The 442,336-nt window shown below is 37.7% G+C and carries 357 protein-coding genes and 1 riboswitch; of the genes, 171 read left to right on the top strand and 186 right to left on the bottom strand.

All coding sequences use genetic code 11. The features are described from left to right. Positions 1–250 precede the first annotated feature (250 nt). From ABJH98_RS06785 to ABJH98_RS06795, 3 genes are all read left to right on the top strand, one after another. On the top strand, positions 251–511 hold the full coding sequence (locus ABJH98_RS06785; protein ID WP_348306877.1) for a hypothetical protein: 261 nt from the start codon (positions 251–253) through the stop codon (positions 509–511). A gap of 212 nt (positions 512–723) precedes the next feature. After that, entirely contained in the window at positions 724–3,852 is a 3,129-nt protein-coding gene (locus ABJH98_RS06790) for a hypothetical protein (protein ID WP_348306878.1), read from the top strand. Between the two features lie 174 nt (positions 3,853–4,026). Beyond that, positions 4,027–4,560 (top strand): TlpA disulfide reductase family protein, encoded by a 534-nt coding sequence (locus tag ABJH98_RS06795; RefSeq protein WP_348306879.1) that lies wholly within the window; start codon positions 4,027–4,029, stop codon positions 4,558–4,560. Positions 4,561–4,572: 12 nt separating this feature from the next. Here ABJH98_RS06795 and ABJH98_RS06800 read toward each other — a convergent pair whose 3' ends face one another. The 14 genes from ABJH98_RS06800 to ABJH98_RS06865 form a co-directional block, all read right to left on the bottom strand. After that, positions 4,573–4,866, bottom strand: coding sequence for a hypothetical protein (locus ABJH98_RS06800; protein WP_348306880.1), 294 nt, complete (start codon positions 4,864–4,866; stop codon positions 4,573–4,575). An 86-nt stretch (positions 4,867–4,952) separates the two neighbouring features. Continuing rightward, on the bottom strand, positions 4,953–8,111 hold the full coding sequence (locus tag ABJH98_RS06805) for a hypothetical protein (protein ID WP_348306881.1): 3,159 nt from the start codon (positions 8,109–8,111) through the stop codon (positions 4,953–4,955). Positions 8,112–8,205: 94 nt separating this feature from the next. Beyond that, on the bottom strand, positions 8,206–8,904 hold the full coding sequence (locus ABJH98_RS06810; RefSeq protein WP_348306882.1) for a sulfite exporter TauE/SafE family protein: 699 nt from the start codon (positions 8,902–8,904) through the stop codon (positions 8,206–8,208). Continuing rightward, a complete protein-coding gene (locus tag ABJH98_RS06815) occupies positions 8,904–9,338 on the bottom strand; it encodes a FixH family protein (protein ID WP_348306883.1) in 435 nt (144 codons plus the stop codon). The genes ABJH98_RS06810 and ABJH98_RS06815 overlap by 1 nt, the downstream gene beginning before the upstream one ends. Continuing rightward, entirely contained in the window at positions 9,335–10,750 is a 1,416-nt protein-coding gene (ccoG, locus tag ABJH98_RS06820; RefSeq protein WP_348306884.1) for a cytochrome c oxidase accessory protein CcoG, read from the bottom strand. Before ccoG ends, ABJH98_RS06815 begins: the two co-directional genes overlap by 4 nt. Before the next feature lie 3 nt (positions 10,751–10,753). Further along, positions 10,754–11,665, bottom strand: coding sequence for a cbb3-type cytochrome c oxidase N-terminal domain-containing protein (locus ABJH98_RS06825; protein ID WP_348306885.1), 912 nt, complete (start codon positions 11,663–11,665; stop codon positions 10,754–10,756). Between the two features lie 4 nt (positions 11,666–11,669). Further along, positions 11,670–11,843: a cytochrome C oxidase Cbb3 gene (locus ABJH98_RS06830; RefSeq protein ID WP_348306886.1), complete on the bottom strand. Its 174-nt coding sequence runs from the start codon at positions 11,841–11,843 to the stop codon at positions 11,670–11,672. 12 nt (positions 11,844–11,855) lie between these two features. Beyond that, positions 11,856–13,973 (bottom strand): cytochrome-c oxidase, cbb3-type subunit I, encoded by a 2,118-nt coding sequence (gene ccoN / locus ABJH98_RS06835; protein ID WP_348306887.1) that lies wholly within the window; start codon positions 13,971–13,973, stop codon positions 11,856–11,858. A 340-nt stretch (positions 13,974–14,313) separates the two neighbouring features. Next, positions 14,314–15,150, bottom strand: coding sequence for a universal stress protein (locus tag ABJH98_RS06840; protein WP_348306888.1), 837 nt, complete (start codon positions 15,148–15,150; stop codon positions 14,314–14,316). Positions 15,151–15,157: 7 nt separating this feature from the next. Beyond that, positions 15,158–16,000, bottom strand: a complete 843-nt coding sequence (locus ABJH98_RS06845) for a universal stress protein (protein ID WP_348306889.1) — start codon at positions 15,998–16,000, stop codon at positions 15,158–15,160. Positions 16,001–16,100: 100 nt separating this feature from the next. Then, positions 16,101–17,459, bottom strand: a complete 1,359-nt coding sequence (gene hemN / locus ABJH98_RS06850; protein WP_348306890.1) for an oxygen-independent coproporphyrinogen III oxidase — start codon at positions 17,457–17,459, stop codon at positions 16,101–16,103. Positions 17,460–17,538: 79 nt separating this feature from the next. Then, positions 17,539–17,709, bottom strand: a complete 171-nt coding sequence (gene ccoS / locus ABJH98_RS06855; RefSeq protein WP_348306891.1) for a cbb3-type cytochrome oxidase assembly protein CcoS — start codon at positions 17,707–17,709, stop codon at positions 17,539–17,541. After that, complete coding sequence (locus ABJH98_RS06860) at positions 17,706–20,099, bottom strand: heavy metal translocating P-type ATPase metal-binding domain-containing protein (RefSeq protein WP_348306892.1); 2,394 nt, start codon at positions 20,097–20,099, stop codon at positions 17,706–17,708. The genes ccoS and ABJH98_RS06860 overlap by 4 nt, the downstream gene beginning before the upstream one ends. 52 nt (positions 20,100–20,151) lie before the next feature. Next, positions 20,152–20,703 (bottom strand): universal stress protein, encoded by a 552-nt coding sequence (locus ABJH98_RS06865; RefSeq protein WP_348306893.1) that lies wholly within the window; start codon positions 20,701–20,703, stop codon positions 20,152–20,154. Positions 20,704–20,831: 128 nt separating this feature from the next. Between ABJH98_RS06865 and ABJH98_RS06870 the strand changes: the two genes are divergently transcribed. The 5 genes from ABJH98_RS06870 to ABJH98_RS06890 all read left to right on the top strand — a co-directional run bounded on the left by ABJH98_RS06870 (position 20,832) and on the right by ABJH98_RS06890 (position 35,893). Further along, positions 20,832–22,097, top strand: coding sequence for a PAS domain-containing sensor histidine kinase (locus tag ABJH98_RS06870; RefSeq protein ID WP_348306894.1), 1,266 nt, complete (start codon positions 20,832–20,834; stop codon positions 22,095–22,097). Beyond that, entirely contained in the window at positions 22,090–23,148 is a 1,059-nt protein-coding gene (locus ABJH98_RS06875) for a response regulator (protein ID WP_348306895.1), read from the top strand. Before ABJH98_RS06870 ends, ABJH98_RS06875 begins: the two co-directional genes overlap by 8 nt. 12 nt (positions 23,149–23,160) lie before the next feature. After that, positions 23,161–23,487, top strand: a complete 327-nt coding sequence (locus ABJH98_RS06880) for a TraR/DksA family transcriptional regulator (protein ID WP_348306896.1) — start codon at positions 23,161–23,163, stop codon at positions 23,485–23,487. Between the two features lie 21 nt (positions 23,488–23,508). Next, complete coding sequence (bcp, locus tag ABJH98_RS06885) at positions 23,509–23,955, top strand: thioredoxin-dependent thiol peroxidase (protein ID WP_348306897.1); 447 nt, start codon at positions 23,509–23,511, stop codon at positions 23,953–23,955. 232 nt (positions 23,956–24,187) lie between these two features. Further along, positions 24,188–35,893: a T9SS type A sorting domain-containing protein gene (locus ABJH98_RS06890; RefSeq protein WP_348306898.1), complete on the top strand. Its 11,706-nt coding sequence runs from the start codon at positions 24,188–24,190 to the stop codon at positions 35,891–35,893. Positions 35,894–35,964: 71 nt separating this feature from the next. Here ABJH98_RS06890 and ABJH98_RS06895 read toward each other — a convergent pair whose 3' ends face one another. The 3 genes from ABJH98_RS06895 to dnaK all read right to left on the bottom strand — a co-directional run bounded on the left by ABJH98_RS06895 (position 35,965) and on the right by dnaK (position 40,629). Next, a complete protein-coding gene (locus ABJH98_RS06895) occupies positions 35,965–37,587 on the bottom strand; it encodes a hypothetical protein (protein WP_348306899.1) in 1,623 nt (540 codons plus the stop codon). A 170-nt stretch (positions 37,588–37,757) separates the two neighbouring features. After that, positions 37,758–38,543 (bottom strand): hypothetical protein, encoded by a 786-nt coding sequence (locus tag ABJH98_RS06900; RefSeq protein WP_348306901.1) that lies wholly within the window; start codon positions 38,541–38,543, stop codon positions 37,758–37,760. Between the two features lie 163 nt (positions 38,544–38,706). Further along, on the bottom strand, positions 38,707–40,629 hold the full coding sequence (dnaK, locus tag ABJH98_RS06905; protein ID WP_348306902.1) for a molecular chaperone DnaK: 1,923 nt from the start codon (positions 40,627–40,629) through the stop codon (positions 38,707–38,709). 232 nt (positions 40,630–40,861) lie between these two features. Here dnaK and ABJH98_RS06910 point away from each other — a divergent pair, with 232 nt between their 5' ends. Further along, the gene (locus tag ABJH98_RS06910; RefSeq protein ID WP_348306903.1) at positions 40,862–41,449 is read left to right on the top strand and encodes a hypothetical protein; all 588 of its coding nucleotides are present in this window, start codon (positions 40,862–40,864) and stop codon (positions 41,447–41,449) included. 26 nt (positions 41,450–41,475) lie between these two features. Here ABJH98_RS06910 and ABJH98_RS06915 read toward each other — a convergent pair whose 3' ends face one another. Together ABJH98_RS06915 and ABJH98_RS06920 are read right to left on the bottom strand one after the other, a co-directional pair. After that, complete coding sequence (locus ABJH98_RS06915) at positions 41,476–41,688, bottom strand: hypothetical protein (RefSeq protein WP_348306904.1); 213 nt, start codon at positions 41,686–41,688, stop codon at positions 41,476–41,478. Positions 41,689–41,702: 14 nt separating this feature from the next. Next, a complete protein-coding gene (locus ABJH98_RS06920; protein ID WP_348306905.1) occupies positions 41,703–42,050 on the bottom strand; it encodes a phage holin family protein in 348 nt (115 codons plus the stop codon). Between the two features lie 113 nt (positions 42,051–42,163). Here ABJH98_RS06920 and ABJH98_RS06925 point away from each other — a divergent pair, with 113 nt between their 5' ends. The 8 genes from ABJH98_RS06925 to ABJH98_RS06960 all read left to right on the top strand — a co-directional run bounded on the left by ABJH98_RS06925 (position 42,164) and on the right by ABJH98_RS06960 (position 50,652). Then, entirely contained in the window at positions 42,164–42,760 is a 597-nt protein-coding gene (locus ABJH98_RS06925; protein WP_348306906.1) for a hypothetical protein, read from the top strand. 143 nt (positions 42,761–42,903) lie between these two features. Then, entirely contained in the window at positions 42,904–44,487 is a 1,584-nt protein-coding gene (locus ABJH98_RS06930) for a peptide chain release factor 3 (protein WP_348306908.1), read from the top strand. Positions 44,488–44,690: 203 nt separating this feature from the next. After that, on the top strand, positions 44,691–47,159 hold the full coding sequence (locus ABJH98_RS06935; RefSeq protein WP_348306909.1) for a DUF5686 family protein: 2,469 nt from the start codon (positions 44,691–44,693) through the stop codon (positions 47,157–47,159). Continuing rightward, positions 47,159–47,896 (top strand): RluA family pseudouridine synthase, encoded by a 738-nt coding sequence (locus ABJH98_RS06940; RefSeq protein ID WP_348306910.1) that lies wholly within the window; start codon positions 47,159–47,161, stop codon positions 47,894–47,896. The genes ABJH98_RS06935 and ABJH98_RS06940 overlap by 1 nt, the downstream gene beginning before the upstream one ends. A 2-nt stretch (positions 47,897–47,898) precedes the next feature. Beyond that, positions 47,899–48,213, top strand: a complete 315-nt coding sequence (locus ABJH98_RS06945) for a DUF6787 family protein (protein ID WP_348306911.1) — start codon at positions 47,899–47,901, stop codon at positions 48,211–48,213. Continuing rightward, positions 48,206–49,177, top strand: a complete 972-nt coding sequence (locus ABJH98_RS06950) for an aminodeoxychorismate synthase component I (protein ID WP_348306912.1) — start codon at positions 48,206–48,208, stop codon at positions 49,175–49,177. Before ABJH98_RS06945 ends, ABJH98_RS06950 begins: the two co-directional genes overlap by 8 nt. Beyond that, positions 49,161–49,754, top strand: a complete 594-nt coding sequence (locus tag ABJH98_RS06955; RefSeq protein WP_348306913.1) for an aminotransferase class IV — start codon at positions 49,161–49,163, stop codon at positions 49,752–49,754. Before ABJH98_RS06950 ends, ABJH98_RS06955 begins: the two co-directional genes overlap by 17 nt. A 130-nt stretch (positions 49,755–49,884) precedes the next feature. Beyond that, on the top strand, positions 49,885–50,652 hold the full coding sequence (locus tag ABJH98_RS06960; protein ID WP_348306914.1) for a universal stress protein: 768 nt from the start codon (positions 49,885–49,887) through the stop codon (positions 50,650–50,652). Positions 50,653–50,822: 170 nt separating this feature from the next. Here the strand turns inward: ABJH98_RS06960 and pckA are convergent, their stop codons facing one another. After that, on the bottom strand, positions 50,823–52,439 hold the full coding sequence (gene pckA / locus ABJH98_RS06965) for a phosphoenolpyruvate carboxykinase (ATP) (protein ID WP_348306915.1): 1,617 nt from the start codon (positions 52,437–52,439) through the stop codon (positions 50,823–50,825). A 195-nt stretch (positions 52,440–52,634) separates the two neighbouring features. Here pckA and ABJH98_RS06970 point away from each other — a divergent pair, with 195 nt between their 5' ends. From ABJH98_RS06970 to ABJH98_RS07005, 8 genes are all read left to right on the top strand, one after another. Next, positions 52,635–54,053 (top strand): SLC13 family permease, encoded by a 1,419-nt coding sequence (locus ABJH98_RS06970; protein WP_348306916.1) that lies wholly within the window; start codon positions 52,635–52,637, stop codon positions 54,051–54,053. Continuing rightward, the gene (locus tag ABJH98_RS06975; RefSeq protein WP_348306917.1) at positions 54,053–55,432 is read left to right on the top strand and encodes an ATP-binding protein; all 1,380 of its coding nucleotides are present in this window, start codon (positions 54,053–54,055) and stop codon (positions 55,430–55,432) included. Before ABJH98_RS06970 ends, ABJH98_RS06975 begins: the two co-directional genes overlap by 1 nt. A 5-nt stretch (positions 55,433–55,437) precedes the next feature. Continuing rightward, positions 55,438–55,917, top strand: coding sequence for a response regulator (locus ABJH98_RS06980; protein WP_348306918.1), 480 nt, complete (start codon positions 55,438–55,440; stop codon positions 55,915–55,917). Next, the gene (locus tag ABJH98_RS06985; protein WP_348306919.1) at positions 55,914–57,203 is read left to right on the top strand and encodes a hypothetical protein; all 1,290 of its coding nucleotides are present in this window, start codon (positions 55,914–55,916) and stop codon (positions 57,201–57,203) included. The genes ABJH98_RS06980 and ABJH98_RS06985 overlap by 4 nt, the downstream gene beginning before the upstream one ends. A 135-nt stretch (positions 57,204–57,338) precedes the next feature. Next, entirely contained in the window at positions 57,339–58,160 is an 822-nt protein-coding gene (locus ABJH98_RS06990) for an energy transducer TonB (protein WP_348306920.1), read from the top strand. A 73-nt stretch (positions 58,161–58,233) separates the two neighbouring features. Further along, a complete protein-coding gene (locus tag ABJH98_RS06995; protein WP_348306921.1) occupies positions 58,234–58,473 on the top strand; it encodes a hypothetical protein in 240 nt (79 codons plus the stop codon). A gap of 90 nt (positions 58,474–58,563) precedes the next feature. Beyond that, positions 58,564–59,433 carry a formyltetrahydrofolate deformylase gene (gene purU, locus ABJH98_RS07000; protein ID WP_348306923.1) on the top strand — a complete coding sequence of 290 codons (870 nt, stop codon included), beginning with the start codon at positions 58,564–58,566 and terminating at the stop codon, positions 59,431–59,433. A 69-nt stretch (positions 59,434–59,502) separates the two neighbouring features. Continuing rightward, positions 59,503–59,877, top strand: coding sequence for a hypothetical protein (locus tag ABJH98_RS07005; RefSeq protein WP_348306924.1), 375 nt, complete (start codon positions 59,503–59,505; stop codon positions 59,875–59,877). Here the strand turns inward: ABJH98_RS07005 and ABJH98_RS07010 are convergent. Continuing rightward, a complete protein-coding gene (locus ABJH98_RS07010) occupies positions 59,874–60,443 on the bottom strand; it encodes an acyl-CoA thioesterase (RefSeq protein ID WP_348306925.1) in 570 nt (189 codons plus the stop codon). The two genes, ABJH98_RS07005 and ABJH98_RS07010, sit on opposite strands and share 4 nt — an antisense overlap. 80 nt (positions 60,444–60,523) lie before the next feature. Continuing rightward, entirely contained in the window at positions 60,524–61,561 is a 1,038-nt protein-coding gene (locus ABJH98_RS07015) for an alpha/beta hydrolase (protein ID WP_348306926.1), read from the bottom strand. Between the two features lie 328 nt (positions 61,562–61,889). Here ABJH98_RS07015 and amt point away from each other — a divergent pair, with 328 nt between their 5' ends. Continuing rightward, entirely contained in the window at positions 61,890–64,205 is a 2,316-nt protein-coding gene (amt, locus tag ABJH98_RS07020; protein WP_348306927.1) for an ammonium transporter, read from the top strand. A 77-nt stretch (positions 64,206–64,282) separates the two neighbouring features. On the opposite strand, the gene ABJH98_RS07025 is transcribed toward amt, so the two are convergent. After that, complete coding sequence (locus ABJH98_RS07025; protein WP_348306928.1) at positions 64,283–64,630, bottom strand: 4Fe-4S binding protein; 348 nt, start codon at positions 64,628–64,630, stop codon at positions 64,283–64,285. 106 nt (positions 64,631–64,736) lie between these two features. Between ABJH98_RS07025 and ABJH98_RS07030 the strand changes: the two genes are divergently transcribed. After that, positions 64,737–65,735, top strand: coding sequence for an acyl-CoA reductase (locus ABJH98_RS07030; protein ID WP_348306929.1), 999 nt, complete (start codon positions 64,737–64,739; stop codon positions 65,733–65,735). On the opposite strand, the gene ABJH98_RS07035 is transcribed toward ABJH98_RS07030, so the two are convergent. From ABJH98_RS07035 to ABJH98_RS07045, 3 genes are read right to left on the bottom strand one after another with little or no spacing between them, the layout of a single operon-like run. After that, complete coding sequence (locus tag ABJH98_RS07035) at positions 65,687–66,499, bottom strand: sterol desaturase family protein (RefSeq protein WP_348306930.1); 813 nt, start codon at positions 66,497–66,499, stop codon at positions 65,687–65,689. The genes ABJH98_RS07030 and ABJH98_RS07035 overlap by 49 nt on opposite strands. A 35-nt stretch (positions 66,500–66,534) precedes the next feature. Further along, the gene (locus ABJH98_RS07040) at positions 66,535–67,428 is read right to left on the bottom strand and encodes a cation diffusion facilitator family transporter (RefSeq protein ID WP_348306931.1); all 894 of its coding nucleotides are present in this window, start codon (positions 67,426–67,428) and stop codon (positions 66,535–66,537) included. After that, positions 67,429–67,971 carry a pyridoxamine 5'-phosphate oxidase family protein gene (locus tag ABJH98_RS07045; RefSeq protein WP_348306933.1) on the bottom strand — a complete coding sequence of 181 codons (543 nt, stop codon included), beginning with the start codon at positions 67,969–67,971 and terminating at the stop codon, positions 67,429–67,431. Between the two features lie 198 nt (positions 67,972–68,169). On the opposite strand from ABJH98_RS07045, the gene ABJH98_RS07050 reads away from it, so the two are divergent. Together ABJH98_RS07050 and ABJH98_RS07055 are read left to right on the top strand one after the other, a co-directional pair. Further along, on the top strand, positions 68,170–69,066 hold the full coding sequence (locus ABJH98_RS07050; protein ID WP_348306934.1) for a hypothetical protein: 897 nt from the start codon (positions 68,170–68,172) through the stop codon (positions 69,064–69,066). A gap of 67 nt (positions 69,067–69,133) precedes the next feature. Then, a complete protein-coding gene (locus ABJH98_RS07055) occupies positions 69,134–69,958 on the top strand; it encodes a hypothetical protein (protein WP_348306935.1) in 825 nt (274 codons plus the stop codon). Here the strand turns inward: ABJH98_RS07055 and ABJH98_RS07060 are convergent, their stop codons facing one another. After that, positions 69,959–75,001 carry a C25 family cysteine peptidase gene (locus ABJH98_RS07060; RefSeq protein ID WP_348306936.1) on the bottom strand — a complete coding sequence of 1,681 codons (5,043 nt, stop codon included), beginning with the start codon at positions 74,999–75,001 and terminating at the stop codon, positions 69,959–69,961. Then, positions 74,988–76,106, bottom strand: a complete 1,119-nt coding sequence (locus ABJH98_RS07065; protein WP_348306937.1) for a PorV/PorQ family protein — start codon at positions 76,104–76,106, stop codon at positions 74,988–74,990. Before ABJH98_RS07065 ends, ABJH98_RS07060 begins: the two co-directional genes overlap by 14 nt. A 397-nt stretch (positions 76,107–76,503) precedes the next feature. On the opposite strand from ABJH98_RS07065, the gene ABJH98_RS07070 reads away from it, so the two are divergent. From ABJH98_RS07070 to ABJH98_RS07095, 6 genes are all read left to right on the top strand, one after another. After that, entirely contained in the window at positions 76,504–76,860 is a 357-nt protein-coding gene (locus ABJH98_RS07070) for a PadR family transcriptional regulator (protein WP_348306938.1), read from the top strand. Between the two features lie 74 nt (positions 76,861–76,934). Next, the gene (locus tag ABJH98_RS07075) at positions 76,935–79,457 is read left to right on the top strand and encodes a DUF2807 domain-containing protein (protein ID WP_348306939.1); all 2,523 of its coding nucleotides are present in this window, start codon (positions 76,935–76,937) and stop codon (positions 79,455–79,457) included. Between the two features lie 503 nt (positions 79,458–79,960). After that, entirely contained in the window at positions 79,961–80,539 is a 579-nt protein-coding gene (locus tag ABJH98_RS07080; protein ID WP_348306940.1) for a sigma-70 family RNA polymerase sigma factor, read from the top strand. Continuing rightward, entirely contained in the window at positions 80,529–81,272 is a 744-nt protein-coding gene (locus ABJH98_RS07085; protein ID WP_348306942.1) for a hypothetical protein, read from the top strand. Before ABJH98_RS07080 ends, ABJH98_RS07085 begins: the two co-directional genes overlap by 11 nt. Before the next feature lie 4 nt (positions 81,273–81,276). Then, positions 81,277–82,368, top strand: a complete 1,092-nt coding sequence (locus ABJH98_RS07090) for a hypothetical protein (RefSeq protein WP_348306943.1) — start codon at positions 81,277–81,279, stop codon at positions 82,366–82,368. A 184-nt stretch (positions 82,369–82,552) separates the two neighbouring features. After that, the gene (locus ABJH98_RS07095) at positions 82,553–83,260 is read left to right on the top strand and encodes a DUF2490 domain-containing protein (RefSeq protein WP_348306944.1); all 708 of its coding nucleotides are present in this window, start codon (positions 82,553–82,555) and stop codon (positions 83,258–83,260) included. A gap of 91 nt (positions 83,261–83,351) precedes the next feature. Here ABJH98_RS07095 and ABJH98_RS07100 read toward each other — a convergent pair whose 3' ends face one another. Further along, positions 83,352–83,855: an FKBP-type peptidyl-prolyl cis-trans isomerase gene (locus ABJH98_RS07100; RefSeq protein ID WP_348306945.1), complete on the bottom strand. Its 504-nt coding sequence runs from the start codon at positions 83,853–83,855 to the stop codon at positions 83,352–83,354. A 78-nt stretch (positions 83,856–83,933) separates the two neighbouring features. Here ABJH98_RS07100 and ABJH98_RS07105 point away from each other — a divergent pair, with 78 nt between their 5' ends. Together ABJH98_RS07105 and ABJH98_RS07110 are read left to right on the top strand one after the other, a co-directional pair. Continuing rightward, positions 83,934–84,506, top strand: a complete 573-nt coding sequence (locus ABJH98_RS07105) for a DUF4202 domain-containing protein (RefSeq protein WP_348306946.1) — start codon at positions 83,934–83,936, stop codon at positions 84,504–84,506. Positions 84,507–84,631: 125 nt separating this feature from the next. After that, a complete protein-coding gene (locus ABJH98_RS07110; RefSeq protein WP_348306948.1) occupies positions 84,632–85,801 on the top strand; it encodes a mechanosensitive ion channel in 1,170 nt (389 codons plus the stop codon). A gap of 91 nt (positions 85,802–85,892) precedes the next feature. Here the strand turns inward: ABJH98_RS07110 and ABJH98_RS07115 are convergent, their stop codons facing one another. Both ABJH98_RS07115 and ABJH98_RS07120 read right to left on the bottom strand, forming a co-directional pair. Continuing rightward, positions 85,893–86,978: a phosphotransferase family protein gene (locus ABJH98_RS07115; RefSeq protein ID WP_348306950.1), complete on the bottom strand. Its 1,086-nt coding sequence runs from the start codon at positions 86,976–86,978 to the stop codon at positions 85,893–85,895. A 6-nt stretch (positions 86,979–86,984) separates the two neighbouring features. Then, a complete protein-coding gene (locus tag ABJH98_RS07120) occupies positions 86,985–88,193 on the bottom strand; it encodes an acyl-CoA dehydrogenase family protein (protein ID WP_348306951.1) in 1,209 nt (402 codons plus the stop codon). Positions 88,194–88,613: 420 nt separating this feature from the next. Here ABJH98_RS07120 and ABJH98_RS07125 point away from each other — a divergent pair, with 420 nt between their 5' ends. From ABJH98_RS07125 to ABJH98_RS07145, 5 genes are all read left to right on the top strand, one after another. Further along, positions 88,614–89,429, top strand: coding sequence for a 2,3,4,5-tetrahydropyridine-2,6-dicarboxylate N-succinyltransferase (locus ABJH98_RS07125; RefSeq protein WP_348306952.1), 816 nt, complete (start codon positions 88,614–88,616; stop codon positions 89,427–89,429). A gap of 43 nt (positions 89,430–89,472) precedes the next feature. Continuing rightward, entirely contained in the window at positions 89,473–90,213 is a 741-nt protein-coding gene (locus tag ABJH98_RS07130) for an alpha/beta hydrolase (RefSeq protein ID WP_348306953.1), read from the top strand. 546 nt (positions 90,214–90,759) lie between these two features. Then, the gene (locus ABJH98_RS07135; RefSeq protein ID WP_348306954.1) at positions 90,760–92,334 is read left to right on the top strand and encodes a PAS domain-containing protein; all 1,575 of its coding nucleotides are present in this window, start codon (positions 90,760–90,762) and stop codon (positions 92,332–92,334) included. A 15-nt stretch (positions 92,335–92,349) separates the two neighbouring features. Then, positions 92,350–93,009, top strand: a complete 660-nt coding sequence (locus ABJH98_RS07140) for a response regulator transcription factor (RefSeq protein WP_348306955.1) — start codon at positions 92,350–92,352, stop codon at positions 93,007–93,009. Positions 93,010–93,295: 286 nt separating this feature from the next. After that, the gene (locus ABJH98_RS07145; RefSeq protein ID WP_348306956.1) at positions 93,296–94,354 is read left to right on the top strand and encodes an alpha/beta hydrolase-fold protein; all 1,059 of its coding nucleotides are present in this window, start codon (positions 93,296–93,298) and stop codon (positions 94,352–94,354) included. Here ABJH98_RS07145 and xseB read toward each other — a convergent pair whose 3' ends face one another. The 4 genes from xseB to ABJH98_RS07165 all read right to left on the bottom strand — a co-directional run bounded on the left by xseB (position 94,355) and on the right by ABJH98_RS07165 (position 97,633). Further along, entirely contained in the window at positions 94,355–94,546 is a 192-nt protein-coding gene (gene xseB, locus ABJH98_RS07150; protein WP_348306957.1) for an exodeoxyribonuclease VII small subunit, read from the bottom strand. Beyond that, positions 94,543–95,772, bottom strand: coding sequence for an exodeoxyribonuclease VII large subunit (gene xseA / locus ABJH98_RS07155; protein WP_348306958.1), 1,230 nt, complete (start codon positions 95,770–95,772; stop codon positions 94,543–94,545). The genes xseB and xseA overlap by 4 nt, the downstream gene beginning before the upstream one ends. A gap of 96 nt (positions 95,773–95,868) precedes the next feature. Continuing rightward, complete coding sequence (locus ABJH98_RS07160) at positions 95,869–96,582, bottom strand: LytTR family DNA-binding domain-containing protein (protein ID WP_348306959.1); 714 nt, start codon at positions 96,580–96,582, stop codon at positions 95,869–95,871. Beyond that, positions 96,572–97,633: a histidine kinase gene (locus ABJH98_RS07165; protein ID WP_348306961.1), complete on the bottom strand. Its 1,062-nt coding sequence runs from the start codon at positions 97,631–97,633 to the stop codon at positions 96,572–96,574. Before ABJH98_RS07165 ends, ABJH98_RS07160 begins: the two co-directional genes overlap by 11 nt. 301 nt (positions 97,634–97,934) lie before the next feature. Here ABJH98_RS07165 and ABJH98_RS07170 point away from each other — a divergent pair, with 301 nt between their 5' ends. The 8 genes from ABJH98_RS07170 to ABJH98_RS07205 all read left to right on the top strand — a co-directional run bounded on the left by ABJH98_RS07170 (position 97,935) and on the right by ABJH98_RS07205 (position 112,462). Next, positions 97,935–101,024 carry a SusC/RagA family TonB-linked outer membrane protein gene (locus tag ABJH98_RS07170; protein ID WP_348306962.1) on the top strand — a complete coding sequence of 1,030 codons (3,090 nt, stop codon included), beginning with the start codon at positions 97,935–97,937 and terminating at the stop codon, positions 101,022–101,024. Between the two features lie 19 nt (positions 101,025–101,043). Next, positions 101,044–102,594, top strand: coding sequence for a SusD/RagB family nutrient-binding outer membrane lipoprotein (locus ABJH98_RS07175; RefSeq protein WP_348306964.1), 1,551 nt, complete (start codon positions 101,044–101,046; stop codon positions 102,592–102,594). A gap of 72 nt (positions 102,595–102,666) precedes the next feature. After that, the gene (locus ABJH98_RS07180; RefSeq protein WP_348306966.1) at positions 102,667–105,978 is read left to right on the top strand and encodes a VCBS repeat-containing protein; all 3,312 of its coding nucleotides are present in this window, start codon (positions 102,667–102,669) and stop codon (positions 105,976–105,978) included. Positions 105,979–106,269: 291 nt separating this feature from the next. Further along, on the top strand, positions 106,270–108,234 hold the full coding sequence (nagB, locus tag ABJH98_RS07185) for a glucosamine-6-phosphate deaminase (protein WP_348306967.1): 1,965 nt from the start codon (positions 106,270–106,272) through the stop codon (positions 108,232–108,234). A 56-nt stretch (positions 108,235–108,290) separates the two neighbouring features. Then, the gene (locus ABJH98_RS07190; protein WP_348306968.1) at positions 108,291–109,382 is read left to right on the top strand and encodes a DUF5009 domain-containing protein; all 1,092 of its coding nucleotides are present in this window, start codon (positions 108,291–108,293) and stop codon (positions 109,380–109,382) included. Positions 109,383–109,492: 110 nt separating this feature from the next. Continuing rightward, the gene (locus ABJH98_RS07195; protein WP_348306969.1) at positions 109,493–110,350 is read left to right on the top strand and encodes a hypothetical protein; all 858 of its coding nucleotides are present in this window, start codon (positions 109,493–109,495) and stop codon (positions 110,348–110,350) included. Continuing rightward, positions 110,350–111,327: an ROK family protein gene (locus ABJH98_RS07200; protein ID WP_348306970.1), complete on the top strand. Its 978-nt coding sequence runs from the start codon at positions 110,350–110,352 to the stop codon at positions 111,325–111,327. The genes ABJH98_RS07195 and ABJH98_RS07200 overlap by 1 nt, the downstream gene beginning before the upstream one ends. A gap of 139 nt (positions 111,328–111,466) precedes the next feature. After that, the gene (locus tag ABJH98_RS07205; protein WP_348306971.1) at positions 111,467–112,462 is read left to right on the top strand and encodes a hypothetical protein; all 996 of its coding nucleotides are present in this window, start codon (positions 111,467–111,469) and stop codon (positions 112,460–112,462) included. On the opposite strand, the gene ABJH98_RS07210 is transcribed toward ABJH98_RS07205, so the two are convergent. Genes ABJH98_RS07210 through ABJH98_RS07225 form a run of 4 tightly spaced genes read right to left on the bottom strand, consistent with a single transcriptional unit; the run spans position 112,430 to position 115,101 of the window. Further along, positions 112,430–113,527 carry a hypothetical protein gene (locus tag ABJH98_RS07210; protein ID WP_348306973.1) on the bottom strand — a complete coding sequence of 366 codons (1,098 nt, stop codon included), beginning with the start codon at positions 113,525–113,527 and terminating at the stop codon, positions 112,430–112,432. The two genes, ABJH98_RS07205 and ABJH98_RS07210, sit on opposite strands and share 33 nt — an antisense overlap. Before the next feature lie 9 nt (positions 113,528–113,536). Continuing rightward, complete coding sequence (locus tag ABJH98_RS07215; RefSeq protein WP_348306974.1) at positions 113,537–114,034, bottom strand: hypothetical protein; 498 nt, start codon at positions 114,032–114,034, stop codon at positions 113,537–113,539. A 40-nt stretch (positions 114,035–114,074) separates the two neighbouring features. Continuing rightward, on the bottom strand, positions 114,075–114,518 hold the full coding sequence (locus ABJH98_RS07220; protein ID WP_348306975.1) for a hypothetical protein: 444 nt from the start codon (positions 114,516–114,518) through the stop codon (positions 114,075–114,077). A gap of 43 nt (positions 114,519–114,561) precedes the next feature. Continuing rightward, positions 114,562–115,101, bottom strand: coding sequence for a sigma-70 family RNA polymerase sigma factor (locus ABJH98_RS07225; RefSeq protein WP_348306976.1), 540 nt, complete (start codon positions 115,099–115,101; stop codon positions 114,562–114,564). 203 nt (positions 115,102–115,304) lie between these two features. On the opposite strand from ABJH98_RS07225, the gene ABJH98_RS07230 reads away from it, so the two are divergent. The 7 genes from ABJH98_RS07230 to lepB all read left to right on the top strand — a co-directional run bounded on the left by ABJH98_RS07230 (position 115,305) and on the right by lepB (position 123,194). Then, positions 115,305–116,939, top strand: coding sequence for a CTP synthase (locus tag ABJH98_RS07230; RefSeq protein WP_348306977.1), 1,635 nt, complete (start codon positions 115,305–115,307; stop codon positions 116,937–116,939). 4 nt (positions 116,940–116,943) lie between these two features. After that, positions 116,944–118,782 (top strand): membrane protein insertase YidC, encoded by a 1,839-nt coding sequence (gene yidC / locus ABJH98_RS07235; protein WP_348306978.1) that lies wholly within the window; start codon positions 116,944–116,946, stop codon positions 118,780–118,782. 188 nt (positions 118,783–118,970) lie between these two features. After that, entirely contained in the window at positions 118,971–119,753 is a 783-nt protein-coding gene (locus tag ABJH98_RS07240) for an AAA family ATPase (RefSeq protein ID WP_348306979.1), read from the top strand. 20 nt (positions 119,754–119,773) lie between these two features. Then, positions 119,774–120,685, top strand: coding sequence for a ParB/RepB/Spo0J family partition protein (locus ABJH98_RS07245; protein WP_348306980.1), 912 nt, complete (start codon positions 119,774–119,776; stop codon positions 120,683–120,685). Positions 120,686–120,692: 7 nt separating this feature from the next. After that, a complete protein-coding gene (locus ABJH98_RS07250; RefSeq protein WP_348306981.1) occupies positions 120,693–121,289 on the top strand; it encodes a DUF5683 domain-containing protein in 597 nt (198 codons plus the stop codon). A gap of 58 nt (positions 121,290–121,347) precedes the next feature. Next, positions 121,348–122,061, top strand: a complete 714-nt coding sequence (gene dapB / locus ABJH98_RS07255; RefSeq protein WP_348306982.1) for a 4-hydroxy-tetrahydrodipicolinate reductase — start codon at positions 121,348–121,350, stop codon at positions 122,059–122,061. 41 nt (positions 122,062–122,102) lie between these two features. Continuing rightward, positions 122,103–123,194, top strand: a complete 1,092-nt coding sequence (gene lepB / locus ABJH98_RS07260; protein WP_348306983.1) for a signal peptidase I — start codon at positions 122,103–122,105, stop codon at positions 123,192–123,194. 63 nt (positions 123,195–123,257) lie between these two features. Here the strand turns inward: lepB and ung are convergent, their stop codons facing one another. Beyond that, on the bottom strand, positions 123,258–123,920 hold the full coding sequence (gene ung, locus ABJH98_RS07265; RefSeq protein ID WP_348306984.1) for a uracil-DNA glycosylase: 663 nt from the start codon (positions 123,918–123,920) through the stop codon (positions 123,258–123,260). A 79-nt stretch (positions 123,921–123,999) separates the two neighbouring features. Between ung and apaG the strand changes: the two genes are divergently transcribed. The 3 genes from apaG to ABJH98_RS07280 all read left to right on the top strand — a co-directional run bounded on the left by apaG (position 124,000) and on the right by ABJH98_RS07280 (position 126,193). Continuing rightward, on the top strand, positions 124,000–124,386 hold the full coding sequence (gene apaG, locus ABJH98_RS07270) for a Co2+/Mg2+ efflux protein ApaG (protein ID WP_084370606.1): 387 nt from the start codon (positions 124,000–124,002) through the stop codon (positions 124,384–124,386). A 74-nt stretch (positions 124,387–124,460) separates the two neighbouring features. Beyond that, positions 124,461–125,189 carry a class I SAM-dependent methyltransferase gene (locus ABJH98_RS07275; RefSeq protein ID WP_348306985.1) on the top strand — a complete coding sequence of 243 codons (729 nt, stop codon included), beginning with the start codon at positions 124,461–124,463 and terminating at the stop codon, positions 125,187–125,189. A gap of 92 nt (positions 125,190–125,281) precedes the next feature. Continuing rightward, complete coding sequence (locus ABJH98_RS07280) at positions 125,282–126,193, top strand: chromosome segregation protein SMC (protein ID WP_348306986.1); 912 nt, start codon at positions 125,282–125,284, stop codon at positions 126,191–126,193. On the opposite strand, the gene ABJH98_RS07285 is transcribed toward ABJH98_RS07280, so the two are convergent. After that, a complete protein-coding gene (locus tag ABJH98_RS07285) occupies positions 126,194–126,619 on the bottom strand; it encodes a DoxX family protein (RefSeq protein ID WP_348306987.1) in 426 nt (141 codons plus the stop codon). 128 nt (positions 126,620–126,747) lie between these two features. Between ABJH98_RS07285 and ABJH98_RS07290 the strand changes: the two genes are divergently transcribed. After that, the gene (locus tag ABJH98_RS07290) at positions 126,748–127,209 is read left to right on the top strand and encodes a MarR family transcriptional regulator (RefSeq protein WP_348306988.1); all 462 of its coding nucleotides are present in this window, start codon (positions 126,748–126,750) and stop codon (positions 127,207–127,209) included. Here ABJH98_RS07290 and ABJH98_RS07295 read toward each other — a convergent pair. The 3 genes from ABJH98_RS07295 to serA form a co-directional block, all read right to left on the bottom strand. After that, positions 127,206–128,129 carry a universal stress protein gene (locus ABJH98_RS07295; RefSeq protein WP_348306989.1) on the bottom strand — a complete coding sequence of 308 codons (924 nt, stop codon included), beginning with the start codon at positions 128,127–128,129 and terminating at the stop codon, positions 127,206–127,208. The genes ABJH98_RS07290 and ABJH98_RS07295 overlap by 4 nt on opposite strands. A 69-nt stretch (positions 128,130–128,198) precedes the next feature. Next, on the bottom strand, positions 128,199–129,281 hold the full coding sequence (locus tag ABJH98_RS07300) for an aminotransferase class V-fold PLP-dependent enzyme (RefSeq protein WP_348306990.1): 1,083 nt from the start codon (positions 129,279–129,281) through the stop codon (positions 128,199–128,201). 305 nt (positions 129,282–129,586) lie between these two features. Further along, on the bottom strand, positions 129,587–131,485 hold the full coding sequence (gene serA / locus ABJH98_RS07305) for a phosphoglycerate dehydrogenase (protein WP_348306991.1): 1,899 nt from the start codon (positions 131,483–131,485) through the stop codon (positions 129,587–129,589). Positions 131,486–131,944: 459 nt separating this feature from the next. Here serA and ABJH98_RS07310 point away from each other — a divergent pair, with 459 nt between their 5' ends. Both ABJH98_RS07310 and ABJH98_RS07315 read left to right on the top strand, forming a co-directional pair. Next, complete coding sequence (locus ABJH98_RS07310; RefSeq protein ID WP_348306992.1) at positions 131,945–133,216, top strand: sodium:proton antiporter; 1,272 nt, start codon at positions 131,945–131,947, stop codon at positions 133,214–133,216. A 44-nt stretch (positions 133,217–133,260) separates the two neighbouring features. Further along, positions 133,261–133,896 (top strand): GPP34 family phosphoprotein, encoded by a 636-nt coding sequence (locus ABJH98_RS07315; protein ID WP_348306993.1) that lies wholly within the window; start codon positions 133,261–133,263, stop codon positions 133,894–133,896. A 67-nt stretch (positions 133,897–133,963) separates the two neighbouring features. Here the strand turns inward: ABJH98_RS07315 and ABJH98_RS07320 are convergent, their stop codons facing one another. The 3 genes from ABJH98_RS07320 to ABJH98_RS07330 all read right to left on the bottom strand — a co-directional run bounded on the left by ABJH98_RS07320 (position 133,964) and on the right by ABJH98_RS07330 (position 138,597). Beyond that, complete coding sequence (locus ABJH98_RS07320; RefSeq protein ID WP_348306994.1) at positions 133,964–134,362, bottom strand: hypothetical protein; 399 nt, start codon at positions 134,360–134,362, stop codon at positions 133,964–133,966. A gap of 1 nt (position 134,363) precedes the next feature. Beyond that, positions 134,364–135,446 (bottom strand): potassium channel family protein, encoded by a 1,083-nt coding sequence (locus tag ABJH98_RS07325; protein WP_348306995.1) that lies wholly within the window; start codon positions 135,444–135,446, stop codon positions 134,364–134,366. A 274-nt stretch (positions 135,447–135,720) separates the two neighbouring features. Then, positions 135,721–138,597 (bottom strand): response regulator, encoded by a 2,877-nt coding sequence (locus ABJH98_RS07330; protein WP_348306996.1) that lies wholly within the window; start codon positions 138,595–138,597, stop codon positions 135,721–135,723. A 382-nt stretch (positions 138,598–138,979) separates the two neighbouring features. Here ABJH98_RS07330 and ABJH98_RS07335 point away from each other — a divergent pair, with 382 nt between their 5' ends. The 3 genes from ABJH98_RS07335 to ABJH98_RS07345 all read left to right on the top strand — a co-directional run bounded on the left by ABJH98_RS07335 (position 138,980) and on the right by ABJH98_RS07345 (position 141,607). Further along, on the top strand, positions 138,980–140,416 hold the full coding sequence (locus ABJH98_RS07335) for a thioredoxin-like domain-containing protein (protein ID WP_348306997.1): 1,437 nt from the start codon (positions 138,980–138,982) through the stop codon (positions 140,414–140,416). Positions 140,417–140,524: 108 nt separating this feature from the next. Further along, positions 140,525–140,992: a hypothetical protein gene (locus tag ABJH98_RS07340; protein ID WP_348306998.1), complete on the top strand. Its 468-nt coding sequence runs from the start codon at positions 140,525–140,527 to the stop codon at positions 140,990–140,992. Positions 140,993–141,049: 57 nt separating this feature from the next. Next, positions 141,050–141,607, top strand: a complete 558-nt coding sequence (locus ABJH98_RS07345; protein WP_348306999.1) for a rhomboid family intramembrane serine protease — start codon at positions 141,050–141,052, stop codon at positions 141,605–141,607. Between the two features lie 2 nt (positions 141,608–141,609). On the opposite strand, the gene ABJH98_RS07350 is transcribed toward ABJH98_RS07345, so the two are convergent. Genes ABJH98_RS07350 through ABJH98_RS07375 form a run of 6 tightly spaced genes read right to left on the bottom strand, consistent with a single transcriptional unit; the run spans position 141,610 to position 147,026 of the window. After that, positions 141,610–142,419, bottom strand: coding sequence for an alpha/beta hydrolase (locus tag ABJH98_RS07350; RefSeq protein WP_348307000.1), 810 nt, complete (start codon positions 142,417–142,419; stop codon positions 141,610–141,612). Between the two features lie 52 nt (positions 142,420–142,471). Beyond that, positions 142,472–143,356: a metal ABC transporter permease gene (locus ABJH98_RS07355; protein ID WP_348307001.1), complete on the bottom strand. Its 885-nt coding sequence runs from the start codon at positions 143,354–143,356 to the stop codon at positions 142,472–142,474. Continuing rightward, the gene (locus ABJH98_RS07360; RefSeq protein WP_348307002.1) at positions 143,356–144,660 is read right to left on the bottom strand and encodes an iron chelate uptake ABC transporter family permease subunit; all 1,305 of its coding nucleotides are present in this window, start codon (positions 144,658–144,660) and stop codon (positions 143,356–143,358) included. Before ABJH98_RS07360 ends, ABJH98_RS07355 begins: the two co-directional genes overlap by 1 nt. Before the next feature lie 7 nt (positions 144,661–144,667). Further along, positions 144,668–145,459 (bottom strand): metal ABC transporter ATP-binding protein, encoded by a 792-nt coding sequence (locus tag ABJH98_RS07365; protein ID WP_348307003.1) that lies wholly within the window; start codon positions 145,457–145,459, stop codon positions 144,668–144,670. Continuing rightward, positions 145,456–146,373 carry a zinc ABC transporter substrate-binding protein gene (locus tag ABJH98_RS07370; RefSeq protein WP_348307004.1) on the bottom strand — a complete coding sequence of 306 codons (918 nt, stop codon included), beginning with the start codon at positions 146,371–146,373 and terminating at the stop codon, positions 145,456–145,458. Before ABJH98_RS07370 ends, ABJH98_RS07365 begins: the two co-directional genes overlap by 4 nt. After that, positions 146,370–147,026 carry a metal-dependent transcriptional regulator gene (locus tag ABJH98_RS07375; protein ID WP_348307005.1) on the bottom strand — a complete coding sequence of 219 codons (657 nt, stop codon included), beginning with the start codon at positions 147,024–147,026 and terminating at the stop codon, positions 146,370–146,372. The genes ABJH98_RS07370 and ABJH98_RS07375 overlap by 4 nt, the downstream gene beginning before the upstream one ends. A 215-nt stretch (positions 147,027–147,241) precedes the next feature. Between ABJH98_RS07375 and ABJH98_RS07380 the strand changes: the two genes are divergently transcribed. The 5 genes from ABJH98_RS07380 to ABJH98_RS07400 all read left to right on the top strand — a co-directional run bounded on the left by ABJH98_RS07380 (position 147,242) and on the right by ABJH98_RS07400 (position 154,226). Beyond that, positions 147,242–148,432, top strand: coding sequence for a DUF4856 domain-containing protein (locus tag ABJH98_RS07380; protein ID WP_348307006.1), 1,191 nt, complete (start codon positions 147,242–147,244; stop codon positions 148,430–148,432). Between the two features lie 65 nt (positions 148,433–148,497). Further along, positions 148,498–149,604: an imelysin family protein gene (locus ABJH98_RS07385; RefSeq protein ID WP_348307007.1), complete on the top strand. Its 1,107-nt coding sequence runs from the start codon at positions 148,498–148,500 to the stop codon at positions 149,602–149,604. Beyond that, a complete protein-coding gene (locus ABJH98_RS07390; protein WP_348307008.1) occupies positions 149,588–150,967 on the top strand; it encodes an HTTM domain-containing protein in 1,380 nt (459 codons plus the stop codon). The genes ABJH98_RS07385 and ABJH98_RS07390 overlap by 17 nt, the downstream gene beginning before the upstream one ends. Beyond that, on the top strand, positions 150,948–153,434 hold the full coding sequence (locus tag ABJH98_RS07395) for a TonB-dependent receptor (protein ID WP_348307009.1): 2,487 nt from the start codon (positions 150,948–150,950) through the stop codon (positions 153,432–153,434). The genes ABJH98_RS07390 and ABJH98_RS07395 overlap by 20 nt, the downstream gene beginning before the upstream one ends. 24 nt (positions 153,435–153,458) lie before the next feature. Next, on the top strand, positions 153,459–154,226 hold the full coding sequence (locus tag ABJH98_RS07400; protein ID WP_348307010.1) for a sulfotransferase family 2 domain-containing protein: 768 nt from the start codon (positions 153,459–153,461) through the stop codon (positions 154,224–154,226). Positions 154,227–154,244: 18 nt separating this feature from the next. Here ABJH98_RS07400 and ABJH98_RS07405 read toward each other — a convergent pair whose 3' ends face one another. From ABJH98_RS07405 to ABJH98_RS07420, 4 genes are read right to left on the bottom strand one after another with little or no spacing between them, the layout of a single operon-like run. After that, a complete protein-coding gene (locus ABJH98_RS07405) occupies positions 154,245–154,697 on the bottom strand; it encodes a heme-binding domain-containing protein (protein ID WP_348307011.1) in 453 nt (150 codons plus the stop codon). 36 nt (positions 154,698–154,733) lie between these two features. Further along, positions 154,734–155,486 carry a glucose 1-dehydrogenase gene (locus ABJH98_RS07410; RefSeq protein ID WP_348307012.1) on the bottom strand — a complete coding sequence of 251 codons (753 nt, stop codon included), beginning with the start codon at positions 155,484–155,486 and terminating at the stop codon, positions 154,734–154,736. After that, positions 155,483–156,313, bottom strand: a complete 831-nt coding sequence (locus ABJH98_RS07415) for a mechanosensitive ion channel domain-containing protein (RefSeq protein ID WP_348307013.1) — start codon at positions 156,311–156,313, stop codon at positions 155,483–155,485. Before ABJH98_RS07415 ends, ABJH98_RS07410 begins: the two co-directional genes overlap by 4 nt. 23 nt (positions 156,314–156,336) lie before the next feature. Next, the gene (locus ABJH98_RS07420) at positions 156,337–156,834 is read right to left on the bottom strand and encodes a mechanosensitive ion channel family protein (RefSeq protein ID WP_348307014.1); all 498 of its coding nucleotides are present in this window, start codon (positions 156,832–156,834) and stop codon (positions 156,337–156,339) included. 118 nt (positions 156,835–156,952) lie between these two features. On the opposite strand from ABJH98_RS07420, the gene ABJH98_RS07425 reads away from it, so the two are divergent. The 7 genes from ABJH98_RS07425 (at position 156,953) to ABJH98_RS07455 (ending at position 165,734) form a co-directional block, all read left to right on the top strand. Next, a complete protein-coding gene (locus ABJH98_RS07425; RefSeq protein ID WP_348307015.1) occupies positions 156,953–157,795 on the top strand; it encodes a DUF4197 domain-containing protein in 843 nt (280 codons plus the stop codon). 55 nt (positions 157,796–157,850) lie between these two features. Then, positions 157,851–158,315 (top strand): hypothetical protein, encoded by a 465-nt coding sequence (locus ABJH98_RS07430; protein WP_348307016.1) that lies wholly within the window; start codon positions 157,851–157,853, stop codon positions 158,313–158,315. Positions 158,316–158,513: 198 nt separating this feature from the next. Next, positions 158,514–160,379, top strand: a complete 1,866-nt coding sequence (locus tag ABJH98_RS07435) for a DNA topoisomerase IV subunit B (RefSeq protein WP_348307017.1) — start codon at positions 158,514–158,516, stop codon at positions 160,377–160,379. A 3-nt stretch (positions 160,380–160,382) separates the two neighbouring features. Then, a complete protein-coding gene (locus ABJH98_RS07440) occupies positions 160,383–163,079 on the top strand; it encodes a DNA gyrase/topoisomerase IV subunit A (protein ID WP_348307018.1) in 2,697 nt (898 codons plus the stop codon). Beyond that, complete coding sequence (locus ABJH98_RS07445) at positions 163,072–163,767, top strand: RNA methyltransferase (RefSeq protein ID WP_348307019.1); 696 nt, start codon at positions 163,072–163,074, stop codon at positions 163,765–163,767. Before ABJH98_RS07440 ends, ABJH98_RS07445 begins: the two co-directional genes overlap by 8 nt. Continuing rightward, entirely contained in the window at positions 163,768–164,355 is a 588-nt protein-coding gene (locus ABJH98_RS07450; RefSeq protein ID WP_348307020.1) for an ElyC/SanA/YdcF family protein, read from the top strand. Between the two features lie 134 nt (positions 164,356–164,489). Further along, positions 164,490–165,734 carry a hypothetical protein gene (locus ABJH98_RS07455; RefSeq protein ID WP_348307021.1) on the top strand — a complete coding sequence of 415 codons (1,245 nt, stop codon included), beginning with the start codon at positions 164,490–164,492 and terminating at the stop codon, positions 165,732–165,734. 23 nt (positions 165,735–165,757) lie between these two features. Here ABJH98_RS07455 and ABJH98_RS07460 read toward each other — a convergent pair whose 3' ends face one another. The 9 genes from ABJH98_RS07460 to ABJH98_RS07500 form a co-directional block, all read right to left on the bottom strand. Further along, entirely contained in the window at positions 165,758–166,117 is a 360-nt protein-coding gene (locus ABJH98_RS07460; protein WP_348307022.1) for a DoxX family protein, read from the bottom strand. An 84-nt stretch (positions 166,118–166,201) separates the two neighbouring features. Beyond that, positions 166,202–167,740 carry an NFACT RNA binding domain-containing protein gene (locus tag ABJH98_RS07465; RefSeq protein WP_348307023.1) on the bottom strand — a complete coding sequence of 513 codons (1,539 nt, stop codon included), beginning with the start codon at positions 167,738–167,740 and terminating at the stop codon, positions 166,202–166,204. Further along, positions 167,740–168,501 (bottom strand): MBL fold metallo-hydrolase, encoded by a 762-nt coding sequence (locus ABJH98_RS07470; protein ID WP_348307024.1) that lies wholly within the window; start codon positions 168,499–168,501, stop codon positions 167,740–167,742. Before ABJH98_RS07470 ends, ABJH98_RS07465 begins: the two co-directional genes overlap by 1 nt. Next, positions 168,498–168,770 (bottom strand): hypothetical protein, encoded by a 273-nt coding sequence (locus ABJH98_RS07475; protein WP_348307025.1) that lies wholly within the window; start codon positions 168,768–168,770, stop codon positions 168,498–168,500. Before ABJH98_RS07475 ends, ABJH98_RS07470 begins: the two co-directional genes overlap by 4 nt. After that, positions 168,763–169,140 (bottom strand): response regulator, encoded by a 378-nt coding sequence (locus ABJH98_RS07480; protein ID WP_348307026.1) that lies wholly within the window; start codon positions 169,138–169,140, stop codon positions 168,763–168,765. The genes ABJH98_RS07475 and ABJH98_RS07480 overlap by 8 nt, the downstream gene beginning before the upstream one ends. 66 nt (positions 169,141–169,206) lie before the next feature. Next, complete coding sequence (locus tag ABJH98_RS07485) at positions 169,207–173,562, bottom strand: PAS domain S-box protein (protein ID WP_348307027.1); 4,356 nt, start codon at positions 173,560–173,562, stop codon at positions 169,207–169,209. Between the two features lie 113 nt (positions 173,563–173,675). Then, positions 173,676–174,188: a hypothetical protein gene (locus ABJH98_RS07490; RefSeq protein WP_348307028.1), complete on the bottom strand. Its 513-nt coding sequence runs from the start codon at positions 174,186–174,188 to the stop codon at positions 173,676–173,678. Next, positions 174,178–175,491 carry an ATP-binding protein gene (locus ABJH98_RS07495; RefSeq protein WP_348307029.1) on the bottom strand — a complete coding sequence of 438 codons (1,314 nt, stop codon included), beginning with the start codon at positions 175,489–175,491 and terminating at the stop codon, positions 174,178–174,180. Before ABJH98_RS07495 ends, ABJH98_RS07490 begins: the two co-directional genes overlap by 11 nt. Beyond that, positions 175,478–176,866, bottom strand: a complete 1,389-nt coding sequence (locus tag ABJH98_RS07500) for a sigma-54 dependent transcriptional regulator (RefSeq protein WP_348307030.1) — start codon at positions 176,864–176,866, stop codon at positions 175,478–175,480. The genes ABJH98_RS07495 and ABJH98_RS07500 overlap by 14 nt, the downstream gene beginning before the upstream one ends. A gap of 169 nt (positions 176,867–177,035) precedes the next feature. Between ABJH98_RS07500 and ABJH98_RS07505 the strand changes: the two genes are divergently transcribed. Together ABJH98_RS07505 and ABJH98_RS07510 are read left to right on the top strand one after the other, a co-directional pair. Beyond that, positions 177,036–179,465 carry an FtsX-like permease family protein gene (locus ABJH98_RS07505; RefSeq protein ID WP_348307031.1) on the top strand — a complete coding sequence of 810 codons (2,430 nt, stop codon included), beginning with the start codon at positions 177,036–177,038 and terminating at the stop codon, positions 179,463–179,465. Between the two features lie 181 nt (positions 179,466–179,646). Continuing rightward, a complete protein-coding gene (locus ABJH98_RS07510; protein ID WP_348307032.1) occupies positions 179,647–181,338 on the top strand; it encodes a PAS domain-containing sensor histidine kinase in 1,692 nt (563 codons plus the stop codon). Here the strand turns inward: ABJH98_RS07510 and ABJH98_RS07515 are convergent. After that, positions 181,335–181,946, bottom strand: a complete 612-nt coding sequence (locus ABJH98_RS07515) for a hypothetical protein (protein ID WP_348307033.1) — start codon at positions 181,944–181,946, stop codon at positions 181,335–181,337. The two genes, ABJH98_RS07510 and ABJH98_RS07515, sit on opposite strands and share 4 nt — an antisense overlap. A 96-nt stretch (positions 181,947–182,042) precedes the next feature. Here ABJH98_RS07515 and ABJH98_RS07520 point away from each other — a divergent pair, with 96 nt between their 5' ends. From ABJH98_RS07520 to ABJH98_RS07530, 3 genes are all read left to right on the top strand, one after another. Further along, complete coding sequence (locus tag ABJH98_RS07520; RefSeq protein ID WP_348307034.1) at positions 182,043–182,363, top strand: thioredoxin family protein; 321 nt, start codon at positions 182,043–182,045, stop codon at positions 182,361–182,363. A 1-nt stretch (position 182,364) separates the two neighbouring features. Further along, complete coding sequence (locus ABJH98_RS07525; protein WP_348307035.1) at positions 182,365–182,610, top strand: hypothetical protein; 246 nt, start codon at positions 182,365–182,367, stop codon at positions 182,608–182,610. A 90-nt stretch (positions 182,611–182,700) separates the two neighbouring features. Then, positions 182,701–184,254 carry an SDR family oxidoreductase gene (locus ABJH98_RS07530; protein ID WP_348307036.1) on the top strand — a complete coding sequence of 518 codons (1,554 nt, stop codon included), beginning with the start codon at positions 182,701–182,703 and terminating at the stop codon, positions 184,252–184,254. An 8-nt stretch (positions 184,255–184,262) separates the two neighbouring features. On the opposite strand, the gene ABJH98_RS07535 is transcribed toward ABJH98_RS07530, so the two are convergent. After that, positions 184,263–185,054 (bottom strand): ParA family protein, encoded by a 792-nt coding sequence (locus ABJH98_RS07535; RefSeq protein ID WP_348307037.1) that lies wholly within the window; start codon positions 185,052–185,054, stop codon positions 184,263–184,265. A gap of 376 nt (positions 185,055–185,430) precedes the next feature. On the opposite strand from ABJH98_RS07535, the gene mnmA reads away from it, so the two are divergent. The 6 genes from mnmA (at position 185,431) to ABJH98_RS07565 (ending at position 193,376) form a co-directional block, all read left to right on the top strand. Continuing rightward, positions 185,431–186,549: a tRNA 2-thiouridine(34) synthase MnmA gene (gene mnmA / locus ABJH98_RS07540; RefSeq protein WP_348307038.1), complete on the top strand. Its 1,119-nt coding sequence runs from the start codon at positions 185,431–185,433 to the stop codon at positions 186,547–186,549. Further along, complete coding sequence (locus ABJH98_RS07545) at positions 186,539–187,222, top strand: hypothetical protein (RefSeq protein WP_348307039.1); 684 nt, start codon at positions 186,539–186,541, stop codon at positions 187,220–187,222. Before mnmA ends, ABJH98_RS07545 begins: the two co-directional genes overlap by 11 nt. Then, on the top strand, positions 187,209–188,855 hold the full coding sequence (locus ABJH98_RS07550) for a S8 family peptidase (RefSeq protein ID WP_348307040.1): 1,647 nt from the start codon (positions 187,209–187,211) through the stop codon (positions 188,853–188,855). The genes ABJH98_RS07545 and ABJH98_RS07550 overlap by 14 nt, the downstream gene beginning before the upstream one ends. A gap of 11 nt (positions 188,856–188,866) precedes the next feature. Beyond that, positions 188,867–191,266 carry a carboxypeptidase-like regulatory domain-containing protein gene (locus ABJH98_RS07555; RefSeq protein ID WP_348307041.1) on the top strand — a complete coding sequence of 800 codons (2,400 nt, stop codon included), beginning with the start codon at positions 188,867–188,869 and terminating at the stop codon, positions 191,264–191,266. A gap of 112 nt (positions 191,267–191,378) precedes the next feature. Next, complete coding sequence (locus ABJH98_RS07560) at positions 191,379–191,954, top strand: penicillin-binding protein activator LpoB (protein WP_348307042.1); 576 nt, start codon at positions 191,379–191,381, stop codon at positions 191,952–191,954. Between the two features lie 33 nt (positions 191,955–191,987). After that, positions 191,988–193,376 carry a hypothetical protein gene (locus tag ABJH98_RS07565; RefSeq protein WP_348307043.1) on the top strand — a complete coding sequence of 463 codons (1,389 nt, stop codon included), beginning with the start codon at positions 191,988–191,990 and terminating at the stop codon, positions 193,374–193,376. Here the strand turns inward: ABJH98_RS07565 and ABJH98_RS07570 are convergent. Further along, positions 193,373–193,726 (bottom strand): ArsC/Spx/MgsR family protein, encoded by a 354-nt coding sequence (locus tag ABJH98_RS07570; RefSeq protein ID WP_348307044.1) that lies wholly within the window; start codon positions 193,724–193,726, stop codon positions 193,373–193,375. The genes ABJH98_RS07565 and ABJH98_RS07570 overlap by 4 nt on opposite strands. A 142-nt stretch (positions 193,727–193,868) precedes the next feature. Here ABJH98_RS07570 and ABJH98_RS07575 point away from each other — a divergent pair, with 142 nt between their 5' ends. The 15 genes from ABJH98_RS07575 (at position 193,869) to ABJH98_RS07645 (ending at position 209,753) form a co-directional block, all read left to right on the top strand. After that, positions 193,869–194,372 (top strand): hypothetical protein, encoded by a 504-nt coding sequence (locus ABJH98_RS07575; RefSeq protein ID WP_348307045.1) that lies wholly within the window; start codon positions 193,869–193,871, stop codon positions 194,370–194,372. Between the two features lie 116 nt (positions 194,373–194,488). After that, positions 194,489–195,100 (top strand): hypothetical protein, encoded by a 612-nt coding sequence (locus ABJH98_RS07580; protein ID WP_348307046.1) that lies wholly within the window; start codon positions 194,489–194,491, stop codon positions 195,098–195,100. Positions 195,101–195,176: 76 nt separating this feature from the next. After that, positions 195,177–196,220 carry an FKBP-type peptidyl-prolyl cis-trans isomerase gene (locus ABJH98_RS07585; RefSeq protein WP_348307047.1) on the top strand — a complete coding sequence of 348 codons (1,044 nt, stop codon included), beginning with the start codon at positions 195,177–195,179 and terminating at the stop codon, positions 196,218–196,220. Between the two features lie 18 nt (positions 196,221–196,238). Further along, the gene (locus ABJH98_RS07590) at positions 196,239–197,312 is read left to right on the top strand and encodes a hypothetical protein (RefSeq protein WP_348307048.1); all 1,074 of its coding nucleotides are present in this window, start codon (positions 196,239–196,241) and stop codon (positions 197,310–197,312) included. A 150-nt stretch (positions 197,313–197,462) separates the two neighbouring features. Then, the gene (gene gyrA / locus ABJH98_RS07595; RefSeq protein WP_348307049.1) at positions 197,463–199,997 is read left to right on the top strand and encodes a DNA gyrase subunit A; all 2,535 of its coding nucleotides are present in this window, start codon (positions 197,463–197,465) and stop codon (positions 199,995–199,997) included. 48 nt (positions 199,998–200,045) lie between these two features. Beyond that, entirely contained in the window at positions 200,046–201,245 is a 1,200-nt protein-coding gene (locus ABJH98_RS07600; protein ID WP_348307050.1) for a tetratricopeptide repeat protein, read from the top strand. A gap of 66 nt (positions 201,246–201,311) precedes the next feature. Beyond that, positions 201,312–201,725, top strand: a complete 414-nt coding sequence (locus tag ABJH98_RS07605) for an OmpA family protein (RefSeq protein ID WP_348307051.1) — start codon at positions 201,312–201,314, stop codon at positions 201,723–201,725. 90 nt (positions 201,726–201,815) lie between these two features. After that, positions 201,816–202,289, top strand: coding sequence for a MarR family transcriptional regulator (locus ABJH98_RS07610; protein ID WP_348307052.1), 474 nt, complete (start codon positions 201,816–201,818; stop codon positions 202,287–202,289). Positions 202,290–202,435: 146 nt separating this feature from the next. After that, entirely contained in the window at positions 202,436–202,669 is a 234-nt protein-coding gene (locus ABJH98_RS07615) for a cold-shock protein (RefSeq protein ID WP_348307053.1), read from the top strand. Positions 202,670–202,680: 11 nt separating this feature from the next. Then, positions 202,681–203,094, top strand: coding sequence for a hypothetical protein (locus tag ABJH98_RS07620; RefSeq protein WP_348307054.1), 414 nt, complete (start codon positions 202,681–202,683; stop codon positions 203,092–203,094). Beyond that, a complete protein-coding gene (locus tag ABJH98_RS07625; RefSeq protein ID WP_348307055.1) occupies positions 203,091–204,515 on the top strand; it encodes a sodium:solute symporter family protein in 1,425 nt (474 codons plus the stop codon). Before ABJH98_RS07620 ends, ABJH98_RS07625 begins: the two co-directional genes overlap by 4 nt. Before the next feature lie 132 nt (positions 204,516–204,647). After that, on the top strand, positions 204,648–205,730 hold the full coding sequence (locus tag ABJH98_RS07630; protein WP_348307056.1) for an aspartate carbamoyltransferase: 1,083 nt from the start codon (positions 204,648–204,650) through the stop codon (positions 205,728–205,730). Between the two features lie 3 nt (positions 205,731–205,733). Next, entirely contained in the window at positions 205,734–207,725 is a 1,992-nt protein-coding gene (gene asnB, locus ABJH98_RS07635; RefSeq protein ID WP_348307057.1) for an asparagine synthase (glutamine-hydrolyzing), read from the top strand. A gap of 19 nt (positions 207,726–207,744) precedes the next feature. Continuing rightward, the gene (locus ABJH98_RS07640) at positions 207,745–208,977 is read left to right on the top strand and encodes a Zn-dependent hydrolase (protein ID WP_348307058.1); all 1,233 of its coding nucleotides are present in this window, start codon (positions 207,745–207,747) and stop codon (positions 208,975–208,977) included. After that, positions 208,974–209,753: an isochorismatase family cysteine hydrolase gene (locus ABJH98_RS07645; protein ID WP_348307059.1), complete on the top strand. Its 780-nt coding sequence runs from the start codon at positions 208,974–208,976 to the stop codon at positions 209,751–209,753. Before ABJH98_RS07640 ends, ABJH98_RS07645 begins: the two co-directional genes overlap by 4 nt. Before the next feature lie 159 nt (positions 209,754–209,912). Here the strand turns inward: ABJH98_RS07645 and ABJH98_RS07650 are convergent, their stop codons facing one another. Then, positions 209,913–211,388 (bottom strand): hypothetical protein, encoded by a 1,476-nt coding sequence (locus ABJH98_RS07650; protein ID WP_348307060.1) that lies wholly within the window; start codon positions 211,386–211,388, stop codon positions 209,913–209,915. Positions 211,389–211,559: 171 nt separating this feature from the next. Between ABJH98_RS07650 and ABJH98_RS07655 the strand changes: the two genes are divergently transcribed. Then, positions 211,560–212,684: a helix-turn-helix domain-containing protein gene (locus tag ABJH98_RS07655; RefSeq protein WP_348307061.1), complete on the top strand. Its 1,125-nt coding sequence runs from the start codon at positions 211,560–211,562 to the stop codon at positions 212,682–212,684. Positions 212,685–212,839: 155 nt separating this feature from the next. Next, complete coding sequence (locus tag ABJH98_RS07660; RefSeq protein WP_348307062.1) at positions 212,840–213,487, top strand: MCP four helix bundle domain-containing protein; 648 nt, start codon at positions 212,840–212,842, stop codon at positions 213,485–213,487. Between the two features lie 410 nt (positions 213,488–213,897). Here the strand turns inward: ABJH98_RS07660 and ABJH98_RS07665 are convergent, their stop codons facing one another. Next, entirely contained in the window at positions 213,898–214,569 is a 672-nt protein-coding gene (locus ABJH98_RS07665) for a hemolysin III family protein (RefSeq protein ID WP_348307063.1), read from the bottom strand. 237 nt (positions 214,570–214,806) lie between these two features. On the opposite strand from ABJH98_RS07665, the gene ABJH98_RS07670 reads away from it, so the two are divergent. The 3 genes from ABJH98_RS07670 to ABJH98_RS07680 are packed head-to-tail and all read left to right on the top strand — an operon-like array spanning position 214,807 to position 217,261. Beyond that, complete coding sequence (locus ABJH98_RS07670) at positions 214,807–215,787, top strand: oxidoreductase family protein (protein ID WP_348307064.1); 981 nt, start codon at positions 214,807–214,809, stop codon at positions 215,785–215,787. Then, on the top strand, positions 215,787–216,665 hold the full coding sequence (locus tag ABJH98_RS07675) for an inositol monophosphatase (RefSeq protein WP_348307065.1): 879 nt from the start codon (positions 215,787–215,789) through the stop codon (positions 216,663–216,665). The genes ABJH98_RS07670 and ABJH98_RS07675 overlap by 1 nt, the downstream gene beginning before the upstream one ends. 5 nt (positions 216,666–216,670) lie before the next feature. Next, a complete protein-coding gene (locus tag ABJH98_RS07680) occupies positions 216,671–217,261 on the top strand; it encodes a hypothetical protein (RefSeq protein ID WP_348307066.1) in 591 nt (196 codons plus the stop codon). Positions 217,262–217,611: 350 nt separating this feature from the next. On the opposite strand, the gene ABJH98_RS07685 is transcribed toward ABJH98_RS07680, so the two are convergent. After that, positions 217,612–218,259 carry an ATP-binding protein gene (locus ABJH98_RS07685; protein ID WP_348307067.1) on the bottom strand — a complete coding sequence of 216 codons (648 nt, stop codon included), beginning with the start codon at positions 218,257–218,259 and terminating at the stop codon, positions 217,612–217,614. Then, positions 218,256–220,280, bottom strand: coding sequence for a DDE-type integrase/transposase/recombinase (locus ABJH98_RS07690; protein ID WP_348307068.1), 2,025 nt, complete (start codon positions 220,278–220,280; stop codon positions 218,256–218,258). The genes ABJH98_RS07685 and ABJH98_RS07690 overlap by 4 nt, the downstream gene beginning before the upstream one ends. 127 nt (positions 220,281–220,407) lie before the next feature. Between ABJH98_RS07690 and ABJH98_RS07695 the strand changes: the two genes are divergently transcribed. Next, positions 220,408–220,854 (top strand): helix-turn-helix domain-containing protein, encoded by a 447-nt coding sequence (locus ABJH98_RS07695; protein ID WP_348307069.1) that lies wholly within the window; start codon positions 220,408–220,410, stop codon positions 220,852–220,854. Here ABJH98_RS07695 and ABJH98_RS07700 read toward each other — a convergent pair. The 3 genes from ABJH98_RS07700 to ABJH98_RS07710 all read right to left on the bottom strand — a co-directional run bounded on the left by ABJH98_RS07700 (position 220,794) and on the right by ABJH98_RS07710 (position 223,061). After that, positions 220,794–221,882 carry a helix-turn-helix transcriptional regulator gene (locus ABJH98_RS07700; protein ID WP_348307070.1) on the bottom strand — a complete coding sequence of 363 codons (1,089 nt, stop codon included), beginning with the start codon at positions 221,880–221,882 and terminating at the stop codon, positions 220,794–220,796. The genes ABJH98_RS07695 and ABJH98_RS07700 overlap by 61 nt on opposite strands. Positions 221,883–222,040: 158 nt before the next feature. Next, on the bottom strand, positions 222,041–222,805 hold the full coding sequence (locus ABJH98_RS07705; protein WP_348307071.1) for a metallophosphoesterase: 765 nt from the start codon (positions 222,803–222,805) through the stop codon (positions 222,041–222,043). 1 nt (position 222,806) lies between these two features. Further along, entirely contained in the window at positions 222,807–223,061 is a 255-nt protein-coding gene (locus ABJH98_RS07710) for a hypothetical protein (RefSeq protein ID WP_348307072.1), read from the bottom strand. 335 nt (positions 223,062–223,396) lie between these two features. On the opposite strand from ABJH98_RS07710, the gene ABJH98_RS07715 reads away from it, so the two are divergent. Then, positions 223,397–223,627 carry a helix-turn-helix transcriptional regulator gene (locus ABJH98_RS07715; RefSeq protein ID WP_348307073.1) on the top strand — a complete coding sequence of 77 codons (231 nt, stop codon included), beginning with the start codon at positions 223,397–223,399 and terminating at the stop codon, positions 223,625–223,627. A 54-nt stretch (positions 223,628–223,681) separates the two neighbouring features. On the opposite strand, the gene ABJH98_RS07720 is transcribed toward ABJH98_RS07715, so the two are convergent. From ABJH98_RS07720 to ABJH98_RS07835, 24 genes are all read right to left on the bottom strand, one after another. Then, positions 223,682–226,177, bottom strand: a complete 2,496-nt coding sequence (locus ABJH98_RS07720; RefSeq protein WP_348307074.1) for a heavy metal translocating P-type ATPase — start codon at positions 226,175–226,177, stop codon at positions 223,682–223,684. A 51-nt stretch (positions 226,178–226,228) separates the two neighbouring features. Beyond that, the gene (locus ABJH98_RS07725; protein ID WP_348307075.1) at positions 226,229–226,489 is read right to left on the bottom strand and encodes a heavy metal-binding domain-containing protein; all 261 of its coding nucleotides are present in this window, start codon (positions 226,487–226,489) and stop codon (positions 226,229–226,231) included. 138 nt (positions 226,490–226,627) lie between these two features. Beyond that, entirely contained in the window at positions 226,628–228,412 is a 1,785-nt protein-coding gene (locus ABJH98_RS07730) for an efflux RND transporter periplasmic adaptor subunit (protein ID WP_348307076.1), read from the bottom strand. A 1-nt stretch (position 228,413) separates the two neighbouring features. Then, entirely contained in the window at positions 228,414–229,649 is a 1,236-nt protein-coding gene (locus ABJH98_RS07735) for a TolC family protein (RefSeq protein WP_348307077.1), read from the bottom strand. Beyond that, entirely contained in the window at positions 229,646–233,446 is a 3,801-nt protein-coding gene (locus ABJH98_RS07740) for an efflux RND transporter permease subunit (protein WP_348307078.1), read from the bottom strand. The genes ABJH98_RS07735 and ABJH98_RS07740 overlap by 4 nt, the downstream gene beginning before the upstream one ends. Before the next feature lie 102 nt (positions 233,447–233,548). Beyond that, positions 233,549–233,995, bottom strand: coding sequence for a hypothetical protein (locus ABJH98_RS07745; protein ID WP_348307079.1), 447 nt, complete (start codon positions 233,993–233,995; stop codon positions 233,549–233,551). Between the two features lie 201 nt (positions 233,996–234,196). Further along, positions 234,197–235,000, bottom strand: a complete 804-nt coding sequence (locus ABJH98_RS07750; RefSeq protein WP_348307080.1) for a cation diffusion facilitator family transporter — start codon at positions 234,998–235,000, stop codon at positions 234,197–234,199. Next, entirely contained in the window at positions 234,991–235,590 is a 600-nt protein-coding gene (locus tag ABJH98_RS07755) for an isoprenylcysteine carboxylmethyltransferase family protein (protein ID WP_348307081.1), read from the bottom strand. Before ABJH98_RS07755 ends, ABJH98_RS07750 begins: the two co-directional genes overlap by 10 nt. 15 nt (positions 235,591–235,605) lie before the next feature. Then, positions 235,606–236,808 carry an efflux RND transporter periplasmic adaptor subunit gene (locus ABJH98_RS07760; RefSeq protein WP_348307082.1) on the bottom strand — a complete coding sequence of 401 codons (1,203 nt, stop codon included), beginning with the start codon at positions 236,806–236,808 and terminating at the stop codon, positions 235,606–235,608. 16 nt (positions 236,809–236,824) lie between these two features. Continuing rightward, entirely contained in the window at positions 236,825–241,201 is a 4,377-nt protein-coding gene (locus ABJH98_RS07765; RefSeq protein WP_348307247.1) for a CusA/CzcA family heavy metal efflux RND transporter, read from the bottom strand. A 138-nt stretch (positions 241,202–241,339) separates the two neighbouring features. Next, the gene (locus ABJH98_RS07770) at positions 241,340–241,732 is read right to left on the bottom strand and encodes a hypothetical protein (protein WP_348307083.1); all 393 of its coding nucleotides are present in this window, start codon (positions 241,730–241,732) and stop codon (positions 241,340–241,342) included. A 58-nt stretch (positions 241,733–241,790) separates the two neighbouring features. After that, positions 241,791–242,258 carry a transcriptional repressor gene (locus tag ABJH98_RS07775; RefSeq protein WP_348307084.1) on the bottom strand — a complete coding sequence of 156 codons (468 nt, stop codon included), beginning with the start codon at positions 242,256–242,258 and terminating at the stop codon, positions 241,791–241,793. Next, positions 242,212–242,427: a GDCCVxC domain-containing (seleno)protein gene (locus ABJH98_RS07780; RefSeq protein ID WP_348307085.1), complete on the bottom strand. Its 216-nt coding sequence runs from the start codon at positions 242,425–242,427 to the stop codon at positions 242,212–242,214. Before ABJH98_RS07780 ends, ABJH98_RS07775 begins: the two co-directional genes overlap by 47 nt. Continuing rightward, positions 242,424–243,035 carry a mercuric transport protein MerTP gene (gene merTP, locus ABJH98_RS07785; RefSeq protein ID WP_348307086.1) on the bottom strand — a complete coding sequence of 204 codons (612 nt, stop codon included), beginning with the start codon at positions 243,033–243,035 and terminating at the stop codon, positions 242,424–242,426. The genes ABJH98_RS07780 and merTP overlap by 4 nt, the downstream gene beginning before the upstream one ends. After that, positions 243,032–243,403 carry a metalloregulator ArsR/SmtB family transcription factor gene (locus tag ABJH98_RS07790; protein WP_348307087.1) on the bottom strand — a complete coding sequence of 124 codons (372 nt, stop codon included), beginning with the start codon at positions 243,401–243,403 and terminating at the stop codon, positions 243,032–243,034. The genes merTP and ABJH98_RS07790 overlap by 4 nt, the downstream gene beginning before the upstream one ends. A 104-nt stretch (positions 243,404–243,507) precedes the next feature. Next, entirely contained in the window at positions 243,508–243,804 is a 297-nt protein-coding gene (locus ABJH98_RS07795) for a hypothetical protein (RefSeq protein ID WP_348307088.1), read from the bottom strand. Between the two features lie 31 nt (positions 243,805–243,835). Beyond that, a complete protein-coding gene (locus ABJH98_RS07800) occupies positions 243,836–244,120 on the bottom strand; it encodes a hypothetical protein (RefSeq protein ID WP_348307089.1) in 285 nt (94 codons plus the stop codon). Between the two features lie 333 nt (positions 244,121–244,453). Beyond that, positions 244,454–244,807, bottom strand: a complete 354-nt coding sequence (locus ABJH98_RS07805) for a hypothetical protein (protein ID WP_348307090.1) — start codon at positions 244,805–244,807, stop codon at positions 244,454–244,456. Between the two features lie 69 nt (positions 244,808–244,876). After that, complete coding sequence (locus ABJH98_RS07810) at positions 244,877–245,059, bottom strand: hypothetical protein (protein ID WP_348307091.1); 183 nt, start codon at positions 245,057–245,059, stop codon at positions 244,877–244,879. Between the two features lie 27 nt (positions 245,060–245,086). Beyond that, positions 245,087–246,097 (bottom strand): nucleotidyltransferase, encoded by a 1,011-nt coding sequence (locus tag ABJH98_RS07815; protein ID WP_348307092.1) that lies wholly within the window; start codon positions 246,095–246,097, stop codon positions 245,087–245,089. Continuing rightward, positions 246,078–247,109: a CBASS cGAMP-activated phospholipase gene (locus ABJH98_RS07820; RefSeq protein WP_348307093.1), complete on the bottom strand. Its 1,032-nt coding sequence runs from the start codon at positions 247,107–247,109 to the stop codon at positions 246,078–246,080. The genes ABJH98_RS07815 and ABJH98_RS07820 overlap by 20 nt, the downstream gene beginning before the upstream one ends. A 2-nt stretch (positions 247,110–247,111) precedes the next feature. Beyond that, positions 247,112–247,567: a hypothetical protein gene (locus ABJH98_RS07825; protein WP_348307094.1), complete on the bottom strand. Its 456-nt coding sequence runs from the start codon at positions 247,565–247,567 to the stop codon at positions 247,112–247,114. After that, complete coding sequence (locus tag ABJH98_RS07830; RefSeq protein WP_348307095.1) at positions 247,554–248,813, bottom strand: nucleotidyltransferase; 1,260 nt, start codon at positions 248,811–248,813, stop codon at positions 247,554–247,556. The genes ABJH98_RS07825 and ABJH98_RS07830 overlap by 14 nt, the downstream gene beginning before the upstream one ends. Positions 248,814–248,817: 4 nt before the next feature. Further along, positions 248,818–249,045, bottom strand: coding sequence for a DUF2188 domain-containing protein (locus ABJH98_RS07835; protein WP_348307096.1), 228 nt, complete (start codon positions 249,043–249,045; stop codon positions 248,818–248,820). 290 nt (positions 249,046–249,335) lie between these two features. Here ABJH98_RS07835 and ABJH98_RS07840 point away from each other — a divergent pair, with 290 nt between their 5' ends. Further along, entirely contained in the window at positions 249,336–250,604 is a 1,269-nt protein-coding gene (locus ABJH98_RS07840; RefSeq protein WP_348307097.1) for an ATP-binding protein, read from the top strand. A gap of 46 nt (positions 250,605–250,650) precedes the next feature. Here ABJH98_RS07840 and ABJH98_RS07845 read toward each other — a convergent pair whose 3' ends face one another. Continuing rightward, a complete protein-coding gene (locus tag ABJH98_RS07845; RefSeq protein ID WP_348307098.1) occupies positions 250,651–251,256 on the bottom strand; it encodes a recombinase family protein in 606 nt (201 codons plus the stop codon). A 172-nt stretch (positions 251,257–251,428) separates the two neighbouring features. Here ABJH98_RS07845 and ABJH98_RS07850 point away from each other — a divergent pair, with 172 nt between their 5' ends. Together ABJH98_RS07850 and ABJH98_RS07855 are read left to right on the top strand one after the other, a co-directional pair. Further along, entirely contained in the window at positions 251,429–252,430 is a 1,002-nt protein-coding gene (locus ABJH98_RS07850) for a hypothetical protein (RefSeq protein WP_348307099.1), read from the top strand. A gap of 93 nt (positions 252,431–252,523) precedes the next feature. After that, on the top strand, positions 252,524–253,201 hold the full coding sequence (locus ABJH98_RS07855) for a DNA-processing protein DprA (RefSeq protein WP_348307100.1): 678 nt from the start codon (positions 252,524–252,526) through the stop codon (positions 253,199–253,201). 600 nt (positions 253,202–253,801) lie between these two features. Here ABJH98_RS07855 and ABJH98_RS07860 read toward each other — a convergent pair. The 18 genes from ABJH98_RS07860 to ABJH98_RS07945 form a co-directional block, all read right to left on the bottom strand. Then, entirely contained in the window at positions 253,802–254,041 is a 240-nt protein-coding gene (locus ABJH98_RS07860) for a hypothetical protein (RefSeq protein WP_348307101.1), read from the bottom strand. Positions 254,042–254,347: 306 nt separating this feature from the next. Further along, on the bottom strand, positions 254,348–255,130 hold the full coding sequence (locus ABJH98_RS07865; protein ID WP_348307102.1) for a LytTR family DNA-binding domain-containing protein: 783 nt from the start codon (positions 255,128–255,130) through the stop codon (positions 254,348–254,350). After that, positions 255,127–256,125 (bottom strand): histidine kinase, encoded by a 999-nt coding sequence (locus ABJH98_RS07870; RefSeq protein ID WP_348307103.1) that lies wholly within the window; start codon positions 256,123–256,125, stop codon positions 255,127–255,129. Before ABJH98_RS07870 ends, ABJH98_RS07865 begins: the two co-directional genes overlap by 4 nt. Positions 256,126–256,198: 73 nt before the next feature. Next, complete coding sequence (locus tag ABJH98_RS07875; RefSeq protein ID WP_348307104.1) at positions 256,199–256,435, bottom strand: DUF6515 family protein; 237 nt, start codon at positions 256,433–256,435, stop codon at positions 256,199–256,201. Between the two features lie 451 nt (positions 256,436–256,886). Beyond that, entirely contained in the window at positions 256,887–257,516 is a 630-nt protein-coding gene (locus ABJH98_RS07880; RefSeq protein ID WP_348307105.1) for a porin family protein, read from the bottom strand. Positions 257,517–257,601: 85 nt separating this feature from the next. Beyond that, on the bottom strand, positions 257,602–258,006 hold the full coding sequence (locus tag ABJH98_RS07885) for a hypothetical protein (RefSeq protein ID WP_348307106.1): 405 nt from the start codon (positions 258,004–258,006) through the stop codon (positions 257,602–257,604). Positions 258,007–258,152: 146 nt separating this feature from the next. Next, on the bottom strand, positions 258,153–258,971 hold the full coding sequence (locus tag ABJH98_RS07890; RefSeq protein ID WP_348307107.1) for a hypothetical protein: 819 nt from the start codon (positions 258,969–258,971) through the stop codon (positions 258,153–258,155). Further along, positions 258,955–261,399, bottom strand: a complete 2,445-nt coding sequence (locus ABJH98_RS07895; protein WP_348307108.1) for a TonB-dependent receptor — start codon at positions 261,397–261,399, stop codon at positions 258,955–258,957. Before ABJH98_RS07895 ends, ABJH98_RS07890 begins: the two co-directional genes overlap by 17 nt. Further along, positions 261,396–262,223, bottom strand: coding sequence for a DUF4249 family protein (locus tag ABJH98_RS07900; protein WP_348307109.1), 828 nt, complete (start codon positions 262,221–262,223; stop codon positions 261,396–261,398). The genes ABJH98_RS07895 and ABJH98_RS07900 overlap by 4 nt, the downstream gene beginning before the upstream one ends. 11 nt (positions 262,224–262,234) lie before the next feature. Next, the gene (locus ABJH98_RS07905; protein ID WP_348307110.1) at positions 262,235–264,943 is read right to left on the bottom strand and encodes a TonB-dependent receptor; all 2,709 of its coding nucleotides are present in this window, start codon (positions 264,941–264,943) and stop codon (positions 262,235–262,237) included. Positions 264,944–265,770: 827 nt separating this feature from the next. Next, a complete protein-coding gene (locus ABJH98_RS07910) occupies positions 265,771–266,313 on the bottom strand; it encodes a T9SS type A sorting domain-containing protein (RefSeq protein ID WP_348307111.1) in 543 nt (180 codons plus the stop codon). A gap of 43 nt (positions 266,314–266,356) precedes the next feature. Further along, on the bottom strand, positions 266,357–268,132 hold the full coding sequence (locus ABJH98_RS07915; RefSeq protein WP_348307112.1) for a hypothetical protein: 1,776 nt from the start codon (positions 268,130–268,132) through the stop codon (positions 266,357–266,359). Between the two features lie 11 nt (positions 268,133–268,143). Next, a complete protein-coding gene (locus tag ABJH98_RS07920; RefSeq protein ID WP_348307113.1) occupies positions 268,144–268,968 on the bottom strand; it encodes a hypothetical protein in 825 nt (274 codons plus the stop codon). Positions 268,969–269,978: 1,010 nt separating this feature from the next. After that, positions 269,979–270,956 (bottom strand): DUF3883 domain-containing protein, encoded by a 978-nt coding sequence (locus ABJH98_RS07925; protein ID WP_348307114.1) that lies wholly within the window; start codon positions 270,954–270,956, stop codon positions 269,979–269,981. Beyond that, a complete protein-coding gene (locus tag ABJH98_RS07930) occupies positions 270,940–272,928 on the bottom strand; it encodes a DEAD/DEAH box helicase (RefSeq protein ID WP_348307115.1) in 1,989 nt (662 codons plus the stop codon). The genes ABJH98_RS07925 and ABJH98_RS07930 overlap by 17 nt, the downstream gene beginning before the upstream one ends. Further along, complete coding sequence (locus tag ABJH98_RS07935) at positions 272,928–274,367, bottom strand: hypothetical protein (protein WP_348307116.1); 1,440 nt, start codon at positions 274,365–274,367, stop codon at positions 272,928–272,930. The genes ABJH98_RS07930 and ABJH98_RS07935 overlap by 1 nt, the downstream gene beginning before the upstream one ends. After that, positions 274,360–276,081, bottom strand: coding sequence for a DNA cytosine methyltransferase (locus ABJH98_RS07940; protein WP_348307117.1), 1,722 nt, complete (start codon positions 276,079–276,081; stop codon positions 274,360–274,362). Before ABJH98_RS07940 ends, ABJH98_RS07935 begins: the two co-directional genes overlap by 8 nt. Further along, entirely contained in the window at positions 276,074–276,283 is a 210-nt protein-coding gene (locus ABJH98_RS07945) for a helix-turn-helix transcriptional regulator (protein WP_348307118.1), read from the bottom strand. Before ABJH98_RS07945 ends, ABJH98_RS07940 begins: the two co-directional genes overlap by 8 nt. Positions 276,284–276,849: 566 nt before the next feature. Here ABJH98_RS07945 and ABJH98_RS07950 point away from each other — a divergent pair. Beyond that, entirely contained in the window at positions 276,850–277,497 is a 648-nt protein-coding gene (locus tag ABJH98_RS07950; RefSeq protein ID WP_348307119.1) for a hypothetical protein, read from the top strand. Between the two features lie 248 nt (positions 277,498–277,745). Here ABJH98_RS07950 and ABJH98_RS07955 read toward each other — a convergent pair whose 3' ends face one another. Next, positions 277,746–278,039, bottom strand: coding sequence for a type II toxin-antitoxin system RelE/ParE family toxin (locus ABJH98_RS07955; RefSeq protein ID WP_348307120.1), 294 nt, complete (start codon positions 278,037–278,039; stop codon positions 277,746–277,748). Then, positions 278,026–278,283: a type II toxin-antitoxin system ParD family antitoxin gene (locus tag ABJH98_RS07960; RefSeq protein ID WP_348307121.1), complete on the bottom strand. Its 258-nt coding sequence runs from the start codon at positions 278,281–278,283 to the stop codon at positions 278,026–278,028. The genes ABJH98_RS07955 and ABJH98_RS07960 overlap by 14 nt, the downstream gene beginning before the upstream one ends. A gap of 415 nt (positions 278,284–278,698) precedes the next feature. Here ABJH98_RS07960 and greB point away from each other — a divergent pair, with 415 nt between their 5' ends. After that, on the top strand, positions 278,699–279,163 hold the full coding sequence (gene greB, locus ABJH98_RS07965; protein WP_348307122.1) for a transcription elongation factor GreB: 465 nt from the start codon (positions 278,699–278,701) through the stop codon (positions 279,161–279,163). A gap of 499 nt (positions 279,164–279,662) precedes the next feature. Here greB and ABJH98_RS07970 read toward each other — a convergent pair whose 3' ends face one another. Beyond that, positions 279,663–280,892: a sigma-70 family RNA polymerase sigma factor gene (locus ABJH98_RS07970; protein ID WP_348307123.1), complete on the bottom strand. Its 1,230-nt coding sequence runs from the start codon at positions 280,890–280,892 to the stop codon at positions 279,663–279,665. Continuing rightward, positions 280,885–281,244, bottom strand: a complete 360-nt coding sequence (locus tag ABJH98_RS07975) for a YciI family protein (RefSeq protein WP_348307124.1) — start codon at positions 281,242–281,244, stop codon at positions 280,885–280,887. The genes ABJH98_RS07970 and ABJH98_RS07975 overlap by 8 nt, the downstream gene beginning before the upstream one ends. A gap of 600 nt (positions 281,245–281,844) precedes the next feature. On the opposite strand from ABJH98_RS07975, the gene ABJH98_RS07980 reads away from it, so the two are divergent. The 7 genes from ABJH98_RS07980 to ABJH98_RS08010 all read left to right on the top strand — a co-directional run bounded on the left by ABJH98_RS07980 (position 281,845) and on the right by ABJH98_RS08010 (position 292,354). Continuing rightward, the gene (locus tag ABJH98_RS07980) at positions 281,845–282,798 is read left to right on the top strand and encodes a hypothetical protein (RefSeq protein ID WP_348307125.1); all 954 of its coding nucleotides are present in this window, start codon (positions 281,845–281,847) and stop codon (positions 282,796–282,798) included. Between the two features lie 1,003 nt (positions 282,799–283,801). Beyond that, positions 283,802–284,884: an efflux RND transporter periplasmic adaptor subunit gene (locus tag ABJH98_RS07985; protein ID WP_348307126.1), complete on the top strand. Its 1,083-nt coding sequence runs from the start codon at positions 283,802–283,804 to the stop codon at positions 284,882–284,884. A 9-nt stretch (positions 284,885–284,893) separates the two neighbouring features. Then, positions 284,894–287,932 (top strand): efflux RND transporter permease subunit, encoded by a 3,039-nt coding sequence (locus tag ABJH98_RS07990; RefSeq protein WP_348307127.1) that lies wholly within the window; start codon positions 284,894–284,896, stop codon positions 287,930–287,932. A 35-nt stretch (positions 287,933–287,967) separates the two neighbouring features. Continuing rightward, positions 287,968–289,251 carry a TolC family protein gene (locus ABJH98_RS07995; RefSeq protein WP_348307128.1) on the top strand — a complete coding sequence of 428 codons (1,284 nt, stop codon included), beginning with the start codon at positions 287,968–287,970 and terminating at the stop codon, positions 289,249–289,251. 39 nt (positions 289,252–289,290) lie between these two features. Further along, positions 289,291–290,130: a porin gene (locus ABJH98_RS08000; RefSeq protein WP_348307129.1), complete on the top strand. Its 840-nt coding sequence runs from the start codon at positions 289,291–289,293 to the stop codon at positions 290,128–290,130. A gap of 84 nt (positions 290,131–290,214) precedes the next feature. Continuing rightward, complete coding sequence (gene mltB, locus ABJH98_RS08005) at positions 290,215–291,201, top strand: lytic murein transglycosylase B (RefSeq protein WP_348307130.1); 987 nt, start codon at positions 290,215–290,217, stop codon at positions 291,199–291,201. Positions 291,202–291,325: 124 nt separating this feature from the next. Beyond that, positions 291,326–292,354 carry an amidohydrolase family protein gene (locus ABJH98_RS08010; protein ID WP_348307131.1) on the top strand — a complete coding sequence of 343 codons (1,029 nt, stop codon included), beginning with the start codon at positions 291,326–291,328 and terminating at the stop codon, positions 292,352–292,354. 33 nt (positions 292,355–292,387) lie between these two features. On the opposite strand, the gene ABJH98_RS08015 is transcribed toward ABJH98_RS08010, so the two are convergent. Together ABJH98_RS08015 and ABJH98_RS08020 are read right to left on the bottom strand one after the other, a co-directional pair. Then, a complete protein-coding gene (locus tag ABJH98_RS08015; protein ID WP_348307132.1) occupies positions 292,388–293,146 on the bottom strand; it encodes a TIGR01458 family HAD-type hydrolase in 759 nt (252 codons plus the stop codon). Positions 293,147–293,178: 32 nt separating this feature from the next. After that, the gene (locus tag ABJH98_RS08020; RefSeq protein ID WP_348307133.1) at positions 293,179–293,442 is read right to left on the bottom strand and encodes a hypothetical protein; all 264 of its coding nucleotides are present in this window, start codon (positions 293,440–293,442) and stop codon (positions 293,179–293,181) included. A 232-nt stretch (positions 293,443–293,674) separates the two neighbouring features. Between ABJH98_RS08020 and ABJH98_RS08025 the strand changes: the two genes are divergently transcribed. Then, a complete protein-coding gene (locus ABJH98_RS08025) occupies positions 293,675–297,526 on the top strand; it encodes a hypothetical protein (RefSeq protein WP_348307134.1) in 3,852 nt (1,283 codons plus the stop codon). A 320-nt stretch (positions 297,527–297,846) separates the two neighbouring features. Then, the gene (locus ABJH98_RS08030; RefSeq protein ID WP_348307135.1) at positions 297,847–300,765 is read left to right on the top strand and encodes a CHAT domain-containing protein; all 2,919 of its coding nucleotides are present in this window, start codon (positions 297,847–297,849) and stop codon (positions 300,763–300,765) included. Here ABJH98_RS08030 and ABJH98_RS08035 read toward each other — a convergent pair whose 3' ends face one another. From ABJH98_RS08035 to ABJH98_RS08070, 8 genes are all read right to left on the bottom strand, one after another. Beyond that, on the bottom strand, positions 300,766–302,919 hold the full coding sequence (locus ABJH98_RS08035) for an OmpA family protein (protein ID WP_348307136.1): 2,154 nt from the start codon (positions 302,917–302,919) through the stop codon (positions 300,766–300,768). It lies immediately after the preceding gene. Further along, complete coding sequence (locus tag ABJH98_RS08040; protein ID WP_348307137.1) at positions 302,920–303,963, bottom strand: PorP/SprF family type IX secretion system membrane protein; 1,044 nt, start codon at positions 303,961–303,963, stop codon at positions 302,920–302,922. Positions 303,964–303,965: 2 nt separating this feature from the next. Next, the gene (locus tag ABJH98_RS08045; protein ID WP_348307138.1) at positions 303,966–305,957 is read right to left on the bottom strand and encodes a gliding motility-associated C-terminal domain-containing protein; all 1,992 of its coding nucleotides are present in this window, start codon (positions 305,955–305,957) and stop codon (positions 303,966–303,968) included. Between the two features lie 6 nt (positions 305,958–305,963). After that, entirely contained in the window at positions 305,964–310,091 is a 4,128-nt protein-coding gene (locus ABJH98_RS08050; protein WP_348307139.1) for a hypothetical protein, read from the bottom strand. A gap of 254 nt (positions 310,092–310,345) precedes the next feature. Then, positions 310,346–311,764, bottom strand: a complete 1,419-nt coding sequence (locus tag ABJH98_RS08055) for a protein adenylyltransferase SelO family protein (protein ID WP_348307140.1) — start codon at positions 311,762–311,764, stop codon at positions 310,346–310,348. Between the two features lie 3 nt (positions 311,765–311,767). Further along, on the bottom strand, positions 311,768–312,283 hold the full coding sequence (locus ABJH98_RS08060; protein ID WP_348307141.1) for a HEAT repeat domain-containing protein: 516 nt from the start codon (positions 312,281–312,283) through the stop codon (positions 311,768–311,770). Positions 312,284–312,404: 121 nt separating this feature from the next. After that, on the bottom strand, positions 312,405–313,076 hold the full coding sequence (locus ABJH98_RS08065) for a hypothetical protein (protein ID WP_348307142.1): 672 nt from the start codon (positions 313,074–313,076) through the stop codon (positions 312,405–312,407). A gap of 73 nt (positions 313,077–313,149) precedes the next feature. Beyond that, the gene (locus ABJH98_RS08070; RefSeq protein ID WP_348307143.1) at positions 313,150–314,838 is read right to left on the bottom strand and encodes an FG-GAP-like repeat-containing protein; all 1,689 of its coding nucleotides are present in this window, start codon (positions 314,836–314,838) and stop codon (positions 313,150–313,152) included. Positions 314,839–315,020: 182 nt separating this feature from the next. Here ABJH98_RS08070 and ABJH98_RS08075 point away from each other — a divergent pair, with 182 nt between their 5' ends. The 5 genes from ABJH98_RS08075 to ABJH98_RS08095 all read left to right on the top strand — a co-directional run bounded on the left by ABJH98_RS08075 (position 315,021) and on the right by ABJH98_RS08095 (position 320,520). Next, positions 315,021–316,064, top strand: coding sequence for a HAMP domain-containing sensor histidine kinase (locus ABJH98_RS08075; RefSeq protein WP_348307144.1), 1,044 nt, complete (start codon positions 315,021–315,023; stop codon positions 316,062–316,064). A gap of 146 nt (positions 316,065–316,210) precedes the next feature. Then, positions 316,211–316,699: a nucleoid-structuring protein H-NS gene (locus tag ABJH98_RS08080; RefSeq protein ID WP_348307145.1), complete on the top strand. Its 489-nt coding sequence runs from the start codon at positions 316,211–316,213 to the stop codon at positions 316,697–316,699. A 25-nt stretch (positions 316,700–316,724) separates the two neighbouring features. Next, positions 316,725–317,300: a hypothetical protein gene (locus ABJH98_RS08085; protein WP_348307146.1), complete on the top strand. Its 576-nt coding sequence runs from the start codon at positions 316,725–316,727 to the stop codon at positions 317,298–317,300. Then, positions 317,297–318,130 (top strand): hypothetical protein, encoded by an 834-nt coding sequence (locus ABJH98_RS08090; RefSeq protein ID WP_348307147.1) that lies wholly within the window; start codon positions 317,297–317,299, stop codon positions 318,128–318,130. The genes ABJH98_RS08085 and ABJH98_RS08090 overlap by 4 nt, the downstream gene beginning before the upstream one ends. 2 nt (positions 318,131–318,132) lie before the next feature. Continuing rightward, positions 318,133–320,520, top strand: a complete 2,388-nt coding sequence (locus ABJH98_RS08095) for a leucine-rich repeat domain-containing protein (RefSeq protein ID WP_348307148.1) — start codon at positions 318,133–318,135, stop codon at positions 320,518–320,520. Positions 320,521–320,970: 450 nt separating this feature from the next. Here the strand turns inward: ABJH98_RS08095 and ABJH98_RS08100 are convergent, their stop codons facing one another. The 8 genes from ABJH98_RS08100 to ABJH98_RS08135 form a co-directional block, all read right to left on the bottom strand. Beyond that, positions 320,971–321,414: an Hsp20/alpha crystallin family protein gene (locus tag ABJH98_RS08100; RefSeq protein WP_348307149.1), complete on the bottom strand. Its 444-nt coding sequence runs from the start codon at positions 321,412–321,414 to the stop codon at positions 320,971–320,973. Positions 321,415–321,615: 201 nt separating this feature from the next. Further along, positions 321,616–322,581 (bottom strand): NAD(P)-dependent alcohol dehydrogenase, encoded by a 966-nt coding sequence (locus tag ABJH98_RS08105; protein ID WP_348307150.1) that lies wholly within the window; start codon positions 322,579–322,581, stop codon positions 321,616–321,618. Positions 322,582–322,583: 2 nt separating this feature from the next. After that, positions 322,584–322,802 (bottom strand): hypothetical protein, encoded by a 219-nt coding sequence (locus ABJH98_RS08110; protein ID WP_348307151.1) that lies wholly within the window; start codon positions 322,800–322,802, stop codon positions 322,584–322,586. Positions 322,803–322,807: 5 nt separating this feature from the next. Next, positions 322,808–322,993, bottom strand: coding sequence for a hypothetical protein (locus ABJH98_RS08115; protein ID WP_348307152.1), 186 nt, complete (start codon positions 322,991–322,993; stop codon positions 322,808–322,810). 27 nt (positions 322,994–323,020) lie between these two features. Then, complete coding sequence (locus ABJH98_RS08120) at positions 323,021–323,536, bottom strand: hypothetical protein (protein ID WP_348307153.1); 516 nt, start codon at positions 323,534–323,536, stop codon at positions 323,021–323,023. 18 nt (positions 323,537–323,554) lie between these two features. Beyond that, complete coding sequence (locus tag ABJH98_RS08125; RefSeq protein WP_348307154.1) at positions 323,555–323,929, bottom strand: GntR family transcriptional regulator; 375 nt, start codon at positions 323,927–323,929, stop codon at positions 323,555–323,557. A 1-nt stretch (position 323,930) separates the two neighbouring features. Then, a complete protein-coding gene (locus tag ABJH98_RS08130; RefSeq protein ID WP_348307155.1) occupies positions 323,931–324,686 on the bottom strand; it encodes a hypothetical protein in 756 nt (251 codons plus the stop codon). Next, on the bottom strand, positions 324,683–325,534 hold the full coding sequence (locus tag ABJH98_RS08135) for an ABC transporter ATP-binding protein (RefSeq protein WP_348307156.1): 852 nt from the start codon (positions 325,532–325,534) through the stop codon (positions 324,683–324,685). Before ABJH98_RS08135 ends, ABJH98_RS08130 begins: the two co-directional genes overlap by 4 nt. Positions 325,535–325,730: 196 nt before the next feature. On the opposite strand from ABJH98_RS08135, the gene ABJH98_RS08140 reads away from it, so the two are divergent. Then, positions 325,731–326,861, top strand: a complete 1,131-nt coding sequence (locus ABJH98_RS08140; protein WP_348307157.1) for a hypothetical protein — start codon at positions 325,731–325,733, stop codon at positions 326,859–326,861. A 218-nt stretch (positions 326,862–327,079) separates the two neighbouring features. Next, positions 327,080–327,658: a hypothetical protein gene (locus ABJH98_RS08145; protein WP_348307158.1), complete on the top strand. Its 579-nt coding sequence runs from the start codon at positions 327,080–327,082 to the stop codon at positions 327,656–327,658. A 119-nt stretch (positions 327,659–327,777) separates the two neighbouring features. Here the strand turns inward: ABJH98_RS08145 and ABJH98_RS08150 are convergent, their stop codons facing one another. Together ABJH98_RS08150 and ABJH98_RS08155 are read right to left on the bottom strand one after the other, a co-directional pair. Continuing rightward, entirely contained in the window at positions 327,778–330,369 is a 2,592-nt protein-coding gene (locus tag ABJH98_RS08150; protein ID WP_348307159.1) for an ABC transporter permease, read from the bottom strand. Further along, a complete protein-coding gene (locus tag ABJH98_RS08155) occupies positions 330,366–330,656 on the bottom strand; it encodes a helix-turn-helix transcriptional regulator (protein WP_348307248.1) in 291 nt (96 codons plus the stop codon). The genes ABJH98_RS08150 and ABJH98_RS08155 overlap by 4 nt, the downstream gene beginning before the upstream one ends. A gap of 158 nt (positions 330,657–330,814) precedes the next feature. On the opposite strand from ABJH98_RS08155, the gene ABJH98_RS08160 reads away from it, so the two are divergent. After that, on the top strand, positions 330,815–331,366 hold the full coding sequence (locus ABJH98_RS08160; RefSeq protein ID WP_348307160.1) for a biopolymer transporter ExbD: 552 nt from the start codon (positions 330,815–330,817) through the stop codon (positions 331,364–331,366). 2 nt (positions 331,367–331,368) lie between these two features. Then, on the top strand, positions 331,369–331,827 hold the full coding sequence (locus ABJH98_RS08165) for a biopolymer transporter ExbD (RefSeq protein WP_348307161.1): 459 nt from the start codon (positions 331,369–331,371) through the stop codon (positions 331,825–331,827). Here the strand turns inward: ABJH98_RS08165 and ABJH98_RS08170 are convergent. Beyond that, on the bottom strand, positions 331,824–332,300 hold the full coding sequence (locus tag ABJH98_RS08170; protein ID WP_348307162.1) for a nucleoside deaminase: 477 nt from the start codon (positions 332,298–332,300) through the stop codon (positions 331,824–331,826). The genes ABJH98_RS08165 and ABJH98_RS08170 overlap by 4 nt on opposite strands. Before the next feature lie 744 nt (positions 332,301–333,044). Between ABJH98_RS08170 and ABJH98_RS08175 the strand changes: the two genes are divergently transcribed. The 4 genes from ABJH98_RS08175 (at position 333,045) to ABJH98_RS08190 (ending at position 342,213) form a co-directional block, all read left to right on the top strand. After that, entirely contained in the window at positions 333,045–337,100 is a 4,056-nt protein-coding gene (locus ABJH98_RS08175) for a reprolysin-like metallopeptidase (protein ID WP_348307163.1), read from the top strand. Positions 337,101–337,226: 126 nt separating this feature from the next. Further along, positions 337,227–337,646, top strand: a complete 420-nt coding sequence (locus ABJH98_RS08180) for a hypothetical protein (protein ID WP_348307164.1) — start codon at positions 337,227–337,229, stop codon at positions 337,644–337,646. A gap of 144 nt (positions 337,647–337,790) precedes the next feature. Continuing rightward, positions 337,791–339,224, top strand: coding sequence for a hypothetical protein (locus tag ABJH98_RS08185; RefSeq protein WP_348307165.1), 1,434 nt, complete (start codon positions 337,791–337,793; stop codon positions 339,222–339,224). A 61-nt stretch (positions 339,225–339,285) separates the two neighbouring features. Further along, positions 339,286–342,213: a CHAT domain-containing tetratricopeptide repeat protein gene (locus tag ABJH98_RS08190; RefSeq protein ID WP_348307166.1), complete on the top strand. Its 2,928-nt coding sequence runs from the start codon at positions 339,286–339,288 to the stop codon at positions 342,211–342,213. Positions 342,214–342,215: 2 nt separating this feature from the next. On the opposite strand, the gene ABJH98_RS08195 is transcribed toward ABJH98_RS08190, so the two are convergent. Beyond that, the gene (locus ABJH98_RS08195) at positions 342,216–343,568 is read right to left on the bottom strand and encodes a DEAD/DEAH box helicase (protein WP_348307167.1); all 1,353 of its coding nucleotides are present in this window, start codon (positions 343,566–343,568) and stop codon (positions 342,216–342,218) included. Between the two features lie 154 nt (positions 343,569–343,722). Here ABJH98_RS08195 and ABJH98_RS08200 point away from each other — a divergent pair, with 154 nt between their 5' ends. Together ABJH98_RS08200 and ABJH98_RS08205 are read left to right on the top strand one after the other, a co-directional pair. Further along, a complete protein-coding gene (locus ABJH98_RS08200; protein ID WP_348307168.1) occupies positions 343,723–344,538 on the top strand; it encodes a M48 family metalloprotease in 816 nt (271 codons plus the stop codon). A gap of 119 nt (positions 344,539–344,657) precedes the next feature. Continuing rightward, entirely contained in the window at positions 344,658–346,193 is a 1,536-nt protein-coding gene (locus ABJH98_RS08205; RefSeq protein WP_348307169.1) for a GAF domain-containing protein, read from the top strand. A gap of 127 nt (positions 346,194–346,320) precedes the next feature. Here the strand turns inward: ABJH98_RS08205 and ABJH98_RS08210 are convergent, their stop codons facing one another. From ABJH98_RS08210 to ABJH98_RS08235, 6 genes are all read right to left on the bottom strand, one after another. Beyond that, complete coding sequence (locus tag ABJH98_RS08210; protein WP_084370440.1) at positions 346,321–346,512, bottom strand: cold shock domain-containing protein; 192 nt, start codon at positions 346,510–346,512, stop codon at positions 346,321–346,323. A gap of 57 nt (positions 346,513–346,569) precedes the next feature. Continuing rightward, a complete protein-coding gene (locus ABJH98_RS08215) occupies positions 346,570–346,797 on the bottom strand; it encodes a cold-shock protein (protein ID WP_348307170.1) in 228 nt (75 codons plus the stop codon). A 194-nt stretch (positions 346,798–346,991) separates the two neighbouring features. Then, positions 346,992–353,132 carry a LamG-like jellyroll fold domain-containing protein gene (locus ABJH98_RS08220; RefSeq protein WP_348307171.1) on the bottom strand — a complete coding sequence of 2,047 codons (6,141 nt, stop codon included), beginning with the start codon at positions 353,130–353,132 and terminating at the stop codon, positions 346,992–346,994. A 248-nt stretch (positions 353,133–353,380) separates the two neighbouring features. After that, entirely contained in the window at positions 353,381–354,367 is a 987-nt protein-coding gene (locus ABJH98_RS08225; RefSeq protein WP_348307172.1) for a ChbG/HpnK family deacetylase, read from the bottom strand. Positions 354,368–354,425: 58 nt separating this feature from the next. Beyond that, positions 354,426–357,470 carry a two-component regulator propeller domain-containing protein gene (locus ABJH98_RS08230; protein ID WP_348307173.1) on the bottom strand — a complete coding sequence of 1,015 codons (3,045 nt, stop codon included), beginning with the start codon at positions 357,468–357,470 and terminating at the stop codon, positions 354,426–354,428. Positions 357,471–357,585: 115 nt separating this feature from the next. Continuing rightward, entirely contained in the window at positions 357,586–359,499 is a 1,914-nt protein-coding gene (locus ABJH98_RS08235) for an OmpA family protein (protein WP_348307174.1), read from the bottom strand. 194 nt (positions 359,500–359,693) lie between these two features. Between ABJH98_RS08235 and ABJH98_RS08240 the strand changes: the two genes are divergently transcribed. Further along, positions 359,694–360,269, top strand: coding sequence for a hypothetical protein (locus ABJH98_RS08240; RefSeq protein ID WP_348307175.1), 576 nt, complete (start codon positions 359,694–359,696; stop codon positions 360,267–360,269). Here the strand turns inward: ABJH98_RS08240 and ABJH98_RS08245 are convergent. From ABJH98_RS08245 to ABJH98_RS08255, 3 genes are all read right to left on the bottom strand, one after another. Beyond that, positions 360,266–361,789: a HAMP domain-containing sensor histidine kinase gene (locus ABJH98_RS08245; RefSeq protein ID WP_348307176.1), complete on the bottom strand. Its 1,524-nt coding sequence runs from the start codon at positions 361,787–361,789 to the stop codon at positions 360,266–360,268. The genes ABJH98_RS08240 and ABJH98_RS08245 overlap by 4 nt on opposite strands. Positions 361,790–361,825: 36 nt before the next feature. Continuing rightward, a complete protein-coding gene (locus ABJH98_RS08250; RefSeq protein WP_348307177.1) occupies positions 361,826–362,950 on the bottom strand; it encodes a PAS domain-containing protein in 1,125 nt (374 codons plus the stop codon). Between the two features lie 166 nt (positions 362,951–363,116). Further along, a complete protein-coding gene (locus tag ABJH98_RS08255; protein WP_348307178.1) occupies positions 363,117–365,483 on the bottom strand; it encodes an ABC transporter permease in 2,367 nt (788 codons plus the stop codon). 180 nt (positions 365,484–365,663) lie between these two features. Here ABJH98_RS08255 and ABJH98_RS08260 point away from each other — a divergent pair, with 180 nt between their 5' ends. Further along, complete coding sequence (locus ABJH98_RS08260; RefSeq protein WP_348307179.1) at positions 365,664–368,111, top strand: caspase family protein; 2,448 nt, start codon at positions 365,664–365,666, stop codon at positions 368,109–368,111. Between the two features lie 3 nt (positions 368,112–368,114). Here ABJH98_RS08260 and ABJH98_RS08265 read toward each other — a convergent pair whose 3' ends face one another. Then, the gene (locus tag ABJH98_RS08265; RefSeq protein WP_348307180.1) at positions 368,115–369,281 is read right to left on the bottom strand and encodes an AraC family transcriptional regulator; all 1,167 of its coding nucleotides are present in this window, start codon (positions 369,279–369,281) and stop codon (positions 368,115–368,117) included. Positions 369,282–369,449: 168 nt separating this feature from the next. Between ABJH98_RS08265 and yaaA the strand changes: the two genes are divergently transcribed. Next, positions 369,450–370,229 carry a peroxide stress protein YaaA gene (gene yaaA / locus ABJH98_RS08270; protein WP_348307181.1) on the top strand — a complete coding sequence of 260 codons (780 nt, stop codon included), beginning with the start codon at positions 369,450–369,452 and terminating at the stop codon, positions 370,227–370,229. Here yaaA and ABJH98_RS08275 read toward each other — a convergent pair. Further along, positions 370,204–371,379 carry a twitch domain-containing radical SAM protein gene (locus ABJH98_RS08275; RefSeq protein WP_348307182.1) on the bottom strand — a complete coding sequence of 392 codons (1,176 nt, stop codon included), beginning with the start codon at positions 371,377–371,379 and terminating at the stop codon, positions 370,204–370,206. The genes yaaA and ABJH98_RS08275 overlap by 26 nt on opposite strands. 136 nt (positions 371,380–371,515) lie before the next feature. On the opposite strand from ABJH98_RS08275, the gene ABJH98_RS08280 reads away from it, so the two are divergent. Beyond that, positions 371,516–372,316, top strand: a complete 801-nt coding sequence (locus tag ABJH98_RS08280; RefSeq protein WP_348307183.1) for a DUF3108 domain-containing protein — start codon at positions 371,516–371,518, stop codon at positions 372,314–372,316. On the opposite strand, the gene ABJH98_RS08285 is transcribed toward ABJH98_RS08280, so the two are convergent. From ABJH98_RS08285 to ABJH98_RS08295, 3 genes are read right to left on the bottom strand one after another with little or no spacing between them, the layout of a single operon-like run. Further along, positions 372,313–373,071, bottom strand: coding sequence for a LytTR family DNA-binding domain-containing protein (locus ABJH98_RS08285; protein WP_348307184.1), 759 nt, complete (start codon positions 373,069–373,071; stop codon positions 372,313–372,315). The genes ABJH98_RS08280 and ABJH98_RS08285 overlap by 4 nt on opposite strands. Further along, a complete protein-coding gene (locus tag ABJH98_RS08290; RefSeq protein ID WP_348307185.1) occupies positions 373,064–375,043 on the bottom strand; it encodes a histidine kinase in 1,980 nt (659 codons plus the stop codon). The genes ABJH98_RS08285 and ABJH98_RS08290 overlap by 8 nt, the downstream gene beginning before the upstream one ends. Further along, positions 375,040–375,537 carry a GyrI-like domain-containing protein gene (locus tag ABJH98_RS08295; protein ID WP_348307186.1) on the bottom strand — a complete coding sequence of 166 codons (498 nt, stop codon included), beginning with the start codon at positions 375,535–375,537 and terminating at the stop codon, positions 375,040–375,042. Before ABJH98_RS08295 ends, ABJH98_RS08290 begins: the two co-directional genes overlap by 4 nt. 203 nt (positions 375,538–375,740) lie before the next feature. On the opposite strand from ABJH98_RS08295, the gene ABJH98_RS08300 reads away from it, so the two are divergent. The 3 genes from ABJH98_RS08300 to ABJH98_RS08310 all read left to right on the top strand — a co-directional run bounded on the left by ABJH98_RS08300 (position 375,741) and on the right by ABJH98_RS08310 (position 378,876). Beyond that, the gene (locus ABJH98_RS08300) at positions 375,741–376,895 is read left to right on the top strand and encodes a vWA domain-containing protein (protein WP_348307187.1); all 1,155 of its coding nucleotides are present in this window, start codon (positions 375,741–375,743) and stop codon (positions 376,893–376,895) included. Between the two features lie 131 nt (positions 376,896–377,026). Then, on the top strand, positions 377,027–377,989 hold the full coding sequence (locus ABJH98_RS08305; protein ID WP_348307188.1) for a calcium/sodium antiporter: 963 nt from the start codon (positions 377,027–377,029) through the stop codon (positions 377,987–377,989). A gap of 56 nt (positions 377,990–378,045) precedes the next feature. Next, the gene (locus ABJH98_RS08310) at positions 378,046–378,876 is read left to right on the top strand and encodes a S1-like domain-containing RNA-binding protein (RefSeq protein ID WP_348307189.1); all 831 of its coding nucleotides are present in this window, start codon (positions 378,046–378,048) and stop codon (positions 378,874–378,876) included. Positions 378,877–379,151: 275 nt separating this feature from the next. Here ABJH98_RS08310 and ABJH98_RS08315 read toward each other — a convergent pair whose 3' ends face one another. Both ABJH98_RS08315 and ABJH98_RS08320 read right to left on the bottom strand, forming a co-directional pair. Further along, positions 379,152–379,559 carry a hypothetical protein gene (locus ABJH98_RS08315; RefSeq protein ID WP_348307190.1) on the bottom strand — a complete coding sequence of 136 codons (408 nt, stop codon included), beginning with the start codon at positions 379,557–379,559 and terminating at the stop codon, positions 379,152–379,154. Positions 379,560–379,688: 129 nt separating this feature from the next. Next, entirely contained in the window at positions 379,689–379,874 is a 186-nt protein-coding gene (locus ABJH98_RS08320; protein ID WP_348307191.1) for a hypothetical protein, read from the bottom strand. A 171-nt stretch (positions 379,875–380,045) separates the two neighbouring features. On the opposite strand from ABJH98_RS08320, the gene ABJH98_RS08325 reads away from it, so the two are divergent. The 12 genes from ABJH98_RS08325 to thiH all read left to right on the top strand — a co-directional run bounded on the left by ABJH98_RS08325 (position 380,046) and on the right by thiH (position 391,074). Beyond that, positions 380,046–380,552: a hypothetical protein gene (locus ABJH98_RS08325; RefSeq protein ID WP_348307192.1), complete on the top strand. Its 507-nt coding sequence runs from the start codon at positions 380,046–380,048 to the stop codon at positions 380,550–380,552. A gap of 168 nt (positions 380,553–380,720) precedes the next feature. Further along, complete coding sequence (locus ABJH98_RS08330) at positions 380,721–381,500, top strand: LuxR C-terminal-related transcriptional regulator (protein ID WP_348307193.1); 780 nt, start codon at positions 380,721–380,723, stop codon at positions 381,498–381,500. A 77-nt stretch (positions 381,501–381,577) separates the two neighbouring features. Then, the gene (pnuC, locus tag ABJH98_RS08335; RefSeq protein ID WP_348307194.1) at positions 381,578–382,210 is read left to right on the top strand and encodes a nicotinamide riboside transporter PnuC; all 633 of its coding nucleotides are present in this window, start codon (positions 381,578–381,580) and stop codon (positions 382,208–382,210) included. Beyond that, complete coding sequence (locus ABJH98_RS08340; RefSeq protein WP_348307195.1) at positions 382,177–382,710, top strand: ATP-binding protein; 534 nt, start codon at positions 382,177–382,179, stop codon at positions 382,708–382,710. Before pnuC ends, ABJH98_RS08340 begins: the two co-directional genes overlap by 34 nt. Before the next feature lie 59 nt (positions 382,711–382,769). Next, positions 382,770–382,876: riboswitch (TPP riboswitch) on the top strand. A 48-nt stretch (positions 382,877–382,924) separates the two neighbouring features. Continuing rightward, complete coding sequence (locus ABJH98_RS08345) at positions 382,925–385,168, top strand: TonB-dependent receptor (protein WP_348307196.1); 2,244 nt, start codon at positions 382,925–382,927, stop codon at positions 385,166–385,168. Next, the gene (thiS, locus tag ABJH98_RS08350; RefSeq protein WP_348307197.1) at positions 385,165–385,368 is read left to right on the top strand and encodes a sulfur carrier protein ThiS; all 204 of its coding nucleotides are present in this window, start codon (positions 385,165–385,167) and stop codon (positions 385,366–385,368) included. Before ABJH98_RS08345 ends, thiS begins: the two co-directional genes overlap by 4 nt. A gap of 7 nt (positions 385,369–385,375) precedes the next feature. Beyond that, positions 385,376–387,247, top strand: coding sequence for a phosphomethylpyrimidine synthase ThiC (gene thiC, locus ABJH98_RS08355; RefSeq protein ID WP_348307198.1), 1,872 nt, complete (start codon positions 385,376–385,378; stop codon positions 387,245–387,247). Positions 387,248–387,250: 3 nt separating this feature from the next. Next, positions 387,251–387,826 carry a thiamine phosphate synthase gene (locus ABJH98_RS08360; protein WP_348307199.1) on the top strand — a complete coding sequence of 192 codons (576 nt, stop codon included), beginning with the start codon at positions 387,251–387,253 and terminating at the stop codon, positions 387,824–387,826. Next, positions 387,819–388,568, top strand: a complete 750-nt coding sequence (locus tag ABJH98_RS08365) for a hydroxymethylpyrimidine/phosphomethylpyrimidine kinase (RefSeq protein ID WP_348307200.1) — start codon at positions 387,819–387,821, stop codon at positions 388,566–388,568. Before ABJH98_RS08360 ends, ABJH98_RS08365 begins: the two co-directional genes overlap by 8 nt. Further along, positions 388,565–389,224, top strand: a complete 660-nt coding sequence (locus ABJH98_RS08370) for a thiamine phosphate synthase (protein ID WP_348307201.1) — start codon at positions 388,565–388,567, stop codon at positions 389,222–389,224. Before ABJH98_RS08365 ends, ABJH98_RS08370 begins: the two co-directional genes overlap by 4 nt. Then, positions 389,190–389,960 (top strand): thiazole synthase, encoded by a 771-nt coding sequence (locus ABJH98_RS08375; protein ID WP_348307202.1) that lies wholly within the window; start codon positions 389,190–389,192, stop codon positions 389,958–389,960. The genes ABJH98_RS08370 and ABJH98_RS08375 overlap by 35 nt, the downstream gene beginning before the upstream one ends. Then, positions 389,953–391,074, top strand: a complete 1,122-nt coding sequence (thiH, locus tag ABJH98_RS08380; protein ID WP_348307203.1) for a 2-iminoacetate synthase ThiH — start codon at positions 389,953–389,955, stop codon at positions 391,072–391,074. Before ABJH98_RS08375 ends, thiH begins: the two co-directional genes overlap by 8 nt. Before the next feature lie 6 nt (positions 391,075–391,080). Here the strand turns inward: thiH and ABJH98_RS08385 are convergent, their stop codons facing one another. After that, the gene (locus tag ABJH98_RS08385) at positions 391,081–393,882 is read right to left on the bottom strand and encodes a S8 family peptidase (RefSeq protein WP_348307204.1); all 2,802 of its coding nucleotides are present in this window, start codon (positions 393,880–393,882) and stop codon (positions 391,081–391,083) included. Between the two features lie 118 nt (positions 393,883–394,000). Here ABJH98_RS08385 and ABJH98_RS08390 point away from each other — a divergent pair, with 118 nt between their 5' ends. Then, entirely contained in the window at positions 394,001–394,858 is an 858-nt protein-coding gene (locus tag ABJH98_RS08390; protein WP_348307205.1) for a M57 family metalloprotease, read from the top strand. Positions 394,859–394,936: 78 nt separating this feature from the next. Here ABJH98_RS08390 and ABJH98_RS08395 read toward each other — a convergent pair whose 3' ends face one another. Beyond that, positions 394,937–395,257, bottom strand: coding sequence for a hypothetical protein (locus tag ABJH98_RS08395; protein ID WP_348307206.1), 321 nt, complete (start codon positions 395,255–395,257; stop codon positions 394,937–394,939). Between the two features lie 155 nt (positions 395,258–395,412). Here ABJH98_RS08395 and dnaX point away from each other — a divergent pair, with 155 nt between their 5' ends. Beyond that, positions 395,413–396,525 (top strand): DNA polymerase III subunit gamma/tau, encoded by a 1,113-nt coding sequence (gene dnaX / locus ABJH98_RS08400; RefSeq protein WP_348307207.1) that lies wholly within the window; start codon positions 395,413–395,415, stop codon positions 396,523–396,525. A 191-nt stretch (positions 396,526–396,716) separates the two neighbouring features. Next, positions 396,717–397,079 carry a hypothetical protein gene (locus ABJH98_RS08405; RefSeq protein ID WP_348307208.1) on the top strand — a complete coding sequence of 121 codons (363 nt, stop codon included), beginning with the start codon at positions 396,717–396,719 and terminating at the stop codon, positions 397,077–397,079. Between the two features lie 17 nt (positions 397,080–397,096). Here ABJH98_RS08405 and ABJH98_RS08410 read toward each other — a convergent pair whose 3' ends face one another. Both ABJH98_RS08410 and ABJH98_RS08415 read right to left on the bottom strand, forming a co-directional pair. Beyond that, a complete protein-coding gene (locus tag ABJH98_RS08410; protein ID WP_348307209.1) occupies positions 397,097–398,923 on the bottom strand; it encodes a LysM peptidoglycan-binding domain-containing protein in 1,827 nt (608 codons plus the stop codon). Then, positions 398,920–399,561 (bottom strand): O-methyltransferase, encoded by a 642-nt coding sequence (locus ABJH98_RS08415; protein ID WP_348307210.1) that lies wholly within the window; start codon positions 399,559–399,561, stop codon positions 398,920–398,922. The genes ABJH98_RS08410 and ABJH98_RS08415 overlap by 4 nt, the downstream gene beginning before the upstream one ends. Before the next feature lie 131 nt (positions 399,562–399,692). On the opposite strand from ABJH98_RS08415, the gene ABJH98_RS08420 reads away from it, so the two are divergent. From ABJH98_RS08420 to ABJH98_RS08435, 4 genes are all read left to right on the top strand, one after another. After that, a complete protein-coding gene (locus ABJH98_RS08420; protein WP_348307211.1) occupies positions 399,693–400,325 on the top strand; it encodes a deoxynucleoside kinase in 633 nt (210 codons plus the stop codon). A gap of 97 nt (positions 400,326–400,422) precedes the next feature. Then, positions 400,423–402,441 (top strand): dihydrofolate reductase, encoded by a 2,019-nt coding sequence (locus ABJH98_RS08425; protein WP_348307212.1) that lies wholly within the window; start codon positions 400,423–400,425, stop codon positions 402,439–402,441. 74 nt (positions 402,442–402,515) lie between these two features. Further along, positions 402,516–403,109, top strand: coding sequence for a TetR/AcrR family transcriptional regulator (locus ABJH98_RS08430; protein ID WP_348307213.1), 594 nt, complete (start codon positions 402,516–402,518; stop codon positions 403,107–403,109). Positions 403,110–403,236: 127 nt separating this feature from the next. After that, the gene (locus ABJH98_RS08435) at positions 403,237–403,635 is read left to right on the top strand and encodes a hypothetical protein (protein WP_348307214.1); all 399 of its coding nucleotides are present in this window, start codon (positions 403,237–403,239) and stop codon (positions 403,633–403,635) included. A 55-nt stretch (positions 403,636–403,690) separates the two neighbouring features. Here ABJH98_RS08435 and ABJH98_RS08440 read toward each other — a convergent pair whose 3' ends face one another. Next, positions 403,691–404,176 (bottom strand): hypothetical protein, encoded by a 486-nt coding sequence (locus tag ABJH98_RS08440; protein ID WP_348307215.1) that lies wholly within the window; start codon positions 404,174–404,176, stop codon positions 403,691–403,693. Between the two features lie 136 nt (positions 404,177–404,312). On the opposite strand from ABJH98_RS08440, the gene ABJH98_RS08445 reads away from it, so the two are divergent. After that, a complete protein-coding gene (locus ABJH98_RS08445) occupies positions 404,313–406,736 on the top strand; it encodes an ABC transporter permease (RefSeq protein WP_348307216.1) in 2,424 nt (807 codons plus the stop codon). Positions 406,737–406,809: 73 nt separating this feature from the next. Here ABJH98_RS08445 and ABJH98_RS08450 read toward each other — a convergent pair whose 3' ends face one another. From ABJH98_RS08450 to ABJH98_RS08540, 19 genes are all read right to left on the bottom strand, one after another. Further along, the gene (locus tag ABJH98_RS08450; protein WP_348307217.1) at positions 406,810–409,020 is read right to left on the bottom strand and encodes a SulP family inorganic anion transporter; all 2,211 of its coding nucleotides are present in this window, start codon (positions 409,018–409,020) and stop codon (positions 406,810–406,812) included. After that, positions 409,004–409,753, bottom strand: coding sequence for a DUF2490 domain-containing protein (locus tag ABJH98_RS08455; protein ID WP_348307218.1), 750 nt, complete (start codon positions 409,751–409,753; stop codon positions 409,004–409,006). Before ABJH98_RS08455 ends, ABJH98_RS08450 begins: the two co-directional genes overlap by 17 nt. Positions 409,754–409,846: 93 nt before the next feature. Continuing rightward, complete coding sequence (locus ABJH98_RS08460; RefSeq protein WP_348307219.1) at positions 409,847–411,715, bottom strand: proton-conducting transporter membrane subunit; 1,869 nt, start codon at positions 411,713–411,715, stop codon at positions 409,847–409,849. Positions 411,716–411,718: 3 nt separating this feature from the next. Then, positions 411,719–414,202, bottom strand: coding sequence for a DUF2309 domain-containing protein (locus ABJH98_RS08465; RefSeq protein ID WP_348307220.1), 2,484 nt, complete (start codon positions 414,200–414,202; stop codon positions 411,719–411,721). 214 nt (positions 414,203–414,416) lie between these two features. Further along, positions 414,417–415,625, bottom strand: coding sequence for a HAMP domain-containing sensor histidine kinase (locus ABJH98_RS08470; protein WP_348307221.1), 1,209 nt, complete (start codon positions 415,623–415,625; stop codon positions 414,417–414,419). A 50-nt stretch (positions 415,626–415,675) separates the two neighbouring features. Continuing rightward, positions 415,676–416,353 carry a response regulator transcription factor gene (locus tag ABJH98_RS08475; protein WP_348307222.1) on the bottom strand — a complete coding sequence of 226 codons (678 nt, stop codon included), beginning with the start codon at positions 416,351–416,353 and terminating at the stop codon, positions 415,676–415,678. Positions 416,354–416,368: 15 nt separating this feature from the next. Next, positions 416,369–417,106 carry a hypothetical protein gene (locus ABJH98_RS08480; RefSeq protein WP_348307223.1) on the bottom strand — a complete coding sequence of 246 codons (738 nt, stop codon included), beginning with the start codon at positions 417,104–417,106 and terminating at the stop codon, positions 416,369–416,371. A 144-nt stretch (positions 417,107–417,250) separates the two neighbouring features. Continuing rightward, positions 417,251–417,886, bottom strand: a complete 636-nt coding sequence (gene can / locus ABJH98_RS08485; protein ID WP_348307224.1) for a carbonate dehydratase — start codon at positions 417,884–417,886, stop codon at positions 417,251–417,253. A gap of 128 nt (positions 417,887–418,014) precedes the next feature. Further along, complete coding sequence (locus ABJH98_RS08490) at positions 418,015–418,317, bottom strand: hypothetical protein (RefSeq protein ID WP_348307225.1); 303 nt, start codon at positions 418,315–418,317, stop codon at positions 418,015–418,017. A gap of 197 nt (positions 418,318–418,514) precedes the next feature. Next, positions 418,515–418,946, bottom strand: a complete 432-nt coding sequence (locus tag ABJH98_RS08495; protein ID WP_348307226.1) for an outer membrane insertion C- signal — start codon at positions 418,944–418,946, stop codon at positions 418,515–418,517. Positions 418,947–419,055: 109 nt separating this feature from the next. Further along, complete coding sequence (locus tag ABJH98_RS08500; protein WP_348307227.1) at positions 419,056–420,582, bottom strand: oligopeptide:H+ symporter; 1,527 nt, start codon at positions 420,580–420,582, stop codon at positions 419,056–419,058. A 160-nt stretch (positions 420,583–420,742) separates the two neighbouring features. Further along, positions 420,743–422,506 carry a peptide MFS transporter gene (locus ABJH98_RS08505; RefSeq protein WP_348307228.1) on the bottom strand — a complete coding sequence of 588 codons (1,764 nt, stop codon included), beginning with the start codon at positions 422,504–422,506 and terminating at the stop codon, positions 420,743–420,745. A gap of 515 nt (positions 422,507–423,021) precedes the next feature. Beyond that, positions 423,022–423,792, bottom strand: a complete 771-nt coding sequence (gene trpA / locus ABJH98_RS08510) for a tryptophan synthase subunit alpha (protein ID WP_348307229.1) — start codon at positions 423,790–423,792, stop codon at positions 423,022–423,024. A gap of 33 nt (positions 423,793–423,825) precedes the next feature. Beyond that, a complete protein-coding gene (gene trpB, locus ABJH98_RS08515; protein ID WP_348307230.1) occupies positions 423,826–425,007 on the bottom strand; it encodes a tryptophan synthase subunit beta in 1,182 nt (393 codons plus the stop codon). Beyond that, positions 425,008–425,625 (bottom strand): phosphoribosylanthranilate isomerase, encoded by a 618-nt coding sequence (locus ABJH98_RS08520; protein ID WP_348307231.1) that lies wholly within the window; start codon positions 425,623–425,625, stop codon positions 425,008–425,010. It abuts the gene before it with no gap. Continuing rightward, positions 425,622–426,416, bottom strand: coding sequence for an indole-3-glycerol phosphate synthase TrpC (gene trpC / locus ABJH98_RS08525; RefSeq protein WP_348307232.1), 795 nt, complete (start codon positions 426,414–426,416; stop codon positions 425,622–425,624). Before trpC ends, ABJH98_RS08520 begins: the two co-directional genes overlap by 4 nt. Beyond that, positions 426,413–427,432 (bottom strand): anthranilate phosphoribosyltransferase, encoded by a 1,020-nt coding sequence (gene trpD, locus ABJH98_RS08530; protein WP_348307233.1) that lies wholly within the window; start codon positions 427,430–427,432, stop codon positions 426,413–426,415. The genes trpC and trpD overlap by 4 nt, the downstream gene beginning before the upstream one ends. 4 nt (positions 427,433–427,436) lie before the next feature. Continuing rightward, a complete protein-coding gene (locus ABJH98_RS08535) occupies positions 427,437–428,003 on the bottom strand; it encodes an aminodeoxychorismate/anthranilate synthase component II (RefSeq protein WP_348307234.1) in 567 nt (188 codons plus the stop codon). Next, positions 428,003–429,439: an anthranilate synthase component I family protein gene (locus tag ABJH98_RS08540; protein WP_348307235.1), complete on the bottom strand. Its 1,437-nt coding sequence runs from the start codon at positions 429,437–429,439 to the stop codon at positions 428,003–428,005. The genes ABJH98_RS08535 and ABJH98_RS08540 overlap by 1 nt, the downstream gene beginning before the upstream one ends. A gap of 323 nt (positions 429,440–429,762) precedes the next feature. Here ABJH98_RS08540 and ABJH98_RS08545 point away from each other — a divergent pair, with 323 nt between their 5' ends. After that, on the top strand, positions 429,763–430,182 hold the full coding sequence (locus ABJH98_RS08545; RefSeq protein WP_348307236.1) for a TerB family tellurite resistance protein: 420 nt from the start codon (positions 429,763–429,765) through the stop codon (positions 430,180–430,182). 2 nt (positions 430,183–430,184) lie between these two features. Here the strand turns inward: ABJH98_RS08545 and ABJH98_RS08550 are convergent, their stop codons facing one another. Next, a complete protein-coding gene (locus ABJH98_RS08550) occupies positions 430,185–431,015 on the bottom strand; it encodes an outer membrane beta-barrel protein (protein ID WP_348307237.1) in 831 nt (276 codons plus the stop codon). A gap of 255 nt (positions 431,016–431,270) precedes the next feature. On the opposite strand from ABJH98_RS08550, the gene ABJH98_RS08555 reads away from it, so the two are divergent. The 3 genes from ABJH98_RS08555 to ABJH98_RS08565 all read left to right on the top strand — a co-directional run. Then, a complete protein-coding gene (locus tag ABJH98_RS08555; RefSeq protein ID WP_348307238.1) occupies positions 431,271–432,860 on the top strand; it encodes a type IX secretion system membrane protein PorP/SprF in 1,590 nt (529 codons plus the stop codon). Positions 432,861–432,884: 24 nt separating this feature from the next. Continuing rightward, on the top strand, positions 432,885–436,211 hold the full coding sequence (locus tag ABJH98_RS08560) for an FG-GAP-like repeat-containing protein (RefSeq protein ID WP_348307239.1): 3,327 nt from the start codon (positions 432,885–432,887) through the stop codon (positions 436,209–436,211). A 228-nt stretch (positions 436,212–436,439) separates the two neighbouring features. Continuing rightward, the coding region (locus tag ABJH98_RS08565) for a hypothetical protein (RefSeq protein ID WP_348307240.1) at positions 436,440–442,336 on the top strand (5,897 nt) is incomplete at its 3' end.

Genomic DNA, 442,336 nt, shown 5'->3' on the forward strand with positions numbered 1-442,336 from the left:
CCGCTCTTTCAATTTGCCAAATTAATATTTTCTTGTGATTTGTGTACGTGCGACTCATAAATATGTTTAAACATTTATTTGAATTTGTTTTATGTGAATTGATATGAACAATAATCGCACATCTTTTGTATCAAAACCGATCAATTTTAAAAATTCAATTATTAGATAACTATCAGTGAATCAGAAAGATAGGTTGTTAGGTATATTTTTTGTTAACAGTAATTCACTATATCACATAAAACTTGAAATTATGAGTATTATCGGAATTGAAATCCCCCGGCTGGAAGAAGATCAAGACATAAGCGTAGAAGTCAAGATCAATGGAATTAAGAAACAGTACAACTACAGAGTTGAAATTTTCTACTGGGAAGAATGTCCTTTCCCTACTGAAGATCGAGTAGAATGCATCAAAAATTTGGTTTCGAGTTATGATAAAGAATGGGATTTGGCACATATAGGCATCCCAACTGATGAATATATTCCGATAACATTCAGAAAAAAAAGAGAATAGAGTTTTTAACTCAATTCAGAAATATTTATTCTTGTTAAAGATTTCAACTGGTTATGTTTCAGATTTGAGTACATAACCTCAACTATATAACCACGTGAAAGCGTGGTTTTTTTATGGGATAGGGTTTATCCTAATAAAATTCCGCTCATCAGATTTTAATGCGGCTTCAGTCTAGAATGGTTATTTTAGTTGTACAAAAAAACCATTGACTCATGCGACAAACTCTTACATTACTAAGCATACTTTTCTTTTTTCATTCTGCCATTTCTCAGAATGTCGACATGTCCTTAATGCAAGGACTGAAAATACGTAATATTGGCCCTGCCGGGATGAGTGGTAGGGTAACAGCAATAGATGCAGTCCATAACAATCCCGACATTATTTACATAGGTACTGCTTCCGGAGGAGTTTGGAAATCAGAGGGTGGAGGAGTGACTTGGAAACCGATTTTTGAAAAAGAAAAAGTTGCCTCAGTAGGTGCGTTGGCGATAGATCAATCTAATCCAGATGTTATTTGGATTGGTACTGGAGAAGGCAATCCAAGAAACAGTGCCACCAGTGGGGCTGGAGTTTACAGATCCTTAGATGGTGGTGTAACGTGGAAGCTCATGGGACTTGAAGGTACAAGAAATATCCACCGTGTGATTATTGATCCTCGTAACTCCGATATTATCTATGTCGGAGCACAAGGCTCTGCGTGGGGAGAAAGCGCTGACAGAGGAGTTTATAAAACTATCGACGGAGGCAAGAGTTGGAATAAAATTCTTTATACAAACCCTAAAACCGGAATTGGCGAATTAATTATGGATCCAAACAATCCCAATAAATTATTTGCAGCCATGTGGGAGTTTAGAAGATGGCCTTGGTTCTTTAAATCTGGTGGAGAAGGATCAGCTTTACATGTGACCTATGATGGTGGTGAAACTTGGAAAAAACTAACAGATGAAGATGGTTTGCCAAAAGGTGAGTTAGGTAGAATGGGATTGGCCATTTCTCGAAGTAATTCCAAAGTGGTTTATGCACTCATTGAATCAAAGAAAAACGCACTTTATAAATCGGAAGATGGAGGGGTGAAATGGAGCAAGGTTCAAGACAAAGAAATAGGAGGAAGACCATTTTATTACGCAGAAATCGCCGTAGACCCAATCAATGAAAATAGGGTGTATAATATCTACTCTGAAGTAGGATTGAGTGAAGATGGAGGGAAAACGTTTTCTACTTTATTGGGTTGGAACCCAACCAGAGTGCATGGGGATTACCATGCGATTTGGATTCACCCATCGGATCCTTCTTTAGTAATGGTAGGTAATGATGGGGGGCTAGCTATCTCCAGAGACAGAGCCCAAACATTCCGTTTCGTAGAGAATCTGCCTGTAGGCCAGTTTTATCATATATCTACGGATAACCAAATCCCTTACAATATTTATGGTGGCATGCAAGACAACGGCTCATGGATCGGACCTTCCAATTCACTCCGCAATGGAGGAATAAGAAACAGCTATTGGGATGAAATTGCTTTTGGGGATGGATTTGATGTGGTGCCAGATCGTTCCAATTCTAGGTATGCTTTTGGTATGTGGCAGGGAGGCAATGTGCTCTATATAGATTTGGAAACGGGAGAGTCTCAATACATCAAACCAATTCACCCAGAAGGAGAGAAACTTAGATTCAATTGGAACGCAGCAATAGCTCAAGATCCAACGAACCCTGAAGTCGTGTATTTTGGCAGTCAATACATCCACAGAAGCAGCGATAAAGGACTGAATTGGGAAATTATATCACCAGACTTGACCACCAATGATCCAGCAAAGCAAAAAAGCAATGTGAGCGGTGGATTGACCATGGATGCCTCAGGGGCAGAAAATTTTACCACCATTTTGGCTATATCACCTTCGCCAATAGATGATCAGGTGATTTGGGTATCTACGGATGACGGCAATGTTCATTTAACTCAAGATGGAGGTAAAAACTGGACAAAACTGAATAGTAGAATTAAGGGATTAAAAACAGGCGCGTGGATGCCTCAAATCAAAGCATCGAAATACAAAGCTGGCGAAGCCGTCCTTGTAGTCAACGATTATCGTCGCGATGACTGGACGCCTTGGTTATATCGTACGAAAGACTTTGGAAAGACTTGGGATAGACTGATTGATGGACAGGATGTTTCAGGGTACGTACTCAGCTTTGTACAAGATCCTGTGGAGCCAAATTTGATGTTCGTAGGTACCGAATTCGGTCTATACGTTTCATTTAATAGCGGTCAATCTTGGAATCAGTGGAAAGAAGGCTATCCAACCGTTTCAACCTATGACTTGAACATTCAGGAGGAATTTGGGGATTTAGTCATAGGTACATTTGGTCGATCTATTTGGGTATTGGATGATATTCGTCCTTTGCGTGCCATAGCGAAAGACGGATCTTCTTTGCTTGAAAAACCTATTTATGTCTATCAATCAGTGGATGCTTATTTGTGGAGCAGAAAGGAAGCATCAGGGACTCGTTTTCAGGGAGATGCGATTTATAAAGGCGATGATAAAGCCAATGGAGCCCTTTTAACTTATTCTTTGAAAAAGACGTCTAAACAAGACACGACAATCAAATCTGATACCGTTTGGATAAAAGTTTTCAATGCAGAAAATGAAGAAATTCGAAAATCTTATACAGTGGGTAAACAAGGCATGAATCGATACAACTGGGATATGTGCAAAAAAGGTTATCGTTCATCTACGACTGCAAAACCAACAAAGGAAATTCAAGACCCGGCAGGGAGGTGGGTTTTGCCAGGTAGTTATCGTGTGCAGTTTAAATATGGTGAAGATTCCATGAGTACGGTGGTGAATATCAAGAAGGATCCAAGGATCAGCACTGATATAGCTACAATGACCAAAAATGCTGAAACGCTGGATCGAATTAACGATTGCCGTATATTGGCAACATTGGCCATTGATCAACTAAATCAGGCGGAGAAAACTGTAGAACTGATACTGAAAAACGCCAAATTGCAGGAATTAAAAAATGATAGTCTGGTTAGTCGAGCTTCTCAAGTTAAAAAGAAAGTTAAATCCCTAAAGGAGCTCATTAATGAAAAAGAGGACATACAAGGGTTCGCCGATGATAGTGAATTGATCTCAAGTAGGTTCTGGAGTACCGATTTTTATGTTCAATTATATAGCAAAAACAATAAGTCTCAGGAATTAGTAGTTGCTCAACTAAAATCAGATTTGGACGATGTAGTAGATCAAATAAACAGTTTTTTTGAAAAAGATTGGCTCGACTTTAAAACAGATATAGATGAATTAGATATGAGCTTATTTCCATCTTTCGATAAGCTTGAAAAGTGATAATTTCATGTACTTGGATGGTTTGAATGATTTTGTAGTTATATCAATTAACGAGAATCATTTAGAAAATAAGATTCGAAATTTTAGAACTGAAATGAATTGATAAGACTTATATTTAAAGTTGAAACGAGCTGAACTATAGTAGTTGGCTCAGTTTTTGGCTAATAGACGATTATGAAACAGATACTTACTTTTTTATTGGTTTTGTCAATGGGTGGCACACCCGATCAAGGTTTTGAAGTTGGTGATACAGCTCCAGATATTTCACTCCCTAATCTCAATGGGGAACCAGTGAAATTGTCCTCTCTCCGTGGTCAAATGGTATTTTTGGATTTTTGGGCCTCTTGGTGTAAGCCCTGCCGCAAAGAGAATCCTGAGATTGTAGAAACCTATCTTAAGTATAAAGATGAAGAGTTTGAAAATGGAATGGGCTTTACCGTATATGGTGTGTCGCTAGATAAGAAGAAGGAAGCTTGGCAAAAAGCTATTGAAAAAGACGGGTTGCTTTGGGATACACATGTAAGTGATCTGAATGGATGGAAAAATCAAGCTGCGCTAGCTTATGGTATTTCTAGCGTACCTATGAGTTATCTTTTGGATGGAGATGGTGTGATTGTAGCCATAAACCCAAGAGGGGATAAACTAGAAAAGGAACTCAAACGAAATCGTAAGTCCGATTCCTGGTTTAAGTCCCTTTTCGATAACTGAACTTGGTAGCGCTTAAAAATTTGCTTTGGCGCGAGTTCTTGCTGCTTTCAGAATGCCAATAAGCTGTGCCTTTTCAGCGGTGCCTCCGCATCCTATAGCATCTGCAGCTTCATCGGCAGTATCATATTCGACTCCGTCATATGTGTATGTACAACACGAATCGTCTGCACAAGTGCAACATGAAGTTGCTGATTCATTCGTGCAAACTTCAAATTCATCACATGTTTCTTCATCATCATCGCCACATGAACTGAGTACTCCAACTACAAAAAATAAAATACAGTATAAAAAAATGGATTTTTTCATATTCTTAGATTTAAAATTCAATTTAATTTTGTTCATTAAAATTAATGATATATCTGTGTGTTTATTGTGTTCAGAATCAATTTAATCTATTCCTTTTCAACTCCCGTTTCAAAATTAAACCACTTGGGATGGAATACTAAATTGTGTGCCCTTTGTTTATTAAATACTATTGTTTTCATTTTTTCTCTATCTTTTTTATTGTCTATTCCACTCTTATAATCTCCTTTGTTTCCTGTGGCTTGTACGCGAACCATTTTTTTCTTATCGGTTTTCACGTTGTCATCAATGCTCGATGCTTCTTTTTTCCCTAGAACTTGCCCAAGGTTTATTCCAACATGGTATCTGTAATCTTCTCCGAAACTTTGCATGCCTATTACATCCACATCAAAAATACTGGTAACGACATAGGTGCGAGGTACATACATTGCCTCTTTGAATAAAAACATGTGTGTTTCAATAGTTTTGAAACTTAAAGTATCCAGATTGTCAAGTTTTTTGAGATATTGTGCCATATCTTGTACAGGGGGATAATGATAAATGCCTCCATCATGAAATTTCAAATCACAGGTCATCATCATGTCTGCGTAGTCTATTGAGTCTCCAATCATTTTGAATTTCAGGAAAAGGTTGTCTGAAGATACAATACCATTTAATTGTTCGTAGGTCATTTCCGTTTGGTCAAAATCTTTCATCTCTTTCATTAATCGTCTAACGTCCAGTTCCATAATGTTACTTTTCATCTCAACTTCCATCTCATCATCTGGCTTCATATGAACTTTTAAGGATGAGTTGGTTTCACCACCAAATCCTTTGAATTTCATCTGATCTACCGTGTAGACTGTGTCGTTAGCATTGTACAAAGCTGATATGTCAGTCAAGAGGGCATCTTCATATTTCATGTCCTCAATTGCCAATTTCCCTTTTACTTCATTGGTAGACATATTCATTTCCAGCTTGGTGGAGAGATTGTTAACTGTTGCAGTTTGGCCGTATAATGTTTGTCCAATCTTGATATTGCTTTTGATCAGCTGTTTGGCATCGTTGATGTCGTAGTCCGCTTCTATGTCTTTCACGAAAGTATCATCGTATTTAAAGCTTTTTACAAATGCCTGGCCCGTAATCTCATAGTTCCAATTGGTCGGTTCTGGCTCTTGCTCTGTCGATGGGCTGCTTTCTTCATCCTCCGATGCAAATGCAGCTAGTACTTTGTAATCCAAATCTCCAAATCGATAAATTCCATCCACCTTTAAGGTGCCTGGTTGGTTTCTAATAGCTGTGTTGAAAGCGTTCTTTACGGTGGTATGTTCCACGTTGAATGCTAAATTTTGATAAACGCCTTTTAAATCATTAATGGATAAGGTATGCTGTTTTTTTGCAATTTTCCCATTCAAGTTATAAACACTCATTAAGGTATCTTTCATATTTAGATTGACTTGATCAAAATTCAGCTCAAAATCAGAGTTGTCATACATGATGGATTCGAGGTCTTCATCATTCATTTTATCAATATTAAGTTTTCCTTTGGATTTTATGTAAGCCTGAATAGATCCACTCATATCATTCACTAAAGTGTCAGGTGCGAATCTCATTAATTTTGCTAATTCAAGGTTTAACTTACTTGAAACATCAAATCTTAAATGTTTTAATTTATTAAGTGTAGCAGATCCAGATATACTGCCTTCATCAGTTGCAAAATAAAAGTTTGGTATATTTATTCTAGTATTTTCTGGCTGCATGAAATCACCTTCAAATTGAGCAGTAAAACTGTTTTTGGAAAGTCTAACTTTATCGTTAGGCAGATAAACATATATTTTACTAGCATCTAATTGACGATTGGCATAACTGAAATCTCCAGATAGTTGTCGGACTTTAGTTCCGTCTGGTATATTAAATTTCAATTTGTTCAAGTTTATTTCAAGTTTCGTTTGTTCTAAAGCAGTTGCAATAAAAGCACTGTCCAGTGAGTCGGTTAAAATGCCTTTTGTTGACAATTGAATATTTACTAGCCCTTCTGTGTATCTGACAACTGAATCAGGAATTAGTGTGCGAGAAGCATATAAATCAATGTCTAAATTGGAACTAAAATCATAATTCAAACGATCAAGATTGCTGAATTGACCACTCAAATCTAGATGGTTTCCACTACAGTCTGCTTCTAGTTTTTTCAAGTTTATAGCAGTTGTACGATTATTTTTTTGCTTGCCATTAGTAGCATCAGTATTCAAATTCAAATTATAAATCAGTGGGAAATCCTGATACTTGATACTTGCTTTGGACAAATCAACCGTAGCATTGTAAAAAGGTAATTCGTCTCCTATGATTCCTTTTAATTGAGTGTTGAAATTCAATTGACCAGCTACTTGACTGATTCCATATTCTTTCAGCATGCCTTCAGGTGCATATTTGGTTAAGGCAGCTAGACTTGGAGAAAATACATCTAGGGTAAGGTCAGTGTAAGTCTGTTCTCCAGCTATTATTTTGCCCTTGGCATTCAAGGTTAAATCACCCGCATCCAAAGCAAATAATTTCGTATAGATGGTATCTGATGCATAGGTGATGTCAAAATTTAAATCTATCTTATCTACACGGTCTGCTTTAGTGTCCTCAAATTTTAGTTTTGATAATTCTATTTTTCCTATTGCATTAGCGGTAAGATTATCATCATCCATTTTTAAGTTTGCATTCAATTCTTGAATGAATACGTTGGCTTTGGCTTTAAGCTGATCATCACTATACATGCATCTGAAATTAGTCAGTGAAATTTCATCCACAGTTAAATATAGAGGAGTAGATTCTTCTTGATCAGCAGTATCAGTAGTGTCTACTGGAATCAAATAGTCATAAGTCATTTTACCAGTTGAGTCAATAGCGTAAAGCACGAATCCATCGCTGAATGCAATATTTTTTATTATGATTTCATCATTTAATAATGCTCTGGTATTTAAACTGACACTAAGTTTTTGAAACTTAGCTAAAGTATCTGTATCTAATATTTCATCATACTCATCGTATTGATGTCTTCCCAACCAAATATTGTCAAATTTTAAATTGGCTTCTGGAAAGTCGCTAATCAATGAAAATGAAACTTTTTCTGCTTCAAGAGGGGCTCCAAAGGTGGTTCCCATTTCTTCCATGGCAAATCGTATGATACGATCCTGAAGGAGCCAGCCTGCTACTAATAGTGAGACAATGGTTACAAAAAATACGGATAAGCTGATCTTTAGAATTTTTACAAATGGCTTCATAAAGTCTAATGTTGGTCTTTGTGCAATTTCACTTCAATTTAAGTTGATTTCGAGAAATGAGACGCTCAATCAAGAATTATTCTCATCAAAATTCTCAATCGCAAATAGTAATGTCCGCAGTAGGATATAGAAAAGAAATAGCAGGACTTAAATACGGTATGTTGAGATCGAGCCCTCTAATAATCAACAAGCAACCGAGTGTTAATATAAATATGGTAGAAATCTTATTGAGTTGGATAAATGAAAAACCTTTAATTGCCTGGCCTGATAGAGCCATCACTAGCATGGCTGGAAAGGTGCCTAATCCAAATAAAACCATATAAAGCAAGCCATCAGCTAAATTGGCAGTTGCTAAAGCACCCGCAACTGCTGCGTAAACTAACCCACAAGGAAGGAATCCATTTAAAGCACCAAGAATGAAAGTTCCAGATAATTTAGTTGTATGTAGCCATTGGCCAAGCATGTTTTTCAATCCTTGAGCGAGTTTGTACATAGGTTGGTAAATTTTACCTCGAATGGAACTAGATACGGCGAATGCCACCATGATCATGAACAACCCCATGCCGATAGAAAAGGCCTGCTGATAACCACCAAATGAGATCAATTCACCTAACAATCCAAATATTAATCCTATCAATGCATAGGTAAAGATTCTTCCGATATTGTATAAAAATCGACTGATTAGAAATTTGGACAAAGACTGCTGGCCAGAAAGCGCAAGTGCAATCGGACCACACATCACTACGCAGTGAAGACTACCAATGAATCCTAAAGCCAGGGCTGTCCAATACATTACAATATAACATTCTGTTCGAAAAAATACTCCTTGCTGGTAGAGTGCCATCTGAGCTTTGTTTTCCAAAGGCCAGACTTAAAAGCCGATGCAGGGAAGGATTGTTGGTATTGATTATCCAGCTGAATTTTGATTTTTTTATCCGCGGAATAATCTGATGGTCTGAAAAAATGAATCTCACCTGATTCAATTAGATCTGCAACAGATTCTGGAAATTTTAAAATGATTTGATCTCCACTTCTGGTTATGGTTGGCTTAGTTTCTAGGGCATCAAAGTTTCTAATTCGATTCATTTGATCTTCATAGGCTAGCTCTTCTTCGTAGTAGTTAGTAGCCACCAAATTCACATCGTGCTTCATAGATATAACCACCAGAGTAATGATAAGAGCAGCAAACAACACAAAAGTTAAGACTATACTTTTACCCCAATTCATTTTTTCATTTTTACTGGCCCCAAAAATTTAGTATCAATTTCATCTATCATTTCACCATTCTTAAAAACACCAATATCAACACTTGACTTCGTTTGTGAAATATGGGAAGTAGGCATTTTGATAAAGAACACACCTTCGTATTTGTCATTGGCAGGAATGATGATTTTTTGTGTTCCCACTCGATCTATATAAGCGCCTTCTAGATTCAAAACTTTCAATTCCAACTCCATTTCTTCAAATGTTTTATTGATGAATTGAATATTGTATAGGTTAGAGATCTGACCATCATCTGTTTTTTGATACAAAGTGCCTGGTACTTTCAAAACTGTAATCTCTACATCTGATCTAGAAACCAGCATAAACGATAAAAATGTCATCATGGCAATGAGAACAATCGAGTATCCAGCTACTCGAGGCGTAAAGAGTTTTTTCTGGCCAGATTCTATCGCTGTATGCGAAGACAATCTAATCAAACCTTCGGGTTTGTTGATTTTGGTCATTACCTCATCGCAGGCATCCATACAAGCGGTGCAATTCACACATTCCAGTTGAGTGCCATTGCGAATATCAATTCCAGTTGGGCAGGCATGAACACATAGTTTGCAGTCGATACAGTCGCCAGCATCAGAATTTTGTTCGGATTTTTTTAGCTTGGATCTGGGTTCACCTCTCAGCCAATCGTACATGACTGCCATCGTATCCTTTACTATGAGTACACTTTGCAGTCTTCCATAAGGACAAACAGCAGTGCAAGCTTGCTCTCTGAAGTAAGCAAAGACCCAATAAAAGATCCCGGTAAATGCGACCAACCCTATGAATCCACTCATATGAGCAGTAGGGGGTTGAGATACAATATTGATGACTTCATCAATTCCTACTAAATAAGCCATCACCGTATGGGAAATTAAAATAGCTATCAATAGAAAAATGAGATGTTTGAATGACTTCTTCCAAATTTTTCTTCTATTCCATGGAGAGGCATTGAGTTTTCGTTGTTGATTAGCATCTCCTTCAATCCAGTATTCAATTTTACGGAATACCATTTCCATAAATAAGGTTTGCGGGCATGCCCATCCACACCAAACTCGACCAAATGCAACCGTGAACAGGATAATGAAAATAAAAAAGGTTACGGCTAACAAGGCCAATAAAAAGAAATCCTGTGGCCAAAATGCTTGGCCGAAGATTATAAACCTTCTTTCAAAAATATTCAGAAGTAGGAGAGGGCGCCCTCCTATAGTAATAAATGGGCCTGAGAATAGAATTCCAAGCAGCGCCACAGTGACGATGATGCGATAGTTGTGAAACCTGCCTTTAGGTTTTTTTGGATAGATCCAGATTCTTTTGCCTGACTCATCGACAGTCGCAATGGTGTCCCGATATTCTTCTTCAAACTCGTAATGGTTTTCCATTTCTTATTCTGACAAAGCTTCTTCTACTACAGTCTCTTCTGAGACTTCTTCTTTATATAATTCTCCTTGAGGAGCTTTCGCATTGGCAGGATTAGTCCCTTTCAAAGTATGAATATAGGAAGTGACATCATTCATTTTAGCAGGTGACAATACGTCTTTCCAAGCGATCATTCCTTTATCAGGAACACCATTCTTTACGGTATTGTAGATGTCTTGTACGCTTCCACCATGTAGCCAATATTCATCTGTCAAATTAGGACCTATACCACCTTCACCGGCAGCTTTGTGACAGGCAACGCAATTGCGCTCATAAACTGTTTTGCCGCTAGCTAATACTACAGGATCATCTGAAAATACAATATTGCTTTCATCGACTGAACTTCCTTCTTCGGCTGAACTCATATTGGCTTGCGCTTCTGCCATAGCTATTTCATATTCTTGTGTTTGCAATGGCAAGGATCCACTGATATGGTACATATACAAATAGATCACAGCAAAAACAATTGAAGCGTAGAACATATATTTCCACCAGGGCGGCAAATGATTGTCCAATTCTTTGATGCCATCATAGTCGTGATCCAAAACGATTGTATTTTCTTTTTCAATAGGAATAGCATCAGTTAATCCAGCATAAAACTTGGACCAGGCACTTGGTTCTTCAACATATTCAATTCCTTTTTCTTTTGCTTTTCGAATAGCATCCTCACGAACCATGACCTGTAATATGACTAGAAGATAGAAGGCCACCAATAGAACTAGTAGCATCACTACAAGAACCAAAATGATCATGATTTTTGAAGCGTCTAGTGATTCTAGTATGCCTGTATTTTCTGTTTGTGCATAAGAAATGGGTCCAGTAAGGAGTAACATCAAACAAACTCCTAGCCCTTTAATATATTTATTGAAATTTGTCATTTGATTAAGATTTAGGGGTTTTATTGATCGGAAGATTTTTCATTTCATCTATATAAGAGTTATTCACTCCCTTGAATACCCACCAGAGTAAACCCACGAAGAAGATGAAAAAGATGGATAAGGAAATAATTGGCCATATCTCCACACCATTTACTTGTTCGAAATAGTATTTAAACATAATAGTTTCCTTTTAGTCTTTTACAGTTATATCTTTTCCTAATCGTTGCAGATAAGCAATCAGTGCAATGATCTCAGCGTCTCCTGAAATCTCAATATCCTCAGCGACTAGGTTGTCAGTTATCGTTTTGGCTTGCACTTCCAATTCACCATTCGCAGTTTCCTCATAACCTTCTGGATAAGGCACGCCGACCGTTCTGAGTGCACTGATTTTTCCAGCTGTGAGCTCTTTATCGATCATCTGCTCAAAGAGCCATGGATACGGAGGCATGATAGATCCCTCAGATACTTGTGCAGGATCTAGCATGTGATAGAAATGCCAAGAGTCAGATTTCTTCAGTTTACCTACACCCTCGCGAGCCAAATCTGGACCTGTTCTTTTAGATCCCCATAAGAAGGGATGATCATACACAAATTCACCTGCTTTTGAGTATTCTCCATATCTTTCAGTTTCGGATCTAAAGGGTCTGATCATTTGAGAGTGACAATTGTTACAGCCTTCTCTGATATAGATGTCACGACCATGAAGTTCTAAAGGGGTATAAGGTTTGACAGAAGCTATCGTCGGGACATTTGATTTAATCAAAAATGTGGGAACCATTTCTATAATTCCTCCGATTAGAATGGCCACCAAAGATAGCCCCGTAAATAATACTGGCTTTCTTTCTAGCACACTATGCCAGTGACCACCAGTGATTTCTTTCTTTTCTAATGCTGGAGCTTCAGCTTCTTCATCACTTACAAATGAACCAATACCAGCAGTTTTGATCAGATTGTAAATCATGATGAATACACCAATCAAGTACAAACTACCACCTACGGCACGAAGCATATACATCGGTAAAATTTGAACGACAGTTTCTAGGAAATTTTTGTAAACTAAGAAACCTTCAGCATCAAATTGTTTCCACATTGAAGCTTGAGTAATACCAGCAATATATAGTGGTAGCGCATAAAATATGATTCCCAATGTGCCCAGCCAGAAGTGTGTATTGGCTAAGTTTCTTGAAAATAATTCTGTTTTCCACATTTTAGGTACGAGCCAATAAAACATGCCGAAGATTAAGAAACCGTTCCAGCCTAATCCACCCACATGAACGTGAGCAATGATCCAATCCGTGTAGTGGGCAATAGCACTGACGTTTTTAAGAGAAAGCATCGGGCCTTCGAAAGTAGCCATACCATAGGCTGTCACTGCTACTACCATAAATTTCAAAACAGGATCTTCTCGTACGCGATCCCAGGCTCCTCTTAATGTCAATAGTCCATTCAACATACCACCCCAAGATGGAGCAATCAGCATGATAGAGAATACTACTCCTAATGACTGTGCCCAATCTGGTAATGAAGTATAAAGCAAATGGTGAGGTCCAGCCCAGATATAAATAAAAATCAAAGACCAGAAGTGAATGATTGAAAGTCTATAGGAATATACAGGTCTATTGGCTGCTTTAGGCAGGTAATAATACATGATACCTAAAAATGGAGTCGTTAGAAAAAATGCGACTGCATTGTGACCATACCACCACTGCACTAAAGCGTCCTGCACACCTGCATACCAAGAGTAGCTTTTGAAAAGCGTAACTGGAATCTCCATGGAATTTACAATATGAAGAACCGCAACTGTTACGAACGTCGCGATGTAAAACCAAATCGCCACGTACATGTGTCGCTCTCGTCTTTTAATAATCGTTCCAATCATGTTAATGCCAAACACCACCCAAATCAAGGTGATGGCGATATCAATCGGCCATTCTAATTCAGCATATTCTTTACTAGTAGTAAAACCCATAGGCAGGGTGATAGCTGCAGCCAGAATAATCAATTGCCAACCCCAGAAATGAATCCAGGAAAGCATGTCATTGAACATTCTGGTTTTCAAGAGCCTTTGCAACGAATAATAAACGCCAGCAAACATAGCGTTACCAACAAATGCAAAAATGACCGCATTGGTATGCAACGGCCTTACTCTTCCGAATGTCGTGTATTGTAAATCGAAGTTGAAAGCAGGGTAGAAGAGCTGAATCGCTGCAGTCAATCCTGCTAACATAGCCACCACTCCAAATACAATGGAGGCAATAGTAAAGTACTTGACAATCTTATTGTCGTAGCTAAATTTTTCTAGTTCCATATGAGGCAATTGATTTTATGATTTGAGCACTAAATTAGGTTACAATGTCAGGTCTATAAATTTTTACAATGATTCAAAAACATGATTTATATCATGTCAATAAATTCTATTAAATCTATTATTTGAAGATAATAATTTCTTAGTCAAAGATTGTTCTTCCATCTAGTTTTTGTATTTGAACCAGTACACAATGGGTCCCAAAATGGGAAGAAGTATAACTATAGCAAACCAAATCACTTTTTGATTGTTATTTAGATTGCTTTTTGCAACTGAAATAAGTGCCCAAATGGCGAAGGCAGCTGCAACTAATGCGATTAAAGATCCGGAGTTCATATTTAGGTTATTTTTCGTGAATGGTCATAAGTGGAATTGAAATACGTTTAGCCATTGATTTCGTGTTACTTGTTCCTACCAATCTCTGTATAATCGTATGATTCTTTGGTAACATAAAAAGCATGTCAAGATCTAAATCAATTATGGCTTCGGTTAAAATTTCATCAAGTGACCTACTGTCTGTAAAAGTATGATAGGACTGCTTGAGTCCATTAAAATACTCAGAAATGCCCAGTTTAACATCATCAAAGACAAAAAGCTTATGCTGTTTTTCAGTAACATTTAAAAAACATAGTGAGGAAAAATTGATAGTAGCGAAGTCTCTCAGCGGTGCCAATATTTTCGGGTCATTGAAATCGGAATAGTCTATTGCAACGCCAATTCTTTTGAAGGAGATAGATTTTATAGTTTCGGGAATGACGAGTACCGGAATCTTAGCTCTATCAATCATATCCATACTGTTGCTTCCTACCAATTGAGTCAGCCAGTCATGCTGAGACTTTGTACCTGTAACTATCAAGTCGCACTCATTTTGTACGGTACAGCTATAAATAGCATCATGCAAAGGAGCATTATACTTGGTATTGGAAACAGATACTTCATCTAGATCACTGGATGAAATGAGTTCATTGAATTGCTGATCCAACTGCTCATGATATTCTTGAAGTAGCGGCTGGATGATTGAAGCAGCCCCAACTACTTCTGCATGGATATGTGGCATATGAGTAACTGAAACCACCTGAATAGATGCATTTGCTTTTTTAGCCAAAACCAAAGCTGTGTCAAAAGCATTCTTTGCACAGGGAGAATAGTCCATCGGAACCAGTATAGTCGAAATTTTCATGATTTGCTTATTTTATTGTACACGTCCAAACTGGAACCTTACTATGATTGACTACATCTTCGGCTACGCTACCTACGAGTAAATGAATGAGCCCTTTGTGGCTATGTGTGCTCATGGCTATCATATCCGCTTTGATTTGCCAACCAAAGGTCAATATCCCTTCTTCTGGGTGAAAGGCTTTGGATATATGTACTTCGTAATTTTTTAGATCATTTTTTTGAGCAAGTATTTCTAATCTCTCTTTAGCTAAATCAGCGTTAACAGAATTGTGAGGAGTATCCACCCAAACCAAATGAATTTTGGCATCAAATAATTCTTGATAGTACTTGAAGGTATCTAGTACTTTACTGTGTGTGCCATCTAAGTCAGATGGAAAAACTACATTTTTGATTGTGCCTATATCACATTTTTCATGAATGGCTAGCACTGGACAATCAGCGTTACGGACGATTTTTTCTGTATTAGAGCCTACCAAAAGTTCTTTTAACCCAGTAGCTCCTTTGGTTCCCATTACAATCAAATCTGCTTTAATCTCTTCCAGTTGATCAGTGATGCCATCATAGGCATTGCCCATGAGCACCACTTTGTCAATGGCAACAGTGTTTTCAAATTGAGATAAGATGGTATTCAATTTTTCATTTGTCTTTTTTATGAGCTCTAAGGTGAAAATCTTATCCATAGGATCGTCTGATTCGATTTCTCCAGTTACATTAAAAGTAGTGGCCAATGGATATTCTATCACATGAATCAACTTGATTTTTGCTTGACTTTTCTTACTAACTTGAACAGCAAAATCTAAAGCGGCTTCTGCATATTCGCTAAAATCGTATGGAACAGCTATTGTTTGCATGGTTTTGAATGTTTTGTGATTTCTTTATAATACTAAGGTAGGATAGTCCAATAGTCCAACCTCTGAGCAATCTCAAACCAAAAACTGATATTGATCATAATTATATAGTAAGACTAAACTTTTGTGATGTATCCGTTTCTTTCCATAGGGAGATATCCAAAGCCATACAGGCGTTTCTTGCAAAAGGCCTTCCTAATTTAGTAATTGTGAGGCTACCAGGTTTATACTCAACTAGTCCATCCTTGATCATATCAGAAAGCCTTTGCTCTACTTCTTCGAATATTTTAGCATCTTCATTTGAGCATTCCCAAGTGGTTTCAAATTGACACATCAAATTAGTAATATGTCTTCGAATAAATGCTTCTTGCTCTGAAAGAACATGCGTTTTGAAGATGGGAAACTCTCCACCTTCAACCGCATTTTTATATTTTTCTACTTTCTTAAGGTTTTGTCCATAGGCTCGCCAGGAATCACCGATCGCAGAAACGCCAAGTCCAACGCATAGCATGCTATGATTGGTAGTATAACCCATGAAATTGCGATGCATATTTCCATTGTTTGCAGCTAGGTATAATGCGTCATTGGGAAGAGAGAAATGGTCCATCCCAATTTCCAAATAGCCAATCTCAGTAAGCAATTTTTTGCCTAGTTCATAAAGCTCTCTTTTCTCCTCGTTGCTTGGAAGATCCTTCTCTGTAAACATGCGCTGACCAGGTTTGACCCAAGGTACATGCGCATAACTGTAGAATGCTATTCTATCAGGTTGTAAGTTTTTTACTTTATTGAAAGTATCATGGATACTATCTGTGGTTTGTAGCGGCAGGCCGTATATCAAATCGAAGTTGATGGATGAATAGCCAATGGCTCTTGCTTGATCTACTACTTTTTCAACTTGCTCGTAAGTCTGAATTCGGTTAATAACCTTCTGAACTTTTGGGTCAAAATCTTGAATGCCAAAACTAACTCTTCTAAAACCAAGATTATAAAGTGTAATTAAATGAGCTTCCGTAGTATTGTTAGGATGCCCTTCAAATCCAAGCTCAGCATCTTTTCTTACATGTACCGTTTGTTTGATTCCCTCTATTAAAATTGCCAAATTTTCAGGACTAAAGAAGGTAGGTGTGCCACCGCCGAGGTGGATCTCTGTGATTTCGGGAACGTCTCCGAACAACTTCAGATACATTTCCCATTCTTTCAATACCGTATCAATATATGGTTTTTCTACGGCATGATTGATTGTGATTCTAGTTGTACAACCGCAATAAGTACAAAGACTTTCGCAGAATGGAAGGTGAATGTATAAGCTTATTCCTTCTTTCTTATTGGTAAGGTTGAATGTCTTTTTTAGTTGTTTTTTCCAGCCTGTTAGGTCAAGTTCTTCTTTCCAGAATGGGACGGTTGGGTAGCTCGTATATCTGGGGCCAGGGATATTGTATTTTCGAATGAGAGAAGTTGCCATATGATTTTTGTTTGTAGCAAATCAACTCTTTCATGGAGTGACTTTTAAAGCCTTATGTCATTTGATAACATGATTAGTATCATTTATCTTTTTTAGAATTGGCAGATCTTGGTTTGTCGTCATAGAATATTCTCATCGCAGGAGAGTCTGTATCTTCATATTGATCTGATTTCACGGACCAAATAAACAAGACCAGAAAGACCAGGGCGATCATCAGACTTACGATGATAAGAATCACTAAAATTTTCATGCCTTCAATTTTAACCTATGGCTCAAATATTTGACTCCGAGTGTAGACAATGCCACTACTGAAATACTGCTTATGGGCATCAGTATCGCTGCTATCACAGGAGTAATAAAACCAGCTACTGCCAATGATAAACCTATAATATTATACAAGAAAGAAACGATGAAACCAGTCACAATAATCTTGCGTGATTGATGAATGAGGGTCAGGAATTTTGGTAATTGAATGAGCTGATCTCCAAGAATAATAATGTCACTGGCAGGAGTGAAGCTTGACCTATGTTCTGCAACTGAAACCCCAACATGGCAGCTTTTAAGTGCACCCGCATCATTCAGGCCATCGCCTATCATCATGGTACTCTCTGTTGTCTCTAGAGACTTAATAGTGTTCAATTTATCTTCAGGACTTTGATCGAAAATCAATGGAGTTTCCTTTGGGAATAATTTAGATAAATTGTTGGCTTCGTGGTTATTGTCACCAGATAATAGAGTGAAAGAGTAGTTGGTTTTTAATGAATTCAGCATGGTGTGGAGCCCATCTCTATACTTGTTTTTTATCAAAAAGTAACCCAAATTTTCTTCGTTGATGTTGATGGCAATTACTGAACCCGTGAAATTAGAATCAGTTAAACCTACAAAATCTGGCGAACCCATTTTGATGTGGCAGCGCTCTATTGTTCCAGAGATGCCTTGACCTTTAAACTCTTTAAATTGAAGTACAATTCTATCAGTTTTATTTTCTTGTAAATGATTAGAAACCTGCTGGCTCAGCGGATGAACTGAATTTGATGACAACGTATAGATTAGCTCTTTTTCAAATTTGCTCAATGCTCTTCCATGCCATTCTATTTTTTCATTTGAAGGTGTGGTGATGGTACCAGTCTTATCAAATACAATTCTTTTGACTTGCCATATTTTTTCTATCACATGTGTTCCTTTTAGGTACATGTTGTGCAGTCCTAAAGTATTCATTGTAGAACTTAAAGTGAAAGGGGCTGCAAGTGCCAATGCACAGGGACAAGCAACTATCAATACTGATGATACGACAAAAAGGACTTTTGAACTATCTGTAAAAAACCAGTATATTCCGGCAATAAGTGCTATAAGTAATACTATAGGTGTAAAGTACTGACTGACTTTATCAATGAGCAAAGGCGAGTTTTGTTCGGTGGAATCTTCAAATGAAGTATGATTCCATAGTTGGGTTAGATAGCTTTGCGAAACGGGTTTGATGACTGTCATTTGGACAGCGGAACCTTTGATTCTACCCCCTGCATAGATTTTAGCACCTTCTTGAATTTCATTCACTTCCGATTCTCCAGATACAAAACTGTAGTCGATTAAAGCCTTTTTGCTCATCAATATGGCATCGCATGGAATGATTTCTTCATTTCTTATTTCGATGAGGTCATTGATTTCTAATTTAGAAACCAGTGTGCTTTCCTTTGTTAGACCTACGATCTTTTGGACTGCTAATGGGAAGTAAGATTTGAAGTTTCTATCAAAAGTCAGACCTTCATATGTTTTTCCTTGTAGCCATCTGCCAATCAATAAAAAGAAAACCAAAGCTGCCATTGAATCTAAGTAGCCAGGCCCAGATTGACTGAGAATTTCATAAAGACTTCTACTGAATAAGGCTAATATGCCAATGGCAATGGGCAAATCTATATTTAATAGTTTTTTCCGAATGCCTGCAATAGCAGATATGAAGAATTCACTGGAGCAATAAAACAATACTGGTAGAGACAATCCTAAGCTGATATAAGTGAAATATCCTATAAACTCTGAATCCAATTCTATTCCCAAATAGTCAGGGAAAGCAAGCAACATAATGTTGCCAAAACAAAAGCCAGCAATGCCGATTTTCAAATTTCTGGTTTTGCTTTTATCAGTTATGCTATTCTTATTTTGATCTAAAGAAATTTCTGGTTCATAGCTTAATTGGTACAATAGATCCGCGATATTCCTCAGATTGGTTTCAATAGGATTAAAATCAATGGCCAGTTTTTTCTTTGAAAAATTGATTTTTGAATGAATAATGCCATGATCAAATCGACTAATGTTTTCTAAAAGCCATATACAGCTACTGCAATGTATGGATGGGATGTTTAGCGTGATTTTGGCTAATTGATCTGATTTGAAATCCAACAAATGGTCTACTATTTCCTGATTGTCAAGAAACAAGTATTTGTCTTTGATAAAGTGGCTTAATTGATTACCCGGATTGTTTTCGAACGTATAGTATTCGCAAAGGTCATTTTCAGACAATAATTCAAAAACAGTCTGACAGCCAAAACAGCAGAACGAATGATCGTTATGCAAAAGAGGTTCCGAATTGCAGTCTTCACCACAATGGTAACATGTAGTATTGTTTTTGATAGCAGGTGATGACACTGGGATTTTTTTTAGTTAAAAGTAACTATAATCAGCGGGATTGAAGATGGTCTCAGGTAAGAACTAAATATGGTGTGTCTGGATGGGTATGAACTTCTTTTAAATACCTATTGGGTTGACTTGAAAAGTCTGTAGGATTCAAAGTCTTTGTTTCATCAGGGATGTATTTTTCTAAGTTCAAATTCTCCTCAATCAACATAACTGGTACTTGATTTTCGGAAATTAATTGGATTAATGTATGGCTGCTCTTATTTTTTTTCAGACCAAAAATGATCAAATCAGTAGGGCACTCATTGTAAAAAGTATGAATACAATTAGCAATGAACCCCATTTTCATTCCAAATTCTACATCAGGGTAGTATTGATCTAAACTCAATGATTTGCTAAAACTATTGAACTTACGTTGTAACTTTTGCTCTATTAATTTTTTTAGCTTGAGGGGTGTATTTCGATAGGAAAAATAATCGTCATCAATGAGCCTATAGCAATGTAATAATATTAATTTGTCACCTTTTTTATATTCATTGGACAAAGCAAATTTTACAGCTACCTTAGAAGCGTTAGAGAAGTCAATTGGAATTAACAGCGTTCGATTCGGAATCATTCTGACGAAGTTGAAATTTGAACCAAAAATAGATGGTCGTTTGGTAGCAACGCATGTCAACGATCAAATGAGAATATGATAAATATCAGATTTTAAAAAAAACAATACCTATAAATTTGAATCTCTTCATGCAGAACAGAACAGACATAAACATCTATCAAAGCATTTTCAATTCTTGTGTGGAAGGTATTCTTTTGGTCAAAAATGGAGAGATTGTTCTTGTCAACCCATCAAGTGAAATCCTATTTGGGTATAAAGTGGATCAATTAATCGGGATGCGTGTAGAGGATTTGATGCCCAACGCTAACAGAAAGTCACATGAGAAATTAAGGACAAATTACGAGAAAAAACCCGAACCCAGACAAATGGGTGTAGGAAGGGATTTGATTGCTCAAAAAAAGGATGGCACTACTTTTCCCGTCGAAATTAGTTTGAATGTAGCTGATATGGGAGGTGAAACTATGACCATAGCTTACATAACTGATATATCTATGCGAAAAAAGGCGGAGTTAGAACTTCAGCGCAGCGAGGAGCAATTAATCAATTACGCTGCTGAACTCGAACAACGTGTAAAGGATCGTACGAAGAAGTTAAATGAAGCTATTGATGGTTTGCAGAAGTCTAACAGCGATTTAGAGTTGCAAATTACAGAAAGAATAAAAGCTGAAAATGAAGCAAGAATTGCATTAGAAAGGGAAAAAGAACTAAATGAGCTCAAGACTCGATTTGTTTCGATGGCTTCGCACGAGTTTAGGACGCCACTAAGTGCTGTTCTTTCATCCGTATCATTGATCGGAAAATATATATCAGATGAAAATCGAGATAAAAAACTTAAGCATATAAACCGTATCAAGTCAAGCGTTGGTGAGCTTACGGGAATTCTCAATGACTTTCTGTCCATGGATCGGCTGGATGCGGGTAAACTTAGCGCTTCTGGAAAGCAAATATTGATCTGTGATTTTCTTCATGAATTAAAGGAAGAGATGCAGGAGTTGACCAAAAAAGATCAGGTATTGGAATTGAAATGCGCCACACCTGGAGTGAGCTTTAATACCGATCCTCAAATACTCAAACAAATATTGGTCAACTTAATGTCTAATGCTATCAAATATTCACCACCAGGTGAAAAGGTAGTTTTAGATGTGATTATTAAAGATGATTTATTGATAATAAAGGTAATTGATAAAGGAATGGGAATTCCAAAAGCAGATCAAAAACATTTATTCGATAAATTTTTTCGAGCTAATAATGCATCTCATATTCAAGGAACTGGCTTGGGCTTAAATATTGTTAAGAAATATTTAGAACTGATTAATGGAACAATAACTTTTAAGAGTACTGAAGGATCTGGGTCTACATTTATTTTGAATCTAAAATCTATGAATGATGAATAAAATATTACTAATTGAAGACAACGTCGAAGTACGAGAGAACACCGCTGAGATTTTAGAATTATCTGGTTATAATGTCAATGTCGCTTGCGATGGAAAAGAGGGTTTGGAGATGCTTAAAGCTGATAAACCAGACTTGATCCTTTGTGATATTATGATGCCTGGCATTGATGGATATGGTGTTTTGCATATCATATCTAAAAATCCAGAAACCTCTCATATTCCGTTCATATATCTGACTGCAAAGGTCGAAAAATCTGATATTAGAAAAGGGATGAATTTAGGAGCGGATGACTATTTGACCAAGCCATTCGACGATATAGAATTGTTGAGTGCAGTAGAAGCTCGATTGAAAAGAACCAAACAATTTAAAAACGATTATGAAACCAATATTTCAGGCTTAGATAGTTTCTTTGACCATGCTAAAGAAATTGAAAGTTTAAAAGAACTTTCTAAAGAAAAGAGAATTCGCCACCATAAGAAAAAGACCAATTTGTACTATGAAGGTGATTACCCAAACTATCTAGTCTTTATTAATAAAGGAAAAATCAAAACTTACAAAACCAATAAAGATGGAAAGGAACTCATAACAGGCTTGTATGGACCAGGGGATTTTATTGGGTTTAACGATCTGATTACTCAATCGGATCACAGTGATTCGGCTATGGCTATGGAGGATAGTGAATCCTTTTATATCCCAAAAGATGATTTTCTACAATTGATTTATAAAGATAGGTCTGTGGCTTCAAGGTTTATAAAAATCCTCTCAGGCAATATCAAAGATCAAGAAGCAAAAATGCTTCATATTGCCTACAATTCAGTTCGTCAACGAGTGGCAGAAGCCCTTCTAACGGTTCAAAATAATTATGGGTCGGATAGTAAAAAATTTCAATTCTCTAGAGAAGATTTATCCAATATCGTAGGAACGTCTCCTGAATCTGTCATTAGAACCTTGTCTGATTTCAAAAAAGAAGGACTAATTGAAATTAAGTCTAATCAAATTACGCTTATCGATATCGAAGAACTAAATACCATTATATCTAGAGGTTATTAGTAAATTGTATCCATGGATTTGGATAGAAAAGAAGTCAAACAACTGATAAAAAATGAAATTGTAAAAGTTGAACAAATTGTTTTAGACCTCAAAGACTTAACACAGCCCATTTCTCCCGAAAATGTTATTGGACGAGTAAGTCGAATGGATGCTATCAATAATAAAAGTATAAATGAGGCATCATTAAGGAAAGCCGAAGAAAAATTAAGCAAGTTGCAAGTGGCACTATCGCGAGTAGAAGATAAAGATTTTGGAATCTGTGTGAAATGCCAAAAAGTCATTCCAGTCGGTAGAATTATGCTTGTGCCTCAATCAAATAAGTGTGTAAATTGTGCTTAAAAATAAAATTAGATCAGAATAATGAAATTAAAAATTGCAGATAAAGTGCCTGATTTTGAGGCGAAGATTCAAGATGGATCAATAATAAAGCTATCGGACTATCAAGGTAAAAAAGTGGTTCTTTATTTTTATCCAAAAGACAATACGCCAGGGTGCACTGCTCAATCTTGTAATTTGAGAGATAACTATAATATGCTACTCAAGCAAGGGTATGTAGTTCTTGGTGTAAGTCAGGATAGTGAAAAATCGCACATAAAATTTAAAGAAAAATTTGATTTACCATTTGATTTGATATCTGATCCTGACCATAAAATACATAATTTATTTGGTACATGGGCACTTAAAAAGCTTTATGGAAGAGAGTATATGGGTACCGTAAGAACAACTTTTATAATCAATGAAAATGGTGTTATTGAAGAAATAATATCTAAAGTAAAAACTAAAGACCATACCAGTCAAATAGTTTAAAAATCAAATAGTAAAATTGCACTTATTGCTAATTTAGGTGCCATTTATGGTTCTTTTTTTTGTATTATTGCGTGATTTTTGAGAGTTGATATAAGTAGTATTGACTTGTTTTTTGCCAGCTTTCCTTCGTTTTCTTCTTTTCATAGAGAGTATATGGACATTCGTCCAAAATAAATCTATGTTCCGATATTTCGAGGGTAAATTGTAATGATTAAAGAATAAGCAGCATTAAATGAGAAAGTTATTAGTAGCAATTGCCATGATCGCTTGGTCGTGGAATGCCCATTCCGAAGGTTCTAAGAACCTAACACCATCAAATACTGGAACTGCAACTGGCAGTAATACATTCGTTGGATACCTCGAGCATGACGCACCAGGGTTTTCTGGAGATTTTCTTGATCCAGCAGCCGCGGATGATGAGAAAATGTATGTCTATATACGAAGTGGTGAGACACTTTACTGGGGATTAAACCGTTTTTCAGCAGGAGCCACGAATCAACAACTCACAGTAGCTCTTTTCGAGAATGGAGATGTTCCAGGAACAGATTTACCTGTCGCTACATGGTTGCTTGACGACGATGAAGGAACCACTAATAATTCAACTTTTGTAGATGGATCAGGTGTAATTCATGATTATACTGAAGCTGCTGCTGGTCCTTTTGATATTGTAGGCGCGGGAGGTTATGATGCTAATAGTTATACAAACGATACAGGTCTAGATCAGGATTTCTTTATAGTTTTTGTGCAAGTGGATGGAGGTCCAAATGCAGGCTATACTAATGACGTAGATGCCCGTAGTCAGTACAATCTATGGGACTTTTCAGTCTATAACGGAACAGAAGAAAAGACAGGAAGACTACATTGTAAAAGATGGAATTTTAGCGGTGATGGATTTAATAATCTATTGTCTACAGAGTTTCAGTTGTTTTCTTTAATCCCTTCTACAGTAGGAGGAGTTAGCGATGGATATTATGTGAAGGAAATAGATTTAGCAGGAATAGATCCATATTCTGTTTTAGTGTATGCCAATTCAACTGGTGCTGACGCAGCTCAGGCGGGTACAACCGATTTTACGCTTTTGAGACAATCAAGAGGAACTGATATTTCACTTATAGAGTATGATCTCTTTATTGACAATCCTGACATCGATGTATATCCTACAAGTACTTTACCATCTGTAACTATCACAGATGCATATTTTTATTGTAGTTCATCTACAGGAGGTGGAGAAGCGGCCATTACGTTCGAATCCAATCAGACTGGTCAGATCGCTCTTATCATAGATATGGATGGTGAAAATGGTTATCAAGACGGCACAACAGATGTCATAATGGAAGCTGAAGTTTCTGCCGAAGGTTATTCGACTATCACGTGGGATGGACTTGATGGCCAGGGAAATGTGGTCTCTTCAGGTACGGAGATTACCATTTCAGGAAGATTTACATCTGGACCACTTCATGTGCCACTTTATGATGTGGAAGATAATACAGCTGGTATTCGCATGTTGGATGTGAGGCCAGCTACAAGTTTTGATTTGATTTTTTGGGACGATTCTAATGTAACGACCAATCAAACTCCAGCAGTTGAGCTGGATGGTTCCAATTCAAACAATCACAACTGGACAGGAACAGACAATGATTTGCATAACACCTGGTCCTTTGGATACTATCAAGTAAATACTCAAATCGTAGATTTTGAATATGCTTGCGATCCTGATGGAGATGGAATATTCGGAAGTGCTGACGAAGATGGAGATAATGATGGAATTTCTGATGTTCAGGAAGGAAGTGTATACACAGATGCTGATGCCGATGGTATTCCAGATTATTTAGACTCAGATTTTGCGGGATATGTCGATAGCAATGGAGATGGAGTAAATGACAACTATGATTTCGATTTAGATGGTATACCTAATGCACTAGATACCGATAGTGATAATGATGGTATTTCAGATATCATAGAAGCGGGTTTAACAGATGCAGATAATGACGGATTTATTGATGCATTAATAGATGATAATAATAATGGCCTGCACGATTCTTATGACTCTGATCCAATGATTCGAGTAGATACTTTTGCAGATGAATGTGAGATTGCTGACGACCCGAGTCATACGTTAGTATTTACTGTATCTACCAGTGACGCCTTAGGTGACGTCACTTTGGACTTTAATCTTTCGGGTGATTATGGAACTCAGGGTAATGAGGATTTTACCCTCACTGGTGAAGGCGCCGTAAATTTAGGGACTTATGATTATACAGATTCTGATAATTTGGATGGTTCAGATTGTAATGTATTGGGGTTTAGCATTACAATACCACAGGCTAACTGGAATACTTTCAATGATGATGGAACTGTAACTATAGATTGGACCACTGGCGGAGGTGTAGATGAAGGAGTTTGTGGGGAAGGGTCTTCGTGTATTACAGATATGTCAGTCACTTACACATTGGATAATCCAGGAGGAACGGCACTTGCTTTACCAGATAGTGATTCAGATGGAGTGGATGACTTTGCAGATATAGACAGTGACAACGATGGTATTGTTGATGCATTTGAGGCAGGTGGTACAGCTGGTTCAGATGGACATATTTCGGGATTTACAGATGCCGATGGAAATGGAAGAAACGACGCTCAGGATATTGGAACTTTGAGTTTCCCTGATACAGATGGTGATGGCACATTGCCCGACTATTTAGATACTGATAGTGACAATGACGGTATACCTGACAATGTGGAAGGACAAGCAAGCAATAATTACATTGCAACAGCCGTAGGAGATACTAATTCAAATGGGCTGTTGGATGTCTATGACCCTAATAACGGTGGTACACTGATAGATCCAGTGGATACGGATGGCAATGGCACGGATGACTATCGTGATACAGATGCCGATGGAGATGGAGTTTCGGATTTGATTGAAGGCCATGATGCTGATTTCAATGGTTTTGGAGATTGGGATACGGATCTAAATAATGTTCTTGAAACTGGTGATTTTGCCAATTTCGATAGTGACGATGATGGCGATGGTTTATGGAACGTCTTTGACGAAGACGATGGAGGAACATCCTCTGCAGTACAAAACACGGATGGAGCCGATTTTGCAGATTTTCAAGATTCTGATGATGACAACGATGGTAGCCTGACATCAGGAGAAGATGAAAACGGAAACGGCGATTGGACAGATGATTTTACCCAAGGTCAAGGAACTGCCGTAGTGGGAACTACAGTGCCAGATTATCTTTTTAGGGGTGACTATGATGGCGATGGTTTGGCTGATGCAAATGATGCTGATTCTGACAATGATGGTCTTTTGGATACTGACGAAGATGGGGGTGAGCCCATTGACCCTAGTCAAGATGCGGATTCAGATGGTGTACCTAATTATCGTGATGCAGATATTTCAGGGTCGTTGGTAGACGCAACTGATTCAAATACAGATGGAGTTTACGATGTATATGATGCTGATTTGGATGGAGTGCCAAACTTCTTAGACTCAGACTCGGATAATGATGGGATATTAGATGCTATAGAAGCAAATAATGGAGCTGTTCCCAATGGTTTTGATGAAACTGAAGGACAATTTACGCTGAATGACCCAGACAATGATGGGTTAATGAACTTTGTAGATAATAGTCCTGCAGCTGCTGGTGGTTCGTCCACTTTAGCCAATGCTGATTCGGATGCTGATGGTATCAATGATGCTTTAGATAGTGACAGTGATGCTGATGGTATCACAGACTTTTACGAAAGTATAGCTGGTAGCTCATCATTGACCTTTTCTGGAAATGATGCGGATGGAGATGGTCTAGACGACGCTTTTGATCCAAATAATGGCGGAACTTTAATAATACCTGTTAACACAGATTTACAAGACAATCCAGATTACTTAGATGATGACTCTGATGAAGATGGTGTTTTAGATATAGTTGAAGGAGATGATCTTAATAATGATGGTTATGGAGAGTGGGATGCAAATTTCAACAATGTTACAGACGATGCTGGCTTTGGTGCGGATGCGGATGGAGATGGTTTAGCGGATGCATTTGACTCCATCACTTTAGGCTCGGGTATCAATGCGCTTGGGACTAACGTAGACCTTCAAAACACAGATGGGGTGGATAATCTTGATTTCAGAGATACAGATGATGACAATGACGGAGATCTAACTGAAGAAGAAGATATTAATGCAAATGGAGACTTTGCTGATGATCGAACAGATGGTCAAGGAGGCGCTAATATTCCTGATTACCTGTATTATGGTGATTTTGATGGTGATGGAGTACCCGATAGTCTAGATGGAGATTCAGATAATGATGGAATAGTAGATGCTGACGAAGACAATGGAGAAACACTTGACCCAAGTGGAGATGAAGATGGTGATGGGATACCAAATTTCAGAGATCAGGACGATGGAACGGTTACTGGGGGACTAAGTAGTACCATTGATTCAAATGGCGACGGCGTTTACGATGTCTATGATACAGATCTCGATGGAATTCCAGACTTTAGAGATTTAGATGCAGATAATGACGGGTTGCCTGATTTATTTGAAGTAGGTGGGACGGATCTAGATAATGACGGTTTCTTAGACAATACTACAGATACTGATGGAGATGGTGTTGCAGATATTATAGATGCTGACAATGGTGGTACCCCGCTAATCTTAGCTGATAGAGATGGAGATGGTCTGCGTGATGCAGCTGATCTTGACTCAGATGGAGATGGTTTGACCAACTTGCTTGAAGCAGGAGGTATTGATGCGGATGGCGATGGGAAATTAGATGATAACACTGATACTGATGGCGATGGTCTTGCAGATCTGATTGATCCTGATAATGGAGGCACACCGCTTAGCGTTCCTGATACAGACAATGATGGCGTTTATGATTATTTAGATGTTGATGCTGACAACGATGGAATTACCGATGCAGTTGAAAATGGAGGTACTGACAGTGATGGGAATGGTAAAGTTGATGGTTTTAACACCGATACAGATGGCGATGGATTGGCAGATGCAGTAGACCCAGATAATGGAGGTACCCAAATAAGCAATGTCGATACAGATGGCGATGGTATTCCAAACAACAAAGATTTAGATAGTGACAATGATGGATATCCTGATGTCTTAGAAGGAGGTGGCGTCGACGCTGATAATGATGGTAAAGTAGATGAATTGGTAGATTCTGATGGAGATAGTATTCCAGATAGCGTGGATGTTGATGAGACAGGTGGAGCAGATACTGACGGTGATGGTATAGATGATTCAGCAGATACAGATTTCTTAGGAGGAGTAGATACAGATGGCGATGGTATTCCGGATTCAGCTGATGTTGATGAAACCGGAGGAGTAGATACTGATGGTGATGGAATTGATGATATAGCTGATGTAGATCAAACTGGTGGAGGCGATATTGATGGAGATGGTATTGATGATAATAGTGATTCTGATAAAGATGGAGACGGCATAGAAAATGGTTTCGATCCTGATGCAGATGGAGATGGCTTCAACGATGATACTGAGAATGACCCATACGCAGTGCAAGATCATGATGGTGATGGTCAGAAGGACTTTTCCGATATGGATGCTGATAATGATGGAATCGTAGATGTAATAGAAATGGGTCTGACAGTTGATGTAGCCAATGGTCAAGTCGATGGGTTTACAGATGCCAATAGTAATGGTTGGAATGACACACAAGAAATTACACCAATTGTATTAATTGATTCTGATAATTCTACTGATCCGTATGGAATATCTGACCATCTTGATTTAGACTCAGATGATGATGGTATTGTAGATAATATAGAAGCGCAAACTAAAGCCACATATATAGCTCCATCAGGAAATGATACCGATGAAGATGGCTTGGACGATGTTTATGACCCTGATAATGGTGGTACGTTGCCTACCTTACCAAATACAGATGGTGCTGGAAATGAAGATTATTTAGATGCAGATTCCGACGCTGATAATGTAAGTGATCTGGTAGAAGGCAATAACAGCACTAGAGGCCAATATGCCGATTGGGATTCAGATCAAAATGCAACTTTTGATGATTCAGGGTTTGATTCTGATGTAGATGAGGATGGTATCTTGGATATTTTTGACAATTACGTAGGAGTAGGTGCACTTCAAGTCGTAGGTTCGAATGCTTATATAGCCGATTCTGATCTAGATGGAACTTGGGATTTTCAGGACACAGATGATGATGGTGACGGTATTATCACATATGATAATACAGCAGGAGATGAAGACAATGACAACGATGGTGATCCAACAAATGACTTTGCAGATGGTGGTACTCCAATTCCTGATTATCTATATAGCAATCCAGATTCTGATGGAGATGGAGTGGCTGATAGTTCGGATGAAGATATGGACAACGATGGTTTGGCCAATATTGATGAAGACGGAGGATTAGGACTGGATCCTAGCGGAGATATTGATGGAGATGGGATATTAAACTTCCAAGATAATGATATAGACGGCGATGGTACTAATAATTCTAGTGACTCTGATGCAGATGGTGATTCAGTGATAGATACTTTTGATCTTAATGATGTCAATGCAGATGGTGTGATAGATGAGTTTGATACTGATTTGGATGGTATTCCAGATATGATGGATCGTGACAGTGATAATGACGGAATTGCAGATGTAGTAGAATTTGCTCTGGCAGACGCTGATGAAGATGGACAAGTAGATGGTTTTACAGATGTTTCCGGTGGTCAGGGAGCCTTTATTTCTTATTCTGTTTCGACCGGTTGTTCAACAACGCTCCAATCAGAATCTGGCCATACTTCAGCTACGCTGGCCGATGATACTGAAACTACTTTTCAAATGCCATTTGAATTTGATTTTTACGATAACAGTATTGCTTATGGTACTACAGGATCAATTTCTCCCAATGGATGGTTCAGCTTTGATGATCTAAGTGCAGTTGGAAATCCATTTAATCCGGTCACAATTCCGAATGGCACGTACACCAATACCATTTTCATGAATCACCAAGATTGGAACGTGACAAACGGAGGTGCTATTACTTATGGAGTTACTGGTACTTCACCTGACAGAATCTTTATAGTCACCTATACGGCTGTTGAATTTTTTACTGGAAATGGTTCAGCTACTGTTCAATTGCAACTTTTTGAAACCACAAACGAAGTAAGAATTGTAACTACAGACTATAGCCCAGATAATGGCGACAATGCTACCATGGGATTGAACCAAGATGGAGCTACCAGTGATGTAGTCGCTGGAAGAAACAATGCAGTATATACAATAAACACAGCCGAGTGTCAGTCTTTCTTGCCTACATATAATGACGTAGCTAATGGTATGGATGATACCTACGATGCAGCTCCTATTACTATTCCTGATACAGATAGCGATGGAGTAGCTAATCATCTTGACCTTGATTCTGACAATGATGGAATCACAGACAATAGAGAAGGGCAAGCCAGCGCAACTTATGTCGCGCCTGTTGCAGGTGACTCTGATAGTGATGGGATTTTAGACGTTTACGATGAAGATATATCAGCTGGAAATGCAATAGATCCAATCAATTCAGGAGGTCTTGCGGCAGCTGATTACTTAGATGATGATTCTGATGGTGATGGCTTAGTAGATTGGATTGAAGGGTTTGATGCAGATTCAGATGGGTACGCCGATTGGGATACTGACGGCGACAATGATATTACAGATGAGTACGGGTATAATACAGATACAGATGGAGATGGTCTTTGGGATATCTTCGATACTGACAATACAGGTTTCATAACCTTTTCTAATATTGATGCTTCCAATCAAGGGTTGCAAAATTCAGATGGTGCTGATGAAGAGGATTACAGGGACACCGATGATGACAATGATGGTAGCTCAACTGCTGCTGAAGATGACAATAGCAATGGAGATTGGACAGACGATTTTGTGCAAAATGGTAACCCAATTCCAGATTACCTATATGCGGCTGATGATGATGGTGATGGGGTTTTGAACATAGTGGATGGGGATGCCGATAATGATGGCATTGCTTCTATTGATGAATTTGAATTTGGTGTTCTTCCATTGCCTGCAGGCGGACCAGATAATGGTTCTTTGTTTGATGGCGATTTGGACAATGACGGTATATACAATTTCCTAGATGACGATATGGATGGTGATGGAGACGCTAACGATATTGATGCCGATGATGATGGTTTTGGAAATAATTTCACAGATGTAAATGGAGATGGTGTACTCGATGAATATGACCATGATCGGGATGGAATTATTGATGCATTGGATTTAGATAGTGACAATGATGGTATATATGATGCCATTGAGGCTAATGGTGGTACTGTGCCAACTGGACTTGATATGGATACAGGACGTTTCACAGGAGCTGATGGAGATGGTGATGGTGTCAGCAGTGATGTAGATCAGAATGATGGAGTAGCTAACACTGCACAAAGCACAACTTTAACCAATCCAGATTTCGATTCAGATGGAATAAATGATTTCCGTGATTTAGACAGTGATAGCGATGGAGTTTCTGATTACTATGAAGCACAAGTAACAGCTTTGACATTGACTGGTAATGATGCTGATCGTGATGGTTTAGATGATGCCTTTGATGTAGATAACGGAGGAACGGCCATTATACCAACAAATACTGATGCTGGTGGAGAAGCTGATTACAGAGATGATGATAGCGATGATGATGGCGTTGAAGATATCATCGAAGCGTTTGATGCTAATATCAATGGATACGGAGATTGGGATACCAATAGCAACAATGACGTAACCGATGAGACGAACTATAATGTAGATACTGATGGAGATGGTCTTTGGGACATTTTTGATATATATGCAGGTAGAGGGATAGATAACATTACAGGAACTAATGCCAGTTTACAAGACACTGATACAGATGGTACGGTTGATGTTCGTGATACAGACGATGATGAAGATGGTGTAGACACCTCTTCTGAAGATGCTAATAGCAATGGAAATTGGGCTGATGATAAGACACAAGGTGGAGGAGCTACGCCAGATTACCTATTCTTTGCAGACAATGATGATGACGGTATTGCTGATCAATTGGATTTGGATAATGATAACGATGGTATCCTCAATATAGATGAGTATGATGCTTCTTTACCAAATCCATTTGCAGATGCAGATGGTGATGGCTTGCTTAATTATAATGATCCAGGTACAGATGTAAATGGAGATAATATTGACGACAGTTATGATTTTGATCTAGATGGAATTCCTAACTTTTTCGATTTGGATAGCGATAATGATGGGATTCTTGACCTGATTGAGGGTGCTGGATATTCTGATAGTGACAATGATGGAGTGATTGATAGTTTTACTGATGCTGACAGTAATGGAGCAGATGATACCATCAATTATACGGAAGGTTCACATGACAATAGTGGTGGAGGCGATGGTGTCTCCAATCCTACAAATAGTAGTACAATTGATGATGCCTCTGCTGATTTGGATCAATCCAATGAGTTTGTTGTATTGGACCTCGGTGCTTCTTATCCAAGTGGAACTGTAATCTCAGTGTATTTAAGAGTAGATGCTGCTGGAAGTGGAAATAACGATGTTGAGATAAGTCAGCATTCCTCTGCAACATTCTCTGATGGCGCATTTACCAATGATGTAGCTTATACTGCGTTGAGTAACACATTTTATCAGGATTTTGTAATAGAATTAAATGCTGATGCCCAATTTATTGCAGTTGAAGTTCAAAACAACACAGCAGGTCAAGTAGAAATTGATGGATTGTATTTCAACTCAACAGCTCAGCCTGATACCGATAGTGATGGTCAAGTAGACTTCCTTGATTTAGATTCAGACAATGACGGTATTCAAGATCTAATAGAAGCAGGTGGAAATGACGGAGACAACGATGGTCAGATAGATACCTTTGGAGATACTGATGGTGATGGGTGGGCGAACATACTAGATCAGGACAATGGAGGTACAGCACTCGAAAGAAGGGATGCAGACGGAGATGGCTTGGCAGATTATCAAGATCGTGATTCAGACGATGATGGTTTCCCAGATATTGTTGAAGCTGGAGGAACTGATGCTACTAATGACGGTTTAGTTGATGATTTGTCAGATTCAGATGGTGACGGTTGGGTAGATACTTATGATAGTGATGACGGAGGTACCGCTCTTGCCGTAATTGATACGGACAATGATGGTAATGCAAATTATCGTGATCTGGATTCAGATAATGACTTGATGCCAGATGCCATAGAAGCTAATGATGGGGTAATTCCTACTAATATGACTGATGAAGGTCAATTCTCTGGTCTTACAGATACAGATGGTGATGGCTTTCATGATGATAGGGATGGCACCAACGGCGGAACGGCATACAGTCCGACTAATACCGATGGTACGGGACCAGCTGATTATTTAGATATTGATTCGGACGATGATGGAGTTCCTGACGTCATTGAGAATCTGGGAATAGATGCTAATGGCAATGGAAGAGTAGATGATTTTCTTGATGCTGACGACGATGGGCTTCATGATGCGGCAGACTCAGATAATGGAGGAACTGCAGCCATCACAGATTTTGATCAAGATGGAGATGGTATTCCAAATTATCAAGATGCAGATGCTGACAATGACGGTATTTCAGATTTAGTAGAAGGAGGAGGAACCGATGCAACGAATGACGGATTGGCAGATGACCTTACTGATACTGATGGTGATGGCTGGCCAGATACTTTCGATATTACGAATGGAGGTAGTGCTCTTGCTGTTCCGAATAGTGACGGCGGTGCCCGAAGAAATTTCCTTTCATTAGATTCTGATGGTGATGGAATTCCAGATGCTGTAGAAGCCAACGACGGAGATTATCCTGCTACAACTGATGATCATGGTCGATATACGTTGGGTGGAAACGATGCAGATGGCGATGGATTGGTAGATGACACTGATGGGACACCTCCTGATATGACGAGTACAGATGCGGATGGGATTTTGGATTATTTAGACATTGATTCTGATGGTGATGGAGCTTTTGATTTTGTAGAAGCTTTCGATGATGATGAATTTGTTCATGCAGGTGGAGATAGTTATTCGCGTCCGGATTATGTAGCGAGAGCCTTGGCTTATGAAACAGCAAATGGTAATCCAGATCATTACAATACCACAGATTCCGATGGTGACGATATTCCAGATTGGCTCGAAGGTGGCGGTGGACGTCCTAATTTCCTAAACCCTAGCAATGCTTTCTATCTAGATTCTGACAATGATGGGATAATCAATTTGTTTGACTCCGATCAAAATGGTGTCGCATATGGAAACGTTTCAGGTATTCCTGACAATGATGGCGATATGATACCTAATCATTTAGATGCGGATGAAGCTATCAATTTACCGTTGGACTTCATAGGGTTTGAGGGTTATTATGTGGATGAGAAAATTGAGTTGGTTTGGAGAACAACTAATGAACTTAATGTGAGCCACTTTGAAATTGAAAAAAGTGAAGATGGAGAATCATTTGGTGTGATAGGTACTCTGGATGCATTCAATATCTATTCAGCAATCAATCATTACGAATTCATTGATAAATCTCCATTCAACGGCGTGAATTATTATAGAATCAGACAGCTTGATTTTGATGGAAAATCATCATACTCTGAAACGCTCAGAGTTGAATCTCCATTGTATGAATTTGAAGTTGGTTATTACCCTAATCCAGTAGAAAAAGTGTTAACCATTGAGGCTAATGAAAATTTAGAAAATGCCAAAATTCAGATTATTTCTACTACAGGAAGAGTTGTACATCAGCAAATATTGAATGGAATCAATTCATCTTTATTTAAAATAGATATTTCAAGTTTAAGAACTGGTGTCTATCACGTGCTTATCAATACAGCTTACAGTACAGAGAAGTTTAGAATACTTAAGAAGTAGGTGATGATCTAATGAACAAAAAAGCCTTCTCTAAAATTTTAGAGAGGGCTTTTTTGTATAAAGTCTTGTTGCTAATTGACGACAAGTAATTTGGACTGTAGAATTACATCCAACAAATTTTGAATCTCATTGACCTTATCCATATCTCCAAGTGCTTGGTAAGCTATCATCTTACCTTGTAGTGCTTTGGTACGTAATGGAGTTCGTTCTAATCCTTGATCGAAGACTGCTATTGCTTCTTCATAACGTTGATTATCTAGGAGCCAATAGGCATATTGTTCGTAGGAGGGAAGCGGAATGTCTGGTGGCCCTTGAGGCAATGGAAGCTGATCCTCTAACTCTACAGCTTGTTTGAGGTGTATTTCGGCATTTTCGTTATTGCCTACTAATAAATCTGCCATAACCATGATTTGATTGAGCATAGTTTCCGCTCTGATGATCGTTCTTTTATTGGGGGCATATCTGGTATATCCAGCATCACACATGGCTATGCCATCTGCAGTCACCACTAACTGAGCTGCGGCAATTTTATCTTCTAGTATCTCAATTTGGTTTTTTATTGTTTCAAGGTCTTCATTTTTGGAAGCCAATAAACTCACAAAAAAATGGTGTTGAGCATTGGTGTCTATACTCAATCCATCAAGTTTGACTACAACTGGTTCTTCTTTTAAATTCCAAGAGCCTGACTCTGTGACTTGGAAGTTTTGCATATTGATTAAATAAGTACTGGCTCCAGGTGTATCTGCATTTACGGCGTAAGTCAGCATATCTTTCATCAATTTCGTAGCATCATCTATTCGACCTTGCTGTAGGTAGGCGTAGTGCAACCAATGATAACTATGAAACCCTCTGGCTTCATCACCTAGATTCAACCTTTCCATTTTCCTGACACTCGCTCCATAAGAATTTTCATTGGAAGTGGCTACTTCATTCCACATCCCGCGATTGAGATATATGTGCGATGGCATGTGCAATGCATGTACAGCATCAGGGGCAGTACTGGCGTATTTGTTCGCGGCTTCAATACCCTGAATGGCCAAATTAGGGCTGTCGAAGGCATGAATGGTGTAATGTAAGGCACCAGGGTGATTGGGGTTTTCTTCTAATATGCCTTTTGCCACAGCGGCAGCGTTGATATTATTCTCCTGCGAGCCATCTCCGGGTGAGGACCAGAGCAATGACAAGGCATAGAAGGCACCTATTTCTTGATTGTTAGGTGTTGCTTCATGCAATTTCGCCATATGATCGGAATAAGCCTGATTTCGTTCTTTTAATTCTCCTTCTCCAAATAATAATTCAAGTCCTTGCCATAAATCACGTTCGATTCCCTCTTGTGTTTTTGCGATTCTTTCTTCCTTCGTATCGCCTTTGAGTAGCATTACTTTTCTGCCTTCTTCTACATTCTGCAATCCCCATAGCGCTTTATAGTAGGTCATGGTCATACCCCAATAGGCCATCATTTCTTCTGAGTCAGCATCTGCTGCTGCTTGAAACGATTGACGTGCGTCGTCATATTCAAAACTATGGAGTAGGAGTAGACCATTTTCGAAATCTGATTGAGCAGCCTCTGAAATGGGAATGCCATGTTGGAGTTCGCCTAGGGTGGAATTGGTTTGATTGGCTTTTTCTTTTTGCGACGAATTGCACGAAGTGAAAAGCAGCACGAATACTAGATATAGCGCAGCATTTTTCATTATTGGTAATTGTTTAAGTGTACTGAAAGTTAGAGTAATAAAATTGGATTGGCAATTCAAGAAAAAACGATGAGAACTATATGTTTAACCTGTAAAGTAAAATCAGGACGACACATTTATGGAAGCAGGTCAGGCATCACGGATGCGCGCTAATGAGACGTAGGAAGGCTTCAATTCTCTAAGTATTCCCAATCACATCGATCTTCTAGGCTAAGCATTTTATAAATTTGGAATGCAAATTCTCCTAAGTCTTTGATTAAGAAACTTAAATTTTCATAATCCAATTGAATTTTAAGTGTGTCTGGTTCAGTTTGTGTGTTTTTAAAATATGTGTGGAAAATTTTAATTTTTGATTCACCCTTAATTTCGGAAATTTTCAAATCCCCGCGGCTATGCGTTATTGCATGTCTGGACTTTGAAATAACACACCAAAAATTTTTAAAATTTAAATTTTTATTGTTGTAGATGTTGTTGTGTTTACTGAAATTTTTCTTTGTAGCTATTTTGACTAGTTTAAACAAAGTATCACCTCCTGGCATGTTTTGTCTAGTGAATTTGTCGTTTGGTCTAAATTTTTTTAGTACCTCTTCTTGAAACTTTGGATTTAGCTCAGCTCTATGAAAAAGACAGTCTTTTATGAATTTTTCTAGGACTTCAAAGGCTTGAGCATATATTAAACTACATTCTCTAAATATTAAATTTTGAATATCTGACGCATAATTTTCTTTTCCTGTATATCTGTATTTGCCAGAGTGTTGGTTTATTTCCCAACCATTGTCCGTTGGCCCTGTCCAATCACTTATTATCAAAGCGGAATGATTTTCTGAAATTATTTCCCCATTTGAAATATTAGCTGCATCTTTTGTTAATATTCTACAGATAAGGTTTGTGGTATGTCTATAGTCTAGAAGAACTTCGAAGAGATGGTCTAAATATTTATCATATGGGTTTTTCATATTCGTGAATCAATTTATTTAAATCTATGTAAATAGTTTATTGCAACAAAAAAAGCCTCCCCGGTTTCCCAGAAAGGCTTTGTATCTATGTTTAAAACTAGCTCTGTGCTAGTGATGTGCATTCCACATCAAAAATAATTTTACCTTCCACTGGAAGCTCAAATTATTTTTTCTCATCGACTTCTTCGAACTCTACATCAGACACGTCTGAGTCAGCTGCTTCTGCTTCAGGGCCCGCTTGTCCAGCATCAGCTCCGGGAGCTCCACCTTCAGCGCCTTGAGTCGCAGCGTACATCTCTTGTGATGCGCCTTCCCATGCTTTGTTCATTTCTTCCATCGCAGCATCGATCGCAGTTAAGTCCGCATTTTTATGTGCTTCCTTAAGTGTCTCTAGTGCAGCGCTGATTTTGCCTTTGTTGTCGTCAGACAATTTATCACCAAATTCTTTCAGCTGTTTCTCTGTTTGGAAGATCATAGAATCTGCTCCGTTGAGCTTTTCTATTTTCTCTTTTTCCGCTTTGTCAGACTCAGCATTCGCTTCAGCTTCTTGTCTCATTTTCTCGATTTCTTCTTCTGACAATCCAGATGAAGCCTCGATTCTGATACTTTGCTCTTTGTTTGTGCCTTTGTCTTTAGACGTTACGTGCATGATACCGTTGGCATCGATGTCGAAAGTCACTTCGATCTGAGGAATACCTCTTGGTGCTGGTGGAATACCGTCCAAGTGGAATCTACCCAAACTTCTGTTGTCCTTCGCCATTGGTCGCTCACCTTGTACCACGTGAATTTCCACAGATGGCTGGTTGTCAGCTGCCGTAGAGAAGGTCTCAGACTTCTTAGTAGGGATCGTCGTGTTGGCTTCGATCAACTTAGTCAATACACCGCCCATGGTCTCGATACCAAGAGATAATGGAGTAACGTCAAGCAACAATACATCCTTTACTTCACCAGTCAATACACCACCTTGGATCGCAGCACCTACGGCTACTACTTCGTCAGGATTTACACCCTTAGAAGGCTTCTTACCGAAGAACTTCTCTACTTCTTCCTGAATGATTGGAATACGAGTAGATCCACCTACCAAGATTACTTCGTCGATGTCAGACTTAGAAAGACCTGAATCTTTCAAAGCAGCTGCTACTGGCTTCATTGATCTTTTCACCAAAGCATCAGCCAATTGCTCAAACTTCGATCTAGACAATGATCTTACCAAGTGCTTTGGCACACCGTCTACTGGCATGATATATGGCAAGTTGATCTCAGTGCTAGTAGAACTAGACAATTCGATCTTTGCTTTCTCAGCAGCTTCCTTCAATCTTTGAAGTGCCATTGGGTCTTTTCTTAGGTCGATACCTTCGTCGTTTTTGAACTCGTCAGCCAACCAGTTGATGATTACTGCATCAAAGTCATCTCCACCTAGGTGTACATCACCATTTGTAGATTTTACTTCAAATACACCATCTCCTAATTCTAAGATAGAAATATCGAATGTACCACCACCAAGGTCATACACAGCGATTTTCATATCTGCGTTTTTCTTATCCAATCCATATGCCAATGCCGCAGCAGTAGGCTCATTGATGATTCTTTTTACTTCCAACCCAGCGATTGCACCAGCTTCTTTAGTGGCTTGTCTTTCTGCATCGTTGAAGTAAGCAGGGACAGTGATTACAGCTTCTTTTACTTCAGTACCTAAGTAATCTTCGGCAGTGGACTTCATTTTCTGAAGGATTACTGCTGACAATTCCTGAGGGGTGTAATTTCTGTCGCCGATTTTCACTCTTACCACGTCGTTGTTTCCGCTTTCTACAGCATAAGAAACATTCTTCATTTCGTCAGAAACTTCTGCAAATTTCTTACCCATGAAACGCTTCACAGAGCTAATGGTATTTTGTGGGTTGGTAATCGCCTGTCTTTTGGCTGGATCACCTACTTTTCTTTCTCCTTTACCGCCATCCAAGAATGCTACGATAGAAGGGGTAGTTCTATGTCCTTCGCTATTTGGGATAACGACAGGCTCATTGCCCTCCATCACAGCCACACAAGAGTTGGTAGTACCTAAATCGATTCCGATTATTTTTCCCATGATCTATTTTTTAATTATAATCTTCTTAAAATTCTTTTACTAATCTGAAATCCCTATCATCAACAGCTATGCCAAAGCGCTTTAGCTACTGACGTGGTGACAGATTGGCAGAAAAGTGATTTAGAATTGGTATTAAGGGCTGACGAATTGATAACTCAATTTATAAACTACTGACAATATGTATTGGGGGGCTTTCTAATGTACATTGTCTTATTAACAACAAAACCTAATCATGACACGATCAATTTATTTGCTTCTATTGGCAAGCGTTTTCATTTACTCTTGTGTGAGTAAAAAATATGGAAGGCATTTTCAAAACCAGATTGGAAATCATCAAATAACTCAACAGGAGATTGTCAAAGAAGAAAAGCCTCAATTAGTTGCTTCAATAGATAGTGATGTGCCCATAATTATTCAAGCATCGGAAGGTTCTCATTCATTAGTTCCAGTTTTGAAAAAAATTCCTTCAATCGAACATTCGACAAAAAGCATTTCAAATTTGTCCAATCAATCAAAAGGAACGGATAAAAAAAACAAAAAATCAGAAAAAATCAGAAAACTTGAACCCTATGGATTAGGTGCATTTGGGCTATTTGTAATTACCTCTTTGATTGGGATTTCGACTGGCTTTACACCATTGTTGTTCGTTTTATTCGGACTTTCAATGGTGGCTGGACTTTTCAGTGTACATAGAATTAGCATTGACAAGAAAAGATGGAAAGGTCGCTTTTTCGGTTATTTCGTTGTTATAGTTGGATTGACATTGCTTACCCTATTGGGTATATCAGCTTTTATTGATGCTGTGCTAGGGGACACCTAGGCATTTCCATAATTAGAAAATAGTTTTTACTTTCTGATTAATTTAAGAAGGCCAAATACACCGATGGCAATGCCCACGCCTAAACATATGTAATAAGAAGTCTCGTCCATCGTGTAAGACCCACTGAAAGCATTGCCAATCGCCTGTCCCAGTTTCTTGGGAGAATGGGTTTGCGCCCAGTAGATGAAAAATCCACCGACTAATAAAAAGATGATGCCTGATTTGATGTTCTTTTTCATAATAAATTGATTTTCTAGTTAGACTTATTGTCTTGCATACCTTCAAAAACTGAATTGACTAGTGAAAGCGCAATGCTAAATGCAAATGCCCACCAGAAACCATCTACATCAAATCCTGGAACCAATCCACTAACAAGCATAACCATGAGTGTGTTTATAACCAGTAGGAATAGGCCAAACGTCAATACAGTGATGGGTATCGTTAAAATCACCAAAATTGGTTTGAGTAAAATATTGGCTATTGCTAACACACCTGCTACGACGAGAGCAGTTAGAAAACCAGATACATGGGCGCCTGGTAATATGTAGGAACAAATTAATACTGCGATGGCTGATAGGATAAGTCTTATTAGTGTGTTCATATTTATGCAATTGAAAATTGAATTTACATAAATAATTATAGAAACAAGTAATTGTGTTTAGTGTTGAGGGGAGCAACTCAATTTCTTGTCACTACTTATAAACCAACTCAAACATGATACTCAGGAATTTATATTTTCTACTTGTTTTCACAATTGTATTCGGATGCGCGTCTAGAAAATACAGCGCTGATTTCCAGCAAGTAAATGGACAAAGTCAAAGGCATGATAAAAATGAAGATGTGTTATCTTCTGGAACGGAAGACCCAAACAATTATCAATGGGCAGAAGAAGATAGTCTTTTAAATCCTGATCAATCAAGAAAATCAATTGAAACTCATGCAAGTGGTAGTACACGATATACCAATCAATACCAAAGAATCGATTCCTTACATGCAGAAAAGCTAAAAAATCAAAGCCTTGATACTGATAAAAAATCTCCTAAGCAACTGAAATCAAAACGGAATAAGAGGTTTTGGCCTGTGCTAGTGGGGAGTATGTTATTAGCCGGCGCTATTTTGGGGATATTGGGTATCATACCTGCATTGGCGGGTATTTTAATTGGAGGCGGTTTAGTGATTGGTTTCAGTTATTTAGTACAACAAGCTATATCAAAGGGAGATACAAAAAGCTGGTTGAATTTGGTAGGTGCTTTGGTGTTAATTGTTTTGACAATTGGGGCTCTTGCTTATTTTTATGCTATAAAAGATTAGACCATTTGGCCAATCAATAAACCTCATTCAAGTATTCTTTAATAAAGCTAATAACTCTACTATCTTTGCGCCCCGAAATGAATGATGAATTGAGACTTTCAAATCATTATTCACTAATCTTTATTTCAATTATTCATTGTTCCATGAGCCTGACAGCAGAAATAGAAAAACGAAAAACCTTTGGTATCATCAGTCACCCCGATGCGGGAAAGACGACCTTGACGGAAAAGCTTTTGCTTTTTGGTGGAGCAATCAAAACGGCTGGTGCAGTGAAGTCTAACAAGATCGACCGTCATGCAACTTCGGATTTCATGGAGATTGAGAAGCAAAGGGGTATTTCTGTGGCTACTTCTGTGATGGGTTTTGATTATAAAAACAGAAGAATCAATCTGCTAGACACACCTGGTCACCAGGATTTTGCTGAAGATACGTATCGTACGCTAACCGCAGTAGATAGCGTAGTGCTCGTAGTCGACTGTGTAAAAGGCGTAGAGATTCAGACGGAGAAGCTCATGGAAGTTTGTCGCATGAGAAACACACCTGTGATGGTATTTATCAATAAACTGGATAGAGAAGGGCAAGATCCCTATGATTTGCTAGATGAGATAGAAGCCAAGTTGAATATCAAAGTTCGTCCTCTGAGTTGGCCAATCAGTATGGGCAAGACTTTTAAAGGCGTATACAGTCTGTATGAGAAAAAGCTCAAACTATTTACAGCTAGTAAACAAAAGCTCGATAAAGAGAACGACATCAGTATTGAAGATATCAATGATCCAGTTTTGGATGAATTAATTGGTGAGAAATATGCTGAAACGCTTCGAGAAGATGTAGAATTAGTGGATGGCGGATATCCTGAATTTGATATTGAGACCTATCGAAATGGAGAAGTGGCTCCCGTGTTTTTTGGAAGTGCTGTGAACAATTTTGGTGTTCAAGAATTATTAGATTGTTTTATAGATATTGCTCCTGGTCCGGCGCCTAGATTTACAGAGGAAAGACAAATTATCCCAGAAGAATCTAAATTTTCCGGATTTGTATTTAAGATTCATGCCAATATGGATCCAAAACATAGAAACAGAATTGCCTTTGTTCGTGTTTGCGCAGGACAATTTTCTAGAGGAAACAATTACTACCATTCTCGATTAGATAAAAAATTCAGATATTCTAATGCCACCGCGTTTATGGCTCAAAGTAAAGAAGTGATCGATGAAGCCTTCCCTGGTGATATCGTAGGGCTGTATGACACTGGTAATCTGAAAATAGGGGACACACTAAGTGAGGGTGAAAAAGGTATGTACAAAGGTATTCCAAGTTTCTCTCCAGAGATTTTCAGAGAAGTGGTGAATATGGATGCCATGAAAACAAAGCAACTCGAAAAGGGTTTAAAACAATTGATGGACGAAGGTGTAGCGCAGCTATTTACCTATGAAATGGGCGCCAGAAAAGTAGTAGGTACTGTAGGTGCTCTTCAGTTCGAGGTGATTCAGCATAGATTGTTGCATGAATATGGAGCCACCTGTAAGTTCATGCCAATGAATTTATTTAAAGCGTGCTGGATTAGTAGTTTTGATAAAAAGAAACTCGATGAGTTTGTGGAATCTAAATACCGTCATATTGCGAAGGACAAAGATGGAAAACTGGTTTTCATGGCAGAGTCTAAGGCTTGGTTGCAAATGGTTCAGGATAACTTTCCTGATATAGAATTCCATTTTACAAGTGAGTTTTAGGTAATTTCACCTTCGTAAAATTTGATATCTTTTTTTCGTTATAAAGTGTATCTTTTATTACGCAGCAGAGTTAAGGTTAATTCAGTTTTATTAGTTACGTTTTTAGTTTTTGATTGTCTTTGAATACGTGATTGAAGATGTATAAGTGTCTTTAGTCGTATATGTTTATTTCAGCCAAGAATAATTAAGTATTGCCACCTTCAATGATTACCAAATTAGCCAATTGCATTTTAACTTTTTTCATCCTCCTATTTCTATTGGGCAATACAAGTGCGTTTGCACAAATCGTTTCTGGACGCATATATGCTGAAGAAGATAGAGAAGCTTTAAGTTTTGTGACTGTAGCTATTAGCGGTACCAGCACAGGTACCATCTCTGATATAGATGGACGATTTAGTTTGGTAGTTCCTCGGGATTATGAAGGTAACATTACATTTCAGCACGTAGGATATATCCGTCGAGAGTTATCTGTCGGACAAATCAATGCTTCTCCAATCATTTATATGGAAAAAGAAGTGACTCAATTGGAGGAATTGGTTTTTGAATCAGGAGAAAACCCAGCCAATATTCTAATGAGAAATGTCATCGAAAACAGAAAAAAACATGACCCTAAAAAATTCTCTCAGTATAGTTATAAATCCTATACAAAGGATGTTTATCACATAGATGCAGATACAAAGACTGCTGATTCCTTGGCAAGAAGGGTAAAAGAAGAAAGTTTAAAACAAGCCAATGACACCAGCAGTGTTGCCACCAACACCAAATTCTTCAAAGTGGATAGTTCTTTCAATACGCGCCATTTATACGTGGCAGAATCATATTCAGAGACCAAATTTATCGAGCCAGGTCTTAAGAATGAAACTATTTTGGCCACCCAAATATCTGGTTTGAGAGGTGGTTTGTTTGCGGCATTTAGTGGGCTATATCAGCCGTTTGGGTTTTATAATGATATCTTAGATATTTTCGACAAGGATTATATTAATCCAATTAATCCATCAGGGCTTTCTCAATATGAGTTTTATATTGAGGACACCACTTTTTTTGAAACGGACACCGTTTTTGTGGTGAGTTATGCCCCAAAAAAAGGTAAAAAATTTGATGGTTTAACGGGGCTGTTATGGGTGCACGGAGAGGACTATGCACTGACTAATGTGACCGCAAAATCTGCAGTAGCAAATTCTAAAATTGATGTGAGTATCCAACAGCGATACGACAAAGTGTTGGGTAATTGGTTTCCTGTTCAATTGAATACAGACATAATTTTTAAAGAGCTCAAATTTTATGGACGGAATTTGATTCTAGAAAATAGAAGGTATCTCTCGGACATCAATTTAAAGACCAACTACACACAAAAGGATTTTAGCGATGTGGGAATTACCTTAAACAAAGTGAATCCTAAAGAGCAAAAACAGATTTTGGATGCGAATAGAGCCGTGCCTTTAGATTCTATGGAGCTCAATACCTTTGTGGCGGCTGATTCTCTATATAAAAGCCTCAGAGTAGTAGAGGGAGTGGCTGAGTCGATGCTGACGCTAAGGCTGAACTTGGGGAAAGTAGATCTTCGTGTGGATGATTTCTTTGCCATCAATAGTTATGAGAAATTTAGATTAGGTGCAGGTCTGGAGACCAATAATCGTTTTTCAGAACGGCTTATTATGGGCGGGTACGCTGGATATGGCTTTGGTGATGAAGAATGGAAATATGGTACTAATCTGAAATATATCTTCGATCGGCGAACGGAAACTTGGGTGCTTTTTACTTATCGAAAAGATCTTAGGGAGGTTGGTACTCAGCAATTTTTTGAGGGAAAAATATCCAGTATTGATGATTTGATTAGGTCCTTTCAGGGAAATCTATTTGACAGACAAGAAACATATAAGCTAAGTTTGAATAGACGAGTAGCTCCGTTTTTATATGCTCAAACAAGTATTTCTAAGTCGCAACAACAATCAACTTATGATTATATGTACAACAATACGGACTATGCAAATAACTTCTTTGATATCAATGAAGTCTCGCTTTCATTTAGATACGTTAGAAATGAGCAATATTTAGATCTATATGGCAAAAAAGTACTGTATGATTATGATTTTCCTGTGTTAAATTTTAAATACAGTCATGCTAATTCTGGATGGCTCGGTGGTGACTTTGATTACGATAGATTCGACGCCAGTATAGAATATAAAAAGAAGTACATCTTGGGGAAATCAAATATTTTGATCCGTGTAGCTTATGTATATGGCGATGTTCCATATGGTCATATGATTACAGGATTAGGAAACTCCACTTCCAAGTTGAGTGTACCTGAGTATTTCCAAACGATGGATATTTATGAGTTTTTGTCTGATAAGCAGGTGGGTCTATTTTTCAATCATAATTTTGGAAACTTGTTGATATCAAATAGAGTGATGAAACCTGAGCTGATTTTTTATCATAACGCTGGATATGGAACATTGTCTCATCCCGAAAGGCATGAAGAAGTAACTTTTAAAACCATGGAGGATGTATATTTTGAATCGGGTCTTGGAATTAAAAAATTGATTAGATTAAACTTTGTTGATGTAGGATATATGGGTTGGGGTTTTGATGCGATTTATCGTCATGGAGCTTATGCTTATGACTCAACGAGCGACAATCTTTTCTTTAAATTAAACATGAAAATCAATTTGTAATGGGGAAACCGTTTATATCTATATATGAAGACAATCATCTGCTCATCGTAGATAAAGCATCAGGTGTTCTTGTGCAAGGTGATAAAACGAAGGATAAACCTTTATTAGATTATTGTAAAGAATATATCAAAAACAAATACAACAAGCCTGGAGATGTATTTCTTGGAACGGTGCACAGATTGGATCGTCCGGTAAGTGGTGCAGTGGTATTCGCTCGGACTTCAAAGGCACTTGAGCGAATGAATAAACTTTTCAAGGATCGAAAGATCAACAAGACCTATTGGGCAGTAGTGAAAAGCAGACCGCCGAAAAAAGAAGATAAGTTGGTTCATTATCTGAAAAAAGACGAAAAAATAAACAAAACGACGGCTTACGATCAACCAAAAGATGGAGCTCAAAGAGCAGAGTTGAATTACAAAGTATTGGGTAAGTTGAATGACCATTACCTATTAGAAGTAAAACCTTTAACAGGAAGACCGCATCAAATTAGAGTGCAGTTGGCTTCTATGGGATGTCCCATTAGAGGGGACTTAAAGTATGGTTTCCCAAAAGCCAATCCCGATGCCAGCATCAATCTTCATGCACGGGCACTTGATTTTATTCATCCAGTAAAAAAAGAGCCAGTAAAGATTCTGGCTGGCGTACCTGTCAATGATTTTTGGGAACAATTTTTAGTTCTGGATAAGTCCGCAAAAGAGTTGGCCAAAAAAGATAAGTATAAAGATAAACTCTATTAGGAATGAGCTTTTTACATAGCTTAAAAGACAGATGGAAGTTGGATAGCCTTGGGCAGGTGATCCTAATTTTAATCGCCTTTGCTTGTACGGGATTCACAGTGATGTTTCTGAAAACTCCCATCGTAGAATGGATAGGTGGAAGCGAGGGTAATCAAACTTTGTATACTATTTTATACTATATATTCATCCTGCCGATTTACAATATAATTCTTTTGATCTATGGTTTTGTATTTGGACAATTTTCGTTCTTTTGGAACTTTGAAAAAAGGATGTGGTATCGAATGACTCGCCAAAAGCACAAAATCAAAAGTGAATAAAATAGCCGCTATTCAGAAAATCAATGCATTAGCCGCCTCAGGTACTCCTTTTTTGTTGATTGCTGATTTCAAATGTGAAAACAATCTGGTGCTAACAGCTGATGAGGTCGATCCGAATCGGATATTATACAATATCAACGGTTTTGGTAATTTTGATCCATCTGAAGTCCATGACGCTGGTATCAAATTAAAAAGGAAACCTATTTCATTTCAGGATTTTGAGGGAAAGTACAACCGTGTGCATGAAGAGATTGCCAAAGGAAATTCTTATCTGCTCAATCTGACACAACCTACGCGAATTTCAACTTCAGCCAATCTGAAGGAAATTTTCAATCAAAGTAAAGCCAAGTACAAACTTTGGTATCAGGATCAATTTGTGGTTTTCTCTCCAGAGATTTTTGTTAAAATCCAGCATGGTAAAATCTCATCGTTTCCCATGAAAGGCACAATAGATGCGGATCTGCCCAATGCGGCCGCAACTATCTTGGCTAGCGAGAAAGAAATGGCTGAACATGCTACGATAGTAGATTTGATTCGTAATGATATGAGTCAATTTGCTAAAAAAGTAGTTGTAGAAGACTTTAGATATATTGATGAGATTCGAACCAGTGATAAGCATCTGCTACAAGTGAGTTCAAAAATTACGGGACAGTTGGGATCTGGATATCTGGATCGAATGGGTGACATGATTTACTCTATGCTACCTGCTGGCTCTATTTGTGGTGCGCCTAAACAAAAAACGTTGGATATTATTGGAGCCGTAGAGGGGTATGAAAGAGGATTTTATACGGGTATTGTTGGGTATTTTGATGGTAAAAATTTCGATAGCGGAGTGATGATTCGATACATTGAGCAACAAGGAAATCAGCTCGTTTATAAAAGTGGTGGTGGCATCCATTTTCTAAGTGATGCAAAAGCTGAATACCAAGAAATGATTGATAAAGTCTATGTCCCAGTTCATTGAAAGCATAAGATGTATAAATGGAGAGCTGCAATTGTTAGAATTGCATCAAGCTCGTGTCAATCGTACTTTTTTCACCAATTATGGTTTATTAGCCAGACCGATCAAACTGGCTATAATCATTCGTCAAATACCAGCTAGTGGTACATTCAAATGTCGGGTTGTTTATGATCAAAACAGTTTTGAGATCACTTATGACAAGTATCAAAAACCCAATATTAACTCATGTCAAATCGTAAAAAGTGAGGATATAGATTATAGGTTCAAATATGCTGACCGATCTGGATTAGCTAATTTGTTTGCTCAACGCAAAGATGCAGATGATATCATCATCGTAAAAGAGGGTATGATATCAGATAGCTATTTTGCCAATCTGGCATTTTTTGATGGAGAGGATTGGTGGACACCGGAGTCTCCGTTATTGGCAGGCGTACAGCGCCAAAACTTGCTTGACCAAAGACTAATAAAGACTAGAGAAATTCATGTTAATGAATTGACTCATTTTAAAAAAGTGTCGCTAATAAATGCTATGAATGACCTTGGTAAAATTGAATTTGAGATTTCAGAAGTAATCCATTAATTCTTTTAAAGTTTCAATATGTATATCTCAGTAAAAAATATGATCGATGTCATTTTTCCTAAATAATGAATTGCTGAGATTTATACTCATATCAAAGAACAACTGCCCGTACACTTAAACCTTAGATACAATGAATATTATAAACAAGGTGCTAATTCCTTTAGATTTTTCAGAAAGTGCAATAAACGCAGCCAAGTATGTATCTGGTATGATTGCCAGAGATAGAAGAATTACATGTATTTTATATCATGTGAGTCAGCACACAAATTTAAGTTCCGACGAAAAAAAACTCATCGAAATTAAAAGTAAGTGGTTTGATGCAAAAGGCTATGATTGTGAAGTATTAGTAACCAATGGAGATTTTGTGAAAAAACTTATTGAAGATCAGGCTCGATTAAAAGTGGATTTAATAGTAATGGGCATGGCTGAAAATAAATTAAAGCAGCGTTCATTTACATTGGATTTGTTGAAAGATGCCAATTGTCCTTTGATGATCGTACCACAACGCGTAGCTGATTTTAAGCTAGATGCCATCGCTCTTGCGTTAGATGAAAATGAATTTGACAGTAAAGAAGGGCTGCAACTTTTTCATGACATTGCCAAGTGGTTCAATGCTAAGGTACATTTGATCAAAGTAGATAAAGAAGGTAAAGGGGGTGTACATACACTGAAGACGGAAGATACGCTGGAATATTATTTAGAAAGTCTGGACTATCAGTATTCATTTCCTGTCAATGAGGATATTGAGAAGGGAATTTTAAATTATATCCGAGACAAAGGAATTGATGCTTTGGCCATTTTGCCAAAAACGCATGCACAGAAAAGTGAGCCATCCGAAGGGAGGTTGACTAAAATTCTTGCTAAGCATACGGAAGTTCCTTTGCTTGTTTTAGATTAAATACCTGTTTAATTGCGCAAAAAAAGTTTGTCTCAATTATTTGAGACAAACTTTTTTTGCGCCTTTGTCACGTCTTGAAATAGTGCGATACAAAAAGTAATGTGATAAGAAAGAGAAGCCACTACTTATCATATAAAGTGGCTTCTTTATTTAAATTAATAGTCGAATCATTAAATCAGCTGTGCGACATTGGGGCTTCCTTCCATAATTTCGTCATTTGCAAACTCTTTGAATTCTTCGAAATTATCATTGAATTTAATTGCCAATTTTTCGGCTTGTATGTCATACCCATTCTTATCAGACCAGGTATTTCTAGGATCTAGAATTTCATCTGGTACATTAGGAACTTGAAGAGGAATCTTCAATCCAAATACAGGCTGTTTGAAGTATTCAACATCATCTAGCTCTCCATTAAGTGCCGCAGTGATCATTGCTCTTGTGTATTTCAATTTTATTCTGCTCCCAGTCCCATAGGCACCACCAGACCAACCAGTGTTAATTAGCCAGATATTTACACCATGTTTTACCATTTTTTCACCTAATAATTCAGCATACTTGGTGGGATGTAGTGGCATGAATGGCGCACCAAAACACGCAGAAAATACAGTTACAGGTTCAGTAATACCAGCCTCAGTACCAGCTACTTTGGCGGTATAACCAGAGATGAAATGATACATAGCTTGCCCTACAGTCAACTTGGAGATAGGAGGTAGAACACCATTCGCATCACAGGTCAGAAAGAAAATGTTTTTCGGTATGCCACCTGTAGATGGTAGCTTGGCATTTTTCACATTCTTCAGTGGATATGAAACACGAGTATTTTCAGTTATACTGCAATTGCTGTAGTCTACTGTATTTGTGCCTGGATAAAACAAAGTGTTTTCTAATATTGCCCCAAACTTAATTGCGTCCCAGATCTCGGGCTCACTTTCCTGAGTCAGATCGATAGTTTTAGCATAGCATCCTCCTTCAAAATTAAATATGCCTTCATCCGTCCAGCCATGCTCATCGTCGCCGATCAAAAGCCTATTAGGGTCCGCAGATAAGGTGGTTTTTCCAGTACCAGATAAACCAAAAAAGACTGAAGTATCATTATTTTCTTTGCCAATATTAGCACTGCAATGCATAGATAATACATGTTCCTTCTCTGGCAATAAAAAGTTTAGCACGGAGAATATACCTTTTTTGGTTTCTCCAGTATAAGCTGTACCTCCTACAAGAATAATCCTCTTAGTGAAGTTCACAATAGCGAAGTTTTTTTGACGAGTGCCATCTACTTCTGGGTCTGCATAAAATTCTGGAATGGCCAAAACAGTAAACTCAGGATGGAAATCAGAAAGATCTTCCTTTTCAGGTTGGATAAACATATTGTAACAAAATAGATTATGGGAAGCTTGAGTATCTATAACTCTTAGCTTCATTCTGTATTTTTCATCAGCTCCAGCATATGCATCTCTTACATATAGAATCTTGTCTCCAAGAGATTGGATCATTTTGTTGTATAGGGCATCAAATTTGTCTTCCTCAAAAGAAATATTGATATCACCCCACCAAACTGTGTCAGCTGTGATTTTGTCCTTTACAATGTATCTGTCTTTAGGAGAACGACCGGTAAATTTTCCTGTTTTCACCATTAGTGCTCCGGTATCTGTAAGCACACCTTCTCCATTTTTCAAGGCTTCAGTTACAAGTTCAGCGGGAGTGAGATTCCAAAGCACACCTTTGACATTGGCAAGACCTAGTCCCACTAGATCTTCCATTAGAGATTTTAAATTGGTTGTTTTCATTTTTTAAGTGATTTAATGAACTGATTTAATAATTCTTACATCTGTTTTGGGTGCTGTTTATAGATTAAAGAGAGGAAATTTTTGCAAATAAAAAACTGATCAACATCACGATAATAGGTGCTTATGGTCACTATTGGCACCGGTACGGAGAGCTACTTTTACTATATTATTTCTGCCAAAATAAACACTTGTATCGTGAGTGAAAACCTGTTAAAATCTACTTTGAGTCTGGCTATTCCTACCCTGATTTTATGTATACCGAGAGCCTGGTTCCCATTAGAAAATCTGACCGTTGTGGAACATAGAGTTGTTGCGATATTCTTCCTAGCAGCCATGTTATGGATCACGGAGGCTATTCCCATATATGCTACTTCCATATTGATTATAGTTTTGCTGCTGATCACCATATCTAGTTCTGGTATCAATGTTTTGATTGCTGATGCTGGAACTACAGATTTTGGTGAAACTATCCCTTATCATGAGATCATGGGAACTTTATCTTCTCCAATCATACTTTTGTTCTTGGGTGGGTTCTTTTTAGCTATGGCCTCTACCAAATATAGACTTGATCAAAACTTGGCTAGAGTCTTATTGAAACCATTTGGCCGACGACCTGCTAATATCATTATGGGATTGATGATGATTACTGCGTTTTTTTCAATGTTCATGAGCAATACTGCCACTACCGCAATGATGCTATCCATCATTGCTCCAGTTCTTTTGCACTTTAATCACAATGATCCGGGTAAAATAGCATTGGCTTTATGTATACCACTAGCAGCCAATATTGGTGGATTGGGTACGCCTATTGGTACACCACCTAATGCGCTAGCATTAAAATATCTGACAGGCATAGATGCTATTGGTTTTGGCCAATGGATGAGTTTTGGGGTTCCGTTTGTGATTCTATTGCTTGGCATCTCTTGGTTTATTTTGACATGTCTCTTTCGTTCCGATGTAGAAGAAGTCAAGTTGGATATCAAAGGGGAGTTTTCAAAATCACCAAAAGCCATTGTGGTCTATGTTACTTTCTGTCTGACCATTTTGTTATGGTTGTTTGATTTTGTTCATGGGATGAATTCATACACAGTTGCAATGATTCCAGTAGGCGTGTTTCTGTCTTTGAATATTATAACCAAAGAAGATCTGAAAAGAATAAACTGGGATGTGTTGTGGCTAGTGTCTGGTGGTATCGCATTGGGCTTAGCTCTGGCCAAAAGTGGACTTGCAGAGCATGTAGTTACTAGTATTCCGTTCGGTGAGTTTTCGCCTTTTATGATTATTGTATTAACGGCTGTTATATCAGCTGTAATGGCCAACTTCATGTCGAATACGGCAACAGCTAATTTATTGCTCCCAATTATAGCAACAATAGGAGCTACTGTAGTGAGTTTGGAGCCGTATGGTGGGTCAAAGATGCTAATACTGGGTACGGCCATGGCAGCCTCGTTAGGAATGGCATTGCCAATAAGTACACCGCCAAACGCCCTAGCACATGCTACTGGAGTGATTGATACCAAAAACATGATAAAGATTGGCGTTTTGGTAGGAGGGATTGGATTGTTGTTGGTTTTTGTTACGCTTTATGTGTTGAATCTTATAAACTTTCTATAATGATAGATTTGAAAAAGCAAAAAATAGCGTTGTCGAATCTCACAGATTTGAACTGGCTCAAACAAAGTTTTTTTTCTGATCTTGGTCAGAAAATGGAATTGAAAAAGGGAGACCAGATCATTGCGCAAGGAGAACTAAATGACAAATTGTTTTATGTGGAGACAGGGATGGCCTCGGGGTATTTCAAACCTGATGACGGCGAGGAGTTTAAAGTGTTTTCTACTGGCACTAATATGATTGTTGGAATTTATAGTTTTTTCTCCAACGAAAACCGAAGTTATACTACAGTCAAATCTGATGAAGATACTACAGTGTATTTCGTAAGAAAAGATCAGATACCACCTCGAGAATCTGAAGCGTATTGTTTGTTTTTGGAGCACATGTTACCGGTAATCGTCAATGAAATATATCTCCGACAGATGTTGATGATAAACAGCGTTTCCGAAAAAGAGAATGTACTGAAAAAACTATTTGAAAGTGAGAAAATGGCAACATTGGGTCAACTAGCGGCTGGGCTGGCGCATGAGCTCAATAATGCGGCTAGCGTGATACAAAGCAAGACCCATTGGATCACCGACCATATGAAGGACTATATCAGAGAAAAGGATTCAAAAGGGCTTTATCCTTATTTCTTAAAGTCTCTGGAAAACGGTCAGGAATTATCCACAGTCAGCATCAGGAATAGAAAACAAAAAATTCAGGAGTTGCTTCATATCCGTGAGGGTGCAGCAAAAAAGCTGGCCAAAATGAATCTTACGGTTGAGGAAATCAAAGAGATTGGGATAGCCGAAAATCAACAACTTGTAGATCGTTTGGGCTACTATTGGGATGCTGGGTTGGCACTTCATGATATCAATATTGCAGCTACCCACACAACTCATGTGGTGCAATCTATCAAGGAGCTTGGTGCTGCGGGGCGGAAAGAAGCACAATTATTTAGTTTGAGGGTTTCTATTAAAAAGGCCATGTCGCTTTTGTCAGGTTTGCTGAGGAATATTGACGTTACGCTGGAGGTAGATGACGAAATTTCATTTATTGGCAAAGAAGGTGATTTCATTCAAGTGTGGGTGAATCTTATAAAAAATGCAGCTGAGAGTCTCAATACGAGCGAAACAAAAAAGCCAGAAATAAAAATAAGAGCAGAAATCAAAAATGAGCTTTTCATCATTACCATTAGCGACAATGGAAGAGGTATTGATGAAAAAACTAAAAATAGAATTTTTCAACCTAGTTATACCACTAAAGTGAGCGGCCTTTCTTTTGGATTAGGGCTTGGATTATCCATTGTGCAAAAGATAGTTACCATCTACGATGGGGATGTTTTGTTAGAAGATAAAGATGGGTGGACTAGTTTCATTGTTCAAATACCTAAAAAATAATAGAAATGGAGAAGTTATATATCATATGTGTGGAAGATCAAAAGGAAGTACTTAATACAATTGCTGATCAACTATCCTACTTTGAAAATCAGTTCACCATTGAAGAATGTGAAACAGCGGATGAGGCGTATGATCTGATAAATACGATCGATCAAAAAGGTGACAAGGTAGCGGTGGTTGTTTCTGATCATGTAATGCCTGGGACCACAGGGGTAGATTTTTTTGTGAAAATGAAATTGGAAGATCGATTTGCTGGGGTGAAAAAAATACTTCTGACTGGACAGGCGACTCATACAGATACAATCAATGCTATCAACAAAGCTAAGATTGATAATTACATAGAGAAACCTTGGACAAAAGGTGAATTGATAGAAAAAGTATCTAAACTTTTAACAAGGTTTATTATAGAATCAGGCATAGCCTATGAGCCTTATACTGAAGTTTTGGACAAACAAACACTTTTTGATTTATTAAAAGTAAGATGAAAAAGGCAGGTCTAATTTTAGCTCTTTTTGTCTGCTTGATTGGCTGGCAAGTTTCAGCGTCACTTCCAGACTCTATTCAGCATACAACACATAAATCATTGAGATTCAGTGATATGAAGTTCTTTGCTGCTGGTCAGTTTTGGTTTAGACATACAAAACTCAATCCTGGTTCACAGGTAGACGGAATTGATGAAACTAGTATTACAGATTTATCTATTCGAAGATTCAGGATGGGCTTGAACGGCGATGTGACAGAAAGACTGTTTGTAAAAATTCAAGTAGGACTTAACAACATGAATTATCTAACTAGAATTTCAGGCATAAGCTTGCTTGATTTATTGGTAGTTTATAAGCTAGATAAGCGACTTCATCTGGGTTTGGGCAAAAATGGTTATACCGGACCCTCACGATATGCCAGTGCGGCTTCTACTTCAGCATTAGGTGTGGACATCCCAATTTTTGCCTTAAGTACGATCAATATTGAAGATGATTATCTAAGAAAGTTCAGTGTCTTTGCCAAAGGCAACCTTGGGCAATTAAATTACCGACTTGTATTAGCTAAACCAAGCAAACCTCTTCTTGCCAGAACTATAGAAGAAGAGGCTAATTTTTCTTATGGTGATCCTAAAATGCAGGTTTCTAGCTATTTTAAGTATCAGTTTCTGGAAAAGGAAACTATGCAAACCGCCTTTATGCCTGGTACTTATTATGGAACTAAAAAGGTTTTGAATCTTGGTTTTGGTTTTCTTACTCAAGATCAAGCTACCTGGAGTTTGGTGGAAAATGATACAAGTTATCACAGGATGAAACAGTGGGCTCTTGATCTGTTTGCCGATCTGCCGATGAATGCATCAAATACTCAATCATTGACATTATACGCTGCCTTTTTTCATACGGACTTTGGACCGAGTTATCTGAGAATGATTGGGGTCAACAACCCTACATTGCAATCCGATGGAAGCACTTTGAATGGAAGTGGCAACAGGTACCCATCAATTGGTACAGGTAAGGTTTATTATGGGCAACTGGGTTATCGGTTTATGTTGCCAGGTGAATTAAAAAGAATTGGAGCTGTCCAGCCTTATTTGAATATACAATATGCTGACTATGATCGTTTGCAAGAAAAAATGCTTCTTTACGAACTGGGTGGGAGCCTAATATTTGACGGACATAGATCTAAACTTACTTTCGGGTGGCAGAACAGGCCTATCTATAATAATGGTGATCACCCTACTGTTACAGAAAGAAAGAGCATGTATGTGCTTCAATATCAATTCAAGCTTTAAAATGTGTTAGGTTAAGTATTTGAGCAAATTATTGTGCTGATTTTAATCACCTTTATATCCTGTACCTTATCATTTTTTTAGTACAGACTAATGACTTAATTGTAGTAGTTAATTGTTTAACTAGACCACAAAGTCATGGAAGCAACTATCAAAAAGGATGGGCGGTTGAATTTTAGGATTAATCGTTCTCCAATAGCAATAGCCAATATCAGTAGTGAACAACCAGATATGGCAAAACCTGTGATCTTGGGCAAACAAGATTATGACGATTTAATAAAATGGAAAAGCACCAGACGTGAATTGCAAAATCAAAGAAGTACGATGTTCTTTTTTATAGGGCTTACACTGGCACTTACAATGATAATTACTGCCTTCGAATGGAAGTTTGTTGATAATGCAATCATTACAGAGCTTTCCATGGATGCTGTTGATTGGGAAGAGATACAAGATATTCCTCAAACCACTCAACCACCTCCTCCTCCTCCGCAACAAATTTTACAACAGCCAGTAATTGTGGTAGTTCCTGACGAGGAAATCTTGGAAGAAATTGATGTACAAATAGATGTTGAAGTTACAGAAGATATGGCTGTAGAAGATATAGAGTTTACGCTTGAAATAGAAGAAGAAGAGGCTGAGGAAATATTTATGGTGGTAGAGGAAAAACCAGAACCCAAAGGCGGAGTAAAAGCCTTTTATCAATATGTTGCTGATCATATCAAGTATCCACAGGAAGCAAGATATAACCAAGTGGAAGGCAGGGTATATGTTCAATTTGTAGTTAATAGTGAAGGTAAGATCAGTGATGTGGTGACCATCAAGGGAATTGGTAGTGGGTGCGATGAGGAAGCCGCCAGAATCCTAAGTCAAGCGCCCGATTGGAACCCAGGTAAGCAAAGGGGTAAACCCGTTAGTGTCAGGATGGTCTTGCCTATTACTTTTAAGCTTTATAACAGATAACTAATAGAAGTTTAGCGGATGATGTGAGAAATAGGTCTCTTTTTCATAAAAGGAGACCTATTTTTGTCATTAGATGGAAAGAAGAATAAAACTTATTTGGGATATGCATGGTGCGCATGCAAAAGGTACTGCCGAACATCACGCCATTCATTTGAAGGAATTCGCTGAACGTGAAAAAATCAGCACAACGGATGTGGGTACAGAAGATTTTTCTGACACGCATACCATCGCTTATATGGTGGTAGAAGAGAAAGATATGATTGCCGTACGTGATGCGTTGAGACCACAAAGAGCGGAGGTAGCTGAAGATTAGAGATTCAAAGTTGAATATCTTGGTTCTTGTTTCTTGAATCTGCCTATCTTTGGACAGACAACATTCCCGATTACCATTATTGGGAAAACTATGTCCGACCACAAAATCACATTTCTGATCCAATGTCATGACAGTAAAGGGATCATTTCTAAAGTCACCACTTTTTTCTATGAAGAAGGATTCAATATCCTGAGTTGTCAGCAGTTTACTGACAACATTCAAGAAGCCTATTTTATGCGAGTCAGTTTGGACGTTCGGGATTTGACTTACAGTAGAGAAGTACTCAATTTTAGATTCACCCAGATAGCGGATAAATTGAGTCTTAAATGGAAAGTTCATTTTACTGAAGACAAAGAAAACGTAGCCATTTTAGCTTCAAAAACTACGCATTGCTTATTTGATATTTTGGAAAAACATGGAGAAGGCAAACTACATTGCCATATTCCGTTGATCATTGCCAATCATGAATCTATCCAATATGTAGCGGATCAATTTAATATCCCTTTCCATCATTTACCTATCAACAGTGAGAATTGGAAAGAGCAGCAGCAAGTACTTCTAGATTTATTGACTCAGCATCACGTGGATTTGGTAGTGATGGCTCGGTTTATGCGAATCCTATCGTCTGAGTTTATCAATGAGTATCAGGAGAAAATTATCAATATCCATCATGCATTTCTTCCTGCATTTCAAGGGGCAAACCCTTATAAAAGAGCGTACGAGAGAGGGGTGAAGATGATAGGAGCTACGGCGCACTATGCTACAAATGATTTGGACGAAGGGCCAATCATCGAGCAGGATGTAGAGCGAGTATCCCATGCCAGCACACCAGCTAGTTTGGCACAAATCGGTTCAGACATTGAAAGAAAAGTTCTGAGTAAAGCGGTGAAGTATCATCTGGATCACCGTATAATCGTGACAGGTAATCGAACCATTGTTTTTCCCGAGACGGAGGATTAATAATAAACAATGCGGATTTTTCTTTAAATTAACTGATGCAGCGTTGAAATGTAAATACCAATCATAGATATGACATTTTCTCATTCAAATATTGACATTAGTCTGAGTCCAAAATTTGGACAAAACTGTATTTATTTTGTTTTCAAAGATAAATTCACTTTAGATGCATCCATCAATTCGACTAAATATTGGACGAATTTATTTGAATCAAATGCTGAAACTTCTTTTCAATTTATTTGGGATTGTACGAATATGTCTGGATTCGAGCCATCTGCGAGAAAGGAATGGTACGGTGCTATGAAGAAATACAAAAATCGTATTGATCACATTACGATTGTTTCGCCAAACATTCTGATACGTGGAGCAGCAAGAGTAATGATGGAGGTATTTGGTATTAAATCTAAGATGGTGAAAACCAAAGAAGAATTGAATCAATTGGCTTAAAGAGAAAACTTCTTCAAATTCAATTCACATCGCTCACCTTCTAGCAAATCTTTAGGGGTTTGATCTGCTAAGAGATCAGACACTTCTTTTACCTTTTGGCGATAGCTCTTTTTTAATTCTCTTCTTTTGATAGCTTCCAGAAAGAGTCTGACTTCTTCCTGAGACTCCAGAATCAACTGCGGTACTTTGGTAGGTTTGTCATCTTCACCTTTGGCTACCATGGTCACGTAAGAGTTATTGGTTTTTTTAAGTGTGCCTTCCTTTACGTTTTCTGCTATTACATTGATACCAACTACTAGTGAGGAATTACCCACATAAACGACGGAAGCCTTGAGGTGAACCAGATCTCCCACCTCTACAGGTTCGAGAAAATCAACGTTGTCCACAGATACAGTCACACAGTAGTTAGCTGCATGTTTACTGGCGCAAGCGTAAGCCACCTTATCGATCAATGAAAGCAAAATACCCCCATGAATCTTCCCGCCAAAATTGGCGTAGGAGGGGATCATTAATTCGGTAATGGTGGTTTTTGAATAGCTTACGGATTTTGCTTCTGCTCTATGCATTCGTATGGTCTTGGATTAGAAAGTGCCAAATTAGCCATTATCCACTTGTTTTTCGATATAGGAATCTAGAATTAGAGGATTTATAAATTAGCCTCCATCAAATTGAGAGTATCGTATCGTACCCGTTGAATTTTCAAAACTTCCTCTATGAAAAGGCTGGTTTCATCAATCACACTTTTTATGTCTTTGGACTGTAGGTCTGACGCCATCACATGATTACCCACATTGGGAAAAGCTAGGACTCTTTTCAAATGATCTGGTGTTTTTGTTTTAATATCAAAATCTAAAATTCCAGGTACCGAGATCACATGATCAGATTCTTCATCGCTCTTGTAATAGTACCCAATGAAATAAGGCGATGTGATTTTTTCAAATACTTCATCCTGCATAGTCTGGTCGAGTAGTTCCTGCAAAGCTATTAGTGCTTCTGATCGATAGGTCAAGGTCCAATAGCGCTCAATTGGAGTGCCGATTTTGGTTGTATCGCCGATTCTATAATCCCCAATCACAGCTCGTGTAATTTCTTTACCCCAGGGTTTGTTTAAAAGTACCGCAGTTGGATCGTCGATAGCCGTATTGGGTGAATACATGATTTGAGCAGCAACGGCTTTAGGGTTATGGGCAGTTAAAAATATGGATAAAGTTCCACCAGTAGAGCAGGATATTAGAATTACTTGATCTCCAATGATTTGTCCTATCGCAATAGCTTCAGCAGCTGATTGCATCAATGCCGCTGGAGTAAGTCCTTCAAAAGCATCGTCACCACTTAGACCATGATGTGAAAGTCGAGCTAGGTATAAGTTGCACCCATATTTCTTTGCTAATGTCTGGTGCACCGGATCCGACTCCATGACTCCAGCAGAAAAGCCATGTAAGTACACCATAGAGTAGGGAGTCTTTCTTACTGAATCAGCCCAAATGATCCTAGATTCGTTTTCAGACTTGATATTAAGAAATTGACTTTCAAAAGCAGCAATGGTACTGTCAATTTGATCAATTGAAACGGATAAAGTGGGTATTTCACTGGATACCTGTTCAAAAACTGGTCTTGGGCCTTGCCAGTAGGCTAGAAAAATTAACAACAAAAGTGCTAGAAATATTTTGTATCTTTTTTTCATGCAGGTAAGGCTGTTTAGAATTCAGAAATATGTAACACTAAGTAGTGATATTGAATTGGAATCTGCCATCTGTGATTTAACCTGTCTTTTGTCATTTTCTTCGCAGAGGCTAATGTGGTTTTTGAACTGTAATCTACCATATTTATTGAGATAAGTGCATTCTACTTTTGTGAAACTTTAGAATGAGTTTTTATCATTTTAAAGTACAGCTATTTGAGAGAAAGTACCCCTTTACACCTTGTTTCTAAGGTAGAGTATATTTCCTCAGCTCCAGCATACAGAAATCCAAAAATGATCAATCAATTGTTTAACCAAAACTTGGATTTTTATGGAGAAAATTTACTTAATTGTTTTATTATTTTTAATAAGTTCACCCGCTTTTAGTGGGGTTTCAGATGTCAGTCAGCAAGCGGCAGAATTGGCACTTAATATTGACGATCTTTGGGTATTAGTGGCAGCTGCTTTGGTCTTTTTTATGCAGGCAGGCTTCAAAGTTCTAGAAACTGGTCTAGTGAAAGCAGAACATCGAGCAGGCATTGGTGCAAAAAACTTGCTTGATTGGGTGGCTGGTAGTATTGCTTTTTTTCTTGTGGGCTATGGATTAATGTTCGGCTCATCTTCCTCTTTATTCTTTGGAACAGGGCATCTTGGCGGAACTGGGCTAGATACTGGCAAAGAACTTATATTCTTTTTGTTTCAATTGGCATTTGCAGGCACCGCTCTTACGATTGTATCAGGAGCCATGTCGGGTAGAACGGCAGTTATCCCATATTTTATTGCTTCATTAATGACGGCTACAGTGATCTACCCTGTATTTGGTTATTGGGCCTGGGGGAATTTAGCCAATCCTAATAATACGCCATGGTTGGCTAATTTGGGATTTATGGATTTTGCGGGTTCTACGGTGGTACATTCCACAGGAGCGTGGATTGCTTTAATGGGTATATATATGGTAGGGCCAAGAATAGGTCGGTATGACGCTTTGAAAAGAGTCCAGCCCATGAAATCATCGGATTATTCTTATAGTATTTTGGGTGTGATGATTCTATGGCTTGGCTGGTGGGGGTTCAATGGAGGTAGCACTTTAGCATTCAATAATGACGTAGTCAAGATCATACTCAACACCAATCTGGCAGGAGCAGCAGCATGTTTTTCGGCCTTTTTTCATGGTTATTTCTTTCAAAAGAAAAAAGATTTGATTGAAAAGATAGCTGGAGGCAGTCTCACTGGTCTAGTAGCTATTACAGCTTGTTGCAATGTGGTATCTCCCATAAATAGTTTGATTATTGGTCTATTGGCAGGAGTTATACATAACTATTTTTATGTACTTATAGCAGAAAAGTGGCACTTGGATGATCCGGTTGGTGCTATTGCAGTTCATGGTTTTGGGGGTGTTTTTGGTACGCTGTGCGTGGCGCTCTTTGGAGAAGCGGAATTGCTGTCTACTGATCGTTGGACACAACTGGCCATCCAGTTTTTAGGAATTACTGTTTGTTTTGCATTCACTAGTTCCATAGCCTTAGGCATGTTTTACCTGATCAAAAAGACTATAGGACTTCGTGTTTCACCAATTCAGGAGCAATATGGGTCTTTTATAACAGACCTAAGTGATCAGATAGATAGTATGCCAAGGCCTGACATGGAAGTAACTCAGGTGTCTGTTCGAGTATCTGAGCGAGGATATAACATGTACTCTATTAGAGAATACCTTAGTATTCCTTTAGAAGATAGAAAACGTCTGTTTGAAGACGATAAAGTACAGTACATGGATGAAGCTGGCAATTTGGTACCACCTCTTATCGCCGTACGTCAATTGGGTTTGATGCTAGAGTCGGAACGAAATTCGATACAAGAAGAACGCGACCAGATGAAATCAAAAGAGGTGGGTATGTCTTCTGAAATGAAACATGCCGGAGAGCTACAATCACTGATGCTAGGGGGTGAGGAATCATTTAAGGATTTGTTTCCTTCTTCGTTCATTTTCTTCGAGCCAAGAAAAATCGTCTCTGGGGACTTTTATTGGTTCAAACAGATCGCGGGATACAAAATTGTCATTGTGTCAAATACTACTAGTTCGGGGGTTTCTGGTGGATTTCTCAGTATGCTGGGACTTTCGTTGATCAACGAAATATTCAGTAGCAACAAAGTATACTATCCTGAAAAAGTATTGAGCTTGCTGGATAGAAAGTTCGATCATACCCTAAAAGTAAGATCAATGAGTAGTAGACTCATGGATTCTTTAGATGTCTCCGTATTGATCGTGGAAGAAGTAGCACAGAAGATTTACTATGCTGGCGCAAACAGTTGCCTTCATGTGATATCTAAAAACGGAATCCTGAATGAGTACCCGGGAAACTCGTTTTCAGTTGGACTTAGGAATTTGTCTGATAATCCTACATTTGATAGAAAAACTATCAACTATAAAGTCGGGGATAAACTCTATTTATTTACTGACGGATATTATGATCAAGTGAATAGAGCTGGTAAGAAAATATCCAAAGAGGTCCTGCTGAGCCAACTCAAGAAGTTTAATGGTCAGCGTTTTGAGGATCAGAAAGTGTCTTTGAAAGAAGACTTTTTGACATGGAAGCAGGACTGTCCACAGACTGACGATGTAGTAGTATTGGGGATTGGATTGCGATAAACAAAAAAAATCCACGTTCAAACGAACGTGGATTTATATATCATTCTGGCCAAAGACAGGCTTTGGGTATATGTCTTTTACTCGTTGTGCAACCAAGCTTTTTTAGCCAAAAGCTCGTCTTCTGTTTCTACGTAATCTGGATCATCCACACAACAATCCACCGGACAAACAGCTGCACACTGTGGTTCTTCATGGAAGCCGTTACATTCGGTACATTTTCCAGGAACGATGTAATACAAATCCTCATCAACGGGCTCTTGTGGTGCATTGGCATCCACCTGAGTACCGTCCTCCAGTTCAACTTCGGTCAAGCTAGTACCGCCAGCCCAATCCCATTCGATTCCACCTTCGTAGATCGCAGTATTTGGGCATTCTGGCTCACAAGCTCCGCAGTTGATGCATTCGTCGGTAATAATTATTGCCATTTCCGTTTATTTATTGATACTTAAAATAAGTGTGCAAAAATACTGATTAATTTTACGCGCCAAAATGTTTGGCGGGTTAGTTTAACTATACTGATTTATTTGATTTATGTTGTTGATTGACAGAATAAAATCCTTTGAAACACTTGGGAATCATTTGAAAAATCTTTCATCAGAAGAGCTGGAGGAGCTTTGTTTGGGTGCGAGAAATGAAAATGCGTGGTTTGTAGAAGATAATATCAAGTTAGCCATTGAAGGAATTGTTCTGTTTTTAAATCAACCTGAAATCGAGGATTGGTTGTCACCCTATGATCTCACTGATATTCAACCTAAGAAAGTAGGAGTGATAGCAGCAGGTAATATTCCTCTGGTTGGTTTTCATGATGTGATGTGTGTGCTGCTATCAGGCCATCATCTGATGATCAAGATGAGTTCAAAAGATGGGATATTGATGAAGTTCGTATTGAATGAGCTTTTTAAAATTCAACCCGATTTCGAATCGCAAGTAACTTTTGTGGAACGTCTCAATGATGCGGATGCAGTCATTGCCACAGGAAGTGATAATACAGCTAGATATTTCGAATACTATTTCAAAAACAAACCACATGTAATTCGAAAAAATAGGTCGTCTGTTGCGGTTTTAAATGGCAAAGAAACAACTATAGATTTCGAAAACTTAGGACATGATATTTTTCAGTACTATGGTTTAGGCTGTCGCAATGTTTCAAAAGTTTTTGTACCAAAAGACTATAACTTTAGTCCGTTTTTGGATACACTCAAGCCGTTTGAACCTGCCATTCATCATCACAAATACAGAAATAACTACGATTACAACAAATCGATTTATTTAGTCAATCGTGAACCATTCTTGGATACAGAGTTTTTATTAGTTAGGGAAAGTGAAGATTTAGTTTCTCCAATATCCGTTTTATATTATCAGGAATACACTGATGAAAATGAACTCAATGATTGGCTGAAAAGCAATGCGGATAAAATTCAATGTATAGTAGGGGATGGCCACATTCCATTTGGTCAAGCACAAAAGCCCGGAGTCGCAGACTATGCTGATGGCGTCGATACAATGGCCTTCTTAACTCGTCTATCCTGAGATTTCCTTGATTTTACTTCATTGTATGTTTCCTGATAGGCTTCATGCTCCGTGCCCATCCAGCGATCCCACCAGCTAAAGTATAGTCCATAATTAGCATTGAAGTGCTTGTGGTGCATGTCGTGGTGCGTAGTGGTGGTGTGCCAGTTGATCCATTTGCTACTTACAAAGTTTTTAGGGAATAACTCAAATCCCAAATGCCCCATTACGTTTCTGGTAATCATATAAATGAGAAATGAAAATATAGCAATGGAGTGAAGAGGAAGTGAAAATATCAAAATTGGGAACACGCCTGCTTGAACTACTGCTTCCAGTGGATGGAAAGCATAAGCTGCCCATGGGGATGGATTGGTGGACTGATGATGAACTTTGTGCACATACTTGAACACGCTTTTGTGATGCATCCATTTATGTGTCCAGTAGAAGTAACAATCATGAAAAAGAATCATGATAGCTAGGCTGATAAAGACCCATGGCCAACCATATTCAGATACTTCAGCATATATGCCGGTTCCTCCATTTTTTTTAGCATAATGAATGCACGTGCCAATCATTGAAAAAATCAAAACAGTTGACATGGAATAGGCAAACTCAGATAGTTTCCTTTTGAGACTTGGCAGTTTCTTTTGGATGATGAGGTGTTCTAATGGCTTTCTCAGAATCACCCAAATAAGCAAATAGCTACCTGACGCAAAAATGAAGTAGCGTAGAAAATCTACAACTACCACTCGTTTCCATATCTCTGGTATTTGTTCAAAATCCATTTATTCCCATTTTAAACACTGAAATTAGTGAAAAACTAACACTCTTCCAGACTACAATGCTCATTTGGTGATTCTAATTCTATAGTAACATGATTTATTTCTCCAGCTTTAAGGATTTTTCTAGCTTGAGATTTTATATCAGCACCAGTATCTAAATCAACATCCTGATCAAGCACCAGGTGAATGGTCATGATGTGATACTCACCATCCATAGTCCAGGTATGCATATCATGCACTTGTTCTACATATTTGATTTGCTGAAGTTTATGCTCCAATTCAGTGGTGTTCACATCGGGAGGAATGCTCTGCAAAATGATCTTAAGGCTGTTTTTGAGGTTCCTGAAAACATTAAATAAAATATACCCGGCAATCATTAGAGATAGAATGGGATCAAGAATCGGGAATTCTATTAGACTCATTACTATACTTCCGATAAGAACGGCTACCCAGCCCAACACGTCTTCCAAAAGATGTAGCGAAACGACTCGTTCATTGGCTGTTTTCCCTTTTCTTGTTTTTAGTACAGCTGCTCCATTTACGATTACTCCAAGAATAGCCAAGGCGATCATTCCTTTGGCATCGGGCTGTTCAGGAGCTATCAGCCTAGGGATAGTTTCCATCAAAATGAATATGGAACCAATCAACAATACCATAGAATTGAGAATGGCGCTCAGCACAGAAAAACGTTTGTACCCGTAGGAAAAAGTGGGTGTGCGACCCTTGTGAGAAATCTTTTGAAAATACCAGGATATGCCCAAGCTGATACAGTCTCCTAGATCATGGATGGCATCAGAAATGATCGCTACGCTGTTCACATATAGACCACCTACAATTTCAATAATCGTAAAGCCTAGATTAAGGAAAAAAGCCGTCTTGATGTTGTCTACATCGTGATGGTTTTGATCATGTCCATGATGATGATGTGGCATTTATATTTTTTGGCCAGTTGGTAATCCGTCAAGTGATACCATATTTTTTTCCTTCCAGTACTCTTTTACTTTTTCCCGGCCTTTTTTGTCATGATAAATATCTAACAAATCTCTGTGTTCTACAAAATCATACAACGGAACAGCCATGCCACAGGAGTGCTGAATCTGTTCTACTTCTACTAGGAAGATTTGACGCGCCCCTGTATTTGCTTTGAATAGAGGTGCATAAGTTGACCATTCAGCATCTTGTTCGTAGATGGCTTTAGCCATGCCATAGATTCGCATAATGTTGGGTTTGCCATCAAAAGCACACATCATAATGGTCATTCGATTGGTTTCAAGAATATGGGCTGCTGTTTCGTTGCCACTTCCTGTCAGATTCAGCCAGGCCACTTGTTTTGGGTTTATAATTCGGAATGAATCTGTGCCTTTAGGCGAAAGGTTGATTTTGCCATCTGATGCTGCTGTAGCTACAAAGAACATTTGTTGTGCTTCAATAAATGTTCTTGTTTTTTCGTCAATAGACGCAATGAGTTTAGACATGTCGAATTTTTATATGTAGTAATCAATAGAACGAAACATCCGAAATTTGGATTCTAAAATTCATTCTTGAAAGCTAATGAATAAGAAATAGGACAATTAGAAGAATGTATGAAAAAGTTTGATCAATTCGTCGAAATCCATTCATAAGCAAATTATATCTGCATGAAAGGTATTATTTTGTTAGTAATAATTAGGTGAATGCAATATTACAAGCAACAAAACCGACAATTTGAAGCAGATATTCTTACCGTTGGCTGTATAGCGGGAGTCATGCGAATGGTGGTGGCGATTTATCGCGACCTACCATTGACCGTAGTTAATTTGGATTTTGTGGTAGATTGTTCCCTTTGTTTGATTTTCTTGATTCCACTATTCCTTCTTCGATTCAAAATTCTGTTCGAATATATTGCTGTTCCATTTTCTGCTTTGATGATTTTCTTTTTGTGTGCGAATTGGATGGTGTTGAATGGATTGAATGGTCAGGGAGAATATTACTTTATTGGTGGTATGATATTAATTGCCCTAATCAATAATGGAAATTGGCTAAAGTTCTTCGTCACTACCTGTATCATATTAGAAATGGGGTTGTTGTATACGTCCATTTATAGAATGGAATTGATGACATACGCCAACCCTGAAGACATAAATATTTACCATTATCTGTGGGTCACTATAGTGGTTACGATTGCGCTACTTTATCACAAGTCTCAATTCGATCTTAAAAGAAATGATTTGAAAGAAAATAAAAAGAGTTTGGAGTATAAAGTAGAAGTGCTTGAACGACAAAACAATCAATTGGAAGAACAAAAAAAGATGCTTCAGGAGTCCAATAATTGGTTGGAAAAAAGTATAGAAGAACGAAGTGAAAAACTAATGGATCAACGCCAATCTATTGAAAAATACCTTTCAGTTACACTTTTTGAAATTGAGCCCTATTTAAAGTCAACAGTTCAATCAATCAGTAACTTAGACGAGAATGCTAAAAAAAGTGCCATGGGAACTTTGTTAGTTCAATCTTCCGAGCACCTTCAATCTGCTATTCAAATTGTGAATAGCAAACTGAAAAAAGGTTTTTATTACAATCCAAAAAATTGATAATCCCCTGTATAGCCTAAGCTCCGATATAAGAAACAATGAATTTAAACTACTAAAAATAGTCTTAGTGGCATCTATTGTTTTTTGGTTTTTTGGTGTGGTGAAGGGGAGTTGGTTCGATGGCGATGAAACGGTTCTTTTATTAGATTCTATTTCATTTGGGATAGCCCTTTTTTTGTGGATTGGTATTTGGCAAGGGTACGATTATGACAAAATCGCACATGTTTTTTGCTTGACTTGGTTTCCGATGTTCGTGTGTTATTGGAAGTATCTGGGTGGAATTGATGGCTCAGCCACTTATATTTTTTTCACGGTGCTCATGATTTATCTTGGATTGCTGCAAGGTAAATCAAGACTATTTATGACAGTTCTATTATGTTTAATTAATATGATGCTGACTTTAGATTCTGGTTCAGAGATTCTGTTGAGCATTGGATCCCAAGAGAATCAAATAAACCCACTTTCAATTAATTATTTGCTTAATTCGGTGATTGTTGCATCTATCGTAGTTTTTATTAAAGTAAAATTCGAGAAGGAACGAGAGAAAATTGAAATACGAAACCTCAACTTGGATCGTGTCAATCAAGAGCTTTCAATTAAAAATGAAATGTTAAGCAATCAGCAATTACAAATCAAAAACATTCAAAACAACCTTGAAGAGTTGGTACATGAACGAACACTTGAGCTGGAAGATCGAAACAAGGAGTTGGAATCTTACGCATATGACAATGCGCATTTAGTACGCAGACCACTTTCGAATATTTTGAGTTTATTGGAGATATTAAAGGAAGAAGACAAAAAAGGTATGAGTGAAACTCAACTTAAGAATATTGGAAAGCATGCGAAAGATTTGGATCAAATCGTGCAGAAGATAAACATGATACTTCACTAATTACCTCAATAAATACATCTTCCCAAATCCATTTTTGAAACCTTTATCAGCCGAAGTATCTCGATGTTTGAAGTTTTCTCCAGGGTTTTTAATCAGTACTCTATACAAATACACGCCATTGGCCAATTGATCACCATAGTTGTCTTTGCCGTCCCAGGCGAAGTCTGTTTTGTTATTTCCAATGTTTAATGGTCCCAATTCATCCATAAATATTTCTTTGACCACGCGGCCCGTAACTGTCAATATCTGAATTTTAATATCTTCGGGAAACTCTGAACCGGTCAGAGTAAATACAAATCTGGTACTGGAAGAAAATGGATTTGGGTACGGATAAAAGTTCGTTATTGTCGATTCATTGATCACTTCGAAGTTAATCTCATACGGTTTTATTCCTGAAGGATTGCCAGAAGCATCATTGGCCAAAACTCTAAATCCATACATACCATCTTCCAATCTTTCTGGGGTGAAAGTAGATTTGAAATTTTCTTCGTTTGTAGCAGGCGACCAGTCCATATAAGAACTACTAAATGCAATTCTTTCAAAATCACAATCTTCACACGGTTTTTTAATGTAAATATTGATTCCTACAGTGTCTTCCAATAGTAGGTAGGAATTATCATCATTGACATGAACTTCAATAGACGGCGTAGGGGAGATAATATCTCCATCCATGATTTGAATACCATCAAAGGAAACGTCCACCAAAGGGTTGGTTTCGTCAGGGTTGACCATCAGATACTGAGGAAAGCGAGCAGAATTATTGAAAAAGTAAACTTCATTTGGATAATTCAGATTGGCAGTTAACAGCAAATCATTCAATCCCTGATTGCCGACTGTCTTAAAATGGAGATCAAATTGCGCCGAATCACCACTGCTTAATGCTTCTAGGTTTAATGAGTCTTTAAGATTAAGTGCACTCGCCTCATTGAGTAATTCATATTCTACTTTAATTGAATCCTGAAAGTCTTTGTTAGAAAAATTCCAATAAGTGTAAGAGTGACTAAGCGGCTGACCTTCCTGCACTTCTAATGATTGATCAATCCCATCTCGGTCATTGATGAGTAAAAGTCCCTCAGGGGCTGTTTCATACTCCACAAGCCAAGATTTTAGTTGATGTGGTGTTTGCAACACCACATCACTTAACTCTAATTTAAGTCTCAGATAAGGATAGATACTTGCGTCTACGGAACTGATGTCAAATTCAACAATACTATTGCTTTGATACAAGATTTGATCCGTTTTGTTTTGTTGTACACCGTAGACTGTGAAGGTCTTATTGTCATCCGCAGGGTTAGATGAATCTTCAATAATTGATGTGACTTGAGACCAAGAAAGTGCCGGACCAATCAGTCCTGAAGTAATTTCACCAGAATCATAGCTGCCATCTAATATTTCATCAATGTTTAACTGTGCTTCATTTGGTTCAGGAGCTAAAGATCTAACTATGGTGCCTGAGTTTGCCGCAGCATCCTTTGCACCCAACATGATGACAGGTTCATCGCTGCTCAAAGTGATGGCATCAAGCTCCGTTCTATTTAAACCTAAAGATTCCAAATCATCAATAAGAGAGGTAGGAAGCGTGGTGTAATCAAATGCGCCTAATGAATATATCAATACCTTATCACCACTTTCGATGTTATTGATAAGTACTTCCGGGCCATAAATACCCGAAATATCCGAAGTCGTATAGTTGTATATGACCTGAGGTCTCAGTCCACAAACCAAAGGTTGGTTTACATCATAACCAGGAGTTTCCACTGCTTTAAAAGGAATGTTAGATTCTCTTTCTAGAGCTAGAAAATTTAGGGTATTGTTTCTACATCCTGAGTCACGGTCAGAGTTGGTACTGAAGTAATTTTGTCCGTCCAAAAGCACTTCTGTATCCTCATAAGTTAGGGTAGGATGATTGGATCCATAATTCTGAACTTCTAGCTGCAACTGTGAAGTCAGAAAAGTCCATTCTCCCGTAGAAGGATTCACAGATAAACCGTCCAATTCTGCTTCAGCAAATTGAGCTGGTTTGGTTTGACTCCAAGCTTCTCCAGAAGTTTTGTCCAATATAAAAGAACTAGTAATCCAATCTTCTCCTTCCGAAGGCAATGGATCAGTGAACCGAGTTCTCCAATAGAACGCCGTTCCATTAGATATAGCACCGTTGGCCTCCAAGTTGATATTTAGCTTGCCGATGACTTTACTACTGATAGACTGACTCATTAAATAGGAACTATTAAATGTGGATGAGGTGTCAATTTCAATATCAAAAGATCTTTCTCCTACCAATAGATTGGAAGATTGAAAATAGAAATCTACATCAGAATCAGACTGAACAGAGAAGTTGGATGGAAATAGATTAAATGTACTTCCTGATGATAAAAACAAGTCGAGGGATGCTGTATTGTTTGTTTTATCCATCTCATCAATCCTTCCGGAAGGGTCGAGTTGGATGGAGAAAGTATTTAGTCCGGCAGCATTATTTACTTCATTACCTATGGTAAATCTAATGGTGTCTTCTCGTAGTATCTGATCAAACAATTCTGGTTCGTAAATAAATGTTTGTCCGTCTGGAAATGTTCTGGTGATAGCAATTTCAAAAGTATCACTGGAGTATATTCCGAAATTTCTAATATTCATTTCTAAATAAAAAGAATCTACCGTGGCAAGAAGTTCTGATCCATCGAAGGTACCTGCCTGTAAGTAATTTTCATTAATGTCATAGTCAGCTTTGTCTGGGGCAAAAACCTTTACCGCAGGATCTCCTTGTAAATTGAGTAATTGAACTTGGGCGATGGAAGATTCAGAAGATCCGTATGTGCTTATATATCTTTCAGAAGTTTCTTTTTTGATTTCACCCACAGTTTTGCCACTAAAAGCACTTTCTGTAAAAGCAATCTCGTAAAAAAGGTTGGTAAACCTTCTGAGGCTAGTAGAAAAGGCCACATGACTATGTGCCATAAAACTGACAGCACCTAAGTTTGGAGTCAAAATCCAATCCACTCCAAATGACTCTGTTTCGCTAAAAAAGTCTCCAGCCAAACAACCATTGACCATAAAAACAGGATACTTTCCTTTATTGGAATAGCCAAAGGCGGGATCCGAAACTGAACCAATTTCAATATCGGTAACACTACCGCTAGAGTGACCAAAAAAAGTAACCATCATAACGCCTTCGTTTACTTCTTCTGAAATATTAATGAACTCAACAGCATCATTGTTGTCTTTTGATAATTGAGTAGAAGCACCACCTAAAAGTTCACCTTCCGCAATGGAAGCAAACCCATCGATATAGGCTTTGAATAGATTTAATTCAGATTCAGAATTTCCACCACTAAGGTGGACCAGGTTCTTTTGTCTAAGCGAGTTAAAAGGAAGGGCTTCTTCTTCTATGACTTTGTTAAGATAAGCTTCAATATGATCTGGCGAACTGGCATTTATTCTTCCTGTTGCCAGTACTCCATAGCCAACTCCACCATCAAACCCTTCGGAAAACGGGTCATCTCCTCCTGGATTTCCAAACGTGGGTATGAAATGTCTATGGGTCGGTGCTGAAGGATCTTGTCTATAAAAATTAGCACCCACATTTGAAGCTTTTCCTATTAGAAATAGGAATTCAGGTGTGCCATTGTCATACACATATTCACAAAATCTTTTAATAGCGAGGGGAGACGGATTTCCATAATTAAATTGATTGAATAGCACATGGATATCAATATCCAAGACGGTATAGCTTCCACCAGCTATAGATTCTCGATAGTTTTTGTAGGCAGTTACTTGATCGCCTTGCCCACTAGAAGTATTTCCTCGTAAGTCTGTATGGCTAACCATGAGATAATTATAATTAGCCGGATTGAAATTATTGAAAAAGACTTCTTCGAACGAGGTAACTGTTTTGGGTTCGGATTGGGCGAATAACACTCTTTCAACACTGGTATTGTCAATAATCGCGTTGAAGTTGCCACTTCCTTCGTTGACACCAATGATGATAGGGTCTATAGTATTAGTTATATCATAAAGAAGAATGTCAGATGGAGTATTGGTGACCTCGATGTATGATTTATTTCCGTTGTTGGATTTCATTCTAAATCTGCTGCTAGGGGACGATTCCATGTCATATGCTTTGCTGTAATCCACTTTGATATAAGACACTGCTATTCGGTCTGCAGCTCCAGATACACCATTAATTGTTGTTCGCACAAATAATTCTCCTCCAGACGATATATCACTCCATTCTATTTCTTCTGCCACTAAGAAATTTTCGTCGGCGTCGAAGGAGACAGTTGTTAATTCTCTTAGTGAACCATCATTTGGCCCTACTGATAGGGTAGCGTTATGAGCGTTATTGTTGCCCCCAACAAGTTGAATTTCTACTGACGGATTAATATCATCTTGAACGTCACTGGTCAATCCAGTTATGGTATGGTCAATATTTTGACCTAAACTGGCAAAAGTGCCAGTCCAGCCTTCTCCACGATCATAGGTAGGTAAGATGATGGCGTTTTGAGAACCATAACTTTGACCTTCATTGTAAATAGTGGTGAACAGCTCAAGGTTTTCACTCAAGTGGTAATTTTCAGCGGGTAGTCCATCGATATTGTTTTCTGAAAATTCACTTAGCCTTAATCCTGTTTCTGTATTCAGTTTGTAGGTTAGGAAATAAGCAGAACTATCCGAGAATATGTTATAGTAAGTATGTGGTTGATTGGCTGGGTCATTGTATAACTCGGTGTCTGTAGAACCATCACTCTTTTCAGCATAAAATTCCAAATAATCGGAAGGGTCAAACACCCCATCTATCTGACCTTCAATATGAATGGCCACTTCTTGTCCCAAATGAAAAAGTTGAATTTTTCGAGGGTCTGCTGTACCCACAGGAAATCCAAATCCAGACAGATCTGAACGACTCAATCTATAAATCCCATTTTCTCCAATGTTGATTTTGAAGTAGCGCTGGTTTTGATCTATCCACTCATTGCCGTAAGGCTGAGCCATGGAATTAGCGCCAAGCACTAATAGCAATAATATGATATAGCACCTATTTTTTATCATTGAACCCAAGTTTAAGTGATATAACATGAGAATATGGGGTTTCAGCTTGATCTCCAATGTCTGTGAGTGCATAGTCGATATTAAAACTCTTCAGCTTTATCCCAATTCCAAAATTAGGTTGATAGACGGTAGAAGTAGTACGGTCAAAGTTCTGAATCTCTTGAAACTGACCCGCCCCAAATCTTAAAAAAAACATAGATAAATAGCTGGCTTCGAGCCCAAATTTGGGATCGATAGAGGCGATATTTGATTTGATTAGCGTATTTCTTTTTCCGTCAAAAGTAGTTTCTAGATCTAGTGCAAGCAATAAACCAAATTTCGTCAATATGTCAAATTGATAACTGACGCCAAGAATGGCTCGAGGCAAAGTGATTTCAATGGAATTTTCAGGGATTACATTGCCTGTCTGAGTATAGATATCGGCAACCAACTCTGTGTTGTGAGACCAGGCGTTGTATGTACCGGTAATGTCTCTTAGCATCAAGGCTAAATTCAATTTCTTAATTGATTTGGAAAGACTTAGATCCAATCCATATCCCCAAGCAGTTGCAAATTGTCCCGCATGACGATAGATGATTTTTGCATTTCCGCCCACATCCAATCCTCCCAAAACATTTATTTTCCGAGCATATGAAAAGAGAAAAGCATAGTCTGATGCTGAAAAGAACTTTATATTGTCATAATTGAGCGCTCCATTAGCATCGTATAAAAATCTGGTATCCGGTATATCATCTATACCAAATCGTATCACCGAAAGAGCTAAAGAACTTACCGAGTCAATCTTAGTTGCGAATCCCAAATAATCATAATTGGCAATGCCAGCGAAATATTGTGCATGCATCAATGAGACATCATACTTATATTCCAGCTGAGTAAGACCTGAGGGGTTCCAGTAGCCTGCACTTACATCCTCAGCTACCGATGTGAATGCACTGGCCATTCCTAATGCACGAGCATTCACCCCAATGGCCAAGAATTCATTACTGTATTTTGGCGTATTGGATTGAGCAAAGGAGTTGGAAATACATAGCCATCCCAAGATGGCGGTAATGACTATTTTCACGTGCATCAATCGTTCTATATGGACAAATCTAAATACTCTCACATTGCTAGTCAATTATATTCTATCAGTCTCTGAAAATTCTCGTTTGACAATGATTTATTTAGGTCGAAAATTGAAAAGTCCATTGATCGATAATGTTTTTCTAACACCAAAAGCATGAATAAGATATAATTATTAGAACAATTTACTGTACTCAGTAAAGAATATTCACAAATTTCAATTTTTTTCACATAGTACTTGGTCTTACAAGGTACTATTCCGTATAGAGTTATCAAGGTCAAGAAGAATTTCAAAAACCAGTCATTGCCGACAAGATGATGGCTCAAAATAAACTCACTAAAATTCAAGACTATGATAATTTTAATTTTTCTCTTGTTCGCTTTAGTCTTTCAATTGGTTGGAAGTCTATTGAATTGAGCAAAGCCCAAGACGATTGGATATGAAGATAGAAAACACACAAGTACAAATGAGGAAGGGCATTCTTGAATTTTGCATTTTGCAGATAATTTCAAGAGGAGAGGTGTATGCCTCTGATATGCTCGAAGAACTCACATCAGCCAAAATCATGGTAGTAGAAGGTACGCTGTATCCACTACTTACTCGATTGAGAAAGGCTGGATTGGTAGATTATAAATGGGTGGAGTCCAAATCAGGGCCACCTAGGAAGTATTATACCATTACAGATGAAGGTAGCGAGTTTTTGGGTAAATTAGATGATACCTGGAAAGAACTCATGTCGTCTACCAAAAAGATAAGTGCCAAAAAGGTATCGAAAACCAAGGCAAAAAAATCATGACAATCAACAAAACTATAATCAGAAACTCACCAATGGGAGGCCATTCTATTGGATCAAGTATAAATTAAAAGACAATGAAGAAAAATATTAGTATCAATATAAGCGGTATTATTTTTCATATAGAAGAAGATGGATATGCTCAGCTCAAAGAGTATTTAGAAACCATCAACAATTACTTTTCTAATTATGAAGATAGCCCTGAGATCATTGCGGATATTGAAAGTAGGGTGGCGGAGATCTTTTTATCTAAGCTCGATGATGGCAAACAAATCATTAACCATGATGATGTAAAGGCACTCATCGACACCATGGGTACCGTGGCAGATTTCGAAGCTCTAGAAGATGATGAGCCAACACCAGCTAAAGAAGAACCTACTCCAGAACAGAAGAAAGAAAAGAAGAAGGAAGAACAGCGCGCACATGATGCCGAAGATCCTGGTAAACAAAAACTGCATCGTGATGAGAAACGCAAAGTAGTTGGCGGTGTAGCGGCAGGTATTGCCTATTATTTCAGCATTGACCCGCTTTGGATTCGATTAATAGCAGTATTGCTTCTGTTGAACATTTTCGTAAGTTTTTTAAGTGGAGCGGTGCTCATCGCATACATTATTCTTTGGATTGTGATTCCAGGATCTAATACGTTAGGCGACGATGAAGAGGTCAAAAAGATGTTTAGAGATCCGGACAATCAAGTGCTTGGAGGAGTTTCTAGTGGTATTGCGGCCTACTTTGCAGCAGATGTGACATTGATTCGTTTGTTGTTTGTATTGTCAATTTTCCTTGGTGGTACGGGGCTGATCATTTATATCATTTTGTGGATGATTACTCCTGTAGCAAAGTCTCTAACAGACAAAATGCAAATGCAGGGAGAACCTGTTACCCTCTCAAATATCGAGCATAACGTAAAGAAAAGCCTCAAACAAGAGGAAGGCGAAGAAAGCTCTTTGGCTAAAGTTCTATTATTTCCATTTCGATTGATTGCTGCACTATTCACAGCAATGGCTGGTTTATTAGGGCCTGCTTCTAAGGTATTAATTGATGTTGTTCGCGTGTTGGCAGGACTCGCTATTACCATGATCGGTGTTTCAGGAATGGTCAGTTTATTTATAGCAGCTGGTGTATTGCTAGGTTTGTTTACCGGATTCGGAGATTGGATCAGCGGTACATTTTTACCTGCTGGTATAGTAGCTGAAAGTGTCTCAGGATTTACCTTCTTAGCAGTGTTCCTTACGGCTTTTATTCCTTTCTTGGTCGTATGCCTTTTAGGGTTATCGATTATTTCCAAACGAATGGTCCTTCGAGCTCCTCTAGGGTGGTCGGTATTTGGCGTATGGGTGATTTGTTTGATCAGCTTATCCATTGCCATTCCAAGTGTTGTAGGGGAGTTTAGAAATGAAGGTACATATCGAGAAACCCGAACCTTTGATTTGGACTCGTCTGAGGACATTTTATTGACCTTGAATTATGTGGATTTTACTGGAATAGATGCTACAAGTTTGAAATTGCGAGGACAGGAAGATTCTATTGTGCGACTGGATATGAGGTATGAAGCTCATGGAAGATCACGTGAGCAGGCAGAGGAAAATGCTCAGATGATTACTTACGACATCCGACAAAAAGGTAATGAATTGATTTTTGATTCTGATTATTCATTCAAACCCAGATCCAAGTTCAGAGCTCAGCAATTAGATATGACGCTCTATATTCCATACAATAGGAAATTTGTGATGGACGAAGACATGGTAGACATTATCGAGCATACGTTTAATAGAAACGGCTATAGAAGCTGGCAAATTAATTCCACGAACGAATGGATGTTTACAGAAGAAGGATTGGATTGTTTGACATGCAGTGAAAGATACAATTCAGGTGGACTCCTAGATAGAGGTCGAAGAAGCGATGCAAGACCCAAAGCAAAAGACAAAGTGAAATACAAAAACAAGTCTTATGACGGCGAACCTATGGTTTTTGATATGCGCGATTTTGACGAAATTGAAGTCGGTGGAATTTACGATGTTTATATTGCGCAGGGTGATGAATATAGTATTGAAGTGAAAGGAAGAGAGCGATACAAACGTGATGTCTTGATTAAAAAGTATGGGAATGTCCTAGAAATAGATATGGCAGGTAGAAAATGGGATCTGCTGAAAGACCTCGATAATGACCTGAGGTTAGATGTTTTTATCACCATGCCTGGGCTTGAAAAAATCAATAGCAAAGGGTTGTCTTACTTTGAAATCAAAGATTTTGAAGTGGATGATTTGGAAATTGATCTGAGCGGAGCTTCGTCAGCTGAAATGAATCTGGATGCCAAAGAATTAAAGATCTATTTGAATGGGGCGAGCTCTTTAGAACTGGAAGGACAATCAGAATACATGGAAGTAGATGTATCTGGTGCATCAAGTTTGAAAGCGTATAATCATAAAACTGAAAGTGCTGAAGTATCTGCATCTGGAGCTTCTAATGCTAAAGTAAATGCCAGCAAAAGGCTATCGGTAGATGCCAATGGACTTAGTACAGTTCGTTATGAGGGAGATCCTGATGTGAACATTCTCAACGAGGATGAGTTGAGCACCGTACGCAGATCCGGTCGATAAGAAAAACACATTTCAAGTTTATAGTCTAATCCTGACTCCCGATTGATATCGGGACGTCAGGGTTTTTTATTAAAGAGGTTACTTCAAGTAACCTCTTTAATGCTTATTCTCTTACTCAAAAGGATCAGACCATTTTTCATCCGTATAAACGTTGCTTCCTATCAGTGTTTTCATAAAAGCAATGACTGCTTCTTTCTCTGAATTGGTAATCACAAGATTTCGTGTTGTATTGTTATTTCCATCTTGTTGTACACACTTACGCCTTGGTAACTCAATTCTACCTTTGTATAAAGGCTCGTTTGACTAAGAAAAGAAAACGGCTTATTTGTCTAATAATAAGAAGTATTGATTGAGAGATTAACCCCATTTAATATAAGTTGATTATTAAAAAAGAAAGGAACCATCTGTAGATTAATGGCCCCTCATTTATTATTTCAATAAATTTATAATGTTGATGCAACCTCGAGCAACCAATCTGCATCTAGTCCATGAATTCATAACCAATGGGTTTTAAAATAGGTCAAACAAACTCCGAATCTGAGCTGATCCGTCAGTGCAAACGTCAAGAAAGGCGTGCGCAAAAGCTGTTGTATGAGCAGCAGTCACCAGTGATGCTCACCGTGTGCAGACGGTACATGAGCGATGAAGATATGGCTGAAGAAATAATGCTTAGTGGATTTGTGAAAGTGTTTGGTAAGATCGATCAATATAAGGGTGAAGGTAGTTTTCAAGGCTGGATCAGACGGATCATGGTCACGACCTGCCTCCAATGGATCAGAAATAACCGAAAACTCTATAAGGAAGTGGATTTGGATGAAATCAATCCAGCGGTAGATTTTGAAACCGCAGATCAGAGTCTGGAAGCAGAAGATTTGATACAGATGATTCAAGAGTTGCCACAAGGATACCAGACCATATTTAACTTATATGCAATTGAAGGATATACGCATAAAGAGATCGCAGAGCAATTGGAAATTTCTGTAAATACCTCCAAGTCGCAATTGAGTAGAGCGAGAAGCTTGCTACAGAAAAAAATAGCTGAGAGTGAAAAAGATTTAAAAAAGAGAAACAATGGAAGCTAGGGAGACAGATAAGTTATTTCGGGAGAAGCTGAAGCATACACCTTCTATTCCTAAATCGGAAAGCTGGGAAAAATTGGAGTCAATGCTTGATGAGCAAGAAAAGGCACCTTTTTTCACGCTAGCCAGAGTGGCTGCAGCTGTGCTGCTATTACTTATATCAGGCTTGGTGCTATTCTTTTTTCAAGCTGATACCAGTCAATCCATTGAAGTGGCTGAGGTAAAAACCTCATCAGAAAGCCTAAAGAAAAGTCATGTGATTGTTCCTGAAGTGAAGCTTGATGAAAATGAGGAAACAGAAGAGGTAGAACCTGTAGAAATTCAGAAAAAGCTAGAAGGTGAACCTAAGCCAATAAAGGCCACTAAGCCCGTATTCAGAAAAGAAAAAACTGAAGAAATTGAGCAAACAGAAAATAGTGCGCCTACAATAATTGAAGAACAGCAATTAGCGCAAATGGAAAATAACCCTACTGAGGTTGAAGATACTCCATTGGAAAAGAAAAAAATTAAATCCATTAGAATCACTTATAAACGAGGAAGCAATCCATTGCTTAAACAGGATGAAATGGTAGCTCAGCAAAAGGTAGATTCTACTGAAAATAACAAAATCAAGGAACTGTGGGAGCAAACTCGAGAAATCAAACCGGGAGATCTCTGGGCGGACATTAGAGATGCCAAAGACAATCTGTTCCAAAGAAACTCAAAAAAGAATAACGTCAAAAACTTAAACAAATAATACAATGAAACGATTAGGACTCATCATACTTGCCATTTCTTCACAAGTATTTTCTATAAATGCTCATATTCCAGAGAAGGAAGATACGGTTGTAATTGAATTTGGAGAACGTAGCAAAATGGTCATCTATGCGGAGACGCAAGAAGATTTGAAAGACCTTGGAGATTATGATATCAATGCCATCATAGGTGAACTCAACCAAAACCTGGATTCTGTTTCTACCGATACCGATGAAGTGAGTATCGTGAAAGAGTCAGATGAATACAGAAAGGACACAGATACTGAAGTAGATGTTGACCAATCATCTGCTCCACTGAGCTACTATGGCGACTCTGAACGTGATCAGTATGAAAGTCGTTATGATCGTGACGACTATGGCAGTCAGTACCAAGATTATGATGACAATGATTATGTAAGAGTAAATCGAAGTCGTCCGAATAGAGGTAGGAGTAAAGGGACTTACGGCACTTTCGAAATGGAGTTAGGCATGAACAATTGGTTGGAAAACGGCTCTTTTCCTGACAATAACAATGCAGCTTATGCGGTCAAGCCTTGGGGGTCCTGGTATGTGGCTATTGGTGGTGCTTATCATACTCGTATAGCTGGTCCGCTGAAGTTGAAATGGGGAGGAAATATGTCCTGGTACAACTGGAAAATGGAGAATACCGCAGTCAGAATCACTAAAACCGATGAAGGAACTACATTCGTCGAAGACCCAACCATCAACGGAAAGAAAAGTAAGCTGGCTGCCACTTATATCAATGCAAGTCTAATGCCTATGCTAGAGTTCAACTCAAGTGGCAGAAGCCGAAGCTGGAATTGGAATAGGTATAGAAATAGAGGGTTTAGAATAGGAGCAGGCATGTACGCTGGCTATAGGATAGATAGTTGGACTAAGATCAAATACAGCGATAATGGTGATAACAAAAAAGACAAAGACAAGGGAAACTATTACCTCAATAATTTCCGCTATGGAGTGAAAGCTCAAGTTGGCTTTAGAGGCATGGATTTATTTTTCAACTATGACCTGAATGATGTCTTTGCTACCGGTAAAGGACCGGAATTACAGGCTATTAGTTTTGGGTTTATCCTATAATACCTTTCTAGGTTTCATGAAGATGATTAGAATAGAAAGATTAAACAAAAACTAATTTTTGCAAATGCCTATTGATCATTTTCATTCCTAAATTACTTAAAATCAAATCCGTAAAAATTCGGACGGCACCTACTATCAATCAGCGCTAATATTGAATTCTGTTTAAGGGATTAATGATTTGAGGATGAAACGATTAGTAGGTGCGATTGTACTTTTGTTTAGTGTTGCAAATGTATTCGGTCAAGATGTAAAAGGAGAAGTAGGGGGCTGGTTTTTAATGTTAAATCATTATTCCATTAATGAAAAATGGAGAGTAGGAAATGAATTGCATATCCGTAGAAATGATTGGGTAAAAGAACAAGAACAGTTTTTGATCAGACCTTATGTCGACTATAAGATCAATAAAAATGTAATTCTGACTGCAGGATATACTTACTTGAATACAAAGCAAATTGCGCAAACTCCTTTGCCAATCGCCATCCCCGAAAATAATGTATGGGAACAGTTGACACTAAATCAAACGTACGGTAAAGTAAAAATCTCTCATCGATACAGAATGGAGCAGCGATTCGTAGGTATTCCAGAACAAAACGAAGAAGGGGATTATGAAATTGATGGTGTCAGACAAACTAATAGACTGAGGTATCGCTTAACTGTAAAACGAAATATTAGTGATGTTTGGTTTGTGCATCTTTTCGATGAAATTTGGATACATCAAGATGGATTAAAACCATCTTCATTTGACAGAAATTGGCTGTATGCTGGATTAGGGATTAATGTGATGAAAGATGCCAATATCCAATTGGGCTATATGCATCAATGGGTGAGGGCAAGTGAAGATGCGTACATCAATCGACCAACCGTACAACTTACCATACAATATAATATATGATTAGAATTGGGTTTAATGAGTAATCTTTTGTTAACTACCAGATGAAGAATGTGCTTTGTATTCCAAATCTGGTAGTTTTTTTATTATAAAATTAATGTTGATGTCCACCGGGTCCGTGTACGTGACCATGCTCCAATTCTTCGGTAGTGGCTTCTCGTACTTCAATAACCTCACCTGAAAAAAACAGGTCTTTCCCAGCCATTGGGTGGTTAAAATCCATTCTTACATGTTCATCTGTAATTTCTTGAACTAAACCTTGTAGCGGATTTCCTTCTTGGTCTTTCATAGGAAGAAAATTCCCAACTTTTACTATTTCTCCAAGCTTGCCGTCAACTTCAAACATATTTTTAGGCAAATTGACCACAGCATTCTCATCTACTGGGCCATAAGCCTTATCACTTTCGATCCCAAATTCGAATGTGTCACCTATAGATTTGTCTTTTAGATTGACTTCAAAATCCGGTAATACCTGTTGACTGCCAAATAAAAATACAAAGGGTTCTTTGCTATCTACTTCTTGTACAATTTCACCACTTTTATTTCCCTCTTGGAGTTTGTATGTGATGGATACTACTTTTTCGTTTCCTATATTCATTCTGCAAAGTTAGGACTATCATTTGACGAATGCCAATTGAGATCCTTCCTATATCTTTACACCCTTATAAATTGAGATATGATTGAAAAGATTAGTGCAAAAATAGATGCTATCAACGCAGAAGATCCAAATACGGTAATGTATCATGGCGAGGAATGTCCTAAAGAACTGGTATATGGTCAGCGCATGACTGATATGCTTCATGAATATGACCCTGCGCCTTCTTTAGCCATACAAGTTGCTGCTCGCGGTCAACATATCCAGCGATGGGCCATACCTAGGTCGGATTATCCTATGGACAGAAAGGGCTATCTCAAGTGGAGAACAGAATTGAAATTGATGCATGGAGAGCTATTGGCTGAGATTTTACAAGAGGAGAGCGCTGATTCTTCATTGATAGAAAAGGTCAAAAATTTGGTCACCAAAAAACGATTGAAAACAGATCTCGAAACTCAACAATTAGAGGATGTCATTTGTTTGGTTTTTCTTAAATATTACTTTTCAGAATTCGCAGCAGAGCATGAAGAGGAGAAAGTGATATCTATCATACAAAAGACCTGGGCTAAGATGACAGAAAAAGGACACGAGTTAGCTCTACAGCTGGATTACAAGGAAAATGATCTTGAATTAATCAAAAAAGCTTTGCAATAATTAGATAAATAATAGATCGTATTGAATTATTCTAATACTTCTATAGGAATATAGTTAGGATAATTGATGGTCTTGGCTTAACTTATTCGTTTGAATTTTTTAATCAACTAAACGCATAAGAAGAAATGGTCTTTCCTGATTATTTACAAACACTAATAAATTCTCTTCATGATATCATGCCCGGCGTATTAGGCGCATTAGTCGTCTTTGTCGTAGGCTGGTTAATAGCGATATTGATTCGCAGGATCGTTCATGGTCTCATGAAAAAAACGGACTGGGACGAGCGGTTGCTTGGTAATACCATCGTTGACACCAATAAGTTTTTAGCCAATTTGGCTTATTACATTTTTATGGTCATCATTCTTTTGATTGTCCTGGAAATGCTTGGTTTCAGCTATGTATTGGACCCAATTAGAAATATGCTCGACGAATTCTTGAGCTTTATTCCAAAAATAGTAGCTGCAGGCGCCGTAGTATTTATCGGGTACATTCTAGCCAAATTTGTTTCCAATCTGGTTAAAATGGCTGGTAGTTTTTTGGATCGATTAGGAGATCAAATAGGTTTTAAGGAAACGGATAAGTTGGTTTATTTTCTTCAGCAGATCGTTTTTATAGCCATTTTCATTCCAGCGATTATCCAAGGGCTCAATGCATTGGAGTTAGATGCTATTACGACTCCCGCTAACAATATCTTGCACAAACTAATGGACGCGGTACCTCATATTATTGGTGCTGGTCTCATCATGACGATTTTCTTTATAGGAGGCAAGTTTATAGCCACGTTTGTGAATGACTTATTAGTCAATATAGGTGTAGACAAACTTTCTAAGCAACTGCACCTCTTTATCATTGCAGATGACCAATCGCTATCCAAAGTGATTTCTCATGTCTTACATTTCTTTATTGTCTTTTTTGGGGTGATTTCAGGAATTGAACTCTTAGGAATGGATCGTTTGACAGAGGTCATGCACAATATCCTAAACTTATCAGGCGACATTCTATTCGGTCTTGTGGTGATGGTATTAGGCAATTTTGTGGCATCTGTAGTTTACGGATCTATGAGCAAAAAGAAGGAAAATGAATTTGCAGCAGGTGTTGCCAGAATGGCCATAATAGGATTGTTCTTAGCCATTGCACTTCGTACCATGGGCATTGCCAACAGTATCATCGATTTGGCCTTTGGTCTGACCTTGGGTTCATTGGCTGTGACCGTAGCCTTGGCCTATGGACTTGGAGGACGTGAAGCAGCTGGCAAGCATATGGAACAAATATTGAAGAAATTTAGAAAGGAGTAGCATTTTAAAAATTCTAAAAACTAAAAAAGCCTTCAACAGAATTTATTCTATTGAAGGCTTTTTTAGTTACAGAACATAAAGGATAATTGGATTAAGAATAATTTGAAATGGTACCCGTATCCAATGCTTTCTTGCCATTCATTGCGCACGCATTCACTACACCAATCAATCCAGCGAATCTTGGATCTTTAGTCAATCCTTTTTTATATCTGGCATAAATCTGTTGACAGATTACACCCAGTTTGAAACAAGCAAAAACATAATAGAATTGGATGTTGGATGTGTCTATACCGGTTTGCTCGGTGTATTTTTCTAAAACTTGTTTTCTATTCAAATTTCCAGGCATCCAGGTGAGGTTGAAGGCTTTTAGAGCTGGAGGGTCGAGCAATTCTACCCAATAGGCCAAAGCCGTCCCTAAGTCCATCAATGGGTCACCGATGGTTGCCATTTCCCAATCCAATACTGCCAATACATCTGAGTAGTTATCTAATGATAATACCAAATTGTCATATTTGAAATCGTTATGTAGCAGAGTGACAGATTCACTAGTGGGGATATTTTGAGTGAGCCAATTACCCAATTCTTCCATACCAGCCAACTGATCTGTTTTTGATTGGTTGTATCGCTCTACCCAACCTTCGACTTGTCTTTGGACATAACCTTCAGGTTTTCCTATCTCCCAGAGGTTATTTTTATCTAAATCCAATTGATGTAAATCACAAAGTATGTCTATTGAATTGGAACTGATTTTTTGCATCAATTCTGCCGTCATAGGCATATGCTTGGGTGGAGCATTTCTAAGTATAATTCCGCGTACACGCTCCATGATGAAAAATTCATCGCCAATGATATCTTTATCCCCACAATGGAGGATAGGGCGAGGAGAATATGGGCAGACGGGGTTAATTTTAGTGAGTAGATCATATTCACGCTTCATGTCATGCCCACCCTTTACATCTGCTCCTATTGGGGGTCTTCGCATTACAAATTCTTGTTCTCCACATTTTAACAAATAGGTGAGATTAGAAAACCCACTTGGAAATTGCTCAACACTAACTCCTTCTTCAAACTCAGGATTCTCCTTCAGGTATTCTGTTAGTTTGTTTAAGTCTATGTTTTCACCAGGTCGGATCATCCCAGACCGGTCCATCAGCATATTTTTTTCTCTAAGACTCATCAGATTCTAGTTGTCAGTTTTGTAGTTTTTCAATACAGATTTAGCAATTACACCTTTATGGACTTCATCTGGGCCATCATATATTCTAGCTCCTCTTTCGTGCCTGTACCACCACGAAATAATCAAATCATCAGTAATGCCTAATGCGCCATGTACTTGGATGGCACGATCTAAAACTTGTTGAAGTACTTGAGCGACGTAATATTTGATGGAAGATATTTCAACTCTAGCCGCTTTACTTCCTTGTTTTTCGATTTTATCTGCTGCATGTAATACAAGCAATCGGGCGGCATCTATTTCAGTCCGAGATTCTGCAATCCAGTTTTGAATGGTTTGCTTATCTGCTAAAACTTCTTGCCTAGATACTTGTCGAGATACCGCTCTTTTACACATCAAATCCAAAGCTCTTTCACAGATGCCAATCCAACGCATGCAATGGTGTATTCTGCCAGGACCTAACCTTTGTTGGGCGAGCATAAAGCCTTGGCCTTCTTCATGAATCAAGTTGGATACTGGCACTTTACAATTGTTGTATTTGACTTCCGCATGACTCATATAGCCGAAGCCAGATTCTCCCATAATTGGGATATTCCTAACCAATTCGAAACCCGGAGTATCTGTAGGAACTACAATCATACTGGCTCTTTCATATGGGCTTTCGGCCTCTGGGTTTGTAATAGCCATCACAATTGCAAATGCAGCACCATCCGCGGAAGAGGTAAACCATTTGTGCCCATTGATTAAATAATGATCTCCTTCTTTTATCGCTGAAGTGCTTAAGTATTTCGGATTAGATCCGGCATGCTCTGGTTCGGTCATCGAAAAGCAACTTCTAATTAAGCCTTCCTGGAGCGGCTTTAAAAATGTATCTTTTATTTGTGGTGAAGCAAATCCTTCGAGCAATTCCATATTTCCAATGTCTGGAGCTTGGCAGTTAAAAGTATAATGACCAAAAGGAGTAGTGCCAAGTATTTCGCTGATCTGAGCAAACGCAATTAAGTCGAGCCCTAGTCCACCTTGTTGAACTGCAAGATGTGGTGCCCATAAACCAGATTTTTTAGCTTTAGCTCTGAGGTCAGAAAGTAGTTGTTCGTGCTTTTTCCGGTCGGAAATATCAAGTAATTCCAACTCTATTGGCAGTAGTTCCTTTTGAATGAAATCCAAATATCTCGGAATTAATTCTTGGACTTTTGTGGTGGCAAAAAGATCAATCATATGAATGGTTTGATAGATCTTCAAGTTAGTAAAATCATCGGATTATTAGAAGGGTAGGTGCGATTCTGATAGAAAGAATTAAATACATGATTTGACTTCCAAATTGATCCTTTGATTTACAATATAGGCAAGTTTTTAGCCAAAGTACATAGCCAAATATTATTTGGTTAAGAATTATAAATATTTATAAATCAGATATTTATATATCTATAATTTAAGTTAATTATAAGGAAGTTATAAACTTAAAGTAAATGGGACTGATGTGAAATGTATTTTACTATTATTGTTAATAAATTAACGGATGTTTGGAGCTACGTGAAAATGAAAGCATTAGATATGTTTTCGAACCTTATAAATGTGGCTAGTTTTGCTGACCTTGATGGGAGTATCATTTGAGGCAAACAAATTTAGAATATAATAATGGAAGACATAAAAAAAATCATAGAGGAAACTTGGGAAGATCGTTCAAAACTCCAAGATCCAGAAGTTGTAAAAACAATTGAGTTTGTACTTGAAGAATTAGATAAGGGAAGGTTAAGATGTGCCGAACCTTCGACTGATGGTTGGCAGGTAAATGACTGGGTAAAGAAAGCCGTGATCTTGTATTTCCCAATTAGAAAAATGGAAAAAATAGAGGTGGGCCCTTTTGAGTTTCATGACAAGATGGCTTTGAAAACTGACTATGATAAATTGGGAGTTCGAGTGGTTCCACATGCTGTAGCCCGGTATGGAGCATACATTTCGAGTGGCACCATTTTGATGCCTTCATACGTTAATATTGGAGCCTTTGTTGATGAAGGTACTATGGTAGACACTTGGGCAACAGTAGGTAGTTGTGCGCAAATAGGGAAAGGAGTTCACTTGAGTGGTGGTGTCGGAATCGGAGGAGTATTGGAGCCGGTACAAGCTGCGCCAGTGATAGTAGAAGATAATGCTTTTATTGGTTCGAGATGTATTATTGTTGAAGGTGTTCGAATTGGAAAAGAAGCAGTTCTTGGCGCTAATGTGACGTTAACTGCGAGCTCCAAAATAATTGACGTAACGGGCGATAAGCCAGTTGAATATAAAGGTTATGTGCCGGAGCGTTCGGTAGTGATACCAGGTTCGTATGCCAAAAAATTTCCAGCTGGTGAATACAATGTACCATGTGCGATTATCATAGGTCAACGAAAAGAAAGCACAGACAAGAAAACTTCGTTGAATGATGCCTTGAGAGAAAACAGTGTGGCTGTGTAGTTTGGTTTGATTAGATTTATTGAATCAAAATAAATCAAATCTTATGAAATTATATTTCTTGGTATTCTTCTTACTAGTTGGTTTCGGTGCTTTGGCATCTGAAACTATCAAAATCAAAGCGTCTGATGGGGTAGAGGTTACGGTGGATTTGCATATCGCTCATCCTGACACTGTTCCTTTCATTATATTATTTCATCAGGCTGGTTGGAGTAGAGGAGAGTACCAAGAAATAGCCCCAATTCTGAATCAATTGGGATTCAATTGTATGGCAGTTGATCAACGTTCTGGTAATGCAGTGAATGACGTCCAAAATCAGACGTTTGTGAGTGCTAGAAAACTCATGAAGGAAACTAAATATGTCAATGCCCTTCCTGATATGAATGCTGCCATCGATCACGCTAAAATTTACCTGGCAAAAGGAGATTTGATTATTTGGGGTAGTTCGTATTCTTCTGCATTAGCTTTAAAAATTGCTGGAGATCGCACAGGCGATATCAGTGGAGTATTGGCTTTTTCTCCTGGAGAATATTTTCAGTCGATGGGTAAACCCAAAGATTATATTACCTCCAGTGCAATAAAAATAGAATGTCCCTCTTTCATCACTTCTGCCAGAAGTGAAAAGAATAGCTGGTGGTCGATTTATGAAGTAATTCCTACGGATACGAAAAGCTATTATTTACCTGAGACATCAGGAAACCATGGATCCAGAGCTCTCTGGAGTAAATTTACCGATAGTCAAGGCTATTGGGATGCTGTGATTTCCTTCTTGAATCAATACCTCTAGTTGTGACAGAAACAGCTAGTCCTTTCATTCTAATCAATTTCCCAGCATGTAACATGCATTAGTCCTAATGCTAAATCCTCAACGGATAAGAATCTCTGGTACATCTAGGTTTTTCACCTATTTCACCCATTAGGTATTTCGCTCTTATTTGGGAGTCTTCGGCTCATCATCTTTGCTATGTAGAATTCAAAAAGATATTAAACAACATTAAAGAGTAGGTTGGTTTTTGGAAGTAGTCTGAGAGTTAAGTGCGAGTGATTGAAGGGAAGTAGCTCTCAGATTTTGTCAAACCAAGAAAAACTGCAAGCCGGCAGGTTATTATGAGAAAGTTAGGTTGGTTTTTGAAATATAAAGCAGGGGTGATTGTGAAGTTGATTTTGAAGTAGGAACCCTTGTTTTATTTTTCTCAACAATGTGCAAGATCAAATCAGCTATGAATTGATTTTGGGGCACCGGGACGATTCGTCTTTGGTGCTTTTTTATTTATAGGCTAGAATTTATTTACTATAATGATTCGATTTAGAACACATTACATGATATTTGAATATGGCCAAGTCATCCGAAGAAATACTAGAAGGGGTATTAGGAGCTATCAACGAATTGACTGAAAATCATAATCTCAATCAAGCGTTAGATCAGGCCGTTCAACTCGTGGGTGAAACTTTTAATAGCGATTGCTTTTTATCAAGAATCACCTTTGAAAATAAGAAATGGATCAGCAACATCCATCATACTTGGATGAAAGTGCCTAATCAGAATCGAGTATCTCAAAATCAAAATCTTGTCATCAATGCCTTTGGTGATATTGGTGAACGATTGAACGCAGGCGAAGTCGTTTCATTGAAATACAATGATGCCAAGAAGCCACTCAAAAAACATTTTGATGAAACGGGTGGAAAATCCGTCTTGCTTGTACCAATCAGAATAGAAGAACAACTCTGGGGCACACTTGCTATGGCGGATTTAGAAGATGAAAGGGAATGGCCAAAAACAGTCAAAGCAACGCTTGATTCTCTTGCCAGAATTATTAGTTCGAAGGTGAGCACCAAAGCATATAAAGTAGGCTTGAAAAGTAAGATCAAATCACGAACTAAGGCATTATTAAATCAGAATGAAAGATACCTTTCCTTAATTGAAAATGTACCTGGAATTATTTTCAGATGTAGGAATGACGAACATTGGTCTATGGAGTTTATCAGCTCCTATGTAAAGACCATTACGGGTTATGAACCTATTGATTTTTTAGATCATAAGAACGGAATTCATTTCAACCATATCATTCATGAATCAGATAAACTAATGGCTCGAGAAGACGTCCAAGCTCAATTGACGAGCGGAACACATTATCGAACCACATACAGGATTATTACAAAAGATCATGAGATCAAATGGCTTTGGGAACAAGGAATTCAAATAATAGATGAAGGCAAAGAGTATCTCGAAGGATGTATTATTGATATTTCTGATAGGGTCAATGGACATGAACGTGTGTTGGCAGCTACTCTGGAAGCCGAGGAAAGAGAAAGAAGTCGGATTTCAAGAAATATTCATGACAATCTGCAGCAATTATTGATTACGGCACATTTGAATTTGATATTTCTGAAAAAGCGGAAAGCTGATTTCAGTGATAAAGAAATTAGTAAATATGAAATCGCTAATGATTATCTGCAAAAAGCTATAGAGGAGTCAAGATCGCTATCACACAAATTGATGCCGAAGGCGATTGAAGATTATGGTTTTGAAGCAGCTGTAGAAGGCTTGATAGAAAATATAGATGATGTAGTAGATACCAAATTTCAATTTTACAATAATCTGAATGGTAAACATCTTTCGGCTAAAGTTGAATTGTGCTTATTCAGAATTACTCAAGAAGCGATGAGTAATATTATAAAATTCGCTCAAGCCAAAAACGCAACGATACAGTTGATGAAACACCAAGATTCCATCGTGCTGACCATAGAAGATGATGGTATTGGGTTTGATAAAAGTAGAGTCACTTTGAATGCGGAATCTTTTGGCATCAATAGTATGAAAAACAGAACTTCTTCTGTAGGAGGTCAGTTTTTTTTAGATAGTCAAGTAGGAAAAGGAACACAGTTAATGGTTGAAATTCCAAATTAAAAATTATTAAATATTATGACCAATCAAATTAGAATACTACTGGTAGATGATCATAAAATGATAAGAGAAGGCATTAAGTCCTTTCTGGAAGATTCAGATAGCTATTTGGTGAGCATGGAAGCTGAGAACGGAACGGAGGCTATTGAAAAATATGATTCGTCGCAGATAGATCTTGTGATCACAGATATCTTGATGCCCGAAATGGATGGTATAACATTGACTGGTGAATTGTTGAAAGTGAATGCTGATGTGAAGGTAATTGCCTTAACTATGATGAATGAAAATCATCATATCAAACAAATGCTAAAGGCGGGCGTAACTGGATATTTGTTGAAAAACTGCTCAGAAGAAGAGTTGTTGAAGGCTATAGAAACGGTAATGTCTGGAAACAAGTATTATTCTCAAGAGGTGACAGATATCATCATGAATGATCTTTCTAAGAATAAAAAACCAACTCAAAGATTGTCCATAGAGATTCCATTAACATCTCGCGAGCTAGAAATATTACATCTGATATGTAAGGAGTACTCGAACAAGGAAATAGCGGATGAACTATTTATAGGTATGCGAACCGTGGATGCACATAAAAGAAATTTGCTTGAAAAAACGGGCTGCAAAAATGTAGCAGGTTTGGTAGTTTATGCTTTGGAAAGGGCATTATTTAAGGACTTATAAAGAGTATATTTTTTTGTATTATAATATTTCAAATAAAACATGAGACTCTGAAAGCAATTTTTTTATTGAACCTCATGAGTAAAATTTCGTAACTTTGGAGCAACCAAGCTACTAAACATATGAAATTTCTGCGCAAACTAATTGGCCGGATCAAAAAGAAATTTGGATGGTCAACTCCAAAAGTTAATCCAGTAGATGTCGAGTATTTTCTGACTCGAAAAAAACATAATCATTGCTGAAAGACTCCATCAATAGTGGAATGAGATAGATTGAATGTTTTTACAACATGACAGTTAAAATCTCATGCTTTCTATTCTTTAGTACTTTTTTAAATTTAATTGTCTCAGCTCAGGGAAAAGTAGATTTAATTAAGATTGAAGGAACTCAGGTTGATATTTACACCCCTCCCAATTACAACCAGGACAAAAACTATCCAGTAGTGTATTTTAATGATGGGCAGATGTTATTTGGGCATCCCGCTATCACCATGCAGCTCCAACACACATTGGACAGCTTAATACAATATAAGCATATTCAAGAATTGATTGTAGTAGGTATTGCTGCTGATTACTTAAGAACTGAAAAGTATGTGCCGTATCAAGACAGTCGCTTTGAACGAATGCCAGATGGCGGTTCGTATGCGGATTATTATGCTGATTATTTGGTTAATCAAGTAGTTTCTTATGTTGATAACAATTATGCAACTATTGAAAGCGCTGAGGGTAGAGCCATATTTGGATTTTCATTTGGTGGGCTGAATGCCATTTGGATGCTGTTGAACCACCCAGACACATTTTCTATGGCTGCAGGATTATCAGCTTCTTTTTGGGTCGATGATTTTGTCTTGTTCAAAGAAGCATCCAAATATCAAAATGGCCAAAAGATATGGTTTGATATAGGAACAGCTGAATGGAATTACTATGTACCATTTCAAAAGCTATTAAAAGAAAATGGGGCTCAGATCAATGAAGACATTTTTTATTCAGAAGTGCCTGATGCAGCACATACCATGAAAGACTGGAATAAACGCATAGAGATGCCATTTTTAGTGTTTGCTGGCTTGAAAAATCGAGACATTTCTAAAATGGAGGTTGAGATTGAAATAATTCCTAGCCAATCTACTCCGGGTAAGAAATTCACAAGATTGAACCCCATAGTCACTTGCAAAAATGGATTAAAGTATTCTTTGGCTTATGAGGGGGATTATAAGGTGCTCAATCCAGAAGATGGTAAAGTTTATGAAGAAGGAAGATTCGAGCTTTATGGAAAAGAAAACCTGGAAGTAGTGGTTACTTATCGGGATTTTAATAAAAAAGTAAAAATACGAGCCAAGTCGTTAGAGTAGTTAGTCTTTAGATACTGTACTCAGGTCTTTTTCTATCCCTCTCAGTCTATCCTGACAAAACTTAACCAATTCATTGGCGCGTTTTACTAAATCTGTGATCTGATCTACATCTACTTCCTCAGATTCCAGTTGATCACAAATGGATTGTAGTTCGTCGTAGGCGGATTGATACGTAAGCTTCTTTTTACTCATTTGACTTTATTTATTGTACTCATTATTGTTTGAGAGGCTGTTTGGGTTTCCAATTCGTCTCCTGGTTTTATTTTTTGATTCTTTATTACTTTTCCATTAATTCTGGAAATAGAATAGCCTTTGTTTAGTAAGTTTTGCGGGTTGTATGCTTCAATCAATTTCTGGTTATGTGACAAATTCAATTTGAATTGATTGACAATAGCTTGTGGTTTTTGTTTTATTAGGTGATCCATTTGTTCGAGTTGGTAAGTGTTGTGCTGAACAATTTGTTTAGCGCTCAACTGCCATCTGAAATTCAAGTCGTTGATCATTTCTGACTGACGAAATATCAGTTCCTGTGTATGCTGTGCTATATTCTCCTGCATCTGATTAATTTCAGATTCGAAAGTTAGCATTCTAGTAATCAGAAACTCAGCGACAGAAGTTGGTGTTTTTAATCTCGTGTGCGCCACTAAATCAGCAATTGATTGATCCCGCTCATGTCCAATACCAGTCAAAATAGGCAGAGGAAATTGTGCCAGGTGTGCGCAAAGTTCGTAATCATCAAAGCAATCTAAATCCATTTTAGATCCTCCACCGCGAATAAGAATTACAGCTTCATAGTCATTTTCTGATTCATGAATCTGATGAAGACATTCAATAATAGACTGAGGGGCAGCATCACCTTGCATGGTAGCAGGGAATAAGTTTAATGTCGCTCGGTAGCCATACGCGTTGCTTTCAAATTGATTCATGAAATCCTCGTAACCAGCAGCAGATTCAGAACTGATAATAGCCAAACGTTGAGTGACTATAGGCAACTCCAAACCTTGATTCATTTCAATAATACCTTCTGCTTCAAGTTGCTGGAGGGTTTCTTGTTTTTTTCTTTCTCTTTCACCTATCGTGAAATTGACATCAATATCCTTGATGTTTAGGCTGATACCATAAACTTCATGGAACTCAAAGGAAGCATTAAGTAAAACTTTCATGCCTTGTTTCAATTCCGTTCCGGTTTGAGAAACAAACCAGGGATGTATCTCACGAAATACATTGGCCCAAATGGTACCACGTGCTTTTGCTTTTACATAGCTATTGTCTTTCTCTACTAGTTCAAGATAGCAATGCCCGTTGCCATGCAAGTTGATTTGTCCAATTTCAGCTATGATCCAGTAAGACCTTTCTAATTGCTCAGAGAGTACTTTTTTGACAAGTAAATTGAATTCGTATAAGGAGTAGTGATTCACAGATCAAAAATCCGAGAATAAACACCAAAAGCCAAATTTCAAATCACAAATAGATCGGCTTTTGAAAATTAGTCATGGATATTTTAGAATAAAAATTTACTCCGTTCCCAAAAGTAGGTTCTTAATGTCTTTTTGGTAGTTTCTACCAATTGGCAAAAGTTTGTCAGCGATCTCCACTTGATTTCCATCGATGGCTTTCACCTTGTTTTTCGCGATAATATAGGAGCGGTGTATTCTTACAAATTCATCTCCTGGTAATATTTCTGCAATGCCTACCAGGTTATTGTGGTTGATTAAACTTTCATCATAGGTTTTGATCCTCACGTAGTCTTTCAAACTCTCGATATATAGAATATCGTCCAAGTAAACTTTGATCATTTTTTTGTCAATTTTGAAAAACACATGAGCTTTTTCACCATCGTCAGAACTGTTTCCTTCATTGATTTCTTTTTCGGCACTTCTTTGTTCGATACGATTGATCGTCTTCATGAATCTTTGTAAGGAGAAAGGTTTGACCAAGTAGTCAATTACATCTAACTCAAAGCTTTCTACCGCATATTCGCGATAAGCAGTGGTTATCACCACTGCTGGTGGGTTTTGCAAGCTTCGCAGAAAATCCAATCCTGATATAGTAGGCATATTGATGTCAAGAAAAATTACATCAACTTCCTGATTAGATAAAAAATTAAACCCTTCTACCGCATCTTTACAAGTTCCTACAACCTCAAAATTCTTGAAGTTGACTAAAAAATTCTTTATCACATTGATGGCCAATGGCTCATCGTCAATAATCAAACAATTAATTTTCATTCAATGGTATGTTTAAAACAGTTCTATATTTATCCTCGCCCTCTATCAATTCAAGCATATAGTCTGTATCGTAAATCAATTTAAGCCTTCTTTTTGTATTTTCTAAACCGACCCCATGGTTATAAGTTTGCAAGCCATTGTCGGCAATAGGGCCTGGGGATTTATTGTTTTCGGTTATAAAAATCAATCTACCGTCTTTAACACTTAGCGAGATCAGTATAGGAATATCCTGACCGATCAATCGGGTACCGTGTTTAAAGCTGTTTTCAATAAATGGCAATAGCAGCACTGGTGGAATCAACTTACCTTCAATATCTCCAGATATTTCTAGATCAACATTGAGTCTTTCGCCATAGCGAAGCATTTCAAGATCTAAATAGTTTTGGATGTGCTTAATTTCATTAACCAGAGGCACTTGTTTTTGTTTAGCGTCATAAATGACATAACTCATCAATTCTGATAGCTTTAAGACAGTATATGGTGCTTTATTGGACTTGTCTAGTGTCAGTGAGTATAAGTTGTTGAGCGTATTGAAAAAGAAGTGAGGCTGGATTTGAGATTTAAGAAATGCCAATTCCGTTTCCAGATTTACTTTTTGCAACTCCGTAGTTTTGTTCTTGAACTGAATCCAGTCTATCGTCATTTTGATGGCTGTACCAATGGCTACCACATAGATTTCGCCAATAAATGAAGCCATCACATAATTGAAATTGAATAGAGGTAGATTCTGAACACCGGATTCTTTGTATACTTCAGTAGTTACAAAAAGATAAGTCAATATTATCCGGATGATGGTAATACCAAGTGTAGATAGAAACAGAATAATAATATACCAAGTCACTTTCCGTGGAATCAACTTTGGCATCAAATAGTATATGTTGAAATATACAAGGACAATATGAAGAGGAAACTCTACAAGATTCGAACTAAAAGAGTATGCATAATCGTCGAAGTAAGACCCCCACCGAATCCAATTGAAAGAAAAGTAAATCACCCAAAATAGCGTGTGATATACAACTGGTCTTTTCGCAAAGCTTATGGTTCCTTGCATGCGGGTATCTTCTGGCTTAAAAAAAAGTTGATCGGAAGTTAACAATATTACTATCAGTTGTAAAATGAAAAAGTCCGATATATTATTGAAATTTAAGTAAGTAGTAGCAATAATTCGCTCGATGGTAGTTAGTCAAAGCTCAACTGCAAAAATGAACACTTGTCTGGTAGTTAGTAGTTCATGGCATCATTCAAAGGCAAAATCACGCCATTCAGCTATTTATTTTTAATAAGGCTGAAATATTAATCAAAATAGTGGATGCTAAAATCTATTAATAATGACTAAATCTAAAATTAAGTCTATGAAACAGAGAATACTTTTATTGAGTTTTGTCATGGGTATGGTGCTAATGGCACAAGCCCAAACCCGGACATTGACTGGTAAAGTCACCGGAGCAGACGATGGCGCTGCTTTACCGGGTGTGAACGTGTCTGTAAAAGGCACAAGTACAGGTACCATCACGGATATTGAAGGTGTCTACAAATTGGATATATCAGATTCAGATGTGCTGGTATTTTCATATATAGGGTATGCTACACAAGAAATTATAGCTGGTAATAGAGCAGTTGCTGATATTGTTTTGGCAGTTGATTCTGAACAACTAGAAGAAGTAGTAGTAACTGCCTTAGGTATTGAAAGAGAAAAGAAGTCTTTAGGTTATGCGGTTACCGAATTAGGAGGTAAGGAAGTAAGTGAGGCTAAAGAAAACACTTTTGTTAACTCATTGTCTGGTAAGGTTGCAGGACTTCAGGTATCTCAGAATGCTGGAGGTGTGGCAGGATCAGCTAGAGTTGTTCTAAGAGGTAACTCTTCGATAACTGGTGACAACAACGTACTTTATGTTGTAGATGGAATACCATTTGATAACACTTCTAACGGTACTCAAGTTGATGAATGGGGTAATAATATGGATTACGGAAATGGTATTGGTGATATCAATCCTGAGGACATAGCAACTATCTCCGTTTTGAAAGGAGCTACAGCCGCCGCACTTTATGGATCCAGAGCAACTAATGGCGTGATTTTAATCACAACTAAAAAAGGTAAATCTGGCGATGGTATTGGTGTATCTTATACTTCAAATGTTGTTTTTGAGGAAGCAGCATATTTTCCTGAATTACAAAATACATATGGTCAGGGTTCTGATGGTAATTTCTTAACTGATGTTGATGCTGTAAGAGGTGCAGGTTCTTGGGGACCGGTTATGTCTGGTCAGAATGCGTTGCTTTGGACAGGTGAGAACGGTACTTATAGTGCACAGCCTGATAATATGAAAGAGTTTTTCGATCTTGGTAAAACCTGGACAAACACAATCGCTCTTGATGGAGGAAATGAACAAACTTCATTTAGACTAGGATATACTAATGTATCTAATTCAGGTATCGTACCAAATAGTGGATTGGATAGAAATTCCTTTACTGTAAGAGTTAGCTCTCAGTTAACACCTAAGTTATCAGCAGATGCTAAAATCTCTTATGTAAATCAAAAAGTCGAGAACAGACCAAGTATGTCTGGATGGGGTGACAATGTGATGTTGAACTTGGTAAGTATGCCAAGAAATACAGACATGGATGAGCTTTCAAATTACTATGATGCTGACGGTAATGTAAGAAGACCAGTAAGTACCTATGGTAACAACCCTTATTATACGGTTAATGAAATGTATAATGAAGATTCTAGAAATAGAGTTTATGGCGTTACATCGCTTAACTATAATGTTACTGATTGGATGAAAGTAATGTTAAGAGGAGGTACGGATTACACAGTTCAAAAAATATTTTCTTATACGAAAGAAGATCACCCATTCAATGGGTCAGTGCTCAATGATCTTACTTATACTTCTCAAGAATCAAACTTTGATTTCCTAGTTTCAATGAATAAAGATTTGTCTTCAGACTTTTCAATTGGAGTGAATCTTGGTGGTAACTTAAGAAAGAACAAAAATACTACAGCAGGTTACCAGGGAAGTGGATACAGTTTTCCAGGAGTTTACAATATTTTAAATACAAATACTAAAACAGTAAATGCTGGCGCAGGCGTTTATGACAAAGAAGTTCAGTCAGTATATGCTAGTGGTCAGTTTGCTTTCTTAAATGCTATTTTCTTGGATTGGACAGCCAGAAATGATTGGTCTTCTACTTTGCCAGCTGGAGATAATTCTTATTTCTATCCATCGGTATCAACAAGTGTTGTGATTTCAGACTTAGTTGATGGATTAAATGGAGGAGCACTTTCGTTTTTGAAGGTTCGTGCCTCATTTGCTCAGACTGGTAATGATACAAACCCTTATGTGTTAAGCGATTTGTATCAAGTAGATGGTAACTCTTACCTTGGATTAAACATTGCAAGTCTTACTGCCGCCAAAGCCAATCCAAATTTAGTTCCTGAAAAGACTAATTCTATAGAGGCAGGTTTAGATGTGAGATTTTTAGAAGGGCGATTCGGTGTAGATTTTGCAATCTATAAATCTAATACTACAAATCAAATCATGCCAATCTCAACTGCTAGAGAATCTGGCTATACCCAAGCATGGGTTAATGCTGGAGAAGTTGAAAACAAAGGATGGGAAGCTGCATTGAATGCCGAGATTCTGAGAGGTGGAGAGTTTACATGGTCTGCCAGTTTAAACGTTTCATCTAACGAGACCAAGGTAATTGAATTAGATCCTGAAAATGGGATTGAAACACTTGACTTAGCTCAAGGTGGAGGTGGAGGAGTATTCTTCGTTTCTGCAGTTGCAGGAGGAAACTATGGTGAAATCAGAGGATTTGGGTATCAAAGAAATGAAGCTGGTCAAATCATAGTAGATGCCGAGGGGCTTCCATTGGCAACCGAGGAAAGAATTTCTTTTGGGGATTTCAACCCGGACCTTTTAGGAGGTTTAACGAACAGCTTTACTTATAAGAACTTTGCTCTTGATTTTCTAATTAGCTTTAGAAAAGGTGGTAAAATCATGTCCGTGACTGGTGCTGTGCTAGATGGTAATGGTGGAAGTGAAAGATCACTAGAAGGACGCGATGGTGGAATTGTAGTGCCAAATAGTGTAACTGAAGCTGGAGATCCAAATACAACTGCGGCCACTGCTATGAGATACTGGGGTTCTAATTATGGCGCACGAAACATTATAGAAGATTATGTGAAAGATGGAAGTTTTGTAAAATTCAAAGAGATCACCCTTTCATATAACCTACCAGCGAGCATACTTTCAAATACACCTTTCAATAGAGTTTCTTTTGGTGTAACAGGTAGAAACTTATTCTTCATATCGAGAAGCATCAAGGATTTCGATCCTGAGGTGTCAGGCTACAACAGTGGCAACGGGCAAGGTATTGAAGCTTATGCATTACCTGCTACCAGAAGCTATGGTTTCAACCTAAAAGTTAATTTCTAATCAATTAAGAATAAGAACTATGAAAAAGATATTATCATTATTATTGGTATTCGTAGCCGTGGCCTCATGTACAGATGACTTTGAGGATATGAATACGAGCCCCAATAGTCCTTCCGCCTCAGGAAGTGACAATTTAGCACCGGTCTTTACTTATGTGCAGAGACATGCGTTTGCAGAAACAAGGTTTAATACGTGGAGAGGAAACTTGATCTTCGGATCTAGGTTTGCCGATCAGTGGTCATTCAGTTTTGCAGGTACATGGTTTGGTAATGCTGCAGGATTTTCGTACAACGCTGGGTGGACTGATGCAGCTTGGGATGATCCTTACTCAAAAGTATCAGGAAATTTGGTGGCATTGATAGAAGGTACAGCTGTAGATGCACCTGCTGAAGACGCTGCTATTAACGCGATCGCAAGAGTGATGAAAGGATTCTTTTATCAGAGAATGACGGATCAGTTTGGAGCCATTCCTTACTCTGAAGCTGGTACGGGTGTTCCCGCTCCGGTGTTCGAATCACAGCAAGATGTTTACAATGATATCATGGCCGAATTAGGAACTGCGATTGCTGATTTGAAAGCAGTAGGAGCTACACATGCTTATGCTGGAAACGACATCGTATATGGTGGAGATGTCAGTAAGTGGATCAAAGCCGCAAATACGCTTCGATTGAGAATGGCACTTAGGGCAAAAGATGCTTCTGGTAGCACTTCTGATGCTGTTATATCAGCAGCCATGGCTGAAGGTTCTTTCTTGAGCAGCAACGATGATACGTTCGCAGTGGATAGAGATTATACGAACGCTGATAACTTATTCAATGGATATAGTGACGTATGGTGGACCTGGGATGGACCAGCTGCTAGATGGTCAATGAGTAATACTTTGGTGGATGCTTTGAAAGCTAATAATGACCCTAGACTTTTTGCATTTGCACAGCCCATAGAAGGTGGAACTGCAGGGAATTCAGCAGATTATGTTGGTTCTATTGTTGGAGGAAATGCTGACTATATCAATGCAAGTGCTTTTGAAACTTTCTCATGGCCAAATGCTAAGATTTATTCTGAAGGAAGTGATGTGATGCCATCTATTGCTATGACTTATGCAGAAGCAGAGTTACTACAAGCGGAAGTAGCACTTGATGCTGGTAATTTAGCAACTGCTCAAACTCATTTCACAAATGCCATTCAAGGGCATATGGAATATTGGGAAGTGCCAGCTGCAGATATCGCAACATATCTTTCTGATCCGTCGGCTACTCTCGTAGCAGCAACTGCGTTTGATCAAATTGCATTGCAAAGATGGTTTGCTGCTTATACCTATGGATATGAAGCATGGGCTGTATCAAGAAGAATGAATGTTGCTGAGCAACTTGGCTTTGATACTAAACCCGTCGCAGGCACTGGTACTCCTGGTTTTGCTAACACAGTAGGTGGAGCAGACAACGTTTTACCAAAGAGATTGAGATATTCTTCAAATGCTGTGTTGTTGAATGCCGCAGGTGTAGAGCAAGGTAACTCTTTGAATGGAGGAGATGATGTAATGACCCTCAAATTGTGGTGGGACGTTAACTAATCATTAGTTATTAAATATATTAAAAGACCATTCCTATTGGGGTGGTCTTTTTTCATTGAATAAAGTTGCATAATGAGAAGGATAATTTATTTGATTTTGATGTTAGGTCTTTTTGCTTGTGAGCAAGAAACAATTCTTGAAGAAACTGTTCTGTTCAAAGAGGTTAGTACATTGACGTCCGGAGTGAATTTTAGGAATGATATTCCCGAATCTGAAAGCATGAACTCATTTGTATATGAATATTATTATAATGGAGGAGGAGTTGCTACTGGTGATTTGAATGGGGACGGGTTAGAAGATATATTTTTCACCAGCAATCTTGGACCTAACGCACTATACCTTAATACCGGAGATTTGGAATTCATTGATGTTACTAAGAAAGTACAAATTGAAGGTAAGGAAGGGTGGACAACTGGCGTCAGTATGGTTGATATCAATGCTGATGAAAAATTGGATATTTACGTTTGTTATTCAGGTCCGTTTAAAGAGGAGGCTCTACGCACAAATGAACTTTATGTTAATCAAGGAAACGATCAATCTGGCAATCCAATATTCAAGGAGTTAGCAGCAGAGTATGGGTTGGCTAGTTCCGCATTTTCTACGCAAGCCGCTTATCTTGATTATGATTTGGATGGTGATTTAGATGTTTATTTATTAAATCATAATCCATCGAGAATTCCTGAAGACCAACTAGCTAAAGGCAGAATCAAACCTAATCAAATTGGAGATCAGTTTTTTGAAAATGTAAATGGTTTATTCATTGAAAAAACAATAGAATCAGGTATTTACTCCAATGCCATTTCTTATGGTCTTGGGATAGGCGTAGGAGATCTGAATGATGATGGATATCCAGATATTTATATTTCCAATGACTATGAAGAAATGGACTATATCTATCTTAATCAAAAAAACAAAACATTTAAAGAAGTAGTGCAAACTGCCACCCGACATATTTCCAATTTTTCAATGGGTAATGATGTTGCTGACTACGACAATAATGGAGCCTTGGACGTGTTGGTTTTAGATATGGTTTCTGAGGATAATTACGGCATCAAGACAAGCATGCCTTCTATGAATCCTGAGCTTTTCGACAGGCGTTTGTCACAAGGGTTTCACTATCAATACATGTACAACACACTCCAACGAAACACTACTTTCAAAGATAATAATGATACACCTATGTTTACAGATGCCGGCCGACTGGCCGGTATAACTAATACGGGTTGGAGCTGGGCACCTCTCATGGCTGATTTTGACAATGATGGATGGAAGGATATATTTATTACCAACGGAATCAAGCGAGATTTCAGAAATAACGATTTTAACCTCTATTTGAAAAAACTGATCGCAACTGATCCGGCGTATCTGGACAATCCGGCACAGATGGTAGAAGTCATAAATAAGATCCCTAAAAAACCACTTAAGAATTATTTCTACCAGAATAAAGGTGATCTCACGTTCGAAAAGGTAACAGACTCTTGGTGTTCAGAATTACCAACATCTCTATCTAATGGAGCCGCTTATGCCGATTTGGATAACGACGGTGATTTAGAGTTGATTATTAATAATATGGACGAGAAAGCATCGATCTATCAAAATAACTCAACCAATAATTTTGTCAAGTTAAAGTTTAAAGGGTATGATCAAAATCCTGAAGGTATAGGTGCAAAGGTTTGGGTGTATCAGGCTCAAAACAGTCAGTATTTTGAACATTATCGTGTGCGAGGATTTCAGTCAAGCGTGTCTTCAGGAATTTCCGTAGGTGTAGGTATAGCAGACAAAATTGATTCTATCAAGATTGAATGGCCAAATGGATTCTTTAATCTACTAAAGAATATTAAATCCAATCAAACGGTGATATTGGATGCTAAAGATGCGATTAAAAAAGCTGATGAGGTTCAACCTCAATCAAAGATTTTTACAGCCGAACAAATAGAAATTATTCAACATATCGAAAACGAGTTTAATGACTATTCAAAACAGGTTTTATTACCACACAAATTGTCCCAGTTGGGACCTGCAGTAGCTATAGGTGATGTCAATGGCGATGGTTTAGTAGACCTATTTATGGGTCAAGCATACGGCATGAGATCAAGTCTTTATTTGCAAACCTCAACTGGTGAATTTACCCAGTCTCAGCAATTTGATGATAAAGGTTCAGAAGCTATAAGTGCGATATTTTTTGATTTTGACAATGATGAGGATTTGGATTTATATGTGGTGAATGGAGGCAATGAGTTTGATGAAAACGATAAAAGATACTCGGATAGGTTTTACCTTAATACAAAAGGGGAATTCATAGACGCATCAGATTTGTTACCAGATGTTTACGAAAGTGGCTCTGTTGTTAAGGTGCATGATTTCGATCAAGATGGATTAATAGATGTTTTCGTTGGAACTAGACACAAGCCTGGTGATTACCCAAGTCCAGCCTCTAGTTATTTATTGAAAAATATGGGAAATAGATTCGTAGATGTCACTGATGAATTAGCAATAGGTTTAATCGATTTGGGATTAGTCTCGGACATGGAATGGGCTGATGTGGATCAGGATGGAGATAAAGATATGGTTATTGTGGGAGAATGGATGGTACCATCCATATTTACCTTAGATGATGGGGAATTCTCGAGATTATCAAGTCCAACACTGGATAGTTTAAGAGGGTGGTATAATTCAGTAAAATTGGTTGATATCGATAAGGATGGGGATTTAGACTACTTGCTTGGAAATCTTGGAGACAATTATAAATATCAAGCTTCATCTTCAGAGCCATTTGAAGTTTATTATACAGATTTTGACCATAATGGATCAAAAGATGTTGTTTTGGGATATTACAATTTTGGAGAGTTGTACCCGGTCAGAGGGAGACAGTGTTCAAGTGAGCAAGTGCCTGAACTGAAAGAAGAATTTGCTAATTATCATAGTTTCGGCAGTTCATCCCTGTCCGAGATATATCAACTAAGTAGCGAGTTAGATTTATTGTCCTATAAGGCTACCAATTTTTCTAGTGGAATACTACTTACAACAGCATTAGGATTTGAATTTATTCCGTTTCCAAATTTGGCACAGCTCTCTAGTATCAATGATTTCCTTATTGAGGATTGGAATAATGACGGTCTTTTGGACTTGTTAGTGGTTGGGAATTTATATCAGTCTGAAATAGAAACGCCTAGAAACGATGCAAGCTATGGATTGGTACTTAGCGGCGATGGTTTTGGTAGTTTCTCAGTAGTTGACGCTGAGGTTTCAGGTTTTTTTGTAGATGGTGAAGCAAGGAAGCTCTACAAAGTGATCATAAATGATCAACAATTTGTGGTTTCAGCAATTAACGGAAAGCCCCTACTTTTTCACAAAGTAAAGAGTAGTAATCCTTCGTCCATTTAGCTTCATTTTCATACCAGTCAGCTAAATACTTTCGGGAGAAATAGTTAGACAAGTACCTTAGTATCCACAATTAGTAATAGTTAGAAAAGATTAATTAGAGTTTTGGGTTAGAAAGGGTCACGTACTGCGTGATCTTTTCTGTTTTAGGCCTTTCAACAATCAATTCCCCGTTTAGCTTCAAAAAATATCCCTTTAGCTAATATATTTCCTTCCACTGCATTCAATTTCTAATTTTATTATCTCAATAAATGAGGTAGAAGTGTATTTGTCACTTTCTAAAGAAAATTGGATATGAGCGTAACAATGGTAAAAGAATCCACAATAATATCGAAGAGGACAAGCCGAAAGGAGTGGAGTGCGATGGAGTCCACCAAATTCGAAAAGATACATACTGAGATTTTTGATGGTGCTGACTATGCATCCAAAATCATAGCGCAAGAGATTGCCGCCTTGATCAGATATAAAACTGAAAGAAATGAAAAGTGTGTTTTAGGTTTAGCTACAGGCTCATCCCCAATTCAAGTCTATGCAGAATTGGTTCGAATGCACAAAAAGGAAGGATTGAGCTTTCAAAATGTAGTTTCATTTAATCTGGATGAGTACTATGGATTGGATAAAACTGACAATCAGAGCTATATCCACTTTATGCACCATCATCTGTTTGATCATGTTGATATTCTATCTGAAAACATCAACGTACCAAGCGGAAAGATAGCATTTGAACACATTGCTGAGTACTGCACGCAGTATGAAGAGAAAATAGAGAGTTATGGTGGTTTAGATTTCCAACTTTTGGGTATCGGTAGGACTGGTCATATTGGTTTCAATGAACCTGGATCCAAGATCAGTTCAACTACAAGAATGATTACCCTTGATTACCTGACTCGCCAAGACAATGCTTTTGCTTTCAATAGCATGGCGGATGTCCCACGTAAGGCGGTGACCATGGGAGTAGGCACGATACTAAAAGCTAAACGTATCGTTATCATGGCTTATGGTATGAAGAAGGCAGAAATTGTCAGGAAGACAGTCGAAGGAGAAATATCTTCTGATGTGCCTGCTACTTTCCTTCAGGAGCATGAGGATGTGACATTCGTTTTAGACGAAAATTCTGCAAAAGACTTGACCAGATTCGAAACACCTTGGATAGTTGGAGATTGTGAATGGTCTAAAGACCTGAAAAGAAAAGCAGTGGTTTGGTTGAGCCAAAAGCTAAACAAGCCTATACTGAAACTTGCAGATCGTGATTACAACGATCACGGCATGTCTGAGATTTTGGGTGAAGGTGGCGCTTATGAAGTGAATATCAAGATGTTTAATCATTTTCAGCACACCATCACTGGCTGGCCTGGAGGTAAGCCAAATGCAGATGATACCAATCGTCCTGAACGTGCGACTCCTGGCAAAAAGAGAATTATCATTTTTAGTCCTCATCCAGATGATGACGTGATCTCTATGGGAGGTACGTTTTTGAGGTTGGTTGATCAGGGACATGAAGTGCATGTGGCTTACCAGACTTCTGGGAATATAGCTGTCGCAGATCATGAAGCTTTTAGGTTTGCTGAATTTGCTAGAGAATTGTATGAACACGCTGCAGGGGACCAGGCGGATACTAAAGTATTCGATAAGCTGTTTAAAGAATTGAACAGCAAGTCTAAAAAAGAAGTGACTCCAGTAGATGTTCGAAAGGTAAAAGGACTCATAAGAAGGGGTGAAGCCATTAGTGCATGTAGATATTATGGAATACCAGATAGTCAAGTTCATTATTTAGACTTGCCGTTTTATGAAACTGGCAAAGTTGAGAAGAACCCACTTGGAAAGGCTGATGTCGAAATCATCAAAAACCTGATCGAAGAAGTAAAGCCTCATCAAGTATATGCTGCGGGAGATTTAGCAGATCCTCATGGTACTCATGAAGTATGTTTAAAAGGAATATTTGCGGCATTAGAGGATTTGAAAAAGCAGAAATACATGAAAGACTGCTGGGTTTGGCTCTATAGAGGCGCTTGGCACGAATATCCGATTGATGAAATCGAAATGGCAGTTCCAATTAGTCCAGAAGAATTGATGAAAAAAAGAATGGCTATTTTTAGACATCAATCTCAGAAGGATGGTGTGGTATTCCAAGGCGATGATAGTCGTGAGTTTTGGCAAAGGTCAGAAGATAGAAATAGGGAAACTGCAAAAATGTATGATGACCTCGGATTGGCAGAATATGAAGCTATTGAAGGATTTAGAAGATATCATTTCTTGTAAATTGTAAAACCTTTTGCTCGACGAATTTTTCGTCGAGCCAACTTTAATTCCAGAATTTGACAAAAGATCGACTTCTCAGCCTTGATGTTTTTCGAGGCCTCACTATCGCAGCTATGATATTGGTCAACGACCCAGGTTCTTGGTCGTATGTTTACTCTCCTCTACTTCATGCCAAATGGCATGGTTGTACTCCGACTGATTTAATCTTCCCGTTTTTCCTTTTTATGGTGGGTATGGCAGTTTCACTAGGTTCACCCAAGTCAGGTGAAGCAAGGGTGCAAATCACAAAGAAAATCTTAAAAAGAACGCTCTATTTGATTCTAATTGGTTTGTTTTTGAATGGGTTTCCGTATTTTGAACTATCTACGCTGAGATTTCCAGGGGTGCTTCAGCGAATAGGGTTGGTGTTTTTTGCTATAGCTCTTATGCATCATTATGTAAGTAGCAAAGGACAAGTCATAATAGGTACAAGCCTCTTGATAGGGTATTGGGTTTTGATATCTTTTATTCCAGTCCCTGGAATAGGAGAGCCTAATGTGATGCCAGATACCAATTTTGCGGCATGGTTCGATCGTCTATTTCTTTCTGGACACATGTGGAGTATCAGTAAAACATGGGACCCAGAAGGCTTACTGAGTACTATACCAGCCATAGGCACAGGTCTGCTAGGCATTTTTGCAGGTCAGTTATTGTTTAAAGCTGAAGATAAGACTGATGGTTTGATTAAGGTATTTGTCTTGGGAAATCTGTTGATTGTATTGGCATTGATGTGGGAAATGGACTTTCCAATTAACAAAAGTTTATGGACCAGTTCATTCGTATTGTATACGGGAGGTATTGCCATGAATTGCTTTGGAGTGCTTTATTGGCTTCTGGATATACTAAAGTATCGTACTAAGATTACATTTCCTTTTGAGGTTTTTGGATCAAATGCAATCACTGCCTACGCATTATCTGGTATTCTCGCTTCACTATTTGGGATAATCCCCCTTGCGAATAGTTCTATTCATCAAGTCTTATTTGATGGATTGGTAGATATTTTTGACAATAATCATTTTGCGTCACTCATTTATGCAATAGCATTTGTCACATTATGTTATCTACCCGTATTTATATTATATAAGAAGAAAATTTTTATCAAAGTATAGGAGAAAATGAGAATGTCGTAATAATTTTAAGTTTTATTGTGATTTATTGTAATAAAAAAGAGTAATACAGAGAATACATTTAATTTCGAGAATTAAGACAAACCTTCAATATGATACTCATCGGAACCAGCGGATCATCCAAATGCGATTGGGAACTTATTCGAGACAACAAAAAAGTGTTGACTTTAAGTTCTAGTGGGATAAATCCATATTTTCATACAGAAGATATTGTTGAAGTGTCTGTTCGGTCTTTGGGTAAAATTTTAGATTATATAGAAGAAATCGAAGTAGTATTCTTCTATGGCAGTGGTTGTTCAAGTAAAACGTTGCAAAACATCGTAGAACGCGCTTTATCCAAGGTCTTTATTAAATCTCATATTTATGTCAATCATGACATAGTTGCGGCAGCTTTTGCTACTTATGAAGGTACTCCGAGCTTTACTTGTCTTATGGGTACTGGAGCCAATTCTTGTTTTTTCGATGGTGACATCGTAAGGCAAGAAGTTCCTGGGATTGATTATGTGCTCGGCGATGAAGGCAGCGGAGCTTACTTTGGCAAGATTTTACTACAATCCTTTCTGCGGAAACAATTGCCGCCTGAAATCGCAACAGCATTCGAACAAAAATACAACATTACCAAGCATGATATTTTGCAAAATGTTTACATGAAACCTTTTGCAAATGTGTATCTGGCGTCGTTTTCTCAATTTATTCATGACCACAAAGACCATCCTTTTTTTAGAGTGATTCTAAAAGATGGAATTAGGAAATATGTGGAAATTTATTTGGAATGCTTCCCAGATCATAAAAAATACACGGTACACTTCGTGGGTTCTATACCATACTTTTTCGAAGACATTTTAAAGGAAATATTAATTGAAAAGGAGATTAATCTAGGTAATATAATCAAAGAACCTATCGAAGATTTGGTGCAATATCATATTAATAAACACTTCACAACAAAATAATGCTTGAATTAATAGTTGGAATAGACATAGGAGGCACGAGTACCAAGTTTGGCTTGGTAGATACATCAGGTAAAGTGCGAATACATAGTAGCATCTCAACAGAAAATCCGGATATAAATATTTACATTTCTGATTTGTCAAGAGCCATCCGAAATTCAATTGATTCTCTGGATGAAAATGTGGAATTGATTGGCGTAGGAGTGGGGGCGCCAAACGGCAATTACAGAAAAGGTACGATTGAAGATGCACCCAACCTACCATGGTCTGGAACTATTCCTTTGGCTGATTTACTGGAAGCTGAATTTGACATCCCAGTTAAATTGACCAATGACGCCAATGCTGCTGCCATGGGTGAGATGATGTTTGGTGGCGCTAAAAACATGCAGGATTTTATAGCTATTACGCTTGGCACAGGCTTGGGTTCTGGTTTTGTAGCTAATGGACAACTGATTCAAGGGCATGATGGGCATGCAGGTGAGTTGGGTCATATTGCTTATAAAATAGGCGGCGGACGTCTATGCAAGTGTGGTAAAAAAGGATGTTTGGAAACTTACGTATCGGCAACGGGATTAAAAAGAACAGTTTATAAGCTGCTTGCAGATCATCATATGGATAGCGAGTTAAAGAGATACAGCTTTGACGATCTAAATACTAAAATGGTAGCGGATGCTGCAAATAATGGAGATGTGGTGGCTAAGGAAGCTTTTGATTATACAGGAAAGGTGTTGGGAGCTAAATTGGCAGATGCCGTGGGACATACAAGCCCAGAGGCAATTTTCATTATGGGTGGACTTGCAAAAGCTGGTGATTTGATTTTTAAACCTACAATCAAGCACTTTGAGAAAAACTTGTTGAACGTATATCAAGGTAAGATCAAAATATTACCATCCGAATTAGATAGTACACACACGCCTATCATTGGTGCAGCTAGTTTGATATTAGAGGATATTGAAAATGGTAAAAGTGTTCCCGTTTAAGGTTTAGCTTCTCAGTTTTAAAATCATTGATAAACTCATTCATTGTAAAGGCTCATTTGAATAGGATGCCATATTATTGCAGCATTCCATGTGTAAATTTATACACTTCGGAGTTTACAATTAAATGACTCGATCAAAGATGAAGTTACTCCTTTTATTTTCTGTTTTTTCACTCAGTTATTTTTGTCATGCTCAAGATAGATTTCTATCCGGTTATTATGTAGTTGAGTCAGACACTATAATATTCACTTATTCAGAAAGAGATGTTTGGATTAATGACTCTACGGCAAGAATTGAAGTAGAAGGATCTGAAATCACTGTAAGCGCGAATACACAGCCTGAGATTTATCTAAGTGATCAACGAGTACAATCATTAAAAATTGACAATAACTGGAATTTCGTAAATACACTTGTAGCTAGTGGTAGAATAAAATTGTACAAAACACTAGTTTCTGGTGAGCTTATGGCTCTAAAGGGAAATGAGTTGATGGTTCTAAAATCAGTTAATTTTAAATCTGATTTAAAATCATTGTTTGAAGATAATTCGATGCTGATCGAACTCACAGGTCGCAATTGGGTATTGCCAAATGATATCAATCAATTAGAAAGTTTAGCGGTTTCTCTCTGTCAACAATACAATATTGACTATTCGGGTGATCAAGACAAAATCAAAGCTGATCGTATTCAATATAAACGATTAGTATCGGCTAAGATCGGATTATCAACTTTTGATCTCACTTTAAACGTAGAAGGTACTATCAGTAACTTTATAAACAGAAACCTTGCAGCTGACCTAGGACTTTTGTTTCTGAGGAGATCAAAGGACATTATTTTATTGAGTGGAAAGTCTGATGCTCATTTCACTGGAATCTATGTGCCTATGGGTTTACGATATTTTTTCTATCGTAAGCAGCCGAATGTCAGTATTTTTGGTGGTGCTCAAGCTGGTCTAAAATTCATGAAATACAAAGATATGGGTGAGAAGCATTTTGAATCCGGTGCAGACTTTGGGTGGTATGCCGGACTGTCGTCAAATTGGCCAATTAACGCGAAGCACATGCTGGGTATAGAAGCAAAATACCACTCTTTAGATGATTTCGGCTCATTTAATTTTTCTGGTACTTTTACTTTTTAGCATCAGGTTATAGGATATAGCAAAACCAAAGTAACCATTCGATTCGAACTCGTACTCAGCACCGTCCAGGTTTCTTGGAATGTTGTAGTTGTAACTTAGGTAGAAATTGAACTTTTTAGTTTCAAACAATATGGGAAGTGTCAGATAGTAGTTCATTAAACTAAACGTATTATCTGATGAATCGGAGAGAAAAAGCAGCTCATAAGCTTGAGATTGAATAGCATTCAGATCTTCTCCAGAATTCACTGCATCTCTCAAACGAATGAGAAAACCAGCAGTCGTATTAGTATATCCAGCTTCACGCAGTCGATTTGCAAAAAAGACCATATCCCGATCATTGGAATGCTGAAATCTGGTCAAATGACTAGTGCGTGTATATTGTGTTGTTATGTTTTGATTTCCAAAAAGTACCGCTATAGAAGGGAGTACTGTTATTTTTTTAATAGGCTTAAACCCTTTGAAACCAAAATTTCCTGTTAAGTTCCAAATCAAACTATGTGCGGTCTCTGAACCAAAAGAAAAAGAGTAATCAATTCCTGTGTATGCATATTTAAAGTCTTGTGTAATAGAGCCACTCAATGAGTTTGTCAGGGTTTGGGTGTCATCTTTTTCTGTGTAAAAAGAGTGATCGTAAGAAAAGCTATAGGTAGTCTTTTTCTTAATTTGTCCTATGTAGCCCAAGGTAAATACGGTTAAGTTGTACTTGGGATCAAATTCACTATTCCAAAAACCTGTCGCATCTGCATACAACCCAGAATGATGATAGAAGGAAATACCAGGTGTCAAGCCTTGCTGATTTATACCGAAATCCCGACCTGCTGAAGTTACTCGGCTGGAATAGCCAAATCGAAATTGTACTTGAGATTGTTTGGGTGCTGGCTTAAGAAGTTCATCTATCAGTGCAAACAAAGAAGCTGAATCGGATTCATTTTTAAAAATGGCATCTAGCTCAGCGTCAAGTTCAGCCAATTCATTCTTTAGTTCGTTTTGAGCATAACAAGGTTTGGACAAGCCAATAAGGCCTGCCAATAAGGCTGTGAATATGGTTAAAGTACTCAGACGCAAATAAAAGAGTTAGTTGTTTCGTTTGTTTCTCATTCGTTCGTTGTTTTGTTTACGGAGCTGTTCATTTGAGTTTTGTTGCTGTTGCCTGCGCTGATCCAAACGATCCAACAGCATTTTTTTAAAATCTCTCTCAGCATTTTGAAGAGACATCAGTTGTCTTGAATCTATCACTTGAAGCATACGATCCGAATATTCGCCCTCTAGTTTTAGCTGTCTTTCTTTTACTTCTCTACCTAGCTTTAGCATTTCCTGTGTCTCTTGTTCTGTGGCTGTTTCAGGATTGAAGTTTCTTCTAGCATTGCTAAACTCTATGTGATTCTCCCGCCTTTTTTGGCTGTATTCGTTATAGATCGGCCAGAATTTTTGAGCGTCTTCAGGCGTAAGCCCAAGTCTCTCACTTATCAGTGCGATTTTGGCGGACTCAATTTTCTGTCTGGCTTCCTCATTTTGAGCATGAGCGAAAGTCGCTGTTAGAAACATGAGTGTTGCAAATAGTATTTTTTTCATTGTTACAAATATATTCATGGCTTTTACTTTTAATAAGTGCTTACATGATTTCTGTTGAATAGTCTAGTTCCGAATACATAGACTCTAGATCTTCATTAGATAAGTTTTCATCAATGAATTCCGTTTCTAATGAATTCAATTCCTTCAAATAATAGCTTTCATCTAAAGAAGCTAAAATTTCATCCGTGCTGATATCTTCTTCATATAGATATTCTATCAAATCTTGTGAATCGATGGAGGCTAATAATTGCTCAGCAGATGGATTGTTGTTATTAGGGTATAAAATCCAGCCGATAAAAAATATAGCTATCGCGGCGGTCATACTCCATGCGATCTGCATTCTACTAATAGAAATAGGAGAGTGAGCTTTTTGCTGTTCACTAATTCTCGATTGAATTTTCAGTGGTAATTCATCAAAATAGCCATCAGGAACTTGATGGATGTTTTTCCTGTCAAATGATTCGATATCTATTTTATTTTTCATAATATAAGCTTCTGAGGATTAGACAGTTATTTGAGTAAATGGTTTAATCTAGGTTTATATTCTGTTCAATTTTTTTTACCGCCAAATGATAACTAGCTTTTAAAGCTCCTTCACTTGTTTTTGTGATCTCTGCAATTTCTCTGAATTTCATTTCTTCAAAATATTTCATATTAAAAACCAATCGCTGCTTGTCCGGGAGCTTTAACAATGCTTTTTGTAGCTTCATTTGGATTTCCTCTCCACTTATAGGTGAACTTTCATCCAGTTTAGTAGACAATTCATTGGCAACATCATTTATTGGCAAAAAGAACTTGGTCCTTTTTTTCTTTAAGAAATTCAGACATTCGTTGGTCGCTATTCGATAAATCCAAGTATACAGACTAGAGTCTTCGCGAAACTTGTGAATATTATTCCAAACTTTAATAAACACATCCTGTACTAAGTCATCAGCATCATCATGATCAATAACCATTTTTCTAATGTGCCAATAGATTCTTTCTTGATACTCACGCACAAGCATATTGAACCCAAAATTTCGGCTCTCCTCATTACTGAGTTTCTCTATTAATTCTTGGTCAGTCAAAGTAGTGCAATTTGCAACTTAGATCATTGAATTTGTTAAAGGTTTAAAAGGAATAGAAATAAATTTACACTTCGAATTTCAGAATTGATCCAAACTTCCTGTTTTTACCGCACTTCCCAAAATATTATCTAGCCCTCTCCAAAATTATTGATTCGAATGCCATACCTTTGAGCCCCGTAACAAAAGTTTCGAATTAGCATCAAATGACAACTACAAAATACATTTTCGTTACGGGCGGAGTTACCTCTTCTCTTGGTAAAGGAATTATTTCAGCATCTTTAGGTAAGTTACTGCAAGCCAGAGGGTTTTCAGTTACCATTCAGAAATTAGATCCATACATCAATGTAGATCCAGGTACGCTAAATCCATATGAGCATGGAGAATGTTATGTGACTGACGATGGTGCTGAGACCGATTTGGATCTTGGCCATTACGAAAGATTTTTGAATGAACCCACTTCTCAGGCCAATAATGTTACGACTGGACGCATCTATTATAATGTCATAAAAAAAGAGCGAGAAGGAGAATTCTTAGGGAAAACCGTTCAAGTAGTCCCGCACATCACAGACGAAATCAAAGAAAGTATTTATCGATTGGGTAAAACTGAGAAGTATGATTTTGTGATTACAGAAGTAGGGGGATGTGTAGGTGATATCGAATCACTACCGTTTATAGAAGCCATGAGACAGGCGCGTTTCGAATTGGGCCCAACTAACGCCATCAACATTCATTTGACTTTAGTTCCATACTTACAAGCCGCTGGAGAATTGAAAACCAAACCTACTCAGCACTCAGTAAAGCAATTGCTCGAAGCCGGAGTACAGCCAGATATCTTGGTATGTAGAAGCGAGCATAAACTCAGCACTGACCTAAGGAAAAAAATTGCACTATTTTGTAACGTGCCAGTTAATTGTGTCATCGAAGCACAAGATGCTGACACTATTTATGACGTGCCACTCTTGATGCGTAAAGAGAAGCTTGATGAACGAGTACTTTCTCGCATGAAATTCTCATATAAAAAAGAACCAGGTTTGGAACATTGGAAAACTTTTTTGGGGAAACTCAAAAATCCAGTGAATGAAATCAATATTACGGTAGTAGGGAAATATGTAGAACTTCAGGATGCTTACAAGTCTATTTCTGAAGCATTTGTACATGCAGGTGCTGAAAACGAATGTAAAGTAAAAGTGAAGTGGATGTCTTCTGAATCAGTGACTTCTGACAATGCGCAGAAGTTACTTGAAGGAGTCGATGGACTACTTGTAGCTCCAGGATTTGGAGAAAGAGGAATAGAAGGGAAAATTGAAGCCATCCGAATCGCTAGAGAGAACAATATTCCATTCTTTGGGATATGTTTAGGTATGCAATGTGCCAGCATAGAATTTGCCAGAAATGTATTGGGCCATAAGGATGCCAACTCAAAAGAGATGGCTGAAAAACTGAAACATCCGGTGATTGATATCATGGAGGATCAGAAAAATATTACAGAAATGGGAGGTACCATGAGATTGGGTGCTTATGATTGTCAAATCAAAAAGGGTACGAAAGCGTATAACGTTTACGGGCATACTAAAATCCAGGAACGTCATCGTCATAGATATGAATTTAACAATGCTTATTTAAAGGACTTTGAAGAAAATGGTATGATCGCATCAGGAAGAAATCCTAAAACCGAATTGGTTGAGATTATTGAATTGAAAGATCATAGATGGTTTGTTGGCGTACAATTTCATCCTGAGCTTAAAAGTACTGTACTTAACCCACATCCGCTATTTGTGAAATTCGTGAAAGCGGCCCTATCGTATAAGAAAGATAATTTATCAGAAAACAATAATTAATTAAATGGATAAGAACCAGATCACAGGTTTGGTCTTGATGCTTGCATTAATGACCATATATTTTCAATTCTTTGCTCCGGAAGTGCCAGAGCAGCCTGTTGAACCCGAAACCATTGAAACTACTACGCCAGCTGCGGCTATTCAGTCAAATGAAGTCGTCAATAATGCAATTGAAATAGTAGATGATTCGTTAACTTCAGCTATTCACAAAGATCGCTATGGCATATTTGCTCCATTTGCAATTGGAGAAGCAGAAGAAATCAATATAGAAAATGAATCAGTAAAAATTATCCTTTCTAGCAAAGGAGGGGTAGTAAAACGAGTAGAATTAAAGGATTATCTCACTTACAAAAAGGAGCCTTTAGTACTCATTGATAGAAACAGCAGCCAGTCAGATTTATTGTTAGTAAGCAATTATAAGCCGATTAATGTATCCGAACTTTACTATCAATCTGATTATAGGAAACTAAAAGTTGAAGGTACAGATTCGCTCACTGTTAAATTTCAGATTGCTATAGATGGCGGCAGATACTTGGAGCATGTCTATACTTTAGGAGGAACAGGCTTTCAATTGAAGTATGAGATCAACCTGGTTGGAATGGATGGTGTGATTGACAACCAAGATGGGCAATTGACCTGGGTTGACAATATGAAAAATGTTGAGCATACGCTCAAAGAATCCAGAGCAAAAACCACTATCAATTATCAGCCTATTGGTGATGATTTCGATGACCTTGGCGTAGCAGAAGGAGCAGAGTCTGAGACCATTGATCAAGGATTGAAATGGTTTGCTTTTAAACAAAGATTTTTTACTGCAGCATTGATTGCCGAAAACAAAATTGGGAAATCCACGCTAAGCACAATTGTTGATCCTTTGGATAGCTCAACAGTAAAAACTGGAACAGCTGTACTTAGTTTGCCGATTGGTGATTTGAAAACTGGAAAAGGGCAATACCAATATTATTTTGGACCCAATGACTATACGGTACAAAAGAAAGTCATCAATGGCTTTGAGCAAAATGTTGATCTAGGGTGGTTCATATTTAGATTAGTCAACAAATGGTTGATTATCCCTATTTTCAACCTCCTGGAAGGAGTAATCTCTAACTATGGGGTCATCATTATCATCTTGGTTTTTGTGATTCGATTGATTTTGGCACCATTGACTTATAAGTCTCATATGTCGATGGCCAAGATGAAAGTCTTGAAGCCAGAGATGGATGCCATTAAAGAAAAGCATGATGGGGATATGCAGAAGTCTCAGCAGGAGACCATGGAGCTTTATCGCAAAGCAGGCATCAATCCTTTGAGTGGCTGTATTCCAGTTTTATTGCAGTTTCCATTCTTACTAGCCATGTTCAACTTTTTCCCTAACTCTATCGAGTTAAGACAACAGGCATTTCTTTGGGCGACAGATTTATCCACTTACGATAATGTATTGAATCTGCCATTTGAGATTCCGTTTTATGGGTCTCACGTTAGTTTGTTTTGTTTATTGATGACTGGATCGACTTTATTATACACTTGGTCTAATAGTCAAATGAATTCGCAGATGCAGGGGCCAATGAAGTCGATGCAATACATGATGCCATTCATGTTTTTATTCTTCTTGAATAGTTTCTCGGCAGGTTTGACCTTCTATTACTTTGTTTCTAACATCGTGTCATTCGGACAAATGGCATTATTCAGAAAATTTGTTGATGAAGACAAGATTTTGAAAGTGATGGAAGAGAATCGGAAAAAGAATGCCAATAAAAAGAAATCCAAATTTCAGCTTAAACTGGAAGAGGCCATGAAGGCAGGAGAAGAACAACGAAAGCAAAAAGGCAAGAAAAAGAAGTAAATTTAAAGTCCCGCACAGAGCGGGACTTTTTCATTTCTAGGCATTTAGCTATTTATCAACATTTTGATGTGGAGAAGTTTCCAGAGACAAATAGAATAATTGTGGAAACGAAAATTATATTTGCCAAGGTCGATGAAGTGTAACTATCGACTCATGGACAATTTTCATTAAATCTGACAACGAGCTATATGGGCAAGATCATCTCAATTGCAAATCAAAAAGGTGGAGTAGGAAAAACTACTACAGCGATTAATCTAGCAGCAAGTTTAGCAGCACTAGAATACAAGACTTTACTTGTAGATGCTGATCCTCAAGCGAACTCCACGTCAGGTATTGGTGAAGACCCTAAGCAGGTAAAGGCTGGAATTTATGAATGCATGGTGGATGCGATTGATCCTTATGAATGCATCATCAAGTCTGATATCAATTATCTCGATCTTTTGCCTTCTCACATTGATTTAGTAGGAGCTGAAGTAGAGTTGGTCAATTACGACGAGCGTGAGATGAAAATGAAAGCTGCTCTGGAGGCTATCAGAGAAGACTATGACTTCATCATTATAGATTGTTCTCCTTCACTTGGACTTATAACGGTCAATGCCTTAACTGCTTCTGATTCAGTTATCATTCCAGTACAATGCGAGTATTTTGCTTTGGAAGGCCTTGGTAAATTGTTGAATACCATCAAAATTATCCAGTCAAGGTTGAATCCTGATTTGGAAATAGAAGGTATTCTACTAACTATGTATGACATGCGTTTGAGATTGTCAAACCAAGTGGTAGAGGAAGTAACTACTCATTTCAAATCAATGGTTTTCGATACCTTGATTCCAAGAAATATTAAGCTCAGCGAATCACCAAGTTTTGGTTTGCCAGCAATCTCTCATGACGCAGAAAGTAAAGGTGCTATCAGCTACTTAAATCTTGCCAATGAAATAGTTGCCAACAACGAGCAATTAGCCGAAATGGCCTAATTGATTAAATAATTACATAGATGAGCCAAAAGAAAGCAAATAGAAGAAATGCGTTAGGTAGAGGATTGGGAGCACTTTTGAGTGATGATGGGGGAGATAAAAACGTATTGGCAAAAAAGCCACTTCGAGAACGAAGCGCTTCCGCTGGCAGTATTTCAGAAATCAATCTTGATCAGATAGAAGTAAATCCATTTCAACCTAGAACGGATTTTGATCAGGAAGCACTTCAAGAACTTTCTGAGTCAATAAAAACGCAAGGCATTATTCAGCCGATTACGGTTAGAAAACTAAATAATAATTCATTCCAGTTGATTTCTGGAGAAAGAAGATTTCAGGCGAGTAAATTAGCTGGACTTGAAAAAGTACCCGCTTATATCAGAACGGCTGATGATCAGCAAATGCTTGAAATGGCTCTGATCGAAAACATTCAACGTCAGGATTTGAATGCGATGGAAGTTGCCCTTAGTTATCAGCGTTTGCTTTCAGAATGTGACCTGAAGCAAGAACAATTGGGTGATAGAGTTGGGAAGAAAAGATCTACGGTAAATAATTATCTGAGATTATTGAAATTGCCACCTGATGTTCAAGCTGCTGTACGAGATGGTAAAATTTCAATGGGTCATGCCCGAGCTTTAATTAATGTAGAAAACACTACTCTTCAGCTTGACTTGCTTAAAAAGATACTTAATGAAGATCTTTCGGTAAGAAAAGTAGAGGCTTTGGTCAAACAAGCTTCATTTCCCGATGAGCCTCAAGAGGCGCAGGAGCAAAAAGAAGAGAGTAAAGAGATATTAAGTGTTCAAGACAAGTTATCTTCGCACTTTGGGACAAAAATCAAGATTGCCTCAAAAGATAACAACAAAGGAGAGATCAAAATACCTTTTACATCCGTTACGGAGTTGAATCGTATTTTGGAAATCATTGACGCTTAAATACAGAGTGAAATCATCGGTACTTATTTGGATAGGATGTTTGGTCATTTGCAGTTCTGCTATTGCTCAGGATGAAACGGTTTTGCGCTCAAGTATTGATACCACTATTGTTATTTCAAACACTGCCGGAATAGAAACCTTTCAAAGCAAATCCACACTTGACCCAGATAAAGCTGCATTGTATGCTGCTGTGTTTCCAGGTCTTGGACAGATGTACAACAGACAATACTGGAAGTTGCCCATATTATATGGCGGAGCCATATTGATTGGACATTTCATTAAATATAACAATGACTTTTACAATGATTTTCGGAATGCATACTTAGCCAATATTGAAGGGACTTTGGATGAAAGTAGCCCTTTCTCTAGATATACTGAAGAGGCACTCCAGCTCAATGCAGAAAAATTTAAAAGAAATCGTGATTTTATGATCATCATGGGAGTGGTGTATTATTTAGTTCAAATTGTTGACGCTCATGTTTCAGCACATTTGATTGAGTTTAATATAAATGATGATTTGGCTCTACAGCCAACTTATCACCCTCGAGAACAATATTTTGCCCAAAATGTTGGGATGTCTTTGGTTTTTAAATTGAATAAGTAGTAATAAAACTAGGATGTCTGTCACTAATCAACTGTTTAATAAAATAAAGTAGTAAGTAATGAGAGTAGGATTGGTAGGGTATGGAAAAATGGGTCAGGCTATTGAGAAAATTTTGATAGAAAAAGGACACACTGTTTCCAAAACCATCAACATAGATAATATAGGTGAAATCAATGATATTACACCTCAAAACACAGATGTGGCCATTGAGTTTACCGCTCCAGAATCTGCACTCAATAATATCAAAACTGTTTTGGCCAATAAAGTGCCAGTAGTATCTGGAAGTACTGGATGGTTGGATCACTATGATGAGGTAGTCGCATATTGTAAGCAGCAGGGTACGGGATTCTTTTATGCTTCGAATTACAGTTTGGGGGTTAATATATTCTTTAAGCTCAACGAACAACTGGCAAAGATGATGAATGGCCAGAAGTATGATAGTTCAATGGTTGAGATTCATCATACACAGAAATTAGATGCACCAAGTGGTACGGCTATTACTTTAGCTGAGGGTCTGATTGCAAATAATGACAGTAAAATCAAATGGGTAAATGAATCTACAAATAACCCAGATGAACTAGAAATCATCTCTGAACGTATAGACCCTGCGCCAGGAACACACGAGGTGACTTATAGTTCAAAGGTGGATACGATCAAGATCAGTCATGTAGCACATAGTAGAGAAGGTTTTGCTCAAGGGGCCGTGTTAGCCGCTGAGTTTATGGCTGGAAAAATTGGTGTCTATTCTATGGACGATTTACTTAATTTTTAGGATTCACTTTAAATCATATCTTTGCCGAAATTAAATCAACTATGAATTGGAATTTTTTTAAGCCCAAAAAGAAAGTAGAAAAGAAAGGACCTGTAAAAGAATGGGTAGATGCCATTGTTTTCGCAGTAGTAGCAGCTACACTTATTCGGTGGGCATTTATGGAAGCTTTTACTATTCCTACCCCATCTATGGAGAACTCACTTTTGGTAGGAGATTTCCTATTTGTAAGTAAAATCAACTATGGTCCAAGAACGCCTAAGACGCCTCTACAGTTTCCATTAACTCATGCCAAAATATGGGGAACTAATATTCCTTCTTATACTGATGCTATTCAATTGCCACAGTTTAGATTCCCTGGCTTTGGGGATGTAGAAAGAAATGATGTAGTGGTATTTAATTACCCGCCAGAATTTGAACACCCAACAGATCTTAAGACACATTATATTAAAAGATGTGTGGCTATAGCTGGAGATACGATCGAAGTGCGCGACTCACAAGTCTTTATCAATGGGGAAAAAGGAGAAAATCCAGAAGACATGCAGTTTGCTTATTACTTGCGTACTGATCAAAAAATTAATGATCGTGTATTTAAGAAAAATGGCGTTTGGGATTATAGTCGTGGTGCCAACAACGGATTTTATCAAATGCATGCCAAACCAAAAGACGCTGAAAAATTTGAAGGTTTAGATTTCGTAGATGAAGTAATCCCTCATAAAGAGCCAGAAGATTTCGTGAACCCTAGGATATTTCCTAATGCATCTAGGTTTCCATGGAATGCGGATTTTTATGGGCCATTGGTTATTCCAGCAGAAGGAATGACAATCGAATTGACTGAAGACAATGTAGCTATGTACGGGACTACCATTCGAAACTATGAAGGTCTTGATAATGTAGACTTAAAAGAAACTGAGCTATACATCAATGGAGAAAAGGCAACCACATATACGTTCAATCAGAATTATTATTTCATGATGGGAGACAATCGTCATAATTCAGAAGATTCTAGATTCTGGGGGTTTGTTCCTGGGGATCATGTGGTTGGAGAAGCTTCATTCATCTGGATGTCTATAGATCCAAACGAGAGTTTCTTTAGCAAAATACGATGGTCTCGATTGTTTAATGGTATAGATTAAGTGATTCAATCTTAACCCGTCATACCCTGGTTTATCTAGGGTATGATGCTGAAAGATTGGACATTACCACTCAATTTCCTTCAGTCCTTTTGATTTTAGGTAAGCATTTGTCTTACTGAAATGCTTATTGCCAAAGAACCCTCTATGGGCCGCGAATGGAGAGGGGTGTGGAGATTCCAGCACACAGTGCCTAGTCTTGTCTATTAATTCACCTTTGCGTTGAGCATAGGCTCCCCAAAGCAAAAAGACTAAGTTTTCCTTCTCTTTAGATAGTGCTTTTATCACTTTGTCTGTGAATTCTTCCCAACCCTTGTTCTGATGCGAACCCGCTTGGTGTGCTCTAACGGTTAGAGTAGCATTGAGTAATAACACGCCCTGTTTTGCCCAATGGTTGAGACAACCATGAGCAGGCAAATCGACATGCAGATCATCCTTCAGTTCCTTGAAAATATTACGAAGGGAAGGAGGCATGCGAGTCCCTTCCTGAACTGAAAAGCACAACCCATGGGCCTGACCTTCTCCGTGATAGGGGTCTTGTCCCAGAATGACAACTCGAGTATCATCAAAAGAACTCAAATCAAAAGCACTAAAAATATGTCTAGCTGGTGGAAATATTTTATAATTCTCATATTCTGACTTCACGAAGAGTGTCAGGTTCTTAAAATACTCGGCTTCAAATTCCTCTTGAAGTTTCGACTTCCAGCTTTTTTCAATTTTTACATCCATTATTTTCGAAAATAAAATAAATTGACTTACTTGTACACTCAAGGCAGTACAAATTAATATTTGAAAGTGATTTTAATTGATGGTAACAGAAATTACAAAAGGCATAAAAGTGAGCGTGGAGACAGAATACCAACCCAAGTATTCTAGCCCCAGACAATTTCACTATGTCTTTACGTATAAAGTAACTATTGAGAATCAAAGTGAGCACACCGTCCAACTCAAATCAAGGCATTGGTACATTAAAGATGCGGCTTATAGCGATCGTGAGATTGAGGGAGAGGGAGTAGTAGGGCAACAGCCAATTATTGAGCCGGGACAGGAGCATGTATATGTGTCTGGATGTAATCTAAAAAGTGGTTTGGGTAAAATGATTGGCACTTATCTCATAGAGCGTATTATTGATGGGAAAAAAATCGAAGTGCGAATTCCAGAATTTGTAATGGTCGTTCCTGATCGATTCAACTAGATTACATACCTTTCTTGAATTTCAGAATTATCCTTTTTCGAATCTTTCGATACATTAAGTATTGGCTTTTGGTCATGGATCAGCATAGTTTGCAGTCACCATTTCTGTTTCAGTTGTATCAAAACGCCTTAAATCCATCAACAAGAAGAAGAATTTCTCAACAACCGATAGAAGCTCTGAGAGCTCAGCTCTTTAGAGACAATAGAAGCATCTCGCTCAATAAGTTAGGATCGGGTTCAAGCCTATCAGTACTTCATTCGAAACGAATCAGTAGCATTGCAAAGTCTGGAATAACCAATAGGTCGCAATCAGAAGTGCTCGTAAATCTGATAGAGCATAGCAATTGCAATGAAATTCTTGAATTAGGCACTTCTTTAGGTGTAAATACAATTTATTTAAGCCAAGCTGATGGAGTCAACCGTGTAACTACAGTAGAAGGAAACAAAGAGTTGGCCAAAATAGCGGAAGATAATTTCAAAAGGCTGGGGACTCAAAATATTGAATTAATTGAATCCGATATTGATCATTTTTTGGATCAAAATGTCAAGCTATTTGATTTTATTTATATCGATGCGAATCATACATTTGCAGCAACGATTAACTATTTCAAAAAATCGCTTCAGTCTATCTCAGACCATGGTTTGATTGTCTTGGATGATATTAATTGGTCACTTGAAATGCGAAATGCATGGCAAGAAATAATCTATAAATTTCCCAATCACATATATATGGAAAATAATAAACTTGGAATAGTTTTTGTAAATGTCCGACTCGAAAGAAAACATTATATGCTTCAATTTTAAGAAGCTTTTTGATTGGATAAGGATCAATTGCCTATGAACAATTATCTTATACTTTTGCAGCAATATAATTAACTATGGAAAATCAGTCTTCAATGCCAGAACCGAATTTAAACCCTGAAAAAAATCAGAGTAAAAAGATAGTCACAGTCATCCTGGTCTTGCTTTTAATTGCAGCTAGTGGTGCTTTTATCTATAAATTCATTGAGTCTTCAGAGCTAGCCAAACAAAATCAAATGACTCAAGAACAACTAGATCAGGCTTATACTGACCTCGATTCGATGAGTAATGAGTTGGACACTAGAATTTTGAAAATAGCTCAATTAGGAGGTGAGATAGATACCTTGTTGCAAATAAAGACTCAGTTGGAAGAGGAGAAGAAAGCATTAAGAAAAAGGTCTGATAGACAAATCAAGGATCTACATGGAAAAGTACAAGGATACAAAGAATTATTATTGGCACAAGATGTAGAAATTGAGCGTTTGAAAGTATTGAATGACTCTTTGATGGTTGAAAATACTGAACTCAAAGTTGAGGCTAATACGCTGAATGAATCCATTAAAGATCTCAATCAGAGTAAAGCGAAGCTTGAAGAAAAAGTAGCAACAGCTTCAAAACTGAAGGTAGAAAAAGTGGAGATATTGGCAATAAGCTCTTCTGGAAAAGAAAGGACTTCTCCATTTAAAAACAGACACATAGACCATCTAAAAATTGATTTTGAAATATTAGAAAATCGAGTAGCACCTATCGAAGGAAAAGGTATCTTGGTTAAAATAACTGGCCCTGATGGGAACGTGATTTTTGATGTGGCATCTGGGTCAGGAACATTTGTTTTTGAAGGTAGGGAGAGTTTCTATACCGTTAAAAAGGATATTCTATTTGATAGAAATAGCCAATCATTGACATTTCTTTATAATAAAGGAAGTGATTATGATTTAGGTAAATACAAGTTAGAAGTATTTACCGACGATTATAAGATGGGAAGTGCTTCTTTTATTATCAAGTAATTACTTGCCAAAATAAGATAGAACCTGGCTCTTTTCATCAAAAAGAACTTTAGTGCAACACATGAGTACGATCAGAGCCATTACCATCAATTGACCACCATCATTTCCCACAATGATTCCGATAAAGAAGATGTGGGATAATATGGCTCCCATCATTAAGCCAACTCCCAATAAAGCGCCTAATCCAGCATGTTTTGGCCACAAGATCAGAATAGAGGCAAGAAGTTCTAATATGCCAGTTCCTATTCTGAATATGGACTCATATTCTCCATGACCAAATATGGCTTGAGTGAGGTTGATAAAAAGAGATCTGGACTCATTTAAAAATGCTTCACCTCCAATACCAAATTTGAAAAGTAATGTTTCCAGCAGAATAATAGATGCAATGATTCGAGGTAGGTACTTGACTACGTTTTTTAAAGTCATTGGATTTCCAATTGTTTATCAGAGCTATAAGTTACGACAAACTCACAAAACAGTATTCAAAATTGCAGTTCAATATTTAAGTCACTAACATTGATGTATCGACATTAGATACAATTATTCATATTGTTATGGGAATTAATACGGACATTAAACAGAAAAAATTCAAATCTGAATTTGAAAAAGTAGTTGTCAATTTGATTTTTACTAGAAATTGGTTTGAACAACAGCAACAGAAAGTTCTAAAACCCGCAGGTCTCACCTTAGCACAATACAATGTCATGCGCATCCTGAGGGGACAGCACCCCGAAGTATGTACGGTCAATTTGATCATTGATCGTATGCTTGATCGAATGTCTAATGTCTCTAGAATCGTTGATAAATTGGTATCAAAAGAATTAGTATCAAGAATCCCAAGCAAAGTGGATAGGAGAGCAGTTGATGTTTATATTACAGATAAAGGACTTGAAGTATTAAGTAGTCTTGATATCACACTTCAAAGCCTTTTTGATGAAATCAATTCTTTCTCAGATGATGAGTGCCAACAGATCAATAATTTTCTAGATAGATTTAGAGGTACCATTCCTGATTAAATACCTTTCAGTATATCCAGAAGTCCTTTTTGTCGGTCTTTTGACCGGACTACTAAAATTGGAATTTCTGAATGCAGCTGAACTAATTTCTCTGCGCTACCTCCAATAAACAATGATGCTGCAGCAGTAATACCTTTTGCGCCAATGACTATGGCTCCTGCTTTTATTTTTTTAGCTGTTTTGTATATTGAAGAAATTACATCTTCATGCCTATCCAACGTGTATATTGGTTCTATGGTCAGATCAGTTTTACTGAATTTTTTCTCAAATACGGCATAATCTTTTTTGGCGTGTTCTTCCATAATAGCCGCAAACTCTTCAAACGATTTTCCTGTATAGTGGTATCCACTCGGCACTTGGTAGACATGCTGAGTAATACACTTTGGTTTTGGAAAGTGCTCAATATTCAAGAGATCAATGGTTTGATTTACCGCATCAAGTGAATTTTTAGAGAAATCTACCGGAACCAAAACTTTACTTATTCTTTTATCAAACCCTTTGGGTATAATGAGCAACGAACAGGCAGCTCTTCTTGCTAGTCTACTGATAATTACGCCACCACCTGGTTTTTCATTTTTTCTTCCTACTATAATCAAATCCACTTCCTTACTAGCACTGAATTTAAGTATAGATTTTGTGGGTTGACCAGAAGAAATCTCAACGCTTACTTTTGAATTGTTGTGGATGTAATACCGATCAATCTCTCTTTCGATTTCTCTCTTTCTTTCGGCTAGCGCATCTTCTACGATGTTAGGGAATTCCTTTTTGATCGCAGCAGGTACATTTAAATCTTTGATTACGTTAATAAACTTAACTAGCTTAGTGTCAGCTAACTTAGCAATCATAGACGTAGCATAGATCAACTCTTTATCAAGATCACTGTGATCTAGTGCTACCAATATTTTTTCGAATTTATACATCAGATTCGTTCGTTCAAGTCGTAATAAAACTTACAGTATTCAATTTAGCACAAAAAGATAAATCAAATTTTAAAAATCCAACTGATTTATCTCATCAACTAGCATTTCTATTTGTTCCTTTGAATGTGTAGGAAAAGACGCAATGCGAATATGTTGATTTTTAAATTCACCATATCCACTTCCGATATGCAAACCTTTATTGGCCAATGCTTTAATAAGCTTTTCAGATCCTCCTTCTACCTCAGCTACACCTACAGTTTCAGATCTGAATTTTTTCTCAGATACGAACGATTTTAATTTGGTGTGTGACTCGAATAAATTGTACAATAAGGCACTCTTATATTTGGCTTCTTGCCGGATCTGTCCAATTCCTTTTGCCAACATGTCTTGAACGACTTTCCCCAATAGATAAATGTTTAGCACGTTAGGTGTGCAAGTAGTTTGGTGCTTTTGAGCCATTTTAGCAATCTTCAAAATACTGTTGTAGGAGTCGTGATAATTGCCTGCTGATTGTAGTTTTTCAGCTTTTTCGATACATCTGTCATTAAATGTCCAAACACCTAAACCTGCTGGAAGTCCAAAAGATTTTTGCACAGAAAAATATAAACTGTCCATTTGGTTGAAATCAAAAGCTGGAATAGGTAGAGAGCTAACTGCGTCAACTGCAAGAATTGGGTCCGGGTATTTGCTTCGCAAAAAGTTGATGTCTTCTACGGGCATGGCAGCTCCAGTACTGGTTTCATTTTGAGCCAGTCCAATAAGTTCTACTTTTTCATCAATTTCGACCTTCGAAAGGTCATGATTTGTTCCAGCTATTGCAATTCTTGCTTCTGCATTTTTGCCATGAGAAGCCACTGCACTGTGAAATTTTTTCGAAAAGTCTCCATTCACAAAATGCAGCGAATGTTTGGCGATTAAATTTTCACTCATTCTGTCCCATATCTCGGTAGCTGAAGAGGTAAAACCAATGGTATAATTATCTGGAAGCTGAAGCAATTTTTGCAATGCTTCAGTTGTTTGTTGATGTATTTTTACATACGCCTTACTTCTGTGACTGATAGAAGGAATGTCAGACCGAAAAGCCTCTTTTAAGTGTTGTTCTACCGTAAAATAAAGACCAGATGGGCCAGGAGTAAAGAATATGTTTTTCATTGGATTTTAAAATCAAAAAAATCGAGAACAAAGAATAAATTACCTGCTAATATTGACTGCAAAATGAATACATTTGTTGGACAAATCTCTGGGTTTTTGAATGTTTATTAAGCTAATACTATAAAAATGACCGAGTGATTTCTGTGGCTAAATCGGGCCTCATTACGCTAGTCGTAACTCTTCGGAGATAACAGAGGAAGATTGAATCATTTGAATAGCTCAAATCCTTACATTTTCAGGTTTAATTAAACCGATTCCCAGAGATTTATTAAAAAGACTCTTGCCTTGGCAAGAGTCTTTTTTCATTAATATAGTACTCTGAAACGTATAGTTCCTTCTATTTTCTTTAAGTCCGCTATGGCATTCTTATCATAGTCCTTGTTGATATCCGTAATCACGTAGCCCACTGTATCTGTAGTTTTTAAATATTGTCCCATAACATTTATGTCATGTTTAGCAAGCGTGTTCGTGATTTTGGCCAAGACACCAGGTTGATTGTGGTGGACATGGATAAATCGATGTGCGTCATTAAGAATAGGTAAAGTGATATTTGGAAAATTCACACTATTAGTAGTTGTTCCTGTATTGATGTAATCAATGATCTTGGTTGGAACGAATTCCGCAATGTTTTCCTGTGCTTCCAAAGTACTTCCGCCAATATGAGGGGTAAGGATTACATTCGGAAGTCCCCTAAGTTCAGACACAAATTCGTGTGCATTGCTCAGTGGCTCTTCTGGAAATACGTCAACAGCAGTACCAGCAATTTTACCACTTTCTATGTTCTTTTTAAGTTCTTTGATGTCTACTACATGACCTCTGGAAAGATTCATAAAAATCACTCCATCTTTCATATAACCGAATTCTTTTTTTCCAATGATGTTGGCATTCGTTTTTCTACCATCTACATGAAGAGAAACTATATCGGCTTTTGATAAAAGTTCTTTCAGCGATTTGCATTTGGTTGCATTGCCTAAGCCTAGTTTTTCATCAAGGTCATAATAGAATACATTCATTCCCAATGCTTCGGCTAAAACAGAAAGTTGCTTGCCAATATTTCCATATCCAATAATGCCTAGTTTCTTTCCTCTAATTTCAAAACTACCATTAGCCGACTTATCCCATTTGCCCTGATGCATGGAGAATATTTTATCTGGCAGGTTTCTAATGAGCATGATCATTTCACTGATTGCAAGTTCAACTACTGATCTAGTATTACTAAATGGTGCATTAAAAACAGCAATTCCACGCTTTGTGCATTCTTCCAAATCAATTTGATTGGTGCCTATGCAAAAAGCTCCAACTGCCATCAGTCGATTGGCATGCTCCAGAACTTTTTTAGTGAGCATGGTCTTAGATCGAATGCCCAATATGGAGACGTCCTTTATTTTTTCGCAAAGATCTTCTTCGGTGATCCCTGCTGGATAAATTTCTATTTGATACCCTTCCTCACGTACTATTTTCACACCCTTTTCATGGATATTTTCAAGTAAGAGGACTTTGATTCTATTTTTAGGATATGATAATGCTCCTTCCATTTTGTTGTGATAAAGTATTTCGTCTAATGATGGCGCTACATGATCGGCATTTTTAACTACATCTTCACGGAAGATATTTTCTGTAAACGCGTAAAATCGATTTGCTTTCCCTTCTTTTCTTATTTCGTAATCATTATATCCATCACCAATGACATGAATTTCGCCTTTCAAATCTAACGCTTCGATTTTTGCGGGCTTTCCTTTGCTTTGAGATAGGATGTTGTTTTCGTCAAATCCAACAATATTTCCTACTTCATCAAATACGAATGTATTGGCATGAACATTTTCCTCTTTTATTCCATATTTTTCTACAATAGGAAAAATAAACTCTTTGAATCCGTTGGACAGAATATAAACATGATTTGAATGTTCCTTTAGAAAGGCCTTGTTTCTCTTAAAAGATTTAGAAACTAGCTTATTTAGCATTGTGATCAGAATAGGGATATGCTCTTCTTTGGCATCCAAAATTTGTATGCGCTGATGGAGCGACTCTCTAAAAGAGAGTTTGCCACTCATCGCTAAATCTGTAACATCCGCTATTTTTTTGAGCCGTTCACTTTTTTCAGGGTGATTCTTGAGTGATATCGATCCCAATACATCCAATGCTTCCACACTTGTAAATGTGCTGTCAAAATCTATCACAAAGTTTTTCGCAACTGTTTCCGTCATGTTTTCATTCGGCTTTATATATGAATGCGTAATTATCTTGTTTGATCACATTGGGTTCTTACCGTAAAATTATTTTGATTCTTTGTATAAATGCTTATTTCTATCAGAATTTATAACAAGACATTGAATATTTTGATATATTTCTAAAAAAGTGAGTTATTGTTAGTAAATTTCAAATATTTAAAACCTTAAACCAAATGAAATTCTTTATCAAAACTGATAGGCTTTCAAATGGCACATAGTAAATGCTTAAAATGATTTTTCGGACTTGATTCATGACGTGTTATGGAGAGCGACTTAACGGAACAATCATATAATAAATGGATCGAATATTTATCAACGCTTAGATAGTTTATTTGTAGTATATTGGTGATATTCTTAACAAATTGTATAATTGCACTATAGGAAGAAAATTGAAAGTGAAATTATAATAGCAACTAAAACTAAAACTTTGCTCAAATGGGTATTTTAGACCTTATCACATTACTTATTTTTCTAGCCGCCGCTTTTACACTAATCAACATTACATTTCTCAAATTGCCTTCTACTATTGGTCTAATGGCGATAGCATTGATGTCGTCTGTTGCGATTGTATTTTTAGGATTTGCAGTTCCTGCTGTAATGAATGGAGCCAGTCATATAGTAGAAGAATTTGATTTTAAAGAAGTACTTCTGAATGTAATGCTTAATTTCTTGTTGTTTGCAGGTGCATTATCTGTGGATTTGAGCAAACTACTTCAAGAGCGCTTGCCCATTATTGTTTTGGCAACCATTGGCACACTGATGTCTACATTCATAGTTGGATTTCTAATGCAGTTTGGATTTGGCTTAGTTGGAAGTGAGGTAGATTTGATTTATTGTTTGCTTTTTGGGGCATTGATATCACCAACAGATCCGATTGCGGTATTAGCACTTACCAAAGAATTTGGTTTAGACAAAAACCTTGAAATAAAAATTGCAGGAGAATCGCTTTTCAATGACGGAGTTGGTGTAGTGATATTTTTAACGATTTCTGGTATAGCCATGGCAGGTCATGGTGGTGGACATGGAGCACATGGAGGAGGTGAGGAAATCACAGCCATGAGTGTGGCCGTTTTATTTATTAAGGAAGTTGCTGGAGGGTTGCTTTTGGGAGCTGGTTTTGGTTATTTGGGCTTTAAGCTCTTAAATTATATAGATAACGATCACGTAGAATTGGAAGTACTAGTTACGTTGACACTTGTAATGGTAGGAGGTAGAGTAGCAGAATTAATACATGTTTCTGGCCCTTTAGGTATGGTGGTGATGGGACTATTTATCGGAAACGAAGGTAGAAGTGAACACTTGGCCAATGCAACTGGTGAATATGTGTTTAAGTTTTGGCATTTGCTTGATGAAGCGCTCAATGCTATACTTTTTATCTTAATTGGACTAGAGGTAATTATTATTGCGCAAGATTTTAAAATGGAATTTTTGATGATTGCGCCAATTGCAATTATAGTAGTTCTCTTCGCTAGGTTCTTAGGTGTATCAATTCCCATTAAAATCATGGAAATGTTTGGGAAAAAATTCGAAGATAAAACAATCATTATATTAACGTGGGGCGGCTTAAGAGGAGGAATTTCTGTAGCTTTGGCGCTTTCATTGTCAGATGAGATTCCACACAAGGATATTATCTTGGCAGCTACCTATGCTGTAGTTGTCTTTTCAATTCTTGTTCAAGGGCTGACCATCAAGAGTATATTGAAATAGAAAAGGTGAAATCAAACAATTAGTAGGAAATAAATTACGATTAGATGAAATTAAGTTTAGCAGAAGGTTTGATGTTGATTGCTTTGGATGACGAAGAAGGAAGACTATTGTCAGCAGCAGAGCATTCTATTGATCATGGGCTACTGTCCATTTTGATTTTGGAGTTATCCCTTATCAAAAGAATTGGATTCGAAGACAATAAAATAATTGTGAAGGATTCTACAGGTACAGGAAATAAAGTGCTTGATAATGTATTGAAAGCTGTAGGTGGTGGTGGAGATTCTGTCTCTAATACTGTTAAAAAAATCGCACCAGGTTTTGATGGCATTCAAGATGAAATGATTGATCTTTTAGTTCAAAGAGGTATTCTGAAAGTAGAGTCTACCAAACTGTTGTGGATTCCAGTATCAGAACGTATGGATAACGCAAATTATGCATTTGAACAAGAAATTAGAGATACGCTGAAAGCAGTGGTTCAAAAAGGTCAAAAGCCTACACCAGCGATTGTTATATTGTTATCTATGATTTCTAATTGTAAAATATTGGAAGAAGTGTTCAAGGAAAAAGATGAATTGATCGACGCCGTGAAGGCGGCAAAAGATATCACAAATTCACCTGTGGTTGATCCAGAAACGCAGAAGGTTTTAAATGACCTGAAGGCTCATTTCTTAACCTTATAAGAATTACTACTAGAGCACAAAAAAAGGAGCTGATAATTTAATCAGCTCCTTTTTTTGTGCTTATATATTACTTTTTTAAAGTTTGACTATTCATCAGATGAAATTGAAATAGCTCATTTACATTCGCTTCTGCTTCTTGAGGACTAATTCCATTTTTAATAGCCAATAGATCTGTTTGGATATCAATTAATGTTTTTAGATATGCTTTAATCGAGTCTTGATTCGCGATGGTTCTATTGGCTTTCATAGCCATAAAACCAAAACCCTCATGTGGATTGTTGCGGTCTCTCTCTAGTATGTAATATTCATGTCCTTCAATCTCTACCTGATCAAAATGGTATTGAATGTCTTCATGTATCTCACTAAAGTTTGGTCCATCTGCATGGTTTACATCTCTGTTTTCACAAGAGAAAAGGCCACTAATTATGAATCCTGAACACAATAATCTAATAAATAAAAATCTCATATCAAGTTTCTTTGAAATAACCCTCTTGCACGTTAAAAGCACTTTGAATTAATTGAAAAGAGCTGCCATTCACAATGATAATTAGATAATCTCCTAATGAGATGGAAAACTTCTTTTCAGGATTTTTGATCAACTGTCTTTTGCCGCTTTTATCTCTTTTACTCATACCAATAAGTATCCCGTTGTAGGTCTTTTTTATCTTATCAAAGGTCTCATGATAGTCTTTGTTGAGATAAGGGTTGTCATAAGTTACCAAGAATTGCTTAATATCGTAGTCAGTAGGGGTATGTGCAAACGACATGATATCTTCAGTGTAAGAAGCTACATCAGGCTCAAACATATAGCTAGCCAATATTTTTGAAGATATATCATGGGGAGATATGGCGTTTGTTACACCAGCACTTATAAAAGTGTTTTTGAGGTTTGCGTTTTCTAGGGTAACTACAAATTCAAGATTTTCAAAAACCTTTTTCATATTTAATATGAATACCAATTTTTCTGTATCGTCATCCAGATTTACAAAGACTACTGTAGAACTCTCAATATTTGCTTTTTTGAGCATATCTGTATTCTCAAAATCTGAATAAAGAGTAAACACCATATTGTTATCATATTTCTCATGAATATGCTCAATGTGGTTTTTGATATTGGTAACGATGGCTACCTTTTTGCCAGCACCAATAAGTTGTTCTACGACCAGTTGCCCAAAATCACTCCAGCCTATCATTACAACATGCTGTTCAAACATGGTTCCGTTGTACCCTAACATTTTATTTTGTTTTAAAGTGGTAATTAAGTTCGTAATTTGACCTATGAGCAATCCATATATACCCACACTCATCAGAACAAAAATAAATCCTATAAATCTCCCATATAACGTTACTGGATAGATATCGCCATAACCTACAGTAGTTAATGTGGCAATGGTAAACCATAACGCTTGATGGTAATCTGTGATGCTAGACTGGCTGCTATCCTTCTCAAAATTGATTAAAAGAGTAATAAGCACAAAATAAATAACTGTCCCTATAATTGATCCAAATATGAACCGATTTACCCGTCTTCTTTCACTTGCGTTTAGCATTGATTAGTCATAAAATACAACTCAATATATAAAAATTGAAGATATCCAATATTGATATCCTAAAGAAATTTTGGAGTGATTATTCTTGATTTGAAATAGAGCTACAGACTTGATAAACCCTCATAGTGAAAAACTAAAAAAGCTCCAGAAATAATTCTGGAGCCAGCAGCATTTTGAGAAAAATTAATTATGAAACTAAAGTAGCTTTGAGCTATTTAAAAATGCTGCCAACCTTCTTAATAATCTTGCCAATAGGCTTTTGAGTGCATTCAGGCTATATATACTCAGAAGGAGTTTTGCCGAATCTTTTCTTAAACTGTGTATTAAAGTGACTGACATTATTCATTCCAATAGATTTGGCCACTTCAGATGCACTACTAATTTTCTTTTCTTTAAGTACTCGAATAGCGTATTGCATTCGAACTTCTTTTATAAATTCGAATGGTGTACTACTAGTCATTTTTTTAATCATTCTATAAAATTTACGTTCACTCACGGCGATTTCATCTGCAAGGTGATTGACCGATAAGTTAGGATCATCAATTCTTTCAAGAATCAAATGCTCAACTTTTTTTAGTAATGATTGTTCAATTTCATCTAATGTTTGTTGGTTGTTTATGAAAAGAGCTCCTTCATTGTTATTGTTCCAAATCTCTTTATGATCAAGTAAATTTTCAATCCGGATCAATAATTCTTCTGGATTGAAGGGTTTACAAAGAAAATCATTCACTCCTTGAGATAGCACTTTTGTTTTGTCTTCTTCAGAGGTTCTTGCGGACAGGACTAAAGCAGGAATTTTCTTGAGTCTATCATTTTCTTTGAGTTTTTCCAGAAGCTCGAATCCATCAAACCATGGCATCATCAGATCTGTGATAATTAAATCTACTTTTTCTTTGTCTAGCACTTTTAGTGCCTTTTGACCATTAGGAGCTGTCAGTACATTGAACTTAACCTCAACTATATTTTGTATAAATTCTCTTATCTCTGGATGATCCTCTACAATTAAAATTGTCCTTTTGTCTGCGGAATGAGAACTTATATTAACAACTGGACTTTGATTTTCCAATGGTTCGTCTAACTCACGGAATAATCCACGAGTTTGGTCACTATAAGCGAGTTCGTGCAATTGTGTTAGATCCTCCGAAGAAACTGATTCTTGATCTAAAGTGATAATAAATTCAGAACCCTGACCAAGTTTACTTTTTACTTGGATATCAGCTCCATGTTTGTTGATAATTTCTTTGACCAATGCCAATCCTATTCCAAAGCCCTCTTGAGTTTTGAACGTAGTTTCTGGAGCTTGATAATATCTTTCAAAGATATATGGTAGGTTTTGTTCTGGAATTCCTTCTCCTGAATCTATCACAGAAACTATTAATTTACCTTTTTCTTTAGCTAAAGATACTGTTACAGAATCGTCCTTTTGCGTATGTTTTAATGCATTGGTAATTAAGTTGAAAAGCACCTTTTCAAATTGAGAGGGATCAATGTAAACGTATGAGTTTCCTTCGAAAATTGATTTAGAATAGAAGAGATGTATGCCTTTTAATTCTGTCATCGAATTAAACATTTTCACAAATAGCTTGAGCATTTTATCAATGTCAATGTATTTTTTATTGATGACAAGTTTTCCATCTTCTAATTTGATGAGTTCATTGATTTCATTTGTCAAGTGAATAATTCTTTCACCGTTGAGTAAACCTGTTTTTAATTGCCTTTCCGCCTTTTCGGTCAGCAGTAGATCCTCACTTTTCAAAACCTGTTCGATGCCTCCCATGATCAATGTCAGTGGCGTGCGAAGATCGTGTGATATGTTTGCGAAGAATCTGGATTTGGCCTCATCCAATTGCTTGAGTCGGTCTGACTGTTGTTGTATCTTAGTAGAAAGTTTTTTGTTGATTAAAAAAGAGCGATAAATGACTAATGCAATACTGATCATCAGTAACAATCCAATGCCAACACTATATAGTAAAATGTTTTGAGCCTTAATGGTTTCCTCGTCTGCAATTCTTTGTTGCTTTAGCAACTCATTTTCATTTGTTCTTTTTTCTGCCTCAAGACGCATTTGAACTTTATATTTATTTCTTTCTTTTTGACTACGGTCGATTGAATCTTGTACTTCGCTATAACTTTGTTGAATATATATGGCTTCTTTGTACTTTTCTTGCTTAACAAGAATTTCATAGATGATTTTAGAAAACCCTACCACCTCAATTAGATTTTTTGAGGAATAAGCTAGTGCAAGATGTTTTTCACAATTCTCTAGAGCTGAGTCATATTCTTTGAGTAACATTTGAATTTTAGAAAGGAGTCTAGCGCAATCCAAAGCATTATCTGTATCACCTAATGAAATATAGCCGTCATAAGCTTTTTGGTAATATCTACGGGCCTTTTCATATTGATCCTGATAATAAAAGTTAAATGCAATTGCTCTGTAGGAGTAATATTCATCTTTTAGATTTTTAGCTTTTTTAGCGTATATAAGAGCACTGTCCAAATAGCTTTCAGCTTTTGTATATTTTTCTAACCTAGTATTTAATCGGGCGATTTGAATATAAGTGTAGGATTTTGGGTTTAATCCTTGACTTTTCCTAAACTGCTGAGATTCATTATAATAATTGAGTGCTTGACTATATTCTTTGAGATTGCTATAAATTAATCCAACGTTTCCAATAAGGCTAGAGACTTCATTATACCTCTCATTTTTTTCATAAATACTTTTTGCTTTAAAATAGCAATCTAGCGCGATGTCAAAATCATCAAATCTATAGTAAGCGTTACCTAAATAGTAATAGGTATCAGCCAATAACGTGTCTTGTTTGTTATAACTTGCTAGAAATTCACGTGCTTTCGAAATCGATTCTAGATAGTTTCCTTTTAGATATTCTTCTTTGATTTTTCTATGCAATAGGGGATAGTACAAGCTACTATAGATTTCATTTTCTAATAAGTCATCAGATTCCTCTGACAAGAGATTATAAGCTAGATCTAACTCATTGGAGTGGATCAGTGAATCATAAGTTTTTACAAATTTTTTGAAAGACTCATCATTGGCAATGGAATTGCTCTGAGCATAGCTCTTTGTACCAACTATGACAAAGAAAACTAGGAGTAGTAAATAAGGTCTATATAAAGTTAGGATAAAAGGCAAAATATTTAATTCTCAAAATGCTGCTGTAATTTACTTAGTAATAACGTCTACTACCTGGATTATCCGGGGGATCATTTTCCTCCTCCTCCTCATCTTCAGGTTTCATACTGACATACTGTAACCCTTTAATTGGTATCATAGCTTAATTATTTAAGTTAAAAAAATATTTGAAATTCAAAATAGCAAAATATATTTTGATTCGCCTCTCTCATTGATGATTTTATTGTCTCTTAGAAACGATTCTAATACATTTTTTTAGAATAAAAGATTGTTTGCTCAAAAACCTGATCTAGTAAAATTAAACAGTTAAAAATTTGTTAATTGTTAATCTACTTAGCTCAATTTTGTTTGTTTTACGTTCTGAAGATATTAATTACAGCATATGAAGAATAAAACCTATTTATTGAGCCTATATACTTTGCTATTTGTCTGTTGTCATTATGTGGGACAAGCACAAGATTTGGATATTGAAAAAGAAGATTACAAAATTGAGATTACCATAAAGGGAATTGAAGATAGTGTAGCGTATTTAGGCTACTATAGAGGTGATAAAAGATATGTACTTGATACCACATCAATTAGACCCAATGGTTACATGATCTTTGAAAATAAAAAACTGGTTAAAACTGGAGTTTACTTTTTGTATACAGGTTCTTATACCATGGATTTCTTAATTGACCGATCGCTTGAATTCCGATTAGAGACTTCTAGGGAAAACACTTTTCCTGACTTGACTATCGAAAATTGTGAAGACAATGAGCAATTCAAAGCCTTTCAATTAGTGATGATAGATCATCAACAAAAAATGAAAGAGTTAACCAGCTCGCTGGATTCCACTAGTACAATGTCAGATACAGTAAGGGTAAGAGAAAAAATGACTCAGCTTAATGAAAGGAATACTTTCAGACGCGATAGTTTGCTAAGTGCATTTGGAGATACATACATGAGCCAAATATTGATCATGATGGCCAAATCGCCTGAATTGGAACTTGATTCAGAATCACTCACATTAGAACAGAAAAAAACACAGTACAACTATTACAAAGAGCACTTCTTTGATGGGATAGATTTTAGTTCAGAAGGTTTGATTCGAGCACCTAATTTTTATGGAAAGGTAAAGGAGTATATTGATAGAGTAACTTTCCAAAATCCAGATTCGATCATTGCTTCGATAGATTATATTTTGACTAAATGTGAAAGTAATCCTGAATTATTCAGGTTTTGGATGGGTACTTTTTTCCAAGAATATCAAAATCCAAAAATCATGGGCATGGACAAAGTATTTGTTCATTTATCCGATAATTATTACCTCAACGGAAAAATAGATTGGGCAGATAGTACTTTGCTCGCTGAGTTGGAAAAAGAAATGAAATTCCAGCGTGAAAATCAAATTGGATTAAAAGCACCTCAGATATATTTAGTTGATACATTAGATAATAGAAGGAATCTTTATGACATTCAATCAGATTATCTGGTTCTTTATTTTTATGACCCTGACTGCGGTCATTGTAAGAAAAAGACACCTGTGCTTTATGATCTTTATAAGAAGATGGATGGTGCTTTTGATGTCGCAGCAGTTACAGTTGGAACGGATATACAAAAGTGGAAGGATTTTATAAATAAATTTGAACTAGATGGATGGATAAACTTGGGAGATCCTCATTACAAAAGTAATTTCCGTGTACAATACAATGTCAGAAGTACACCGCAAGTTTATATAGTAGACAAGGACAAAATGATTATTGCTAAGAAGCTTGATGTTGAGCAAATTGAAGGTTTCATCAATGATCGAAAAAAGATGGATAAACTGAGTCAATAGGGGATTTGCCTAGTGTGCTCGTTTAATACCTAAATAGCTTTGAAAATTTTCTGATTTAGTTGAATTAGTTTATTTTCGATTTTTTAAACCAATATAAATTTCAATCAGATGATTAAGGAATTCAACACGTTGCGTGATGATGAAATAGAGGTGTTGCTGAAAGCTCCAGTTTTAGTATCTATTCTTATAGCAGGAGCTGATGACAAGATAGATAAGACTGAAATCCATCAAGCTGTGGAAATTGCTAATAGCAAACAATCAAGAGCTAGAGAACAACTCATCGACTATTACAAAGAAGTGGGTAAAGACTTCAAAGAGAAGTTTGAGCAAATTGTAAATGAAATGCCTGATTCACCAGAAGGTAGATCCGAAATTATAGGTAAGGAACTAAGAAAATTGAATTTTATCCTCCCTAAAATTGAACAGAAATTTGCGATTAAATTACATGCTAGCTTGAAGGATATGGCGAAGAAAGTTGCAGAAGCTTCTGGCGGTATTTTGGGTTATATGTCTGTCAGCTATGAAGAAGCTAAATTGATGGAATTGTCAATGATAGACGATCCTTCCGACTACTAGAAATTACAAAATCTTAAACCCCGTAAATCGGGGTTTTTTTTGCTCTAAACTTAAACTATGTATACCAGATACCGAGCTGATATTATACATCCTTTGCGATTGACATTTATTATTTGGCTGGTATTTACATTCCAATTTTATTCGCACATTGACCTCGGGTTTCTAGGTATATACCCAAGAACACTGGAAGGATTAGTAGGCATAATTACAGGTCCTTTGATTCATGGGAATACGCAACATTTATTGTCGAATACGCTTCCATTGCTATTTCTGGGGATAACGGTATTTGTGTTTTATAACCGAATAGCCCTTTGGGTATTTGCCAACTGTTACTTTCTTACCGGTATTTTAGTTTGGTTTTTTGGTAGATCCTTTTATCATATTGGTGCCAGTGGATTGATCTATGGGCTGGCCTTTTTCCTGATTTCATTTGGGCTATTTCGAAAGGATTTCCGATCTCTTGCAATTTCTATTGTTGTAGTTATTCTCTATGGGGGGTTGATATATGGCATGCTCCCGACAGTCTCAAATATTTCATGGGAGTCACATGCATTTGGAGCTGCAGTCGGTATTGGATTGGCTTTTATGTATCGCAATACACGTAAACTGGATTAGAATTATAGGTTTAACACAAAACCGTAAATCTGCTTGGCATAATCAGATTCATTCACTGTAAAATTGTCCATTCTCGAGGCTACATCGAATTGATACAACTCTTTGAAATCGTGTGAAGTCGCATTCATCAGTTTGTCCATATCCTCCGTAGAGTACAAGAAGTTTTTGCTGCCATGAAGATAGAGAATACCTCTCAGGTTTTTTCCTGGCTCTTTTTGTACTACGGTGAGTGCGTTGAAATCACTATTCTCCATGCCCTCAGGAATAGTCATTACCGCATTAATTTTCCTGAATTGAGATTTTAGAGCAGTGAAATCTACAAATGGTTCATCAGCTATAATGCCTGAAATATCTTCTTTTTGATACCCTCTGGCCACTGATATCCCTGCGCCGATACCCCACCCATAAGCGATCAGTTCATGATGAAACCTGTTTTCACAATAATTATAAACGGCATCAAAGTCGTCATAAAATTCTTTGTAGACATACTGGTATTTGTCAATATCAAAGTCGCTACTTTGTCCATACCCACGATAGTCATAGATCAAAACACTAAACCCATAGTGGACAAGGATTTTTACGCGCTCCAAATAGTCTCCCATATTGCCAACACCATCATGACTAATTATCATCAATTGATCACCCAAATCAGATGGAAAATACCAAGCATTCAATTGTGCACTTCCAGTTGATGGGATGGTTAGTTTTTCGTATGTCATGTGGAAGTCATGCGGTGTATGATTATATATCTGCTTTGGCGACAGTGAAGTGAGCACAAAGAGTAATAAAGTCAGAAGTATAATCAAACGCATAGCAAAATATCAATTTGGGATAAAGAAAGCATATTTCTTTTGGAGAAAAAAATCAAGAATTAGTTTTAGACCATTTCCTGCGAAAGGCAAGAGTGACAATGCCTTCAGAAGGAGAAAAAAGAAAGGCAGCTAAAAATATTATTCCAGCAACAGTTGACATAGCTCCAGCTATTGATCCATCTACAATAACAGCCAGATAGTATCCAGCTATAGAAACTATAATACCAAGAATGGCAGTTGTAATCAACATTTTTGGAAAACTATTGGTCAATATATAGGCTGCTGCAGGTGGAGCAATCAATAGTGCTACTACCAGAATAGCTCCTACAGATTCAAAGGAGGCAACTGTGGTAAGTGATACCGCCGCCATGAGTAAATAGTGCCATAAAACAGTGGAAACCCCAATAGCTGTCGCAAAAGCAGGATCGAATGTAGTGAGATATAACTCTTTATAGCCTAAAAGGATAAAGCCTACAATGACTAAAAAAACAAAACCAGATACATAAAGAACCCTAGGCCCCAATATCAGACCAGCATCTGTAATCCAGAGATCCAATGGCACATATGCAATTTCTCCGTGTAGCACACAGTCTTGATCCAAATCTACTTCATTGGCAAAAACAGAAATAAGTATGACACCTAGCGCGAACAACCAAGTGAAAGTGACACCAATTGATGCATCTGCCTGTAAGTTTCCTTTTTTATGGAAAAACTCTATTAAAACAGTAGTGAGGATGCCTATGATTCCTGCACCGAGTAACATGACCACAGAGTCTCTGCTACCACTAATTAAGAATGCCAATACAATTCCTGGCAATACAGCGTGAGATATTGCATCTCCAACCATAGCCATTTTTCTGAGTATTAAAAAACAACCCAGCAGGCCACATGTAATGGCCACCAACGATCCTACTGCTATGATATAAAATGCATCCATCAGCTTTTAATGGGTTTGTTGTAAGGGATATTGGACTCATGTGGATCACTTGTTGGGTACTGAAGTAATGCTTCCAGACGTGTCTCCAGTTCTGGAGTCAATATGTGTTCAATATTGTCTGCATCTTCATGTACATGGTCAGGCGCTATTCGCAAATACTTTGTCAAATACACTTCCCAAAGTCTATGAAGTTTTACTATCCGTTGTCCTTTTATCTGGCCTTGATTGGTCAGTTGCCAGCTTCCTTTGATATGTTTCAAAAAACCTTGATGAGTTAATCTTTTCAACCCTAAAAGTAAAACTGGAGTTTTGATGGGTCGTTTGGCCTGAATTTGCTCTAGATTTCTTTGTTCCTCAAAGTTGTCATCCAACTCACCAAGCTGATAGAATAATTTGAGTATGTTTTCTGTAAGGATTCTTTTTTTGATTTTCGATTGCCGAATCAATTTGTATAGAATTCCCTTTTCTGGAGCTACAAAAAAGGAAGCAAGAGCGATCATAGATATAACCATCACAATCCATGGACCGGTAGGCATCGATGGAGCAACATAGGATATGTATGCACCACTCACACCTGAAAAAGCCCCAAAGGTCGCGGCTAAAATGAGCATGATGTTGAGCTTATTCGTCCAGAACCTTGCTGCAGCTGCAGGAGTGATCAACATCGCAGCCATAAGGACGACACCAACGGCTTGAATGCCGGTTACAACTGCCAGCACGGTTAAGGTTGTCAGCGCCAATTCCAATCGCTTGACAGGAAAGCCTATGGATTTTGCAAAATCTTCATCAAATGAAATCAACGCAAATTCTTTGTAAAACAGAATCACACCAAGCAATAGGCAAATACTAATGACACTGAAGATCATCAAATCATCTCCAACTAAGGCTGCGGCTTTACCAAACAAAAAAGAATCTAAGCCAGATTGAGCTGCATTGCCAGAATGTTGGATCATGGTCAACAATAAAATACCGACTCCAAAAAAAACGGAAAGGATTAATCCAATCGCCGTGTCTTCTTTAATTTTTGATTTTCTGGTAATTACATCTATCAAAATCAGGGATAACCAACCTGTGATGAAAGCTCCTATAATAAGATAAATCGGATTTTTTGTGCCAGATATAAGAAAGGCTAAACAAATGCCTGGCAATACAGCATGAGCTACTGCATCTCCAACTAATGCTTTTTTCTTTAGAAAAGTGAAACAGCCTACCAAAGCAGAACTGATTGCAAGTAGCACGGATCCTCCTGTTACATACCTGATGTTAGGATTTTCAAATGAGAAAAAAGTGATTAAATCTTCCATCAATAATTTAGGTCAAATCACGTGTTGGGAATTGTTGCTTTTTCAAGAGATTTCCCACTTCAGATAAAATGCTCAATTTTCCTCCATAAGTTTCCTGTAAAAGCTCTTGTGTAAATGCCTCTTCGATAGGACCGGAGGCTACCAGTCGAGTATTTAATTGTACAACCCAATCGAAATATTGAGAAACTGTCTGCAAATCATGATGAACAACTACCACTGTTTTTCCTTCATCAGACATGGATTTCAATATGTTGATGATAGCCTTTTCAGTTGCGGCGTCTACACCAGCGAAAGGTTCATCCATGAAATAAATTTCTGCGTTTTGTGCTAAGGCTCTTGCTAAAAATACTCTTTGCTGCTGTCCACCAGATAACTGACTGATTTGGCGATCAGCAAATTGCTGCATATTGACTTGCTCCAGCGCATAATCTGCTGCTTCATAATCTGCCTTTCTGGGTCGTTTGAATAAACCCAATTCTGCATATCTACCCATGACGACGACATCACGAACGGATGCAGGGAAGTCCCAGTCTACAGATTCTTTTTGCGGCACATAACTCACTCGGTTTCTAATATCAGCGATTGGCTGCCCCAATAATTCCACCCATCCACTGCTCAATGGAACTATTTCCATAATGGCTTTAATCAAAGTTGATTTGCCAGCTCCGTTTGGTCCAATGACGCCTACTAATGCACCTTTTGGCAAAGTCAAATCTACTCCCCAAAGTACTGGTTTGCGACTGTAGGTTACTGTGAGGTCATGTATTTCTAATACCGGGTCGTCTACGTTTACAATCATTTCAGTGCATTTACTATGGTTTGAACATTCGTATGAACCATGCCTATGTAGGTGCCTTCGAATTGCTCAAAAGGTCCCATAGCATCAGAATACAAACTTCCACCAATTACAACATCATGTCCTTGCTGATTGCATCCTTCAACTACTGCATTGATGGCTTTCTTTGAAACAGAAGTTTCAATAAATACTGCCTTGATTTTATTTTCTACAATAAGGTTTACTAAATCGGCAACATCCTTCAGCCCTGGCTCTGACAAGGTAGATATTCCCTGCAGTCCATTGACCTGAATATTATAAGCTTCACCAAAATAACCAAAAGCATCATGAGCTGTGATTAGCATTCTTTGTTCTTTAGGTATTTGTTGGATCGATTCATGGACTGCTTGATGTAAAGAATCCAAAGATTTTAAATATTTATCTGCGTTTTTATTGTAATAAGCTGTGTTTGCTTCATCTAACAGGACCAAATTCTTGTGGACATTTTGAACGGCTTCTTTCCAAAGAGACACATCAAACCAGATGTGCGGATCATAAGTACCTGGATATAATTCACTTGCTCTAAATTTAGCTATTGTAATATCTTCTGATACCGCCTTTACAGATTTAATCCTACCCAGTTTTTCAAAAATTTCTCCCATTTTGCCTTCTAGGTGCAGACCATTATAAAATACCAGATCTGCATTTTGAAGTTTCTTCAAATCACCCTGAGTGGCTTTGTACAAATGAGGATCAACTCCTGGACCCATTAAAGCAATAGCTTCAATACTATCACCAGCAATATTTTTGACCGCATCATATATCATTCCAGTGGTTGTCACCACTTTTAGCTTACCATTTCGAGCCTTTTGGTTGGGTTGACATGAGAGCAATAGAATGACCAAGGCAAGCGTGTAGATATGTATGTTCTTTTTCATTCTGTTACCAGTAAATTGTCTGCTACTTGTTTTGATATGAATATACTTTGCTGATTACTCAATTCTATTTGCATGGAACCGTCAAATGCACTTTTTTCTTGAACCAAAATTTTAGTGCCCAAAGCGATTTTAATTTTATCTAAGTGTGCTAAGAATTCAGAGTCTGAGTCTTCAACACCAGTGACTAAAACTGTTTTTCCTTCCTCTATTTCTGAGAGCGGTACTTTTTTTCCAATTACTATTTCTCCTCTTTCGTCTGGAATCGGATCACCATGAGGGTCTATCCGTGGGTAGCCTAAAAATTTATCCAATTTTTGAGTCAGGATATGGGACTTGATGTGTTCTAGTTGCTCAGCAATATCGTGTACTTCATCCCAATTGAATTGTAGTTTGTCTACCAGAAATACTTCCCAAAGCCTATGTTTTCTTATGATCTGTAAAGCTTCCTTTCTTCCTTTTACAGAAACATTTACTCCTTTGTATTTCTGATAATTTACAAACCCTTTGTCGGATAACTTTTTAATCATGTCGCTTACAGATGCAGGTTTTGTGTTAAGCACCTCTGCAATAGCATTTGTTGATACGTCTGATTTATCTGCTTGAGATAAATGATAAATTGCCTTAAGATAATTCTCTTCTGCGTGACTGAGCATCTCCTATTAAAATAGATTTACACAAAGAAAAACAAAATTTAGAGTAATCTAAAAATATATTTTGATTGTATTGAAATAATTGCAATCACTAGTTCTAGTGATTTTCATCTTTTATTTAGAATTTGTTTAGATAAATATTGTGTCAATGGGTTGGTCATGTACTTTTGCGCTACTATTTATAATCAGTCTTAATAAACATAATATATTTGCGACTTATGAAATTCAGCAAAATTTATATCGGTCTACTTTTCGGAGCTACTCTTGTATCATGTAGTGATGATGAAAATAATACTCCATCCATACAAGCGCCAGATACCTATATATTTACTAGAGATGGAGCAAGTTCCGTTTCCTATAGTGGCCAGACCACAAGAATAGCCATGTCACATGAGCTAGGATCAGCTTTGAAAGATGATTCAAGAACAAAGGAAGAAATGTTGGCCATGTTTGGGCATGAAGAAGGTAATGCTGATTTTTCTGATGCAGATCTTAATGCTTCAGATAAAAACATCAAAAGTAAAACAGCAGCTTCAGCTGAATTTGCTGGTAGTTCTGTTGATGCAGCTGACATTAGAACGCAGTTAGAGAATTGGATTAGCAATCAAGACGATGAAGTGTTCGCTAAGTGGAATGATGTCGCTTCTGCCGGAAGTGCAGGACAATTAGTAGATGGTACTTCTACAAGATATGTAAGTGCTGAAGGTATTGAATACAATCAAGTGATAGCCAAAACTTTGATTGGCGCTCTTTTAGCTGATCAAATCTTAAATAACTATTTAAGCCAAACAGTATTGGACGAAGGTACGAATGTAGATGACAACGATGCAGAAGTGGTTGTAGAAGGTAAGACATACACTAACATGGAGCACAAGTGGGATGAGGCTTATGGCTACGTCTACGGAGGTTCTGAGGATCAACCAGGTGACTTACTCAAATACATTGGAAGTGTGGATGGCAATGAAAACTACACAGGTATTGCTGACGCTATCGAGGATGCTTTTATTCTCGGAAGAGCTGCGATTGTGGCAAATGAGTATACTGTAAGAGATGGTCAGGCTGAAATTATCCGTGAGAATATTTCGAAAGTAATAGCAGTGAGAGCAGTTCATTATTTACAAGGTGGCAAAGTTGCTCTTGAGGCAGCTAAAGATGCTGCAAATGATAACTTGTTCGGTGGCGCATTCCATGATCTTTCTGAAGGATTGGGTTTTGTATACAGCTTACAATTCACAAGAAAACCGAACACAGATTCTCCATACTTTTCGAAAGAAGAAGTAGAAGGATTTATTGATGACATTTTGGCTAATGAAAATGGCCTATGGAATGCTTCTTCAACTACGCTTGATGAAGTATCAGAAGAAATAGTAGATGCCTTTGGCCTGGTAATGGCTGAAGCTGTACAATAAAGTTATTATTGATATTTAAATGTATATGAGGTCAGTTTTAGTATTGACCTCATTTTTTGGTTTATATGAAGTTATTGAGAGTTTTCCTTGTTCTATCAGTCTTTCTGTTCTCCTGTGATTCAGGAAGCGATGAGTCCAGCGATGATAATTTTGATCGTGCAGCTATGCTGACCAACTGGGCGGATCATATTATTATCCCAGCTTATCAGAATTATAAAAAGGAGTTAGTTGATTTGAAAAGTGTAACATTGACATTTACCAATGAAGTCAACGAGTCCAATTTGGTTGCTCTGCGAGATCAATGGAAGACCGCTTATTTGTCATGGCAATGGGTAGCCATGTTTGAGATAGGCCAGGCTGAAACAGTCAGTTTGCAGAGTTATACGAATCTTTTTCCGACCAGCCCAACAGATATTGAAGAGAATATCACTGCGGGTAATTACAATTTGGAACTTCCATCCAGAAGAAATCAGCAAGGCTTTCCAGCCATAGATTATTTAATTAATGGTGTAGGAACTAGTGATGCAGCCATTGTAAGTATTTTCTCTGATCCTAACACAGGAGAAGGTTATCGGGTCTATTTGTCTGATTTAGTAGAGAGATTAAATGCTCTGACTGCTGAAGTTGTAGCTGATTGGGAGAATGGTTATCGTGACACCTTTGTTAATAACGATGCATCTAGTGCAACGGGTGCTGTGAATAAAGTGGCGAATGATTACATTTTTTACTTTGAAAAAAATCTTCGAGCAAATAAAATTGGAATTCCAGCAGGCGTTTTTTCTGGCACTCCAGATAGTAAAGATGTTGAAGCTTACTTTGGTGCAGATTTTTCCAAATCATTGTATGAAGAAGCACTTGTTGCTAGTCAAGCATTTTTTAATGGCCAGCATTATGGAAGTACTACAACAGGCGAGGGGTTTAGCAGTTACTTGGATTATATGAATTCGATCAATGAAGGAGAGGATTTAGTTAAACTTATCAATGATCAATTTGTGATTATAGAATCAACGGGTAGCAGTTTATCAGATAATTTGGCAGAGCAAGTAGAAACAGATAACTCGCTGATGCTCCAAACTTATGATGAGTTGCAAAAAAATGTGATCTACTTCAAGGTTGACATGCTACAAGCTTTGAATATTAAGGTGGATTATGTAGATGCTGACGGTGATTGATGCAAGGACATCATATTGGCATCAAACTATACAGACCGCTCCATTAGCGGTCTTTCGTGTTTTATTCGGTTTACTCATGTTTGTGAGTATGATTCGGTTTTGGGTGTATGGCTGGATTGAAAAACTGTATCTGGAACCCACATTTCATTTTTCATATTATGGATTTGATTGGGTAAAACCATTAGGGAGTTTCACTTACGTGATATTTATAATTTGTGGTATATCAGCACTAATGGTTGCTTTAGGATATAAATACAGAATAGCCATTGTTTTATTTTTCTTAAGCTTTACCTATATCGAACTCATGGATAAGACTACTTACCTCAACCATTATTATTTTGTGAGTCTGATTAGTTTCCTATTGATTTTTATTCCAGCAAACGCCTTTGCATCAATTGATGCTTATAATAAACCAGATTTATCATACGACCGAATCCCAAAATGGAATGTCGATGCCTTGAAATTGATGCTCGGCATAGTTTATTTCTATGCAGGACTGGCCAAACTCAATTCAGACTGGTTGATTCATGCGATGCCTTTGAAAATGTGGCTGCCAGGGGGGTATGATTTGCCGATTTTAGGTCATTGGTTGCAGCAGACATGGGTTCATTATACACTGAGTTGGACAGGTGCTTTGTATGATCTTGCAGTACCGTTTTTATTACTGTACGCAAGTACTCGATGGTTTGGGTATATTATGGTTGTTGTTTTTCATTTATTAACCAGCATGTTGTTTCCAATAGGCATGTTCCCATACTTGATGATTGCCTGTACACTCATATTCTTCTCGCCAAACATGCATACAAGTATCCTTAATTGGTTAGCTAAATACATACCATGGGTAAATTCAGACACTAAATCAGGTCGTGTACTGACGCATGAGTTTAAATCTTTTTGGCAGAGGGTGAAAGTCAGCTTGTTTATCGTTTTCTTTGCGCTCCAATTGACGATTCCTTTCAGGTATTTGATTTATCCAGGTGAGTTATTTTGGACAGAAGAAGGGTTTCGTTTTTCGTGGCGTGTGATGTTGATGGAAAAGGCTGGGGCTGCCAATTTTAAGATTGTAGATGGAAAAACGGGTCAACGATTTTATGTTGACAATACGGATTTTCTGACACCTTTTCAGGAAAAGCAAATGTCGTTTCAGCCTGATTTTATATTGCAATATGCCCACATGCTGGGCAAGCATTTTGAATCACAGGGACATGAAAATGTAGAAGTCTATGTGGATAGCTTCGTGGCACTAAATGGAAGACAGAGTCGTCCATATGTTGACCCAAAAGTTAATTTATTAGAAGAAAAAGAATCATTTGAACCTAAGCAGTGGATTTTACCATTCGAAGATGAAATTAAAGGTTTATAATATAATTTGGGTGCTGATGTTGGTGTCTCATATCTCTTGGGCACAGCTCGAATTGACGGGGAAAGTAACAGATGCTGGTACTAAAGAAGGAATTGCATCAACTCAAATCTACATTGAAGAGTTAAAGAAGCTAGAGGATACCGACAAAGACGGGAATTTTCAGTTTAAGAATATTCCAAGCGGAAAGTACACAATCGTAGTATTCTCCTATCAATATGAAACACTTGCAACTCAAATTGAACTAGCCACTAATCAAAATATTGACTTTGAACTAACTGAACTTACAACTGAACTCTCTGAAGTAGTCATCAACCAGAAGAAGGAAGAAATATTTGGACTAAAGAGGCTTCAGCCTGTGGAAGGCACAGCCATATATGCAGGCAAAAAGAGTGAAGTTATCCTTCTGGACCAAATGGTGGGTAATCGGGCCAGCAACAATGCAAGGCAAGTTTACTCTCAAGTAGTAGGTCTAAATATTTATGAAAGCAACGATGGCGGACTCCAACTCAGCATAGGAGGTAGGGGTTTAGACCCGAACAGAACTTCCAATTTCAATACAAGACAAAATGGTTATGATATAAGTGCAGATGTATTGGGATATCCTGAAAGCTACTATACACCTCCCGTGGAAGGTCTAGAGGAGATAGAAGTAATCAGAGGAGCAGCTTCCTTACAGTACGGTACGCAGTTCGGAGGTTTGATCAATTTCAAAATGAAAGAACCTGTAGCCAATAAAAAAATTGAATTGGAATCTCGACAAACCGTTGGCTCTTTTGGACTATTTACCAGTTTCAATAGTTTAAGTGGAACGGTAGGGAAGTTCAGCTACTACACCTATTTCAACTACAAACAAGGGGATGGCTATCGCCCAAATTCAGACTTCGATTCGAAAAATTTCTTTGCCAATGTCAGATATGCCTTCAGTGATGAAACCAGTGTATCGGCTGATTTCACTTACCTAAAATATCTGGCACAACAGGCTGGTGGATTAACTGACAGCCAGTTTGCCGAAGATCCCATGTACAGTAATCGAGAACGAAACTGGTTTGAAGTGGATTGGAAACTATATTCTGTAAGGCTGGATCATAAATTTTCGAATCGTACAGATTTCAGCTTGAATGTATTTGGGTTAAATGCAGAAAGAAATGCCTTAGGTTTTAGAGGAATCCCTGGGCCTGATGGGGTAAATGAAAACCCAATAGATGAACCTGACTGGATTGATGAACAAGGAGAGTACGTTTATTCAAGGGATTTGATCAAGGGAAATTTCGACAACTGGGGTGCAGAAGCCAGGTTCCTGACGAGATATAGTTTGCAGAACAGAGATGCAGTTTTTTTAATTGGCGCAAAATATTATAAAGCAGAAAATACATCAGTACAAGGGCCGGGAACTAATGATACTGATGCTAATTTTAGTTTTGATAATAATGAGCGCTTCTATCCCAATGTTTCTAGTTTTACTTTTCCCAATCAAAATCTAGCCTTGTTTGGTGAAAACATATTCTATCTGAACGACCACTTGTCTATTACTCCCGGGTTTAGATTAGAATATATAAATACAGAAAGTGAAGGGACCTATCGAAATTATATTAATACAACTGATCCTACTGAAGACCCAGAATATGTGATAGAAACTGAACAGCAATCCTTGCCAAGAACGTTTGTGCTACTAGGTTTAGGTCTTAGCAACGAATTCAATCCTAATCTGGAACTTTATTGGAACTTCTCTCAAAACTATCGATCAGTCACTTTTAGTGATATTAGAACGGTTAATCCATCTTTTATTATTGACGAAAATATTCAAGACGAAAATGGATATACTTCAGATATCGGATTGCGAGGAAAATGGAAAAATTACATATCCTATGATATAGGTTCTTATGTTATGATGTACAAAGATCGTATTGGAATTGTGTTTGATGATCGTGCCAATCGTGTGCGTACCAATATTGGCGATGCCATGATCTATGGGCTTGAGTTTTTCGCAGATTGGAATCTAATTGAAACCCTTCAAGGGGATAACAAGAAGATGAAATTTAATTGGTTTGTAAATGCTGCCTTTACAGGATCTAAATACTTAAATTCAATTGAAGGAAATAACAATGTGGACGGAAACAAAGTAGAATTCATTCCTGATATCAATATTAAAACAGGTTTTAATATGGGATACAAAAACTTGCTGTCAAGTATTCAGTTCACAAGTTTGTCCAAGCAGTACACAGATGCTCAGAATTCTCCAATTGATGAACCAGGAGGATCTCGAGAGGGTGTGATAGGAGAAATACCAGCCTATTATATCATGGACTTCTCTTTGTCTTATACTTACAAAATGCTGAAATTAGAATCTGGAATTAACAACCTCACTGACAACAACTATTTCACTAGAAGAGCCACTGGCTACCCAGGCCCAGGGATTATTCCATCAGACGGTAGAAGTTTCTATTTAACTTTAGGCATTAAATTGTAATTGGTCTAAAGCACGTATCCGAAGATGAAACAATGGTTTTCCTTTTTCCTGATCATTATGAAACATGGGAAATTGTTTCGGAGCTTATATTCAAACGTTGGTGAATCTATCAGGTTTTGGAGAAGAACATTACTCAAAACACCCATCCTTTGTCAGTTGATAGCTCTTGCTTCTATTTACCGTCAGAACAAACAACAATCGTTTACTGTTTATCATTGTAATGACAAGAAACTGGCTTTTGTATTGATCAACAAGAATGCGAGTACTTCAATAGTATCGTCATTTCTACAAATAGAATACCCTAACAAGTCATTTGAAAAAATGACAGTAAGGGATGTGCATCAACTAGCAAAAACACACACAAAATCTTTTATTGAATCTGGATATGAGAGTTTTGTTGTGGTCAGAAATCCTATGGACCGTTTGCTTTCATGTTACTATGATCAAGTGAAAGATAGAGACCAAACGGGTTACTTTAGTCATCTCTACTTTGGAATCTTTAAGCAGAACCTGTCCTTTGATCAGTTTGTACAATTGGTAGCTAAAATCCCCGATTCGATCAAAGAACCACACTTTAGAGTACAAAAATACTGCGTTCCAGATACAGAAAACCTTAGGGTTTTTAAGTTTGAGAATATGAATGATGAAATCATTCCATATTTAAAGAAGCACGGACTATCTGTAGAGTGGCAAAATCAAAACAGAAACAAAAAAAATGATTCCATATCTAATCGTACAGAATCATTAGTTAAATCTATTTATTTAGAAGACTTTAAAGCCTTCAATTTCTAATCGAATTGAATTCGATTGTTATTTCACTCCTGGCAAGCTCTTTACCCAAGTCACCAATTTCTTCACTTGTTCGTCAGAGAGGCTGGCTTCGCCATGTATCAGCGTATAAGAAGTCAAAGGCATTTCACCTTCTTCCACTTCCTCATAAAATTCTTCGAGTTTGTGCAAAGCTTTCTTTTCAGAATACGCACCCCATTCAGATAGGTTGAAATGTTCTCGGCCTTCCTCAATGTGATCTCCAATCCACCACGACAAAGGGGCTACATTAGTGTACCAAGGGTACTTTGTATGGTACGAGTGACAATCATAACAAGATGTTTTTATGATTTGAGCAATTTCCTCAGGTGGATTGGTCATGGCTAGAAAATCATTTTCAGCAGCATATGATGGGTTTTCCTTATCTATTCCGAAAAACTGCATGATTACAAGTACAGCTACTAGTCCAGCTATGATTTTTGTTTTTAGTGTCATTGAATAAATCTTAATTTGGATTCGAATATAGTAGTTTTAGATAGTAAATCCACCATCAGCAGTATAAACACCACCTGTGCAATAAGAAGAGGCTTCAGAAGCCAGAAACAGTGCTAATCCAGCGATTTCATCTGATTCACCTATTCGCTTGAGCGGCAGATGTTTTACAAACTTTTTCGTCAAGTCATCATTGGTCCAAAGGGCTTCACTGAACTTAGTTTTTATTAAGCCTGGACATATTACATTAGCTCGAATGCCTTGTGGACCAAGCTCCTTGGCCAGCACTTTAGTCAAGGAGATCAAAGCAGCTTTACTCACACTGTAAATGCCTAAATGAGCTTCAGGAGAAATACCTCCGACACTACTGATGTTGATGATAGATCCACCAGCTTCCATATGAGGCACACATAGCTTCACTAATTCTAAAGGCCCTTTCACATTCACATCCATAATTTTGTCAAAAGCAGAAGTGTCGGTTTGGATCACAGGCCCAAAAACTGGATTAGTCGCTGCATTATTCACCACAATATCAACTTTGCCATAAGCTTCTAATGTCTGATCTACTAAGTTGCCGATTTGATCCATATCACCTGTGTTGCAAGCCACACCTATAGCTTCAAAACCGCCTTTGCTGATTTTCTCAGCTACTTCATCTACAGCTTCTTGTTTTCTACTGGAAACAACCACTTTGGCACCTGCTGCAGCGTAAATACTTGCCATGGCTTCGCCAATGCCTTTGCTTGCACCAGTTACGATGGCTACTTTGTCTTTGAGTGAAAATTTGCTCATTTGGTATGATTTGTTTTTATATGAATATCTGTTTGAGGGAATGGTATTTCAATACCATTTTTATGAAAAAGGTCATAGATTTCGAATCTAAGGTCGCTCTTAATAGATTCAATTTGCCACATATTTTTGCACCAAAACCTAATTTCTAAATCTAGCGAAGAATTACCAAAATCCACGAATCTGGCAAATGGTTTGGGTTTTTTTGCGATTTCAGGGTGGTTTTCAGCGGCTCGTTCTATCAAAGCCGTAGCCTTTCTTACATCTGTGCCATAGGCTACTCCAACTTTAACCACAAAGCGCGTAGACTGACGATTGTGTGACCAGTTGATCACCTTGTCACTAACCAGTTTTGAATTGGGTACTATAATGATAATTCCATCTCTTGTAACTACGGTAGAGGTTCGGATGTTGATTTCTGTTATTCTTCCTACAAGGCCTTCTAACTCTACAATATCACCAATTGAAACAGTACCTTCAAAAAGCAGTACCAATCCAGAAACTAAATCATTGAATTGTTGCTGAACCCCGAGTCCAAATCCAACTAATAAGGCGGCAGAACCAGCTAGAAGTAAGGTTAGCTGAACGCCAATTAACTCTAGACCTATGGCAATTGCAGCAACAATGACTACATACTTCAAAATTTGATAAAAGGCCCAAGCTCTTCCTTCGTCAAATTTCCCAGATTTGATTTGCTGTTTAAAAAATCGTCTTAGAATAAAGAGGACAAGTTTTGTAGCAACAACAACTCCAATAATAGCTAGGACGTGATACACCATGATATTGATGTCACCAAAATGAATAAGCTTAAATTGAAGGAATTCTTTCATACGAATTAGGTAAGTAATAAATACTAATCCATAATTTCCATAATTGGCCTTTGTACTGCAAGGTTATTGGGGTAAAAAACAATTTTTTTCTTCTCCACTTCAATGTGGAGAGAGAAAAGTGTCATGTCTATAATGGTACCTTCCACAGTATTGTCACCATCTATTATTCTTATTTTAGATCCGATCCTATGTGGAAAACTAAAGAATAAAACAGCACTTGCAGTGATATTGCTAAGTATAGACCAACTGGCAAAAAGTGCAATACCTGCTACGGTAAAAAAGGAAGCAAAATAAATCGCAAGGCCTTCAAAAGTAATATTCCAGATAAAACCAAGAATAACTAAGCTCACAACTAAAAACGTACTATTGATAATTTTAGCAGTATCCGCTGCACGACCTTTTTTAAATTTACGGCTGGTTGCAAACTTCTCTGTGTATCTTCTGGTTAAGAATTTTGCGATGGAATAGACGATCAACAGACCGACAGATAAAAGGCTTTGAATGACTAGCTTGTCTTGCATTATGAATTCGCTTGTTTTTTTATAAATATGGATCGAAGTTATGATTAAATTGATCAAAATTTGATCTTAGAAAGAACAAATTCCATCTAATTTTGATTGACCAATAGAAAATAATTTTATGAAATTGACCAATAGTATAATAGCAGCTTTAATCATGTTAATAATGGTTGGATGCGCCGAATTAAAGACTATCCTAGATCAAAATATGGGATTGTCCAATCAAGAGATTGTAGCAGGATTGAAAGAAGCTTTGGATGTAGGCCTTGACAAGTCAGTAACCTCTGCGTCTGCCGTGAATGGCTACTTAAAAAATGAAGCTATTAAGTTGATCTTGCCACAAGAAGTGAAATCTCTTCAGGATGAAATTAACACTGGTTCTGTGTCGCTTTTAAATGGGGCAGTCAAAGTGCCTTATCAAAAAATCTTAGACACTTATGTTTCAACTAATCCAAATTTGGATTCAGATCCTTTTGAAGAATTGGTGATTGCTATGAATAGGGGAGCTGAACAGGCCGCAAAAAAAGCCATCCCAATTTTTGGGGAAGCCATTCGTACCATGAGTTTTTCGGATGCGTTAGGAATATTGCAGGGAGGTGAACAATCAGCGACGGATTATTTTTATTCTAAAACCAAAAGTAGTTTGCAATCAGCTTTCAAGCCTGAAATTAAAAGTGCTTTGGATAAGACAAATGCGACTCAGATTTATGGCTCAGTTGCGGATTTTGTTAACTATGAATATGAAGTTAACTATCTGATCAATACCTACACTATTAAGACAAGGGACTATTTAAAGTCCGAAAAACTTCCAGCTACACTCGATGGATATGCCACGGACAAAGCCATAGATGGATTGTTCCACCTGATAGGTAAGGAAGAAAAGAAGATTAGAGCCAATCCCATGGATTACACGAGTGCCATCATTAAAAAAGTGTTTTCAAGTGATGAGGCAAAAGGAAATTAATCCTTTATTTCCTTTGTACATTATATACATTTGTAGTTTGAACTGACGCTAAAATATGATTAAGGTAACCAAGTTGCTCTATACCCTGTCTATCCTGACATTTCTTACTATTTTATTATACGTATACGCATTTCTTCCCAATCAATTTGGGGTGTTTTTTGAGCCAAATGGGACTGCCAGTATACTCATATATCGAGCTGATTTCTTTTATGCTGCACTTGGGTTATTTGTACTAACCAATGGATCCATATTGTTGTATAGAAAAATGAACCGTGGTCATTTAAACCTTGATAAATCAGACTTTGAAGACATGTCCTCGGCAGAGTTAGTTTACCATTGGTTGATGGGTCTCTCATTCGTTATCAATGTGATTTACATTTTCTCCATCATGTTTGTTGGGATGTATCACAATTCAGAGCATTTCGATATAGCAAACTACGTTGCTTTGATTTACATCGGCCCGGTGCTCTTAGCAGGGTGGATTTTTTGGTTTATTTATTTGCAATTTTCAAGAAGGTAAAAAACCAGCTGTTTTTCAGATACTTACGTAGATTGAATTAAATAATCAGTCCAATATAATTGTAGTTTTAGGGTTTGTTCATGACAATTTCGAGTTGATTTTTTAGCTCCAAATGTTCTATATTCACCTCCGATTTTGGAAAGTGTAAAACCCCCATTTTTAGTTGTTGAGTAATAATCTTTTGGAATTTGGAGAAGTATGGCTGCTAGTGTAGAATATAATGAAGATAGTATTAAGTCGCTGGATTGGCGCGAGCATATTCGCCTCAGACCAGGTATGTATATTGGTAAGTTAGGCGATGGTTCTGCAGTCGATGATGGAATTTACGTTTTAGTAAAGGAAGTGATTGATAACTGTATCGATGAGCATGTCATGGGACATGGTAAAACGATCCATGTGAAGGTAGGTGACCATAGGGTAGAAGTTCGAGACTATGGTCGTGGGATCCCTTTAGGAAAAGTGGTCGATTGTGTATCTAAAATCAATACAGGTGGTAAATACGATTCGTCTGCCTTCCAGAAATCTGTTGGACTGAATGGAGTTGGTACCAAGGCTGTAAATGCTTTGTCTACCTATTTCAAAGTGCAATCCTTTCGAGATGGAGAGACCAAACTGGCAGAATTCAATACGGGCGAATTAACCAATGACGCCAAAATTGCCAAGTCAAGCGAACGCAATGGGACGCTGATTGCATTTGAGCCGGATAATACTGTTTTCAAGAATTATCATTTCATTCCTGAATATCTGGATAATCAGATTTGGAACTACGCTTTCTTAAATGCCGGATTGACGATTAACTTTAATGGTGAGAAGTATCATAGTGAAAATGGACTGTTAGACCTTTTGACTAGAAAATCAGATGTGGACAACATCAGATATCCAATCATACATTTAAAAGGAGAAGACATTGAATTAGCCATTACACACTCCAATCAGTATGGTGAGGAGTATTATTCCTTTGTCAATGGTCAGTATACCACCCAAGGTGGAACACACTTAGCGGCTTTTAGAGAAGCAGTCGTCAAGACGATCAGAGACTTTTATAAAAAGGATTATGATGCAGCTGATATTAGGGCCAGTATTGTTGGTGCCATAGCTGTAAGGGTGCAAGAACCCGTGTTTGAGTCACAGACTAAGACTAAGTTAGGTTCTCTGAACGTAGCCCATGATGGGCCTACCATGAGGAGTTTTGTACTTGATTTTGTTCGGAAAGCACTAGATGATCATTTGCATAAAAATCAGGCAGTGGCAGATGCATTACTCAAACGAATTCTACAATCTGAACGTGAAAGAAAAGAAATAGCTGGCATCAAGAAATTGGCCAACGACCGAGCCAAAAAAGCCAACCTGCATAATAAAAAATTAAGGGACTGCCGACTTCATTTTGACGATAAGAAGGGGGACGAAGATCGTTTAGCTGAAACCGTGCTGTTTATCACTGAGGGTGATTCTGCTAGTGGATCCATTACTAAATCCAGGGATGTGCAGACGCAAGCCGTGTTCAGTTTGAGAGGTAAGCCTTTCAACTGTTTTGGGCATACCAAAAAAGTGGTGTATGAAAATGAAGAATTCAACCTGCTCCAGCATGCACTTAATATAGAAGATGGAATTGAAGGATTACGTTATCGAAAAATAGTAATCGCGACTGATGCGGATGTAGATGGAATGCATATACGTTTGCTACTACTCACTTATTTTTTGCAATTTTTTCCAGATCTGGTAAAGAGTGGACATGTTTTCATTTTGGAAACTCCACTTTTCAGGGTAAGAAATAAGAAAGAAACGATCTACTGCTACAGTGACGAAGAGAGGCAGAAAGCAATTCATAAACTTGGCAGCAAGCCAGAAATCACTCGATTTAAGGGATTGGGTGAGATTTCGCCTGAAGAATTCGGTGAGTTCATAGGGGAGGATATTAGATTAGAACCTGTAATCTTAAGAAAGGACACCAAGATCGAAGATCTCCTAAAATTCTATATGGGCAAAAACACACCAGACAGACAAAATTTTATTATCGACAAACTACGCGTAGAGAAGGATCTAGTAGAGGAAGAATTAGTTTAACCAATGGAAGAAAACAATAATATCAACGGTCAAAATCAATCGAACGAACCCTTACATGATGTCATTCCTGTGTCAGGCATGTATGAAAACTGGTTTTTAGACTATGCTTCATACGTTATTCTCGAACGAGCTGTACCCGCTATTAATGATGGCCTAAAACCTGTACAACGCCGTATTCTTCATGCTATGAAGGAAATGGATGATGGTAGGTACAACAAAGTGGCCAATATCATAGGAAGCACCATGCAGTACCACCCACATGGCGATATGTCCATCGGTGATGCCATGGTGAACATGGGTCAAAAGGAATTGCTCATTGATATGCAAGGCAATTGGGGCGATGTTCGTACTGGAGACCGTGCGGCTGCATCTAGGTATATTGAGGCCCGGCCTTCAAAGTTGGCGCTAGATATCCTTTATAATCCTCAGACTACCGATTGGCAATTGTCTTATGATGGTAGAAAAAGGGAACCTGTTACACTTCCTGTCAAATTTCCATTGTTGTTGGCACAAGGGGTGGAAGGTATTGCTGTTGGTTTGTCAACTAAGATATTGCCACACAATTTCTGCGAATTGATTGACGCTTCCATCAAACACCTCAAAGGAAAAAGTTTTAAGCTTTATCCAGACTTTCAAACTGGCGGAACCATTGATGTAGAAGAATACAACAAAGGTCATCGAGGTGGTAAAGTTAAGGTTCGTGCTAAAATTGAGGAGTACGACAAAAAGCAGTTGGTGATCAAAGACATCCCATTTGGCACGACTACTACTAGTTTGATAGAATCTATTATTAAAGCCAATGACAAAGGTAAGATCAAGATTAAAAAAGTAGTTGACAACACCGCTAAAGACATCGAGATCTTGGTGCAGTTAGCTCCAGGAGTTTCTCCTGACATTACGATAGATGCCCTGTATGCCTTTACAGATTGTCAGGTGTCTATATCTCCCAATGCTTGTGTGATCGTGGATGAGAAGCCCATGTTTACTAATGTGCATGAAATCCTCAAGATGAACACAGATCAAACGGTTGATTTGTTGCGCCAGGAACTGGAGATTAGAAAAGGAGAATTGCTAGAGAAGATTTTATTCTCATCTTTAGAAAAGATATTCATAGAGAATCGGATTTATAGAGACATTGAAGAATGTGAAACTTGGGAAGCAGTAATTGAGACGATAGACAAAGGTTTGGAGCCTTTCAAACCTCAGTTTTATAGAGAAATTACACCGGACGATATTGTGCGCCTGACTGAGATAAAAATCAAACGTATCTCAAAGTTTGACTCGTTTAAAGCAGACGAGTTGATGAAAAAGCTTCAGGAAGAATTAGCACAAGTAGAACATCACCTAGCGAATCTTATTGATTATTCCATTGCTTATTTTTCCAACCTACTCAAAAAATACGGTGAAGGCAAAGAACGAAAAACTGAAATTTCTTCTATCGAGACTATTGCAGCCACGGCTGTAGCGGCTAATAATGCTAAACTTTATGCTAATTATAAAGACGGCTTTATTGGGTATGGATTAAAGAAAGATGAATTCATTTCAGACTGTTCGGATCTGGATGATATCATTGTATTCAGAAAAGACGGTCGTTGTGTGGTCACTAAAATACAGGACAAGGTCTTTGTTGGAAAGGATATTATATATGCGGGAGTCTTCAAAAAAGGAGATGAGCGCATGGTTTACAACTTATGCTACCTGGATGGGAAATCTGGTCGTACGATGATCAAACGATTCAATGTGACCTCTGTTACCCGAGACAAGGAATATAACCTGACCAAAAGCGAAAAAGGCTCTAAAGTCCACTACTTCACTGCCAATCCAAATGGAGAAGCAGAAGTTGTTACCGTTTATTTGACTGCAGGAGCCAAGGCGCGTAAGAAAGTATTTGATTTTGATTTCGCAGAGATTGACATCAAAGGGCGAGGCGCTGGAGGTAATATCTTAACCAAGTACCCAGTTAGGAAAATTGATTTGAAAACGGCTGGTAAGTCTACGCTCGCTGGAACTGATATTTGGTATGATGCTACCATAGGTCGACTCAATCGTGATGAAAGAGGGATTCACTTAGGTAATTTTAATGCAGAAGATTATGTCATTGTATTCTACAAAGATGGCAGCTATGAATTGACTTCTTTTGAATTATCCAACCACTATAATCATGGTCAAATCTTCAGCATACATAAGTTTGACCCGGATCAAGTTCTGAGTGTATTGCATCAGGATGGAGAGTCTAAAGTGGTGTATGTCAAGCGCTTCAACATAGAAACATTAACAGTTGGAAAGGCTTTTTCATTTATTAATGAATCACCCAATTCGAAATTGTTACACATTTCCGTAGCCGACGATCCGCAAATCAAAGTGACTTATAGAAAGAAAGGAGAACGTTCTAAAAGTGAAAAAGAATTTGTGCTAGCGGAGTTGATAGATAAAAAGGGTTGGAAATCTATTGGTAATAAATTTCCCGTACAGAATATTTCCAAGGTAGAAGAACTGAATACCGAAGAAGAGGTTAAAGAGGCAGAAACATCTATAGTTGACACTTCAGCAATAGAAGACTTGAAAGCTGAGGTGCAGAAGGAAGTGGAGCAGGAGGAAACACAAAAGGAAGGCTTTGATGTTGGGAGTTCGATTGACTTAAGTAGTTCAAAATCTGAAGATGAGGACGAAGATAAACCGCAGCTTGGACTCTTTGAATAATATTCAATATCATAAGGCTTTACTCGCTTATCTGTCCGAGTATGTGACTGAACATAAAAAGAGTCGATTTGAAGAGATTCTAGGCCAACGAACTCGATATTTGACAGTAGTTCTTGAGGATTTGTTTAAAGCTCACAATGCAAGCGCAGTGATGCGAACAGCGGAAGGTTTGGGTCTTCAAGACATCCATGTGGTTGAACAACGGAATACCTATGATTACAACCCTTATGTATTGAGAGGAGCAGGGAAGTGGTTGACGCTGCATAAATACAATAGTTCAGATCAAAACATGAAAATTTGTTTTGATCATCTAAAAATGAATGGATATCAGATATTGGCCACCTCTCCACATGAATATGCTTCAGATTTCAGGGAAATTGAAATTACAACAAAGACAGCAGTGGTTTTTGGTGCAGAAGAAACTGGTATTAGCGATTTTGTCAAAGATCATGCGGATGGATTTGTGAAAATTCCAATGAGAGGATTCACCGAAAGTTTTAATATATCCGTAAGTGCAGCTGTCATCTTAGAAGATTTTAATCACCAAATCCGAAAAGGAAGTAATATTGGACTAACACCTGAAGAAAAATTTTCGTTGAAGCTGGAATGGTATCAAAAAATGGTGCCCAATGTGGATATACATATTACAGCATTTAATAAAACTTATAATCCTAAGAACAATTCCTAAATGTTAAAAGCAATAAAATGGTTCATCATATCTGCTTTTTCATTCATTGTCCTTTGCAATGTTTGGATTGTTGGGACAACCCATAATGGGATCATAAAAGACAGTCGAATGCTTATAGGATCTGAAGTAGGATTGGTATTTGGCACCAGCCAACATCAAGTCAATGGTGAACCCAATCCATTTTTCAACCACCGAGTAGAATCAGCAAAACAATTACTGAATGCCGGTAAAGTTGAAAAACTGATTTTAAGTGGATCAAAAGATTCAATTTACTATGATGAAGCAGAAGCCATGAAAGAGGCTTTAGTGGCGCAGGGTATTGACGCAAACGATCTCATTTTAGACAAGTATGGTAATCGAACGATAGAGTCTCTGGCTAGATTAAGGGATGTTCATGGTTACAATCAATGCATTCTCATTACACAAGAATACCACGCCTATAGGTGTTTGTTTATAGCTGAAAAGCTCGGACTCCATGCACAATGTTTTGTGGCAGAAACACCTGATAAAAGGTCTCATATATGGGCACTTTTAAGAGAATTATTGGCTAGAACTAAAGCTGTGGCGGATTTGTACATTCTTTCATGAGTTGATTTGAGAATATTGAATTAATCATTCCATTATTTTTTTTCTTGACCCCTTATAATAACTTCGCTTCAAACTTGGTGAATTAGGCAGTATACGCTTATTTTATCTATCTGACTTAAATGAAGCCTTAATAAATGGAAATCCTCGATACTTATCTTGAAGATAAAAGTACCTATCATTTTGCTGAAGAGCCATTATCCCTACAAAGTGAGTATTTCAACGTTAGCATTTTAAAATCAATAGAGCAATTAGCAGGCAAGATAGACTTGAAACCTGTACTTATAATTTCTGCTCAAATACTTAGCTACTCTCAATTTTCTAAATTCTTCAAAGAAAAAAGGAAAATGAAAGAAGCAGATCGTAAGAAATTTGTTGAGAACTATTTTGCTCATTGTGGCTTTGGTAAGTTATCCATGCGCTCTATCTCTAATAAGGGCGGTCATGCAGAGTTAAATTCAGATCATTTTGCAGCTGCCTGGATCAAATATTTTGGAGAAAGACCTAAAAATTACCCTGGTGTAGGTTATTTCACCTGCGGATTTTTATGTGGCGCGGTAGAGGCTATGTATAATGTGCCCTGTGGTACATTTGATGGAAAGCAGTCACTGTGCATAGCCAAGGGAGATGATAAGAGCCGATTTGAGGTGTATAGAGGATTGAGAAGGAAGTTAAATCCATCACCATCTTTTGGAAAGCAACAAGAAGAAGATGAACCTTTAACAGATACAAGTGGTATCAATGATTATAAAGTCATCGAGCTCATTAAGAATTTGCATCTGACTGGATTGGCTACTGACCATGGTTTTATTGAATCATTCGATTCTACTTGGACCAAGCAATATGCTAATTATTACCCCATGGTCATGTTAAGACTATTGATGCAGGCAGACAAAAAACTAGGGAAAGGTGGTGTTGGTCATATTCGCAAAATATTCACTGAAGCAGCTGAGGAAAATGCCTATTTCACACTTGGTAAAATATTAAATTCTAAGTTTTGGAAAGAAAACATTACTGGAATCGTAAGCTCAGATACCAATGGCAAATGGCATGCTTGTTTGGATATTATGACTGGATTTGGCTGTGGCCGCTGGGAACTTGCTGAAGGCAGTTCCACCGAGTATAAAGTGAATGTGATCAACAACCCAGAAACGAATGCCTTCTTAAAGCTGGTAGGCAATACGAAAGCACCGTTAGGATACTCCATGGGTGGATTTCTAATGGGATTGGCTAATTACATTCAGAAAAACCCAAGCCCTGAGGTAGTAGACGCTGATTTCGTAGCACAAATGAAATCATCTAAAGGGGATATTTCTTATAAGGAGGAACAATCAAGAATGGTCGGATCAGAAAAAGATACGCTCATGATTCTTGTTCACTAAATCACGAGCGTATTTCTTGAATTTTAGTCAGATAGTTGGCCAGACATATACCAAGCTCCACCTGCTAATGCTACGTCTTTGAGCAAGCTTCCCATTCCCATTTGCATGTCACCATTAATTACTGATACCAGATGAATAAGTAACGCAAATAACAATAGCATGAGTCCTAGAAGTTGGGTTGCCAATTTGGCTTTCTTTTCAATGATTATGGCTACTGCAGCTGCGATCAATGCTGCTCCAGTCACATAGACCCAAAAGACACCTCCAGGAATGAAAGAGGGCACCATTCCGCCCATTTCGCTAGCATTCATGAAATGAAAAAGCCCAAAAACAGCCATCGGAATGGCATACATAAATTTGCCAATTGCTGGTAAGTTGTTCATAGTTGTGTTGTTTAGTAAATTATTATTAATGTATCAACATATAATTTACTCATTTTCAGGGCCATTTGCAATGGCTTTAGTCTGTTATAAATTGCGTTCTGGTTTTACCAATACTACTTGTTCTTTAGAAAGAAGCACTTGACCGGGTAATGCACCTTTAGGCTTTCTTACAAACTTTTTTGGTGTATAGATCACAGGGCAGAGCGTGTCAGATTTTCTTTTTGAATGCCAAGCTGCTAATTGCGCCACTTTTTCTATCACATGATTTGGAATATTTAGTCCATTAGGATTTCTAATAATCACATGTGAGCCAGATACATCTCTCGCATGCAGCCAGAGATCATCCTTTCTGGCAAATTTCTGAGTGAGTAGATCGTTGTTTTTAGCATTTTTGCCCGCTAACACTTGAAACCCATGGATTTCAAACTCCATGAAAGGCAAAGGTGCTTTGGTTTGACCTGACGTAGGCTTTTCAAATGCTTTGAGTAATTTGATATCCTTGATGGCTAGTATGGTTGATACTTTTTCATTTAACGATTCTAGTACCTTTTTTTTTGCTCCAATATTTTCCTTCAGCTTCTTAATCTCTTTCGACTGGTTTTTCGCTTTTCGGTACAGATTCTCAGCATTGAGCTGCAGCGATTGATTGGGTTTGAGCTTGATTTTGATTTGCTCATTGGCATAGAAATCTAACAGTTCTATTTCTTTCGCAGATGTGTTTACTTTCAAATGCAAGTTGGCCATCAGGATGTTGGCTAATTCGTCGTACCCACGTCGATTTTCTATTTCAGCCAGTTTGTTTTCATTCTGATTGATATAAGATTCGCTCTTTTTGATTTCTTTATTGACTTGAGTCAGTAATTTGCTTTTGAGTTGACTAAAGCCATGATTAGTGAAAAACACACGCGCCAAATGGTTCGAAGCGGCTCTTGGGCTGGCAAATAGCTCAAATTCTTCATCTGGTTTGAACAATCGAAGACCTTGCGATTCTTTCAAGACATAGTAGTTAGAATCATTGAGTTGATCGAGTAGTAGATTGAGCTTTGTAAGCTTAGTTTCTGGTTCAGGGTCCACATAAAAACCTAAGGACTTGAGGTGATTTTTGATGTGCTTATCAAAAGTTGGGAAGACTTTGAATAAATCAAATTCAGCTTCACGAATCGCTTGATTGCTTTGGTCAAGTTCTCTGTCTAGCGTATTAAGATCCAGTTGGTGATCTTTTTCGATATTCTTCTTGAATAGCGATTTCAAAGTATTATTCTGAAATAGCAAAATATTGGAATGCCTGCCGTGCAGTTTAAACAGCAGTTCGTACTCCTCTGTGAATTGAATTGAAAAGGAGCGTTCGTTTTTGAATTGTCTGATACCAACAACCTTTAAGTCGTTTATTTCTGTAAAAAGGTCAATTGAATTTTTCTTGGCACGAGCAAATGTATGAGGAAAAGATAGGAGGGACGATTGACTATCCAAATTGGCTTTGATATAGTAGGCTTCGCCCTGGCCATTGAAACATAGGATCAATTCATCCTTATTTTGCGAAAAAACAGCTGAGATATTTTTCCCAATGAGATTTTTGGATAACTCGACAGATAGCGCCTTCAGAAAGTAATAGTTGAATTGCATTATCCGTGCAATATTAAGCCATCATAGGCCAAATGAACATTTTCGGGAAGTTCTCTTTGCACATTTCTATGAAGTCCCATATAGTGCCCAACATGTGTAATGTAAGCTCTTTTTGGGTTGATGTCTGCTATAAATTGAATGGCTTCATCTAAAGTCAAATGAGAAATGTGAGGTTTCTTTTGTAGTGCATTGATGACTAATACGTCCAGGTTAGCGAGCTTTTTTCTTTCGGATTCACTCACTGTTTTTGCATCTGTGATGTAGGCCATATCTCCAAGTCGAAAACCAAATACAGGTAAATTGTGATGCATCACTTCTATTGGTTCTATCCTAACACCATTGATTTCAAATGGTGTGTTTTTGATTTCATTGAGCGTCACACTTGCAACCCCTGGATATTTTGATGCTGCAAACATATATGCATACTCTCGTTTCAATTGATCAAGTACTGAAGATCGCCCATAGAGCGGCATATCCATTTTTTGCTTGAAATTGAAACTTCTGATGTCATCAAGTCCTGCTGTGTGATCCTTGTGCTCATGCGTGTATAAAACAGCATCTAGATGTTTCACTCGATTGGTTAGCATTTGTTGTCTGAAATCAGGGCCTGTATCGATTAGAATATGAGTACCGGATTGTTCGATCAAAACTGAAGATCTTAATCGTTGATCTTGAAAGTCTACACTACGACATACTTCACAGCTACAAGCTATGACAGGAATACCTTGTGATGTGCCGGTGCCAAGAAAAGTAAGTTTCAAATCTTAAGTGCAGTTTGAGAAAGTTCTTTGAGCAGCGTCTTGTTTTTTTCGTTGAGGTTTGAAGTGTCCAATTTCACTTCTTTTAGGATCTCAAGCAAGCAATTGATTTTTCCATCTAAAGTATAGAACTTATTCACTATAGCCACTTTAGTGTCTTTTAGTAAGCAGTATCCAGATTGGAAATTTCCTTTTTCATATCTCAGCACATAGTCCGACTCTGAAAATAGGTCTTCCAGTTTGTTCAGAAAGTGCTTCGAGTATTTAATCATCTGATGAAACGTAGTTTTTTACTTTATCAACCAAAATATCAAAGTTCAATGGCTTTGGAATATATTCGTTGATTCCTACTTCCTTGAAGTCATTAATAGAGTAATTCTTAGCATTACCAGTGATAGCCAAAATAGGAATTTTGGATTTAATAGGATCAGTCATTTTCCTGATGGCCTTCGCACACTCCATACCGTCCATTTTAGGCATATTGATATCCATAAGGATCAGATCATAATCTTCCGCATCTAATTTTTCTAAGACTTCTTGTCCATTTTTCACAGAAGTGATACTAAAGTTTTGAATCTCCAGTATTTTTTTGGTTAAGTTTTGAATGACTGAACTGTCCTCTGCAATAATTATTTTTTTCATAGAAGATTGATTAAATGACCTGCTTCCTCAAGCGCTAAACAAGGCGTCAAGTTAAAAACAAATCAATCACATTTGAAGTATATTTTTGTAATTTTCTTTAAACTCAATGAAACACTCTTGAATTGTGTCCAATTGTGGTTTCAAATTTGTGGTGTCAGCGGTTTTTAACTGCAATTCAAGTTTGATGACATAATTTGCTAATTTCTCTATTCCCAACGTACCGGCACTTCCTTTTAGTGTATGCAATTCTTTTCTGATCTCTTCAATTTGGTCATCTGCAAAATGAATCATACAATTCTTTATCAATTCATTAGCTTCAATTTCGAAATCAGACAATACCGTTTCTAATAGCTCTGGACCTCCAAATTTGGACAATTGATCGAGGGTTTCCTTATTTATTAACAGGTCTGTATTGCTCTCGGCTTGTTCAGTTACTGCAACTACGGACGAATCATATTGAATATATTCTTTTACCTTTTCTATGATGGTAACGGCTCGAATGGGCTTAGCTACGTAGTCATCCATTCCTTGAGACATGAATTTTTCCCGGTCATCTTCCATAGAGTAAGCAGTCATTGCTACAATAGGGGGCAGGTTTTTAATACCAAGGGATCGAATGTTTTTCATCGTCTGAATCCCATCCATTTTTGGCATTTGGATATCCATAAATATGAGATCTAAAGTATTTTCCTTAACAATCTCAATTGCTTCAAGACCACTTCCTGCCAATTTAACATCGCAACCAGATTTCTCCAGAATTTGGCTGGCCACTGTTCTATTTACCTTATTGTCATCGACAACAAGAATTCTAGGAACTACAGAGACAAATTCTTTTGTAATTTGCATCGGTTCATCCAGATCCGATCCATTTGTTTCGGACCCTTCTTCGAGCAATTGACCTTGGAAGGTAAACCAGAAGGTACTGCCAAGACCTGGGGTAGATACCACACCAATTTCGCCACCCATAGATCTTACCAGCTCTTTAGAGATAGCCAAACCAAGCCCAGTCCCTGAATATACTTTGGTACTAGAATTATCCAACTGATTGAAGTTGATAAACAGGTTTTTGATTTGCTCTTTAGGGATACCAATTCCCTCATCTTTGATTTGCACTTTGAAGGTGCATTTTTTGTCTTCTACAGTTTTCACCATTAGACTAATATCTATGGTGCCTTTTCCATCTGAGAACTTGATCGCATTGCTTACCAAATTAGACAGCACCTGTAAGAGTCGTGTTTCATCTAGTAAGATTACGCTTGGTGTCTCCGTATCGAGGTTGTAGTTCAGGTAGATGTTATTAGCAATCGCTTCTTTTGAAAACAAATCGTACAATCGCTGAAAAGATGCCATCAAGCTAATCGGACGTTCCTTTAGCTCCATTTTTCCTGCCTCAATTTTGGATAAATCAAGAATATCATTTAAGATATCCATGAGTGTAAGTGAAGATTTCTTAATGGTCTTCACATAATCCATTTGTTCAGTATTCAAATCGGTACTTCCTATCAGATCGATCATTCCAATGATACCGTTCATAGGTGTCCTAATCTCGTGGCTCATATTGGCTAAGAAACTCTCTTTAATAGCCAGTGATTTTTCTGCTAATTCTTTGGCCTTGGAGAGTTCTTCGTATGCTCTTTTTATTTCGGAAATATCACGGGCTACGCCTTCAAACCCAACGGCCTGTTTGTTCCGAAAAAGTACTCTTACGTTACACAAGAAGTCTATTTTTTCATCATCTTCTGTTTTAAAAGAAGCTTCTAAATTTTGGAATTTATGTTGTTTTAATAGATTTCTAAGAATTGTTTCTGCCGATTCTGAAGAGGTGAAAAAGTGAGTGATATTACGACCGATTACTTCTTCTGGAAGTAACCCTAGTGATTCTTTCGCAGATGGGCTCACCATCAAAAGCTTTCCGTTTAGATCACATCTAAAATAAATATCCTGAATGGATTCGAAAATTTCTCTAAACTTAGATTCACTTTCAGAAAGTGCCAATTCAGCATTTTTCTTTTCTGTAATGTCATTTGAAATAACTGAGACTTCTTCAATCGTTCCATCTTCCTTAATAATCGGGTTAATGAAAACTTCGGACCAATGGGTGTTACCATTTTTAGTCTTTACCTCGTTTTGAAAATTGAGGGCTTTTCCTTTGAAGGCTTCATTATATTTTTTTTCCCAAAATTTATTTACGGAGTCAGTCAGTTTGCTTTTTTCTTTGGCGTATTCTTTACCCATGATGGTCTTGATGCCAAAACCATCTTCCATCCATTTGGTATGATTAATATTGAATGACGTTAAATTATAATTATCGTCTACCGACCAAATCTGGTGACTACTACTTTCGAAAATTGCTTTTAATCGTGCCGCCTGGTCAACGATCTTTTCTTCGTTAATCTTTCTTTCAATAGCCAATGATATTTGACTAGCAATGAAATAAAGAAGTTCCAGGTCTTTTGCTCCGAAATCTGATCGATCGTCGTATGAATGTGTACTTAATAAACCAATAGGAGAGTTGCCGACGGTGATTTGAACTCCTAACCAAACTTTAGGGTAGTCTCCTTTAAAGTTCTTTTTGGATACTTGTTCTTTTATTTGTTCTTCGTAAATTATCAATTGCCTGGTCTCGCCATTCATCAATTTGGCAATCAATCCATTTATTGTTTTTTGATTTTCAATTTGTGCTGGATCATTGAACTCAGATCGAACATAGGGTGCCGATGCGTTAGATTTATTTGTAAAATTGAGATCAATAGATAGGTTCTTAATATTCAACAGACCTTGAAGCTCATCAAATAGTTTAGCATACAATATTTCTAATTGTGGTCCTTCTATATTAAAGTCAGCTATTTTATAATAAAGGCTCTGTGCTTTTTCTGCTCTTATTCTTTCGGTAATGTCATAAAATATTCCCCGGAATTGAGCATTTCCATTGATGTCGAATGAGCAATTGACTCGACCAGACACGAAGATGTTTTTTCCCATATCTGATACAAAAACCGTCTCGAATCTATCTATAGTTTCTCCCTTGATCAGTTTGTCCAAATTGGCCACTGTCTGTTCCCAGTTTTTTGGGTGCACCAGTTTTTTAAATCTTATATCCTTGAGTTGATCGCGATAGCCTAATTTTTCTACCCATGCTTGGTTTACGAATTGAAAAACGCCATCATGATCGAACGTTTGAATTAAATCATAAGAATTGTCGAAAAGCTCTGTCAGCTGAGCATTACTTTTTTCTAGTTGTTTTTTTACTTTGTTCTGCTCCGTTACATTTTCTCCAATCAGGTTAATACCAGAAACTTCATTGAAACTATCTTTTAATAAAACAACGTTAAACCTGACATAAATGTCCTGTTTTTCCTTAGTGAAAAACTTACCTGCTAGTGCACCACTGTATTTGCCATCTACGGCAATTTGTTCGTATTTCTTTTGATTTATTTTCGTTGACGCATCTGGGATAAAAATATCGAACAGGTTGGAGCCTACTATATTATTTTTTTTAAGCCCTAGTGTATCTAAAAGTTTGTTGTTGCAGAAAGTGATACTGCCCTCTACGTTTGTAGTCATAGCAACAACTTCTGATTCATCTAAAGACTCCTGTATTTTATGTTCAGATTCCGAAATGGCTCGTTCTCGAGTGGATTCTACTTCGAGTGCTTTTCTTTCAGTAGTATCTATCGCAGCTGAAGCGTAGCCAATAAATTTTTTATTCTTAGAATATCTTGGTACTCCAGATTCTAATAACCAGCGGTATTCACCATTTGCATCTTTAATTCTGTAGGAATATTCAAAATTCTTTTTCTTAGAAATCGAAAAATCAATAGTGGTGGAATAAGCTGAGAGATCATCTGGATGAATGTTGTTCATCCATTCTGAGTAAGTCTTGTCGTCTTTACTTCCTAATAAATCAAACCAGCCTTTACTGAAATAGGTAACTTCGTTTTTTTCATTAGTGATTTTTATAAATACTGGAGCACTATCAGTGATTGCATTTGCTGAAGAAACCAAATTCTCCGTGTTCTCAACCAAGTCAAAATGAACCAGAAATCTTTCGTCTTTAACTTTGCTTATAGAAGCTATAGTGGCAAAGGATTGACCATTTTTATCAAGAAATTCAAACTCAAACGAATCTGATTTTGACCTCCTGGCGTTCTTGAAATTTTCCTCCCATGTTTTGCTACTACGCTCACCACTGACCTGATAAATGGGCATCAGCTCGTCTATTGTTTTGTCAGAAAAGTCACTTGCAAATACAAATTTTTCTTCAGCCTTTGGACTAAATTCAATGACTTCACTCTCTTCAAAAATCACAAAGTAGCTGGCAGACGACTCTAGGAGTAAGTCGTATTTATTGTGAAGCTCTTTCAGCTCTGACTTGAGCTTTTCTACTTCATTCAATAATTCAGTCCTGCCTTGATTAAGCATGTGTAATCGAACGGTAATTAGCGTTAATAAGAATAGGCTAGTGAAGTAATTTATATTTTTTCAATAATAAATCTATATGCGAAGTGCTAATAGACTGTGATTTTTCGACCAATTTATTTTTTCAACTCAATTAGTGTTCTTTTTCCACGGCTGATTAGACCAGGACTTCCATTTTCTATAACATCTTGAATGACTATAAATAGCTCTTTTTTTAGCTCAGGATAGATTTTCGCCATATTAGACAAGATCGTCATGGAAAAAGCTCGTACTGCTATTGTTTCTTTATTGGACACTAGGTAGTCAAAGCACTTTTCTACTAATAATCCGCGATGCTCTTCTGGAATATTTTTTCCTTGAAGAAGTCTTACTGTGTTTCGTTTGATTGCTACTTCGGGGTTCTTATCCAGGTTTTGGATCATTTTCCCAATATAGGGTTCAATCAATGATGGGTTTTGATCTACACAGTGACTTGCGGCATGAGCCGCTCTTTGGGATACTCTATATTCATTATCAAAAAACAAACTCATCAATTTCGCAAATTGATCCTGATCATTTCCTATGTAATTCGCTATCAATTGAGCATTTCCTTTACTATGTGCTTTGGCTAATTGTTTTTTAATATCCATTGTTTTCAGTATCTGCCCATGGGAAGAGTAAGGACACTTGCGTGAATTTCGTTTCTGTGGAATCAATTTCCACTCTGCCACCATGCAAATTGAGAATTTGTTGTACAAGACTTAAACCAATGCCCGAACCACTTCTTTTCGTTGTGAAAAAAGGTATCAGTGCTTTCGATAAGACCTCTTGATCCATGCCATTACCACTATCTTTAATACTCAATTTTAACCATTCCTTGCTTTTACCAAAGTAGACGGATATGTTTTTTTGCTTACTTTTTTCTAGTGCTTGAATACTGTTAGTAAATAGATTTACCAAAACTTGCTCCAATAGTACTGCATCAGCATAAAGAAATTCGCTTTCGTAGTTTTCAACAACTTCTATTACGGCTAACTGTTTTTTGAATAATTGCAAGATGGCTTTAATTTTATCTTCTATTTTGACCCATTCTGGTTTCGGTTCTGGAATTTTGACCAATTTTCTGTAATCCTCCATAAAAGTTAATAAACCTTCTGATCGACTCTTTATAGTTTTGAGACTCAGTTCTATATCTTCTAAATCTGTATGTTTCGTGTTTTTAAGAATCAAGAGAGTGGTTTCAGAAAGAGAGGTGATTGGAGTTAAAGAATTAATGATTTCGTGAGCCAGAATTCTAATCAATTTTTGCCAGGAAGCTATTTCCTTAGATTCTAGTGGACTAGAAATGTCTTTGAAAGTGTAAATGGTTTGAGGCTTATCTAGCAACTTGAATGAAGTTTTATTGACTAACAATTCAACTTTTTGTCCAGAACTATGGTGTCCACTTACAATCTGAGAGTCGTGTACTTGACTAAGAATTGCAATAAGTCCTTGATTGTTTTCAAATTGATAATCAGTTCTCATATGACGAGCTACCTGATTGATTAAAACTATCTTTCCGTTCTCATCAATGGCCAATAGGCCAGTTTCTATATTGTCAATAAGCTCTTGAATGAATAGTAACTGAGCTTCATACTTAGTTTCCTTAGTTTTATAAAACTCTAGTGTGTTTTGAAATCGTTCGTATAATTGTTCAAAAGATTTGTTTCCTGGTTTCGGGAACTTTGTTGTATAATCTGTATCCCTCAAAGCCAAAATAAACTTGGATAGCTCCTGGTTAGTCGTATTCACAAATCGAACTAAACCGACTGTTTGAATAAAGGCTGTAATACATAGAAAAATCAGAGTATACATTAAATCACCACGATTATACACATAGGTCATCCCAATCAAATTGACTAATATGAGCAGAACTCTAAGGGTGATATATATGGAGAACTTATTGTAAGCCATATTTTTCTAATCTTCTGTGGAGTGCCAGGCGATCAATGCCGAGCTCTTTTGCTGCATGAGTAATATTGCCCTGATGTATTTGCATAGCTTTTTCAATAAACGCAATTTCCATCTCTTTCAAATTCAAGGAATCAGATTTAGGTGAGTTATTACTAAAGGAATTGGCATTCTGAAAATCAGATGCGCTCAAATGATCTTGATCAGCGAGTATAACAGCTCTTTCCGTAGCGTGTTGAAATTCTCTGATATTTCCAGGCCAGTTGAAACGTTGCAATTTGGCTACTTCCTTGGTAGATATATTGAGTTTTTTTTTGTTGTATCTGGCTTTAAATTGTGCCAAGTAGTATTCTAACAAAAGTGGAATATCAGTAAGTCTGTCGTTCAAAGAAGGCATGACTAATTCTACAGTATTGATTCGGTATAACAGATCTTGCCGAAATGTGCCCTGCTCAACCATCTCATACAGTGGCATATTGGTTGCACAAATTAATCTAACGTCAATGTCTATTTCTTTATTCGATCCAAGGCGACTGAATTTTTGGTTTTGCAATACGGATAGCAATTTTGCTTGAGCTTTTAGCGATAAGTTCCCAATTTCGTCTAAAAAAAGTGTGCCTTTATGAGCCAACTCCAAACGACCTTTTTTTTGTTGAGAGGCATCGGTAAATGAGCCTTTTTCGTGTCCGAAAAGCTCTGATTCAATTAAGCTTTCGGTCAATGCACCCATGTCAATGGTGATCATTGGGCGATTGTTTCGATCTGAATTCTGATGAATGTATTTGGCCGCTAATCCTTTGCCTGTTCCATTTTGCCCAAGTAATAGAACACCAGCATCAGTAGAAGAAATCTTATCCATGGCATCTTTGACTTTTAAAAAAGAGGGGGCAAGCCCAATAAATCCCTCTGTTTCTTTAGCTTCTTGATCAGATTGATATTGTCTTGTATTTTTAAGCTCTTCCAGCTGCCTTCTACTCAATGCTAATTTATTAGCCGTTTCTAATGTGGTTAGGAATTTTTCGTTTTTCCAGGGCTTAGTTACAAAATCAATAGCGCCTTTCTTAAGTGCTTTTACAGCCATATCAATGTCACCATATGCCGTCATGAAAATGACGAGAATATCAGGTTTGATTTCCAATATTTTTTGTAAGTATTTGAAGCCATCTTCACCGTCATTTTTTCCTTTTTGGAAATTCATATCCAATAGCACGATGTCTATCACATTTTTATTAAACTGACTCTGAATTTTTTCTGGATTAAGTTCTACATATACTTTTTTAAAGTATTGTTTGAGAAAGAGTTGAGCAGAAGTCAAAATGCCCGCATCATCATCTACAATCAGTATATTTCCATCTTGTTGGGTGGGTAGTGATTCCATTCACCAAAACTATAGTTATTGGTTCAAAATCAAACGGTTTACTGTTTGAAATCAAACAGTAAAGCAATGAAAATTAATATGAAATACTCTTACCATATTGTAAATCAATGAGTTAAAAAATTTGGCACTAGGGTTGTAAAGCCATTTATAACTCTAAACATCAATAATAATGTTAAAAAATTATCTCAAGACTATCTATCGAAATATTAAAAGAGAAAAACTCTTCACCTTACTCAACCTATCTGGACTTGGGCTTGGAATAGGGTGCGTATTAGTGATTTTTAAAATTATCACTTACGAATTGAGTTATGACACTCATCATACGAACTATGACAATATTTATCGTATCGTTCGTGAATCTAAAATTAGTAGTGGTACTAGCTATAATCAAGGAGTTCCGCATCCTGTAGGCGTGGGTCTTCAAAATGACTACCCGGAATTGATAGTAGCTCGGACACATTATGAACCTGGCCTTCAGATTGCCATTAAAAGAGCAGACGGTGAATTTGATAGGTACGAAGAGGAAGAGGGATTAGTGTTTACTGAGAATGCTGTGTTTGATGTTTTTGATTTCACCTTTATTCATGGCGATCCTAAAACTTGTTTGTCAAACTTAAATACCGTGGTGATTTCCAGATCATTGGTTGAAAAATATTTCGGGTTGTCAGGTAATGAGGTATCGAAGGCAATGGGTATGAATTTGCTGTTAGAAAATGAGTTTAATCTTACCATCACCGGAATAGTAGAAGATTTCAAGGAAACTACTGATGTTCCATTTAATATGTTTATTAATTATGATCGACTTGAAAATCTAAATCCATATTATAGAAAAGGAAATTGGTATAGCAACAGTTCTGCAACTAATTGTTATGTCTTAGGACCAGAGGGTTTTGATAAAGATAATTTTGAAGTGTCATTAGTTGAATTTACTGACAAATATCACGGAGCTGTAGAATCGATGAACTTGAAATATATAGCTCAACCGATGAGTGATTTGCATTTTAGTGAAAGGTACCAAAACTATAGAGGACGTACGATTTCAATAGAGTTTATAACTGCTCTGGGTGTGATTGGTGTTTTTCTGATTCTAACTGCTGCCATAAATTTCATTAATCTTACTACAGCACAGTCTATAAAAAGATCAAAAGAAATTGGCATCAGAAAAACTTTGGGTGGTAAAACGGGCCAATTAGCAATTCAATTTCTTTCTGAAACTATTGTAATCACCTTGATTTCAGCTTTTGTAGGGTTGATTTTTGCTGAAATACTACTTATTTATTTGGAGGATGTGCTTGGGTATAAACTTTGGATTAACCTTTTTGAAGAGTCAGAAACCTTACTTTTCCTAATCACCAATATTTTTATCATTGGATTGTTGGCAGGAATATATCCAGCATTGTCTATGTCAAGACTCAATCCAATTGTGGCTTTAAGAACCAAATTTAATGAGAAAAAAGGCAGTGGATTTCTATCATTTAGAAGAGTGCTTGTGATTGTCCAGTTTGTGATTACTCAGGTGTTAATTATAGGAACAATAGTGGTTCAATCTCAAATGGATTATTTTTTGAATCAAGATTTAGGTTTCGTAAAAGATGATATTATTTTAGTGTCGTTGCCAGATAATGATGAGCAGAAATTAAATCGACTAAAATCAAATCTCAAAAGCCATCCAGAAATACAAAAAGTCAGTTTTTCATTAAGTGCGCCTACGGGTAATTCAAATTCTAATACACATATTTCTCACCCCAGCATTGCTGAAGGTGAAAATGTTCGCGTGAATTTTAAAATGAGTGACAATGATTATTTGAGTTTGTACGGATTGGAATTATTAGTTGGTCAGTGGCTAGAAAAACCTGATACAAGCAAAATTTTAATCAATAGAAGATTAGCTGAATCTTTGGGCTTTGACCAACCTGGAGATGTGCTAGGAGAGCGAATAAGTGGCTGGTATGATAACATGGAAGTGGTAGGAGTGGTTGAGGATTTTCATACTCAATCTCTGCACGATGAATTTGAGTACTGTGCTTTCATGTACAATACGAACATTTTTTACGAAATGGCAGTCAAAATTAATTCTAAAGGGAAATCTTTAGAAGAGGTCAATCCAGCATTGGAAATGGTGCAAAAAGAATGGGAAGAGGTATTTCCTGAAGACATTTATGACTTTGAATTTTACGATGAACAGTTGGCCGACAATTATGAACAAGAGAAAAACATGGGAAGTATGTTTAAGTTGTTTTCTGTCATTGCAATATTCATTGGGTGTCTTGGTCTCTATGGATTGATTTCCTATATCGCCAATAAGAAAACTAAAGAAATAGGGGTAAGAAAGGTATTAGGTGCAAGTACGTTCAACGTACTTCAGATCTTTTCTAAAGAGATGATACTGTTGGTTTTTATTTCTTTTCTAATTGCAGGGCCAGTGAGTTATATAATCATGAACGACTGGTTGGATAATTTTGTCTATAAGATCGAATTGTCCTATGTCATTTTTGTGATTGCCCTTATTATTAGTTTTGGCATTGCTTTTTTCACAGCTGGATACAAAGCCATTATAGCAGCCCGTGCTAATCCTGTCCTTTCATTAAAAGATGAATAAGTAGTTGTGAATTGCTGTAAAAGAGTCGAAGTGGTATCCACTTCGACTCTTTTTTGTACTATCAACTTTATTGCTAAAGTATATTTTGAAATTAATTCAGTAACTTATTGCAATCAGCCGATTCAACCTAAAAATTTATACGCAGCAGTATTTGAATTGAATGGTAGTATTGAGAAAATTAATGAGACTCCTCATCAATGCAGGAGTCTATGGACATCCCGAAATTATTGAACGTCGAAGAACTCGACTAGTCAATATATTTAATTCAATTGGGGGGATTATTATTGTTCTCTTTGGAATAATAAATTTCGTTGTTGGTTCTTACTTTCATACGTTTACAATATTATCAGGATTAGTTTTACTCACCATTCCTGTGCATCAGCTCAATGCGAGAAAATACACCACTTTTGCGAAGTATTATTTGGTCATTGCCACTTGGCTGTTTGCCAATGGCGTCGGCTACATCACCTTATTCAACAACCAAAGTCGTGACAATGAATTCTTCTTCATTGGCTTTTCAGCCATCATAATAGCGCTTTTTGACCATAAGGCAAAACTTGTTTTATTCATAACAGCTGCCTTTTCAACAATGTTGATGAAGTACATACGAATCACTCAGCATAGCAATGGTGTACTGATTGCAGATGATTTTCTTGCTCTTACGAACTTATTTGTTGCCTTTATTTGTGTCTATTTTTTCACTAATGTTTTCAAACTTGATCTACAGAGAAGTGAGCAAAGAATTCGATTGTTTAGTCAAAGAATAGAACAGCAAAATTCTTTGGTTCAGTATGAAAGGGATAACCTGCTGTATAATAAACATCTACTAAGAACTACAATTGACAACCTCCCCATTTTCATTGCACTCATAGATAAGTCAGGGCATTTTATTATTGTCAATAATCGATTCGAGGATGTTTTGGTGAAAAAAATAGAAGCGATAGAAGGGAAACACTATTCAGAAATTCTTGGTGATCAGGTTGCAGACATGGTTACTCCATTATTCAATAGAAGCCTAGAAGGTCATGAATCTGATATTGATAGTCCTGTTACTTTTCAGAATGGTGAATTTATTCATGCCTATGGAAAATATATTCCGGTAAGAAATAGAAATGGTCAAGTATCCAGAGTCTTAGCTTATGTCGCGGATATCAGCAAAATGAAAGAAACAGAAAGAGAATTGATGAATGCCAATGCTTCGAAAGATAAAGTGTTGAGCATCCTATCACATGATCTTCGATCGCCATTAGTCTCTTTGGGAGGACTTTTGGTTTACGCAGATGATATAGAGCCAAAGAAATTCAAGGCATTGATGGGCACGGTAAAACAACAAGTGGACTCTATCAGCTTTACTTTGGATAACGTGCTGACTTGGGTCAAATCACAGTTGGGGGCATTTGCTGCTAATCCAAATGATGTTAATTTGAATTTTGTTGCAAGCAGTGTTTTAGAACTGTATCGAGAATCTTTCAAAGAAAAATCTATTGCATTAGACAATGAGATTCCAAATAACATTAATGTATTTGTAGATCCAGATCATTTGGCTATTGTGATTAGAAATTTGGTCAGCAATGCGATTAAATTCACACCATCAGCAGGACAAATCACACTTTCCGGAAGTGCGGAAAATGGAAACGTTTTTCTAAGTGTTAAAGACTCAGGAATTGGTATGTGCCAGGATACGATTGCTTCAGTACTTGAAGGAATTAATAAAAATAAGAATTCTACCAGACTAGGCACCAATGGCGAAAAAGGAACAGGATTGGGTCTGAATTTCTGCCTAGATATATTACAATTGAATAATGGAGGTATGGAAATAAAAAGTGAGCCAGATCAAGGAACTGAGATAGTCGTAAGTTTACCCGCTGCCTAATCTTCCACTTCGAGTGCCTCTAATATATCTGCCAACTCGTCATATTCTTTGAACCCAGGTTTTTCTTCTTGGGATCCTTTCAATTCTATACCTGAAAATGGTTGAACCTGGACGATATGATCCAACTGGGAAAGTTCGACATCATAAGCCTTAATTAAAGGAGATTCGCTTCCTGTTGCCAAAATATCTTCAATAGATGGAATCAATTGTGGTCTTTCACACGAAACTATAACGTAGGCAAATTCACTCGCAATTGCCTCTGATAACTTCTTTAGATCATGCTCAGATTCAATTTTGACTTGGAGTATTATAGATTGATTGTTAGATTTTAGTTCATTGGCTACTTCGATTTGATCGACTTGAACCAATGGGAAATTGTTTTCTCCTTGAAGATTTAGGATTTCAGCAGCATTCATATCTCCAAACTCAGCTACAAACATAGGACCAGCCACCCAACCCATAATCTCATTGGCTTGATCTATAGGTATGTAATTTTCTGAATTAGGATTGAGATCAAAGCCCAAGAGGTCAACACCAAAGCCTGCACAAAACCTGGCGTCACTTAAATTTGTAATACTTCCTACTTTTACAAACGTTTTCAATTTCATATCAATAGTGACAATGGTTTGATCAAATTATTTTATGCAAGAAAAATATCTTCGTGCGCAAACTTCCGTAGAATTGCATTAATAATCAATGATAAAATGATGGAAGTAAAAGAAACTATAGATAGTAATTTTCAACAAGAGATTTCTACCGCTGATAAAGTAATCGTAAAGTATTATGCAGACTGGTGTGGGTCTTGTAGATTGTTTAATCCTAAGTACAAAAGATTGGCAAAGGATGAGAGATTTGCAGGAATTACATTTTTGGATGTAAATGCAGAAGAAAACCAAGAAGCCCGCAAAGCTGCAGGTGTAACTAATCTACCATTTTTTGCTATTTTTAAAGATGGCGAATTACTTGAATCAATTGCAAGTAGTAAAGAAGAAGCTGTAGTTGAGTTACTGAATAAATTGAATTAAAATGCAAATACCTGTAATTAAAAAATTGGTTGAAAATCATTCTGCAGAAGAATTGGAAAATGCTGAATATTGCTTGATGGAGGAGAAAGAACTTCCGATCGAAGTCGAAGGGAAAGATGATGGAGAAGTGCTAACGCATCTGATTGCGGCCGGCTGGATAATAGAAAAAATGGAAAAAGATGACATTCCTTTTCCGAAAGCGCTGAGAGCCTATACCGAAAAGGTGAGGAGTTCTATTTCTAGTTGATCTTAAAGGTATTGTAAAGTTAAAGTAAAGGGTTTGCTGCTAGGTAAATCCTTTTTTTATTGGTGTATTTTTGCGATTCAAAATAGTTTTATGCGCAATAAGTCAGATGAACCAGAAAAATTTAGCGAAGATCAAATTAGTCAATGCATTGCTATTTTGGATTCATTGAATGAGGATACCAATCGGATATTTGACATACCCAAAGATCAACGACTCGCACTTTTAATTGCAGCAGGTAAATTATCCAGACCTGATAAAGAAGAACTGCTTAAACGTAAAAAGGGGGCACGAAAACTCGAAAAGAAAAGGACCCAACTCAAAGACAAAGTAGCTAGAAATAGCACTGGAATTAGAAGTGCTAGAGATGCTTCTGTTTTTGTAGCTCCTACTATGATTGCTTTGACAGGTGATGAATCAGAAAAAGAAATTCCACTGGAGTCACCCAGGACTTGTTATGTATGTAAGAACGAGTTCAACAGACTGCATCACTTCTATGATACCATGTGCAAAGCTTGTGGTGATTTCAATTACTCCAAAAGATTTCAAACGGCCGACATGACCGATCAAGTAGCAATAGTGACTGGCTCTCGACTCAAAATAGGCTATCACATCACATTGATGATGCTGAGGGCCGGAGCCACAATAATTGCTACTACCAGATTCCCAAAAGACTCGGCCCTTCGTTTTGCAAAAGAAAAAGATTTCGAAAAATGGGGGCATAGATTGAAAATTCACGGATTGGATTTGAGGCATATTCCAAGTGTTGAAATCTTCTGTAATTTCATCGAGCAACACTATGATAGGTTGGATGTATTGATCAATAATGCCGCACAAACGGTCCGCCGGCCTTCAGGGTTCTACCAGCATCTCATGCCAAATGAGGAACGTTCTACTGCGGATTTACCTCCATTTGCTCAGGAAGTTCTTGCTGATCACGAACGTTGCATTCAAGAATTGAAAATGCTAAGCAAAGGATTTGCAGATGGAGAAAACAAAAATCTACCAGTTTCTTGGCATGGCAAACAGTTGGGCATAGGATTGAGTTCTTCTGCTCAACTTTCACAAATCCCCTACAGTATAGATGAATCCCTAACTGCTGAAGAGGTTTTTCCAGAAGGCAAACTGGATGCTGATTTACAGCAAGTCGACTTGAGAAAAACTAACAGTTGGCGATTGAAATTGGGGGAGGTGAACACTATAGAAATGCTTGAAGTTCAATTGGTCAATTCCGTAGCACCATTTGTTTTGAACAATCGTTTGGTTAATCTGATGAAAAAAGAAAATACTGGAAATAAGCACATCATCAATGTCTCCGCCATGGAAGGCAAGTTTCATCAATTTCACAAAGAAGCACGTCATCCGCATACCAATATGGCCAAAGCTGCCCTTAACATGATGACATTAACATCCGCAGCTGAACTGCCAAAGCATGGCATATACACCAATGCGGTTGATACTGGTTGGGTTACGGATGAAGACCCAATTGAATTGGCGAAACGCAAAGAAGAATTGCACGATTTTCAACCACCACTTGATATTGTCGATGGAGCTGCTAGAGTATTGGATCCGCTTTTCGACGGGATCAATACTGGAAAACATTGGAATGGAAAATTCTTGAAAGATTACAAACCTACTTCGTGGTAAGATTGAATTTAATTCTTAGCCATAACCTTATCTAAATGAATGGAGTCTAGTTTGCCTATTACTTCTTCGCTGAGTTTCATAAAATCATCGGCCACTTCATTTTTTTCTTCAAAACTATATAAAGATCTATGGCTCCAATTGGCTTCACTTACTTTGATGCCTTGTCTCACTGTTTGATTCAGAATAAGTTGACCTAATTCAGTTTCAGCATTTTCTTTTATCATTCTGTGATGTTTTGTGTTTTTCCGATACAGATTGAAAAAGATCCCAAGGATATTAAGAGGTGCACTTCTTTTAACTTCATTTAAATAACCAAGCAAATTGTTAAATCCTAGCGCGGAATATGAATCTGCAATAGCAGGAATTAATATGCTATTCACATTGGCAATCGATGATTTCACCACGGTTCCAAAATGTGTAGGACAATCCAAAAGGATAAAATCATATTTGTTTTTTAATGGAGAAAGTAGCTTGTGAAATATATTGTTTCCAAAAGATATAAACTCGGAATTTTCTTCAAGGTTTGTCATTTTCTGAAAACCTGGGATAATATGAAGATAACTTGAAAGTGCTATTGGATTGATCCTGTCCTGTCGATTGTGTATGATGTCCTTTACAACTGAATACAAGTTAAACTCATGGTCTAAATGTCCGGTTAACGTATGCGTGAGGTTGGCTTGAGGATCGCAATCAATGACCAATACTTTGAATGATCTTGACCAACTCAATGCCAAATTAAGTGTAGTTGTAGTCTTGCCTACTCCGCCTTTAAAATTATAGATAGCAATTGTTCTCGACATTTTATCATCTTATAGATGTGGCAATCCATATCAATCGAGCCAGAGAAAAGCTTTGTTTATAAAATACCTTGAAACTTGAGTATTGATAAAAATCAATTGATCATTCTACAATAACCAAATACAATTTCAAGGTTTATTTTAAAATACAAATAGATAGTAGCTGATTGATTCGAAAAATATAGTTAAAAAAATTGGCTTATCATAAATACATTTCACTCTTTAAAATTGCTTTGCACATTGTTAATCACTTAATTTTCAATTCTTCACAAACAATGAAACATTTATTGAGTTATTTAAAATCAAACTATTTGTCGTAATTTTGCAGATTATAAATAGTGTCAACACCAGGCTGTGAACCTGGCAATAAAACATAAGAATGAGTACAAAAGGACGAGTGCTTGTAGCCATGAGCGGCGGGATAGATAGCTCAGTGGCTGCAGTGATGCTTCATGAAGAAGGATATGAAGTGATCGGAATGACAATGAAAACCTGGGATTACAACTCCTCAGGAAGTAGTAAAAAGGAAACGGGCTGTTGCAGTTTGGACTCCATTAACGACGCAAGAAATATTGCTGTCAATCTAGGATTTCCCCATTATATATTAGATATCAGAGAAGAGTTTGGTGATTATGTCATCAATCACTTTACCGATGAGTATTTGGCAGGTCGGACACCCAATCCTTGTGTGCTTTGCAACACGCATATCAAGTGGGACGCATTGCTGAGAAGAGCAGATAAATTGGGGTGTGATTTTATCGCTACTGGTCATTATGCCAATGTGAGAGAAGAAAATGGTAGATATGTAATCAGTAAAGGCGCTGATGAAATGAAAGACCAATCCTATGCCCTTTGGGGGGTATCACAGCAAAGTTTAAGCAGGACATTGTTGCCACTTGGCCATCTAAAAAAATCAGAAATACGAGACATGGCACGTGAACGAGGGTTCACAGATTTATTAAATAAATCAGAGTCATACGAAATCTGTTTTGTTCCAGACAATGACTATAGAGGATTTTTGAAAAGGAGAGTAGACGGATTAGAAGAGAAAGTAGCGGGAGGTGAGTTTGTGCTTGAAGATGGTACGGTAGTAGGAACACATGAAGGGTATCCGTTCTACACTGTAGGGCAACGGAAAGGTTTAGGTATTGCACTCGGTTTTCCAGCTTATGTAGTGGAAATTATTAAGGAAAAAAATCAGGTTGTTCTCGGAACATTTGACGAATTATCAAGAGACGGAATGTATGTCAACCAATTGATTCTGGGTAAATACAGTAGTTTATCCGAGCGATTGGATACAGTGACTAAAGTGCGTTACAATGACTCGGGTAATCCGGCCGTTATAGAGCAGGTAGGTGACACTATGAAAGTATTTTTTGGCAATGGAGTCTCTGCCATAGCTCCAGGTCAGGCTGCCGTTTTTTATGAGGGCAATGATGTCATTGGCGGTGGCTGGATCAGCAATAGTTTTAATCAGTCAAAACAGCGTGCGATATAATCTTTTATTTTTTATTGGGTGGTTTTTGGTGTCTTGTTCGGAGTCAGAAATAGCTTCTGATACTGATCGAATAGGTCTGAATTATTTTCCATTAGAAGTAGGAGATTACCGCATTTATGATGTGGTAGAAACTAACTATACGGTACTTGAAGCTATCACTGATATTTATGAACTAAAAGAGTCTGTAGTAGATTCAAATTACAATTCAAGTAACAATCTGCAATACATTATTCATCGCTCTACGCGTGTAGATGATTCAGAGATCTGGAATTTGGATTCGATCTGGACTGCTCAAAAATCAACAAACATCGCCGTACTCACAGAAAACAATGTACCATTTGTAAAATTGAGTTTCCCAATCAGCCATCAGTTAGAATGGGATGGTAATGGACTCAACACCTTGGAAAGTGAGATTTATTGGTATGATACAGAATTGCCAGATACAGTTTTATTAGAAGTACCCTATCAAAATCTAGTGAAGGTGGTGCAAAATGATAGAGGAGAGGATTTTCTTGGTTTTGAGGATAAATCAGAAATTTTTGCACCAGATGTTGGGCTAATTATTAAAGAGAGTACACTATTGCAATATTGCCAGACTGAGTGTGAAACTGAAAAAGAAATTCAATCGGGTAGGGCAATCAAAATGACATTAAAAGAATATGGGAAAGAGTAAAGGAATTGTATTGGGTCTGATATTGATATTTTCAAGTCAAATCCTTTTTGCACAGTCCGAAATCAATAGATACATCGTTTACTTAACTGATAAAACAGATTCTCCGTATTCGATTGATAATCCCACAGAATTTTTGTCTCAAAAAGCCATTGATAGAAGATCCATTCAAAACATCACGATTACAAGTGATGATTTTCCTGTCAATGCTTCCTATATCACAGCTATAGAAAGTTTAGGAGTTAATACTTATTTTACTTCGAGGTGGATGAATGCCGTACTGGTAGAAGCAACGCCGACGCAAGTAGAGCAGATTGAGGCAGAAGACTTTGTTTCGAAGGTAGTTTATGCAGCGCCCGGCCAAAAATTAAATGCAGCAGCAGAGGAAGAAAATATCCATTGGGAAGATATTACGCCTAATAACCCTAATAATTTAAATTCCAATAAGCAAACAACTATGCTATTTTCGCACACCATGCATCAGGAAGATATTACTGGCGAAGGTGTTTGGGTTGCCGTTTTCGACGATGGTTTTTTAGATGCGAATTTGTCTTCAGTATTCACACATACTTTTGAGAATGATAAGTTGAAAGATGTCATGGATTTTACTACTGGTGGGAAAAATGTATTTCAGTATGATGACCATGGAACTGCCACGTGGAGCTGTTTGGGAGCTAATTTAGAATCAACCTTTGTCGGAACTGGTTACGATGCCGATATCAGTTTGTATGTGACCGAAGATGTTTTTTCGGAATACCGAATAGAAGAATACAACTGGCTTTTTGCTGCCGAAAGAGCTGATAGCGCAGGTGTAGATATTATTACATCCTCATTAGGATATAGCGATTTTGATGATGAAACCATGGACTATAGCGTTGAAGATTTGGATGGAAATACATCGGTGGTTACACTGGCAGCCAACTTTGCAACTGATCGAGGAATACTTGTAGTTACTAGTGCTGGGAATTCTGGAAATAATGAAGATTGGCCCTATATATCCATGCCTGCTGATGCAGAAAATGTGATTGCAGTAGGAGCACTGGATCATAGTTATGATTATGTAGGATTTAGTTCAACTGGACCTACTGCCGATGATCGGATTAAACCTGAAGTAGTTGCTCTAGGTTATCAAGTAACTGTATTAAGTGAAGGTAATGAGCTGAGTCTAAAAAATGGGACAAGTTTTGCTGCTCCACTAATTGCTGGATTTGCTGCCGGCCTGTGGCAGAAGTTTCCATCTTTGACTAACCTGGAATTAAGGGATTTGATTTTGTCTTCCTCAAATAATGCCTCCTCTCCAAACAACCAAGTTGGGTATGGACTTCCAGATTATAACGTGTCTGTTGGTAATGAACCTTTAGCCGTATCTCAAGTTGGAAATGATGGAATCAAGATTTATCCTAATCCAGTAACTGGAGATCATATTAATTTGCTGATAGAAAAAAACACGCTGCCTATGCCAGTAAAAATGAGCTTGTATTCGCAAAGCGGAATGCTCATTAGTGAAAAAATAATAAAGCGAGCAAAAAAAGGAATGATTACTGAGTTGAATTTTAACGAAAATAGACAAGGCGTATACTTTCTTCATATTGAATGTGAAGACTATTCCAAAAATGTTAAAATATTGCGCTACTGATTAGCAGCACGATGTATATATTGCGGTCGATTTGTAGCAATGAATACATGGCCGATCAATTGAAAAATACCATCTTAATCTTACTATTCGTTTCGGCTTTCGGATTCAATCTGCAAGGTCAAAATTTGGCAATAAAGGGTCAGGTAAGGGATTCCTTGAACCAACCAATTAGCGATGTATTTGTTCTAATACTACCAGATTCCAGCTCAACACTTACCAATAGAAAAGGTGAGTTTTCAATTAAGTTCAAAACTGATCAGAAGCAAAGAATAATTTTTTCTCACCTACAGTATGAAAATTATGCAGTGGACTTAACGGAAGAAAATCAATTGAACGTAGTTTTAAAAGAGAAGACTCAGTTGCTTTCAGGTGTTGATATTAAGGAACGAAGATTTGAGGAGACTCAGGAAATAGGTAACATAGAAATTGATGCTAAAAACGCATATACACTGCCATCCGCCACTGGGAATTTCAGCAATGTGCTTGCTACTCTGCCAGGAGTAACTAGCAACAATGAATTGGCTTCCGTTTATTCTGTTCGCGGTGGAAATTATGATGAGAATCTAATTTATGTGAATGGTATGGAAATCTACCGACCATTTTTGGTGAGCGCAGGTAGACAAGAAGGGCTTGGGTTTATCAATACAGACATGGTAGGGCATGTACAATTTTCTGCTGGAGGATGGCAAGCCAAAGATGGAGATAAGTTGTCATCTGTGCTCAACGTGCAATATAGAGTTCCAAAATACAATGAAGCCACCGTCAATTTAAGTCTGCTTGGAGGAAGTTTGCATTATGGTGGAATAAATAAAAAAGGCGATCTGCATTATTCCTTCGGTGTTCGTCACAAAAACAGCAAATATTTATTGGGTACGCTGGAAACTAATGGCAACTACCTGCCTAAGTTCACTGACTTTCAAGGATTTATTTCAAAACAGATTGGTTCTAAAACAACGCTTGGTTTTTTGATGTCTTCTGCACACAACAACTATTTAACCATTCCAGAATCACAAGAAACAGAATTTGGTACAATTCAGGCTTCATATAGGGTTTCAACTGCATTCGAGGGCAGGGAGGAATTGGAATATCATACGAATCAAGCGGGTATAATTCTAACTCATTCATTTAATGAAAATGTAATATCCAAATTGATTCTTTCGGGGGTTCTCTCTAGTGAACGCGAAAACTATGAGGTGGAAGGAGCCTATTTGTTGTGTGATATCAATAGAAACCCAGGTTCAAATAGGTTCAACGAATGCGTGACTATCAGAGGAATAGGTAGCAATTATGCTTATGGAAGAAATAAGCTGGAAGCGAAAACATTAAGTGTAGATCAAAAGAACGAAATCTATTTGGATGATGACGTACTATCATTTGGTATGTCTTGGGATTATGAAAGTATAGATGATAGGTTGAAAGAATATGCCTTCACTGATTCAGCAGATTTTTCAAGCGTTACTTTTAGTGCCAACAATGCCATTGATATTCAATCTCATAAAATAGCTGGGTATGCTCAATACACACTTAATTCAAGTAATTCGCTTCATACCTTAAATGTCGGGTCAAGATTGAGCTATTGGACTTACAGTAATCAAATGCTAGTCAGTCCGAGATTGCAATATGCTTATCGTTTGGGTGTACGGCGGTCTTCGGTATTGAGAATTGCTACTGGATTGTATCAGCAACATCCATTCTATCGTGAGTTACGCAATCGGGAAGGCGAAGTAAACCCTGATGTGAAAGCTCAGTCTTCATATCATGTAGTCGGTGGATTTGATCATCATTTTATGGCGTGGGGAAGGCCTTTCAAACTTTCTACTGATCTTTACTATAAATATTTATGGGATGTGAATCCCTATGATGTCAATAATATCAAAATTAGATATTTCGGAACCAATCAGGCCAAAGCCTATGCTTATGGAGCAGATTTTCGGATCAACGGAGAGTTTATAGAAGGTACAGAATCTTGGTTTAGCTTGGGATTATTGAAAACCATGGAAGATTTGCAAGAAGGAGATGGATATGTAAGAAGGCCAACTGACCAAAGAATAAATTTGGGCATTTTCTTCCAAGATCACCTACCTAATGATCCCAGCATCAAGGTTAGCCTCAATGCTTTGTTTGGTAGTGGACTACCATTTGGTCCTCCTGGTCGAGATGATTTGAGAAACAATTTTCAAGGAGATCAGTACTATAGATTGGATTTGGGATTTTCAAAAAGCTTTGAATTTGAAAATGATAAAACCTTATCACCCAATTCATTATGGATTGGTTTAGAATTGCTAAATGCATTAGGGGCTGATAATACGATATCTTATACTTGGATTCAGGATGTGGTAGGCAATCAGTTTGCAGTTCCAAACGCATTATCGGCAAGGTTTTTGAATATCCGGGTCATAGCTAAATTTTAAATTTCAAAACATGAAGGAATCAATGAGTAAAACCAAAATATTTAAATAATTTCATATTGTAGTATTTTACTGCATCAACTAAATAAGATTCCAAAAAAACAAACATAAACAGATGAAGAAACTAACCATATTATTGACAGCCGTAGTATTAATGACCGCATGTTCACGATCAGTGACAAGAGTTAGCCCAGATCAGCAAATAGATCTAAGTGGTAGATGGAATGATACGGATTCTAAGCTTGTAGCAGAAGAAATGATCAGAGATGTATTGAGCAGAACTTGGATCAGTAATTTTAGAAATGCTAATGACGATCGACCAGTAGTGATTGTTGGCATTATTGCGAACAAAAGTTCAGAACATATCGAGTCAGAAACTTTTATAAAAGATGTAGAAAGAGAATTCATCAACTCAGGTACTGTTCGAGTAGTTCAAAATTCAGTTTTCAGAGAGAAACTAAGAGAGGAAAGAGCACAACAAGGTGATTTTGCATCTATCGAAACTCAGTCAAAGTGGGGAAAGGAATTAGGAGCTGATTTTATGATGTTTGGAGTGATCACATCTGTCACTGATTCCTACAAAAAAGAAAAGGTGGTGAATTACAAAGTCAATCTAGAATTAGCCAGCATTGAAACCAGCGAAAAAGTTTGGATAGGGGATAAAGAAATCAAAAAGTACATCAAGAACTAATTGATTTTAGTCTTTTAAACTTCTCCTTACTTCATGATGAAGCGAATTTATCAAATAATTCCGCTATGCTTTTTGCTAAGCTGTGCCACCTATTACCAAATGAATTTGGTTTTTAATCAATCATTTGAGAGTGGTGATATGACTGCTGCTGAAAAGACCCTGCAGGACAATCCAAAAGCAGCGAATAGTAAGGAGAAGTTTTTATATTATCTCAATAGAGGAACCGTGGCAGCCATGCTAAATAAGCCCGAAGAAAGTAATATTTACTTCGAAAAGGCATTTATTTATGGCGAAGATTATCGTACCAATTATTTTAATGAGGCGGGAGCTTTTGTGATCAACCCAACGGTCATCGAATACAAAGGTGAAGATCACGAACACTTGTTGTTATTATATTATAAGGCCTTGAACTACATAAAATTAGGCGATAGAGAAGCCGCTTTGGTGGAGTGCAGACGATTGAATATTCGACTACAAAAATTGAATGACAAATATAAGAGTGATTCCAGATACAAACGGGATGCTTTCATTCATAATTTGATGGGGTTGATATACGATGCAGATCGAGACTATAACAATGCCTTTATTGCCTATAGAAATGCCTATAATATCTACAAAGAGGATTATGAGGACATGTTTGGTGTTTCAGCGCCTCATCAGCTGAAGTTGGATATACTACGTACAGCACATCTAATAGGATTCCAAACTGAGCTTAGGCAGTATGAAAAAGAGTTCAATGTTAAATACAAACCCAACCGAGAAGAAGGAGGAGATCTTATTTTTCTATGGAATAATGGACTTGGGCCAGTAAAAGATGAGTTTTCCATAAACTTCACAGTAGTACATGGCAAGGATGGCATGATCACTTTCGTCAATAAAGAGCGGGGCTATAGTTTCCCATTTTACATGGAAAAGAAAGAAGACGATGAAGAGGGTACTGACCTTTCAGATCTTGAATTTTATAGAGTTGCTATTCCTAAATACAATGAAAGAAAACCGGTTTTTCGTCGAGCAGTACTTACAATAGATAGTACCAAATTTAAACTAGAGCCTGTTGAAAATATTAACAACATTGCCATTTATTCTCTTAATCAAAGGATGGGATTAGAATTGAGTAAATCACTTCTGAGATTGGCAATCAAAAAAACAGCTGAGAAAGAATTGAGAGAAGAAAGTGAAGGTTGGGGTGCCGCCTTAGGTGTTTTTAATGCTATGACAGAAAAAGCTGATACCAGAAACTGGCAAACCATTCCTCATACGATATATTATACCCGAGCCAGATTGCCAGTAGGGGTGAGCAAAGCATCATTAAGGGTTAGCAGCGGGCGAAATGTATCACAGCAACATCAGTTTACTTTTAATGTTCATAATGGGCAGACTATTTTCCACTCATTCTTTTCATTAGAAAGCATTCCAAATTAATTGATTTTAGCTTGTACGGCCTTGACTGTCTTTTTAGAATTGCCAATAAAGATTTCTTGTTTGATAATAAACACAGGTCTTTTTAGGAAAGTGTATTCTTCTACAATCAACCGTTTGTAATCAGCTTCGGATAAGTTTTGGTTGGCGAGTCCCATTGACTTGTATTTCATTGCTCTCCGACTAAATAGTGACTCGTAGCTTCCACTAAGTGATTTCATTTCATCTACTTGAGTTGCAGTCATAGGTTGAGTCTTGATATCCTGCATTTCAAAATTGGATGCTGATATTCCCAATTCTTTAATAATTCTAATGCATGTGCTACAAGTGGCTAAATAGTATATTTTATTCATGTAATTTTCTTATCTAATGGATGTGCGAATATAATTACTCTTGACATTCTGCTGGATTAATGCACATATTACTTGACATATTGAACTAGGAGTCCTTTATTCGTGATTGGTTTAACTGTTAACTATTAATAATTACATGAAAATGAAAAGTGTGAAGTTGAAAAATAGTCTATTGATTTTTGGTTTATTGATTGCCTGCTTGGCCATTTGTCCAAAAACCATAGCACAAGACTCAGAAGTAACAAGTGAAGAATTAACTCAATATGCTCAAGTATCGGCTAAGATAGATTCATTGAAAGCTGACATGAAAGCTAAAATCAGTGAGTCGGTAAAAAGCAATGAGCTGATGGATGGAGGTAAAATGTATAACCTACTGAATAAGGCTAAAGGCGACGAAGCCAAAATTGCAGAAACGGGAGCAACCGAAGAGCAAATCGCAGCATACGCTCAAATTCAAGTAGATATTGATGCATTCAAGTCAACATTTAAAGAGCAATATACAGCAGTGGTGAAAGATGAAATAGGTGCCGGAACTTACAACAAAGTTAAAAAAGCATTGAAAGCTGATGAAACTGTAAAAGCACAGTATACAGAGATTGTGGCGTCTATGACATCGGAGGTAGAAGAAACCGAAGGCGATGAATAGTATTCTTTGTACTGATAGAAATTGGAAGGCATACTTGATGGTATGCCTTTTTTGTTTGCTCATTTTTCTAATCCGATAATACGTGTTAAATTTCTAAAATATCAAATCGCTCAGGTATGTTCACAGAATATGAAATTGAAACTTTGATTCAGAATGAAGTCATTCAAAAAGCCACATTTGCACTTAAGAAGGAGTTTATTAAGAATGAAGCACCATATCTGGAGATATCTGATCAGGACTTTTTTTCACTCATTGTGATGACTCCTACGGTAGGAGTTGCCCTTGCCAACGGTAGCGTGAGTCTATGGGAAGAAATGGCGCTAAATAAAAAAGCCCGAAAACTTTCAAAAGGTGGTTATTTCATGAAAAAGGATCCAGTAGTTTTCGGTTTGAAATATTTGATCAAACAATATGACAACTGGGAAGAAGAATTTTTGAAAATCATTCGTCTCACGATGGAGCAATCTTTTGATATTTCCAAATTAGAAAACGACTATGATCACAATACTGAAGTGTCAGAGTCAGCGTATCGAGAAGAAGTATTAAAGGCTCCTTACATCTTAATTAGGTTTCTCTCTTCGTTCTTTTTGAATGATGATGAAGATATCATCAGTCCTCGTAAAATATCCAAGGTGGACTTTGGTCGCGTGCAGTCTATTGGTGAAAAATTAGGTCTGCACAGGATTCCACTTTTCCATTATTTTTGCAGCACCTTTAAGGTGAATTGAATGAGTGAAAAGATATTGTCAAAATTTATTTCCTTTCTCATCGTTATTTCATCAATTTGTGAAAAATAGCTGAATCTTGATTTCCAACACAAAAATCTTTCATTTACCAATTGCTCTAGTGGTTTTGCTCATGCTATCCTGCTGTGGAGATACCGATGAACCAGTTTCTGATCAAGATGTTGCGGATCAGGCTACCATTGAAGCGTACTTGGCAGAGAATGACTCCCTTGCAGAAGCACATGAGTCAGGGATCTATTACGTGATCGTAGATACCGTGCCATCTGGTACTCAAGCTGCAGGTAATATCATGAGCATCTTTTATTCCGCGGCGATCATGGGTGGTAGCGAGATTGATAATATTACAAAAGGTGAAGAGGATTCTGTTATGCTCAAACAGGGTGTGGATGCGATCTATCCTGTAGGGTTAGATATTGGATTAAGCCTAATGAAAGAAGGGGAGACTTTTAGGTTTTACATTCCATCGTCATTAGCTTATGGTGATTACTCTTCTAGTCTCATACCAGAAAATTCAATCATAGTCATAGAAGTAGAAGTAGCTGCTATTCACAATGTTGCAGATATTATTGATGATCAGCACGACCAAATTGAAGAGTATATTGAAGTTCAAAAACTTGATAGTACCATCATAGATAGTGTGTTTAATAGTACACTCAACGAATGGGTACATACAGATACCACCTTGTTTCATCCATTGGATTCTGTAGAATATCTCATCTCTGACCAAATTTATTTTAAGCGACAATCTGAAGGAACAGCTGGTAATATGGTAATAGGGGGTGAGTCAGCTACTATTAGTTATATTGGAACCACCCTGTCAGGTGATGAATTCGATCGACGACCGTTTGCTACTCCATTGACATATGCTTTTGGTACTGGAGAAATTATTGAAGGTTTGGATGCTGGAATATCTGTAATGGAAAGAAATGAAGAAGCTTTAATTATTATACCTTCACATAAAGCTTATGGAGAAAGTGTATTTGTTATTCCTAGATTTATCAAACAAGATTTTGTGGATTTGGAAATCATACCACAATATGCTGCTAAGGTTAATCCTTACGAGGTAGTTATCTTTGAAACAACCTTACAAAACAACCCTTAATCGTCGATCAACAACTCATTGAAACTTAGACTAATACTATATATCACATTATTATTCTCAGCAGTCGCTCAAGCGCAAGAATATCCCGTAGACCCTGATGATATATATCGGTCTCCAGTTCGTGCGGTGCTCAATCAATTTTCAATTACTGTCACAACAGGCTACAATTCAACCAAATACAGTCATAATTTAGATGGTTTTTGGTTTTTGCAAAGTACGACTGATCAATACATAACTCCTAATACAGGTGAGCCATTAGGTACAAGCTTTCCAGCTTATCAAAACTGGTTCAACAACCCATCTCTGGCGGACACTGTCGAGTTGACAGATATTTATGATGTGCCCTACGCACCATTATCGAGTCCGGTAAACAATCCAGCCTTGTCTCAAGGACTGGACACCCTAGATGGAAATGTCGTTGGTTTTGAAGGTCGAGGATGGGGTGTACCAATCAATCTAGGTGTGCGATATAACTACCAAAAATTCCGTGTAGGACTAGGGTTAGGCCTCGAGTTTCACACCATCAAATCATTGAGTCCTACTCGTGATGATTTGGGTATTAGAAATTACGAGCCTAATTTCAAAAAGGCCGTCTTTTTTAGTTATTATTTGAATCTGGGATACCGATTTTATGATTTTTGGGATTGGTCCTTTGCAGGAGAGTTAGAAATTGGCAAGCAAAAAATGGGTAAAAACTGGAATTCTAGCTTGTTGAATCAGAGTATTTTTTTCAATCTTGGTGTATCTATCGAAAAAAATCTTTCAGAGTATTTTAGAATTGTAATTAAGCCGTCTTACGATTTTAAAAATTACGGAATATCTGTGCCAGAGACTGGTTTGAGTATCAAACATAAAAATCCAACTTTTAGAGTAAACTTTGGTGTAAGTATTACGATACCAGAGCTTCGTCGATCACCTATGAAAAGTGACCATGTTCAGTTGAAACACCTATATACGGATCCTCAAACTGGTCGTGTAGAAGAGGTGAGAGGCCAGCCAATTTGGAAAAAACAAAACCCAAAAGTTGGAGAAAACCACAGAAAACTTTGGCGTTATAAGTTTAAAAATCGAAAGAAACTCAATCCTTATTAATTCACAGGATTAACCCTGTCATTCCAATCTATTTCTCTTCAATAAAATACTTTATTTCTTTGCTCCATATTGTTGCTCCAGATAGTGAATTTTAGGTATAAATTTCGTTAAATTGCGCACTTAATTTTGCTTGTCATTATTTAAAATTTTATGGCTGAAGACAACGAAAACCTGCCACTAGGGGATCAGAATATTATACCAATCAATATCGAAGATGAAATGCGTGGCGCATACATTGATTATTCAATGTCAGTTATCATTTCTAGAGCATTACCAGACGTAAGAGATGGATTAAAACCAGTACATAGAAGAGTACTCTATGGAATGCTGGATTTGGGCGTTTTACACAACCGTGCTTACAAAAAATCTGCAAGAATAGTAGGAGAGGTATTAGGTAAGTATCACCCACACGGTGATTCATCTGTTTATGATACTATGGTTCGAATGGCTCAGGAATGGTCATTGCGATATCCCTTGGTTGATGGGCAGGGTAACTTTGGATCTGTAGATGGTGATTCGCCTGCAGCCATGCGTTATACAGAAGCCAGACTTAAGAGAATGGCGGAAGAATTGTTGCATGATATCAACAAAGAAACAGTTGATTTTCAACCGAACTTTGATGATTCCTTAAAAGAACCATCGGTACTGCCAGGTAAATTCCCAAATCTATTGGTGAACGGTACTTCAGGCATTGCAGTAGGTATGGCTACCAATATGGCACCGCACAACTTAACTGAAGTTATCAATGGTACCATTGCGTATATTGATAATAATGAGATAGAAATTCCTGAATTGATGGAGCATATTACCGCACCCGATTTTCCTACAGGGGCCACTATCTATGGTTATCAAGGGGTAAGATCTGCATTCGAAACAGGTAAGGGTCGTGTAGTTTTACGAGCTAAAGCAGAATTTGAAACACTCAAATCAGGTCGAGAGCAAATTATTGTTTCCGAGATTCCATATCAAGTCAACAAAGCCAATATGATCGAAAAGACAGCGGCTTTGATCAATGACAAAAAATTGGAAGGCATATCTGACATCAGAGATGAATCAGATAGAGATGGCATGCGCATCGTGTATGACATTAAAAAAGATGCGATTCCAAATATCGTTCTAAACAATCTATATAAATATACACAACTACAATCGTCCTTTAGTGTCAATAATGTAGCACTGGTTAAAGGAAGGCCATATACATTAAATCTTAAGGATTTGATCATGCACTTCGTGGAGCACAGGCACGAAGTAGTCATCAGAAGGACGCAATATGAACTTACTGAAGCAGAAAAAAGAGCTCATATTTTAGAAGGGTACTTAATTGCACTTGACAATCTTGATGAAGTAATCAACCTAATTAGAGCATCTAGAGATCCTGAAATTGCCAAATCTGGCTTGATGGAGAAGTTTGGATTGAGTGAAATTCAAGCCAAAGCGATTCTCGAAATGAGATTGCAGCGATTGACTGGTCTTGAAAGAGAGAAAATTCAGAAAGAGTACGATGAGATCATGAAGTTGATCGATCACTTGAAAGCGATTCTTGAAAGTGAAGAAATGAGAATGGACATCATCAAAGAAGAGCTCGCTGAACTCAAAGATAAATATGGAGATGATCGTCGTTCTGATATCGAACATGCGGCGGATGATTTTACTGCAGAAGATATGATTCCTGATGAAGAAATGGTGATAACCATTTCACATGAAGGATATATCAAAAGAACTCCATTGACTGAGTACAGAACACAAGGAAGAGGTGGAGTAGGATCTAAAGGAGCTACTACCAAAACTGATGACTTTACAGAGCATCTTTTTGTGGCATCTACACATAATTACTTGCTGATATTCACAGAGTTAGGTAAGGTATTCTGGAAAAAGGTTTGGGAGATTCCTGAAGGGCAGAAAGCTACTAAAGGTAGAGCCATCCAGAATTTGATTAACATTGAAAGCGAAGATTCTATCCGAGCAGTCATCAATGTGAATAACCTTTCAGATGACGATTACATCAACAATAATTTTATTGTGATGTGTACCAAACAAGGGGTGATCAAGAAGACTTCTCTAGAAGCATATTCTAGACCACGTCAGAATGGTATCAATGCAATCACCATCCATGAAGGAGATGAGCTATTGAACGTGAATCTTACCAATGGAAGCAATCACATTATTATCGCTAAAAAATCAGGGAAAGCGATACACTTCAATGAGCAGGATGTTAGACCAATGGGTAGAACGGCTGCAGGGGTTAGAGCGGTGAGATTAGAAGGAGATAAGGATCATGTCATTGGCATGGTATGCGTAGCTAGGGAAGAGGCCAACTTGTTGGTAGTGACAGAGAAAGGTTACGGTAAGAGATCGGAAATTGAGGCCTACAGAATTACCAAACGTGGTGGTAAAGGAGTAAAGGCCATGAACATTACCGAAAAAACTGGCGCGCTTGTTGCAATCAAGGAAGTAGTTGATACCGATGATTTGATGATTATCAATAAATCTGGTATTACGATCCGATTGGCTGTGGAAACCCTAAGAGTAATGGGAAGAGCAACTCAAGGTGTTCGTTTAATAAAATTAGGAGATAAAGATGAAATTTCATCTGTTGAAAAAATAGAGAGAATAGAGGTTGAAGAACCTGAGACTGAAAATCAAGAAGGGGAGACACCATCTGAAGAGAATAACGACAAAGAATAAATTAAACCAGAATATAGGATATTACTAGTCCTAGTAAACTTTAAAATTATGAATACAAATAGACTGTTCGTGCTTACGCTTGCCTTACTTATGAGCGTAGTATCTTTCGCACAGAAGGGATCCGTAACTAAAGCGGATAGTTATCTGGCTAAAAGTGAATTTGCAAATGCGAAAGCAGAGATTGATGTAGCTATAACGATTGAAAAGAATGCATTAAAATCAAAAACATGGTTTGTCAGAGGAAAAATCTATCAAGCGATTGCCACAAGTACTGATGAGGCTGTATCGTCATTAGATGCAGAGGCACTAAATAAATCAGTAGAAGCTTATAACAAGATTTTGGAAATGGACAAAGAAAACAGTCCTAATCACTTGATCGCAAATACGAATTTGGATGCTATCTGGGGAAATTTCATCAATGCAGGAGGTACCGTGTATGGTGAAGAAAATTTTGAAGGTGCATTAGCCAATTTTGAAAAGGCACTAATCGTTAAATCAGAGGATTCAGTAACCTTATTGTACGCGGGTGTTTCAGCACAACAGGCAGGCCTTACCGACAAGACTTTGAAGTACTATTACAAAATGTTGGATGCTGACATAGCTAACCAAGACGTAATTTCTACTTTGATCTATTTAGAAAGATCAGAAAAGAAAAATGACGAAAAAGCTTTGGAGTTGGTAAGAAAAGCAAAAGAATTATATCCTACTGAAACTAAGTTTGGACAGGAAGAGATTAGCTTGTTGTTGACAATGGACAAAGTAGATGAGGCTAAGACTAAGTTGGAAGCGGCAATTGCTAAGGATCCAAGTAATGTGAATCTACACTTGAATTTAGGTGTGCTATATGACAACCTTGCAAGTGCAAAACTTGAAGAAGGAAAAAAAGAAGAAGCTCGAGCGGATTACAACAAAGCCAAAGAATCTTACTTAAAAGCTATAGAAGTGGATACCGATAGCTATATCGCTAACTTCAATACTGGAGTAATCTATGTGAACTTAGCTAAGGAATACTATGATGAAGTTCGTGATATGAGCTTGAAAGATTATGATAAATATGGTTCTGCTAGGTTGGAAAAAGCAGACAAGATTTTAAAAGAAGGATTGCCTTATATGGAAAAAGCTACTGAAATCCAACCAGATGATGTTAGCGGTCTTAAAGCACTTCAGCAAATGTATACACAGTTGAAAATGATGGATAAAGCAGAAGCTATTTTAGATAGAGTAGATGCTTTAGAAGCAGGTCAATAAGAGACATTTGAAGCCATTGGCTTCGGAACCGGGTAACCAGCTCAAGCGTATTTCGTATGCTTAAAAATGGTTACCCGGTTTTTTTATGCGCTTATTTTTGTAATACTTTCATTTCAAAGCATTGCGCAAACAGAGCATATTAGAAAAAGTATTTATTTCCCTGGTGGTCAATATTATATTACGCCATACCAACTCAATGAATTGCACCAATTTTTAGATTCAATTCCTGAATTAAGCCACTTTAACATCACCATTCATAGCCATACGGATAATATAGGAGGTGTATCATACAATCAATGGCTTTCTCAAATGAGAAGTGCCACAACCATTAATGAGTTAATTGAAAATAATGGAATACCATTAGAATCAATTGAACAAAAGGATTTTGGACAATTCAATCCAGTTTATGATAATAACACCCCACAAGGAAGGCAAATGAATAGGAGAGTAGATATTCTTTTTTGGCCTATTTCGCTTTAGTGTGTTAGGCTGGCATGCCACCATGTAGAATTTGGAAAGTTTGAGGGTCTTTATCAACTTACAGTTTGTAAGAATAAATTTATTCCGTTCATGGACTCCCTTGAAATAATAGTAAGTATTCGAAAGATTGTGCGATCACTCAATCTTGAGTCGAAAGGTATCCAAAAGGAATTTGGTCTAAGTATTACTCAACTACTTTGTCTGGGACATTTACAAAAAAGTACTAATTACCAGTCTAATCACAAAGAACTAATGAATCTATTGAGCCTCAATTCTAGTACCGTGACTGGTATTATCAATAGATTAGAGAAAAGAGGGTATGTGGTTCGTCTGCCTAAGCAGGGCGACAAACGAGTCACTTTTATCACCTTAACGGCATCCGGAATCAAATTGCTCGAAGAAACTCCTAATGTTCTACACGACCGATTAGCCAGAAAACTGGATAATCTTACCGAACAAGAGAGAGGAATGGTGAAAGACGCATTAGAAATTATCACTTCGGCTATGCAAATTCATCAATTGGATGCCTCTCCATTGCTTACTCCAGAAGAACCTATTGATTAATTTATTGTAAAGCCAGGTTTTCAGATTGAACTAGTTAATAATATGTTCTGTAGAACCTTTTTATTACCTTTGTTTAAATTTAATTATGTCGTATAGAACATATTGAATATATGACTCACTAAAAAAGAGAAAGGACAGTTGTTTCTATGGGTAGAAAAAATTTCAACGCATTTATCAAAAGACAAAAAGCTGAGAAAAAAAGAAAGAAGAAATTAGAAAAACAACTCAGGAAAGAAGACAAAAAACACGAAGACACAAGTGGAGATTTGCAGGATATGATCGCTTATGTTGATGAATTTGGCAATATTCTAGAAGAGCCGCCAGAAGATCAGAACACAGTCATTGAGCCCAAAGAAGATAGTGATAAAGAAGAAAAGTAAATCACTCATACATGAATGCATTAATAATATTTACCTGGGTTCTAATCGCCAATCCCTCCAATATTCAGTTCTCCACAGAAAGTCTCATGGTAGAATCCAACAGTGGATATCTACAGTTGGAATGGAATGCAGAAACCAACGCAATTAGTTATGTACTGCAGCAGTCCGCCGACGCCAATTTCAATGAGTTTAAAACAATCTATCAAGGGCCAGATCAGGCTACTTTTATTTCAGGCCTAGACAACGGGACCTATTATTTCAGAGTGGGTAACGAATCAGGCCACTGGTCTGATACCCTCACACTCAACGTCAAACATCAATCCCTGTCACTGGCATATACCTTATTTGGACTGGGCTTTTTGGTATTTGCCTGTACTGTATTTATTGTCATTAAAGGTGTTCGAACTTCTACAACCCATTCATGAACAAACAATCTTTTATTATATCTCCTGAAACGGGTTGGATACTCTTAGGTACGCTCGGTCTACTGTGGATTATTTTAGGCATCTACTGGGGTAGGAAAGCCAAAAACATGGATGGTTTCATGGTGGCCGGCCGGAATGTGGGATTGGCTTTCGGTGCTGCTACAGCCATGGCTACCTGGGTGACTTCCAATACAACCATGCTAGCACCACAGTTTGCTTTGCAACTGGGTATCTGGGGTATGATTGCATATTCTACGGCCTCTTTCGGGCTGTTTTTGTTCGCCCCACTAGCCAAAAGAATCAGGCAATTGATGCCATCAGGCTATACTAGTGGTGATTTTATAAGACTTCGTTATGGCAAACCGACCTGGGTGCTATTTTTAATTATCAGTATTTTTTATGGATTTACCTGGCTGGTGAGTATGGGCATGGCTGGTGGTATTTTGATGAATGCCATCGCAGGTATACCCTACGAGTTGGGTATGACAGTCATTCTGTTGGTCTGTGTGATATATACCTTGTTTGGTGGTATGTATGCCGTAATTGGCACCGACTTTATCCAATCTTTAATCATTTTGGTAGGTATTGTGATCGTAGGCATTGGCGTGTTGACACAGATTGACTTTGACACTATCTACACCAATGTATCTACAGAAAAACCCATGCTACTCAATGCACTCATGCCGGCAGCTATTATGTCGATATTTAATAATATGCTTTTTGGATTAGGAGAAGTTTTTCATAGCAATGTATGGTGGAGTAGGGCTTTTGCCATGCGTCAGGAAGTAGGAAAGAAGGCCTATTTACTTTCTGGCTTATTTTGGTTTCCTGTGCCCATAGCTGCTGGTTTTATTGCACTGACCAGTGGGTCCTTAGGAATCAATATTACTAGCCCAGATATGGTTGGCCCCTTGGTATCGGCCAGCGTCTTGGGACAAGCAGGGGCGATTATCGTATTTGCTGTATTTTTTTGCTCTTTAGCTTCTAGTATTGATAGTTTATTGGCAGCCACTTCTGACTTGATTACAGAAGACATTTATCGCAAGATGATCAACCCAAATGCCGGAGATAAAACATTAAGGAAAGTATCAGCAGGTATTATAATCGGTTTAGGCCTCTTGGCTTGGTCGGCCTGTATGCCACGCATCGGTACTTTGGCTACGGTACTATTTTTTGCCGGACCCATGGTAGGTAGTACCATTTGGCCAATTGTGACAGGCTTATTTTGGAAAAAAGCAAATGCTAAAGGCGCCATTTGGGGCATGTTGCTCGGAAGTGTAGTTGGCTTGATCGCTTATTTCCAATTGGGTTGGTATACCGCGTCTTTGATTGGTGCAGCAGTCTCTATGATTACTGTACTGCTTATGACTTACCTCTACCCAGATAACTTTGAGTGGAAGACGTTAGACGAAAACCACTAAACTTAAATAACCATATATGTATTTTTCACAGACCTTTATATGCGTAATGATAGTGCTGGCTTTGGCTGGAATAATTGCCACAGTGATATCTTTGATATGGCTTTTTATGAAGGATATTAAATCAAAGAAACTATGGTAACGGATAAATTTAATCCCAAAGAAAGCACATTGGATCAAGATCCTTTGGCATCGGATGGTTTGAATTTGGATCCCCAAGGATTAATAGAAAAAGATCCAATTAATCTCGATGAGCTCAAGAGACTTACAGGACAAAGTGTATTGTCAGTGGATCAGTTCGACAAGGAATTGGTGCTGGAGGTTTGCAAATTTGCTGCTCTCTTAGAAAGCAAAGAAATTGCCAAGGCACATCCATTGGATGGCAAGATAATTATCACTGCTTTCTTCGAAGCAAGCACCAGAACACGTCTTTCGTTTGAAAGTGCTGTACTTCGTTTGGATGGTAAAATCATTAGTATTCCGGAAGGAAAATCAACAGGCCAAGCCAAAGGAGAATCTTTGCCAGACATAGGGGAGATGTTCAATGCTTATGCCGACTGCGTGGTCATGCGCCATACAGATACGGATGCCATTGACGAGATCATGCACAACCTACGAATACCGTTAATCAATGCAGGCAACGGTACAGGTGAGCACCCAACACAGTCATTAGCCGATTGGTTTGCCATTCTCAAATGGAAACCCAAATTGAAAGGCAAACTGAAGCCGAATGATCGTATTCATTTAGGTATTTTAGGGACACCAGGTAGCATGCGTGCGGTCAACAGTTTTCTGCGCATGTCTTTACTATTTAATGATGGGATTAAAAAAATTTCTCTCATTTCCGAAATGGCAGATCCATTGGGAGAGGAGCTGGCGCAAAAAGTAAAAGAATCGGGCATAGAAGTTTTTATCTCTAATGATATCAATGACGTAGTGAGTGATTTGGATGTGATCTATATGAACTCCATAGCTTTTCTGGGAGATAGTTATAAATCACTCGATTCCAGATTCAAGCTGGATGAAAATACTAAAATGAAAGAAGATGCGGTGGTCTTGCACCCACTGGCGAGACTCGATGAGCTCGACCCAATGCTAGACGGTACGCATCACAATTTATACTTTACACAAGCGCATGGAGCTGTCTTTGTCAGACAGGCGCTGTTTATCTCCATTCTCAATAGATTTGATAAAATACCAAAAGACGAAATACAATAGGTCATGTGCGGAATAACTGGATACTGGAAAGCAGGAAGATTAGAACCTGCAGCGGAAATGAACTTGAAGAATATGGCCAAGAGCCTGCACCATAGGGGTCCGGATGGTTATGGTTTTCATTTTAATGAAGAAATTGGACTGGCCATGGGACATGCCCGATTGTCCATTATCGATTTGGATACAGGTTCTCAACCACTATACAGTCAAAATAAGAAAAATGTACTGACCGTCAATGGTGAGTTTTATGACTACAAAAGAATCAGAACCAATCTAAGGCTGGAAGGGTTTGAGTTTGATACCAAAAGTGACAGTGAAATTGCTTTGCCTTTGTATAGAAAACATGGTTTGGACTTTGTGGACCATCTAAGGGGTGAATTTGCCATTTCCATGTATGATGAAGAGAAAGATCGATTAATACTGGTAAGAGACCGCTTTGGGGTAAAGCCTTTGTTTTACCACATCAAGGATGGAAATGTGTTTTGGGGCTCTGAAATCAAATCACTTTTTGCACACCCCGAAGTGCCAAGGAGTTTCGACAATCAGGCCGTATTACACCAGTTGATGCATACCATGGTGCCAGGCACGAGTGCCTATAAAGATATTCATGCCCTCAGACCAGGGCATATGCTCATTATCCAACGTAAAGGAGACAGTCTCGATATTCAGGATCATAAGTACTGGGATATGGATTTTCCAATGGAGAACGAGAGAGATCTGAGTAAACCAGCAGATTACCATATCAAACGTGTACAGGATGAACTCTTGGAGGCTGTCGCTTTACGATTGGAAGCTGATGTACCAGTGGGGTGCTATTTGTCTGGTGGGATTGACAGTTGCTCCATGTTGGGATTGGCTTCTTCGATGCAGCAGTCTCCTGTCAAAGCATTCACCATCAGTTTTGACAACAAAGCCTATGATGAAGCACCCATAGCCAAGGAAATGGCGGATCGGGTACAAGCCGATCAGGAACAAATCAATCTGTCTGCCAATGAGTTATACGGTGATAGTTATATTAAAACTTTATGGCATGCCGAAAGAACGTTTTACAATACGCTAGGTGTTGCCAAATACCAAATGAGTAAACGGGTAAACGAATGTGGCTATCGTGTGGTGGTGACTGGTGAAGGCTCGGATGAGCTGTTTGGAGGTTATCCTCAGCTCAAAAGAGACATGCTGAAATATGGCTATCAGGCACTGAATGGCTCAAGCCATCATAGCAAAGAAGAACTCGAAAGCTACAAGCAACTGATGGAAAAAACCAATAGTTTGTTTAAAGGAGCCATTTTATCAGAAGAACATTTGAATCATTCCGTGATGGACGAAATCTGTGGATTTACCCCGTCTTGGATTCAGCCCTGGATGCATACCTTAGATATCGCAAGACCACTGCTTCACAACGATATTTTGGATGATATAAGAGACTATGATCCTATAGCCGCTATTGCGCAAAGTTTTGATGTCAAGCAGTTGAACGGTCGACATGCACTAGATAAAGCACAATACACCTGGAGCAAAACCATGCTCGAATGCCAAATTCTGAATTGGGGAGGTGATCGGGTAGATATGGCCAACTCAATGGAATCCAGACCTGCATTTTTAGATCATCATGTGGCAGAAATGGCGAGAGACATTCCACCGCATTTGAGAATCAAAGGCAACACTGAAAAGTGGGTATTGCGTGAAGCGATGAAAGAAATCTTGCCTACTGTGCTGTACGAACGTGAAAAATTTGCTTTCATGTCTCCACCCGCACATACAGAAGAAAAGAAAAAGAAGGCTTTGAATGCCTTACTAGATCAGTACATGAACGAAGATGTAGTACGCGATGCAGGGCTATTTGACCCTCAGCGCTTGAATCAGTTCATGACCGATTATCGAAACGACAAAGACCCTGTATCGCTGGTACGGAAAGATGCCTTGATCAATCATTTGTTGGGATTGCATGTTTTGCACAAACAATTTGTAAAAGGTGAGCAACCAGAATTAATTGTATAAATCTGATTTAAAAAGAGCCATGGAAGTCAAATTTGAACGGCTGAAGGATAATATCAACACGCTTGCGCAGATCGGCAGACAGGAAGATGGAGGAATCTACCGTATGGCTTTTACGCCGAAAGAGCAGGAAGGGAGAGAATGGCTCATTCAGCAATTAAAATTGGCCAACATTCCATCTCAAATGGATGGTGCACTTAATATTGTCGGTAGACTGGAAAATGACTCTAATCGCACCAAACCTGCCATCTTGATCGGTTCACATATAGATACGGTGCCTAATGCAGGGGCATTGGATGGTGCCTTGGGTGTATTGGTCGCGTTAGAATGTCTCACACGGATCAATGAAGAAAATATCCAAACATCATTTCCCTTAGAAATGATTGCCTTTAGTGATGAGGAAGGCCGTTTCGGCGGTATGTTTGGCTCGAGAGCATTGTCTGGGCAATTAAACCCTGGCATTCTGGAAGAAGCTACAGACCTGGATGGTCATGCACTGAAAGATGTGATTTCGGCTTTAGGTTTTGAACCGTACAAAGCACTGGACGCGTCAAGGCTTTCAGAGGAAATCAAATACTATTTGGAATTGCATATTGAGCAAGGCCCTGTTTTGGATGTGGAAGAGTTATCCGTAGGGATAGTTACTGACATCACAGGATTATTCAAGTGGCAGGTGCAATTGACAGGAGCAGCCAATCATGCGGGTACTACACCGATGGAATTGCGTAAGGATGCCTTTATGGGATTGGCAGATTTCGCTCATGAAATCCCAAGAATATTGGATGAAAATGGGAGTGAAGACTCGCGTTTGACTGTGGGCAACGCTTCTCTATATCCAGGGTCAGCCAACACAGTGCCCGGCAAGGTCGAATTTAGCATTGATTCCAGAGACGTCAATCTTGAAGTATTGGAAGAAATTAAAACCGCCTGCAGAAAGACTTTGTCTGCCATAGCACGTAGAAGAGGCCTGCAATTTGATTTTAATGAAGTAAGTGTGATCGAACCAGTGGCATGTAATGAAGCGATTAAAAAAAGCATTGAGGCGAATGCCAAAAAGTTAGCGTATGATTACAAACTGATGCCTAGTGGCGCGGCGCACGATGCACAAATGATGGCCAAAATAGCGCCGATAGGTATGATTTTCGTACCTAGCAAGAATGGGGTGAGTCACTCACCGCATGAATGGACTGACTGGCACCATATAGAAAAAGGTGCTAATTTGATGTTAAATACAATCTTAGATTTATCAAAATGACAGAAATAGCAAGATCTCTAAATCCAGCAGACTCTTTGGATCCGCTCAAAGACTATTACCATGACATTGTAGATGATAAGACCGAAGAACGAATTGAGCATTTGCAGCACCACGAAGTTGCTTTGCTCGTCATTGATATTCAATATCTCGATGCTGCCAGAGGCTATGGCGTTTTTAAAGATGTGACCACTTCTGGAATCCCAAAAGCCCAACAGGACTATTATTTTGACACACTGCAAAGAAACGTATTACCTAATGTGCAAAAACTTCTAAATACATTTCGTGATAAGAATATGGAGATCATTCACACCAGAATTCAGTCATTGACACAAGATGGCAGAGATCGCGGCAATGGTCATAAACGACTGAATTTATTAGCTGCGCCGGGTTCTAAGGAAGCGGAGTTCATCCCAGAGGTGGCTCCGTTGAATGATGAAATTATCATTAATAAAACAGCCAGTGGTGTGTTTTCCTCTACCAATCTGAACTATGTGCTCCAGAACCTGAAAATAAACGAACTGATCGTGGCCGGTGTATATACCAATGAATGTGTGGAAACCACTATTCGTGATGCTTGTGATCTGGGCTATCTGGTGACATTGGTGGAAGATGCTTGTACGACCGTGACCCCAGAATTGCATCAAGGAAGTATCAACAGCCTAAAGGATCGTTATGCGTCTGTTTTAACCACAAATGAAATCGAAAAACGATTCAAACCACTGGAAGAATGTGAGATAGACCCTGATGAGGTTTCGCTAGTCAGAAGGATTAATTAAACTATTCATGGTTAAATTCATTTATTACCAAGTCTAATTTTTTCATACCGTGAGAAGCATATTCAGCTAGGTATATAATAGTACGATCACTTATGTTAAGCCTGTTTGTGCATGATTTCAAGTTCAAAGATTAATTCAAATCATAGAATATGATGAATCTTAATTTTCAGTAATCACTCGAAGGCTGCCTTTTCCACCGGGAGATACTTCTGAAATGTAAAGTTTTGAACCGTCAGGAGATAGGGCTATGCCCAGCGGACGATCGAAAGTAGCTACAGTGCCATACCCGTCAATATGACCAACGGAACCTGTTCCGGCTATCAAGTCATATTCACCACTGGCTTTACTCACTCTAAAGACCTTATTGGCATTATAACTTGTGGTGTATAAGTAATGGTCATCGTTAATTATCGGCCCCAAATTTCCTACAGGAAGTGTAGCAAAATTAGAGGCTTCTCCACTTTCGTTCACTTGACTAATCACGCCATCGTTCCAATTGGTCACATAAAATAACTTATTTGCTACGTCATAGGTGATACCTGAGGATTTATTAAAAGGACTACCTGAAGCAAACACAGATTTAGTACCATCAGGTTCGATTTTCAACATACTATTGGTAGGGGGTTCCATAGCATAAATGTTTCCATTTTCATCTATCTCTAGTCCTGATGCTTCTTGAACACCTGAATAAAATTGATTGGAACTTGCATCACTCAGATCAATTTTGGAAATAATACCTGGAGCATTCCAGCCAGAAACATACATATTGCCATCTTGATCCAATACACTTCCCACGGGCCATGATGGAAGGCCCTCTTTAAACAAGCTAAACTCACCGACAGGAGTTACTTTATAGATGGTAGTGCCATTCCACATATTTACTAGTCCATTACAATTCACATAAATATTGCCGTCCGAATCAACTGATATACCATCATTGCCAGGGAACTCTTCTACCAATGTAGATACTGAGTATAGGGGTTCAGGAGATTCGTCTAAGGTTACAATCCATTTTGAAGTGGTAACACCATCTTGTGCTGTAACGGTATATTCGACTGAGCTTGTGAAATCATTTGGAGTGATGCCTGACTCTTGAATTTCATCCTCAATACGAACTGTTGCAAAATCTGAAACTGTAAAGTCGGCTACCAGCGATGAAAAATCCGTGCCGTATGGCATGATAAGGGTTACTTCATTAGACACAGAGTTTATTTCAGTTTGTCCATTTTGACCAGAAATACGATAACTGAGCAATAGCGCATCGGAGAGTGGAGCGGACAGCTCTATGTTTATGGTCCATATTTGCGAAGTACCGTCAGCTGCGGTAACTACCCAATCTATAGGGTTAGTGAAATCAAACGTTGCAGTATTGCTAATGGATTTGTTATTATGCGTGGCACTTGCTCCTTCCGAAAGTGTAAAGCTGATTGCAATGTCAGACAAATCAGTATCAAAACTAACTTCAGCACTAATAGAATGACCTTTTTCATCTATAATAGCCGAGCCAATCTGTATACCTCCGTTGATATCAAAGGTGAGAATATTGGCTTCACTACTAAGATCAGCGGTAGAGGAATTCTCTGAACAGCCGAAAATAAGACCAAGAAATACAATAACAATGAAATGTCTAATCATGTTTTTAGAATTAAATTTTATGCAAGGCTAAGAAAATACGATGTTGTTGGACTGGAAAAATGGATTAGGAAGGTTCATCTCGATAGAAATGAACTAGTTTATTAAATTATGCAGATGAACTCAAGCGTTTATTTTTGAATATTGTGGTGTGGCTTCTAAAATTATTAAAAAATGAATTTCACTCTAAACGTATGGTCGTTTTTACTATTGCTGGGCGCTTCTCAGGCGCTTATTTTGACGGGAATTATCATACTTAAAATCCGAAGAGATGAGCAAGGAGGTGGAATTTTCGCTCTTCTGCTTTTAAGTTTTTGCATAATTTTAGTAGATCATAGTACGAGACTCTCTTCCCTTTATAAGACGTTGCCACAACTGTTGTACCTATCCGATGCGCTGTGGTTCGCATTGATGCCTTTGTTATGGCTTTATGTAAAAAGAAGCTTATCCAAAAAATTAAGATGGCATGATGCCTTGCACTTCGTGCCTTATCTATTTTTCTTATTCTGGTATTGGGGCATATTTACTGCACCAGCAGATATAAAACTTAACATCTATGAGAATTATCTAAAAGGAGGGAGTCAGTATCACTTATTGGTAAAACTTTCCATTCTGGGTATGATGCTTCAAATGTTGACATACCTTGTGTTTAGCATAGTATATATCACCCGATATGAACGAGAATTCAAAAAGCAGTTTTCAGGTAATGACATAGATAAAGTAGGCTGGCTCAAGAGAATCATTAGTTTTTTCACACTCTATTTTCTATTTGAATTTACTTTTTCAACCTACCGCAATTTTATGGGTATTCAGAATAAAGTACTTGAAAACTGGTCATTGGTGGCATGGACCGTCTTTATTATCTCCCTAGCCTATACCATACTAAACAGGCCCAATTTGATCGGATACAGACTACATAATCTAGGTAACAAAAAATCAAAACCAGATATAGTGGAGCCGATAGATGCGTTGACCCAATATATGTCCGAAAAAAAGCCTTATCTGGATAATGGATTAAGCTTACATCAACTGGCTGATGGAATCGGCTTAGGAACACATCAACTCTCTAGTTTACTTAACAATGAACTAGAAACGAATTTCTATGAATATATTAATACGCACAGAGTCAGAGCAGTAAAAAGCAAATTAGAAGAAGGGGAACATCGTCAGTATTCCATTTTCGGAATCGCACAAGCTACCGGTTTCAATAGTAAGGCGTCATTTTACAAGTTCTTCAAAAAGGAATACCACACCACACCTAGAGGCTTTCTTCTCAAACTAGAAGAAAGCAACAAATAAATACAAATGGTCAAATCAAGTCCGTCAATTCGTAAGAGTTGAATTTTCTTTAAAGTCCAATTTTACCAAACATTCTTTACTTTACCTAAGTATTAATAATCAAGGCATCTGTGTATAAAAGCATCGGTGGTTATGAAATACAAAAATCTTAGCGTATGAAGTGGACTTATTCTATCGAGCAAAAAATAAAAGCGGCATTATCGCTCGGAATCGTATTTGTTTTGGTCATGGCGACCAATTTGATCGACCGAAATCATTTTTCTGAGTTGCAGGAGTCCTTTTCATCCGTATATAAGGATCGTCTGTTGGTAGAAAATTATATTTTCAAACTTTCCGGATTTATCCATCAAAAACACATGCTCTTGCACACCAGTGCAGCTAATAAAATGAGTTCGAAGGATCAACAAAAGATTAATCAGGCCATAGACACGTTGCTCATTGACTATGAGAAAACCAAATACACCGCAAAAGAAACTCGACTGTTTGACGAATTCAAAACCGAACTATTAGATGTTCGTGAATTAGAAGAGCGATTTCAAACAGACAGTACTTCTACAGAACTTCGCAGTGAGATTGAAAAGAAACACCTTCAATTGATTGCCTTGCTTGAGGGCTTGTCCAATATACAAATGGAAGAAGGAGGGAAACTCATCAATCAATCCATTGGTGTCATCAACACCAGTCATTCCATATCGAGGATCGAAATTATTATTCTCATCTGTATCGGTCTGTTTGCCCAAGCGTTGGTATTAGCCTCCAAATCCTTGAAGCCTAAAAAGCCTCAAAATTTTAATCTTAATTAAGAATAAAAGGGATCATTCTGTAAAGTTGGTAGGGAAATTTAATATAATCAAATATACATCTTGTCTTGATTGAATGTGACCTGTGAGACAGAGGTTAAAACTAATTGGTTTCTCAACGATGTTTTCGACTTGCCGGCTAGACCTTACTTTCTTTCTTGAAAAAGAAAGTAATCCGCATCGGCGGACCGAAAGAATTCAAGGCTGTTATTCATTTCTTAACGCCTTTTTCAACATGATATCAGAATCAAAAAGAAACTCGTCCATTCTAGTGATCGTAAATATTTTTATTCATTCTAGGACTCAAACAGTCCTTTTGATTTTATCTGATTTCATGTTAAAAAAATCTAAAATGAATAATTGCCAGTTATAAAAAAATCACATGCCCCTATAAAAGTGAAGCATATTGTTCTTTAATGCGCCTGTTCTAACTGTCGGATAGACTGGAGTAGAAAGATCCAATGATAAGCAACACCAAATAGCACAGCGATATGAAATAGTTCATGAGGGCCAAAATAACCAGGTACGATCGAAGGGTATTTAAACATATCTATGACCGCACCTATGATATAAGCCAACCCGCCATAGACAATATATTTGATCGATAGCAGTCCTCTCATTTTCAATATACCAATCACCGAGATAAGCCCTAAACAGCCAAATGAAATGAATACAATGTGGGTCAAGAAATCTGGCAGCTCTTTGAAATAAATAGAGCCAAAGGTGATGCCCAATAGCGCAATAATGGAAGCCAGGATGATGACGATCCATTTTAACATGCCTTTGAATAGAATCATGTGAATAGAGATCAAACTTCCGGCAATCATCAAAAAGATCCCCGCATGATCAATGATTCTTAAGATATATCTGGCATCTAAATCTCTGGAAACCAAATGATAGACACCACTCATCGATAATAGAAATAAACTAGAGAAGCCGTAAATGATCACAGGCCAGGGACGTTTCCTGCCTATACCATCTTTTTTGAAAAGATAATAAAGCAGTATACACACCGCTACAGCTCCAATCAAATGACTCCAGGAGTCAATCGGATCTTCAAAACCAAACAATGCACGCGTTTCCATTAGATTTTATTTTTATTCAATCATGTATCATAAAGCATACCAAAGGCTAAAAATTTAGATTATAATTGACTTACAAACCCTAGCAGTCCAACCTGAACGTCTTTTAATAATTTAAGTTTTTCTTCTTTAAAAAGCCATTTCATTCGATGAACCCACCAAAACTCATGACCAGTAGGCGTATTAGCTTCAGCGGAATTTTGATACACTCATTGAAACCATTAGCATTGCAATCTATCTATGAACGATGCGCTTAAGACCCTTATTCTAAAAGCTACACAATCCAAAGCTATCTCCAGCTCCATCGAAATCCAACCACTTTGGAGTGGTTATGGACAGATACTGCGCTGTGAATTGGCAGGAGGGAATCATCGTTCGGTAGTCGTGAAACATGTACAGCTGCCAGACGAAACCAACCACCCCAGAGGCTGGAATACGAATCTATCTCACGAACGAAAACTTAAATCCTATCACGTAGAAATGAGTTGGTACAGTGACCTGGCCAAACAATGTGATAGACTTTGTCGAGTTCCTCAGATTTTCCACCTCAGTGATCAAACCTTTGAAATGCTTATGGTGATGGAAGACTTGAATACGGTGGGTTATCCGATTAGAAAATCAGAGCTATCAATGGCTGAAATGAAAGTTTGCTTGAATTGGTTGGCTCATTTTCACGCCAAATTCATGGGAACGAAGAGTGACCAGCTATGGGAGGTAGGAACCTATTGGCACCTGAATACCAGACCCGACGAATGGGAAGCCATGCAAGATCATGAACTCAAAGCCGCTGCTCAATCTATTGATCGGATCTTGAATCAAGCCAAATACCAAACCCTGGTGCATGGCGATGCGAAGCTGGCTAATTTTTGTTTCTCTGCGGATGGCCAGGAAGTGGCTGCCGTAGATTTCCAATATATTGGTCATGGTTGTGGCATGAAAGACGTGGCTTATTTCTTAAGTAGTTGCTTGCATGAAAATGATTTAACTATCTGTGAATCAGAGCTTTTAAATTTCTATTTTGAAGCCTTGAAAAAAGCATTGGTTCTTTATAATCAGTCCATTGATTTTGAGGAAATTCAGCAGGAGTGGAGTCGACTTTATGATTATGCCTGGGCAGACTTTTATCGCTTTTTGGACGGTTGGAGCCCTGGACATTGGAAAATGCATGATTATAGCAAAAAGATCAAAGAGAAAGTTATTCATGAATTAGCCAATAGCTGATGACTAAACAAACCATAGAATACCTTTCTGAACTTGCTCTTTCTGCGGCTAAAATGGCCTCGGCGTATATTAAATCCCAGCTGTCTTTCGAACATAAAATATCCCTCAAGGACAACGTAGACAGCCTTGCCACTCAACTAGTAACAGCCATAGATTTAGAAAGCCAACGGCTGATTCTAAACCATTTAGCGCCGAGCATCCAACAATATGATTTAGGACTCCTGACGGAAGAAACCGAAGACGACGGCTCGCGATTGACCAAAGACTATTTCTGGTGCATTGATCCTTTAGACGGTACTTTGCCGTTTACAGAGCAAAAGCCAGGTTATGCCGTATCTATTGCCTTAGTGACTCGTGCGGGTCATCCGATCATTGGTGTGGTGGTTGATCCATATCACAACGAACAGTGGTTGGCTGTTAAAGGACAAGGAGTGAGGCGCAACGGAAAACCCTTCACTAAAAAAAATGATGAATCATCTGAAGCACTGGTTGGTTATTTTGATCTAAGTTTCCTGAAATCAGAGAGATACAATGAAACAGTTGAAGCGCTACAGCGGCTGTACCAGTCCTTGGGATTGAAATCACTGGATATTCGTACCGGTTATGGTGCGGTGATGAATGCCTTGGGCGTCGCCAGCTCATCATCAGCTTGTTATGTGAAATGGCCTAAAAAAGCCGTAGGTGGTGGTGCCATCTGGGACTTTGCGGCTACTCAATTGATATTTGATGAATTAGGGATGTTTGCAACTACGGCTGAAGGTGATGATATTCCATTGAATAATAAGCACACGACATACATGAATGCTGTGGGTGTGATTTATGCAACAAACAAAAAAATTCATCAAGAATTAATAAAATTGTACAGCCATCTCAAATAGGAATAATGACAAAAGAAGAAACACCCAATAATTACAGACCGATACCCAAGTTGTTTTTTGATGACTTGACAGGGGCTATGATGAATGTCTGTATTTCTTGTCAACAAAATCTATTGGAGAATCAAATCCCTTATTTCATTGAAAAGGCAATCAAACCTCATTTGGGATATAAAGCGTACGCTACCGTATTTGAATACGCCATGTGTATCAATTGTATGCAGCAGCATAAAAGCAAAATCTCAAAATCGTCCTTGGCTAGTATCAATGAATATTTTCAAAAACACATAGATGTCAGTCGCAGACAATATTTAGTGGCCAACGAGCTTTACGATAATTTAGGTCTGTGGATGGATCACTGCGTAGCTACAGACAATCATATCTCAGCGATTGGCGAATGCCAGATCTATGCACAATGTCTGGGCGATCAATTGGTAATGGGAGAATGTCCATACATGATCAGTGGCGAAGCATTGGATACTGTTGTGAATCTATTGTCCGCAGAGACCATAGATGGTTTCAACAAACTCCAGGATGAACTGGTAGGGCCTTCAGAGTTTCAGGATTTACTCAAAGGTGGACCGAGAGTGTTGTTGTAATTTCAATCCAAAGCTAAATGAATAAATAGTATAAAACAGTCTAGGAGCAATTCTCCCCAGATTCAATTTAACATAATATAAATTATATAACAAAGCTGTTATTTATTACTGCTGTAGCTTTTGACGATTATGTCGCAGATTATTTAAAAGATGGCGTTGGTTCATTTAAAAGATGATGTTCCTCTATGGCTAACGGTCGCAGTTAGTACTAAATACAGAAAGTTTATTAACTGTGAAGTTGACTATGAATTTGACTTAGTAGAGTAACTTGATAGTTGGAATATGATAAACTCATGTTTAGCGAGCCTGAATAATTTTGAACCGCAAGGAAACTCTGAGTTTTGAGATATTTATGAAAGCTCTAATTCTATTTGATTCATTAAGCTACCAAAGTTATCGGTATCTTTAAACATCCTATTGATCGCTTTAGTATTGTTTATACCAAAGTGTTTACATATATAACTAACTTCTCGTTTACTAGGATTATCGAGTTCTACAAATGAAAAAATTCTTCTATGAAGTTCCGGAATGCCTATTACGTTGTCCTTTTTCCACTTATCTAAGTTATCTTTAAAATACTCAGGGCCGGCTAAAACGATACCAGTTGTATGTTCGGTCAAGTCTCTGAGCTCATGGATATACTCAAGTTGACCTGGTTTAAATTTTCCTGCTTCATCAATAATCACAAGGTTTTTGTCTGCCAGATTTAGATTGCCGGCAATTTTGTTCATAATAAAATGTCGAGGATACTCTTTTGAAGTATTTTTATATCCCATGGATGCGAGCAGTCTAATATAAAAATCTTTGATGCCCATCGACTTTCTTACTCGTAGATAAAAAACATTTTTGTGCTGTTTTGCAAACGACTGAAGTGCAACAGTCTTTCCTACTCCTGGATCACCTATTATGGCCATCATCTTTTGCTTCGACTGACAAGTCGTGCATACTTCTTGGACAGTCAGGTAGTTATCAATTTCGAAAACCTTACTTTCAATCATGATTCTATCAGTTTAAGACTGCCCTTTTGATTAAATTTTTTCGAAGATGTTGATTTAATAGTACTTTTGCTTTTACTCTTGATCGTTGGAATTGTTGGTTTATCAATTAAGTGATGCGAGTACCATTTGTTTTCAGCTTCATTTAAAACTTCCTCTAGTTGAGATTGTGGATTAAGTGATACAATAGGAATTGCATCTAGTTGTTGAATTCCCTCTTCTATTTCGCCATGTAGTTCTTTCAGATTTTGTTCAATTCTTTTTTTGAGTGACCAGTGATTTTTGCTTATTCGAGCTCGGTCTTTCTTTGTTGGTATGATGTTTATTGGCTGGTCTAGCGACAAATCACAATAGTACTCTTGTGCTTTATTGTCAAATATTGATACACTTGACAGGTCTTCGGTATCGTACATTATGGTTACTTCATCTCCATTAAGCTTCTTCGCTAGAATCTTATTCTTGATTTTATAGTGAAATCTTCTGCTATTGTGTCTCAATGAAATTTGTTCGTTCTTGACGCTTTTTGTTTTACTCTGATAGAACATCTTGATTAAATCTGGTCGCTTAAGTTCTACAAGCATTTCTTTAGGGGCCTGTTTACAAATCTCATTTGGGGATTTCCCGTTGAGCTTTGATCTGGGTGAATTGTTATATTTAGCAATTAGCACAGCAATAAGTTGTCCTAGCTGTTCTTCCGTTCTCAAATATTTCTTTTTTCTATGAAGTTTCTCTAATTCTTTTGATGCTCTTCCCCCTACTCTACTGGTTTTTACTCCTTCTCCCAGACTACCAAAAACTGAATTAGTGAATTCGGTTTGAAATATTCCAAACCATCTTTCTATATGAGCCTTATCTCTGGCGTTTCCAATTCTTGCTGCTCTGAAGTGAATCCCCAATTCAAATGCAACTTTCGAAAACTTCCGATATTGTGAAGAGTAGTAGGATTTATGATTGTCATGCAATATTTGCTTTGGGATGAATCCTAAATTTGAGAGTCCAAGTTTTAAGCAATTCAATATCATAAATGAATCTTCAGATTTAGATAAGGAATGGCCTATTATTTTCCTTGAGTTAACTTCCATTGCTACGCATAAATGCATGAATTTTTCTTCGCCTTCTTCATTTTGATAAGGGATATTTATTCTAGTTGAATCAACTTCTATCAATTCTGCGAACTCAGGATCCTTTCTGTTAATATAGGGGTAGATATGATTTTCCGCGTACTCTATCCCATAACGAAGCGGGTCACATGAATTTCTTAATTCCCTGTCTAGCAAGATTCTTTTTATAGTGCTGAGAGAAATAGGATCTAATCCTCGATCATATCGCTCATTGTTTACAAGATTGAGTATTTGAGGATAGGTATACTTTTTTGGAGAGCTATAGTAGTACTTGACTCTGCTGAGAATCAGTCCATCCACCTTGTAACGTGTTCTTCCATTAATTTTAAAATCATGGACAAGAGTCCCTTCTATACTTTCAATGGTTGTCTCGCGTACTTTATTTCTAAAACTGTTCTTATTTTGGGTTATGAACACTGCATCCTCGAACTCTTGATAAACTTCAAAAACTATTTCTAAAGGAATATGCTTTTTCATTTCAATAATTTCAAAGAAAAGGGCATGTGTCTTGGCATATCGAACGAGTATGTCTCTATCCAAATAGTAACCTCGATATTTTTCTATAAATGGTTTCCACCTGATAGGATCATTCCAGGCATTGTTTAATACAAATAGCACGTGACTCTTTGTATTGGTTTTTAGGTCTTCATTTTGCATTTGGATTAGGGCATGCATTTCATCCACGGTTTTAGGAAGAGTATACCTGGAAATCCATCTTGTCGGTAGGAGACTATACAAGAACCATTTGAGCTTCCCTACTTGATAATATGCACATAGACTTGAGTGGCCATCTCTGAACTTCTTACAAAATTTATCGAGCAAATTCTGACTAACTCCTCTTTCATACAAGAATTGTTCAGAGAGATACGGCCTCCCTTGATAGAGTGTAAAATAATTGATCATGACTTGGTGGTTTATCACTAACGTAGCTAGAAAAGACAATAAGTCACCGGAAATTTGCTTCCGGTGACTCTATTTAGAGTCATTTTTAGAGGATTTTAGAGTAATTTGACTCTAAATAGAGTCGGAGATGAGTTTATTGAATGACTTTGCATACAGATTGAGAACCAGACGAGAAGATTTTGGTTGGAGCCAAGACCAACTAGCGGAAAAATCAGGTGTCCATAAAAGCATAATTGGAAGGTTTGAATGTAGAAAGGTGACTGATCCTAAAATCAGTATGGCTTTAGCCTTGGCCAAAGCTTTAGAAGTAGATCACCTTTGGTTGACTTGTAGAGATGAATCAGAGAATGATGAATTGAAGCTGGAAAAGGAACTAAGCCAAAGTTTTAAAATTTGTATATCTGAATTCGACCTACCTGATAAGGTTTTTCTAAATGAAATTCTTAAAAAACTAATCTTTAATAATGATATGCTTTCTCGATCAGATAGGTATAAAAAATCAAGAGTTGTCCGCTACAGTAAATCTGAAAGGACATATAAGGGATCAATAGATAACTCATTACATAGTAATTGAAGCGTCTCTAGTGTGGTTGATTTCTTGCCGGTTTCGATATTTCGAATTGTTCTTTCGGATACACCAGATGCTTTTGAAAGTTGTGGTTGTGTCATTCCTTTTCTAACCCTGGCTTTCCTTAATTTTTTCCCGATTACACATTTGTCACTGAATTTATTGGCAATTTCATTTTGTGCTTCTAGAAAGGGTGACTTAGTTTCATCATATTTGATGCCAAATCTGCGAGACAATGAGCACTGCTTCTTTGGTAAAAAAAGTGCGTCTCTATAAAGCCAATCTTTACTGAGGTAGACTTCTTGAGCATTGTAGTTTTCTTTAATTAACTGGTAAAGCCAAGGATGATATTCTCGCCACACCTCAAGCACATTATAATAAAATAGAATGTTAAAATTTGACAGAATTATGTCAAGAACATCGAGAACTCTTTGTTTTGCGTGCTCAATATTAGTAAAATAGTCTAGATTCGAAATATGAAAGCCATCTGAAAACAATGCTTTGAAACGTAGCTTAGCCGATGATTCGGTGGAAACAGTAATAGCAGATGTGTCAAGGCGAAAGTAGAATTTCAAGGGATAGTCTGCCATGATTCTGACTCTCTCCCCCCTTTTGATATATTCAAGACCTTGTGCGACCATACATGGATCAGCCCAAGATATATTTCCATCATAACGCCTATCAAAATAGTCTGAATGATGATCTATAGCTAACTTAAGAGAATAGGCCTCTGCAAGAGGTAGGCCTAGCTCCTTCTCCAATATAAATTCACTAAAGTAATATCCCCTATCCCCTACATTATATTTAATGTAGGGATCGTAGTAGTCCTTATTTGGATCCAAATACTTGGTAGATTGACTAATCTCAAATGCAGATTTGAAGTGCTTGTAGCTTACAAAATGTAGGGCTTTTGATAAGGTGTCGAGGACTCGCTTTTTGCTGTTCGTATACTGACTTGCCTGTTTACAAGCAAATTCTTCAATATAGAAAGCTTCAATTTTGGTGTAATCGAAGATAGGTTTTTGAACTCCCATTCTTCAATTTAATCAATCTGATACAGATGCCGTTAAGCTTGGGCAGACATTAATCGTTCGTATTTCATAATTAGATTTTAGAAAAAAGGATGGCGTTTCATCGGTTTAATAGTTTTTTCAATGGAAACGACTGATTCAAGAATTTCATATTCCAGCAATTACAATTCAATACATTTTTCATACTCAAAATCCGTGTGCTCCATTTGAAAACTATAACCAAATTGGTTCGATCTAAACTTCACCCCAAGTATATCTATATTTTTATTCCAATGATTATGGCCATATATCCAGTAGTCGATATCCCAGTCTCGGATTCGGTTTTCTAGATCTGCTACGAAGTATCGATTGATAATAGGTCCTAAATAATTGTCAGTACTTTTTGGATAGCCATTAGCTTGGGGACACGGAACAAAATGAGACACCACCACTCGCACCCTTTCTTTATCAGTACTCAAAACTTTGTTGAGCCAGGAAACTGCTTTCCCATGAAGGTTATCATGCTGAGTGTATTTGAATGGGCCATCTGCGTATTTACACTGCCTGAAGTCAGCTATCAATGATTTGATTAATGAAGTGTTGACTCTTGACCAGAGTGTGGTGAATATAAAATCTACTCCTTCAATGGTAACTATCTGATGATTCAAATATCGAACATTCGGATAGATAGTCAGCTCCAAATTATACGACGCAGCAACATTACCTTTTTTATAAAATTCATGGTTTCCAGGAATAATATATACTTCCTGCCAATGTTCTGATAGGTATTGAAAGAACTCAGGTCGGGTGACTTGACCATCTGAAATGATATCAATGTCACCTGCCAGAATTAGATATGGAGCTACAGGCTTTATCTTATTGCGCATAAGAAAGTGATAGTTTTCGTCAAATTCGATATGGAGATCAGATGCGTATTGAAATTTCATATTAGGGAGTTTCTTCTTTCTTATTCTCTTGCTTTTCGCATTTGTCAATATTTGGCTTATCCGAGCCATTTTTCCTGTCCGAAAATTGGACATAAAATGGGTCGAAATACCTTAATTTACCGTCTTCAAGTTCTACAAGTACATGAGTCTCACTGTGATAATTTGCCAGCTTGTAAACGAAACGATGAAAGAATCCCTTTATGTTTTTACCCTTGTCGTTTACAAGCACTGGTCTTAGCTCATTTTTGCCAATCATAATTCAATTCAATCTCGAAATTGGTTCATAATATCTCTATTGATATCGGATTGATATTGTCTTTTCCAGTGAACTAAAATATTATACGTCAAATCAGCTAAGGCGATATTATAATGATTGGCAGTTCTTTTGAGAAATAAATGTAAGTCTTCATCTAAATTTACTGTCCTATACTTACTATTTTTTGGCTCAGTCCTCGCCTTAACAAACTGTTCTAATTCCATAATCAATTTATTCTGCTTAAAAATGGCGGTCAAGATATAAAAACTAAATTACATCCATAGACTATAGTCTGTGGATAGCAGTCTTCTCATAATCTACTTTGGTCTCCGTAAATGGAGGACAAACAGATCATAGAAGCGTATAGTAAGACTTTAAAAAGACTGCGTATGGAGAAATCAATTTCGCAAGAAAAGCTTGCATTCAAAACAGGCCTCCATCCTACTTATATATCTCTTTTAGAAACAGGAAAAAGGCAACCATCCTTGTCAGTAATTTTTAGAATAGCCAAAGAATTAGGTCATCTACCTAATGAATTTGTGAAAAAAATTGAGGAAGCTAGTTGATTAGATTTAACTAATAATCAATTAGCTCCATTCAATTGAAACATCTCTTCCGTTTCACCTAAGTCTCAGGCTATTCCCAATAACAGAAACCGAACTCAAACTCATTGCTAAAGCTGCGAGCATCGGACTCAATAAAAGACCAAATACAGGAAAGAGCACACCTGCTGCAATTGGTATACCCAACATATTATAAACGAAAGCAAAGAACAGGTTCTGTTTAATGTTTCGCATCACATCAGTACTTAGCTTTCGGGCTCGTACGATTCCATCAAGTTCCCCTTTAACCAAAGTAAGGCTTGCACTCTCTATGGCTACGTCGGTCCCTGTTCCCATAGCAATTCCAACATTAGCTTGAGCCAAGGCTGGGGCATCATTGATTCCATCTCCAGCCATGGCTACAATTTTTCCCTCTTCCTGAAGTGCTTTGACTTTCTGGTATTTGTTTTCGGGCAAGAGATCTGCTTCATATCCATCTAATTCAAGCTTGTCGGCAACGGCTTTTGCTGTATTCATATTGTCGCCTGTAAGCATGATCACTTCTAATCCCTGCTCCTGTAAATGCTTGATGGCAGAAGCAGATGACTCTTTGATTGGATCCGCCACACTTATAAATCCAGCTACTTCCTTGTCAATCACCACAAACATTACCGTTTGCCCTTCGAGCTGTCTTTGCTTTACATCTTCCTCATGCTCCTGCTCCAGTGTAAGAGCAAATTCCTTGAGGAGCTTTTTATTACCAACGGCTATTTGAAGTCCATCAATTTTTCCGGTAATCCCTTTGCCAGTGATGGAGTTAAATTCATCCACTTTCTGCGGCTTTAATCCCTTCTTCTTAGCACCTTCGACAATGGCATGAGCCAAAGGGTGCTCACTGCTTGATTCAAGTGAAGCGACATCTTTAAGAATTGCGTCAGCACTGTGTTTATCATCAACGGACCTTACATCCTGAAGTGATGGCTTGCCCTGGGTGATCGTTCCGGTTTTATCAATAACTAATGTGGTCACTTTGTGCATTTCTTCAATAGCTCTGGCATCCTTAACCAAGATTCCCTGCTTCGCACCCTTTCCTGTTCCGACCATGATCGACATAGGAGTTGCCAGGCCTAACGCACATGGACAGGCTATGATTAGGACTGTAACTGCACTTGTGAAAGCATAAACCAATCTTGGGTCGGGTCCCCAGATTGCCCAAACGGCAAAAGCAATCACAGCAATTGTCACAACTATAGGGACGAAATAACTCGAAACCTTATCTGCCAAATTTTGAATTGGGGCCTTTGTTCGGCTGGCTTTATTTACCATCTCAATAATCTGTGAAAGAAGCGTATCGTTACCTACCTTCTGCGCTTTCATTTGAAAAGAGCTTGTACCATTGATTGTACCGCCAATGATATTATCTCCTTCTGATTTCTCAACCGGAAGCGGCTCACCTGTGAGCATGGATTCATCGATGCTGCTTTTTCCTTCCGTAATTTCTCCATCTACCGGAATCTTTTCTCCTGGCTTAATCTTAATAATGTCATCCAGTTTAACATGCTCCAGAGAAATTGTCATTTCCTCACCGTCCCGTATTACTATTGCTTCAGGTGGTACCAGATTGAGTAATTCCTTAATAGCTGAATTAGTTTGACTTCTTGCTTTTGCTTCGAGCAATTGTCCCAATAGAATCAGCGTAAGGATAACAACTGCTGCCTCGAAATATAAGTGAACCGCGCCACCTTCAGTTTTAAACTGATCCGGGAAAATTTCAGGGAATATCAAAGCGAAAATGCTAAACAGGTACGCAGACCCAGCTCCAAGAGTGATCAATGTCCACATATTCGGAGAACGATTGATAATCGATTTGTACCCTCTAATGAAGAAATCCCGACAAGAGTAAAAGATGACTGGAGTACTTAATGCAAACTGCACCCATCCCCATGCTTTTTCACTTGCAATCCCGGATAATGAAATACCTATCATTTCACTCATGGCAATGAAGAAGACGGGTAGTGTAAAAGCCACTGAGATCCAGAACTTGGTTAGCATTTTCTTATATGCTTTCCGTTCCTCAGACCCATCATCAACCGAAGCTTCTTTTGGTTCTAGATCCATACCACATTTAGGGCATGAACCCGGATGATCCTGTTCAATTTCAGGATGCATAGGACAGGTATAGGTGGTCTCGGAACTTGCCGATGCTTCCTCCTTCACTAAATCCATTCCGCACTTTGGACAATCGCCAGGCTTATCATACCTTTTATCTTCTTCACAAAGCATTGGGCAATAGTATTTTCCAGTGCCAGCCATATCCTTTTGTTTGATCTCAGGCATGGGGTGCTTAGGTTTTACATGCGTTCCTGGAGAGTGAATATTATATCGGCCACCATCATCATTAAGTGCTTGCTTCAAGAGTTCAATTGGAATATGATTGTCCATATTGACCATCGCCTCACCCTTACTTAAATCAATCGAGACTGCTGTGACTCCAGGAACTTTACTCAGTATTTTTTTAACATGAGCACTGCATCCTTCACAGGTCATTCCAGTAATTTGATAGGTATGTTTCATATTTTTCTTTGATTAGTTGAATTCACATTTCCTTCTTCTCCGCCTAATAAATTAGTGCTTATGGTCTTCGTGGTCTGAGTTACTGGAACTTTCAGATTCCTTCAATGCCATTCCACATTTGGAGCATTTATCACCCTCTTTACCTACTATTTCTGGATGCATTGGACAAGCATAGACTTTGCTCTCTGATGATTCTTCCATCATGTTTTCATGAGTACTTTCATTCTTGTTTTGGCTACATCCTATCAGATATAAGCTGCTTGTTCCAAGAATAAGTATAGAAGCTGTTAGTGTTAAAATTGACTTTTTCATTTTATGAATTTTAATAGTTAAACATTTGAATTGTGGCTATAGCAATCACCAGTAGGATTACAATCCCCCAGATGATTCGGATAGCCCAGATTTTTAATTTTGATTGGGATTTTATGTTCCCTGCCTTACAACATTCCTTCATTTTATAGTTTCTGTGATTTCTCCACAAGTGGGCATGTCTGCTCCGAAATAAGGGTTTTGGATTTCGTCTGAAAGACTGAGCCAATCGGCTCCTCTATTATTATCTACCATTGGACAGTGCTGGACATAAATATCCTTCTCCAATGGAACAAAGGATTTGGCTATACCGATCATGGAGTTGGACAATCGTTGAAATGCTTTTCTCATTTCACCAATATTCTTAAAATGTGCTGCATGTTGCATCGCTTCTTTTGCCTCACTACTGTAGTCCATCCATATCTCATGAGACTGACCAGTAAAAAGGGACATATTGATCTTTGTAAAATCATCTTGAAATAAGGCTGCTGACCCTTGAGCATCTTCCAAATCGTCATTGACCAGTGCTTCTTTAATTTTAAGATAATCTATGAACAAGGGTCTTAAAGCTTCCTTGGCCTTAGTACTAATATTTACCCTTTTCTTCTGCTGTTTATGTGACGGAATTGAAGCCGTAGTTGTAGAACCTCCGTGATTGTGGCCTGTCATCACAGGCCCTCCTTCAGGACTCATCATACTCGGTTTTCCTGCTAATTGTGCCGCTGCATCAATACTGAAGGTGCCATTCACGGCAATTTCTTCTCCTTGCTGTAAGCCTTCCTCAATGATGTAACTGGTTCCCAATGCTGGCCCCAACTTCACCTCTCGCATCAGAAAGCTTATACCACTGCCTGAAGTTTGCTTGACGTAGACAACCGATCTTTCTCCTGTCCACATCACGGCAGTTTTCGGAATGATTACAGCTTCAGGGCTGCCAGCAGATAGCTTTGCTTCCAGAGCACCTGAAACAAACATCTCAGGCTTTAATTTCATCCCAACATTGGCAATTTCCAATCTTGCTTTTGCTACCCTTGTCTTTTGATTCATAACAGGATCAATAAACGTTATTAAACCTTCAAATTCGTCTCCTGGTAAGGATGCTACAGTGAATTTCATTGTATTTCCCTTTTTCACCCAAGCCATATCGCTTTCATAAACATCAAATAGTACCCAAACCTTGGATAGGTTAGCGATTTCATAAATGGACTGTCCCATTTTGATATAATCGCCAAGGTTTACTTTTTTCTCGGTTACATACCCTGAAATATCAGCGTTGATCGGAAATTGATCTATAGGTTCTCCACTGCTAATAATGTTGTCAATCTGCCGGTCAGTCAGCTTCCAATTTTTAAGTTTTCCCCTTGCCGCTTGATAAAGCGCTGGTTGACTGTTCTTTATTTTCACGGCTTCAAAGAGTTCTTCCTGTGTCGTGACCAAATCTGGAGAATAGATGTAAGCAATGGGCTGGCCCTTAGTAACATACTCGCCTGTAAAGTTGACCATCAGCTTTTCAACCCTTCCAGGAATGTGTGATGCTTGAGAAAATATCAATCTTTCATCGGCTTGGACCTTCCCATTTAACCGTAGGGATTTAATGGGTCTCATTCTCCCCACTACTTCAGTAGATACATTGGCCAATTGCATGGCTGTTGGTGACATACTCACGGCCATAGCATTTACCTCTCCCTGATCTTGATCTAAGGGTATCAAATCCATTCCACAAATCGGGCAAGAACCAGGTTCATTGCTCCTTATTTGTGGGTGCATCGAGCACGTCCAAGTAGTTTCACTGCCTACCTCAGTAGCGTGATTGTGTTCTTCCTTTGTGTCATTCTCTGAACCTCCAAAGAATAGCCAACCAAGCAGCAGACCTCCTGCTAAAGTGGCGAGTGCTACGGTAATTAATGTTTTTATTGAGATGTTCATCTTAGTAATCTTTAGCTGTGATGTAATCGATTTTTGCCAATGCGGTATAGTATTTTGTTATCGCAGTAGCTTTCATTTTTTGATATTTTAGCAGTTTTTGCTGCATTCTGAGCACTTCTTCAAATTCTTTCCCTGAATTGCCATAAGCGGTATATAGTAGATTAAGTGCTTGTTGAGATTCAGCTATCTGCTGGTCATATAATCCAATCAACTGCTGTTGCTGATTCAGCTCAAATTCTGCCATTGCATAACTTGAGATTAGCGAATTAGCATAATCCTGTTTTTGAAGTTGGTAGCTTTCCTGCATGAATTGTGCTTCTTTAACTGAAGCTTTGTACTTGCTTCTGAAAATTGGAATGCTCATTGAAACCATGGGCATTAAAATGTCCTTGCCGTTGTCTGTCATTTCAACGTCTGATCGTGTTCCAACTACGACATAGTCCAATCCTATACCAAATTTTGGCATGCCTTGCTTGATGGCAACTTGTTCCATCTCCCTACTTGCCTTCAGTTTTAAGTCTATCTCATTAAGTGCCGGATTATCTCCAAGCAGACTGTCCCTTCTGTAATTGTTGAGCAGCGGTTTGATAACTAAGGAATCGTGGACAACCACTTCTTCCGTTTCATCCCTATCCAGAAGTGCATTGAATGCAGCAACCAATGGCCTTTTCTTTTCTGTCAAAATTTGAAGATTGGTAGTTGCATCTTTCAGCATGATGTCTACTCTAAGTACGTCCACCATCGCGCCATTACCATTCTCAAATTGTTTTGTAGAAATGGTTTTATAGGACTCCAATATCTCTCTGTTTTCCTGTTCCAGCACAATCCATTTTTTCAACTCATACAAAGGATAATAGGATGCTGCCACCTGATAGTAGAGTTGGTTGCGGGCATCCAGAAATGCTTGGTATTTGGCTTCTGCCAATAATGCTGCTGCATCTCCTTTGGATTTAAGTGTACCAAACCACGGGAACATCTGTGTCAAAGAGAACTTAGCCCTTTGGGGACCGACTCGTGTTTCCACTGGTGATATAAAATAGCCGAATGATAATGTTGGGTCTTGCAATGCATTGGCTTGCGGAATCTTCTGCAAGGCTGATTCAAACATTTTGTATTTCGCCTGAAGCCCAGGATTGTTCTCTGCGGCTAGTTCGAAATAATCCTCTAACGATTGCGCCTGAAGTTTATAAAAGCTACAAGCCAATAGTGTCAATAGTAGAATGATGTTCTTTTTCATGATTGTAGTTTTTTAAGTTTTCGTTCTTCCCTGAAGCTGTATAGTACAGGCACGATGAAAATGCTGACCAATGAAACGGCCATGCCACCAAAGGAAGGGATGGCCATGGGTATCATAATGTCTGATCCTCGGCCATTTGAGGTCAGAATAGGAAGTAGAGCAATCATTGTAGTCGCCGCTGTCATCAAGGCTGGCCTGATTCTTCTTACTCCGGCTTCAACTACTGATGTTCTGATACCATCAGTTGTATCTGGCTTATTGCGGGTGAAGCTCTGATCGAGATAGGTCGAAATTAATACTCCGTTATCAGTAGCTATGCCGAAAAGCGCTATGAAACCTACCCAAACAGCAACGCTCAAATTGATGGTATGCATCTGAAATAAGTCTCTGAGATTAATTCCAAAGACAGAGAAATTGGCGAACCATTCCTGTCCATACAGCCAAATCATGATAAACCCACCACAAAATGCCAAAGCTATTCCTGAAAACACCATGAGTGATGTAGATACCGAACGAAACTGGAAGTAGAGGATCAGAAATACAATACCAAGTACGAGGGGAACAATGATTGATAACCTTTTTTCTGCTCGTACCTGGTTTTCATAGCTGCCAGAAAATTTATAACTGATACCTGCAGGCACTTTAAGTTCGCCTGAATCAATTCTCTCCTGAATCACGTTTTGTGCATCATTGACCACACTTACTTCTGAGTAACCATCATTTCGATCAAACAGGACATAGCCTACCAAAAAGGTTTCTTCACTTTTGATGGCTTGCGGCCCTCTGACATACTCAAAGTCTACTAACTGACCCAACGGAATTTGTGCGCCAGCCGGAGTCGCAATAAGTATTTTGCTCAATGAAGATGGATCATCCCTTAACTCTCTAGGATAGCGCACCCGTACAGGGAAGCGTTCTCTACCTTCCACGGTGGACGTTACTTTCATTCCTCCGATGGCTGTTTCAATGGTCTGTTGTATATCTTCTACATTCAGGCCATATCTTGAGATTTCCTCTCGATCAATGTTCAGATGCAAGTAGGGTTTACCTACTATTCTGTCAGCAAATACTGCTTCCGCTTTTACGGAAGGGACTTCCTTTAGTATTCCTTCCAATTGCATCCCAAACGCTTCAATGGTAGGCAGGTCTGGTCCATACACTTTGATTCCCATAGGAGCTCGCATGCCAGTTTGAAGCATGACCAATCGGGTTTCTATTGGCTGTAACTTTGGAGCAGAAGTGACCCCTGGGATTTTTGTCACCTTAACAATTTCTTTCCAGATATCATCAGATGATAAGATATGAGAACGCCAATTTCGAAAGTACTTGCCATCATTATTTTCGGTCAGATCATCTATACCAATCCCCTGAATTAATGCTTCTTCATTGTTAAGGGATTTCCCAGACTTTAAAACAAACTTTCCTTCATCGTCTACCATAAATCGAATTCGATGTCCTTTCTTGCTCAGGAGATATTCAGACTTATAGTTGATGGTGTTTTCATACATACTAATTGGCGCTGGGTCTAATGCGGATTCTACACGACCCAACTTCCCAACAGCCAACTTAACCTCAGGAATATTGGATAGCAGCATGTCCAATTGTCCTAAGACTTTGCGGTTGTATTCAATGCCGGAATGTGGCATAGAAGTAGGCATCAATAGAAAACTTCCTTCATCCAAAGAAGGCATGAATTCTTTACCAACACCAGGAAAAGTACTCGTCAAGCTTGACCAACCCTTTGAACTTCTAATGTCCCAACTGACAGCTTCAGCTCCCTTGGCTACTGGTCTAAACACCTTATCAAAACCCAACCATGAAATAGCCCCAAGCAGTACAATCAATGACGGGATAAAAAGAAATTTAAGTTTGTTGTCCAGACACCAGGTAAGCAGGCTTTTGTAATACCTTTCCAATAGTGTAAAACTGCCAAGGATCAAACCAACAAGAATTGTAACAAAGATGAAATTGATCAGCAGGGATTGTTGTGCTCCTAAAGGAAGCCAGTATTTGGCCAGCAACCATGTGACAGTAAGTACCGAGATCACCAATGTGAGGTTATGGGTAAACCAGTTTTGTTTTGGGTTGTATTCCTGAATGAAATAGGATGCAGCAAATCCTATCAGCACCATACCCATCCACGCACTTTGAAAGATTGATACGATTAAGCCAATGAGAACTAATCCTATATTGAGCCATTTGGCAGTGTTTTTTCTCTTAACCTTCAGTCCGAAAAACCAATGCGCCAACGTAGGTAATATGAAGAGTGCCACAATAAGTGCAGCTAATAAGGCAAAGGTCTTTGTGAATGCCAAGGGCTGAAATAGTTTGCCTTCTGCGGCTTGCATCGTAAAGACTGGAACGAAACTGACAATTGTAGTAGAAACGGCGGTGAGTATTGCAGATGAAACTTCAGATGCCCCATTGTATATGGTGTCTATAAGTTTTTGACCCGGTGGAGATTCATCAATATGCTTGATGATATTTTCAGAGAGAATAATTCCCAGATCGACCATGGTGCCAATAGCAATGGCAATACCAGATAGTGCAACTATGTTGGCATCTACACCAAAATACCGCATGGAGATAAATACCATGAGTACGGCAATGGGAAGAATACTGGAAATTAATAAGGATGCTCTCAAATTGAAAACCATGACTATGACGACCAAAATGGATATCAGAATTTCTAGGGACAGCGCTTCTTCAAGCGTACCTAATGTTTCATAAATCAATTCCGAGCGGTCATAAAAGGGTACAATGGTCAATTGACTCTCTATTCCGTTACTTAGTATTTTCTTAGGCAGCCCTGGAGCTATTTCTTTGATCTTGTCTTTTACATTGTTGATCACTTTCAGTGGATTGGAGCCATACCTAGCTACAACAACACCTCCTACAACTTCAGCTCCATCCTTATCCAGAAGTCCCCTTCTTGTAGCTGGACCAAGGCTTACAACTCCGATATCCTGAATACGAATAGGTACATTGTCTTGAACCGCTACCACCGCTTTTTCAATGTCCTCTACTTTTTTCACATACCCTAAGCCCCTGACCAAATATTCAGCCTGGTTGATCTCTATGGTTTTTGCTCCTACATCCCGATTGGACTTTTTGACCGCCATCATCACTTTATGCAAGGGAATATTGTAGGCTTTCAGCGCATCGGGGTTAACATCTATCTGGTATTCTTTGACAAACCCACCAATCGAAGCTACTTCGGAAACCCCTTCGGTGGCATTGAGTCCATACTTGACATAGAAATCCTGAACGGTACGGATCTCATGGAGGTCCCATCCACCTGTTGGATTTCCCTCTTTGTCCCTTCCTTCGATGGTATACCAGTACACCTGGCCTAAAGCTGTAGCATCTGGCCCAAGGGCTGGTTGCACCGCATCTGGCAATAATCCAGAAGGCAGGGAGTTGAGTTTTTCCAGAATACGAGAACGAGACCAGTAGAATTCTATCTCTTCGCTGAAGATGATATAGATACTGGAGAACCCGAAAATGGAAGAACTACGAATGGATTTTACTCCAGGAATTCCTAAAAGATATGTAGTTAAAGGGTATGAAATCTGATCTTCAATGTCCTGAGGAGAACGCCCTGGCCATGGAGTGAAGACAATTTGTTGGTTTTCACCAATATCAGGTATGGCATCAACCGGGACAGGATCAGAAGGCAAAGCCCCAACCTGCCAGCCAAATGGAGCGGTAACTATGCCCCAGGCAATAAAGCCAATGAGAATAAGTACAGTGACGAGCTTGTTCTCTAAAAAGTATTTTATAATTCGATTCAGCATAATATGAATGATTAGAATTGAACAGAAATTGTTTGTTCAAAAAGGCGAATAGCCTATTGACCTGACAGAAGTGTCAGGTTTTAGAAATCATATTATGTGGTATTATATACGGAATACCTGATGCAGAACTGAAATGTCCTGATCGATCAGAGGCGGTGAGTAGTTGGCGTATTGTGGCTCTTCATCAATTGAAGAGATAGATAAGTGAAAAAAGGAGATAACAAATGCAGCTACAAACTCAACATTGACATGACTTTGAGCTATAGAAGGCTTAAAATCATCTTCTATTTCAAGCGACTGGTATGTATTTTCACAACATTGGCCATCTTTGATTTGAATGCCAATTGGAGAATCCTTTTCACACGCTTTATCCATATTATCCATTCCGCAATCAAGTGCTCTATGCCCTAGGACAACTTTAGATTCAACAGCAAGGCCGCTACAATAATGAGTGGCCAATGAGAAACCGGAGTTGCCTACGAGTAGAATAATTGCTAATGATATGGATATAAATTTTCTCACTACATTCAAAGGTACGTAATTATGCAAGGAAAGGATTTATATAATTATGAGAATTAGTTATATGATTTAGAAATTGTTTCTTCAGCTACTGAAAAGACAAGCGGACTTTCTACAAAAGTTCTGCCAAAATCGCATTACGACAAAACAAGAATATCAAGTGCTCCTATTTTTAATAACCTAACGTATCTATTCAATATGGAAAACGCACTGATCCTCTTTATATATGCATCACCGAGATAATTTAAGAATTCTATAAGCTCCTTGTATTACAATTCCAAAAATGAGCATGCCTACTATTAAATCAGGATACTTACTCTCGGTGAAGTAAACTAAAACTCCAGCCACAATTACTCCAGCATTTATGATTATATCATTTGAAGTGAAAATAACTGAAGCCTGCATGTGAGCTTCATTGCTTTTTGTTCTCTGTATCAGCCATAGCGAAATGGAATTAGCAATTAGGGCCAAGAAGGAAATCACAATCATGGTATGAAATACTGGCATTACTTCATAGCTAGAAAACCTTCTGATCACTTCAATTAAACCAAGTGCTGCCAAAAGCATTTGAAAATATCCACTGATTTTGGCGACGTTTTTCTTTTTGGATATAGCAGCTCCAACTGCTAATAGACTGAGTCCGTAAACGAATGAATCTGCCAGCATATCCAACGAATCAGCTATCAAACCCATTGAACTAGATATCCACCCAGCAGTTATTTCCGCCATAAAAAAACTTAAATTGATGCCTAATACCCACCACAATATTTTACGTTGCTTTGAATCGTCTGCAGCCAAAGGCAATTCAACTTCATCTTCCGTGTTTTCCAGTTGGTGGCTGAGTTTAAGTTCGCTAATGGACTGATGAATATTATCCACCTTTTCCGTGTGATATACCTCTAGTTTACGATTGGGGATATCAAAATTGAGGTGCTTAATTTCATTCAACGCCTCTAGCTTCAATCTAATCATTTGCTCTTCGGAAGGACAGTCCATTTTGGAAATGATAAAGGTGCTTTTTTGAACTATATCCATCTTCTTACTTTTGCTTTATATTCCAAATAACTCTGTCCCTGAACTTTTTCTAAATATTCCTCTTCTAGTCGCACTTGTGTTTGAATGGTAACAAATGTCACCAGTAATATTGAAAAACTAAGTACATTCGGTATGATCAAGAAAGTCCCTAAATAGGAAACGAGCACGCCAAGAAATATTGGATTTCGAGAATAGTTAAAAAGTCCATTATCGATCAATTCGGTCTTTTCATTATAATCAATACCTATCCTCCATGATTTGGACATTTGATATTGAGCAACACTCGTCCATAGGAAAGATATGATTAATAGAAAAAGCCCTGCTAACCTCAGGGGCTCATGCTCCAAATAATCCATGGGCATAAGGTATAAATATTGAGCAGGGAAGAATGAAAAGCAACCAATCGAGATCCAGGTACCCAGAACCATCACTTTGTAAACACGCCCGATGTAGTCATGCGCCTTTTCAGTATTTCCAAAAACAAACGGGTTGACACCCGTCTGTTTCCAAAGAATAACTGACCTTAAAACAAATACCAATAACAGGTAAAGTAAGGTGGCAATCGGTAGAAATATTTGATAGAAGTTCATGTTCTTGTAGTCTAATTAATGTCCGTGACCACCACCCTCTTCTTCAGTATTTTTGGCCTTTGCCAACAGCGTGAAAGCACCTTTTGTAACCAGCTTTACCTCGTTGTATTCCAACGAACTATTTATTAGTTCAACTTGCGCAAAGCCATCTTCAGTATTGCCAACAACAACTTCCAACATATCAAAAGAATTAATTTTTTCATCTCCTTTTTTGGACGTTTCAGTATATGCAAAAATGAAGTGCTTGCCACCAAAACGAACAACGGCTTGTTCAGGCACAGCCCACACTTCTTGCATGTCCGTCTCAATTTTGGCCGAAACGTACATTCCTGGAAGTAAATCTTCATATTTCTCTTTCAGATGTCCGTGTACGGTTACAGAACGATCTTCGCGAACACCTCTTCCAATTAAAAAGACTTCTGCCTCACGCCATTGATCTGGTGTGTTTGCCAGAGAAAATCGAATGCGTTGACCATCTTTAACCTTAGGAATATCATTTTCATAGACTGTTAGTTCTACATGAAGATCGTCAGCATTAGTTATATCCATGATCACATCCTTGGGATTGATGAATTTACCAATATTGGTATACACCTCTCTTACATATCCGGATACAGGAGCATAAATATTCACTGAGGTAGAAACCTTTCCATTACGGATACTTGTTGTGTTTAACCCGATGAGTTTCAGTCTAGCTACCATCGATTTGATTCGAGCTTCATTAGCTAAATAGGAACTCTTGGCCTGTTGAAATGATTTTCCTGAAGCTACCTTTTCGTTGTACAACTTTTGTTGACGGTCAAATTCTGCCTTCAAATACTCTTGATTAGCTAAGCCTTCCAGATAGTCTTGTTGATACTGAATAAATTCAGGGTTTTCTATTACAGCTAACAACTGTCCCTTTCTTACCTTTGTACCAGGCAACATATCAATAAACTTTATGAAGCCACCATAGGGCATATTAATTGAAATATTGCTCTGAGGGGGAACGTCTATCATTCCATTCACCTGTAATTCAGATCCAATATTTCTTTTTTTAATCGACCCTAACTCTAACCTTGCCTGATCATATTGTGCCTGAGTAAGTTCTACTTCATTTTCTTCCTCATGATGTTGAGCTTCTTGCTCTACTTTTGATTGAGACTCACAGGCAATTACTACCAATGCCAATAAAGTATGGATAAATATGCTTTTGATATACTTAAATGAATTTTTCATTGTTTTCTTTTTTTGATTAATGAACTCCTGAAATGAATTCAATTTGTATAATGGTCTGGTTGTATTGATCTAGTAAATCCAGATATTTGAATCGTACATCAAGGGATCTGCTGAGTCCTTGCGTATACTCTACATAACCAATTGCTCCACTTTCAAACCCTTTTTGGGCTTGTGTAAGAATCAATTCTGCCTGTGGAAGTGCATTGGTCTGATAGAATTCTAAACTATTTTGGAATTTATTAAACTGCTGAACAAGTGATGTCATTTCACCTTTTAATTCATTAGATGCAGCTTCATACCTAGCCTCACTTTCTTGCATTTTCAATTCACTCTTTTTAATACTAGAAATGTGTGACTTTGCACCAAAAATGGGAATAGCAATACCTACCTGAACCCCTGTAAATCGATCGCTAGAAGTATAGTTTATAGGGTTGCCATTGATATCTTGATTTGGACCATTCAACGATTGATTGAAATAACCAATTGAAAAATCTGGCATAAAACGGGATTGTTCTAAGGACTTTTCTCTTTTGGCTACTTCTATTTGTTGCTGAAACCAAGCCAAAGTAGGATTCGCAGATAAATCGGAATTTTCTAACAAAATCTTGAGTTCTCTGGTCTTTAACTCTTGGGCCGCTATGTCCACGAGCTCCTCGTCATTCAACAAGATCCCCAAATGAGTTTGAAAAATTTCAATATCAGATCTATTTTGTTCGAGCAGCATTTTTATCTCGGCCACTTGGGATTCAGCTGTGGCCTTTTCTAAAAGATTACTTTCGCCTGTTTCATAGCGTAGTGTAGCTGCCCTTACGAAACTCTCATAGATACTATCTTGATCAAGGAGTAGATCTCTCTTACTTTTTTCCAACAGTAGCGTGTACCAAACCGATTTTACTTGTCGTACCATTTCATTCTGCGTTGCAGTACGCATCCATTCACTAGCCTCAATTTTTGCTTTGGCTAACTTGTTTTGATTGCTGTAAACCGTTGGGAAAGCAAAATTTTGACTGATATTGAATTGGTTGTCATCATCAAAGACGCTGTTATATTGCCCATGTGTCAAACTAAAATTCGTGTTAGGCAAATTCCAACTCGACCCTTTTTGCGTAATCTCCTGTTCTGTTTGAAGCGATGCCGCTTTCAGTCTGGGATTATTGGCAATAGCCCTTTGAATGGCTTCATCCAAAGATGTATAAGTCGTGGTAACCTCTTGTGCGTCTACCTGCACAGCTTGGCAAAGCAGAAGGCCTATGACCAATAAAGGTGTAAATACTTTTGATTTCAACTTGACTCCTCTTTCTAAATAATAGTACAGAATTGGCAAGACAATCAAAGTCAGGAAAGTAGCACTAATCAACCCACCGATTACCACAGTCGCTAAAGGTCTTTGTACTTCTGCACCTCCAGATTGTGAGAGTGCCATGGGTAGAAATCCAAGCGAAGCTACAGCAGCTGTCATGATTACAGGCCGTAAACGTACGCTGACGCCCTTGTAAATCCGATCAAAAATGTCCGTTACACCGTCCTTTTTCAGATGATTAAATTCACCTATTAAGACTATACCATTCAAAACAGCTACACCAAAAAGTGCGATAAAGCCAACTCCTGCAGAAATACTAAAAGGCATTCCTCTCGCTGATAATGCCATGATACCACCAATAGCGGAAAGTGGAATAGCAGTGAAAATCAAAAGGCTTTGTTTGATTGAAGAGAATGTAAAATAGAGCAATACAAAAATCAGAAGCAATGCCAATGGAACAGCATAACTCAACCGCTCACGGGCTTCTACTAGGTTTTCGAATTGTCCACCATAAGTAGTGGAATAACCAGGAGCAAAAACGACTGATTTGTCAATTTTCTCCTTCAATTCTGTCACTACGCTTTCAACGTCTCTATTTCTAACATTGAATGCCACGATAATACGTCTTCTCGTATCGTCACGCTGAATTTGATAAGCCCCATCCTTAATCTCTACATTAGCGACTTGGTATAATGGTATTTGATGACCATCCCTACGTGTGATATAAAGGTTTCGCACAGCAGATACATCATTTCGATTCACCTTTGATAATCTGACCACCAAGTCAAACCTCCGTTCATTTTCAAAAACCAAACCAGCCGAAGCACCAGCAAAAGAGGCTTGAACGGTTCGGTTCACTTCACGGATACTGAGATTATATTTGGCCAGTTGATCGCGTTTGTAACTGATTACGATCTGAGGAATTCCGGTGACTTCCTCTACGTATAAATCGACAGCTCCCTCTACATTAGAGGCGATTTGCCCGACCTGCCTTGCATACTCAGAGAGTTCATCGAGATTCTCTCCATATATTTTCACGGCCACGTCCTGACGTACACCGGTCATCAATTCATTGAATCGCATTTGTATAGGTTGCTGAAAACCAAAAGTGACACCTGGAATCACCTCCAACGCCTTGGCCATTTTGTTGGCTAATTCTTCGCGATTTGAAGCTGATACCCATTCTGATTTGTTTTTTAGAATAATCATCAGGTCAGCGGCTTCTATGGGCATAGGGTCTGTGGGGATTTCACCTGCACCTATTTTGGAAACCACCTGCTCGACTTCTGGAAATTGGTCTAAAAGGATCTTTTCCGCCTGCGTGGTAGCGCTGATTGTGTTTTCTAATGAGCTCCCAGTAATCACCCTCGTTTCAACTGCAAAATCTCCTTCTTCCAGTGTGGGAACAAACTCACCGCCCAAGTTGGCAAAAATCCATAGAGAACATCCAAATAGCCCTAATGCAATGGTCAAAACGAATGGTCTTTTATGCATAACCCACCGAATGGTAGGGTCATACAATCGGTGAAAGAAAGCCATGATCTTGTCAGAAATATTGGGTTTGTTGACTGTGTTTTTACTCAATACCAAAGCTGACATCATGGGAACATAAGTCAAAGAGAGAATGAAAGCTCCCAGTAACGCAAAACTCACAGTTTGAGCCATTGGACCGAACATTTTACCTTCAACTCCTACTAAAGCAAGGATCGGTAAATAAACTATTAGAATGATAATTTCACCAAATGCTGCAGAATTTCGAATCTTGCTAGCCGATTGATAGACTTCGTCATCCATTTCAGTCTGAGTCAGCCGTCTTCCTAATTTTACTAATCCTAAATGATGAAGCGTGGCTTCAACAATGATGACTGCCCCATCCACGATTAGCCCGAAGTCTATAGCTCCCAAGCTCATAAGGTTTCCTGATACTCCAAACAGGTTCATCATCCCAAAAGCAAAAAGAAGAGCCAAAGGAATCATGGAAGCTACTATTAAACCTGCTCTCAAGTCGCCTAATAGGAGTAACAAAATAAAGACAACAATCAGTGCTCCTTCGGCCAGATTCTTAGTCACCGTACCGATAGCTGTATCTACCAGTTTAGTTCTGTCCAAAAATGGTTCTATGGTAACACCTTCAGGTAAAGTTTTGCGTATTCTGGAAATTCTCTCCTTTACGTTATCAATGACTTCAGCTGAATTTTCTCCTTTCAACATCATAACAATGGCACTGACAACTTCACCTTCTCCGTTGCGGGTAGTCGCGCCATATCGAACGGCGTTGCCAAGCTGCACTTGAGCCACATCTTTAATTAATACTGGAATACCATCCGTATTAGTTCTAACTAACATATTTCGGATATCATCCATGCTGCTAACTAAACCTTCACTTCGGATGAAGTAGGCATTCTGGTTTTTTTCGATGTATGCTCCTCCGGTGTTTTCATTGTTTGCTTCCAATGCCTGAAATATCTCAGCAATGGAAATATTCATGGACTTCAACCTATCGGGGTCTATAGCTATTTCATACTGTTTTAGATAGCCACCGAAACTGCTCACATCCGCCACGCCAGGAGTGCCTAACAATTGTCTGCGTACTACCCAATCCTGAATGGTTCGCAGTTCACGTGCATCGTATTGGTCTTCGTAGCCAGGTTTTGTACCTACTACATATTGATAAATCTCACCCAAGCCTGTTGTGATAGGTGCCATGCCTGGTTGACCCACTCCTGGGGGTATTTGCGACTGAACTTCTACCAAACGCTCGCTTACCTGCTGTCTCGCCCAATAGACGTCAATATCCTCTTTGAATACTATCGTAACAACGGACAAACCAAACCGTGAGAAAGAGCGAATCTCTTCAAGTTGAGGAATGGTAGCCATACCAATCTCTATAGGGAAGGTAATTAAACGTTCAACTTCTTCGGCCGCCAAAGAAGGTGAACTTGTGATGACCTGTACCTGATTATTTGTTATATCTGGTACTGCATCAATAGGAAGTTTCGTAAGAGAAAAGCTTCCCCAAATGACCAAGACGAACGTAAGCAAGCCTATGATCAGTTTGTTTTTAACTGAAAATAATATGATTTTATCCAGCATAATGATTCTTTTGAATTCCTGATAATTAATAAATGTGGACATTGATTGTCCATAGAAACTTATCGAACAGAATGGGGTATAGCCCAATTTTCTCCATTAATCTGGAGGGATGGCAATACATATACTATTCGAGAATTATCAGCCCTGGGGTGGCTGAAAAGGAGTCTCTAAATAGCGAGAAGAGAACATGAATTGGTAAACTCCTTTAGAAGGCTCCAAGGGTTTTATATCAAGCTCAACAGAAAACATGAGAGAAGAAGAAAACAAGATATTGGCATGCTGACATTGATGATTGCCGTGAAAGGGTAAATCATCATGCTCATTTTCATCATGGTGGTTTTCGCCTTTGCCATGATCAATATAATCTTCCACCAAAAAATCCCAAAAAGAGTCACCTTCTTGTGCTTTATGCTCAGAATAGTGAGCTATGAGGTTAGGGACTTGTTTGATTTCACAGCACAAATCCAATCCCATCACAAGTGCTGCAATGATAAAAAAAACTGATAGTATTATGGATTTGATACCTTTCATTCAGAATACAAGTCTAAACAAAAATTGATGCAACCTGTTTGCAAAGTTTAATATTTCTTTATTGGCAGTTTGCACAAGTACCTTTATAGACCATACTGGAACTGGAGGCATTGAAGCCTATTGGAATTTGGGTTTGAGGAATTTTAGATTGTGTCAGGCAGTAGGTTTCTCCGCATTGCACACAATGAAAATGAATATGTTGGTCTTGTGGTGCACATTCGCAACCTTCTTCGCAAAGCGCATATTTCACCGAGCCAGTACCATCTTCAATACCGTGTATTAGTTTGTTTTCTTCGAAGGTTTTAAGCGTTCGATATAAGGTTGCTTTATCTGCTTTTTCAAACTTGGATTCCAAGTCTTTTAGGCTGATGGCCGAACCACATTCCACCAATTGCCTCAGCACGAGCAATCTCATGGTGGTGGGCTTTATGTTTCTATTTTCTAGCTTTTCTTCGAGCATGGTATACTTGGCCAAAATACTAACAACAATTGCCTTTACCACCTTCTTGTATAGGTGGGCATGCATTCGTTCCGTAACTGCAATAAACGCAACAGTCACCTTGTTTTGGTTTAAGCACTTCTTTGCAATTCTCACATTCGTAGAAATACTGACAAGCATCTGTCGGCATGGTTTCTTTTTTCTGATGCCCGCATTTCGGACATGTTATTGTTGATTCAAGAACTACTTCACTCATTTTGATTTGTCTACGGATTCAACTTTATATCCTGTTTCACTTACTGCCAACTTAACCTCTCCAATATCTGTTTTAGTCTCATCAAAGGTTACTACAGCATTGCCCTTTTCATACGAGACTTCTAGTCCTGATATACCAGGCAGTTTCCCTATTTCAAGTTTTAGATGTTCTTCACAGCCTGTACAGGTCATTCCACTGATATTGATTTCATAAGTTGATTCGGAATTGATGTTTTTAGTTTCTGACAGTTTAGTATCAGGGTAAAAGACATCAGCATAATAAGGGAATGCCAACATTACTGCTGCAAATACTGTCACCATACTCAAAAACTTCTTGGATTGCCAAAATAAAGGTTTGTCATCTTCGCAGGCGCAATCGATTTGTTCAGCTGTATTTTGTTTCAATTTTTGATACCAGGCAAAACCTAGTGCACCAAAAGTCAATACAATTAAGTAAGGACGAAAAGGTTCCATCCATGAAAAGGTAGTGGCAATGCCGCTGATTCCGACTAGCAAAGAAAACACCGGAGTGATACAACAGAGTGAGGCAACAATAGCAGCGAATAATCCGGCTCCTGCACTCTTGGAAGATAGATCTGAACTACTCATACAGCTAAAGTTTTGTTTTCATTTAATAAACTTTCCAATACCGGTTTAATGATCAACAGATTTTCAGATTTGATAGAATAAAAAATTGTTTGCCCAACTTTCTTGTCTTGTACCAAACCACCATCCTTCAATTTTCTCAAGTGCTGAGATACACCGCCCACAGACATATCTAATACATCACTTAAATCACATGGACACATTTCATCTTCCTTATATAGGAGAAAAAGAATTTTCAATCTGGCTGCATTACCTGAGAGATTAAAAACCTTCGTTGCCTCAGATAATTTCTCATCCAAACGGTTGATAGTTTCCTTACATTCTTTGATTTGTACTGGATCAGCCAATACCCTTATACAAGTGCTACTCATTTTTTTGTGTATTAGTATTTACTAAAACACAAAAATAGGATAAAGGTTTCATTATTTTAGTAAATACTAAAATACGTTGTTTTGGTAACCATCAGTGCTATCCTTTAAACTTCATTAGATTTAGGATTTTGTTTTGACATAACAGCATCTCTTAAAAGAGGAAAGTCGCCTGCCAAAACGTATCCATATAGTTCCTTTTTAACCCAATGTAATGCGGTAATCCTAATGTATTTGGTCGGTATTTCAATCTCAGAGGTTTCCCCAATAATACTAGCAGTAAAATGGAATGATTCTGGTCTTTCATTTTTAAGAATTAAGTCCCCAGAGACACTGACATTTCCCAGATAGTCTTCAATAGATTTTTTGAGAGATTCGCTCGATATTGGTTTATTTTCCTTCATAGTAATCATTCGTTTTGTGAGACTAATTTACTTAATCCATTCTCCAGAAAGACTTTCTAGCAGATAGAATTTTAACTCCATTATCAATCCTATCCAAGCACCAATCTATATCTACATCCTCCCATTTTAAGTCATGTTTTAAATGATCATAAAACTTCGCTCTTGAATAATTAGAACCATATCGGTGTAGTGCAATTATGAAATGATCCAACCTTTCAATGTCTTTTGGATGATAACTCAACGGAAATTGTTCAAGAAAAAACTCAAGTCGTTTTCGAGTTTTTGGCCCTGATACTATTTCTCTTAAATCAATCATTCGTTTTGTGAGACTACCTTGTCAAAGTAAGTAAAGAATTATAGTAAAAGTTACTAAATTTAAAAAAAGAACATCAAGATATTAAGACCTTGTGTTTAGGGGTTGATGAAGTTTTGGTGATAGCTACGAGCATTGAGTTTTGGTTAAGCTTCACAATGAGTAAAATCTTTGATGAATTTTTAAACTTAAAGCCTATGAGTATTTTAGAGAGTGTATTTGTCGGAGTGGGTGGTATTGTGTGGAGCCCCAACAAATATGACTTGTAGTATCATCATAGTTGATTCGATCTAGCAGGACAATGCGCATGGGGGTTCGAATCCCCCTCTCCACTCCTTAGTTTTCTGGTTCCATCAGATTGTCATAATGCTTTGGATCATCTGATAAACACTTCCAATGCATACTTGTTGTACTACCTGTACTAAATTCCATTAATACAACATGTGTGATATTGTAATTTTCTTTTTCTACTAGCTCAGATTTAAAAGAGAGTCGACCACTGATTTTGGTAAGCTTTATGAGACTTTCAAAATCACTAGGTTTTAAATCTCGAAAGTCTATTTCTAGATAAAAGTCCCCATATTTTGCAAGGCCAATTGTAGTCTTTACCGAAAATTCATTTTCGGCTATTAATATTTTGTCGTCAACATTTGTTTTAACTATTACTGGGGTTGGCTCTTCTTTGTTCATTACTTATTGTTTTCAGGTTCGTAATTTATGACTCACTTGTAGCTGTTTGCTCCGTTTGCAACTGGTATGCTAAATAACCCTACCTATTCCGTTTGGATATAGAATTTTCTGAGATTGACTAGAAATAATGTATGCACCTGGAACATTCGGTATGTTTTGGTAATTATCTTCTTTAAGCAAATTAGCAATAAAACAATCAGATGATCTACCATTTTTGATAGAGGACTTGATTGCAATAAGAAACTTATTCATGATCTTTGGTTTAGGTAGATTCGTTAATTAGCTTAAAATAATCGCCTCGTTTATTCTTTTCCCAAAAACCCTTTTCCACTTACTTACTGCTATTGATTTTCTTTCAGAACTCACAGCTTCAGCCATCAAAGACACCATTTCTTTCCATTCATCATAAAACGCTGCTTTATTTGATCTACTCAGCTTATTTAAGACATTGTCATAAGGTGCTACTGGCATTTTTGCAGACCATTGAAATTGAAAATATTCTTTGAGATAATTTAATATGCTACTGCATGTTTGAAACAACGCAATATCATCTCTTGAAGATGGTTTATAATAATCTATTGCCCATAAAGTCAGTGCTAGTCCGCTAGGTAGCTTTTTTCTAGTTTTTGTTTTTGTATAATCAGCCCATGCTTTCAAATAGCGTATTATTCGTACCAATTGAGGTCGATTGTTTGTATTTTCTTTAAACCACTTAACAAACGCTTTTGGATCGGATGGTGTCCAATCATTTCCTCTAGACCCAAAATATAATTGACCATCAACTTGATTCCTGAAATATATGGGAAGGTCAATATGAAAATCACGGACGTATGTTAATCTTACACAAGGGTCTTTAACAATTACACCTTTAGTAGTATGATTCCAAAGCGCATTGCGTACATGATTTTGTAGTGTTTCAAGTTTCACGCCTGGAAAAGAGGGGAAAATTATTGCTAAATCCACATCACTTTTCGTGGTTCTATTTTCCACGACCGTTTTCATTTTGTAGGAACCTTGAATGTAATATTCTGGAAGCGGTAAATGAGGCTTGCCATAAAAGTAATGGGTTATTTTTTTTCGAATTGTTTCATGAGCACGCCTAAGGTTTACCACTTTATTAGGATGAATTGAGATTACATCGTTAAAACTCTTTAATAAGAGATCGCAATTGGACTTTTTAGTAAATTCTAACTTTTTTCTTGACCCAAGGATCAACCCTCCTACAACCAATAATCCGAGCCCTATTAGTTTTTCAATTCCTTTTGACATACTACTTACAAAAAGTTTCAACTATTCTACTTCCATTATTTCCAAACTCAAAAGCGGCCTTCTCACCAAGTTTCTTTAGTTTGTCTGGATTAGTTTCGTCCAAGGCTATTTTGAGGGACCCTGATAATTCTGTATTTATTCGGATGTACTTAAATCGAGGATTATCTTTATGTTTTTTATCTATCCCATTTTGAATAAGGCTTATCTGATTTTCTACTAACTGAGACTGTGCTTGCATAAAAAGGTCAATTAATCGGGTTTTGCCTAACCAGTAGCTGATACCCCATCTACTCCTTTTTTTGCCATCCGTGAATTTTTGATATCCTGTTCCCAGAGACAATACACTAAGATTTTCATGCTTCACCGCAAAAGCTTCCTGAGCTTCCAAAATTCCTATGAGAGTCGGATTGTTAGCAACAACACCTCCGTCAACTTTATTGCTAAACGGACTTTCTAACCCATTAAGATCTTCATAAGTAGAGCTATAGGGATCAAAATAGGTGGGAGCTGCTGAAGTTGCTAAAGCTGCCTTAAAAGCCGGGATATGGTAGTCCCTTTTGAAAGCCTTATTATGCCTCGTCTTGAGGACCGAAGGTTGACCATTTAATAGATCATAGATTGGAACACAAACTGATGTTTTGCAATTATCAAGTCTAGGATCCTCATTTCCATACGCAGATTTAAATTTCTCACGAATCAATGATTCAAGTGAATTACGATTATGCACAGACCATCCCAGACCTTTTACCCATCTCTTGTAGAATCTTAATAGTTTCCAGTTTTTCCCAAAAATGGCCTCAGAATTGTTCAAATAAAGATCATATAACTCCTGTGCTGGTATGCCCAGTGCTAGAGCAATTGCCAGAATACCTCCAGTTGACGTCCCACATATTAGATCAAAGTTTTGGTATATCTGCCAATTCTCCTTTTTTTGAGACTTAAGTTCAGCCTCTAGCTTTGCAAGAAACATTGCGGGGAAAACACCTCTTATACCACCGCCGTCAATTGATAGAATTTTGAATTTATCTTTCATTACTAGTTTTCTCTGTATTCATCATGCCCTCCTCCAAACCACACTCCGTTTGGAATCCACAATTCATAATAGAACAACCAGTCGCTTGTCCATGGAATTATTGTACTTACAATTAATTTTTCCCTATTCCATTCCTCCTTACTTGGTGAGTATAAACAAAGTCTTTGTTCAGAATGTGAATAAACATGCGGCAGCTTAGATCGGTTCTTCGCAACTTTCAATACTTCGCCAATTACATAAACTTTAACTCCGTCATATTTATCAAAATCAATCTTTATCTGGTATTCTTTACTCAGAGTAGTAGGGGTTAATTCTGTAATAATGGAAAATGAACTACCCTTATATCTTAAAACTTTAACATTTGGAAAACTTTTAAGAATCATTTTTAATTGGGCACCAGCCGAGAAACCTCGTTTTTTATATTGACGAGGTTTCTTTATGAATTTACTTGCATTCATGATTGCCTTCAAAGTTATGGTTCTTAACAGGAAGGCCTGCTGACACACCTAAAATACCAGTTCCCCTTTCCATCCTAAGTCTACCGGATTCACGTATATGTCTCATTGAATTTCCATATTGCTCGAAAACTTTCTCTGATACTGTTTGTCCAAAAGAATTGGAAAAACTCTTCTGAAGCTCACCCAGACCGCTCCCAACTCTACTGTTAAATTCAATCAAATCTTGTTCTAGCTGATATTGCCATTTATAATAATTCTTTTCTCTTTCTGGATGTTCTGGCCATTTATCTGCAAAATTTTCCTCTGGATTGACGGGGTTTTCAATCCACTTAATAATCCTACCATGTTCAGGTGAGTATCTTTCTCCAATATATGATGACATATTTCGAACCGCATTAATTAAGCCTGTAAATACATCTGACTCCTTGTTATATGCTTTGGCAGCTAGTGTTGTTATAATTATCGATATCGGTTTATTATCATCTCCACTAAACATCATATCTCTATGACGTTTAAGTATTTGCACTATTCTTTGAAGCGGAAGTTTCTTACTTTTAAATTCTGGCACAGGCTTAACTGATTCTGAAAGCAATATTGCTTTTGAAAAACTCAATTTAGCCTGATCAAAAAACCATTTACCATAGCCAAAAGGATTACTTTTCAGCCATTGATCGTGCATCACCTCAGAGAAGTAATCATCTCTTTGTTTATCAGTAATTCTTATAGCCAATTCATCTACATCTTGAAATCCATTAAATGAATATGCCTTTTCAATCAGTAATTCATATCCATGAGACACAATGGATGGAAGTATATCCATATGATATTTTTCCTTCTCATCATTAGAAGCTTTTCGATATTCCAAAGTCCAACACCTTCGTCCATCAGGAATATCTAATAGCTTATTATAAATTCCATGCTTCTTTAGCTCATCACCAACTATTTTTTTCACATCATACTGGGTCCAATCAGCCCTCTTACCAATAAGCTGGCATACAAGATCAATATCAATATCATCATTGGGGTTTATATTCTGAATCATGGTTCCCAATAAAAATGACCCTTGAGTCAAAATTTCCGGTTTGTATGGCGCCAACAATGACTCTGGTCTTGACAGCCAACTCCCAACAGCATTATAGCTCTTGACTGCTGCTTCAAATTGAGATTTGGTAATATCCAATGTCTCTCCCAGTAAATCAAGAATTTCATTGAATTCCTTTTTTTGTGCTTCGGTTAAACTATTCATGACCTTATCCTTTTATGTTCTTTGGGTCATTTCCATAACTATTTTTTTCACGGAATTTATGATCTTTCCCTTGAATAGTAAGTTCACTGTGATTCTTCTTTGCCAGATTTTTACCAACCTGTATTGCCTCGTATTGAGTACCAGTAACTGCTGAAGCTTTTGCGCTTCCTTCTTTTTTTACCGCCCATCCTCCTTGAGGTCTGGTAACGACATAGTAATTTTTCTTCGACACTCTCGAATATTTAAAATGTTTACACTATATCAGCCTTAGGAGATTTGGTAAAAAGAGAAAACTTCTTACATTTGCAATTCGTTATAAACTACAACTAAAGCTCCTAAGAGCTGACAAAATTTACAAAATGCCGGGCTGGAACTCGGCATTTTTTTGCCTCAATATTTATGCCAATCACGTGAAATATGACATAATGACTTGGGTAAATTATGGATTTTATGTAAATTTAATAAAATTATTTGCTTAAATTCAGAAATAAACATTTCATTTTATCGAATTCCTGTAATATTATGATCATTCGATTTTCGGTTGAAAATTACAAGTCCATCTACAAGCGCCTCGATTTGTCGTTCGTAGCAGAGTCCTTAAAACAGCTTGAAGATTCAAATCTCATACAGACACAGTATTCAAAGATTAAACTACTAAAAGCCTTAGCCCTTTATGGTGCAAATGCAAGTGGCAAAACCAACTTAATTAAGGCGTTGGATTTTATGAGGGACTTTGTACTAACTTCTGCAGTTCAATCCCATTCTAAACGTGTGATCAACTTAGAACCCTATAAACTACTGTTGAAGTCGCAAAAAGAGCCTACCTTATTTGAGATAGATTTTGTTGTTTTTGAAAACCGTTACCGATATGGTTTTGTTATTGATAAGTATAAAGTACACAAGGAGTATTTATTTTCTGTATTAAAGACTACAGAAAAATTATTATTTCAGAGAATGGAATCAGAGATCGAGTGTGGCATATCCTTTTCCGAAGGGCATGGCAAGGAATCATTCATAAAACCAACAACTCTTTTTCTTTCGACATTAGCACAACTGAACGCTACTTTATCATCTAATATTATTGAATGGTTCACCAACCTTACAATAATAACTGATTATAACTATCCATCTTTTACTGGGTATACTGCAAAATTGATTCAAGAACAAAAACATAGAGATTTTATACTCAAGGTTTTCAATGCTGCTGGATTAGATTTTGAAGATGTAGACATAAAAACCGTTAACATCGACGACAATCTTATGCAATTTTTAAGTCTCGACTTACGAGATTTAGTCAAAAGAAACTTACCACAGCAGCTTCAAGTATTCACAAGACACAAAGTCTACGACTTGAGCGGTCAAGAAGTCGATGTCGTTGATTTTGACCTAAAGGAAGAATCAGCTGGAACTCAAAAATTCTTTGCTATAGCAGGGCCCATTATCAATAGTCTTTTAAATGGTTATCCAATTGTAATAGACGAAATGGATGCAAGACTTCATTTTAAATTAGTTCATTTCCTAGTTAAATTATATTGCAGCAATAAATACAATCCATTTGGAGGTCAACTAGTTTTCAGTAATCATATGCTTGATTTGATGGACCGTAAATTATTAAGAAGAGATCAAATTCTATTAGTCTCAAAAACTAAAACAGGTTCAGAAATTTCTTCAATTCAAAAGGAAGGTGCAAGAAGTGATACTTCGTTTAAGAAAGATTATTTAGGAGGAGATTTTGGTGCACTACCAGATGTTGAACTGAATCAGTTAGATTTATTCGACAAATACATTTGATTATGATAAGTGGATGATATATAATTCTGAATAATCAATTGTCTCATTACTTCTTATTAGAAACTCTTCTTTTTGGTTTATTCGATAAATTTTCTTTAGCCCATTCCAAATACCTATAAAAGGTAGCTCTACTCACTTGCAGTTGTGTAAGAATATCAGCAACTGGCATTTGACCTTGTTCATATAGTTGATGAGCAGCCCAGGCCTTCGTCTGAGCATCATCAGAAAGCCCTGGTTTTCTACCTCCGACTCTACCCTTTTCGCGAGCAGCTTTCAATCCAGCCTTTGTTCTTTCACTAATCAACTCCCTCTCAAACTCAGCAAAAGATGCGAAGATGTTGAAGATCAATCTGCCTTGAGCTGTTGTCGTATCAATGTTATCATTCAAGCTAACAAAGTCTACGCCCGCCTCTTTAAAACCAGCCACTAAGCTAATGAGATGTCGAAGAGATCTTCCCAGTCTATCAAGTTTCCAAACGAATACCACATCTCCAGATCTCAAATGAGCAAGTAACTTATCCAGTTCAGGCCTTTCCTTGACCGCACTCCTTTTCTCTTTGAAGATTTTCTCACAACCATACTTTTCAAGTTCTGAAACTTGAAGTTCTAATTTTTGATCTTGGGTAGATACCCTGGCATAACCTACCTTCATTTGAGTTCAATTAAACGTCTATTCATGAAACTCATTCGTGAGATGAGTTTATGAGACAGAAGATAAGAATAATTAGTGTGAAATCGAAAGTTTTGTTAAACCACCGTTTTAGGGAACATCAAACGGTCAATTGTTTATATTTACACGACATGTGTCTCTTTTAGCGCTAAGTATGCCAATAATAGCCCAAGTTGATAGGCCGAAACAGGGCCATACCCGACCGGCCACAATAGAGCTAGCTCGAAAGCAGGAAACTTATAACAATGAGTATCCTTCATCCGGTGATAAATTATCCAATCAGAACCTAGCAGACCACAGCACACAGGTGAACCGATTGACCCAGCTCCAACTCCTGGCCAACCCTAAAGCATCGTATGATCAGGTAGTTCAGTTAACTCAAAAACTCACAGCAAAATCGGTTGCACAAGCAGATGAGCTACTCGCAGGACTTGTTACCCTGGAAAAGCGAATTGGAGACCCAAGTGCACATGGAATTGTATACCTCGGAAAATTGACAGCAGAGGGCCTTGGTCAAATTCATAAAATAGATGATGACGACAATGTCGATGACTATTTACGAATGATTGCGGTCAAAAAAGTAACTGCTAATATTAAGGCCCTTCGTGATGGCATGCCTTGGGAAGTGCACGTCCGTGACGAAATTGAAAACAAGAACAAGGCATTATCAAATAACCCACCTGCAATCACGCCAGATACACACATCGTAATTACAGTTCAGTCCCAAGATCAAGAGACTCCCAGTGCCTACTATATTATAATGAATTACGAGGAAAAAGGCTCATTGTCCAGTAAGCAAATCGAACGATTAGGAGACTATACGCAGGAATTTGATATTCAGATGAAAAATTATGCCTGTCAGCTCAGCAATGCTCTCCAAATAGTAAAAGACGCCGGATATAACCCTGGAGACATGAAGGCCGAAAACACCCTAATAACTAATCCAGGTGATGAACAACTACATGTAATTCTCGCAGATTTTGGAAGCTATGAAAAAAAAGAGTACTACAATATCAACAGCGACATTGCTTTTGTTATGAATCATATTTTTGCCAATAAGGGTAAACTGGCCTCAAAAAGCGCCACAGAAGTGCAACAGTGGATGACTCAAAAGAATCTGTTATGGGATCCGAGCAAATTTGAAGAGGAAGAATAAACCTGATCGAAGTCTCAAAAAATGTCTGCATAACTTACCATTTAACTATACGAAGAAATATTCACCTTCCCCTAAATTTTGTTATTTTGTAATATGGAGACACTATCATTAGAAGATTCAATTGGAATTCTAAATATCTATGAATCTAAGAACGCTCCAAATAAATTGTTTTTCGAAGGAAATCTTAGCTATTTATCAAGTGCGCGCAAGGTTTCCGTTGTCGGTTCTAGGAAAGCTACGAAGGAGGGCATCAAAAGAGCTGCCATTATTACTGAACTCCTAATTTCAAAAGGCATCATTGTTGTGAGTGGTTTAGCAGAGGGAATTGATACAATAGCACATACTACGACTATCCAGAAAGGGGGACAAACAATCACAGTTCTGGGTACGCCACTAAATAAGACCTACCCGAAGAAAAATGAGCACTTATTACAGAAGATCAAAAATGAGCATTTGGCTGTTAGTCAATTTCCGAAGGATCATCCAGTTCAACCCAAAAACTTTATTATGCGTAATCATACCATGGCCTTAATTAGCGACGCAACTATTATCGTTGAAGCCGGCGAAAAAAGTGGATCTCGATATCAGGGATGGGAAACCCTTCGATTAGGAAGAGAGTTATTTCTTTTGGAAAGTTTAGCAAACGATCCAAAACTCAGCTGGCCAAAAGAGATGATTAAATATGGAGCAAAGGTGCTAACTAGAAATAGTATTACTCATTTTCTTGATGACCTTCCTGAATTCACAACTTCCAAAAATGCTACATTCTAACTCCTTCCTACTCTTATGTTTCTGTTGAAGATATAAGACATAGCATAATTAAAGGCATCCAAGCCAACCAAGAAAGTGCCCGTAGGTACCAGCACATTGGAGAACATAAATTGGTCGTTTTATTCTGTTCGTATTTGCCACCTTGTCAAAGTGTTGGAAAATAAAAAAATTGATTTCCAAAATCACACCAATTTATCGAGCATGCCCGATAAATACATTCAGATTTCATACAAAATGAATTGATGTTCTAAAATTCACATTTTAAATGAATCAAATTAGTAAAACATAGCAGTTTTACATGTTTTAAATGAGCTTTTCGTTTTTAGCATTATTTGAAATAAACCCTTACCTACTCTCGTCATACATAGTTTTTGAAGGACTTGTTATCTTAATTGCTGGGCATCATTTAAATGGACCTCGACAATTATCGTACCGCTTGATTATATAATGATATTATGTTAACCAGCACAGCTGGACTATGACGAGTACGTTCTTGTTGTTTGTTTTTAAAAGCTGTAGCCGAATCATTCTGCGCTGTTATATAATTTGATGTTATATTAAATAGCCGCACGGCCAGCGCTCGAATTCCTCACGCTCGGCTCACGCTGTCCCTGCGCCAATTAATAGTTTTCCCAACGCTCTTTCCAGATTGCATCTGGATTGGCCATGCCCATAAGCATAAGATTTAGAGTCAAAACGTTTCTTGTATTTTGAAGTATTCGAACAATTACCCAGAATGTTTTCAAACCTGCCTTGCCGGCAGGCAGGTACGGGATTCTCAACGCGTAAGATTTTGACTCTAAAACACATGCTTCCCAACGCTTTATTATAAGCATCCATCTTAATGCATTTTGTTATGATGAGCTACAATTAGCCAACGGTTAAATGAGTTTCAAATAAGCCCTATATAAGACTCTCAGATTTGTTGATTGAATTGTATTTGCTGTGTCGCTCTAGCCGCTGGGCTTTTACTTTTTCCATTGATGAAAAAGTAAACAAAAAATCTAGACAGAAAAATCCTTCTGCCCACAGGGCCCACGCACACCCCGCTTTTCTGACTGGCCGACGCTATATCAATTCTATTTAACATAATATGAGATAATAATAGTTGATTTAGCAGATAAGACATGCTGTCTTTTCTAATGCTCATACCTTATTCATCCACTGCTTAAAATCAGTTGCCTTAGCCTTACTGATGATGATATTATCTTTAGGTTTTGGGTTAATATTCAAAAACAACCGCCCATTAAAATAATATTCAACGTCTATGATGGCCTCTCTTTTTATGACAAATTGTCTATTCACTCGATAAAATAATATAGGATCAATAATCTCCTCAATTGAGTCAAGGCTTTGATCGATAGGAAACAGTTGACCATCCTTTGATACACATTTTACCATTCCATAGTCAGCTTGAAAGTAGCTTATATCATCAACCCCTACCGGAACCAACCTGTCTTTATAAGGGAGCAAGAAATTCTTTTGATAGGTTTTTTCATGATTGAGCTTTTCGTAAATCCTTTGAATCTTATCAGATAGTTCAGGTAAGTGATTTGAATTACCCGCTTTACTTAAAAAAAGACGCTTATACTTATCAATTCCCCGCTCCAAATCTATTTTTTTTATAGGCTTAAGAAGATAATCGACACTATCCAGCTCAAATGCTTTCAGTGCATATTGATCATATGCTGTACAAAAAATGACAGGAACTCTGATATCAATTTTATTAAAAATTTCGAAAGAAAGCCCATCACTTAGATAAATATCCACCAGCATTAGGTTAACATTATCAACCATTGGAATAAAAGATAAAGCTGATTCTATTGAACCTAAAACAGATACTACGTTAATACTGGGATCAATTTCAGATAGTAAGTCCTTAAGTTGCCTGGCAAGATTCTCTTCATCTTCGATTATTAATACATTCATTGCAAAAGCGGGATTTTGACCTCAAAAGTTTCATTCGTCTTTTTGATGATAACCTCCCTATTAGACATGTATTTGTACCGTTGGTTTAAATTGTATAATCCTAAAGAATGATTGCCTGTAACTTGTCTTTCTTTTAATGAGTTTTTTACCCTAACGTTTTGGTCAGCGGACTGAATACTTAGATTCAACGGATGATCTGGATTAAAATTATTATGCTTAACCGCATTTTCTATAAGCATCTGTATGGCTAATGGGGGCACCTTCATTTCCATGGCTTCTTTTGATATAACAATCACCTCTCCAATAGAATCTCCAAAACGTTCTTTAATCATCGAAAGATAAATTTTTGCAAACTCCATCTCTTCTTTTAGTGATACTTTGTCTACATGCTCATTTTTGAGTACGTAGCGATATACATCAGACATGTCATGTACAAATTTTTTGGCTTTTGATGGGGATTCATCTATTAGTCCGTTCAGAGTAGAAAATGAATTGAATAAGAAATGTGGATTGAGCTGCTCTTTCAAATTGGCAAATCGAGCTTCAGCAGATTCTTTTTGCAGCATTTCATTTTTTAAATTGATCTGGTAATTCTCTCTCATAAATCGATAAACTGTCCCTACAAGTGCCGATACCAGCATCAACGCCAGATTGGTCATCATAGCCCATACAATCAACACTCCTCCACGCTCTACGGGTATACGATCCGAGACCGGAAGTTCTACTTGCTGCATAGTCAAAAACACATACCCAAGCTGAATAGGAATAAATATCAATAAATTAAAAAGTAAGATCCCTTTGATGTTCAAGAGATTGAACTTGATAGGACCTAAGTTGACTTTATTGTAAAAAATGTTTGCAGATAAAAAGATAGAACATACCAAAAAGAGTGTTCCTATACGAATAAAATAATCCCATCTTCCAAACTCATACAATCCTAGTGCCTCCATACGGGTCATCAAGCTGACTCTGGAGATACCCATCAAAAAAGTCATAGTAAATGAGGTAAGTATGAATAAACCAACTCGAGAGATAAGGCGCATATTATTAATTAATAAAACATCAAAATCAATTTTCACCAACTACTTCATACCATACGGTATTGTCTTCAATAACTTCCTTAAAATATACTCCATCCGATACATAAAATTTTTGATCATCTATTATTTTAACTTCACATGTTTCGGAAAGTCTTGGAAGTCTGGTGCCAACCATCATAGTACTTTCCTTAATTTGAGGGCCTTCTACAACTTCATAGGAGATGGTGTTGTTCTCAATTATTTCATTATAAATAGGTGTTGTCAACCACATAGTATTTCTGCCCTTCAATAAGTTTTAATTCACAGCCTTGAGGAAAAACGGTAACTCTCGCACCAATCGGTGCACAACGACCACATACTCCTTACCTGCTGGTTGATAAATATGCCATTATAGTAAAAAATACTCCTCCTCTTACCACCAAACGTATATATCGGGGTGGTAATGTGGCAACTCGCACACCTATGGGTGAAGCCACCACAGATACCCCCTACCTACCACGGGACGATAAAATACACCCCTGGAGTAATGTAGTGTAGCTCCCCTATACACTACCTTAACAGCGTTATCAACCCGAACCACAGTTCTACCTCTAGGTGGCACACGCTTTTTAACAACCACCCTTTGAGCTTGAGCTGAAAACACAACTATGACAACCGCAATCATTACAACCAAAAATCTTTTATTTATTGATTCTCCCATACCTATAAATTTGTTTTCAGAATCTTCTGGAGCGGGTGCGTTGCAAATAGATTTGTATAGTGTGTTGAGTGGCATTACCTAAAAAGTCTTCCGAGAGTAGATCATTTGACACTTCTGAAAGACCATAATAGTAGCGGATTCCAATAGGTCCAACTTTGACTCCTCCTATCAATCCATAATCGAAATCATGAATGGCATCTTTATCGAAGGTTCCATATCCAGATCCAAATTGTCCATCAAATTGAAAGTTGGCGTTGAGTGGAATAGCTCCATATCCACCAATTTCTACACTAAAGAACTCATTAATTTTATATCCATAAACCACTGGAAACTCCAGATAGATTATTCGATAAGTGATTGTTCCATCAAATACACCTAAGTTATTAGGATCATAATCAGCTTTTCCTCCTTTGGAAGAAAATGCTATTTCCGGTTTGAGATAAGTATTGTCCGAAAGTGGAATCGAAGGTGCAAATCCAATATGTAAGCCTACCCTAGCCTTGGCATTTTCTGTATCCGACGGAGATAGATAACTAATGCCAATACCCTTTTTGAAATAACTAAAAACCTTTGCTACTTCTCCTCGCTGTGCAGTTAGTTGCAGGCTAACTATTAGAAGAAAGAGCGTTCCAATTTTTCTTTTCATTTTCCTGTACTTTGAATTTTCTGTTATACGAATAGAAGAAGGGCCTCATCCTGAGATGAGAGCCCCTCAAAACCAATCTAAATTACTACCTACCACCTCCTCGATTTGCTCTCATTTGTGAGCGCATATCTTCTTTCTGTTTTAGATAGATTTTGTATTGATCCTTATCCAGGACAGTTTTCACTTCTTTATCTTTTCGATCACTCATATCTCTAAGTTTTCGAACGGTTTCCATTGATCTACCACCTTTGACAATTACTTCCATTTCTTTGATGTATTTAAGATTGATATCATACATCTGCTGTTTCAGGTCATCATAGAAATCAATCTTCTCTTTTTGCTTATCAGTCATCAGCCTTGCTTTTTCTTCGGACGTTTTATCAGACATCTTTCCATTCTGTGCAAATCCTGATGTCACCATTGTCAAAAGGCTTATGATAAAAATGATCCCTTTGAGTTTTGTATTCATTCGATTTCGATTCGTTTCCATTTTATTCTGTTTTTGTATTTTGTTTTACAAGCTAACGTACCCTATTCTCTTTCTTTGGCCAGAAAACCATGAGGCTGACGAATGACCTGATGAACTAGATGAATTGGATATTGAAGTATATGGTCTGCTTAAAAAGTTACAGATTGCTATTCATTCCATTGGAACTTGGACCAAGTCATGACAGGTTGATTCAATTCCTGAAATGCTCTTAGCTTATCATTCATTCCTCCCATTCCCATGCTCCTACCAGTCATTCTACCACCTGCTACTCCGGCAAACCTTCCACCACCTCTACCAGCCATTTGTTTTTTGATCAATTCCTGGACATTGATTCCTTCAATCTCAAAACCAATCGCGATAAAGTCCTTTTTACCCTTCTTTAGTAGGCTATTAGGAACAGAATATTCAATGATGAACTCCTGCCTTGAAACAATCTTTTGAGAGATTTCTATTGGAATTTTAAGTTGTTCTAAAGTGACATGATACAATTCTTTAGTGTCATCCAAAATACCTATTAATCCTACCTCATTAGAGGACTTCTCTTCCAACATTTCCAGTCCTTTACCTTCTAATTTCTCTCGATCAAAATTCTGAAGGCTTCCACGCTGACTCATCATATTTTCCAGCATACCACTTTCCATTGCTCCAAGTGGATATTTTATCCCAACTTCCTTTTTAGACTTTCCTGTTCCATCTAGCCAAATTGTAAGTCCGAGAAGTCCAATCTTCTTGAAGGTTTGTTGATCCATCGCTTTGACAAGAATTTTTATGTATTGCTCTTCTTGGGCAATGGAATAAACCAGGCCAAGTCCACTTACCTTTTGGTATTGATCCCTGTTCCATTCTGTATCTTCACCGTCTATCACAATAGATTCCGAAGTATTTAGAGGAGCAAGTTGAGGATGACAAGCTGTGATTAAGACCCCAATCAAAGCGTATCTGGATTTTTTAAAAATTGAAATCATGTTGAAAATCAAGTTCATTGATATCAGTAGGGTTGATTAAATGCCGCTTTTTATAATTATTGAATCGGAAGCTTAGGTTGATGTTTACAATCGGTGTATAGGGAGAAAATTCCATGTTTGATATGAAATACTCACTACCGCTTTCATTTGAAAATTTCATCGTACTAAACACATCACGTACTTGAAGTGACAGGTCTAGCTTGTTTTCAAACAGTTGCTGCTTCACGCCAATCATTGTAGCAAAAAAGCCCTGTCGGGAACCCTGAGAGTTCGCTACCTCGCTATTGTAGAGTACATTGAACTGGAGTGAAGTATTGGTCTTGCTGACTTTGAAAGTCGAACCAAGCCTTGCATTCCATGAATTGGAAGAGTTGTTGATTTCTTCCCCTGATACATCCCCATTGATATTGTATCTGTAGATACTCGAACTTAGGTTGAAACGCCACCAATCAGTAAGCTGACCTCCAGCCATAATTTCAGTACCATAAGAATAATCCTGTTCAACATTTTGGTAAGTAAGCAACATATGATCATCACTGCCCACCAGCCATACCGGACTGATTTTATTTTCTGTTTGTCGATAAAAAATATCAGCCGACACAAACGTGAAAAGAAATCGCTTTAAAAGAATCAGTTCGACCGAATGGATATATTCTGGCTGCAATTCTACATTTCCACTTCTCTGGTTCTTCTCGTCTATGAACTGGGGATAGGGATTGAGTTGATTGATATCAGGCCGGTTGATGCGTTTACTGTATCCGAGCTTTAATTGAGAATCTTGAGAAAAGCGATAAGACACATTCGTAGAAGGAAACAGGTTGAAATACTCCATAGTATTGGAAACTTCGGTTTGATCAATAGTTCGAGAAGTCGTTTCTGGCCTGAGGCCAATTTGATAACCGATCGAGTTCCTCTCCCCTGCTATTTGAACATAGCCAGCATTTATAGAACGGTTTAGAAATATCTCATTTTCACTAAGCGTCAATTCCACATAAGTGCTTACGGCCATTTGTTGATCCAGCTCTGTTGTTTCATACCTCCATTGGTATCCTACTTCTAATCGATCATTCTTTTTTCCAACAGGCCTGGAATAATCCAGATTAAGTCTGGTTTCCGATTCCTGGCTTATTTCATCGGCACTTTGATCGACAAGAAGATCTGAAGGTACCCAACTCTCTGTGGCTGTTTGCTCAAATAGGTCATCCCCTTTTGATCCATCCGTTCGGGAATAAAATAGATTAGCACTCAGCTTATGACCATTAGAAAGATCAAACAGATGCTCAAACCCAATAGATGATGAAATGAAACTTCTTTCATTGTCAGCAGTTGTGAGCGTCAGAATGTTCAGTGTGGTGTCTGAGACCGATATTGTTCTAGAGTTATATTCTCTTTCAAAAGATAGTTGTCCTACACTCACATCCCAGTTGAATGAATTTGTAGCATTGGGATTATAAGTGATTCCACTTTTAATGGTGTGGTTAGCACGGTATACACCAATATCCATATCCGAGTCCCGTACATTAGTACCATCAGTAAGTATCGTTTCTCTGATTCGATTTCCCTCCCCCTCAATCGGAGCATACCTAGAGTTTATTCCGAGAGAGAAAGTGACTTTGTCTCGGGTCAATTGAAAGTTGGCATCTCCAGAATATCTACCCAGCAAATTAGATGTAAACCCTCCTCCTCCGTTGACCACTCCATTAAAACCCTCTGAAAAATCCTTTTTAGTGATCACATTTATAATTCCAACTTCTCCCTCAGAGTCAAATTTGGCGGAAGGATTGGTAATGATTTCCACACTTTCAATTGTATTGGCTGGCATCTGTTGGAGCGCGTCACTACCTTTAAGCGCTGTTGGTTTTCCGTTTACCAAAACTGTGAAATTAGGACTTCCTCTCAGTGTCATATTTCCATCCATGTCCGTTTTGACAGATGGTTGATTTTCAAGTGCTTCTACCAATGTCCCTCCCTGTGCAGAAAGGTTGGAGGCTATGTTTATTACCTTTCGATCAGCTTTGAATAGAATTTCCTCTTTTTGACCAGTCACTACCACTTCATCAAGTTGATCAATAAAAGGTTCAAGGGTAATCTCACCAAAGAAAATTTCCGGTTGCTTGGGTAAGATCATGACCTGGTTGATGACCGTCTTTTTATACCCAACAAAACTGATTTCGAGGCTGTAGGCGCCTAAGCCTAATCCTTTAAAGATGAATTGACCTTTCTCATTTGTGAATACACCTTTGACTACTTCATTTGTACGAAGTTGATAGAGTGCTACAGATGCAAATTCCATAGGTTGCTTGCTATCTAAATCAACCACTTCTCCATAAATAGACCCCTTTATATCAAGATTTGGCAGCTCTTGAGAAAAAACTGGACTGGCCAACCCAAGAAAGATGAGGAAACCAGAAAAGTACTTGCGTTTCATTGCTTGTTGATTTCCAGATAAACAGTATCACTAGCAAAGCCAGATAAAATACCCACTCCGTTAGTTATGTTGGTGAAGGGTTCATTCAGATCCCTGGAATCCTGCTCGATCGTTTCATAAAGCAAGGCATACTCTTCATTAACGTGATATAAGATGATCCTGTGAGTTCCAAATTGGTTATAATGAATGAAAGGGATCATCGTAAAGAAACTATCCTGAGTGGGCGTTGAGACAAACTCGAAATTGAAATCAAGTATGTTATTAAGATCAATGGACTCAGGAGAACTTTCCATGTTTTCAATGACTAGGAAATAGTAATCCCCATTGGGATTATCCCATTCTACGCTGACACTGTTGTTCTGATCACTAGCCAGTTCTATTACATCAAAAATATCAATCAGTTGAGGCAGTGTTATTGAGGCGGTAGAAAGATCTAATCCAGTAGGTACTGCAGGTACAGTGGTAGATGAGGAAATAACATCTCCTTCATACACAAAGTTGATTTCATAAGTTTCGCCACTCGTGATTTGTAGATCATCCCCTGGATAAGAGTATCTACCACCTCCGGATTCTGCATTTACCAAGGCGTAGGAAGTTCCATTCCAAGTGATTTCAATTTCAAGTCCATTGACCTCACTATCAGATATGCCCGATGCAAATGGAATCACCTTCGTTATTTTAATATCATCAACGGGATCATCTACATAGAGGAAAGCTTCTACAACCGGGATTGTATCATCAGGTTCAAAATCTGGTACATCTTCACATGAGATTATTCCGATGAATACTAGTAATAGAAAAAAACTATTGTATGTACTTTTCATTTGTTTATCCATTAAAATTTGAAACTTAAATTAAGGTTAGGAGTAAATCCTATTAAATTGACATCAGTCTCTAAGACTTCCTCTTCCTCCACCAAAAACTCCTTATACCATGTGTTATCACGATTGTAGAGGTTGAATAATGACAGCCCAATCTGTCCACTTCCTGTCTCGCCCATTTTGAATTTGTAGTTGGCAGAGAGATCCATTCGATGGTAATTAGGTAACCTGAAAGAGTTTTTAGCTCCTACGCTGATATAATTATAGGTTACTCCATCTAGTGTTGTAAGTTCGTATTCACCGTAAGGAGATGTGTAGGGTTTGCCTGTACCATAAACCCAAGTAGCACCAAATTCCCACCGTCCAACCTCATAGGTATTAACCAGATTAATTTCATGACGTGTATCATGCAGGGCATAGAATGGATTGTCACTTATTCCGGGTATATCATGTACCACCTCTCCGATGGTATAGCTAACCCATCCCTTGTACTTACCTGTCTTTTTTTGGATAAGCCATTCAATACCTCTAGCCACTCCTGTTCCTTCAAAGAAATAATCTGTATCTTCTAAATCCACCAGTGCAGTGGCAGACTGACGATTGCTGTATTCGACAATACCATCCAGTGACTTGTCATAGACCTCCACATCAAAAAGCCATCCATTAGTTTCGTAGCTTATCCCTCCGATAAGATGTCTGGAGAAGCTCACAGGACTATTTTGATCATCTGAGAGAAGCCAGAAATCTCGACTCCCTTGGGATACATCCTCACGAACAATGCGATTAACAAACTGGTAATAGTGACCCCATGCGGCTTTTAATTTCCATTTCTTACTTAGTGAATAGGATGCGGATAGTCTAGGCTCAAAGTACATCTTGTCTGTCACGTCAAAATAGGTGGAGCGCAGACCTCCGATCACCGTCAGTCGGTTATTTACTTCCCATGTGTCTTGAAGGTAAAAAGCAGCCTGAACACCCTTATTCTTTTCGTCAATCACACTAACAGTATCATTTGCAACGAAACTGTAAGAGATATCATTGAATATGGTTTGTGCTCCAAATTCAATCGTATGGAATTGGTTGAGGAGGTATTCATTATTGATAGCAAATGAATAGTCAAACAAGTCGTTGATCTCTTCAGTACCAATTCTACGATTTACTACACTATCTGCACGATCTATTGTTACATCGTTGATACGATCTCTATCGCTAAAATAGTTTGAGAAACTTGTCACCGCATTTGAATAAAAGCGATCATTCCATTGACGTGCCCATCTTAAGCTTGTCCCAATGTTACCCCACTGAAGCAAATCTGTTACATCTGTATCAATGGACGTTAGATCACCGTTTGCGTCTTCAAAACTATTGGCAGTTACCCTGGAATTGTCCAGGTCGTCCTTCCCGCTGTAGTAGGATAATGATATAACATCTTTAGCCGATGGACGAAAGCTCAACTTGGCATTGGCATCATAAAAAAAGAAAGAAGGTTCGGTTTCTTCCTGTTGGTTAGCTCCTCCACCTCGTCCTGATCTAGACGGCAAGCTAGAATTTTGATTTGTGGTGGTAGATTCATTGTCATTGTATAGGTCAAAGATATCATCGTAGATTCCGCTCGTAATAATATCGGTATAGGATCTTCTACCTGCCAGAAATAGGTTAAATTTTTCTCCAATTGGAACTTCTACAAACGCATTAGCACTGATAGCGCCAATCCCTGCTCCTCCCGAAAATTTGTTTTGGTTTCCGGTTTTTCCAGTTAGCTCCATGACACTGGAAAGGCGTCCTCCATATTTAGATTCAAAACCACCTTTGTGCAACTGCACATTCTTGATTGCATTCGGGTTGAAGGCACTGAAGAAACCATAAAAATGATCTACATGATACACTGTAAATCCATCCAATACGACCAGGTTTTGATCTGGAGTACCACCTCGAACAAAAAGACCTGAGGATGCTTCATTGGTACCACTAACACCTGGTAAGAGCTGGATACTGCGAAAGATGTCTTTTTCCCCCATACTAGGCAATGCACTCAAAGCCTCTGGTGAAACACTGATCTGACTGATTTTATCAGTGGCACTCATCATTTGGTTGTCTAAGTTAGAAGCACTGACAACTACTTCTTCCAATCGCTGCTCTGAGATACCTAGCTTTATGATTAAAGACTTTTTATCTATGATATCTACAATAGGGACTTTGGAAGTGGTATGACCGACATAATGTATGGTCAGCATCATCGTATCGGTAGGAATATTCAGGAGTGTGAAGAATCCATCAGCGTTTGTTGTAGTCCCATAATTTGTACCAATAATCCCGACAGTAGCAAAGGCCAGCGCCTCACCATTGGCTTCATCTACTACCTTTCCACTAAGGTTGAAATCTCTGTTGCCCACTGTTCGGTATCGACTGGTGTCAACGGGTTGATCGTCTACCAAAACCACTCCATATTGAACGGCATAATGAAGCCCATAATTATTTAAGATTTTCTCTATCGCTTCTTTTACCGTCTCTCCTTTGAAAGTGTATGACTTAATTTTGGCTGGCAGTTTATGTTCTCCCATGTTTAATTTCAACCCTGCATCAGCTACCAGTTCATTGAGGATCATTTGAGGTGTCTTTCCCATAAATGTTTCATTGACTGTTTTTGATAGGCCATTGTCTTGACCTTGCGCGCTTAGGGCTAGAAACACCAACCAAAGCCCATAATATCCTTTCCTTATCATATTTATGTTTGAGTATTTTATTCTGCAAGAGTAGCGCTAGAAAGGACACTATGATTTGGAAAAACAAAGGAAGCTGACGAATGAGGACATGAATTGACCGTAGGCTCGGTTGAAGTAGTTTCAGAAAAAAGCAAAGTCTGTCTCAATAGAAATTTGAAAGCCTCAATTTGATTCCCTTTACCACCTTTTATTCATCATCTCTTGAATTGCACAAGATGGTTCAGAAACCAAGTTTTGAAGCGTATCTTCAAATTGGAGATTTTTTTAAGAGCATGATTGGTAATTATGTGCATCAAATTCCGCACACATTCACCTTTCCCCTGGCCCATTTCCAACCCTAAGAAAAGCTGAAAGAGTGCTTAGTTACTGCTCCAATAAAAGATAACGGTACTAGAAACGAAGAAAAACCAACCCACACTATTAATCCCCTATCCCAAAACCCAAAGCTGATTTAACATAACACAGACCATTATATAACACAACTAGGGATTTGCGCCCAGACGCACAGCGGATGGTTAACATAAAATCAGATATGTAATTTGGGTTGATCTGTGCGCTGGCCAGTTGTTCGGATCGTTTTCAAATACACGATTCTCAGGCGTTAGGATTTTGCCAAAATAAACAAAGAATCAAGCCAAAATCAATCCAGCTATCCCTCAAGGCCAACACGTGATTTTGGCGAACGAACGCACAGAAATAAAATCTAGGACAAATCGAACGCAGTGAGGTACACGGCCAGTGATTCACGAGGTGTTTGTGCGGGGCATGCCTTGTGCGTATGAGTAAAACAATCACCCCCCCGATACAACCCAACACTCAGTGCTAGCTTAGTACTCTGCCATTTTTAGTATTTGAGATCTAGAAACCACCTTTCCGTCCTGCAATAATTCCAAAACAAAAACTCCATCTATCAGACGATGATCTAATTCTATTTGTATTGAATGATTATCTGTGATATTGAGAATCGAGGCATAAATGATTTTCCCATTCAAATCTACTACCCGAATTGAAGAATTAGAATAATTTCCATTTACCTTAATGTTGAGAATATTATCAGTAAAAGGATTGGGATAGATAATTACCGAATTATCCTCAATTCCTAATATGTCTGCATTCTCTCTGGCTTGAGATTCTGATACTGAATAACCAAATATCACAATCCCGGATGCTTGAGATTTCACATTAAATCCATCTGACAGAACTATTTTAGATGATGAGGTGATTTTCTTATACTGTAATTGAAAAGTGGAGTTAAGTTCAACATCCTCATCATAATGATCATGGTTCAGTGACTGTTGGGATTTGGTTTCATACCCCAAAATACCAAGGCACAAAAGAAATATTAACCTGTATATTTTATTTGAACTCATTGATTCTCATTATAGTTTTGAAAATGTATGGGTGATTCCTTAATTAAGGATTCGTAACTTTCTTAATTTCAATACAATAGACTCTTCGGGGTTCAACAGTAAACTCCATTTTATCTAAATTAGTCGTATAGAGGGCTGTTCCGGCAGTAAGACCCGTATCAATAATAAAATACTCAATATCTATATTACTGCTTTGTTTAACAGAACTAAGCCATGTATGATTATCGTCAAGATCACCAACATCATCCTTGTCCAATACAGCAGTTTTGTGTGTTTTATACGAGAATGAAACTAATTGAAGTTCGTTACTCGCGCCGAATTCCTTGGCCAAGTTTGTAAGCTTAATTGTAACCGGTTGGTCCGTGTTATCATAAGGTTCTTTTTTAACAACTCCATTAGAATTTTGGAAAACAAGTAATCGAACCATGTCATTATCCTTTTTACCCGCCATGATCAAAACATTATCTTCATCCATGTATTTAGTCTTGAACCTTGTCGTCATCTCAGAAAACAGCTTATGAGAAATATAGTTGGAATTAATATCACCATTAGTTCCCTGACCCCATCCTTTGCCATCCTCCAGATTATCTTGGGAGAAATCATGATTCAAGAAGGCACCAATAGCACCATATGCTGGGTTTCTTCCTGGATTATTAGAATCATAAACTTTCCAGGTCGATTTGCCCGCCATTCCGTCCAACCCAAATTCGTTCTTCATAGATCTCAGTTTTTGCTCTATATAATGATAGCTGCTCAAAATATAGAGGTCATCATATTGTCTTTTATTCATCAGCTGCGGATCTGTTTGATTATCAGTCTGATAGAATCGATCGCCTAGATGTTCTCCGATATACAGGGCTTTGATTCCTAGTTTATTGATGTAATCCTTCTGTGTGTCTGCCAACAAGTCACTTACCTCGTTTAAATCATTGGTGTGCTGATCGACCGCTCCACGGTGAGGAAAATTGTGGTAACTAAGTACATCCAATTCGATTTTATCATGGGCAGATGCAGTCTCATTATGTGCTACCAAATCATCCAAAAACTGTTCGATAAAATCTATATCTATAGTCTTAATTCCATTCTCATCCGTGGTTTCTTTACTTGCCTTGGTACTTGGTCCGGCAATCCTGTAATTTTCATCAATTCCTTTCACGTACTGTGCTAAATCGATAAACACTTCAGAAAAATTACCATATATATATGCTCCTGTTGAATCTACGTCATTTGGTTCGTTCCAGATGTCAATGATGACGTCACTTTCATCTATTCCCATAGCATCAATATCAGCTAGTCTTAGATCTATATAATCTTTAAAATGTTGTTCATAATAAAGGTCATTGTTTCCAACACTGGGGTGCTCAGGCCAGGTCAAATTTTGAACCGCACTATACAAACTTCCATAATCGCTGATGTCATTACATTTATCAATCACATCTTGCTTGTTATTTGTGACTTTTTGTAAATCAGCCCACCATCCACTGAGAATCGGAATAAAAACAGGATTATCACCAGCGGCTCTAACTGTTGGATATCCACAAAGTCTCGCGGATCGGAAGTAGCGAATGTTTAGTGGTTCAATTAATGCTTCAGTCGGATAAATTTTGGTGTCATCAGTATCATCTTCGACGAATCCATGCAGAAAACCTGAGATATTGGGATAATTGTGGATTGTCGAAAAATCGATGAGTGGGTCAAATTCCGTGGGTACGCTACCAAAGGTCAAATCATCCTTACTCGTTAGGGGTTGACAGTTTTGTGCTATAATTGCCTCACTGCCTAACCATAAGAACAGTAAGACAAAGCAAAATTTCTTCATGCAAATATTCATTACTTGGAAGTCTTTTCGCTCTTTAATTCTTCAATTTCCTTTTTCAACTGGATCGTATAAAGGGTCAGTTCCTCTATTTTCTGAAGCAACTTCATGTTAAATTCTGCTAGTTTAAGCCCCTCTTCTTTAATATCAGCCTCTGATGGAATTTCAGGTAAGTGACCATTGTTATTGATGTAATCTTCAACTTCATCTAAAGGTTTTAATACATAAGATTCTTCAAATACATAATCAGGTATCGTAGTTGGCTGGACAGTTACTTCATCAGTTTGTATACCGTTTTCAAAAAGTGACACATCATTGGCATCCAGAAGGACTCCATCTCCTATCTTGAGTTGAGCACTAGTATAATCAGTACCATCGGTTATAAATTCAAACTCATGACCGCCGCTTCCTGACTTTCCAATTACGAATGTATTATATTCAGAATTGTGAGCCTTATTGTACCAATAATCATCTGTATCATTAACATAAAATTTAATAGAGGAAGCATTATGCCTAAAATCAAGTCCAAACTTTGAAAGATAAGTGAGTCCGGCTACTTTGAAATAAGACAAGGTATAATCAGTGGCATCTGAATTCACAAATTGGAAATCTTTTCCACCAGACTCAAAATATGAAACATTGAGACTTGGATTATAATCATCTATTAATGGCTTTGAATATTCGAATCTCCATTTATCATTTGGATCCACATTACAGTCGTAATAAAAAATTAGATTTTGTCCAGATTTTGATAACCCGAGAGAGGTATTAAGAATATCTTGAGAGAAACAGATTAGCGTTTGCAAACCTAATAGTACTGATAGAATATAAGCTTTCATATATGAATTATTTGGATTAAAAATAGTTAAGATTCTTAATAAACTCAGCTGTTTACTGATAAATTAATAAACAGCTGATTTGTTATATTATACCATTTTTTTACTTCCAAAAGTTGAAAGACTTGTCTGAGTAGCCTTTTGATTATCCTAAAACATTCCGCACACATTCACCTTTCCCCTGCCCTTTTTTCCAACCCCAGAAAAGCTGAAAGAGTGCTCGTTCCTACCAAGAAATGAAGTGATCGTTTTTGATTGATGAATTAAGCCAAACCCTAAACTATTAATCCCACCCTCGAACCAACGCTGATTTAACATAACGCAGGCCGTTATATAATTAATATTGTGATTCGCCGTAATACGCACATTTAGGTGATTTTAACTATTAAGACCATTCTCAATGTGCGTATTTAATATAAGATCAGATATGCATCTACGTGTCGCGCTAGCGATACTGAGTTGCATATCGGTACTGATCTTATGTTAAGGCGAATCACAGTGCACTATTATATTAAATAAGACGATTATAACCATTTTAAACAATTTCTAATGTGCGTATTTATATAAGATCAGATATGCATCTACGTGTCGCGCCAGCGATACTGAGTTGCATATCGGTACTGATCTTATGTTAAGGCGAATCACAGTATACATTTAAGTCAGAACATTTTTAACCTCACAACGCTCACCCTTGAAATCCCTAAAAGGTCCTGCACGCTTGTACGTTAAACCCAAATGCAAGGAACCGTCGTGGAACAGTCTCTGGCAAAGCTTGTCGTTAATAATTTCGTTATTCGGGGAATTGTTCAGTTCGTTTTCAAATACACGACTCTCAGCGGTTATGATTATGCCTGTTATACATGCGGGCAACTAGCCTTGCAGGCCAACGCTCTGTTGCGACCGGCTAGGTTGGCTCACAGCACCCCGAAAGAATCCCCTTGGGACAAGGTCTCATGCATACCCCGCTTTTCTGTCTGGCCTATGCTATGTAAATAATTCTATTTAACATCATATTACCCAATGTAATCAAATCTCAATTTATCAACTACATCCTCCCATTTGTCATTTTTAATTTGTATTAAATTAATGTAAGGATTTTGGATCATCATTGGTTCATAATCGTCTTTGTTCATTTTCTTTCTGTCAACTAAATAGAGGAAATAATTTCCTTTCTTAATTCTAGCAATATTCATTTCATTTCGACTCCAATAAAAATAAGGAGTACCTTCATATGACTTAACTTCTATGAATCTGTCATGCTTTTTTGATAGCTCAGTTTCAAAGCTTGCAATATCATATCCTTCAGCTGCCGAGTATTCAGCTACCCAATCAACTTCTTTTTTATGCTTTAACCGTTTCTCCTCGAAATCTCGAACAAATTTTTCTGCTTCTTCTCCATTTATTCTTTTCTGTTCTAGAGATTTCATCAATTCTTCTACTCCGACTTTCCTTTTTCTGATCTCTGGAAGCACAATTTTGTCAAAGATCTTTTTGTAGCGACCATTGATAATAAACTTGTTAAACTCTTTAGTGGGATGATCGCTTATGATTTTAAAATCGATTAACAGTTGTTTGAATGAAGCAAATTTTAGAGGAAAAGCTGAATTATCAATTTGCAGTGTATTGTAAATAATATCCCATGAGATGTATTCTGAACAAAAGATATTATGAAAAACATTGTCATTCTGTAAACTCAACAATAGTCGTTCTACAAACCGATCAATCATTAAGTTTTCGCTCCTTAAAAATTCTTTAAAGCTGTCATCAATTTGGATACGCCCATTATCTAGCTTTAGGGCAAGATTCATTTTATGAAGTAGTGGAAGGCAACCGTCGAATAATGTTCTACCATCGATAATCCGATTGTATAATCTATCTCTTACATCAGATTCCAACCAAGTTATTTCTTCCGATCCATTTATTACAGACAGAATTTCATAGTGGACTTTAGGAGTGCCGAAATTTTGAAATTGACTAAGTTCTTTTAGCATAATCTTTCATCAGAGCCTTAATCAAATCAGTTTCGTCATTATCATCTATCCGACTGAACAATGGAATATCTTCATCAATGATTGCCTCCATTCTTTCGACCTTCTGCCTAAGCCTACTATCAATCACATGATCAATTGAGTTAGTCGATATCACATAATAGTAGCTGGTCAATTGATCTTCCTCTAACCCAACTCTATGTATCCTGTCTTTAGACTGAATAAAGTTCGAACAATTGTAATCCCTTTCAAGGTAGATGGCATTGTGACATCCTTTATGCAAGGATATAGATTCAGCTACCGCGAAGGGGTTGGCGATAGCAACTGAGAATTCCTTGTTAGTAGGGTCATTAAAGGCTTCAATTATTAATTCTCTTTCGCTCTGAATAGTCTCACCTATCAGGAGTTTTGAACTAATGCCCTGCTCTTCAAGATACTGTTGAAGCTCTTTTGCATTTTGAATGAAAATTGTCCAGATCAGTGTTTTCCCTCCTTTTGCTATTATATCTTTCTCAACAATATTCTTAACTTCAATAAATTTTTGGGGCGTCTCAAATTCGGAATAATTGCAGATTTTGTCAAAAAACTCAGAGTCATCAATGAACTGATCAGAATCGTGAGTAAAAGCAATATTTGGATCAGACTCACCAAATTCAGGACTATCTAGTAAGGCATCTTTCAATGGACGAGCTAATAGACTTGGGTTTGTTGATGCTTGCCTTAGCCTGATAAGCTTAGCTCGATTCAAAACATCTTTAACCGTTCCTCCTGAGTTTTCCTTGAAAGATGCTATGTATCTTGATTCTATGAAGTCATAAATCTCTCTTTGTCCAGAATTCATTTGAACGCTCAATACATGCTCTTCTACATTAGGAAGCTTTAGATCATCTTTCTTAATTCTTATAAAAAAAGGTGAGATATTTTCTGTGAATCTTTTTACCCTATCGCTTTCAGGAGAGCTATTTCGAGTTAATTCACACAAATTGGCGTAATGAAAACCTAGTATATTTTTAAATTTAAATGGATAAATAAATTGATATAAATTATACAGGTCTTCATAACCATTTGGGACTGGCGTTCCAGTCAAAATTATGCGTGAAATTGCTTCCCTTGAAATTTCTACGGCACTCCTTCCCCATACTCCATCTGGATTTTTGATCCTGTGAGCTTCATCCACCACAACCATTACTTTTTTTGACCTTAGGAAGTCCAAAATTTCTTGCTGCAGACTACTTACTCCACCATGAAAAATGAGTGTCAATTCCGCTGGGTTTGAAGAATAGAGCATTTCTTCTTTTCGCTCTCTTGAAAGTTCCGCATTACCTGACAAGCGAACACTTTTAACTTCTCTATTGAAGCAGGATCTATATTCCTTTTCCCATGGAGCAAATGAAGATAATGGACCAATAACCAATAGCTTATCTACTTTTCTTGGGTCATTCTCAGGCAAGCTTTTTAAGAAAGCATAAGCTCCGTAAACAATTGATGTTTTTCCAGCTCCTGGGACAGCAAAATTGCAAGCATTCTGAGCAAATGCCATATGGAAAGAAGAAAGCAATTGTAGTGGATATAATGTCCTGCTGAGTTCTTTCTTAAGTACGTTTTTGAAATTCTTGAAATCCTCTACTAACTCAGGGTGATCCTTAAATTGATCGTTTCTTATTAAGCTGGCTTTCTTTGAAAATTCATCAAATAATTCATCCTCTCGATGATAACTCTCAACCTTTACGACAACTTCTTCCGATAAGCTAGATGATATTTGGAACTTCTGAAGTGTTTGTTGCAGGTTTTGAAAAACGGAAATTTCATTAGTAGAGATATAAGGTATTAAGATTTTCTCCTTATTGTTCACGGCTCCCATTCGATTGAGAGCTAGCATTAATCGTCTATTAGTAATTAGTTCACTTATTTCACCTTTCAGTTGATAATAACTATTGCTATCTTGTTCGAGTATGTCAATATCAATTTCAGCCATTACAGATGCTTATGAATCTGATAGCATATTTGCTGAATTTTTTTTGTACTGATTCTGACAGATTCCATTTCGTTTTCCGGGAGACTATTTACATCTATGCTTTCCAAAATTTTAACCATTCGATCAAACAACCTTGACGGTGATTTATGAATTTGATTGGCCTCAACCTTCTCACCTAATTTGTTCAGTAAATCTTGAGCTTCTGGATTTCCGAAGTTTTTGCTGTTGACATTAATTGAATCAATTGAGTCAATTGCCTTGTTTAAGAGCTTAACAGGTTCATCCTGCGATTGTCTATTTCTTAATCTTTGGTAATGGAGGTCAACATTATCAACTAAACCTTGACCTATTCCCTCTTTCAAGTCATTGTCTCTTCCATTAAGATGTTTTTCAATGTCTTTCGTATTAAGGTCAATTTTATTTTCAACATAACCTCCAACAATATCTAAGTGAGAGTTAAAAAAACTTTCCCACAAGTCCTTGTTTCCAAAGAAATGATTTGGTCTTTGCCCCCTGCCTAAATACCTGAATTTCTCGTTTTTAAGTCTAATTCGGATAAGATCAAATGCACTTGATTTTAGATCATCTACATCACTATCTGAATAACCATCAAAGGGCTTTGCTGAACTTTCACCATAGAAACTTTTCAGCCAACTAGCCAAATCCCGAAACTGTTCTTCTTTGTCATCTAAGGCCGTATAAATCCCGTTATATTCCATGAAATCAAGATACTCCTCCATTACATTCATGACTTCTAGAGTGTATTCAATGTCCCGCTCACTACCTATCGTTTTGTAATTCCCAACCCACTCATAAATTTTCTTGATTGCTGCTTTATCTACCTTAATGCCATTTTTGCGATCAATATCATTTGGGTATCTACTTTGACCACTTAGCTGAAAGTAAAGCCTTTGTATTTTTAAATAAATCTCAGTCGGGTTGTAGTCAAGTTTTCGCTCCTCTCCTAACTGATACTTTGTTTCAAATTTTTCAATTGCGATGGGGTCTCCATCAAATTCAATAGGTAGAATGACAGCCTTAAAGTAATCATACTTTGTGATTCTATTGAGTAGCATTGCTCTTCTGTTTCCATCAATAATGATCCCATCTTTAGTAATAATCCCCACCTTTTCCTGACCGTACTTTTCTAGACTTCCAAGTGTCTCTTCATTCTTTTTGGGCTTTGAATCCCAAAGTAATTTCTCTAACAGCTGCTTTCCCTCTTTTGTTTCTGCATCAATTTGCTGTTGCTGTCGTTCATAAGACTTTGTTCTGCTTAAAATCCTGCCGTTATATTTGTTGTAAATCAAAAATTCCAAAGGAATTCTATACACTTTCTCCGACTTTAATTCATCATCCCAAGGGATTTCAATTTGACCCATTGAATCATGATTATCTTTAAACTCTTGGATTTTATCAATTCTTGTTTGCTTATTCATTTTTAGAGGAATTTGTTAAGGTGGCAATCTTATTTATCGCATATAATGCCATGAACTGTTTCTTTGGAACAACAACCTTTTTATCAAAAATTGTAAGTTCATTTTGAACAATATCAGGTGACTTAAATTCATATTGATCAATCATATATGCAACTTCTTCTACTAATTTTGTTGGCTCTAAAAATTGAGCAATAGATTCATATCTCTCATACATTTTCTGGAGTTCGTGAGACTTAGCGATTCTCTCTGAAAAACCATTATTGATAGTTCTTATAAAGTCTGTTCCACCATCGAAATTTTCAATAATCGATTCTATTTTTCTATAATAACCGTCAGTATAATTCTTTGAAGGATATCCTTCTCCATTGCCATATTGAACAGATGTAATCCATTTATCTGATGATTTAGAGTTTGTAACGTCATAGTTTGATAGTGTCACAGTAATATTTCCGTATTTGAATGGGTGTCTCCTAAACTTTGATCCGCTTTTTTTAATAGGTGGTTTATTGAATACTTTTTCAGAAAAAGTATTAAGATTTATTACTCCTTTCAGATTTGCATTATTTTCTATAATAATTCCATCTATTTGATCCAATTCTAATGCCTCTCTAACAGTTTTTGCAAGTGCTCTACTTACAGAGGGACAAACAGCATTACCTACCAGTCTGCATTTAGAATGTACACTCCCACTAACAAATTGATAAGTAATAGGAAATCCCATTAAAGATGCCATTTCTCTTACGGTTGGGACTCTATACTCGCCATTTCCATTTCGATTATATTCCGACTTGTATATAATTGCCTCACGTGATGTTCCAATATTTGTTGCTGTAACTGTTCTACTTGGCTTATTCTCATTTTCAGGAAATGACATCCTACCCATGTATGGATGATTTCTTTTCATAAACCTTGAATTTTTCCATTGGCTTTCATATAATCCTGAATCATAGAAATGATCAGAGAGATTCTTTAAAGGAATTCTAAGTCCAGAATACAATGGATCTTCAATTTTTCGACTTGATATTTTATGAATGTTAGGTTTTGGAAGCCCTGACTTTACTAGCTCAAGATTTTTTGCCATCGGCAATCCTTCATCCTTAGGCTTAATACTATGAGTTTCTTTAGGGATAATAAACGCACCTTCTTTTATTATTTCACCAGAAATTGCTCTCTTTCTAGCTTGGGCAGACCCGTATTTTGCCGAATTAATTATTGCACTATTACCCTCAATAGTTATCACAACTTTATCTGGACTATAGCCATTATCTTTTGCCCATTGATATAAGTTGAGATCACGAAATTTATAAGACCTAGCTAAGTAATTAAGAGAATTGGTGACGTTCTCCATAAACCAAGCATCCAGAATAGTGTCTTTCTTGAATTTTTTTACAGCTACTATTCGAAGAAATACTTCAGTCAAGGCAAGCCCCAATGATTTATCAGCCTTTCCAGATCGATTTGAATTTGAAAAACTAATACATGGAGGGCTACCTAATATTATATTTGCGTCAGGTAAGGATTCAATTAGTTCAACATTATTCCAATATTTAAGAATATCTTGAGGAGTGTCATTTAAGCCGTAATTGTGATTAAAAGTCTGAACAGCAGGGATCCAATGATCAACTCCTTTAATAATCTTAAAACCTTGTTGGCGAAATCCTTCCGAAAACCCTCCTGCACCACAGAAAAAATCAATTACTGTAGGTTTAAGCATACCTATTCTTTGGTTTTGTTGAGACAAGGAGTTCACGAATATCAACATCTAATAGGTTGGCAATTCTCTCTAAATCTTCCAATTTTGGTTGTCTTCTATTTTGAACATATCCATTAACCATATTAAAACTTTTCCCTAATTGATTTGCTAACCAAATCTGTTTTAGATCTTTCTCTAACAATACTTCTTTGATTCTATTCATCATGCTGCGGTTTGATGAGCCTCTAATTTAATTATAGTTATGCGTATATCATAAAATGAGATATGAAAAATAATGATTTAGATCAGTATATTATATACGCACACATTTGACATTCCCGCTACCCTACCCTCTTGCCAAAGCTGTCTGCCGACAGGTAGGAATATCAAAAGAGTGCTCTTTAGCACCAAGAAATGATGTGAATACTATTAATTAATATAAAACCCGACGACCTATTTCAGGACGGGACACACATTGATTTCCCTAATCCGTACTTTCCACATCCCAGCCCATATTTACCCGTCCGAAGGCGGACTCCAGCTTCCCCATTGCATATTTACCCGTCCAAAAGCAGGCTTTCATTTCCCCAGAGCGTACTTTATCTGCCCCAGTGCATACTCACTCGTCCGAAGGCGGGCTTCAATCCCCCAAGTCCATACTTCCTACTCCTTTGTATCTGCTAGCATTTCCCAAAGCAAAACTTTGACTCTAAAGATAAATTATATAGATTCACTGCAGCATAAAGAGAGAAATTATTCAAATATTTTTTCAACTTAAATTTTATCTTTATGGCCAGTCCAACACTAACTAACAAACTAGAATCTTCACGAGTACTCATCTTCAACAGTCGGGATGCCGAAGTAGCTACCCTACTCGATACCATGGGAATAGACACCCCATACATCGGTCAGGGAGAAGCCCTTTACCATGAGACCATGACCTTGGTAAATCAGCAAAAGAAAGAATACCAGGAGCAAAGCCTCGCATACGACAAGTTCTATGTAGAAAAAGATGCCGCAGAAGCCAGTTTCAAACGCACCCTTAAACTAGTCAAAGTCCTCTCTCGCACAGACAAGGATTTGCAAAACCGATTAGGCCTCCAAAATGGACCAGCCTATGCCATTGAGCAATGGATCGAAGGAGCAGTTGACTTTTATAATCGCCTGTTAAATGAAGCAGATTTTCTTACCAAGTTGGAGAAGTTCAAAGTAACAACGGACAAGCTCAATGCAGAAAAAACAGCCATTGACAGTCTGAGAGATCTACGGAACCAAGCGGCCATCGAGAAAGGCCAAGCACAAGAAGCCACTCGTCTCAGAAATGAAAAACTAGATGAGCTGGATGACTATACAAGAGAGCTAAAAGCCATTGCAGAGATCGCCCTTGAGGAAAGACCCCAGCTTTTAGAGAAGCTAGGAGTCGTAGTTCCTTCCTAAGAACAACGAGTTGAGATGTGGAAGATAAGACGCCATTCCCTACCCTTGTCTTCCACATACAATTGTCATCCGCACAAATCCCTCCCGCACTATTAATCCCCACGCTCAACCCAAAGCTGATTTAACATAACACGATTACATTATGCAACAGACAAGCTCTTCCATAATCCGCATTATTTTAAATATGCTTTAACGAATATCGAATGTGATTATTATCAATTTGGTATTTTGGGGTCTCAAGGATGAGATTAAGTCAAATGACGTTCGTAATCCATACTTTGACTAAGTATTCTTACAATAAATACTTCTGAGTCAGACTGGAGGTAAAAAATCATATGAGATTTGTAAACAAATCGCTTTAGAGATGGATAGAACTCAGATGCATCTCTACCTATTCCAGAATTTTCTGTTAAAGTTTGAAAAAGATCATGAAGACCAATCAAGTATTCTTGAGCTTGAATTAATCCGAATTTTTCAATTCCATATTCATATATCTCTGAAATATCAATCTCACATTCTTTGGAAAGTTTATAGACGCCCATCCGCTTTCATACTATCCTCTACCTTTTTCATAATATCAGGGATGGTGCTGTCACTTATTCCGCTTTCAAGACCTTTTGCAATGGCAGCTTTTAAAGTAGAAAATTTGGTGTTTTTCGACTGATCTTGACGAACAAGGTGACGTAGATACTCACTATCATTTGTAAATTCACCAGCAGTTATTTGTGCCTTAATCCATTTATCCTGTTGATCAGTAAAAGTTATTGTTTTTCTAACAGTGGCCATAACTATAATATTAAGTAGATAATCATACTATTGGTGTAATAATAATGCATATTGCTTACAATTTCAAAATAAAGAACGGGCATTAATACATTCTTTTCCGCACACATTTGCCATTCGCACTACCTTTCCCTCTAGCCAAAAATGTCAAAAGAGCCATCGTGGAACAGTGCTCGTGACTACCAAAAAATAGAGTGACTACACCTAAAGACGAAAAAAGCTCAAACCATACTAGTAATCTCCACGCTAGAATATTACACTCACCTGTCGGCAGACAGGTTATATAACATCTATTGATTGGTCTGCACAAACAAATTATCTATGATCCTATTATCTTGCAGACGTTCACAAAACAAGGTCATTTATTATGCGTCGTAAAATCCCAGAATCAACGCTACCCAAACTCAATCGCTCGAAAATGATTACTTCCGAAGGTTTACAAAAATTAAGGGAAGAACATGATCACTTGTGGCGAGTGGAACGTCCAGACGTGACCGCTAAGGTTTCATGGGCCGCCAGCTTGGGAGATCGTTCAGAAAATGCCGATTACCATTACAACAAAAAACGTCTTCGAGAAATTGATAGTCGCCTTCGTTATTTGCGTCAGTGTATCGACGACTTTAAAGTGATTGACTACCACCCCAACCAAGAAGGGAAAGTGAATTTTGGTGCTTGGGTAGAAATTAAAAATGAAGCAAAAGGCTTCCAAAAGCGTTTTCGCCTAGTGGGTTACGAAGAGTTAAAAGCCAACAAAGATTATATCTCTATGGACTCCCCCATGGCTAAAGCGTTGCTTGATAAAACCGTTGGAGAAGAAGCGATAGTCAAAACCAAAATGGGTGATTTTGTATGGGAGATACTTAGCATTGAGTATGAACAATAGAGGTTAAGCTATAGAAAAGCGTTTATTAAAAATGGTAAAGTACTGAATTATAACAGTATACGCGTCGTAGTTGAAGTTTCACAATCATCAGCCTTAGCATCGTGATAAGATTTCTCCGACTACACGTCCCGCTCTGGTCGAAATGACAATGATTTATCGAGCCTCTAAATAAGACTGAGTGGCATTAAATAATAAGCGTCAAGAAAAATGGAGCTAGAAGATAACAAAATGCAAAAGCACTGTTTGACTGAGATGTTATCGAAGGAGTTTGCTTTTGTTTCGACATACGACTCAATTTTTTAGCTTAGGATTTAAAGCCTTGGTCTTTTTGCTTCGTTTTTGGACCAAGCCAAAAATGAAGGGACTACCCGGCTCGAGGGCTGGGAAATAAGGCATTTTGTTTTAAGTATATTTCAAGTCTCTGGAGAAGACTTATTAGAACCTATTAACACCCCTAAAATTGAACAGTATACGCGTCGTGGTTGAAGTTTCACAATCGTTAAACTTTACTTAGCGCTATTTCAAGCTTTCTCTGAATCAAAGCCTTTTCATTTTCTTTCTTGACTAGTTTCAGTGCCTTGTTCAAATGAGTGATTTCCAGGTCTATATCTCCGTCCATTCGGTACAGCTCAGCCAATAAACAGAAGTAATGTACATGGTCTTGAAGGTCTAATTTAAGTGCTTCTTCAATTGCTTTTTGTGGAGCTTGTGCTTTGGCTAAGGCATAGGAACGATTCATCGCTATGATGGGTGAATACTCTATGGTCAGTAGCTTATTATAAAGCATGAGTATTTGGTCCCACTTCCCTTCTTCGTCTTGCGTATGCCAATAGGCGATGGTGGCTTCCAGATGATATTTGGACACCCGCTCTCCTTTTGAGGCCATTTTTAGATATTGTATCCCTTTTTGAATGAGCTCCTGATCCCAATGAGATGGATCTTGTTCGTCATAGCGTAAATCACCACCTCCATCTGATTGGCGAGCCTTCAGTCTAGAGGCTTGAAAACACATGAGGGCAATCAATGCCTGGACATGGTCAACCTGAAAATGTCGTTGATTGGATAGAAATATACCTAATCTCATGGCTTCCCAGCAAAGCTCATTTCGAATATTCTCTTCAGCCGTACTGCTGTAATAACCTTCATTGAACAGCAAGTAAATGACTCTCAAGACATTATCCAATCGGTCTTGATAAGCTGAAGCAGTTAACTCCTCTTCTATTAAGATTCTCCCTTGTAGCGTCTTTTTAGCTCTATGTAGCTTCTTATTGACTGTCTCTTTATTGGACAGCAGGGCTTTGGCAATCTCTTCTGTGCTAAACCCACATAGAATTCGAAGGGCAATGCACAACTGTGCTTCACGATTGAGTGCTGGGTTGCAGAGCAAAAAGATCATTCTCAATTGACTATCCTCGATGAGTTTTTCGGTTATCTCAATCGACCCAAATTCTTCCGGTCGAGTAGCCACTTCTTTGCTGATTTTATCTTTAAAGTGCTTCTGACGACGATAATCTTCATAATAAAGGTTTTGCGCCACCTTTCTTAACCAAGCCCGTGGGTACTGAGGAATGCCCTTGTGAGACCAAGCCTTCATGGCCTTTAAAAAAGTCTCTGAAACTAGGTCTTCAGCCAATTGAAGATCTTTAAGGCCATAAAAATTGCTGAGTACAGCAATCAGGTTGCTGTACTCAGTTTTAAAGATCTCAGATAGTTTCTGTTCATCAATCATTGGGGATATCGCCAGTTGGCATCACCTCTCTGACTTCTACTTTTCCACCATTGTCTAGTGCCGGACATCCTTTGGTCAGCGCCACAGCTTCTTCTAGATCTTTAGCCGTTACGATAGTGAAGCCTCCCACAATTTCTTTAGTTTCTGTGAAAGGGCCATCTGTGATCGATCCATCGGCATGCACGGTCTTGCCTTTGAAGTCTAGTGCTTCACCAGCATTCTTCAGTTTTCCTTGCGCTCCGATCCCTCCGATCCAATCCATCCACAATTTGATTTCAGCTTCTATTTCTTCAGGAGTAGGCTCAAAATTTGGATTAGGTTCACTACGGAAAAGCATCATAAAATCTTTCATGTCTTTTTGTTTTTAAGTTAAAAAATTTGATTTCAATTCTTTAATGATTGAAATCTATGAAATAGGACAAGCATTGAAGATTTTATTTAAAATTATATTCAATTTTGTGAAATGTGAATGAATGACCGTGCCTACTCTAGTTTTCTTTGAAGCGTTGGTCCTTATTAACTAGGTTGCTCTGAATAACTAGTTAGTCAATAGTAGTGCTGATTCATTTTTTGTAAAAACAATAATTCAGCAAATAAGTATGATAAGATTTCTCCGCTTCGGTGGAACATCTCCGTTCGAAATGACATAAAAAGGAAATCCAGCACTCTCTAAATATGAAGCCTACCTCACACCTTCTTTTCTCTATAGGGATCAGCGCCATTATTAAATATTCACTGAACTTGTCATGACAAGCAATGCTAAAGCATTATGCTGGGTGGTCAGGTTTGATCGCATAGTAAATGCTTACATACATTGGTCACGCTTTACAAAAGCGCACCAGAATGACTACCTAGTTTCAACTTGAATACAAATTCAAGAAATATTTTTTAAAATTTTTTAAGGAAAATTCATTTATTTTAACTGTAAGTATCTGATAAAACTGCCTTTCCTATGTTTAAAATTATTTTTCAAAAGTCGCTCATTGCATTAAAAAAATACTGGTTATATATGGTTCCAGTTATTGTGCTCATGGGCTATTTCACCAACATGGTAGACTTTTTTAAGACGATTGATGAGCTTTTTGAGGAACCATATGTCAATATTGATATGAACGGTGCTTATATAGCAACAAGCCCTTCAAGGAAGCTTTCCGAAATTCAAATCAATAACAAAAATGAGCATAATATCTCAGTTGATCTTAAAATTACAGGTTATGTCTTTATTGAAAATCAAATATACCCTATTACTTATCAACCCATAAAAGGACTTAGATCCAATTATGTGGCCACCACTTCTTCAAACCTGTATGGAGTTCCAGACGATGCTATTCCTGATTCGGTATTCTACTGCATCACTGCTACGAATGAAAATTCAGATCAACAGACCAGATACGAATACATGGTAAACAGTAGAAAAGTGTCTATGATGAAATATGTTCAGTTTTATTCTTTCAACTTTTTAGGAAAAAATAAAGATACAAGTTCCGAATGTTTACCAAATAAGTACAGTCAATTGATTGTTTCTAAAGAAGAATTACGAAATCGAGCTGAACTGGAAAAACACACAAATGATGTTCAAAAATTGTCTAATGCTTTTGCACTAATTTTATCCATTCATAAATATGAAACGCTACAAAAGTACTTGTCTGATGAAGCGTGGATTCATCTAAACGATAACAACAGATTCAACAACCTCCCTGAAATCAGTACTCCAACAGTTATTAGTTTGGTCGAGAATACAGCCATTGTAGAGTATAGCAGCACCGCTGGGATATATTTAAATGAAAAAGCATATACCCGAAAAGTAAATAGTTCTATCAACTTTCTAAAGAAAAGTGGAGTTTCGTTTAGAGCCAAGCTTAAGAATTTTAATGGTAAGTGGAAATTTGTACTTTGGAATGAATGATGACAATTATATAACGACTTTTCATTACGCAGCTTTTAGCTTAATGAAATGATAGGTCACCGACTGAATTACATTCTTCATAACTCGAATCTTTATTACCGTCATTGCGAGGAAAGCAGATACGAAGCAATTTCAAACTTCTCGAGTAGTGAAAAATCTTCTGCCATACGCTGAGGAGATTTCTCCCGTTGGTCGAAATGACAAAGTGGTTAAGAATGATAAGATTTCTCCGTTTGAAATGACATAAAAAGGAGATCCACAACCTCCCTTCTTTTCCCTAAAGGGATCAACACTATCTTAAATAAATCGCGCCAGATTGACTGATCAAACTATTCACAAGAATGCTGCTCTGCAGCAGCCGAAGTGGTATGCTTGTTTAGGGTGAGCCAGTCAGTCTTTTTATTGCACGATAGGCAGAGCGGGACGATCCGCCAAGTATTGTCACCAGTTTTGCGTTTCACATGTGCGCCCACTTTGGCGGGATTGGTACAGCTCTTGGTTCTGCAGGTGCCCACATCTTCTTTCGTGATGCGCTCCCAATGCTTCAGCCATGAGCTGCAACATTCGCAGGCTCTGGCCGAGTTTCTGTGTATTACTTTTACTTCCATAGGATAAGAAAGATAGGGAATTATAGAGAAGAATGGAATCTAGATAGCTCTTAATAAGATCAGGTGGCTACTTCACCAGGTCAACAATTGTACATTAATATCAATTTTGACCTTTTGGTTTTAATTGAATATGATCAAGTCAAATGCCTATCGTAATCCATACACATTGTTAATCTATATCAAGAATTAATGGCACTACTTATTAAAGCTAAATTGGCTAAAGCATATCCGCCCACAAACTTGGTCAGGTATTACTTATGGCTCAAATTCCGCACTAATTAGTTACTTTATTATACCCTAGATTTTTTTCATTGAAATGTACCAAATTATTATGTTTTGCTATCTTACAAGAACAATAAGCATATTTGATATTCATTCAAACAAACCTCTAGACAATGAAACACCGTCCCTTACTAGTTACCATTCTAATACTCAATTTTATATTGGTAGGATGTAAAAAAGAAACTACTAAAAAAGAGATTATTCGACCGGTTCGAACCCATACCATTACATCCATGGAGCAACTTTCTGGGGCGAAATTTCCAGGCGTATCGCAAGAGGTACAAACCGTAGAAATGGCATTTAGGGTTTCAGGACCATTGGTCAAACTCAATGTGGTAGAAGGTCAAAAAATAACAAAAGGTCAGTTATTGGCTGAAATCGATTCGAGGGACTTTAGAGTTGATCTTTCGGCAAGAGAGGGACGCCTGATCCAGGCTCGTTCGGAAAAAGAAAGGTTTGAGACGCTTTTGGCAAGAAATGCCGTTTCTCAAAACGAATACGATCAGAGATTGGCTGCTTATCTGGAAGCCAAATCGTCTTATGAGGCAGCCAAAAATGCGCTAGCAGATACTCGCCTTATTGCACCATTCGATGCATTTATCGATCAAAAGAGAGTGGAAAACAATGAAAGGGTTTCTATTGGACAGACCATCGTCACTTTGCTTGATTTATCTGCGCTAGAGGTGAAATTTTCTGTGCCAGATATGCTGGCTACTCAATATCGAAATTACGACTACTTTTTAGTCACTTTTGATGTATATCCAGACAAGCAATTTGAAGCGGATATGAAAGAAGTAGAAAAGAAATCGGTGGGTAGTGCAGGTATTCCAGTAACTATCGTATTGAGACACCAAAATTCCGAAGACAATCCTTACAAAATCACCCCTGGCATGAGTTGTAATGTACAGGTGGTACTTAAACCTTCTGAAGAAGAAGCCAGCAAGGCAGAGGATCACATTTTATTACCTCTCACATCTGTATTCGAGCAACCTGAAAACGAAGACAAGTATGTATGGGTATTGGAGCCGGATTCGATGGTCGTACAAAAGAGACAGGTCAAAATTGGCTCACCAGCTGAGCAAGATATGATTGTGATTTTATCTGGAGTTTCCAAAGGAGAAACGATAGTCACCATGGGTGGCAACCTGCTCACAGAAAATCAAAAGGTAAAGTTACTTTCCACAGTTCAGAAATAAGAAATCGCTATGAACATTGCCAAGTATTCCCTGGATAATAAGTACGTTGTCCACATGGTTCTCATCTTTGTTTTTATTCTTGGAATTGTAGGTTACAATATTCTAGGAAAGAAAGAAGATGCCCCGTTTGTCATAAAAACAGCCGTACTGAGTACGGCTTACCCTGGTGCTACGCCTAGTGAAGTAGAAGAGTTGATCACGGAAGTGATTGAAAGAGAAGTACAAGGTGCCCGAGGGGTAGAATTCCTTCGTTCGGAGTCCTATTATGGGATGTCCAAAATATTCGTCAACATGTATGAATATTATAAAAACGACGACATGCCGCAGCTGTGGGATGAGCTAAGACGAAAAGTGAAATCGGCGGAAGCCAAACTCCCACCAGGAGCCTCCCCTATTAATATCAATGATGACTTTGGCGATGTGTACGGACTTTATTTTGCCGTGGTGGCGGAAGATGGATATTCTTATTCAGAGCTTCGTGATTATGCCAATTACATCAAAAAAATGTTGGTTCCAATTATCGGAGTTTCTAAAGTTTCTTTATTTGGCGAGCAGACCGAAGTGGTCAATATCATGATCTCACAGGAAAGGCTGTCTAATCTGGGACTGCCACCAACTGAAATAGCTTCTGCCCTACAATCTCAGAACATTTTAATTAACACAGGTGATCTTCGTGCTGGAGACATGCAGCTCAAAATCAAAGCAGAAGGCGATTTCAGAAACGTTGAGGATATTCAGAATGTAATTATCAATGGCCCACAAGGCAGGCAATTTAGATTGGGCAACATCGCAAAGATCTCCAAAGGTTACCTCGACCCTGCCACTACAAAAATGAGATTTAATGGAAAACCTGCCATCGGCATGGGAATTTCCACGCCTATTGATGCGAATGTTGTAGCTGTAGGACAATTGGTTCAGGAAAAGCTCAACTACGTGAAAGGACAAATTCCAATCGGTGTAGAAATAGAAGGCATTTACTTTGAAGACAAGATTGCCGATGAGGCCAATGCCAATTTTGTTATGAACCTGATTATTTCGATTGTAATCGTAGTACTCTTATTGATGATTACCATGGGAGTTCGTGCCGGAGTTTTGATTGGAACAAGTCTTCTATTTAGTATTCTTGGCACCTTGATGGTCATGATTTTCATCAACGAAAGCCTGCATAGAACTTCGTTAGCAGCATTCATTATAGCCATGGGGATTTTGGTGGACAATGCCATCGTAGTGACTGATAATGCCATGGTAGCTATGAAAAGAGGCACCCCGCTCAAACAAGCGTTGATCAATGGAGCCACCGTCCCTCAATGGGGATTGCTTGGGGCTACGATTATTGCCATTTCGTCATTTCTGCCCTTGTATTTGGCCGGTTCCAATGCCGCAGAAGTAATCAAGCCTTTGTTTGTTGTATTGGCTATTTCATTGATCTTGAGTTGGATATTTGCCTTGGCTCAAACGACCGTATATGGTTCATTTCTTCTCAAAGTGAAAAAGGAAGAAGGCAAAGATCCTTACGACAATAAGTTCTACAATTGGTTTGATGGTTTTATTACCAAAATTCTGAAAAAACCCTTTACTACAATTGGTATCGTGGTGGGTATATTCATCTTATCGTTGTTCGCATTTAGCCAAACCAAAAGGAGTTTCTTTCCAGCCATCGATAAACCTTACTTTAAAGTAGACTACTGGATGCCAATGGGTACGTCTATTTATAAAACAGAGGCAGATATAGCCGTTATAGAGGACTTTTTACTTTCAAGAAATGATGTGAAACAAGTCTCAGTGACTTTGGGCGCTTCTCCATTAAGGTATTATCTAGCTTCTGCTAGTTTTGGTCCTCTGCCCAATTTTGCCAACTTGCTGGTAGAAACCAACACACCGGATGATGCCCCTATCGTTCAGGTAGCGCTTGAAGAATTTATCAAAGAAAACTTACCCGGCTCACTTCCGGTGTTGCAGAGTTTTAAGGTATCTCCAGTCCCTGATGCTGAAATTGAAGTGATGTTTAAGGGGCCTGACGCTGACGTACTTAGAGGACTTGCCGAACAGGCCAAGGAAATCATGCGCAACGAACCGCTCGCTCATAATGTGCGAGACAGCTGGGGAGCAGAAATTCCAGTATGGGAACCCATATTTTCACAGAATCGAGGACAATTGCTAGGTGTGAGTAAAGAAAGTATGGCCTTTTCTATGCGAACCATCACCAACGGGGTGCCTATCGGGGACTACCGCGAAAATGATAAGAGCATCACCATTTTGATGAAAGATGAAAACTTCGGTCGGATCAACTTGTCCAACATGGGAAATATCCCAGTATTTTCGAATAAAGGAAATGCCGTATTACTTAATCAGGTCACTGAACGACAAGATTTTGACTGGAAGAATTATGTTATTAAAAGATTCGACAGGCAGAGAGGACTCGCAGCTCAATGCGAACCTTTGCCAGGCATAGAATCCCCAGAATTAGAAGCTAAACTGTTTCCACTGATGGAGCAGATCGAGCTTCCTGATGGGTATTCACTGATGTACGATGGTATGTATCGTATGCAGGCTCGTACGCAGGGTGCTATCGCAGCTAAATTTCCGATCATGGTGTTTATCATTTTATTGATTCTAACGGTTCTTTTCAACAGTTTCAAAAAACCGATTCTGATCATGCTGACGGTGCCATTTATGATGATCGGAATCACCCTTGCCCTACTGGTAACCGGAGCACCATTTGGCTTTTTCGCCATTCTAGGTGTGTTGGGACTTATTGGTATGGTCATCAAAAATGCCATTGTATTGATGGATCAGGTGAATCTTGAATTGGCTGACGGAAAATCAAAGTACGATGCAATTAAAATTGCGACAAGGTCACGTGTGATGCCTGTTTCGATGGCCGCTGGCACAACCATACTTGGTATGATACCACTTTTGCCTGATCCGATGTTTGGCGGTATGGCAGCTACCATCATGGGAGGACTACTTGCTGCTACTTTGTTGACAGTCATCGTAGTGCCAGCCATGTTCGCACTATTTTATAAGTTAGAACCAACAGAATCATAATTATCCAAATTGTAGAAGACTCAAATCATTGAAATATGAAATATCGATTAATACTATTGACTTTAACTTATCTTCTGATTTTGGAAGTCAACGGACAAGAATTGCTGACGGTAGATGCTTGCCGGGAATTGGCTATTGAAAACAATGCAAAAATCAAAATAGCTAATAATCAAGTTAGGAGTTCGGAAGAAAATGCCAAAGCTAAATCACGTGATTTCTACCCTGTCATTACCGGAGATGGAAATTATAAATTTTTAGCTGATCCTGTCTCGATTGAGCTTGATGGTCAACGATTCACGGGTACTGAGCACATCTACGGTTTAGGTCTTACAGTCCGACAAAATGTGTATTCCGGCGGCCGTGTGCAGCTCAATTCTGAAAATGCGAAGTTCGAAGAAAACATTGCCGGCAATAATTTGGCCTTGACTACGGATCAATTGCTTTTTAGGACTGAAATGGCTTATTGGAAGGCTATTTGGTCGAAAGAAGCGTTCAACATTGCCAATCAATACAAAAACCTCTTGGATACTTTAGTGCAGGTGATAACTGATAAAGTAGAAACTGGTTTGGTGCCAAAAAACGACCAACTGATGGCTGAGGTCAGACAAAATGAGGCTGAACTGTTGATTTTTAAAAGCAGAACCATGCACGAAGTGGGTCTGATGGAGTTAAACAGAATCATTGGTAATGAAATCTCCAGGAATATCTCTGTAGAAAGTTCCATAATCTATGCCGATTATTCCCTTCCTACTATGACTACAATTGACCAAGTGCTTGTAGAACGTCCTGAAGTTTCTATTAAGAAGGATATGATTGGCATTTCTGAAAACAAAATAAACTTGACCAAGTCTAATTATTCACCACAAGTTCTGGTGAACCTAAGACCTATCTGGGGTGCTCCTAACACGGATTTAATGGATAGTGATCCGATTTTCAACGCAGCGGCTTATGCTAGCATCACGATGCCATTGGTACAATGGGGCAAGCGACGTTATGAGGTTGGTGCTCAGAAATTCAATTATGAATCATCTCTTTTGGAATTAGAGGATTTGCAAGATCAAATTTCTCTTGAGGTTTCATCTGCCTATTATCAATTGAGGGAATCTATTGAGAGGATAAAATTGACTGAAGCGTCACAGCAAAAAGCGCAAGAAAACTACGAGTTGATCGAAGATAGATATCTCGAAGGACTTTCGCCGATTATCGAGTTATTGGACGCACAATATAGCTGGTTGATGGCGTATAATTCTGTATTAGATTCCAGACTCAACTACCTGATTGTTCTATCAGAATACAAGCGAGTCATCGGACAGATTTAATGGGTTGATATACCTATTACTAAATCAGGCGGTATCACCATGAGTGTTGGAAAGCAAAAAGAGCCTATTTCTTTGAGTCGACTTACTACTTTAGTCTTTTTACCCATGCAAGAGCGACAGGCAGCAGAAGATGCTTTTTTGCCTGCGCGTAATTACGGTATAGTTTTCAATGGCATGCATAAAAGTGGAAGAAGTACCTGGGGTGCTGGTATTTTTCACAATGTTTTTGAAAGTGGTTACTCTTATTTGAAAACACCCATTCAGATTACAGGCAGGGTGACTGGTATTCCGTACCTCACAGAAGATGAAAGCAACTTGCTGCATATTGGCTTGGGACTACGATATTCGGATGCTAAACAACCCGTAATAGCTAAAACTGAGTCCGAATTTTATCTCTCACCAATTTTTGTGGAAACACCAGAAATAGAATCCAGCCATTTTTATACTTATGATTTGGAAATGTATTGGAGAAAAGGTCCTTTTCTTATGGGTGGTGAATTCATTGGAAGTAGGGTGATCTCCTCAAATTTTGATGACCCATCTCCATTTGGTTTCAATATCATGGGCAATTGGGCTGTCACCGGTGAAATGCGTTCTTACCGGAAGAGAAGTGGCACATTTGACCCCATGCCTGTATCCAAACCAGTGGGACACGGTGGGCACGGTGGCTTGGAATTATCCGTTAGATATTCTTATATCCAATTGAATAACGGAAATGTAGATGGTGGATTAATGAGGACGACCTCTGCAGGCGTCAATTGGTGGCCTTCTCCCCGGGTACAGTTCGGGTGCAATTACCGATATATCGTATTAGATCGATTTGACGAAATTGGCAAAAGCTCCGGAATGAATGTTAGAATCATGATGATGCTGGACTAAGTGTTTTTGGAAAATATATCCTGCTATCTTACACCTTTTACTTTTAAGAGATTCAACACAATTTATATACCATCGATTTTGTCCATGATTATTCGTTACCTCCTTTTTATAACTCTGGTTTTAATCTCATGCATTTCCAATGATAGTTATGCTCAAATTGATCAAAGTGCTGTAAATGATTTTATCCGAAATGTGGCTTTCCAACAAAAAAGACCATTGAAGGAAGTAGAAGCCATTATTAATCAGGCGGAATATCAGTCCGACATCATTGAGAAAATGTCGCGACCAGCTGAAAAAACGATGACTTGGGAGCGCTATCGCAACATTTTCATGAAACAAGAACGAATTGAAGCTGGTGTAGATTTTTGGGTAACTAATGAAAAGGTGCTCAATGATGTAAGTACCCTAACCGGAGTAAGCATAGAGGCTATTCTTGGCGTCATAGGTGTAGAGACCTATTTTGGTCAACGCATGGGAAATTATCGGGTATTGGATGCCTTGTATACGTTGGCGTTTGGCTACCCGAGACGATCATCATTCTTCAAAGCGGAATTGTCCAAATATCTTGAACTTTGTGAAAAAGAAGGTCTTGATCCATTGACTATAAAAGGTTCGTATGCTGGAGCCATGGGATACGGACAGTTTATGCCTAGCAGTTATTTAGCCTATGCCAAAAGTTATGACAGCGAATCAGGGGCTGATCTAGTCAATCAAGCAGATGATGCTATCGCTAGTGTAGCGAATTATTTGAAAGTGCATCGATGGGAAAAAGGTGGATTAGTTGCCGTTGAAGTAAAGAAAAGTCAAAATGCAGCATCTTTAGCTAAACAAAAAGTCAAGCCTGCCAACTCGGTAGACTATTATATACAAAAGGGATATGAGCCGAAAGAGACTATTAACTCATCGGAATTAGCCTCTCTACAAGTAATGGATAAGGAAGATGGTAGTGAAGAGTACTGGATGACATTCAAAAATTTCTATGTGATTACCCGATACAATCACAGTCCACTTTATGCGTTAGCCGTATTCCAGCTTGGAGAAGCTATCAAAAGTGCGCGTTATCCTGAGTGAGAATCATTTATATTTAACAATGGCATTTTCTAAAAAACGTTGGATACTCCTTCCCTTTTCTATTTTCGTAATTCTTGGCCTTGTATATTGGTCAATTGGTAAAATCCAATATCAGCTAAATATCATGGATGTAGAAGAATACGAGCCCATTTCTACACTCAAGGTTGAGGAACATGTACTCACTAAAGCCAAATTTCCTTTTATAGATGTTCACAATCATCAATGGACGATGCCAATTCAAGATCTAGACAAATTAGTACAAGAGATGAATGAATTGAACATGTCAGTCATGGTAAATCTGAGTGGTTTTAGGGGAAAATACCTGGAATGGTCTCTTGACAATGTCAACGAAAAATACAGCCATAGATTCACCCTTTTCATGAATATTGATTTTGAACAACTGGATGATGAAGGTTGGCCAAATGAAACACTTACCATGATGCAAACAGCTGTAGAACAGGGAGTTAAAGGATTGAAGGTCTATAAAAACTTAGGGCTTACAGAGACAGATAACGAAGGAAATAGAATAAAGGTAGACGACCCGAGGCTCGATCCTATCTGGGCCAAATGTGGAGAGTTAGGCATTCCGGTTTTAATCCATACGGGAGAACCAGCTGCATTCTGGTTGCCAAAAGATAAATACAACGAGCGATGGTTAGAACTCAAACAGTATCCAAGCAGATACAAAGATCCAGAAGAGAACCCTTCTTTTGAAGAAATCATGGGCGAACAACATCATGTATTTAGAAAGCACCCGAACACTAAATTTATTGCGGCTCATTTGGGTTGGTTCGGAAATGATTTGAAACGACTTGGGAAATTGCTCGATGAGATGCCCAATGTCTATACTGAACTAGGTGCAGTATTGGCTGAATTGGGAAGACAACCAGTCACAGCAAGAGCCTTCCTTATCGACTATCAGGATCGGGTAATGATGGGTAAAGACACGTATAAAAAAGAAGAGTATTACACTTATTTCCGAGTACTGGAGACCAACGATGAATATTTCGATTATTACAGAAAACGTCATGCCCATTGGAAGATGTATGGTTTAGCCCTACCCGATTCTGTTTTACAGAAAATTTACTACAAAAATGCCCTCCATGTCATTCCAGGCATTGATACTGCTTTGTTTGAAGGTGGATCAGACTAAACGATTCGTATTTTAGTATAATTCAGTCAGACATTAATTAGTAAACAAATCACTAAATCTCTCTATTAGGCGATCAGCTTTGACTTCAGATGTGGATACAAACTGCTCATTATATTTCCCTGTTTTTACTAAATAACCAGCTATGCCGAAATTCTGGGCGCCGCCAATATCTCCATCTATATCATCTCCTATCATAACCACTTCCTTTTTCGTAAGACCAATGCTTTGTAGAGCAGCTTCAAAAAACGAATAATTAGGTTTACCGATGACAATTGAGGTTTTCCCAGAGGCAAATTCAAGTCCTTCTACGAACATTCCTATGTCTAACTGAAGTGTGCCTTCACTCTTCCAGAACTTACCTTTGTGCAAAGCGATCAATTTAGCACCCATCATGAGGCATTTGAACAGCTTGTTGAGTAAATCATAATTCCAATTTTTCCCTATGTCTCCGATCACAATGGCGTCGGGTTTTTTCTCATCAAATGTAAACGATTCGAATTCAGAAATAATTTTTGGGTTTACCACAGGGTAAATTTTCGATAGACCTTTAGATTTCAGGAATAGTTGAGCAGCTATGGGAGCAGTAATGATTTCTTCTTTTAGAGAATTAAATCCAAGATTATTAAGTATTTGATGGATCTCACTTATAGTTTTTGTTGTAGTATTGGTAAGTAGTCGCACTTTGTATTTACTTCTAATACGATTCAAATGACTAACTGCCCCTTCTATGGCCTGCCCGTCTTCTACTAAGACACCATCTATATCAATAAAAAGTCCTTTGATTTGATTCATACTACATACAAATTAAGGAAAATACGTTTGATTTATTGATTCAATAAGCTGATCCTTGCTTCGGAATACAAGTCGTATACGGCTATGAGTGCCTCCTGACTAGAAGAATAGGGATAAGGATCGTACAATTGAATACCCACTCGGTCTTCTATATAAACTGGTAGATATTTTTCATCCAAAGCATCCCAAATAATAAGTAAATAATTGTACGCAATTTTACTATCGCGACCTCTTTCAAGCCAGTTATCAAATTCTTCCTCATTTAGTGATTGTGGGTATTCAGATCCGTCAAACATTTGCTCTACTCCTATTAGTTAGTGCAATTTAATTTCAATTGATTCAATCACAAATTTTCGTAAATCGCTTTCTCTTTATTTCGATAAAATTAGAAAACTTAAGTAGGGAGAATTGTGACTTGATCGTTTTAGAGAAAGGAATAGCATGCTATCCTTTTGTTAACCCTTACTATCCTTAATTAATAATTGGACACAATAGTTTAGCCTCCTTATTTATTACACCAGCATATTTATGAGAATTTATTATAATCGATTTGTCATATTAGTTTTTGCACTCCTATGTTCTGGAGCTATCAAAGCCCAGTATTCAATGGATGAAACTGGAATAACCATCACATTCGACAATTTCAATGCCGACACGGCTCCTTTAGTCGCAAGTCCCAGCTCCTCCCAGATAGATTCAGATAATTGGGCAGTTGATCTGGACAATGACAACGATTTTGATATGGATGGAGGTGGTGGTTTTGGAGACGCCTATGCAGCAGGAGAAGATATTACAGCCAATGAAGAAGGAGGCCAATGGGATGACTACGGATCTGAGGACAACATACACTCATACAATTTTGATTTGGATGGGTTGAATGCCACAGAGCCATCAATAGGATTTGCTGTTACAGCCAATTTCGCAACAAATGTGGATGCATTAATAACCAAAATTCAGAACACAGGTTCGTTTGAGATTACAGCCATAGAACTGGAGCTCGATGCTTATTATTACTACGAAATTGCTTCTTCTTCCATCGCTTATGGCACCATTGGTATTTACTATTATGTCTCATCCACAAATATCACAAATGATTTATCATCAGCAAGTTGGACAGAACTGACTACTCTTAACAACAGTAATGAATATGCTGATGGTTGGAAAAAATTTGCAGACCAAACTTACAATATCAATGGAATTTCTCTAGACGCAAATGAGTACATCTATTTGAAATTTACGTTTGATCCAAATTCGCCTCCACAGTATGGAAATGATCAGGCACTAGCCATGGATAATATCTCACTAACTCCAGTAGGGTTTGGCGGAACGGACGCATCTACTACATTAGTAATGGATGAATCAGGGTCATCTGCAACAATAGATCCTACTTCTTCATCAGCTGAAATTTTTCACTTTGACATTGTGGATGATGGTGCCTCTGATGGCTACTCTACTGCATTTTCTGAATTAGTGATTGCTGAAGGAACAAATAATGCCATCCAAGATTGGACCACGCTTTTTGAAACTGTAACCCTCACTGATGAAACTGGTGGAGGGAGCACCACAGCAACTATTGGCGCTAATTCATTAACCTTTTCAGGGCTTTCATTTGCTTCTGCCTCCGACATAGGCTATGTGTCTGACGGAACCACTAAATCCTATTCCATTACCATAGATTTTGTAGACACTTACAATGGTTCGCAAAATATTGACAACGAATTGCTCCAGTTCTTAGTTCGAGCTTCCAACATAGAAATAGAAGGTGTTTCGAGTACTTTCCAGACGGCTAATCAAATAGAAACCAATGCTTCAAATAATATCATTGATGTAACTGCTTCATTGTTAGAATTACAACACGAACCATCAGTTGTTGGAACTGGAACTACTACAGACGTATATTTTGGTTTTAGTATTAGAACAGTAGATGCTGCGGGTCACTTTGATGAAGATGTGAATAGTTCATTCACTATTACAGATGTAACAGAAACAATTAACTCTGGTAGTTTCACTTTTACTTCAGGAGCCGTCACATTGAGTTTTACATCAGGTAATTACACTTTTTCAGATTTATATTTTGATACGTCAGGTGATTATACACTTTCATTCACTTCAGGTGCTGGATATACCGGAACTAGCTTTGATGTAACTGCCGCCACCTCTTGGCGCTCTGTGGCTGATGGTGACTGGGGCAATAGCTCGGGTACTGTATGGGAATATTTCATAGATGGGGCTGGTTGGGTCACTGCTTCTACCAGTGAGAATCCCAATGCCACAGCAGCAGATGTCGGCCCTGTTTATATATACAATACAGTTACTATTGAAACCACCGGATATAACAGCGATCAGTTATTTATCGAATCAGGGGGAATTTTAGAAATTGACAATCCATTCACCATTAATGATGATGGATCAAGTGAGTATGACCTTACGATTGAAGATGGAGGTGTTTTGGATGTAGAGGCCGCAGTTACCATTACAGGGACATTTATTGTTAAAGAAGGTAGTTCTTTAGCTGGAGGTGGCGTTATTTCTTCTGGAATTGATGATTACATCATAGACTTCGGAACCAGTACCAATGGCTACTGGGAGACTTACAGTGTATTGAGATATACTACTGATGCGGCTGTAGATTTTGGAGGAGATCAAACCTTCTTTCCTAATGCATCTTCAGCCGAATATGCCATTCTAGAAAACAATGGAGGTGATAACTACGGGAATTTTTCAAATGGAGCAAACACCATTACTATCAATGGAATCTATTACCAAACCGTTACTAATCGCACGGATCTAGGAACGGATACATTTATTATACGAAATGGTCTCATTTCTACATCAGAAATACGAGATGAAAATTTAACAGCTGTAACAGGAGATACAATTTTCTTTAGCGGAGACATCTATAGAATAGGCACTGATCTTGATTTGGTATATTCGAGCAGTGCTCCTACTGTAGTTCAGCTATTAGGTGATGTGACAGCTACAGGGAATAGGTATATCAATCATGAATTTCAATCAGGAAGCACCTTTATTCTTGGCGAATATTCTTTCGAGGTGGGTGATTTAGCATTTGCTAGTGGTTCTACAATTAAAGTTTCGAATACCACTGGATTTGGAGCTAATCAATTCGATGTAGACAACCTCAACATTGTCAGTGGAACCATATTTCATTTCAATGGAGCCTCAGCACAAACCACAGGCTTTGGTGCTTTAGATGGCGGTACCACATCAGTAGCAGAGATTGTAATTGATAATGCAGCTGGACTCACATTAGATAGTGATCTTACGGTAACGAGTTCTTTGACCTTTGAGGAGGGAATTCTTACAGCTCAAACGACATCCCCAGGGGTTTTGTCTATTTCCAATTCAACCAGTTTTTCTGGCTTTTCATCATCTGCCCATATTCAAGGCCCTGTATCAATAGCTGCATTTGCTGATTCAAAATTCATTCCTATTGGCGACAATAATGCTGGTACTGATTATTATCGTCCTGCTATCGTTGATCCAGGTTCTATTATGACCGCCACAACAGAATATATCCGATCTGATCCGCATGCTATTGGTTCTACTTTTGATGTAGATGGTAGTTATAATCCCCAGGCGATTACGACCTCAGGTTATTATGATCTCAATTTTGGAGCTACTGGCACAGTTGATATTGCGATATTTTTTGATACTACTGAAGATGCTATCGCAGGAAGCTCTGATTTAATCATTGCTAAATATGATAATTCAGAAGGAGAATGGGTTGGATACTCTTCTTCAGCATTTGGGTCGGATTATATATTGGCTACGGTCACGATCGATGACCTAGCAGATACTTATTTTACTGTTGCCTCGGTCACTACAACTTTGCTCCCTGTTGAGTTTGTTTCCTTTTCTGGGAAATTTGATGGTAACAACATCGTATTAGATTGGACCACTGCAACTGAACTCAATAATGATCGATTTGAAATAGAACATAGTGAAAATGGTTTTGATTTTTATACCATTGGACAAGTATCTGGGGCTGGTACTATCAATAAGAAACAACAATACTCTTTCACTCATTCTAATCCTATATCAAACACTAATTATTATAGGCTAAAGCAAGTAGATTATGATGGTGAATTTGAGTACAGTCAAATAATAATAGTGAGTTTAGAATCTATTGGGCATTCTCTTCAGCTTTTGGGAAATCCCATTAAAGACCAAAAACTAAAGTTTGTATATAAAGACTTGTCGGAGGTACAAGTGAAAATATTAAGTCTGTCAGGATTGGAATTCATTAACAACTCTGTCCTTTCAGTATCTAACACTTTCGAAATGGATGTGAGTAAATATCCACCCGGTATGTATTTTCTTTTTGTAAATGGCGAAATGGAACGTTTCATAGTTTACTAACATATAAGTCTAATCATTAGCATAAAAGCCATCTACAATCCGAAGTTGGTTTTAAAAAACTAATTCTTAATAATTCTCCTAAAATAGACTGACACGAAGTGCTAATTTGTTTCGGCAAGTTCAATTTTCTATGTTCCCAATATCTAGAAATGCATATTGCGATGTCTGGCAAGTAGCAAGCCATACCAAAAGGAAATAATCATTAAACTATTTGATTGAAAGCAAATGGTTTATGCCGTATGAAACCTGCAATTAATTATATTTAACCCACTGGCTCTTCTTTTAATTCTATTATTATCTTCAAGTTGTAAATGAGTTTCATGCACAGATTAAACAAGCACTTTTATATTCCATTTATTTTATTGCTGGTGAGCGGGTCTTCTACCTTTACTAATGCCCAAACCTGCCTGCAAAAACTGGATAGTGTCTATACCTATAAGTACCCTGAACCTGAAAAAGCAAGGTTTTATGCTACCGCATTGATAGAGGACTTAGACTCGGGAAGATGCGTCACCGAACTGGGTATAGCCGCTCTATACAACAACATAGGACTGTTGCTATGGGAAATAAATGAAAAGAAAAAAGGGTTGGATGCTTTGTTGCGCGGACTAACAGTAGAATTAAAAACCAAACCAGACACGCACCCAGATTTATTGGGTTTGTATTATAACTTATCTACTTTTTATAGGGAATCAGCCAATTTTGTAGCTGCACAAGATTACCTGGACAAAGCTGAAAGTATAATAAATAGGCACTATGCCAATGATCTTGATAAACAAATAGGATTTCTTTATAACAAAGGCGTTTACAATCGAGAAAAAGGAGATTTTGCAGAAAGTGTAGATGCTTTAGAAAAAGCTATTGAGAAGATTGATAATCCTAAGGATTCCACTCAAATCGCCTTGCAAATTGAACTAGGTACAACTTACAGAAATTTTGGAGATATGGCTCAAAGTGAAGCCATATTGATTAAGGCTGTTCAAGCTGCAGAAGGAAACCAAGAACTACTTTTATTAATGGCTATCGATCGCTTGTCTGCCTTAATGATTGAGCTAGGTGATTTTTCTGATTCGGAAACTTACCTTTTGGAAAACCTACAACGAAAAGACAGTCTTTTCAGCAATGATCCCCTTCTAAAATTAGAAACTTACAACAACCTAAGCATCTTGTATTATCGGTTGAATGATCTGGAATCAGCAGAAAAATACATTGCTAAAGGACTAGATGAAAATAAGGACATCAGAACTGTAAAACCCAAACTGCTCAATAATTTGGGAACTATTTACATGCGCGAAGGCAAGCTGGACGAAGCTGAAAAATACTTCAATGAAAGTGCAAAAGCCTTTCAGGAAATTTATGGTAATATCAATCCTGATTATGCAACAAGCCTCAGCAACCTTGCAGGGATTTATAAAATCAGAGGTGAATTAAATCGAGCGTTAGACACCTATGCTAAAGTGTTGGATATGGATCGCACGATATATGGTACAAATCATCCCACCTACGCAACGTCGTTGAGCAATGTAGGACTCTTATATATGCAATTTGGTAGTATGGGACTTGCCAAAAAATTACTAGATCAGGCCAAACAAATTCGATTAAAGACGCTTGGAGGATATCATCCACTGTATATCAAGACCGTAAACGATTTGGCCATTTATCATCTCATAGAACAAGATACGATAGCAGCTATGGATGCCTTTGACCATGCGCTCGATGCTGAAATTCATCACATGCATGATATTTTTCCGGTTTTAACTGACAACCAACGAAAGTTATATTTCAATGAAACGCGAAGTAATATAGAACGCTATTGTGCATTGGCTTTTCAGCCAAGTTTTGTGCATACTGATTATGCAATTCATGCTTTAAATCACTTTATCAATACAAAAGGCATGCTATTTTACGCATCTGAAAAAATGCGTAGAATCATCCTTTCGAGTGGAGATGAAGCTATCATTAAGACGTACAACACGTGGAGAGAAGAAAAATATTTATTGGCTCAAGCCTATCTACTGACGCAAGAAGAAAGAGATAAACAAGGGTTGAGTATTGAAGAAATGGAGGTTTACTGTGCGAACCTAGAGAAGGAATTGGCTCAGACTTTTCATGTCTTTTTAGAAGAAGAACGAAGTGCTTATCATACCTGGGAGGAAATAAGTCAGGTCATTCCAGACAGCACGGCCATGATTGACATCATCCAATTCAGAAACTATCACGCCAAAATTGTAGATCAGGAATTGGATCAGGGATTTGAGGATCAAGCGCACTACGTGGCTTTTGTTATTAAAAAAGACAGTGTGATTGAAGCAGTCACTTGGGATAGAGCGATAGACTTCGAAAAAGGATTGAAATTATACAACAATGCCATCAAATTTGGAATCAAGGACAAGCTCACACACAAGATATTCTGGGAGCCCATTCAGCAACATTTGGGAGATGTAAATAGAGTTTATCTCTCCCCAGATGGGATTTATCACAAACTCAATCCTGCCATTCTCTATGACAATGAGAATAAAAAGTATGTAGCTGATGAAATTAATATCTCTAATATCACCAGTGGTAAGGATTTAATATACTCTGAAGACAAAAAACTCATTAGAGAGGCTAGAATCGTTGGGAATCCAGATTTCTCTAATGTACAAACAGAATATATGCAACTCAAGCAATTAGCTGGAGCTGAAGAAGAAGCTAAGGATATCACAAAAATTCTCGATGTTCGAAAATGGCATACAGAGTCTTATTATTTCAAAGAAGCTACTGAAGATCAAATCAAAGCATTTCAAAACCCAGGTGTCATCCATATTGCCACTCATGGTTTTTTCAAAGATGACCCAGACAACGTTGACCCACTACATAGTTCTGGAGTATTCCTGAGCAAGCAAGAAGGCAGTACCAATGATGGTATTCTTACGGCATATGAGGCTATGAATTTACAACTCGATCAGACTAGTTTAGTCGTTTTAGCAGCTTGCGAAACTGGTCTAGGTACAGTTGAAAACGGTGAAGGCGTATTTGGATTGCAACGAGCATTTTTGGTCGCAGGTGCAGACAATGTCCTTATTAGTTTAGTTAAAATTAATGATCAAGCGGCCAGACGTTTTATGAATTTGCTTTATGAACAATTACGGGATTTAGAAAATCCACAAGAAGCATTTTTTAAGGCTAGAGCACTCTACCGACTGGAAGATGAAAACCCGTATAACTGGGGGGCTTATATTTTGGTGACGAAAGGATAATTAAAACACATCCCAAATGTTATCTTCAGTTATAAAATATTTAGAATCAAGCTTTTGGTTATTGGGTATATATAAACGAACTGACGTACCTGGTGTCAACACTTCCGAATTCGAGCCATTCCATTGATAAACTTTCTCAGGATCTAGATTTAATTTCTGTGCTATCTCATCTAGCGATAATGGTTTTCTCAATATTATATTCTTAGCGATAGATAATTCTAATTGTTGAGGGCTATCCACATGCAGCTCTACCCTTCTGTCCATTACTCTCCTAAACCAATGATCTCGTTCTTGATCAGAACGTAGTTCGCCTCGGGCTAGCACCTCGATTTTTTCAGACGGCATCCCCAATGAGATTAAATATTCCTTGGCGGTGTTTCCTCTTTTTTGACTTAAATCAACATTTACTTGATCAGACCCTAAGTAATCAGAATAAGCTAAAAGATTTACCCTGGTATAAGACTGACCTTGGAGTCTTTCGTACAAGTTTTTTAATGCGACTTTTGATGGTTCACGCAGTATGAAATCACTGTAATCAAAATACAAACGCTCTACGTCATCTGCGGATTCATAAGATTTCAATTCAACTGGTTTAGTCTCAGCAATTGCCTCGACACGCGATTTAGTTTTAGCTGAACGTTCTACACGTGCTGATTCCAAATTTGAAGCAATTGTACCTCCTTCAACCGCGCTTGAATTAAATAATTTTCTTAAATCTTTTTTCTTGACCACTACAGGCTGGAATAGCGCATAGCCCTCATAATCTTCAGCTCTAAAAGTGACCAAATCTATGGAGCCTGCATCTCGATATTTTGACATGATTTGACCATCAACCATCAATTCTCCAGCAAACAACAGAGATAAAAACAGCTTTTCGTCAGGTACGGAATACTTATAAAGATCCAATACCTCCTTATTCTCTTTATTGGAAGACAAATAGCCAATACTGTCTCCAATAAAGAAATATGTATCGTCCCAAGTAGAGTTGAATGGGAACCCAATGTTGAATAAATCTGGAGAAAAAAATGAATTTCCTTTAGCCCCATAAATGTCGTATCCACCATAGCCTACATGTCCGTTGCTACTAAAAATCAAACTCCCGTGAGGTGAAGAATAATAGGGAGTTATTTCATTTTCAGGAGTGTTGATTACTTTGCCCATGTTTATAGCAGGCAGCCAAGTCTCTCCCTCATCCCCTCGTAGACTCATCCAAATATCGCTTCCTCCATGCCCACCAGGTCGATCAGAAGAAAAGAATAAAGTATCCCCTGATACAGATAATGAAGGGTGTTTATTTTCAGAATTAGCTTCATTTATAAAATCATTTAGCACCATTGGGTTTGACCATTTATCATCTTTCAATTGGCTAAACTTAATTTTACAACCAGCATTTCCTTGATCATTTTCGCACGAGGTATAATAAAATTTATCTCCTTGAGCATTAAAAACACCAGAGCCCTCAGACCATTTGGTATTTAGTTTGTTGAATTTTTGCCTACCGCTAATATTAGAGTAGTTACCATTTCCCTTCATTTCATACATCATCATATCAGGCAATAGACCACTAAACTGGCTTCCTTTATACTGTTCTCCTGATAGATTTCTAGAAGTAGCAAAAACAATGTTTCCATTGGCTGGATTCTCTGTGGCACCATAGTCATGGAAATTACTATTAAGCTTCTTTATTAATTCTGTTTTGAAATTTCTGTTTTGTTCTTGTTCTCTTTTTGCTAACAAACACCCTTCTCGCTGTTGGTTAGCCAGTTCCAAAAGTGATGGTTCCACATTAGGCATTTTCGCCAGTTCGAGATAAATAGAGTCTGCCAAATCGAAATGACTATTTCGTTTATTTAGCGTAGCATATTTATAAATGGATTTGGTTTGATACTCATGCTCTGGTGCTTCACTTATGGTTTTAAAAGTTTGCTCTGCTTTTTCAAACTGCAAGGTTTGTTCGTAACAAATAGCTAACTGATATCCTGCGTAATAATTCCTTTTGTTTACAGCATACACTTTTTCATAATAAGGAATGGCTTCCAAAAAACGATTGTTCTCAAATTGCTCGTCTCCTAGTTCCAATATTTTAGGAATGGATTGAGCGTAAAGACTATTTACACTTGTAATAATGAATATAAAGAAAAGTACTTTTTTCATTTAGAACATGGGGTTAGATAATCTCCTATAGGATTTGTGAAGCTCAAAGCTATAACCAAGCGTAATTTCATAGGCTGACACATTGCCGTTTATTTGTTCGTTTATGCCTTGGTCGGTGGCATTCATATCGATACTGAATCCTAATTTAAATTGTTCTACTTTCAAACCAATTAGACCGATAAAAGAATCATCCACTCTATACCATGCACCAGTTTGTATTTCCACACCTAAGTTAGATTGAGATGAACTCACAAAGGTTGAAATATACATGCCTAAGTTTAGCTGCGTACTCCCATTAGAATTGAGTATATAAGCAGAGGGATGTCCATAAAATCTTGCACCAATCGGAAATTGAAAAACAGCAAATGCTTTATACAACATAGCCTTTTTTGCCTCTTCGTCTCCGATAGTTCCGATATTAGGTCGGTTCAGATTGTCGGCACTGATCCCTGCTGAAAAGGCATAATCTCGAATTTTATAGTCATCATTGTCATAGGTAGTATATAGGGCGCCAAAGTTGATCACAGGATACCAAACAGGATCAAAGGCTACATTTTCACCAGCTAAACTACCATCATGGCCATCATCAAGATACTGATTGAATTGTGACCCCCATTTGTACCCATCACCCATAAGGTTTAATTGAGCATAACCCGCTTGAACGCCAAATACCAATAATTGATTTCTCAGCTCCGAAAGATTGACTACATAGGAGAAATTGCCCAGGACTTTTTGATTTCTATAGGCCCCTTGATAACCCCTGTTTTCTCTAAAAAATGTAAACCCTACGCTACCAAAATATTCTTCTTTAGTTGTAATTCTTCTCAAAGGATACGAAAATGAACCTTGCATCAACTCTACATGATTTTCCTGATCAGGACTTCCGCCTCGTTTGTAATTTGAATTGAAATTGATAGTAGTAATGGTGCCCGGAAAAGCGGGATTCATCAACGCTCCACTTGCAAAGTACTGCGAGAATTGTCCTTCCTGAGCTGAGACAGTAAGGGTATTTAATAAGAAAATAACTAAAAGCGCTTTCTTCATTTCTATTTAACTAACATCACGGAACCCAGCTTACTAAAAGTTTGAGTTTGATCTCTTTCTCCCGAATTAAAATATTTATCGCTTACTTCATCGTTTATTTTGTATTCAATGCTAATATTATAATAATAAACACCTTCAGGTGCTTCAAATCCATTTTTTAAGTTTCCATCCCAGCCCAGAGACTCTAAATCCAGGTCTTCACCAGATTGATTGGATGAGTATACTTCACTATTGAATGAATCAAATATGATGATATTAATGGCATTAACAATTGCTCCTCCAATGAAAGGTCGAAATACTCTGTTCTCATTCATGTCTGCATCTGGAGTAAAAACATTCGGCACATATACTTCTGGTTCGGTGAGAACAGGAGATAAACCTAAGGCAAACCGTGTTGGCTTAGAGGTGATCCAAATTTGATTGGATGTTTTAATTGTACCTTCTGTAGGCACAGCTGTACCAATATTTGCATGATCAGATTCAACGGTTCTTAAAGCATGAAAAAGTGAATCACTCCTATCATAGGATTGAAGTGTAGCGTCATATTCCCTTGCATTAATGAAATTGGCCGAATTTGTAAAATCTACTCCTGAATAATCTACAGAAACATTCATCTCTGCACTATCAGATAAACTCTGAAGAGTCCATTCCACGTCAGGAGCTAATCCCATGGTTTGCTCATCTGTAAACAGACTATCTAGATCCGGTATTTTACATTCAACTTTGACTGTTATCCCAGCTGTGCTACTGTTGAGCGTAAGGTAATTGGGGAAACCATTGATACCCATGGGGAAAGTGATCGAGTTAGCGGATGTTACTGCCAACATTTTACCTTCAATATAGGCTGGAGCAGAAGAATTAGCGGAGTTTACATTTATGTGTCCGGTGACAAGGAAATTATCCTGATTGGTTGTGTTTAATACGCCTTGCTCAATATTCAGCTCGGTTTGAATCAGAACGAAAGTCGATGGCATCGTAACTTTGCCATTGATATTAATATTCAAATGATCAATGAGAATAGAATCTGCACTACTTTCCAAAATAACTTCTGTAATTGGAATTGCCTCATCTACGTCTGAGAAGCTTAAATTTCCTAAATTCTTATTGTTTTGAAAATTCAATTGCGCATCTGCAAATGATATTATTTCTCCAGTGTTTGAAAGTTCACTTGTAAAATTTGAATTACCACCGATATACATTTTCTGGCTATTGAAAACTGCATCTTCAAATGAACTTGAATTCATAAATGTGATTTCATTGTTATTAGTGAAGCTCCCTGAGAATATAGCATTACCTAATATTTCAATCACCCCGTTATTCACGATAGGAGAAACTTGATCTAAATTTCCTTCAATTAGAGTGGTAGCTCCATCTGCATTTGAATAAGTACCAAAAACTCCTAGGTTGCCGACCACATTTATGAATCCATTATTATTGACTGAACCATTGTTTTCTGTGTCACCACCAAAAGTCAAATCATTATTGTTATCGATTGAACCATTTATCACTGAAGTTGATGCTCCAGATACCAATATTTCGCCATTATTGACGACTGTTCCATCTAATGCAGCATTTCCACCAATATCAAGTATTGCTTCAGAATTGTTATTAAACAAGGACGAAATTTCCAGTGCGGCATCCCCTATCACTTGGACAAGACCATTGTTCTCAATTGAACCATCCAATATGGCATCTCCATTTACTTCAAAAGTTGCATTGGATCTATTGAAAAATAAGGAAGAAGTTGTGGTAGTACTACCTCCTATAGCTTGCACTAAACCACTATTTTCTACTACTCCATTAAAAATGGAAGCGTTTTCAATCATTACTTCACCTTCATTGAATAATGATCCTTCAAATGTTGCATCCGTACTGAAGTACAAGGAAGAATTTCCTTTGATATTCAGAGTTGTGTTTGACCCCATTGTGGTTTGTTGCGCAAACGTCAAGGGTGCAGACAAAATGATTAAAATGAAAATAATTAAATCTTTCATGTTTAATTATTTTAGAGATCTAGACATTTCAATCCATTGACTCCCATGATAAATTAGATGAAAAGTGGAAAAATCATTAGCATTAATGTCTCCACCCACACTTCCAGTCTGTAAGAATACACCGTCATTAATAGTTGTCGTCCCTCCTTCAGTCAGAAGTATGATTTCTTGACCCTGTTGACCTGGATCGATACTTGAAATTGTTCCCGTAATCGTTAGGAGTCTCCGATCTGGAGCTACAGCACCAGAAACTGCACTTACAGGCGGTGTATTGATTAATGCCCCATCAATTCTCAAAGTAGTAGTCACATCTAAATTGTTCGTAGTAGTGGTTCCCAATACATCCAAGTTATTGCTAACCTCTACATTTCCACTACTGGCTATAGTAAAATCACTTACATCAGATATAATTGTTCCTGCATTGATTTTGAAAGAATTATCTAGGGCGTCTATTCCATAAGTATAGGCCTGTCCTCCATTTTGAACTCTGACAGAAGCATCTCCTGTACCATCCTGCTGAATCTGTAATAAGCCGAATGTGATATTACTATTGGCTCTTACATAGGCTGAACCTAATCCAACATCTACATCCAGAGCGCCTGAAGGTGCAGTCACTCCTCCAAGTCCTAGGTCGAAACCATTATCTAAAAACACTGTGCCATTAGCACCATCAATGGTTAATACATCATTTACCGCTCCACCTGACAACACTCTTAAAGATAAGTCTGCATCTGTAGTAGTCAATTTCCTTGCTTCAATATTCGCAGCAATTAGCGGAGTGCTGCCATCATTGGTTGATTCAAAAACCAAATTCGGTCCTGCACCAATTGTAGTATTGTTATTGAATAGATGCAAAGTAGGTGATGGAGATGGTGCTCCTCTTGTTATGGTAAACTCAAAACCATTAGCATCAATTTCAGTTGTGGTAGAAAGAGATCCTCCTAATTCAACATTGGAACCATTAACATTTAGCCCATTAATAGCACCGCTAAGACTACCTCCGCCAAGTGGTTGCCAAACACTACCATCCCAATATTCATAACCTGAGGCTAGCACATATTTTAATGTGCCTTCATCGCTAGCTGATAACACATTACCAGTATCCCCTATTTTCAAAGCTCCTGGAAACTCTGCGTCTCCGTTATGTTTTAGCGTCAGCCCTTTATATAAAACACCTCCATTTGCCACTTCAAATTCCAAGTTTCCTGCAAATCCTGCTGCAGATCCATCGACAATGTCACTTCTGATTTTAGATACATTTTGCAAGGTGCTTCCATCATCATAACTAGCCAGGGCAATTCCTCCCATCAAACCAGTTGCTCCAGGACCTAAATCTGTAATTGCCTGAATTGTTGGATCTAAATTTGCGCTATTTACAAAACGAGCTGTCACACCAGACCCACCATCCGTATTTATAAGTTCAAATAAAGGGACGGCATTGCTAGCAAAATTATCTGAATAGGGCAATGTCAAATTAGAACTACCTCCTAATGGCTGCCAGGTTCCTAATACTCTTCCTTCAAACCCTTCAACTCCTATCTCATTACTGTATCGGATCATACCGTCTTGCGGTGAAGCGATTGCACTTCGTTCTGTGTCATTCCCCACTGGAAGAGTTATTGCCTGATTAGTCTTGAAATTGACAATCCCTGAAAATTCCGCTGATCTATCCGCAAACAAAGTCATAGAGGACTCCATATCTGCATTCAAATCAGCAATGGCATCGGCAGCACCTGGGTCTACGTGCATAAATTGAATATCACCATTTTCAAAAAACAGAAAACTAGCAGGAGATCCTGAAATATATCTAAGTTCATTTATTGTAGCATTAGTCTTATCTACATATAACTCAGAACCTATAAAATCACCAAAAACAGTTTCAGTAGAATTTTGGAATCTAAAAAAACTCAATCCGTCTTCAACTTGCAGAGGTGACATGGGTGTCACAGTACCAATACCTACCAAACCACCAGCATAATTGATATCACCTGCATTATCAGCCCAAAGTCCTCCTCCCGCTATGTCGCTGAATAATGCAAGTTGACCACTCGCATCAGGTAAAGAGTAAGACTGGGCTGCAGTCAAGGCACTTAGTTCAAAAGACGCGCTATTACCTGTGCCGTCGTCTGTCAAATTGAAAGTATTGTCAGCCTGAGTCAAAGTAGCGCCAAATATGCTCCCTCCAACAACATCAATATCTGAAAAGGTTGACTGCGCACTAAAATCAGCTACTGCATCTATGTCCAAAATACCAGCTCCGTTTACAACTAAATCTGAACCAGCTCCTGTAGTTACCGTGCTTGAAGCCGATAAAACGCCTCCCAAATCAACATTAGCTCCAGAAACAGTTACTCCATTTCCAGAAACCACAGTGGTTGGCAAATTGGTTAATTGAGATCCATCAAGTGCAGGTAATAATCCAGAACCGTCTAATTGTACGATTTGATCTGGACCTACTCCGCTATTGACTGATAAAGGAACGCCATCTCCATCTCCTGTGATCGTTAATCCATCGGATAAGACAGGTGTGATTGGAAGGTTCGCCAACTGTGAGCCATCAAGCGCAGGCAATAATCCAGAACCGTCTAATTGTACGATTTGATCTGGACCTACTCCGCTATTGACTGATAAAGGAACGCCATCTCCATCTCCTGTGATTGTTAATCCATCAGACAAGACAGGTGTAATTGGAAGATTCGCCAACTGTGAACCATCAAGCGCAGGCAATAATCCAGAACCGTCCAATTGTACAATTTGATCTGGACCTACTCCACTATTGACCGAGAGAGGAACACCATCTCCATCTCCTGTGATTGTTAATCCATCAGACAAGACAGGTGTAATTGGAAGATTCGCCAACTGTGAACCATCAAGTGCAGGTAATAATCCAGAACCGTCTAATTGTACGATTTGATCTGGACCTACTCCACTATTGACTGATAGAGGAACGCCATCTCCATCTCCTGTGATCGTTAATCCATCAGACAAGACAGGTGTAATTGGAAGATTCGCCAACTGTGAACCATCAAGCGCAGGCAATAATCCAGAACCGTCCAATTGTACAATTTGATCTGGACCTACTCCGCTATTGACTGATAAAGGAACGCCATCTCCATCTCCTGTGATTGTTAATCCATCGGATAAAACTGGCGCAGGAGGAAGATTTGTCAACTGAGAACCATCAACAGCAGGCAATAATCCCGAACCATCTAGTTGTACGATCTGGTTTGAAGACGTTCCTACATCTGCAATAGTGATGTCATCTGTAGCATCAATATCCAAATTTGCTGGCGTATTAGCGATTTTTGCATAATCTACATCATTGATGTTGGCATCTGTGATGGTGAGATTGGCTATATCTGCTCCTGTAATGGTGCCATCTAAAATTTCCGAAGTTGTGACCGCATCTGCACTTATCGCTGTAGAAACATTTGTTAATTGTGATCCATCTACAGCAGGAAGCAATCCAGAACCATCTAGTTGTACGATCTGGTTTGGAGATGTTCCTACATCTGCGATAGTGATGTCATCTGTGGCATCTATATCCAGATTGGCTGGCGTATTCGTAATTTTTCCATAATCTACATCGTTGATATTGGCATCTGTGATGGTGGCACTAGCTATGTCTGTACCCGTAATAGTTCCATCTAAAATTTCTGAAGTTGTGACGTCATCAGGATTAATAGTAGCCGTTATACCTGTCAATAATGATCCATCAACTGCTGGAAGAGCTGAAGAAGCATCTAATTGAACGATCTGACTTGGTCCTGTTCCTATATTGACGCTCAAAGGTGTTATTCCTCCATCACCAGTAATAGTGGTGCCGTCTACACTGACTATAGTGCTTCCTTCAATAGCCATTGGTAGCCAATCGCTATTAAACCAAATATAAAGATTGCCTAGATCGCTATCGAAAACCATCAATCCATTATCAGTATCGTTTAATGTCATACTGTTACGATCCGCGGTTGTCATTCTTGGTATTAAAACACCCTGAACTTCTCCACTTACAGATTGAATATCCAATGCAGCATTTGGATTAGGAGTATCCGTGTTTACTCCGATTGAATTTTGGGCATTTGCATAATACACCACCATGAATAAGGCTACTGTATAAAGTATTCGTTTTGCCATATCTATATATGATTTAAATGGGTAACTAGAAACTAAACTAGTATGGTCACAAAAATAAACTGATTAATGCTTGAGCATTAAAAATTCTTATGGGGATACAGGAAAAGATTTTAAAAAGGCTTCTTTCTCAGTTTTCTGCTTTTCTATTTTGAAAAGTTTCACCATTCACCTTTTTCATCACACAAAATAAGTACGATGCATTGATTATAAATAATTATTTCGATGAATATTTAAAATATTGGGATCAATAAAATTTATGTTCCACAAAAGGTCTGGTAATTTTGATCATAGCCAGTAGGTACCTGCTGTGTGTCTTGATGAGCGTATGGTTTTGATAGTTTTTGCAAGAGATTGTTGAAGGTAAACATGTTTCCTGCTATAGCATCAGAAAGTGATTCTTCTATCAAATGGTTTCTAGGAATAATTATAGGATTATTTTGATCCATAAATGCCAAACCATCCTCCTTGTTTGCTGATCGGTTAAATGCTTTTTGCCATCTGCTATGCCAGGTCATAAATGTCTGATCGGCTAGTAAACGATTGTCTATAGAATCATATCTTAAGGAAACAAAGAAATTCGTATAATCAATAGAATGTTTTGCTAATAAAGCCAATAAATCATCCACCAATTGATTATCAGAAGACTCAGAATGAGTAATGCCCAATTTAGCACACATCATAGCGCTATATCTCCTAGCAAATTCATCAGGAAATGTATGAAGAACTGCCTCTGCACTAGCCACTGCTTCTTTTTCATTCTTAGCGATTAACGGTAAAATAGAATTGGCTAGGATAGATAAATTCCAATGAGCAATATGCGGCTGATTTCCAAAGGCATATCGCCCTTGACGATCAATAGAGCTAAATACAGTTTTTGGATGATAAGTATTCATGAATGCGCAGGGTCCGTAGTCAATGGTTTCACCTGCTATTGACATATTATCAGTATTCATTACACCATGAATAAATCCCACTCTCATCCAATCCACTATCAAGTCAATTTGCCTGTCTATCACGTTTTTCAGAAACTCAAGAGCATAATTGTCATGCCTTAAGAGATCGGGGTCATGTCGTTCGATTACATATTTGGTAAACGTTTCCAATTGACCTGTATAAAATCTTGCATATTCGAATGTACCTACTCGTATATGGCTCTGCGCAATTCTAGTTAAAACTCCACCGTCAAAAATTTTTTCACGATAGACAGGCTCGCCAGTTTTTACCACGGCCAAGCTCCTAGTTGTTTTGACACCTAAATAAAACATTGCTTCGCTCATGAGATACTCACGAAGCATAGACGATAAGGTAGCTCTACCATCTCCTCTTCTAGAATATTTCGTAATTCCAGAGCCTTTCAGTTGAACATCAAATCTATTTCCATCCACTACTTGCTCTCCAAGCAATACGGCTCTACCATCTCCAAGCATAGTAAATTGCCCAAACTGATGACCCGCATAGGCTTGTGCAATAGGATTTGTATTCTTGAGAACTTGTTTACCTGAAAGGATATTTTTAGTAAGATCAGGATTTGAAAAATCCTCATCAATTTTCAAATCCTGAGCTAATGAATCATTAAAACAGAGTAATTCTGGATGAGCTACAGAAATAGGTACTTGATCTTCGTAAAATTGAGAAGGCAATTGAGCACGGTACGAATTTTCTAATTTGAGCATATACTATTCGTTATCCACAAAGGCCTGAAGATCAGCTAGCCTAGCTTCTACCTCTTGTTTTTTCAATTCAAAGACCTCATCATGCTTCACATTGTTTTCATAATGATGCCAGGCTTTTGTGGCTTTTTTGATCACCCTTGACGTAATATAAAATTCTTTGTGATCTAAAAAATCTTGTGCCACGGATACTACTTTGAAACCGCCAAAAAGCGAGAGTTTGAAGATGGGTACATACTTGGCACTCAGATCGAAATTTTCCAACTCTACCAGCAGCTCGCCAGCTAATGAAGAATTTTTGTCAATTGCATCCAACATAGCATCCAAAGCACTTTGGTTGTTTTCAATCAATCCTAAAGTCCGAGCAGCAATGATCTTAGATTCGTCAGAGCCTTGATCCAATAATTTCAGCAATTCATTGATTACCTCATTGCTTCCATTTTTAGCCAGCTCATCAGACGCCTGATAGGCCTGATCATCCAACTCCCCTGACAATTGATTGACTAATGTTGAAATGTCCATATCTTTTTACTAATTACTTAGCAAGCAAAAGTATTGTAAGTGAATGTGATATGATTCACAATTATGCTTTCACTTTAGTCGAATTGAAATATTTTAATTCAAGTTTCACAAGTTGAGCCCACTACTCTGTAAGAACAGATAAGTCCTCAACATCCTTTAAATGATAAAAAAGCTTAGGGGCCATTAGTTTTTTGACGGCCTTATCCAGATGAGTAAAGTTAGATTGCGGAATATGGAGGGGTATTTTATATAGTCGAAAATCCTTCTTATCGAATGGACAAGGCACTTTGGAGTTATGCAAATAAGGAATCAATGTAGTACTGCAATTGAGCGCTATCCGATCTACTTTTTGCTCACTCAGCACTTTATTTAAATTAGCGTTTATTTTCTCAAAAAACTCCAAAGTTTTAGCTAGCCTCACTCTAGAACCAGCTCTGGATTTTCCTTTCTTATTCAAATATTTAATCTGACTAACTCCTTGCTTTTTCCTAGTCATATAAGCAGAGAATGTGGTGTGATAAGTATTTACATTTCCATCCATCAAACATAACGCACCACTCCCAGACTCTATACTAATGTAAAGTACCTTAGCCTGCTCTGTCAATATATCCAATTGATCATCTATACATAAATGAAGGGGTAACCGGATTTGCCCTATGGTAAGACCTGCTTGGTTATAGATTAGGATAGCATGTTTGGCAAAATGGTATTCAAAACTTGAATATTCAGATTTGATTTTAGCAAATAATTCCTTGAATGGTATTTCAAATAGATTAAGTGATTGTTGGGACATGAAAAACTTGCGACTAAACTCTTACCAAAAGTCGCAAGTTAATCAACATCCATCAGCTAATCAGATGAATTTCTTACTTGCCTGCTATAACCATCATGCGGCCAGACTGAGATCCATTAATAGCACTCCATGCTGAAGTCAATAAAAGGTCGACTTTACCGTCACCATTCACATCGCCGATGCCAGTGGCGTCAAAACCTAAAGTTTCACCCACTACATTTCCAGTCAGCGTGCGGAGCTCTCTTCCATCTTTTCCGGAGTAAACAAACACTTTGCCTCCAGCAGGTGCTGCAGATGCATGCTGCCAGGCTCCAATCACTAGATCATCAAATCCATCTTTGTTGGTATCTCCTGCATCAGCTACGCCAATCCCAAAACCTTCACCAGGACCTTCGCCTGTAAAGACATATAACTGTTTACCATTCTTACCGGAATGAATATAGGCTCTTCCCGTAGAATTACCCAGAGCCACATTAGCAAAATCAGAAGCATACACATCTTGAAATCCGTCATTGTTGACATCACCGACTATTGACATGAACATCCCTCCTAATCTTCTTCCTGTTTCATCCGGATCAATGGTAAATGCTGTTCTTTTTTTCATCCCTTCATATACATACACCTTACCTCCATTCGCTACACCGGGAGCACCTATCATTAGCATAGTAGATCCTTCTGTAGTTTTTCCAGCCAGCGCAGTGCCAAATCCATCTCCTATTTCTTCACCACTCCATTCCATTAATACAGATCCATCTTTTCCAGAATGCAAATACACCTTACCCGCATGTTCAACTTTAGCACTGTTCAACGGTCCGCCCCAAATTTGATAGGGTTCACCAATCAATATATCTCCAAATCCATCGCCATTTACGTCTCCCACGCCTCTTACCCCTCTACCGAAAGCTCCTTTTTCATCTGAACCTTTCCATTCATGAATTACACTTCCATTTTTGCCAGAAAACACCCAGGTTTTATTTACATAAGGGGCACCAGCTACTACATCAGGTATGCCATCACCATCTACATCACCTGCAGCTTCAATGCTCATTCCCAGTTGCCCATTGGCATCTTTGGCAGCATAAGACCATATTAATTTTCCCGTTTTCCCAGAATGAACATAAATTTTTCCAGCCCCAGCGGCTCCTTCATTGTTGGTGGGAGCGGATGAAGTAATATCCATCACTTGATCACGGTCCACATCTCCTATATTTCTGCCAATCCATCCAAACTGATCTCTAACATGCTCACCTTTCCACTCGTGTATAATTTCGACATCTGCTTCCACAAATGGGTTGGCGTACTCCTCTGAAGTAGGGAATAAAAGCTTAAACCTTGGGTCAGAAGAAAGAATTGAAGCAGCCGGACTCAATCCAATGTTAGTAATGTTAAAGGCATTGCTCTGTTTTACTTTCATCAGAGTTTCGAAAGCCAAATCTTTATTTTCAGCTAAAGCATATGCGATTCCCAATTGGTATTGACTCTGTATATTTTTTGGTTGAATTTCAGCAGCTTTTTTGTAATACACTACGGACTCGGCATACTCCTTTTTTCGTCTGTATGCCATACCTAGCATGCCTAAAGCTCCTGCATGATCAGGGTTATCCTCTAGCAGAGCAGATAGGTCAACAATTGCTTCATCTATATTTCCAGCATTCAGCTTTTGAAAAGAAGCTTGCACATCTTGTGTTGGATTAGCTTGAGCTTTTATATCAAAGTCTTGAATGAAAAAAAGTAGTAAAGAATAAAAAAATATTTTTTTCATAATGTTTTAATTTTGAGTTGAATCAAAAATGAAAAGTCAGTAAGATATAAAGGTAAATTCCGATCAAACTTTACCAGATTTTATTACTTTACTAAATTGAAATAAGAATCTATCATTTGAGAAAGGTGATGGGATTTTTCAATTAACCTTATTCTTTTCAAGATGCAGCAGAAGGGAAATCTATGACAAGTCTGATTTTTTTATTAAACCTACCACCTTCCCAAATACTAGAGTCCGACACAGGATTGAATTCTCTGAATGTCTGGAATATTATGTTATGGGCATTATTCGGCGGGTTGTGTCTTTATGCGCTAGTCAAACTTTATACTCGTCGTGCTGCCATTCAAAAGCGAGTACTACAAAAAAAAGTCGAAAAGCGCACATCTGAAATTTCCAATCAAAAAGAAGAATTACAAAAACAATCTGAAGAGCTTCAGAAAGCCTATGAGGAGATTAAAGTCAAAAATATTGCCATCGAAGAAGCTTTTGAGCATTTAACTAACTCTTTTGCCAAGCTTTCAGATGTAAACAGAGAAAAAGATGGGATTATAAGCATTGTTGCTCATGATTTGCGCACTCCACTTAATAATATAGAAGGCCTTATTCAATTGGTCTCGATGGATGACAACTTGAATGAAGATCAAAAGGACTATATCACTAAAATCCGAACGGTGGTAAAACATGGTAATGAAATGATTCGGGATTTGCTCGATATAAATCAGGCTAAAAACCAAAAACCTGAGTTAAAAATCACAACCATTGACCTTGCAGAATTCATTACCAATTGGAAAGTGAATTTTGAAAAATCTTTAGTAGCAAAAAAGCAAGAGCTCATAATTAATGGGGATTATGAGCAGTTAAAGTTGCAAACTGACTCAGGTCTTCTATCCAGGATTCTTGACAACCTGATGTCTAATGCCATAAAGTTTTCTGAGAAAGGTACGAGCATACATATCAACATCAACAGTGAAGATGAAAAACTATTATTGAGCATCAAAGATGAAGGTCCAGGAATTAGCCCCGAAGACCAACAAAAAATGTTCAAACCATTTACACGTCTTTCTGCTACACCAACAGGTGGTGAACCATCTAATGGGCTTGGTCTTTCTATTATAAAAAGCTTGTGCCAACAATTGGGAGGTAGGATAAAAGTTGAAAGTGAGCTAGGAAAAGGAACAACATTCATTGTCTCCATCCCTATGCAAACAGAAGTTGCGACAGTTTAATGTCACACTAAATACCTTTATAAATTTCAATCTTATCTTTAAATAAAACTATTTTAGTCTCGTTAGTCAGAAATGGAACGCTATTTGTAATAGCCCCACCCAATTGAACAAATGAATATTATAAACACATTCAAATTATTGCAACCATGACAAAAAACATTTTGAAAAATTCGCCATTTGTGCTGACTCTTTTGGTAGCACTAATAGTAGGAACCTCTTCCTGTAAGACCAAAAAGAATCTGTCACAAGTGACTCCGGTTGAAGAAGTAGAACCAATAGATGAAAATGAGACTGAAGAATTAGAAGAGGTTCCTGAAGTAAAAGAAATCAGAGTTCCAGAAAAAATTGTTTCTATTGAACAAAAGTTGAATAATTATTTTAATGCAATTCAAAGCTCATCGACTACTGAGTCTGCAAATAGCAGTATCAGTGAAGCACTTAACATGTTCAATAGCCCAGATGCGCCAGTTCTTGTAGTCATCTATAATGATGGTACTAACCCTGACTATGATGAGCCTACGACCATTTCCAAGTACTTGAATTATCTAAAAGATACCAAAAGCAAACCAGCTGAAGTGGAAGAAGCAGTTTATGACTCCAATGGGCTCATCAAGGAATTGGTACTCAAAAAATAAGTTTTAACCAGAAAGAAATAAAGATATGCAATTGATAAAATACACCGTGCTTTCGTTAGCCATTTTGGTTTCTATAGACACATTCGCACAAAACAATATTGATCCAAGGAGAAAGCAAGCGATTGATTCGCTAGCTCTTGAAAAGGTCAAAGATTTGAGTAAATATATCAGCATCATTGGGAAAAAGGATACACAATTTTCTGAAGCGCAACGTGTAATGGACAGAGCCGAAGAACTGTTTGCAGAAGGCAGTGAAATGGGCGTTTCTTCTTTAGAAAGAGAGGAAGTCAACTATTACAAAGTCAGGGAATACTTCGAAAGGCTGATGGCTTTGAATTACGACAAAGTAAAAATCCAGTGGTATGACATTCATTATGTAAGCGATTTAGAACAGCAGCCTGACGGCACTTTTGTAGGTGTAATTACTGTTTATCAACGTTTTGAAGGCACATCTAAAGATGGCACGCTGGAATATAAAGACACGACCAAAAAGGATATTACCATCTTTGTAAAGCGAAAAGAAACTCAAATTGCTGGGCGAATCATAGAGTTCTGGGACGTGATGTTGGGTGATATCAGAGTAACAGAAACTTCTGCATGAGAACCCTCCTTTCCGCGTTATTAACGATTTTAGCTATTCATACATCAGTGGGTCAAGGACTCACTGATGATATGAAAGATACAGAAGAGCAACTTCGCGCTTCTACCAAACAAATCAATCAGTTCTTTAGACGGTTCAATGGTGAAGAGGATGAAAATGGTAAGCGCTACTACCCTACAGATAAAAGGTATCGCGATGCCAATTTGAGAAAGAAGTATGTACCTGTTTTATTTGATACACAAACTGGGCAACTGGATGCTGCGATAGCAAAAGAATTTGTAAAAAAGATCACTGACAAAAAGTCTCCAGCCTTTCTTGATTTTCATCAAGATGATTGGTTCGCCGAAGTAAAAACCACATTCAAATACAAAGGCCAAAACATCAATGGTACTTTATATATGAAGCTACAACCACAGGGTCAGGGTTATGAATGGATCATTCAGGATGTGGCTTTTAGTCAATTCAGTAAATGGTTTGACAAAGACACGAGCGACAAAAAGCAGTTTCTTCATCCTATGAGTCATGAGTTGGATTTTATGACTTTGCGTAAAGCACTGAAAGATCAGCAGCATGCAGAACAATACACTGCTGATGACTATGAAACAGATGAGTTGAGTATATTCTTGTATGAAATGAATCAAGGAAATTTGACATTCGTTTCAGCTCGAAATGTTGCTTTTCACTTTTTCGCTATCGAAGGTTATTATTTTTCTATAGCCAATTTTAACAGGCCAGGATATAATTCTGGATGGCTGATTTCAAGTTTGGTGCCTCTTGCTAATCAAGACCAAAAGAAGCAAATGAAGGACTATATCTACCGTAAAGACTAACTATGAAATACTTCTTTTCATTTATACTCTCATTTTCCTTCTTTCTCAGTCAGGCACAAGATACCTCAGATTCTACTAGAATTGATGAAGTGAGAAGTCTGGTGAATTTCTATGAATACATGCTCAACACCATTGGAGCTAGCAAAACTTCATCTCGAGATAAGGAAGTTATAATTAATCAGAGTTATAAAAAGGTATTTAAAGATCAGTTCGTACAGATAGAAGATGACTTGTTGCTGGATCGAAAGGTAATCACCAACAAAGATGTTTCTGCCTATTTACGTGATGTAGATTTTTTTTTCAATGACTTAAAGTTTGAATTTGAAAATATTGAAATTGAGCGAATAGAGAATGAAAACCAAAGCTTCTACTATCTGGTTTCTTTGGAATCTGTGCTTGATGGAACAACCATAGAAAACGAAAAGCAAACCAGTACCAAAAAGAGATTTATTGAAATCAATCTCAATGAAGAATCCAATGACTTGAAAATAGTCAGTGTCTACAGCACCAAAGTCAGTCGAGATAAAGAACTACAGCTTTGGTGGGAAAGCCTATCATTTGGATGGATCAATATCTTGAGTGATTATGTGCCGTACGATACTATTTCCAATCAGGTGCTAAAAAAAATGGCTGCTATAGATAGTCTGAATTTATCTGGGAATCAGTTTATTATCGACTTAGAACCTTTGTCAGCACTCAAGAATTTAAAGAAGTTAGATATCAGTAATACCAAGATTACTGACTTGAGTCCATTGAGATATGCCAGAAATCTAAAGCATCTAAATGCTTCCAACACAAGTATTCATGACATCTCTTCTTTGCAGTATTTCGACCAAATAGTCACTTTGGATCTATCGCAGACTCAGGTAATTGATATTAGCGTTCTCGAGCGATTTAGTGTCTTAAAGGACTTGAACTTATCCAGCACAGAACTGACTGACTTTAAGTCAATCAAATCCCTTAAAACGCTTAAAAGCATTAATATTTCAAACACCAATTTTGACGATCCTACCATTCTTTCGAATAGCCTCGGACTAAAAAGTATAGATCTCTCAAGAACACCCGTAGATCATTTGTTTGTTTTTCAGAGTTTACCTAAAGTAGAATTACTAAACATATCTGAAACTCAGATCGCTAACTTGAATGGGTTGGAGCAACATCCTGCACTACAAGAATTGTTGATCAATCAAACACAGGTACAGAGTCTTAAAACCTTAGAAAATGCACCTAATCTCAAAAAAGTGTATGCTGATCTATCAGGTATTACAGAGCAAATAGCCAACAACTTCATGGCCAATCATCCACAAGTAGTGGTGGTTACCAATAGCCAACAAGTTCTGAAATGGTGGATCGAATTGCCTACCAATTGGAAAACGGTGTTTGAGGAAATCATAGGTCATAAAGAACCAAACAAAGAAGACTTAGCCAAGTTATTGATTATTGATTCCTTGAACGTTTCTGACAGGAAGCTTTACATAGAAAAGCCACTATTGAAATTTAAGCGCTTACGTTATCTAGACATCAGTTACAACGATTTTGTAAGCTTGGACTTTGCTAAAGAAATGCCAGATTTGGAATATCTCATTTGCACTCATGCGCCTATTGAATCTACCACAGACTTGGCATCCAATAAAAAGCTAAAGGTTTTGAACTTGAGCCAAACCAAACTGAGAGATATACAATCACTTGCTCAACTGCACAAACTAGAAAAACTGGATGTTGAAAACACTCAGATTAAAGAAGAGCAAATAATTGAATTATTATCAACTAATCCTGAAACAGTAGTGATCTACCAATCTGACTCATTATTAGCTTGGTGGAACAACTTGTCTCCATCCTGGCAAAGTACTTTTGACCTGCCTACTAGTGATTCTTTTGAATTGCATCAATTGATTGAGAAACAAGAGATAGAAATTTCCAATCAAAAGATTCAATCTTTAGCTCCTCTACAGACATTTATCAATCTCAAATCTATAAAACTGGATCGGTTGCAATTGACTAATTTGAAAGAACTATATATACACCAAGGTCTGAAGTCTTTGACCTATACCAATGGCCCATTGCAAAGTCTGGAGGGCATAAAAGAACTCAGACAACTACAATCCCTCAACATTTCCAACACGGCTATGGAAGACCTGAAAGATTTGTATTATTCAAGTTCACTCAAACATCTCAACTGTTCTCGTACAGGTTTGAAAAACCTGAAAGGCATTGAAAAACTCGTGGATTTGGAGACATTAGACATCAGCAATACGCGTATTTGGCGTCTGGATAGATTGTCTGGTATGCGAAGAATCAAAACCTTGATCTGCAACAACACGCGAATCAGTCAATCCAAAATTGACGACTTTCAAGTGTCAGTTCCTGACTGTGAGATTACATTTTACTAATCATTTTTCATTGCGATTGTCTCCTTCTATAAGACTGTGTTGGTAATAATTTCATTTGAAGGTTGCTGGACTCTAACCATTTCTGAAATTCTTCAATCTCGTCAGGCTGAAGTGATCTCATAGCTTTTTGATATTCTTTAATAAGTAATTGCTTGTCGAAACTCACTTTCTGTAGAATCAACTTGTAATAATCTAAAAAAGAAGTTTTCATTTTTTACTGATAAATTAGAAAGGATAAAATATTAATGATTGTAAACAAGCCGCACTACCTTGGTGGGCTTCTTATAAAAAACCTGTAAAGCACCATTGGAACTAAATTAGTTTGTCAAGTTCGTTGTAATTCAAGTTCAAAAGAATCCGTCAAACGGTGTAAGTCAGATTTTGCTTGGAGAGCTAGAGGCTAAACCTCTAGCTACACGAATCCAAGCAAACTAACTATTGAATCAGGAATTATGTAATTGCTATTGTTTTGATAGGTTTCTTTCTGGCTTCCTCCTTCTTCGGTATGAGTAGCCTTAATATTCCGTCCTGATATTTGGCTTCAATGCTATCCATCTCAACCGTATTCGGCAGATAAAAGGATCGCTTGAAAGAACCATAGTCAAACTCCTTTCTGGTGAATTTCATGTTTCCATTCATTTGCGCATCCTCTACGCCTGCGTCCGACTGTATGGTCAGCATGTCATTGTCCAATTCCAAATGGAAATCCTCTTTTTTCATGCCTGGAACCGCTACTTCCACACGAAAATCGTCGTTGGTTTCTACGATATTCACCCGTGGTACAGAACCACTTTGGTCTGTCCACGAGGACCAGTCAAAAAGATCTTTTGTCAAAAAATCATCAAAGAATGAAGATGATGTAGGAACGTAATTGCTTCTTTTCACTAAGTTCATTTTTTCAAATTTTAATAGTTAAACAATTCAACAAAAACTCGGTTAAACCGCAATCCGAAATTGCTTTCGGACCATCAAAACTTAACGCTACAAACAGAGCGAGTCGCGACTGATCGAAATTATTCAATCAGCCTTAAATACGAAAAATGTGGATTATTTTGTTTCAAATAAAATGTTTGATTTCACAAATTTTAACTTCTATTAACCTTTATCAGGGATGATGACCACCTTACCCCTTGCTCGGCTGGTTTCCAAATATGTAATAGCTTCAGAAGTTTCCTCCAGACTATAGGAGCGATCAATTACGGTCGAGATATCTTTGTTTTCCAATAGATTAGCTAAGTATTGCATGTCTTTCTGATTGGATTTGAAGTCAACCATTTTGATTCGCTTACCACCTAGAAGTCCAATGCTCATCAAATGAGACATACCCCCAAAACCAACCACGGCACAATTGCCATGAGCCGTCAATAGCTTTTTATAATCTGATAAAGACAAATTACCTACCATATCAATGATCAAATCAAACTTCCTATCCAATTTCATAAGGTCTGTTTCAGTATAGTCGATGACATCTGTAGCACCACAATCTTTTACCAAATCTATATTTCTAGTGCTACACACACCCGTAACATTGGCGCCATAAAATTTGGCTAGCTGAACCGCAAACGTCCCTACTCCACCTGAAGCTCCGTTGATCAGCACTTCGGAACCCGCACGTACGGCACCGTACTTATTTAAGCCATGATAGGCTGTCAGTGCAGCCACAGGTACACCTGCAGCTTCTTCAAAGCTGATGTTCTCAGGTTTCAGAACTAAGGCTTCTACTGGCACACAAACATATTCCGCAATAGCTCCATATCCATAGTTGAAGATGTCTCCAAAAACATGATCACCTAATTTTAAACTAGTAACTCCTTTGCCGATCTGTTCTACCTCACCAGCCACATCTGCTCCTAAGGTTTTAAAACCTTTTTTTGGTTTTAACAAACCTGTCAAGGCTCGCATGAAATATGGTGTACCACGCATGACGTGCCAATCCAATGGATTGATGGAAGCTGCATGCACCTTCACGAGTACTTCATTATCGTTTGGTACTGGCTTTTCAATATCCGCTACAAATAACACCTCTGGCCCACCGTAGCGGTTTATTCTACTTGCTTTCATAATCAATCTATTAAGGCTTCACAGTTGAAACCAAAGGTTTGCGCCATATCGATTACATCTGTTTCTGATAAACTATCTGACGCTTCCACTCTTAAGACCTTATCTACGTCCTGAAGATCAACATTCCAATCTTTGATGAACGGGTGTTGATTGAAAATCCAGGCAAACTGATCCATTCGTTTGCGTGTGTTGATGTCGGTTCTAAATACTAATACTTCCATGGTATCTATATTTCTAAGAAGCGAAAGGCTTCATACACGAAGAATACAGGCCACACAATGGCTTTGAAAAATCCACCTACACCCAACCAGAATCCGGCGGCTGTAGAAATGAAATAATAAGCTGCGCCAAAGAATCCAAGGATGTAAAAACAGCTTCCTCTTGAGCTTGATGATTTAAAATTTTCTTTCATTGGTTTATATTTTCTGTTGTTAATCTTTTATTTATAAGGATCATCCAAAAATTCTATTTTGGAGTTTCCAGTGGTTTCGTAGGACGTATAAATGAATTTGTTTTCTTCTCCTTTCAGATGACTCGCCTCTAGTTTAATGGTCATAGAGTCGACTTGGAAATTTTTTAGTGTGATATGGGCATTTTCGGCCTTGACCCCGCTCAATACTGGGGTGACTACTTTTGCTTTAACTGCTATGGAACTATCCCCTTTGATGAAGAAATGAAGGGTATCCTTGCTGTTATCTAGTTGGGGCAAATAGCTGTTCTGTGGATCAAAAGCCACTTTTACTAGATAGGATCTACCCTGTCGAACTTGGACGTCCCAGTTGCCTGAAAAGTGTAGTACACTGAACGCTTCTACCGGCACAGCTGTCAACTGAACTTCGGCTGTATGTTTCGCATAGATGGCTTGCACGTCATTACGTAGCACCATCAGTGTACCTACAAATAGCGCCAGGAGTATGCCCGTTGTAGTGATTAATATTTTCTTACTTGTTTGCATGGTTTATATCGTTTTAGGTTAGGCGTTTTCTGAGGTTTTCAAATGTTGCTGGTAGTATTTCGAAAGGTCTTCTATTGATAAATGAAGTATGTCCATGGCTTTAAACAGTCGTGGCAATTCATTACTTATAAAATCATCCTTTTTGAGGGCACTGGTTTTGATTTTTCCGTCTTCAGCTACGAAGTAGCCAATGCCTCGTTTGTTGTAGATAATGCCTTTTTCCTGAAGGTAAGTGAAGGTCCGCATCACCGTGTTAGGATTCACCTCTATGCTCACGGCCATTTCTCGGACCGACGGAATCCGATCTCCCGGCTTCCATTTTTCCAATAAGATGTTTTCGCAGAAGTGATCGGCGATTTGGAGATATATGGCTTGATCGTCTCTAAACTCCATCTTACACCTCCCTGTCTTTCAATCCCAAATAAGTAACCACCCAGCAAAAAGGAGCCAGCAACCACCAAAATGCCCACTGTGCTAAAAGCCAGATCTTGTAGGCAGGTTTCCCTATGAGAGGATTCATTTGGGAAAAACACTCGTTATCCTCTTGCATCAGATCTCCCATGATGAAATAGAATAGCGTCCCAGCTACTATAGCCACCAAAATCACCGTGAATAGGGTTTTGGGGAATACATAACCCTTGAAATGAGCTGCGCCAACTAAAAATACGCCTTGCAATACGAAGTAGTATTTCATGACTGATATGGCAAAATCACTCCATGGGTCAAAGTCTTCAAATCGCATATTGGCGTCAATCATCGACCCAATAGGATTAGCGACAAATACGGTATACAAATAGTAGGTAAAACTGAAAAAAACAATCCATCCCACCGAGGTCAGCAACCACATGGATAGAAACTTTTCAAACGTGGAAGCTGGTAAAGTGAGGTAATTAGAACTTTTAAGTGAATTACTTAAATCATTGAAAGCCAATGAACTAAGCACAAACCCTCCGATAATCAGTGTAAAGGCATAACCACCAGTATGCTCAAAGAAAACTAGGCTGTCTTCTACAATGACGGACATCAATAGTCCAACAAAAAACAACATACCAAAAGTGATTTCGAAGGCTATGAATATACCTCTAAAACTCCTGAACAGCTCCAATTTGAGCAACTTCAAAAACCGATGGATATTAAAATAATGATTCATCTTGTTATCGTTTGATTTTTGAAAATTTCCTGCACCTTCTCTTTGTTGTTGACCACGGCATTGAATAGCGTTTCCAGGTTCATGTTCGACTCTGCTCCGCTTGTATTTTCTTCTACTATGGTGTGTCCACTAAAAGTAGACTCTGTGTAAACCACTCCATCATGTGTGGGTAGTTCTTTTACTTTGCTAATGATCAGTCGCTGAGAGATCTGTTCATAGTCCTCAAAGAAGACAATTTGTCCCTCATCCAGAATGATGATTGGATCAATCAAATTCTCCATGTCCCGCGCTTGATGGGTAGAGACAATAAAGCTTCGCTCCTCGTGTATGGCACTGGCTACTACTTTTCTAAATTGACTTTTAGAAGGAATATCCAGTCCATTGGTCGGTTCATCAAGTATCAATAGCTGGCAGTCCGTAGCCAATCCAAAGGACAATAGAAACTTCTTCTTCTGTCCATAGGATAACGAAGTCAGCTTTTCATCTGTTGGCAAACTGAATTCATTCAAATACTCCTGGAGCAACTCATGATTGAATCTAGGATAAAACGGACTATATAGTTCTACAAACCTTTTCATACCCATAGCTGACACTTCAAACTCTTCCGTCACCAAATAGATCTCACTGAGAAACTCGGGACGTCTCTCTCTGGGACTGAAACCACTTACATGAAGACTACCCGTCTTGGGAAACAATAATCCCGCAATGAGTTTGAGCAGACTAGACTTCCCTGCCCCATTCTTTCCCAGCAGTCCATAGATATTTCCCATAGGAAGGGAAACACTCAAGTCCTCAAACAGCTGAGGTTTGGAGGGATATCCAAAAGAAACATTTTCAATTTGCACCATACTATTCAGAAGTAAATTAGTGTACTATCATACTAATACACCTCAAAGGTAAATAAGGTTTCGTTTAGGTGGAGGTATTTCTAAAAATTATTTGAAATGGATAGGAATTGATTTGGTGGATGTGCTTTATACAAGCATATTTGGGGTATAAACACCATTAATGGTGTTTATTAATTTTGGGTATCATCAAAAACAAATGAGTACAAGGTTTTTACTCCTATTGCTGTTTACATTAACAGCATTTTTATCCAGAGCTCAAACTTCAAATGAATCGATAGACAAATTGATATTGGATCATTTTGAAATTTATAAGCCTGAACTTTATCGTTATGCAGGCTTGACTTTTTATGGCGAATCAAAAACTTCATTTTCTCAAGAACAGATCAAGCGAGAATTGGAATTGTTTAATCAAGTAATAGAAACTGAACTGATAAATAATCCTACTAAGTCAGTTTTCGCATTGAACCATAATTTACTAATTCATTCACCCCAAAAGGGGCAAGACCTATTAGCACTTCTTAATAAGCCTACAGATGATAATGAAGTCCTCAGCCTACTCTTTTTAGAAACATTATTCGCTGGGCAATTTGGAGAAGAATTGGCTCTTAATAATTTAGAATCTAGCAATAATGATTGGAGTGAATCATGGGCACGATACTTAAGTAAGAATGCTATTTACAACTCTTCCATTTCGAAAATCAACGTTGCGATTCAAAAAAGTACAAACACTGAGATTCAACGAAACCTTCTTTCGTCATTAATGTACATCGGGAGCCCTAAGTCAATAGATTTCATCAAGCAAATCATAGACACAACGAAAAATGACTTAATACAAACTCAAGCAATATTTGTATATGCTGAATTGACTGGCTTCTACGGGATTAAGGAACTAGAAAAAGTTGAAACGGTGGGAAAAAAATCAAAATCTGAAAAAGAAGGAAGCCTGTCTTGGTTAAAAGAAGAAACAAATAGTGTCAACATATATGGAACTGAAGTAACTAATGATTTCGATTTCGCAATGCGCTTTGGCGACATCAAATCTCCATCTATGATTTGGATGGAAGGGAAAAAGCTATTAACAAACAAAGCACTTAAAAATCCAAAACCTCTGAGCGAAAGTGACAAAAACGAAATTTTAGATATTCTGACCGATTCTAAGTGTTTTGGACTTGAGGCAATAAAGGGGACATTATTTCTAAGCGTTACCAAGGATGATATGAACAAATTAATTGAACTAAGAAGGCTGAATTATTACTCCCCCAACGGCTATACTCAAGGAAGGAACAAAACTCTAGGAATTTTAATTCGATACTTGAAAAAGAAATAACGAATGCCCAACATTATGTATCAATTCAAAGCGGTTTAGCTGTGAATGAATACTCTCTGCATTCTGGAAGCCCAGCCATATCTCAGATTAGCTCTATGGAATCAAGAAAGAGAAAGACCAAATCAGAGATTTGGCTATCTTGTAGCCGAAACTTAAACTAAATCAAGCGCCACGAATGATACATGGGCGTTAATCTCCCACCACCAGCATTATAATCAATGATTTTAACACCATTTCACAATAAACTCACCCGACTAACCACCAAACCAAGAATCATTACCCTATTCATTCTGGCTCATCTAGTATTATTACTGATGATGCTATTTACTTTCCCTAAAATCAATAACCAGCTGGGTACGGAGGCATTCGACCTTAAAGCCACGGGATATTCTGTGCAAAAGGCTACAACTATGCTCCAGAATCTCGATCAAGCGACTGTGGATCTTTATCTATTTCCGCAGCTGTTTCTTCTGGATGTTCTCTACCCGCTGCTACTAGCCTTGCTTTTGAGTGCATTGATGATCCGATTGTCTGGTTTGATCAAGCTGAGTACTGACCATGGGTTTTCCAACCTTTACCTACTGCCCTTCCTGGCCATGGTGCTGGACTATGGTGAGAATATTTTGATTGCACTGATGATCACCAACCCAAACCCTGTCTCTGAAAGTATCATCAAAACGGCAAGCCTATTTACACAGATGAAAAGTGGAACTACCACGTTGTGCTGGCTGGTAGTCATCGTTTTGTTTGTTGTTTGGTTGGTGAGGAGAAAGGCACTTGTTCATGACAAAAATTGAACTATTCGAAAGGGTTTAAATAATTTGTCATTTCGACGTAAGGAGAAATCCTATCTCCTTTTCAAGGTGCTGATAAGATTTCTCCCCCTGGTCGAAATGACAAAAAAAGTTTTTAAGCATTATTCCGTCCTCAATCCCTGCACCGCATTAGCTTTGGCAAGCTTGCGTACTTGTACCCAGGTCACGATTCCCAAGACCGCTACCAAAAACACACCCGAGATAATCAATCCTGTATAGTTCATCGGCATGTGATAAGCAAACACCGTATCAAACAGCTTTTGGATCAGCCAATAACCCAATGGTGCTCCCAGCAGCATGGAAATGGTAAATAGTGGCACATACTGAGTAGAGATGATTTTTGCAATATGACTCAAACGTGCACCTAAAATTTTTCGAATGCTGAATTCTTTGTTTCGGCCAGAAACATTAAGCGTGATCAAGCCATATAAGCCTAAGCTCGCTAGCAGAATAGACACAAAGGCCAAGGCTCGCATAAACTCCGCACTGCTATCCAGGTATTCGAAGTAGCCATTGAATACGCCACTTTGATAGCCCCCTCGGAATGGCGTATTGGGTAAGTGCGCCATCCAAGCTTCTCTAAAGGCCTGATAGACTTCTGGTTGTTTCCCGTCATTCACCTTCACCGACAGAAATCTGAAGGCATCTTTATCGGTTAAGTTAAATATGATTGGCTGGATGGCATGATCAAAATCACGATTGTGAAAATCCTTAACCACGCCTATGATTTCCAATCTTAAACTGTCCACTTTGATTACTTCTCCTATGGGATCATCTAGCAATAGGTTCTTAGCGAACTCTTCATTGACCACGATCATTTGTTTATCACCCTCACTATGCGGTTCAAAAGTTCGACCATGGATCAGATCAATTCCCATTGTACGGAAATAATTACTACCTACCCGCATCATGCCTACCGTAAAGTCTCTATCTGGGCGTGAGATGGTAATCTGTGGTACCCGATGTCCCATGTGCTGACTGGATCCAGAAATAGAGATGACATCCGGATTTTGTGACATGGCGGCATGCATTTGTTCAAATGCCGACCGATCCGGCACATCCACATATAGTACCTTATCTGCACTGTAGCCCCAACTTCTGTTGGCCTGGTAGGCATTATTTTGGGTAAACCAAACTCCACCTGAAATGGTGATAAAAGCTAGTACCAATTGGAAGGTCAGAAACACCTTGGTCATCAAACTTTTCTTCCCCAATTGTATAGACCCTCTAAAAATACCTACGACTTGAAATTTTGAAATGTACAAAGCTGGATAGATCCCAGACCCTAGACCAGTGATCAATAGCATACTACCTAAAAATAGCCATAACATAGGCTGAGTAAGCACCAGCTCCAATCCACGGCCAAAAAGACTATTGAACCACGGAATGAAAAGGCTGTATGCCAAAAACAAACCAAACAACAACGCAAAGCTGGTCAGCAAAACATTTTCTGTTAGTAATTGCACCAGCACTAATCTACGGTTGGCACCAATCACCTTGCGCACACCGATTTCCTTGAGTCGTTTCGCTGCCGATACGATACCAATATTGATGTAATTCATGCAGGCCAGCAGCATCACAAAGCCCGCCATAATAGACAAGATGACCCATCCTTCTTTACGAACCCCATAAGAAATGCCATTCTGAATATCATTAGAGACCATGTGTAGATCAGCCAATGAAACCAGTGAAACTGATTTAATGATTTTCTTAGGGTTGGATTCGTTTTGTAGTTTCCTGTAGCGATCCAACTGGTCAATGACCAAATCTAAATCGGCAACCTGATTGATTTGAATCAAAGTAGCCGCAATCAACTGATCCCAATTGTCTTCATCGTAATTTTCAGTGGCTTGTTCGATATTGTCAAAATTGATTAGAAAATCAAAATCTATGGCATGGGCATTCGGAAAAGGTTCAGCTACTCCTGAAATGGCGAATGATTTCGTCTTATCATTACCAAAATTGATTAATAAATCCTTGCCAACAGGATTGAGGTCTCCAAAATATTTGATCGCCATGTCATTGCTTAGGATGATACTGGTGGGGTCATTGAGTGTTTCTGGACTCCCCCATTGCATCGGGAATGTTAGCATATCCAGAAAATCGGGATCAACTAAACGAATCCTTTCATGGAACACCCGATCTTCATATTTGACTACCGTATTGATATCCTGAACCCTGCTGCTCTTCTTTATTTGAGGCAAGTCCGAAATCATGTGCGTAGCAAGTGGCAATGGTGACTGCCCATATTGGAGTACCTCACCGTCCCGATCCGCAAATGCGGTCACTAAATAGACTTGATGTTTATTTTCGTGAAATTGATCAATGCTAATATCCTGATCGATAAAGGCATAGACAATTAGACATATGCCTATCGCGACAGATAGGCCGAAAATGTTGATGAATGAGCTGAGTGGACTCTTCATCATACTTCTCATGGAAGTTTTAAAGTAGTTTTTGAACATGATTAAATGGTTAAATTTTGAGTGAAATTGACCGAATCCAACGACTGATGGTCTTAACATTTTAAGTACCTCAAGTCGATAGATGTTACGTGCTTTTGCAGCACCATAAGTTTTTGTATTCTCCTGAAACGCTTCTTCGAGGTCTCCTTGCAATTCATCGAAAAGTTCAGCTTTGCAAAACCATTCGAAGCCTCTGGCAAACCACTTGGGTAGTTGTGAAGGAATCATGACAGGCTAAATTTGGGAACCAGACTCCACATTTCTTCGCGTAGTTCACGAGCTTGTTTTAGTGCTTCTTTACCAGTATTAGACAATGTATAAAATCGCTTGCGTCGACCCCCTCTTTCGGCAGTGGCTCCGCCAGTGTGCGAAGTAATAAAGCCCTTTTCTTCTAAGCGAGTCAGTGCGGTATGCAGAGCTCCCCTACTTAAAGTACGCTTCAGTCTAGAACTCAATTCCTGCTGTATTTTCAGGCCATAGGCTTCGTTGTCTAGAATGAGGATGGACAACAACACCACTTCCTGGAATTCGCCAAGGTTTGATCCCTTCATGTTTATTTGTTTCTGTTTTGAAGACCAAACGTATGGAATATTTATTTGTTTCACAAATGGAGATTAAATAGTTGTGACTTTTTCAAATGATTCGGATTATATATATATAAAAACAAACCCTCATGAGACTCAAGAAACCAAAATTAGAACCCAAGGTATCCGCAGGGTCCATGGCAGATATTGCATTCCTGCTACTCATATTTTTTCTAGTAAGTACTAGTCTGCTACAAGACAAAGGTCTAATGCTTCAACTTCCACCTGATATTGAACCAACAGAAACCCCAATTAAGGAACGGAATCTTTTTAAGGTGCTTATCAATTCAAAAAATGAATTTTTAATTGAAGGCAAAGTCAGGTCTGATTTAGCGGGCCTTGTGGAAGAAATAAAAACGTTTGTCAAAAATCCGTCTTCCAGCCCTACGCTTTCCGAAAGTCCAGAAAAGGCAATTATCTCTATTAAAACGCAACGTGGAGCACAATACGCTTCATTTATATCCGTACTTGATCTCATCAAAGAATCGTATTATCAAATGTATGGAGAGCGAATTGGACTAAGTTCAGATGAGTTTAGGAAGCTTAACAAATCAAAACCCTCAGAATTAGCAATTTATCAAAAAGCTAGAAAAGGGTTACCAATGAATATTTCGATAGCAGACCCAGATAAAATCAAATAATTATGAAAATCAGAAAAAAAACGTCCACCACAGCAGAAATTTCAACTGCCTCCATGCCAGATATTGTCTTTTTGCTGTTATTCTTTTTTATGGTGACGGCAACTATAAAAGTGAATGAAGAACAACTGAATGTTCAGATTCCAAATGCACATTCGCTTACGGCTGTGGATAAAAAATTCTTGATCAAAGAGCTTTTTGTGGGCATTCCTAAGGATTCAAAACTTGGCTCATCTCCTAGGATTTCCGCTAACAATAAATTGGTAAACCTTGATCAAATTGGGCAATGGGTTCAGGAGCAAAAATCTGACTTGGGAGAAATTTATAAGGATCAGCTCATTGTTATGCTCAAAGCTGATGAACAAGTAGATATGGGACTCATTGGAGACATACAAACGGAACTTAGAAAAAACAACGCAAGAAAGATTTTGTACAGAACATTGGATCATCAACCGAATGATTAATAGCTCTTTTTACTCACGCTTTGAGCCCATTTGGCGAATGCTTCAAGCGCTTCTTCGCGCATCAATTGACGTGTAAAAAGTTTACGTTCGGTAATTGGCTTGGCTAACTCTTCATAAATGAATTGGTCATCGAATTCAATGGCTGCTGCATCTGCTTTTGTATTAGCAAAAAATATCTTGTCTGGTCTAGCCCAATAAATGGCTCCTAAACACATCGGGCATGGTTCGCAACTGGTGTAAAGCTCGCATCCATCGAGTTGGAAGGAACCAATTACCTCGCAAGCCGCTCTTATTGCTACTACCTCAGCATGTGCGGTAGGGTCATTATTGGTAGTGACTAGATTTGTGCCTCTGGCTATTATTTCTCCATCTTTCACTATCACTGCTCCAAAAGGCCCTCCAGTATTAGATGTTACATTATCAATTGAAAGCCGAATGGCCTCTTTCATAAATTGATTTTCTTTTTGTCCCATTTGCATATTTTTCTGTTTAAAAGCGAAAGGTATTAATTGATACAAGATTTTTTTCTTTCTAAGAAACAACTTTTCCTCAAGTCAATTATAACACCAAATCTCATGATGCATGTTTCAATATGCATTTCTAAATTATAGACTTGACAGCCTTGATTTAATGATTTTAACCAAGTTTAATTGAAAATATAATTTTAAATATTAGTACTATTCTAACTTAATATAATATTTTCTTAACTCATAGCTGGGAATTTTCAATCAATTAAATTTTAAACCTGATTTGTTTTATTAAAAACCAAAACATATATTCGGGGTTTCGTTGACCAAAATATAATTCTTTAAACAACCCAACTGGCCGTGAAAAGGATCTACCTAACCTACGTAAATGAAATATTCTATGGGATATGCCATTTAACACCAAGCAACTACCCGATGAAAAAGCTATTCTACCCCAACTCCGCTAAACATCACTTGCAGAATCATCAGCTAGATATCTACTGCAGTCAAGAGTGGGTCGTATAGACCAATTTCCTTTATTCTTCTTGTTTTACTCCACTATGCGCTAGGTCGCATCAAGAGGAAAATACCGTTTTTATTGGATTGTCCTAAACAAAGGGCTCAAAGAACTTTATTGATCTAACCATTTGGTTATTTCAAATAAAAGCTCAATTCAACTAAGAATGGTCATCTCCTAATACTCAACAACTATTACTAACTAATTATTCTTATTATCTAAACCTATTTAAGATGAAAAAAGCTTTACTAATGCTATTTTTTCCACTTGTCTTTGGATCTGGCTTTGCCCAGACCAAAAACAACAGCTGGACCCCCAGTAGTTCGACTGGGAGTACTCTAAATTCCAGAGTGCAAACCACTCATTCTGAAGTGTACGATCTTGATCTCGATCTACTAAAAAAGAATCTGACAAATGTTCAGAGTAGAGAGGCATCAAATGGACGTACGAATCATATGATAAGTTTTCCAACTGCAGACGGCACAATTGAGGCGTTCAGAGTTGTAGAAGCTTCAGTGATGCATCCTGACCTTGCAGCTAAATATCCTGGAATCAAATCATATGCTGGACAAGGCATAGATGATCCAAGTGCAACAATCAGATTCAGTTTATCTGACCAAAAAGGATTTCATGGAATGATCCTATCGGGCACTAAAGGGTTGAGCTATATCGATCCAAACACTGAAGATTTAAAAAGCTACAGAGTCTATGCCCGAAAGGATATAGACAATCTTGTTTCGGAATTTCAGTGTATGACTGATGAAGAAGTGGATTTGCCTTCATTAATGAATGACGGACAAAACTCGGCTCAGCGATCTACTGATGACAAAAAGCTAAGAAAATATAGACTAGCTATGTCATGTACCGCAGAGTATGGAAATATCTTCGCTGGATCTGGTACAGATGCACAAAAGATTGCCAATATTTTGGCTCAGATGAACATTACCATGACTAGAGTGAATGGTGTTTATGAGCGTGATTTGGCCATTACTATGGAATTGATTCCTAACAATGATGACATTATGTATTTCGGCAGCACAAGTTCGGATCCTTGGACCAACGAATACAACAGCAAGACTCAACAGGTCATTGATGCTGCTATCGGAGATAGTAACTACGATATCGGTCACAACTTCAATACAACTGGTGGTGGAAATGCAGGATGCATCGGTTGTGTATGTACTAGTGGAAGCAAAGGAAGTGGTTACACAGGTCGATCTGATCCTACGGGAGACCCTTTTGACATTGATTATGTAGCTCATGAAATAGGCCATCAGTTCGGTGGATATCATACCCAAAGTAACTCAAGCTGTAGAAGCGGAAGTGGTGCTACTGAAGTGGAACCAGGTAGTGGTAGCTCGATAATGGGTTATGCAGGTATCTGTTCTGCCAATGTTCAGAGCAATAGCGATGCATACTTTAATTACGTGAATATCAGAGATATATCATCTAATGTTCAAACTGGAACTAGCTCTACATGTGCTCAAATCACTAATATCTCAAACAATCCTCCGACTGCCAACGCCGGAGCAAATTATTCAATCCCTAAATCGACCCCATTTATCTTGAGAGGCCAAGGTTCTGATCCTGATGGCGATGCGATAACTTATACTTGGGAGCAAAATGACCCAGAGAATCCAAATTCAAATTCTGCACCTAGTTCTACTAGGACTTCTGGACCAATGTTTAGATCAAAAGAAGGCACAACTTCTCCTGATAGATACATGCCTCAGATTTCTGATGTAGTGGCAGGCAACCTTACTCCTACTTGGGAAGTGGTTCCTTCAGTAGCCAGAAACATGGAATTTGCTCTCACCGTGCGAGATAACAAAGCTGGTGGCGGACAAACTGATGATGATTTGATGTCGGTTTCAGTTGTAAATGTCACTCCATTCACTATGTCGAGTCCAAATACAAATGTGACTTGGAATGTAGGACAAACAGAAACGGTAACCTGGAACGTGGGATCTACTAATTCATCTCCTATCAACTGTGCGAATGTTAATATTCTATTGTCAACAGATGGTGGATACACCTATCCTGTTACTTTGTTGTCTAACACAGCAAATGATGGTTCTGCAAACATTACTGTACCAAGTAATATCTCCTCTTCATGTAGAGTCATGGTGGCTGCGGCTGACAATATTTTCTATGATATTTCCAACACCAATTTCTCCATTGAAGGTGCTGTTGCATGTAATGCCACTGTACCAACAGGTTTGGCTGCATCTAGTGTAGGTTCTACTACAGCGAATCTCAATTGGAATTCAGTAGCAGGTGCTTCATACCAAGTAAGACATCGTGCAACTGGTACGTCATCATGGACTACAACATCAATTGGTGGCAATAGTCTATCACTTTCTGGCTTATCAATTCTTACTGAGTACGAAGCTCAGGTAAGAAGCGTATGTACGAGTTCAAACTCTAGCTACAGTTCTTCAGTTGTGTTTACTACCACAGAAGTTCAATTGAATTATTGTTCATCAAACGGCAATAACACCAGTGATGAATACATTGGGAGAGTTCAGCTAGGTAGTATTGATAATAGCACCGGAGCTGGATCGGGCGGATATGCTGATCACACCAACTTGAGTACCAGTTTAATAATTGGAGATGCAAACACCATCACCATCACTCCTACCTGGACGGGCACCATATACAATGAAGGTTATGCAGTTTGGATTGATTACAACAAAGATGGAGACTTTACTGATTCTGGCGAACAAGTTTGGTCAGCCTCAGCTTCTAAAACTACACCTGTAGGTGGTTCATTTACTGTGCCATCATCTGCTGCTGTTGGAGACACAAGATTGAGGGTTTCTATGAAGTATAATGGCGTCCCAACTAGCTGTGAGTCATTTGATTACGGTGAGGTAGAAGATTATACAGTAAATATTCAAAATGCAACTGCAGATACCGAAGCACCAAGTGTACCATCTGGATTGACAGCATCGAATATCACTGAAAATTCAATGGACTTTTCATGGAGCGCATCTACAGATAATGTAGGTGTTACAGGTTACAATGTATATCTGAATGGAAGTTTAGACGGTACTACAACTGGTACTTCTTATGCATTCTCTGGATTGTCTGCAGGTACAAGTTATACTCTTGCTGTAAGCGCAGTAGACGCAGCTGCTAATGAATCTGCTAGTGGAAGTGTTAATGCAAGTACTTTGGATCCAGTTTCAGGATGTACAGGTGGAATTTCTTCTTTTCCATACGCTCAAGGGTTTGAAAGTGGAATTGGAGCATGGACACAAAGTTCGACTGACGATATTGATTGGTCAGTAGATGCAAATGGTACACCATCAAGTAATACAGGACCATCTTCAGCCACAGAAGGTTCGAATTACCTGTACGTAGAATCTTCTGGAAATGGAACAGGATTTCCAAATAAGGTTGCAATCATCAATAGCCCTTGTTTTGATCTGTCAGCTGAATCCGCAGCTACGTTTAGTTTCTCTTATCACATGTATGGCGGAACGATGGGCAGTCTCAATTTACAAGCCAGCGTAGATGGGAGCTCTTGGTCTTCACTTTGGAGTCTATCAGGCAACCAAGGCAACGCGTGGTCAAACACTTCTATCGATATGGCGGCATATGTAGGTGGATCTGTTCAACTTAGATTTGTTGGAACTACTAACTCAAGTTATACTAGTGACATGGCTATCGATAAGTTGAACCTTGCTTCTGGTGCGACTGGAGGATGTACTGATGTCACTTTGACCTTAACATTAGATAACTATCCAACAGAAACTACATGGTTTGTAACTGATGATCAAGGTGGTACAGTAATGTCAGGTGGATCATATACCAATGGTGACAAAAACACCACTAAAATTGATACTAGCTGTTTGGAAGATGGATGTTATACTTTCACTATCAATGATTCGTATGGTGATGGTATTTGCTGTAGCTATGGAAATGGTTCTTATGCATTGGAAGATGCAAACAGCAACCTTCTAGCTTCAGGAGGAGCATTCACAAATTCTCAATCCACTAACTTTTGCTTAAATGAATCATCAGCAAGAGGACAATCAGTTGTAGAGAGATTTGTACCTACAAATGAACCAAGTATTTACCCGAACCCTACTAATAGTATGCTTTATGTAAATACACCAGCTGATTTAGTATCTATTCGAATATTGACAGTTAGTGGTCTTCAAATAAATAAAGTGAAAATCACGGATAGCGGCATAGACGTTTCGGATCTTAAATCAGGAGTGTATATTGTATCTGTTCTAACAGAGAAAGCGACTCTTAACACTAGATTTATTAAGAACTAACCCATATTATTTACTTTAAATAGTAAATTGAATAAAGCCTCTGGAGATCATTCCAGAGGTTTTTGTTTTTTAAAAAATATGGTATCATTATTGAATATTTTTAACAATCAAACATTCATTTCATTAATGAAAATATATCTTCTAAGTCTTATGATACTCCTCTCATTTTCAGCACAAGCTCAAAGTACGGACGTGGAAAGTATTGAATTCAAGTCCTTATCCAGAGTCTATTTCGAACATGTGACCATTACTGCTGATAGCCTGATTTTTAGATTAAAAGAAAATCATAAAAATGAAGAAGTGATTAATAAAAGGGCTATTTCAAAAAAAGAATGGAAATCCATTCTAAAGGATATAAATAGCCTCTCACTTGAATCTATTCCTAATTTGGAATCCCCAACCATGAAGCGAAGTTTTGATGGAGCTAGGCATTCAAGCCTGAAAATAATCACAACAGATACATCCTATGAACATTTGTTTGATGATGAAAACCCACACAAAATGTTGATTCCTTTACTTGAGTGTATCAAGCGAATGACTAAATAACGATTATCATTTTGTTAAAAATCACATCAAAGTCCATAATTCAAAAGCGTTACTATTAATTTTGTAGTAACTTAATAATTGCTATTGCATTCTTTTCTACAAATCATGGATTGCATTGCGAATAAAAAATAACCACTAAACTTATTGATTAATAGAAAGTTCATAGAATCCTTTTTTTTAGCTGGATCTGTTTCTGACCAAAGCAAAACTTCTGAAGAGAGAATCATTTTGTCTAATGTTCTCTTTTTGTTTGTGCCGGTAATAATTGTAGTTTCCTATATATTGGACTACAAGGAATTTATTAAACCATGGTCTGAATTTAATTTTGATCAATTCACACGGTTGATGTTTGGAGGTGCCTCACTGGTATGTTATTTCATTAACAGAAAGGGACTTTTTGTTTTCAGCAGATGGCTCTATTTAATCTCTTGGATAGCATTCTGGCTGGTATTAGATCCCGTTATCCAAGGCACTGAAGCTGATTACTATTTTCATTTTGATCTTAGTATCATAGGGTTTGCTATAGTTTCTCAAATATTATTTTCATTTAAAAAATCCCCGGTAACCTTTAGCCTTCTTCTATTATTTAGTTTGGTATGTATATTTTATCAGCAATCCTACTTGTTGTATTTCGATAATAATAGAATCGAAACTGAGAAGTTTTTGGACAACGACTACACTTATTTTACATCCATCTATTATTGGGCCATTTTTAATATTGTAATAGGCTATTTATTATATATATATGAAAAGTCTAATATTCATTTATTAAGCAACAATCTTGAGCTTGATCAATTAACTACAAATCTTGAAGAAGTTGTAAAAGAAAGGACAACTGACTTGAGAGAAAAACAAGCCGAGTTAATTGGAATTACTGAACGACTTCAAAAGAGTGAAGATAAATACCGCAAATTATTCACCAATAGTTTTGAAGGTATCGCCAGGTTGGATTTGACTAAACCCTTGGATATCAATTTACCCATCGAGCAACAGGTTGATCATTTTCTGAAGCATTTAAGAATAGTGGAATGCAATCATGTTTTTGCTGAATTATATTTACATAAAGACCCAAGTGATCTTATAGATGAAAGTCTCTCATTTATCATGGATCATGAAGAGTCTGTTCATAATCTGCTCAAAGAAATAATATCAAACAACTACCATCTTAATGGCAAGGTACTCAGCGAATCCATTCATGATTCAGAACGATGGTTTATTTGCCATGTAACCTCACAAATTGATGATAACAAACTAAGTTGGATGTGGCTGAATAAATTAGATATTACCGAAAAAAGTAAACAAGATTTAGAGCGCAAATTATTACTTCAGAATCTTGAAGAATATGCTTTTCAAACCTCCCATGAACTAAGAGGGCCGCTTTCACGCCTTTTAGGTTTAACCAGCCTTATGCAAAACAAAAAAGCATTCAAAGAAGACGAATTGCCTGAAATGTTAAAACACATCAATGATACATCTATTGAAATAGACGATGTGATTAGAATGATGAACCAAGTACTTACCAAAAGTACTTTCGAAAGTAAATTGACTAAAAGCAGATCATCAAATGGTGATAAATGACCCTAATTTCTAATTGGTGGTTTTGTGAAAATGGTTAACTTCATTGTATAATTATATCCTCATGAAGCAACCTGTAATTCTACTATCTCTCCTATTCATCACCTTTCATTCTGCCAACGCACAATTCAAGCTTGGTAAGCTCAAATTGAATGATATCGTCAGTAAAGAAAATCTTGAAGTCGCTAGTGATTTATTGGATACCGATAGTCAGGTCGAAAAACTAAAAGCAGAACAACTAACAAAGGATACCTCTTTCTACAATTACATTTTTTCCCAAGGAAACCGTGCATCATTTTTCGCCAATCGAGATAGTAAAGAAAGTGTGTTATATACGCTGGGGTCTGACTATAACGTAGATGACGAACCAATCGAACCTGAAGTATATGAAAAGATTTTTGAACTCAATCGTCAGGCTGAATTCTCGATTTATATACATCCAGAAATTGCCACTTACAACTTTCTAGAAGCAATTGGGCTTTTCACCTCTAGCCACTCGTACGCTAAAATAGCACTGGACTCTGCTATAGATATTCGCGAGCTGATTGACATGGATACGATTTCTCGAGAAGAGAAATATGCGATCGGCAAAACTATGGCCAATATAGCCATCATGATACATGCCGAAGGCAAATACAATTTATCGGAGGGATTGATGAACAATACCATTCAATATTTCAAAGAAGAAATAGGAGAAGAATCGCTTGGGCTTGCCTCCTTGTATAATAATTACGCTGTCATTGCCCAATCTCAAGGGAAGTACAGCGAATCCGAGGAGTATTTTGATAAGGCAGCTTCACTTATAATCAAACAAGAAAAAGAAAACTCATTAGCTCATGCCATTACAACTAGCAATTTGTCCTTATACTACAATGAAGTAGGACAAACTGAAGAAGCTGAAAAAATGATAGCCAAGGCTATGACGATGGCTGGAGATGAGTTGAGAGAAAAAGGCCGAGATAATGTGAGTTTTAGAATAAACCAAGGTTTGATTTATTATAGTTCTGGAAAATATGAACAGGCCGAAGATTTATTCAATGACATCCTTGAATTAAAAAGGAAAAGGATGGCTAAAAATCAAACCGACTACGCTAATGTCGAAAATTATCTAGCCGGTGTACTTATGGAGTCTGGCAAAGTAGATCAAGTACCATCCTTATTGGAGGATGCACTAAGAATTTTCGAGAAAAAATATAACAAACAGCACCCGGCTTACATCAAAACCAATCATAACCTTGGCAAATTTCAATTGTACCAAGGCAATTATAACGAGGCTTTTATCACGCTCACAGAAGTAAACAATGCTTATTTAGATTTTTTTGGTGAACACCATCCAGATTATCTAAGGTCTCTAGAAGACCTTGCCATTATCGCATGGAAACAAGGAAATTATCAAACTGCAAATCAGCTTTTCAAACAAGTAATTGATTCCAACTTGGAATTGGTTGAGAAGAATTTTGCAGCCATGAGCGAATACGAAAAAGGTCAATTTTGGGCACAGATTCGACCATCCATATTGAAGTTTTATAACTATGCCAGCTCCAGAGCTGTTGACGATCCATCGCTTCTTACAGAAATGTACAATATTCAGTTGAAGACGAAAGGAATTCTTTTTAGTGCCTCAACTCGCATGAGAGATGAGATATTAAATGGAAGTAATGAAAATTTAAAAGCACTTTATTTAGATTGGCAGCACGCTAAAGAGGATCTCCTACTCTACTATACTTATTCTAAAAACCAACTGACAGAGCTAAACATTGACTTAGAAGGAGCCGAACAAAAAGCCAACCAACTGGAAAAGCAACTAAACAAACAATCTTCATCTTTTGCAATAGCCAACAAATTGCCTTCTACTACGCTTAATGAGGTGAAATCAAAACTTGGAGCCACTGACGTTGCCATTGAAGTGATAGGATTCCCTGTTTTTGAAAACAGTTTCACAAAGAATAAAACTTATGCGTTTTTGATCGCTGACCCTAATTCAACTCATCCTCAAATTACATTGCTTGATAATGGAAATGAACTGGACGACAAATACGCCAAAGGTTATAGAAATATGGTTCGTCTTAAGATTGATAATCCAATCCTTTATGAACAATATTGGCAAGCCGTAGATCAGAAATTAGAAGGAGTTAAAAATGTTCACTTGTCATTGGATGGAATTTACTTTCAGGTTAACATCAGTGCACTAAGCAAACCAGATCAATCTTTTGTTTCGGACGGCATGAATTTCCATCTCTATTCTAGCACGCGAGATTTAGTTAGTCAAAAATCTAATTCAAAAAATAAGAAGGCTGAATTTTTCGGGTTTCCTGATTATGGAAACCAGGGCTTGCTAGCCTCCCTTCCCGGCACTAAAGCTGAAATTGAAGCAATAGGTGCCATAACTAGGTCTCAAGGTTATCAAGTCAAATCCTTCATGGAAAGGAATGCTTCTGAAGAAAATTTCAAAAAAATAGCCTCTCCATCCCTTCTGCACGTTGCTACTCATGGTTTTTTCTTACCTGAAAGTAATACCAAAGAAGAGAAAGTATTGGGAATTGAAGTCAGTCAAGCCAAGGCTAATCCATTACTAAGATCAGGATTGATGCTGGCTAATGCGGAACAGGCAATGTCCACTTCGGAAATTCAGCAATCCAACGAGGTTAATTCGGCCAATAATGGAATTCTAACTGCATATGAAGTACTCACGCTAGATTTGAAGAGTACAGAACTCGTTGTGCTAAGTGCATGCGAAACTGGTTTAGGAGAAATAAAATCTGGAGAAGGTGTATATGGTCTCCAGCGGGCATTTCAAGTAGCTGGCGCTCAATCTGTCATCATGAGTTTATGGAAAGTCAGTGATGAGGCTACAAAAAGTCTAATGACATATTTTTACAAAGAATGGATGACTGGTAAAAGTAAGAATGAAGCATTCATTTCGGCACAAAAGAAACTGCGAATGGAATTTCCAGAACCTTATTATTGGGGGGCTTTTGTGCTCTTAAATTGATACTATCTCTTTTTCTTCTTTCTGTTTTGGTTTTTATCGCCTCTGGTCTTCGGCTTTTTGTGTTTGGAAGCTAATTTCCGTTTGTAAGATCCACCAAGGTTAATCTTCTTGTTTTTCTCTTTCTTTTCGGCATCTTCAATCTCAGTTTTCTTGACTTTAGTATTTCTATTGTAATTGCTTTCAGCAATTTTAGGACGCTCCTCAGGAATTAGTTCATTGGTGATTTCAACTTCTTCGGGAAAATCCAATAGTTTGATTTGGTGATCCATCAATCCTTCAATATTCTCCTTAAGCGTTTCTTCCTTTTCGGTGTAAAACAAAACTGATTTCCCAAGTTCCTCTGCTCGTCCTGTACGTCCTATTCTATGCATGTAGTTTTCTGGATAAATAGGAACATCAAAATTGATTACATGTGAAACCTTATCCAAATCAAGACCACGTGCTATTACATCAGTTGCAATCAGAATTCTCTTACTGCCTTCATCAAACTCATCCACTGATCTCAATCGATAGTTTTGCGATTTATTCGAATGAATAATACAGACTTGAGAACCAAAATTTTCTTCTACCAATTCAAACAAACGATCTGCCAGCTTCTTATTTGAGATGAAAACTAATACCTTATGAAACTCCCCCTTGTCTTTTAGAAGATAATTGAGCAATCTGGTTTTTGTGTTGAAATTTTTTACCGCATAGCAAGTCTGCTCTATATTGTCCAAAGGTGTGCCACTGACTGCAACAGAGATTTTAGAAGGAGTGGTAAAAAAATCCTCTATCAAGGCATCTACTTCTTCAGTCATCGTGGCAGAAAACATAATATTCTGACGACGCGAAGGAAGCAATTCGAATAAATTAGTTAGCTGAACTCTAAACCCCAAATCCAACATGATATCCACTTCATCAATCACCAACTTGTAAATATCCCTTGGCTGAAGGGCACGATTGATGATCAGGTCATAGAGTCGTCCTGGAGTAGCAACTATAATATCCTGGCCTTCAAGTAAAGCTTGTTTTTGTGCTTTAATGTTAGATTCACCAAATACACCCAGAATTCTCACATTGATATATTTGGCTAAGATTTCAATTTGCTCCACCACTTGAACAACTAGTTCTCTCGTTGGAACTAGAATCAAAATTCTTGGATTTTTCTGTTTTGAAAATTTCAGTTCCTGCAGTATTGGTAGTAAATAAGCAAATGTTTTCCCAGTGCCAGTTTGAGACACACCTACCATATCCTTTCCAGATAATATCACTGGAAATGCTTCCTCTTGAATAGGAGTTGGATTCACAAAACCTAAATCTGTAATAATATTTACTAGCGGATTTTTTAACTGAAGGGAATCAAAACTTTGCATAAATGAATTCTTTCGGCAAAACTAGATATAATACGAGTGATGAAAAAGTCTCATTTTTTTAAACCTCCTCCTTTTCTTCTTTTATGTACCTTTGTGGAGTGCAATAAAACATTCGCATTGCAGTGTTAAATATTAGTTTAAAAAACCTTTACAGATGAAAGCAATCTTACAGTTATTCAGCTTGACCATAGCCATAAGCCTTGTGCTATCTTGCAGTGAAGAAAGTGGATCAGTTATCGATCAATTGACCGGCTTAACTCCTGCTAACGATGTTCAATTGGGATTATCTGTTGTAGCACAAATTGAAGCAGACCCTGTTAACTACCCCATACTGTCAGAGAGCGAATATCCAGAGGCCTATGCTTACATCCAAGATATGACAAGCAACATAGTGTCGAGTAATGATGTGAGATTCAAAGATTTATTTCATTATAGCGAGGTGAAAATCATAGATGCGGACGTTTTGAATGCATTTGCTACTCCTGGGGGCTTTATTTATGTCTATACTGGATTAATTAAATATTTGGATACAGCGGATGATTTAGCTGGTGTCATGGGACACGAAATAGCTCATGCGTCTGAAAGACATTCCAGTAGTCAAATGAAAAAACAAATGGGAATAACCTTATTAAGTCAGGTTATTCTAGGAGAAGCTAGTGCATCTCAATTGGCACAAATGGCTACTGGATTTTTTGCACTTAAGTTTAGTAGAAATGACGAAGCAGAATCTGATGAATATTCGGTCATTTATTTATCCGATACAGATTATGCCTGCAATGGTGCAGCTACATTTTTCGAAAAACTAACTTCAGAAGGACAAAGTAGTGGTCCTGAATTTTTGAGTACACACCCCTCACCCGCTTCTCGTGTCGAGGACATCAACTCCAAAGCAAATGATATCAATTGCAACACTTCAACAATCGTAGAATCTGGAATGAATTATGACCAGTTCAAAGCAAGTCTTCCTTGATAAAAACCGACGATTTCGAATACTAGCCATAGTAAAAGTTATGGATTCTCATTTTTTTTTCATTATCTTAAGTTGAACGTTTTGCACTATTTCTTTCCTAACATAACATAAAATATTTCATGCGTTGGCTACAAATGACCGACTATAAGATTCAATCCAATAAGGTGTTTTTCTCAGTCCTTATTGTTAGCACAATTGTGTCAGCTATACTTGTGGTTATTGATTTTTATATTGATTTCAAATCTGCACCCATTGAGGTCTATGCTGGTTTCTTTTTTGCAACTCTGACTATCTCTCTATTAAGCATTAAATACAATCAATCAAATTTTGTAAGATCACTTTTGCCTACACTTATCTTTCTATTGTTAGAAGGAATATTTCTCAATCAACCAAGAACTTTTAGCACGGTGGTTTATTGGTTCCCTTTTATTCCTATTCTAGCTGTATTGATGCAAGGACTTCGCGCCTCTCAAATATGGTTTGGAATTCTTTTGGTTACATATTTAGCTAATTATTTTTATGTTGATACAATACTAGGTAGCACTTATCATCTGGAATTGTCATCTAAGGCATATTTTATATCAGGTATCATTTTTCATATTGCAATATTAACATCTACTTATTTATTATATAATCTGCTTGGTAACGCTTATATATTAAGTATTGAAAAAAATACTGAACTTTCTGAACTCAAGGATACTACAGAACAAAAAAGTCTACGACTCACTGCATTTAATTCTGCACTAATAGAGCTGACGAGAAATCCAGAAGCATCCCAGACATTAGAGAAGCTATTTGAAAATGTATGCACACTAGCGCAGGACTCTCTTGAAGTAAACAGAGTTTGTATTTGGCTTTTTGATGAAAATCGGAATTCACTTAAACTAGAGTATCTGATAGAAAACGGAAAAACAATAAACAAGAATCTCAAAATTACTAGGGAAGAGTACCCTAGCTATTTCAAAGCACTTGAAACTAAGCCGTATATCATGGCTCACGACGCCATCGCACATCATGATACATTAGAATTCAAGGACAATTACTTGACTCGACATGAAATTAAATCTATGCTCGATTGCCCCATCTTATTAGATAAAAAATCAATAGGCGTTGTTTGTTGTGAACATGTAAAGGAAAAGCGGCATTGGGAAGCTCAAGATGCATTAATCACTCAATCACTGGCTGATTTTATAGCTAATCATTATAAAAATGAACAAATAAAAAGCCTCCTAAATACGCTTAAAACTCAAAATCAAGAACTTTCGCTCAATAGTAGCATGATAAAATCTATGAATATTGAGCTCAATCAACTAAATGAAAAACTCCTAGAATCAAATGAATCATTAGAATTAGCAGTGGATGAACGAACCAAAGAATTACTTATGCAAAACAACCAATTGAAAGAATATGCATTTGTAAACTCACATATGCTAAGAGCACCTCTTTCCAGTATTCTAGGTATATCCAACCTTCTTCAAATTCATAACACATCAATTGAAGATGCTGAACTCTTAAATGCGCTACACAAGTCGACCAAAAATCTTGATGAAATCATCAGAAAAATCAGCTCAACTCTTGAGGACGGCAGTAGCCTAACCAGAAATGACATAGATTTCATTATCAACAAGCACTTTAAGGAAACAGGAGTTGAGTAGAAGTTTGAGATCTTGTTTCAGTTCCAAGTAGTTTTGAAATCACATTCTCTTTTATTAAAAAAGGCACAAAAAAAGCGAGTTCAAATTGAACTCGCTTGACTTTCTTGTATGATATCAAAAGAAAGGATTAACCCAGAACCTTTACGTTTACTGCGTTGATACCTTTTTTACCTCTTTCGGTGTCAAATTCAACTTCGTCGTTTTCTCTGATTTCATCCACTAGACCTGAAGTGTGTACAAAAATGTCGTCTCCTCCATCTGATGGCTTAATGAAACCAAATCCTTTGGCGTCATTGAAAAATTTTACTGTTCCTTGCATTGTTTATTAAATTATTAAAAAAAATTCTTTGTTTAAGTTCTTATTAATTTAGAAGAGTTATTCTTTGTCAACCTCTTTCTTGTCGGCTTTCTTTTCAACTTTAGGCTCTGGTGGTTCAGATAAAATATTTCCAAACTCATCTACATACGCCATCATGTCTGACAACTCTCCTCCTTTATTGTTATTTTCTTGTCTTTCCTTTCGTCGCTCCTCTTTTTCCTTCTTCTTTAGCATTTTTTTCTTGGCCTTCTGATTCTTGATGAAGCTATTCTGGGATTTTGACATATCGTATATTTAAATTTTAATATTGAGTACTTTACTCAATTATGGAAAAATAAAAACCTCAACTGATAAGCCTAAATATTGTGTAGAAAGGACAAAAGCGGAATGGATCTTATGGATTCCAGCGACAAAGGTAGTTCTTTAATTTGTAAATAGTTCTATCATTCTTATTTATCAGAAACAACTTATTTTTTCACTCAGTTATTAATTTCGACGAAAAAGGAATTCACCCTCTCGTTCATTGTTAATTTCAATATGTAATAACCTGATTTTAGACTTTCTGTATTTATAGAGACCCCTTTGGCATCGGAAATATAGGATACATTGTATTGCTTTCCAGATATACCGAAAAGTCCGATTTTTATTTGTTGATCCTCTGAATTACTATTTTCAAACTTAACATTTAGTATGTTTTTGGCAGGATTTGGATAAACGATCCAACTTCCAATTGAATAATTATTTTCAATTTTAATAATATCCGAATAGGAAAAAGCACCGTCCATATCAACCTGTTTCAATCTATAATAATTTATTCCATAATTTGGTTGATGATCAGTCCATTTATAATCAATCTGCTGATTCGATTCACCCTGTCCTGAAACAAGTCGTAGCTCTTTAAATGACTCACCATCCGAACTTCTTTCTATGCTGAAATAACTATTATTAGACTCACTAATCGTTCTCCATTCCAAATCAACTTTGTTTTCGGAGGTATATCCTTTAAAATAAACTAACTCAATAGGTAATGCCCAATTTGGATGTCCGGGCTTAAAGAAAGGAACAAAGGACGAAAAACTTTCAACACTCAGTGTAAATTGATAATCTGTATCATTGAAAAATTCACCTCTACTTTGAATAAGTTCCTTACTACTCCCTTCTTCAAAAGGATTTAGATCATTTATACCTCCATGTTTGGTGAAATTAATACTGTCCTGTACAAAATCTGCCAAGACATCTGGATCGTATCCATCATTATCCAATTTAGTCCAAAGGTCTTGAGGTTCAGAAGCCAATGAGTAAAATCGGATATAAACCGGGTAATCGCCAGATGGCTGAAATGAAGGATTTATCCACCAATTTCTATTCATGACATATTCTTGAACAGATCCAAAAGTTCTATTTCTAATTTCAGATTCACCGTCCAAAACTCTTACTGCCCAACAGGTTTCTCCTAAATTATTTCCAACAGGGTTTATTGAAAAAACCAAATTATTGAGATTATCAGTTACATCGATCCACTGATAGCCGTTAATTGTTTCACAATTCGGATTTGATGCTTGATAATCTGCCTGAAGACTTCTAATGTTAGTAATATCAGACTGCACAGTAGGACTTTTTGGATTAAATGGATCTGTCATACTCACCACTTCGATATAGTCTGGTATTCCATCTTCATCGGTATCTGTCGTCAGTTCTATGGGAGATTCAGCACCAGACTCAATCAATAAGCTCTCCAACGCATCACTAATAATGGGCACAGAACCCTCTTCTGATCCGGTACCATCATTTGTATCATTTAGTGCTCCACCTCCAGCAAGCGGGATCTCTGAATCACCTGGATCATATCCATTAAGCACTTCATAATAATCTGGAATGCCGTCACCATCTGTATCTGTGCTGGAGTCAGGGTCAGCTGCCCCTCCTTCCGCAGATACAAGGCTCTCTAATCCGTCACTTAATCCATCACCATCAGAGTCATCGCTTCCATTGGAAGTAGGAGAATCTTCATCAAAAGGATTAGTTCCATCACGTACCTCTCGCCAGTCTGATATTCCATCTCCATCCGAGTCGGTATTTCGCGTAATCGGAGCAACCGCACCTTGATCAATTAAAATATGTTCTAGACCACTACTAATTCTACCTATTGATAATGATAGGGTTGTTTCCAAAGGTCCGTTAGCATCATCAACATCAGTGGGTGGAGATCCAGCCCCACCAACAGAAGGGCTATTTCCATCATTGTAATCAGTACCATTAGCCAATTCATAATAATTTGGGATACCATCTAAATCTGTATCACTTGATATATCAATTCCAGTAGCTAGACCAAAATGTGTTGCTCCTGAAAAATCAACGTTTTGAATTGTGACAATTTCAGAGCTAAAAGAATTTGCAGCAATAATGTCTAATACACCATCTGTAAAGTCATCGTTGTTATCTAATATCAATGCAAAATCAACTACATCATATCCTGTATTATCTACTGATGAAACATCAATACTTACTGAAACAGTACCGACATCATTTTCTTCATCTACCCCCCATTTACGAGTCACTCTTTCTGTTACAGATGGAGGAAGCCCAGCGCTGATGTATGTTAAAGCACCATCATCATCTCCAAGCAACAAATAATCCAAGTTGTTTAAGGAAGAGGCGTCACTAATCACAATCACACCACTCCCATTTATGCTTTGACTTACGTCAATATAAAGTCCCTGATCATTATTTGCTCCAATACCACGTATGCGATTTTCATAGCCCGTTCGATTATAAATTGATGTCCCATTGTTGTAAGTGTAGTCACTTACAGATACATCTAAATCAATTCCATATTTTAAAGCATAATAGGTTTCTATATCTCTTCGTTCGGTATTGGAAATTGCTGTACTCCAAAAACCTATTTCTACCAAATCACCGTCGAAACCAGAAGACCCATCTGGTGCAGCTCCAAGTCCAAGTCCCCCGCTGCCACCTGCCAAGGTTCCAGCATTAGAAGTACCATCACTACTATTACCATTGATATATATATGATTGTTTGTTGCTGCATTGGATTGGTAGGTGATAATTTGAAATTCTGAAGGCGTCACTACATCTGTAGTACCTGTTGCTTGTTCACTTGATCCAGCATCTACAAAGGTCATAGAAGCATTGCTGCCGTTCAAACCAAAACCTGCTCTATTCGTACTGGAAGTTTCCCAAACTGCTAAAAAAGTACCTGCATCTGGTTTTACCACTGCCATAACGGTATTGTCGGTAGTTCCAAAAATTGTTGTGCCCGTAATTGCACCGTTTGATTCCAGATAAGTGGACCCATCAAAAGAGATATAATCATACCCATTATATGTAGCTAGCTGAGGTGGTGAACCATCTACATCCTCCAATGCACTCAAACCAGCACCTGACACTTGATTGTCCCACTGTGTGACATCACTACCACTAGTGGCCACGCCATTATCAGCAGTAATCCACAAGGTACCATTACTGATACCAATTGCGCCGGTAGGCAGAGGTGGTAAGGCGATGCTGAAGTAGTCATTATTTGAAAAAGTGACATTTTCAAATATGATGGTATCTCCAGAAAAACTGCTTCCCGCGATTTCTGTTACAACAGTAGAAAAATCGTCACTATTATTGATCAGCAACGTGTATAACGAGGGTGCCCTATTGAGCTGAGAAAAGTTTACAACCCCTGTTAAGTAAGCCTTCACTGTAACTGCTTCTGGTGTACCCGTTACATCTACTTGCCACTCTGCGGCCAAACGTGTACTATAGTTGGATGGAAGCTCTGTAGTTTGAGTTAGAGATTTGTCACTGCCATCATTGCCCCAAATCAAGTATTCGCCAGACTCCATACCTAAACTAGCAGATACCTTGACCACTGATCCAGAATGAGTGCTTTGGGAAGTAAGTTGGAGCAAACCATGATCTAAATTATAACCGATACCAGCAATATCATTCGCATAGGTAGAATTATCATAAATCGTCATGCCATTAGCAGTATATCCTTCTCCAGAAATATCTAACGAAACACCATATTTAATCGCTAGGTAACTCTCAACATCCCGATGATCTGCATCTGAAAGCCTCGTATTAAAGCTAATCACTTCTGAGATTTTACCATCGTATCCATCAGTTCCTAGAAAGTTATCTCCTAACCTGAAATATGAATTAGTTCTATTGGCAAATGTTCCTCCTTCGCCATTATCCAATCCTATTCCATCCACTAATATATCCTGTCCATTTGCTCCAATATTGTTTCTAGAATTGAGCATAATCACAGGATTGTCGATACTTGCACTTCCATCTACATAACCTGATCGGTAATCATTTACTGCATGACCAATTAAAGTGTCGGCTCCTTGTACACCAAGATACATCCCACCATAGGCTCCATTTTGTAGGCCAAGCACATAACCATTAGAAGCCCCTCCAGCAATAGCTGCATCTGGTTTCAAAATCATAAAATACTCTTGTGTATTAAAACCAGCAATACCATCGAGAAAATCATCGGAAAAATCAATGGCGTCATTATTGTTGATTTCTGAGTCAACTAGACTGGGCTTTTCATTACTATCACCTTGATCGGCATCATTCCCACTACCACTGACATCTTTCCAAGAAGTAACTAAACTACCATCTGTTTCAAGACCTTCATCTGGGCGCAACCACAAGGAAAGACCTCCAGAAACACCTGCTGGAGCAATGGTCTGGACATCGCCACCTAAAGTAAAATAATCACCATCGGAAAAATCCACATTATTAAATGTCAGAATATCTCGTCCGCCCAGATCAGTTACATTACCCCCTATGATTAAGGTGGTTACTGCCTCGTCAGACAAGTCTGTTGGAATAGTAGCAGTGGATGGTGCAATAAGCAAATTGAGTGTAGTGTTAGCTTTATCAACAGCCAAGTTGGTAATGTCAAAATTTAAAGTAACTGTACCTACATCTCCTGTTTCTTTCACTTTCCAAATCCTTTCCAGCCGTTCTGTAATTCCTAAAATGATATCGTCAGTTGTAAATGAATTGGCATTATCATCATTGCCCCAAATCAGATATTCACCATCATCTAAATCGTCAGCATTTTCAATATTTACAATGGTGGCATCATTAACACTTTGACTACTGGTTTGGTTTAATTCCTGTGCAGATTCATCCTTACCTATTCCTGCTACATCATGATGATAGCCTTGATATTCAGCATTTGTGGTACCTGGCCAAATGAGTGTACTTCCGTTAATTTGATAATCAAAATTAGTAGTAGCACTCAATGGGTCTGAGTCCAAAGTAATCCCATACTTTATTCCCAAATACGTGAAAATATCTTGCTGATCACTATCTGATAATCTGCCTGAGTAACTGATAACTTCTCCAATACTTCCTTGGAAATCATCTACTATATCAAAAGCATATCCTAAGATGTATGGCTGATTGCTAAATCCAGACCAAGTTCCTGATTCTATATTGCTCACGGATTCACCATTGATAAATATATCCTGTCCATCACTCGTTGCATTAAGTCTATCATTGATAATCATAGGGTTGGCCAAAACTACCTCACCAGACAAATCTTGAAATGCAGATCTATACCCCCCACTTGTTGACTCCGTATGAGTGACGAGTTCATCAGCAAAATCGACGGTGGCAGCTCCAAGCTCTAAACTACCTACATCTCCAGGTTGATAGCCCAAAATATCTCCTGTTTCTGCAGATGAACTACTGATAAAATCGGGATCCACCACTACAAAAATTTCATTAGTATAGATGCCAGCAGCACCCTCAATATGGCTATTATCAAAGTTTATAACAGGATTGTCATTAATCATTTGACCATTGGATATTGGTCGATCGGCGCTAGTTTCTTCATACGCGTGATTGTCATTTCCACTTTCATCTGCCCATACTGCCAATTCATTATCATCTAATAGAATTCTAGAATTGGCCTTGAGCCAAAGAGATAAATTAGTAGGAACATTACCAGGTGTGCCGTCATGACTAGAATAACTTAGAATGGTAAAATTATCGAACCCAACTCCAACACCATAGGTTTCAGGATCTACAGCAATAAAATAAGATCCAGATGCGAACCTTACTCTAAACATAGCTTGACTATTATTCTCCAATGAAGCTGGTAAAGGTACTGATGCAGTAATCCAACCACTACTGTTGCCAGCCCATCCGATTGAGCCTAATGCATCTCCTTGTAAATTTGAATTGTTAAACCAATTAATACCAGCGTTTATATCACCTAAAACATCCCAATTGCCCCCTGCATCAGAAGAATATTCAACTGTAAATCCATCATCATCATTGCCTAATCCACCAGAAACATCTGTATTAAAACTGATATCCAATTGTAGTACCAATCCATAATACCCTGTTAGATCTATTGCCCGGGTCGAAGTTATACTCACACTTTCTCCATAATCATCAAAACTGGTAGGATGAAGATAGTTACCATCTGAGGCTCCAAGAGCTGCATCAGCATCACGTGTCCAATTGGCAGTAGACCAACCATCAGCATCAGTCTCAAAACCAGCAGAAAATACTGTGATTTGAGATATCGAAATTGAACATAAGAAAATTTGAAATGCGCAGCATAAAACAATCCTTTTCATATAAAATAGAGTTAGAGTTAGGATATTGACTAAACATCCAAATCAATTAATCTCAAATGCTGTAAAAGGTGTTTTTGCTTCTATATTAAATGGTTTCTCAAGCCATCATCATAATGATAGGTATAATAAAAAGGATTTACAATCATATGAATTTTTATATGCATAAAATAGGCATGATCACCTAGATTGTATATTGGTAGTTATACCTAGAAAACATAGGGCTCTTGTTAAATATCTATTATTTTTTTTTAAAGATTGTTCCAAGAATGGAAAGACACAAGTGATGAAAGGTCAAAATTTAATAAGGCCCGTTGTTCAGACATTCTACTGTCGAAATATCCAGAATCTATGCCAGTGTATTTTGATTTAGAAAATTTAGTTTGATCACAATACTCATCCAATTTGGAGTAATTGTCATCAATCAAATGAAAAACATATTCCATGATTTCATCTTCTGGCGCATCCACGCTTAATTCCTCTCGAAGTGATAGGTTTTTCTCATCTGCAAAGGAATCTATTTCCTTATTATTCAGATTGTTAGTTGGTAAGGCCAACGGTCCATAATGAACAGTATTCAAGGCAATTGGCATTTTTGGCAAACTATTGTAATTCGCAAGAAAAGACCTCATACTACGTGAATGTGCCAATATTGCCTGCCGATTTTCCTTACTCATATTATCAAACATTCTCAGAACAACCATAGAAATGTAGAGGTCATTCATGGCTTTCGGAATATTGATGGGAGAACGAACGGTCAAGTTATTTTCATTGGCGACTTTAAAAAACACATCATGAAAATCTTCAAAGAAGAAGAGTGTATTATGGTGGCAACTTAAATTTGAAATTGGAATATTATACTTGTTAAATTGTTCCACCTGCTTACTCAATTCATAATGCAGATCATCAAGCTCACGATCGGAATGCCTGGATCGCCGCATTTGGGTATACTTTTTAAAATACTTTCCTTTCCGAAAACTAAAGGTCCCTCTCCTAGTTAACAATCCAATTTTTCTACCAGAAACAGGCTTGCCAGAGGAAATGGTGAGATGACAGCCAATTTCAAATGTTTTACCTGCACATCTATCTTGTAGCTCCTTTATTTTATATTCAAATTTTTCATGGTTTGAAAATGAAGCAACTGAATTAATTTTGCCGGCATTGACTGCCTTGATGATCCCTTCATCAATAGCAGGGATAGCTCCATAGTCGTCGGCTGTGAATATCACTTTATTCATAGATATGGCTAGTTTTAACTTTAGTCAAATCAATTATTTGAATCAGTATTAAGTTAAATTATTTTTCACGTAATGCCGCTAAATTCCTTAGGGTAATTTCGAATGTGCTTCCTTCATTCTTTTTTGAATGAATTTCTATGGTTCCTTGAATTTTCTCAAGTGTTTCTTCTACAATGTATAGTCCCAAGCCAGATCCTTCACTAGCTGTAGTTGCCCTATAAAACATATTAAAAACTTTGGATTGATCTTTTTGTGCGATCCCTGGCCCATTATCCGAAACTTTTATTTTCACATCCTTTTTTATATTCACTACCTCTATATCTACTTTTGGTTCTTCCACTTTATCTGGTGTGTGATGTTTAAATGCATTAGTTATAATATTGCTGAGCACTACTTTTAGCCTTTTTGAATCACTATAGAATCCACCATTTAATTCATATTTGACTTCACAATTAATGGCACTAAAATTTTTGGTGTGACTGATATCTGCCAAAATATTGGAAATCATCGTATCAAAATCAACTTCATTAACTTCTATTCCTAATCTGGCATTTCTTGAATAATCCACAATGTCTTGAATGAAATCATCCAGCCGATTTACACTTTTTTCAACATGGTCAAAATACTCATATTGTTTTGTGGTATCACCCATTCTAGCCAAATTTATCAGACCCAAAATCGAAGCGAGCGGAGATCTAATTTCGTGAGACGCACTATAGACAAACCGATCTAACTCTGCATTGACTTTTTTGAGTTCTATGTTTTGTCGATTGATGAAGGAGATTCTCCATTTATAGATGATCAAGAACGCACCAATCATGGCAATGACTATCATGACGTAAAACCATATTGTTTGATAGAAAAAAGGTTTTAATTGAAATGAAAAACTAGCTGCATCGCTATTCCAAACATTTCTTTCATTAGCTCCGATTACTTTAAATGTATATTTACCAGGTGGTAAATTGGTATATTCAACTCTCCCATCATAGACCGGACTACTCCATTCCTTTTCGAAGCCTTCGAGTTTATATTTGAATTGATTTCGTTCTGGTGCCGAATAACTAAGTACAGCAAATTCGAATACGTATCGTAACGCCCCTGCCTCTATTACTGAAAAATCCTGACTAACATCCAATCGATTATTATCTACTGTCACGTTTCTAATACATAATTTAGGTTGTAATGCATCCATCCTCTGTCTTGAAGGGTCTATTTCGCAAACGCCTCCTAAAGTAGGTACCATTATTTTTCCGTCTGATGTTAATAATGAACGAGTAGCTCCTGTACACTCTTTATTATTCATTCCATTATTTTCATCTAGTAATATATAAGGCAGCTCCTTTATTTCTCCTTTTTGATATTGATTCCATTTGGTCTTCTCAATATGTAATATTCCTAAATTGGTTGTCACCCAGAAATTTCCATCTGCATCTTCAACTAAATCAAAATAAGTTTTACTCCTTTGGTCCGACACCATTTCAACGAGATTAAAAGAACCATTCTTAAAATGAAACAAACCAACATTGGCAGTTATTAATGCTTCAGTATCTGAAACTAAATCAATATTGAATAATAAATACCCAGCATCATCTGTCTTGAGGTGATGAGTAATTGTTTCTCCAGAAGGTTTTAAAATAGTCATGCCCCCACTATGTGTCCCAATATACAAATCGCCATTGCCCGACTCTGTTACACTCAAAATAAAATTGGACTCTAACTTATTCTCATTACCTAATATTTCTTTTATCTCATCATTCACAAACTTAACCAACCCCCCAGATCTTGATCCAAACCAAAAATTTCCATTTCGATCTTTTAGAACTGTTCGGAAATTGTTTGCTGGCATTCCGTTAGCGGTAGAGTAAAGGATTTCTTTATTTCCGTTTTTATAAATCATGCCAGCATAAGTGGCCAACCAAAACGAACCATCTTGATCATGGTAGATATCACGAACGCCATTGCCATTGAGATCTGTTATTATTTCTAATTGCTCAAATGTCTGTCCGTCATAAACATCCAAGTGATTCTGGTCCGTGCCAATGTACAAATTTCCGTTCCATGATTCATGCACTATATTGACTCTTTCACTTGAAATATCAGGATGCGAAAAATTATTCAATCCACTTTCTTTTAATCGCATCAGACCTGATCTACTCGAAGTCAACCAAATACTATTTTCATGGTCTTTTATAATCGAACTTATCCTAACGAGATCTATCCCACTTTTGCCATAGACCCAATCCACTTGTTGATCATCCGAAGACCATCTGGCCAAACCATTTTCAGTTCCGGCCCAGACAGAATTCCATTCATCAACGAATAGAAAATTTATATACACATTACTTAAACCAGCCACAGCATTTAACTGGCCTGTTTGATCTACAAACTGCAATCCACGTGTAGTTGCAACCATCAATTTGCCATCATTGGTACAGGCTAGACTTTCGACATAATCATCAAAAAGTCCATTTTCTGTAGTATAATGCTTTTCTAATTTTTCATTTTTAAGACAAAATAATCCTTGGCCTTCTGTTGCTATCCAAAGTTTGCCTTCCTTATCTTCCTTGATGTTACTAATGGTACTCTTATTTAGCTTAGGAATATCTAATTTTGAAGCAATTCCGTTTTTCCATTTGAAAACACCTTCATTATTACTTCCTACATATAATACACCTGATTTACTGGGTAATAATGCTGGTACAGATTTGGGTAAAGGTCCCGATGACACTTCAAGTTCTGAAAATTGGCTATTGTTATATTTGATAATACCACTTCCTTGAGAACCCAAGTAGAGCACAGCATTTTCGTCTTCAACAATAGCATAAAATCCATCTGTTTCTAAAATGGGTAAATTATTAATATCATATACTTCGATACGTTCACCATCAAAAATCATCACTCCATTAAAAGAGGTGATCCAGAGTAAACCTTGACTATCCTGAAATACTTGTGTGAGATTGTTAGAGGACAGACCATCCTCAGCGGTCCATTGTGATAAGCTAATGTTTTGAATAGAGTTCTTTGGGTCAAAACTACTACCCTGTCCCTTTGCTAATATTGGAATAATAAAAATAAAGGCTAATAAAACAGGAAGTAATCTCATGAAGACTTTTATAGATAACTAAAAACGTAGATTTCACTTTCACAAAAGATAAATTAAAAACTCTTCATTTAAAAGCACCTACATTTTTAGTTATTATTAAAATTTATTTTAGTTGTTAGAATTCAACTATGACAAATTCTGTTCTTCGGTTAGCTTTTCGACCCTCAGCAGTACTATTATCTTCAAGCGGTATAGATTCACCGTAGCCTTTGGCCTGTAATCGAGTTTCTTCAATCCCAGCCAATACCAAATATTTTACCACTGCAGCCGCTCTTGCTTGTGAAAGTCTCTGGTTGGTTTCTTCAGACCCAAGGTTATCAGTATGGCCTCCAACTTCAATGACCATTGTACCATTCTGTTGCATCAATTCTACTGCCTTATTCAATTCAACATAACTGATTGGCTTCAATTCTGCCCTGCCCGATTCAAAGAAAATATTATTGAGTACCACTTTGGTGCCTTTTTCAATTGGTTCCAAATCTATATTCTTTGTGATCTCCTGATAGGTAGTATCCTTTGGTAAATCAAAACTTTGAGAATAGAAGAAATAACCGTCTTTACTGGCTGAAACACTGTAATTTCTTCCAGCTGGCAACACAACTAAATATTCACCACTTTCCGAATTACTTTTATTGATAGCAATCAATTCGCCAGTATCAATATCTTCTATCATTACCAATGCACCCAAAGGCGCTGCTGTACTAGCATTAGCCACGATTCCTTCGATTACAGCTGTTGGCTTTGGTTTTAAGTAATCTGGTAATTCAGTTTCATAAATATTATAATTGTCGCCATTTCTTGACGAAGAAAAGTAGGCTTCTCCAGATCCGGAAATACTGAAGTTTTTATCCTCTCCTGATGAATTGATCGGTGCCCCTAAATTGATTGGCTTGGCCCATTTTCCGTTTTCAAAAACACTATAGAAAATATCCGCTCCACCATATCCTGGATGTCCACTGGTTGCATAATACAAAGTTTTGCCATCTGCGGCTAAAAATGGACTGTTATCACTTAAAGGTGTGTTAATTGTACTCCCCAAGTTTTGAGGGATACCCCAATCTCCTAAATGATTAAGTTCAGTCATGTACAAGTCTGCACCGCCATAACCACCATCTCTGGAAGAGGTGAAAATAATTCGAGTTCCATCCGAACTTATAGTTGGTTGAGATTCCCAATCCTCACTATTTACCACATTCCCCATGTTTACAGGCTCTGACCATTTGGTCCCGTCCAATGTAGTAATGTATAAGTCACAATTCCCGACGCTTTCTTTGCCCCCGCAACGTACATATACCATGGTTTGACCATCTCCAGTAAATGCAGACCCAAAGTCATCATTGATTGAATTAATAGGCTCTGGCAACATTACAGGCATACTCCATGCGTCATTTTTAAGATTTGAGACATAGATGTCCTCACCATAGTGATTGGCTCTGGAGCTATCTTGGATGTTATCAAATCCACCTTGCCTTACACTTGTAAAATAGAGTCTCGTGCCCATAGGGTTTACCTGAGGTGCATAATCATTAGAAGTACTATTTAATTGAGTCACTAAGCTAGGATCTGAGGTAGTATTTGGCTGATCTCTGATTTCGCTACTTTTTTGAGCATAAACTAATCTGTTTTTAGCTTCATGTCTCTTTAAAGTGTTTTTAGGTGTATCAGGATATTGCTCTAAAAACTTCTCATAGTATCTTTCCGCTCTGGACAACCTATTCAATTCGATAAATACCTCTCCTCCTTCAAAATATTGGGCTGGATTGTAATCAGGATTTACAGCTCTTAGTTTCTCAAATGCAATGGAGGACTGTTCAGGTTGATTGTTTCTTTTAAATGACATGGCTAAGTAAAACCATGCTTTGTCTGATCGACTGTTATATTTTAGTGCCTCGTTGAATTTCTCAATGGCCTCATCATATCTAGAATGTTTAAAATACTTGCCTCCTTCTTTAAAAGCCTCAGCATAATTTTGGGCCTTAGAATGAAAGATAAATACACAACTTAAAATAATAATACAGAATATTCTCATAGTGATAATTGGTTGATGCTACTGCAAAATAAGGAATCTTTAATAAAAAAGTAGCGCAGCTTAAAAACCGTTGGAAATTTAGATTTTGGTCACAGAGGTGATACTTTACTATTTTAGTCTCATTCTATTTGAAGTATATAAACTATTAAACCTATTTTTGATTTAATTCGGATAATGATAACTAAAAACATCTCATGAAAAATATAGTATCTACACTCGTATTGATCATCATAGTTTCTCTTCAGCTTGTTGCCCAAAAGAAAGCAAATGACATCGTATTTATTGTTGATGAACTCAGAACAGCCTGGGATATTGAAGCGCTTAAAATGGAGAGTTATGAAGGGATGAAAGAGTACTGTCATTCCAAGCCTTATAGAAATAATGTATTGGACTTACTTCGTCAAATTCATCATTATGACACTACGCTATATTTCACAGTAACTGATAAGTATGATGCCAATGCTGATGCAGCTGCAAAAGAAACTTTGGATGATATCATGACTTTAGAAGTTGAGTATACCAACAAGAAATTCGTAGCATTTCTTAAAAAAGAATGTGATAAAGTAATTAGCATTGAAAAGAATCTAGCCAAAAAAGACAGCGGTGGCTTTGATAAAGATATCGCTGCATTGGAAGAAGAGCTCATTCAGTATATAGATGCAGTAACGGAGCGAGTAGACCTTGTAGACGAACACATCCATCATCTAAAAGAATTAAATCCCGAAATTTTAGAAGTCCCTAAAGAGAAAAACGAAGGCACTGGGTTTTAATCCATTTCATTTAGATGCACTGTAAATTTTGCCCCTTGTTTCGGACGACTATCTACAATCATCTCTCCATGGTGATAACTCAAAATGGTGCTAATGATGTACATTCCTAATCCACTACCATTTACATGAGAGTGTAATCGCACGAATGGTTTCATAATCTCTTCTTTGTATTTGACAGCATCAAATCCTAATCCGCTATCCTTTACTACCAATGAAACTCTTCCATTGTTAATCAATGTCTTAATTTCAATAACCAATGGTTTTTCAGGGTTTTTATACTTTACTGCGTTTGTGAGAAGATTCTGCATAATACTCTTCAAGTGCAATGGAGGATAATTGATCTCCTTGCATGCAGAAAAATCTTTTCTGAATGTGGCATTAGCGTCTTTAATATCTTGAAGCATGCCTTGAGCCACTTCAGCTAAAATCTTATCGAAAGAAACCATTTGCGCATCTTGATTCAGAGATGCTCGAAGGTGATTGACATCATTTAATGCATTTACTGTCATTGAAAGCTGATCTGCACTTCGTTTAACATTCTTCAAAACCGTATCGTAGCTATTATCACCCATCTTGGTGTTTTCTAACATCTCGATAAGAGACTTCATATTATTTACAGGTGCTTTGAGATCATGCGCAGTGCTGTAAGAAAAATGAGTAAATCTTTCAATTTCCTCTTGAGCGTCTTGCAAGCGATCAGCCATATTATTAAAAGCATCAACTAAGTCTTCAGTAATACTTTCAGGCTTTAGCTGAATTCGCGTATCCAAATTACCCGCTCCTAGCCTTTCAGCTCCTTTTCTTATTTGCTCCAAGGGCACCCATATTTTATAACTAAAAGTATAAACAGCTACCAAGGATAAGGTTGTGAAAAAGATAGTCAATACCACAATCCACTGCATGGAAAGCTCTTCTTCTTGTTCTACAGACTCTACTTGAGACTCAGTGAACATTTCCAACCTCATGAGTACACCCTCAATCTGACCGTTAAACTCATTCTCTTCGGCTTCGACCTTATCTGATTTCAGCATAGCATTTTCAATGTCGCCTTGCTCCAAAAACTCCAAAACTTCTATGGCATGCTCTTCATAGCTGGTATGTTCAGATTCCAACTTTCTGAGTGCTACTTCAAGAGTACGGAGTTTTGACAATTGACTACTACTAGCTGTGTTTTTCAAGGCGTTCTGAACCTGTTCATCTGCATCGAGCAAATCCTGATCGACAATGGCAGCCAGATATCGAAACGTACTGTCTGCCCTAGCAAAGTTTTCCCTAGCGAATTGATGTTTGTCAAATTCCTCTGCATAACGAATCGCTCTTTCAAAATTGATAGACTGCTCCAATTGATTAGTTTCTATTTGCGTTAGAATTTCAACCAGTGGCAGATCAATTCTTGCCACATCATCAATGTCCTGATGAGTAGCGAGCATTCTAAGCAAAGCAAAAGCACTTAGAATGAGAAGCATCAAAATGATAAAACTGCTTCTTTTTAATATGGTTTCTCTTACTTTATTCTTCATGCTCTTGAGCTTACAATTTCTTTTATAATCTTTAAACTAATCCAGGTCCAATTTTGCATTCATTACTCTGATCACTTCATCTAAATCCATGGTGGCAATTTGCAAATTAGCCATCAATTCTTCATAACTTTCACGATCATCCCAGGACATTTTCACCAAGTCCAATATTCCTAATATTGATGATATTGGCCTCCTAATATTATGAGAAGCATAAAATGCGTAATCTTCTAATTTGGCTATCACAGCCTCTTTTTCATCTCGCTGTTTTTTGTCCTTGGTGATATCAATTGCTACTACAATTCTGGCTTTACTTTCTCTATAAGTGGTCGAATGTCCAGAAATTTGTACAGTAAAAATAGTATGGTTTTTCATTCTATGTTCCCATTCAGAAGTCTCCCACTTGGCACTCAACTTTTGCTCATAGTCCAGATCATCAGATTTAGAAGTATTGCCTGCGTTCGCCCTAAGATCCATGAGCGTCAGCTGCCTAAACTCATCCAAATTATAGCCATACAAGGACATGGCCCCGTTATTTGCATCTAAAATGGTAAATGAATCTGGATCATAAATAAGCATTGGAACTGGACTATCATTAAACACAGAATGGTAACTGGCCTCGGTTAATTGTCGTAATCCTTTTTCTTTGATCCTTAGCTGAGAACTGTAGGACTGTGAAATGTACGATGCGGCAGTTGTTAGGTAAATTTTATCATGAGTGGTCCAACTATGCGTTTCAGACAGTTTCTCTGCAAAAATTATTCCCAGTATTACTTCTTTGTACCAAACCTGAATGCCCAACATCGATTTCACTCCATTTGGTGTGATGTAAGACTTTCTTATCTCCTCGGTTATTTTAGTATTAGAAGCATCATCTATTTTTATGATCAATTTTGTTTTGAGGGTATCATAAAAATTAGGACAGTTTGCTTGCTCGAAAGTATTACCTCTAACAAAAGAATCATGTTCTTTTTCATAAAGGAATAAGTTTTTAATCAGACCACTTTCTTGATTGAAAATCCAAAAACCCGCACGTTCCACGTCCAATTCAAAGCTAAGCGCTGTTAATACTTCATGAACCAATTCTTTAAATCTACCATTGTGCAGATAGTCAGATTTAGAAAGTTGTAATAATGTTTTGTGTTTTGATTTTGTCCTAACCATTAATTTTCATTCACCAAAATGCATTCTCCTAGCCTTCGCTAATGGATCAATAGGATATCAGGGAGGGTCTAAAATAGACGAACTACAATAGACCCGCAAGTTAATGATATTCTATTTTCTGCTATTCAGTAATCAAAAAATAATTTAAACATTTGATGAGATTTATTTACTCGTCTCTTAGTGATCTAGCTGGATTAGCTCTTGCTACTCTGCTCGCTTGATTTCCTACTATAAGTAAAGAGAAAACCAGTGCAACTAGACCAACAATTGGAAATATCCACCACTGTACATCTACTCTGATCGGGTATCTTTCTAGATATTGATCAAGCAAGTACCAGGTAATTGGAATAGAAATTAAGAAGCCAATTAGCACTAGTTTTGAAAAATCCTTTGACATCAGGCCAATTAGCTCAAGGGTACTTGCTCCCAATACTTTACGAATGCCTATTTCCTTGGTTCTTTGTTCAGCAGTAAATGAGGCCAATCCAAATAGTCCTAGTCCAGTTATGAAAATGGCTAATAGAGAGAAAATAGTGGCTAATCGTTGCGTCATATTAATCGTGTCAAATTTGCGCTGAAACTCCACATCTGCAAATTGATAATCAAATGGATATGCTGGATTGTATCGGTTGAAAATAGATTCTACGGTCTTGAGGTTTTCATTTAAACTGCCATTGTTTTTTAATCTCACAGAAATGGCATTGATCCAATTTGGGTTCACGATCATAAACAAAGGCTTCACTGCTTGGTATGGAGACCCCATGATCACATCATCAATTACTCCTATCAATTGTCTTTTTTCACCCCATAGATCGAGAGAAGTGCCTATAGGATCCTCTAATCCCATGAGTTCAAGCGCAGCCTTATTAATTACGATAGCGGAAGTATCTGTAGTAAATTCTTTAGAGAAATCTCTTCCTTGCAAAACTTCAACTCCCATTGTTTTACAATAATCATATTCTGTAGAGATAGTAGTGAAAATTACTTTGAGATTATCTGGTTTGCCTGGCCAACTCAAGAAATTGTTTGAGTTGATAGAAGTAATGCGACTATTGGATCGTGTGACTGCTTCAACTGAGCCAGACTGCAAGAGTTGGGTTTTAAGTACATCATAATTCTCTGCCAGCTCATCACTATAATCTATTGAAATGAGATTAGTCTGGTCATAGCCTAAGTTCCGATCCTTCACCAACTCTATCTGTTTAAAAATAATTACCGTACTTACAAGCAACAAAATAGAAAAGCCAAATTGCATGATCACTAGCACCTTCCGAGGCGAGACTGCTCCTTTTCCAACTTTTATAGTGCCTTTTAATGTCTCTACTGGTCGAAAAGATGATAAATAAAAAGCTGGATAACTACCTGCCAAAATACCGGTAAGAGCAACTATTCCAAATCCTATTTGCCAAAATTCTAATGATAAATAGTTGATAAAAAGTTTTTTATCAACCAGATTATTATAGGCAGGCAATACTAACTCAGCGATTAAAATGGCCGCAATAAAGGAAATAAAAGAAATAATCAGGGACTCACCTATAAACTGTAAAATCAAATATTTTCTGGTGGAGCCCAGACTTTTTCTAATACCAACTTCCCGAGCACGACGTTCGGATCTAGCGGTTGCCAAATTCATAAAATTGATACAGGCGATAAACAAAATAAATATGGCAATGATAGAAAAGAGTTTCACGTGGTCGTTTCTTCCATCCTTTGCTACTCCATTTACAAAATTGGAATGCAGTCTCCATCGTTCCATCGGGTGCAAAAACAAAGTTCGAGGCATATCGTCCTCACCATTATCAGCTAACATGGTAGAGATTGCCTCATTCACAGCCTCTTCTGCCTGTGCTTCTCTCAACTCTACAAATACCTGAAAAGAGTAATTTCCCCAATTCGTTTTATTGTTAACTACCCATTCATTTAGCAATTCGCGCTGTTTCCATGGCACCAAATATTCAAATTCAAAAGAAGAGTTATTTGGCAAATCTTTCAAAATGCCGGTTACATTCAAATTGACTTGATCTTCTAATCTTATGGTTTGCCCTAATGGATCCGAATTTTTAAATAATGTTTTTGCCAATGACTGACTTATTACAATTGAATAAGGATCATCAAGCACAGTAGCTGGATCACCAGAAACTAAGGGGAATTCAAACATTTCAAGAAACTCCTCACTGACATAATACCCTTGTTTGATGACACGAATTTCATCTACCGTAAGCAATTTATCCCCACCCCATCCTGTCACAGTTGAATTTACTATGCTGCTATGAGCAGTTTTCATCGCTTCATAAGTTGGCAATGGTATTGACTGCCAAGTATTAACTTTTCCATCAAAAGTAGCATGAACCCAAACTTGATGCAGGTTTTTATATTTTGGAATAAACTTATCAAAAGACATCTCATCGGTAACCCATAGCCAGATCAAAATACTGCAAACAATGCCAATTGATAAGCCGAAAATATTTATGGAAGAATAAAGCTTGTTTTTTACAAGGTTTCTTAAAGTAATTTTTATAAAATTTCTTAGCACAGTTATGTAGGAGTTTTTTTGATAATTAAAAGATTGTTCAATCCTAATAAAAGTTGCATTGATCGATGGAAAAATTATCCTAATCGAATTTTATTCTTCAAAAACACTCTAAGGGCTAAAAAAACAAGTTAATTTCAATTAATTACCTAGATTTGATACTAGAAGCAAACCTCAGGAGTAATGAAAAATGTATTGATTCTAGTTTTGATGTTCAGTTTACTGAACATTGATTCTTTGGCACAAACAAAAAAAGTAGCTGATTTAAGTGATAATTCTGGTGAAATCACAGAGTTTCAGGTAGATGAAAATAACCAATATATAGCCCTAGGAAATGAAATAGGCATATTAACTGTATTCAACTTTTCAAGTAAAGAGGAGCTATATAAAGTTAGACCTCACAAAGAAGAAATCAATTTTATTAGGTTCTATTCTGATAAGAATCAAGTAGTATCCTTTACAGATAATGAAATAGTATTTTCAAATGCATCCGATGGAGCACAAATCAGCAAAATTTCTCTTTTTGATAAAATAGAATGGGTGGATCTGAACAACAATTCAAAAACACTTTATTTAATGGCCACTAAGGGTGTGTCAGACCCAGTCAAAAGAATTTATAAAGTGGAGCTTGATACCAGAAAGTTCGATATTTTTCATTCCAGCATGGGTGGCATCAATACCTTCAAAACTAGCCACGATGGAAAGTTGATGTATCTAGCTAAAAATGATGATGTTTTAATCAAGAACATAGAATTGGATATAATTGATAAGAAATTAAAAGGTCATGAAGCCAACGTAGAACACATAGACTTAAATCCTACTAAGACCGATTGGATGACTACAACAGATCGATATACTCTTCGATTTTGGAAAATTTCATCTGGGAAAAGTTATTTATTGAAATGGAAGGCAGTTCCCAGTCCTGAAGATTATGATAGACTATATAACTCTTGGGTATTGAATCAATCGAATAAAATTTTAATTCATGGAGAGGAAGGCTTAAAAATCAGAGATGTCTCCAACCCTCACGATGAAGTTTCATTGATATCATCCACTGGATTCAAAATTGAAAAAGTGGTTGTTAGCCCTGACAAATCTAGTATCCTACTCCAATCACAGGATCATACGATAGAAGTATGGAGTTCAGGAGAAGCTCAACCTATTGCTTCTAATAGCTCTAATACAAGATCATCTGAGCCAGCAGCTGTTCTAAATAGCAGTGATGAAATATATAAGAAATATAAGGTTGAAATTGATAAAGAACTCAACCTACGAGCTGAGTTGTTCAAGCCAAGAGGAGAATTTGAACGAACTACGGATTATGAAGCACGTTTGGATCAAGCAGAAACATATAAAGAAGGCATTTTTGATTATTATAGAAATTTGGCAAATAGGGAAGCAGAAGTTGCCAAAGAATTAGAAGCTGCACGTTTAAAAATTTTAGCTGAAAGGGAAAAAAGAGATAGTGAAAGAAGAGCGGCACTATTCAGAGATAAAATCAAAGGTTCATATAAGGAATATTATACCAGAATATCTGAATTGGGAACATATGATGCAGATGCAGAAGAATTTCCTATCACAATAGATGGAATGACTCATAATGTAAAAGTTCCTTTTGATAAAGCTAGAGCCTTCAAACAAAACTCACCATTCTTTAAAGTAGTTGGAAATAGTCAGTTATTAGATGACGCTGTCACGCTAGAAAAATTCAACTATAAGATTGTTACAGATACAAAAGAGGTATATGAGTTCGGTGTTCAAAAGAAAGCACTTTTTGTTGCTGATGAAGCTGATTTGCTATTAAATGGATTAATCAAACCAACTGCCGTAGCTGCTGTGGCTACTCCTGCGGTATCTAGACCAGCAACGTCCCAGCCTAAGGAAGAAGTATCCGAACTAGATACCAGAATCGTGGACTACTTCAGTACTAAAACCTATCATGCCCTACTTATCGGAGTTAATGAATATAGAGATCCGTCGATTACTCAACTTGATGGTCCGATAGCTGATGCGGGTAAATTAAGAGACGTTCTCACCAAAAACTATACATTTGAAGAAGAGAATATTACTTTTCTTCAAAACCCAACAAGAACAGAAATCATCGAAACTTTTGATGAACTTCAATCTAAAATAGATGAGGACGACAATTTACTCATATTCTATGCTGGACACGGCGTTTGGGATGAGGATTTAAAACAGGGTTTTTGGCTACCAAGTGATGCTAAGAGAACTTCAAAAGCCGCATGGTTGTCTAACGCTATGATTAGAGACTACATTGGTGGCATTCACACCAAACATACTTTATTAGTAGCTGACGCATGTTTTAGCGGAGGTATTTTCAAAACAAGAGATATGTTCATTCAGAACATGGCTTCACTTGAATTAGCAAAACTGCCTAGTAGAAAAGCCATCACTAGTGGCGCTATGAAAACTGTACCAGACAAAAGTGTATTCATAGAATATTTAACCAAGCGATTGGAAGAGAATGAAAGAAGTTTATTGCCTGCTGAAATATTATTCAGCTCATTCAAAATAGCAGTTATGAATAACAGCCATGGGCAAGTTCCACAATTTGGTGATATCAAAGGAGCCGGAGATGAAGGTGGTGACTTTATCTTCTTAAAAAGATAACCCCTAGTCAACAACATCTGATTTATAAGACAAGGGAGTCTGTCCGGTAAATTTTTTAAATGCTTTGTTGAAGGAGACTTTGTTATTGAATCCAGCACGATAGGCTAATTGGATAACATGGTCTCCTTGGCATTCTGGCTTCAAGAACAAATCCTGCACATATTCAATTCTATATTTGTTTATAAAATCAAAGAAATTTTGATTGAAATATTTGTTGATCACTAGTGATACATTGTGTCTTGTGGTATTGGACTTTAATGCCAATTGATCAAGGTTTAAGTCATTATTTAAGAACAGTTTTTCTTCCTTCATCAATTGAAGCAGTTTTAATTTCAACTCCTCTTCTCCCCTTTTTGTTAAGCCAGAATTTTTATACTTATGTCTAAGAATAATATTTGATATAGGCTTTCCAGCCAAAACTTGCGGGTATATGTAACCTAGAAAACTTACGCAAAAGATGAAAAATGACATGGCAAATGAAATCATATAATCCCAGGTTACATCAAAAAAACTCAGGTTGACCAAGGCATAGTAAAGCACGATGGTCAGGTAATAGCCCGAATAACTAATCAACAAATAATGAAACCAAGGCTTTAGAAAAGAGTCAGATAAATTAGCCTGATAGTAGTGCCTGAAACTCAAAAACAAATACGATCCGAGGTAAACTAATTTTAAATAAGTATTGAATCCAATCAATAAAAAAGGGCGATATCGTTCGTCTAAAGTGTAATATAGTTCTCCATTGAAATTATCAATATAAAGCGGCAAGAGACATGCTGCGACCAACAATGGAATTACAAAATGTAAAAAGTCGCTTTTTCTTAATTTCCGATTACCTACAATATTCCTGACATACAGATAGAATAGCGTTCCAGAAAGCAAAAGCAATGGATGAAAGCAACCGTTTAAAAATGGAAAAACCTGATTGTAATTGGTCCAATAGAGTACATAGCTCAAAAGTATAACAGCAAATGTGAGTAAGAGAAAAGCTAAAATTTTGTTAGCCTGAGATTGCGCACCTTTCAAATTGAAAAGAGCAACAAAAACAAATAATGCTTGCAATGACACAAACAAAAAAAGAGAAGTCCAGGTATCAAAAGATGGGTCTATACTTTCCCCAGTGGATTGACCTAATACAATTCCAAAGGCCAGCACAAGGCATAGTGTCAAACCAATTTTCAATATTTTTATCCTAATACTCCTTATCATTAACTCATATTGCTGGATGTAAGCAAATTCAAATAAATCAATTTAGAGGTAAATCCGATAAAGATTAACGGAATATTCAATAATTCTCGTGCTTCATATAGCTTTGTGATCTTCACATAACGAACAACTATGATTGCAGTAATTTCACCAGCTAAAACCTTAGATTTTGAAAATAAAGTTGAACAAAAATCCTTTACTGTCCCACGGTTGTTAACTCAAACCAATAGACTGATACGAGAATTGAGACTAAAAAAGTCTATGGAAGTGCAGGAGTTGATGAGTGTGAGTGAAAATATTGCACAACTAAATGTAAAACGATACAAAGACTATAGACGTGAGCACACAGTCGACAATTCTAAACAGAGTATTCATGCGTTTAAAGGTGATGTGTATATCGGACTGGATGTAGACCAACTGGATACTGCTGATATCGAATATGCTCAAAAGCATCTCCGGATATTGTCTGGATTGTATGGCCTACTCCGCCCAAAAGACATTATCCAGCCTCATAGATTAGAAATGGGTACAAGTCTGACTGTGGGTGATGAACCGACTCTATATAAATACTGGAATGATCGAATTGTAAAATTAGTCCACAAAGACTTGAAAGAGCAAGGCGACAAAACCATTGTAAATTTAGCTTCAAATGAATATTTCAAGTCGATAAAAAGAAAAAGTTTAAAAGCCCATGTGGTCGATGTTGAGTTTTTGGATTTGAAAAATGGCAAGTATAAAGTAATCTCTTTCTTCGCTAAAAAAGCCAGAGGAATGATGGCAAGGTATATTATCAAAAACAGGATCAATGAAATAGAGCTATTGAAAGGGTTCGATTATGATGGCTACTATTTTGATCCGCAAACTTCTACTGACACCCATCTTGTTTTCAAAAGGGATCAAGTACCTTCTTAAATTCAGGAAAAACAATTTCATAGCTCTCTGACCTCATCTTATCTAGTACCTGAAGTTGATTTTTTAGTTTCGGAAGGTGATGAACCCAGCTTTCTTGACACATAAAGTCAACCACAGATCTAAATTCAGAAATGATAGTCTCACTAGCATTATTAGCTAATAGCCACCCCATGTGATTTTCAATTTGCCGACTCGCTTGCTCCTTATAATAATCTGGGAGGACTTTAATATTGAAATAATCAGGACGTGAAAGTAGGTTGAGATAAATGGAATTCACTTCAATCAGGCCAGCTTCCACAAAGTACCGATGGAGTTCCGCTAGTCTTAGAATATTGAAGACACTAATGGTTGGGGCAATCTCTATTTTCACCCGTGGAAGCTTGGATTTTATGACTTGCATATTATTTAAAAAAGTCTGCCAGTTCAACCCCTTCCGAATATACTCTCCTTGCCTACCCAAACCATCAATACTTGCCGAAATTGTGAGGTGCTCAAATTTTTTCCATAATTCCAGCACACTCCGATCCTTCAATGATAAAATACTCAGATTGGTATTGTATCGGAGGTGTACCTGAGTTTGACTATTCTTGATGAGCCCTTCCAATAAATCATAATGCTCCTTCATCATCAAGGGCTCGCCTCCCGCAAAATATATTTCTTCAATGTTTATATTTTGATTGAGAATTTGCTCAATGAGTGATGCACTATCATTGCTTGCCTCAATAATTGCTTTACTTCCAAAATTTTGTTTTAGTGATTTTGCTTCCTCAAACCAGCTAGAACTGGCTCCATGCCAACAGGTACGACATCTTAGATTGCATAAATTATTAAACCGTATATCAAAATAAATGGGTTTGGAATCAGGTGATGTTCCATCTTCTTCTGTGCCTTTCACCCAGTCCATTTTATTTGAGAACTTTTTCAATGTTTCTATTCTTATGCTGTTTTTTCCAGACTTTTCCTTATGGAAACATGAGGCGCATCGCTTATCTATTTGTCCGTACAACAAGAATTTTCTAAACTTCCTAATGGGCTCTCCTTGCCAAATCTCCTCTAAGGTTTGGCGGTTTATATCTCCATACGTAATGTTGGCATCGCAACATGCTTTTACAAGTCCTCTTGTATCGATGTGTAAATGCAACCAGGGCATCAGACATAAGTTTTGGTTTGAATTTTGCAAGAACCCGATTTGATAGTTTAAATTAGTGTTTGGCAGCGATTGCCCGGTCAAAATTACATTTTTAAGCTTTCAATACTGTACCATTGTTTACTCAATAATGAGAACTATGATTTTAAAATTTGGTAGGTACTTATTCCTCTTGACTTTTTTCATTTGTAACACCTTGAGCGCTTATACCAATGACTCGAATAGCATTGAAGATAAAAATGTAGTGAGTCTCAAGTATAAATTAAAACTGGGTTGGTTTTCGATTGGTAGTGGTGAGGTAACTATAGACGACAATTCAAACTGGAGAGGATTTCCGTGCTATAAGGTTAAGGTTTATGCAGAAACTCTAGGGTTAGGCAATTGGCTAGGAAGTCTTGACGATCATTACACATCTATCATTGATAAGAAAACACTTAAACCTATTTATAATGAAAAGAATGTGGTAAGTGGAAAGGCTACTTGGGAACAATGGACTAACTACAACTACGATTCTATGATTGTGGATGTAAAAGTTCTAGATCATAAAAGAGAGGACCCCAATCGTGCATGGAAAGTCAAACTTGAGAAAGACACACAGGATGTGCTTGGCACTTTTATGTTCTTCAAACATCACAATTGGTTTGGAATGAGTATAGGTGATTCAGTGATGTTAACCACTCACTATGAAAAAAAGCTTTATAAAGTAGGTGTACGATATATGGGGCAAGAAATAATAGAATTTAATGATAGAAATGTGGGTGCTTACAAACTTCACCTCTTACTTCCCGAAAACGAAAAAATGAAAAAAGATCGTCCAGTTGAAATCTGGATTAGTTCGGATAAAAATCAATTTCCACTTTTAATAGAGACCAAACTCCCCTTTCTGGGAAAAGGTCGAGTGGAACTTATAGAACTCAACAACGGCGAACCGATTTTTTAAGACAATTTAAATATATCGAGAAACTGAGATTTTTTCTTAGCAGAAACTTCTAGTTCGATGTCATTTTCTAACGTCACATACCCTCCTTTTCCTTTGGTGTATCTCACCACATAATCCGTGTTGATTAGACTAGATCGGTGAATTCGAACGAACTTAGTGCTTGGCAGTAGGTCTTCAAAATACTTTAACGTTTTGGAAATCAACAATGGTTTTTGTGTTCCCTTCAGATGAAATTTGGTAAAATTATCATCCGCCTCACAGTAGATGATCTGATCGATAGGTACAATCTCAAAACCCTCAAAAGTCGGTAGCATAATCTTTTTAGGTCGTTCATTTTCATACTTGATATTATCCAACAGTACTTGAACATGAAATGAATCCTTGTTTTGTGATTTTTCAATATGAACCTTTTCTACTGCATCGACTAATTCATCAATATCTATTGGTTTAAGTAGATAATAAGCCGCACTCATATTAAGCGCTTGAATGGCATAATTATCATATGCAGTTACAAATATGGTCTCAAAATTTACTTTGCCTAATTGTTCAAGCAAATCAAAACCTGTCCCATACGGCATTTCTATATCCAGAAAAACCAAATCTGGTTGGTGTTTCTGAATAGCTGACAGCCCCTCTTGGATATTTTTGCACTCAGCTAATAACTCTACAATAGGGCAATATTTAGATAAATAATTGGATAGAATTTGTCTGCTATCTTGCTCGTCATCTACTAATATGGCTTTCAATTTATCCACGATTTTTAGGAGTCATAATTTCTACTTTGGTACCAGATTTATCATCATTCAAATCATTGATTGAAATGGAATAATTCGTATGATACACCTCATTGATAATTCCTATTCTCTCCAAGGTGTTTTTCAGCCCCACAGAATTTTTCTTTTTCTGATTGGCTGTTTTGTGCTGCTTGGATGCCGTACGACCAATCCCATCATCTTCAACACTGATCTTCACTCCAGCACCATTTGGGCAAATATGAACTCGAAGAAATCCTTTGTCTTCCTTGTACCTGAGTCCATGCCAAATAGCGTTTTCGATATATGGTTGTATGAGCATCGGAGGTATTTCTAATTCATCCAAGTCCAATTCTGGATCCATCACAAATTCAAACTCGAATTGATCTCTAAATCGATAATGCTCGAGTTTTAAATACAATCCAATCATTTCCTGCTCTTCTCGTAGCGAGATAAATTCCTTTTGAGAATTGTCCAACACCATACGCATCAGTTTAGAAAAATCTGCTAAAAATTTATTGGCAGCGCGCTCATTATTTAGCGCAACAAACTGATTTACAGAGTTTAATGCATTAAATATAAAGTGCGGATTCATTTGAGAACGCAAGGATTTCAGAGCCAATAACTGTCCTACACGTTTGGTTTCTTGTGCTTTTTTATAAATGAAATATGCCCCTATCACTACTAGCACTAACAGCGTAACCAAACCATAAATCAACACTCGTTGACTTCTTAATTGTTGCATTTGCAATTCATTAGTAGTCTCTTCCAGTTGGTAGCTAGATTCGTCAAGAGCCAAATCTTTGGTCAAAGCCTGAATATCCTGCTGCTTTCTTAATAAGGACTCTCGCAAACTTCTTTTGGATTGCTCCTCAGTCATCCAGGATTGAAGAGCTTCACTATGATTTTGATAAGCCTCCAATGCTAATTGAGTTGAGTTTACCTTACTATATGCTTTGGCTAAAGCTAAATATGCATTTGATTTTTCTTCGGCACTTCCGGTAGTATTGGCAAGCTCCGATGCTTGTTCCAACTGAGCAATCGCCTCTGAAGTTCTTCCCTGATCGATCAATACTTTGCCAATCGCTTGCCGCTGTTTAGCGGCCTGAAGCGGAAGATTTGCGGCTGTTTTGCTCAGAGCTATTTTTTCTCGAAGTGCAATTTCTTCCTCCTTCTTATTTTGCTCTTGATAGATATTCAATAATTCCTCAGCTTCTACATCTTCCAATACTATTTCCTCCATGTCCAATGCGCCATCATCAAACGACTCATCAGCCTGCAACGTCTGATTGGGTGTTAGCGATTCTTCTGCTGCCTCAAAGTCTTCTTGTTTGGCATAAGCTCGAGCTTTAAGCGCTCTGCCTTCAGACTGTAATCGCCTGGATTGATTATATGTAGCTGATGGCTCCAGTTGATTGACTCGTTCCAATGCTTCAGGAGTTTCACCTAATGCAACCTCATTTTCAGCTAATTTCAATTCTACTTCCAGCCGTTCATCTTCTTCAAGCTCAGTCTCGCTTAATTGGCTATAGAAATGTTTAGATTGTTCAAAGTTTTTTAGTTTAAAATTAACTCTACCCAATCCCTCTAAGGTTTCATGATATGCTGTGGTACCTCTATAGGCTTTAGCCAACCTTTGATAGGCAGCAAAGTAATTCTGATTTGCCAGTTCATATTCCTCTTGACTTTCATTGATTTTACCTAGAATTATATAACATTTAGCTTCGTTAAACGTGCTCTTTTGGATAATACTAGTGGCTAAGGCCTGTTCAACCAAATTGAGGGCCTCTGATGGATTTGCCTCTATGATGGATTCTGCCTCTTGAAGTAAAGCAGGTACGCTTTGATCTGTTAATATATTACGCTCAGACAGACTTTTATACTTAGACGATTTTTTACTCTTTTCTTGAGCATAGGCACCTGCTCTTACACTTATTAGTGTGAATAAAATCAATATGGTTCTGATAGCTGTCAATGCCTTACTTTCTTAATAGGAAACCAAACTTCCTCTTCCGAATCAGGATGGTTATTCATATATTTTTCACCCAGCACCTCGTACTGTGGACGAGAAGCATCAGGCTCATAGCCTGAAGACGGTATCCATTCATTTAGAATGTAGTGCAGTGTTTTTGGAAATGCATTGGGCAAACCTTGATGTATAAATACTGCATACAAGCCTCCTTCCAAATCAAAGCTTTGCATGCCATCTGGAATACTATTCTTGTCATTGACCTCCATGCCTGCCCATTTCACAAATTGTGTATGAGCGTCTGTAGAATTCCAATCAAAGCCATTTTTAAATACCTGTAGGGAATACTTATCCTGAGACACGGCATTAGTAACCTCCATTCTTCTAGGCATAAATTGGCTCCATAACTTGCCTGTCAATGCACTGGTAGCATAAGTCATTTCCAAGTGTAGTCCTACGAGGATCTTTGGGAGTGATTCGACAATTCTAGGTTTTTGCATTTTTATTCAGTTTCCAACTCCAACAAATTTGCACACAAAAGGAAGGAATAAAAAATCAACTTTTTCGCCATTTGAGGCAAAAAATAGATCATCACTAAATCCACATACTTCTTCCCTCAATGAAAGTACCCCTTCCCTCATTGCAGCTATTTTGTTTCATTCTACTTCTTGACTTTTGAGTCATCATATAAATAAAAAATGTCATGAAAAATTCAATCTCAGTATCTGTAAAAACTATCGCTTTCTTTCTTATAACCGTGTTCACTATTGGGTGCTTCTCGCCCACAAGTCAAGCCAAACCCAAACCTGAACCAGACAAGCAAAAGATCATGCTCGCTCTATTATTAGACACCAGTAATAGCATGGATGGCTTGATCGATCAGGCCAAATCACAACTTTGGACCATAGTAAATGAATTAGCTGCGGCTAAATGTGGCAATGGAAGTAGACCTGAAATACAAATTGCTTTGTTTGAATACGGCAACGACGGACTACCACAAGCCGAAGGCTACATGAGAATGGTAACGAACCTTACCACTGATTTGGATGACATATCAGAGCGCCTCTTTGGTCTGTCTACCAATGGTGGTGACGAATACTGTGGATATGCTATAGATAAATCAATAAAAAAACTCAATTGGTCAGAATCAAAGGCTGATTTAAAGATGATTTTTATCGCCGGTAACGAACCGTTCAGCCAAGGAAATGTAGCTTATGAGTCTGCTTGTAAGCTTGCCAAAGAACATGATATCGTAGTAAATACCATCTTTTGTGGGGATTACAATGAAGGTATCCGCACTTCATGGAGACATGGAGCGACACTTACAGGTGGCTCATACATGAGTATCGAACAAAATCAAAAAACTGTTTATATCAGAACTCCATACGATGACAAAATTGATCAACTAAACAATGATCTAAACAAGACCTACATCTCCTATGGTGCACAGGGAAAAAGTAAAAAGGAAAAACAAATGAGACAGGATCAAAATGCCGAGTCTTATAGTCAAGCCAACAAAGTGAAAAGAGCCATATCGAAAAGCTCACATGCCTATAAAAATTCCAGCTGGGACTTAGTAGACGCTTATGATGAGGATGAAGCGGTTCTAGAATCAGTAGAAGTAGAATACTTGCCAGAGCCTATGCAAACGATGGATGCTGAAGAAAAGAAAGCTTATGTAAAAGGATTGACTAAAGAGCGTGAATCTATAAAAAATGAAATACAAAAATTGAGCAATCAACGCAAACAATACATTGCCGAAAATAAACCTTCGGAAGCTCCTGAAAATACATTGGATCAAGCCATGGTAAATGCAGTCAAGGCAGTAGGCAAATCCAAACAATTGATTTTTGAATAAAACAATTCATAATTATTCAATTAGTTCAGGAGTGTAATCACAATGAACTAATTGAATAATTTATCTTAAAAACAGCGTCTAATTATAAATTTAGAATTATAATTGAATGGTTAATTTAAAGCTGTTTTAGAATGATCTATGTCTTGTTTATTCTTGGCTTTTTGCTCCTCATAAAAGGAGCAGATATACTTGTAGAAGGAGCCTCTTCTATTGCTAAAAAAAACAACATTTCAGAACTTGTTATTGGTCTTACAATCGTATCTTTTGGTACAAGTATGCCAGAATTGATAGTTAATCTACTGGCAAGTTTTGATGGTAGTTCAGAACTTGCCATTGGAAATGTGCTCGGCAGCAATATTGCCAATGTACTTTTAATATTAGGCGCAACTGCATTATTCCAACCACTACCTATCAAAAAAAGTATCTATTTCACAGAAATTCCGATCTCATTGTTGGCCACTTTTATGGTAGGTTTTTTAGCGAATGCAGATCTATTTGTAGACGTAAAAGGCCTCACGTTGAGTAGTTACGATGGTGCCATCCTCCTATTCTTTTTTGGTCTGTTTATGACTTATATCTACGTCGTATCAAAAAGTGATGATGTCGAACAATCAACAAACTTAGAGGATACCGGACAATTGTCTAAGACTAAATCTATCCTCTATATAGTTGCAGGTTCTTTAGCACTATTTATTGGTGGTAAATGGGTAGTGGATGGAGCTTTTGAAATTGCCTTGTTATTTGGCCTTAGTGAGACATTCATTGGGTTGACTGTGGTTGCTATTGGTACATCCTTACCTGAATTGGTGACTTCAGTAGTAGCAGCAAAAAGAGGGCAATCAGACATGGCAGTTGGCAATGTGGTAGGTTCTAATATATTCAACTTACTTTGGATACTTGGGCTTAGTTCTTTGATTAGACCATTGCCCTTCGACATTGTTTCCAACTCAGATATTCTGATGGTGATCGGTTCTAGTACACTGTTGATTGTCGCCATAGTAGTAGGTAGAAAAGCTAAAATCAGTAGGCTTATGGGGGCGATTTTCATTCTTACGTACATCTGCTATCTTGCGTATCTTGTAAATCGAGGATAACAGTTCTTTTTACTTCGAACAGACGCAAACACATTAAATTCTTCTAGCTTTGCCACATGATTGAAATCGGCAAAAATAATACACTAACCATAGCCAGAATTGTACCTCCTGGAGCGATACTGATAGACGATGAAGAAAATGAGGTTTTATTACCGAACAAGTATGTTCCAGAAAATGCCAAAGACGAAGATGAGCTAGATGTATTTGTCTACACCGATTCTGAAGATCGAATTGTAGCCACTACACTCACACCTAAGGTCATGCGTAATGAATTTGCATGTTTGGAAGTGAAAGACGTGAACAACATTGGCGCATTCATGGATATGGGTCTTGAAAAGGATCTTTTGGTTCCATTTAGCGAACAACAAAAAAACATGAGGCCAGGGCAATGGCACATGGTTTATGTCTATTTAGATCAAATTACTAAGCGTTTGGCTGGAAGTGCCAAAATCCATTATTACATCGAGTCCGAAAATATTGAACTAGAGAATAATGAAGAAGTAGATCTGATCATTGGGGAAACTACCCTACTCGGTACTGCTGTGATTGTTAACAATAAATATCAAGGTTTGGTTTATGAAAATGAAGTCTTTCAAGAATTGCTCAAAGGAGCTAAAATGAAAGGGTTCGTTAAAGAAGTACGAGAAGACGGCAAGATCGATATCAGTCTAAGAAAAACTGGTATTGAACAGCTTGAAGATGGTGCTGCTAAAATCATCGAGCGTCTTAAGCTGAACAATGGCAAGTTATCCGTTCATGACAAAAGTGCTCCTGAGGAAATTCAAATGACGCTTCAGATAAGCAAGAAAAACTTCAAACGTTCACTAGGCATTCTTTACAAGCAGAAACTTGTCGTGTTGAAAGCTGATGGTATCGAGCTTGCTTAATTAGCTTTTTTTTCGCATGATAAAAACGCTGAAAAATCATCTGACCAAGCGAAAAATGAAATGCTAAAAAAATAGTCACACTACATAACTATCCTACTACTGCTACTGCAGAAAAAGATTAATTATCAAAGTAAAAATAAAAGCGCCTCTCTTTTGCTCTTCAGATACTTATTTAAAATATCAAAGCTACGATAAGACGCATTTCATAGATATGTAGTGTGACTATTTGCTTTAGCTGTGATAATTGACCTACTACAGCCCTATCAACATAGTTTCTATTTTTCTTGGGGCTCTTCTTGCACCTCTACTACCTCTTCCTTTTCTGCTTCTTCCTCTTCTTTGGCCTCTTTCAGAGTAATGACCAAATTGTATTGCTTATCCATAGCAAACTCATAAGTAGCACCTTGAGACAGGTCTACCGCAGTCATTGATTGATCCAAAACTGCAAAAAGACTTTTTGCCACCATAGAAGTCTTCACTTCTTTACTTGGCCTGCCATTCGACAATTCCATACTAAAAGAATGACCTCCTTTTTCCTTAGGATTGATGTCATGAAACTCATGCTTTAAAAATTTATACTGCTGAGGTTCATTAGCAGCATCTTTCATCAGTTTTAGCACCATAGGACGGTACTTGTTCCAGAGGTATGAATATTTAAGGCTGTCTAATGCATGATGTTCCATGTCAATTGTTATTTTTTATTAGTTAATAAATTAAAATTTCTCAAGCTAAATTGAGAAAGGCTGCTACCGTTTGATGATTTAAATATGATCTTTATAAAAAGAAATGAATGGGAAATACTAATGAGCTTATCAATACAACTGTAGCTCAGCGAATAATTTTTCTAGTTCAGCACGAGTCTTACTCAATTTAGCAGCAAGCCGATCTAGCATGTTTTCTCTCTCACCAGGTTCAAACAAAAAATCCTGATCACACAAAACAGGAAACCACATTTTAAGGATGATTTTTTGCTCTCTCCAACTTCTTACAATATTCATACCTGCAAGGTACACAATAATCCCTTGGCTTTAAGGAAATCCTTGATAATCCATGTCATACGCTAAGGAATTGAAACAAAAAACATTGAAGTTTGTTTATGATCCACGCTGGTGATTATATTTCCTATTAACTTTAATTATAATTGCAACAAATTCAACATTCCGCAAAACATGAATAAACTGTTGGTTCTTTTCTTTGTGACACTTCTAAGCGTATGTTCATGCAGCAAAAGAACAACCGACCCCTCTGCTCCTCCCGAAGAAAAGCACACCAGTGAGCTGACTTATATGGACATTTATAATCTCGCGCTCGCTTCAGAAAACGGAGGAGGAATGGATTTTCAAGGAGATGATTTTGGCAATGATGCATCGGATGATTTGAGTATATATGCAAATGGAAGTTGCGGAAAAGGTGATTGTGGTATTTCGTTGATTATGGAAAATAAAAATATTGAAAGTCCAATATCCGCAGTTATTAAAGCTAAGTTTAAATTGCCTGGCAATAATATCAATGAAATGATCCGAATGTACCAGCTACAACCTGGAGAAGCATTATCTATTGGATGTTCACATATTTGTCACCAGGACAACTCATATATGATCCAACGCGAAGTTGTATCAGCTGGATATATGAAAGCCGACACAATTTCAGCCGATTCAGAGGAAAACCTGTACTAGTTAGATTTCTTATCCAAGAACAAAGAGTGATGCATATTATTTTGCATTTCTACTGGCACATTTTCATTTATTAGATGAGTTCCTTTCAATTAAGCAATAATTCGTTGATATTAGTTCATCAACCTCTCTTAATCAGTTCAGTGATTAATCAGCTTAAGTAAAAATCTTATGGATGGTAGAATCATTTCAGATTATTCAGAAATATTTGAAACCTATCAAGAATTCAAGGGAGACTTCTTAGAAAGTCACATTGCTAAACTCAAAGAACTTGATAGATATATCCCACACAGCACCACTTTTTTCTGTATTACAAATACAACCACTCGATCTTTCGAATATGTAAGTAAAAATTTCCATCCTAGCACGGGATTAGACACTGATAATATGTGTAAGGAAGGCATGACTTTTTGGTGGGATCACATGCATCCAGAAGAGATGACCCTTTGGCTTCAATCGTTAAATGACTTGATGATTTTTACCATGTCTGAAGTAGATGTGATGGATAGAAAAAAAGTGAGTTACACTTGGAACTACAGAATTCGAACCAGAGACGGAACTTATCAACCCATACTCCAACACACTACGCCGATGTACTTTGATGAAGAAGGCAAACCTGTCATTGGACTGGCTCATTATAGCGTTTTACCATCTACTGGAAGTCCTTTACCTATTAGGGCATCGGCTAAAATATTAAATGATAAAAATGAGTACGAAACAATATTCTTCAAAATTTACAGCCAACAAAAACTAATCTCGCAACAAATCACCTTTAGAGAAAGAGATATTATCAGACTCATTTCCTTCGGATACAGTACTGAAGACATAGCCGACAAACTTTTTATCTCAGCGAACACCGTAAACTCTCATAGACGAAATATTCTAAAAAAGACCGACTGTAATAACACGCCTGAACTCATAGCTAGAAGCATTAGAGAAGGCATGGTTTAATCCACTCTTGTACTATTGATCCAAATCAAAAGATAACACTATCATTGCACTAAATATTTTTAATTCAATCGTTTAGTATGAACGAAATAGTTCAAGAAATACTCAGCTACTCACTTAATATTGATGGTTACGAGTTTTTAGGGCTGATTTTTGGAATCTTAGCAGTTTGGTATCTAATCAAAGAAAGCATCTTAACCTGGCCCGCAGGTATTCTTTATGTTTTGGTTTCATTTATCGTATTTTGGGAAATACGACTATATGGTGATTTGTTACTCCATGTTGTTTTTCTAGCACTCAATATTTACGGTTGGTATTTCTGGGTTTATGGGAAACAATCAAAAAATAAGGACCTACCTATTACTACTTATCATCTAAAACAAAACATTTACATTTTACTTATTTCCATCCTGGGAATATTTGTATTCGGTTATTTTTTGGCTCACATTCATTCCATTTGGGATCATATTCCGCCAGCAGCTGTACCCTACTGGGATGCGACCACATCCGTCCTTAGCATTACTGGTATTTGGTTGATGACCAAGAAGAAATTAGAAAACTGGTATTATTGGTTTATTGTAGATGTTTTGGCCTGTGGTATATATTTTTACAAAGGCATTTACTTTTATTCATTTTTATACGGCGTTTACATTGCTATGGCAGTGTCGGGCTACCTAGCATGGAAAAAATCACCGAACCTACATTTAAGGTAATCATCACTGGTCCAGAATGCACCGGAAAATCTACACTTTCCAGGCAGCTAAGCGAATATTTTGAACAGCTCTGGGTACCTGAGTATGCACGAACTTATCTTACCGATTTGGGTCGACCATACGAAGATGGTGATCTACTGGAAATAGCTAAAGGGCAAATCAAAAAGGAAAATGAAGCATTGTCCAATGGGAATTCTACCGTTTTTTTTGATACCAGTCTGGAGGTGTTAAAAGTTTGGTCTGAATGGAAGTACAAAAAGTGCGACCCTTATATTCTAGAAAATTTTGAAACAAGAACAGCTGATCTCTATCTGTTGCTGTCACCAGATATGGCTTGGGAACACGACCCATTGAGGGAGAATCCAAATAACAGAAATGTCATCTTTGACATCTACAAAAAGGAATTAGATGGCTTAAAAAAACCCTATGAAATCATCTCTGGATTAGGGTTGATCAGAACAAGACGCGCCATAAAAGCTATTAATAGTTATCTCAAGTAATAGAAATTCAAATAACCGATTGGTCTTTTTGCATTTTTAAAAACTATTCTTATACCTTTGTTTTCATAAGGGGGTGCCTAAATGGATGAAACCTACAGGCTGAGATTATACCCATAGAACCTGATGCCGGTAATGCGGTCGAAGGGAAATAGTGGTACGCTAATGACCAGAGTGCCCTTAGCTCTAGTCAAGTATTAACTAAGATTAAGCTTTAATGAAAAATTACATATTTGCTATAGCGATGCTGTATAGCACAGTTGCGTCTGCACAGTCTGATATACAGCAGGATTCTATAAAGACCGTTGATTTGAAAGAAATTGTGGTGTCATCAACGAGAGCGACCAGCAAGACACCCATGACCTTCAATGAAATCAAAAAAGAAGAGATTGAAGAAAACAATACAGGCAAAGACTTACCCTATCTGCTAGAGAATACGCCCTCAGCTGTCACTACCTCAGATGCAGGTGCTGGCGTCGGCTACACAGGCATTAGAATCCGAGGCAGTGATGCAGCTAGAGTAAACGTCACATTGAATGGTATACCCTATAACGACCCTGAATCTCAAGGTGTGTTTTGGGTGAATCTGCCTGATTTTGCCTCTTCTATTTCATCCATTCAAGTGCAACGTGGCTTGGGTACTTCTACCAATGGAGCTGGTGCCTTCGGAGCGTCTGTCAATATCAAAACCAACGGGTTGAACAAAGATCCATACGCTACCTTAGATAATTCCATAGGCTCTTTCAATACCAGAAAGCATACAGCCATGTTCGGCACAGGATTGATAGCCAACAAATTTGCTTTTGATGCCAGATTGTCTCAAATCACATCTGATGGATATGTAGATAGAGCTACTTCTGACTTGAAATCATATTTCTTCTCTGGTGGATATTACGGCAAGAAATCATTGATCAAGTTCAATATTTTTTCCGGTCATGAAACGACTTATCAAGCCTGGTATGGAGTTCCTGAATCTAGAATAAATGATGATATAGCGGGAATGAATGACTACGTGGCAAGAAACTTTTTGAGTCCTACTGATTCTCTTAATCTGCTCAATTCTGGTCGAACCTACAACCAATACACTTACGACAATGAAGTGGATGACTATGACCAAACGCATTATCAATTGATATCCGCTTTTGATTTATCAGAATCTATCACGCTGAATGTTGCACTATTTTTAATACATGGTGAAGGGTATTTCGAACAATATAAAGTTGATGAAGACTTAGCTGATTACGATTTAAATAATATAACTATTGGATCTGAGACCATCACCAGCACAGACTTGATCCGACGTCGTTGGTTGAACAACAACTTTTATGGCACCACATTCTCACTTGATTATCAGCCCAACAACAGTTTCAAATTCACTTTAGGTGGAGCTTGGAATGAATATGACGGTGATCATTATGGTCAGGTGATTTGGGCCCAGTATGCGAGCAACGGAGCCATTCGCCACCCCTATTATTTCAACAACAGTTTGAAAAGGGATTTCAACATTTTTGGAAAGGCCATTTATGATCTATCAGATCAGCTTTCATTATTCGGGGATTTACAATACCGAACGGTTGACTACACGATGGAAGGAGATGACAACGATGGCTTGATCATAGACCAATCTCACAATTACAATTTTTTCAACCCAAAATTTGGTTTGAAATATCAAATCAATGAACAGTCCAATGCTTATGCATCCGTAGCCATTGGGAGCAAGGAACCTGTGCGGTCCGACTTCACTGACAACGTGAGTAGCATCATTCCAAAAGCAGAAAAACTAACTGACTTTGAGGTAGGTTATAGCAGAACTACAAGTTCCTATTCTTTCCAAGCCAACTTCTATTGGATGGATTATACAGATCAATTGGTGTTGACCGGAGAATTGAACGATGTAGGCTCATCTCTTCGTGCCAATGTAGATAAAAGTCACCGAGCAGGAATTGAACTCCAGATTGGTTATCAGCTCATGGAAAATTTGAAACTGAATGCAAATGCCACATTTAGTGAGAACAAAATTGACAGTTATGAAGAAACGATTTACAACTATGGCGCGGCTTGGGATCAATACCTTCCTGAAGAGATCCAATATGGAGAAACAGACATCGCTTTTTCACCCAATGTAGTCGCTGGTGGTAATATAGATTATGCACCCTTCAAGAGAATGAATTTGAAATGGGTACACAAATATGTTGGTGAACAATTTCTAGATAACACCTCAACTAATTCCAGAAAATTGGATGCTTATTATATAAGCGATGCTATTGCCACCTATACCCTCAAAGGTGAAAGTTTTAAAGCAATAACCCTCAAACTAGCGGTGTACAACATGTTTAACAAGATGTATTCAGCCAATGGATACACTTGGGGCTACAGAGGTGGTGGTGACGAAATTCGAGAAAATTTCTATTACCCACAAGCTGGCACAAACTTCATGGTTGGATTGAATATCAAACTATGAAAATAAAACTCAACGACATAGAACTTCATCTCACAGAAAAAAGTCAACTCACAGCCTTGTTGAAAGCCAACAATCTATACCACGAGAGTGGAATAGCTGTGGCAATCAATGAGGAAATCATGCCCAGACAAACTTGGGAGCAATATCAAGTACAAGAAAACGACAATATTTTAATCATCACTGCCACTCAAGGTGGATAAACTTACTATGGCCAATATAGACCAAATACCTTCAGAAGAAAAGATCACAAGAGATCCCTTTCCAGCTTCAAAAAAAGTTTACGTAAAAGGAGAAATCCACGACATCAAAGTAGCGATGCGTGAGATCAGATTAAACGACACAGTTTTAAAATTCAATCCTTCTGCACCTAAAGAGTGTAATCCTCCAGTGACTGTATATGATACCAGCGGACCATATACAGATCCAAACATCGATATTGATGTCAAAAAAGGATTACCCAAGCTACGTGAGCAATGGATACTGGATAGAAACGATGTAGAAGAAATGGAAGGCATCTCTTCTGAGTACGGTCAAAAAAGACTCAATGACAAGTCTTTGGACGAATTGAGATTTGAATACCTAACTAAGCCTAAGAAAGCCAAAAAGGGAGCAAACGTGACTCAGTTGCACTACGCGAAAAAAGGAATAATTACGCCTGAAATGGAATACATTGCTATTCGCGAAAACCAAAGAATTGAAGAATGGGGTCACCTCAACAACCAACACAAAGGAGACAGTTTTGGCGCCAACACACCTAAAGGGAAGATCACACCAGAATTTGTAAGAGATGAAATTGCAGCGGGTCGTGCCATCATACCTAACAACATCAATCACCCTGAGTCAGAACCGATGATCATTGGCCGTAACTTCTTGGTGAAAATCAATGCCAACATTGGCAACTCGGCTGTATCCTCTTCTATTGAAGAAGAAGTAGAAAAAGCCGTTTGGGCTTGTCACTGGGGTGGCGATACCATCATGGATTTGTCTACGGGTAAAAACATACATGAAACCAGAGAGTGGATTTTGAGAAATTCACCTGTTCCAATCGGAACAGTTCCTATATACCAAGCACTCGAAAAAGTGAACGGCAAAGCGGAAGATTTGACTTGGGAAATATTCAAAGACACATTGATTGAGCAAGCCGAGCAGGGCGTAGATTATTTCACTATACATGCTGGTGTACTATTGCGATATGTTCCTATGACAGCTAAACGAGTAACAGGTATTGTGTCACGCGGTGGTTCCATCATGGCCAAGTGGTGTTTGGCTCATCACAAGGAAAGTTTCTTGTACACCAATTTCGAAGAAATCTGCGAGATCATGAAGGCCTACGACGTAGCTTTTTCTTTAGGTGATGGTTTAAGGCCAGGTTCTTTGGCAGATGCCAATGACGAAGCACAATTCGCTGAATTAGAAACACTTGGAGAGTTAACTAAAATCGCTTGGAAACACGACGTGCAAGTGATGATTGAAGGACCTGGACACGTGCCGATGCACATGATCAAGGAGAATATGGAGAAGCAATTGGAAGAATGCCATGAAGCACCCTTCTACACGCTTGGCCCATTGACCACTGATATTGCGCCAGGCTATGATCATATTACTTCGGGAATTGGTGCTGCTATGATTGGCTGGTATGGCTGTGCCATGCTGTGCTATGTGACACCAAAAGAGCATTTGGGTTTACCCAACAAAAAAGATGTGAAAGATGGCGTGATCACCTATAAGATTGCTGCACATGCTGCAGATTTGGCCAAAGGCCACCCTGGCGCACAGTATAGAGACAATGCCTTGTCAAAAGCACGATTTGAATTCAGATGGGAAGATCAATTCAACCTATCCCTTGATCCAGATACTGCCAAAGAATTTCACGACGAAACCTTACCAGCAGAAGGCGCTAAAGTGGCGCATTTTTGCTCGATGTGTGGCCCTAATTTCTGCTCGATGAAAATCACACAAGACGTGAGAGAATATGCAGCTGAAAAAGAAGTGGCTGAATCTGATGCATTATCTAAAGGCATGGAAGAGAAAGCCAAAGAATTTGCCGACAAAGGCAATGAATTGTATTTAGAGCAATAGGAAGTGAAAACCATAGTCATCACACCGGAAGTGCAAGCAAAAGGAGAAATTGATACCTGCAACTTGTTGCTAAAGAGTAATATAGAACGATTGCACGTCAGGAAGCCTTTTGCCAGCATAGAAAGTATGAGAGACTATATAAGTGCTTTGGACTCACAATACTATCACAAAATAAGCTTGCATAGCCATCATGGCCTGGTCGATGAAATGAAACTAGGCGGCAAGCATTTCAAAAGTGATCAACAAGTAGTAAAGGCGAAGGGCTTGGTTTCCAAGTCGTTTCATTCTTTGAATGAGTTAGAGTTCGAAACTAAAACCCTCTCTTATGGTTTTCTAAGCCCTATTTTTGAAAGCATTTCTAAAGTTTGTTATGCGAGTGAATTTGAGATGGATGACTTAAAACAAAAACTGAGGTCATTCAATAATTTCCCAATCTATGCCTTAGGCGGAATTGAAATGGATAAGATAAAAGAAGTCAAAGATTTGGGATTTTCGGGCGTAGCACTGTTAGGTACGATCTGGTTAGAAGACAAAATTGAAAAAAGAGGTGAAATTACGGAAGCAATTTTAAATGCCTGAAACGGGACAAAATATTGTACTGAGCATTGCTGGATTCGACCCGTGTGGAGGCGCTGGTATTCTGGCTGATGTGCAAACTTTGCAGCAATGCAAGGTACAAGGCATGGCTGTACAAACCGCCCTCACCGCTCAAAACGAAGAAAAAGTCGATAAAGTCGTTTGGCACAGTTGGGATGAAATCAAATGTCAAATAGAAGTACTATTGAACCTTTACCAGTTCGAGGTAGTGAAAATTGGTATCATCGAAAACCTTGAGACCTTGAGACAGGTGGTGGATCTTTTGATTTCACATCGTCCAGATATCAAAATCGTTTGGGACCCAATCCTCAAATCATCTTCAGGATTTGATTTCCTCAAGAATTTAGAAGAACAACAACTATCAGATGTGATAAGTAAAATTCATCTCATCACCCCCAATCTTTGGGAGTTTGAGATATTGACTCAAGTTTTAAAAGAACAGCCATTTTCAACTCATGTCTTGCTCAAGGGTGGACATGTAGAAGGAAATGATACATCAGATAAACTAATTGATCTGGAAGGAAATAAAATTCAAATAGCAGGTCAAAGAATCATCGGAAAAAGCAAGCACGGAACAGGTTGTGTCCTCTCTTCTGCTATTGCGGCTGGACTGTGTAAGGGGATGAAATTAAAAACTGCTTGTACCTTTGCCAAAAGATACGTTGAAAGCTACCTCAAAAGTGGCGTCAACAAATTAGGAGCACATTATACAATAGAAATATGATTAGTCGATTACACTACATTTCGCAAGAAACTGACGAAAAAAGCCATCTGGAGAATATCAGAGAGGCTTGCCAGGCAGGTATAGACTGGGTACAACTTCGCGTAAAAGATCGCGAGCTGGATGAAATTGAAGAAATGGCTTTTGAAGCCAAAACCATCTGCAAAAAGCATGGAGCCAAATTGATTTTAAACGACCATGTGGAAATTGCCAAGGCCGTCCGTGCCAATGGCGTACATTTAGGTCAGGACGACATGGATCCAGTAGAAGCTCGAGCTATTTTGGGCGACAAGCCTTACATTGGCGGTACAGCCAATACTTGGGAGCAAGTCGAACTGCTGTACGAATCCAAGGTGGTCGATTATATTGGGCTGGGGCCTTTCAAATTCACCACTACCAAAGAAAATCTCAGCCCTGAGCTCGGCATTCGTGGGTATTCCAATATTCTGAATAATATGATCATTCAAGACATTGACATGCCTATGATCGCAGTAGGTGGGATTGAAATGGAAGATATTTTTGATCTACAAATGGCTGGCTGTCATGGCATTGCGGTAGCCTCATTGATCAACAATTCTTTTGACAAAAAAGAAACAATAGAAGAAATAAAACTACTCCTTCCAGATGGAACATTTGACGATAGCGGGGAAGACTTTTAAATCCCGTCTGTTTACAGGCACGGGCAAGTTCAAAAGCAACGATGACATGCAAGCCGCGCTCGAAGCTTCCGAATCCGAATTGGTGACGGTCGCGCTGAAACGGGTAGATGTAAAGGATCAAAACGATCAGATCATCAAGCACTTGTCGCATCAACGGATCAATCTACTCCCGAATACTTCTGGAGTTAGAAATGCCAAAGAAGCCGTATTCGCAGCCGAGCTGGCTAGAGAAGCACTAGAAACTAATTGGGTAAAATTGGAGATTCATCCTGACCCCAAGTATTTGATGCCTGACCCTATCGAAACGCTGAAGGCTACCGAGGAATTGGCGATAAAAGGATTTGTGGTCATGCCATACATCCACGCAGACCCCGTGCTGTGCAAGCGACTAGAAGATGCTGGCACCTCTGCTGTCATGCCATTGGGCTCTCCTATTGGTAGCAACAAAGGATTGAAAACCATTGACTTTCTTGAGATTATCATCGAACAGGCTAAGGTTCCTGTGGTAATAGATGCAGGTATTGGCTCGCCATCAGATGCAGCTAAAGCTATGGAACTTGGCGCTGATGCTTGTCTGGTCAACACAGCCATTGCTGTTTCACAAAACCCCGTACAAATGGCCATCGCTTTCAAAATGGCTATTGAATCTGGTCGATTAGCCTTTGAAGCCAAACTAGCTAAACCAGTAACTAACGCTGTAGCTAGCAGCCCTTTAACTGCATTTCTTGATGCCTAACTTCAAAGACCTTTTTGAACAATATAGCTGGGAGGAAGTGAAAGCTTCTATCTTTGCAAAAACAGCCTTAGATGTAGAAGCTGCTTTGGCTAATCCAGATCGTACACTTGAGGATTTCAAAGCACTCATCTCCCCTGCCGCTATTCCTTATTTGGAGCAAATGGCGCAGAAAAGTCATGAATTGACCCTACAGCGATTCGGCAATACGATGCAGCTCTTCGCCCCCATGTATTTGTCCAACGAGTGTCAAAATATCTGTACCTACTGCGGCTTTAGTTTGGACAACAAGATCAAACGCAAGACACTCAACGACATAGAGATCGCTCGCGAAGTTCAGGCCATTAAAAAACTAGGCTTTGACCACGTCTTGTTAGTCACAGGCGAGGCCAATCAAACCGTTGGCGTGGGTTATTTGGAGCATGCAATCGGAAAGATTCGACCACATTTTGCCAATGTGAGCATGGAAGTACAGCCTTTGGATCAAGCAGATTACGAACGACTAATCCCTATGGGACTACACGCGGTGCTCGTCTATCAAGAAACATATCACGAAGCCGATTACAAAAAACATCACCCCAAAGGCAAAAAGTCAAATTTTCAATATAGGCTAGAAACCCCAGACCGTCTGGGTAGAGCAGGCATTCACAAAATGGGATTAGGCACGTTGATCGGTTTGGAGGACTGGCGTGTCGATAGTTTCTTTACCGCTTTGCACCTCGACTATCTCGAACGTACCTATTGGCAAACGAAGTACTCATTATCTTTTCCAAGGTTACGTCCTTTTTCTGGAGGCCTGGAGCCAAAAGTAGCCATGAATGATAAAGAGTTAGTGCAGCTGATTTGTGCCTATCGCCTATTCAATCAAGAAGTAGAGCTTTCACTTTCGACAAGGGAGACTAATACGTTCAGAAATCATGTGATCAAATTGGGAATTACCACTATGAGTGCAGGCTCTAAAACTAACCCTGGCGGCTATGATGTAGATCCGCAGTCGCTTGAGCAGTTTGAAATATCCGATGAAAGGTCTCCCCAAGAAATCAAGGAAATGCTGCAAGCTAATAGCTATGAACCCGTTTGGAAAGACTGGGATGTCGCTTTGGAAAGCTTGGGGTAAAGTGAATTAATAAATTACGAGCCTTCCTTTATTTATACCACTTTTGTTTTCTACAGTATAGAGATAAATCCCAGGAATTAAATTACCATCAATTCTGATATATGCCAATTCTGCAATTTCTATACTTTTCAATTCATTCCCTTTAAAGTCAAAAATTTTTAAAATCGAGTTACCATCACCAGATAAATTAGTTTGAATGGCTAAAGAAGATCCTGATTGAATAGGGTTTGGATAGAGTAATGCTATTTTTTCATTCAGATAAATAAGCCGTACTGAATCTGACCTTAACGAAGTCCCGTTTTCAAAATCAACTTTGACCTGATATACATTAGCTCCCTCGTGAGGAGATACATCTTGAAATTCCAATATTTGATTTTCCAGTTTATAACTATGCAAGTGTTGAAACTCATTTTGTTCTAATCTCTCTATACTGATCCCATCAATTCCATACAAAGAGGTCAATACCGTACTAAGTAAAATTCCTTCCTCATTTTTGAATCCATAAAATGAGGATAGATAACAATCAGTCCCTAAGTCTTCAGGAGCAAATAAATAACTACCTAATGCCAACATATCATTAGTAAAATGAGGAACTACTTTAAGGTAACTGGATTTTAACTCTTCCCTGTTTAAAACACTGAAGGTATCCGAGACAATTTGAAGTGTCTCGAATTCATGATTCACCAACTCAAAAATTTCATACGAAACAACATTAGTTTGGGGAGGCCAGTGAATCATAAGTGAGTCCGAACAAAAGAATCCAGATTTTACTGCAAGCGTTTGAGACACTATAAAATCTTCTGATTCAAACTCTTGTGATCCAACTCTGATTTTTACTCGAGCAACACTATTTATTTCCTCAGGTAACCAACGAAAATACCCCTGACTTAAATTTAAGTTTGCACTTAACAATGTCCAAGTTTCGCCTTGATCATAAGTGATTTGAAGATCACCTTGCTCTTCTTCAAAAGTACTAGACCATCTAAAATAGGAACCTGTTTCACCATCGTAGGGCATATTACTCTTCTCCAATGGATAATTCCATTCAAATTGATTAACGGTTTGATAATTATAAACTAGGCTAAATTTTTGATTTTCAGTTATTAAGTCTCCATCCACAATTACTTGATACTCTCCCTCTTGAACTGAATTCAGAGTCACTTGCTCTACGTTATTGATATGATCTACACTTCTGGTAGCTTTAGATTCTAATGCAACAACAGAAGCAGAATGATTGAGCACCCACGGCAACCAGACAAAGCCATCTGGATCAACAACTTGCAAATTCAAATCATTCACCAATGGAATTAGATCATTAGCCTGACCTGCAGGATCATTCCATACCAATGTCACTTTTAGGTTCTTCGCATTATCGGGGATTTCGATCGTTATCGTTTCTGAACTCCCCTTGTCTAATGCACCTACATAAAACTGATCCGCTACTAACGTTTTCATACTTTCATAGGCATCAAGGTTTCCAAATCCAGACTTAAAATCTATTCCAGGCAATCCCACATCTGTCGCACCATTAATTAATAAACCTTTGATCAGATCAGATGGAGCAAGATTTAAATTAGTCTTTTTAAACTGCTCTTGCAGTAAAGAAGCCACTCCAGATACAAGTGCGGTGGCATTCGAAGTGCCTGCTGTGCTATACGCTACCATTTCAGGTTTAATTCGGCCATCTGCTGCTGGACCAACGGATGAGAAAGTCATCAATGCACCTACCGTATCTATAGCACCGACCACAATATTATTTTTTGCATTTTTATAATTTCCAGTCAGGTTAGCCCAATGATCCAAATCTTTGTAAGATCCATTTGAAGGAGTTTCGAGTCCACTGTTTCCCGATGACATAACATGCAGCAGATGAGGTCTATCATTACTAATTTGATCATAAAGGGCAGCACTAGCTCCGTAGAACGATTCAATCTCACCACCATAAGAATGATTTTGAATACCAATATCATATTGATCATAAAAATCTAATGGATCTGGCATCAAAAGACCAAAACCACTGGAAACTAAAGAAACTTTCTGTGCTACCCCTTTCCCATTTACAAAGGTGACTCCTGCTCCCCCAATAATGGTAGCCATGTCAGTTGCATGAGCACTTTCTAAATCGGAAGATAAATTTGAATACCTAGCTCTTCCTGAAAGATCCCAGTCCTCAACATCAAATGCATGCTCCTTAATGCCTATATTAATACCGTGACCTGATATGGTAGGAAAAAAAGTGTGAACTTTAGAAATGAGATTTGGATTAAGATTTAAATCAAGCACTCTACTTTCTTCAATGGGCACATTTGACTCGTGGCCAATATAGACCACCTCTTTGTTATTCAACAACTCAATGAGAACACTCTTATTGGTCAAAAGCTTGACATACGGATAGTGCTCATATTGTATTGATGACTTATCAATGTTTTCAAGCGCCTTTGGAGTAGTAATCTTAATCGTTAGTAATCTGGTTTTTGAATCTTTCAACAATTCTAGATCGGATAATTTCCATAATGGATTGACTGGAAACACATACGAAGTCATATAAGGGCTCAAGGAATCGGCTCTTATAATGATCCAACCATCCAATTTTCTTAAAACTTTAATGGTTGGATCATGATTAATTAAGTCAACCGGTAAAATATAATCAGTGGATTGCTCTTGAATTCTAGTATCATTTCTACTTAATAAATACTGATAGGAATCTGGAATGCTCTTGGGAATGAGCTGACAAATGCCATTTAAATTAAAAAACAGGCACAAATAAAGTAAAGTATCCCTGAAAAGGATATTGTAGGTTAGGTTCATAAAATAATGCTAATGTATAAAGCACTTTTCAAATTCAAAACTAACAAATATTCGTTAGTATTGGATTTTACCAAATAAAATTCTTAGATTCCATTTTTTTAACCTAAACCCTAACCGTATGTTTAATTTAAACAGCAAACCGTTTGTTGTGGCCGTAATGGTCATGACATTTTTTATTTCAGCCTGTAGTCAGCAAGATGACTTTCAAAGTACAACAAAGAAAGACATTATCACTGACGCTGAAATGAAGCAATTTGAATCTCTTGGCTTTGATGTCAGCGATATTCAAAAAGTGCCAGCAGGCAATCCGATTTCTGGAGAATCAGATGGATACAACTTCTTATTGGAAGGGGACATTACCATCACACCAGAAAACTTTTCTGCCATGTTGGAAAGCAGCGTAGCTCACAGTGGTGTATGTGGCGAGCAATACCGAACTAACAATCTGGTATCTACTCCTCAGACAATTTCAGTTATTGGCTATACAGGCAATAATAGCAATGGTTTGGACAACACCATGCAAACTGCCCTATCTTGGGCAATTGACAACTACAACGCCCTAAACACCAACCTAAACTTCACCCTTAATTATGGAACTAATTACAACTCATACGACATTGTCGTATATCGAGTAAGTGGTTCTGGTGGAGGCCAAGCAGGATTTCCATCTGGTGGAAATCCTTACAAGTGGGTTCAAATTCAATCAGGTACGAGCAGCTATGGTACTAATACTACCGAGCATGTGATTACTCATGAAATTGGACATTGCTTAGGTTTACGTCACACAGATTATTTCAATCGTTCATTGTCTTGTGGTTCTGGAGGAAATGAAGGAAATGGTGGAGTTGGAGCTAACCATGTTCCAGGAACGCCAACTGGTTTTGATGCCAATTCAATTATGCTGTCTTGCTTTAGTTCAGGAGAAGATGGTGAATTTGGCTACTATGATCGTGTGGCTTTAGAATATTTGTACTAACCTAACTCAACTATTTAGAGAAATTTAATTGTACAAAGATTCAACGGACCGAGAGCCAGCTCTCGGTCTTTTTTTTGACTATTTCTTTTTGGTTTTCTTCAACTCAGAGACTTCGCTCTCACTAAGTGCACGAAGATACTTTTCTTTCACCGCTCCTTCTCTTCCACTGTGCCATTGACGTACCCAATACTTTTTCTTCGAAAAGTGACTATGCACTACTGCTTCTACTTGAGAGCCATCTTTCATTGTAACCATCACATGCTGATGGATATGAAATGCTTTAGGTTTTGCAGATTCTTTTTTTGGACTTGATTTCGAATTTTTCTTTTGAGCCAAACTTACATGGGCAGTAAAGAAAAGTAGTAATACTGTGGTAAGTATTAGTTTTAAATGTTTCATAGCTAGTTATTTTTTGAAATACAATTCAAAACTAATAAGCTGGAATTTAAAATGACAACATAGGCGTATAAAGAGATAAATAATTCGAATATATTTTTTTAATTATTGCCTCCCGTTTTAGGTGGAAATTATTCACTGATTACTATCTTGCGCTCATGGAAAATTTTGTAGTATCGGCTCGTAAATATAGACCACTCGGCTTCGCAGAGGTGGTAGGTCAAAGCCATATTACAACTACATTGAAGAATGCCATAGACAACAATCATTTGGCTCAGGCCTTGTTGTTTTGTGGACCTCGTGGAGTAGGAAAAACTACTTGTGCTAGAATTCTAGCAAGAATGGTAAACAAATTTGATGATCAGGGCAATGCTGAATCGTCCAATGCACTCAACATCTACGAGCTTGATGCCGCGTCTAACAACTCCGTTGAGGATATTAGGAACCTGATCGATCAGGTACGATACCCTCCTCAGCAAGGTACGCACAAGGTATATATCATAGATGAGGTTCACATGCTTTCGAATCAAGCCTTCAATGCTTTTTTGAAGACACTTGAAGAGCCTCCAGCGTATGCTATTTTTATCTTAGCCACAACTGAGAAGCATAAGGTAATTCCTACCATCCTATCAAGATGTCAGATTTTTGATTTCAATAGAATTGAGATTGATGACATCACTTATCAGCTTAAAAAAATAGCCGAAAAAGAAAAAATTGATTGTGAAGAAGAAGCTCTTCATTTGATTGCCCAGAAAGCCGATGGTGCTCTTAGAGACGCTCTTTCCATCTTTGATTTAATCGTTACGTTTTCTTCTGGCAACAAAGTTACCTATCAGGATACGATCAAAAATCTACATATTCTTGATTATGATTATTTCTTCAAATTGACTGAGCAATTGGATAAAGGAAATGTCTCAGAAGCGTTGTTGATTTACGATGAGATTTTAAAAAATGGTTTTGATGGCCACAATTTTCTAATTGGACTGTCCGAGCATTTTAGAAATTTGATGGTGTGCAAAGATCCTGAAACCGTAAAATTGCTAAATGTTTCTAAGAATATTCAAGAGAAATACTTGGAACAAGCCAAAGCCATATCGCTATCTTTCTTAATGTCGGGATTGAATATTCTCAATTCTGCTGATTTGAACTTTAAATCAAGCAAAAATCAAAGATTGCATGTAGAATTGGCACTCATGAAATTGGGTTTTTTGGATCAAGCTTTCAAATTGTCATCAAATGCTGCTGATCTAAAAAAAAAAGTGACAGCGTAACAGACGCTGCCTCACCCGCTACTTCCAAAGCGACAACCGCTGCTTCTTCATCACCTGCAAAACCAAAACCGGCAACGCTAAAATCTGTAGTCTCGCCTACTCAAAAGACACCTAGTCTTAAGACTATATTCAACAAGAAGGAGGAGCCAGAAGATCAAAAGCAAGAGACAATAGAAACGGCAAGTGAGGAATTGCAAACTCCTATAACTCAAGAGGAAGTACGAAAAAAACTCGACCAGTATATCTCAGAAAAGAAGGTTTCGAATACCATCAAAATCATTCTATCCAAACCAATCAAAGTATTTGAAAATCAAATTCAATTGACCATAACGAATTCGGTGGAAATCGCTATGATTGAAAATGTGGAAGTGGAATTATTGGGCTACTTGAGAAGTGAGCTGAAAAACACTTCCATTTCATTCAATTATCAAATATCCGAGGACAATGAAGAACGCCGGCCATATACTGCTGAAGAAAAATTCAAGGCCATGGCCAAGAAAAACCCTAACCTACTAAAACTAGCAGAGGAGTTTGGATTGGATACTGATCATTGACCCAACTGGTAGTATAACTACTTGACTCTCAGTCGCTCTCCGACATCCAGATTGAAATTTTCCTTTTGATTGAGCTCTAATAAATCTTTGACAGCAATGTCGTACTTCCTTGATATGCCGTACATGGTATCTCCTGGCTCTACTACATGGAAATTCACTTCATCCGTTTCAGGTGCTTTAGTATTATCTACAACCGATCCATGGATGATCAGATTTTGTCCTATTTTAATTGAAGTGTCATATAGATTATTCCATTCAATAATATCAGATACAGACACCCCGGTTTGGGTAGCAATTCCATAAAGCGTCTCCCCTTTCATTACCTGATGATTAGTAACAACAATAGGTTCGTCCAACTCAGAGATAACTTCAGTCACCTCATTGTTTACTTCGGTTATTTCTACTTGTTCTTCTTCAATTTTTTCTTCTTCCACAGGAGCATCTAATTCCTCATCAACTACTACCTCCTCTTCCTGTGCAATCATTGGAACTTCCTTTACAGGAATGACTTCATCCACTGGCATTTTGGGAAGTTCTCTATATTCTACAGGCATATTGGCAGGACGCTTTTTATGAAGCCAGAGCACTCTACCAGGTTTGATTTCGTCAATGGTGGCCATCCGATTCAACTTAGCCAGTTTCACCAGTTTGATTCCAAATTTTTGAGAGACTTCCCAAAGCGTTTCATTCGGTTGCACCGTATAGAAGTATATTTTCCCTCTATTTCTTTTAGGTCTGGTATAATATATTTCTCCTTCCTTGATGACACTTGTCATTTTAAGGTCATTATATTTTACAAATCGTTCTGGAGTGAGATTGGCTTTTTTTGCTAAGACATTGATTCCATCTCCTTTTTTGGCCAAAATGGATGGTATCCCATTTATTTTAATATATATAGTACCAGACGTATTTAGATCTTTGTCTATAACCGGGTAAATCTTAACTGAAATCAAGCCATCTTCTACACCCTCATCTTCATTATTGGGTTTATTTGGAGTGTTATCCTTATCGTCCTTGATCTTCGGCGCTTTTCCTCTTATTGGTAGCATAACTGAATATGCTTTTTCTCCTGGGACTTTATTTGCTTTTAGCCATTTGTTATATTTCTTAAGCTCTTCTTCATCCAATTTATAGTCTTTAGCAATCGCTGATAATGTTTTTCCCTTTCCTTTATTAAACTCCACCAGTTTTAACCCTTCAGAATTAGGCCCTCCTGTGATCCCTTCATAGGCAATTTTATGAGCTAAAAATCGGATGACATACCAATGCGTTTTTCCATCTAACGTCATTCTTTTTTTACCGAAATTGCTATGACTGACGTACTTCTCGGCCCCTCCACGTCCAGTCATGTGTGCCAGAATGGTATACACCCAATTATCGAAATAGAAATTGTGCCTTTTGAAGTACTTGGCCGCTCCATGAGTAGACGCCACAATGTTCAAACGCTCATCCACACTCCGATCTATCCTCAAACCAACTTCACGTCCAGTAAAATCTTTGAACTGCCAGAATCCCACGGCATTAGCGGATGATACCGCATCAGAAATCAATGCGCTTTCCTGTAAGGCTAAAAATTTAAAATCTAACGGAACTCCTTCTTCTTTAAAAACCTTCTCAATGATTGGAAAATAAATACGAGCCCTATCCGCTTTGATTTCCATAAACTTTGGGCTCTTGGTTAATGCATCTACGTCCTTTTGAATATTTCTTCTGGCTGCATCTGTGATCTTCAGCTTCATATCACCTAAAGTGATTTCTGAAGGAACACGGACTCGTCTTACATCATCTTCTGCATAAGAAGCAAAAGAATAAAAACTCAAAAGAAGTATTAATGCTCTAATCATAGCACTCGCAGAATCATTAATCCGTCCCGAACAGCCATTAGTACATTTTCTACTCTGACGTCTTCATGTACTTTTTGATTGAATTTGATCAATGCCTTGGTGTCTTTATCATTGGATTTTGGTGTAGCAGTAACTTTCCCGCTCCACAAAATATTATCTGCAATAATAAATCCTCCAGGATTCATTTTGTTTATGATTAAGTCATAATAGTTGCTGTAATTGCTCTTGTCAGCATCAATAAACACCAAGTCGAATTTATCATCCAAAGTTGGAATCAATTTCATCGCATCTCCAATCAGATATTGCAATTGATTCGTATATGGCGATTCATCAAAATACTTTTCGACTAGCGGCTGTAGCTCCTCGTTGATATCAATAGTGATTAATTTTCCTTTAGCATTCAGACCTTCGGCCATACAAAGCGCTGAATACCCGGTATATGTACCTATTTCCAGAATTCGGTTAGGTTTTATCATATGCGAAAACATGGACAAGATTCTGCCTTGCATATGTCCAGAAAGCATTCTGGGTCTTAATACATTTAAATTGGTCTCACGATCAATTTTCTCCAAAAGCTTAGAAGCTTCTGTCGTATGCTTTGCAGCGTAGTCTTGAATGTCTTTATCTATGAATTCCAATGATATACTTCTTTTTGAGAATTAATTCCAAAAATATATACAAAATTGATACATCCGAACGACCGAAAGAATTTATCCACAATCTAAGTTTGTTGCTGAATTTAAACCACTCAGCTATTACTTTTGTGAACATGTCGATTCAACCCAAGCACATTGCAGTATCCGGGAATATTGGTGCCGGAAAAACCACTTTAACGAGCATGCTCGCCAAACATTATGGGTGGCTAGCAGAATATGAAGATGTAGAAGACAATCCATATTTAGCAGATTTCTACGGTGACATGAGCAAATGGTCTTTTCACCTCCAAGTATATTTCTTAAATAGCAGGTTCGAGCAGGTCAATAAAGTAAGAGCAGGTGAAAAAACGGTGATTCAAGATCGAACGATTTATGAAGACGCTTATATTTTTGCTAAAAGCTTGCATCACCAAGGTTATTTCAGCGACAGAGATTATCAAAATTACCTGACGCTTTTTGATTCGATGATCAAATTTGTGAAAGCGCCTGATTTATTGATCTATCTCAAATCTGATATAGATAAGTTAGTCAAGAATATAGAGAAGCGAGGTCGAGAATATGAAAGCGCCATCCGGATTGACTATCTGCAAGGCCTGAATGCCCACTACAACGATTGGATCAATGAATACCAAGAAGGGAAACTCCTAATTATTGATGTCAACCACATTGATTTTGTCCAAAACCAAGATCATTTTGCTGACATCGTTTCCAAAATCGATGTAGAATTACACGGTTTATTTAGCTAGTCATCCAGTAATTAATCCGCTCTTAACAAATTGATGTGGACATTTCAAACATCAATCGTATATTGCAAAATTGTTTAAATAACACACCCCTAAAGATATGAGAAAACAGTTCAATTATGCATTTTTAATTCTTTTCACCTGGGCATGTACACCTTCTACTAATGAAGTAGAGCAGCCAGTAGTTGAAGAGGAGTTCGTTTGGAAAACGGAACAATTCGCTGATTTAAAAATAATAAGGTATCAAATCCCAGGATTTGAAAAACTTACGCTTAATCAGAAGAAACTAGCTTATTATTTGACGCAAGCAGGCTTGTCAGGTAGAGATATCATTTGGGATCAAAACTACCGACACAACCTAGCCATCAGAACGGCTTTAGAAAATATCATCAACAGTTACGACGGTGATCAAGACAGTGAAGAATGGAATAAGTTTATGACCTATACCAAACGAGTTTGGTTCTCCAATGGCATTCACCATCATTATTCAATGTCTAAGATTGAACCAGGTTTCGATCAAGATTATTTTCAAAATCTCCTAGATGCGACCAATACTACACTATCAGAAGAAGCTATTATGGCGATTTTTGATCCATCTGTTGATAGCAAAAAAGTGAATCTAGATCCAGATAAGGGTTTAATGATTGGGTCAGCCACCAATTTTTATGACGCTGACATTACCGCTGAAGAAGTGGAGGAATACTATGCACAGATCACAGATAAAAACTCAGAAGAGCCTATCTCTTATGGGTTGAATTCCAAAATGATCAGAGATGAAAATGGACAACTGAAAGAAGAAGTTTGGAAATCTAACGGCATGTATGGTACTGCAATAGACGAGATGATCGGTTGGATAGAAAAAGCGATTACAGTAGCAGAAAATGAAGAACAAAAAAGAGGTTTTGAATTGTTGATAGAATATTTCAAAACAGGTTCTCTTAAAACCTGGGATGAGTACAATGTAGTTTGGGCAGCCGCAATCAAAGGTGATATAGATTACATCTTAGGCTTCATCGAAGTCTACAATGACCCAAAAGGATACAGAGGTTCGTATGAAGCCATTATCCAGATCAATGATTTTGAAGCTTCTGAAAGAATGAAAGTATTGTCTGAAAATGCGCAATGGTTTGAAGACAACTCCCCTATCATGGATGACCATAAAAAGGAAAACGTAGTTGGTGTAAGTTACAAAGTTGTAAACGTAGCTGGAGAGTCTGGCGACGCTTCTCCTTCTACCCCTATTGGTGTGAATCTACCAAATGCCAACTGGATTAGAGCTAAGCATGGATCAAAATCTGTGAGCCTAGGAAATATCATTGACGCCTACGACAAAGCTGGTACTTCTGGTTTCTTAGCTGAATTCGCTTATGACGAAGCTGAAATGGAAAGAGCCAAAAATCACGGTGAAATTGGAGATAAAATGCACACCGCTTTGCATGAAGTAATTGGTCATGCTTCGGGAAGATTAAACCCTGGAGTAGGTACACCGAAAGAAACTTTGAAAAGTTATGCTTCTACGATTGAAGAAGGTAGAGCAGATCTTGTAGGTCTATATTTTTTAATGGATCCTAAATTGGTTGAAGTGGGATTGATTGAAAGCTTAGAAGTAGGCAAAGAAGAATACGATGGCTATATCAGAAATGGTATGATGACTCAATTGAGAAGGTTGACTCCTGGAGAAGATATCGAAGAGGCTCACATGAGAAATAGAGCTTGGGTATCTGCTTGGTCTTTTGAACAAGGTAAAGCTGACAACGTGATCGAAAGAAAACAAAAAGATGGGAAAACCTATTTTGTGGTCAACGACTACGAAAAATTGAGAGTGATCTTTGGCCGTTTATTAAAGGAAACCCAACGAATCAAGTCTGAGGGTGATTATGAAGCTGCAAAAGCTCTGGTGGAAGGTTATGGAGTAAAAGTGGAAGCCGGACTACATCAGGAAGTACTCGATAGAGCAGCTAAATTGAAAGGTGCACCTTATGGTGGTTTCATAAACCCTGAATTAGTACCGGAGATGGACGAAGCTGGAAACATCACAGATATAAATGTGACTTACCCAATGGACTTCACCAAACAAATGCTTGACTACGGTAAGAAATATGCATTCTTAACGAAATAAAGATTGTGTGAAGGGAATGTTTCAGAAGAAGCATTCCCTTTTTAATTAACCGAGAAAAATTGTATTATTAATACATGGCAAAAAAGGATCAAATATTAGACGCAGCCAAGTTGCTTTTCAATAGACAAGGTTATGCTAAAACCAGTGTAGATGATATCTCTCAAGCTGTAGGTATGCGTAAATCCTCCTTATATTATTACTTCAAGAATAAGGAAGATTTGTTCATGTGTTCTTTTAGAAATGACTGGCAAGAGAAGTTCAAAAAATTCGAGACAGAAGCTAATAAAGAAAGTAATCCTACAGACAAAATATTGGCCTACATCAACCAGTCGCTTAATTACTATGAAAAAGTAGTGATAGAGCATAAAATACCCGTAAAAGCATTAATTGAAACTCGTAATCTGTATCGATCTTTTGTTAACAAAATCAATCGCGGCGGTATTAGTTTTTATGTAGAGGCTATAAACGAAGGGATAGACAGCGGAGATTTCAAGGAGTGTGAAGTAGAAAAAGTAGCCGAAGCACTATTTCTTATCAAATTCTCGATTCAGTATGATCAGCTCAGCATGTTTCTTCACAGCTACCCTACCGAAGAAGATTGGAAGAATATCAGAGAGCAAATTCTATATGCAGTGAGTTTAGCCCTAGACGGAATCAGAATGAATTGAAAAATTATTTTCGAACAATACAACCTTTTGTTCGAATCTTCGTTTAGATTTGCAAATGGCTCCCGAAAGGGATTTTATTTTGATTATAATTCGAACGTTTAACCAATTTGTTCTAAAAATCTAAATCATGAAAAAACTAGCTTTAATTCTTACTGTAGCTCTTTTATCCTCATTAGCTACTGTGGCGCAAGAAGTTCCAAAAAAGGAATTTACCCTATCAGTATCAGACAATAACATTGCTTTGCAACCAGGGGAAACTAAAAAATATTTCGTTACGATCAATAGATCAAAATCTTATAGCAAGACAAAAATTGACCTATCGATTAATTCAACTTTACCTGAAGGAATAGCTGTATCATTTGAGAACGGATTAGATCCTAAGATCAATCGTGTCATGGTAATTAGTGCTGAACAGGATGCATTACCTTTTAACAAAGCAATTATCTTAAAAGGAAAATCACTGAGAGCCAGCAAAGGTATCATGCTCAATTTGAATGTGAATGACCAGGCTTACACGGCCAACTAAAATATCATTATTTGTTTTGTAGAGTAAAGAGACAGTCCAATCGGGTTGTCTTTTTTTATGAACAAGTTTGCCTTATAGCGTCCAAACTGTCTTTATAATCATATTGCAAGTCTTCATGCAAAGTAGACAATGCCTTTTCTATCTTTTTGATTTGATTGAATATCAGATTTAACAATACCTTACTCCTTTCCAGTGGCAAGTTTAATTCAATCAAACTCTGACAAAAGAAAATTAATATTTCGACTTCTGTTTGTTTGTTTCCAGAGAATCTAATCTGTTTCGTTGCCAACCTTAAAGCTTTTCTAACTGTTTTTTTAGCCAAATAAAGGCTTGATGGATTAATGGTAGAGAATGCCTCGATTATATCCTCTTTCACCTGTTCTATATAAAAGGCCTCATTTCCAGACTCTAGCAGTAAATAATGCAGCAGTTCCTTATTATCCTTCTTATACCTGGCCAACCTTAAACACACAGCCAAAAGCTCTTCATCAGGAAGTAATTTGAGTTCTTTTTTTAATTCGCTCAGTGAGGCAGTATACATTTTTTTAGCTCAGTTTGTAATTTTTATCAATTTATTGCGTCTAACCTGCAACCTTTAGGCTTGCAACCGCATCTGTTGACTGAAAGTCAACGACTGCAAGTTGCACTAAGAAAACTCAAATCAAAAACTCAATATCATGCTTAAAAATTTTTATCTCACAGCCATCAGGAATTTACTGAAGCATAAAAGCTATTTTCTGATCAATATTTGCGGACTCGCGATTGGCATTGCAAGTTTTATTTTTATTTCACTTTATATCTTAAATGAATTGAGCTATGACAAATTTCATAGTCAATCAGAAAACATTTACCGTGTCCATGTACAAGGTCAAATGATGGGACAAGGCATGGACATGGCGGCCACTGCTTCGCCCATGGCACAAGCATTACTTAGCGAATATCCAGAAGTAGAGAAAGTAACCAGAATCAAAGAAAGTGGTGCCTGGTTTATTGGTCGTGGCAACAAAAAATTTAATGAAGACGGTGTGCTCTTCGCTGACTCAACTTTTTTTGATGTATTCGATTTCAAACTCCTTTCAGGTGATGAGAAAACAGCCTTGATCAATCCAAGATCAATTGTGTTGACCGAATCATACGCCAAAAAATACTTTGGAGATGAAAACCCATTGGGTCAAAAGCTTACTGTGGAGCAGGATACTATTTTTTACACAGTCACCGGCGTAATGGCAGATGTTCCTGATCATTCTCATATGCAATTTGATATGATGGGCTCTATGAGCACCTACAAATTTTGGAACAACAATCAATGGGTCAGTCACAATCACTACACCTACATCACGCTTCATGAAAATACTGACGTAGAAGCATTCGAGGAAAAGATGCAAAATTTAGTATATAAATACGTGGGTCCACAAGTAGAGCAATTTTTAGGTACTACCATGGAAGCTTGGGAAAGTGCAGGCAATTCATTTGGCTATTATCTGATGCCTTTAGAAGATATTTATCTCTATTCTAACGTAGATGAAGAAATGCAAGCCAACAGCAACATATCTTATATCTACATTTATTCACTCATTGCCATTATCATCCTGTTTATTGCCATCATCAACTTTGTGAATTTGGCTACTGCCCAATCATCTTCAAGAGCCAAGGAAGTAGGTATCAGAAAAGTCGTGGGATCCAGTAAGCAAAGGCTCGTTGCTCAGTTTATATTTGAATCGATCGTGGTCTCGGCATTGGCAACCATTATTGCGTCGTTGATTGTGTTTTTATTGACGCCAAGTTTTAACCAATTGATTGGGAAAGAAATTGCCTATTCTTTGACTTCAAGCATTTGGAGTGTAGCCATACTAGCTGGATTAGCCGCAGCAATAGGTGTACTTGCAGGTTTTTACCCTTCTTTTGTTTTAGCAGCCTTCCAGCCTGTACATGTCCTGAAAGGAACCATGAGCGCTGGTGCCAAATCTGGTTGGATGAGAAATATACTGGTGGTCATCCAGTTTACCGCTGCTATTGTCATAATAATCGGCACCATGGTGGTTTACAATCAAATCGATTTTATGCTCAGTAAAAATCTAGGTTTTGATAAAGAACAAACACTGGTCATTAGACGCTCGGACGTACTCAGAAACAACATAGAAAATTTCAAAAATGATCTTTTAAAGAATCCTAATATCAAAAGTGTATCCAATTCAATTTCGATCCCAGGAAAGAGTAGGTACAACAACAACGCTTATCAGACTGAAGAGAACCCAGATTCTCCGTACATTTTATATGAAAATAGGGTCAGCTTTGGTTATGCAGAGCTGATGGGATTAGAATTAGTACAAGGCCGATTCTTCTCTAAAGACTTCCCCACCGATTCTTCAGCCGTAATACTAAATGAAACTGCAGTTAAAACGATTGGTTATGAAGAGCCTATTGGAAAACGGTTTGTCGATCAAGACCGACAAGGTAATATTCGTTATTTGACCATTATAGGCGTAGTGAAAGATTACCATATTGAATCCTTGCATAAGCCCATCCAGCCTGCCCTTCTTAGAATCATGTTTGGCAATCAAGAAGGTTATGCTATGGTCAAGTTGAGTAATACCCACAATATCAGGGAAACCATTCAATTCGTAGAAAACACTTGGTTTGATCATTCTTACAACAAACCATTTCAATACTTCTTTTTTGAAGATGACTATGCCAATTTGTATAGATCTGAATCGACCACTGCTCAGGTTTTCGTTGTATTCGCAGGTTTATCTATCTTTATCGCATGCCTAGGTCTCATTGGATTAGTCACCTATACAGCATCCATAAGAAAGAAAGAGATAGGTATCAGAAAAGTCTTAGGAGCTAGCACAGGAACATTGGTCAAGTTACTTTCTAATGAAATAGTAAAACTGATTATAATATCAACTCTAATATCCTGGCCTCTCGCCTACTTTGCTACGGATTACTGGTTACAAAATTTTGCAGACAGACTCGCTATTAGTCCTTGGATATACATCCTATCTACCTTTATTGTAGTATTTATTGGAAGTCTGGCCATAAGCTTTCAAACCATTAAGGCTTCTATGAGCAACCCTGTGGATTCTTTGAGACAGGAATAATTAGTAGAGCTAATTGGATAAAAGAATAGCAGAGAAGTAAAATTGCTACTTCTCTGCTCAAATTAAACCATGATTAACTACACTTTTCAATAAAATTCTTGACTAGTTCTAATAAATTTTTCATCTCTTGTTCTCCAGTTTTATTATTAAATGAGTGGATCAAAATCACGTTCCCTTTACTTTCGATATGATAGTAAGGATAATTTTCGATCAGCTCTATGAGTTCTGGTTTGAAAAATTTCCTGATACTTTCCTCATTTTCACCCATTAACAAAAATTTATCAGAGAAATTTGGATAATCTTCAAAGTCTATGTCGTCATAACCGGCATATGCTTTCAATTTGTCAATGAAACCCTCCTTTTCTAAAGTAAACTTTGGACTTTCAACACCTAGATAGATCAATGCTGTAGGAATTTTAAGGTCATTCGACTTGGTCTCCAGAGAGGTGTCAAGAATAACTTCATTGTAGACAACCCAGTGCCCATCAATTGATCCTGAAATCATATTCTCAGTGTATTTCACTTTACCTTTTAGATTGAAACTAAATCCTTGATATTGATTAGTAGACATTGATTTAATTGGATAATAGTCCATTCCAATTGAGTCAGCATATTCCTGAATTCGATTTTGTTTTTCATTGAACTTGACAATACCAAGGTGCTCAAGGTTCACCGAAAATTTAGCCGCCAAAGGGTGATTGGAAACTGATACCAAATGTTCATCATTAACGAAACTCATTTCTTTTCCAGATTCTGACCATTCGGTCTGGAGTTCATGAACGTGCTCTCTAAACGAGTGATCTAACAGGTTAACCTTATCAAAATCAATCACCAGTTTTTGTTTATCCGCGTGACGTTCAATTTCTGTTTTCACAGACAGATAATTGGAAAATATGGCACTTGCTTCAAGTTTAATTACACCAGAATCCCCATTTTCATCATAATTGATCTTGTTCCTAAATAAGTATTTTAAAGGTGCGCCGTAAATGACATGAATGACCAATTGAGTTAAAATCCCTGTAGCTATACCAATAATTAAATCAGTTGCTAATACAGTTACCAGCGTAATTGTAAAAACGAGGAATTGAGATTTTCCAATCTCCCAAACATGTTTGAATTCAGCAGGTGAAGCAAGTCTGAAACCAACATGAATAAGCATGGCAGCCAAGGCAGCAAGTGGAATTTGCTCAATAATTGGCTTTCCAAATAGTAAAAAAAGCAGCAAAAACCCTCCATGAAAGAAATTAGCCCACTGTGTTTTGCCTCCATTACCAATATTTGCAGAGCTCCTAACAATTTCAGAGATCATAGGAAGTCCACCTAAAAAACCTGACAAGGCTGATCCACCACCCATGACAGACATATCTCTATCCAAATTTGATTTTCGTTTATATGGATCTAAAGTATCCACAGCTGCTGCACTCAGTAATGATTCAATACTCGATACCAAACAAATACTAATAACGGCTATCCAAAATGCACCAGTCATTGACAAACCAAAATCAGGAAAAACAATACCTTCAGAAATTTTATCCGGCAAATGCACCAAGTATTTTGGTCCTAGTTCATAGGTATGTCCTACAAGGTTATAACTATGCTCATGAAATAAATCAAATAAGTGTGAAAATGGAATTGCAAACACTAGCACCCACATGGGAGCTGGAATCATCCGAATGATTTTTAGCTTAATGTGAGGGTGAACAGCTAAAATGAAGAAGCTAGTCATTGCAATAAGTGCAATTTCAGGGTTCATATTTAAAACTGCATCTGGTATTTGCGCCATTACATCAAACAAACCATGTCCACCCGATTCCGCTTTAGTCCCTAAAGCAACGAACAACTGTTTCACTATAATGATGACACCAATAGCTGCCAACATTCCATGTACTGCTGCTGATGGGAAAAAATCCCCAAGTTTTCCTACTTTAAGTAAACCCAAAATTGCCTGAATAGCACCCGCAACAACAATGGCAGCTAAGGCATATTTATACCCTGCCAATGGGTCGCCACCACCTAAAGATTCAACAGCACCTAACGTGACAACAATCAAACCAGCTGCTGGACCACTGATGGTGATATGAGAGCCCGTAATTCGTGACATAAAAAGACCCCCAATTATTGCAGATGTAAGACCAGCCATTGGTGGTACTCCAGAAGCAATAGCTATACCCAAACATAGTGGTAGAGCAATTAATGAAACCATAAAACCCGAAAGCATATCATCTTTCCAATGAGCTCTAAGGCCTGCTAACCCTGAAGCTGGGATATTATTTTCTTTTTCCATTTTTATTTATTTTGTAATTGAAAGCTATTTGTAATATGTGGTTAGATTCTCTATGGATTGAATCTGCTTTGTTCAATATCATCCATTGATATCCCAGGTGCAGAGATCCTCGATTCCCAATAGGATGAAATGAGCCGATATACAACCAATTTTGATTGAATACATAATGGTTAGAATTATGTCCATAGTTGAGCCAGATTTCATTGAAAAATTTCAGCCCAAACCTTTGAAAAACCTCTGATTTGGAAATTGTAAACCTATATCTGAATCGTTCGAAAAACTCATGATTCCTTTCTTCTGATGCCCCTTCTTCTAACCCTACCCAGCGGAATTCAGATCTGTATCGATGAGAAAACTCAAAAGTCCCAGAATTATGTTCTAATACAACTTGAAGCCAAATGTTATCTTCAGGTGTGCGATTTGGTATTGGCTGTTCACCATAAGGAAAGTTCTCCAAATGTGTGTATCCCACCGCAAAATTTAGGGCTGAATTGAATTTATAATTTAAATAAGGACGGATCAAAAATTGAGCTTTTTGGGTTCCAGGCTCAGTTGTTCTGTAGTGAACCTCATATTTAAAATCAAGCTTGGACCCCAGCTCATGAGTTCCATTCAAATTGAACCAAAGCATATTGGTAGAATTTGTTATGCTATCCTGAGCATTTGAAAAACTCCATCCAGTACTTAATAATAAAAAAAGAGTCCCTATTAAGTTTTTACCTAGTTTTCTCATTATTTGCACTTGTTTGATAATGTAAGTTGAAGTTCAATTCTGAATGAAATCCGAATTTTATAACTAACATGGAATTAATTTCAATTTGAATTATCATGAGGATCTATAGGCCTTTTCGCGGTATGTCTTGATGTGTGGACCTAGGAAAATCCTGGTGTACATTCTGATTAATGATAGTCCGGTAATAATTAAGCTAATTGAGATTACCACTGTCAGACCCAGCTGGTCTTCATGGATGTGACTATAAATTAAATCCTCTCCAAGAAAGGTTGTAGTAATTGGGAAACCTGCTAGACCAAGAACCGCCAAAAGAAATAACAATGCTTTGTTTCGATATTCATGAACGTGCCCCTGAAAACTATTTAAGCTGAGTTCGGGTTCGCTCTTTTTCATAGCATACAAAATCCAAACGCCAAGAATACCAGAAAAGAACACTCCCGATAAGTAAATTATATTATGAGACATGCTAAAGTGCTCATTATATGAAACAGCAAGAGCTATCCAGAAGTGATTGCTCACAATAAGAATCCATGTGAGCAATATTTTGTGTCGTTCTATTAATGACAGTGTTACTGTAGCTAATCCAATAATGGAAAATGTGATTGGAAAATACAAAAACCAGCCTTCGTTCAAAATATCTTGGTTATTATATAAATACCATCCAAGACCATATATGACTATCAATGAATATTGAATCCATCTGTAACTAAAAATGCGAACGAGCTTTCCGGCTTTTTTGATTGGTTGCCAAAGAAAATGAAACATGTTTGTATCCATGTTCCATTCCTTAATGCTTAAGACATAAATTGAATTTCTTATTTTGGCTAATAAGTCATTGGAGTTTGCATTTCTATGAGGCAAACTTTTATACAATTGATCACGAATCAGATAGGTAACTATCGACGGAGATACAAGTAACTGGTACGTTCTTAAAAATGCATTACTCGCAATATGTATCATTGCAAGTACTTCCAGCCCTAAACTAATTTCAATAAAAATGAGACCTATTTGAGCGGCTGATCCAAAAGCTATTTGGGATTTTACAGAAGACTGAACCTGTGCTGAATATGTGCCAACAATGCTCGTTAAAGCACCAATAGAACCAACTAATATGCGAACTAACGGTTGACTTTCCCAAAATGGGAATGTTCTAAGCAACAAGAAAGCGCCAATATGTACAGAAAGCGATCCATAGAAGATTGCACTCGAGGGCGTCGGACCCTCCATTGCTCGCGGTAACCAAGAAGTAAATGGAAACTGTGCCGATTTTACAGAAGCAGCAACAATCAGCATTATACAAATAAATACAACCATAAAACCATGACCTTCCTGTGCATGGTGTACTAATTCTAAGTTATTAATTTCTAAGAATGTTACATTATGATGCCACAAATGATGACTCATCCACATTGCTAATATCACACAAACATCACCTAATCGATACAATGAAAATACCTTGAACGCATTTCTAACTGGTAAATAACGATCTCGATAATAGGCAATTAGCAAAAAAGATGATATACCTACGATTTCCCATCCGATGAAAAAGGTCTCAAAATTTCCGGATAAGATTACCACACAAAACCCTGTGTAGAAAAATAAAATGGTACTAAAAAATCTTTTAAATCCAGATTCTCGATGCAGGTAAACCCTGCTGTAATTTTTAATCAAAAAGGTTAAAAGTGAACCCACCAATAGGTAAACCATGGTAAGACGATCAAAATACAAATCAATGAAAAATTCATAATTCGATGATTGATACAATACGATTTCCTTTATGTTAATTGGTTTGCATCCAGTCAGAACCCAATAAATGGTAAACCCTATGGTCAATAGATGTTGAATTCCAATAGCCACAAATGAAATGGATGACAGCGTCTTTTCCTTTTTCACAAATGGTAAAGTGGTTAAGACAAATCCAACAAATGGAATTATGATAAATAATGGTAAAATGATATTCATGGCTTAGACGATATGGTAAATTGGAAGATTTTCCTCTTGTGATTCAAAAACATCCGTCAATGAATCTACTTTCCTAATACTGGTTGTAATAGGTAGATAGGAAGAGAATTCACCTTTAACAAAGTGATGTATTGTTCTTTCTATGGGGTGAATGACACATAGTACAACCCACTCATTTTCGAACCATTCATAAGTTGAAGGATTATCTTTTATTGTCTTTAGAACAACTTCGGGGAAATGTTCAATAATCATAAGTAACCTTATTGGATCATGGACTTCCACCATTTGTAAAGGCAGACCCGTTCTCAAATCACCTTCAAAACCATTAGCCACTCCAATTAAGCCCATGACATTATGAGGCAACTTGGATCCAGCACCGAATCTTTGATTGTCTACTCGAGAGAAGTAATATTCTAGATTGATTCCACCACAAACTGGAGCAGCAGCATTCAATATACCAGCAAGAAACTGGCCTTTCGGATCGATTTTATAGTTGTAGGAGTTGAGAAATGATCTTCTATCTAAAAATAGATGATGGTTTAATTCCTTATTTCCAATAATGCAAAGCGCATTTGTAGCATGATTGAGTTCTGGTCTGGGTTCAAAAAGTGAAACAGATCTTTTTTGAACTTCTTTATAAATCTTTTCTTCACTTTTTCTGCTATCAATTGATGCAAATCGTCGAGACCTTTCTTTTGCATTAATCTTTAATGCTTTATTGAATAAAGACTTTTTATCCAAATGTAGAGATTGATTATCGGGAGATAATAGCTCTTCATCATAGAATGTAAACTCGTCTCTGGTAGTATCATGCAATCCCCCTAAGAACTCTGTATCTTCCGGAATTTTGATACCTCGTTCTCCAAGTCGTCTACGGACTTCGTGATGATTAGCCATATAGCAAAATGCTCTTGCATTTGCCGAACCCGGTCGTCCAGAACATGCTCCACAATCATAACCTGCGTAATGTGTATTGTTTGTACTACTGGCTCCATGACCAATTATATAAACCAATGAAGCAAAACTATCAATCAAACCAGTACTCTTAAGAACAGATTCTACTCTGTCCACCATTTCATTTACGGTGTACCCTATTTGAAGGCCATCCTGAACATGCTTTGTACTTCGGTTTTTGACGGTCAAGTCAGATTGTTCATACATGTGCGAAAAAGATGAGGAAGTGGCCGGACTCATACTTGGCTTGAAAATATTTAGCAGTAATTTAATTGCTGACCAAAAGCCTATGGTTTGAGAAATTAGCCACCCCTTAAAAAGGGAACTATCAGAATTAGATAAATGTATTTCCTCTTCGGTTTTTCGAGTTGTTGTCACTTCTTTCAATAAGTGAATTGGAGTGATAGGTGCAGGACAAATTTTGGTATAAAACTTAGCATTCTTTGGCTGATAATAGGCATCAACGGCAAAATGGCCAGGTGTTCCAAACGTTTGGCACGTATTATCCAATAATTCAATGTTTCTACGAATGGAGCATTCTCTATCATCGATACAAAAAAAGGCTTGGAAGCTTGTTTGATGCAATTGGGTATTGTTTGGAGTATTAATCGTTATTCCAGCGAGAACCTCATCATAATATGTCCATTCAAATGCCTCTTGCCAAAGAGAAAGAACTTCGTCAAGCTCGGTAAATTTCGATTCCTCAAATAAATCCAATGGTTTTACTTCAGGCATTTCACTTATTGGCTTCCATCTATTCCCTAAGACGTGATCCAAATTGTCTATTTCAAGAACCAATTCTAGGATGATCAATTCATTTAGTGTGATTTTTCTACTCTCAAAGAGCGATAGCGGTTGTGATTCGATTACAGAAACTAACCCAGACCATCCTGGATGTGCAAATTGTTGATCAAAAAGATATTGTTCATAAAACCTTTCGTCTCCTACAACAATTTTCAACAAATCAGAAATGGATATACCAGGTGTGAATATCAGATCTCGAGCTCGTTGAGTTTTAAAAAAACTGATGAAGGTACGCTTTTCAATATCACGAATTGAATGTAATAACCCATTACCGTCAGTTGGGAATTTCCTAATGGCAACACCTTGATCCAAATAGCTATTTAATATTCTAAATAAGTTTGTATGAACTATTGTATCTAGATCCAGATGATACTGTTTTTTCCAATTGGCTCTAAGCAGTCCTATTTTTTGAGAAATAGAAGAGTCGTATGCTTTGTAGATCAGTTTTTCGATCCACGTATCTAAACTAAGTTCTCCATACTTTTTACAAATGGTTTTATTTAAAATTTCTACATTAATTCGCTCTTGGTCAAATAGAGAACGATACTCCTCAATATTTAGAGAAACTTTATATCCAAATATTTTGGAGGCTATACGAATCGCCTTCCCAAAAGGTAAATGTTGAAAGGCATGTAAGGTATTATGGTGTACAAAATCTTTTAAAGGGGCTTGCGCAGGCAGATAATGTTTTAATTTGTTTAAAACATTTGCTTCTGAAAATGTTCCCATTTGCTTCATTAGTTATGATGAATCTTTGAATATCAATTCAAAAGAAACCTTGAATTCTGAATAAATTCTATAGAATATTAATCCGTCTAATGAGTACATTCAACAATTTGATAAAAGGTGGAAAAATTTCTAAATATTTTGACACAGTAGACTACCAATCAGTTGGGAAAGTTTGGTAGACGAATAATGAGAATAAGGGTATGACTACTACTGGCTAGAATTGAATTTCTAACTTATGATTGGTTTCATGAACGTCGTAAGACACCTTCATCTGATGTATTTCACATACTTTTTTGATAAGAGCCAAGCCTAGCCCAGAAGAGTCTTTTGATGAATTACCTTTCTTAAATCTCTGGAAAAGTGACTCTGGATTGACTTCTGAGGGCAAACCAGAGTTTTCATAGATCATTTTATTTTCAAAAACAGAAATGCTCAAATAGCCGCCATTCACATTATGTCTGATGGCATTTTTCAAAAGATTGTTGATGAGCAAAAACGCAAGCGAACTATTCATCATGAGTTGTGGGAAGTGCTTGTAGTGTTTTTCTAAGCTTATATTTTTCAAGTCAATCAGCTCTTCAAAATAAGTAAGTTTGTCTTCAATAAAGTCTACTATGTCAATAGATTCCAAGTCTTCAAACTGCTGGTTGTCCATTTGGCTTAAAAGGATAAGATCAGTGTTTAGTTTAGAAAGTCTGTTGGCGGCATCGCTTATTTTGATTACCTCTTCTAGGTCATCTTCCGGTAAATTTCCGTCTTGCAGTAGTATCTCAGATTTTGACTTGATGATGGCCAGAGGAGTTTGAATTTCATGAGATGCGTTTTCTGTAAACTCTTTTAGGTTATGATAATCTGCCAAATTTTTATCTAGCATTTTTTTTATCTCATTATTCAGTTCTTCAAATTCATAGATTTTATTCTTCTCGAACCTCACTTCAGGAGAAGAAGAAATTTTAAAATGTTTGAGTTTTGCAATCGTCTCATAAAAAGGCGCCCATATTCTCTTTGACATCTGGCGATTGACTATCAATAAGGTCACTATGATGCTCACCATGAGTAGCAAAATGATCTCACTAATTCCAGTGATCAAGTCCTCGCTTGGTAGCAGTGATTTGGTAATAGAGATTAAATAGTTCTTTCCATTGAGCTGATCTGAGAATCTAAGCTGTCTAAAAGGTAGTATTCGTTTTTCATAGTTGTCCCACATCAAAGTATCGGACATTTTCATTTCAGGCATGACATCAAGTGGGAGTTCTTTGATACTAATCCTATCCCCTACATTCAAATAAAAAACCTCTTGGATTTCTTCATAAGTATGCCATTCATACAGGAATTGTTCCTTGTCAGCCAGCAGCTTTTCATTGAATTCATGGTTGACAATGTTCTTGATAATGTAATAGGCAAATACTCCCCCTATGGACAAAATAATGACTATTGAAAAAAAATAGTACCGATTAGTAAGAGATAAGAGCTTCAAAACTGGGTGAATTTATAACCAACACCATATACAGTCTGAATATAATCACCTCCTCCGAGACCTATGATTTTTTTTCTTAGGTTTTTCAGATGTGCATAAATAAAGTCGTAAGAATCAGCCATATCCATATAGTCTCCCCAAAGGTGTTCGGCGATAGAACTCTTCGAAATCACGCGATTTTGATTGGAAATAAAGTAGAGCAATAAATCATATTCCTTTTTTGTAAGACTAAGTGGCTGACCATTTATACTTACACTTCTCTCAGCTGGTAAAATTGCAATCTCCTTAAATACAATTTCATTCTGACCACTAAAATTACGCCGCCTAAGTACAGATTTGATGCGAGCGTTTAGTTCAGAGAGATCAAAAGGCTTAGAAATGTAGTCATCTGCCCCTATTTCCAACCCTTCTATCCTATCATCTACAGAGTTTTTAGCTGAAATAATAATGATACCAGATTCAGATTTATTCTTTTTTAATCGTTGGACAACCTCCATACCACTCCCTCCAGGTAGTGTAATATCTACCAAGAGACAGTCGTATGTATACAAATGAATCTTTTCAAATGCCTCATTGAGTGTAGATACCCATTCACAATGGTACCCATCTTGACTCAGGTATTTGATCATAGATTCTGCCAATGCTGGTTCATCCTCGATAATCAGAATATTCATTTTCTTAATTCAATATTAATCATTGGACAAAGCAGCCACATGTGATTTTTTATGTTGTTCATGCCCACAATAGGTACATTTATATAATCTAATCATCTCACCAGCTCGATCATAGGTTGGTTCTTCAATGATTTCTTCCTTTATATCCCTGGCTGTTCTATAATTACAACTATCACAGACGATGAGATGTCGGTTCACTTCATATTTTTCTATAATCTTTTCACCATTTGTTTCATCCAACCAAACATCATATTCATAAGCTCTAATATTCTCATGCTCAATCATCTCCTTCGTTAAATGTACATCTTCCTCGCTTTCTGTTAGCAATCGCATTTCATTTCCTGTATTTGGAGAAATTCTCTTTTGAAATCTAATGCTATTCAATCTTTTTTCTAAACGAAAAGGATAATAAACATTAAGGTAAGTTTTGATTGCACTCGCGAATAATACCCCAATGATTAATGAAATAAAGGTTTTGACTGCAAGAACATACTCTGTCGGTGTTACATGAACCCTAACAATCAAAGAATTCAAAAAAAATGCGAATGAAAATGATAAACCCATCCCAGCATACCACAGATATTTAACCTCATGTGAACTAATAAAATTATACTTCTCTACCAAATTCCGCTTGAGAGCTAAAACTATGACGTAATACAACAGAATGATTGCTGAACAAAACAAAAGAATTTGTGACCAGATCACCACTATCTGATGCCAATGATCAACGAAAATATCAAAATTATTATTCATGACTTTTTTTCTTCAATTCTCGGAAGTGATTCTGAATTAAATTTGAATTAGTTAGGCTTGTAATTACATTTTAGAGTTTTTGAATAAAAAAAAGCATGTTACTCTTGCGAGTAACATGCTTTTTTATCAATTGGTTTAATAGTCTTAGCCGTGCTTATATTTATAAACATGTCCTAATGACTTATTAGAATTGGCAGATACGCCCAAGTCTCTTATCAACCCATCTTTAAGACTATACACCCATCCATGAACCTGAGGGAATTCTCCTTCCTTCCAGCATTCCTGAATAAATGAAATTTTGGTCAAGTCATGTACTTGCTCAACTACATTGAGCTCTACAAATCGATCAAATCTTTTTTGTTCATCTTTGATTGCATCCAGTTCGTTCTCATGCATTCGATATACATCTTTAATATGTAGCAACCAGTTATTTAAGAAACCATAATCTTCATTGGTCATTGCAGCTTTAACACCACCACAACCATAGTGACCACAAACAATAATGTGTTTTACTTTTAATACTTTAACTGCATAGTGTACTACACTCAATAGGTTTGTGTCTGTATGAACCACCATATTAGCGATATTTCTTTGTACGAATATTGATCCAGGTACAGCGCCTGTAATTTCAGTAGCTGGCACTCTACTATCCGAACATCCAATCCATAAAAATTGTGGTTTTTGTCCTTGTGACAATTTGTCAAAAAAATCTGGGTTTACTTTAAGTGTATTCCTTACCCATTGGTTGTTTCCTGCCAACAGTTCTTTTATAGTTTCCATATATAATATTTTTTAATACGTATTGTTTTTCCTATCCTTTAATTCAATGGTATGAATGTTTCAAATCTCTGTAAAGATTTATGATAGGATTAATTGCAAAATTCAGTAGACAATGAAAAATGCCTAATTCAAGAATTGAATTCTGGTGGTGGTGTAATGATACTTACGATGTGGGTAGTTTTGAATAATTTAAGTATTGAATATTTTTCTAGTACAATTCCCAAACTTTTCTGACAATCGCAAGCTTCCAAAATACATTCATCTACCCCGTTCTTTTTTTTTTCTTCTTTCTTCTCCTCTTCCGTTTCTCTCTCCTCGAGTTCCTCACTTAGTGCTATTTCAATCAAGGAATCTTCAAAATGAGATAATAAGACATATCCCATTTTTAAGAAAAATGAAAGTAATAATATTATGGTAAGTACCTTATTCAAAAAAATCTGGTTAAAAATAATCATACAATGATACTTAATATTTACTTTGTGAATCTACTCTTTTTTTTAAAAATATTGAATACTATATTCGATTGCTTTGATGTAATTGAAATATGATACCGAGTCAAACTTAAATATAAAAAAATGCTCATCAGAATATCCGATGAGCATTTTTTTATGTCGATGTTTTTGTCCTATCAGAATACAAATCTGGCATTGATACCAAAAGAATCAGCTCTAAAGTCTGTTTCTTCAATGAGCCAAAAGGTTGGTCTCCAATCTGCACCTAATGCCAATGGAAAATCAAAATGGTATTCTAAACCTATTTCTCCACTTGCGCCCAAAAAGAAAGGATCAGAAAAATACAAAGAAGGGCCAACACCTATATACCAATTCAAACCTGGTGTATCGCCAAGCGGTTTGTAGAAAAAGTCATAAAGTACCTCAACACCTACATTATCTCCAAAACTTACATCAGCATGCAACCTACTAAACTCACCTACTGAAAATACCCCATCAATGGCTACATCATTTCCTAGTACATCACCAAATCTAATACCTAGCTCTTGAGCACTTGCAGCTGATAATGAGGCAAAAAAGATGGCTGATAAAATTATTAATTTCTTCATATTAAGATTGATTTTATTTAAATATTTAGATTTCAAAAATAATAGAATGTCTTTGAATAATACAATATTTTATGTATTTAGTTTAAATAACCAATCAATGAAAATCATATCAATGCACTTCGTGCATCAGTTTCTTTAAAAATGGGGCTAGAATCAATGCAACCAACCCAAGTCCCAAACCAAAAGTTCCTATTTTTTCAAATCCTTCTACATATACATTTAGTGAATCCATACCGGAAGCTGAAGAAATATCATCTGTATTGATAGCCATGCTTCGGCCGATCCAGCCACCTATATTGAAGGCATAGGCCACTGCCATAAACCAAATCCCCATCATAAAACCAACCAGCTTCTTTGGTGTAAGCTCTGTGATTTTGGATAAACCTACCGGCGACATATTGAGTTCTCCTACTACTAAAAGAAAATAGGCAACAACTAAAAACATCATAGGAACTTTACCTTCACTATTGGCAAATCCTCCACTCATGGCTAAAACATAAAAACCAACGCCAATAAGTAATAGTCCAATAGCAAATTTATAAGGTGTTCTTGGATTCAAATTTTTAGATTTCAATGCGATCCAGATTGCAGAAAAAGGAATGGCCAATAGAACAACAAAGATTGCTGTGATACCATTGGTACCTGCAGCAGTGAATCCAACTAGTTCTACATTTCTATCAGCGAAAAGTGTCAATAAACTCCCTGTCAATTCATAAAAAGCCCAGAATACAGTCATCAAAAGCGTCATATAAAGTACCATAAAAAGTTGGCCTCTCTCTTTTCCTGACACTTTAGTAAAAGTATAAATGAGATAGGCTAATACTCCCAGCACAAGAATATTGAATATGAATGAAACAATCGTTCCTTCGAACATCACGCTTCCAAATGCTTCCAGCACAAAATCACCAAATTGAATCAAATAGGCGATTATTGGAACGAGTAAAACAGCAACTACTGGTACCCAATGTTTCTTTTTTAAGCCAAAAACATTTTCATTTAATGCTTCTTCCGAAGGTGGTAATCCATGATCACCAAATACTCCGTTCTTAGATCCTTTCCAGAAAACAATCAGACCAGTAAGCATGCCAATTCCTGCCGCACCAAATCCATAATGCCATCCATAAGTTGCACCTAACCATCCACAAAGAATTGGAGCTACAGCAGCTCCAACATTGATCCCCATGTAGAATATCGTGAATCCAGAATCTCTTCGAACATCTCCTTTTTCATACAAGGTCCCAACAAAGGAAGAAATGTTAGGTTTAAAGAAACCATTTCCCACAATCAAGAGACCCAACGCAGAATAAAATGCGATTGGATGTTCGATAGCCAAAATAAAATGACCTGCTGTGAAAAACACTGCCCCTAACATGACCGCTCTTCTAAAACCTAATAATTTATCCGCAACTACACCTCCAAGAGCTGGTGTGGCATATACCAACATACCATAGGCTGCGTATATTCCAAATGCTATGCTGTCTCTATCGGCAGAAGCATGAAACATTTCATTGACCATATATAATGTGAGCAGGGCACGCATGCCGTAGAAACTAAATCGCTCCCAGAGCTCTGCAAAGAAAAGATAGAACAGTCCTTTAGGATGACCAAAGAGCTCCGGTTGTTGTTTTGCATTCATATATTCAAACTTAAAATTTGACGAATATAATAAGAATGAATTACTTGACTTAACCGCCTCGTATCAATGGTTGAAATAACGGCTGAATGGATCAATATTGGCCTATAAAAAAAGACCACTTTTTAGAAGTGGTCTTTTAAATATTTTCGTAGTGATTGGCTTATTTCACTCCATGCATACCTTTTTTCATCAACGGCGTAAGTACAAACAGCACCACACTAATGGCAACACCAACCCACATCAGTGAAGAAAAGAAATCTGCATAAACTGCACTGGCAGCTGCTACATCCGTCACTACACCGCCATCTGTGTCTATGGCCGCGAATTTAGCCAACTGTGCCGCAACCAACTCAGAATAGGCCGTTGCTAAGAACCATACCCCCATCATAAATCCAACAACTTTAGGAACAGAAAGTTTTGTTACGGCAGAAAGCCCGACAGGAGACAAACAAAGTTCGCCAGTCGTGTGAAGCAAATAAGCCAACACAATCCAGATGTAAGCCACCTTTCCAGAGGCGTCTGGCATCGTAGCTCCAAGCACCAATGCACCAAATCCCAATCCAGCTTGAAGTATCCCTAGCCCAAATTTAAGCGGTGTGCCTGGTTCCATTTTATGTTTGCTTAAGAATGTCCACAACCAGGCAAATATTGGTGCCAATAGGAAAATAAACATGGCATTCAATGAACCAGTTTGAACTGCAGTAACTTCCCATTTGACTGGAAGCCCTGATGTAGATGCCGATACTGCACCTGCAAAACCAATTGCATCAATGCCCAGATAAATGAAAACAGACGAGATAAGTACAAAAATAGACCCTGAAATTTTCTTCTCAGAGTCGTTCATATCAGCAAATTTTTCTCTACCGAAATAGATGACCAATAGTGGAATTGCTATAAATGCCACAGCCATTAGATATAATCCTGTGGTTTCTCCTGGCATATAGGTTACATCAAGCAGTACTCGATCCACCACTCTATCTGCATAAAGAGTCATAGAAGCAGCACTTTGCTCAAACAAGGCCCAAAAAACCACTGTAAATAATGTTAAGGAAGCCAATACTGTCATTCGGCCGCGCTCCACTTTGTCACATTCTTTATACAAGAACCAAATCAACCAAACCAAAACTCCAAATGCCATGGCATTCAGGGTATTGTGTACAATAGCATTAGATTGAACTAGGAACCAAATAAGTGGTACTGTTACCAGCGAACCCAAATAAATTGTTAATTCATTATTTAGGCCAATGACACTTTTTTCTTTAAGTATTTGGGGATTCTCTGGTTCTGCATGACCATGTAAAAAACGCTGCCCCCAGAGAAAAACAATCAACCCAAGTAACATGCCTATGCCAGCTAATCCGAAGCCATAGCCCCAGCCATAATTCTCTCCTAAATATCCACACAAAATGGTGGCTGCAAAAGAACCTAGGTTAATTCCCATATAGAAGATAGTAAATCCAGAATCTCTTCTTTCATCTCCTACTTTATATAATTTACCAACAATTGTCGAAATATTTGGCTTTAAAAAACCAACACCTACAATGATTAATGCAAGTGATAAATAGAAAATATTTAAAGCAAATTCATCTTGATTTAACACCCCATCTACCATGGTAGCTTGTTCGCCTTCGAAGGCCAATCCAAGGTGCCCAAAGCACAGCATGATACCTCCAAAGATGACGGCCTTTCTCATTCCCAAATATCTATCTGCTAGCATACCACCGATTACAGGCAATGCATACACTAGGCCTGCATATGCACCCAGTACATCTAAGCTTAATCCGTCTGTGAATAAATGATATTTTGTGAGGTAAAGAAGTAATAAAAATTTCATTCCATAGAATGAAAATCGTTCCCACATTTCTGTTAAGAAACAGATGTAAAGGCCTTTAGGGTGACCGAAAATTTCTTGTCTTTCTTCCATATTGATTTTAAGAATTCTAATTCAAATCCGCCTCTACCAACAACTAAAAAAACCTATCAGTTTCACTCACCAGTTACATACTTTAACTTGAATGTAATCCACTAATTATTCTCAAGTATTCTTACCTAGTAAATAAAAATTGGATTCTCAAAACCCAATGAAGTTTATCAATTTTGGATGTTGTTTGATATAGATCGAACCGCCAAAATAAAAAGAATAATTCTAAATCAATTAGTCGGACAGCTATATTAAGCACATTGGTCAATTCAGCATTAACACTTATCAATTGCTAACCGACTATTCTTTAGCCCGACACTCAAAGACAAATCCACATTTATTTCACTAAAACTCATCCATAATTACAGATCAATCACAAGACAAGCATCCAATATGACACTTTAGCTATACAGAAATGAATATTTAAATCAATTCATTAATTTAAAATTCGTATTATCACTGATTTACAATAAGTTATTAGGTAAAATTTAGACAAGACTAAATTGAGTAAAATAGGATTAATCAAACTGAACCATGAATTTTTTAATGCTTTCAGCTACATCTGCACCTTCAGATAGAGCATTAACAAAAGCACTACCTATGATCCCCCCTTTTGAAAATTTGCACACCTGATCAAAGGACATTTTATCTTTTATTCCGAAACCTGTTATCAGCGGATTATTCAAATTCAACGCTGACAAACGTTTGGCAAAAGCTTCAAAATCAAGTGTGAAATTTTTGTTTTCACCAGTGGTACTTGAAGAAGAAACCATGTAAATAAAACCATCGGTATGCTCATCGACTAACCGAATCCTTTCATCGGTTGAAGCTGGAGTAACAAGGATGATATTTCGCAGACCATGGGCTTCTACAATTGACTTATAGCTTTCAACATATTCCTCTATAGGCAGGTCGGGAATGATCAATCCATCGACATCAATTTCCTTACATTTCTTACAGAAATTCTCAAATCCATATTGCATGATGGGATTCAATGAACTCATCATAATTAATGGCACGTCTACTTTCTTTCGTACATCTTTCAGTTGTTCGAAAAGCAGCTTCACAGTCATGCCATTTTCTATGGCTCTCGTATTGCTTTGCTGTATCACGGGACCATCGGCCACTGGATCTGAGAAGGGCACACCGACCTCCAACAAATCCGCTCCACTTTCTACAAGTTGATCTATGACCTTTACAGTATCTTCGAGTCTTGGATATCCAGCTGTGAAATAAATAGACAGAATGTTGTCCTTGTTTTTTAGTAAGTTATTTATTCTATTTTCCATTACAGAAATTGATTCGAGTTTGAGATTAATTTATTAGAGTTTGTCTAAATAAGTTTCAAGATCCTTATCCCCTCTTCCTGATAAATTCACCACAATGGTTTCACCAGGAACAATCTTGATCTTATCCAAAGTCGCCAAAGCATGTGCAGATTCTACAGCAGGAATGATCCCTTCTAATGTGCACAGTTCTTTACCTGCGGCTATAGCCTCATCATCAGTTACCGCTTCAAAAATTACCCTGCCCGATTCAAACCAATGAGCCAATGCAGGACCAATACCAGGGTAATCTAACCCTGCAGAAATAGAATGTGGCTCTACCACTTGTCCATCATCCGTCTGCATAAATAAGGTTTGGCTGCCATGCAGAATACCACTCTTTCCTTTGAAAGTAGCTGCAGCGGTGAAACCAGACTCCAAACCTTTACCAGCGGCTTCTGCTGCAATTAATTCAACTTGTTCGTCTTTGATATAATGAAAAAAGGCTCCTGTAGCATTGCTACCCCCTCCCACGCATGCAATCACACGATCAGGGAATTCTGAGCCCGTCGCTTCCTTCAATTGATTTTTAATTTCTTCACTAATAATAGACTGAAATCGTGCAACCATATCTGGATATGGATGCGGTCCCACTACTGAACCAATGATATAGTGCGTGTCAAATGGATTGCTAATCCAAAATCTCATCGCCTCATTGGTAGCGTCTTTCAGTGTTTTGCTACCAGATGAGACAGGTACTACTGTTGCTCCAAGCATTTTCATTCTTCCTACATTAGGTGCTTGACGAGCCACATCTACTTCACCCATGAATACCACACATTCCAAGCCCATCAATGCACAAGCAGTGGCTGTAGCCACTCCATGCTGACCTGCTCCGGTCTCAGCAATTATTTTTTTCTTCCCAAGCTTTTTAGCCAAGATGATTTGCCCTAAAGCATTATTGATCTTGTGAGATCCAGTATGATTCAGGTCTTCTCTTTTGAGGTAAATATTGGCTCCATATTTATCAGACAATCTAGTAGCCAAATAAAGTGGAGATGGTCTCCCTACATAATCGGTCAATAATTTTTCAAACTCAGTTTTGAAGTCTGAACTAGCTATGATCTTTTCATAGTTTTCTTTGAGCTCCATCACATTGGCCTGCATCATTTCAGGAATAAATGCACCTCCAAAACTTCCAAAATACCCACGTTCATCGGGATTCAACTTGGTTTCCATCTATCTTTTACTCTTTAATTCTTCAAAAAATACTTTCAATTTTTGTTCGTCCTTTTCTCCAGGAGCTATTTCAAACCTACTATTCACATCGATGGCGAATAGCTTTGGATGCTCCAAATGTTTGATCATTTCAACATCATCAGGCCCGATACCGCCACTCAGTATAAAAGGTTTTTCCAGATTATATTGGCTTAACACAGTCCAATCAAATTGTGTCCCATTGCCACCGTATGAAGCTCCTTTCGTGTCGAAAAGAAAATAATCCACCACCGATTCGTAGGACTTCAAATCATCTGGCAAGGCATTTTGTATCGCAAAGGCTTTTATCAATCCAAAGCCTTTATTTTTTAATTTCAGGCAATATTCTGGTGATTCATCGCCATGCAACTGTAAATAATCCAGCTCATGTCTTTCAGCTATTTGCATGATTTGATCGAGTGATTCATTCACAAAAACGCCCACCTTTTTCTTGGTCGAATGAATGGAATTTTTAATATCGCCATCTTCGAAATTACGAGCCGATTTTGCATAAAAAATAAAGCCAATAAAATCTACCTCACCAGCATTGAGAAATGCTAAATTGGATTGATTTCGAATGCCACAGACTTTTATTTTCATCCTTTTGTGAGTTGTGTGTTCATGAATTTTTTTAATTCATTTGCTGGATCTGCGTGTTTCATAAACTGCTCTCCTATCAAAAAGCCCTTATACCCTTCTGCTGCCAGAATGTCCATTTCTTTAGTAGAAGAAATACCACTTTCAGAAATTTTCAATTGATCCTTAGGTAAAATTTTTGCCAAGTCTATGGAATTTTGAATGGTAGTTTTAAACCGTTTCAAATCTCGATTATTCACTCCCAAAATATCCACTGCATCATAATACCCCTCGCGATACTCCTCTTCATTGTGTATTTCCAAGAGCACTTCCAGACCCAACTGATGGGCTAAATCAGTGAACCTAATAATTTCCTCTTTTGTTAGAATTGCTGCAATCAACAGCATCAAATCTGCTCCAATTGCCTTAGTCTTATAGATCTGATATTCATCAATAATGAAATCCTTTCTTAAAACGGGACAAGTCATGTGCTTCCTGGCTCTTTGCAAATCTTCTACACTGCCTCCAAAGTAATCGCGATCAGTAAGAATAGAAATAGCCGAAGCTCCAGCCTCACAATACCCCTTTGCCACTTGTGCTACATCAACTTGATCATTTATAACGCCTTTAGACGGTGATTGTCTTTTGAATTCTGAAATGATCCCGTAAGGAGCGGCAGATTCTAAATTAGCAACAGTAGAGTGACATCGTTGGTCGAAATAACTGGATTTGATTAAATCATCAATGGTAACCAACGATTTCTGATAGGTCAATTCCTCCTTTTTAGTCTGCACTATTTTATCTAATACATTCATGGCTTTGTGACTGGTATTTGAGTTTTATTTGGGTTTAAAAATGTTTTGAAGCACTTGTAGGCAGCACCAGAATCTATTGACTCTTGAGCCATAGCTACACCTTCTTTGATATCAGTCAAGCCCTTTCCAATTGTCAATGCTAGACCAGCGTTTGCCAATACCACTTCAGTTTGTGCTTTGGATGCCTCACCTTTTAAGACATTAAGAAAGATCTGAGCAGAATCTTCGATTGTATCTCCTCCATTAATCGATTCTTGGGTAACGGGGTTCAATCCCAAATCTTCTGGATAGTAGACTCTTTCGGCTTGATTTGTAATGACCTTAAATGCTCCTGTAAGAGAAATCTCATCGTAACCGTCGAGCGCATGTACAATGGCACACTCTCGATTCTCATTTTGATGCAAATACTGATACAGTCGAGCCAATTCAAGATTATACACACCGATCAGCTGTTTTTCAGGTCGACTAGGATTAACCTGAGGCCCTAACATGTTAAAAAATGTTTTTAAACTTAAATCTCTTCTCACAGGCGCTACATTTTTCATGGCTGGATGAAATAAGGGTGCGTGCAGAAAACAAATCCCAGCATGATCTAAACTTTTTCGCAAATTCGCTTCATCTGCTTTGAATTCATAGCCTAAATGTACCAAAAGGTTAGATGACCCACACATGGAAGAAACACCATTATTTCCATGTTTGGCTACATTCTGACCCGCTCCGGCAACTACAAAACAAGAGGTGGTTGAAATATTGAATGTGTCCTTTCCATCTCCACCGGTTCCACACATATCCATGGCATCATAACCTTTCAGATCAATAGGTTTACATAGATCAAGCATCGCTTCTTTGAACCCTGCTAATTCATGCGTACGAATGCTCCTCATCAAATAAACAGTCATAAAAGCAGCCATTTGACTCTCATTGTAAGCACCATTAGCTAATTCCACCAATGTATCCTTGGCTTCCTGTTGGGTCAGGATATAATTGTTCGTCAGTTTTTGTAAAATCTCTTTCATTGACTTAAGCTTTAATCCAATTTTCCATGAGTTTGATGCCGTGTTCGGTAAGGATAGACTCAGGATGAAACTGAACTCCTTTTACAGCATATTCTTTATGTGCTATTGCCATTATCTCCCCCTGATCATCTACTGCTGTGATCTTCATATCACCAACTTGCTTTGGGTCAATGGCCCAACTATGATAGCGACAGACTTTAAAATTTTCTGGAATACCATGAAACAATGGGTCTTTGGCCTGAATTTTAACATTCGTCGCAATACCATGAAGAACCGTGGGTAGATTATAAAGTTTAGCCCCAAATATTTCTCCTATCGCTTGATGGCCTAAACAAACGCCTAGTATGGATTTATCTTTCGCGTAAGTTTTAATTACATCCATGAGAATGCCACTTTCTGAAGGCAACCCAGGACCTGGTGATAGTAAAATCCGATCGTATTTGGCTACTTCTTCCAAGGTGATTTCATCATTGCGAAAAACATCCATGCTCTCATCTCCTTCCAATTCTCTCAGTATATGAACCAGATTGTAGGTAAATGAATCGTAATTATCTAAAACTAAGGTTTTCATTATTGCTGTGCTTCAAGTTTTTGGTTGATAAGATCTGCTTTTTTAATGGCTGACTGTAAAGCGCCCACCTTATTATACACTTCCTGTACTTCACTGTCAGGATTAGATTTGGCTACCACTCCTGCTCCAGCTCGGAAATGAAGTTTGTTGTTTTGGCTTAAAAATGATCTGATTAGAATCGCATGATTAAAATTGCCATGAAAATCCATCAACCCAATCATTCCGCCATAATAACCCCTTTGTGTGCTTTCGTATTCGTCAATGAGTTGCATGGCTCTGTGTTTAGGCGCACCAGACAGTGTACCCGCTGGAAAAGTATCCGCAGCTAGATCCAACGCTGTTTTTCCTTGTTTTAAAAAAGTGGAGACTTTGGAAACCAAATGTATCACGTGGGAAAAAAATTGAATCTCTTTGAATTTTTCTACGATTACCCTATCTCCAGATTTACTTAAATCATTCCTTGCTAAATCCACCAACATGACGTGTTCTGATGTTTCTTTTTCATCCTCAGACAAGGCTTTTGCAGCCAATGCGTCTTGCTCATCATCACCAGTTCGTTTATAAGTACCTGCAATTGGAAATATAGCTGCATGACCATCGTTCACTTCCAATTGTGCTTCTGGTGACGATCCAAATATTTTAAATGACCCAAAGTCGAAGTAGAATAAATAGGGCGATGGATTGATACTTCTAAGCGCTCTATACAACAGAAATTCATCCCCTTTAAATGCTGTACTAAAGCTTCTAGACAATACCATTTGGAATGTATCTCCTCGCTGGCAATGCTCAATTGCTCGGATTACACTTTCCCTGTACTCTTCATCTGTCATATTTGATTCCACAATTCCATCAGATTGGAAAGAGTATTCAGGCGTATTATTTGAAGAAATGAGCATCTCTATCTCATCTAAATTATAGCATTGACTGGTATCTTCAAGTGCATTATGCGTAATGAAAATTTTGTTAGAGAAATGATCAAAAGCAATGACATACTCAAAGAAGAAATATTGCATCAGTGGAATCTCGAAATTCTTCTTCTTATTGGAGTCAAAAGAGATGTTTTCAAATAATTGTACTCCTTCGTATGATGTAAATCCAAACAAACCAGCTTTGGTATAGCCTGCACTTTTATCTCTTTGGGTTGAGAAAGTAGCAAGAAACTGCTGAAATCTATCAAGTGCGTTTACTTCACTTAAAGGAAAAAAACTTGCAGATTCATCTGGCAGCTGTTCTATAACGAATCCTTTCTCCACTTTAAATTCGGCTAAGGGAGAAAAAGCGATATACGATATACTATTCTCTTTGGCATGATAATCCGAACTTTCAAGCAAGAAAGAATTAGGGTACCGATCGCGTATTTTTAAATAAAGACTAACTGGAGTCAATATATCTCCAAGTATTTCTCTAGTCTTTGAATATATTTTTATTTGTTTCATGTCGATTTTTGGCAAAAAAAAAGCCCCGAAGATCGGGGCTTTTGCTATTTATATTTTTCAATACATACTAGTTCCGATCACATTTCGCTTGCAAAATGCTCCACCACCAGTTTGTATTGTTGTTTATCATTTTCATTAATGCAATTATATTTCAGGAAAATACCAGAACCAAAATTTAATTCAACTTTTTAAAAATATTTTTCTATCAATAGCAATTATTAAATTATATAATTCAAAATTTCATTTAATTTGAATATTAGAAACAAATTACTGAACTTGTACTTTCTTTAAGAATCAAGAACACAGCCTAAATCAATATATATATGTCTTCAGAGTTAGATGTAAAACAGCAATTAAGTTTGCTTGTTCACCTGTCAAAGGTTGATAATTTTATCGCAGAACCAGAATCTAAGATGATCCATTATCTTGGGAATTTGCATGGGCTTACTGAAGATGATATTGAAACGATTATTGACAACCCGATGCCTATTCCTGATCTTCAGGATTTAGCTCCTGACACAAAATTTGAATACCTATTTAATATCGTGCAATTAATGAAAGTGGATGGAAAAGTATTCCAATCAGAAATTGACTTTTGCGAAAAAATTGCTTTGAAGCTAGGATATAAGCCTGGGGTTATTGCAGATTTGTCGGCTTATGTATACAGCGATCCTACTATCAATACAAGTAAAACATTTCTAAGAAGTATAGTAGATGAGCATTTGATGCCACGAAAAAAATAATACTACCTCTTATATTTCTTGGCTTTCTTCCCACCAACATTGGAAGTACTCTTCCCTTTAGTAGTAAGTGCTGGATTATATCCAAACATGTAAGCAACAGATATCATTAGCATGTGGGATCTATACTCCATATCCTCTTTGTATTCATTGATATTGCTAAAAGCCACTCCTTCATTAAACGCCATATTGGAGTGTGCCCAACTAAATTTAGCATCCACTATTACTCGTTGTGAAGGTGTAATATCAAACAACCATCCTACACCAAAGTCAAGCGCGTACTGTAAACGATTAGGTTTAGTGACAATTAATTTATCATTATAATCTCCAGTATTTATTTCGTCCATTTCTTCATTTAAGAAAAGAACGTCATAATCCACGGCCTGTCCTAGAACAGAAGCATTCTCCTCAGTCTCATCTGACACGATACTCCCTTTGCCCCCGAGCCACCAACTCAATCTTGGGCCTGCCTCTACAAATACTTTGAATCGGCTATTTTTCATGAAGACTACTCTAGCCATTAGTGGTGCTGTAAGAAAATGATTAACTGTTTTGTTATCTAAACTTTGATCAGGATATAAGGACTTAGCTCTTGTTCTATTGTTGATTCGTGCGTAAACAATTTCAGTATGCACTTCGAAATGTCCTTCTGTAGAGTAATCCATGGCAATACCTGCATGCCAATTTATATTATTGGATATTTTGAATGTGTCCTTGTGTGATTTAGCTTGATATTGAGGAATGATTATCTGGGTTCCAAACTTTGGACCAAACCAAAACTGAGCTTGACTTGTGAATGAAATCAACAACATTCCTATAATTAATATCCTTTTCATGATTCTCTTATTACCATTCAGTTTGCACACTAAGAATTGCAAAATACAATAATTAAAACATTATCATCAATCACACAGCACAATGCGCAAAATAAATTCACGTTTTCATAATAATTTAGATTTTTAGCAATTATTGTATTGAGTCCGATCTAATTTCTCTAGTTTGTATAATTCAATTAGATTTGAACAATACAAATTGTGAAAAAAAAGAACTCAACATATAGTCTTTTGCTTTAACATACAGGTGTGTAGCATATGAAAAAAATTACATTAATAATCCTGCTGTCTTTATTTCTTGCAGGTCATGGTCTTATCGCTCAAGATCAAAAAATTTACAGCCAATTTTTCATGAATCCCTATGTTATGAATCCTGCCTATGCAGGAGCTACGGGGTACACTACTTTTTTCGGTACCTATCGCCAACAATGGCTAGGATTAGAAGGTGCGCCAGCATATTCACATATAAGTTTTAGTACTCCTTTAGAAAACAATATTTCAGTAGGGGCCATGGCATTTAACAACAATGAAAATGCAATTGTCACTTCTGGAGCTAAAGTGACTGGTGGGTATCTGTTAGAAATAGATCGAAAACAATTTATCCGATTTGGTATGTCAATTGGTGGTGGTTATACCAGTTATGATTTAGACGCTGGCATCGACCCTACATTGCTGGCATTATCACAAAGCAGCACCTCATATTTAATGGCAGACTTAGGGGTCTCCTATTATTATGAGAATTTTAACGTTGCACTATCTATTCCAAATTTGATTGGAAGAGATATAGTTGATGCCAATGGGTTTAGCGAAATAGTTGTTGAACCGTACAAGGATTTCGTGGTTCAAGCCAATTATAGACATTTAGTAAACAGGGATTTTTCAATTGAGCCACATCTAATATACCGATTCTCGATAGACAACCTATCCCAGTATGAAGCTGCAGTGGTAGCACATATAGGTCATGTGATATGGGCAGGGTTGAATTACAGACAGGACTATGGAATGGGTGCATTATTTGGAATTAAAATCCAAGAAAAAGGAGCCATTGGTTTCGCTTATGAATATGGTCAATCAGAATTAGAAAGTGCCACCTCCGGAACATTCGAAATCAGCCTTGGATTACAGTTAGGTGATAAAAAGAAAAATCAAAAACAAGCCGTTTCTTTTATTCACAACTTTAAGAAATCAAAGCACGAGAAATCAAAGAGTTCTTCTCGTAGTCAATATCTAGCACAACAAAGAGCCAAAGCAGCCGAGCAAAGAGCTCAGCAAGCCGCGGCCGCTGCAGCCGCTGCTACTGCAGCAACTCAAGTAGCGCAACAAACAAATACTACAGAAGAGCCAGTCACAACTACTCCAGAGAATAATACCACGACATCTGGTTCCACCATTGTGAGTGAAACTATTGATCATGACACTCCTTTGCAACACAGAACTACAGACAAAGGAATTTGGGAGATCGGTGCTACGTATATTCAGACACGTGCTGATAGTACCCGAACCAAAGAATTGAAATGGCACGATGCTTTGACAGATACGCCTGACCATGCCGAATTACCTCCAAACACACATCGACGAGTACCGGGCAATATTTTGGAACTGCCTGCAGGACACCACGTCGTTGCTGGAGAATTTGATAGCTATGAAGAGGCTGAAGATTATAGTGATAAGATATTTGAAATGGGTTTTCATGGTTCATTGGTAGGGCACCTTGAATCTTTGGAAGATAAAAAGTATGTGGTGGTTGTGCACAAAGGTGCTACAATGGGTATTGCCGAAGAAGAGCAGGAAAAGTGGAGTAAGCGTAAAAACCTGAACCATGTATATATTTTAAATGTGGTGGAATAATCAGTGATAAGTATGAATAATCAAATGACTAAGCATATAATAACGTTTCTATTATTGATGTTGGTTTATACCTCAACAATAGCTCAGGCACCTTATATTAATAGCATAAATCCTACATCCGCTGGGGTTGGCCAGGAAATTAACATTTCAGGCAGCAATTTTACTGGTGTGTCTACTGTGTTTTTCGGAGGTGCTCAGGGAGCAAACCTTACTGTTGTTAATGATAATATGATAACAGTTGAAGTACCCTTCGGAGCTACTTTCGATCAAATTCAACTTTTGCATTCTACAAATGGATCTGGCTATTCTTTTGAAAAATTCAATCTTTCTTTTGATGGACAATCAATTGATGATGGAGATGACATGCTAAATAACGTCAGTGATCAAACAACGTTCGCTACCGGAAAAACTCAAACACAGGATCTTTGTACTTGTGATTTTGATAATGATGGATTGTTAGATGTGGCTTTATCAAATGCAGGAAGTACGGATGGTGTAATCTTATACATGAACGAAACTTCAGCTGCTGGTACCGTTGATTTTGTAGAACCAGCAGTAGTGGTAGAAAGCCGATTTACAACTACCAATGTGATATGTGGCGATATAAACGGTGACGGATTCCCTGACCTAGTTGCAAATCAATTAGGAAATGAGGGAAGTATCTATACTTATTTAAATGATGGTGCTGGAAATTTTTCTACCGGAGAAGAATGGGTTATTCCAACCAATGACGAAGGTGACTTTAGAAAACCAGGAAGATTAGCACTTGGAGATCTTGATTTGGACGGATTGCCAGAGATTGCAGTAGCCACTGAGGACGAAAATATTGTTTACTATTTTATCAATACAAGTACCTTGGCTGATATCGATTTTGTATCAGACCCAGAATCTTTATCAGCATCAACAAACAGTGGGTCTGCTGGACTAGGTGGCCTGGATATCGCTGACATGAACAATGACGGTTTTCCTGAAATCATCGCATCAAATTTCACAGAAAGTGGCTTCTATATTTTTCAGAACAATAGTCAAGTCGACAATATTGCTTTCAGAACGCCTTCTTTCTTCACAACTCAAACAAGTGTTAGAACACTTAAGGTAGGCGATTTAGACAAGGATGGTTTCTCTGATGTAATACTCACAAACTCGGATGTATCTAGTAATAATGTGATTGAGATTGTAGAAAATACTACGACTAATTCAGGGACTGATGTAACAATGGGCACGGCGTTCACACTTTCAGGAATTAGACAAAGTTGGGGACTTGATTTGGGAGACATTGATGGAGATGATGATTTAGATATTATTATCGGATCAGAAATAGAAAATGGATTTTACACCATAATGAATACAAATGCCTCATCTATTGCTGCTTCAAGCTATAGTGTTGGATTAGTGACTCAAACAAATGCAAATAATGCTAGAAACATCTCTGTTGCTGACATTGATAATGACGGTAGACCAGATTTCATTTATGCCAACAGATCCACCTCTTCTGCCACTGGTAATCTTGCAGTAAGACTCAATGAAGTTTGTTACACACCTATCATTAGGCCAGATGGTTCAACAGCATTGTGTGATGCATCCACCGTCAATTTGATAGCGCCATCATCAGGATTTAGTTACAAATGGATGAAGGATGGAGGAGATTTAGCTGAGAATTCAAATACATTATTGATTGATGAAAGCGATGGAGGAGTAGCGGGTGACTATACAGTTATCATAGAAGATAATACTGGCTGCCAGATTGAATCTGATCCCATAACTATTACAACACCTGGAGAATCTTTTGACCCTCCTACCATTAGTGTCGACGACAACACTCCTTGTAGTGGAGATGATATAACCTTCACAGGAACGCCAGGCGCAGTTGGAACAACTGACTCATATTTATGGACTGGGCCAAATAATTATTCCAGCACGGATCAAAACCCAGTGATTACAGACATTAGTTCAGATCAATCAGGTGAGTATTATGTTACAGCATTCTCAAGTTTAGGTTGTGAGAAGTCTTCTGCTGTTCAAGTCATAACCGTCACCTCATTGCCAATCATATCAGTTCAAAATACGGCAATCGATTATTTTTGCAATGGCTCATCACTTGACCTCTCAGCCACGAATTTCGGAACCGACTACACCTACGATTGGAAATTGGATGGTGCTAGTTTCTCTCCGGCAGAAACTAATCCTTCACTCCTAGTTGCCAATGCTGCTGGAGATTATAGCATTTCTATTAGTGATGGCATATGTACTTATACAAGTGCGACTCGAACTATTACAACAATCGCACCTCCTACTTCTTCTTTTACTTCTTCTGACGCTACGATTTGTGAAAGTGTAGCAGTTGATTTCACGGCGACTTCAACTGGAGCCAATGGTTTAGTGATTATTAACAATTGGGATTATGCGGGAGAAGACACAGAGGTTGGAAATAGTGTAAGTCATGACTTTGCTACTACGGGAGATAAAATGGTCAGTCTCACCGCTAAATATGATGGGATTGCTGATGAAGATTGTACCTATCAGCCAACTACCCAAACCATCAGCGTAGAAGCTACTCCTACAGATGTGGACTTGATCATTTCAGACAATACTGACCCTGACAATTTTGAAAAATGTGAAGAAGCTGATTTACGTATTAGAGTTAGTGATACATTTACATCTTATCATTGGGTAATTCAGCAAGATACTGTTGGAACAAATGCCGTTTTGGATGTAGGTAGTGAATCCGAAGTATATGTCCAACTCGTAAATTCTATCAAATGTGGATTCTCGACGGATCCGGTCAACATCACTAATTATACCACTGGTGGTATTCAGATTGGTGTGCAAAATCCTAATACTTTAGAAAATGATCCTACTCTCGGTAAAATTGTGAATGTTGAGGAAAGCACTTCTACAATTACTCTTGGTGTATTAGATGCAACAGAGCCCGCTTGGGAGCCAGCCATATATATAGATGACAGCACACAGAACACGGTACAAGTAGCTGCCCAAAATAATAGATTAATTAAGGTATATGGTATTGATTTATTGGGTTGTCAGGAAATGGACTCTGTCACCTTAAGAGTGCCAGGCATTAGAGCAGATAAAAATTTCACTCCAAACGGTGATGGAATAGGCGATTGCTGGAATGTATCAAACGTTGGAGGTACCGATTGTCAGGTAGTCATTTTTGATAGTAAAGGTCGTCGTATTAGAGATATATCATATGATGCGGATAGTGTGGATGATTGCGTTTGGGATGGCTCCAAATCCAATGGTTCTGCTCTACCTGATGGTATGTATTATTACTTTATAAGTTGTTCGGATAGTGAAAATGAGAGTAGCGGATCCATATTTATGGCCAGATAATGGGCGTATTTTTTACCTAGTCCATAGGGGATATCCGTAAATTCATCGAAAAAACACCTTCCATTAGTGATATTTTATATCAAAATAGTACACGATATTTTTTTTCAAGTACCTTTAAAGCAAAATTGGCCATGTTGAATCCAAAAATGAAACCAGATCAGCTAAAAAGCACCTTGGTTACTTTTCAGTTCAATGAGGCATTAAAAAGTAGAACTTTTTCTCAATCGTATGAATAGCTATAGAAAGATTATAATCCTCATCCTGTGTCTTATTTCTAACCGATTACTCGCACAAGAGATTTGTGACGATGGGATAGACAACGACAGCAATGGATTTGTGGATTGTTATGACAGCGCCTGCTCTGGAACTGATGAATGTTCTGAGTTTTACTTTGGTAACTCTGTAGTCTGTGACGACCCTGCTACTCAAAATCCTGAATTTCAAATAAAACTGCAATGGTCATCAGACAATTTAACTGCGTTCAACTCTGTAACTCCTGCAATAGGAGATATCGATAACGATGGAATACCTGAAGTAGTTACAACTAATAGATATTTAAATACAGTAACAGTTTTAGATGGGGCTACAGGAAACACTCAGCATGGACCATTAGATGTCGGATTTGATATTGCAAAAACAGTAGCCATTGCCAACTTGGATGATGATGATTGTGCTGAAATATTTGTTCGAGGATTTAAGAATAGTAATCTCGCTATGTATAGTTGTGACTTAGCGACCAGACATTGGAAAGTAAATACTAATACTGGAAATAAAGTAAGTTTGATATCTCTTGCTGATTTTAACGGTGACGGAGTTGTTGAATTACTTCATGGAAATGAAATTAGAAATGCACATACAGGAGCTGTCATTGTTGCTGGCTCAGGAAATTTTCAAGATGACGTAATCCATGGTACAATTGCTATAGATATTCTGGACGATGAAGATTGTGCAAATTGTGAAGGGCTCGAAATAGTAGGTGGTGGCAAAGTTTGGTCGGTAGATATTGCTACAAACACGAGAACGCTTGAAAGGGATATCAATGACATTTTACCTGCAGGATCTGAATTTGCCATTAAAAATGGATGGGGATGGAATTTTAATACGGCAAGTGTAGCTGACTATAATCAAGATGGTCATATTGATGTTCTTATCAGTGGCGGTCAATATGTTAGTGGATCAATCAAGACTGCTGTTTATTTTTGGGACGTTGATAATTTCAGTGCGATCAGTTATGTAGTTCCACAAAACTGGTCAGCCGGTACAGGTCGCATAAATATAGCAGACATTGATGGAGATGGTGAAATGAACTGTACTTTCGTTTCTGCTGAAAGGCTCTACGCACTAGATGAAAATATGACACCTTTATCCACTTGGTTTGAAGGAAGTGGCACTGGTTATAAAGACATTAATGAAGGTTCTTCAGGATTTACTGGCTGTACGGTTTTTGATTTTAATGATGACAAAGCAGCTGAAATCATCTACCGAGGTGAGCAATATGTCCATATTATAGATGGCACAACAGGAACTTCTTTAAAACAAATCAAATGTACATCAAGAACTTTTGAAGAATATCCAGTAGTTGCTGATGTTGACGGAGATGGAGCTAGTGAAATTTGTGTGTCATGTTCATTTGATGACAATACCCCATTTACTCCATATAGCAATGGACAATATGCTCATATTAGAGTATTCGAAGCAGATGGTGGGGAAAACTGGCAACCGTCCAGACCTATTTGGAATCAGCATGCCTATTTCAATGTCAATATCAATGATGACTTAACAATCCCCACCAACCAACAGGACCCAGGGAAAGTTTTTTCTACAAACGTCTGTACCACAGGTGACAATAGACCGCTTAATGCTTTCTTAAATCAGGCACCTTATCTGAATGAAACAGGTTGCCCCTCTTACGTTTCTCCGGATGTGGAGTTAGTTGAAATATCAAGTGTTGGAGCTGCTCAATGTCCAGAAGGTGATTTTGACATTACCATTGTTATACAAAACTCAGGAGACATTGAATTAACTGGTTCCTTACCAATTACATTTTATAATGGATCTCCAGATGAAGCCTCATCCTCAAAATTGAATACTATATATACCACATTCACTGATTTTGAAGTGGATGCTACAATGGATATAAACACATTAGTCTCTGGAAGCGGAGGTGACTTTGATCTTTATGTATCTGTCAATGACGATGGATCGCAGCACCCACCTGTTCTTAATTTTATCAGACCTGTCCCTGAATGTGACGATTCAAATAATTTAACTTTTACAGCAGTTGTCGCCGATCCTTTTGATTTGACTCATGAAGTCGTGAGTAACAACATAAAATGCGATCCTTCTTTTCCTGATAATGGTGATGCAAGAGTTTTCTATTTTGGGACTATCTCAGCAACAATTGAAGATATTTGGAATGAAGATTTCGAAGATTTAGCTGCTGGAACAGAAGTAGATAATGGTAGTACTGCCTGGGAATTTACAACAGCTCCTTCTAGTGCAGATAATTTAGAAGTTTCATTTACGGGATCTACAAATGAATTATTCTTTGCAGACACAGATAATCAAGCTCAATGGATGACAGAGTATGTAAATTTCAATGACTATGAGTCAGTCAATATATCTGTCGATACACGGTCAAGTGCTACTTGTGAAAACGGTGATTATTTGAGACTATATTACCAAGTGGATGATGGAAGTTGGGTAACACTTAATTCTGGTAAAAACTCCGGTAATTTTGGCATCTATACAGCAACGGCTAGTGGTATTACTGGAAACGAAATAAGAATCATTGCTAATGTAAAAAACAGTCAAAACGATGAGTTTTATTACATAGATAATGTTGTTATTGAAGGAGTTAAAGATGAACTCAGTGGAGAAATAACTTCTGGATTTGATTTTTATTGGTTTCAAAATAACAATTTCAATGATACTGTCTTTGTTGGAAACCGATACACTTCTCTAGCTGCTGGAAATTATCAGGTAATCGGTGAATCTCAAAGCAATTCGTGTATTTCAAATATTGAAGAAATTACAATCACAGCAGAAGACAACTCCCCTACTGTAGGAATTACAAAAACACAGAATTTAACCAATTGTGAAGTTCCAGATGGTATACTTGACGCCTATGTGATAGTAGATGGCGTACAAGTGACTGACGGATTTGATTTTGTTTGGTATACTGGTAATGATTTTACCACCATAAAATCCGAAGGTGCGACTGCTAACTTTCTTAATGTAGGTACTTATTCTGTGGTAGTTACAGATGAATCTTCAGGCTGTGAGACTACACTATCTGAAACAGTAGATTCTGATCAGGCACAACCTGGAGTGTTTGAAGTTGAAGTGCAACATATCACTGATTGTACAGACCCAAATAGTGGTTATATTATTGCGGGTTCAGATGGGGCTAATTCTAGTTACACTTTTAACTGGTATGACGGTTCAGAAGTAAAAGCTTCTCCTGACTGGAGTGCATCAGGTAATAATGGTTCTGGAAATTCTGGACAAAAATACAAAAATATTGAGGCTGGTTTTTATACAGTTACAGTCCAACATAAAACCACAAAATGTATCTCAGATCCATTGACTATTGAAGTATTAGATAATTCTAACTCACCTGAAATAGACATGACCATATCTAACAGTACGTCATGTTCAGAAAATGGAAATGGACTTGCAAGTGCAGAAATCGTTGGGGGAAATATCAATGATTATACTTTCACCTACTATTCTGGCTCTAATGCATTGGCCGAAAATGAAATAGAAACTACGAGTGGAACCAGAGGTGAAGTAGCTCAACTTCTTTCTTCTGGTAATTATTTAGTTACAACTGAAGAAACTGCTACTGGTTGTGTTGGCCGTGCTTATTTCACTATTGGAGACGACTCCACAGAACCAATTGACATTTCTCCCGCTGGATTTAGTGATGTCATAGTAGCAAACATAGCCTCATGTAATGGAGTGCTAGATACAGGCTCTGGGGTAATTGATGCGACAAGCATGAATTTGCCAGATGTTGACACTGATGAATTTGAGGCTATAGTCAATGGTAGTTTTGAAGTACCAGACATTGCTTCAACATTTGGTTCATCAACCTATAAAATATTTGACCAATCTCTTGCAGACGGATGGTCAACGACCAACGCTTCAGGCAATCTAGAATATTGGAAAGATGGCTTTCAAGGTGTACCAGCCTTTGAAGGAGAGCAATTTGCAGAGATTAATTCAGATGGATTTGGCGCTTTTTACTTTGATGTTGTAACTAAACCTGGTATCCGAATGGTTTGGTCATTCGCTCATAGAGGGCGAAATGGCACAGATGTAGTCGCACTTAGAATCGATGACCCCGCCGCCGCGACACCTAATATTGAATATACAGCATCTACAGGTAAAACTGCATGGGTTGAATACTCTGGAGAATATATTATCCCTAATGGTCAAACTGTAACTAGATTTTCATTTGAAGCTATTAGTGCTGCAGGTGGAGCAACTGTGGGTAACTTCTTGGATGGAATAGTCTTTGAAGTGGCTCCATACTATTATCAGCTCTTTGCCGGCGGTAGTTCTTCTGGTACTCCATTGGATGAAAACACGACTGGGCTTTTTGATGGTTTGGATGTAGGAACCTATACCCTATCTGTGGTCGATAACATCACCGGTTGTAAAGCAAACGATATTGTTTTGGTAATAGAAGCAGATGAAGAAGCTCCGGTACTTGTAAGACAAACTAAAACAGCTGACACCTATTGTATTGATGGAAATGGAACACAACGTATCACCGCTACTGTAGACTCTGGAGACCCTGCTGCTGGGTATGACTACGAGATTTTTGAAGGTGCTACTACAGTAGGGACTCCGTATGCTGGGCCATTTACTGATGACGATGGAGATTATACTTTTACAAATTTAGAAAATAATACTTATCGAGTTCTTGTAACAAATAATGATACGGATTGTTCTGCATACACCGACATTACTATTATTGACGGTTCAGATGACCCTTCTTTTTCTAATTCTATTGTTAACAATAACACATCATGTGATGCAGGCTCACCAAATGGCCTCATTATTGCAAATGTATTTGGTGAATCAAAATCAGATTTTACTTGGTCTTGGCGGAATTTTGGAGGGAGTGACATAAAAATAGACATTGATGCTTCAATTCCAGGAAATGAAGATGCGAATAGTATTACGGATCTTGCTGCTGGTACTTATGAAGTATATGCAATTCACACTACAACGGGTTGTGAAACTGGGTGGCTCGCTATAGATGTAATTGATGACCCATCTGGTAATTTCCCAGTGATTCTTCTTACTGAAGTTGATGAAAATACGAGTTGTAATATAGGCAATGGATCTATTCAAGCTTTAGTAAATGAAGGTAGTGGAGGTATTGTGCCATTGGACTATACTGTAGAATGGTTTTTAGGTGACGATACTTCAACACCAATTTCAGATGGAGTAGATCCTGGCAACAACTCAAATCCAGTAATATCAGGAGGCGCCAATCATGAATTGTCTGGTTTAAATGCACAGGTGGGTAGCAATGAATACACTGTACGTATTACCAATGCTGACAACTGCGCAAATACCGCTACCATTTCATTAAACAATAACCCGACGCTAGGAGTAATTGCAGGTAACTCAATGACTCAAGTGGAAAGCTGTCCTGGTGGAACAACACATCCTGAAGGAGCCATTGAAATCACAACAGTAACAGAGGCTGGATTTGGCGATCCTGTTAATGATTACTCATACACATGGTATTTTGGGTCTTCCAATGATATAGCCAATGTCTTGGTGAATGGTGATAATATTGGAACAAAAAAGGGTGAAGAGGCAGTTGCAGTAACTATTTCAGATGCAACAACCAATCATATCAAAGGATTAGATGCAGGTTTTTATACGGTTGAAGCTACCAACACCACTACTGGGTGTACAACAGACCCAGAAGTAATTGAAGTGACCGAAAACCTTGCTACCATCACCATGGGTGAGGCTAACAATACCAACCAAACCAATTGTGATGACAACTTCAATGGTAGTATCGATATCTCTGCCACTGGTGCAGGAGAAACTTTCGTCTACACCTTCTTTGTTGGGGCTAACACTGATGTGGCCAA

The sequence above is a fragment of the Reichenbachiella sp. genome, from assembly GCF_039969095.1.
Taxonomy (GTDB): Bacteria; Bacteroidota; Bacteroidia; order Cytophagales; family Cyclobacteriaceae; genus Reichenbachiella.

What these genes read in the sequence shown, in the direction of transcription:
- ABJH98_RS06785 (WP_348306877.1), top strand. Translation starts at nt 251, where the DNA reads ATGAGTATTATCGGAATTGAAATCCCCCGGCTGGAAGAAGATCAAGAC.
- ABJH98_RS06790 (WP_348306878.1), top strand. Translation starts at nt 724, where the DNA reads ATGCGACAAACTCTTACATTACTAAGCATACTTTTCTTTTTTCATTCT.
- ABJH98_RS06795 (WP_348306879.1), top strand. Translation starts at nt 4,027, where the DNA reads ATGAAACAGATACTTACTTTTTTATTGGTTTTGTCAATGGGTGGCACA.
- ABJH98_RS06800 (WP_348306880.1), bottom strand. Translation starts at nt 4,866, where the DNA reads ATGAAAAAATCCATTTTTTTATACTGTATTTTATTTTTTGTAGTTGGA.
- ABJH98_RS06805 (WP_348306881.1), bottom strand. Translation starts at nt 8,111, where the DNA reads ATGAAGCCATTTGTAAAAATTCTAAAGATCAGCTTATCCGTATTTTTT.
- ABJH98_RS06810 (WP_348306882.1), bottom strand. Translation starts at nt 8,904, where the DNA reads ATGTATTGGACAGCCCTGGCTTTAGGATTCATTGGTAGTCTTCACTGC.
- ABJH98_RS06815 (WP_348306883.1), bottom strand. Translation starts at nt 9,338, where the DNA reads ATGAATTGGGGTAAAAGTATAGTCTTAACTTTTGTGTTGTTTGCTGCT.
- ccoG (WP_348306884.1), bottom strand. Translation starts at nt 10,750, where the DNA reads ATGGAAAACCATTACGAGTTTGAAGAAGAATATCGGGACACCATTGCG.
- ABJH98_RS06825 (WP_348306885.1), bottom strand. Translation starts at nt 11,665, where the DNA reads ATGACAAATTTCAATAAATATATTAAAGGGCTAGGAGTTTGTTTGATG.
- ABJH98_RS06830 (WP_348306886.1), bottom strand. Translation starts at nt 11,843, where the DNA reads ATGTTTAAATACTATTTCGAACAAGTAAATGGTGTGGAGATATGGCCA.
- ccoN (WP_348306887.1), bottom strand. Translation starts at nt 13,973, where the DNA reads ATGGAACTAGAAAAATTTAGCTACGACAATAAGATTGTCAAGTACTTT.
- ABJH98_RS06840 (WP_348306888.1), bottom strand. Translation starts at nt 15,150, where the DNA reads ATGAAAATTTCGACTATACTGGTTCCGATGGACTATTCTCCCTGTGCA.
- ABJH98_RS06845 (WP_348306889.1), bottom strand. Translation starts at nt 16,000, where the DNA reads ATGCAAACAATAGCTGTTCCATACGATTTTAGCGAATATGCAGAAGCC.
- hemN (WP_348306890.1), bottom strand. Translation starts at nt 17,459, where the DNA reads ATGGCAACTTCTCTCATTCGAAAATACAATATCCCTGGCCCCAGATAT.
- ccoS (WP_348306891.1), bottom strand. Translation starts at nt 17,709, where the DNA reads ATGAAAATTTTAGTGATTCTTATCATCGTAAGTCTGATGATCGCCCTG.
- ABJH98_RS06865 (WP_348306893.1), bottom strand. Translation starts at nt 20,703, where the DNA reads ATGATTCCGAATCGAACGCTGTTAATTCCAATTGACTTCTCTAACGCT.
- ABJH98_RS06870 (WP_348306894.1), top strand. Translation starts at nt 20,832, where the DNA reads ATGCAGAACAGAACAGACATAAACATCTATCAAAGCATTTTCAATTCT.
- ABJH98_RS06875 (WP_348306895.1), top strand. Translation starts at nt 22,090, where the DNA reads ATGAATAAAATATTACTAATTGAAGACAACGTCGAAGTACGAGAGAAC.
- ABJH98_RS06880 (WP_348306896.1), top strand. Translation starts at nt 23,161, where the DNA reads ATGGATTTGGATAGAAAAGAAGTCAAACAACTGATAAAAAATGAAATT.
- bcp (WP_348306897.1), top strand. Translation starts at nt 23,509, where the DNA reads ATGAAATTAAAAATTGCAGATAAAGTGCCTGATTTTGAGGCGAAGATT.
- ABJH98_RS06890 (WP_348306898.1), top strand. Translation starts at nt 24,188, where the DNA reads ATGAGAAAGTTATTAGTAGCAATTGCCATGATCGCTTGGTCGTGGAAT.
- ABJH98_RS06895 (WP_348306899.1), bottom strand. Translation starts at nt 37,587, where the DNA reads ATGAAAAATGCTGCGCTATATCTAGTATTCGTGCTGCTTTTCACTTCG.
- ABJH98_RS06900 (WP_348306901.1), bottom strand. Translation starts at nt 38,543, where the DNA reads ATGAAAAACCCATATGATAAATATTTAGACCATCTCTTCGAAGTTCTT.
- dnaK (WP_348306902.1), bottom strand. Translation starts at nt 40,629, where the DNA reads ATGGGAAAAATAATCGGAATCGATTTAGGTACTACCAACTCTTGTGTG.
- ABJH98_RS06910 (WP_348306903.1), top strand. Translation starts at nt 40,862, where the DNA reads ATGACACGATCAATTTATTTGCTTCTATTGGCAAGCGTTTTCATTTAC.
- ABJH98_RS06915 (WP_348306904.1), bottom strand. Translation starts at nt 41,688, where the DNA reads ATGAAAAAGAACATCAAATCAGGCATCATCTTTTTATTAGTCGGTGGA.
- ABJH98_RS06920 (WP_348306905.1), bottom strand. Translation starts at nt 42,050, where the DNA reads ATGAACACACTAATAAGACTTATCCTATCAGCCATCGCAGTATTAATT.
- ABJH98_RS06925 (WP_348306906.1), top strand. Translation starts at nt 42,164, where the DNA reads ATGATACTCAGGAATTTATATTTTCTACTTGTTTTCACAATTGTATTC.
- ABJH98_RS06930 (WP_348306908.1), top strand. Translation starts at nt 42,904, where the DNA reads ATGAGCCTGACAGCAGAAATAGAAAAACGAAAAACCTTTGGTATCATC.
- ABJH98_RS06935 (WP_348306909.1), top strand. Translation starts at nt 44,691, where the DNA reads ATGATTACCAAATTAGCCAATTGCATTTTAACTTTTTTCATCCTCCTA.
- ABJH98_RS06940 (WP_348306910.1), top strand. Translation starts at nt 47,159, where the DNA reads ATGGGGAAACCGTTTATATCTATATATGAAGACAATCATCTGCTCATC.
- ABJH98_RS06945 (WP_348306911.1), top strand. Translation starts at nt 47,899, where the DNA reads ATGAGCTTTTTACATAGCTTAAAAGACAGATGGAAGTTGGATAGCCTT.
- ABJH98_RS06955 (WP_348306913.1), top strand. Translation starts at nt 49,161, where the DNA reads ATGTCCCAGTTCATTGAAAGCATAAGATGTATAAATGGAGAGCTGCAA.
- ABJH98_RS06960 (WP_348306914.1), top strand. Translation starts at nt 49,885, where the DNA reads ATGAATATTATAAACAAGGTGCTAATTCCTTTAGATTTTTCAGAAAGT.
- pckA (WP_348306915.1), bottom strand. Translation starts at nt 52,439, where the DNA reads ATGAAAACAACCAATTTAAAATCTCTAATGGAAGATCTAGTGGGACTA.
- ABJH98_RS06975 (WP_348306917.1), top strand. Translation starts at nt 54,053, where the DNA reads ATGATAGATTTGAAAAAGCAAAAAATAGCGTTGTCGAATCTCACAGAT.
- ABJH98_RS06980 (WP_348306918.1), top strand. Translation starts at nt 55,438, where the DNA reads ATGGAGAAGTTATATATCATATGTGTGGAAGATCAAAAGGAAGTACTT.
- ABJH98_RS06985 (WP_348306919.1), top strand. Translation starts at nt 55,914, where the DNA reads ATGAAAAAGGCAGGTCTAATTTTAGCTCTTTTTGTCTGCTTGATTGGC.
- ABJH98_RS06990 (WP_348306920.1), top strand. Translation starts at nt 57,339, where the DNA reads ATGGAAGCAACTATCAAAAAGGATGGGCGGTTGAATTTTAGGATTAAT.
- ABJH98_RS06995 (WP_348306921.1), top strand. Translation starts at nt 58,234, where the DNA reads ATGGAAAGAAGAATAAAACTTATTTGGGATATGCATGGTGCGCATGCA.
- purU (WP_348306923.1), top strand. Translation starts at nt 58,564, where the DNA reads ATGTCCGACCACAAAATCACATTTCTGATCCAATGTCATGACAGTAAA.
- ABJH98_RS07005 (WP_348306924.1), top strand. Translation starts at nt 59,503, where the DNA reads ATGACATTTTCTCATTCAAATATTGACATTAGTCTGAGTCCAAAATTT.
- ABJH98_RS07010 (WP_348306925.1), bottom strand. Translation starts at nt 60,443, where the DNA reads ATGCATAGAGCAGAAGCAAAATCCGTAAGCTATTCAAAAACCACCATT.
- ABJH98_RS07015 (WP_348306926.1), bottom strand. Translation starts at nt 61,561, where the DNA reads ATGAAAAAAAGATACAAAATATTTCTAGCACTTTTGTTGTTAATTTTT.
- amt (WP_348306927.1), top strand. Translation starts at nt 61,890, where the DNA reads ATGGAGAAAATTTACTTAATTGTTTTATTATTTTTAATAAGTTCACCC.
- ABJH98_RS07025 (WP_348306928.1), bottom strand. Translation starts at nt 64,630, where the DNA reads ATGGCAATAATTATTACCGACGAATGCATCAACTGCGGAGCTTGTGAG.
- ABJH98_RS07030 (WP_348306929.1), top strand. Translation starts at nt 64,737, where the DNA reads ATGTTGTTGATTGACAGAATAAAATCCTTTGAAACACTTGGGAATCAT.
- ABJH98_RS07035 (WP_348306930.1), bottom strand. Translation starts at nt 66,499, where the DNA reads ATGGATTTTGAACAAATACCAGAGATATGGAAACGAGTGGTAGTTGTA.
- ABJH98_RS07040 (WP_348306931.1), bottom strand. Translation starts at nt 67,428, where the DNA reads ATGCCACATCATCATCATGGACATGATCAAAACCATCACGATGTAGAC.
- ABJH98_RS07045 (WP_348306933.1), bottom strand. Translation starts at nt 67,971, where the DNA reads ATGTCTAAACTCATTGCGTCTATTGACGAAAAAACAAGAACATTTATT.
- ABJH98_RS07050 (WP_348306934.1), top strand. Translation starts at nt 68,170, where the DNA reads ATGCAATATTACAAGCAACAAAACCGACAATTTGAAGCAGATATTCTT.
- ABJH98_RS07060 (WP_348306936.1), bottom strand. Translation starts at nt 75,001, where the DNA reads ATGATAAAAAATAGGTGCTATATCATATTATTGCTATTAGTGCTTGGC.
- ABJH98_RS07070 (WP_348306938.1), top strand. Translation starts at nt 76,504, where the DNA reads ATGAAGATAGAAAACACACAAGTACAAATGAGGAAGGGCATTCTTGAA.
- ABJH98_RS07075 (WP_348306939.1), top strand. Translation starts at nt 76,935, where the DNA reads ATGAAGAAAAATATTAGTATCAATATAAGCGGTATTATTTTTCATATA.
- ABJH98_RS07080 (WP_348306940.1), top strand. Translation starts at nt 79,961, where the DNA reads ATGGGTTTTAAAATAGGTCAAACAAACTCCGAATCTGAGCTGATCCGT.
- ABJH98_RS07085 (WP_348306942.1), top strand. Translation starts at nt 80,529, where the DNA reads ATGGAAGCTAGGGAGACAGATAAGTTATTTCGGGAGAAGCTGAAGCAT.
- ABJH98_RS07090 (WP_348306943.1), top strand. Translation starts at nt 81,277, where the DNA reads ATGAAACGATTAGGACTCATCATACTTGCCATTTCTTCACAAGTATTT.
- ABJH98_RS07095 (WP_348306944.1), top strand. Translation starts at nt 82,553, where the DNA reads ATGAAACGATTAGTAGGTGCGATTGTACTTTTGTTTAGTGTTGCAAAT.
- ABJH98_RS07100 (WP_348306945.1), bottom strand. Translation starts at nt 83,855, where the DNA reads ATGAATATAGGAAACGAAAAAGTAGTATCCATCACATACAAACTCCAA.
- ABJH98_RS07105 (WP_348306946.1), top strand. Translation starts at nt 83,934, where the DNA reads ATGATTGAAAAGATTAGTGCAAAAATAGATGCTATCAACGCAGAAGAT.
- ABJH98_RS07110 (WP_348306948.1), top strand. Translation starts at nt 84,632, where the DNA reads ATGGTCTTTCCTGATTATTTACAAACACTAATAAATTCTCTTCATGAT.
- ABJH98_RS07115 (WP_348306950.1), bottom strand. Translation starts at nt 86,978, where the DNA reads ATGAGTCTTAGAGAAAAAAATATGCTGATGGACCGGTCTGGGATGATC.
- ABJH98_RS07120 (WP_348306951.1), bottom strand. Translation starts at nt 88,193, where the DNA reads ATGATTGATCTTTTTGCCACCACAAAAGTCCAAGAATTAATTCCGAGA.
- ABJH98_RS07125 (WP_348306952.1), top strand. Translation starts at nt 88,614, where the DNA reads ATGGAAGACATAAAAAAAATCATAGAGGAAACTTGGGAAGATCGTTCA.
- ABJH98_RS07130 (WP_348306953.1), top strand. Translation starts at nt 89,473, where the DNA reads ATGAAATTATATTTCTTGGTATTCTTCTTACTAGTTGGTTTCGGTGCT.
- ABJH98_RS07135 (WP_348306954.1), top strand. Translation starts at nt 90,760, where the DNA reads ATGGCCAAGTCATCCGAAGAAATACTAGAAGGGGTATTAGGAGCTATC.
- ABJH98_RS07140 (WP_348306955.1), top strand. Translation starts at nt 92,350, where the DNA reads ATGACCAATCAAATTAGAATACTACTGGTAGATGATCATAAAATGATA.
- ABJH98_RS07145 (WP_348306956.1), top strand. Translation starts at nt 93,296, where the DNA reads ATGACAGTTAAAATCTCATGCTTTCTATTCTTTAGTACTTTTTTAAAT.
- xseB (WP_348306957.1), bottom strand. Translation starts at nt 94,546, where the DNA reads ATGAGTAAAAAGAAGCTTACGTATCAATCCGCCTACGACGAACTACAA.
- ABJH98_RS07160 (WP_348306959.1), bottom strand. Translation starts at nt 96,582, where the DNA reads ATGAAAATTAATTGTTTGATTATTGACGATGAGCCATTGGCCATCAAT.
- ABJH98_RS07165 (WP_348306961.1), bottom strand. Translation starts at nt 97,633, where the DNA reads ATGCAAGGAACCATAAGCTTTGCGAAAAGACCAGTTGTATATCACACG.
- ABJH98_RS07170 (WP_348306962.1), top strand. Translation starts at nt 97,935, where the DNA reads ATGAAACAGAGAATACTTTTATTGAGTTTTGTCATGGGTATGGTGCTA.
- ABJH98_RS07175 (WP_348306964.1), top strand. Translation starts at nt 101,044, where the DNA reads ATGAAAAAGATATTATCATTATTATTGGTATTCGTAGCCGTGGCCTCA.
- ABJH98_RS07180 (WP_348306966.1), top strand. Translation starts at nt 102,667, where the DNA reads ATGAGAAGGATAATTTATTTGATTTTGATGTTAGGTCTTTTTGCTTGT.
- nagB (WP_348306967.1), top strand. Translation starts at nt 106,270, where the DNA reads ATGAGCGTAACAATGGTAAAAGAATCCACAATAATATCGAAGAGGACA.
- ABJH98_RS07195 (WP_348306969.1), top strand. Translation starts at nt 109,493, where the DNA reads ATGATACTCATCGGAACCAGCGGATCATCCAAATGCGATTGGGAACTT.
- ABJH98_RS07200 (WP_348306970.1), top strand. Translation starts at nt 110,350, where the DNA reads ATGCTTGAATTAATAGTTGGAATAGACATAGGAGGCACGAGTACCAAG.
- ABJH98_RS07205 (WP_348306971.1), top strand. Translation starts at nt 111,467, where the DNA reads ATGAAGTTACTCCTTTTATTTTCTGTTTTTTCACTCAGTTATTTTTGT.
- ABJH98_RS07215 (WP_348306974.1), bottom strand. Translation starts at nt 114,034, where the DNA reads ATGAAAAAAATACTATTTGCAACACTCATGTTTCTAACAGCGACTTTC.
- ABJH98_RS07220 (WP_348306975.1), bottom strand. Translation starts at nt 114,518, where the DNA reads ATGAAAAATAAAATAGATATCGAATCATTTGACAGGAAAAACATCCAT.
- ABJH98_RS07230 (WP_348306977.1), top strand. Translation starts at nt 115,305, where the DNA reads ATGACAACTACAAAATACATTTTCGTTACGGGCGGAGTTACCTCTTCT.
- yidC (WP_348306978.1), top strand. Translation starts at nt 116,944, where the DNA reads ATGGATAAGAACCAGATCACAGGTTTGGTCTTGATGCTTGCATTAATG.
- ABJH98_RS07240 (WP_348306979.1), top strand. Translation starts at nt 118,971, where the DNA reads ATGGGCAAGATCATCTCAATTGCAAATCAAAAAGGTGGAGTAGGAAAA.
- ABJH98_RS07245 (WP_348306980.1), top strand. Translation starts at nt 119,774, where the DNA reads ATGAGCCAAAAGAAAGCAAATAGAAGAAATGCGTTAGGTAGAGGATTG.
- dapB (WP_348306982.1), top strand. Translation starts at nt 121,348, where the DNA reads ATGAGAGTAGGATTGGTAGGGTATGGAAAAATGGGTCAGGCTATTGAG.
- lepB (WP_348306983.1), top strand. Translation starts at nt 122,103, where the DNA reads ATGAATTGGAATTTTTTTAAGCCCAAAAAGAAAGTAGAAAAGAAAGGA.
- ung (WP_348306984.1), bottom strand. Translation starts at nt 123,920, where the DNA reads ATGGATGTAAAAATTGAAAAAAGCTGGAAGTCGAAACTTCAAGAGGAA.
- apaG (WP_084370606.1), top strand. Translation starts at nt 124,000, where the DNA reads ATGGTAACAGAAATTACAAAAGGCATAAAAGTGAGCGTGGAGACAGAA.
- ABJH98_RS07275 (WP_348306985.1), top strand. Translation starts at nt 124,461, where the DNA reads ATGGATCAGCATAGTTTGCAGTCACCATTTCTGTTTCAGTTGTATCAA.
- ABJH98_RS07280 (WP_348306986.1), top strand. Translation starts at nt 125,282, where the DNA reads ATGCCAGAACCGAATTTAAACCCTGAAAAAAATCAGAGTAAAAAGATA.
- ABJH98_RS07285 (WP_348306987.1), bottom strand. Translation starts at nt 126,619, where the DNA reads ATGACTTTAAAAAACGTAGTCAAGTACCTACCTCGAATCATTGCATCT.
- ABJH98_RS07290 (WP_348306988.1), top strand. Translation starts at nt 126,748, where the DNA reads ATGGGAATTAATACGGACATTAAACAGAAAAAATTCAAATCTGAATTT.
- ABJH98_RS07295 (WP_348306989.1), bottom strand. Translation starts at nt 128,129, where the DNA reads ATGTATAAATTCGAAAAAATATTGGTAGCACTAGATCACAGTGATCTT.
- ABJH98_RS07300 (WP_348306990.1), bottom strand. Translation starts at nt 129,281, where the DNA reads ATGAAAAACATATTCTTTACTCCTGGCCCATCTGGTCTTTATTTTACG.
- serA (WP_348306991.1), bottom strand. Translation starts at nt 131,485, where the DNA reads ATGACGGAAACAGTTGCGAAAAACTTTGTGATAGATTTTGACAGCACA.
- ABJH98_RS07310 (WP_348306992.1), top strand. Translation starts at nt 131,945, where the DNA reads ATGGGTATTTTAGACCTTATCACATTACTTATTTTTCTAGCCGCCGCT.
- ABJH98_RS07315 (WP_348306993.1), top strand. Translation starts at nt 133,261, where the DNA reads ATGAAATTAAGTTTAGCAGAAGGTTTGATGTTGATTGCTTTGGATGAC.
- ABJH98_RS07320 (WP_348306994.1), bottom strand. Translation starts at nt 134,362, where the DNA reads ATGAGATTTTTATTTATTAGATTATTGTGTTCAGGATTCATAATTAGT.
- ABJH98_RS07325 (WP_348306995.1), bottom strand. Translation starts at nt 135,446, where the DNA reads ATGCTAAACGCAAGTGAAAGAAGACGGGTAAATCGGTTCATATTTGGA.
- ABJH98_RS07335 (WP_348306997.1), top strand. Translation starts at nt 138,980, where the DNA reads ATGAAGAATAAAACCTATTTATTGAGCCTATATACTTTGCTATTTGTC.
- ABJH98_RS07340 (WP_348306998.1), top strand. Translation starts at nt 140,525, where the DNA reads ATGATTAAGGAATTCAACACGTTGCGTGATGATGAAATAGAGGTGTTG.
- ABJH98_RS07345 (WP_348306999.1), top strand. Translation starts at nt 141,050, where the DNA reads ATGTATACCAGATACCGAGCTGATATTATACATCCTTTGCGATTGACA.
- ABJH98_RS07350 (WP_348307000.1), bottom strand. Translation starts at nt 142,419, where the DNA reads ATGCGTTTGATTATACTTCTGACTTTATTACTCTTTGTGCTCACTTCA.
- ABJH98_RS07355 (WP_348307001.1), bottom strand. Translation starts at nt 143,356, where the DNA reads ATGGATGCATTTTATATCATAGCAGTAGGATCGTTGGTGGCCATTACA.
- ABJH98_RS07360 (WP_348307002.1), bottom strand. Translation starts at nt 144,660, where the DNA reads ATGGAAGATTTAATCACTTTTTTCTCATTTGAAAATCCTAACATCAGG.
- ABJH98_RS07365 (WP_348307003.1), bottom strand. Translation starts at nt 145,459, where the DNA reads ATGATTGTAAACGTAGACGACCCGGTATTAGAAATACATGACCTCACA.
- ABJH98_RS07370 (WP_348307004.1), bottom strand. Translation starts at nt 146,373, where the DNA reads ATGAAAAAGAACATACATATCTACACGCTTGCCTTGGTCATTCTATTG.
- ABJH98_RS07375 (WP_348307005.1), bottom strand. Translation starts at nt 147,026, where the DNA reads ATGCTCAGTCACGCAGAAGAGAATTATCTTAAGGCAATTTATCATTTA.
- ABJH98_RS07380 (WP_348307006.1), top strand. Translation starts at nt 147,242, where the DNA reads ATGAAATTCAGCAAAATTTATATCGGTCTACTTTTCGGAGCTACTCTT.
- ABJH98_RS07385 (WP_348307007.1), top strand. Translation starts at nt 148,498, where the DNA reads ATGAAGTTATTGAGAGTTTTCCTTGTTCTATCAGTCTTTCTGTTCTCC.
- ABJH98_RS07390 (WP_348307008.1), top strand. Translation starts at nt 149,588, where the DNA reads ATGCTGACGGTGATTGATGCAAGGACATCATATTGGCATCAAACTATA.
- ABJH98_RS07395 (WP_348307009.1), top strand. Translation starts at nt 150,948, where the DNA reads ATGAAATTAAAGGTTTATAATATAATTTGGGTGCTGATGTTGGTGTCT.
- ABJH98_RS07400 (WP_348307010.1), top strand. Translation starts at nt 153,459, where the DNA reads ATGAAACAATGGTTTTCCTTTTTCCTGATCATTATGAAACATGGGAAA.
- ABJH98_RS07405 (WP_348307011.1), bottom strand. Translation starts at nt 154,697, where the DNA reads ATGACACTAAAAACAAAAATCATAGCTGGACTAGTAGCTGTACTTGTA.
- ABJH98_RS07410 (WP_348307012.1), bottom strand. Translation starts at nt 155,486, where the DNA reads ATGAGCAAATTTTCACTCAAAGACAAAGTAGCCATCGTAACTGGTGCA.
- ABJH98_RS07415 (WP_348307013.1), bottom strand. Translation starts at nt 156,313, where the DNA reads ATGAAAGAATTCCTTCAATTTAAGCTTATTCATTTTGGTGACATCAAT.
- ABJH98_RS07420 (WP_348307014.1), bottom strand. Translation starts at nt 156,834, where the DNA reads ATGCAAGACAAGCTAGTCATTCAAAGCCTTTTATCTGTCGGTCTGTTG.
- ABJH98_RS07425 (WP_348307015.1), top strand. Translation starts at nt 156,953, where the DNA reads ATGAAATTGACCAATAGTATAATAGCAGCTTTAATCATGTTAATAATG.
- ABJH98_RS07430 (WP_348307016.1), top strand. Translation starts at nt 157,851, where the DNA reads ATGATTAAGGTAACCAAGTTGCTCTATACCCTGTCTATCCTGACATTT.
- ABJH98_RS07435 (WP_348307017.1), top strand. Translation starts at nt 158,514, where the DNA reads ATGGCTGCTAGTGTAGAATATAATGAAGATAGTATTAAGTCGCTGGAT.
- ABJH98_RS07440 (WP_348307018.1), top strand. Translation starts at nt 160,383, where the DNA reads ATGGAAGAAAACAATAATATCAACGGTCAAAATCAATCGAACGAACCC.
- ABJH98_RS07450 (WP_348307020.1), top strand. Translation starts at nt 163,768, where the DNA reads ATGTTAAAAGCAATAAAATGGTTCATCATATCTGCTTTTTCATTCATT.
- ABJH98_RS07455 (WP_348307021.1), top strand. Translation starts at nt 164,490, where the DNA reads ATGGAAATCCTCGATACTTATCTTGAAGATAAAAGTACCTATCATTTT.
- ABJH98_RS07460 (WP_348307022.1), bottom strand. Translation starts at nt 166,117, where the DNA reads ATGAACAACTTACCAGCAATTGGCAAATTTATGTATGCCATTCCGATG.
- ABJH98_RS07465 (WP_348307023.1), bottom strand. Translation starts at nt 167,740, where the DNA reads ATGCAATTCAACTATTACTTTCTGAAGGCGCTATCTGTCGAGTTATCC.
- ABJH98_RS07475 (WP_348307025.1), bottom strand. Translation starts at nt 168,770, where the DNA reads ATGATTAAATACTCGAAGCACTTTCTGAACAAACTGGAAGACCTATTT.
- ABJH98_RS07480 (WP_348307026.1), bottom strand. Translation starts at nt 169,140, where the DNA reads ATGAAAAAAATAATTATTGCAGAGGACAGTTCAGTCATTCAAAACTTA.
- ABJH98_RS07485 (WP_348307027.1), bottom strand. Translation starts at nt 173,562, where the DNA reads ATGCTTAATCAAGGCAGGACTGAATTATTGAATGAAGTAGAAAAGCTC.
- ABJH98_RS07490 (WP_348307028.1), bottom strand. Translation starts at nt 174,188, where the DNA reads ATGGATATTAAAAAACAATTAGCCAAAGCACATAGTAAAGGAAATGCT.
- ABJH98_RS07495 (WP_348307029.1), bottom strand. Translation starts at nt 175,491, where the DNA reads ATGGCTTACAATAAGTTCTCCATATATATCACCCTTAGAGTTCTGCTC.
- ABJH98_RS07500 (WP_348307030.1), bottom strand. Translation starts at nt 176,866, where the DNA reads ATGGAATCACTACCCACCCAACAAGATGGAAATATACTGATTGTAGAT.
- ABJH98_RS07505 (WP_348307031.1), top strand. Translation starts at nt 177,036, where the DNA reads ATGTTAAAAAATTATCTCAAGACTATCTATCGAAATATTAAAAGAGAA.
- ABJH98_RS07510 (WP_348307032.1), top strand. Translation starts at nt 179,647, where the DNA reads ATGAGACTCCTCATCAATGCAGGAGTCTATGGACATCCCGAAATTATT.
- ABJH98_RS07515 (WP_348307033.1), bottom strand. Translation starts at nt 181,946, where the DNA reads ATGAAATTGAAAACGTTTGTAAAAGTAGGAAGTATTACAAATTTAAGT.
- ABJH98_RS07520 (WP_348307034.1), top strand. Translation starts at nt 182,043, where the DNA reads ATGATGGAAGTAAAAGAAACTATAGATAGTAATTTTCAACAAGAGATT.
- ABJH98_RS07525 (WP_348307035.1), top strand. Translation starts at nt 182,365, where the DNA reads ATGCAAATACCTGTAATTAAAAAATTGGTTGAAAATCATTCTGCAGAA.
- ABJH98_RS07530 (WP_348307036.1), top strand. Translation starts at nt 182,701, where the DNA reads ATGCGCAATAAGTCAGATGAACCAGAAAAATTTAGCGAAGATCAAATT.
- ABJH98_RS07535 (WP_348307037.1), bottom strand. Translation starts at nt 185,054, where the DNA reads ATGTCGAGAACAATTGCTATCTATAATTTTAAAGGCGGAGTAGGCAAG.
- mnmA (WP_348307038.1), top strand. Translation starts at nt 185,431, where the DNA reads ATGAGTACAAAAGGACGAGTGCTTGTAGCCATGAGCGGCGGGATAGAT.
- ABJH98_RS07550 (WP_348307040.1), top strand. Translation starts at nt 187,209, where the DNA reads ATGGGAAAGAGTAAAGGAATTGTATTGGGTCTGATATTGATATTTTCA.
- ABJH98_RS07555 (WP_348307041.1), top strand. Translation starts at nt 188,867, where the DNA reads ATGTATATATTGCGGTCGATTTGTAGCAATGAATACATGGCCGATCAA.
- ABJH98_RS07560 (WP_348307042.1), top strand. Translation starts at nt 191,379, where the DNA reads ATGAAGAAACTAACCATATTATTGACAGCCGTAGTATTAATGACCGCA.
- ABJH98_RS07565 (WP_348307043.1), top strand. Translation starts at nt 191,988, where the DNA reads ATGATGAAGCGAATTTATCAAATAATTCCGCTATGCTTTTTGCTAAGC.
- ABJH98_RS07570 (WP_348307044.1), bottom strand. Translation starts at nt 193,726, where the DNA reads ATGAATAAAATATACTATTTAGCCACTTGTAGCACATGCATTAGAATT.
- ABJH98_RS07575 (WP_348307045.1), top strand. Translation starts at nt 193,869, where the DNA reads ATGAAAAGTGTGAAGTTGAAAAATAGTCTATTGATTTTTGGTTTATTG.
- ABJH98_RS07580 (WP_348307046.1), top strand. Translation starts at nt 194,489, where the DNA reads ATGTTCACAGAATATGAAATTGAAACTTTGATTCAGAATGAAGTCATT.
- gyrA (WP_348307049.1), top strand. Translation starts at nt 197,463, where the DNA reads ATGGCTGAAGACAACGAAAACCTGCCACTAGGGGATCAGAATATTATA.
- ABJH98_RS07600 (WP_348307050.1), top strand. Translation starts at nt 200,046, where the DNA reads ATGAATACAAATAGACTGTTCGTGCTTACGCTTGCCTTACTTATGAGC.
- ABJH98_RS07605 (WP_348307051.1), top strand. Translation starts at nt 201,312, where the DNA reads ATGGTTACCCGGTTTTTTTATGCGCTTATTTTTGTAATACTTTCATTT.
- ABJH98_RS07610 (WP_348307052.1), top strand. Translation starts at nt 201,816, where the DNA reads ATGGACTCCCTTGAAATAATAGTAAGTATTCGAAAGATTGTGCGATCA.
- ABJH98_RS07615 (WP_348307053.1), top strand. Translation starts at nt 202,436, where the DNA reads ATGGGTAGAAAAAATTTCAACGCATTTATCAAAAGACAAAAAGCTGAG.
- ABJH98_RS07620 (WP_348307054.1), top strand. Translation starts at nt 202,681, where the DNA reads ATGAATGCATTAATAATATTTACCTGGGTTCTAATCGCCAATCCCTCC.
- ABJH98_RS07625 (WP_348307055.1), top strand. Translation starts at nt 203,091, where the DNA reads ATGAACAAACAATCTTTTATTATATCTCCTGAAACGGGTTGGATACTC.
- ABJH98_RS07630 (WP_348307056.1), top strand. Translation starts at nt 204,648, where the DNA reads ATGGTAACGGATAAATTTAATCCCAAAGAAAGCACATTGGATCAAGAT.
- asnB (WP_348307057.1), top strand. Translation starts at nt 205,734, where the DNA reads ATGTGCGGAATAACTGGATACTGGAAAGCAGGAAGATTAGAACCTGCA.
- ABJH98_RS07640 (WP_348307058.1), top strand. Translation starts at nt 207,745, where the DNA reads ATGGAAGTCAAATTTGAACGGCTGAAGGATAATATCAACACGCTTGCG.
- ABJH98_RS07645 (WP_348307059.1), top strand. Translation starts at nt 208,974, where the DNA reads ATGACAGAAATAGCAAGATCTCTAAATCCAGCAGACTCTTTGGATCCG.
- ABJH98_RS07650 (WP_348307060.1), bottom strand. Translation starts at nt 211,388, where the DNA reads ATGATTAGACATTTCATTGTTATTGTATTTCTTGGTCTTATTTTCGGC.
- ABJH98_RS07655 (WP_348307061.1), top strand. Translation starts at nt 211,560, where the DNA reads ATGAATTTCACTCTAAACGTATGGTCGTTTTTACTATTGCTGGGCGCT.
- ABJH98_RS07660 (WP_348307062.1), top strand. Translation starts at nt 212,840, where the DNA reads ATGAAGTGGACTTATTCTATCGAGCAAAAAATAAAAGCGGCATTATCG.
- ABJH98_RS07665 (WP_348307063.1), bottom strand. Translation starts at nt 214,569, where the DNA reads ATGGAAACGCGTGCATTGTTTGGTTTTGAAGATCCGATTGACTCCTGG.
- ABJH98_RS07670 (WP_348307064.1), top strand. Translation starts at nt 214,807, where the DNA reads ATGAACGATGCGCTTAAGACCCTTATTCTAAAAGCTACACAATCCAAA.
- ABJH98_RS07675 (WP_348307065.1), top strand. Translation starts at nt 215,787, where the DNA reads ATGACTAAACAAACCATAGAATACCTTTCTGAACTTGCTCTTTCTGCG.
- ABJH98_RS07680 (WP_348307066.1), top strand. Translation starts at nt 216,671, where the DNA reads ATGACAAAAGAAGAAACACCCAATAATTACAGACCGATACCCAAGTTG.
- ABJH98_RS07685 (WP_348307067.1), bottom strand. Translation starts at nt 218,259, where the DNA reads ATGATTGAAAGTAAGGTTTTCGAAATTGATAACTACCTGACTGTCCAA.
- ABJH98_RS07690 (WP_348307068.1), bottom strand. Translation starts at nt 220,280, where the DNA reads ATGATCAATTATTTTACACTCTATCAAGGGAGGCCGTATCTCTCTGAA.
- ABJH98_RS07695 (WP_348307069.1), top strand. Translation starts at nt 220,408, where the DNA reads ATGAGTTTATTGAATGACTTTGCATACAGATTGAGAACCAGACGAGAA.
- ABJH98_RS07700 (WP_348307070.1), bottom strand. Translation starts at nt 221,882, where the DNA reads ATGGGAGTTCAAAAACCTATCTTCGATTACACCAAAATTGAAGCTTTC.
- ABJH98_RS07705 (WP_348307071.1), bottom strand. Translation starts at nt 222,805, where the DNA reads ATGAAATTTCAATACGCATCTGATCTCCATATCGAATTTGACGAAAAC.
- ABJH98_RS07710 (WP_348307072.1), bottom strand. Translation starts at nt 223,061, where the DNA reads ATGATTGGCAAAAATGAGCTAAGACCAGTGCTTGTAAACGACAAGGGT.
- ABJH98_RS07715 (WP_348307073.1), top strand. Translation starts at nt 223,397, where the DNA reads ATGGAGGACAAACAGATCATAGAAGCGTATAGTAAGACTTTAAAAAGA.
- ABJH98_RS07720 (WP_348307074.1), bottom strand. Translation starts at nt 226,177, where the DNA reads ATGAAACATACCTATCAAATTACTGGAATGACCTGTGAAGGATGCAGT.
- ABJH98_RS07725 (WP_348307075.1), bottom strand. Translation starts at nt 226,489, where the DNA reads ATGAAAAAGTCAATTTTAACACTAACAGCTTCTATACTTATTCTTGGA.
- ABJH98_RS07730 (WP_348307076.1), bottom strand. Translation starts at nt 228,412, where the DNA reads ATGAACATCTCAATAAAAACATTAATTACCGTAGCACTCGCCACTTTA.
- ABJH98_RS07735 (WP_348307077.1), bottom strand. Translation starts at nt 229,649, where the DNA reads ATGAAAAAGAACATCATTCTACTATTGACACTATTGGCTTGTAGCTTT.
- ABJH98_RS07740 (WP_348307078.1), bottom strand. Translation starts at nt 233,446, where the DNA reads ATGCTGAATCGAATTATAAAATACTTTTTAGAGAACAAGCTCGTCACT.
- ABJH98_RS07750 (WP_348307080.1), bottom strand. Translation starts at nt 235,000, where the DNA reads ATGGATATAGTTCAAAAAAGCACCTTTATCATTTCCAAAATGGACTGT.
- ABJH98_RS07755 (WP_348307081.1), bottom strand. Translation starts at nt 235,590, where the DNA reads ATGAACTTCTATCAAATATTTCTACCGATTGCCACCTTACTTTACCTG.
- ABJH98_RS07760 (WP_348307082.1), bottom strand. Translation starts at nt 236,808, where the DNA reads ATGAAAAATTCATTTAAGTATATCAAAAGCATATTTATCCATACTTTA.
- ABJH98_RS07765 (WP_348307247.1), bottom strand. Translation starts at nt 241,201, where the DNA reads ATGCTGGATAAAATCATATTATTTTCAGTTAAAAACAAACTGATCATA.
- ABJH98_RS07770 (WP_348307083.1), bottom strand. Translation starts at nt 241,732, where the DNA reads ATGAAAGGTATCAAATCCATAATACTATCAGTTTTTTTTATCATTGCA.
- ABJH98_RS07775 (WP_348307084.1), bottom strand. Translation starts at nt 242,258, where the DNA reads ATGCATGCCCACCTATACAAGAAGGTGGTAAAGGCAATTGTTGTTAGT.
- ABJH98_RS07780 (WP_348307085.1), bottom strand. Translation starts at nt 242,427, where the DNA reads ATGAGTGAAGTAGTTCTTGAATCAACAATAACATGTCCGAAATGCGGG.
- merTP (WP_348307086.1), bottom strand. Translation starts at nt 243,035, where the DNA reads ATGAGTAGTTCAGATCTATCTTCCAAGAGTGCAGGAGCCGGATTATTC.
- ABJH98_RS07790 (WP_348307087.1), bottom strand. Translation starts at nt 243,403, where the DNA reads ATGAGTAGCACTTGTATAAGGGTATTGGCTGATCCAGTACAAATCAAA.
- ABJH98_RS07795 (WP_348307088.1), bottom strand. Translation starts at nt 243,804, where the DNA reads ATGAAGGAAAATAAACCAATATCGAGCGAATCTCTCAAAAAATCTATT.
- ABJH98_RS07800 (WP_348307089.1), bottom strand. Translation starts at nt 244,120, where the DNA reads ATGATTGATTTAAGAGAAATAGTATCAGGGCCAAAAACTCGAAAACGA.
- ABJH98_RS07805 (WP_348307090.1), bottom strand. Translation starts at nt 244,807, where the DNA reads ATGAACAAAGAAGAGCCAACCCCAGTAATAGTTAAAACAAATGTTGAC.
- ABJH98_RS07810 (WP_348307091.1), bottom strand. Translation starts at nt 245,059, where the DNA reads ATGAATAAGTTTCTTATTGCAATCAAGTCCTCTATCAAAAATGGTAGA.
- ABJH98_RS07820 (WP_348307093.1), bottom strand. Translation starts at nt 247,109, where the DNA reads ATGAAAGATAAATTCAAAATTCTATCAATTGACGGCGGTGGTATAAGA.
- ABJH98_RS07825 (WP_348307094.1), bottom strand. Translation starts at nt 247,567, where the DNA reads ATGAATGCAAGTAAATTCATAAAGAAACCTCGTCAATATAAAAAACGA.
- ABJH98_RS07830 (WP_348307095.1), bottom strand. Translation starts at nt 248,813, where the DNA reads ATGAATAGTTTAACCGAAGCACAAAAAAAGGAATTCAATGAAATTCTT.
- ABJH98_RS07840 (WP_348307097.1), top strand. Translation starts at nt 249,336, where the DNA reads ATGATCATTCGATTTTCGGTTGAAAATTACAAGTCCATCTACAAGCGC.
- ABJH98_RS07845 (WP_348307098.1), bottom strand. Translation starts at nt 251,256, where the DNA reads ATGAAGGTAGGTTATGCCAGGGTATCTACCCAAGATCAAAAATTAGAA.
- ABJH98_RS07850 (WP_348307099.1), top strand. Translation starts at nt 251,429, where the DNA reads ATGCCAATAATAGCCCAAGTTGATAGGCCGAAACAGGGCCATACCCGA.
- ABJH98_RS07855 (WP_348307100.1), top strand. Translation starts at nt 252,524, where the DNA reads ATGGAGACACTATCATTAGAAGATTCAATTGGAATTCTAAATATCTAT.
- ABJH98_RS07860 (WP_348307101.1), bottom strand. Translation starts at nt 254,041, where the DNA reads ATGGATGCTTATAATAAAGCGTTGGGAAGCATGTGTTTTAGAGTCAAA.
- ABJH98_RS07865 (WP_348307102.1), bottom strand. Translation starts at nt 255,130, where the DNA reads ATGAATGTATTAATAATCGAAGATGAAGAGAATCTTGCCAGGCAACTT.
- ABJH98_RS07870 (WP_348307103.1), bottom strand. Translation starts at nt 256,125, where the DNA reads ATGACTTTTTTGATGGGTATCTCCAGAGTCAGCTTGATGACCCGTATG.
- ABJH98_RS07880 (WP_348307105.1), bottom strand. Translation starts at nt 257,516, where the DNA reads ATGAAAAGAAAAATTGGAACGCTCTTTCTTCTAATAGTTAGCCTGCAA.
- ABJH98_RS07885 (WP_348307106.1), bottom strand. Translation starts at nt 258,006, where the DNA reads ATGGAAACGAATCGAAATCGAATGAATACAAAACTCAAAGGGATCATT.
- ABJH98_RS07890 (WP_348307107.1), bottom strand. Translation starts at nt 258,971, where the DNA reads ATGATTTCAATTTTTAAAAAATCCAGATACGCTTTGATTGGGGTCTTA.
- ABJH98_RS07895 (WP_348307108.1), bottom strand. Translation starts at nt 261,399, where the DNA reads ATGAAACGCAAGTACTTTTCTGGTTTCCTCATCTTTCTTGGGTTGGCC.
- ABJH98_RS07900 (WP_348307109.1), bottom strand. Translation starts at nt 262,223, where the DNA reads ATGAAAAGTACATACAATAGTTTTTTTCTATTACTAGTATTCATCGGA.
- ABJH98_RS07905 (WP_348307110.1), bottom strand. Translation starts at nt 264,943, where the DNA reads ATGATAAGGAAAGGATATTATGGGCTTTGGTTGGTGTTTCTAGCCCTA.
- ABJH98_RS07910 (WP_348307111.1), bottom strand. Translation starts at nt 266,313, where the DNA reads ATGAGTTCAAATAAAATATACAGGTTAATATTTCTTTTGTGCCTTGGT.
- ABJH98_RS07915 (WP_348307112.1), bottom strand. Translation starts at nt 268,132, where the DNA reads ATGAAGAAATTTTGCTTTGTCTTACTGTTCTTATGGTTAGGCAGTGAG.
- ABJH98_RS07920 (WP_348307113.1), bottom strand. Translation starts at nt 268,968, where the DNA reads ATGAAAGCTTATATTCTATCAGTACTATTAGGTTTGCAAACGCTAATC.
- ABJH98_RS07925 (WP_348307114.1), bottom strand. Translation starts at nt 270,956, where the DNA reads ATGCTAAAAGAACTTAGTCAATTTCAAAATTTCGGCACTCCTAAAGTC.
- ABJH98_RS07930 (WP_348307115.1), bottom strand. Translation starts at nt 272,928, where the DNA reads ATGGCTGAAATTGATATTGACATACTCGAACAAGATAGCAATAGTTAT.
- ABJH98_RS07935 (WP_348307116.1), bottom strand. Translation starts at nt 274,367, where the DNA reads ATGAATAAGCAAACAAGAATTGATAAAATCCAAGAGTTTAAAGATAAT.
- ABJH98_RS07940 (WP_348307117.1), bottom strand. Translation starts at nt 276,081, where the DNA reads ATGCTTAAACCTACAGTAATTGATTTTTTCTGTGGTGCAGGAGGGTTT.
- ABJH98_RS07945 (WP_348307118.1), bottom strand. Translation starts at nt 276,283, where the DNA reads ATGAATAGAATCAAAGAAGTATTGTTAGAGAAAGATCTAAAACAGATT.
- ABJH98_RS07950 (WP_348307119.1), top strand. Translation starts at nt 276,850, where the DNA reads ATGGCCAGTCCAACACTAACTAACAAACTAGAATCTTCACGAGTACTC.
- ABJH98_RS07955 (WP_348307120.1), bottom strand. Translation starts at nt 278,039, where the DNA reads ATGGGCGTCTATAAACTTTCCAAAGAATGTGAGATTGATATTTCAGAG.
- ABJH98_RS07960 (WP_348307121.1), bottom strand. Translation starts at nt 278,283, where the DNA reads ATGGCCACTGTTAGAAAAACAATAACTTTTACTGATCAACAGGATAAA.
- greB (WP_348307122.1), top strand. Translation starts at nt 278,699, where the DNA reads ATGATTACTTCCGAAGGTTTACAAAAATTAAGGGAAGAACATGATCAC.
- ABJH98_RS07970 (WP_348307123.1), bottom strand. Translation starts at nt 280,892, where the DNA reads ATGATTGATGAACAGAAACTATCTGAGATCTTTAAAACTGAGTACAGC.
- ABJH98_RS07975 (WP_348307124.1), bottom strand. Translation starts at nt 281,244, where the DNA reads ATGAAAGATTTTATGATGCTTTTCCGTAGTGAACCTAATCCAAATTTT.
- ABJH98_RS07980 (WP_348307125.1), top strand. Translation starts at nt 281,845, where the DNA reads ATGTTTAAAATTATTTTTCAAAAGTCGCTCATTGCATTAAAAAAATAC.
- ABJH98_RS07985 (WP_348307126.1), top strand. Translation starts at nt 283,802, where the DNA reads ATGAAACACCGTCCCTTACTAGTTACCATTCTAATACTCAATTTTATA.
- ABJH98_RS07990 (WP_348307127.1), top strand. Translation starts at nt 284,894, where the DNA reads ATGAACATTGCCAAGTATTCCCTGGATAATAAGTACGTTGTCCACATG.
- ABJH98_RS07995 (WP_348307128.1), top strand. Translation starts at nt 287,968, where the DNA reads ATGAAATATCGATTAATACTATTGACTTTAACTTATCTTCTGATTTTG.
- ABJH98_RS08000 (WP_348307129.1), top strand. Translation starts at nt 289,291, where the DNA reads ATGAGTGTTGGAAAGCAAAAAGAGCCTATTTCTTTGAGTCGACTTACT.
- mltB (WP_348307130.1), top strand. Translation starts at nt 290,215, where the DNA reads ATGATTATTCGTTACCTCCTTTTTATAACTCTGGTTTTAATCTCATGC.
- ABJH98_RS08010 (WP_348307131.1), top strand. Translation starts at nt 291,326, where the DNA reads ATGGATGTAGAAGAATACGAGCCCATTTCTACACTCAAGGTTGAGGAA.
- ABJH98_RS08015 (WP_348307132.1), bottom strand. Translation starts at nt 293,146, where the DNA reads ATGAATCAAATCAAAGGACTTTTTATTGATATAGATGGTGTCTTAGTA.
- ABJH98_RS08020 (WP_348307133.1), bottom strand. Translation starts at nt 293,442, where the DNA reads ATGTTTGACGGATCTGAATACCCACAATCACTAAATGAGGAAGAATTT.
- ABJH98_RS08025 (WP_348307134.1), top strand. Translation starts at nt 293,675, where the DNA reads ATGAGAATTTATTATAATCGATTTGTCATATTAGTTTTTGCACTCCTA.
- ABJH98_RS08030 (WP_348307135.1), top strand. Translation starts at nt 297,847, where the DNA reads ATGCACAGATTAAACAAGCACTTTTATATTCCATTTATTTTATTGCTG.
- ABJH98_RS08035 (WP_348307136.1), bottom strand. Translation starts at nt 302,919, where the DNA reads ATGAAAAAAGTACTTTTCTTTATATTCATTATTACAAGTGTAAATAGT.
- ABJH98_RS08040 (WP_348307137.1), bottom strand. Translation starts at nt 303,963, where the DNA reads ATGAAGAAAGCGCTTTTAGTTATTTTCTTATTAAATACCCTTACTGTC.
- ABJH98_RS08045 (WP_348307138.1), bottom strand. Translation starts at nt 305,957, where the DNA reads ATGAAAGATTTAATTATTTTCATTTTAATCATTTTGTCTGCACCCTTG.
- ABJH98_RS08050 (WP_348307139.1), bottom strand. Translation starts at nt 310,091, where the DNA reads ATGGCAAAACGAATACTTTATACAGTAGCCTTATTCATGGTGGTGTAT.
- ABJH98_RS08055 (WP_348307140.1), bottom strand. Translation starts at nt 311,764, where the DNA reads ATGCTCAAATTAGAAAATTCGTACCGTGCTCAATTGCCTTCTCAATTT.
- ABJH98_RS08060 (WP_348307141.1), bottom strand. Translation starts at nt 312,283, where the DNA reads ATGGACATTTCAACATTAGTCAATCAATTGTCAGGGGAGTTGGATGAT.
- ABJH98_RS08065 (WP_348307142.1), bottom strand. Translation starts at nt 313,076, where the DNA reads ATGTCCCAACAATCACTTAATCTATTTGAAATACCATTCAAGGAATTA.
- ABJH98_RS08070 (WP_348307143.1), bottom strand. Translation starts at nt 314,838, where the DNA reads ATGAAAAAAATATTTTTTTATTCTTTACTACTTTTTTTCATTCAAGAC.
- ABJH98_RS08075 (WP_348307144.1), top strand. Translation starts at nt 315,021, where the DNA reads ATGACAAGTCTGATTTTTTTATTAAACCTACCACCTTCCCAAATACTA.
- ABJH98_RS08080 (WP_348307145.1), top strand. Translation starts at nt 316,211, where the DNA reads ATGACAAAAAACATTTTGAAAAATTCGCCATTTGTGCTGACTCTTTTG.
- ABJH98_RS08085 (WP_348307146.1), top strand. Translation starts at nt 316,725, where the DNA reads ATGCAATTGATAAAATACACCGTGCTTTCGTTAGCCATTTTGGTTTCT.
- ABJH98_RS08090 (WP_348307147.1), top strand. Translation starts at nt 317,297, where the DNA reads ATGAGAACCCTCCTTTCCGCGTTATTAACGATTTTAGCTATTCATACA.
- ABJH98_RS08095 (WP_348307148.1), top strand. Translation starts at nt 318,133, where the DNA reads ATGAAATACTTCTTTTCATTTATACTCTCATTTTCCTTCTTTCTCAGT.
- ABJH98_RS08100 (WP_348307149.1), bottom strand. Translation starts at nt 321,414, where the DNA reads ATGAACTTAGTGAAAAGAAGCAATTACGTTCCTACATCATCTTCATTC.
- ABJH98_RS08105 (WP_348307150.1), bottom strand. Translation starts at nt 322,581, where the DNA reads ATGAAAGCAAGTAGAATAAACCGCTACGGTGGGCCAGAGGTGTTATTT.
- ABJH98_RS08110 (WP_348307151.1), bottom strand. Translation starts at nt 322,802, where the DNA reads ATGGAAGTATTAGTATTTAGAACCGACATCAACACACGCAAACGAATG.
- ABJH98_RS08115 (WP_348307152.1), bottom strand. Translation starts at nt 322,993, where the DNA reads ATGAAAGAAAATTTTAAATCATCAAGCTCAAGAGGAAGCTGTTTTTAC.
- ABJH98_RS08120 (WP_348307153.1), bottom strand. Translation starts at nt 323,536, where the DNA reads ATGCAAACAAGTAAGAAAATATTAATCACTACAACGGGCATACTCCTG.
- ABJH98_RS08125 (WP_348307154.1), bottom strand. Translation starts at nt 323,929, where the DNA reads ATGGAGTTTAGAGACGATCAAGCCATATATCTCCAAATCGCCGATCAC.
- ABJH98_RS08130 (WP_348307155.1), bottom strand. Translation starts at nt 324,686, where the DNA reads ATGAATCATTATTTTAATATCCATCGGTTTTTGAAGTTGCTCAAATTG.
- ABJH98_RS08135 (WP_348307156.1), bottom strand. Translation starts at nt 325,534, where the DNA reads ATGGTGCAAATTGAAAATGTTTCTTTTGGATATCCCTCCAAACCTCAG.
- ABJH98_RS08140 (WP_348307157.1), top strand. Translation starts at nt 325,731, where the DNA reads ATGAGTACAAGGTTTTTACTCCTATTGCTGTTTACATTAACAGCATTT.
- ABJH98_RS08145 (WP_348307158.1), top strand. Translation starts at nt 327,080, where the DNA reads ATGATTTTAACACCATTTCACAATAAACTCACCCGACTAACCACCAAA.
- ABJH98_RS08150 (WP_348307159.1), bottom strand. Translation starts at nt 330,369, where the DNA reads ATGATTCCTTCACAACTACCCAAGTGGTTTGCCAGAGGCTTCGAATGG.
- ABJH98_RS08160 (WP_348307160.1), top strand. Translation starts at nt 330,815, where the DNA reads ATGAGACTCAAGAAACCAAAATTAGAACCCAAGGTATCCGCAGGGTCC.
- ABJH98_RS08165 (WP_348307161.1), top strand. Translation starts at nt 331,369, where the DNA reads ATGAAAATCAGAAAAAAAACGTCCACCACAGCAGAAATTTCAACTGCC.
- ABJH98_RS08170 (WP_348307162.1), bottom strand. Translation starts at nt 332,300, where the DNA reads ATGGGACAAAAAGAAAATCAATTTATGAAAGAGGCCATTCGGCTTTCA.
- ABJH98_RS08175 (WP_348307163.1), top strand. Translation starts at nt 333,045, where the DNA reads ATGAAAAAAGCTTTACTAATGCTATTTTTTCCACTTGTCTTTGGATCT.
- ABJH98_RS08180 (WP_348307164.1), top strand. Translation starts at nt 337,227, where the DNA reads ATGAAAATATATCTTCTAAGTCTTATGATACTCCTCTCATTTTCAGCA.
- ABJH98_RS08190 (WP_348307166.1), top strand. Translation starts at nt 339,286, where the DNA reads ATGAAGCAACCTGTAATTCTACTATCTCTCCTATTCATCACCTTTCAT.
- ABJH98_RS08195 (WP_348307167.1), bottom strand. Translation starts at nt 343,568, where the DNA reads ATGCAAAGTTTTGATTCCCTTCAGTTAAAAAATCCGCTAGTAAATATT.
- ABJH98_RS08200 (WP_348307168.1), top strand. Translation starts at nt 343,723, where the DNA reads ATGAAAGCAATCTTACAGTTATTCAGCTTGACCATAGCCATAAGCCTT.
- ABJH98_RS08205 (WP_348307169.1), top strand. Translation starts at nt 344,658, where the DNA reads ATGCGTTGGCTACAAATGACCGACTATAAGATTCAATCCAATAAGGTG.
- ABJH98_RS08210 (WP_084370440.1), bottom strand. Translation starts at nt 346,512, where the DNA reads ATGCAAGGAACAGTAAAATTTTTCAATGACGCCAAAGGATTTGGTTTC.
- ABJH98_RS08215 (WP_348307170.1), bottom strand. Translation starts at nt 346,797, where the DNA reads ATGTCAAAATCCCAGAATAGCTTCATCAAGAATCAGAAGGCCAAGAAA.
- ABJH98_RS08220 (WP_348307171.1), bottom strand. Translation starts at nt 353,132, where the DNA reads ATGAAAAGGATTGTTTTATGCTGCGCATTTCAAATTTTCTTATGTTCA.
- ABJH98_RS08225 (WP_348307172.1), bottom strand. Translation starts at nt 354,367, where the DNA reads ATGAATAAAGTGATATTCACAGCCGACGACTATGGAGCTATCCCTGCT.
- ABJH98_RS08230 (WP_348307173.1), bottom strand. Translation starts at nt 357,470, where the DNA reads ATGAGATTACTTCCTGTTTTATTAGCCTTTATTTTTATTATTCCAATA.
- ABJH98_RS08235 (WP_348307174.1), bottom strand. Translation starts at nt 359,499, where the DNA reads ATGAGAATATTCTGTATTATTATTTTAAGTTGTGTATTTATCTTTCAT.
- ABJH98_RS08240 (WP_348307175.1), top strand. Translation starts at nt 359,694, where the DNA reads ATGAAAAATATAGTATCTACACTCGTATTGATCATCATAGTTTCTCTT.
- ABJH98_RS08245 (WP_348307176.1), bottom strand. Translation starts at nt 361,789, where the DNA reads ATGAAGAATAAAGTAAGAGAAACCATATTAAAAAGAAGCAGTTTTATC.
- ABJH98_RS08250 (WP_348307177.1), bottom strand. Translation starts at nt 362,950, where the DNA reads ATGGTTAGGACAAAATCAAAACACAAAACATTATTACAACTTTCTAAA.
- ABJH98_RS08260 (WP_348307179.1), top strand. Translation starts at nt 365,664, where the DNA reads ATGAAAAATGTATTGATTCTAGTTTTGATGTTCAGTTTACTGAACATT.
- yaaA (WP_348307181.1), top strand. Translation starts at nt 369,450, where the DNA reads ATGATTGCAGTAATTTCACCAGCTAAAACCTTAGATTTTGAAAATAAA.
- ABJH98_RS08275 (WP_348307182.1), bottom strand. Translation starts at nt 371,379, where the DNA reads ATGCCCTGGTTGCATTTACACATCGATACAAGAGGACTTGTAAAAGCA.
- ABJH98_RS08280 (WP_348307183.1), top strand. Translation starts at nt 371,516, where the DNA reads ATGATTTTAAAATTTGGTAGGTACTTATTCCTCTTGACTTTTTTCATT.
- ABJH98_RS08295 (WP_348307186.1), bottom strand. Translation starts at nt 375,537, where the DNA reads ATGCAAAAACCTAGAATTGTCGAATCACTCCCAAAGATCCTCGTAGGA.
- ABJH98_RS08300 (WP_348307187.1), top strand. Translation starts at nt 375,741, where the DNA reads ATGAAAAATTCAATCTCAGTATCTGTAAAAACTATCGCTTTCTTTCTT.
- ABJH98_RS08305 (WP_348307188.1), top strand. Translation starts at nt 377,027, where the DNA reads ATGATCTATGTCTTGTTTATTCTTGGCTTTTTGCTCCTCATAAAAGGA.
- ABJH98_RS08310 (WP_348307189.1), top strand. Translation starts at nt 378,046, where the DNA reads ATGATTGAAATCGGCAAAAATAATACACTAACCATAGCCAGAATTGTA.
- ABJH98_RS08315 (WP_348307190.1), bottom strand. Translation starts at nt 379,559, where the DNA reads ATGGAACATCATGCATTAGACAGCCTTAAATATTCATACCTCTGGAAC.
- ABJH98_RS08320 (WP_348307191.1), bottom strand. Translation starts at nt 379,874, where the DNA reads ATGAATATTGTAAGAAGTTGGAGAGAGCAAAAAATCATCCTTAAAATG.
- ABJH98_RS08325 (WP_348307192.1), top strand. Translation starts at nt 380,046, where the DNA reads ATGAATAAACTGTTGGTTCTTTTCTTTGTGACACTTCTAAGCGTATGT.
- ABJH98_RS08330 (WP_348307193.1), top strand. Translation starts at nt 380,721, where the DNA reads ATGGATGGTAGAATCATTTCAGATTATTCAGAAATATTTGAAACCTAT.
- pnuC (WP_348307194.1), top strand. Translation starts at nt 381,578, where the DNA reads ATGAACGAAATAGTTCAAGAAATACTCAGCTACTCACTTAATATTGAT.
- ABJH98_RS08340 (WP_348307195.1), top strand. Translation starts at nt 382,177, where the DNA reads ATGGAAAAAATCACCGAACCTACATTTAAGGTAATCATCACTGGTCCA.
- ABJH98_RS08345 (WP_348307196.1), top strand. Translation starts at nt 382,925, where the DNA reads ATGAAAAATTACATATTTGCTATAGCGATGCTGTATAGCACAGTTGCG.
- thiS (WP_348307197.1), top strand. Translation starts at nt 385,165, where the DNA reads ATGAAAATAAAACTCAACGACATAGAACTTCATCTCACAGAAAAAAGT.
- thiC (WP_348307198.1), top strand. Translation starts at nt 385,376, where the DNA reads ATGGCCAATATAGACCAAATACCTTCAGAAGAAAAGATCACAAGAGAT.
- ABJH98_RS08365 (WP_348307200.1), top strand. Translation starts at nt 387,819, where the DNA reads ATGCCTGAAACGGGACAAAATATTGTACTGAGCATTGCTGGATTCGAC.
- ABJH98_RS08370 (WP_348307201.1), top strand. Translation starts at nt 388,565, where the DNA reads ATGATTAGTCGATTACACTACATTTCGCAAGAAACTGACGAAAAAAGC.
- ABJH98_RS08375 (WP_348307202.1), top strand. Translation starts at nt 389,190, where the DNA reads ATGGAACATTTGACGATAGCGGGGAAGACTTTTAAATCCCGTCTGTTT.
- thiH (WP_348307203.1), top strand. Translation starts at nt 389,953, where the DNA reads ATGCCTAACTTCAAAGACCTTTTTGAACAATATAGCTGGGAGGAAGTG.
- ABJH98_RS08385 (WP_348307204.1), bottom strand. Translation starts at nt 393,882, where the DNA reads ATGAACCTAACCTACAATATCCTTTTCAGGGATACTTTACTTTATTTG.
- ABJH98_RS08390 (WP_348307205.1), top strand. Translation starts at nt 394,001, where the DNA reads ATGTTTAATTTAAACAGCAAACCGTTTGTTGTGGCCGTAATGGTCATG.
- ABJH98_RS08395 (WP_348307206.1), bottom strand. Translation starts at nt 395,257, where the DNA reads ATGAAACATTTAAAACTAATACTTACCACAGTATTACTACTTTTCTTT.
- dnaX (WP_348307207.1), top strand. Translation starts at nt 395,413, where the DNA reads ATGGAAAATTTTGTAGTATCGGCTCGTAAATATAGACCACTCGGCTTC.
- ABJH98_RS08410 (WP_348307209.1), bottom strand. Translation starts at nt 398,923, where the DNA reads ATGATTAGAGCATTAATACTTCTTTTGAGTTTTTATTCTTTTGCTTCT.
- ABJH98_RS08420 (WP_348307211.1), top strand. Translation starts at nt 399,693, where the DNA reads ATGTCGATTCAACCCAAGCACATTGCAGTATCCGGGAATATTGGTGCC.
- ABJH98_RS08425 (WP_348307212.1), top strand. Translation starts at nt 400,423, where the DNA reads ATGAGAAAACAGTTCAATTATGCATTTTTAATTCTTTTCACCTGGGCA.
- ABJH98_RS08430 (WP_348307213.1), top strand. Translation starts at nt 402,516, where the DNA reads ATGGCAAAAAAGGATCAAATATTAGACGCAGCCAAGTTGCTTTTCAAT.
- ABJH98_RS08435 (WP_348307214.1), top strand. Translation starts at nt 403,237, where the DNA reads ATGAAAAAACTAGCTTTAATTCTTACTGTAGCTCTTTTATCCTCATTA.
- ABJH98_RS08440 (WP_348307215.1), bottom strand. Translation starts at nt 404,176, where the DNA reads ATGTATACTGCCTCACTGAGCGAATTAAAAAAAGAACTCAAATTACTT.
- ABJH98_RS08445 (WP_348307216.1), top strand. Translation starts at nt 404,313, where the DNA reads ATGCTTAAAAATTTTTATCTCACAGCCATCAGGAATTTACTGAAGCAT.
- ABJH98_RS08450 (WP_348307217.1), bottom strand. Translation starts at nt 409,020, where the DNA reads ATGGAAAAAGAAAATAATATCCCAGCTTCAGGGTTAGCAGGCCTTAGA.
- ABJH98_RS08455 (WP_348307218.1), bottom strand. Translation starts at nt 409,753, where the DNA reads ATGAGAAAACTAGGTAAAAACTTAATAGGGACTCTTTTTTTATTATTA.
- ABJH98_RS08460 (WP_348307219.1), bottom strand. Translation starts at nt 411,715, where the DNA reads ATGAATATCATTTTACCATTATTTATCATAATTCCATTTGTTGGATTT.
- ABJH98_RS08465 (WP_348307220.1), bottom strand. Translation starts at nt 414,202, where the DNA reads ATGGGAACATTTTCAGAAGCAAATGTTTTAAACAAATTAAAACATTAT.
- ABJH98_RS08475 (WP_348307222.1), bottom strand. Translation starts at nt 416,353, where the DNA reads ATGAATATTCTGATTATCGAGGATGAACCAGCATTGGCAGAATCTATG.
- ABJH98_RS08480 (WP_348307223.1), bottom strand. Translation starts at nt 417,106, where the DNA reads ATGAATAATAATTTTGATATTTTCGTTGATCATTGGCATCAGATAGTG.
- can (WP_348307224.1), bottom strand. Translation starts at nt 417,886, where the DNA reads ATGGAAACTATAAAAGAACTGTTGGCAGGAAACAACCAATGGGTAAGG.
- ABJH98_RS08495 (WP_348307226.1), bottom strand. Translation starts at nt 418,946, where the DNA reads ATGAAGAAATTAATAATTTTATCAGCCATCTTTTTTGCCTCATTATCA.
- ABJH98_RS08500 (WP_348307227.1), bottom strand. Translation starts at nt 420,582, where the DNA reads ATGAATGCAAAACAACAACCGGAGCTCTTTGGTCATCCTAAAGGACTG.
- ABJH98_RS08505 (WP_348307228.1), bottom strand. Translation starts at nt 422,506, where the DNA reads ATGGAAGAAAGACAAGAAATTTTCGGTCACCCTAAAGGCCTTTACATC.
- trpA (WP_348307229.1), bottom strand. Translation starts at nt 423,792, where the DNA reads ATGGAAAATAGAATAAATAACTTACTAAAAAACAAGGACAACATTCTG.
- trpB (WP_348307230.1), bottom strand. Translation starts at nt 425,007, where the DNA reads ATGGAAACCAAGTTGAATCCCGATGAACGTGGGTATTTTGGAAGTTTT.
- ABJH98_RS08520 (WP_348307231.1), bottom strand. Translation starts at nt 425,625, where the DNA reads ATGAAAATAAAAGTCTGTGGCATTCGAAATCAATCCAATTTAGCATTT.
- trpC (WP_348307232.1), bottom strand. Translation starts at nt 426,416, where the DNA reads ATGAATGTATTAGATAAAATAGTGCAGACTAAAAAGGAGGAATTGACC.
- trpD (WP_348307233.1), bottom strand. Translation starts at nt 427,432, where the DNA reads ATGAAAGAGATTTTACAAAAACTGACGAACAATTATATCCTGACCCAA.
- ABJH98_RS08535 (WP_348307234.1), bottom strand. Translation starts at nt 428,003, where the DNA reads ATGAAAACCTTAGTTTTAGATAATTACGATTCATTTACCTACAATCTG.
- ABJH98_RS08540 (WP_348307235.1), bottom strand. Translation starts at nt 429,439, where the DNA reads ATGAAACAAATAAAAATATATTCAAAGACTAGAGAAATACTTGGAGAT.
- ABJH98_RS08545 (WP_348307236.1), top strand. Translation starts at nt 429,763, where the DNA reads ATGTCTTCAGAGTTAGATGTAAAACAGCAATTAAGTTTGCTTGTTCAC.
- ABJH98_RS08550 (WP_348307237.1), bottom strand. Translation starts at nt 431,015, where the DNA reads ATGAAAAGGATATTAATTATAGGAATGTTGTTGATTTCATTCACAAGT.
- ABJH98_RS08555 (WP_348307238.1), top strand. Translation starts at nt 431,271, where the DNA reads ATGAAAAAAATTACATTAATAATCCTGCTGTCTTTATTTCTTGCAGGT.
- ABJH98_RS08560 (WP_348307239.1), top strand. Translation starts at nt 432,885, where the DNA reads ATGACTAAGCATATAATAACGTTTCTATTATTGATGTTGGTTTATACC.